This is a genomic window from Methanobrevibacter sp. AbM4, assembly GCF_000404165.1.
Lineage (GTDB): Archaea > Methanobacteriota > Methanobacteria > Methanobacteriales > Methanobacteriaceae > Methanarmilla > Methanarmilla boviskoreani.
Genome location: NC_021355.1, coordinates 1 through 461,373 on the forward strand (window position 1 = coordinate 1; position 461,373 = coordinate 461,373).

General features: G+C 29.8%; 367 protein-coding genes, 12 tRNA genes, 3 pseudogenes, 1 CRISPR repeat array and 1 riboswitch (1 of these 384 only partly in view). Of the genes and pseudogenes, 233 read left to right on the top strand and 149 right to left on the bottom strand.

The features are described 5' to 3' along the window. Complete coding sequence (locus tag ABM4_RS00005) at positions 1 to 1,158, top strand: Cdc6/Cdc18 family protein (RefSeq protein WP_016357628.1); 1,158 nt, start codon at positions 1 to 3, stop codon at positions 1,156 to 1,158. 410 nt (positions 1,159 to 1,568) lie between these two features. Here the strand turns inward: ABM4_RS00005 and pyrB are convergent, their stop codons facing one another. The 5 genes from pyrB to hmdC all read right to left on the bottom strand — a co-directional run bounded on the left by pyrB (position 1,569) and on the right by hmdC (position 7,057). Further along, complete coding sequence (gene pyrB / locus ABM4_RS00010) at positions 1,569 to 2,510, bottom strand: aspartate carbamoyltransferase (RefSeq protein WP_016357629.1); 942 nt, start codon at positions 2,508 to 2,510, stop codon at positions 1,569 to 1,571. Positions 2,511 to 2,820: 310 nt separating this feature from the next. After that, positions 2,821 to 3,306, bottom strand: coding sequence for a flavodoxin domain-containing protein (locus ABM4_RS00015; RefSeq protein WP_016357630.1), 486 nt, complete (start codon positions 3,304 to 3,306; stop codon positions 2,821 to 2,823). Between the two features lie 272 nt (positions 3,307 to 3,578). Next, positions 3,579 to 4,361 carry a fumarylacetoacetate hydrolase family protein gene (locus tag ABM4_RS00020; protein ID WP_016357631.1) on the bottom strand — a complete coding sequence of 261 codons (783 nt, stop codon included), beginning with the start codon at positions 4,359 to 4,361 and terminating at the stop codon, positions 3,579 to 3,581. Positions 4,362 to 4,383: 22 nt separating this feature from the next. Continuing rightward, positions 4,384 to 5,250, bottom strand: coding sequence for an ATP phosphoribosyltransferase (gene hisG, locus ABM4_RS00025; protein WP_016357632.1), 867 nt, complete (start codon positions 5,248 to 5,250; stop codon positions 4,384 to 4,386). A gap of 304 nt (positions 5,251 to 5,554) precedes the next feature. Beyond that, positions 5,555 to 7,057 (bottom strand): 5,10-methenyltetrahydromethanopterin hydrogenase cofactor biosynthesis protein HmdC, encoded by a 1,503-nt coding sequence (hmdC, locus tag ABM4_RS00030; protein ID WP_016357633.1) that lies wholly within the window; start codon positions 7,055 to 7,057, stop codon positions 5,555 to 5,557. 356 nt (positions 7,058 to 7,413) lie between these two features. On the opposite strand from hmdC, the gene hmd reads away from it, so the two are divergent. The 8 genes from hmd (at position 7,414) to ABM4_RS00070 (ending at position 14,996) form a co-directional block, all read left to right on the top strand. Beyond that, on the top strand, positions 7,414 to 8,433 hold the full coding sequence (gene hmd / locus ABM4_RS00035; protein WP_016357634.1) for a 5,10-methenyltetrahydromethanopterin hydrogenase: 1,020 nt from the start codon (positions 7,414 to 7,416) through the stop codon (positions 8,431 to 8,433). A gap of 138 nt (positions 8,434 to 8,571) precedes the next feature. Continuing rightward, positions 8,572 to 9,573: a 5,10-methenyltetrahydromethanopterin hydrogenase cofactor biosynthesis protein HmdB gene (gene hmdB, locus ABM4_RS00040; protein ID WP_016357635.1), complete on the top strand. Its 1,002-nt coding sequence runs from the start codon at positions 8,572 to 8,574 to the stop codon at positions 9,571 to 9,573. A 75-nt stretch (positions 9,574 to 9,648) separates the two neighbouring features. Further along, positions 9,649 to 10,125, top strand: coding sequence for a DUF3236 domain-containing protein (locus ABM4_RS00045; RefSeq protein ID WP_016357636.1), 477 nt, complete (start codon positions 9,649 to 9,651; stop codon positions 10,123 to 10,125). Positions 10,126 to 10,205: 80 nt separating this feature from the next. Then, the gene (locus ABM4_RS00050) at positions 10,206 to 10,997 is read left to right on the top strand and encodes a DUF1188 domain-containing protein (protein WP_016357637.1); all 792 of its coding nucleotides are present in this window, start codon (positions 10,206 to 10,208) and stop codon (positions 10,995 to 10,997) included. Between the two features lie 15 nt (positions 10,998 to 11,012). Then, positions 11,013 to 11,717 (top strand): Nif3-like dinuclear metal center hexameric protein, encoded by a 705-nt coding sequence (locus ABM4_RS00055; protein WP_016357638.1) that lies wholly within the window; start codon positions 11,013 to 11,015, stop codon positions 11,715 to 11,717. 272 nt (positions 11,718 to 11,989) lie between these two features. Further along, positions 11,990 to 12,628, top strand: a complete 639-nt coding sequence (locus ABM4_RS00060) for a ThiF family protein HcgE (RefSeq protein ID WP_016357639.1) — start codon at positions 11,990 to 11,992, stop codon at positions 12,626 to 12,628. Then, positions 12,621 to 13,181 (top strand): UPF0254 family protein, encoded by a 561-nt coding sequence (locus ABM4_RS00065; protein ID WP_016357640.1) that lies wholly within the window; start codon positions 12,621 to 12,623, stop codon positions 13,179 to 13,181. Before ABM4_RS00060 ends, ABM4_RS00065 begins: the two co-directional genes overlap by 8 nt. Positions 13,182 to 13,667: 486 nt before the next feature. Beyond that, positions 13,668 to 14,996 (top strand): amidohydrolase, encoded by a 1,329-nt coding sequence (locus ABM4_RS00070; protein ID WP_016357641.1) that lies wholly within the window; start codon positions 13,668 to 13,670, stop codon positions 14,994 to 14,996. Between the two features lie 506 nt (positions 14,997 to 15,502). On the opposite strand, the gene tfrA is transcribed toward ABM4_RS00070, so the two are convergent. Next, a complete protein-coding gene (tfrA, locus tag ABM4_RS00075) occupies positions 15,503 to 17,179 on the bottom strand; it encodes a fumarate reductase (CoM/CoB) subunit TfrA (protein ID WP_016357642.1) in 1,677 nt (558 codons plus the stop codon). A 108-nt stretch (positions 17,180 to 17,287) separates the two neighbouring features. Next, positions 17,288 to 17,926 (bottom strand): 3,4-dihydroxy-2-butanone-4-phosphate synthase, encoded by a 639-nt coding sequence (gene ribB / locus ABM4_RS00080; RefSeq protein ID WP_016357643.1) that lies wholly within the window; start codon positions 17,924 to 17,926, stop codon positions 17,288 to 17,290. Positions 17,927 to 18,044: 118 nt separating this feature from the next. Continuing rightward, positions 18,045 to 18,180, bottom strand: a riboswitch (FMN riboswitch). Between the two features lie 266 nt (positions 18,181 to 18,446). Here ribB and ABM4_RS00085 point away from each other — a divergent pair. Then, positions 18,447 to 18,827 (top strand): DUF120 domain-containing protein, encoded by a 381-nt coding sequence (locus ABM4_RS00085; RefSeq protein ID WP_016357644.1) that lies wholly within the window; start codon positions 18,447 to 18,449, stop codon positions 18,825 to 18,827. 371 nt (positions 18,828 to 19,198) lie between these two features. Here the strand turns inward: ABM4_RS00085 and ABM4_RS00090 are convergent, their stop codons facing one another. The 4 genes from ABM4_RS00090 to ABM4_RS00105 all read right to left on the bottom strand — a co-directional run bounded on the left by ABM4_RS00090 (position 19,199) and on the right by ABM4_RS00105 (position 24,548). Next, entirely contained in the window at positions 19,199 to 20,722 is a 1,524-nt protein-coding gene (locus ABM4_RS00090; protein ID WP_016357645.1) for an AAA family ATPase, read from the bottom strand. A gap of 376 nt (positions 20,723 to 21,098) precedes the next feature. Beyond that, positions 21,099 to 22,112 carry a glycosyltransferase family 2 protein gene (locus ABM4_RS00095; RefSeq protein ID WP_016357646.1) on the bottom strand — a complete coding sequence of 338 codons (1,014 nt, stop codon included), beginning with the start codon at positions 22,110 to 22,112 and terminating at the stop codon, positions 21,099 to 21,101. Positions 22,113 to 22,325: 213 nt separating this feature from the next. Beyond that, a complete protein-coding gene (gatA, locus tag ABM4_RS00100) occupies positions 22,326 to 23,705 on the bottom strand; it encodes an Asp-tRNA(Asn)/Glu-tRNA(Gln) amidotransferase subunit GatA (RefSeq protein ID WP_016357647.1) in 1,380 nt (459 codons plus the stop codon). A gap of 336 nt (positions 23,706 to 24,041) precedes the next feature. After that, positions 24,042 to 24,548 (bottom strand): thermonuclease family protein, encoded by a 507-nt coding sequence (locus tag ABM4_RS00105; protein ID WP_016357648.1) that lies wholly within the window; start codon positions 24,546 to 24,548, stop codon positions 24,042 to 24,044. Positions 24,549 to 24,809: 261 nt separating this feature from the next. Between ABM4_RS00105 and ABM4_RS00110 the strand changes: the two genes are divergently transcribed. Next, positions 24,810 to 25,604, top strand: a complete 795-nt coding sequence (locus ABM4_RS00110) for an HAD family hydrolase (RefSeq protein WP_016357649.1) — start codon at positions 24,810 to 24,812, stop codon at positions 25,602 to 25,604. A gap of 185 nt (positions 25,605 to 25,789) precedes the next feature. Here ABM4_RS00110 and ABM4_RS00115 read toward each other — a convergent pair whose 3' ends face one another. Both ABM4_RS00115 and nudC read right to left on the bottom strand, forming a co-directional pair. Next, the gene (locus ABM4_RS00115) at positions 25,790 to 26,542 is read right to left on the bottom strand and encodes a sugar phosphate isomerase/epimerase (RefSeq protein WP_016357650.1); all 753 of its coding nucleotides are present in this window, start codon (positions 26,540 to 26,542) and stop codon (positions 25,790 to 25,792) included. Between the two features lie 62 nt (positions 26,543 to 26,604). Beyond that, on the bottom strand, positions 26,605 to 27,408 hold the full coding sequence (gene nudC, locus ABM4_RS00120; RefSeq protein ID WP_016357651.1) for an NAD(+) diphosphatase: 804 nt from the start codon (positions 27,406 to 27,408) through the stop codon (positions 26,605 to 26,607). 132 nt (positions 27,409 to 27,540) lie between these two features. Here nudC and ABM4_RS00125 point away from each other — a divergent pair, with 132 nt between their 5' ends. Genes ABM4_RS00125 through ABM4_RS00140 form a run of 4 tightly spaced genes read left to right on the top strand, consistent with a single transcriptional unit; the run spans position 27,541 to position 31,534 of the window. Continuing rightward, a complete protein-coding gene (locus tag ABM4_RS00125; protein WP_016357652.1) occupies positions 27,541 to 27,975 on the top strand; it encodes a PadR family transcriptional regulator in 435 nt (144 codons plus the stop codon). A gap of 10 nt (positions 27,976 to 27,985) precedes the next feature. Beyond that, positions 27,986 to 29,083, top strand: a complete 1,098-nt coding sequence (locus ABM4_RS00130) for an ATP-binding cassette domain-containing protein (RefSeq protein ID WP_016357653.1) — start codon at positions 27,986 to 27,988, stop codon at positions 29,081 to 29,083. Between the two features lie 4 nt (positions 29,084 to 29,087). Then, positions 29,088 to 30,251, top strand: a complete 1,164-nt coding sequence (locus tag ABM4_RS00135; RefSeq protein ID WP_016357654.1) for an ABC transporter permease — start codon at positions 29,088 to 29,090, stop codon at positions 30,249 to 30,251. 11 nt (positions 30,252 to 30,262) lie between these two features. Further along, complete coding sequence (locus ABM4_RS00140; RefSeq protein ID WP_016357655.1) at positions 30,263 to 31,534, top strand: PQQ-binding-like beta-propeller repeat protein; 1,272 nt, start codon at positions 30,263 to 30,265, stop codon at positions 31,532 to 31,534. A 433-nt stretch (positions 31,535 to 31,967) separates the two neighbouring features. On the opposite strand, the gene albA is transcribed toward ABM4_RS00140, so the two are convergent. The 4 genes from albA to ABM4_RS00160 all read right to left on the bottom strand — a co-directional run bounded on the left by albA (position 31,968) and on the right by ABM4_RS00160 (position 36,187). Next, positions 31,968 to 32,246, bottom strand: coding sequence for a DNA-binding protein Alba (albA, locus tag ABM4_RS00145; protein WP_016357656.1), 279 nt, complete (start codon positions 32,244 to 32,246; stop codon positions 31,968 to 31,970). Positions 32,247 to 32,285: 39 nt separating this feature from the next. Next, entirely contained in the window at positions 32,286 to 33,830 is a 1,545-nt protein-coding gene (locus ABM4_RS00150) for a 2-isopropylmalate synthase (protein ID WP_016357657.1), read from the bottom strand. 593 nt (positions 33,831 to 34,423) lie between these two features. Further along, the gene (locus tag ABM4_RS00155) at positions 34,424 to 35,083 is read right to left on the bottom strand and encodes a PHP domain-containing protein (protein WP_016357658.1); all 660 of its coding nucleotides are present in this window, start codon (positions 35,081 to 35,083) and stop codon (positions 34,424 to 34,426) included. A gap of 45 nt (positions 35,084 to 35,128) precedes the next feature. Continuing rightward, the gene (locus ABM4_RS00160; RefSeq protein ID WP_016357659.1) at positions 35,129 to 36,187 is read right to left on the bottom strand and encodes a DUF1786 domain-containing protein; all 1,059 of its coding nucleotides are present in this window, start codon (positions 36,185 to 36,187) and stop codon (positions 35,129 to 35,131) included. Between the two features lie 308 nt (positions 36,188 to 36,495). Here ABM4_RS00160 and ABM4_RS00165 point away from each other — a divergent pair, with 308 nt between their 5' ends. Together ABM4_RS00165 and ABM4_RS08840 are read left to right on the top strand one after the other, a co-directional pair. Further along, positions 36,496 to 37,272, top strand: a complete 777-nt coding sequence (locus ABM4_RS00165) for a ParA family protein (protein WP_016357660.1) — start codon at positions 36,496 to 36,498, stop codon at positions 37,270 to 37,272. 11 nt (positions 37,273 to 37,283) lie between these two features. Beyond that, positions 37,284 to 37,781 (top strand): hypothetical protein, encoded by a 498-nt coding sequence (locus ABM4_RS08840; RefSeq protein ID WP_016357661.1) that lies wholly within the window; start codon positions 37,284 to 37,286, stop codon positions 37,779 to 37,781. 1,086 nt (positions 37,782 to 38,867) lie between these two features. On the opposite strand, the gene ABM4_RS00175 is transcribed toward ABM4_RS08840, so the two are convergent. Next, complete coding sequence (locus ABM4_RS00175; protein ID WP_016357662.1) at positions 38,868 to 39,983, bottom strand: radical SAM protein; 1,116 nt, start codon at positions 39,981 to 39,983, stop codon at positions 38,868 to 38,870. A 196-nt stretch (positions 39,984 to 40,179) separates the two neighbouring features. Between ABM4_RS00175 and cfbB the strand changes: the two genes are divergently transcribed. From cfbB to ABM4_RS00195, 4 genes are all read left to right on the top strand, one after another. After that, the gene (cfbB, locus tag ABM4_RS00180; protein ID WP_016357663.1) at positions 40,180 to 41,586 is read left to right on the top strand and encodes a Ni-sirohydrochlorin a,c-diamide synthase; all 1,407 of its coding nucleotides are present in this window, start codon (positions 40,180 to 40,182) and stop codon (positions 41,584 to 41,586) included. 76 nt (positions 41,587 to 41,662) lie between these two features. Continuing rightward, entirely contained in the window at positions 41,663 to 42,847 is a 1,185-nt protein-coding gene (locus tag ABM4_RS00185; RefSeq protein WP_016357664.1) for an oligosaccharide repeat unit polymerase family protein, read from the top strand. 163 nt (positions 42,848 to 43,010) lie between these two features. Then, a complete protein-coding gene (locus tag ABM4_RS00190) occupies positions 43,011 to 44,588 on the top strand; it encodes a hypothetical protein (protein ID WP_016357665.1) in 1,578 nt (525 codons plus the stop codon). A 380-nt stretch (positions 44,589 to 44,968) separates the two neighbouring features. Continuing rightward, a complete protein-coding gene (locus tag ABM4_RS00195; protein ID WP_016357666.1) occupies positions 44,969 to 45,799 on the top strand; it encodes a F420-dependent methylenetetrahydromethanopterin dehydrogenase in 831 nt (276 codons plus the stop codon). A 475-nt stretch (positions 45,800 to 46,274) separates the two neighbouring features. On the opposite strand, the gene hisB is transcribed toward ABM4_RS00195, so the two are convergent. The 5 genes from hisB to ABM4_RS00215 form a co-directional block, all read right to left on the bottom strand. Continuing rightward, positions 46,275 to 46,853, bottom strand: coding sequence for an imidazoleglycerol-phosphate dehydratase HisB (gene hisB, locus ABM4_RS00200; protein WP_040682211.1), 579 nt, complete (start codon positions 46,851 to 46,853; stop codon positions 46,275 to 46,277). A 45-nt stretch (positions 46,854 to 46,898) separates the two neighbouring features. After that, positions 46,899 to 47,108, bottom strand: coding sequence for a ferredoxin family protein (locus tag ABM4_RS08845; RefSeq protein WP_232216518.1), 210 nt, complete (start codon positions 47,106 to 47,108; stop codon positions 46,899 to 46,901). Between the two features lie 10 nt (positions 47,109 to 47,118). Next, complete coding sequence (locus ABM4_RS00205) at positions 47,119 to 47,811, bottom strand: winged helix-turn-helix domain-containing protein (protein WP_016357668.1); 693 nt, start codon at positions 47,809 to 47,811, stop codon at positions 47,119 to 47,121. A 505-nt stretch (positions 47,812 to 48,316) separates the two neighbouring features. Further along, complete coding sequence (locus ABM4_RS00210; RefSeq protein WP_016357669.1) at positions 48,317 to 49,885, bottom strand: flippase; 1,569 nt, start codon at positions 49,883 to 49,885, stop codon at positions 48,317 to 48,319. Between the two features lie 176 nt (positions 49,886 to 50,061). Then, on the bottom strand, positions 50,062 to 50,664 hold the full coding sequence (locus ABM4_RS00215; protein ID WP_016357670.1) for a flavodoxin family protein: 603 nt from the start codon (positions 50,662 to 50,664) through the stop codon (positions 50,062 to 50,064). A gap of 366 nt (positions 50,665 to 51,030) precedes the next feature. Here ABM4_RS00215 and ABM4_RS00220 point away from each other — a divergent pair, with 366 nt between their 5' ends. Continuing rightward, positions 51,031 to 51,789 (top strand): hypothetical protein, encoded by a 759-nt coding sequence (locus ABM4_RS00220; RefSeq protein WP_016357671.1) that lies wholly within the window; start codon positions 51,031 to 51,033, stop codon positions 51,787 to 51,789. A gap of 253 nt (positions 51,790 to 52,042) precedes the next feature. On the opposite strand, the gene ABM4_RS00225 is transcribed toward ABM4_RS00220, so the two are convergent. From ABM4_RS00225 to ABM4_RS00245, 5 genes are all read right to left on the bottom strand, one after another. After that, the gene (locus ABM4_RS00225) at positions 52,043 to 52,393 is read right to left on the bottom strand and encodes a zinc ribbon domain-containing protein (protein ID WP_016357672.1); all 351 of its coding nucleotides are present in this window, start codon (positions 52,391 to 52,393) and stop codon (positions 52,043 to 52,045) included. A 136-nt stretch (positions 52,394 to 52,529) separates the two neighbouring features. Further along, the gene (locus ABM4_RS00230) at positions 52,530 to 53,753 is read right to left on the bottom strand and encodes a bifunctional 5,6,7,8-tetrahydromethanopterin hydro-lyase/3-hexulose-6-phosphate synthase (protein WP_016357673.1); all 1,224 of its coding nucleotides are present in this window, start codon (positions 53,751 to 53,753) and stop codon (positions 52,530 to 52,532) included. A gap of 343 nt (positions 53,754 to 54,096) precedes the next feature. Beyond that, on the bottom strand, positions 54,097 to 55,932 hold the full coding sequence (locus ABM4_RS00235; RefSeq protein WP_016357674.1) for a threonine--tRNA ligase: 1,836 nt from the start codon (positions 55,930 to 55,932) through the stop codon (positions 54,097 to 54,099). Between the two features lie 465 nt (positions 55,933 to 56,397). Then, on the bottom strand, positions 56,398 to 56,640 hold the full coding sequence (locus ABM4_RS00240) for a barstar family protein (protein ID WP_016357675.1): 243 nt from the start codon (positions 56,638 to 56,640) through the stop codon (positions 56,398 to 56,400). Between the two features lie 139 nt (positions 56,641 to 56,779). Then, complete coding sequence (locus ABM4_RS00245; protein WP_016357676.1) at positions 56,780 to 57,238, bottom strand: ribonuclease domain-containing protein; 459 nt, start codon at positions 57,236 to 57,238, stop codon at positions 56,780 to 56,782. Between the two features lie 163 nt (positions 57,239 to 57,401). On the opposite strand from ABM4_RS00245, the gene ilvD reads away from it, so the two are divergent. From ilvD to argS, 3 genes are all read left to right on the top strand, one after another. Beyond that, positions 57,402 to 59,057: a dihydroxy-acid dehydratase gene (gene ilvD, locus ABM4_RS00250; RefSeq protein ID WP_016357677.1), complete on the top strand. Its 1,656-nt coding sequence runs from the start codon at positions 57,402 to 57,404 to the stop codon at positions 59,055 to 59,057. A gap of 190 nt (positions 59,058 to 59,247) precedes the next feature. Further along, positions 59,248 to 59,670, top strand: a complete 423-nt coding sequence (locus tag ABM4_RS00255; RefSeq protein ID WP_016357678.1) for a signal peptidase I — start codon at positions 59,248 to 59,250, stop codon at positions 59,668 to 59,670. Between the two features lie 104 nt (positions 59,671 to 59,774). Next, the gene (argS, locus tag ABM4_RS00260; RefSeq protein WP_016357679.1) at positions 59,775 to 61,499 is read left to right on the top strand and encodes an arginine--tRNA ligase; all 1,725 of its coding nucleotides are present in this window, start codon (positions 59,775 to 59,777) and stop codon (positions 61,497 to 61,499) included. A 447-nt stretch (positions 61,500 to 61,946) separates the two neighbouring features. Here the strand turns inward: argS and ABM4_RS00265 are convergent, their stop codons facing one another. The 4 genes from ABM4_RS00265 to argF form a co-directional block, all read right to left on the bottom strand. Continuing rightward, complete coding sequence (locus tag ABM4_RS00265) at positions 61,947 to 62,420, bottom strand: MarR family winged helix-turn-helix transcriptional regulator (protein ID WP_016357680.1); 474 nt, start codon at positions 62,418 to 62,420, stop codon at positions 61,947 to 61,949. A 51-nt stretch (positions 62,421 to 62,471) separates the two neighbouring features. Further along, on the bottom strand, positions 62,472 to 63,869 hold the full coding sequence (locus ABM4_RS00270; RefSeq protein WP_016357681.1) for an MATE family efflux transporter: 1,398 nt from the start codon (positions 63,867 to 63,869) through the stop codon (positions 62,472 to 62,474). Positions 63,870 to 64,299: 430 nt separating this feature from the next. Then, complete coding sequence (locus tag ABM4_RS00275; protein WP_016357682.1) at positions 64,300 to 64,695, bottom strand: hypothetical protein; 396 nt, start codon at positions 64,693 to 64,695, stop codon at positions 64,300 to 64,302. 377 nt (positions 64,696 to 65,072) lie between these two features. Next, complete coding sequence (gene argF, locus ABM4_RS00280; protein ID WP_016357683.1) at positions 65,073 to 65,981, bottom strand: ornithine carbamoyltransferase; 909 nt, start codon at positions 65,979 to 65,981, stop codon at positions 65,073 to 65,075. A 333-nt stretch (positions 65,982 to 66,314) separates the two neighbouring features. On the opposite strand from argF, the gene ABM4_RS00285 reads away from it, so the two are divergent. Beyond that, positions 66,315 to 66,881: a hypothetical protein gene (locus ABM4_RS00285; protein ID WP_016357684.1), complete on the top strand. Its 567-nt coding sequence runs from the start codon at positions 66,315 to 66,317 to the stop codon at positions 66,879 to 66,881. 142 nt (positions 66,882 to 67,023) lie between these two features. Here ABM4_RS00285 and purD read toward each other — a convergent pair whose 3' ends face one another. Next, a complete protein-coding gene (gene purD / locus ABM4_RS00290; RefSeq protein WP_016357685.1) occupies positions 67,024 to 68,337 on the bottom strand; it encodes a phosphoribosylamine--glycine ligase in 1,314 nt (437 codons plus the stop codon). Between the two features lie 290 nt (positions 68,338 to 68,627). Here purD and ABM4_RS00295 point away from each other — a divergent pair, with 290 nt between their 5' ends. Both ABM4_RS00295 and ilvN read left to right on the top strand, forming a co-directional pair. After that, complete coding sequence (locus tag ABM4_RS00295; protein WP_016357686.1) at positions 68,628 to 70,328, top strand: acetolactate synthase large subunit; 1,701 nt, start codon at positions 68,628 to 68,630, stop codon at positions 70,326 to 70,328. A gap of 15 nt (positions 70,329 to 70,343) precedes the next feature. Beyond that, positions 70,344 to 70,829 (top strand): acetolactate synthase small subunit, encoded by a 486-nt coding sequence (gene ilvN, locus ABM4_RS00300; RefSeq protein ID WP_016357687.1) that lies wholly within the window; start codon positions 70,344 to 70,346, stop codon positions 70,827 to 70,829. Between the two features lie 807 nt (positions 70,830 to 71,636). Here ilvN and ABM4_RS00305 read toward each other — a convergent pair. Then, positions 71,637 to 73,034, bottom strand: a complete 1,398-nt coding sequence (locus ABM4_RS00305; protein ID WP_016357688.1) for an MATE family efflux transporter — start codon at positions 73,032 to 73,034, stop codon at positions 71,637 to 71,639. A 573-nt stretch (positions 73,035 to 73,607) separates the two neighbouring features. Between ABM4_RS00305 and ilvC the strand changes: the two genes are divergently transcribed. Continuing rightward, complete coding sequence (gene ilvC / locus ABM4_RS00310) at positions 73,608 to 74,603, top strand: ketol-acid reductoisomerase (protein ID WP_016357689.1); 996 nt, start codon at positions 73,608 to 73,610, stop codon at positions 74,601 to 74,603. A 527-nt stretch (positions 74,604 to 75,130) separates the two neighbouring features. On the opposite strand, the gene ABM4_RS00315 is transcribed toward ilvC, so the two are convergent. Then, a complete protein-coding gene (locus ABM4_RS00315) occupies positions 75,131 to 75,514 on the bottom strand; it encodes a hypothetical protein (protein ID WP_016357690.1) in 384 nt (127 codons plus the stop codon). A gap of 216 nt (positions 75,515 to 75,730) precedes the next feature. On the opposite strand from ABM4_RS00315, the gene ABM4_RS00320 reads away from it, so the two are divergent. After that, entirely contained in the window at positions 75,731 to 76,735 is a 1,005-nt protein-coding gene (locus tag ABM4_RS00320) for a methanogenesis marker 12 protein (RefSeq protein WP_016357691.1), read from the top strand. A gap of 381 nt (positions 76,736 to 77,116) precedes the next feature. On the opposite strand, the gene ABM4_RS00325 is transcribed toward ABM4_RS00320, so the two are convergent. After that, entirely contained in the window at positions 77,117 to 77,320 is a 204-nt protein-coding gene (locus ABM4_RS00325; protein ID WP_016357692.1) for an LSM domain-containing protein, read from the bottom strand. Positions 77,321 to 77,572: 252 nt separating this feature from the next. Here ABM4_RS00325 and ABM4_RS09030 point away from each other — a divergent pair, with 252 nt between their 5' ends. Further along, positions 77,573 to 77,719 carry a hypothetical protein gene (locus tag ABM4_RS09030; protein ID WP_016357693.1) on the top strand — a complete coding sequence of 49 codons (147 nt, stop codon included), beginning with the start codon at positions 77,573 to 77,575 and terminating at the stop codon, positions 77,717 to 77,719. A 391-nt stretch (positions 77,720 to 78,110) separates the two neighbouring features. Here the strand turns inward: ABM4_RS09030 and surE are convergent, their stop codons facing one another. Continuing rightward, positions 78,111 to 78,905, bottom strand: a complete 795-nt coding sequence (gene surE / locus ABM4_RS00330; protein WP_016357694.1) for a 5'/3'-nucleotidase SurE — start codon at positions 78,903 to 78,905, stop codon at positions 78,111 to 78,113. A 326-nt stretch (positions 78,906 to 79,231) separates the two neighbouring features. Between surE and ABM4_RS00335 the strand changes: the two genes are divergently transcribed. Beyond that, the gene (locus tag ABM4_RS00335) at positions 79,232 to 80,296 is read left to right on the top strand and encodes a restriction endonuclease (protein ID WP_048200947.1); all 1,065 of its coding nucleotides are present in this window, start codon (positions 79,232 to 79,234) and stop codon (positions 80,294 to 80,296) included. A 356-nt stretch (positions 80,297 to 80,652) separates the two neighbouring features. On the opposite strand, the gene ABM4_RS00340 is transcribed toward ABM4_RS00335, so the two are convergent. Beyond that, positions 80,653 to 80,724: transfer RNA gene (locus ABM4_RS00340), tRNA-Val, on the bottom strand. A gap of 306 nt (positions 80,725 to 81,030) precedes the next feature. On the opposite strand from ABM4_RS00340, the gene ABM4_RS00345 reads away from it, so the two are divergent. The 8 genes from ABM4_RS00345 to ABM4_RS00380 all read left to right on the top strand — a co-directional run bounded on the left by ABM4_RS00345 (position 81,031) and on the right by ABM4_RS00380 (position 91,787). Continuing rightward, a complete protein-coding gene (locus ABM4_RS00345; RefSeq protein WP_016357696.1) occupies positions 81,031 to 81,954 on the top strand; it encodes a branched-chain amino acid transaminase in 924 nt (307 codons plus the stop codon). A 158-nt stretch (positions 81,955 to 82,112) separates the two neighbouring features. After that, the gene (locus ABM4_RS00350) at positions 82,113 to 82,943 is read left to right on the top strand and encodes an undecaprenyl-diphosphate phosphatase (RefSeq protein ID WP_016357697.1); all 831 of its coding nucleotides are present in this window, start codon (positions 82,113 to 82,115) and stop codon (positions 82,941 to 82,943) included. Between the two features lie 41 nt (positions 82,944 to 82,984). Further along, positions 82,985 to 83,182, top strand: coding sequence for a helix-turn-helix transcriptional regulator (locus ABM4_RS00355; protein ID WP_016357698.1), 198 nt, complete (start codon positions 82,985 to 82,987; stop codon positions 83,180 to 83,182). A 26-nt stretch (positions 83,183 to 83,208) separates the two neighbouring features. After that, positions 83,209 to 83,931 (top strand): DUF4013 domain-containing protein, encoded by a 723-nt coding sequence (locus tag ABM4_RS00360; protein ID WP_016357699.1) that lies wholly within the window; start codon positions 83,209 to 83,211, stop codon positions 83,929 to 83,931. Positions 83,932 to 84,671: 740 nt separating this feature from the next. Further along, positions 84,672 to 85,010, top strand: a complete 339-nt coding sequence (locus tag ABM4_RS00365) for a YnfA family protein (RefSeq protein ID WP_016357700.1) — start codon at positions 84,672 to 84,674, stop codon at positions 85,008 to 85,010. 623 nt (positions 85,011 to 85,633) lie between these two features. Then, a complete protein-coding gene (locus ABM4_RS00370; protein ID WP_016357701.1) occupies positions 85,634 to 87,643 on the top strand; it encodes a class I SAM-dependent DNA methyltransferase in 2,010 nt (669 codons plus the stop codon). A gap of 12 nt (positions 87,644 to 87,655) precedes the next feature. Beyond that, on the top strand, positions 87,656 to 88,891 hold the full coding sequence (locus ABM4_RS00375) for a restriction endonuclease subunit S (protein ID WP_016357702.1): 1,236 nt from the start codon (positions 87,656 to 87,658) through the stop codon (positions 88,889 to 88,891). A gap of 13 nt (positions 88,892 to 88,904) precedes the next feature. Continuing rightward, positions 88,905 to 91,787: a type I restriction endonuclease subunit R gene (locus ABM4_RS00380; protein ID WP_016357703.1), complete on the top strand. Its 2,883-nt coding sequence runs from the start codon at positions 88,905 to 88,907 to the stop codon at positions 91,785 to 91,787. A 3-nt stretch (positions 91,788 to 91,790) separates the two neighbouring features. On the opposite strand, the gene ABM4_RS00385 is transcribed toward ABM4_RS00380, so the two are convergent. Further along, entirely contained in the window at positions 91,791 to 92,171 is a 381-nt protein-coding gene (locus ABM4_RS00385) for a hypothetical protein (RefSeq protein ID WP_016357704.1), read from the bottom strand. A 76-nt stretch (positions 92,172 to 92,247) separates the two neighbouring features. Continuing rightward, positions 92,248 to 93,309, bottom strand: coding sequence for a nicotinate mononucleotide-dependent phosphoribosyltransferase CobT (cobT, locus tag ABM4_RS00390; protein ID WP_016357705.1), 1,062 nt, complete (start codon positions 93,307 to 93,309; stop codon positions 92,248 to 92,250). A 371-nt stretch (positions 93,310 to 93,680) separates the two neighbouring features. Between cobT and ABM4_RS00395 the strand changes: the two genes are divergently transcribed. From ABM4_RS00395 to ABM4_RS00410, 4 genes are all read left to right on the top strand, one after another. Continuing rightward, positions 93,681 to 95,330, top strand: coding sequence for a bifunctional N(6)-L-threonylcarbamoyladenine synthase/serine/threonine protein kinase (locus ABM4_RS00395; protein WP_016357706.1), 1,650 nt, complete (start codon positions 93,681 to 93,683; stop codon positions 95,328 to 95,330). A gap of 133 nt (positions 95,331 to 95,463) precedes the next feature. Beyond that, on the top strand, positions 95,464 to 96,021 hold the full coding sequence (locus tag ABM4_RS00400) for an XTP/dITP diphosphatase (protein WP_016357707.1): 558 nt from the start codon (positions 95,464 to 95,466) through the stop codon (positions 96,019 to 96,021). A 337-nt stretch (positions 96,022 to 96,358) separates the two neighbouring features. After that, on the top strand, positions 96,359 to 96,757 hold the full coding sequence (locus ABM4_RS00405; RefSeq protein WP_016357708.1) for a 30S ribosomal protein S15: 399 nt from the start codon (positions 96,359 to 96,361) through the stop codon (positions 96,755 to 96,757). Continuing rightward, on the top strand, positions 96,747 to 98,084 hold the full coding sequence (locus ABM4_RS00410) for a DHH family phosphoesterase (RefSeq protein ID WP_083925396.1): 1,338 nt from the start codon (positions 96,747 to 96,749) through the stop codon (positions 98,082 to 98,084). The genes ABM4_RS00405 and ABM4_RS00410 overlap by 11 nt, the downstream gene beginning before the upstream one ends. A 59-nt stretch (positions 98,085 to 98,143) precedes the next feature. On the opposite strand, the pseudogene ABM4_RS00415 reads toward ABM4_RS00410, so the two are convergent. Continuing rightward, positions 98,144 to 100,855, bottom strand: a pseudogene (locus ABM4_RS00415) (DEAD/DEAH box helicase); the annotation flags it as partial. A 171-nt stretch (positions 100,856 to 101,026) separates the two neighbouring features. Beyond that, on the bottom strand, positions 101,027 to 101,860 hold the full coding sequence (locus ABM4_RS08850; protein ID WP_016357711.1) for a DNA methyltransferase: 834 nt from the start codon (positions 101,858 to 101,860) through the stop codon (positions 101,027 to 101,029). Positions 101,861 to 102,269: 409 nt separating this feature from the next. On the opposite strand from ABM4_RS08850, the gene ABM4_RS00425 reads away from it, so the two are divergent. After that, positions 102,270 to 103,460 carry an aconitase X catalytic domain-containing protein gene (locus ABM4_RS00425; protein ID WP_016357712.1) on the top strand — a complete coding sequence of 397 codons (1,191 nt, stop codon included), beginning with the start codon at positions 102,270 to 102,272 and terminating at the stop codon, positions 103,458 to 103,460. Between the two features lie 114 nt (positions 103,461 to 103,574). Next, on the top strand, positions 103,575 to 105,035 hold the full coding sequence (locus tag ABM4_RS00430; RefSeq protein ID WP_016357713.1) for a Mur ligase family protein: 1,461 nt from the start codon (positions 103,575 to 103,577) through the stop codon (positions 105,033 to 105,035). 397 nt (positions 105,036 to 105,432) lie between these two features. Here ABM4_RS00430 and ABM4_RS00435 read toward each other — a convergent pair whose 3' ends face one another. Then, positions 105,433 to 105,918, bottom strand: coding sequence for a flavin reductase family protein (locus ABM4_RS00435; RefSeq protein WP_016357714.1), 486 nt, complete (start codon positions 105,916 to 105,918; stop codon positions 105,433 to 105,435). A 606-nt stretch (positions 105,919 to 106,524) separates the two neighbouring features. On the opposite strand from ABM4_RS00435, the gene ABM4_RS08660 reads away from it, so the two are divergent. Beyond that, positions 106,525 to 107,031: a hypothetical protein gene (locus ABM4_RS08660; RefSeq protein ID WP_016357715.1), complete on the top strand. Its 507-nt coding sequence runs from the start codon at positions 106,525 to 106,527 to the stop codon at positions 107,029 to 107,031. 523 nt (positions 107,032 to 107,554) lie between these two features. On the opposite strand, the gene ABM4_RS00445 is transcribed toward ABM4_RS08660, so the two are convergent. From ABM4_RS00445 to ABM4_RS00455, 3 genes are all read right to left on the bottom strand, one after another. After that, the gene (locus ABM4_RS00445) at positions 107,555 to 107,917 is read right to left on the bottom strand and encodes a hypothetical protein (RefSeq protein WP_016357716.1); all 363 of its coding nucleotides are present in this window, start codon (positions 107,915 to 107,917) and stop codon (positions 107,555 to 107,557) included. Between the two features lie 26 nt (positions 107,918 to 107,943). Beyond that, complete coding sequence (locus tag ABM4_RS08665; protein WP_016357717.1) at positions 107,944 to 109,113, bottom strand: SPFH domain-containing protein; 1,170 nt, start codon at positions 109,111 to 109,113, stop codon at positions 107,944 to 107,946. 115 nt (positions 109,114 to 109,228) lie between these two features. Next, a complete protein-coding gene (locus tag ABM4_RS00455) occupies positions 109,229 to 109,552 on the bottom strand; it encodes a hypothetical protein (protein ID WP_016357718.1) in 324 nt (107 codons plus the stop codon). 273 nt (positions 109,553 to 109,825) lie between these two features. Here ABM4_RS00455 and ABM4_RS00460 point away from each other — a divergent pair, with 273 nt between their 5' ends. From ABM4_RS00460 to ABM4_RS00470, 3 genes are all read left to right on the top strand, one after another. Beyond that, entirely contained in the window at positions 109,826 to 110,290 is a 465-nt protein-coding gene (locus ABM4_RS00460) for a zinc ribbon domain-containing protein (RefSeq protein ID WP_016357719.1), read from the top strand. A gap of 74 nt (positions 110,291 to 110,364) precedes the next feature. Continuing rightward, entirely contained in the window at positions 110,365 to 110,841 is a 477-nt protein-coding gene (locus tag ABM4_RS00465; protein ID WP_016357720.1) for a zinc ribbon domain-containing protein, read from the top strand. 237 nt (positions 110,842 to 111,078) lie between these two features. Further along, positions 111,079 to 112,677: a transglutaminase domain-containing protein gene (locus ABM4_RS00470; protein WP_156815311.1), complete on the top strand. Its 1,599-nt coding sequence runs from the start codon at positions 111,079 to 111,081 to the stop codon at positions 112,675 to 112,677. 39 nt (positions 112,678 to 112,716) lie between these two features. On the opposite strand, the gene ABM4_RS00475 is transcribed toward ABM4_RS00470, so the two are convergent. The 3 genes from ABM4_RS00475 to ABM4_RS00485 all read right to left on the bottom strand — a co-directional run bounded on the left by ABM4_RS00475 (position 112,717) and on the right by ABM4_RS00485 (position 117,364). Next, positions 112,717 to 113,844: a site-specific DNA-methyltransferase gene (locus tag ABM4_RS00475; protein ID WP_016357722.1), complete on the bottom strand. Its 1,128-nt coding sequence runs from the start codon at positions 113,842 to 113,844 to the stop codon at positions 112,717 to 112,719. Between the two features lie 12 nt (positions 113,845 to 113,856). Beyond that, on the bottom strand, positions 113,857 to 114,651 hold the full coding sequence (locus tag ABM4_RS00480; protein WP_048200733.1) for a restriction endonuclease: 795 nt from the start codon (positions 114,649 to 114,651) through the stop codon (positions 113,857 to 113,859). Positions 114,652 to 114,997: 346 nt separating this feature from the next. Next, positions 114,998 to 117,364, bottom strand: coding sequence for a DEAD/DEAH box helicase (locus ABM4_RS00485; RefSeq protein WP_016357724.1), 2,367 nt, complete (start codon positions 117,362 to 117,364; stop codon positions 114,998 to 115,000). Positions 117,365 to 117,994: 630 nt separating this feature from the next. Here ABM4_RS00485 and ABM4_RS00490 point away from each other — a divergent pair. From ABM4_RS00490 to ABM4_RS00505, 4 genes are all read left to right on the top strand, one after another. Beyond that, entirely contained in the window at positions 117,995 to 118,726 is a 732-nt protein-coding gene (locus ABM4_RS00490; RefSeq protein WP_016357725.1) for a tRNA (adenine-N1)-methyltransferase, read from the top strand. Positions 118,727 to 119,180: 454 nt separating this feature from the next. Next, positions 119,181 to 119,900, top strand: a complete 720-nt coding sequence (locus ABM4_RS00495; protein ID WP_016357726.1) for an ABC transporter ATP-binding protein — start codon at positions 119,181 to 119,183, stop codon at positions 119,898 to 119,900. A 25-nt stretch (positions 119,901 to 119,925) separates the two neighbouring features. Next, positions 119,926 to 122,196 carry an ABC transporter permease gene (locus ABM4_RS00500; protein WP_016357727.1) on the top strand — a complete coding sequence of 757 codons (2,271 nt, stop codon included), beginning with the start codon at positions 119,926 to 119,928 and terminating at the stop codon, positions 122,194 to 122,196. A 335-nt stretch (positions 122,197 to 122,531) separates the two neighbouring features. Further along, positions 122,532 to 123,191, top strand: coding sequence for a hypothetical protein (locus tag ABM4_RS00505; RefSeq protein WP_016357728.1), 660 nt, complete (start codon positions 122,532 to 122,534; stop codon positions 123,189 to 123,191). 190 nt (positions 123,192 to 123,381) lie between these two features. On the opposite strand, the pseudogene ABM4_RS09095 reads toward ABM4_RS00505, so the two are convergent. The 13 genes and pseudogenes from ABM4_RS09095 to ABM4_RS00565 all read right to left on the bottom strand — a co-directional run bounded on the left by ABM4_RS09095 (position 123,382) and on the right by ABM4_RS00565 (position 155,550). Then, positions 123,382 to 123,744 (bottom strand): annotated as a pseudogene (locus ABM4_RS09095) (restriction endonuclease). 144 nt (positions 123,745 to 123,888) lie between these two features. Beyond that, entirely contained in the window at positions 123,889 to 124,146 is a 258-nt protein-coding gene (locus ABM4_RS08675; RefSeq protein WP_052312806.1) for a winged helix-turn-helix domain-containing protein, read from the bottom strand. Positions 124,147 to 124,490: 344 nt separating this feature from the next. Next, positions 124,491 to 124,754 carry a CRISPR-associated endonuclease Cas2 gene (gene cas2, locus ABM4_RS00515; RefSeq protein WP_016357729.1) on the bottom strand — a complete coding sequence of 88 codons (264 nt, stop codon included), beginning with the start codon at positions 124,752 to 124,754 and terminating at the stop codon, positions 124,491 to 124,493. A 90-nt stretch (positions 124,755 to 124,844) separates the two neighbouring features. Beyond that, a complete protein-coding gene (gene cas1b, locus ABM4_RS00520) occupies positions 124,845 to 125,813 on the bottom strand; it encodes a type I-B CRISPR-associated endonuclease Cas1b (protein ID WP_016357730.1) in 969 nt (322 codons plus the stop codon). Positions 125,814 to 125,825: 12 nt separating this feature from the next. Then, positions 125,826 to 126,320 carry a CRISPR-associated protein Cas4 gene (gene cas4 / locus ABM4_RS00525; protein ID WP_016357731.1) on the bottom strand — a complete coding sequence of 165 codons (495 nt, stop codon included), beginning with the start codon at positions 126,318 to 126,320 and terminating at the stop codon, positions 125,826 to 125,828. Positions 126,321 to 126,329: 9 nt separating this feature from the next. Continuing rightward, entirely contained in the window at positions 126,330 to 129,176 is a 2,847-nt protein-coding gene (locus tag ABM4_RS00530) for a CRISPR-associated helicase/endonuclease Cas3 (RefSeq protein ID WP_016357732.1), read from the bottom strand. Beyond that, positions 129,158 to 129,982: a CRISPR-associated protein Cas5 gene (gene cas5, locus ABM4_RS00535; protein WP_016357733.1), complete on the bottom strand. Its 825-nt coding sequence runs from the start codon at positions 129,980 to 129,982 to the stop codon at positions 129,158 to 129,160. Before cas5 ends, ABM4_RS00530 begins: the two co-directional genes overlap by 19 nt. Positions 129,983 to 129,997: 15 nt before the next feature. Next, entirely contained in the window at positions 129,998 to 130,969 is a 972-nt protein-coding gene (locus ABM4_RS00540) for a type I CRISPR-associated protein Cas7 (protein ID WP_016357734.1), read from the bottom strand. An 80-nt stretch (positions 130,970 to 131,049) separates the two neighbouring features. Then, complete coding sequence (locus ABM4_RS00545) at positions 131,050 to 133,095, bottom strand: hypothetical protein (RefSeq protein ID WP_016357735.1); 2,046 nt, start codon at positions 133,093 to 133,095, stop codon at positions 131,050 to 131,052. 15 nt (positions 133,096 to 133,110) lie between these two features. Then, complete coding sequence (gene cas6 / locus ABM4_RS00550) at positions 133,111 to 133,839, bottom strand: CRISPR-associated endoribonuclease Cas6 (RefSeq protein ID WP_016357736.1); 729 nt, start codon at positions 133,837 to 133,839, stop codon at positions 133,111 to 133,113. 265 nt (positions 133,840 to 134,104) lie between these two features. Next, a CRISPR array of direct repeats spans positions 134,105 to 150,352; the repeat unit is 30 nt; unit sequence ATTTCAATCCCATAATGGTCTTATTTTAAT. Positions 150,353 to 150,884: 532 nt separating this feature from the next. Then, positions 150,885 to 153,752, bottom strand: coding sequence for a leucine--tRNA ligase (gene leuS, locus ABM4_RS00555; protein ID WP_016357737.1), 2,868 nt, complete (start codon positions 153,750 to 153,752; stop codon positions 150,885 to 150,887). A 185-nt stretch (positions 153,753 to 153,937) separates the two neighbouring features. After that, complete coding sequence (locus tag ABM4_RS00560) at positions 153,938 to 154,750, bottom strand: NAD+ synthase (protein ID WP_016357738.1); 813 nt, start codon at positions 154,748 to 154,750, stop codon at positions 153,938 to 153,940. A gap of 353 nt (positions 154,751 to 155,103) precedes the next feature. Then, entirely contained in the window at positions 155,104 to 155,550 is a 447-nt protein-coding gene (locus tag ABM4_RS00565) for a DUF2115 family protein (protein WP_048200738.1), read from the bottom strand. A gap of 466 nt (positions 155,551 to 156,016) precedes the next feature. On the opposite strand from ABM4_RS00565, the gene ABM4_RS00570 reads away from it, so the two are divergent. Next, positions 156,017 to 157,027 carry a TRC40/GET3/ArsA family transport-energizing ATPase gene (locus ABM4_RS00570; protein WP_016357740.1) on the top strand — a complete coding sequence of 337 codons (1,011 nt, stop codon included), beginning with the start codon at positions 156,017 to 156,019 and terminating at the stop codon, positions 157,025 to 157,027. Between the two features lie 1,100 nt (positions 157,028 to 158,127). Here ABM4_RS00570 and ABM4_RS00575 read toward each other — a convergent pair. The 3 genes from ABM4_RS00575 to ABM4_RS00585 form a co-directional block, all read right to left on the bottom strand. After that, complete coding sequence (locus ABM4_RS00575) at positions 158,128 to 158,769, bottom strand: cobalt-precorrin-7 (C(5))-methyltransferase (RefSeq protein ID WP_016357741.1); 642 nt, start codon at positions 158,767 to 158,769, stop codon at positions 158,128 to 158,130. A 104-nt stretch (positions 158,770 to 158,873) separates the two neighbouring features. After that, positions 158,874 to 160,898: a phage holin family protein gene (locus tag ABM4_RS00580; RefSeq protein WP_048200955.1), complete on the bottom strand. Its 2,025-nt coding sequence runs from the start codon at positions 160,896 to 160,898 to the stop codon at positions 158,874 to 158,876. 514 nt (positions 160,899 to 161,412) lie between these two features. Continuing rightward, complete coding sequence (locus ABM4_RS00585; protein ID WP_016357743.1) at positions 161,413 to 162,483, bottom strand: metallophosphoesterase; 1,071 nt, start codon at positions 162,481 to 162,483, stop codon at positions 161,413 to 161,415. Between the two features lie 602 nt (positions 162,484 to 163,085). Between ABM4_RS00585 and ABM4_RS00590 the strand changes: the two genes are divergently transcribed. The 15 genes from ABM4_RS00590 to ABM4_RS00660 all read left to right on the top strand — a co-directional run bounded on the left by ABM4_RS00590 (position 163,086) and on the right by ABM4_RS00660 (position 181,539). Beyond that, positions 163,086 to 164,273: a redox-regulated ATPase YchF gene (locus ABM4_RS00590; protein WP_016357744.1), complete on the top strand. Its 1,188-nt coding sequence runs from the start codon at positions 163,086 to 163,088 to the stop codon at positions 164,271 to 164,273. A 359-nt stretch (positions 164,274 to 164,632) separates the two neighbouring features. Beyond that, on the top strand, positions 164,633 to 165,721 hold the full coding sequence (gene cfbD / locus ABM4_RS00595) for a Ni-sirohydrochlorin a,c-diamide reductive cyclase catalytic subunit (RefSeq protein ID WP_016357745.1): 1,089 nt from the start codon (positions 164,633 to 164,635) through the stop codon (positions 165,719 to 165,721). 425 nt (positions 165,722 to 166,146) lie between these two features. Next, positions 166,147 to 166,743 (top strand): imidazole glycerol phosphate synthase subunit HisH, encoded by a 597-nt coding sequence (gene hisH / locus ABM4_RS00600; RefSeq protein ID WP_016357746.1) that lies wholly within the window; start codon positions 166,147 to 166,149, stop codon positions 166,741 to 166,743. A gap of 713 nt (positions 166,744 to 167,456) precedes the next feature. Further along, positions 167,457 to 168,830, top strand: coding sequence for an AIR synthase-related protein (locus ABM4_RS00605; RefSeq protein ID WP_016357747.1), 1,374 nt, complete (start codon positions 167,457 to 167,459; stop codon positions 168,828 to 168,830). Between the two features lie 121 nt (positions 168,831 to 168,951). Continuing rightward, on the top strand, positions 168,952 to 169,437 hold the full coding sequence (locus ABM4_RS00610) for a hypothetical protein (protein ID WP_016357748.1): 486 nt from the start codon (positions 168,952 to 168,954) through the stop codon (positions 169,435 to 169,437). Between the two features lie 162 nt (positions 169,438 to 169,599). Continuing rightward, positions 169,600 to 169,673, top strand: a tRNA-Arg gene (locus tag ABM4_RS00615). Between the two features lie 53 nt (positions 169,674 to 169,726). Then, positions 169,727 to 171,010, top strand: a complete 1,284-nt coding sequence (gene truD / locus ABM4_RS00620) for a tRNA pseudouridine(13) synthase TruD (protein ID WP_016357749.1) — start codon at positions 169,727 to 169,729, stop codon at positions 171,008 to 171,010. A 113-nt stretch (positions 171,011 to 171,123) separates the two neighbouring features. Continuing rightward, on the top strand, positions 171,124 to 171,513 hold the full coding sequence (locus ABM4_RS00625; protein ID WP_016357750.1) for a DUF126 domain-containing protein: 390 nt from the start codon (positions 171,124 to 171,126) through the stop codon (positions 171,511 to 171,513). 368 nt (positions 171,514 to 171,881) lie between these two features. Further along, complete coding sequence (locus tag ABM4_RS00630; protein ID WP_016357751.1) at positions 171,882 to 172,094, top strand: heavy-metal-associated domain-containing protein; 213 nt, start codon at positions 171,882 to 171,884, stop codon at positions 172,092 to 172,094. 236 nt (positions 172,095 to 172,330) lie between these two features. Further along, entirely contained in the window at positions 172,331 to 174,787 is a 2,457-nt protein-coding gene (locus ABM4_RS00635; protein ID WP_016357752.1) for a heavy metal translocating P-type ATPase, read from the top strand. An 878-nt stretch (positions 174,788 to 175,665) separates the two neighbouring features. Beyond that, the gene (locus ABM4_RS00640; protein ID WP_016357753.1) at positions 175,666 to 176,490 is read left to right on the top strand and encodes a formate/nitrite transporter family protein; all 825 of its coding nucleotides are present in this window, start codon (positions 175,666 to 175,668) and stop codon (positions 176,488 to 176,490) included. Between the two features lie 127 nt (positions 176,491 to 176,617). Further along, positions 176,618 to 178,684: a formate dehydrogenase subunit alpha gene (fdhF, locus tag ABM4_RS00645; protein ID WP_016357754.1), complete on the top strand. Its 2,067-nt coding sequence runs from the start codon at positions 176,618 to 176,620 to the stop codon at positions 178,682 to 178,684. Between the two features lie 6 nt (positions 178,685 to 178,690). Beyond that, a complete protein-coding gene (locus ABM4_RS00650) occupies positions 178,691 to 179,926 on the top strand; it encodes a Coenzyme F420 hydrogenase/dehydrogenase, beta subunit C-terminal domain (RefSeq protein ID WP_016357755.1) in 1,236 nt (411 codons plus the stop codon). Between the two features lie 251 nt (positions 179,927 to 180,177). Continuing rightward, entirely contained in the window at positions 180,178 to 180,789 is a 612-nt protein-coding gene (locus tag ABM4_RS00655; RefSeq protein ID WP_016357756.1) for a class I SAM-dependent methyltransferase, read from the top strand. Positions 180,790 to 181,053: 264 nt separating this feature from the next. Then, positions 181,054 to 181,539, top strand: a complete 486-nt coding sequence (locus ABM4_RS00660) for a hypothetical protein (RefSeq protein WP_016357757.1) — start codon at positions 181,054 to 181,056, stop codon at positions 181,537 to 181,539. A 249-nt stretch (positions 181,540 to 181,788) separates the two neighbouring features. Here the strand turns inward: ABM4_RS00660 and moaA are convergent, their stop codons facing one another. Together moaA and mobB are read right to left on the bottom strand one after the other, a co-directional pair. Beyond that, positions 181,789 to 182,721, bottom strand: a complete 933-nt coding sequence (gene moaA, locus ABM4_RS08940; protein WP_016357758.1) for a GTP 3',8-cyclase MoaA — start codon at positions 182,719 to 182,721, stop codon at positions 181,789 to 181,791. Positions 182,722 to 182,730: 9 nt separating this feature from the next. After that, complete coding sequence (gene mobB, locus ABM4_RS08945; RefSeq protein ID WP_016357759.1) at positions 182,731 to 183,435, bottom strand: molybdopterin-guanine dinucleotide biosynthesis protein B; 705 nt, start codon at positions 183,433 to 183,435, stop codon at positions 182,731 to 182,733. A 757-nt stretch (positions 183,436 to 184,192) separates the two neighbouring features. Between mobB and ABM4_RS00675 the strand changes: the two genes are divergently transcribed. From ABM4_RS00675 to ABM4_RS00710, 8 genes are all read left to right on the top strand, one after another. Continuing rightward, complete coding sequence (locus ABM4_RS00675; protein ID WP_016357760.1) at positions 184,193 to 184,660, top strand: DUF362 domain-containing protein; 468 nt, start codon at positions 184,193 to 184,195, stop codon at positions 184,658 to 184,660. Continuing rightward, positions 184,657 to 185,760 carry a tungsten-dependent formylmethanofuran dehydrogenase subunit FwdF gene (gene fwdF / locus ABM4_RS00680; protein WP_016357761.1) on the top strand — a complete coding sequence of 368 codons (1,104 nt, stop codon included), beginning with the start codon at positions 184,657 to 184,659 and terminating at the stop codon, positions 185,758 to 185,760. Before ABM4_RS00675 ends, fwdF begins: the two co-directional genes overlap by 4 nt. Before the next feature lie 9 nt (positions 185,761 to 185,769). Next, positions 185,770 to 186,000: a 4Fe-4S binding protein gene (locus ABM4_RS00685; RefSeq protein ID WP_016357762.1), complete on the top strand. Its 231-nt coding sequence runs from the start codon at positions 185,770 to 185,772 to the stop codon at positions 185,998 to 186,000. Between the two features lie 10 nt (positions 186,001 to 186,010). After that, entirely contained in the window at positions 186,011 to 186,577 is a 567-nt protein-coding gene (locus ABM4_RS00690) for a molybdopterin dinucleotide binding domain-containing protein (RefSeq protein WP_016357763.1), read from the top strand. Next, positions 186,567 to 187,943, top strand: coding sequence for a formylmethanofuran dehydrogenase subunit B (locus ABM4_RS00695; protein WP_016357764.1), 1,377 nt, complete (start codon positions 186,567 to 186,569; stop codon positions 187,941 to 187,943). The genes ABM4_RS00690 and ABM4_RS00695 overlap by 11 nt, the downstream gene beginning before the upstream one ends. Before the next feature lie 16 nt (positions 187,944 to 187,959). Continuing rightward, positions 187,960 to 189,684: a formylmethanofuran dehydrogenase subunit A gene (locus tag ABM4_RS00700; RefSeq protein WP_016357765.1), complete on the top strand. Its 1,725-nt coding sequence runs from the start codon at positions 187,960 to 187,962 to the stop codon at positions 189,682 to 189,684. A gap of 9 nt (positions 189,685 to 189,693) precedes the next feature. Next, positions 189,694 to 190,560 (top strand): formylmethanofuran dehydrogenase subunit C, encoded by an 867-nt coding sequence (locus ABM4_RS00705; RefSeq protein WP_016357766.1) that lies wholly within the window; start codon positions 189,694 to 189,696, stop codon positions 190,558 to 190,560. Positions 190,561 to 191,066: 506 nt separating this feature from the next. Further along, positions 191,067 to 191,366 (top strand): DUF2097 domain-containing protein, encoded by a 300-nt coding sequence (locus ABM4_RS00710; protein ID WP_016357767.1) that lies wholly within the window; start codon positions 191,067 to 191,069, stop codon positions 191,364 to 191,366. A gap of 444 nt (positions 191,367 to 191,810) precedes the next feature. Here the strand turns inward: ABM4_RS00710 and ABM4_RS00715 are convergent, their stop codons facing one another. The 6 genes from ABM4_RS00715 to hxlB form a co-directional block, all read right to left on the bottom strand. Beyond that, positions 191,811 to 192,383, bottom strand: coding sequence for an FmdE family protein (locus ABM4_RS00715; RefSeq protein ID WP_016357768.1), 573 nt, complete (start codon positions 192,381 to 192,383; stop codon positions 191,811 to 191,813). 131 nt (positions 192,384 to 192,514) lie between these two features. Then, positions 192,515 to 193,297: an ABC transporter ATP-binding protein gene (locus ABM4_RS00720; RefSeq protein WP_016357769.1), complete on the bottom strand. Its 783-nt coding sequence runs from the start codon at positions 193,295 to 193,297 to the stop codon at positions 192,515 to 192,517. Between the two features lie 83 nt (positions 193,298 to 193,380). Next, on the bottom strand, positions 193,381 to 194,334 hold the full coding sequence (locus ABM4_RS00725; RefSeq protein ID WP_016357770.1) for an iron ABC transporter permease: 954 nt from the start codon (positions 194,332 to 194,334) through the stop codon (positions 193,381 to 193,383). 127 nt (positions 194,335 to 194,461) lie between these two features. Further along, the gene (locus ABM4_RS08950; RefSeq protein WP_156815312.1) at positions 194,462 to 194,635 is read right to left on the bottom strand and encodes a hypothetical protein; all 174 of its coding nucleotides are present in this window, start codon (positions 194,633 to 194,635) and stop codon (positions 194,462 to 194,464) included. Between the two features lie 8 nt (positions 194,636 to 194,643). Further along, entirely contained in the window at positions 194,644 to 195,435 is a 792-nt protein-coding gene (locus ABM4_RS00730; protein ID WP_052312807.1) for an ABC transporter substrate-binding protein, read from the bottom strand. A gap of 387 nt (positions 195,436 to 195,822) precedes the next feature. Then, on the bottom strand, positions 195,823 to 196,413 hold the full coding sequence (gene hxlB, locus ABM4_RS00735) for a 6-phospho-3-hexuloisomerase (RefSeq protein WP_016357771.1): 591 nt from the start codon (positions 196,411 to 196,413) through the stop codon (positions 195,823 to 195,825). A 121-nt stretch (positions 196,414 to 196,534) separates the two neighbouring features. Here hxlB and ABM4_RS00740 point away from each other — a divergent pair, with 121 nt between their 5' ends. Next, complete coding sequence (locus ABM4_RS00740) at positions 196,535 to 197,410, top strand: LysR family transcriptional regulator (protein ID WP_016357772.1); 876 nt, start codon at positions 196,535 to 196,537, stop codon at positions 197,408 to 197,410. Positions 197,411 to 197,442: 32 nt separating this feature from the next. On the opposite strand, the gene ABM4_RS00745 is transcribed toward ABM4_RS00740, so the two are convergent. Then, complete coding sequence (locus tag ABM4_RS00745; RefSeq protein WP_016357773.1) at positions 197,443 to 198,984, bottom strand: DUF2142 domain-containing protein; 1,542 nt, start codon at positions 198,982 to 198,984, stop codon at positions 197,443 to 197,445. A 468-nt stretch (positions 198,985 to 199,452) separates the two neighbouring features. On the opposite strand from ABM4_RS00745, the gene ABM4_RS00750 reads away from it, so the two are divergent. From ABM4_RS00750 to ABM4_RS00785, 8 genes are all read left to right on the top strand, one after another. Then, positions 199,453 to 200,373: a carbohydrate kinase family protein gene (locus ABM4_RS00750; RefSeq protein ID WP_016357774.1), complete on the top strand. Its 921-nt coding sequence runs from the start codon at positions 199,453 to 199,455 to the stop codon at positions 200,371 to 200,373. 531 nt (positions 200,374 to 200,904) lie between these two features. Next, positions 200,905 to 202,209 carry a phosphomethylpyrimidine synthase gene (gene thiC, locus ABM4_RS00755; RefSeq protein ID WP_016357775.1) on the top strand — a complete coding sequence of 435 codons (1,305 nt, stop codon included), beginning with the start codon at positions 200,905 to 200,907 and terminating at the stop codon, positions 202,207 to 202,209. A 360-nt stretch (positions 202,210 to 202,569) separates the two neighbouring features. Further along, entirely contained in the window at positions 202,570 to 205,935 is a 3,366-nt protein-coding gene (gene polC / locus ABM4_RS00760; RefSeq protein ID WP_016357776.1) for a DNA polymerase II large subunit, read from the top strand. A gap of 400 nt (positions 205,936 to 206,335) precedes the next feature. Further along, positions 206,336 to 208,654, top strand: a complete 2,319-nt coding sequence (gene nrdD / locus ABM4_RS00765; RefSeq protein WP_016357777.1) for an anaerobic ribonucleoside-triphosphate reductase — start codon at positions 206,336 to 206,338, stop codon at positions 208,652 to 208,654. Positions 208,655 to 209,004: 350 nt separating this feature from the next. Beyond that, positions 209,005 to 209,733, top strand: coding sequence for a hypothetical protein (locus ABM4_RS00770; RefSeq protein WP_016357778.1), 729 nt, complete (start codon positions 209,005 to 209,007; stop codon positions 209,731 to 209,733). 22 nt (positions 209,734 to 209,755) lie between these two features. Continuing rightward, complete coding sequence (locus ABM4_RS00775) at positions 209,756 to 210,229, top strand: nucleoside deaminase (protein WP_016357779.1); 474 nt, start codon at positions 209,756 to 209,758, stop codon at positions 210,227 to 210,229. A gap of 545 nt (positions 210,230 to 210,774) precedes the next feature. Then, positions 210,775 to 212,934 carry a glycosyltransferase family 2 protein gene (locus ABM4_RS08680; protein WP_016357780.1) on the top strand — a complete coding sequence of 720 codons (2,160 nt, stop codon included), beginning with the start codon at positions 210,775 to 210,777 and terminating at the stop codon, positions 212,932 to 212,934. Between the two features lie 23 nt (positions 212,935 to 212,957). Then, a complete protein-coding gene (locus tag ABM4_RS00785; RefSeq protein ID WP_016357781.1) occupies positions 212,958 to 213,233 on the top strand; it encodes a hypothetical protein in 276 nt (91 codons plus the stop codon). 677 nt (positions 213,234 to 213,910) lie between these two features. Here the strand turns inward: ABM4_RS00785 and lysS are convergent. After that, positions 213,911 to 215,497 carry a lysine--tRNA ligase gene (lysS, locus tag ABM4_RS00790; RefSeq protein WP_016357782.1) on the bottom strand — a complete coding sequence of 529 codons (1,587 nt, stop codon included), beginning with the start codon at positions 215,495 to 215,497 and terminating at the stop codon, positions 213,911 to 213,913. 373 nt (positions 215,498 to 215,870) lie between these two features. Between lysS and ABM4_RS00795 the strand changes: the two genes are divergently transcribed. Together ABM4_RS00795 and ABM4_RS00800 are read left to right on the top strand one after the other, a co-directional pair. After that, entirely contained in the window at positions 215,871 to 216,032 is a 162-nt protein-coding gene (locus ABM4_RS00795) for a preprotein translocase subunit Sec61beta (RefSeq protein ID WP_016357783.1), read from the top strand. A gap of 160 nt (positions 216,033 to 216,192) precedes the next feature. After that, positions 216,193 to 216,267, top strand: a tRNA-Glu gene (locus ABM4_RS00800). 373 nt (positions 216,268 to 216,640) lie between these two features. Here the strand turns inward: ABM4_RS00800 and ABM4_RS00805 are convergent. After that, complete coding sequence (locus tag ABM4_RS00805; RefSeq protein ID WP_016357784.1) at positions 216,641 to 217,300, bottom strand: class II glutamine amidotransferase; 660 nt, start codon at positions 217,298 to 217,300, stop codon at positions 216,641 to 216,643. A gap of 338 nt (positions 217,301 to 217,638) precedes the next feature. Here ABM4_RS00805 and purB point away from each other — a divergent pair, with 338 nt between their 5' ends. Together purB and ABM4_RS00815 are read left to right on the top strand one after the other, a co-directional pair. After that, on the top strand, positions 217,639 to 218,988 hold the full coding sequence (gene purB / locus ABM4_RS00810) for an adenylosuccinate lyase (protein ID WP_016357785.1): 1,350 nt from the start codon (positions 217,639 to 217,641) through the stop codon (positions 218,986 to 218,988). A 278-nt stretch (positions 218,989 to 219,266) separates the two neighbouring features. Beyond that, on the top strand, positions 219,267 to 220,115 hold the full coding sequence (locus ABM4_RS00815) for a hypothetical protein (RefSeq protein ID WP_016357786.1): 849 nt from the start codon (positions 219,267 to 219,269) through the stop codon (positions 220,113 to 220,115). A gap of 467 nt (positions 220,116 to 220,582) precedes the next feature. On the opposite strand, the gene ABM4_RS00820 is transcribed toward ABM4_RS00815, so the two are convergent. From ABM4_RS00820 to ABM4_RS00840, 5 genes are all read right to left on the bottom strand, one after another. Beyond that, positions 220,583 to 222,277 carry a DUF128 domain-containing protein gene (locus ABM4_RS00820; protein ID WP_016357787.1) on the bottom strand — a complete coding sequence of 565 codons (1,695 nt, stop codon included), beginning with the start codon at positions 222,275 to 222,277 and terminating at the stop codon, positions 220,583 to 220,585. A gap of 148 nt (positions 222,278 to 222,425) precedes the next feature. After that, complete coding sequence (gene glnA / locus ABM4_RS00825; protein ID WP_016357788.1) at positions 222,426 to 223,766, bottom strand: type I glutamate--ammonia ligase; 1,341 nt, start codon at positions 223,764 to 223,766, stop codon at positions 222,426 to 222,428. A 539-nt stretch (positions 223,767 to 224,305) separates the two neighbouring features. Then, a complete protein-coding gene (locus tag ABM4_RS00830) occupies positions 224,306 to 225,061 on the bottom strand; it encodes a HesA/MoeB/ThiF family protein (protein ID WP_016357789.1) in 756 nt (251 codons plus the stop codon). A 180-nt stretch (positions 225,062 to 225,241) separates the two neighbouring features. Next, positions 225,242 to 226,417 (bottom strand): aldo/keto reductase, encoded by a 1,176-nt coding sequence (locus ABM4_RS00835; RefSeq protein ID WP_016357790.1) that lies wholly within the window; start codon positions 226,415 to 226,417, stop codon positions 225,242 to 225,244. A 202-nt stretch (positions 226,418 to 226,619) separates the two neighbouring features. Then, positions 226,620 to 226,730 (bottom strand) — tRNA-Met (locus ABM4_RS00840). A 449-nt stretch (positions 226,731 to 227,179) separates the two neighbouring features. Between ABM4_RS00840 and ahcY the strand changes: the two genes are divergently transcribed. From ahcY to ABM4_RS08685, 6 genes are all read left to right on the top strand, one after another. Continuing rightward, positions 227,180 to 228,436, top strand: coding sequence for an adenosylhomocysteinase (gene ahcY, locus ABM4_RS00845; protein ID WP_016357791.1), 1,257 nt, complete (start codon positions 227,180 to 227,182; stop codon positions 228,434 to 228,436). 160 nt (positions 228,437 to 228,596) lie between these two features. Further along, a complete protein-coding gene (locus tag ABM4_RS00850) occupies positions 228,597 to 229,253 on the top strand; it encodes a DUF2119 domain-containing protein (RefSeq protein WP_016357792.1) in 657 nt (218 codons plus the stop codon). Positions 229,254 to 229,590: 337 nt separating this feature from the next. Further along, positions 229,591 to 229,908 carry a P-II family nitrogen regulator gene (locus tag ABM4_RS00855; RefSeq protein ID WP_016357793.1) on the top strand — a complete coding sequence of 106 codons (318 nt, stop codon included), beginning with the start codon at positions 229,591 to 229,593 and terminating at the stop codon, positions 229,906 to 229,908. 14 nt (positions 229,909 to 229,922) lie between these two features. Further along, the gene (locus ABM4_RS00860; protein ID WP_016357794.1) at positions 229,923 to 230,252 is read left to right on the top strand and encodes a P-II family nitrogen regulator; all 330 of its coding nucleotides are present in this window, start codon (positions 229,923 to 229,925) and stop codon (positions 230,250 to 230,252) included. 42 nt (positions 230,253 to 230,294) lie between these two features. Then, positions 230,295 to 230,804: a helix-turn-helix domain-containing protein gene (locus ABM4_RS00865; RefSeq protein WP_016357795.1), complete on the top strand. Its 510-nt coding sequence runs from the start codon at positions 230,295 to 230,297 to the stop codon at positions 230,802 to 230,804. Positions 230,805 to 230,980: 176 nt separating this feature from the next. Beyond that, positions 230,981 to 231,631: a transposase gene (locus ABM4_RS08685; protein WP_016357796.1), complete on the top strand. Its 651-nt coding sequence runs from the start codon at positions 230,981 to 230,983 to the stop codon at positions 231,629 to 231,631. 143 nt (positions 231,632 to 231,774) lie between these two features. Here ABM4_RS08685 and fen read toward each other — a convergent pair whose 3' ends face one another. The 5 genes from fen to cyaB form a co-directional block, all read right to left on the bottom strand. Beyond that, the gene (fen, locus tag ABM4_RS00875; protein ID WP_016357797.1) at positions 231,775 to 232,758 is read right to left on the bottom strand and encodes a flap endonuclease-1; all 984 of its coding nucleotides are present in this window, start codon (positions 232,756 to 232,758) and stop codon (positions 231,775 to 231,777) included. Between the two features lie 260 nt (positions 232,759 to 233,018). Then, positions 233,019 to 233,588: a chorismate lyase gene (locus tag ABM4_RS00880; RefSeq protein WP_016357798.1), complete on the bottom strand. Its 570-nt coding sequence runs from the start codon at positions 233,586 to 233,588 to the stop codon at positions 233,019 to 233,021. A gap of 55 nt (positions 233,589 to 233,643) precedes the next feature. Continuing rightward, positions 233,644 to 234,891 carry a homoaconitase large subunit gene (gene hacA, locus ABM4_RS00885; RefSeq protein WP_016357799.1) on the bottom strand — a complete coding sequence of 416 codons (1,248 nt, stop codon included), beginning with the start codon at positions 234,889 to 234,891 and terminating at the stop codon, positions 233,644 to 233,646. A gap of 429 nt (positions 234,892 to 235,320) precedes the next feature. Further along, complete coding sequence (locus tag ABM4_RS00890) at positions 235,321 to 236,493, bottom strand: homocitrate synthase family protein (protein WP_016357800.1); 1,173 nt, start codon at positions 236,491 to 236,493, stop codon at positions 235,321 to 235,323. 545 nt (positions 236,494 to 237,038) lie between these two features. Continuing rightward, the gene (cyaB, locus tag ABM4_RS00895) at positions 237,039 to 237,587 is read right to left on the bottom strand and encodes a class IV adenylate cyclase (RefSeq protein ID WP_016357801.1); all 549 of its coding nucleotides are present in this window, start codon (positions 237,585 to 237,587) and stop codon (positions 237,039 to 237,041) included. Positions 237,588 to 237,825: 238 nt separating this feature from the next. Here cyaB and ABM4_RS00900 point away from each other — a divergent pair, with 238 nt between their 5' ends. From ABM4_RS00900 to ftsY, 22 genes are all read left to right on the top strand, one after another. Then, positions 237,826 to 238,371, top strand: a complete 546-nt coding sequence (locus ABM4_RS00900) for a TATA-box-binding protein (protein ID WP_016357802.1) — start codon at positions 237,826 to 237,828, stop codon at positions 238,369 to 238,371. 13 nt (positions 238,372 to 238,384) lie between these two features. Beyond that, positions 238,385 to 239,872 carry a phosphoserine phosphatase SerB gene (serB, locus tag ABM4_RS00905; RefSeq protein ID WP_048200752.1) on the top strand — a complete coding sequence of 496 codons (1,488 nt, stop codon included), beginning with the start codon at positions 238,385 to 238,387 and terminating at the stop codon, positions 239,870 to 239,872. Positions 239,873 to 240,488: 616 nt separating this feature from the next. After that, complete coding sequence (gene topA / locus ABM4_RS00910; protein WP_016357804.1) at positions 240,489 to 242,699, top strand: DNA topoisomerase I; 2,211 nt, start codon at positions 240,489 to 240,491, stop codon at positions 242,697 to 242,699. 490 nt (positions 242,700 to 243,189) lie between these two features. After that, positions 243,190 to 245,910, top strand: a complete 2,721-nt coding sequence (locus ABM4_RS00915; protein WP_016357805.1) for an STT3 domain-containing protein — start codon at positions 243,190 to 243,192, stop codon at positions 245,908 to 245,910. 509 nt (positions 245,911 to 246,419) lie between these two features. Next, complete coding sequence (locus ABM4_RS00920) at positions 246,420 to 248,036, top strand: ABC transporter substrate-binding protein (RefSeq protein WP_016357806.1); 1,617 nt, start codon at positions 246,420 to 246,422, stop codon at positions 248,034 to 248,036. Between the two features lie 245 nt (positions 248,037 to 248,281). Beyond that, positions 248,282 to 249,274: an ABC transporter permease gene (locus tag ABM4_RS00925; RefSeq protein WP_016357807.1), complete on the top strand. Its 993-nt coding sequence runs from the start codon at positions 248,282 to 248,284 to the stop codon at positions 249,272 to 249,274. Further along, positions 249,264 to 250,130 (top strand): ABC transporter permease, encoded by an 867-nt coding sequence (locus tag ABM4_RS00930; RefSeq protein ID WP_016357808.1) that lies wholly within the window; start codon positions 249,264 to 249,266, stop codon positions 250,128 to 250,130. The genes ABM4_RS00925 and ABM4_RS00930 overlap by 11 nt, the downstream gene beginning before the upstream one ends. A gap of 17 nt (positions 250,131 to 250,147) precedes the next feature. Beyond that, positions 250,148 to 251,116: an ABC transporter ATP-binding protein gene (locus tag ABM4_RS00935; RefSeq protein WP_016357809.1), complete on the top strand. Its 969-nt coding sequence runs from the start codon at positions 250,148 to 250,150 to the stop codon at positions 251,114 to 251,116. A gap of 31 nt (positions 251,117 to 251,147) precedes the next feature. Continuing rightward, complete coding sequence (locus ABM4_RS00940) at positions 251,148 to 251,762, top strand: ABC transporter ATP-binding protein (protein WP_016357810.1); 615 nt, start codon at positions 251,148 to 251,150, stop codon at positions 251,760 to 251,762. A gap of 526 nt (positions 251,763 to 252,288) precedes the next feature. After that, positions 252,289 to 253,398 (top strand): GTP-binding protein, encoded by a 1,110-nt coding sequence (locus ABM4_RS00945; RefSeq protein WP_016357811.1) that lies wholly within the window; start codon positions 252,289 to 252,291, stop codon positions 253,396 to 253,398. Positions 253,399 to 253,447: 49 nt separating this feature from the next. Next, on the top strand, positions 253,448 to 254,044 hold the full coding sequence (locus ABM4_RS00950) for an adenylate kinase family protein (RefSeq protein ID WP_016357812.1): 597 nt from the start codon (positions 253,448 to 253,450) through the stop codon (positions 254,042 to 254,044). Between the two features lie 329 nt (positions 254,045 to 254,373). Further along, entirely contained in the window at positions 254,374 to 254,745 is a 372-nt protein-coding gene (locus tag ABM4_RS00955) for a ribonuclease P protein component 4 (RefSeq protein WP_016357813.1), read from the top strand. After that, positions 254,738 to 254,971: a YhbY family RNA-binding protein gene (locus tag ABM4_RS00960; RefSeq protein WP_040682412.1), complete on the top strand. Its 234-nt coding sequence runs from the start codon at positions 254,738 to 254,740 to the stop codon at positions 254,969 to 254,971. Before ABM4_RS00955 ends, ABM4_RS00960 begins: the two co-directional genes overlap by 8 nt. A 137-nt stretch (positions 254,972 to 255,108) precedes the next feature. Beyond that, positions 255,109 to 255,549, top strand: coding sequence for a 30S ribosomal protein S19e (locus ABM4_RS00965; protein WP_016357815.1), 441 nt, complete (start codon positions 255,109 to 255,111; stop codon positions 255,547 to 255,549). Between the two features lie 40 nt (positions 255,550 to 255,589). Further along, positions 255,590 to 255,952, top strand: coding sequence for a DNA-binding protein (locus ABM4_RS00970; protein ID WP_016357816.1), 363 nt, complete (start codon positions 255,590 to 255,592; stop codon positions 255,950 to 255,952). Between the two features lie 19 nt (positions 255,953 to 255,971). Next, positions 255,972 to 256,556, top strand: coding sequence for a tRNA methyltransferase subunit (locus ABM4_RS00975; RefSeq protein WP_016357817.1), 585 nt, complete (start codon positions 255,972 to 255,974; stop codon positions 256,554 to 256,556). Positions 256,557 to 256,614: 58 nt separating this feature from the next. Continuing rightward, entirely contained in the window at positions 256,615 to 256,770 is a 156-nt protein-coding gene (locus ABM4_RS00980; RefSeq protein WP_016357818.1) for a 50S ribosomal protein L39e, read from the top strand. Positions 256,771 to 256,781: 11 nt separating this feature from the next. Beyond that, positions 256,782 to 257,048: a 50S ribosomal protein L31e gene (locus ABM4_RS00985; RefSeq protein ID WP_016357819.1), complete on the top strand. Its 267-nt coding sequence runs from the start codon at positions 256,782 to 256,784 to the stop codon at positions 257,046 to 257,048. A gap of 60 nt (positions 257,049 to 257,108) precedes the next feature. Further along, a complete protein-coding gene (locus tag ABM4_RS00990; protein ID WP_016357820.1) occupies positions 257,109 to 257,783 on the top strand; it encodes a translation initiation factor IF-6 in 675 nt (224 codons plus the stop codon). Between the two features lie 26 nt (positions 257,784 to 257,809). Continuing rightward, the gene (gene rpl18a, locus ABM4_RS00995) at positions 257,810 to 258,034 is read left to right on the top strand and encodes a 50S ribosomal protein L18Ae (protein WP_016357821.1); all 225 of its coding nucleotides are present in this window, start codon (positions 257,810 to 257,812) and stop codon (positions 258,032 to 258,034) included. Between the two features lie 14 nt (positions 258,035 to 258,048). Continuing rightward, the gene (gene pfdA / locus ABM4_RS01000; protein WP_016357822.1) at positions 258,049 to 258,486 is read left to right on the top strand and encodes a prefoldin subunit alpha; all 438 of its coding nucleotides are present in this window, start codon (positions 258,049 to 258,051) and stop codon (positions 258,484 to 258,486) included. Between the two features lie 670 nt (positions 258,487 to 259,156). Continuing rightward, positions 259,157 to 260,677: a signal recognition particle-docking protein FtsY gene (ftsY, locus tag ABM4_RS01005; protein WP_016357823.1), complete on the top strand. Its 1,521-nt coding sequence runs from the start codon at positions 259,157 to 259,159 to the stop codon at positions 260,675 to 260,677. A gap of 306 nt (positions 260,678 to 260,983) precedes the next feature. Here the strand turns inward: ftsY and dmpI are convergent, their stop codons facing one another. Then, entirely contained in the window at positions 260,984 to 261,175 is a 192-nt protein-coding gene (gene dmpI, locus ABM4_RS01010; RefSeq protein WP_016357824.1) for a 4-oxalocrotonate tautomerase DmpI, read from the bottom strand. A 219-nt stretch (positions 261,176 to 261,394) separates the two neighbouring features. On the opposite strand from dmpI, the gene ABM4_RS01015 reads away from it, so the two are divergent. After that, on the top strand, positions 261,395 to 261,853 hold the full coding sequence (locus ABM4_RS01015; RefSeq protein ID WP_016357825.1) for a dUTP diphosphatase Dut: 459 nt from the start codon (positions 261,395 to 261,397) through the stop codon (positions 261,851 to 261,853). A 262-nt stretch (positions 261,854 to 262,115) separates the two neighbouring features. Next, entirely contained in the window at positions 262,116 to 263,732 is a 1,617-nt protein-coding gene (locus tag ABM4_RS01020; protein ID WP_016357826.1) for a thiamine pyrophosphate-binding protein, read from the top strand. Between the two features lie 217 nt (positions 263,733 to 263,949). Here the strand turns inward: ABM4_RS01020 and ABM4_RS01025 are convergent, their stop codons facing one another. The 4 genes from ABM4_RS01025 to ABM4_RS01040 form a co-directional block, all read right to left on the bottom strand. After that, positions 263,950 to 264,249, bottom strand: coding sequence for a hypothetical protein (locus ABM4_RS01025; RefSeq protein WP_016357827.1), 300 nt, complete (start codon positions 264,247 to 264,249; stop codon positions 263,950 to 263,952). Then, positions 264,239 to 264,838 carry a DUF2953 domain-containing protein gene (locus tag ABM4_RS01030; RefSeq protein ID WP_016357828.1) on the bottom strand — a complete coding sequence of 200 codons (600 nt, stop codon included), beginning with the start codon at positions 264,836 to 264,838 and terminating at the stop codon, positions 264,239 to 264,241. Before ABM4_RS01030 ends, ABM4_RS01025 begins: the two co-directional genes overlap by 11 nt. 42 nt (positions 264,839 to 264,880) lie before the next feature. Further along, positions 264,881 to 265,309 carry a GerW family sporulation protein gene (locus ABM4_RS01035; protein WP_016357829.1) on the bottom strand — a complete coding sequence of 143 codons (429 nt, stop codon included), beginning with the start codon at positions 265,307 to 265,309 and terminating at the stop codon, positions 264,881 to 264,883. 206 nt (positions 265,310 to 265,515) lie between these two features. Beyond that, positions 265,516 to 266,661, bottom strand: coding sequence for an alanine--glyoxylate aminotransferase family protein (locus ABM4_RS01040; RefSeq protein WP_016357830.1), 1,146 nt, complete (start codon positions 266,659 to 266,661; stop codon positions 265,516 to 265,518). 298 nt (positions 266,662 to 266,959) lie between these two features. Here ABM4_RS01040 and ABM4_RS01045 point away from each other — a divergent pair, with 298 nt between their 5' ends. The 10 genes from ABM4_RS01045 (at position 266,960) to ABM4_RS01090 (ending at position 276,177) form a co-directional block, all read left to right on the top strand. Beyond that, entirely contained in the window at positions 266,960 to 267,688 is a 729-nt protein-coding gene (locus tag ABM4_RS01045; RefSeq protein WP_016357831.1) for a 6-hydroxymethylpterin diphosphokinase MptE-like protein, read from the top strand. Positions 267,689 to 268,016: 328 nt separating this feature from the next. Then, positions 268,017 to 269,135 (top strand): ORC1-type DNA replication protein, encoded by a 1,119-nt coding sequence (locus tag ABM4_RS01050; protein ID WP_016357832.1) that lies wholly within the window; start codon positions 268,017 to 268,019, stop codon positions 269,133 to 269,135. A 709-nt stretch (positions 269,136 to 269,844) separates the two neighbouring features. After that, the gene (locus tag ABM4_RS01055; RefSeq protein ID WP_016357834.1) at positions 269,845 to 270,309 is read left to right on the top strand and encodes an archease; all 465 of its coding nucleotides are present in this window, start codon (positions 269,845 to 269,847) and stop codon (positions 270,307 to 270,309) included. A gap of 181 nt (positions 270,310 to 270,490) precedes the next feature. Continuing rightward, positions 270,491 to 271,939, top strand: coding sequence for an RtcB family protein (locus tag ABM4_RS01060; protein WP_016357835.1), 1,449 nt, complete (start codon positions 270,491 to 270,493; stop codon positions 271,937 to 271,939). Positions 271,940 to 271,977: 38 nt separating this feature from the next. Then, the gene (locus tag ABM4_RS01065; RefSeq protein WP_016357836.1) at positions 271,978 to 272,733 is read left to right on the top strand and encodes an S-methyl-5'-thioinosine phosphorylase; all 756 of its coding nucleotides are present in this window, start codon (positions 271,978 to 271,980) and stop codon (positions 272,731 to 272,733) included. 176 nt (positions 272,734 to 272,909) lie between these two features. Next, positions 272,910 to 273,104 carry an ATP-binding protein gene (locus tag ABM4_RS01070; protein ID WP_016357837.1) on the top strand — a complete coding sequence of 65 codons (195 nt, stop codon included), beginning with the start codon at positions 272,910 to 272,912 and terminating at the stop codon, positions 273,102 to 273,104. Positions 273,105 to 273,115: 11 nt separating this feature from the next. Continuing rightward, positions 273,116 to 273,685: a flavodoxin family protein gene (locus ABM4_RS01075; RefSeq protein WP_040682355.1), complete on the top strand. Its 570-nt coding sequence runs from the start codon at positions 273,116 to 273,118 to the stop codon at positions 273,683 to 273,685. A gap of 40 nt (positions 273,686 to 273,725) precedes the next feature. After that, the gene (locus ABM4_RS01080) at positions 273,726 to 274,067 is read left to right on the top strand and encodes a NifB/NifX family molybdenum-iron cluster-binding protein (protein WP_016357839.1); all 342 of its coding nucleotides are present in this window, start codon (positions 273,726 to 273,728) and stop codon (positions 274,065 to 274,067) included. A 682-nt stretch (positions 274,068 to 274,749) separates the two neighbouring features. Continuing rightward, positions 274,750 to 275,331, top strand: a complete 582-nt coding sequence (locus ABM4_RS01085; protein WP_198008278.1) for a 30S ribosomal protein S3ae — start codon at positions 274,750 to 274,752, stop codon at positions 275,329 to 275,331. Positions 275,332 to 275,478: 147 nt separating this feature from the next. Beyond that, complete coding sequence (locus tag ABM4_RS01090) at positions 275,479 to 276,177, top strand: TIGR00297 family protein (protein ID WP_016357841.1); 699 nt, start codon at positions 275,479 to 275,481, stop codon at positions 276,175 to 276,177. Positions 276,178 to 276,750: 573 nt separating this feature from the next. Here ABM4_RS01090 and ABM4_RS01095 read toward each other — a convergent pair. After that, positions 276,751 to 276,918 (bottom strand): rubredoxin, encoded by a 168-nt coding sequence (locus tag ABM4_RS01095; RefSeq protein ID WP_040682357.1) that lies wholly within the window; start codon positions 276,916 to 276,918, stop codon positions 276,751 to 276,753. Positions 276,919 to 277,198: 280 nt separating this feature from the next. On the opposite strand from ABM4_RS01095, the gene ABM4_RS01100 reads away from it, so the two are divergent. The 7 genes from ABM4_RS01100 to ABM4_RS01130 all read left to right on the top strand — a co-directional run bounded on the left by ABM4_RS01100 (position 277,199) and on the right by ABM4_RS01130 (position 285,877). After that, the gene (locus ABM4_RS01100) at positions 277,199 to 278,437 is read left to right on the top strand and encodes a 2,3-bisphosphoglycerate-independent phosphoglycerate mutase (protein ID WP_016357843.1); all 1,239 of its coding nucleotides are present in this window, start codon (positions 277,199 to 277,201) and stop codon (positions 278,435 to 278,437) included. Between the two features lie 14 nt (positions 278,438 to 278,451). Further along, positions 278,452 to 279,804 (top strand): phosphoglucosamine mutase, encoded by a 1,353-nt coding sequence (glmM, locus tag ABM4_RS01105; protein ID WP_016357844.1) that lies wholly within the window; start codon positions 278,452 to 278,454, stop codon positions 279,802 to 279,804. A 228-nt stretch (positions 279,805 to 280,032) separates the two neighbouring features. Then, a complete protein-coding gene (glmU, locus tag ABM4_RS01110) occupies positions 280,033 to 281,313 on the top strand; it encodes a bifunctional sugar-1-phosphate nucleotidylyltransferase/acetyltransferase (RefSeq protein WP_016357845.1) in 1,281 nt (426 codons plus the stop codon). A 311-nt stretch (positions 281,314 to 281,624) separates the two neighbouring features. After that, positions 281,625 to 282,110, top strand: a complete 486-nt coding sequence (locus tag ABM4_RS01115) for a gamma carbonic anhydrase family protein (protein ID WP_016357846.1) — start codon at positions 281,625 to 281,627, stop codon at positions 282,108 to 282,110. 61 nt (positions 282,111 to 282,171) lie between these two features. Beyond that, positions 282,172 to 283,269: a histidinol-phosphate transaminase gene (hisC, locus tag ABM4_RS01120; protein ID WP_016357847.1), complete on the top strand. Its 1,098-nt coding sequence runs from the start codon at positions 282,172 to 282,174 to the stop codon at positions 283,267 to 283,269. Between the two features lie 423 nt (positions 283,270 to 283,692). After that, positions 283,693 to 284,403 carry an anaerobic ribonucleoside-triphosphate reductase activating protein gene (locus ABM4_RS01125; RefSeq protein ID WP_016357848.1) on the top strand — a complete coding sequence of 237 codons (711 nt, stop codon included), beginning with the start codon at positions 283,693 to 283,695 and terminating at the stop codon, positions 284,401 to 284,403. A gap of 337 nt (positions 284,404 to 284,740) precedes the next feature. Further along, positions 284,741 to 285,877 carry a tetratricopeptide repeat protein gene (locus ABM4_RS01130; RefSeq protein WP_016357849.1) on the top strand — a complete coding sequence of 379 codons (1,137 nt, stop codon included), beginning with the start codon at positions 284,741 to 284,743 and terminating at the stop codon, positions 285,875 to 285,877. A 509-nt stretch (positions 285,878 to 286,386) separates the two neighbouring features. Here the strand turns inward: ABM4_RS01130 and ABM4_RS01135 are convergent. The 7 genes from ABM4_RS01135 to ABM4_RS01165 all read right to left on the bottom strand — a co-directional run bounded on the left by ABM4_RS01135 (position 286,387) and on the right by ABM4_RS01165 (position 297,375). Beyond that, positions 286,387 to 286,986: a zinc ribbon domain-containing protein gene (locus tag ABM4_RS01135; protein WP_040682361.1), complete on the bottom strand. Its 600-nt coding sequence runs from the start codon at positions 286,984 to 286,986 to the stop codon at positions 286,387 to 286,389. 91 nt (positions 286,987 to 287,077) lie between these two features. Further along, the gene (gene glmM, locus ABM4_RS01140; protein ID WP_016357851.1) at positions 287,078 to 288,442 is read right to left on the bottom strand and encodes a phosphoglucosamine mutase; all 1,365 of its coding nucleotides are present in this window, start codon (positions 288,440 to 288,442) and stop codon (positions 287,078 to 287,080) included. A gap of 288 nt (positions 288,443 to 288,730) precedes the next feature. Continuing rightward, positions 288,731 to 289,126, bottom strand: a complete 396-nt coding sequence (locus tag ABM4_RS01145) for an exodeoxyribonuclease VII large subunit (RefSeq protein WP_016357852.1) — start codon at positions 289,124 to 289,126, stop codon at positions 288,731 to 288,733. A 428-nt stretch (positions 289,127 to 289,554) separates the two neighbouring features. Next, complete coding sequence (locus ABM4_RS01150; RefSeq protein WP_016357853.1) at positions 289,555 to 291,207, bottom strand: ATP-dependent DNA ligase; 1,653 nt, start codon at positions 291,205 to 291,207, stop codon at positions 289,555 to 289,557. A gap of 11 nt (positions 291,208 to 291,218) precedes the next feature. Next, entirely contained in the window at positions 291,219 to 292,493 is a 1,275-nt protein-coding gene (gene thiC, locus ABM4_RS01155; protein WP_016357854.1) for a phosphomethylpyrimidine synthase, read from the bottom strand. Between the two features lie 660 nt (positions 292,494 to 293,153). Continuing rightward, positions 293,154 to 295,370: a CDC48 family AAA ATPase gene (locus ABM4_RS01160; RefSeq protein ID WP_016357855.1), complete on the bottom strand. Its 2,217-nt coding sequence runs from the start codon at positions 295,368 to 295,370 to the stop codon at positions 293,154 to 293,156. A gap of 697 nt (positions 295,371 to 296,067) precedes the next feature. Beyond that, a complete protein-coding gene (locus tag ABM4_RS01165) occupies positions 296,068 to 297,375 on the bottom strand; it encodes a prephenate dehydrogenase (RefSeq protein WP_016357856.1) in 1,308 nt (435 codons plus the stop codon). Positions 297,376 to 297,587: 212 nt separating this feature from the next. On the opposite strand from ABM4_RS01165, the gene ABM4_RS01170 reads away from it, so the two are divergent. From ABM4_RS01170 to ABM4_RS01185, 4 genes are all read left to right on the top strand, one after another. Next, positions 297,588 to 298,649 (top strand): mRNA surveillance protein pelota, encoded by a 1,062-nt coding sequence (locus tag ABM4_RS01170; RefSeq protein WP_016357857.1) that lies wholly within the window; start codon positions 297,588 to 297,590, stop codon positions 298,647 to 298,649. 247 nt (positions 298,650 to 298,896) lie between these two features. After that, complete coding sequence (locus tag ABM4_RS01175) at positions 298,897 to 299,835, top strand: hypothetical protein (protein WP_016357858.1); 939 nt, start codon at positions 298,897 to 298,899, stop codon at positions 299,833 to 299,835. A gap of 360 nt (positions 299,836 to 300,195) precedes the next feature. Further along, positions 300,196 to 301,281 carry a cell wall biosynthesis protein UDP-glycosyltransferase family gene (locus ABM4_RS01180; protein ID WP_016357859.1) on the top strand — a complete coding sequence of 362 codons (1,086 nt, stop codon included), beginning with the start codon at positions 300,196 to 300,198 and terminating at the stop codon, positions 301,279 to 301,281. 33 nt (positions 301,282 to 301,314) lie between these two features. After that, entirely contained in the window at positions 301,315 to 301,761 is a 447-nt protein-coding gene (locus tag ABM4_RS01185; RefSeq protein WP_016357860.1) for a hypothetical protein, read from the top strand. Between the two features lie 117 nt (positions 301,762 to 301,878). Here ABM4_RS01185 and ABM4_RS01190 read toward each other — a convergent pair whose 3' ends face one another. Further along, positions 301,879 to 302,901: an SWIM zinc finger domain-containing protein gene (locus ABM4_RS01190; RefSeq protein WP_016357861.1), complete on the bottom strand. Its 1,023-nt coding sequence runs from the start codon at positions 302,899 to 302,901 to the stop codon at positions 301,879 to 301,881. 251 nt (positions 302,902 to 303,152) lie between these two features. Continuing rightward, entirely contained in the window at positions 303,153 to 304,436 is a 1,284-nt protein-coding gene (locus ABM4_RS01195; protein WP_016357862.1) for an NAD(P)/FAD-dependent oxidoreductase, read from the bottom strand. Positions 304,437 to 304,697: 261 nt separating this feature from the next. On the opposite strand from ABM4_RS01195, the gene ABM4_RS01200 reads away from it, so the two are divergent. Then, positions 304,698 to 304,967, top strand: coding sequence for a HypC/HybG/HupF family hydrogenase formation chaperone (locus ABM4_RS01200; protein WP_016357863.1), 270 nt, complete (start codon positions 304,698 to 304,700; stop codon positions 304,965 to 304,967). Between the two features lie 439 nt (positions 304,968 to 305,406). On the opposite strand, the gene ABM4_RS01205 is transcribed toward ABM4_RS01200, so the two are convergent. From ABM4_RS01205 to ABM4_RS01240, 8 genes are all read right to left on the bottom strand, one after another. Beyond that, positions 305,407 to 305,910, bottom strand: coding sequence for a tryptophan-binding regulator TrpY (locus tag ABM4_RS01205; protein WP_016357864.1), 504 nt, complete (start codon positions 305,908 to 305,910; stop codon positions 305,407 to 305,409). A gap of 224 nt (positions 305,911 to 306,134) precedes the next feature. Beyond that, positions 306,135 to 306,209, bottom strand: a tRNA-Ile gene (locus tag ABM4_RS01210). A 34-nt stretch (positions 306,210 to 306,243) separates the two neighbouring features. Beyond that, positions 306,244 to 306,318: transfer RNA gene (locus ABM4_RS01215), tRNA-Ile, on the bottom strand. A 131-nt stretch (positions 306,319 to 306,449) separates the two neighbouring features. Beyond that, a complete protein-coding gene (locus ABM4_RS01220) occupies positions 306,450 to 306,737 on the bottom strand; it encodes an iron-sulfur cluster assembly protein (RefSeq protein ID WP_016357865.1) in 288 nt (95 codons plus the stop codon). 226 nt (positions 306,738 to 306,963) lie between these two features. Then, positions 306,964 to 307,878 carry a DUF5591 domain-containing protein gene (locus tag ABM4_RS01225; protein WP_016357866.1) on the bottom strand — a complete coding sequence of 305 codons (915 nt, stop codon included), beginning with the start codon at positions 307,876 to 307,878 and terminating at the stop codon, positions 306,964 to 306,966. A 155-nt stretch (positions 307,879 to 308,033) separates the two neighbouring features. Further along, a complete protein-coding gene (locus tag ABM4_RS01230) occupies positions 308,034 to 308,528 on the bottom strand; it encodes a TIGR00295 family protein (RefSeq protein ID WP_016357867.1) in 495 nt (164 codons plus the stop codon). Positions 308,529 to 308,982: 454 nt separating this feature from the next. Beyond that, the gene (gene tfe, locus ABM4_RS01235) at positions 308,983 to 309,438 is read right to left on the bottom strand and encodes a transcription factor E (RefSeq protein ID WP_016357868.1); all 456 of its coding nucleotides are present in this window, start codon (positions 309,436 to 309,438) and stop codon (positions 308,983 to 308,985) included. Positions 309,439 to 309,852: 414 nt separating this feature from the next. Further along, a complete protein-coding gene (locus ABM4_RS01240; protein ID WP_016357869.1) occupies positions 309,853 to 310,770 on the bottom strand; it encodes a coenzyme F420-0:L-glutamate ligase in 918 nt (305 codons plus the stop codon). Between the two features lie 693 nt (positions 310,771 to 311,463). On the opposite strand from ABM4_RS01240, the gene ftsZ reads away from it, so the two are divergent. From ftsZ to alaS, 8 genes are all read left to right on the top strand, one after another. Beyond that, positions 311,464 to 312,606 carry a cell division protein FtsZ gene (ftsZ, locus tag ABM4_RS01245; protein ID WP_052312808.1) on the top strand — a complete coding sequence of 381 codons (1,143 nt, stop codon included), beginning with the start codon at positions 311,464 to 311,466 and terminating at the stop codon, positions 312,604 to 312,606. Positions 312,607 to 312,815: 209 nt separating this feature from the next. Then, on the top strand, positions 312,816 to 312,995 hold the full coding sequence (locus ABM4_RS01250; protein WP_016357871.1) for a protein translocase SEC61 complex subunit gamma: 180 nt from the start codon (positions 312,816 to 312,818) through the stop codon (positions 312,993 to 312,995). Between the two features lie 278 nt (positions 312,996 to 313,273). Next, complete coding sequence (locus ABM4_RS01255; protein WP_016357872.1) at positions 313,274 to 313,756, top strand: transcription elongation factor Spt5; 483 nt, start codon at positions 313,274 to 313,276, stop codon at positions 313,754 to 313,756. After that, positions 313,756 to 314,241: a 50S ribosomal protein L11 gene (locus ABM4_RS01260; protein ID WP_016357873.1), complete on the top strand. Its 486-nt coding sequence runs from the start codon at positions 313,756 to 313,758 to the stop codon at positions 314,239 to 314,241. Before ABM4_RS01255 ends, ABM4_RS01260 begins: the two co-directional genes overlap by 1 nt. A 345-nt stretch (positions 314,242 to 314,586) precedes the next feature. Then, entirely contained in the window at positions 314,587 to 315,225 is a 639-nt protein-coding gene (locus ABM4_RS01265; protein ID WP_016357874.1) for a 50S ribosomal protein L1, read from the top strand. Then, entirely contained in the window at positions 315,225 to 316,235 is a 1,011-nt protein-coding gene (locus tag ABM4_RS01270; RefSeq protein WP_016357875.1) for a 50S ribosomal protein L10, read from the top strand. Before ABM4_RS01265 ends, ABM4_RS01270 begins: the two co-directional genes overlap by 1 nt. Before the next feature lie 76 nt (positions 316,236 to 316,311). Continuing rightward, positions 316,312 to 316,614 carry a 50S ribosomal protein P1 gene (gene rpl12p / locus ABM4_RS01275; RefSeq protein WP_016357876.1) on the top strand — a complete coding sequence of 101 codons (303 nt, stop codon included), beginning with the start codon at positions 316,312 to 316,314 and terminating at the stop codon, positions 316,612 to 316,614. Positions 316,615 to 316,966: 352 nt separating this feature from the next. Then, on the top strand, positions 316,967 to 319,687 hold the full coding sequence (alaS, locus tag ABM4_RS01280; RefSeq protein WP_016357877.1) for an alanine--tRNA ligase: 2,721 nt from the start codon (positions 316,967 to 316,969) through the stop codon (positions 319,685 to 319,687). Positions 319,688 to 319,889: 202 nt separating this feature from the next. On the opposite strand, the gene ABM4_RS01285 is transcribed toward alaS, so the two are convergent. Beyond that, on the bottom strand, positions 319,890 to 320,903 hold the full coding sequence (locus ABM4_RS01285) for a TMEM175 family protein (RefSeq protein WP_016357878.1): 1,014 nt from the start codon (positions 320,901 to 320,903) through the stop codon (positions 319,890 to 319,892). A gap of 300 nt (positions 320,904 to 321,203) precedes the next feature. Here ABM4_RS01285 and thiI point away from each other — a divergent pair, with 300 nt between their 5' ends. The 7 genes from thiI (at position 321,204) to ABM4_RS01320 (ending at position 331,602) form a co-directional block, all read left to right on the top strand. Then, on the top strand, positions 321,204 to 322,352 hold the full coding sequence (thiI, locus tag ABM4_RS01290; RefSeq protein ID WP_016357879.1) for a tRNA uracil 4-sulfurtransferase ThiI: 1,149 nt from the start codon (positions 321,204 to 321,206) through the stop codon (positions 322,350 to 322,352). A gap of 552 nt (positions 322,353 to 322,904) precedes the next feature. Further along, positions 322,905 to 324,449 (top strand): ABC transporter permease/substrate-binding protein, encoded by a 1,545-nt coding sequence (locus ABM4_RS01295; RefSeq protein ID WP_081585250.1) that lies wholly within the window; start codon positions 322,905 to 322,907, stop codon positions 324,447 to 324,449. Between the two features lie 12 nt (positions 324,450 to 324,461). Next, entirely contained in the window at positions 324,462 to 325,319 is an 858-nt protein-coding gene (locus ABM4_RS01300; protein ID WP_016357881.1) for an ABC transporter ATP-binding protein, read from the top strand. A 1,099-nt stretch (positions 325,320 to 326,418) separates the two neighbouring features. Further along, entirely contained in the window at positions 326,419 to 327,963 is a 1,545-nt protein-coding gene (locus tag ABM4_RS01305; protein ID WP_016357882.1) for an ABC transporter permease/substrate-binding protein, read from the top strand. An 8-nt stretch (positions 327,964 to 327,971) separates the two neighbouring features. Beyond that, entirely contained in the window at positions 327,972 to 328,811 is an 840-nt protein-coding gene (locus ABM4_RS01310; RefSeq protein ID WP_016357883.1) for an ABC transporter ATP-binding protein, read from the top strand. A gap of 647 nt (positions 328,812 to 329,458) precedes the next feature. Beyond that, entirely contained in the window at positions 329,459 to 330,556 is a 1,098-nt protein-coding gene (gene fbp / locus ABM4_RS01315; RefSeq protein WP_016357884.1) for a fructose-1,6-bisphosphate aldolase/phosphatase, read from the top strand. Between the two features lie 293 nt (positions 330,557 to 330,849). Next, a complete protein-coding gene (locus ABM4_RS01320; protein WP_016357885.1) occupies positions 330,850 to 331,602 on the top strand; it encodes a flavodoxin family protein in 753 nt (250 codons plus the stop codon). A gap of 145 nt (positions 331,603 to 331,747) precedes the next feature. On the opposite strand, the gene ABM4_RS01325 is transcribed toward ABM4_RS01320, so the two are convergent. Continuing rightward, entirely contained in the window at positions 331,748 to 332,338 is a 591-nt protein-coding gene (locus ABM4_RS01325) for an L-threonylcarbamoyladenylate synthase (protein WP_016357886.1), read from the bottom strand. 65 nt (positions 332,339 to 332,403) lie between these two features. Between ABM4_RS01325 and pgsA the strand changes: the two are divergent. The 8 genes and pseudogenes from pgsA to ABM4_RS08690 form a co-directional block, all read left to right on the top strand. After that, positions 332,404 to 332,958, top strand: a pseudogene (gene pgsA / locus ABM4_RS09170) (archaetidylinositol phosphate synthase); the annotation flags it as partial. Between the two features lie 548 nt (positions 332,959 to 333,506). Then, positions 333,507 to 333,749 carry a DUF357 domain-containing protein gene (locus ABM4_RS01335; RefSeq protein WP_016357888.1) on the top strand — a complete coding sequence of 81 codons (243 nt, stop codon included), beginning with the start codon at positions 333,507 to 333,509 and terminating at the stop codon, positions 333,747 to 333,749. A 1,038-nt stretch (positions 333,750 to 334,787) separates the two neighbouring features. After that, positions 334,788 to 336,218 carry a CpaF family protein gene (locus tag ABM4_RS01340; RefSeq protein ID WP_369751282.1) on the top strand — a complete coding sequence of 477 codons (1,431 nt, stop codon included), beginning with the start codon at positions 334,788 to 334,790 and terminating at the stop codon, positions 336,216 to 336,218. 33 nt (positions 336,219 to 336,251) lie between these two features. Then, on the top strand, positions 336,252 to 337,268 hold the full coding sequence (locus ABM4_RS01345) for a type II secretion system F family protein (protein ID WP_016357890.1): 1,017 nt from the start codon (positions 336,252 to 336,254) through the stop codon (positions 337,266 to 337,268). 390 nt (positions 337,269 to 337,658) lie between these two features. Beyond that, a complete protein-coding gene (locus ABM4_RS01350; RefSeq protein ID WP_048200767.1) occupies positions 337,659 to 338,366 on the top strand; it encodes a DUF2162 domain-containing protein in 708 nt (235 codons plus the stop codon). A 50-nt stretch (positions 338,367 to 338,416) separates the two neighbouring features. Beyond that, entirely contained in the window at positions 338,417 to 339,067 is a 651-nt protein-coding gene (locus ABM4_RS01355) for a MotA/TolQ/ExbB proton channel family protein (RefSeq protein ID WP_016357892.1), read from the top strand. Between the two features lie 11 nt (positions 339,068 to 339,078). Further along, positions 339,079 to 339,423, top strand: a complete 345-nt coding sequence (locus ABM4_RS01360) for a DUF2149 domain-containing protein (RefSeq protein WP_016357893.1) — start codon at positions 339,079 to 339,081, stop codon at positions 339,421 to 339,423. A 727-nt stretch (positions 339,424 to 340,150) separates the two neighbouring features. Further along, the gene (locus tag ABM4_RS08690; RefSeq protein ID WP_016357894.1) at positions 340,151 to 340,864 is read left to right on the top strand and encodes an HNH endonuclease; all 714 of its coding nucleotides are present in this window, start codon (positions 340,151 to 340,153) and stop codon (positions 340,862 to 340,864) included. Positions 340,865 to 341,218: 354 nt separating this feature from the next. On the opposite strand, the gene radB is transcribed toward ABM4_RS08690, so the two are convergent. Continuing rightward, the gene (radB, locus tag ABM4_RS01370) at positions 341,219 to 341,929 is read right to left on the bottom strand and encodes a DNA repair and recombination protein RadB (RefSeq protein ID WP_048200972.1); all 711 of its coding nucleotides are present in this window, start codon (positions 341,927 to 341,929) and stop codon (positions 341,219 to 341,221) included. Between the two features lie 282 nt (positions 341,930 to 342,211). Here radB and ABM4_RS01375 point away from each other — a divergent pair, with 282 nt between their 5' ends. The 4 genes from ABM4_RS01375 (at position 342,212) to cbiQ (ending at position 345,138) form a co-directional block, all read left to right on the top strand. After that, positions 342,212 to 342,724, top strand: a complete 513-nt coding sequence (locus ABM4_RS01375; RefSeq protein ID WP_016357896.1) for a tetratricopeptide repeat protein — start codon at positions 342,212 to 342,214, stop codon at positions 342,722 to 342,724. Between the two features lie 542 nt (positions 342,725 to 343,266). Next, positions 343,267 to 343,911, top strand: a complete 645-nt coding sequence (gene cbiM, locus ABM4_RS01380) for a cobalt transporter CbiM (RefSeq protein ID WP_016357897.1) — start codon at positions 343,267 to 343,269, stop codon at positions 343,909 to 343,911. Positions 343,912 to 343,915: 4 nt separating this feature from the next. Beyond that, entirely contained in the window at positions 343,916 to 344,197 is a 282-nt protein-coding gene (locus ABM4_RS01385) for a PDGLE domain-containing protein (RefSeq protein WP_016357898.1), read from the top strand. A gap of 104 nt (positions 344,198 to 344,301) precedes the next feature. After that, positions 344,302 to 345,138: a cobalt ECF transporter T component CbiQ gene (cbiQ, locus tag ABM4_RS01390; protein WP_048200772.1), complete on the top strand. Its 837-nt coding sequence runs from the start codon at positions 344,302 to 344,304 to the stop codon at positions 345,136 to 345,138. 331 nt (positions 345,139 to 345,469) lie between these two features. Here the strand turns inward: cbiQ and ABM4_RS01395 are convergent, their stop codons facing one another. After that, positions 345,470 to 346,717 carry a tripartite tricarboxylate transporter permease gene (locus ABM4_RS01395; protein ID WP_016357900.1) on the bottom strand — a complete coding sequence of 416 codons (1,248 nt, stop codon included), beginning with the start codon at positions 346,715 to 346,717 and terminating at the stop codon, positions 345,470 to 345,472. A gap of 245 nt (positions 346,718 to 346,962) precedes the next feature. Here ABM4_RS01395 and ABM4_RS01400 point away from each other — a divergent pair, with 245 nt between their 5' ends. After that, positions 346,963 to 347,211, top strand: coding sequence for a hypothetical protein (locus ABM4_RS01400; RefSeq protein ID WP_016357901.1), 249 nt, complete (start codon positions 346,963 to 346,965; stop codon positions 347,209 to 347,211). 202 nt (positions 347,212 to 347,413) lie between these two features. On the opposite strand, the gene ABM4_RS01405 is transcribed toward ABM4_RS01400, so the two are convergent. From ABM4_RS01405 to hypD, 3 genes are all read right to left on the bottom strand, one after another. Then, positions 347,414 to 348,721, bottom strand: a complete 1,308-nt coding sequence (locus ABM4_RS01405) for a TldD/PmbA family protein (RefSeq protein ID WP_016357902.1) — start codon at positions 348,719 to 348,721, stop codon at positions 347,414 to 347,416. A gap of 62 nt (positions 348,722 to 348,783) precedes the next feature. Beyond that, entirely contained in the window at positions 348,784 to 349,479 is a 696-nt protein-coding gene (locus ABM4_RS01410) for a phosphoglycolate phosphatase (RefSeq protein WP_016357903.1), read from the bottom strand. 18 nt (positions 349,480 to 349,497) lie between these two features. Beyond that, positions 349,498 to 350,544 carry a hydrogenase formation protein HypD gene (gene hypD / locus ABM4_RS01415; protein ID WP_016357904.1) on the bottom strand — a complete coding sequence of 349 codons (1,047 nt, stop codon included), beginning with the start codon at positions 350,542 to 350,544 and terminating at the stop codon, positions 349,498 to 349,500. 337 nt (positions 350,545 to 350,881) lie between these two features. Here hypD and ABM4_RS01420 point away from each other — a divergent pair, with 337 nt between their 5' ends. The 13 genes from ABM4_RS01420 to ABM4_RS01475 all read left to right on the top strand — a co-directional run bounded on the left by ABM4_RS01420 (position 350,882) and on the right by ABM4_RS01475 (position 366,985). Next, the gene (locus ABM4_RS01420; RefSeq protein ID WP_016357905.1) at positions 350,882 to 352,582 is read left to right on the top strand and encodes a cytidylyltransferase domain-containing protein; all 1,701 of its coding nucleotides are present in this window, start codon (positions 350,882 to 350,884) and stop codon (positions 352,580 to 352,582) included. An 82-nt stretch (positions 352,583 to 352,664) separates the two neighbouring features. Continuing rightward, positions 352,665 to 353,720, top strand: a complete 1,056-nt coding sequence (locus tag ABM4_RS01425; RefSeq protein ID WP_016357906.1) for an N-acetylneuraminate synthase family protein — start codon at positions 352,665 to 352,667, stop codon at positions 353,718 to 353,720. Positions 353,721 to 353,856: 136 nt separating this feature from the next. Further along, the gene (locus tag ABM4_RS01430; RefSeq protein ID WP_016357907.1) at positions 353,857 to 354,213 is read left to right on the top strand and encodes a hypothetical protein; all 357 of its coding nucleotides are present in this window, start codon (positions 353,857 to 353,859) and stop codon (positions 354,211 to 354,213) included. A gap of 92 nt (positions 354,214 to 354,305) precedes the next feature. Then, the gene (locus ABM4_RS01435; RefSeq protein ID WP_016357908.1) at positions 354,306 to 355,754 is read left to right on the top strand and encodes a hypothetical protein; all 1,449 of its coding nucleotides are present in this window, start codon (positions 354,306 to 354,308) and stop codon (positions 355,752 to 355,754) included. A gap of 628 nt (positions 355,755 to 356,382) precedes the next feature. Next, positions 356,383 to 357,195, top strand: coding sequence for a molybdate ABC transporter substrate-binding protein (modA, locus tag ABM4_RS01440; protein WP_016357909.1), 813 nt, complete (start codon positions 356,383 to 356,385; stop codon positions 357,193 to 357,195). 57 nt (positions 357,196 to 357,252) lie between these two features. Continuing rightward, the gene (gene modB, locus ABM4_RS01445) at positions 357,253 to 357,927 is read left to right on the top strand and encodes a molybdate ABC transporter permease subunit (protein ID WP_016357910.1); all 675 of its coding nucleotides are present in this window, start codon (positions 357,253 to 357,255) and stop codon (positions 357,925 to 357,927) included. Between the two features lie 42 nt (positions 357,928 to 357,969). Beyond that, entirely contained in the window at positions 357,970 to 359,010 is a 1,041-nt protein-coding gene (locus tag ABM4_RS01450; protein WP_016357911.1) for a sulfate/molybdate ABC transporter ATP-binding protein, read from the top strand. Positions 359,011 to 359,474: 464 nt separating this feature from the next. Further along, positions 359,475 to 360,914, top strand: coding sequence for a polysaccharide biosynthesis C-terminal domain-containing protein (locus ABM4_RS01455; RefSeq protein ID WP_016357912.1), 1,440 nt, complete (start codon positions 359,475 to 359,477; stop codon positions 360,912 to 360,914). 522 nt (positions 360,915 to 361,436) lie between these two features. After that, positions 361,437 to 363,338, top strand: a complete 1,902-nt coding sequence (locus ABM4_RS01460; RefSeq protein ID WP_156815314.1) for a hypothetical protein — start codon at positions 361,437 to 361,439, stop codon at positions 363,336 to 363,338. 260 nt (positions 363,339 to 363,598) lie between these two features. Further along, positions 363,599 to 365,875: a hypothetical protein gene (locus tag ABM4_RS01465; protein WP_016357914.1), complete on the top strand. Its 2,277-nt coding sequence runs from the start codon at positions 363,599 to 363,601 to the stop codon at positions 365,873 to 365,875. 51 nt (positions 365,876 to 365,926) lie between these two features. Then, positions 365,927 to 366,067 carry a hypothetical protein gene (locus tag ABM4_RS08955; protein ID WP_156815315.1) on the top strand — a complete coding sequence of 47 codons (141 nt, stop codon included), beginning with the start codon at positions 365,927 to 365,929 and terminating at the stop codon, positions 366,065 to 366,067. A 344-nt stretch (positions 366,068 to 366,411) separates the two neighbouring features. Then, entirely contained in the window at positions 366,412 to 366,804 is a 393-nt protein-coding gene (locus tag ABM4_RS01470; RefSeq protein WP_048200776.1) for a hypothetical protein, read from the top strand. Between the two features lie 34 nt (positions 366,805 to 366,838). Beyond that, positions 366,839 to 366,985, top strand: coding sequence for a hypothetical protein (locus ABM4_RS01475; RefSeq protein ID WP_156815316.1), 147 nt, complete (start codon positions 366,839 to 366,841; stop codon positions 366,983 to 366,985). A gap of 256 nt (positions 366,986 to 367,241) precedes the next feature. On the opposite strand, the gene udp is transcribed toward ABM4_RS01475, so the two are convergent. From udp to ABM4_RS01510, 7 genes are all read right to left on the bottom strand, one after another. Then, on the bottom strand, positions 367,242 to 368,015 hold the full coding sequence (gene udp, locus ABM4_RS01480; protein WP_016357916.1) for a uridine phosphorylase: 774 nt from the start codon (positions 368,013 to 368,015) through the stop codon (positions 367,242 to 367,244). A 112-nt stretch (positions 368,016 to 368,127) separates the two neighbouring features. Beyond that, a complete protein-coding gene (locus ABM4_RS01485; RefSeq protein WP_016357917.1) occupies positions 368,128 to 368,628 on the bottom strand; it encodes an acyltransferase in 501 nt (166 codons plus the stop codon). 346 nt (positions 368,629 to 368,974) lie between these two features. Next, positions 368,975 to 369,631, bottom strand: a complete 657-nt coding sequence (locus ABM4_RS01490; protein ID WP_016357918.1) for a hypothetical protein — start codon at positions 369,629 to 369,631, stop codon at positions 368,975 to 368,977. Positions 369,632 to 369,734: 103 nt separating this feature from the next. Further along, positions 369,735 to 371,711: a hypothetical protein gene (locus tag ABM4_RS01495; RefSeq protein ID WP_016357919.1), complete on the bottom strand. Its 1,977-nt coding sequence runs from the start codon at positions 371,709 to 371,711 to the stop codon at positions 369,735 to 369,737. A gap of 399 nt (positions 371,712 to 372,110) precedes the next feature. Next, positions 372,111 to 373,301: a glycosyltransferase gene (locus tag ABM4_RS01500; RefSeq protein ID WP_016357920.1), complete on the bottom strand. Its 1,191-nt coding sequence runs from the start codon at positions 373,299 to 373,301 to the stop codon at positions 372,111 to 372,113. A gap of 9 nt (positions 373,302 to 373,310) precedes the next feature. Beyond that, complete coding sequence (locus ABM4_RS01505; RefSeq protein ID WP_016357921.1) at positions 373,311 to 375,068, bottom strand: glycosyltransferase family 39 protein; 1,758 nt, start codon at positions 375,066 to 375,068, stop codon at positions 373,311 to 373,313. Positions 375,069 to 375,250: 182 nt separating this feature from the next. Further along, complete coding sequence (locus ABM4_RS01510; protein WP_016357922.1) at positions 375,251 to 376,105, bottom strand: UbiA family prenyltransferase; 855 nt, start codon at positions 376,103 to 376,105, stop codon at positions 375,251 to 375,253. A gap of 321 nt (positions 376,106 to 376,426) precedes the next feature. On the opposite strand from ABM4_RS01510, the gene ABM4_RS01515 reads away from it, so the two are divergent. Beyond that, complete coding sequence (locus tag ABM4_RS01515; protein WP_016357923.1) at positions 376,427 to 378,175, top strand: glycosyltransferase family 39 protein; 1,749 nt, start codon at positions 376,427 to 376,429, stop codon at positions 378,173 to 378,175. Between the two features lie 360 nt (positions 378,176 to 378,535). Here the strand turns inward: ABM4_RS01515 and ABM4_RS01520 are convergent, their stop codons facing one another. Together ABM4_RS01520 and ABM4_RS01525 are read right to left on the bottom strand one after the other, a co-directional pair. Then, a complete protein-coding gene (locus ABM4_RS01520) occupies positions 378,536 to 379,060 on the bottom strand; it encodes a hypothetical protein (protein ID WP_016357924.1) in 525 nt (174 codons plus the stop codon). Between the two features lie 76 nt (positions 379,061 to 379,136). Further along, entirely contained in the window at positions 379,137 to 380,438 is a 1,302-nt protein-coding gene (locus tag ABM4_RS01525) for a glycosyltransferase (protein ID WP_016357925.1), read from the bottom strand. 168 nt (positions 380,439 to 380,606) lie between these two features. Here ABM4_RS01525 and ABM4_RS01530 point away from each other — a divergent pair, with 168 nt between their 5' ends. The 6 genes from ABM4_RS01530 to ABM4_RS01555 all read left to right on the top strand — a co-directional run bounded on the left by ABM4_RS01530 (position 380,607) and on the right by ABM4_RS01555 (position 386,592). After that, positions 380,607 to 381,713 carry an inositol-3-phosphate synthase gene (locus ABM4_RS01530; protein ID WP_016357926.1) on the top strand — a complete coding sequence of 369 codons (1,107 nt, stop codon included), beginning with the start codon at positions 380,607 to 380,609 and terminating at the stop codon, positions 381,711 to 381,713. 642 nt (positions 381,714 to 382,355) lie between these two features. Next, positions 382,356 to 384,065, top strand: coding sequence for a sodium-extruding oxaloacetate decarboxylase subunit alpha (oadA, locus tag ABM4_RS01535; protein ID WP_016357927.1), 1,710 nt, complete (start codon positions 382,356 to 382,358; stop codon positions 384,063 to 384,065). Between the two features lie 79 nt (positions 384,066 to 384,144). Then, on the top strand, positions 384,145 to 384,777 hold the full coding sequence (locus ABM4_RS09165; RefSeq protein ID WP_016357928.1) for a sugar O-acetyltransferase: 633 nt from the start codon (positions 384,145 to 384,147) through the stop codon (positions 384,775 to 384,777). Positions 384,778 to 385,060: 283 nt separating this feature from the next. Continuing rightward, positions 385,061 to 385,294 carry an AbrB/MazE/SpoVT family DNA-binding domain-containing protein gene (locus ABM4_RS01545; protein ID WP_016357929.1) on the top strand — a complete coding sequence of 78 codons (234 nt, stop codon included), beginning with the start codon at positions 385,061 to 385,063 and terminating at the stop codon, positions 385,292 to 385,294. 1 nt (position 385,295) lies between these two features. Next, complete coding sequence (locus ABM4_RS01550) at positions 385,296 to 385,688, top strand: type II toxin-antitoxin system VapC family toxin (RefSeq protein ID WP_016357930.1); 393 nt, start codon at positions 385,296 to 385,298, stop codon at positions 385,686 to 385,688. A gap of 109 nt (positions 385,689 to 385,797) precedes the next feature. Then, positions 385,798 to 386,592, top strand: coding sequence for a nitroreductase family protein (locus tag ABM4_RS01555; RefSeq protein WP_016357931.1), 795 nt, complete (start codon positions 385,798 to 385,800; stop codon positions 386,590 to 386,592). Between the two features lie 253 nt (positions 386,593 to 386,845). On the opposite strand, the gene ABM4_RS01560 is transcribed toward ABM4_RS01555, so the two are convergent. From ABM4_RS01560 to larC, 4 genes are all read right to left on the bottom strand, one after another. Then, positions 386,846 to 387,316 carry a hypothetical protein gene (locus ABM4_RS01560; protein WP_016357932.1) on the bottom strand — a complete coding sequence of 157 codons (471 nt, stop codon included), beginning with the start codon at positions 387,314 to 387,316 and terminating at the stop codon, positions 386,846 to 386,848. A gap of 249 nt (positions 387,317 to 387,565) precedes the next feature. After that, the gene (locus ABM4_RS01565) at positions 387,566 to 388,012 is read right to left on the bottom strand and encodes a hypothetical protein (protein WP_016357933.1); all 447 of its coding nucleotides are present in this window, start codon (positions 388,010 to 388,012) and stop codon (positions 387,566 to 387,568) included. Between the two features lie 13 nt (positions 388,013 to 388,025). After that, the gene (gene queC / locus ABM4_RS01570) at positions 388,026 to 388,706 is read right to left on the bottom strand and encodes a 7-cyano-7-deazaguanine synthase QueC (protein WP_016357934.1); all 681 of its coding nucleotides are present in this window, start codon (positions 388,704 to 388,706) and stop codon (positions 388,026 to 388,028) included. 9 nt (positions 388,707 to 388,715) lie between these two features. After that, on the bottom strand, positions 388,716 to 389,936 hold the full coding sequence (gene larC / locus ABM4_RS01575) for a nickel pincer cofactor biosynthesis protein LarC (RefSeq protein ID WP_016357935.1): 1,221 nt from the start codon (positions 389,934 to 389,936) through the stop codon (positions 388,716 to 388,718). Positions 389,937 to 390,149: 213 nt separating this feature from the next. Between larC and ABM4_RS01580 the strand changes: the two genes are divergently transcribed. Together ABM4_RS01580 and cobS are read left to right on the top strand one after the other, a co-directional pair. Then, complete coding sequence (locus tag ABM4_RS01580) at positions 390,150 to 391,304, top strand: phosphatidylglycerophosphatase A (RefSeq protein ID WP_016357936.1); 1,155 nt, start codon at positions 390,150 to 390,152, stop codon at positions 391,302 to 391,304. A 1,138-nt stretch (positions 391,305 to 392,442) separates the two neighbouring features. Beyond that, positions 392,443 to 393,309, top strand: coding sequence for an adenosylcobinamide-GDP ribazoletransferase (gene cobS / locus ABM4_RS01585; protein WP_016357937.1), 867 nt, complete (start codon positions 392,443 to 392,445; stop codon positions 393,307 to 393,309). A 198-nt stretch (positions 393,310 to 393,507) separates the two neighbouring features. On the opposite strand, the gene ABM4_RS01590 is transcribed toward cobS, so the two are convergent. Continuing rightward, positions 393,508 to 394,131, bottom strand: a complete 624-nt coding sequence (locus ABM4_RS01590; protein WP_016357938.1) for a DUF2112 family protein — start codon at positions 394,129 to 394,131, stop codon at positions 393,508 to 393,510. A 220-nt stretch (positions 394,132 to 394,351) separates the two neighbouring features. Here ABM4_RS01590 and ABM4_RS01595 point away from each other — a divergent pair, with 220 nt between their 5' ends. Then, entirely contained in the window at positions 394,352 to 394,897 is a 546-nt protein-coding gene (locus tag ABM4_RS01595; protein WP_016357939.1) for a hypothetical protein, read from the top strand. A 338-nt stretch (positions 394,898 to 395,235) separates the two neighbouring features. Here ABM4_RS01595 and ABM4_RS01600 read toward each other — a convergent pair whose 3' ends face one another. After that, a complete protein-coding gene (locus tag ABM4_RS01600; RefSeq protein ID WP_016357940.1) occupies positions 395,236 to 396,384 on the bottom strand; it encodes a DUF763 domain-containing protein in 1,149 nt (382 codons plus the stop codon). Between the two features lie 214 nt (positions 396,385 to 396,598). Here ABM4_RS01600 and ABM4_RS01605 point away from each other — a divergent pair, with 214 nt between their 5' ends. After that, on the top strand, positions 396,599 to 397,111 hold the full coding sequence (locus tag ABM4_RS01605) for a hypothetical protein (RefSeq protein WP_016357941.1): 513 nt from the start codon (positions 396,599 to 396,601) through the stop codon (positions 397,109 to 397,111). Between the two features lie 43 nt (positions 397,112 to 397,154). Here the strand turns inward: ABM4_RS01605 and ABM4_RS01610 are convergent, their stop codons facing one another. Next, on the bottom strand, positions 397,155 to 397,682 hold the full coding sequence (locus ABM4_RS01610; RefSeq protein WP_255349074.1) for a fumarate hydratase C-terminal domain-containing protein: 528 nt from the start codon (positions 397,680 to 397,682) through the stop codon (positions 397,155 to 397,157). A gap of 235 nt (positions 397,683 to 397,917) precedes the next feature. Between ABM4_RS01610 and ABM4_RS01615 the strand changes: the two genes are divergently transcribed. The 6 genes from ABM4_RS01615 to ABM4_RS01640 all read left to right on the top strand — a co-directional run bounded on the left by ABM4_RS01615 (position 397,918) and on the right by ABM4_RS01640 (position 402,843). After that, positions 397,918 to 398,184 carry a ferredoxin family protein gene (locus ABM4_RS01615; RefSeq protein WP_016357943.1) on the top strand — a complete coding sequence of 89 codons (267 nt, stop codon included), beginning with the start codon at positions 397,918 to 397,920 and terminating at the stop codon, positions 398,182 to 398,184. A gap of 85 nt (positions 398,185 to 398,269) precedes the next feature. Next, positions 398,270 to 399,403, top strand: a complete 1,134-nt coding sequence (locus ABM4_RS01620; RefSeq protein ID WP_016357944.1) for a 2-oxoacid:acceptor oxidoreductase subunit alpha — start codon at positions 398,270 to 398,272, stop codon at positions 399,401 to 399,403. A 1-nt stretch (position 399,404) separates the two neighbouring features. Beyond that, positions 399,405 to 400,337 (top strand): 2-oxoacid:ferredoxin oxidoreductase subunit beta, encoded by a 933-nt coding sequence (locus ABM4_RS01625; protein ID WP_016357945.1) that lies wholly within the window; start codon positions 399,405 to 399,407, stop codon positions 400,335 to 400,337. Between the two features lie 25 nt (positions 400,338 to 400,362). Further along, a complete protein-coding gene (locus ABM4_RS01630; protein WP_016357946.1) occupies positions 400,363 to 400,914 on the top strand; it encodes a 2-oxoacid:ferredoxin oxidoreductase subunit gamma in 552 nt (183 codons plus the stop codon). Positions 400,915 to 400,927: 13 nt separating this feature from the next. Next, complete coding sequence (sucC, locus tag ABM4_RS01635; RefSeq protein WP_016357947.1) at positions 400,928 to 402,037, top strand: ADP-forming succinate--CoA ligase subunit beta; 1,110 nt, start codon at positions 400,928 to 400,930, stop codon at positions 402,035 to 402,037. A 107-nt stretch (positions 402,038 to 402,144) separates the two neighbouring features. Further along, positions 402,145 to 402,843: a flavodoxin family protein gene (locus ABM4_RS01640; RefSeq protein ID WP_016357948.1), complete on the top strand. Its 699-nt coding sequence runs from the start codon at positions 402,145 to 402,147 to the stop codon at positions 402,841 to 402,843. A gap of 47 nt (positions 402,844 to 402,890) precedes the next feature. Here ABM4_RS01640 and twy1 read toward each other — a convergent pair whose 3' ends face one another. Continuing rightward, positions 402,891 to 403,811 (bottom strand): 4-demethylwyosine synthase TYW1, encoded by a 921-nt coding sequence (gene twy1, locus ABM4_RS01645; RefSeq protein ID WP_016357949.1) that lies wholly within the window; start codon positions 403,809 to 403,811, stop codon positions 402,891 to 402,893. A gap of 220 nt (positions 403,812 to 404,031) precedes the next feature. Between twy1 and tpiA the strand changes: the two genes are divergently transcribed. The 6 genes from tpiA to thiE all read left to right on the top strand — a co-directional run bounded on the left by tpiA (position 404,032) and on the right by thiE (position 410,173). Then, on the top strand, positions 404,032 to 404,700 hold the full coding sequence (gene tpiA, locus ABM4_RS01650) for a triose-phosphate isomerase (RefSeq protein WP_040682456.1): 669 nt from the start codon (positions 404,032 to 404,034) through the stop codon (positions 404,698 to 404,700). 235 nt (positions 404,701 to 404,935) lie between these two features. Beyond that, the gene (locus ABM4_RS01655; RefSeq protein WP_016357951.1) at positions 404,936 to 405,544 is read left to right on the top strand and encodes an N-acetyltransferase; all 609 of its coding nucleotides are present in this window, start codon (positions 404,936 to 404,938) and stop codon (positions 405,542 to 405,544) included. Between the two features lie 117 nt (positions 405,545 to 405,661). After that, on the top strand, positions 405,662 to 406,297 hold the full coding sequence (locus ABM4_RS01660) for an MBL fold metallo-hydrolase (RefSeq protein WP_016357952.1): 636 nt from the start codon (positions 405,662 to 405,664) through the stop codon (positions 406,295 to 406,297). Positions 406,298 to 406,468: 171 nt separating this feature from the next. Next, positions 406,469 to 407,701, top strand: coding sequence for a phosphoglycerate kinase (locus ABM4_RS01665; RefSeq protein ID WP_016357953.1), 1,233 nt, complete (start codon positions 406,469 to 406,471; stop codon positions 407,699 to 407,701). 204 nt (positions 407,702 to 407,905) lie between these two features. Then, complete coding sequence (locus ABM4_RS01670) at positions 407,906 to 409,225, top strand: Ig-like domain-containing protein (protein WP_016357954.1); 1,320 nt, start codon at positions 407,906 to 407,908, stop codon at positions 409,223 to 409,225. Between the two features lie 321 nt (positions 409,226 to 409,546). Continuing rightward, complete coding sequence (thiE, locus tag ABM4_RS01675) at positions 409,547 to 410,173, top strand: thiamine phosphate synthase (RefSeq protein WP_016357955.1); 627 nt, start codon at positions 409,547 to 409,549, stop codon at positions 410,171 to 410,173. Between the two features lie 433 nt (positions 410,174 to 410,606). On the opposite strand, the gene thiM is transcribed toward thiE, so the two are convergent. Then, positions 410,607 to 411,482, bottom strand: a complete 876-nt coding sequence (thiM, locus tag ABM4_RS01680; protein WP_016357956.1) for a hydroxyethylthiazole kinase — start codon at positions 411,480 to 411,482, stop codon at positions 410,607 to 410,609. Positions 411,483 to 412,018: 536 nt separating this feature from the next. Between thiM and ABM4_RS01685 the strand changes: the two genes are divergently transcribed. From ABM4_RS01685 to ABM4_RS01745, 13 genes are all read left to right on the top strand, one after another. Further along, a tRNA-Thr gene (locus tag ABM4_RS01685) sits at positions 412,019 to 412,091 on the top strand. 265 nt (positions 412,092 to 412,356) lie between these two features. Beyond that, a tRNA-Pro gene (locus ABM4_RS01690) sits at positions 412,357 to 412,431 on the top strand. A gap of 4 nt (positions 412,432 to 412,435) precedes the next feature. Beyond that, a tRNA-Tyr gene (locus ABM4_RS01695) sits at positions 412,436 to 412,509 on the top strand. Between the two features lie 126 nt (positions 412,510 to 412,635). Beyond that, positions 412,636 to 412,707 (top strand) — tRNA-Asp (locus ABM4_RS01700). A gap of 92 nt (positions 412,708 to 412,799) precedes the next feature. Beyond that, positions 412,800 to 412,873, top strand: a tRNA-Lys gene (locus ABM4_RS01705). A gap of 80 nt (positions 412,874 to 412,953) precedes the next feature. Next, complete coding sequence (locus ABM4_RS01710) at positions 412,954 to 413,199, top strand: DNA-directed RNA polymerase subunit H (protein WP_016357957.1); 246 nt, start codon at positions 412,954 to 412,956, stop codon at positions 413,197 to 413,199. 589 nt (positions 413,200 to 413,788) lie between these two features. Beyond that, positions 413,789 to 417,142: a DNA-directed RNA polymerase subunit B gene (locus ABM4_RS01715; protein ID WP_016357958.1), complete on the top strand. Its 3,354-nt coding sequence runs from the start codon at positions 413,789 to 413,791 to the stop codon at positions 417,140 to 417,142. 94 nt (positions 417,143 to 417,236) lie between these two features. Further along, positions 417,237 to 419,795 carry a DNA-directed RNA polymerase subunit A' gene (locus tag ABM4_RS01720; protein WP_048200980.1) on the top strand — a complete coding sequence of 853 codons (2,559 nt, stop codon included), beginning with the start codon at positions 417,237 to 417,239 and terminating at the stop codon, positions 419,793 to 419,795. An 11-nt stretch (positions 419,796 to 419,806) separates the two neighbouring features. Beyond that, positions 419,807 to 421,078, top strand: coding sequence for a DNA-directed RNA polymerase subunit A'' (gene rpoA2 / locus ABM4_RS01725; protein ID WP_016357960.1), 1,272 nt, complete (start codon positions 419,807 to 419,809; stop codon positions 421,076 to 421,078). A 420-nt stretch (positions 421,079 to 421,498) separates the two neighbouring features. Then, entirely contained in the window at positions 421,499 to 421,798 is a 300-nt protein-coding gene (locus ABM4_RS01730) for a 50S ribosomal protein L30e (RefSeq protein ID WP_016357961.1), read from the top strand. Between the two features lie 6 nt (positions 421,799 to 421,804). Continuing rightward, entirely contained in the window at positions 421,805 to 422,236 is a 432-nt protein-coding gene (locus ABM4_RS01735; RefSeq protein ID WP_016357962.1) for a NusA-like transcription termination signal-binding factor, read from the top strand. 712 nt (positions 422,237 to 422,948) lie between these two features. Beyond that, positions 422,949 to 423,659, top strand: coding sequence for a hypothetical protein (locus ABM4_RS01740; protein ID WP_016357963.1), 711 nt, complete (start codon positions 422,949 to 422,951; stop codon positions 423,657 to 423,659). A gap of 61 nt (positions 423,660 to 423,720) precedes the next feature. After that, entirely contained in the window at positions 423,721 to 424,410 is a 690-nt protein-coding gene (locus ABM4_RS01745) for a metal-dependent hydrolase (RefSeq protein WP_016357964.1), read from the top strand. Positions 424,411 to 424,497: 87 nt separating this feature from the next. Here ABM4_RS01745 and ABM4_RS01750 read toward each other — a convergent pair whose 3' ends face one another. Continuing rightward, positions 424,498 to 426,264 (bottom strand): Ig-like domain repeat protein, encoded by a 1,767-nt coding sequence (locus ABM4_RS01750; protein ID WP_048200780.1) that lies wholly within the window; start codon positions 426,262 to 426,264, stop codon positions 424,498 to 424,500. Positions 426,265 to 427,335: 1,071 nt separating this feature from the next. Between ABM4_RS01750 and ABM4_RS01755 the strand changes: the two genes are divergently transcribed. The 7 genes from ABM4_RS01755 (at position 427,336) to ABM4_RS01785 (ending at position 433,741) form a co-directional block, all read left to right on the top strand. Continuing rightward, entirely contained in the window at positions 427,336 to 427,761 is a 426-nt protein-coding gene (locus ABM4_RS01755; RefSeq protein WP_016357966.1) for a 30S ribosomal protein S12, read from the top strand. 5 nt (positions 427,762 to 427,766) lie between these two features. Beyond that, entirely contained in the window at positions 427,767 to 428,330 is a 564-nt protein-coding gene (locus tag ABM4_RS01760) for a 30S ribosomal protein S7 (RefSeq protein WP_016357967.1), read from the top strand. Between the two features lie 43 nt (positions 428,331 to 428,373). Continuing rightward, positions 428,374 to 430,566, top strand: coding sequence for an elongation factor EF-2 (locus tag ABM4_RS01765; protein WP_016357968.1), 2,193 nt, complete (start codon positions 428,374 to 428,376; stop codon positions 430,564 to 430,566). A 293-nt stretch (positions 430,567 to 430,859) separates the two neighbouring features. Beyond that, positions 430,860 to 432,101: a translation elongation factor EF-1 subunit alpha gene (tuf, locus tag ABM4_RS01770; RefSeq protein ID WP_016357969.1), complete on the top strand. Its 1,242-nt coding sequence runs from the start codon at positions 430,860 to 430,862 to the stop codon at positions 432,099 to 432,101. 212 nt (positions 432,102 to 432,313) lie between these two features. Continuing rightward, the gene (rpsJ, locus tag ABM4_RS01775; protein WP_016357970.1) at positions 432,314 to 432,622 is read left to right on the top strand and encodes a 30S ribosomal protein S10; all 309 of its coding nucleotides are present in this window, start codon (positions 432,314 to 432,316) and stop codon (positions 432,620 to 432,622) included. 199 nt (positions 432,623 to 432,821) lie between these two features. Then, positions 432,822 to 432,905 (top strand) — tRNA-Ser (locus tag ABM4_RS01780). 509 nt (positions 432,906 to 433,414) lie between these two features. After that, positions 433,415 to 433,741, top strand: a complete 327-nt coding sequence (locus ABM4_RS01785) for a hypothetical protein (protein WP_016357971.1) — start codon at positions 433,415 to 433,417, stop codon at positions 433,739 to 433,741. Positions 433,742 to 434,197: 456 nt separating this feature from the next. On the opposite strand, the gene cobK is transcribed toward ABM4_RS01785, so the two are convergent. The 3 genes from cobK to ABM4_RS01800 all read right to left on the bottom strand — a co-directional run bounded on the left by cobK (position 434,198) and on the right by ABM4_RS01800 (position 438,212). After that, entirely contained in the window at positions 434,198 to 435,019 is an 822-nt protein-coding gene (gene cobK / locus ABM4_RS01790) for a precorrin-6A reductase (protein WP_016357972.1), read from the bottom strand. Positions 435,020 to 435,054: 35 nt separating this feature from the next. Beyond that, on the bottom strand, positions 435,055 to 437,703 hold the full coding sequence (locus tag ABM4_RS01795; protein WP_016357973.1) for a cation-translocating P-type ATPase: 2,649 nt from the start codon (positions 437,701 to 437,703) through the stop codon (positions 435,055 to 435,057). A gap of 104 nt (positions 437,704 to 437,807) precedes the next feature. Then, positions 437,808 to 438,212 carry a UPF0146 family protein gene (locus ABM4_RS01800; RefSeq protein ID WP_016357974.1) on the bottom strand — a complete coding sequence of 135 codons (405 nt, stop codon included), beginning with the start codon at positions 438,210 to 438,212 and terminating at the stop codon, positions 437,808 to 437,810. A gap of 168 nt (positions 438,213 to 438,380) precedes the next feature. Between ABM4_RS01800 and rimI the strand changes: the two genes are divergently transcribed. Beyond that, entirely contained in the window at positions 438,381 to 438,830 is a 450-nt protein-coding gene (rimI, locus tag ABM4_RS01805) for a ribosomal protein S18-alanine N-acetyltransferase (RefSeq protein WP_016357975.1), read from the top strand. A gap of 293 nt (positions 438,831 to 439,123) precedes the next feature. On the opposite strand, the gene ABM4_RS01810 is transcribed toward rimI, so the two are convergent. The 8 genes from ABM4_RS01810 to ABM4_RS01845 form a co-directional block, all read right to left on the bottom strand. Continuing rightward, the gene (locus tag ABM4_RS01810; RefSeq protein ID WP_048200786.1) at positions 439,124 to 439,624 is read right to left on the bottom strand and encodes a zinc ribbon domain-containing protein; all 501 of its coding nucleotides are present in this window, start codon (positions 439,622 to 439,624) and stop codon (positions 439,124 to 439,126) included. Positions 439,625 to 439,786: 162 nt separating this feature from the next. Then, entirely contained in the window at positions 439,787 to 440,485 is a 699-nt protein-coding gene (locus tag ABM4_RS01815; protein ID WP_016357977.1) for an aspartate/glutamate racemase family protein, read from the bottom strand. Positions 440,486 to 440,505: 20 nt separating this feature from the next. After that, complete coding sequence (locus tag ABM4_RS01820) at positions 440,506 to 441,645, bottom strand: hypothetical protein (protein ID WP_016357978.1); 1,140 nt, start codon at positions 441,643 to 441,645, stop codon at positions 440,506 to 440,508. 129 nt (positions 441,646 to 441,774) lie between these two features. Continuing rightward, a complete protein-coding gene (locus tag ABM4_RS01825; RefSeq protein WP_016357979.1) occupies positions 441,775 to 442,593 on the bottom strand; it encodes a zinc ribbon domain-containing protein in 819 nt (272 codons plus the stop codon). A gap of 182 nt (positions 442,594 to 442,775) precedes the next feature. Beyond that, positions 442,776 to 444,098, bottom strand: coding sequence for a hypothetical protein (locus ABM4_RS01830; protein ID WP_016357980.1), 1,323 nt, complete (start codon positions 444,096 to 444,098; stop codon positions 442,776 to 442,778). A gap of 299 nt (positions 444,099 to 444,397) precedes the next feature. Next, positions 444,398 to 444,724 carry a hypothetical protein gene (locus tag ABM4_RS01835; RefSeq protein WP_016357981.1) on the bottom strand — a complete coding sequence of 109 codons (327 nt, stop codon included), beginning with the start codon at positions 444,722 to 444,724 and terminating at the stop codon, positions 444,398 to 444,400. Between the two features lie 11 nt (positions 444,725 to 444,735). Next, the gene (locus tag ABM4_RS01840; RefSeq protein ID WP_016357982.1) at positions 444,736 to 445,680 is read right to left on the bottom strand and encodes an ADP-ribosylglycohydrolase family protein; all 945 of its coding nucleotides are present in this window, start codon (positions 445,678 to 445,680) and stop codon (positions 444,736 to 444,738) included. A 71-nt stretch (positions 445,681 to 445,751) separates the two neighbouring features. Then, positions 445,752 to 446,228: a hypothetical protein gene (locus ABM4_RS01845; RefSeq protein WP_016357983.1), complete on the bottom strand. Its 477-nt coding sequence runs from the start codon at positions 446,226 to 446,228 to the stop codon at positions 445,752 to 445,754. 300 nt (positions 446,229 to 446,528) lie between these two features. Between ABM4_RS01845 and ABM4_RS01850 the strand changes: the two genes are divergently transcribed. Then, entirely contained in the window at positions 446,529 to 447,806 is a 1,278-nt protein-coding gene (locus ABM4_RS01850) for a hypothetical protein (protein ID WP_016357984.1), read from the top strand. A gap of 361 nt (positions 447,807 to 448,167) precedes the next feature. Here the strand turns inward: ABM4_RS01850 and ABM4_RS01855 are convergent, their stop codons facing one another. Then, entirely contained in the window at positions 448,168 to 448,671 is a 504-nt protein-coding gene (locus ABM4_RS01855; protein ID WP_016357985.1) for a hypothetical protein, read from the bottom strand. Between the two features lie 362 nt (positions 448,672 to 449,033). Between ABM4_RS01855 and ABM4_RS01860 the strand changes: the two genes are divergently transcribed. After that, positions 449,034 to 451,106 (top strand): Coenzyme F420 hydrogenase/dehydrogenase, beta subunit C-terminal domain, encoded by a 2,073-nt coding sequence (locus ABM4_RS01860; RefSeq protein WP_016357986.1) that lies wholly within the window; start codon positions 449,034 to 449,036, stop codon positions 451,104 to 451,106. 269 nt (positions 451,107 to 451,375) lie between these two features. Here the strand turns inward: ABM4_RS01860 and ABM4_RS01865 are convergent, their stop codons facing one another. Together ABM4_RS01865 and ABM4_RS01870 are read right to left on the bottom strand one after the other, a co-directional pair. Next, positions 451,376 to 452,203, bottom strand: coding sequence for an AAA family ATPase (locus ABM4_RS01865; RefSeq protein ID WP_016357987.1), 828 nt, complete (start codon positions 452,201 to 452,203; stop codon positions 451,376 to 451,378). 368 nt (positions 452,204 to 452,571) lie between these two features. Beyond that, positions 452,572 to 454,713, bottom strand: coding sequence for a hypothetical protein (locus tag ABM4_RS01870; RefSeq protein WP_016357988.1), 2,142 nt, complete (start codon positions 454,711 to 454,713; stop codon positions 452,572 to 452,574). A 960-nt stretch (positions 454,714 to 455,673) separates the two neighbouring features. Here ABM4_RS01870 and ABM4_RS01875 point away from each other — a divergent pair. From ABM4_RS01875 to carB, 3 genes are all read left to right on the top strand, one after another. Further along, entirely contained in the window at positions 455,674 to 458,718 is a 3,045-nt protein-coding gene (locus ABM4_RS01875) for an Ig-like domain-containing protein (RefSeq protein WP_016357989.1), read from the top strand. A 417-nt stretch (positions 458,719 to 459,135) separates the two neighbouring features. After that, on the top strand, positions 459,136 to 460,218 hold the full coding sequence (gene carA, locus ABM4_RS01880; protein WP_040682474.1) for a glutamine-hydrolyzing carbamoyl-phosphate synthase small subunit: 1,083 nt from the start codon (positions 459,136 to 459,138) through the stop codon (positions 460,216 to 460,218). A 108-nt stretch (positions 460,219 to 460,326) separates the two neighbouring features. Then, positions 460,327 to 461,373, top strand: the 5' end (the start) of a protein-coding gene (gene carB, locus ABM4_RS01885; RefSeq protein ID WP_016357991.1) for a carbamoyl-phosphate synthase large subunit. It continues 2,151 nt past the right edge of the window; 1,047 of the gene's 3,198 nt are visible here — the first part of the coding sequence; the start codon lies at positions 460,327 to 460,329; the stop codon falls past the right edge of the window.

The following is a 461,373-nucleotide window of genomic DNA, read 5'->3' on the forward strand; positions in this document are numbered from 1 at the left end:
ATGACAGATAATATTTTTGCAAATTTAAAAGACCGAAGCAATTCAGTTTTTAAAAATAAAAAACCTTTAGATCATAGGTTTTTACCTGAAAACTTACCTCATAGGAATGAACAAATCACGTTAATAGCTAAATATTGGGTTGAAGCATTAGACAATGTGACTCCATCTGATTTAACTATATATGGTAAGACAGGTACCGGGAAAACTGCAGCAGCTAAATTTGCACAACAACAACTTTTAGAAGCTGCTAAAGAAAAAAAGCAATACATTAGAGTTGAATATATTAAATGTACTGATTACACTACTGAATATCAGGTTTTAGCTCAACTATGTCAAAGATTAGGTAGAGATGTTCCATACAGAGGATGGACTAAAGGGGAAATTATCAATACATTTAGGGATATTTTCAAACAGGAATTTAATGGTAATGAATTGATCCTTATAGTAATCTTGGATGAAATTGACATATTACTTGAGAAGGACGGTGACGGATTATTATATACCCTAACCAGAACAGACAATGTTTCTATCTTATCCATCAGTAACTTTTTAGACTTTAAAAAATTTATTAAGCCAAGGGTAATGAGTAGTTTAAGGGATAAGGAAATTGTTTTTCCACCATATAGAGCAGATCAATTAGCTGATATTTTAAAGGAACGTTCTAGAATGTCATTTAAAGAGGGTGTTCTTGATGAGGATGTTATTCCATTATGTTCTGCAATGGCTGCTAAAGAGGAGGGTGATGCAAGATATGCCCTTGATTTACTCAGAACTGCCGGTGAGTTAGCTGACAATGATAAATCAGATAAAGTAATTGGAGACTATGTTATTGCTGCTAAAAATGAAATTGAACATAATAAAGTTACAGATATTATCTTAACCTTACCAACTCAGCAACAAAGGGTTCTTGAAGCTATTTTAATATTAACCAAGAAAAAAGAGGAAATTACTTCAGGTAAACTATATGAAACATATAAGGAAGTTTCAAAGGGTGATTCCGTAACTTATAGAAGGATCTTTGATTTCATTAATGAATTGGAAATGTTAGGTATAATTTCAACAAACACCAAATCATTTGGTAGAGGTAAAGGTAGAACCAACATTATTAAATTACAATGTGATGAGAAATTGGTTGAAAATACTTTATACTCCATGTAATCTTTTTATTTTTTTTAATAATCAGTATCTTTTTTTATTGAAACCAATTTATTAATTAATTTTTAATTATTATACTTTTTTAGCTAATTAAATAATTAAAATTGTTTTTTTTTAATTTTAATAATATTACTTCTTTTAAATTTTCAAAATTAGTTTTATCATTAATATTTTTATTAGTGTTATTTATTATTATTATTATTATTATTTTAAATGGAATTTATGTTTTTAATTAAACAATATCTAAAATTAGCTTTTTTTTAATTTATATGATTAATTACATTATTAAAATTAGTTTTGAAAAATATTAACTCTTTAATTAAAAATTAGAAATAGTATTTTAAGATTAATTAAAAATAAATAAATAATTTAATAATTATTTATTATATTAATTCTCTTTTAGATTGAATTTTTTAATCTTCAAATTTTTTATTGTTTAATATCAGATTTTTAAGAATCGCCATTCTTACAGGAACAGCGTTGAATGCTTGTTTAAAGTATCTATTATGTTTGGTATCATCAACATCATAGTCTATCTCATTGATTCTTGGAAGCGGATGCATGACTATTAGATCCTTTCCCTCTAACATTTTTTTATTAATCAAATAGGCGTCCTTTATTTTCAAATATTCCTCGACATCTGGGAATCTTTCTTTCTGGATTCTTGTATCATATAACACATCAATATCATCAATGACATCATTAAGGTCAGTGTTTTCCCTATATTTAATATTATTTTTTTCAAGATCACGTAAGATTTCTTTAGGCATCCTAAGTTCATTTGGTGATACAAATGTCATATTCACATTATATAATCCTAAAGCATATGCCAATGAATGTACGGTACGACCATATTTTAAATCTCCAACAAGTGCAACATTCAGATTTTCAATATGACCGAATTCCTCTCTCATGGTATATAAATCAAGTAATGTCTGAGTTGGATGTTGGCCTGCTCCGTCACCAGCATTGATTACTGGAATATTCACAATTTCTGATATGAATTGGGATACCCCCTCAAGCTCATGTCTTATGACGAGTCCGTCACAGTATGACTCCAACATCTTAGCAGTATCTGCAATACTTTCACCTTTCTCCATTGATGATGATGAGACACTGTCAAATCCTACACAAGCTCCACCTAATCTTTTCATTGCAGTTTCAAATGATAGCTTGGTTCTGGTTGATGGCTCAAAAAACATCATACCAAGAATTTTTCCATTTAAATCATTGGAAATAGCCTGTGATTTAGCAACCTTCTCAAGTTTCTTAGCTTCATCTAAGATGTAATTAATATCTTCCTTTGAAAAATCTTTAATAGATATAACATTTTTAAGATTAAAAATTTCAATCACCTTAAATTATTATTATGATTTTTTTAAGATATATTTATTTATATTTAAAATTAGTATTGTAAAAATTAGAATTCTTCATGGAATCTTAATTCTGTTTTAGCTCTTTAAAGTTAGATCTTATTTTTATGTGTCAACAATTTAAAAATCAAATAGGGTTAACTATTTTAGAAACTGGTTTTGTTTTTTATTAATTGATAATAATTTAAAAAGAGTATTGTTTTTGAATTGAATTGTTAGAATATAGTTTAAAAATGAGTAAATTAAATTAATTTAAGTGATGTTATCACTTAATTAATTGAATATTTTATTATTATTTCTTACGACGAGCACTAAGCTCGTTGACTTTGTCAATAAATGATTTTATACGGCTTTTATTTAGTTCGTTTATTTTACCTTTATTAGGTGTTTTTGTTCTAGGTCTTGAAAAGAAACCTGTGTTGATATTCTCATCATAGAAGAATTCTGTTAGATATGCGGAACTTACTAACTCTTTTGAGTAAAGTTTGTATAGATATTTGGATTCCTTTTCCTTTTCATAGGTTGTAATAAATATTCCAATGTTTTTACCTTTTAATGTTCTCATGTTTCTTTGAACATACTGTTTAAGTTCCCTTGGAATACTTCTTTTACTGACAGATCCACCTAATATTATAAAATCATATTTTAGTAAACATGCATCATGAGCTTTATTTACAGGAAATGCTCTTTTAAATTCTGAATCTACATTTTCAAGGATTTCATTTGCAATTTCTGCAGCTTTACTGTTTACATTATCGTAAAGGATTAAAATTCTCATTACACTCACACCTTATTCATTAATTAAAAATTTAATTTAAATAGCCTTCCCATAATAAAAATAATTTGTACATCATTATAAAATATGTTTTATAAATTATATAAACTTGAAGCTTTTTTAAAAAAATTGTTGCTTTCTAAAGTAAAATATTATTGACATTTGATAATAATTTCATTTATAAAAGAAGCTAATTTCCGGGATATTTGGATGATTTAATGATTTTCTTTAATTAATTTAAGCTTAATTCATTTTTTATTAAAAAAATATAGATATTAATTTTTGATTAATGTGTTTTTCAATGTTCCAATGTTTTCAATTGTAATTTCAACGGTATCATTTGGTTTGATTTCACCTACACCTTTTGGTGTACCTGTTGATATCACATCTCCTGAGTTTAATGTCATGATATTGGATATAAAACTTAATAATTGGTAGACATTGAAAATCATGTTTTTAGTATTGGAATCTTGCTTAATCCTGCCATTGACTTTAGTCTCTATCTTTTGGTTAAGGGGATTTAAGTCGGTTTCGATACATGGTCCTATAGGGGCAAATGTATCAAAACTTTTGGCCCTTGTCCATTGTCCGTCCTTTGCTTGAAGATCCCGTGCTGTAACATCGTTGACTATGGTGTATCCAAATATGTAATTTTTTACCTCTTCAATGTCAACATCCTTACATTCTCTACCTATTACAACAGCCAACTCCCCTTCATAATCAACCTGGTTTGACATTGATGGGTATATGATCGGATCTTCATGGGCTATTACGGATGTTTCTGGTTTTAGGAAGATTTTAGGTTCCTCTGGTAATTCCATCTCTAATTCTTCACCGTGTTCTTTATAGTTAAGCCCAATACATACCAGTTTAGATGGTTTTGTAGGTTCTATTATTTTAATTTCATTGAAACTATAAGATTTATCATTAATAATGTCCCGATTAAAATCGATATCTAGTAATTCCTTATTATCATCATAGTCTATTTCATAAATCTGACTGTTTTTGATTATCCCTGATTTGACATCATCATTGTATATAAATCTTATAAATTTCATCAAATTACCTTCACTTTAATAATCAGTTAATAACCCTTTCAATCGGAACAACAAGAATGTCTCTTGCCCCTACTTTTTTAAGTTCATTAACCAATTTAAATACTTTGTCCTCATCCACTACAGCTTGAACCGCAAACATATCCTTTTTAGATAGAATCTCGGATATTGTTGGTCCACTCATACCTGGAAGAACATCCTTTACCTGGTTTAAGTTTTCTTTATGAACATTCATTAGTATCAACTTTTTGTTTGATGCATTTATTACACCTTGGATACTGGTTGTAACAGCCTCAACAAGTTCATATTTTTCAGATAAACTGTCTTTATTTGCAATCAATTTAATGGTACTTTCTAAAATGGTGTCAATAATTTTAAGATGGTTTGTTTTTAATGTTGTTCCTGTACTGGTCAAATCGGTAATTCCATCTGCGATTCCTATAAGTGGAGCTATTTCGGTAGAGCCTGCAAGTTCCACAATTTCAACACCTTCAACACCATTTTCTTTAAGGTATTTTCTGGTTAAGTTTGGAAACTCTGTTGCGATTCTCATGTTTTCATTAAAATCTTTTATGCTTTTAATGTTGGAGCTTTCAGGAACTGCAAGTACTAACTTTGTTTGACCAAAATCAAGATCCAATATTTCCTCAACATCCGCGTCTTTTTCATGGATTAAGTCAACGCCGGTAATTCCCATATCAACGATTCCCTCTTCGATAAATGTTGGAATATCACTGGCACGTGTAAACATAACATCTATATTAGGATTATGTGTATTTGCCATTAGTTTTCTGTTGGTGGTGTCTTTTAATTTTAAACCAGCTTGCTCTAAAATTTCAATTGAAGGGTCACTTATCCTTCCTTTTGAAGGTATAGCTATTTGTAATTTCATATTTATTTCCTTTCATTATTTGTTTTTAAGAATTGGTCATGTAAATATAATTAAAATATTTTTAAATAATTTCTATGATTTTTTCTTTAATACATTCCTCTATTAATTATAAATATATTTTATTAATATTTAATTTTATAGATATTCGATTTTAAAAAATAGTCTTACTATAATAATATTCTGGGATATTGATTATAGTTTTTACACTTGAAATGGTTCTTAGATTTAAGATAACAGTTTCATTTTATAGATATCTATCTTAAACTTTAATGATTAAAAAAAGTATTAGTATAGTTTATAAAAACTATACTAAATTGATTGCATCTGGAACTTTATTTAGGATTTTATTTGAGATGTTTGGTATTGTTGATGTAATGATTGTATCATCTGACTTTTCAGAACTGTTCACGTCTCCGTCTCCCTTGATGATAGTTGCATCTAGTTCCTCTTGAAGGTTGTCTACGGTAACATTCTGAATCCAAGGGTCGACATCAGATATAATAATCTCATCCACTTGTTTATCAAGCTCTTTTGCAATTACCCAGGATATGAATCTTCCACCAAGCAATGCAACACTGCTACCATTTACTGATTCCACAATACTATTTAGATCATGTTTTAGATTGATGTTGTCATATATTCTGGAACTTGTCAATGTAGCCCAGTGTGCATCTCCAACGGTGTATGATCCGATCTTTTTAGGGTATATGTTCTCGGGCCCAGCTATCTTAACGGAGGTTGCAAGGGCTATTAACTCTTCCCTTTGAATTGGTACCCTTGTATACTTGTTGTTAACCTCTTCATTCATTATTTCAATTACTCTAGGAAGACCGAAATTACCCCTTTTAGCAGTTCCCGGTTCATATCCACACATATATCCATGATGGTTCTTTGGAAAACCTGTTATAATCATGTTTAGTCCGGATCTTAATCCTGCACGGCATTCATGTTCATATGCTCCATTGGTTGCAACAACCTTTCCAGGACATAATATTCTTGATGCAGCTATTGCTTTGGCATATGCTTCCGTGGTATTTTCCGCACGGTTATAAGGTCCACCTTCTATTACAAACACGTCTGCTCCAATATCTATAGCCTTTTCAAAACCTGTAATAAGCTCATCATATCCATCACCAACAAACATGATGGCTTCAAGTCCCTTATTATATTTTTTAGCTAGATTCGCAACGTCCACTGCCTCGGCATATGGAGCTGCATGTCCCTCACCACTTTGCACTGAACTTAAGTTAATGGCAACGGAAGATGATAGTTTCACCCATTCCTCCTTATCGGATTTTTCTTTTAACTCTTTATCTATTAATCTTTCATGGATTCTTCCTCTTGGGCATTCAGTAAATGCAGGACCTTTGTAATAACATTCTCCACCACATCCAACAATATTCTTAGGAAGTCTCATAGGTCCATTTTCACCAAAATGATCAAGGTCTAGTGGAACATCAACGGTATCATGGACTTTTTTCATAACGTCTATTCCACGCATATCATTATTTTCAGCTATGTCTGCAAATGCATATGCACATATATGAATGGGAGATCCAATCATATTGGCTAGCCTGCAGTTTCCAAGTAAATCCTTTAATTCCAAATCTGATGCACAGGTTCCAACGATTATCTCATTCAAATCACATCCGATTGGGAACTTTTTAAATCTGGTACCAAGTTTCATGGTTTCTTCTAAGGATAACTCAGATATTGCATCTACAACTTCTGTCACATCTTTATCCATTTTTGATAATTCAATAGCAGCCTCATCACTATTGACAGCTTTTTTAATTAATTCATACATTTACCTAAAAGCCTCCAGTTGAATATTTATTATACTTTGTTATTTATCATATTTAATTAATCTCATTTGTTATTAAGTAATAATTATTTAGTTGATTAATAGAATAAATTAATAATTATGTATGCAGTTTCATAATTAAATATAAAAATTTATATATTCTTATTTTTATAATTCTATATATTACTACCATCTGTTCTAAGATAAAATTATTTGAAAAATATAGGGTTTAAAAAATTTTTATCTACTCTTAAAATAATTAATAGATTTTATATATTAAGGCACATTTTCAATAATTTTTTGTAGTAATAGTTTTAAATACGAAATTTAAAATTTAAATATTTTTTAGGAGACAAAAAATGAAAGTAGCTATTTTAGGTGCAGGATGTTACAGAACACATTCTGCAAGTGGTATTACAAACTTTACAAGAGCTTGTGAAGTTGCAGAACAAACTGGTAAAAAAGAAATCGCATTAACTCATTCAACTATTGAAATGGGTGCTGAATTATTACACCTTGCTGGTGTAGATGAAGTAGTAGTAGCTGATCCTGTATTTAAAGAAGGTTTAACTATTGTAGACGATTTTGATTATGATGAAGTTATCGCAGCTCACAAAGCAGGTAAACCTGAAGATGTAATGCCAGCAATAAGAGAAAAAGTAAACTCATTAGCTGAAACAGTCGCTAAACCACCTAAAGGTGCTATTCACTTTGTAGACCCTGAAGATTTAGGAATGAAAACTACTGCAGATGATTCTGAAGCTGTAGCAGATGCTGACTGGGTAATGACCTGGTTACCAGAAGGTGGAATGCAACCTGATATAATCAAAAACTTTGCTGGAGATATTAAAGAAGGTGCTATTGTAACCCACGCTTGTACTATCCCTACCACTCAATTCAAAAAAATCTTTGATGATTTAGGTGCTAAAGTAAATGTAGCTTCCTACCACCCAGGTGCTGTACCTGAAATGAAAGGTCAAGCATACATTGCTAAAGGATATGCTAGTGATGAAGCAATTAACACTTTATTAGAATTAGGTACTAAAGCAAGAGGTGAAGCATTTACCTTACCTGCAAACTTATTAGGACCTGTATGTGATATGTGTTCAGCTGTAACCGCTATTACCTACGCAGGTATCTTAGCATACAGAGACACTGTTACTCAAATCTTAGGTGCTCCTGCTGGATTTGCACAAAACATGGCAGATCAAGCTTTAACCCAAGTTACTGCACTTATGAATGACGAAGGTATTGATAAAATGGATGAAGCTTTAGACCCTGCTGCATTACTCGGTACTGCAGATTCAATGAATTTCGGTGCTTTAGCTGAAATCGTTCCTACTGTATTAGATTACTTAGGAAAAGATAAAAAAGAATAGTTATATTCTATAAATAAGTTGAGTTGATTTTTAAAATCAACATATTTAACTTATTTTTTAATCATTAAGTTAATTAGTTATTAAAAAATAAGTTTTTACTATTTTTTATTTAGATTTATTTATTTTTCAGGTGTAAAATTGATTGATGAAGTTTTAAAAAAAGCAGAAAATAATAAAAAACTAAGTGATGAGGAATATATTCAATTATTAAAAATTGACAATAGAGAAGACTTAGATAAGTTATGTGATATTGCAGTTAAAATTCGAGATAAGAATATTGACCAAATTAAATTAACTTCAACAATCCATATTACTAATAAATGCCAGATATATCCAAGATGTAAATACTGTGGATTTGCAACAGAAACATCTACTGACGGATATTACGACTCTTTTTTCAAGAACAAATATGAGATACTGGAGGCTGCAAAATCTATTGAGGAGGCAGGAATCCCTAGGGTTAGCTGTTCTGGTGGTCATGGTTACAATGGAAAACAGGCTATTAAAGCAACTGAAATTGTTAAAAACAACACCTCCCTTGAAGTTCTTGTAAATGTAGGTGCAGATTTAAACGAGGAGGCTATTAATAGACTTAAAGAATTAAATACCGATACAATTTGTTGTAATTTAGAAACAACCAATGAAGATTTATTTAATTTTGTAAAACCTGGTGAAAAGCTGGAGGATAGGGTAAATGTATGTAGGATGATAGATGATGCAGGTGTTTCACTATCCTCAGGTATATTAATCGGCCTTGGTGAAAGTTTGGAAGATAGGATAGCACATTTACATTTTCTAAACACTTTTAAGAATCTTGAGGAAATTCCTCTTATGGGCTTTAATCCATATAAAGGCACTCCAATGGAAAACCATCCGGCATCTCCATTAGAGGAACAATTGAAGATGATTGCAGTTACCCGTATAATGTATCCAAGTATTAGAATCACCGTACCAACTCCAACCATTGGACCTGAAAATGTTGTATACTCTTTAAATGCTGGAGCAAGTAATTTAGCAACAGTCATTGCCGATAACTATCCATTGGATGTTAAGGGTGTAGGTTCACCTATATGTGGAAACTTTAAAGATGTAATGTCTGTTATAAATAACTTGGATTTAAAGGCTCAGACCCTTTGTTAAATCATTTTACTTAAAGCTTTTAAACTTTTAAAACATAATGTTATTTGATTTTAAAACTGATTAATAGTGTTTATTATGTCTTTTGAAAAGATGATTAAAAATGCATTTGAGGAATCTGAAAATAACTGCCGCTTTGGGGATAAGATCGAAGAGGTTCATGAGATTCAAACTTATATAAAGAATGCTAAAAAAATCTATGTTCCTAATAAGAATGGAATTAAGGTTAAAGTTTTAAATAAGGTATTAAAAGAGTATGGTCTTAACGAAGCTCATATTTTAAAGATAAATACTAATTTTGCAGATACAAGTAGAATACCTGCTCTTTCAAAGGCATATATTGCCCTTGATCAATGTGACTGTGACTTGATTATAAGTCGCGGTAGACTTGGAGTACCTGGTTCAGGTTCACTTCTAGTTTTCATTGACAATAAGGGAAGGATTCTAACAGCAGGATCATCACCGTCACATGCTGTCACATCTAAACCCTTGGAGGAGGCAGTTTATATGGAGGCTGTAGAGGCTTTAGAGAAGGTCGGATTTAAAAAGATCTAGATTCTCATTAAGGTAAACTGTTGAATTTTTTTCATGCTTTAGGAAATCTTTACTTAGTATTTGTTAAAGAAGGTTAAATAATGGATATTGATACTGGAATTACCACGGAAGTATATACAATAAAATCAAAAACAAGATTAATAGATATATTTGATGAGATAATCAGTAAGAAATCTTCAGTAACACTTGATTATGTCAATTCCCTTGATCTCGATAGGGATTCTAATATTATTGTAGTTGGAACATATTTTACAGGACTTGGAATCGTAAAAAAACTCTCTAGGTATTATAACAACATTACATTGATTGATATCTATCCACATCTTGAGGAGCTATTGCATGCTGATATTGGTGGTGAACTTTACTGTGATGTTGAATTCTCATCCAATCTGGATTTAATCTATGCTGCTGATGTTTTAATAGATACAACAGGTTTTGGAGGTTTAACAGTCAAGCAATCATCAAAACTTAATCTTAAAGGATTTATTATTGAGGACCCTGTAGCTGAGGATAACGATGAGCTGTTAAAGGATAAAAACAATATCCATAAAAGGTTGGAGGTTGTAAACTCTCCAAACAAGGCTATTATAAAAACAAAGGGAATCAATACAAAGACGTCCGGTACCATGACTTTGACTATCGGCGTCTTGACAGATGTATTAAACAAGGCTCAAAACATGGATGGTGTCCTATACAGTGCCTGTGAGATGACCTTTTATGAGGAGATTATCTTCAAAGAGAGGAACATTGAAAAATTTATGAATCTTGCATTAAGGCAGGCTCTGAAGATATCTACAATAAATCCATTTGACTGTGACAAGCTTTTAAAAGATGAACTAGATAAGATACATTCAGAAATCATTATTAATTAATTTTAGGTTAGATGCATGATACTCAAAGATATTATAGTATATATTGATAATAGAATTCCTAAGGATTTTGGCTTAGAAGATGACAGTATAGGTTTTCAGGGAGAGTATGATTTAAATCAGGAAATAGGCTCAATTTATATATTGATGGATTTATACAGGGAGGATGATTTGAGATTTTCAGAGGAAAATATTCTGATAGTTACACATCACCCTCCATTGTTTACACCTAAAACCCCTACATATACTATCCATTCAAACTGGGATATTATAGATGGGGGTGCAAATGAATCACTTGCAAATATATTGGGTTTGGATGTTGTTGATGTATTTGATAAAAAGACAGGTATTGGAAGGGTTTGTAGGTTTGATGGTGATTTTGAATCATTCAAATCCACAGTCTCATCTATTTTTTCCAATGTCCGAATCGTAAACCAGGTTGAGGATAAGAAGCAAGTAAATAATATTGGGGTGATCTCTGGTTTCGGACTTAAAAATCCTGAATACATAAAACTAGCATCTGATTTAGACTTGGATATTCTGATATCAGGTGATTTGACTCAGGAAACGGCAGTCTTAGCCTCATATTTGGATATTACTTTAATCGACTTAGGCCATCATGATAGTGAGGTTCCAGGATTATATGATTTAAAGAATATTCTATCTAAGTTAAATATTCCAATAGTTGTCTTAAATAAAAAGCCGTGGGTGGATTTACCATAACGTCTTAAGAGGTTATATTATTGAATAATGATTTTTTTATAAGTTGATTTGCTTTTGTTCGTTTGCAAGTTGAGTAATGGTTTATTTGATTATTTTAGCTATTAAGCTTGAATAGATTAGATGTTTTATTAACTGTTTTAGTTATTTTTACAGGTTAGATAAACTTTTTTGTATATATCTATTTCAGTTTATCTTAAAAGGGCATGATATAATAAAGCATGGATAGATTTATTTAACCATTTTATTTATTTATTTTTTATAAGAGGTATAGAATGATAGAAGATATTGAAAATCAGAGAGTTCCTAAAGGTAGAATAGACCTTGTAGGATTTGGAAGATTAGGTTTAAGAACTGGTATTAATTTAATTCAGGTACATCGTGGTGGACCAAAGGAGATTGTGGCTTTTGATGGTCAAAAGATTGCAGGCTCAGATGTCATTTTCACGTTACTTGGAGGGGAGATAGGTGAATATAAAACAGATTTCCTAAAAAGAATATGCACCCATGATGAGGATTATAGAAATGTTGTAAGTATTCCTGAATATATCAATGAGGATAATATTGATTTAATTAAGGGAGATGTTGTGGTAATTGAGATAGCTGGAGGAAATACAATACCTATGGCGGCTAAAATCATAAAACATGCTAAATCAATAGGTGCCAAAACTATTAGTACCGGTGGAATCTTTGGCTATGGTGATGAGGAGATTACCGTTAAGGACATATCAGAATATAAGGACAATCCTGCAGTAGACGAACTTAAAAAGGAAGGTATATTAAAAGATCATTTAATTGTTTCAACTAATAAGTTATTAAGGGACCACGAACCTATTACTCCATACACCTTAGATGAGGTATCCAAGGCTATTACTAAAACAGCTTTAAGATTATTGGATGATAAAGATGATTAGAATTGCCACGGCAGAATGTTTCACCCATGGTAAGATTGGACGTGAGATCCACGCACTGGCCCAATCCTATGAAGGTAATTTCGGAAGGGACTATATTAAAAATCCAAAGGAATTCGGGGATTTTGACTATAATGATATTGGTCTTGTTTGTGGTTTATTCATTCCAACAATAGACGCAGTTAAGACGGTTTTACAGGTTGAAAATCCTCCGGAACCTAAAACCTTAATTAAGGGTATAAAGGTCTATGATGAAGAGGGGGATAAAAAGGTAAGTAAGATAATGGCCGAGGCTGTTAAAAATATAACCGATTCCGACATAGCCATCGGTACTACAGCCGGTATTGGAAGAGGCGGAATATGTATTCTAACAGATGATTATTCCATCGTCACCACTACCGATGTTTTCTCAGATTTAAGGGAGAATAACAGTGAGGAGCTATATAACAGACAGGAAGATGGAATCAGAAAAGCTTTAAGGATTCTATTATATCTTTTAAATAACGACTTTAAATCCATTGAGGATATGGACAATGTTTCAATTGAAAAAATCTGATTTTTTTAATTAAATGCTGTTAAATTTATCTGAGTGTTCCTCTTCTAATTATAGTATTATTTCATTTAAAAATCTTATTTTTTAATCTAATCATGTTAAGTTTATCAAATAAGCTATTTCATCTTTTAATTTTAGTGTTATTCTATTTTTAAAATCTTATTTTTTAATTTAGGCTATTTCATTATAAGGTTTCTAAATTTAATATTAATTCTTTTTTATATAGTGTATTATAACTTTAAAAGTTTAATTTTCTTTATCTTCTTTTATTAAATTTTTTTTAAAATGAGTATTTATTTTAATTAAAAAATATAAAGTTCTATTATCTAAAATTTTATAATTGAATTCTTTTAAGTCATTAGGTATTAAAGTTAGATTTTTATCGTGTTTATTATTCTAATTTTTATCTTGACTTAAAATTTAATTTATTATGTATCTTAATTATTTAATTGTTAATTGTAGAAACAATTTTTATTTTATGGTGATTTGATGGAGACAAATAATATCTTAATTAAAAATGGAACTATTTTAAATCCTAAATCCAATGGTGAAGTCGAATATGGTAAATCTTCCATTTTAATTGAAAACGATAGAATCAATCTTATTGAAGACGATATAGAAGACGGTAATGCAGAAAAGGTCATTGATGCAGACGGTAAAATTGTAATGCCTGGATTAATCAATACTCATTGTCATATACCTATGACTTTATTTAGAAGTTTGGCAGATGATTTGGAGTTGGATTCCTGGTTAAATGATCATATCTGGCCTATGGAGGCTAATCTTAACAGTGAATATACCTATAACGGTGCTCTTTTAGGTGCTCTTGAGATGATAAAGTCAGGAACAACCACCTTCTCAGACATGTATTTCTATATGGGTGATGTTGCAAGGGCTATTGATAAGGCCGGTATAAGGGCAGTACTATCCTATGGTATGATTGATTTTGGAGATGGGGAAAAACGTGAAAACGAGTTTAGGGAAAACATAGATCTAATTAAAAACTATAACAATACCTCCGACGGTAGAATAACCACTATGTTTGGACCACATTCAATCTATACCACCTCTCCAGAATTAATAAAGAGGGTAAGGGCTGAGGCTAATAAGTATAATGTTGGAATTCATATACATATGAATGAAACCCAGAAAGAGATTAATGATTCCATTGAATTAAATGGCATGAGACCTTTCGAATACTTGGATGATTTAGGATTCTTATCCTCAGATGTTGTTGCGGCACACTGTGTATGGTTATCAGATAACGAAATCAGTTTAATTAAGGAGAACGATGTCAAGGTATCCCATAATCCATGTAGTAATGCGAAACTTGCATCAGGTATTGCACCTGTATCAAAACTTTTGGAAAACGGTATCTGTGTATCCATCGGTACCGACGGTGCTTCAAGTAATAATAATCTAGACATGTTTGAGGAGATGAAATTCGCTGCCCTTCTACAGAAGGTATCAACACTTGATCCCGAGGTTTTATCTGCAGAGCAAACAGTTGCGGCAGCTACTATAAATGGTGCAAGGGCTTTAGGTTTGGATAAGGATATCGGATCCATTGAGGAAGGCAAGAAAGCAGACATCATACTGGTTGATACAAATAGACCTAACTTCACCCCTCTTGGAAACTCATTATGTGCAAACATCGTATACTCTGCAAACGGGGATAATGTTGATACAACCATTTGTAATGGTCAAATATTGATGGAAAATAGAAAACTAAACACCCTTGACGAGCTTTCCATATTAGAAAATGCAAAACAATCTATTAATGAGATGATTGAGCTTAAAGAAAATAGTGAAGAATAAGATTCAATTGTTATTTTATTTAATCTATTATTAGAATAGTTTTTTTCTAATATTTTTAATGGATGGGATAAATAATATTTTTATTCCATTTAAATAAAATAGTTATAAATTTAATTAATATTAATTTATTTAATAGCTATTTTATTATATCTGTTTTTGTTTATTTTATATTTATTGGACTAATGTTTTTATTTATTATTTTTCTATCTATATGTCTATATATTATTTTTATATTTTTTAATCATTTGATTATAATTTTGATAATTAGTTTTTTTTATTTTAAGTTATTTATATTGAGATTTTTTAAAATTGTTTTAACTATTTATCTTTTATTTTAAGTACAATTTCAAGTGTAAAATTATTTTATGAAAATTCCATATGATTAAATTAGTATTTGAAAATTAGTTTATTTTTTTAATTATTGTTAAAATTAAGTTATAAGGATTGATTATTTTTTTTAAATATATTAATGGGATAGAAAAATTAGTTATAAAGATAAAATGGATTTACTCATCAAGAGTAAATTTTCCATCTCTTTTTAGGAACTTAACCTTGGATTTTCCCATAAGAATACTTTTATCCCAGCCATCATAGGTTTCTGGGAAATCTTCCCTATAATGTGCTCCTCGGCTTTCACGTCTTATAGTTGCAAACTTGACTATTAGAATAGCAACTTCACACATATTGATAACCTCAAGTCCCTCTTGCAAGTCTTTATTATAGGTCTTATCAGAGGATATTCTCATGTTGTTAAGCTTATTGTTTTTGATGTCAAGCAACTTTTTAAGTGCAAGACGTAGGTGTGTTTCGTTTCTTATGATGGATACATTTTCCCACATTATGGTCTGTATTTCCTTTTTAATTTCACTAGGTTTGTATTCTCCGTCTTTTATAAGATTTTTAATACGCTGTTCCTCTTCTTCGACGGATTTATCGTTTCTTTCGAATTCCTCTATCTCTGATGCAATACTTGCAGCCTTACCTGCACGTTTTCCAAAGACCTGTGTCTCAGCAAGGGCATTTCCACCTAAACGGTTTGCTCCATGAACTCCACCGGAAACCTCTCCACATGCATATAGACCTTCAATTGTGGATTTACCATTGACATCAATAAATAATCCGCCCATGCAATGGTGTGCGGTTGGTGCAACCTCCATAGGCTCATTCTTAATGTCCACACCTACATCGGCAAATTGCTCCACCATTGTCTCGAGCTTTTCATCGATTACATCATCATCAAGATGACTTATATCAAGGTAAACTCCACCGTCCTCTGTTCCTCTACCTTCCCTGATTTCATTATAGATAGACCTTGCAACAACATCACGGGTTGCAAGTTCACCTCTGTCATCATAGTTGAACATAAATCTCTCATGGTTCTTGTTGAACAACTTTCCACCTTCACCTCTTACGGCTTCGGTTACAAGTACACCTGCCCTTGATTTAGGTTTTATCATACCTGTTGGGTGGAATTGTATTTGTTCCATATCAACTAGATCTGCACCGGCATCCCATGCAAGCGCATATCCGTCTCCATTCTTCTGGAAGGTATTGGAGGTTATAGGATATAGTTGTCCTGATCCTCCTGTTGCAAGAATAACCTCTTTTGCCTGGAAGAAGATGGTACTTGAATCTTTAAGATTGAATCCTACAGCACCTATTACCTTTGGGAAATCATCATTGTTTAAGATTAATTTTGTAATCATTACCTCATCAATGGTTTCAATGTCCCTCTTAATAACCTCTTCCTTAAGTGCTGTAATGATTTCATGTCCCGTTCTGTCTCCTGCAAAACATGTTCTTCTGTATGTCTGTCCACCAAACGGTCTCTGATTTAGTTTTCCATTTTCCTGTCTATCAAATAGTGCACCATAGTTTTCTAGATCCACTAGTCTGTCAGGTGCCTCGTCCACTAATACATTCACTAATCTACTATCATTTAGATAGCTTCCACCTTTTAATGTATCTTTAAAATGTGCTTTTTTACTATCATCGGAGTCTACAAATCCAAATGCAGCATTATATCCTCCTTCAGCCATTCCAGTACATCCGGATCTAAATGAAAGACCTTTGGAGACAATGATTGGTTTTTTACCTGCCTTTGATACTTCAATAGCAGCCCTTGCACCTGCTCCCCCAGATCCTACAATCAATACATCAGATTGGATTATTTCACTTTCCATATTAGTTTCCTCTATTTGATTTTATAAATTAAATCTATCATTGATTTTAAAACAGTCAAATTGTTTTTTATTTGACTTAATAAGTTGAACTTTAAAGTAATAGTTTAATTAACTATCTTTGGTTAGGTATTCTTTAATATCCTCGATGGTTAAAATTGGCATATCCCTTTCTTTAGAGAATTTGATTATATCTGGCATTCTTGCCATTGTACCATCTTCTTTGGTGATTTCACATAGGACACCATATGGTTTAAGACCAGCTAATTTCATTATTTCAACATTAGCCTCTGTATGTCCGTCACGTTCTAATACTCCACCGTTTTTAGCTCTAAGTGGGAATACATGTCCTGGATGATGTAAATCACTTGGTTTTGCACCGTCTTTGGTTGCAGCTTTAACTGTTGTTACCCTATCTGCTGCTGAAACTCCGGTTGTTACACCTTCTGCCGCTTCAATGGATATTGTAAAACCTGTACCATATGTACTTGTATTGTTTTCCACCATTAAAGGTAAATCCAATTCATCGGCTTTACTTTCTGGTAGGCATAGACATACTATTCCACTACCTTCCCTGATGAGCAATGCCATTTGTTCATTTGTTAGATTTTCAGCTGAAAAGAACATGTCCCCCTCATTTTCACGGTCTTCATCATCGGTAACTATAATTCCTTTTCCAGCTTTTAGATATTCTATTGCTTTATTAATACGATCTATGTATGTTCCTTCTAACATTTCTTCATGATTCATAGTAATTAACTCCTGATATTTTATAAAGTTTCTAGATTAATACTAGAATCAGGGCAAAAAAAGATTAATAAATGCCAATATATAAAAAAATAATTCTATAGATTTATATATTTACTTTCTAAATTCTCTTTCATCCGGACTTTAACCGTTGGTTTTGGACTTTCACCAAATCAACACTTCATGGTGCTCGTGGACTTTTTAACCTATTTTAAATTACCACCAGTGGAGAATTTCACTCCGCCCTGAGAATAGCAAGATTCTTTATTCCTTTAAATATTTATTTTTATTAGTTATAAAATGTTATGATTCTATCCTAGATTTATTTGAAAATTAATTTTTTTAAAATATTTTATAATATGGATTTAGTACTTCCATTAATTCTATTTCTTAATTGTGTTTTTTCAATGTCTTTTTTATAATAATAGTTATATTTAAATATAATTCACTTAAAATTATTATTGTTAATTACTATTTATTTTTATATAAAAAGATTTTTTTTAATTGTTTTATGAGGTTTATTATGATATTAGAAGGTACTGTTACTACTGGTTTAGGTAAGGCTGCCTATTTTTTAGGACAAGATTTCTATAAAAATCAATTTGAGGAAAAATGTGGTTTTGTTCCATTTCCAGGTACATTGAATATTATCGTTCCCGAGAAAGATCTAGATAATATTGCTGTTATGAAGAATAATTGTCCTAATGTTATTGTATCTGATCAAGGTTTTGGTGGTGTTAAATATATTAAAGCTATTTTGGAAGATACCATAACCGGGGCCATTGTTTTTCCAGATAAAACCACTCATGAAGAGAATTACCTTGAGTTTATTGCTCGTGATAAATTAAGGGATAAGTTAAATCTTAATGATGGAGATAAAGTTACACTTGAAATTGATATCTAATTTAACTTTACCTTTTATAATTGTTTTTCTATTTTTAAAGTCAGGTTTTAAATCTGTATATTAGATTTTCTTTTAGTATGCTTTTTTTTTAAAATGTTTCTATTATTTTAGTCTATAAGTTTTTTTAAGTCTATAGAATGAGATTTTCATTTAGAATTAATTTTTATATTCCCTATTTTTTTAATTTTTTTTATTTTATTTTTTTTAGTTTATAGTTTCAAGTGTAAAAATTATATTTAGTTTTTAGATTGGTTTGTTTTAAAATTAAATTAATTTCCAATCTATAATCGAATCTTAACCAAACATTAATTCTATTTTTACACTTGAAATACACCACTTGAATGACATTTTTTTAGAATTCTTAATATTCCCTATTTGTTATAGATGTCTAGAATCTCATCATAATCCAGGTATCTGTCAAATGAAGGTTTTTCCTCAATATATCTGATTAGATTTATATCAAAGTTTTCATTCATGGTTTCATATGCCTTGATTGCGAAATCCTCAAATTTGATTTCAACCTCAGGTGTTGCGCCTCTTTCCTCTAGTTTTACCTTTGGTATTGCTATCACGTCTTCTATTCCTGTCTCGGATTGTATGTATCCTTTTACGCTTTCGAATATGTCCATGTCATATACCTTGTTTAATACAATTCCTTTGATGTTTATACCAAAGTCCTTTAGTTTTTTAGCATGTGCGGTTATATCGATTGCTGCAGACTCAATTCCACCTTTGTTTACACCGGTTGTAAGTATCATAGGAATATTTCCGGCTCTAGCTATCTCAGCACCGGAGTAAGGTATTTTTCTATTTAACATCCCTGTAAATACACTCATCACACCTTCAATCAATACCACGTCATAGTTGGAATTTTTAAGGGATTCCAATACGTCTGGAAGTTGACACCAGCCGAGATTTGATATTTTTATTGAGCCATAGTCCTCCATATATCCATTGGTAAGGTATAGACCTGGTACTATGTCTCTTATATCCGGACCAATCTTTATAAGTCCAACGTTAAGGCCTTTTTCTCTTAGTATTCCTGCAAGACCTGTGGTCATAAATGTTTTACCACTGTCGGAACCTGTACTTCCAATTATAAGGCAGGTAGGCAATTTGCCTTCCTGTTTTTTGAGATCTTTTGTAAGGCAGTTTTTACCAGGTATTCTGATTTCCACATTGGTGTCGATACCAATCTCTCTATTGATATTCCTCACACATTCCCTATTTCTTTCAAGTATTGATGTTCTATCATCCTCATCTGCATCTATAAATTGAAGGAAATTCTCCACAACCTGGGGATTGTTATCAAAGATTCTATGTATTACGGTTCCAACTATATTTCCATTGTCACTTACTACACCTGACAGGTGTTTTTCCCTCTTGTTTCCATAATTGATTTTTTTTAACTCTGAATAGATTAGGGGTTTAGCCTCACCTTTAATGTCCCCATATGTGTGGCAGTGAAAACCTGTCACTGGTCCCTCTATATTTCTAGTTAGGAATGAGTCTCCTACAATCTCACCTTCAACCTGGTCTGTAGATATTAATGGTGAAAAGTCAACATCTAACAGTCCCAGTCCCTCTTTAATTATTGGTATCGGTGATTTTCTGCCTACATCTGTCTGATTCGCTAATAGTTGAAAACCAGAACATATTCCCACTATAGGTTTTCCTTCCTTGTTCATAGAATATATCTCTTTAGCTAAATCACTATCTCTTTTGATGGACTCAGACTCTACTATGGTTCCTCCTGGAATAATTAATGCGTCTAATTCTTCATGTGCTTTGTTTCCATTAACCAATCCATTTGATTTAACTAAGTCTGTTGGAAGATGCCCGAAATTTTCATATCCTGGAACAGCTCCCTTAACATATGTAAGGCCTATTTTCATTCTATCACTTACTATTTTTTTCCTTGATAAATTAGTTTACATTTATTTAATCTATAAAATCTATCATATAATCTTTGATTTTACTAAAAAATAATTAAATATTTCATATAAAATTAGCTGTTTAGTTAATTAATTTTTAACTATTCAATGAATTTATAAATAATATTAAAAATAGTTCAAACTTAAAAATAATGGTTATGGATTTATCTAATAAAAAAACAAGCAATTGGCAATTTTTTCAATTTATATGTATTCTAAACTTTATTTAAAGGTTTTAATTTAATTTATTTGTCTTGGAATAAAACCCTTATTACTTTAATATAAGAGTTAGAAATTATCTAAAATATAAACTAGATTATTATATTCTTTGTGATATCTACTCTTTTTTTAGTTTACTAGGTGGCCATATCTCATTAAATGCTTGAAAGTTTTCTGTATTAAGTATATCTGTGAAGATGGTCTTGTTCTTACTACTCATATATTCTAGAAAATCATCTTTGTATTGGCTCTTTGAAATCTTATTGAATTCTTTTTTTGATAGGGTGTAAAAATCTTCTTTTAAGTCACAACTCAAACATTTCATTGTTAATCTAAATGCGTCTATTCTATAGTCTATCAGGTCCTTTTTATAGGCCTCATAGTAACCGTTTTTAACAAACATGTCAAATAAAATCACACCACTAGGTATGATGTCAAAGAATTTCCTATCACAGTTACCTGTAATGGAATCAGAGTGAACCCTTCTTACATATAGGTGTTTTTTGATTAGTGAAATCCTTTCAGCTTTAAGCCACACATAATAGAAGAATGGATTGTCCTCAAAATATATCCTATCTGGAAACTTAGCATTAATGTTCTCTAGAAATTTCCTTCTATAGATCTTCTGACATGCGCTGACAGGTAGCTTAAATAGGAAATCCCTAGTATGGCTGCTATCAAAAACGCAATTGTAAAAACTGTCATCTAGCTGATTTAGATTGGACCAATCATTCTCATGATATTCTCGAGTATCATTATTGTAGTTGGTCATCTGAAACATTGTAATATCGGTGTTGTTTTCTTTTGCCTCGGTATATGCCTCTTTAATACAATCTTCTACAATCCAATCATCGCTGTCAACAAAGGTGATATATTCTCCTTTAGCTATTTTCAATGCTTTGTTTCTACTTGAGCCAAGTCCAATATTCTCTTCGTTATTTATAATTGTGATTCTGTTGTCTTTCTTTTCATATTCCTTTAGAATGTCCAGACTGGAGTCTGTAGATCCGTCGTCTACAAGAATTATCTCGATTTCTTTAAAGCTCTGATTTAAGATACTTTCAATGGCCTCTTTTAGATATTTCTCTCCATTATAAACAGACAATATTACACTAACTTTTATATCAGACATAGTTAAACCCTTTATTTTTTTTAAAATTAGTAATATAGAATTAAAATTTATTAAATATAAATCCTTAGTAATATTTAAATATTTTTAAAAAATAGGGTTGGTACAGGTTCCATTATAGATTCAAATAAAATCTGCTTGATTGTTTCTTTGTCTTTAAAGCAAAAATAGTAATAAAAAAAGTAGTTTTAGAAATAAAAAAAATAAATAGAATATTTATAATTCAAAAGCGGAGATTGCTTGAATTATTTTTTCATCATCTTCTGGTTTAGCCTGTAATTGTAGACCTACAGGAATGCCCTCAACCTCTCCAGCTTTAATACTTGCTGCTGGAATACCTGCAAGATTAGCTATTACAGTTAAAACATCGTATGCATACATTTCCATTGGTTCTAACTTGGTACCAATTTTATGTGGAAGCTTTGGAACAGTAGGACCGACTATTAAATCAACATCTTCCAACATTTCGTTGATTTGGTTTCTAATAAGTGACCTTGCTTGTAAAGCCTTCTTATAGAATTTACCACTATATTCTTGTTGTGAGATATATGATCCGATTTCAATTCTTCTAAGTACCTCTTCACCACAGGTTTCTTCAATTCTTGAAGCATATTCCCTTCCATCATATTTTCTTGTAGCTGAGAAGAATTCAACATAGTTGATTAAGTAATAGGTTGGAAGACAGATGTCAATATAGTCAAAGTTTAATTCTACAAGCTCTGCACCTAGAGATACAAGTTTGTCAATAGCCTTATCCACTACCTCATTGATTTTATCATCGGTAACCTCTGTAAATTCCTTAACCTTAGCTATTTTCATACCTTTAAGTGGAAGTTCCATATCTTTGGTGTTTACAGCTATTTCAGTGAAGTTTGGTAATTCATTGTTTAGGGTTGTACATTCCTCCGGATCATATCCTGCAATTGTGTCAAGTGCAAGGGTGAGTCCTGTAACATCACTTGAAATAGGTCCTATCTGGTCAAGACTCATTGATAAGTCAAGTAGACCCTGTCTAGATACAAGACCATAGGTAGGTTTAAATCCTTCAACACCACAGTGTGAAGATGGGTTTCTGATAGATCCTCCGGTATCTGAACCAAGTGCAATATCACACATGCCTGCTGCAATTGAAGCTGCACCTCCACCAGATGAACCACCGGTGATTCTTCCAGGTGCTGCCGGATTGTTACATACTCCATAGTATGATGTTTCTGTAGAACTTCCTGCTGCAAACTCATCCATATTGTTTATTCCAATAATAATTCCGTCTTCAGCTTTAATCCTTTTAATAACAGTCGCATCATAACTTCCTATATAATCCTCTAATGTTTTACTTGCAGCTGAGATTGTGTAATCCTCTACATTTATGTTTGCCTTTATACCAAAAACAATACCTGCTAATTGTCCTACTTCTTCACCATTAGATATTTTTTCATCAATTTCTTTAGCTTTGTTTATAGCATTCTCTTTATTGATTTCTATAAAAGCATTAATTGATGGATTTTTCTCATCGATTACTTTAATATAATTATTAACATTTTCTAATGCTGTTAATTCTCCGTTTTTTATAGCATTAGCTTTTTCTAATACATTCATTAAAACACCTAATATAATTAAGTTAAAAATTAATTTTTAATAAGGATAATTATAAAAAATAATTATTTCAATAATAATATTGTTTTTATTTATTTAGATTTAAATATTTTATTAATTATTCACATTTTCACAATTACAATTTTAAAAAATATTTAATAATTCTCTTGTTTTTATATTGAAAAATGTGGACCTTGATTTTAAGGGATTATTTATCCTTTCCGATTATCATTTTTCATAAATAATAATATTTATATTAAAAAATAGTTGTCTTGTCTTTGTTTATTTATAAAAAAATAATAAAGTTTAAAAAATAGTGTGATTGGAAATTAATTTTAATTATAACCAATCGTATGCATTGAATTCACTTGGGAACTGATCTACTTCAACAAGTCCCTCTTTAAGCATCATTTCATTAAGGTTTTTATTATCAACGATTACAACTGCAACTGTTCTTCCATATTTGTCATGTGGCTGTTCATCATCAATATCCAGTGAGACTTCCTTATCAAGGCATAATTTTTTTACAAAATTTTTGGAGGCATTATAACCTTTGACTCCTCTTTCAGGGGCGTTTACATCGGCAAATCTTATTTTTTCCCCATTGTCTAAATAAATCGTATCACCATCGACCACTTTTGTACATACTGCCGTTTCTTCCACATGGCAGGTGGTGTCGTTATACTTGTTTAATATTTCACTAGCAGTCATTCCATCGTATTTGTCATCTGGAATATCATGGCTAAATCCTGTTCCAACATATTTAGCAGATACTGTTGTCAATAGTCCAACACATACCACTAATATTGCAGTTATCATTAATATTTTATAGGTTCTAGACTTCATACATATTACCTATTAAATTATTGTACTCTATTTATTAAAAAATTTTCTATATTAAAATATTTTCAGTAATTAAATTCTTTTCTAATCTTTTATCAGACAAGGATATTTTAGTTTTAATTATAAGTTAAAAATTATTAGTTATATTTTATAACTTATAACTTAAAAGTTAAAACCTATTGATTTAGTGTGCCGTTTCAAATCTTAATTTTTTTATAGAATTAAAATATATTATATAATAATTATTTTTTTTAAATGATTTTTATGAGGAGCAAAGCAATTGTCTTTGATAATTCAGGTACTTTAATTGAAAGATATAGGATTATCAAAGATTTGAATACAGGAGAATTTATTACAGACATTAATTCATTGAGTTTGATTGATAATTTGGATTATGGAGCCTTAGCTATTCTACAGTTTAATACTGGATGTTTATCTAAGCTAGATTCCGATACCCTAATATCAGATTTAATTAATGATTATCATATCCAATTTACTGTAAGCTATTCCACTAGACGACTTTCACATGACGAGATATTGTCCATAATTAATAATGACGATGCAGTTATATCTGATATAACTGAGGGTTTTTCTATTCTAAAAAAACAAGTTCCAAATATGGAGATATGTAACGGCACTGCATTAATACTAGATTGTAAAAATAGGAATATAGCTTACACTATTACAACAGCAGGTAGATTCTTTAACAATGCAATCTTTACAGTTAATCAATTGAAAAATAGGGGTTATGACATTTTCATTGCATCTGGAGATAGAAGTGATGCAATCCAAACCTTAACCGAGTTTTTAGACATTGACCCTTCTCATGGCTTTCCAACTGCCACACCTCTTGGAAAAAGGGATATTGTAAAGTCCTTAAGAAAGGATTATGATAAGGTTGTAATGGTTGGTGACGGACAAAATGATTATTATGCATTTCAGGAATCAGATTTGGCTATTTTAACTATTGCACAATCCCTAATAGAATCAGATCAATTAATCTCATCCTCGGATTATATTGTTGATGATTTAATCGAATTGTTGAATATATTACATTAGATTGAATTTACCTTTAAAATTAGTAATTTGTAGATTTCGTAAGTATATTATTTTAAATTCTACTCTTTTTTTAAAATTTTGAATCTATAATATGTAAATTGCTCTTTTTCAATTTTTAAATATTATTCAATATACTATCATTTTGCTTATGATATGCTATAAAGCACTTTCATATATTGTATACTTTAATATCCTAGACTCTTAATTAATTCCTGTGTTTTTAAAACCTTCTCATAGGTATTTAATTCTATAATTCCCTTATCAATATATTTTAACAGGTTCAAATCTAATGTGCCTTCACCTAGTATTAGATGCTGGTCTTTTATTTTATTGTTATCGTTTATATGGAAATATTCAATGTTTTTTAGTTTAAAAAACTCCTGGCAGTCCTTACATGTATTGGCATGTCCTGTATCTATTGTTATTTTTGAGTCTGTGTTTTCTTGAATGTATTCGATTTCCTCAACTTTATTTCCAAGAAAGCTGTATCTTTCAGGTAGATTTTCTACAGAGATTTTTATATTGCCATGTTCCTTTCCATAGTCAACACATTGGCCAATGGATTCCACTGCAAGATCCAGTGCATACTTTCTAAGTTTATCGTCCTTTCTTCCTATCTTTCCAGGATGAACTGTTATGGCATTCGCACCAATCTTATTTGCCATATCGATTGTTTCTATTGTTTGTTTTACTGATTCCCTTCTTATGCCCTCATTGATACTTGCAAGATTTAAATCCACTGTTGGTCCATGAATGTTTATTTCAATATTACCTTTATCGCTGATTTTGATGATTTCATCATTTTTTTCTATATTGTATGCCGCATATGGACCTTCGGATAATATCTCAATTACCTCGAATCCGTCTCTTTTAGCTGTGTCTAGTATTTCATCCAATGGTTTTAAAAAGAGTGACAATGTGGAAAAACCTAATTTCATGTTTATTACCTTTTTTCTAATTTTATAATATCATTTTGTTCTATTAAATAATAGATTAATTGCTAACTATCTAAAAAGTCATCTATTAGCCATGAGGATATGCTTATATTTGATCTTCTTTCAATCTCATCTTTACTAAACCATCTTGCCTTTAAAATCTCAAAATTATCTACTTTTATCTCCCCGCTATCATATTCAGCTGTAAAACCTACCATTAGGGAATTTGGAAATGGCCATGATTGGCTTGCAAAGTATTTGACATTCTTGATATTGATGCCTACCTCCTCTTTAACTTCCCTGTGTACTGCTTCCTCAAGTGTTTCTCCAGCCTCTACAAAACCTGCAAGTATTGTATATTGTTTTATTTTGTAGTAGCTATGATATGCCATCAGGAGTTTATCGTCTTTTCTAATGGCTACAATTATTGCAGGTGCTATTCTTGTAAAGTTTATATGGCCACATTCTGGACATTTGAGCATCATTAGATCATCATCCATAACATTATGTGTTCCGCATACTCCACAATATTGGTGATTCTTATACCAATCCAAGATTTGTACTGCCCTTCCACCTATTAAAAAAAGTTCATCGTCTATTGGAAATACGTCTGTTAAGTTGTAAAATTTCTCGCTACTTTCTACAATATCTACAACAAATGCTGGCTTATTCTTAAAAGTTCCAATATATAATGAGAAATTCACGTTAAATTTCTTATTTAGTTCCTCTTCGTTGATTAAAGGAAGTTCATTCTTTTCATTTAAGTATAATTCCCTATTATAAAAGATAAAATAGTATGAATCCTCTTCTGTTTTGTAGTTTTCCTTGAAATCTATACTATAGTTATCATATAAACTTTTTTTTATCATATATAATAGTATTATTTTATATAATTAAAATCTTTCATTTTTAAGATAGGTTTATATACTATTATAACATATCAATTTTTAATATATGTCAAAAAAATACATATATTGTTTTTATATATAGGAGGTATTTCTTTGTCTGATGAGATTGATAATGATTTTTCAGATACTGAGTATGTTAATCATATAATGAATAAGGAAAACAAGACAATTGTCAATGGTTTTACCCATTTATTGATTTTATGGTTTTTATCTAAGGAAGATCTCCATGGTTATGCTTTAATGAAAAGATTAAATGAATTTTTCTCTCCTCAAATAGAATGTGGTTTTGTAAAGAAAGTCAGTTCTAGTAAGATCTATCCCATCTTGTCTGATATGGAAGAATATAAGATAATTGAAGGGGAATGGAAAGTCCAATCTTCTAAGAATATTAAAGTTTATCATTTAACTAATAGAGGTGAATTGATTTTAGAAGATATCTCAAAGAAAATTCAATATGTATACTCTATAAAGAATCCTTTATGGCAAGAATTTTTCCAAGATATATTCAAAGGTTCAAATGGAAAATAAAGGTGTTTAAATGAAAAATATTATTGAAACTTATGATTTAACTAAGAGATATAAGGATTTCACTGCTGTTAATTCATTAAATCTTCATATACCTAATAAAACTATCTTTGGTATGTTAGGTCCTAATGGTGCAGGTAAAACCACTACCATTAAAATGCTTACCTGTCTTACTATACCTACCTCTGGAACTGCGAAGGTAGGGGGATATGATATATTAGAAAACCCGAATGAGGTTCGGGAATTATTAGGAATGGTCCCTCAACAAGTAAGTCTCTATAAAGACTTAACAGTTTGGGAAAATGCAGAATTATGTGCGGATTACTATGGGGTTCCAGTAGATGAAAAAGAAGATCGTATTAACGAATTAATGGAACTTGTTGATATTTCTTATGCTAAGGATAAATTGATAGGTAAAATGTCAGGTGGTCAAAAACAAAAAGCATCATTAGTTGCTAGTTTAGTTCATAGACCAGAAATATTGTTTTTAGATGAACCAACCATTGGTTTAGATCCCACTACCAAACGTATATTATGGAATCTTATTGAGGAATTAAATGACGATGGTCATACAATTATCCTATGTTCCCATGATATGCATGAGGTGGATATGTTATGTGATAATGTTGGAATTATAAGTACTGGAAATCTAGTGGCTTATGATTCACCTACAGGATTAAAAGATACTCTTATTCGTCGTCAAAGAGAGGAATATGAATCTTTAAAAGATACATTGGCACTTATTCAAGATGAAAATAATACAGATGACAAATCTAGTAAATCTGATAGGGAAATAGAAAATAGTGAAGCTTTAAAGATTCAACAAGATTCATTATTTAAGTATAGGGAAATGTCGTTTTTAGTGGACGATTTAAATCAGGATCTATTAAAAACTTTAAGAGCAAATAAATATGTTCATAGTGTTGAGGTAAATGATTCAGGTAGAATAATCCTTGAAATAGATAAATTTGAGGATAAGGCTGTTCGATCTGTTCTTAAAACTTTGGTTAAAAACAAGGCTAAAGTCAGTTCAATTTCTACAGAGGAACCTTCACTTGAGGATGTATTTATGAAAACTACTTCCGAAGTTGAATTGGGACCAAGGGCTTGATACTATGGATTTAGAATATAGAAAATTATATTGGATGATTAAAAAAGAGTGGTTAAGTCTTAAAAGACATCCCTCCAGATTAGTGGCTATTATCATATTTCCAATAATCATGATTCTATTATTTGGATATGGTATGGGTGGAGACTTGACAAACTTACCTGTTGTAGTTGTTTCTCAATCTGACGGTCATCTAACTGACCAGACTTTAACAGATATAAAAGCCAATGATGCCTTTTCTGTTGTTGATATTATAGACAATGTAGATGATGGAAAGGCAATGGTGGATAGTGGTAAGGTTAAAGCGGCTATTATACTGCCTTCAAATTATGATGATAATGACACGACTCAGAAGACGGCCACATTGTATTTGGATTCCTCAGATCAAATGGCATCACAGGTTTTAATTCCAAGTTCACAGCAAATATTTAACCAGATATCTATTAATGAACTTCAATCCTCTAACTCAAACTTAGAGGTACAGAATTCAACAAATACTAATCCGGTATCCTCACAGATAAACAGTGCTAAATCCTCAATTAGTATTCAAATTAATAAGATATATGGTGATATTAAATATATTGACTTTTTAGTTCCTGCAGTTCTAGCTATGACTGTCATGATGAGTTGTATGATGGGTATGGGTGCAGCCATTGCTGGAGAACGTGAAACCGGAGAATTGGCTAGATTATTCATGACTCCTACATCTGTTGCTACAGTTATAGGTGGTAAGATTTTAGCCAAGTTATCAGTGGAAATGATGAGGGCAATTGTTTTATTGGTTGCGGCTATTATTCTCTTTAGTATTACTATTAAAGGAGGTATATTACAAACATTGTTATTACTCTTCATAGGAGCGTTATGTTTTGTTGGTTTTGGAGTGGCTTTATCTGCAAGGGCACAGACCCAGGAAGATTATTCCCAAATGGTAATGCCGTTTTCAATGCCGATGATGTTTGTGTCAGGAGTATTCTATCCTATAGAAACTATGCCTTGGATATTCCAGAAAATTGCATATATATTTCCGCTAACTTATTTAAATGATGCTATGAGGGCTGTTATGATTCAAGGACGTCCTTTATCTTCAGTATGGTTGGATATTTTAATATTATTAGGATTCACTTTATTGTTCTTCCTTATTGGAGTTAAAAGATTTAATAGAGATGTATAATTGGTGATATTATGTTTAAATCTAAGAAATTATTTTATGTATTATTGATATTTTTATCATTATCATTGGTTTTAAGTCCTATAAGTAGTGCAGATTGGCCTATGTTTCAAAAATCCCCAGATCATGTTGGTTATGTAGATGAGCCTAGCGATTTTGTAAATAATCTATGGACTATCAATCTCGGCTCTAACACTAACTCAACACCAATTGTCAAAGATGATACTTTATATGCAATATCAAATGACGGAGTTTTACATTCTATTGATTTAAAAAATGGTACTGTTAATTGGACCTATAAATTCTCAAATTCCATTTCAACAAGTCCTGTAATCAAAGGGGATATTCTATATGTTGGAGATTTAAATGGTAATTTCTATGCTTTTAATACCTCTTCAAAAACATTGAAATGGACATTCTCTAATCCGAAACCTATAGAATCATCAGCTGTTGTTGATAAAAACAATGTTTATGTAACTGAAGATAATGGTCATGTATACTCTCTTGATATTAAAGACGGAGATAAGAAATGGGATAAGGAAATAGGTGGTAAATTAAAATCTTCACCTGTCGTTTCTAGTGGTACCATTTATTTCGGTTCTACAAATGGTGGAGTTTATGCATTAAAAACTAGTGACGGATCTTCAAAATGGAATTTCACTACTGGTGATGCAGTACTTGCTTCCCCAGCTGTTAAAGGTGATAGATTAGCTATTGGTTCTGTAGATAATACATTTTATGTAATCAATACAAGTAATGGAAATCTGATATGGAAGGAAGAGATGGCCAATAAGGTTGTATCCTCAGCATCTATTGACGAATATAACAATAATATTTATGTTGGAGATGATTCTGGAAACATGACCTGTTTTGATTTAAGGGATGGAAAAACCAAATGGTCATATCAAACAGGTGGCTCAGTACAGTCTACACCTGCATTTTATAATGACACTATAGCATTTACATCTAATGACGGATCTTTATATATATTAAATAAATTTTCAGGTAAGGAGAATATGACCTATGGTCCAGGATACTATCTCTTTAATTCAAAGATTACAAGCTCTCCTGTTATTATAGGAAATACTCTAATCTTAACAGCTAATGATGGAAATGTATATTCACTTAATCTTTTAAAACAGAGTACTCCAATATCCGTATATGTATGGTATGATATTATAATTATAATCGTTTTAATTATAATTATTGGCGTTTTAATTTCCTTAAATAAAAAGAGAAAAGCTAAAAAACCTATAAAAAAGAAACAATATAAGAAATTTCAATAGATAATAATTTTATATTATTATCTTTATTTTTTTAAGGCACTTTATTATAAGTTATAAGTTATAACTCTTCTTTTAATTTTATTGCTATTATTAAGATTCTAAAAAATACTATTTTTTCATAAGCCTTCTATTATAAGTTATTAGTTATAACTTATTTTTTTTATTTTGCTAGTTTTTCTTATTAGATTTTAGAAAACTAAATTTTATTTTTCTAATTAAGTTAATATAAGTTATAAGTTATAAGCAATTTTTCTAATTTTATTTATTTCTTATTAAATTTTAAAAAAAGTAATTTTAATATTTTATTATAAGTTATAAGTTATAAGATATCTTTTTGATCTTATTAGCTATTTTATTTGATTTTGAAAATTAGTATTTTTTAATTTGAGAATTATTTATTTTAAAAAAAGGAAAAAGATTGAATAAAATAAATTTATTCATTTTTTATAAGAGGTATAGTTATACTAGATACATTGGAGACTCTTCCATCTGCATTTTCAATTTCCTCTGTTGCAGTTTTAATTTCTCCAATACTTGCATTTGGTACAAATCTATTTGTAGCTATTTCTGCTACATCTACAGCTCTATTTATAGCTCTTCCTCTAGCTTTTAATATTACTTCGTTTTTACCATTATTTACTTGTGTTACTACTGCTAATACATAGTTCATTACTGGTTTGTTACCGATATAAATTATATTTTCTTCGCTCATTTTTTCACCAATAGTTTGTAATTAGTTAATTAATAAAGATTATTCATTTAATTCTTTTTTGATTATTAATAGTTTATTTACAGCATTTATTACTGCTTGTACACTTGCTTTGATAATATCTTCATTAGCAGATCTACCTGTTGCTATGTTGCCTTTCTTATCATTGACTCTTACAAACACTTCTCCTAAAGCATCTGTACCACCATTAATTGCTTCAATATGGTATTGTTCTAATTCAAATGATGTTGTGTCTTGAATTAATGATTCAATAGCATTTAATGCTGCGTCAACAGGACCAACTCCAGTTTCTGCTTTTTCTTTAACTTTGTCATTAATTGTTAATCTGACTGTTGCTGTAGGTGAAACATTGTCCCCACTTGTTACAGATAAACCTGATAGTTCAACTATTTTCTCTTTTGAGGTATTCATCTCAGATAATGCAATTGCTTTTAAATCGTCATCAGTAATTGATTTTCCTTTATCACCTAATGCTTTTACACGTTCTAATACATCATCTAATTGCTTATCTGATAGTTTTATATTAAATTCCTCTAGTTTACCTTTAATAGCATGTCCACCACTTTGTTTTCCTAAAACAATTCTTCTGGTTTGACCTACCATTTCAGGACTAATTGCTTCATAAGTACCTGCATTTTCCATAATTCCATGTACGTGAATACCGGATTCATGTGCAAATGCATTCTTACCTACTATAGCTTTGTTTGGAGGTAAGTTCATACCTGTTACTCTTGATACAAAGTCAGATATATCATAAATTTTAGTAGTATCTACATCCATAGGATGGTGATATTCTAAGATTAAGCTCATTACAGTTTCTTCAAGTGATGCATTTCCAGCTCTTTCACCAATACCATTTATTGTTGCATGGAATTGATCTGCACCTGCTTCTAATCCCATTAGAGTATTAGCCACAGCAAGGCCAAAGTCATTGTGGAAATGGGTACTAATTGGAATGTTGATCTCTTGTTTTAAATCATAGATTAAAGTTTTAGCATCCATTGGAGTAAGAACTCCTACAGTATCTGGAACATTTATTACATTTGCTCCAGCTTCTTCAGCTGCTTTATAAACTTCTACAAGATAATCCCACTCAGTTCTTGTTGCATCCTCTGCTGAAAATTCAACTGTAAGTCCATGATCTTTACAATACTCGATTGTGTCTATAGTTTTTTCTTTAACTTTTTCTTTAGACATTTTGAGTTTATAATCCCTATGAAGTGGACTTGTTCCAATAAATGTGTGAACATAATCTAAATCACAATCTAATACTGCATCAACATCTGCTTTAACTGCACGTGCTAATCCACAAATTGTACTATTCAATCCTAAAGCTTTAACTTTTTTAGCAGTTTCTTTTTCTCCTTCTGATGCTCTTGGAAATCCTATTTCCATCTTATCTACACCGAGAATATCTAATTTTTCAGCTATTTCAATTTTCTCATCTACTGTTAAAGCTACTCCCGGAGATTGTTCTCCGTCACGTAAAGTAGTATCGAAGATTGTTATTTTCTCTGGCATATTCTCATATAAATCGTCCATTTTATACACTGGTTTTCTATTCATTTTAATCCTCCGATATACATTTTTTTTAGTACAATTTGTATTTTGTAGTTATATTTTTATTTATATATATAATTATATTTTATTATTTTTTCTTTATTTTATTATAAATCTTTAAGTTTTTTTTAATTTTTTTCATTTTCCAATTGTCTTATCTTATATTTTTTGGAATTTTTTACTTTTTTAACTTATAACTTATAACTGATATTCTTTTGGTAATTCTCCTTTTTTTTAGTTTATTTCTTAATTTAATTTCTCTTATAACTTATAACTTTTATAATCTTTATTTTCTTATAAGTTTTAACTTATAACTTATTTTTCAATAGTTTTTTCTTTTTATAAGTATAACTTATAATTTAATTAATTTTAGATTTAATTCAAGCTTTTTTGCATGTTTTAAAATATATTTTTTAACTATTATAACTTATAACTTATAATTTTTGATTATTTTAGTTTTTTTATCTTTTAGTCTTTTATTCAAATATTTTTTTAATTATTATAACTTATAACTTATAACTTAATTTTATTAGAAAACCTCAGTTTATTAAAATTGAATTTAAAAAATAAAAAAAGTAGTTTTTTGTATATTGGATAATTTACTGGTACAATTTTCTTATATTTTTATCGAATAAGTATTTGCTTAATCTTATATTTGAGGTTCCCTTTCCACATGATTTAGTTTTTCTATGTTTAATTGCTTTTAAAACACTATCGATATCTTTTTCACAATCTATCTCTGTGTAGCAATCCATTATAAAACCTTTAAAATGGGCGTCACTAGATCCTATTTCTGCTATATTCTTTTTTGATGCAAGTTGTTTTCCCTTATAATTGGAATATCCAAATATAAATCTAGCATTTTTAGATTCCACTCCATCTATGTTTAAGTCTGTATTTTTATATTTACAGAATAATCCATGTCTATAATAACAATATGGATGGGGTACTATTGCAAGTCCACCTAAATCATGGATTTGGTCCACAGTTTCCTCAGGTGATAATCCTTTCTCTATTTTCTCTTCCACACCAAATCCTAATATATGTCCATATTCACTGCTGATTTCTATTGACGGAATTACAAATAACTCATCATTTTTTGTAAGTTCTCTTGCAACTTTTGAACCTTCCACTGTATTATGATCACTTAAAGCTATCATATCTAAACCTAATTCTTTGGATCTTTCAATAATCTCTTTAGGTGTACTAACTGCATCACTAGAGTATGTACTATGTATATGTGGATCAAGTTTTAACATATTTATCATATCCATAATTGTCAAATATACTTCTTTGTTTTATTTTTAGTTTATATAATGTTTTAATGATTTGATTAATCCTATGGTTCCCGTCATCATCACATCACCACCAGGACATGCATGATGATAATCCAAACTTGTTTTTTCAATTAAACTCCTTTTAGGACCTGATACAATTACTTTTTCAATATTTGATATTGGGTTTATTACATGTGCTCCATGACCATGGTCATTGTATATTTCTTCATTTGTAAGTGTACCATTCGCTAATTTTTTTACATATCTTTCTAGTGATTCTCCTGTAAGGCTACTTGTATGATGTTCAAATACTCCCTGTATTTTTCTATTTTCAATTGATGCTACTGTGGTATGTCCATTTCCTATATCCATAACAATATAACTGTTTAATTTCAATGCTTCCTCGTCATAGCACATTCCACATATTGATGCGAATTTTGTATCCATTATTAAGGGGGTATTCCTTATTTGCCAGTTTGTTTCATTTTTTAACTTATTTTCTACAGATTTCATTCTACTGTAATATTCTGGTATATTTCCATACCACCCGAACTCCTCAGGTTTTAGGGGATTTTCTAATTTCTCTCTAATCTTTTCAAATCTGAAATCCCTATCTCCCATGTTTTCATTATATCCATGATCTTGTACAGCTACCGCAATATAGTCAAAGTCAAAATCTAAGTCATACTCTTTTAAAAATCCAGCTAATTTATCTATATCTATATCATTAAGTGATATTCTTGTGTAATCTTTATATTTTTCGTTATTTTTATCCTTATCATATACTACTTCTATACCATATGATTCTACCTGTTTTAAATCGTCCCTTATGGTTTTTGCACAATATGATTCCATTGCTACATTATATCCTTTGTCCATATGTTCCAATATGGCATTTTTAAGTTTTCCACCTCCCATAATATTTCCTTCAAAGTAGATATCATTATTGATATTTTTGATTTTTTGAGCTATCAATATATGTGGTGAAGGTAAAACTACTTTTATAGAGTTTTCCACTTCCTTTTCCGTGTTATAATATATTATATCTTGTGTTCCTGTTCCTACATCAATTGCCAATATTTTCATACGAAATCCTCTGATTTTTATTAATATTACTATTTTGTTTTAATAATTTTTATAATTATCACTATAATTTACTTATAACTTATAACTTAAAAGTTATTTCTTAAAAATTCTAACATATTATTTATAAGATATAAATTACAATATATAAGATATAAGTTAAAAGGTAACATTTTTCACTTATAATTTAAACTTAATAAGTTCTAATTTTTAACTTAAAATTTATAAGATTTCACTAAAATTGCTATTACTTAGAATTTATAAGTTTTAATAGTCATTTAAACTTGTTAATAATCATATGGAGTTTATATATGGGAGAAATAATTGCTATAATGAATCAAAAAGGCGGTTGTGGTAAAACTACTACTGTTGTAAATCTTGCAACTTCTTTAGCAGTTATGGGAAGAGCTGTTCTCATTGTAGATATGGATCCTCAAGCAAATGCAACTACTAGTTTTGGAATTGATAAAACAAAACTTGATTACACTATATATTCTGCAATTAGTGGAGAGGTTTCAATTAAAAAGGCAACCTTTCCAACTTTTATTCAAAACCTATTCATTGTACCAAGTAATATCTCTTTAAGTGGTGTAGGGGTAGAATTAAGTAAATTAGATAACTATCATATCATTTTGAAAAATATTCTAGATGAGATAAAAGATTTATTTGATTATATCTTAATAGACCTACCTCCATCTTTAGGTGTTATTACAATTAATGGATTAGTTGCATCTGATAGTGTAATTATTCCTATTCAAGCAGAATATTATGCTTTAGAAGGAGTAGCAGATTTAATTAATACAATTAATCTAGTTGAAACTAGATTAAGAAGTCCAACCCCTATAAAAGGAATTTTATTAACTTTATATGATACTAGGACTAGACTTAGTAGGGATGTCTTCAGAGAATTAAAGAAATATTTTGATGGAAAGGAACATTTGTTTAAAACTGTTATTCCTAGAAATATTAAATTAGCTGAAGCCCCTAGTCATGGTAAACCTTGTATAATTTATGATCAAGAAAGTAATGGAACTACCGCTTATTTAAAATTAGCTCAAGAAATTTTAGATATGGAAGAAGATGATTAAGGAGGAAAAATATGTCTAATAATAAAAACTCAGGTTTAGGTAGAGGTTTAGATTCTTTAATTCCATCAGATTATTATGATGAAAATTTTGATGCTAATTCCACTAAATCTTTAGAAGATATGTTGAATGAGAGAGAAGATCTCAAACATAAAGAAGAGGCTCCTAAAGAGGAAAAACAAGAAGAAAGTAATACTCAGCAGGAACAAGTTTCTGAGGATAAATCTTCAAATGAAAATTCCGATTCAGAAGAGAAATCTCTGGAATTCTCTAAAGATGAGTCTGTTAAAATTGAGGATGATCCTTTAGTAAAGCAACATGTGGAAGAGGTTATGGAGATTGTTCATAAGAATCCTAGAATAACCCTATGGTCTGTTAAATCTTCTGCTGTTTTTAGATACTTAAGAAAGACTCAACCTGAATTTAGTATTAGTAAAGAGGCTTCTAAATTAATTGATGAGGCTGTTTCTCAAAAGTACCCAGATATATGGAAATTATTCGAAGACGAGTAGTTTATTTCCTTAACATATCTTTTTTTACCTTTTAATTCTATTACTTTTTTTTATAAGTCCTTTTTTAATTTTTTTATATTTTAAATTCCTTTTTAACTTTTTTTTCATAATTCCTTAATTCCACCTGTTCAGATTTCTTGTTTTCTTGCTTTTTTATTATTATAACTTATAAGTTATAATAATTTTTAATATCAACTTCTTGTTTGCTATTGTAAATTATAAGCTATAACCATTATTTTTAAATCCTGTTTTCCATTTTTTTTCTTATAATTTATAAGTTATAACTAACTATATTCTCATAGCTGATTGTCAATGTTTATTAAAACTTATAATTTATAACCATCGTTTTTTGAATTTCTTCCAAACAGCTTTCTATTTTATTGGTATAACTTATAACTTATAATCATTTTTTAAAACTAGCTTCTTTATTATAACTTATAATTTATAATTATTTTAAGTAATTTAGTTTCTTTATTTTTGTTATAACTTATAACTTAAACTTTATCTTTATAATCTCATTTCATATTTTCTTAGAACTTATAAGTTATAATACTTTTTTCATGATTCAACTTTTTTCTTATTTTATTATAAGTTAAAACTTATAACTTTTTTTAAGAAAACTAACTTTCCACGTTCCTCTTAAAACTTATAAGTTATAATTCTTCTTTAAAATTAGCTTTCATTATAACTTATAACTTATAATTATATTGATTTAGATTAGTTTCCTTATTTCATTATAACTTATAACTTATAATTTTTATCCAAACTGTGTTTTGTTTTGTTAAAATGTTCTTAGAACTTATAACTTATAATTTTTTATTAAAATTATATTTCCTAACTCATAAAGCTCTTAGAACCTATAAGTTATAACTTTAATTTAAATAATCTAATCTTAAATCAGCTTTTATTTTTGATTATAACTTATAACTTATAACTAAATTTTAATATTAGAATCTTTAATTTAGGATTCAATTCTTTAAAAAAAAGTAGAAACTAAATAAATTCATTTAATTTTCAAATATTATGATTGGATTTAAAAAATAACTTATTTTAATAATTCATAATTTGAAAAAACTATTGATTTATTTAATATCTATCTAAAGCACTTTGATAGTTGCCTTTTAATTTAATATAAGGCTCTGCTCTTGAGGTAACAACACCTAATTTCTTTAAATCCTCTATTTCTTCAAAAGGTTTATTTTTACGTATATCAACAATTTTTCTTGCAGACTTAATCCCTATTCCCGGAACCCTAATTAAATCGTGGTAGTTTGCATTGTTTACCTCTAATGGGAATATGTTCATATTCTTTGCAGCTAAGATTTTAGGATCCTCATTTAAGGATAAATTTCCATTACCATCAAATATTAATTCTTTTGTTTTAAAATGATAATCGTTTAGTAATGAATCGGCATGGTATAATTGTCCTGTTCTTTTAAGATCACATTCTGTTTTATTTTCAAATTCAGTTCCTTCTAATGGTTGAAATCCTGAGAAATAACTTCTTTTCAGATTTGTTTTTTTATAGATCTTCTCCATTCTTTTTAGGATTTCACTGTCTGTCTCATCATTAGCACCTACAATCATCTGGGTTGTAGGTCCTGAAGGACATAATCTCCTGTCTCTTTTTCGAATTGAATCAATCCAGCTTAACCTTTTTAATATGTCCTTATTATAATCCTTTGTAGATGACATCTGGGATAGACCGTCTGCAGATGCGGCTTCAATATTAATGCTTACCCTATCTGCAAGCTTCATGGATCTTTTAATATCATCTTTTGAGGCACCTGGAATGATTTTTAGGTGAATGTAATCCTGGTATCCATATCTCTTTCTTAATATGGAACAGGTTTCTATAAGTCTGTCCATTGTATTGTCAATGGTGTCACTAACTCCACTACTTAGAAACAGACCGTTTACATAACCTTCCGTATAATATTTTAGGAATACCTTCGCTATTTCATCAGGACTAAGTTCTATTCTTGTAAAGTCTCTTTGGCATTGATTTATGCAATACTTACAATCATTTTTACACTTGTTAGTCATTAATGTTTTAAAAAGTGGAATAGTACATCCATTTGACCCTGTTGCAGGATATATGCCTGGAAGGTTATGTTGTGAGCTTTTTTGATGGTTTACATAATCACATAAATCAAACTGTGCACTATCACTTAGAACCTGTGTTTTTTTAAGACTATCCATAATAAATCAGCTAAAGTTTTTTTTAATAAACTATTTAATTTATTATTTTTAATATTTTTTCCCTATATAAATTTATTATTTTAATGCAATTGATTTTTAAAATTCCTTTAAACCATTACCTATTCTATTGATTTTCAGTGTTTTCTATTAAAAAATTTAAAAAACTTTTAATATTATTATAAATACTATTAAATATATGAATATAGTATTATCTGGAACCGGTAGTGCAGTTGGAAAAACAACCATTGCAACAGGGATTATGGGTGCTTTATCAAAGGAACATAAGATTCAGCCTTTTAAGGTAGGTCCTGATTTTATAGACCCCTCATATCATACACTTGCAACTGGAAACTATTCAAGAAATCTTGACTCTTTCTTTATGAATGATTATCAGATTAATCATTGTTATAAAAGGGCATTGGATATTTCCAATTCTAAAATTGGTATTATTGAGGGAGTAAGAGGTTTATATGAAGGTATAGGTCCTATAGGCGATGTGGGAAATACTGCATCTATTGCTAAATCTTTAAATGCGCCTATCGTTTTGATTATAGATTCTAGAAGTTTGGTTAAAAGTGCCTCTGCTCTAGTTTTAGGTTTTAAACAACTGGATCCTGAACTTAATATTCAAGGGGTAATATTGAACAAGGTTAAGGGTAAAAAACACTACCTTAAAACTAAGGAAGGTATTGAGACATTAACTGACACTAAGGTTATTGGCGGTATCCCTAGAAATGAGGATATTGAGGTAATGCAACGCCATTTAGGTCTGGTTCCAGCTTTGGAAAAGGATAACATTAAGAACAATATTAATAAATGGGTGGAAACCGTAGAGGAATATATTGATTTAGACGCTTTGTTGGAAATCATGAAGGACTATTCCTCTGATTCCAATAAATCTATTAAACAACGGTCAAAGCCTTCAATACCTTATGGGGAACCTTTTAGAAAGGAAGATTCCAATGAACTTTGGAAAGTTGGGAATAAACAACCTATAAAAATTGCAGTTGCCCGTGATGAAGTATTTTCTTTCTATTATCAAGAGAATTTGGAGGCTTTAGAAGATAATGGAGCTAAAATTATAGAGTTCAGTCCTTTTAAGGATGAGGAATTGCCTGATGCCGACGGTTTATATGTAGGTGGAGGATATCCTGAATTATTTATTAAGGAACTTGAGGAAAACTCATCCATGAGACAATCCATATATAACTTCTACAATGACGGCGGTAAAATCTATGGGGAATGTGGAGGCTTAATCTATCTGTCAAAATCAATAGATGGCAAGAAAATGTGTAACATTCTACCATATACCTCACAGATGAATAAAAGAGTCCAGGGATTGTCCTATACCATAGCAGAATCCAAGGAAGATAATGTCATTGCTAAAAAGGGAGAGCTTATTAGAGGTCATGAATTCCATTATACCTCAATAAATACTGACGACAATACCAGATTCGGATTAGACGTTAAAAGGGGTCGTGGAATTACAGGCTCTGAAGATGGAATCCTACAGGATAATATCTTAGCAAGCTACATTCATGTCCATGCCTGCTCCCATCCGAATTTCGCATATAACTTTACCCAGTATATTAATGAACACTAAGGGATAGTTTTACTTTAATTCTTTATTTAAATTAAATAGATTATTTTATGAATTATAAATTAGACTAAGGGATATTATGAGATATAGAGAAATAGATTGGTTCAATCCTTACATTTTAATACTGTTATTAATATTGTTTGTTTTAATATCCTTACCAATCCATTTTAAATCAAGGCCTCTTCTTCCATTTCCCTCAGGTCAATTATTTTTATATATTCTAATAGGCATGATTTTTCTATCATTAGGTATAGAATCCTCAATTTATATTCTTAAAAAATCAAAAACATTAAAAAACATTAAAAAACGATCAAGTGATGTATATTCTAAGGATGACAATACCAAAAATTTAACTGATTATAGAATATCTTTAAAAGAGCTTCCATTATTTGGAAATTATTCAAGAATTGAATCAGTTCTTATTGTACTAATTCTTTTTAGCCTGGTCTTACAGTTGATCAATTTTTATAATTTAGGAGGTATACCATTATTCAGCGGATACCTTAAAAGTAAAGCTGCAACCAGGATTTGGTTCTTATCTTTTATGTTATTTCTACCTTCCATTAACATTTTACTTTCAAAATACAATAGGAAAACTCATTATGTCCTATTGTTCTTGGGACTTCTATGTTTTGCCCTAACAGGTTATAGGACAACTCCTATTGCAATATTACTCTCAAGCTTCATAACAATATTCTATACCCGCAATATTTCAAGAAAAACCAAGATATTATTTGTTGCATTGATAATTGTTTTACTTTTGGCCATCGGTTTTATTGCCGTTAGATCAATAGAATGGCAGCATTGGACATTAAATCCCCTGGAGTTAATATCTTATAGGGCGGCTTTTACCCTAAATGTTCTAGATAGGATTACATATCACCAGGCCATTACCGGTGGAAATCTATTATACTCCACTTTAACAGGTTATTTCACCTCAACTGATCCACGTGTATTGGTAGGTGAGGCTGTTCTTTTAAAACATCATTCCATTACCTCCACCATATTTGGTCCCGTGCTATTGGATTTCGGTACTGTTGGGATGATTATTCAAATGTTTCTAATGGGTTTTGTCCTTGAAACACTACACATATTACAGAAATACAATCATGGGGTATGCACAGCTTTCTATTCAATCATATTGGCCCAAAGCATCATATGGTTGGAGACAGGTCCAACTGATTTAATAGTCTTCATATTCTATATAATCAGTATTTTATTGATTGTATATAACCTAAATATTATTCATAAACAAAACAATTAACTTTTCATTTTTTTTAATATTTTATTTAATATTTCCCTTTCAATGATTAAAGATTTATAAAATGTACTTTTTGATAAATGGCTTTAATTTAAATATTTAGTCATATAAACTATTCTATGTTAAATATTATATCAATTAAAAAATTCAAGATTGGCGGTTTTTAATGGTAGATTCCAAGAATTCAAAAGATATATCTAAAAAATACAATAAAAATAATTCAGTTGAATCATTATTATCTGAGATAGGAATGGATGCTGATGAGTTTAAAAAAGAATTTGGAGTATCTGTTGATGAATTTGATGATGATATAGGCGAGTCAGTATATCAATTATTGGATGAGCTGGATCTTTTAGATGAGGAGTATAAGGACAATCAAGTGGAACGTGCTAATACATCTGGTTTCAGTTTAAACTCAAATAAAGTGGAAGACTTTAATCTTGAGGATGCCGATGAGGATTCAGATGATGAGTATCACTCACAGATTAGGAAAATCGAAAAACAAATTCAGGATAACCTAAATGATGAGGAATCTATCTCAGGCGGAATCAAAACAGTCCGCGACTTTTTTGAAGAGAATAAATATGTAAGTCAAAATGATCATGATATTGATGAGGTAAGAACCATTGCATTCGCATGTGAGATAGCACCTGCAAAAACCATTATTCCCGTAATTAAACTCTTAAAAAAATTGGAAAGTGAAGGTAAGTTACATTGGAAAACCACAAGAATTATAGGACTTGCTCATGGTAAGGGTGTTGATGAGTTACTTAATCAATACTGTGATGTAGTATATTATATAGGTCAAGGTAGAAGTGCCAACCAATCAGATTCTGGAAGATTCCAATTAGCTAGTTTGATTTTAAGGGACATCTATAAAGCAACCAGGGCCATGATTGGTGAGCAAATTGATTTACTTGTAACCTGTGGAAATGCAGGTGATGTCAGAAAATCAATTTCTGCTGCAAAATTACTTAGAACACCTGTCCTACATATTGAGCAGGATATCTACAATCCAATTGAAATCATATCCCAGGCTAATTTGATCACTGTTCCATCAAAGGATTATGAATACTATCTTAAAATACAGTATGGTCTTAGGAATGTAGTTAACATTGGCGGATATCCAATGGCTGCATATGTTGATAACGAGATTAAAAAAAATAAACTAGTTTCTAAAGAGGAAATTACAGAGAAATATGGATTCGAACATTACATTTTAGTTTTATTAGGTGGGGACCTTAAAAAAGAAGATTTAACTGATTTGATTCCACTTATTGATGGCTTTGACTATCCGACATTAATCGCCCCTTATAGATTTGATAAGGGATATGTTGAAGATTTATCAAAGTCTAGTAAGGTTAAGATTCTGGATAATTATGTGGATATTCTAAGTTTAACAAATTCCGCAGATGCTTTAATCTATGGTGCAGGTATGGGAATGACAATAGAGGCTGGTGTATTGAAGGTACCTTCCGTAAAGATCTATGGTTATCATGTATTCCATAGTAGTATAAATCTGGCTAAGGAATTGAATATTCCAATCGTTCAGATATGGGACATTCCAAGGGCTTTAAGAAAACTCTACCCTCCAACAGGAGACATTGTTAAGGACGGGCAGGAAGCTATCTATAACATTGTAAGATTGATTAATAATTTTGATTACTCCCTTAAGAAAGGTAATATTAGAAGTACATTCAAGATATGGAGAGCAAGATCTAAATTTAGAAAAAGCCATAAATAATTTAAATTTATTTTTAATTTTGATAGGCCCTGTCAATTTTTTTATATTAATTTTAGACTAATTTTTTAATAAAGTATTACTTCCTTATCTTGTTTAATAAAAGTATTTTACTGTAATTTTTTTTATTATTTTAATATCATTCTAATCAAAGCGAACTTTTTTTATTCATCTTATAAAATATTATTTGATTCCTATTCTATTAAAAAACAATTTTAAACAATTTTCACATCTTTAATATATTTAATGCCAGCTATTTTTTTAAATCAATCCTCTAATATCCTTTTTTATTTTGATTTTTAATTATACTATATAAATTTTTCGTTTTTAATAGTATCAAAAGTTCTTTATAAGTAATACTATAAATTATTACTTGTGATATTATGGTTGTAAAAATTGGAATTGTAAAAAGTGGAAATATTGGTGCTTCACCAGTATTAGAATTATTATTAGATGAAAGAGCAGACAGACCTAACATTGATGTTAGAGTATTTACTTCTGGTGCTAAAATGAACCCAGAACAAGTAGAAGATGTAGTACCAAAAGTCAAAGATTTCAATCCTGACTTTGTAATGTTCTCAAGTCCTAACCCAACCGCACCAGGTCCTGCAAAAGCAAGAGAACTCTTATCCGAAATGGATGTTCCTGCATTTATCATTGGTGATGCTCCAGGAAAACGTGCTAAAGACGAAATGGATGAACAAGGTATTGGTTACATCATTGTTGAAGCTGATTCAATGATTGGTGCAAGAAGAGAATGGTTAGACCCTACTGAAATGTCCGTATTCAACTCAGATCTTATTAAAGTATTAGCATGTACTGGTGCTTACAGATTAATCCAAAACACTATCGACGGAGTAATCGCACAAGCTGATGCTGGAGAAGAAATTGAATTACCAAAACTTGTTATTAATGCTCAAAAAGCTGTAGATGCAGCTGGATTTACCAGTCCATATGCAAAAGCAAAAGCATATGCTGCATATGAAATGTGTGCTAAAGTAGCAGACCTTGATATGAAAGGTTGTTTCATGATGAAAAACTATGAAGAATTCTTACCTGTAGTAGCTGCTGCACACGAAATGGCTTCTGCTGCTGCTCAATTAGCTACTGAAGCAAGAGAAATTGAAAAAGCAAATGATACTGTATTAAGAACCCCACACATGAGTGACGGTTCCACAGGTAAAAAAGTTAACTTAATTTCAAAACCAGAATAAATCTAATAGATAAATAAGTAGTATTTCACTACTTATTATCATCTTTCTATTAGATTCCACTTTTTTAAAATCATTTAATTTATTTACTTAGTCTATACTTTTCTAGTTTTACTTATTTTATTCGTTTTTAGTTGTTATTCTGTTTTATTAGCTATTTCTATTGGTTTTATTAATTGTTTATTGAAATTAGATTTTTTTATTTAGTTTTTTATTTATTTTATTAGTTTTCACTGTTTCTTCCATATGATATTGGCTTTTTAAGTTTTTTAGTTGTTATTCTGTTTTATTAGCTATTTCTATTGGTTTTATTAATTGTTTATTGAAATTAGATTTCTAGATTTACTTATCCTTACAGTATTTTATTGGATATCTAGTTAAATCAAATAAGAAGATTCCATTAAAAAACGGTTTATAAAAAAGTCAAAATTAAAATAATATATAAGGGTATAAAAAAGAGTAAAAAAAGAAAAAGGGATTATAAAACTCCTTTTGTACTTGGAATCTTATCGTGTTCTATTTTTGATGCTTCTTTAAGAGTTTTTGCAAATGCTTTAAAGAGGGCTTCAGCTTTATGATGATCATTTGAACCTTTGGCCTTTCCATAGAAGTTTAATTTCGCTGAATTTGCAAATGATTCAAAGAAATGTATGATATTGTCGCTTGTGATATCTCCTATTTTATCATTTTTGAATTGAACATCTAAGTTACAATAACTACGTCCACTAATGTCTATTGCAACTAGAGCTATTGAATCATCCATAGGTACTATTCCGTCAGACATTCTTTTAATACCTTTTTTATCACCTATGGCCTCTAGAAAAGCTTCACCTAATACAATTCCAACATCTTCTACAGTGTGATGATCATCTACTTCAATATCCCCTTTAGCTTTAATATTCAAATCAATAAAACTATGACGTGAAAATGATTCTAACATGTGATTTAAGAAGTGGATTCCCGTATCAATATTATAGTTACCTTCTCCATCAATATTTATTTCAAGTGTAATATCTGTCTCAGATGTTTTTCTTGAAATTTTAGCTTTTCTCTCCATTAACATCACTTTAACTTTTATTAAAATAAAATAATCCTTGATAATCTATTCATTTAACCAGGATCTATGAACTCTAATAGCATCTCTGCGGCATTTCATTTCACATAACATACAAACATGACAATATTGTAAGTTTGATGCATGCGCAATCTTATCTATTTTCCAAATTTTCCTACCTTTTGGACAAACTTCTTGGCAGTTTCCACATCCGTTGCATCTATTTTCATCTACTGTTATATGTATAATATGGAACACCCCATCTTTGTTATAATTTTAAAGTTGCAATAGAAACAGCTTTAAATCCAATATATACTTCTTTTCCAATGGTTAATTTTAAATCGTTAGATGCGGAAACTGTAATATCTGCACAGATTTCAATTCCATCTACATCTACTTTAAGTCTAATCATCTCATTTTCCAATTTCATTTCAATGATTTTACCTTTTAAAACATTACGAATACTAGATTCTTGAGGTTCTAACATAATAAAAATATTGTCATAACTGATTAAAGCAAGAATTTTATCTCCTACTTTATATTCCTCATGTAAAGGAATGGTTAACTCAGTATTTTTCATTTGTATTTTCATTACACCTTTAGGTTCATCTATTTCAAGAACAGTAGCCTCGATTTCATTTACATCACGATGAAGTTCCATAATGGCATTGATTTTTTTACATTCTTTTAGAATCATTTTACCTTCATCGGTTAAGGTGGTACTACCTCCACCACCTTTTCCACCTTTATTAGTGCTTACAATTGCTATGTCTAAACCTTTTTCAATCTTATCAATATAATTTAATGCGGTTCTGTAAGATACATCTGTAAGCTTTGCAGCTTTTGTGATGGAATTAGTGGTATTAATATTTTTTAAAAGATTAAATTTCTTTTCATCTAGTAAAAATGTTTTACCGTCTAAGTTTATCTTATATTCTACTCCGGCTGTTACTTCTGTCATAAAAATTACCTACCCTAAAAAATATTATATCTATTTATATTTTTTCTAATTAAAATATTTTTATTTTATAATCCTGGGATAGGATTTTATTTTAATATTATCTTAATATGATATTTTTAATAGGAATTTATTTTTAATTTATAATGGTTTTATTTATTTTTAAGCAATTTTGAAATCTTAAAATAATATGCTGAGTTTTAACTTTAAGAGTATTTTTTTATTGAAATTAGTTATAGTTTGAATAATTTTTAAAAAAGCTTTACTTAAAGTCAGTTAAGATATTAGGTTTTTACAAAAATAGTTTTATATTGGCTTTTAATCAGTCATTTTTAACTTAAAAAATAGTTTTATATTGATCTTAATCATACTTCATTTAAAAGGTTATTTTACTGGTATACAATTATTATTTTCACCTTTTTTAATCTAATTTTTAATTAAAAATAGTTCTGATTATTTAAAGATTTAAAAAAAGTTTTAGTAAAGATTAAAATCTCTACTTTAAAAATTAGTTCTTGTTTATTCCATTCTCTTCAATAAATCTAACGATTTTTAGATAAACTCCTTTAAGGGGACCTAATTTATTTTGCAGATTTTTCATTTGTTCAATATCCTCTGTTTCAAATATTTTAAGAATTACTAAAGCCAGTATATAGACTATAGGACTTACAACTATTCCAAGTACTAAACCATATGGATTATTCGGAATAAATAGAATTGCTAATCCCATGATTAAAGACGCAAAAATTACCTTCATTATTTTTCCATGTTGAATTTTGGCTTTTGTGACTCTAAATGTTATATAAACTGTCGGAATCATTAATATAAATGTTGCAAGAGTTGTAGCTAATGCCCCTCCAGCTATACCATATTCTTGTATTAAAAACCAATTTAATATTGCATTTAATCCAGATCCACATAATAGAATATACATTGAGATTCTAGGATATCCTATTCCCTGAATTATACTGTTTGAAACTGCATATATGGAATAAAAGGTCATACCAAGTACAAGTATGGATAAAGCCAGTGCCCCGGAGGTGTATGCTGGATTTGTAAAGTATACAATTCTCATAATGGACTTTGAAAATATTGCTGTAAATATACACAGTGGAGCTGTTAGAAGCAAGGAGTATTCATATGATTTGAATACATAATTATCTAACTGTTTCTTGTTTTTGGTACTATATGCTGCAGATGCTGCAGGTAGTATTGTAGTTGCAATTGAGGTGGATACGATTAAAGGCAATCTTGCAATCGGATCTGCTGCAGTATAATAACCGATTAATGAGTCAGATAAGAAAACACCCATAATCAATGTGGATATACTGAATATAACCATTTCAGCTATTGCGGTAATGGTTACAGGAATTGAAAATAGAACCAACTGTTTTGCAAGTTTAAGCTCATCTTTTTTAGTAAATACCCAGTTCGGATCCTCTGTTTTCTGTATATATTCTCCCATATATTTTTTATAGATATATACTCCGGATATTGAACTTGCAAAGAATCCTACTACTGAACCTAAAACCGCACCAAATGCTTGAAGTCCAATAAGTACAAAAGCTGTTGCACATAAAATCATGAATATTTGTTCCACAGCCCTTGTTGCAACGATGTATTCCATTTTATAAACTGCCTGGAATGCGCCTCTAAACGCTCCAACAATTACACTAAAAGGAGTGATTAAACCAACAGCCTCTAAAGGTAATAATGCATTGGGGTTATGGAAAATATCGTTTGCAAGCCATGGTGCTATTAGGAATATCATCAGAAATCCCATAACCAGTCCTAAAATAATCATTATCTTTAGGGATGTTAGAATGGTCTGTCTTGCAAGATTCTTTTGGTCTGTGGCATTATACTCTGCAACATATTTGGCAATTGCAGGTGGAAGACCTCCTGCAGCAAGTATCTGGAATATTCCTTGAAATGGAAGTGTTAAACCTAGAATACCATACATTGCAGGTCCTAATAATGTAGCCATTAAAAAACGATAGAGGTATCCTCCTATACGAAATATTACATTACCGATTAATATAAAGAAACTACCTCTAGCTAACTTAGAATCCGCCATAATTTTACACCATAACTATCTATAAATATCTATACATATTTAAATATTTTCATAAATTTTACAATTTTTATTGATTTTGTACTTTTTTTATTTAAATTTTAGATTTTGATTAAATGAAATACAATTTTTTAATAAAAAAATGAACCTTTATAAATAGTGGATTGTTATTTTTTTAATTATTGTATATACTTATCTACAAATTTTATAAATTGATTTAAAGTTCTATCTAATGCCTCAAATCCGTATCTGTCCTTTTTGACCTCTTCAAGACTATCTTTTGACCAGAAACATGGACCTAAATTGGAGCCAAATGGACCGCCACTTACTGGAATGATTCCATGCAATATATAGTAGGTATTTATTTCCTGAATTGCAAGTTCCTGACCACCAACACGGTCACCACCTACGGTTATGCTCATACCAATTTTGCCTCTTAGGATATCATAATCTATTGCCTCTAAGGCTCTGGTTCTATCCATGATACATTTGGTCTGAGCACTGATTCCTCCATTATGCATAGGAGATCCAATGATAATTCCGTCGGCCTCTTTAAGAAGCTCATATACAGGATACATATCATCCTCATTAATACATTTCTTGTGTTCAATACAATAATCGCAGTGGTAGCATGGAGCTATTCTCTTACCACTTACACTTGTAAAAGCAGTTCTAAAACCCTCATCCTCTAAGGCTTTTAGTGCATATTTTACTAGGTAATCTGTAGATTCCTCCCTTGGACTTCCACAGATACCTAGTATTAATTTCTCCTTTCTTGACATAATAATATTATATCTTTATATAAATTTATTCTTTATTATTGGAATATTGAATTCTATATTTAACGAAACAATATTAAATATTGGATTTTATCTAAACCCTTTTTTAAACCTTTTAAAATTTAATTTAATCTTATATTTCTTTATCGATTCGGTTTTAAGTAAAAATTATCCCTTTAATTAAAATATTTTTTAACAATATTTTTCTGTTTTTAATCTATTAGTTGAATCCACTAACAATGATTTTTTAATAAATTTGTTATACTTTTTAACATATTTTTATAAATATGTATAAATAAAAGAAATTAGATAACTATAATAATAGAATTTAATATAATTAATATCTGTTTTTTTAAGTATGGTGTAATCATGAAACAATCTAAAGGTGTTGTTAAGAAGTATTCAAGAGAATATACTAGAACCTTAAAAAGTGGTAAAAAGAAAAAGTACAAAACAGAGCAGGTTCAAATTACAATACCAAAACAGGATAATGTTTTTGAAAATAATGAGGATGTTCTAATTCTTCCTTATTCTGAAAATCCATTTGAGGAATATGAAAAAACTTTATCAGATTTAAAGACTAAATATGAGACTTTAATGGATGAAAACAATCAATTAAAGGAGAAAGTTGCATCATATGAAACTAGATCATCCCTTGATAATTTGGAATCTAATGGTTCTATATCAAATTTAGAATCCAATAGTCAATCTGAGGCGGAATCTAGATTATCTTCTATGAATCTGGAAGAATCTAATTTAAACCCATTATCTGATGATAGTATATCTAATAATTCTCAAATAGATACAGATAAAAAAGACCTAAACAATCCTGAAAAGTCTATTGGGGATAAAGCTGATAAAAGTTTAGACAATCTTAAATCTATAGGGGATAGTGTTAACAAAGATTCAGATGATCTTGAAAAGCCAGTAGAAAATAAGCTAATAAGTGAAGAAAGTTTTAGAAATGACTATAAGGACGATATCATTTATAATCTTCAAGAGGAGTATATTGATTTAACTAAAAGATATGAAGAGCTTCAAAAAGAGCTATCTTTACTTAAAAATGATCAACTATCCAATGAATATTTAATCAGAAGACTTAAAAAATTCATATTAAATCTTGAATAGTCTTTAATTTTCTATTGATTTTAGCTGTTTTTTATTTTTAAAAAGAGTTGTTTTATTTTATTTTTAATTTAAACTTATTTTATTATCTTTTTTTATAAAAAAATGATATTTTATTATTTATTTTAATTTAAAACTATTTTTTTTTAATTGAAGAATCATTTATAAACATCTTATTGAAAAAAGCTGTCAGGACATTTATAATTTATAATGGTTTTTATTATTGGTAAAAAAAGTATAAAGATTAGAATATGATTTAAATTTCCTCATCATCATCAAGGTTAGGATTGTATCCTCCCCTATAACCTTGTGGTCTTCTTTGGAAATGGTTTGAGGTTTCCTGTTCATAGTTAGGATTCCATCTTTTAAGGTTAGGTAGGAAGGTAATTAATACACCAGTCGCATCTGATTCCCTTAAATCAGGATTTTTATCCATCATCTCTTGTGCTTTTTTAACAATCATGTCCTCTACTGTTAAATCCGGTTCTGTAAATTCTCCATTTTGATAACAGTCTGCACAGTAATATTCATTTTTACTTCCATCTTTGTTTGTCCCTAATTCGTCTCCTCTACTCATAGGTTTACCACAAGAATTACAAAAACCCATAAAAATCACCTTAAGAAAATTATTATTATTATTATTATTCATTTATTCTAAAATGAATTATAAAAAGTTTTTTATTAAAAAAAGAGTTGGTCTATAAAATTAAAAAAAAGAGTAAAAATAGTTTTTATAAAACTATTTAGATGGTTTCATCTTCATCGAGAGCAAGTCTCATATTGTCTGGATCTACTGGGAAGTGTGCTAAGAAATCATCAGCAGCTCTTCTTGGATCTTTTGAACCAATAATGTATCTTCCAGCAATAATAATGTCTGCTCCTTTAGATGTAGCCTCTTCGACTTTTTCAGGAGTGATTCCGCCTGCTACAGCAACTAAACCTCCATCCATAATTTCTTTGATAGCTTTAATATTACCCCATTCGGTCATATTACTGGTATCTTCACCTTTTTCAGCTTTGGTAGTTTCTAGATCTACATTTCTGTGGAGTAAAACTATGTTAGGTTTGAGTTCAGGTTTAAGTTGTTTGAGTTTACCTTCAAAGTCATCTACATTCATCATATCTAATATGGAGTAGATTCCTTGTTTTTGAGCCTCATGGATTGCTTTTTCAATAGATTCAACAGTTCCAAGACCTGAGATTGCAACAGCATCTGCAGTCTCATCTGCAGCCATTTTAACTTCTACTCTTCCAACATCTAAGGTTTTTAAATCAGCAATAATAAATGCGTCAGGACGTAATTCTCTGATTTTACCTACAACACCAACACCAAATTTCTTAACGAGTGGTGTACCTGCTTCAATAAGGATTCTTTCTCTTTGAGGTAATGCATTCATTATGTTTTTAACAGCATCAAGATTATCTAAATCAAGTGCTACTTGTAAGTATGGAGGGTTCCATAATCTTTGTACTTTGAATCCCATTATTGGGTGAGTTCCACGATCTTTTTCTGCTAATACTTTATTGATATCAGGATATCCTTTCATTGCTCTTCTAATTGCTAATTTGGTTGCACCATAGTTGTATTGGTAAATTTTTCTGTAGTTTTCTGCTTCTGGATGTACATAAACAGATACAACTAAAACAATGTCATCAATTTTATCTTTAGGAAGAATTCCTTCCTCTACAGCATCTGCTACTGCTCTACCTACTGCAGTCTGTGCAGGTCCAAATACTTTACTTGCATCTTCTAAATTTCCAACTGTTACTTTAGGTACAATTGCAGTTGCAGGTTTGGTCATTAAGTTAGGTCTAATGACAGTAAGAAGAGGTGTGTGACCTACAGAAAGATTTGCTAAAGCATTTGCAAAAGCATTTCCAACAGGACCTTCTTTATCTCCAATCATTAAATCAACATGAGCTAATTCGTTTCCGTCTCCAATAAGAGCTTCTCCTATATTATACATTTCATATCCTCCAATTATAATAAATCAATTACTGATTTTTAGAGTAATTCTAGATTTATAACCATGATATATTATGTTTTTAAATACATAAATATTTTAATTTTTTTTTAATGTTATTGATTGTAAAATTCTTTTAAATTTTAGATTAACATACATTCAAACTTTAAAGAATTTACATACTAAATTTAGATTTTGGTTTTTTTATCAATTTTAATTTTATATTGTTCTTTTTTCATTCTTTTGTAATTAGTTTCATCAGCATTGCAAATGATTTTAGTTTTGTATTGCTCCTCTGAAAAAAGATAGTTTAATATCTTAAAAATTAAGATATTAATTTTAACACCTAGAAGTGTATTCTTTGAGCGGTGTTTCTTGGAATTGGTAATCTTCTATAAGGCATTCCTTTGTTTTTATTAGATACTTCCTGGATTAATTCATCAATAGTCATATCTACTTTCTCGCCGGTTTCCCTTACAGTTACCTGTACAGTATCTGATTCAAGTTCCTTATCACCAACAACAAATATGTATGGAATCCACTCTTTGGATGCGTTTCTTATTTTCTTACCTACCCTATCTTCACTGTTATCAACATCTACACGGATATTGTTAGCTTGGATTTTATCAGCTAATTGGTTTGCATAGTCAATATGTTTATCGGCAATTGGTAAGATCCTAACTTGTATTGGACTTAACCAAGTTGGAAGCATAGGAGCCCTTTCGTCCTTTTCAATTGCGGTCTTTTCAAGTAAACTACAGATAACCCTTTCGATACTTCCTGTAGGTGAACAATGTAGGATTGTTGGATGATGTTCCTTCTCATCTTCCCCGATATAGTTAATATCGAAACGTTTTCCACTTTCAACATCGATTTGTACAGTTGGGTTTTCAATTGGTCTACCTAAGTAATCGATTGCTGCAAAGTCTATTTTACAACTCCAGTAGTGTTTCCTTTCAGGTAAGATTTCTAAAAGCATTGGTTTTCCAATTCTTCTTGCTGTGTTATACATCCATTCCTTATGTTCGTCATAGAAGTCCTGGGTAGCCCTGAAGATAATCTCATAATTAACATCAAGATCTACACCGGTCTGTACACACATGTCCACCTGTTTATCAAATTCAACTAATGTTGAATCCATATCCTTACAGAAACTGTGGAAATCAGGCATTGTAAATGCTCTTAATCTTTTAAGGCCTACTACTTCACCTTTTTGCTCATATCTGAAACTGTAGGTTGAAAGCTCATAGACCTTAGCAGGTAGGTTTTTCCATGTTAGGAAGGTATCTCCCATTACTCTGAATGCACCGAAACAACATGCAAACCTAAGCATTAAAGGATTTTTAGTTGCGGTCCTGTATTGTCTTTCACCGAATTTAGCTGCATGTTCCCTAATGGCATCATTCTCTAGGTTATAGAAGATCGGTGTTTCAATAGGCATTGCACCCTGATCTACAACTAAGTTGTAAACATAATCGGATAATAAGTCACGTACTAAACGACCTTTAGGATACCATTTAAGGTTTCCAACATCGGAAGCACTTTCATAATCACATAATTCTTTTTCTCTCATTAATTTAACATGAGGAGGTTCAACTTCCTCGGATTCACCATGACCTAATTCATTTTTAACCAATTTCTCTAATTGTCCCTTGTTGGTGTAATCGTATTTATCACAATCTGAAAGCTGACCGTCTTCTAGAATAAACCATTTGGAACCTGGTCCCTTATCTTTCTTCTCTTCATCATCATCTTCCATATCAGCAGTGATGGTTCTTGAAAGTTCACTTAATGGGTGTCCTTTACAGGATAATTGGAATCCTTTATACCAACCAAATGGTACCCTAAACACATCATAGTTATCTTCTTTTAAAAGTTCCTCAGCTTCTTTCAATATTTCAATAGCAAATTTAGGAGAACCTAATGAGGAAGATAAATGTGCATATGGATATAATACTATATTTTCTGCTTTAACTTCGTCATAAACTTTTTTAACTTCTTTAACTAAATTCTTTGCAATTGCATCAGGGTTTTTTTCATCCTCTTTTTCAACAGATGTAAAAACAACTAATGACTCATCAAAAGCTCCATTTTTTTTAGCTTCATCAATTTCTTCAGCTACAGGAGTTTTATTTTTTGTCTCGTATTTAATATAATCTGAGTGAATGAGTAATACTCGCATTTAATCACCTTTTTGATAAAATAATAAAATTTAAATAAATCAATTATATAAAAATTAGAAAATTTCTTAGATTTAATTTTAATATAATAATTAAATTTATGTTATAATAATATTTATATTATATTTTTTTTAGTGATTTTCATCTGGTCATTTCGGTTTTTTCATAATTTTAAAAAAATTGAACCATTAACTAATCCTTGATTTTTTTATTATAACTTATAAGTTAAACTTAATATGATTGTTTTAATTCTTTTCTTATTTTTTATTTGAATTATAGAAACTCATTTAATTAATCTTTAGATTCTTAATATTGCCTTATTTATTAATACTGGTCCCTTAATCCTTTTTTAGATTTTTTATTAATAAATAATTAAATTATAAGTTATAACTTATAAGCATTTTTTTTAAATTAAAGCAGTTATAACTTATAAATTATATTTAAAAAGTATTAAAAAAATAGGGCTGTTATTCCAGTTTAAGATTAACATGTGGATTTTCGTCTGATGCATCCCTAAAAGTATCTATAAGTTTTTCATCTAAGTTAGACGAATCATTGATTGTAATTAATGTTTCAATTCCTATTTCTGTTAAACAATCATATAACGCATCTAGATTCTCTCCATAATAGTCTGGAAAATCAAACTTCTCTTTAAGATATTTATGATAATCTGATTTTAGTCTTTTTCCATCTAAATATATGTTTTTCATTTAAATCAACCGATTCTCCTTTAATATACTTAATTTACTATATTTTTCAGTATTATGATTGTAATCCACTTCTTTAATTTAGTCTATTTTTAGTATTGAAGATTATAATTAACTATCTTAATTTAACTGTTAATCTAAACTAATTTAGTTTTGTAAATGTTTTGTAGTGATTAGATGTGTAATAGATATCATAATCTGTGGTGGAATATACTATACGTTTGGAGCCTCTTGAATCTGTTCCATTTGTATCAATGTCACACTCAATATAGTTTTCCCCACTTGGTAGAACCTCCTGACGGTTGGTAAACCTGTCTCCACCTATACTTTTTCCAGGTGCATATTCCTCAACAGATCCGCCCTTCCATCCTAGTTTTCTTGCATCGCTTTTTGTAATGTAATTTGACGGCAGCTTATGGAATTTCTCAATATATAAAGCAACATCATCCCTACTATTATATTGGCCATTTTCTGATATTGTGGAATTATCACTTATCTGATTTTGATTGAAGGTGTTGTTTGCCTGGAAATAACCGTATAGTCCAAGGGCCATTAAAACAATGATTATAAAGATAAACAAAACCTTGATTTTCCTATCCATTCCAATCTCCTTTTTTAAATATTATTTAATATTATATAATATTTTTTTAATAAAACTATTTTTAAACTTATTAGTTGAACCTTATTTAATCAATTTTTTATAAAATGAATTATAGATATAAAATCACTATTTATTTTAATTATATTATTATTTAAGTGATCATATGAAAAGTGATAATATTAAGAAAGGTCCACAAAGAGCACCACACAGGTCTCTTTTAAGAGCTTGTGGACTTAAAGATGAAGATTTTAATAAACCATTTATTGGTATTGCAAACAGTTATGTAGAAATTGTTCCGGGTCATATACACCTTAGGGAATTAGTCGAATATGTGAAAAAAGGTATCCGTGACGCTGGAGGAATTCCTTTTGAATTTAACACAATGGCAATCTGTGATGGTATTGCAATGAACCATGAAGGTATGAAATATTCCCTTCCTTCAAGGGAAATAGTTGTAAGTACCGTAGAGAGTATGGCAAAGGGTCATAGTTTAGACGGTCTTGTATTAATGCCATCATGTGATAAGGTTGTTCCAGGTATGTTAATGGCTGCCGGTAGGGTGGATGTTCCTTCCATTGTTGTAACTGGAGGACCAATGGAACCAGGTCATTTTAAAGGTAAAAACGCAGATTTAATCACTGTTTATGAGGCATGTGGTGAATTATCTGCAGGAAAAATCACAGAAAAGGATTTAGATGAACTTGAACACTGTGCTTGTCCAGGGGCAGGTAGTTGTTCCGGTTTATTTACAGCAAACACAATGGCTTGTATTACAGAAACATTAGGTATGTCCCTTCCACACTGCGCTACCGCACTTGCATTATCCGAGGATAAGAAAAAAATAGCATATGAATCAGGTAAACGTATTGTGGAAATGATCAAAGAGGATTTAAAACCTTCTGACATCATGACACAGGACGCATTTGAAAATGCGATTGCAATGGATATGGCACTTGGTGGATCAAGTAACACCGCACTTCACATTCCAGCTATTGCTGCAGAACTTGAGGATAAAGGTGTGTCTGTAAACATCGATTTATTTGATGAAATCAGTAATGAAATTCCTCATATCACGTTATTATCCCCTGCAGGTCAAAGTACTATGAAGGATTTACATGAGGCTGGGGGTATACCTGCAGTGTTAAAATCACTTCAATCTAAATTAAATACCGATTGTTTAACCTGTAGCGGTAAGACCATTGCTGAGATAATTGACGAGGCAGAAATTAAGGATTCAGATTTAATCCGTCCATTAGATAATCCTATTCACAAGGAAGGTGGACTTGCAATATTGAAAGGTAATCTTGCACCAAACGGTTCAATCGTTAAAAGGGGTGCAGTACCTGATGATCTATTACATCTTAAAGGACCTGCAAAAATCTATGAATCAGAAGAGGATGCTGTTGAAGCTATCTTTGGTCATGAAATCAAAGAGGGGGATATCCTTGTTATCCGCTGTGAAGGACCAAAAGGTGGACCAGGTATGAGAGAGATGTTAAACCCAACATCTGCTATTATGGGTATGGGTATTAAGAATGTAGGTCTCATCACCGATGGAAGATTCTCAGGTGGTACCAGAGGTCCATGTATAGGACATGTCTCTCCTGAGGCTATGAGCGGAGGTCCAATAGGACTTATTAAAGATGGGGATATCATCGAAATCGATATTCTAAACAAAAAACTTAATGTGGAATTAAGTGATGAGGAATTAGAGGAAAGGAGAAAAACTGTAAAACTTCCTGAAAAACCAGTATCTGGTTGGTTGGATATTTACAGAAGATCTGTCTCATCTGCAGATGAAGGAGCTATTTTAAGATAGCCTCCTTAATCTATCTTTTAATCTTTAACTATTCTTTTTTAAGAATTTATCAAAATCTATTTTTTTAATCAAAATAACATTTTTATATAATAGAATTTATAAACTTAAATTATAATATAAATAATTGTAATTTTTATAATTTATATAAAATTATTTTAAATTTTTTTTATTAAATTCATAAGGTGTTTCTTTGACTAACTATAAAGAAATAATTCTATACATCGTAATTATTGTTGTTGTCTTAATTGCAGGACAGCATTTAAATGTTGTAGTCTCTGGAAGTATGGAACCTGTGTTCTATAGGGGAGATATTGTAGTTGTTGAGAAGGCAGACATGTTCGGTATAAGCGAATTCAATCCAAACGATGTTAAAGTAGGAGATATTGTTGTTTATGATGCAACCTGGTATAACAGTCCAGTTGTACATAGAATAATCAATATAACTAATATTAATGGAACCACCTATTATGAGATTAAAGGTGATCATAACACTGCTCCAGATCCTTATCTGGCTACAGCTGATCAAATTAAAGAGAGGGTTGTTACAGTTAATGGTCAACCATTAATTATTCCTAAATTAGGATATGTTACTATAGCTTTAAAAGGATATTAATCCTTTTATAACTCTTACTTATTTTTATATGAATTTTATTATGACAAGCCTTGAATTATAAATCTTTAATTTTTATAAGGCTAGAATTATTTTTAGGTGAACCAATGTACGATGAATTAGAACAACTTGCTATTAATGCGTTATATGATGCTACCTGCAAATTGGATGCGGAAGTATCAAAAGATAAAATCATGTTAGAATTTCCACCAAATCATGAAATGGGGGATATTGCTTCTACAGTTACATTTCAATTAGCTCCAATTTTAAAGAAATCACCTGCTATGATTGCAGAGGATATTGTTGGTGTAATTGAAAAACCTGAATTATTCACTAAGATAGAAGCTAAAGGACCATATGTAAACTTCTTTATTGATTACGATAAGTATTCTAAAGGATTACTTGACTCAATAGATGAGAACTATGGCCAACTTCCTAAAATAGATCAAAAGATTGTATTGGAACATACATCAGCTAATCCAAATGGACCTTTACATATTGGACACATCAGAAATTCTATTATAGGGGATTCTTTAACAAGATTACTTAGAACCTCTGGAAGGGAAGTCGAGACCCAATACTATGTAAATGATATGGGAAGACAGCTTGCCATGGTTGTATATGGTATTAGGGAACTAGGTTTAAAAATAGAAGATCAAGGTGAGGACAAGATAGACCACAATATTGGTCTTGTATACCTTAAAGTAAATCAGGCATTTAAAGAGGATCCATCACTTGAAGATGGTGTAACCAATTTGATTAAAGAATATGAGAAAGGAGACAATGAGGAGTTAAACAAACTCTTTGAGGATACAATCAATAAATGTCTTGACGGTGTTAAAGAAACCTTGAAACGTATGCATGTAAAACATGATAAGTTTGTATGGGAAGGTACCTTTGTACGTAATGGTGATGTGGACCGCTATGTTGACGAGATGGTGGAAATCGGATATGCACGTATGGAAGATGTTTTAAGGTTGAAACTCGCTGATTTTGGTATTAAGAATAATCTTGTATTAAGAAGGGCAGACGGTACTTCCTTATATTCCACAAGGGATATTGCATATCACATGTATAAATGTGACCAGGGAGATATTGTTTTAGATATCTTAGGAGCAGATCATAAATTGGCATTCCGTCAGGTTAAGGCTGCACTTGAGATATTGGAAAAGATTGAACCTAACAGTGATAAGGTGGAAGTATTATTCTATGAATTCATTACATTGCCGGAAGGTTCAATGTCCTCACGTACAGGTAACTTCATATCTGTAGATGAACTTATAGATGAGGCAGTATCAAGGGCTAAGGACGAGATCATCTCAAGACGTCATGACTTATCTGAAGAGGAAATAGACGAGATTGCAGAAGAGATTGGTATCGGTGCAATCAGATTCTATATCGCAAGATTATCCCCTGAAAAACACATCAAATTCAAATGGGATGAGGCTTTAAACTTTGAGAGAGGTTGTGCATCTATACAATATGCTCACGCACGTGCTTCCAAATTACTTGAGAAGGCTAAAAATCAGGGCATTGATTTAGATAGTATTGAGTGTGAAGATAACTGGTCTCCAAATGAATTTGAATCCAATCTTATCAGAACATTATCCAAATATCCTAAACTCATTGGAGAATCTGCAGAGCTTAGAAGAATTCATCCGATTGCAAATTACTGTCAAGAATTAGCTAGTGACTTTAACAGATTCTACAAAGAAAATCAAGTAATCGGTTCTGACTTTGAAGGTGCTAGATTAGTTTTAGTTGAAAAGGCTAAAATCACCTTAAAGAATGCATTGGATATTCTTGGAGTAACTGCACCTAATAGGATGTAGTCTTATCTTCTTTTTTATTTTTATTTTTTATTTGGCTATTTTTCTTTATTTTAGTAATTCTATTCTGTTTTAGCTATTTTTGTTGGTTCTAGTAGGTTGATTTTTTTTATTTTGTAGCTATTTTCAGATTATAACTTATAAGTTATAACTTTATTTAATATAATAATTATCATTAATCTAGATTAAAATCCTGTTTTTAATAAAAAAAGCTTTTATATGCTGTAAATATTAATTATCTAGATAAATATTAGTTGTTTAATTAGTCTAAGCTATCATATTAAAATACTATTTTTTATTTAAGTTATAACTTATAACTTACAACTTATATTTTTAATTAAATTTCAATAACTGTCAAATAAAAAAATGATTCTGATAGTTTTAGTTTATTAATTAAATTAATGTTATAAAAATTGAAATTGCTGTATAAAATAGTTGAAAGATGAATATTTACTCAAATCTTTTAAGAATCTCTGTGGAATTTTCTTCAACTTTAAGTAATTCTTTTTTAAATATGAGTCTTTCATCTTCACTTAAGTGATTTAATATCTCATCTTCCCATCTATTGTCTACATCAAATACTTTACTTGCAAAATCCCTTCCCTCATCCGTGATGGTGATGATTTTTTCTCGTCTATTTTTGGGATTCTCCTTTCTTTCTATAAGATCTTTATCCTCAAGTTTTTTCACGGCCCTTGCAACAGTACCTTCACTTACACTAAATTCATCTGCTAGGTCTTTCTGTGTTACGTGATCTCTTCGATATAAATTAATTAAAAATGGAAATTCCCCGGAATTAATCTCGGTTTCCTTTAAGAGATTGGAAAGATACATGTTATGGGAACGAAATATTATAGATAAGATTTTAGGAAGGGGATATTCCATTATATCCCTATCACTAAACTCTTTTTTGACGGTTTTCATGTTTCACCTTAATTGATAGATTTTTTATTCTAACTGTTTATCCTGTTTATTCTATTTGGAATCATTTGGTTTCTGTTTGAATATTCCAAGTTTGTATAGTCTTTTAATATAATATCTACAGTAGATATATGCAAATATTGAACCTAGAATATCTCCTATAACAATACCCCAGTATACACCAGTAGCTCCTGCATAAAGCATGAATGCTGCTATTGCAGCAAATATCACATCTAATATTAATGATCTGTTGGCTGTTAGTATGAGGGATTGGGTTCCCTTTCCAAGTGCCTGTAACACTGAACTTGCTGATATACCAAAACATACAGGCAGGATGTATAGACACATAATCTTTAAGAATTGTGATATGAGTGGTGATAGTTCTGCACTTGATGAGGAATATGAAAACATATATGCTAATTGATCTGAGAATATAAAGAATATTACCGCAACAATTAAAGCGGTTATAAATCCGATTTTCACACTGTAATTAAGTGTTGTTTTTAATTTGTTGTAATCCCTTTCACCATATGCAACTCCTGCTACTGTAATTGCAGAGGTTCCAATACCTATTGCAGGCATTATTCCAATTTGTACAAGCCTCCAGCCTGCAGTATATACAGCTACTGATACGGTTCCTCCAACCATCGCAAGGATTGCATTTAGGATGATTGCGGTAATTGACATGATTAGCTGTTCAATACTAGCCGGTATACCTACAAGAAGAATGTCCTTATACATACTTGTATCTTGTCTGAAATATTTTCTCTCAATTGATATGTAGGTATCCTTCTTAATCATCACCCAATAGACAAGTATAATTAAACCTACAAGTCCACTTAAAACAGTCGCTATAGCTGCTCCAGCTACACCAAGTCCAAGCACATAGATGAATATCGGATCTAGAATCATGTTTAATATTGCTGTAACCGCAAGTGGTATGGTTGCCCTTTTCACATCTCCCTCGGATCTTAATATGCTTCCGAACAATGCCGGTAAGGTTAATGTAAATGTACCGATTATTATGATAGTTCCATAACTCATACCATAACTTAATACATCCTTTCCACCCATTGCAATTAAGATAGGCTTTAAGAATACAAGTAACACGACTGTAAGGAGTATTGTGGTTATAAATCCAATTATTAATGAGTGACATCCTGCATTATTTGCTTCATAATGTTGTTTCTCTCCTATTTTCCTTGATATTAGGGAGTTTGCCCCTGCACCTATTCCGTTTCCTATACCTACTAATATTAAGAAAAGAGGTGTTACAAATCCCAGTGCTGCAAGGGGATCTGATCCAAGACCTGCTACCCACACACTATCAATAATGTTGTTAGCACTCATAAGTAGCATACTAATAATCATAGGCCATGATAACTTTAGCAATGCCTTTTTTGGATCTCCCCGAATCATTCTAACTGTTTCAGTATCCATATCTTCTGCCATTTTATCTTCCTTTATAATAATTAAATAGTGATTATAAAAATTAATTCTTTTATTGTCAATAGTTTAATATTCAACACTTGCATATGCAAGTATTATTTATATACTTTTTTCTAGTATATAAAGCTTGGCTATTTTCAAAAATTTTCTAAAGTTTGAAATTAATCTTTAAATAATTGATTTAAATTCAGACATATTTTAATCTTTTAATTCTTTAAAAGAAGGTTTATATTTCATTTAATAATATAATTAGATTTTAATATAAATAAATTTAAGTTCTCTTAGAGATTTATATCTGATTTAATTAGATTTTAGTATAAATAGGCTTAATTTATCTTAAATAGATTTATTTTAGATTTAATTAGATTTCGATATAAAAGAGATTATATTAATTTAAAAATAAAAAAATAAGATTAAGATTAGGTTGCAGTCTTTAAGCGAAACCATAAGACACTACATTACCATCGGAGTCTGCAGTTCTATAATATCCGTCATCATAATGGACTTTATGATACCCATTACCTATGTCTTCACTATATGTTTCATGTTCTTTAGGATTCCAACCGTCCCTTCCAGTATCATTCTCCTTAAGTCTGTGTGAACCGCTATCACTAACTGATGAATCTGAACTTGATTGGCTGTTGCTGCTTTCATCATCATCTGTTAGATTTGTAGTGTTATCGGTACTGTTATTTGTAAGATTGACTGTGTTATTTACTATATCCTGGTTATTGTCATTACTAGATAAAACAAAATAAGCTGCAAGGGAAAGGATGGCAATACAAACAATCACAATCACTGCAATTAATATTATATCTTTATTCTCCATATTTCGCCCCCATAAGTTTTTTAAGATACATTATTGTCTATATCTATTAAGTTATTAAGCATTTTCTAAATTTATAACATACAAATTAAGAAAAGTTTTTTGATATATGTCTGTAATAGATTATAACTTATAACATATAACTTATAATTTATAACTTATAATAGTAGTTTATAAGTAAATAATAAATTTCTGATTATAACTTATAACTTATAAGCTATTTTTTATAAAAAATCAATATTATCCTGAATTATATCTAATAGTTTAGGATTAAAATTAATCAGAATTATTAGATTTCTAAAATAAAGCATAAAAATTAAATATAGAAAAAATAAGCTAGGAATATAAAAAATAGTAATAATTAACTCATATGAGTTAATTTAATCCTTTAAATAATGATACATTATAGCTTTCTGAGCATGTAATCTGTTTTCAGCCTGATCATATATAACAGATTGAGGACCATCAATAACTTCACTTGTTACCTCTTTACCTCTTATTGCAGGTAAACAATGCATAAATATGGCATCGTCTTTTGCTAATTTCATGGTTTCCTCATTTACCTGATATTTTGCAAAGTCATTATTTCTTTTTTCTGCCTCTTCCTCTTCACCCATACTTACCCAGACATCAGTGTATACAGCATCAGCATCTTTTAAGGCAAGTTCTAAATCAGGTGTAATGGTTATTGTAGAACCAGTTTTTTTAGCTATTTCTAAACCTTTTTCTGTAATCTTCTTATCTGGTTCATATCCTTTAGGGCAAGCTATTGCAAAGTCCATTCCTAAATAAGCACAAATTAGTAAAAGTGAGTTTGATACATTATTTCCATCACCGACAAAGGTCAATTTTCTATTTAAATCTCCCTTGTGTTCTTTAATGGTTAATATATCTGCAAATGCTTGGCATGGATGTTCAACATCAGTCAATCCATTGATGACAGGAATGTCTGCTTCCTCTGCCAATTCAACAACATCTGCATGATTAGTAGCCCTTATCATTATTCCATCAACATATCTACTTAAAACCTTGGCGGTATCTTTAATAGGTTCTCCTCTACCAAGTTGAATATCATTTGTGGATAAAAATAGTGCAGTTCCACCTAATTCATACATTCCCACTTCAAAGGATACTCTTGTACGTGTTGATGATTTCTGAAAGATCATAGCTAATTTTTTGTCTTTTAATGGCTCTTCATCATCAAATTTACCATCTTTAAAATAACTAGCTAAATTAATGATATTTTCTATATTATCTTCCAAATCAGTAATTGATAAAAGACTATTCATTTAATTTCTCCAATAAATTAATAAAATTAAAATTATATATTTGTTTTTTCTATTTATAAATACTTTCTAAAATATTGAAAATTTAATGTATTTACATATATCTAGATATGATATTATAATATATTCTAAATTGTTATTAATTAGTATTTTCAATTTATCTAAAAGATTTTCAATTTTTTTTACAGTAATACTTATTTAATAGAATTGTTATTTGATTTAATAGGTTTTAGTATTATTTTCAAATTTGTATGGAAATTATTAGATTATTGGATATGATTTTTAGATTAATTTTCAAATATCATGAAAACAAATAGAATAATAGGTTGAATTTATATGGAAACTAGTGCAGATGAAATGAAGGAAAATATTAAGAAGATTTATAAACGTTTGGATCAGGTATCCCCTGTTGATTTTGACTGTGGAAAATTATGTGGGGAGGTATGTTGCGTTTATGATGCAGAGGATTATCACAATGAGGATTTGGCATTATATCTATTGCCTGGTGAGGAATTGATGTATGAGGATAGTGATAGTTTCGAGTTGTATTACGTTGATTCATCTGAGATTAGATATCCCCACTCATGGAAGGGTCGAATATATCTTGTAAGATGCACCAATCCGCCAAAATGCGATCGTAGCATTAGACCGATTCAATGTAGGACATTTCCATTAATACCTCATTTAAACAAGAAAGGTGAACTCCATCTAATCTTTGATGAAAGTGAATTTCCCTATAAATGTCCAATCATACATGACCATATAAAGCTGAATGATGACTTTATAAAGGTGACCTATGAGACATGGTCTGTTCTAATAAAAAATCCGCTGGTTTTTGATTTGGTGGACATGGATTCTAGAATAAGGGATAATAGAAAAGTGGACTATGAAATTGTAATATGATTAATCTTAAAAATATTAAAGATTAAAAATAGAAAAAAAGTACTTTATTTATTATTTAATTGACTAATCTGTATTGGACCAATTTTTAGGATTAAAAGAATAAGATTTTAGATTAATTAATCTTAATCTTATTAATCTTATCTTATAAACCTTTAATTTCATTCATGTGGTTTACACGTTTCTGTACAAGTTCCTCTGTTCCAACATCACTTCTATGATAGACAGGACCCTTTACAAATTCACATGCTTTTTCTGCAATCTTTTCAGCTTCGCTAATGGATTCACCTTGAGCCACAATACCGAGAGCCCTTGAACCTGTAAGTTTTACTCCATCGTCATCTTCACTTACTGATGCATAGAAGACTTTTGCACCTAAATCCTCAATTTCCTTCTCGTCAACCTCTATCTTTTCGCCGGCATACTCTGTATCTGGATATCCCTCAGGTACAATATATTTACAGACACTTGCAAGATTATTGAACTCGACTTTATCCAGGTTTCCATCTGCAATTGCCTTACATACATCAACCATTTTGGTTTTCATGAGAGGAAGTACATTCATTGCTTCAGGATCCCCGAACCTTGCATTAAACTCAATCAAGCGTGGTCCGTCTGAGGATAACATGAACTGACCATACAATATTCCCTTGTAAGGTTTAGCCTCCTTGGCTATTGCATCAACAACCTCCTGCATGATTTTTACAGAAGCGTCATAATCTTCCTGTGATAAAAATGGTAGTAATCCTCCCTTATCGGAATATGAACCCATACCTCCTGTAATCGCACCTTGGTCTCCCTCAAATGCATGTGGATGGTCCTGTGCTGCTGGCATTGGAGCTAGGTGTTGTCCGTCACAGAAAGCCTGAATTGTATATTCCTCTCCAATCACTCTTTCTTCAATAATTACCTGTGCAAATCCGCCCATTACATTATCGATAACTTCTGACGCATATTCCTTAGCTTCATTGTTGTCCTTTAGGTGGTCACCTACAATTTTAACTCCTTTACCACCTGTTAGTCCTACAGGTTTTACAACAACTTCCTTGTCATATGAGTCTAGAAATTCATTTAAATCCTTGGTGTTGTCAAATACCTTGTAGGTTAATGATCCTGGAATATCGTATTTCTCAAAAAGATTTCTCATAAATGATTTATCAGTTTCAATTCTTGCTGCACTTTTACAAGGTCCTACACATTTAACTCCAACCTCTTCAAGTTTGTCGACAATACCTTCTCCAAGAGGTGATTCCGGTCCGATTACTGCAAGTTCAATATTGTTCTCTTTAGCATATTCCGCTACCTTATCAACCTCTCCCTCATCACCAATGGTGTATGTGGACATTCTTGAGATTCCAGGGTTTTTCTTACTAATATAGGTATATAATTCTACATCATCCTTTAAAGCATCACAAATGGCATGTTCTCTTGCACCTGCACCAACAACTAAAACTTTCATATTATTTTCTCCTTTTTTTAAGATTATTCCTTAATCAGTCTAACTTTAAAATATTGTTTTCTAATCTAAACTAAAAATATTTTATATATATTAAAGTTTATATTAATCATTAAATATATTATTATTATATTTTAAATTTTATATAATAATATTGAAAAAATATTCTTTTTCAATCATTGATATTTACATTTATAATTTAAAGTTAAGTCTACCATTATGTATGGGATTTTTTAAAGACTTTAATTTAACAGTTGGTAGATATTCATTTTATACAATTAAAAGGTGATTTAATGAATGGTGGAGAGGCTATTTTAAAAGCCCTTAAGGAACAGGGAGTAGACACTATATTCGGATATCCGGGAGGAACAGTTATTCCTCTTTATGACTCAATTTATGATGATGACATTAGACACATATTAGTTCGTCATGAACAATGTGCGGCTCATGCAGCTGAAGGTTATGCAAGGGCTTCTGGTAAGGTTGGTGTATGTTTAGCAACTTCCGGTCCAGGTGCAACTAACCTTATTACAGGAATTGCTGATGCTTACATGGATTCAACTCCAATCGTTGCCATTACAGGCCAGGTAAATCTAAGTGCAATAGGTAATGACGCTTTCCAGGAAGCTGATATTATGGGAATTTCAATGCCTATTACAAAACATAACTATCAGATTCATGACCCTGATACAATTCCATCTATTGTAAAATCTAGTTTTGACATTGCAAGTACAGGTCGTCAGGGTCCTGTTTTAATTGATTTTCCAAAGGAAATGCAGGTTAGGGAATTAAACAAATATGAAACAACTTTAATTGAGACCCCAGGATATAATCCTACACTTAAAGGTAATATAAAACAGGTTAAAAAGGCTTGTAAAATGATTAAAAACAGTCAAAAACCTATGATTTTAGCTGGTGGAGGAGTTATTGCAGCTGGAGCAAATAAGGAATTAGAGAAATTTGCAAAAATCATCGATGCTCCTGTTGTCACTACCCTAATGGGTAAAGGTGCAGTTCCAGAGGATGAGGATTATGCCCTTGGAATGCTTGGAATGCATGGTAGATTAGTTGCAAATAAAAACATTAACAAATCAGATTTATTAATCGCAATCGGTTGCAGATTCTCTGATAGAACCACAGGTAAGATTGATGAATTCATTCCAAATGCAAAGGTTATACACATAGATGTAGATCCTGCAGAGATAGGTAAGAACATCGATGTAGATATCCCTATTGTAGGTGATGCTAAGAATGTTTTAGAGATGTTCAATAAGGAATTAAATTCCTATAAACCGAATGTTGATGCTGTTAGCTGGCTTACAGAACTAGAATCCAAAAAGGAATTACTAAAACCTAGGGATAATTATGATGATGTTCCTTTAATGCCACAGAGAGTTATAAGGGAAATATCTGAAGCATTAACTGAAGATTCCATTGTTACAACTGATGTAGGTCTTCATCAAATGTTTGCAGCTCATTACTTTAATGTAAAAAAACCTCGTAAATTCATATCATCTGGTGGTTTAGGAACTATGGGATATGGTTTCCCTGCAGCTATTGGTGCAAAGGTTGCCTGTGAGGATGATCCTGTTCTTGCAGTTGTTGGAGACGGAGGATTCATGATGGTTTCACAGGAACTTGCTACTGTACATGATTATGACCTTCCTGTAATCATTGCATTACTTGATAACCGTAAATTAGGTATGGTATATCAATGGCAAAGCTTATTATATGATGGTCGTTTATCTGAAACAGATTTAGGTACTATTCCTGACTTTGTTAAATTAGCTGAAAGTTATGGAATTAACGGTGAAAATATCACCAAACCTGGTGAAACTAAAAAAGCTGTATCAAAAGCTATTAAGGATAATGAGGCAATTCTATTAAATATTGATATCAAACCTAATGAGTTCTTGCCTATGGTTCCACCTGGTTCTGCTGTTGAGGATATTCTTGGTGAGTATGAACTTGCAAAAGATTTTGAGGATAACTAGTTGAGAGGTTTTATTATGAGTCATACAATTAGTATTTTGGTTGAACATAAACCTGGTGTTTTACAGAAAGTAACTAGCCTTTTTACAAGAAGGGGATTTAATATTGAAAGTATTACTGTAGGTTCCTCTGAGGTTGAGAATTTGGCTAGAATGGTTATTGTTGTAAACGCTGATGAGAAAGGTTTAGAACAGGTTAAAAAACAATTGAATAAATTAATAGATGTTATTAAAGTTAAGGAATTAGCACCTCAATCTTCTGTAAAAAGAGAACTTTGTTTAATCAAGGTTAAAACTAAGGATGCAAAGGCTAGAACAGAGGTTATGCAATATACCGATATTTTCAGAGGAAACATAATCGATGTTTCAGATCATAATGTTACTATTGAGGTAACTGGTCATCCAAACAAGATTGAAGCTTTAATAAAATTACTTAAAAACTATGGAATTAGAAAGATAGCTCGTACAGGTCCTACAGCATTATCCAGAGGATCTCAGACTTAATTTCAATTCTTTCTTTTTTATTTTATTATAAAATCTATTTTTTTATTTTAAGATCTATTTTTTTATTTAGTATAGTAATTGATTATTTTTAGTTATTTCTTTATTTAAAATCAGTTTTATTTCATTTATTATTGTAATTGGTTATTTTTAGCTATTCTTTTATTTAAAGTCAATTTTTAACTTATTTATTTATCTATTTCCTCTAATATCCAGTTACTTTAACAATTTTTTATTATAAGTTATAAGTTATAATCTGTTTTTTTATAAAATTTTTTTTATATTTTTGATTAAAGTCTCTGTTTTTATATAAATGGCTTTTATTAATTATGAATCTTGGTTATTTCATTGATCTTTTAGTATTTATTGATTTAAGGTAATTTTATTAAAGACAGTTTTTAATTTTTTTAATCCTTTTATTATAAGTTATAAGTTATAAATTAAATGTTATAAGTTATAATCTGTTTTTTTATAAATTTTTTCATTTTTCTTGGTTAAAATCATTGTTTTTATATAGCTGGCATTTATCAATATGAAATCTTGGTTATTTTGTTGATTTTTTCTTTTTTTATTGATTTAGGATGGTTTTATCAAGAATGGTTTTATTTTTTAGTTTTTCTATTATAAGTTATAAGTTATAACTTATAAACTATAATAATTTATATTATTTAAGTTGTTTTTAGTTAATTAAATTTAATTAGTAAGAATTAGTTTAATTTATTTTATAAACCGAGAATCTATAATTGATTTTAAGAGTAAAATAAGCTGTTAAATATCATAATTAATAAATGGATAAAAGAAAATTATCCTTTATCCTTTTACATATAGATCTGTTGAACTTCTTTTTAAACGTCTAATGAATAATTTAGCCCAGGTAAATGCAACAAATCCTCCAATGGTTGCACCTATTACAAGACCATAATAGATTCCATTGGCACCTAAACCTAGGATAAAACCACCAACATATGAGAATACCAACTCGAACAGTAGAGCCCTAAATAAGGTTAATATTAATGAGGTTATTCCTTTTCCAACACCTTGGAAAGTCATGGATGCTGCAATACCAAATGGCATACCGATTAAAAAGAAACATGTAATCTTAATTAAATCTGTAATCATTGGAGCAAGTCCCACACTTGTCTCTGTATAGGTGAATACAAATGCAATGTTTCCAGCAAAGATGTATAAAACTATACATAGTATTACACTAAACAGAAAACCTAGTTTTACGGAATAGTTAAATGCAACATCTAGTTTTTTATAGTCCCTTCCACCATATGCTGCACCAACAACAGTTAGAACCGCTGTACCAATACCTATTAAAGGTATCATTGCCATCTGTATGATTCTCATTGCGGCGGTATATCCAGCCACCGCATTACTTGTTGCAACTATTACAAGCATTCCGTTGATTGCCATAACAAGTAAGGATACAATTAATTGTTCGGCACTTGCAGGAACTGCAACAATAAGAATCTCCTTTAATATATGCCTGCTGGCTTTAAACTCGCTTTTTCCAACATTTAGATATGTGTCCTTCTTAACCCAAATCCAGTAGGCCATAATCACACATGAAATACCTGCTGATATTACACTGGCCCATGCCGCACTGGCAATACCCATGCCCATGGGGTAGATGAATATCGGATCAAGTACTATGTTCAATGCAGTAGTTGCAGCTGTCACATACATTGCCCTGTTGACGTCTCCCTCGGATCTAAGTATTGCTGTTCCAACACCTGAGAATACAAAGAAAAACATTAATCCGAATACGATATAACCGTATTGAAGTCCTAGATTAGTTGTACTTCCTGCACCCATTAAGAGTAGTACCTCTCTTAGGAATGGTAAAAGGATTACCGGAACAAGTATGGAAAGAATCACTGTCAATATAACAGTGTGTACGGCAGCATTGTCTGCCAATTTCTTATCCTTTCCACCTATTGCCCTTGCAATTAATGAGTTTGCACCTGAACCTATCCCATTTCCAACTCCAACAAGTATCATAAATAGTGGTGTAATGAATCCTATTGCAGCAAGTGCATCGGATCCAAGACCTGCCACCCATATACTGTCTGCAAGGTTATATGCCATAATAAGAAGCATGGAAACCATCATCGGCACTGCTAATTTGTTTATTGCTTTTTTGGGATCTCCTGTTATAATATCAATATTGCTGTTTTTACCCTTTTCAGTTTGATTAGCCATTTTCTCCTCCTAATTGTTTTATATAAAAATTTAGACTTAAGATGATCGATTAAAATCATATTGTTAAGATAAGTATATTAGAAATAAAAAACATTACCTGAATGCCTTTCTATAAAACTTGATTGACTTAAAAATTCATATCCTCAGGATAGAAATTTTAAAAAAAAGTTAGATTAAATTCAATATTTTAAAAATCATTTCTGAAAAAAATATTCAATTTATAGTATTAGTATTGATTAGATATTATATATAATTTGTTTAACCGGTGGAAATGATTTTACCTTAATATTTAAAGTTTTTTATTTACATTAGTTTAATTAATATTAATTTTTATAAAATAACATTCATTTTAATAATGTTTATTTGAATAAACTTCCTGTTTTTATAGTTTTTTTTAAATATTTTAAAAATAGTTCATTTCATGAAATTTAAATAACTTTATAAGTAATGAAATAATATATTTAAATGTTAATATTATGTAACAAAAAGTTAGTTTATTTATTACTTAATATTATTAGATAAAAATTTTTTTTCTAGAAATTCTTTTTTAAAAAAATTAAAGGAGTTTTTAATATGCAAATGTATTATGATGATGACGTAGATACTAGCGTTATTGCAGATAAAACTATTGCTGTAATTGGTTACGGAAGCCAAGGTCATGCTCAATCTAGAAACATGGCAGACAGTGGATTAAATGTAATTGTAGGACTTAGAAAAGATGGTAAATCTTGGCAAAAAGCTAAAGATGACGGTATGAATGTAATGACCATTGAAGATGCTGCTAAAGAAGCAGATATTATCCACATCTTACTTCCTGATGAAATCCAAGCTACAGTTTACGAAAATCAAATTAAACCTTATGTAGAAAGTGGAAACACTATTTCATTCTCTCACGGATTCAATATTCATTTTGACTTAATTCAACCACCTGAAGATGTAAACATCGTCATGTTTGCACCTAAAGGACCTGGTTCCATGGTAAGACAAACTTACTTAGAAGGTTTCGGAATTCCTGGACTTGTTGCTGTTGAACAAGATCCTAGTGGAGACGCTTTACAATTAGCTTTAGGTATGGCAAAAGCTGCTGGATTCACTAAAGCTGGTGTAATTGAAACTACCTTCAAAGAAGAAACCGAAACTGATTTATTCGGTGAACAAGCTGTTTTATGTGGTGGACTTACTGAACTCATTAAAAACGGTTTCGATACCTTAGTAGAAGCTGGATACCAACCTGAAATTGCATACTTTGAAACTTGCCACGAAGTAAAACTTATTGTAGATATCATCTACAAGAAAGGTTTCGAAGGTATGTGGAAAGATGTAAGTAACACTGCTGAATATGGTGGATTAACCAGAAGAACTTCTGTTATTGGTGAAGACTCCAAGAAAGCTATGAAAGAAGTTTTAACTCAAATCCAAGATGGTACTTTCAAAAACGAATTTGCTGAAGAATATGCAAGCGGATTCTCTAACTTAAAAGAAATGAGAGAAGCTGAAAACAACGAACAAATCGAAGTTGTTGGTACCAGACTCAGAAAAGCTTGTGGATTACAAAAAGATGATGAATAGATTTTATTCATCATTTTAATCATTTTTTTATCTTATTTGATAATACTTTTTATCTATTTTTTATTAATTTATTATTGTTATTATTATTCTAATCCTTGATAAGATTCCAAGACTTCCAATATCTGTTTTTATTAAAGCAAGTCTATAATCGAATTATCTAACTTTTTTTCATCATAAAACAGTATTTAACTCGTTTTTCATAGTAAATTAATAGATTTTAAAATATTGAAATTTAATCTTAAAAGTTATAAAAACAGTGTTTTAGATTAGAATTTATAAAAGTGAGTAATATTTTAAATTAAACGTTATAAGAGTAGTAATTTAAAATTAAAGTTTATAAAATAGTATATTTTAAATTAAAAGCTATAATGGCAGTATTTAAATTTGAATGTTATAAAAATAGTATTCTAAATTTAGTTTAGTAGTATTTAAAGTTAAAAATTATAGATTAAAATCTAAAATCAAAGGTTGTAAAAATAGTATTAAAAATTTAGTTTAAAAATGATAAAAAAAGTTTTATTTAAGAATTAATTTTCTAACTCTTCCATTTCTCCTTTAACCCTGTATCCAGAGTATAGGTAGAACATACCAATAACTATTGCAACTGGTCCAAAGCTTATAATCGCTAATATACCTGCCATAATATATAAGCCCATTCTCTGTTTACTGACCGGTAACTGTGAACCTGTTAGTGCAACAATTAAAGATAAAACCATAGCAAGTATTCTCATAATATTCTGAACACCTATTGGCCCATTGGTTGCATATGTAGCAACAACCTCAGTTGCAATTACAATTATCATAATAATTGATGCATTTTTTACAATAGTCTTAGAGTCCATTGACTTCAGATTCTCTCTAAGACCTTTCTTCTCTTCATTATTTTTAATATTCGCACTTTTTTTTACCATTTTAAATCCCTTTAAAATTAACTAATTTAAGTTAACACATATTCTTTATCTTTAAATATTATTAAACTTTTAGTAATTTTCATTCAATACTTATATTTATTATAAAATTATATTTAATTATAATAGAATTTTTAAGTTTTTTTAAATATTTTTAAAAGGATTTATTTTTTATACAGCTTACTAAAATAAGTTTTATTATTTTTTTAGGATGAGATTATGGTATTTATAGGAATGGATCATGGAACAACAGGTATAACATTTGCCCTTCTAGACGATGATGGTAATGTTTTAGATGTCTTTGAATTGTCACGTGAGGATACTAAGGCAGGAAGGGTTAGTGCTATAGAGGAGATTTCAAAACGTTGTAGTTTGGACGATATTAAATTAATGATTGTCACATATTCAATGGGTGATGGAATAAATAAGATAACCCCTATGGACAAGGTTAAAAATAGGGGAATATTGTCTATGGAAGGTGCAGGTAAGGTTACAGGTGGAGGCACATCTGTATATTCCGAGATTGAAAAGTCAAATATTCCTGCATTACTTATTCCAGGTCTACACAAAAATTCCCCGTCCCTTGATAAACTGTTTAACGCGGCTTATTCCCACCAGGCAAGTCCTGAAAAGGTTTCAATCGTATACAATGCAGTTAAGGAAACAGGCTGGAAGAACATGATTGTCTGTGATTTAAGCTCTAACAGTGTCGATATCCTTGTGGAAGACGGTAAGATAAGGGGAGCTATTGACGCATGCTTAGGTGCCATGGGATTTGTTCACGGACCAATAGATCTTGAGATGATAAGGGATATCGATGAGGGAAAGAGAACTGCCAACGAATGCTTCTCACATGCAGGTGCGGTAAAGATTGCAGGAATCGATGACAAGGTCGCATATATGAAGAGAGATCTCTTGGAGCAATATGAGGAAGGTGAGGAGAAGGCAGTACTTGCAGTTGACTCAATGGTCATGACGATTGCAATGGAAATATTTGGTTTAATCGGTATTTCTAATAATGACATAGACGGAATTGTTCTAACAGGTTCCCTAGGTTCTATGAAGGAGCCTTTTGATTTTGAGGAGAAATTGAATAAATATCTAAAGAACAGGTATGATATTAAAATAATCTCCGTTGATTCCGGAGCCATTGGAGCAGCTCAGATAGCACGTGATATCTATAATGGTAAGAAAAACATCTTAGGTATTGATGTTGATTATTAAAATTATAAATCCTTTATGTTTTATTTTTAGATTAGATAGATAAATTCAATAAGCTAATGATTTATCTGTTTAAAAACTTTTAGAATTATTATTTTAATATTTTAGATTAAATTTTATCTTTTATAGATTCAATTAGTTTTAATCTTTAAAAATTAGTATTTTATTATTTAACTTATTTTAATTACTGATATAGTTTTTAGAAATAGTATCTTAATGTTTTGGATAATTTAAATCTTATAAAATCTTTAAAAAGTAGTATAATCAGTATTTTAAATCAGATTTTATTTCATTGAATTAATGTTGATTTTAAAAATAGTATTTGGTTAAGATTATAATAATTAACTAATTTTTTTATAAAATTAGTATATTATTATTGTAAATTTATTCTTTTATTGAGATGAAAACTATCTTTTCACCTTTAATAACTTTTAGGTTTCCATCTTCTAATTTTAAGACGGTATTTAAGAAGTTATCGATGGTTACTACATTACCTTCATATTCTTCATTGTTTTTAAGTTCTACAAGCACGTCTTTACCTTTAAATTGTAGAAATTCTTTGTTTACTTGAAATTCCTTATTGTTCATATATTATTCCTCTTGATTGAGTATTAATATATTTTTTGTTATTACTGTTATTTATAGATTTTTTTAAATTTTTATTAAAAAATCTTTTTAATAATTAATCTATATCAACTTTAAAATAGATTCTAAATTGATTATGGTATTATAAATAAGATTTAAATAGATTGATTATTAAACCTATTATTGTATTTTAGTAAAATTCTAGAATCTATCTATGTTTATTTATAATTTTAATAAAATGAGTGAGGGTTTAATATGGCTGTTAATTTAGCAGAAAGTAATTTACAAGCTATTTCAAATACAATAGCAATATTAGAAAAAGAAGAAAATCCTGATGAGAAAAAATTGAAAGAATTGAGAAAAGAAAGAGATATTATTTTAAGAGATCTTAATTTAAAATAAACCTATTTTATTTTTTAATTCTTTATTTGTGTATTTGGCTATCTTGTTTTATTAGTTATAGGCGGTATTTTTCTATTTTTTATTTGTGTATTTGGCTATCTTGTTTTATTAGTTATAGGCGGTATTTTTCTATTTTTTATTTGTGTATTTGGCTATCTTGTTTTATTGGCTATTTAGATGGTATTTTCCTATTTTTTGTTTTACTTGAATCAATTTTATTAAATTATTTTACCACTAGTTTATTTTCATGTCAAATTGTTATATTATCTACTTATTTTTGATTGTTTATTTAATATCGGATTCTTATGTTTTTTTATACTAAGTATCAAATAGGTATTAACCTTAACTACCATAACTAATTTAAAAATATTACTATGAGTCACAGTTTAAGTTAATCTTTGTTTATCTTATCTGCCCATTTTTTGGTTTCACTAACATCTGATGTTAAATCAAGGCTTAAAGGTGTAAGTGAAACCTTATGTTCTTTTTTAATGCAGTATCCATCGCTACCCTCTTTATCATTATCGGTTATTGTACTGTCAATCCAATAATAGGGCTTTCCACGTGGATCATATCTTGTCTCCACCTCAGGTATGAACATCCTATTGGTTAGCCTTGTAATATTGATTTCATCTGATACGGGATTTGTTGGTATGTTGAGGTTTAGAAGGTCAATGCCATCAGGCATACCATTTTCCATAACATATCCTGCAACTTTATTAAGTGTTTTAACTGCAAAATCAAAGTCAATGTTTATTCTTCCGTTTTCAAATTTTGCAGACTGGTCGTCCACTGTCTGGGATACGGCAATGGTTGGTATTCCATATGATGCCACTTCCATAGCGGCGCCCAGTGTTCCGGAGGTTGTAAGCTCTGACTTTCCCAGATTATATCCAATATTGATTCCGGAAATACATAGGTCCGGTTTCTCATCGCATAACTGAAATACACCCATAATTGCGGCATCTGTAGGTGTTCCTGATACTGCATATCCTATTTTTCCATTTCTAAGTGGCAGTTTTTTAATTCTAAGTGGTTCAAAAAGGGTTATTGCATGACCGATGCCGCTTTGCTGTGTTGAAGGCCCTACAATTATTGTTTCACCTAAGCTAGATACAGCCTTGTCTGCTGCTAATATTCCACTTGAACTTACTCCATCATCATTGCATAGTAATATTTTCTTCATATACTTAGATTGATAGAATCTTATAAAAATATTTTTTTATATTTGGCTAAATTTTATCTTTAAATTGGGATATCCACTTCAAATCTGAAACGGGGCTTATTTGCAATATCTTTTATATTTTCATTAAAATCTCACTTGGCTATTTGTTTTTTTTTACATATCCCATAAAAAAATTGTTTTATATATAGTGAATTTTTTTAAAATCAAAAGATATATAAAAAGATATAAACATATTTTTATTAGGATTTAGTTTTTTAATAATTACCATAAAGGGTTTAGAAACTATGGTAGTTTAAGCTTTATTTAAAATGGTATTAGGTGAAATTGTGGAAAAGCCTCAATTAGTCAATTTTGTTGCTAAAGTCATGGAAGAATCAGGTTTTAAAGTTTATAAGAATTTTAAAACTTCTCAAAAGGTAGTGGATATATATGCTGTTCTTCCAACCCAGATGGGTGATTTTGGAGTAGTTGTTGCTTGTAAAAATTATGACAAAGAATGGGAAGTAGGAATTGACATTCTTAAAGAAATGGAAATGGTAGGTAGAAGTCTTAAAGCTTCCAAGGTAGCTGTTGTTACAAGTTCTACTTTTTCTCCCCAGGCTAGAAATTATGCCTCACGTAAAAACATTAAGCTTGTTGATAGGGATAATCTAATTAGTCTTGCTAAGAAATATTCCAAGAAGAATAAAGAGCCTGATACTACTGATGATGGAACCCAGGTTGTTGATGACACCTCTGACCAATATTATGAGGATCAATACTACAATGGATATGTGGATGATTATGATGCAAATCCAAGCATCGCCTATTCCGACTATAATGGTGGTGATGTCTATGATGATGCATATTATGAGGAGGTTGCCTTAGCCAACTATCAACCGGATATGTATTCAAGTTCTTATGCAAATTCCACCAAGGGAAATCTACATAAAACAGAGGAAAAAAAGAGAAATGAACCTAAAAAATCCAGATTATCATTTTTAAAACGTTCCCCTAGAAATAACAATAACAATGCAAGATCTTCCAGGGCTCCTAGTACAAGACCAAACAGGAATGTTGAAAGAAGGCAATCAAGGTCTCTTAACTTGTCATCTAAACTTAATCAGGTTGAAAGCAAGAAGGAAAGTACAGATTTGGCACCTATTTTAGGTAATCCAATTGTCTTAATTCTATTGGTTGTAATTGTATCATATCTCTTAACCTATATTCTAGCTATTCTAGGCGGAATGAGTAGTGGTATTATCGGTCTAATCGAGATGGCCGCTTCTTTAATCTTATCCTATGGATTGGTGTTCTTGGTTGATAGGGATGGGGCATCTGTTCTAATAAAGGGAAGTATTGTCTTCTTCGTCTCATTGATAATACTGATTATATTGATTATATTCATTTAGATTTCATAATCTAATCATTTTTATTAAAAAACATTTCAATGTTTTTTTATTTGGCTATTTTTAATCATTTTACTATTTTTAGACTATTTATTTATTTTCACTATTTTTAATTTATTTCAAGATTTAAATTTATTTTTTCACTATTTTAATCTAATTTAGCATTTTCACTATTTTTAACTTATTTAATCATTTTATTAATTTATTTATAATATTAAAAAGTAGCTCAAATGGAATAACTCTAAAAGTAGACAATAACCCTTAAAAAAAGCTTATAATCAATTAAAATTTAAAAAACAGACCTAAAATCAGTATGTAAAATATAGAAATCATAAAAAAAAATTTAAAATAAAAAGTAGTGGTTCCGACGAGATTCGAACTCGTGATCCTCTCGTTGTAAGCGAGATATCATACCTCTAGACCACGGAACCATAAAAGTATAATACAACATACAATAGTTTGCACTTACTAGTATATAAATGTTTCGTTTTCATTATATATTCTAATTATAATATTATAAATATAATGATTATTAAATTATATAAATGTAATAATATACCAATTTAAATTATTCAATTTATAAGAAAATCCTTATATTTTAATAATTTTCAGAATATCTTCTGGCTTAAAAATGTGTTTTACATAAATGTATTTTTATTAATAATTTTAAGACTTAGAGTTAGATCTGGAAGATATCTAAGTATTTATCAATTTTTAAGAAAACAAGGAAGGATAAAATGGCATTTGATGAATCTGGAAAAATTTGGATGGATGGAGAATTAGTTGACTGGAAAGATGCTAAAATCCATGTATTATCTCATGTTGTAAATTATGGAACAGATGTATTTGAAGGAATAAGGGCATATGAAATTGACGGTAAAGCTCAAATCTTTAGATTGGAGGATCACGTAAAAAGATTGTTTGATTCTGCAAAAATCTATAAGATGGATATTCCATTTACCCAAGAGGAAATCTGTGAGGCTATTAAGGAAACAATTAAAGCCAATAATTTAACTGCATGTTATATTCGTCCTATCGTATATAGGGGATATAAAGAGTTAGGTGTCTCACCAGTAAATTGTCCTGTAAATGTAGCTATTGCAGTATGGGAATGGGGAGCATATTTAGGTGAAGAAGGTATGGCTAATGGTGTAAACATTGGTGTCTCTTCCTGGAGAAAACCTGCTGTAAGTACTTTCCCAAATATTGCTAAAGCTGGAGCTAACTATATGTTATCCCAACTTGCAAACATGGAAGCTAAAGATAACGGATTCGATGAAGGATTACTTTTAGACGTAAATGGTAACATTGCTGAAGGTCCTGGTGAAAATGTATTCTTAGTTTTAGACGGTAAGATTTACACCCCAACATTATCAAGCTCATTACTTAAAGGTATTACAAGGGACTCTGTAATTAAACTTGCAGGAGATTTAGGTTATGAGGTAAATGTCCTACCTTTACCAAGGGATTTATTATATATTGCAGATGAAATGTTCTTTGCAGGAACTGCTGCAGAGGTTACTCCAATCCGTTCAATGGATCATCGTATTGTAGGTGAGGGTAAACGTGGACCTGTCACTGAAAAGATTCAAAGGGAATTCTTTAAAATAGTAAATGGTGAAGTTGAAGATAGATATGGATGGTTTTCACCTGTAGATTAAATTTATCAATAATTTAATCCAATCTTTTTCTTTTTTTTATTTAAATTCTAATATTCAAAAAGTATAAATAGTATAAATATATACTATAGAATGTAAAATATTTTTTACATTTTTAATTTTATTTTATTTATCGAAATTTCTAGGAGGATTTTTAATCTATGGATATTATAGTTGCAATTATTATTGGAATCGTTCAGGGATTAACAGAGTTTTTACCGGTCAGTAGTTCTGCACACCTTGTATTTGCACAGACATTCTTTGGTTTAAATTCCAATAATATATCTTTTGATGTTCTTTTACATTTAGGAACATTGGTCGCTGTTGTCGGATTCTTTTTACCTGATATAATCAACATGATTATTGCATTCTTTAAAAGTATTGCTGATTTATTTAGGGGTCAATTCAGAGAGGGTATTCAGGAAGACCCATATAAAAAATTAGCATGGTATACAATTGCAGCAAGTGTTCCTGTCGGTATTGTAGGAATATTATTTAACGATTTAGTAAGTTCATTATTCAGTGGTGTAACATTTCCAGCATTCTTCTTATTAATCACTGGTTGCCTATTATACTACTCAGAAAGACATACTAACGGTGATGTAAATCTTAAAAACTTAAGTTTGAAAGATTCCGTATTTATGGGAATAGGTCAGGCATGTGCTATCCTACCAGGTCTTTCAAGATCAGGTACAACAATTGCATTCGGTTATCTTGCAGGATTAAACAAAGAATTTGCAGCTAAATTCAGTTTTATTTTATCAATTCCAGCAATCTTAGGAGCAGCACTTGTTGAAATGAACGGTATTAGTGCAGGATTTGCAGCTAATGCAATACCTTATACATTAGGATTTTTAGCAGCTGTTATCTCAGGTTTATTTGCTATAAAAGTATTACTTAAGTTGATACAAGAGAAGAGCTTAGACATATTCGCATACTACTGTTGGATTGTAGGTGCAATAATTTTAGTTGGAAGTTTATTCTTCTTCTAAATTTTTAATTTTAAAAAACTAGATTTTTGTTGGTTTTTATCATGAAGACAGAAATTAAGGTTTTAAGAAAGGAATTAAATTTAAGTCAACAGGATTTAGCGGATCAGGTTGGTGTTTCACGTCAGACAATTAATGCGTTAGAAAACAATAGGTATAACCCCTCTCTTCTAGTTGCTTATAAGATTTCTAAGGTATTGGGATGTGAACATATTGAGGATGTTTTTAAGATAGACGAATAGTTTTTTCCATTTTTAAGGGGATAAAAATGATTTTAGATATTTATAAGGATTCTTTGGAATATGCCTCTAAGGATTTTGATTCCATATTGAAGTTAGGAATATTTACCCTATTCAGTTTTATATTTATTCCGATCTTCTTTATAGAGGGATATTCCTATAGGGTTATCAAGGTTGCTACCAATGGTATGATTAATGGTGATGAGCCTTTACCTAAGTTTGGTAACTGGAAGGATATGTTTATAGATGGGTTAAAGGTTATTGTCGTTAAGTTAATCTACCTTGTTGTTCCTGTTGTCATATTCTATCTGGCTTCAGAATTTACCAACAATATAGGTGTGAAGATTCTTGCCGTCATTATCTCAGTCATATTGTTTATTGTGTTGGACATGTTTTCAATGGTGGCAATTCCTAATATGGCACAGAATGATTCTTTTAAATCTGCATTTGATTTTGAGGGTATCTTTAATACCTTGTCTTCAATAGGCTGGTTAAGATACTTCGGATTCTATATAGGTTTAAGAATCATTGAGGGAGTAATAGAGCTTATTGTATTTGCGGTGCTCTTATTGATCTTTCTAATATTTTTAGGAGTAGGTTCAATATCAGGAATATTTGCAAGTATTGATACTGTATCAGTTATTGGTTTGGTTATTATAGCTCTATTTGTTTTATTCAATAGTTTAGTTGTACAGCCTTTCTTAACCATATTTGATAGCAGGTCAATTGGTTTAGTATATAACATTAGATAGTTTTGTCTAATGTAACCATAATATAGGGTTTAACTCTATATTAACTATTTTTTAATTTTTAATCCTATTTCATGCTTTAGGACTTTTTTTTATTATAAAAGCTATTTTTAGTGTTTTAATCGATTAATATAGTATTTTTTAGGATAATTGGTTTATTTTTGATGTTTTTTGATATTTCATAGTAATTATTATTCTAAATTTTAAGAAATCTGGTTATCTTATTTTCATATGATCTATTTTTAGATAGAATTCTCATAATTATGTATCTACATATACAATTGTTAATTCAAAACACTATTATTTATAAATCAATATCATTACTTTAAAACTAGCTATTTCTAAAATTAGTCTAATATAAAATACATTAAAATATTTGATTGTAGTTTTGATCTAATGGATTTTTTTATAGTATATGTTTCTTATAATTCTATTTTTTAGGTATTCTTACTAAATCCTATTTTATGGATTTTTTATCAATTCCATTATCTGGATATCTAAATGCTTTATTCTACTTATCGATTTGATTATTATGTGTGAAAAATTATTGTCATGTAAACTTTTTTACTATCCTATTATTTTTAGGTAAAACAAAATTATATATTGTCATGTTATAGATAAATTATAGTATTCATTTAAAATCTAGGTATATCCTTGGATTGTTAAAGTATATCTGATTTGGTTAAATGATCTGGTTTATTTAAATGGAATTTAATGGATTAAAAAAATAAGTTTGGTGAAACATGTTAATAGATACTGTAAAATCATTGATTTTTTTCATTGTAGCAGGATTGTTCGAGATTGGAGGAGGATATCTTATATGGTCCTGGCTTAGGGAAGGCAGACCATTTACCTTTGCGGTTTTAGGTGCTATCCTGCTTGTGTTATATGGAATTGTTCCGACATTTCAACCTGCAAACTTTGGAAGGGTTTATGCGGCATATGGTGGAATATTCATTGCACTTTCAGTACTTTGGGGCTGGAAGATAGACCATGTAAAACCTGATGAGTTCGATATAATCGGTATGTGTATTGCACTTGTCGGTGTATTTGTTATTATGTACTGGCCAAGGGCAGCATAAAATTTAGTTTATTAAGAATATAACAAAATATTAATTTAAGTAAATAATTTTATATGGTCAAATTTTGATAAATATTTAATATATGAACAACAATAAAATATTATTAATAACTTAAGGAATAACCAACAAGAAAGTTGATTTTTTGAATAGATATGTTGACTATACATTCATAATTTTTATTATTATTCAATAAATGTTTATTTTATTAAAATATTTTTTTTTAAACTAAAAAATTAACAAATTACAATGGAAATTTTTCTAATGCATCTCTATATAATATGTAATTGCATAAAAGATTTTTTTTATTTTTTGGAAAATATTTTGATATATATTTATGTTATTGAAAGTTTCATCAAACATGTTAATTCATTAAATTTTTTAATTTTCACAACTAACTTTCATATATCTTTTTTGTGGGTCGACATGTGTTTATAAATCAATGTTAAATTATTTATTTCTACATAAAATAATGCTGTAATTTTTATAAAATATAATAAATTAAATTTAAATTTTAAAGGAAATTTTTTTCTGAAGATTATTTAGAAATTAAAATTTATTTTAAATCATTATTTAAATCCATATGTAGAAGTTTGATTAATTTATTGAAGAAATTTGGTGTGTTTATGAGTACTTTTCAAGAAAAATCCAGTTTTATTTGGAATTTAGCTGATTTATTAAGGGGGTCTTATAAAAGAAATGAGTATCAAAGAGTAATTTTACCTTTCACTGTGTTAAAACGTTTTGATTCTGTATTAGAATATTCAAAAAAAGATGTTGTTGATATGTATGAAAAATATAAAAATATAACATCTAATATTGATCCAATTCTTAAAAATGTAGCTGTTGATGAAGAAGACAATAAATTAGGTTTTTATAATTTTTCTATTTATAATTTTGATTCTTTACTAAAAGATCCAGATAACATAGAAGATAACATTATTTTTTATTTGGATTGTTTTAGTGATAATGTTAAGGATATCTTCGAAAATTTTGATATTAAAACAGAAATTAATAACTTATCTAAAGCTAATTTATTGTATTTGATTGTTAAAAAATTTAGCGAAACAAACATTGATTTAAGTCCAAAAACAGTATCAAATCATGAAATGGGTACTATTTTTGAAGAATTAATTAGAAAATTTTCAGAACAATCTAACGAAGAAGCAGGTGAGCATTTTACTCCGAGAGATGTGGTTAAATTAATGACAGAATTAATGTTTATTGAAGATGATATTAATGAAAAAGAATCAATTAAATTAATTTATGACCCTGCATGCGGTACTGGTGGGATGCTTACTAGCTGTAAAGAATTTATTAATAATTTAAATGAAGATGTTGATGTAGTACTTTACGGACAAGAGATTAATCCCGAAATATATGCTATTTGTAAAGCGGATATGCTTATGAAAGGTGAAAATGCTAACAACATAAAAGGTCCATCAAGTACACTTTCAGATGATCAGTTATCTTCAATGAAATTTGATTATATGATATCTAATCCACCTTATGGTAGAAATTGGGAATTAGATGAAGATGTTGTTAAAAAAGAATCAAAATGTGGTTTTGAAGGAAGATTTGGTGCAGGAATCCCTCGTAAAAGTGATGGACAATTACTTTTTATTGAACACATGATTTCAAAGATGAAAGATAATGAAAAATCAAGAATTGCCGTGATTACAAATAGTTCACCATTATTCATTGGAGATGCGGGTTCTGGAGAAAGTGAAATAAGGAAATGGATAATAGAAAATGATTATTTAGAAGCAATCATAGGATTACCTAATCAATTGTTCTTTAATACTGGAATTAAAACATATATTTGGATATTAACCAACCAAAAGGAAAGTAAAAGAAAAAGAAAAATACAATTAATTGATGCAACAGAAGAATATGAACCAATGAAAAAGAATTTAGGTAATAAAAGACACCAAATATCTGAAAATAACATACATAATATACTTAAATATTATAAATTATATGAAGAAGGAGATAAAGTTAAAATATTGGATAATAATGATTTTGGGTACACAAAAGTAACAATAGAAAGGCCAAAACAACTTAATTATTGTGTAAACAAGAGAAGAATAAATAATCTTTATTCATATTCTCAATTTAAAAAATTATCTGAAAGTAATTCAAAAGATATTAAAATTAAACAAAAGGAAGAACAAAAAGGTAAAGAAAAACAAGAAAAAGTAAAACAAGCATTATTTAAAATTCCAAGTAAACTATATAAAAATTGGGATGAATTTGAAATAGAAGTTAAAAAAGTACTTGAGCCATTTAATTTTAAGCCCTCTTTTATAAAAAATGTGATTGAAAAATTATCAGAACATGATGATACTGCAGATTATGTAATAGATAAAAAAGGCAATAAAAAAGCTGATTCAAATTTAAGGGATTATGAAAAAATACCTTTAAAAGAGGATGTTGATGAATATCTTAAAGAAGAGGTTTTTAATTATTATCCGGATGCTTGGATTGATAATAAAAAAAATAAAATAGGTTATGAAATTAATTTTACAAAATATTTCTATGTTTATGAAAAACCTAGATCTCTTGATGAAATAAATAAGGATATAAAAGATGTAACTAGTGAAATTAGTAGGTTATTGGATTTAAACCATTTATAAGCTGTTGATATTATGGGTAAAAATAAAATTAAAGAATATGTTTATTTTGTCAAATCAGGTGTCAATGAATTTGAAGGCCTTAAAAAATACATTGCAACAGGTTCTTTAGAAACTCAGGAGATTATAAATTTTGAAATGGTTGATTATTATTCTCGCCCAAAAAGAGCTAATATGGAATTCAAAGAAAATGATTTGATATTTGCAAAAATGAAAAATACTGAAAAAATTTTTTTAATTGACGAAGAATCCTCTAAAAATATTTATTCAACAGGATTTTTAGGATTAAGAATAATAGATATTAATAGAGTTATTCCAAAATTTCTTTTTTACTGGTTGAAAAGCCCTCAATTTCAAAATGAAAAGAATAAATATTGTAAAGGGACTACTCAAGAAGCTATAAATGTTGATGATGTAAAAAATTTTAAATTTTTACCTCCATCTATTGATGAACAAAAAGAGATAATAACATATTTAGATAATAAAATTTCAAAGATAAATGAAATTATTAAAAAAAATAAAGAACTTATTGATTTGATTGAAGAAAAAAAGAAATCATTAATTAATTATGTAATTACTAATGGATTAAACTACGATGTAGAAATGAAATGTAATGATTTTCCATGGTTAAAGAAAACTCCTGAACATTGGAATATAAATAAAATAAAACATACTTCTTATGTTAAAGGCAGAATAGGTTGGCAGGGGTTAACTTCTGATGAATATTCTAATAAGGGAGCATATTTAATTACTGGTACTGATTTTTACAATGGTAAAATATTATGGGACTCTTGTTACCATGTTGATTATGAGAGATATGAACAAGATCCTAATATTAAAATAAAAAAAGATGATTTATTAATTACTAAAGATGGTACTATTGGTAAAGTAGCATATATTGACAATATTCCTGATAAATCAACTTTAAACAGCGGTATATTCCTAATAAGACCAATAACAGGTGAGTATTTAAATAAATTCTTATATTGGGTTTTAATATCTGACGTTTTTAAATCTTTCTTTGATTATATGAAAACAGGTTCAACTATTGCACATTTATATCAAGAAACTTTTGAAAACTTTTATTTTCCTATACCTCCATTAAAAGAGCAAGAAGAAATTGTTATATATTTAAATAAACACATATCTAATTTAAATGATATAATAAAAAGTATTAATAAAGAAATAAAATTGTTAGAGGAATATACGGAATCTTTGATTTATAATAGGGTTACCGGAAAATTGATGTAAATGGTGAAAATTCATGAATGCTGATATAAGTGAAAAATCATTCCAAAAGGATATAATTAACTATTTAACAAGTACAGGTTATATTAAAAGAGTTACTAAAGATTATCATACTTATACTTGCTTGGATATTGAATTAGTTCTTAATTTTATAAAAACTACACAAAAAAAAGCGTGGGATAAATTTTATAGAATTCATAAAGATAAATCTGATTTAAAATTTATTGAGTCATTAGTTAATTATATTCAAAAAAAAGGAACTATTCATGTTCTTAGAAATGGTTTTAAAGACATTTCACAATTCAAATTATTTTATCCTATGCCAAATAGCAATTTAAACCCTGAACTAGAAGAAAATTACAAAAAAAATATATTTTCTATTATAGATGAGCTGCAATATGAAGATAGAAACAACGGAAATCGTCTTGATTTAGTGATTTTTATTAATGGAATTCCTGTGAGTACCATAGAATTAAAAAATACTTTTTCACAGGGTGTTGAAAATGCTATAAAACAATATAAAGAAGATAGAGATCCAAATGAATCTATCTTTAAGAGATGTCTTGTTCATTTTGCAATGAGTGATGAGAAGATATATATGACCACGAAATTACAAGGTGCAAAAACAAAATTTTTGCCTTTTAATAAAGGAATCAATAATCCTGATGTTGAAGGTAATTATAAAACTTCTTATTTATATACTGAAATACTTCAACCTAACCAACTTTCTAGATTAATTAATAATTTTATATTTAATGAGGATGGAAATATTATTTTTCCTAGATTTCATCAGTTAGATTGTGTAAATCTTTTATTAAAAAAACCAGAGCCCGGTTACAATTATCTTATTCAACACAGTGCTGGTAGTGGAAAAACTAAAACTATTGCATGGTTGGCTCATGGTCTTTTAAATAAATTTGACTTTAATAATAACCGTGTTTATGATATGGTTATTGTTGTTTCAGATAGAAAAGTAATAGATGGTCAATTACAAAAACAAATAAAATCTATTGAAAAAAAGCGTGGAATAGTTGATAAAATTGATAAAAACTCAAAACAATTAGCCGAAGCTATTAAATCAGGATCTAATATTGTGGTTACTACTCTTCATAAATTTTCATATATTTTAGATGAAATTAAAGATGTTGAAAATAGAAAATATGCAGTAATTATAGACGAGGCTCATTCTTCCCAGACAGGTTCATATGCAAGAAATTTAAGAAAGGGCTTATCCAATAAGGAAGTTGATGAATTCGCCCTTGATGAAGCTGAAGATGATATAGATGAGATGATTATAACGGAACTTGAAAGAGCTAGAGATACTAGTAATATTTCTTTCTTTGCTTTTACTGCTACCCCTAAAAGTAAGACCCTTGAAATGTTTGGTTATAAAAATGAGTTAGGTGAATATAGGCCACATCATTTATACACCATGAAACAAGCTATTGAAGAGGGATTCATTCTTGATGTTTTAAAAAATTATTTAACTTACAATACTTATTTTAAATTAGTTAAAACTGTTGAGGATGACCCTGACTTTAATGAAGAAAAGACTAAAAAAGTTTTACGTAAATTTGTTGAAGAGCATCCACATACTATTAAAACTAAATCTGAAATAATTTTAGATCATTTCATGAATTCAACTTATTATAAAATTAAAGGTCAAGCTAGGGCGATGATAGTCACTAGTTCTAGAAAAGAAGCTGTTTTATACAAATTAGAAATAGATAGGCAAATTAAAAATAGAAAATTACCTATTAAAACTTTAGCTGCTTTTACAGGTAGTATTGAACATGACACTGTTGAGTATACTGAAAATAATATTAATGATATTGGTAATACCTCTATTGAAAAAGCATTTAAAAAAGATCCTTATAGGATTTTAATTGTAGCTAATAAATTTCAAACCGGATTTGATGAACCATTATTGCACACTATGTATGTAGATAAAATGCTAAACGGTGTTGCTGCAGTACAAACATTAAGTAGGGTTAATAGGATTTACCCAAATAAAACAGATACTCTAATATTAGATTTTGTCAATGACACAGACACCATTAAAAAAGCATTTGAACCATATTATGGTGAAACTTATTTAAAAGAAGCTACAAACTATCATAAATTATATGAATTAATGGATAATATTTACGAATTTGATTTATTTTATGAAGAGGACGTAAACACATTTGTAAAAAAATATAAATCTAATACTAATCAACAAGTATTACATGTTTTAATTAATAAAACAGTTGATAACTTTAAAAAATTAAATGAAGAAGAAAAAGTAAATTTTAAAAAGACTGTTAAAAGATATCAAAGTATTTATTCATTTTTATCTCAGTTATTACCATTTAGTGATTTGGAAATGGAAAAACTTTATATTTATAATAAATTTTTAACTAAAAAACTTCCTACTGTTAATAAACCTCTTCCTTATATCGTTTTAGAAGATGTTGATATGGATTCTTATAAAATTGATACAGATAGTGAAATTAAATCTATTAGTTTAGGCGATAGTGAGAGTGGTTTATCCTCAATTTCACCTAATGGTAGTAAATATAGGCCTGAAGAATTTAATAAATTATCTCAGATTATTGAAACTCTTAATGAAACTTTTAAAACAGATTTCACTGAAAACGATAAAGTATTTCTCAACACAGTAAAAGAGAATATGTTGCAAAATGAGGATCTAACTAACAAGGTTTTACATAACTCTAAAGAAAATGTTGAAGCTGTATTTGATAATTATTTTGATGATGAAATCAACTCTTTAATTAACAGTAACTTAGATTTATTTAACAAAATAAATGGAAATGAAAGAATTAGAAATGAACTTAAATCAATTTTATTAGATGAGGTTTATAAACAGAATAGAATATCAAATAATATTATCAACTAATTATTATTTATTATTCTCAAAATTAAATATTAAATTTATTGGAGATTTAAAATACTTATAATCGGAATCGTTAAATTCAAATTTAAACGTAAAATTTTCGTTCCATTTAATTTTGTTTAAATAATCTTTGTAATTATAATTATTATAAAAGTTTATAATAATTTTATTAACTTCTTTAATTTCTTTGTTGTAATTTTCATTATTTGTAATAAAATCTTCTTTATTATTTATAATTAAGTTAAATGTTTCATTAAATAGTTCCGGTATATTTAAATCATATTTTTTATTTTTAATTATATCAAAATCAATTTCTTCTTTTTTAAAATTTAATAATAAATGACTTATATTTTTATTATTTAAATTAAAATGATATCCTTTAAACATTGCCAAAAACTCCTATTAAGTTAATGTTTTAAAAAATTATATATATTATTTTTTGTATAAAATTTAAAATAATAATTTATTTGCTGCAGGTTTTAACAATACTGTCAAGTACCTCATCAATTGTTTTACCTTCCATAAGGGCCATAAACATTGCTCCACCTGCACCTGCACCTTCCTTTACAAATCCCTCAAGGTAATTATTCAAACCACCATGATTTGCAGTTTCGAATTTAGGGTCTACTGCATTTATAGTAATGTCCTCACTAATCTGTTTTGTGATGTCAAAGATATCTGCTGTCTCGTCCCTTGCAACAAATTTGGTTGTTGCAATACAGACATTTGTAAAGTCAAAATCAGGTTTGATGGCTTTTATAACGGCACAGACTCCGGACATCTGGGTACCACTTGCAAGTACAACAGGTTTGCTGCTTCCAATTGTCATACCTGCAACTGCAGGCATCATAGGATCTCCTACTGCAGCTATTGCATCAAACACATCTACATCACCAGGTCTGATTCCTGCCTTTTCAAGACCCTCATTTACGGTTTTAAGTTTTAGCTCATGTGGATTGTAAGGCATACTTCCACTTACCTTATATTCTGCATCATAGCCTAATGCTTTTAGGATTCCGAGGGCTGTAGTTGTTCCTGCCGCAATACTTTCACCAATTACAAGATAATCGTATCTTTCACTTAGTTTTTTACCAATCTCTAAGGCTTTTTCATATATTTCCTTAGGATTCTCAACAGCCTTTCCAGTACTTATGTCCCCTCCATGGGAATTGCTTAAGGTATAACAATCTAGGTCTGGTCTTATTTCACAGCCTGCATCCACTACCTCAAGGTCACATCCGGTTAAATCAAGACATGCCTTTGTAAGCATTGATGGTGTAGGTGCTGCCTCTCCCTCAGACACTGTTTCCGGAATCTCTTCCATACAGTGAGGTGCCCCATATTTCATTATCTCAACATCTGCTGCAGGAGTATACATGTTAAGTTCCTCACTAGCTCCAGCACCACTGATTCCATGTATCTTTGATGTGTCGGTTGTAGCTATTGTGCATATAAAAACGGGTGTTTTTCCTTCAAATTTCTTGTTTATTTCTTCATTTCCATAGGTTTTAAGACCATCTACCATTATATCACTTATCTATATCTTTTTTTTAAAAATTTCTTATACTATGAAAATTATATATAAGTATAATAATCAATATTATAAAGCAAATAATACTTTTATAGATTAATATTTCAAAAGTAATTTGACTTTTAGCTGGTTAAACAATACTTTTATAAATTAGTATTCTAAATCTAATTAAATTTTCATTGTTTAGATAACAATTTTATAAATTAGTATTCTAAAAGTAATTTGAATTTTATTTGGTTAGATAATACTTTTATAAATTAACCTTTAATTAAGTTTTTATTAAGTTTATTTGATTTAATTTAAGTATTTTTTAATTTACAGTCATTTTTATTTTATAATCATTATCTTTATAAGGAGACTCTTAGTTGATATCTTTAGGAATTGAAGGAACCGCAGAGAAAACAGGTGTAGGAATAGTCAACAGTGATGGGGAAATATTGGCTATTTGTGGCAATCAGTTATATCCAGAGGAAGGAGGAATCCATCCACGTGAGGCAGCAGATCATCATGCATACTGGATTCCAAAATTGATTCCCCAGGCTTTAGATGAGGCAGGTTTGGGCTTTGATGATATAGATCTTGTGTCATTTTCCAGAGGTCCTGGTCTTGGACCTGCACTTAGGATAGTTGCAACCTCTGCAAGAACATTGGCACTGTCAATCAACAAACCGATCATTGGAGTTAACCATTGTATAGGACATATTGAAATTGGAAAACTTACAACGGATGCGACAAACCCTGTAACCTTGTATGTCAGTGGTGGTAACAGCCAGGTGATTGCATATGAGTCAGGACGATACAGGATATTTGGAGAGACATTGGATATTGCAGTCGGGAATTGTCTCGATCATTTCGGACGTGAGACGGGATTGGGACATCCTGGGGGACCTGTAATTGAGAAACTTGCAAAGAAAGGCTCATATATTCCACTTCCATATACGGTTAAAGGAATGGACTTCTCATTTTCAGGTCTTTTAAGCGCATCACTTCGGGCATATAAAAACGGTGCAGCCATTGAGGATGTATGTTACTCCCTGCAGGAGACTGCCTTTTCAATGCTTGTTGAGGTTACAGAACGGGCACTATCACATACAGAAAGGGACGAGGTGTTGTTGTGTGGAGGTGTGGCTGCAAATTCACACTTACGCGAGATGTTGGATACAATGGCAAAACAGCACTATGCACAGTTCTATATGCCTGACATGAAATACTGTGGTGATAATGGTGCGATGATTGCATGGCTCGGACTTCTGACAAGCAAATACTATGGAACCATGAGAATGGAGGATACCAATGTCATCCAAAGGTACAGGACCGATGAAGTGGATGTTCCATGGGTAAAGGACATTAACAATAGAATCAGCTTACCTGATAACTTACTTGCAAAGGGTGCAGAGTCTGACATTGTAAAGTCACAGTGGTTCGACGGTTTTGAGGGATTTGATCCTATAGATGTGGTGGTTAAGAAAAGACTTCCGAAAGCATATAGGATTCCCGAGATTGACAATAAAATCAGAAAACTCAGAACAAAGTCAGAGGCAAAGATATTGTCACATGCGAAAGCCTCAGGTATTATAACCCCTGTTCTATATGACATAGACCTTGAGGACAAATCCATTACAATGTCAAAGGTTGAAGGCAGGATTGTTAAGGACATAATCGATGATGTTACAGATGGGAAAAGGAAGGAACTGTCATATAAGATAGGTGAATATATTGCAGATATCCATGAGTTTGATATTATCCATGGGGATTTAACAACCTCTAACATGTTGATTGACAATAACAATCAATTGGTTTTCATTGACTTCGGATTGTCATACTATTCAAACCTTATAGAGGATAAAGCCGATGATTTACTTGTACTTAAAAAGTCAATAAAAAGTGTTGACTATGATGTGGCGCTTGAAACCTTTAACTGGATTCTAGAGTCATACCTTGAATACTCAGATAACTCAGACGATATTAGGGACAAAATCGAGGAAATCGAACATAGAGGTCGTTATACACATTAACATTTTATCTAGGTATTGATTTCTTTAATTTTTTAAATCAATGTCCAACTATTAAGTTTTAGCTATTATTATTTAAAAATTCAATTTTTTATTTTTTTCAATTTCAGAATTTATATGAAAACGAAGTGGTTTTATGATAACATTTATTACTGGGAATAAACATAAAGTTATAGAAGCAGAGAATATATTTAAAAATTATAATATCGAACTTGAGCATATTGATTTAGGGTACATGGAACCTCAGGGAACACTTGAGGAAGTGGCTCTTTTCGGTGCAAAATATGCCAGTCGAGAATTAGGTAAATCTGTGATTGTTGAAGATGCTGGTCTTTTCATTAATGGACTTAACGGATTTCCGGGAACATATTCACATTATGTTCAGGACACATTAAGAAATAAGGGAATCCTAAAATTAATGGAGGACGTCGACGATAGAACTGCCGAATTCAGGTCAGTTATTGGGTTTTGTACCCCCAATTCTGAGCCCAAGATCTTTTTAGGCAAAGTCGATGGTTTAATCTCAACAGAAGAAAGAGGAAACTTAGGTTTTGCCTTTGATCCAATTTTTTATGTGGAATCCGAAGGCAAGACATTCGGTGAACTTACAACCGAGGAGAAGAACAAGTTTTCTCATAGAAGAAATTCTTTAACTAAATTTATTCAATGGTATTCCAGTGAATTTGATGGATAGGTACTTGTTGAGTATGATATTCCAGCAAATTTATGAGTAAATTCTGTTATGAATTAATATTTTAAAACTTATTGGTGAATACTAGGTCTACTATTATCTTAGTAGACACTTTTAGTTAGTTCAATATTTTTTTAACCAGTAAAATACTATTTGAATATTTAGCTATTTCAGAATGTATATCATTTTACATGTCTATTTGCTATTGTAGTTATGAATTAATCTATTTATTAGATTTTTAATCGTTGGGCAAATTATTGAAAGATTAATGTCTAATTATTTCTTAATTTTATTTATATTAAAAAAATTACAATTTAAAAAAATTATATGAGGTATTATTATGGCAAGACCTGAATGGGTAATGTATTCTGATGAAGAAATCGAAGATTTAATCGTAAAATTACACAAGGAAGGTAACTCTTCCAGTGAAATAGGTATTATCTTAAGGGACCAATATGGAGTTCCTAGTGTTAAGGAAGTCACTGGATTTAAAATCACCCAAATCTTAAAAAGAAACAATGAATTTGGTGACTATCCAGAAGACTTAATGAACTTAATCAGAAGAGCAGTTAACATTAGAGATCACATGGCAGAAAACCCTAAGGATTTACACAGTAAAAGAGGATTAATCATTGTTGAATCAAGAATCAGAAGATTAGGTAAATATTACGTAAGAGATGGTCAATTACCTGAAGGCTGGAGATATGACCCAACACAAGCAGCACTCCTTGTTAAATAGATCTGCTGAAGCTTGCAATATGCTTAAGAAGCATATTGATGAAGGCCATGTTATAAGGGTTATTTCACATAATGATGCTGACGGTTTATCTGCTGCTGGTGTAATAACTAATGCCATCAAGGAAGAGGGTGGTCAGTTTCATGTCACCATAGTTTCCAGACTTCAAATGGATGTTATCAATGACTTGAAAAAGGAAAACTATGAGCTTTTCGTATTCTGTGATATGGGAAGCGCATGTCTAAAACCACTAAACTCTTTTAAGGCAGACATTATTATTGCAGACCATCATCAACCTGCAGATGTTGAGACTGGAGACAATATTGTTCATGTGAATCCCCATCTATTCGGTGTGGACGGAAGCAGGGAGCTAAGTGGGGCAGGTTCCACCTATCTCTGCATACGTGATTTGGATAAGAAGCATCTTGCATACCTTGCACTTGTAGGTGCATTCGGTGACATGCAAGGTGAAGACGGATTTATGGGTATGAACAAATTGATTCTACAGGATGCCATCGAATCCGGTACTGTGGAGATACATGAGGGACTTAAGATTGCATCAAAATCAACAGAGGCAGTTTATAAATCATTGGCATACACTTTTAAACCTGCACTTCCAGGTTTAACAGGGGATCTTGAAGGTTCTCAACAGTTCCTAGAACAGTTAGGATTGTCCTATGGAATCAAATTCACTGATTTAGGTGGTGAGGAACAGGACCTCTTGAAGGATGCCTTAATCCAGATCAATCCTAAAATCCTATCTGGGGTATACACAGCTCCTAAGGAGATATCCTACCTACAGGATTTAGAGGACTTCTCGGATATTCTTGATGCATGTGGAAAAAACAAAAAATATGGCTTAGGTTTAAGTTTAGCCTTAGGTGAACGTGGAGAGGCACTTGACACTGCTTTAAAACTTAGAAACAATTACAGGTCTCAACTTATTAAGGGTATGGAATGGGTTAAAAAAGAGGGAGCTGTACAGCTTAACACCATTCAATATCTCTATAGTGAAGACCAAATCATTAAGAAAGTCATGGGAACCATTGCAAGTGTAGGTTTAACCGTAGGACTTCTTGATGAAAACAAGCCTGTATTGGGTTTATCTAGACTACATAATGATATTAAGGTCTCAGGTAGAACCCTAAGACCAATGATTGAACGTGGTGTCAATCTTGGTAAGGCGCTTAACGAATGTTCCTCCAACTTTGGTGGTCAGGGTGGAGGCCATGATATAGCGGCCGGTGCCATGATTCCATATGGGGCTAAAGACGAATTCTTACATCTGGTTGATCAGGCCATAGCTTATCAACTTGAAAATAATAGTTAAATAGTTTGATTCTATTTAACTACTCTACTTTTTTTTATTTTTGAATATTATTTCAATGTCTAATTCTGATTTATTAAATAATCATCTAATGTTCCTTTAGCTTTTGCTTCTGTAATTATGGAATAATCTAATATTTCTTTAATAGAAAAACCTTTATTATATAATGATTTAAATGTTGTTTCTCCTAAAAGAACATAATTCCATTTTGAATCCATTCTTTCTGTGCCTTTAAGTTGATTGATTTTGTTTATTTCATCAATTGTTGCGATTCGTTTTGATTGAACATTATAAGAACTAATATCTTTGTCTGCTTTAGTTTCTACTATGTAAACATCGTTACTAATTTTAACAATAAAATCAGGATAATATCTTGCAAGTAATCCATCTTCTCTAATATAAGTAATTGTAGCAAAAGTATGGTAAAATTCATTAATTTTAATAAAAGAATCAACTTCACTATCTGTGTCAACTGCTTCTATAAATGTCTTTTCAAAGCCTCCTTTATTTGATGGGAAAGGAAGTTTCTTATAAATAGATTTGGAAACATTAATGGAATAATTTTCTCTCATTATTAGTGAATTAATATTTGAAAAATAATATTTTCTAACAATTGCATCATTTACATCAACATTGTTTTGCATTTGATAGAGAACTTTACTTATTTCCTTAATTATGTGACCAATTACACTCTCCTGTGACATCAATAAAATTTTCCAATTATCTTCTTTAAATGGATCAAATTCGCAGTTAAATAATTTGGTTTTAATATATCTGTCAATTAAATCCATAATTTCTGCATTGTTTATTTGCATCATTGGGAATTCTTTATAACTTCCACTTACTGTTTGTAATGGTGAGGTAACTTTGTTAACTATTTTGACTAAAAGATCATTATAACTTTGAGCATTAAAAATCTCCTCAGATATTTTGTATCGACCAAATCTTGTTTTAACGGTTAATTCTTGTGATTCAAAAAATTGACCAGATTCTCCTTTAATTTTATTTAATTCTTCTAATGGGATATTAAATGGTTTTAATGAATCAATTGAAATATCGTCTTTTTTAAGTGTTTCTTCTCTATCTTGAATAATTTTAGGCCAATATAAATCGTAATTTTCATAATCCTCTTTTAATCCTACTGTTATCATATCACCTAAAACTTTTCTTGATGTGGTTTCATCATTTACTTCTGCAATTGTACCGTCTTCAATAAATTGATTATAAAACTCAGAAAATCTAGGATGCTCTATAATACTTAGTAAGTCTAGATAATTAGAAGGTTCCTGTTTTTTATTAAGAACTTTTTTTCTAGACTCTGCTTTAATATCTTCAAACTCTGGTTCTCTCCACATTAATCTAAGTCCAGGGCCTATGGTTTGTTCAAGCAAAATTTGAGAATCACTTGATCTTAAAGGCACTATAACACATATATTGTTTACATCAAATCCTTCTCTAAGCATTAAAACGGAGATAATCACTTTTGGATCTTTATATTTGTCAATATTGAATAATCTTTGTTTTATAGCATTCCAATCTTTTTCTTTAATTTCTCCTTTTCTGTTGGAATCTATTGTCATTATTTCTTCATTGCTTAATCCCATATCTTTAACAAGGAAATCATTTACTAATGGTGAAACACTTGTATCCTCACACATAACAAGCATTTTTGGATGCTTATTTTCATCTAATTTACTAAATTCCTCATCTAGAATACTTAATTTAGATAAACCTGCTTTTAACATGATTTTCTGGTCTTCAAATAATGCTATTGCTTTTTTACCTTCTCTTTCTGCTTTATAATTTAAATCTGAATTTGATATTCCAACTCTTTTGTCAATAGCAACCATTTTTACTAAACCCTTTTTTATTGCTGTTTTCAATTCAAAATTTACAATGATATGGGGAAAATAGTGCCTTACTTTCTTTTTACCGCTTGTGGAATTGTAAGGGGTTGCAGAGAAATCAATTTGAATAAAATTAGATTTTTTATTTTTTGATATTCTGTTTAGGCTTTTTTGCCATTCAACCTCAAAAATTTCACCTCCTTTTTTAATTTCATGTATATGGTGAGCTTCATCATTGAAAACTACTAAATCATCTAATTCACTTAAAAAAGTTACTGCATTTCCTTTTAAAAAATTATTATCTAAAGCTTCTAAGTCATTTCCTTTACTTTTTCCAGGAGATATTGGTAAAATATTTTTTAAAACTTTTTCTGGTTCGTCTAATGGGGAAATTACATTATTATCTTCTTCATCAACTTTTAATAAATGATAATTTGTGATTGCAATTAGGCCGTCACCTGTAACTTTAGTGGAAATTTCTTCTTTCTTAGTAACTGATGTTTGTATGAAACCTAGAATTTTATCTTTATATGCTTCGGGTATGAATAATTCTTTTGCAGTAATAAAATCTGATTTACTAAAATCTCTAGTCCCATCTTCTTTTTCTTTACCTAAAAATGCATCTAATAATCTATCATAGACGATTAATCCCGGTGCGACTATTAAAAAGTTTTTGGAAAAACCTTCATAGCCTTCACTAGCGTTTAAGTATTGCCAAATAAGTAATGCATTTAAAACCCATGTTTTACCAGTACCTGTAGCCATTTTAACACAATACATAGGATGTTGATATTTATCTTTATTCAAATCTTCAATATCCATATCTTGAAGTATTTCTGGATTAGTGCTTAAATATAAATCCTTTACATTTTTAACTTTCAAAATTTCGTGTAAATAAATTATATTTAAAATTGCCTGTTTTTGGCCTTCATGAAAATTTAACTTTCTTGTATGGCAAAATGACTCTGAGAACCAGAATCTTAATAAATCTTGTGTTACAGGTGTTACCCTATCATAAAAACTACCATTATCCCATGCTTTATTAACTTCTTCAGTTAAAAATTTTGTTACCTAAATCTGACATAATCCATCTGCGACCTAATTTTTCAGCAACTGCACCTGTAGTACCTGAACACAGAAAAAATCAGCAACAATTGAATTTTCATTGGTAGAGGAACTAATCACTCTTTCTAATAATAACTCAGGTTTTTGAGTAGCATAACCAACTTTTTGTTTTTTATCCTTTGGATCAACGGCTTTAATATCCCAGACTGAATCAATGGTATTTCCTTCAATTTTTAAAATAACATCTCCTTTACCTGGACGACGATGATTTTCTTTTACAAATCTTTTATAATAGCCCTTAAAACGACTATCACTTTCAGGATAATAATCTCCCATTATTTCATTATTTTCATTCAAATATTTATTCCATCTAGTAAAATCGATTGTTTGTTCTACATTTTTATCTTTTAATAAATGAAATGTGGAATTTGGATTTTTTGAATAAAAATATATCGTGTCATGTTTTCTTGGAAAATAGTTTTTAACTTGTCCTTGATAAGTTTGATAATGCCATATTATTTCATTTTTAAAATTATTTTTTCCAAAAATTTCATCTAAAATAAGCTTAACATAGCTATTTACATGATAATCTAAATGAACGAAGATTGATCCATTTTCTGATAGTAATTCTTTCATTAATATTATACGTGGAACTATCATTTCAAGATAGCTTGCGGTCCCATTTTTCCATGTATCTTTGTATGCAAATTGTTCAATTACTGTTGGATTTTGTTTTATATTTGATTTTGGAAGAGAAATTTTAGTATTATAATCTGCTTTTGAATCAAAAGGAGAATCAATGTATATTAGATCAATTTTACCTCTCATAGAGGGTGTGTTTTCATATCCTGCTAAAAGTGCTTGCATTACATATAAATTATCTCCATAAATTAATCTATTGTGCCATGATTTATCAATATCTTTATTCTTAATATTATTTTTAAAATATCCTTTTCATCTTTTGAAGGCAAAACTAATTTATTTGTTTGTAAAGTTAAACGATTTTCGTTTGATAAATTTTCTAATATTCGATTTGCTTCTTTTTTTCCTCTTTTAACAATCTTTGGTAGTTCTTCAATTAGTGAATTGTCAAATAAATCCCCCTATATGTGATATTCATATTTTTTGGAATTTATTTTAATATATTTTGTGATTTAATTTATTGTAATTATTTTTATAAAAAATTTTTATTCTCGCATTGTTAAAATAAAAAATATAAAAATCATAATTTACATATTTAAAACTAACTTAGATAATTAATATTTTCAGTGATAATATGTATTTAACTCCAGAAGAAGAGAAGATGTCTAATGGGGAATATGGTGAAACCATTAGAAAAAGTATGGATATTTTAATAGCGTTAGGAGATATTTATGAGGCAGAGAGATTTGTGGACATCAGTTCTGCACAGGTTTCAGGAGTATCCTATAAAACCATAGGCCAGGCAGGTTTAGAGTACCTTGAGGATTTGGCAACTGACAAGTCAGCAAAGGCAAGTATTCCGGCAACATTGAATCCTGCAGGTGTTGATCTGGATCATTGGAAGGAGCTAGGTTTTTCAGAATTCTTTGCAGGAAAACAGAACGATATTGTAGATGCATATGGGAAACTTGGAATCACAACATTATGTACATGCACACCCTATCTCATTGGTAATGTTCCAAGGTTTGCCGAACATGTATCCTGGAGTGAGTCATCTGCTGTTGCATATGTAAACTCTGTTATAGGTGCCCGCACTAACCGTGAAGGTGGTCCAGGTGCTCTTGCAGCAGCCATTGTCGGAAAGACTCCCTTATATGGTTTCCACTTAGATGAAAACAGGAAGGCAAATCTTGTAGTGAATGTGGAATCCGAGCTTAGTGGTGTTGACTTCGGTGCACTTGGTTATGCAGTGGGCCAGGTTGTAGGTGATGGGGTACCATACTTTAAGTTGCAAGATCAGAAGGTTAAGAATGAAAACCTCAAGGCATTAGGTGCAGCACTTGCATCATCAGGTGCGGTTGCGCTATACCAAGTAGAAAACATCACACCTGAATATAAAAATATGGATATTGGAAATGCGGAAGAGACCATAACCATTACAAAAGAGGATATTGGGGATACAAAGGCAAAGCTTTCAACATCAAATGAGGTACCTGACCTTGTATGTTTAGGCTGTCCACACGCATCACTTGAGGAGATTAAGGATCTTGCAGCAATTGTGGAAGGTAAGAAAATCAAGAACGAATTATGGATTTGCACATCTGTAAACATTAAAGCTGCAGCAGAAAGAATGGGATACCTACAAGCCATTGAGGAAGCTGGTGGACATATTGTATGTGATACATGTATGGTTGTAGCACCAATTGAGGATTTAGGATATAAGGTCATCGGTGTAAACTCAGCTAAAGCAGCAAACTATGTTCCGAATATGAGTGGAATCGATGTTGTATATGATGAGGCTAAAAACCTAATTCAGTTTGAATAATTTATATTTAAAGTTATAATTAATTCATTAAACACTTGAGTAGATACACTCAAATTAGCTATTAAAGATATAAACATTGAAGATATTAATATTAAATAAAACTAGGGGATTATCATGAATTATAAGATTATAGGTGGAGGAAATGCAGGAAGACCTGTTGCAAGATTATTGAACTACTTAGGTCACCATGTGGAGGTAACAGATCCAAAGAAACTTGAGGACTTCCATCCGGATTTCAAGGCAAGACTGTTGCAGATGGAGAAGGAAGGTGTAATACTTGATTTGGGAAATCCCGAACCGGATTTTACAGATATCGATTATGTATATATGGCACCTACACTTCCAAAAACATCATATGCATATAAAAAGGTAGAGGAATTGAACCTTAAGGTTATAACCAATGAAATGGTATCAGACATTTTAAACGATGCCATTACACTTGATATTATAGGTATTACAGGTACAATGGGTAAAACCACCACTACCTATATTACAACAAGTATATTTGAGGCTGCAGGATACAAGGTATGGTCATGTTCATCCCTAAACCAAAACCTTGTAAGTGAGGTTATTGTGGACGGAATCGTAAATGGCAAGAATGAGGAATGTGATATCTGTGTATTTGAACTTCCACATGGAACTGCAGGCCTATTTCCAAAAATCAATGTAAAGGTTGGACTGTTCCTAAACATCCACGAAGATCATCTATCGGAATTTGGAGGTTCTATGGAAAGATACATCCAAAGGAAGATGTTTATTGTAAGAAACTCCGAAACCTTAATCGCAAGTAACCACCTAAAGGATTTAATAGAGGAGAGATCCGATAGGGCCGACACATTATATTATGGATGGGAGAATCCTGAATGGGATACCTCTTTCTGTAACTTTGTTGGAATTGGAACCAAGGGTAATATTGAAATCAAGTACGATGCGGATGATTTAAAAACAGGTGTTGGAAGTATCCATGGGGACTTTAAAGGACCGTTTCAAATGAAAAGCTATTTCTATGAAAATGCAACAGGGGCAGCCGCCGCAGCACTTACATATGGGGTAGATGAGGAACCTATTATTGACGCCTTATCTAAGTTTAAAGGTCTTGAAGTCCATATGGAAAATATTGGAAAGTATAATGGACGTGAGGTCATACTTGATTCAGCGTTTCTAACTGAGGGTATGAGACTTACTATGGAATACTTTAAGGACGATGAGGTAACCCTTCTTCTTGATAACTTTGATACAACAACTGAAAGGGATAAGAAAGAAGTAGGTGAGCTCTGTGGTGACTTTGTAAATGTTATAGTTGCAACAGGTTTCAATGAGGTCAGACAAAGAATCGAGATGGATGCAGCACAGGAAATACTTGACGGTGCAGAAGGTAAAAAGGCGAAAGGCGTTCTTGCAGGTACAATGGAAGAGGGCGCTAAGCTTTGTATTAAATATTCAAAGCCTGGTGATATAATTCTACATATCGGCCCTGTAATAATGCATGATAGGCCCCGTATCGTATCCAGTATTAAGAAAGGCCTTAAAGAAGGCTGCCTTGAATATGAGGGTAAATTTGAATATGAGGACTAATCTTAAATTTTTTTTATTTTCATTTTTGTAAACTATTTTGAATTTCAAGTTAATCCTATTTTTCTATTTTTATAATCTACTTTTTGAACTTGGGGTTGTGATTTTATTTTTTCTATCTTTATAGGTTAAGTATTGAATCTGATGTTTAATTTTGTTTTTCTACTTTTATAATCTAAATCTTGATTTGAATCGTGATTTTATATCTTTATTTTCATTTTGTAAAAAATAGTTGGAATTGAAAATTAAATGGTATAATTAAGTTTAAAATAAGCATACACTTTCAAATCAAATAAAATTAGATAAAAAAATTAAGTTATTTAAATAAAAAGAGATTTAAGATTTTAATATCTGATAAAAATTAAAATAAATCTATGACTCTTAAAATCTCTTTAAAAAATTATAGCAAATCTATTCTATCCCATTGAATTATGCCATCTTCAAGGTATTCCTCATCACAGTGTACCTTCTCTACTTTGGCAATGAATAATTCATGAGTACCATCTTCTGGCTTTACAGAGGTAACAACGGTGCATTCGAAGTTAACAGGACAATCTGTTAAGATAGGCGCATCTACAATGTCACCATCGACAGTATTAATATCTGCTAGTTTGTCCTCATCTCTACCAGATACGGTACCTAGGTAATTAAACTCATCAGCAAAGTCCTTTCCAGGTATGTTGACTACAAATTTGCCTGTATCCTTTATCATATCATAGGAATATCTGGTAGGTACAATACCGACCATAACCATTGATGGTTCTAAACTTGCATTGGATGCGAATCCTACTACCAGTGCATTATCCTTTCCATCCTTACGGCAGGATACAATTGTGTTAGGCTTTGGTTCAATTCTTGATTTATCAATTATAGCGTCTTTTTTCATATGAACTTCCTCCATTATTTGAATATTTCATTTTATTTATAATAAGTTTATTTTTTTGGTATGCCTTTTAAGTCATTAAAGTATAATCCATTATAATGTCCTTCTTAATTTCTTTCATGAAAATTATAGGTTGTATAAGTATTTACCTTATAAAAACTATTTATTGTTGTTAACGATACTTTAATGGTGTTGTATACATTATATAAACAAATATTGCATTTTTTATTCTGTTTAATACTTTAAAATTGTTTTATACATTGTGAACAATCATTGGTTCTGGAGTTTATCTCTATTTAGACAAGACTTTAATTAAATACTAAGTTCCATATTCCTCACTTTCTAAACTATGAACATGCTTTTATTAATCGATATTTTTTTAGCTATTTTTATAATTTAACGGTTTAATTTCTAATTTTGTATAATTCCCTCTATTGCATTTTATATGTAAAATCAAGTAAAATCCTTTGAAAATTAAATAAACAATTTTATATTTAAGTTTCTATAAAGTTAAGATTAATTATAAAACTAGTTTAAATAAATATTGTTAATTTGAATAATACGATTTAACAATTAAATTCTTTAATCTATTAAGGGAAGTAGATAAAGATGCGAAGATGTCCGAATTGTGGAAGTGATGTAAAGCAAGGTAATTTCTGTACTGTCTGTGGTTCAGAATTGCCTCCTGAAGAGGAAACAAACAATATAGCCCATACTCAAAGCATGGATTCAGGTAAGGGCTATCAATCCAATCAGAATATAAATACGGAATTTAACAACCAATCAGCAAATCAGAACACCCGGACCCCAATCAGGAATTATGGCAATGGTTATAATCAGGTAACTAAACATAAAAATGTAGCGATTGCCGTTATATTATCATTATTTATTGTTGGTTTAGGTCATGTATACTTAGGCTTAGGTAAGAAAGGACTTAAGATCTTTGTTATCCAAATAATATTCGGAATTTTAACCCTTATTTTCATTGGATATATACTTGCATTTATATGGGCAATCTATGCTATTGTTGATGCATATGAATGTACTAAGGCTATTAACGAGGGAACTTATGTTGAAGAGTCCCTTGACTTTAGAAACTTAATTTGGTGGAACTAATTTCCATTGAATTATATTTTTTAATAGTTTTTTCATTTGATTATTTTTAGCTATTTTTTTTATTTAGTTGTTTTAGCTCTTATTTTACTTTTTAATTATTTTTAGCTATTATCTATTGTTTTTGTTTTTGCTATTTTTATATTCCTTTTTTAATTATGATTTTTAACTTTTGGATGTGTTTTTCTAAATATTTTCATAATATAAAGAATCTAATTTTTATAAAATCATTGTTTTTATCTTGGTTTATCTACATTTACTATTGTATATAGGAATGAAAAATTAGTACATCTATTAAAATGATATATTATCTCTTTTTAAATTGAATAAACAATTTTATATTATAAATAATCAGTCTTGGTTTTAATTATACTGTAGGATTAGGTGCTTCTATAATTTAATCATCAATATTTAAAACAACTTTATAATCAGTAAATGCTTTAAGAATCGTCTTTATAAAAATAGTTAAAATAAGTTGTTTTAGGTTTGAAGTTGAAAAGGAAATGGAAATGTATCCAAGATACATTCACTGTTTATTCTTCTCTTCCTTTTCAATATACTGTTTTCCCTGATATAGTGTCATGATTATTATACCGAAGACTACAAGTATAATCATCTGAGCTATTATGGAATTATTTAATGAGTTGGTATATGCAGTAAGGATCAGACTTACAATAATCTGAATGGCAAAGTATAATGCTAGAAATACTTGAAGCGGTGCACTGTTGAAGTCTAGTCCAATATATTCGTTTACAACTAAGACGATTACAGTTGATATTGCCGTAAAGACCAGTGCAACTATAAACATGTTACCTGGTCCAAAGCTTAAATATCCACATACGGCATATAGAGCAAATATGATCAAATATATTAAATCTTCCATATTCATAATAAAATCCCCCTATTTTTTTAAATCTATTCTACTTTAGTACCACATCTTGAACAGAATTTGTCCCCTTCATCAAGGACATTACCACATTTCCTACATTTCAACTCTTTTTCTACCTTGGCTCCACAGTTGGAACAGAATAATGCTCCCTCTTTTAAAGGTTTTCCACATTCCTTACAGAAACCATATTCTCCTTCTTTCATTGCAGTAGTAGCTTCTCCAGATCCACCATTGTTGTTCTGGTTAGAGTTAGTTCCATTATTGTTGTCATTTGTATTATTGCCGTTGTTGTTCTGATTGGAGTTAAAGTTTTGAGATTTACCACTAAAGGTTGAATTGATGTTTTCCCCAACATTGTCCTTCAGCATCTCACCGAATGCAAGTGCAAGTGGAATACCTGTAATCATACCATTCATGTTGGAGGCCATTCCCTCATTGGAAGCGTACCTTTTTGAGATATCAGCTAGTTGTTCATCAGCCCAATTGAATCCAAGTGTACCATATTCCATTTTCTTGTTAAGCACATTTTCAAGTTTCTCAGTATCCTCTTTTGGAATAATCAAATTGGTAATATAGAAGTTGATTAAATCGATACCATATTGTTCAAAGTCTCCAGTTAGACGATCCTGAATCGCTTTTGAAATCTCGTCTAGGTGTGCGGTTACATTGAAATAGCTTACCTCCTCCATAAGCTTTGCAAGATAGGTCTTAATTCTTGTAACCATCTTGTTTCTAAAGTATACCTTCAGTTTATCAACATCAACATCGTCCTGGGTTCCAACTACCTCGACCAAAAATTTCATGTCATCCTTGACCTTGATTTCCATTGAACCTGATGCACCAACACTGATTGGTATGTTGAACTGGGCATCCAATATCGGAAAACGACTACTGGTTCCCCACTCAACATTCAATGCAGTTGCCTTATTTATGAAGTATAATTCGCAGTGAAATGGACTTACTCCGCCTGTTGGAATATTAATAAAATTGTTCAATATTGGAAGGTTTTCAGATGTAAGTTCATATTTACCTGGTCCAAAGATATCGGCTATTTTACCATCTTTAAAGAATGCGGCTGTTTGTGATTGATGTACAATTAGCTGGCTTTTGGTGTTAAAGTCTTCGTATGGATATTTCCACACTAAATGTTTATCATCACCCTCATATTTCGCTACCTTAAATAAATCTATTGCCATTTTATCACCTAATAAATCTTAAAAAATTTAGTTTCATGGTTTTTACAGTGAAAACCAGATTCAATTTATTATCAGTATTCATCTATTACTCCTTAATAATTAATGAACATTAAATCTAAAGGGCACTAATAATTGCTGCTATTACACAGAATACAATGATTCCTATACAACATGCTGCTAAAAGTCCACCATCTGTATCGGTGTTAGCAGTACTTTGTTGCTTTTGTTGCTGTGGTATGGTCTTTGGAGCTTGCTGTGGTTGTGGATTTGTATTAATATTTTGAACTGGTTCTTGTTTTCGAACTATTCTATAACTTGTTCCACAGGATTGGCAGACATATTCATCTCCTTCAACTTTAAAACTTTGACTTCCACAGTTTTCACAGGTAAAACCAGGTCCAACTTCATCTTCTACAATCTTATAAGAGCCATCGCTCATTTACCTACACCTTTATCATTTGATATAGGGGATTCTATTTAAAAAATAGCCAATTAATTATTGTCTTTTTAATTGTCTTTTGGAAATTGATTATATGCTTAAAAATAGTTCCCCCTTTAATTATTGAATATATTTATAATATTTTGATTATAAATTTTTTGATTTAATAATTTATCTGGAAATTTTTTGAAAAATGTTAGTTATAAATTCTAGTTTTAATATAAACACATATAATTCATTTTTAGAATTACTGTTTTGTAGGGGGTTATGTAAATGGTTCAATGTCCTAACTGTGGATGGGAAAATCGTGATGGTGAGAGATACTGTCGTGCATGTGGCTCACCTCTTCCAAAGGAAGATAAAAATATTGTACCGGACAATTTTGATGACGAGAAGGTAAGTGTAAAACCGTCTAGAAAACCTAAAAAACAGTATAGTGAGGTAAAGCCAGTTTTGCTTTCGTTTTTCATCTTGGGTTTAGTTCAGGTCTATCTCGGTTTTCCGAAGAAAGGTTATGCCCAGATTAAAATCTATGTGGCAGTACTAATTTTGATTCTAGTTTTATATTTCACGGTACCATTAATGATCTTTGCAATTTTTGTATTGGTTTTTCTATGGTGGCTTCAGGTATTAATGGATGCATATGCCACTGCAAGGGCTTTAAATGAAGGTATAGAAGTTGAAGATAAACTTGATTTTCATAATTTGGATTGGTGGGAGGAATATTTCACCTTTTAAAAAATTTAAATCATACTTCTAATAAATTAGTATATAGGTAACTTTTAAAAATGTTTTAGGTAGGTGTTATGTAAATGGTTAAATGTCCAAACTGTGGATATGAAAATCCGGATGGTAATTATTGCCGTGCATGCGGTACAAAATTGGCTCCAGATAGAATAATTGTTTTTAACAATCAGAACAATAAGGATATGATAGATAAATTCAACAATCAGAATAATAAAGATAAAATAGATAAAATTCCTAGAAAATATCATAAAAGGGGTTTAGCTGCTTTTCTCTCAGTGATATTGTCCGGTTTAGGCCAGATATATTTAGGCCTTGGAAAGAAAGGATTTTTCATGTTGATTATTCAGGTGATATTGCTTTTTATATTCAATAATCTTATTTCTTCAGAAGATATCACACTATCACGTATTTGTATGTTGGTATGCTTTATCTGGTGGATCTATTGTATTGCCGATGTGGTTAAATCTACAGACATGTTAAATAACGGTGAGAAAGTAGAGGATAAACTCGATTTTCGTAATCTGTTCTGGTGGACTGATTAATTTAAAACCTTGTTTTCATTTTTGAGAATTAGTTCAAATACGAAAATTTAATAGGCGAATATTTGCTGTAAAATTAAGTGTTTAAACAGTGTTTCAATTAAAAATCGGATTTTTATTAAATCCTTTTTTTTAATTTTAGCTATTTATATATGAAAAATATTAATTTTATATAATCATATTTTCGAGGGGATAGTTATTTTTAATCATGGAAAAATTGTAGTTTTGTTATTGGTTTTCTTGATTTTTATTAGTTTAAATGTGACTTCTGCAACGGATATAGATGACAATTCTACTGGTATTGAAGATACTAATTCAACTGTAGAATGTGTAAACTCTAATTATCTTCAAGACATATCATCTAATTTAAGTCAAGCTACTGATGGCAGTGCAGATGAGGAATTCAATGTAATCTTACCTGATGATTTCAATTTTTCTAAAGATTATGATTTCACAGTTCATGATGGATATAATTCATATAATCTAAAGTATCATGCAGACATGCCGGTTATAGTGGATTCAACAGGTAAGGAAATTACCTCTAATAATTATCAGCCAATATCATCTTCAGGTAAGAACTTGAACATCTATAAATTAGATTATTATTTGACTTATAACAATTTAACAGGATATGTTCCAATCTCAGATGGTTCTGATTGCATTATAGATAGTGATTCTGTAGAAAACAATAACCTAAACGATTCAGGAACTCCAATATATCTAACATTAAATGATATTAATCAGAGTATAAACAATTCAAGTAAAACTGATGTAAAAATAAGTTCAGGTAACATTATAGGATATAATAATGAAGATGAGATTTTTAATGTAAAATTAATTGATGTTAACGGCAAAGTTCTTTCAAATCAGTTGTTGATCTTTACAATTTTAAACAAAAATTATCCTGTATTTACGGATTCAGACGGGATGGCTGGTATCAAAATCAAATTAGGTCCTGGGGTCTATGAGATTAGAAGCACATTTCTTGGAAATGATATGTATAATTTTAAATCTAATTTAAACATGATTTCTGAGAAGAATATTACAAGAGAAAAGACTCAGATATCTGGAAACAATATATACATGGTTTATAAGGAGCCAAGAACTTATCAATTAAAGCTTACAGATTCAGAGGGAAGTCCCATTGCAAACCAAAGGGTAAACATATTAATTGATAAATATACTTGGGTTTATCTTGTTAAAGAGCAGGATTGGAGATATAAATATCTTGGTAAATTCAACTATACCCGTACAACTGATGAGGAGGGATTTGCATATCTAAACATTAATCTATCTCCTAACTTCTATAATATTACAGTAAGTTTCAGTGGAAATGATAAATACTTGCCTGCAACCTCTTATAATAACATTAGTGTCATATCCTATAATGTTGGAAATATTAATTATAAAGGAGAATCAACAGGTCAGTATTTAATTTCAACAAAAACTGCCCAGAAGAATAATAAAAAAATAGTGGACCTTGCTAAGAGGTTAACCAAAGATAAATCAACAATAACAGAGAAAGCAAATGCGATATATGACTATGTCAGATACCAGATTAAATATGAGCTCTATTCCAATACCCGTTATGGAGCTTTAAAATGTCTGGAACTTAAAAAAGGTAATTGTGTGGATCAGTCACATCTGGTTGTTGCATTATGTAGGGCTGTAGGAATTCCTGCAAGATACTGCCATGGACCAAACCATGTATGGACACAAGTGTTAATTAAAAGTCAAAAGATTTGGTTAATAGCAGATCCTACAACACAACGTGCATGGGGTTTTGGTGTTTGGAATATCTATCCAGAATATAGTACCTATGCAAATATAGGATACTAAACATTTTCTTTATTTTTTATCTTTATTACTATTAATTTTTTATTCAATTTTAATATATTCATATTTTCCAGAAGAGTATAAATTTTCTTGAACTTTTTTTAATCTTTTTTGAGATACTTCAATAGCTTTTGGAGATTTATCCATACCAATCCATTTTCTACCTAATTCTTGAGCAGCTATAATGGTTGTTCCTGAACCCATAAAACAATCTAGAATTAAGTCCCCTTCATTAGAAGAGGTTTTAATAATTTTTTTAAGCATATCTTTATTTTTTTCTGTAGGATATTCTGGCTTTGTAGGATCTTTAAAATCTTCCCAAATATCTTGCATAGGTTTTCCTTTATGTTTCATTTCAAAGGCATAATTTTTTTTACGAGGGTTTCCATTTTTGGACCATTCTATTAAACCATTGGCATCTAATTCATCCAGTTTTTCAAGACTACATCTCCAATGTCTACCTTTTGGAGGAAACATTCCTCTCCATTTTTTTCCAGTATCTCCATTATTTGTTTCGCCTGGAGCATGAATTGGGACAGTTGTATATCTTCTACCTTTTTCATCAACTTTTTTATATAACTTTTCAATATCTTTTTCTGTAAATGGCACAGTAGGATAATTCCATGTGTATTTATTACTTTTTGAATAAAATAAAATCATATCTTTGATGTTTCCATATCCCTTTCGTCTAAAATTCTTAGGGTTACATTTAATTCTTGAAATATCTCCTCTAAAATTTTCAATACCAAATATTTCATCCATTAAAATTTTAATATAATGTCCTATTTTATAATCTATATGAAAATATATGCTACCTTCTTTTGATAGTAATTCATATAATAATATTAATCTTTCACGAATGAATTCTAAATAATCTTCATCTTTTAAAGTATCTTCATATGCTATTTCATCATCATTACTAGAGCTAATTGCATTCTTTCGAGAACCTATTTTAAAAATGTTATTTGTTGAAAATGGTGGATCTATATATATTAAATCAATTTTACCTTTTAAGTTGTATTTATGAAGTAAAATATTTAATCCATCAAAATTATCTCCATAAAACAATTTATTTTTTTCATTTTCTCCTTTAATGATTTTGAAATTACCATTGTATTTTTTGTTTAAAATTTCGTTCATGCTTTTTTTATTTGGATAATCCAAAAACATGATGTTTGTCTCCTAAATTGAATATAAAAATTCGTTCAGTATTAATGCACTCATGATATTGTCATTTTTTTGAACTGTTGTACGATACATTTTTGTTCTTTCATTTTTAATGTATAATACTCCATCTAATATAGCAATTTTAGTTACTTTTTCACTAACATTTGAATCTAGTACATTTAATGCATCATTAAATTGTGCATTTTGATGTCCTCCAATGTCTGTTAAAAATTTTGCTTCACCTATAACATATTTTTTGTTAAACCTCGCGATAAAATCTAAACCTTTTTTAGTGTTGCCTGCATATTCATAATCACAGTAATCTTCAGCAAATTCTTCCATTTCTTGATCGCTACCAGATAAAATTGCATTATTTTCTGTATTGATAAATTCGTCAATTTCAATAGGTTTTTTTCCTAATACTCCTTTATTAACCCATTCTTTAAACATTGGACCGATTTGTCTATTAGTTTCTTTTGGTTTAGTGCATTGTTTATATACTTCATCAATACCCATATCATAAATTCTTCCAGCTAATCTGTCAATAGTTTCAGGATTTCTATCAATTGCGGTTTTATCTTTTCTTAGATATGCAATATAAGAATCTTTTATAGGAAATAAATCTAATTTTAATAGGTTTTCTATTAATTTTTTATTATTTTGGTTATTAAAAGATGTTTTAATATTTTCCCATATTTTATTATCTATATCTCTAATTCCATTTGGTATAGTAGGGTATACTTTGAATAAATCATCTAAATATGATTTTTGATTTGCATATTCTATACTTAATTTAGTCCAATAATTCATTTTATCAACTTTCATAATATATAATTTTATTAAATATTGTTAAATAACTTTTTTATTTTTAATTAATTTAGAAATTTTACTATAATATTAACATTAAAAAATTGTGAAAATATTGAAAAATATTTTTTTCTTGTTTTTTATAATTCGAATTTTATTTTTGGATAATTAGTTATTTTTTCTTTTTTGGTTTAAATTTTTTATAAAATTTTATTTTATTTAATTATTATAAATTAAATTAAATTTAATTATAAAAATAATTATATTGTGTAAGTGAAATATATTTTGAATTAATAGAGTAATATTTAAAATTAGGATTTATTAGGTCATTTTAAATTAAATAAAGTTTTCACATCAACTTCTTATTTTTACTATCTGACTTTTCAAAATACAGGTACTTGGATGCTAAGACCTTATGGATGTTTTCTGCTGTTCTTTTTCCAATTCCCTCAATTTCCTGTAGGTCATCCTCAGATGCGTTTACAACAGCCTTAACAGATCCGAAGTGTTTAAGGAGGTTCTTGGCCGTTACAGGTCCGACATTAGGTAGGGATTCAACAATGAACTGTTGTTGCTCCCATAGATTGTCGGGTTTTCTCTCGGTTCTAATTTGGATTGGTTGAGATTTGCCTTTCTGTTCTTTAATTGCAATCCTTTTTATCATTGCGGCGGTATCGTCAGGTCCCCTTGTAGGTATGATGCTGATTCCAAAATCAATTGCAATGGAGGCCATTGCACCACGTATTGCATTGGGATTAATGAATCCTGTATAGAAGTCATTACCTTCAAGAATCATTAATGGTTTTTTAAACTCCTCCCTCATTAATGTTGCCTGTTTAAACAGACGTTTGTCCACAATTGAATCTGTAAAATCCTTTGCCGTTTTTCTCTCGATTATAATATCGTCACTGATTTGATAGTCACCAACGGTCATGGTCTTAATCTCGACATCCACTCCTATGGTGTCAAGATTTCTTATGACCCTTGAGTTTCCCTCACGTGAGTCTGCATAGACCACTACCTTTTTTCTTTTATTATTATTGTCTAGCTTGTCCTCTTCCTTGTTGACCTCATTTAGATTGTCCACAGACTTTATGTTTCTAACACTTTCAATTCTCTCGACTGCATTGAGATTTAGATTGCTGAACAGTTCATTGTCAATGAGCTGATGCTTCATGTTCTTTTCTTTACGTTTTGCACTCCAGAAATATGCCTCATCCAAGGTTCCCTTTGTAACAAGGACCTTCATTTTACCCTGATGTTTTCTTCCAGTTCTACCACGTCTTTGAATCATTCTTATCTCAGATGGTACCGGCTCATACAGTACTACAAGATCAATTGCAGGTATGTCAATACCCTCCTCTGCAACGCTTGTGGACAGGAGCACATCATAGGTTCCCACCTTAAATGATTTTATGATTTCATGCTGTTGTTTCTGTGTTAGGCCCTTCTCACCATTACGTGTACCTTGGCCATAGAACTTTACGGCTTTGATTCCCTCGTCCTCACATTTTTGGCGGATCATTTCAAGTGTATCCCTGAACTGTGTAAAGACAAGTATTTTTGGGGACTGTCTGGATTTTTTGGAATCCTCAACAGATCTTAGGGACTTAAGGGTTGTTTGACCATCATCATAGCCTAATTCCTTCTTAAGTATATCGGTCAGTTTTTTAAGTTTGGGATGTTCATGGCCGTGTTCCTCAGCTATTCTGCTTAGACGTACTGCACGTTGGAAATTATGGTCTATAAAAAGATTTTTGGATGCCTTTGTTTTCTTTTTCTCAAGCCTATTTACATAATCGTTAAACGGTACAACACCCTGGGTTTCTATAAGCTCAATTCCATGTTGGAGGTTGATTACGGCAGTAAGAATTGATATTGCCTGGAAACACTCCTTAGGTGGATTGGTTGTAGTGGCTATTTTATTTTGAACCTTTCCACGCGCCTTTAAAATATCCCTTTTATTTACGGTAATGGAATTGATCACCTTCATGTTCTTCAAGGCCTTAAGGCGTGTTTTAAGTGATTTCTTTAAAGCTTCCTGAATCTTTGTAAGTTCATTTCCAAGTTCAATAGGCACCCAATCTATTTTAATCGGATTAAAGTATGGCCTTACATCCGGATCCTCCTCTGTTTTAACCACAACATCCTGGATAAACAGATTGTCACATACCTCCTTGATCTTTGATTTGTCATGGCCAGGTGATGCTGTAAGGGCGAGTATCAGGTGGTTTTCTCTCTCCTGGATATATCTGTTTGCAAGATATACATAGGAATATGATCCGACTCCATGGTGGCACTCATCAAAGACGATGAGTGACACGTCCTCAAAATTATATCTTCCTTTAAGCAGATCTGACTCAACGGTCTGTGGTGTGGCACATATCACACTGGATTCATTCCATCTTTTCTCACGTTCCTCAGGTTTGATTGAACCTGTAATGGAACATACCGGTACATTGAGAAATTCCCTAAATGAATCCTCATGTTGGATAGTGAGCGGTTTACTTGGAGCCAGGACAAGTACCTTTGAACCTTTCAGATTATTCAATCTATCGGCAGCTACAAGTACTGCAACTATGGTTTTACCTAATGCAGTAGGTGCAACTATCATGGTGTTTCCCTTCTTAAGTGCATTAGCTGCTAGAACCTTCTGATAAATCCTTGATTCAACCTTGTCTTTTCTAAGTAAGGGATGATTTATAAAATTTGCCATAGTTTTATTTTTAATATTATTGTTTATAAATCTTTTAGGGTTTATTGGGATTATTAATTTAAATTCATCTGATTTTTACTTATAATCTAAATTATATTATTATATCTTTAATGGGGGTTTGATTTTCTAAAGTTTATGATGGAGGAATATAATTCTATATTTTATAACTTAATTTTATAGTATAAGATAAGCTAATTTATTTTTTATATTAAGATTATTTGGAAAATAAAGTATGGGTTAGAGAAGAATATAATTTTGTATTCTATAACTTGATTTTATAATATATGATAGGTTAACCTATTTCTATTTTAAAAGGATTGAAAAATATAATATAGTTTAGATTTAAATATTTTGTTTTTAAAAAATTAATATAATTAATTATTAATTAATATTCTATTGATTTTCAAGACATGTTTTAATTAGATTATATTGGATGAATGATTGTTTATTTTATATGATAAGGTAATCTATTTCATATAATGAATCATTGTTCGATTTATTTAAATAGTATTTATCAATAGTATATAAATTCGTTGTGGAATCTACATCACATAACATTAAAATTAGATTCTTATTTAAAAATAGAATTAATGTTTTATTATAATAAGGTATTGTTTTTCAGGTGCTATTATGAAACTTATAATGGATGAGAGAGGTAAGAAATACTTAATTCCTCAAGATCAAGAATTTCAAAGTGATTTAGGAATCATTAAAAAGGAACAGATGGAAAGGGCAACAATCGGGGATACTTTAATCACCCATCTTGGAAAGGAGTTCCAGGTCATCAAACCAAATATACGGGACTTCATTGATTTGATGGATAGAAGATGCTCCATATTATATCAAAAGGATATCGGTGCCGTAACATCACATACAGGACTTGGCTCAGGAGACCGTGTGGTGGATGCAGGAACAGGTGCAGCTGCAAGTGCACTTAACTTTGGAAACATTGTAGGCGAGAGGGGTCATGTATACTCCTATGAGATTCGTGAGGACTTTGCAGAGGTTGCAGAAAAGAACATCAATAACTTTGGTCTTAAGAACATTGAGATTAAGAATCAGGATATAAAAGAGGGTATCGATGAGGAAGAGATCGACCTTGTATTTTTGGATTTACCAGAGCCTCATGAGGTATTTGAAGAGGTTTACAAATCCTTAAAGTTAGGCGGATGGCTTGCTGTCTATGCACCATATATCCAACAGGCTGAGAAGGCATATCACACCGCAGAAAAGTTAGGCTTTTCAGATATTGAAATACTAGAACAATTGGAACGTGGCATTGAGGTTAGAAAACAGGGTGTCCGTGCTAAAACCCGTATGAATGGTCATACTGGATATATCCTGTTTGCACGTAAGTTATAATTATTGAGCTTGTATCTTTGTAATTTATGGGATATATTTTATTTGTATGTAGTTTATAATCTCTAAATTTCAGTATTTTTACTTAAATTTATAAAAATCAGTTTTAAAATTTTTATCTAGAATTACTTTAGAAAAATAGGTGTTTTAAAAAGTATTAAAGGACATTTATTATATAATGTCCCTTGAATACGGACTGTTATTTATGAATATATTCTTTTATAATATAAATCTTTTTAATTTTTAGCTATTTTTGACTTAATCTATTTTTCAATTATTGGTGTTGTACATACTATCTTTATGTAGAGATTAAATTTTTAGGTATACCTAAATTTTATATATTAGTAACAATAATATAATTTTGATTAGCCTAAATTCAATTTTTATAGAATTAAATTGAATTTGTATCTCTTCTTATTTTTTTTATTTTTTATTTTTTAAATAGGAGGCATTAAAGATGTCTGGATTTATAGAGTTTCAAAATGTTACAAAAGAATATATAAACGGTGACGAGGTTCTAAAAGCTGTAAATAACCTGAACTTCACAATAGATAAAGGCGAGTTTGTTGTGATACTTGGACCATCAGGTTCCGGTAAATCAACACTATTAAACCTTCTTGGAGGACTGGATCATGTAAGCTCCGGTAATATTATGGTAAACAATCATAATATTACAGACTATTCTGATAATGACCTAACAGAATACAGGGCACATGAGGTCGGTTTTATCTTCCAGTTCTATAATCTGATTCCAAACTTGACAGCCCTTGAAAATTTAGAACTAATCAGTGATGTGATTGGTCGAAAGATTGACGGAAAATCCATGCTTGATAGGTTGAATCTTACAGAACATTATCATAATTTCCCCTCCGAGTTGTCTGGAGGTGAGCAGCAAAGGGTGTCAATTGCCCGTGCACTTGTTAAAAATCCGAACATGTTGTTATGTGATGAGCCAACAGGAGCACTCGATTCCAATACTGGTGATATGGTTATAGAATTGCTTTATGATATCTGTAAGAATAACAAAACCACTGTAATTATCGTAACACATAATGAGGATATCGCATCCCTTGCAGACAAGGTAATACATCTAAAGAACGGTATTATTGAAAGTATCGATACTAAATTAGATGATATGAACGCCGATTCTATTGATGCTGAAGAGGTCTTAACTTAAAAACCTGGTTTATGGGTTGATAGACATGTTATATAAAAAGTTAATAAGGGATTTATCTAGTCATAAACTGCAGTTTATAGCTATTTTCCTCATGGTGTTTCTTGCAGTATTTATATATGTTGGAATAGGCTCAGAGGCATTCGGATTTGACCAGGAGGTAAAATCCTACTATAATGAAACAAACATGGCTAATGTATGGTTATATGGCGATAGCTTTAACAGTGTCTCGGTAGACAAGATTAACAATATGTCCTCGGTTGAGGGTGTGGAACGTCAGCTGTCTCTAACTGCAAAGGGGAATATGAGCTATGATCCCGATGTTGACTTGCGGTTTGTGGAAAACAATAGTGTGGCAAAATATTATCCGATTACAGGTTCCAAGTTGAACCTAAGTGATGAAGATGGTATCTGGTTAGATGATAAGTTTGCAAAGGCACATAACTTGAAGGTAGGAGACAATATAACCCTTAAGTTCAATGGAACCGAGATTACAAAGACAATTAGGGGAACAGGATATTCTCCGGAATATGTGTTTGAGGTACCTACAAAGTCAATAGTTCCTGACTACAGAACCCAGGGCTTCGGATATCTTTCACATGAGGCATTTCCATATGACATACAGTATAATACAATACTTATCAAAACAGATGAGAATACATCAAAGTTCCATAATGACCTGGATGATGTCATGGATGACTACAATACCTTCCTATCCATTGAGAATCATGGAAGCCATAAAACAATCATCTCAGAAATAGACCAACACATGATGATGGCCGACATGTTTCCTATAATATTTGTTGTTGTGGCATTGTTAATACTTCTTACCACAATGGCACGTATAATAACAAATCAAAGAACAATAATAGGTACATTGAAGTCATTGGGATTTTCAAATAGGAAGTTAATATTCCATTATTTATCCTATCCGCTGGTACTGACTATAATTGGAAGTGTACTTGGATATATCTTAGGCCCATTGTTACTTCCACTGCTGTTCTATCCGTCTATGTCCGAATTCTATTCCCTGCCTTATTGGGGACCAGGCTTTGACATAAGCTTTATAGAGGTACCTATTGCAATCATAGTATTGTCAGTTCTGTTTGCGCTGATGGCAATCTATAGCATTACCCGTGAATCACCTGCAGATGCGCTGGAGCCGAAAGCCCCTAAAATATCAAAACTAAGGTTTATCAATAAAACAAATCTGTGGCAGAAACTGAGCTTTAATCTTAAATGGAATATTAGGGATATTAACAGAAGTAAGGTAAGGTCATTTGTAACAGTTGTAGGTATTCTTGGATGTACGGTTCTGCTTATATGCGGATTTGGTATGAATGACGGAATGTATGAACTGGAGCACTGGCAGTTTACAGGTATCAACCATTACAATTCTCAGATCGTCCTGGAGGACAATGCAAGCTCATCACAGATAGACTCAATTGCAGAAAAATATAATGGAACAAAGGTGATGACCTCAAATATCGAGATTAAACATAATGGCATCGAGAAGACCACGACACTGCAGTCTTATAACGCCACAGGTATCATAACCCCTAACAACCAGTATGAAAATCAAATCCCCTATGACAATAATAGTGTGCTTTTGTCAATTAAATCAGCAGAGCTTTTAGATGTAGGTGTCGGTGACAAGATACAATGGCATATCTATGGCCAGGACAAATGGGTTAATTCTACCGTTACCGGAATATCAGCAGATTCCTCAACACAGGGATTGGTCATGACACCACATAAACTTGATGAGCTGGGCATTAACTTTACACCTTCAACAGTAGTTAGCTATGACAGGAACATTGATGAAAACCTGACCGGTATAAGTACAGTCAATCATGTTGATAATCTGGAGAGAAGTTGGAATGAGCTGACTGGAGTATTCTATCTTATTGTTGGGGTATTGTTGGTGTTTTCAATAGTTTTGGCCATTATCATCCTATACAGTTTAGGCATGTTGTCCTTCATTGAATCTGAAAGAAGTTTTGCAACACTAAAGGTTATTGGTTTTAAATCAAAGGCTATCCAGAAGATCTTCTTAACCAAGAACCTGTTCCTATCCATTATAGGATTTATCATAGGTGTTCCTTTAGGTCTGTATGTCTTAAGACTGATGCTTGATACTGCCGGTGAGAACTATTACTATCCAAACACATATTCACCACTTTCTATCGTGTATTCATTTGTAATAGTGATTTTTGTTTCACTTGCAGTAAACCTATTGTTGTCTAGACGAATCAAGAGGATCGATATGGTTCAGTCACTAAAAAAGGGTAGGGAGTAGATAAAAAAAGTTTTTATTCATATTGGTTTGTAATAATTAAATCTTTATATATTTTTCATTTTGGGATAAAATGGCTCTTTATATTTGATTTATATTATTATAAACTCAAATTAATTAATTTCATTATTTTTTATATATAGATATTTAAATAATTTTATAAGCTTTGTGGAAAAATATATTTAGAAAAATTTTTTAATATAAATTTAATATATTAATTAAGATAATATAGGAATAAAAAAATAATAATGCCTGTTTTTTTATTCTATTAAGTATTTATATTAAATTTTTCAAATATTGTTATAATTTTATAATTTTAAATTATCTGGGGGATAAATATGGAAAATGATGAACTTATAATTGGTAAAGAAGCAACATTTGATTTGATGGAAGATGTTAAATTTGCAAATATTGATGTTAGAAAAACAATTGAAAGAGTTTTAAATTCTACAACTGCTTTAGATATGATGGTTGATGTATCTTGTGTTACATTTTTAGATGATGATAATTGCGATATAGGTTCTTTAATTCATGAATCAAGAGAAATTGATGATGACTATTTTAGTAAAATAAATGAATACATAAATAAATTTGGTGTATTTATTACTTTGGCTTTCTCAGATTATGAAGATTTTTCAAAAGAAGGTGCTATAATTTGTGTAGAAGAAAATAGGGATATTGAAAAGGAAATTCAAGATTGTATTGATAGAAATGAAGATCCGGATTACTTAGAGGAGGATTATAATTTAACATCTTATTCTACAGATATTTGTATTAGAGATTTTGAAAATCAAGTTCCAAGTTTCGGGGTTGTTATGGGAATTAAAATTGAAAAAATTGGAGATAGATATGTAAATGAATTTGGAGCATATTATGAGGGAGGACACTTCGGACCCGGTGGATTTGTACCTTATGATATGTTTGAAGATATTAACTCTACTCCACTTCAAATTGCAATTAAATTAATGTATGACACATTAGTCTTTAAAGATAATTAAAATATTTAAAAATTTTTTTATAATTTTTTCACAGATGTCGATTAACTTTTTTTTATCTTAAAATTTATATATTAAAATAAGGAATCTGACTGTTTTATCTCATATTTCTGTATTGTATTAACTCCTAAATCATATTTAATCATAAGTTTTGTTAGTAATTCTCCATCAATAAGTACTATTTGCATGTTATTTAAACTATCTGCATATTCTTGTGCTTGTTGGTAAAAGCGGATGTAGTTATAAATACGCCCTTATTTGCACCATTTCCATTTAATACTCCAACAAAACTTTGAATTTCTGGTCTACCTATTAAATTGTCTTATTTATATCTTTTAGCTTGTAGGTAAATGTTTTCTAAGCCTAGTTTATCTTCCTTGATTATTCCATCTATTCCATTGTCATTAGTGTAGGGGGTTACTTTTCCAGCATCATCAAAACCACCGTAACCCATTTTTAGAAGTAAATCCACTACAAGTTTTTCAAAAAATGATGGCTTATTATTCATAATTGATTCAAGTAATTCAGATGCACGAATATTATTTATTAATTTCATCTTATCTTCAGGAGTTAAATCTTCTATTTCTATCTTAGGGTTATTTTCCTCTTTTTTATTAGGATGTTGGAATTCATAAAAAGAGGGGGTAATGTTCCTCAAAATATTTGTTGTTTAAATTTTCTGGACAATTATTTAATATTTTCAATCCTTCTTCAGTAATTGAAACATATCCTCTTCTTTTGCCTTCAATAAGGGTAGCTTTTTTAAGATGTGTGCAAGTCCACCTATACGGTTATGATATCTAAGTCCTCCTCCATCTAATCTATCATTTCGATCTTTTTCTGAAAAATTACGTTGGTCTGCAATCATATCTGCAATTTTTGTACGTTTATATTCCTTTTTATCACTTAGTATATTTAACACATCGAGATACATATCATTTACTTTTGGTAAAGCCATAAAATTCCCCTAAAATTAATTTATCATTTAAAAATGTTTTAAGGTTTGAAATTATTGATTTTTAAATCCTTTTTCATATGCCTTTAAATTATGGAAATTCTTATTTATTATTTCTAATCGTCTAAAAGGTGTAGTATTTATAATATAGAATTTATCCAGTTTCTATTAAAAGAATTTCTATTTGAATATTTTTCGTGGAGTTCTATTTAAAATTAGAATAAAGTCAGTTAGTATGTATTTTTTAAAACGTTTTATGTTTTTTTTATATGTTAATAGTAACTTTTTAGTTTTTTTAATAGTTTAATTAATAAAATTGATTGTATATAAAAGCTAAATATGCTTTTTTATAAAATCTCATCAATTGGAGATTTTTCTATTCCTAAAACATCTCTCTCAAGAGATTCCTCCATCATTAATTTATAAATAATGATGGAATCAGTATTCTCATCAATAATATTTTTTAAACCATCTACAACTATTTTAAATTCACTTTTAGTTAGTTCCCCCTCAAAAACAGAGTTCTGAATCCAAAATAGGTATTGTCTTAAGAAACTCTTAACTTTATTTACTCTATCGACATTAACATCATATACAATTATTACATACATAATAATCACATTACTAAACTTTAATTAAATAGATCTAGAAACTTATTAGGAAATAATGATTAACAATGGAATTCAGGACTCATTAAATATTTACCACCATATTACAAACGGTTCATATGTCTCCATTCCTAAAAAATGTTTTTTAAGTTTATATGCTTCTAATCTAATTAATCTTTGATAAGATACTTTCCTTCCTAAATCTTTATGTTTTATTGTTTTTTCTAAACGTTTATTATACTCTTTAACAAAGGTTTTTCTTCCTTTATCATTTAGTAAGCAACAATTAAGATCCTGATTGAAGTCATCTTTTCTTATCATTTTCTTATTAACTAGATAGAATATTACTCTATCAACTAGTATTGGTTTAAATATTTCACTTAAATCTAGGGATAAGGAAAATCTTCTCTCGGAAGGTTCATGAAGATAGGATATAGTTGGATTTAGCTGGGTATTATAAATCTCAGATAATACTGTAGAATACATTAATGAATTTCCAAAACTAATTAGAGAATTTACCATATTTTTAGGTGGTTGTCTAGATCTTCCCTCCATTCTAAATTCATCCGGTAATATATCATCAAAATAATCATAATATTCTGAGCGTATTCTACCTTCAACATTCATAACTTCTGTTATTTTCTTCGCATTTTTTAATTCCTTTAATGTTTCCTTAATATTGTTATCAATTTTGTAGTATGATAAGACTTTTAGTATGTTTTTTGCAGAACCCTCAACAAAAAGTTTAGCTAACCTTATTCTTTTTTTAAAATCAAGATAATGTTCTGCTTGTTTAATCAATAAATCCCCTGAAAGTAATGATTCCCTTGGATAATAACTTCCATTATAATATCCATAATAATTAAAAAAGTGTATCGGAATGCCTTCCTTTGCAAAAAGGTTAATTACCTGTGAAGAGATTGTAATTTGACCATATGCATAAACACTATAAATCTTATTGATGGGCAATGGCTTTTTACCCTTTTTATTTACAAAATAGATTGTGTTTTCCTTTCTTTTTAATATTCCTTCAGATAATAAATAATAATTTTTCTTAGGCATAAAATTCCTCATTTAAGCAAAACAGAATTCAAAATAGGCACATTTTCTACATATTCTTGATTTTTTAGGTTTTGGAATAGTTGACTCAATAATCTTATTGATGTCATTTAATATATCTTTTAATTCTTTCTCTTTATCTTCAGTTAGTTCAATTTTAATGGTTTTTCTATTTGCCGGATAATTTAAATAACCTACTATATTTTCTAATCCTTTTTCTTTTTTTAGATAATAAATATAATATAATAATTGAAATTCATGAGACTTTTTCATCGATTGTGTTTTCTTAACCTCGTGAATTTCGATTGGATTTTTATTCTTGATGAAATCTACATTTATTAAATTATCAATTAAAACCTCATTTTCCTTTTTATAAGAATTTTCATGTAAGGTTTTACCTAATTTAACATTGTCTGATTCCTGTTCCATTTGTATATTATGAGAAAAAAGCCATAATTTAGTTTTACAAATAAAGTAATAATTTATCTGTGTACCATTAATTGAATTCATAATAGGTCACTAGTAAATTTCAGTAATCACAGGTTTAAAATTAAATCCTTTCTCTAAGGAATAAAAGGATTCTTCTTCATTTCCTATATCTTTTTTATCTAAAATATAAAAGAATTTAAATTTCTCCCACTCATTTATCTTATCATATAATTGATCATATTTGTTAATGGTAATATTAATTATGAATTTATATAATATGGATGAAAACTCCTTTTTAATAAGTTTATAATAATCATAGTTTTTGTTCTTATTTTTAAAAAGCGATTTATAATAGTCTAACAGGTTTTTACCAATTATCTTATTTTCATGATACAATTTTTTATTAGTTTTAGCTGATATGTTTTTAATATATTTTAACTCATTAATCGAGAAGATAAAATCACTTTTATTTTCTTTGTAAAATTCGATAAAATTATTGTCATCTAATTTTTCCCAAACATTGAAATTTTTGTTAATTTTTAATGATTCTGTGAATATATTTAAATCTGTGCATATAAAAATAGAAAATTGTTCTTGGTTATTATCAATTAAATGTATTCCTGTTTCTTTATCTTTTAATTTTGAATATTCTATATTATTTAAAAATTTAATATTGTCTCTATCAATAAAATTGAATTTTGATTCCTTTTCATTATTATGTAAATTAATTAAATCTGAAACATTATCATAATATTTTGAAATATCCTCAAAGGTATAGTTTGGAGATTCTTCAATTAAATTTTCAGTTGATTTAATTCGAGTTTCTTGTTCCTCATTATTATAAATATATTCATAATAATTTTTTTTAGAATCATTTAATTTAATTAGATATACATTACCTTTTTTAGAAGGATTATTATAACGAATTGCTAGTTCCCCATTCCTATTACAACGTCCTTTAACTTGTTCAACAGAGTCTAAAATAGCATAATCTCTAATAACAAAATCAAAACTTACATCAACACCTGCCTCTATACTTTGGGTACTTATTAAAATGTATTTTTTATTTTGGTTTTCATTCATATGATTAATTTTTGAAATAATTGCTTTTTTACTAGATGGTATTAAGCTTGAATTCAACAAATCTATTTCAAAGTTGTATTCCTCGCAGTATTCACTTAAATAGTCATATATTAGTCTGGAAGATTTAATTGTGTTAAAAACCATCAATCCCTTGTTATAACCTTGTTCAAAATTCTCCTCAACAATATCCAATAAATAATCAATAATTTCAGCATGATTTTCAGATGTTAATTCGAATGATTTAATTTCATTTTTAGTTTCTGTTCTTTTAAATAATGAATGGTTGAAATATTTAGAGGGGTTTTCTATTAATGAAATATTAGGATATCTTAGATTTGATTTTGAATCTAATATTAATCTATTAAAATTAGGTAATGTGGCACTCATTATAATAAAATAAATATTATATTTATCTGCTAACTCATTAATAATGTAATACAAACTATTCCAGTTTTTTAAAGGTAATGATTGAATTTCATCCAGAATAATTACAGAATTTGTCAATGCAGATAATTTATATTTGGATTTTTTGTCATTTCTAATTATACTATTAAATAAACTGACAAATGTAGTACATATTACGGGGTAGTTAAAAAAATCATCATTCAACAATATGTCGTATTTAAATTCATCACTTGCATCTGAAAATAGGGTTTCAGATCCTGAATAAATTTTTCTAATTTCTCCATTATCCTCACTTAATCCATAAGAATCACATATCACATCAAAATTCTGTTCAATAATATTAATAAATGGCATAGCATAAATAATTCTATCAATTTCTGTATTATTTATTATGTCTAATGCTAATTTCATAGAAGTGTTTGTTTTTCCAGCACCTGTAGGCATATTCAGAAAGAAAACATTATTCTTATCAATGTTTTTAATTAAATTCAAAGAGGATTCTAATAACATATTTTTTCTTAAAACATTAATATTATCAATATTATCTAAAGAATCAATTATTAAATTATATGATAAATTTTTATTGTATGTTTTATTGTAAAATGATGAGAACATTATATTTTTTAAATTGGATGTTATTCTATTATTAAAATTTAATTTTTTAACTTCCTCAACTGAAATGTTGTATTTGTTACTAGCGAAAACATCAGATACTATTAATAATGAATAAATATACATATAAAAAAGAGATAATGTGCTATTATAATCTTCAATTTCGCTTTTTAGATAGTTTGAGGCATTGTCTTGTATTTGATTAAAATAATATGTTGAAAATTTTTCATTTTCAATATCTTCTTTGTTAGCCAAATCTAAATATAATAATATAATACAAAATGTGTTCCATTCCTTATCGTTTAAGTTGTATGAAAAATTTTTATTACTTAAAATATCTTTAATTGAGGTATGGTGTCCGTAGATTGTATAAGCTAATAGTAATAAAATTAAGGTATTTTCATCAATATTTGCCTTGAATTTAGATAAAAAAATCAATGATCCAACAATTGAATGGGTTTTACATAATAAAGGTATATAATCCTCAAAATAATGTTTCTTTAAAAAGGTTGATTGTTCATTGAAAATTTTCTTGTTATTTGTATTTAAGCGATTCAACTGAAAATTGAATGAAATTTTTCCAATATCATGTAAGTAAACAGTATATTTAATAATTTTATTAAAATCATCAAAAGAAAAATTTATTAAATGGTCTTGTTTAAATATTTCATAAAAATTCTCAATAATTTTTTTATTTAATAAATTGTCAAAAATGTGAGATGTTTTTTGAATATGATCATTAAGATATTCATTATTGTGGGCATAGAAATAAAAGAAATCATCATTTAATTTGATAAATGATGAATCAAAATCATATTTCAAATCAAAGAAATCCATTTTTTATCTCCAATATTACATAATTCTAAAAAACAATTATCTTTTAATTCAATATCTGAGAAATAGCATTTCTCATCTTTATTTATAGAATAAAATGAAATTGGTGAAAATTCAAATTCTACAAAATTTTCTCTTTTTATAGGATAATCATGTATAAAATATTCATAAAAACTTTCTAACTTTTTGGAGTTTCCTCCTGAAAATAATACTTTTTTAGTGTTAATTTTATCAGATTTCAATGTTGCGTCTTTTATATCTTTTCTGTTAAGTGAACCATAAATTACATTTCTTGAGGAAAAAAAATCATTTTTATTAGAATTATCTAATTTAAATGTTTTATATTTATAAACATTAATAAGCTTGTAGTTTAACATAAATTCATTTTTTCCCATGTATAAATTAAAGACAGATTTTTGAGATTTAATTCTTTCTAAAAATATATTTTTTTCAGATTCTAAGGAATTTGGAAAAACAATAAATAGTTTATAGTAAGGATTGATTAAAACATCTTGTCTAATATTACTTATACCCTTATTAGAAACTTGATTAAATGTCACTCTTTTTGTTTTTAGAGGAAATAATGGTTGAATTGAAACTTTAATATCATTAAGTTTTTCAATACAATATGTATTAGTACCTTCATCATTAGTTACATAATCATCAAATTTATAACCTAAAATTGCACCAATCATACCTATTATAGAAGTTTTTGGCGGAATAAAGTAGGTTAACATTCCACCACTATTTGAAAAGGGTTTAGTAAAACAACCAAATTTACTCCAAACATCTAATTCTATAATTTCCATATAAATTACCTTAATTTAATTTTCAATTAAATCAATCGGATCTTTAAATGAAAATTTATCACTTAATTTACATTGGGTTTTTTCATTTAAAGTTTCGCCCTCATATTCTAAAATTAATTCATCAGAATCATAATATAAATCAATACTTTCAATAAAATCACAATATTTATCTAATTTTTTAAATAATTTATCACAATTTAACTTAAGAGTTTCATGATTAACCTTATGTTGTTTTTTATTGGAAACTTCAATTAATTCTTTTAATTCACCAATATTCAAAATAGTATTGTCTTCGTTAATAAATTTAATTAAAATTAGCAATTTTGAATCAGTTTTTTTACTTGTTGACTTCCTTAAATTAGTTCCAAACCATAAAGATTTTTTAAATAACTCTAAATCAGACTTTAACAATAAATTTTTATAAACATTAGGATTAATAGTTATATCATATGAAATTATTGCATCATCCACAATTGCTTCTGAACCATTAGTTTTTTGCTGTCCATTTTCTGTTGCAAATGGAGCACCAATTTGAATACGTTTAATTTGTGCATTGTTTATATCAGCACCATAAGTTAGTTGAATTGGCCCATATATTTGTTTTGAGTCCTCATTCTTAAAACTAAATGTTCCTCCAAACATTCTAACATCCGGTGAGCATTTTATTAAAGATTCAAAAGGATTTTCCTCATTTTTAAAAAATTCAAATACATCGTCACGGGTTTTAAATTTATTTTCTTCTTTTTTTGCACCTTGAACTAATCTTGGGAAGAAAAATACAATATTCTCTTTATTTTCTAAATCCTCAACAGATTCATGAATATATTTTCTAACATTATATTTAATACATTTATCAGTTGTAAATATTTCTCCATCAAAGTTTCTTGGAGAATTATCTACAAAATCTCCATTAGGATTTCCTAAAATGGTTTCAGTTAAATATATCCCTTGATAATAATTTTTAACATATTCTTTATCGGTTTCCATAATATCACTTTTATTTTTATAATTTTTTTAATTTTAATTTGTATAGTACTTTGTCAAATATTATTTTGATTAATTTAAGATTATTTAGAGCCATAACTTGAGGATAATATATTCTCTGTATAATATCCTGTAAAAATTAATAATAAATAATCCTCAAAATAAAATTTATCTTCATTGAATAATGAGTTTAAATCCTTTTCTAATATTTTAAAAATAAACTTACCTTTTTTATTCATTTTTTCAATATAATAATTGTTTTTTTGTAGAACCTCTGTTGCAAATAATTTTAAAATATTATATTTATTACAATTTATAATAAAATTGGAGAAGACTTCTCCATTTTTGTTGTTAATTCTTTTAGAATTATCAATTAAAGATATAAACTGTCCTAATAAATAATATTTTAATGAATAATCCTCTTCAATTAAGTTAAAGATCTTTTCTTCATCTTCAGTTGAAATCTTGTTATTATTGTTAGTATTATATTTTGAAAAAATATTTTTTAATTCTTTTATATGGTTTTCACTTAACATTTTATCCTCCAAAAATTCTTTATTCAACATATAATAATAATTTAAACTTTGAATAATAGAATTCTTATATGATTTTTCATTATTTGTGTTCTTTTGATATTTGAGTAATAAATTTAAAACTATTTCATTTAACATTTTTCTGTTTAAGGAATCAGTATTTAATTCATAAATATAACTAAAAATACTGTTCATATATTTAACAAATATTGTCACTGTTTTAGAATCAAAACCGCTAAAAATACCAGTCTCTCCAGTAATATCTTTTAAGTAAATATCATAGAAATTAAATAATTTTGGATATTGAATGCCTTCTTTGGTAATATTAATAAAAAATGATTTAAAAATTGGTTCTAGGTCAAAAAGATTATTTATATAATTTTTTTCATTATTAATATCAAAATTTAAATGTTCATTTAATAAATAATTGCAACAATTATCCTCATCATATAATCTTATTTTTTTGTTAAATTCTACTAAAAATGCTTGATAATTTTCCACATATTTATTTATTACATAAGTATTACCTTTACCTTCATTATAAAAAATCAAATCATAATTAAAGTTATTTGAATTATCTTTTAAAAATTCATTAATTTTTGAAAATGATGATTTATCTGTATTTGATATTTTTGCAAAAGAGCCGTAATCATTATTTCCTTTGGATTTGGGAATAATCATTATAGGTGCTTTTAAATTTTTCTTGAGATTGTCCTCTGCAGTACGTAAATAAGAATTACATTCATTACATATTCTTAAATGTGCGTTATCTATTTTATTTGAAAAATTAAATGAATAAGATTTAGATAATGCATAACTTCCTAATGAAGAGTATGTTATTGTTTTTTTTCCACAAAATGAACAATATCCTTCTTCAAAATTTTTAACCTTTTCATCTCTTTTTTTAAAAATCTTAGAATAATAGATAAACATATCATTTATTAAATCTAATTCATCACTGAAACAACAAGCTAAATAAAAATTAGATTTGTCTTTTTTTACAAATTCATCTGATTCTTTTAAATTTATAATTTTTTTAGAAATGTCCTCAGATTTTTCTAAAATAAAACTATAATATTTAATTATTAATGAAGAAATCTTATCATAGGAATAATCTTTAAAAAATTTTAAAAAATATGATTTTTCAGAGTCATTTAAAGGATATGAATTTATAAAATAATTATAATCATTATAAATATCTTTTAATACAGCATTAAATTCTTTCTTATTTTTATTAGCTTTAATTGAACGTTTAATTTTATTTTGAAATTTATTAAATTTATTTTTATCAAATTCTTTTTTTGTTAAAAAATCATTATCTAACTTTATAAAAAATGGTGATAATCCTAATAAATTTGATTTAGAGGGAATCATAAATCTTTGATCTGTAGAGATAAAAAAATCTTTATGAAATATTGATTGATTAAAATATATATTAAAATCAAATGTTTCTTTTTTATAAAAATCAATTAACTCAAAATCTTTATTATTAAAATTAACCAATAATATATAATCTTTGTCTTTGGTATTTCTTCCAAAATCATCTAAATTATTTTTAGATAACCATTTACCATATTCAATTAAATCGTTAATCATAATTTAATTCACCTATTATATTAAATTAATCATTCCAAATCCTAAACCTGATTTTTCACCCAAACCAGTATCGTATGCAAATTTTAACAATTCTTCATCACCTTCTAATATTAAGTCCATCATATAAGCTCTATGATAAGTTTTTTTATCACCTTTTTCAATTGAAATTCTTTTACTTTTTACATTTCTCATTTCTGAGTAAATTTTAACCTTTTTATCAGTTTTTTCTAATTTATTAAATTTTAAATACTTATTAATTAAATTCTTTTCTAAGTTTTCAAAGAATTTATCTCCAGGTGCAAGATCCCAAATTTTTAGTTCACCATTAACTTCTTTTTTTGTTCTTACAATAATTGGAGATAATGTTCTAACAGTAATTTTATCTTTAAATTCTGGAATGGGAAGTAGTTCAACTTTTTGTACGAAAAGATCTTCTCCAATAAAATTAACTGTTAAATCATCAAGAAATCCTTCAACAAGGCTTTTAATTAAATAATCGTTAGGTGAGGAAATTAAAAAATCAATCATTCCATTCTGGGATAAAAAACCTTGTTTAGTGATTTTAAAATTATGTATGTGTATCTGAGAAAAAGTAAAATATTTATAAGAATTAGAAGAGTGTAATTTTTGAGAAAACTTTAAATCAGCAATCTTATTATAAATTATGGCTGATAAAATATGATTATAATTAAAAGGTATATTTAATTTATTCTTTTTAGATTTCAATAAGATTTTAAGTCTCATATCCACACCCTTTTATATACTAATCTATCTTTTTATAATTGCATATATAATTTTCTATATGGTTTTTTATAATTTTTAAAATAGTTAAAAATAGTATAGATAATATTTATATAATTATTTAAAATAAATATATTTTTTCACTAAATCTTAAATTTATTGTTTAGTTTTTCATTTTAATTTTATTTTTTAATCTAAGATATTTCTTCAATTTCAGAAGGTTCTAATTTAATTATGTGAGTATTTCATTAAAATATATAAAAATAGTATTTCAATCCCATAATGGTCTTATTTTAATAAGCAAGAAATGATTAATTACGACGTTATAGACGATTTCAATCCCATAATGGTCTTATTTTAATTTATAGAGAATGTTGAAGAGTATGTGCGAGAATTTTAATTTCAATCCCATAATGGTCTTATTTTAATAATTAAATCATATGCTTTTAGCCTCTTTAACTCTATATTTCAATCCCATAATGGTCTTATTTTAATAAGTAACTTATCATCTATATCTGCTTTATAATTAGAATTTCAATCCCATAATGGTCTTATTTTAATTAAACCGTACTGGTATCAACGGTAGGGTATTGACCAAATTTCAATCCCATAATGGTCTTATTTTAATATTGAAAGGAAAAAAATTATAATTCTCCTTTCTCATTATTTCAATCCCATAATGGTCTTATTTTAATATATACTCTACTATACAATATTAAATTGTAGTTTGATTTCAATCCCATAATGGTCTTATTTTAATTTATTCGAATGTTGATATTGAAAATCTTCGATTAGTATTTCAATCCCATAATGGTCTTATTTTAATTTTGATTCAGTTATATGTAGTTTTGGTGATTTAGGATTTCAATCCCATAATGGTCTTATTTTAATATGGAGTCCGAGGAATTCACACCACTTTTTGGTGAAATTTCAATCCCATAATGGTCTTATTTTAATAATATTAAGCATATTGATATTAAGAGACTATAACAAGATTTCAATCCCATAATGGTCTTATTTTAATCTTTAAACCGTTTTTTAAAATAAATAGGATGGAAAATTTCAATCCCATAATGGTCTTATTTTAATCAGGAACTCATCAACACTATTCAGATTATGATAATATTTCAATCCCATAATGGTCTTATTTTAATATTATATAATACTTTTAATTTAGCATTTGTCCCTGTTAATTTCAATCCCATAATGGTCTTATTTTAATTAAATCTATTTCTAATAGGGATACTGAAATATCAATATTTCAATCCCATAATGGTCTTATTTTAATGATATTAACCTTAAATATAATGATGAGAATAACAAAATTTCAATCCCATAATGGTCTTATTTTAATATAAATATCTAAGCTCCTAAATCGAAAGGTATAGCAAATTTCAATCCCATAATGGTCTTATTTTAATGATATTGGATTGTTGAAAATCCAAACCTTTATATACTAATTTCAATCCCATAATGGTCTTATTTTAATACTATAATGGTTCAAATATGGTTAATCCTTTAAGTAATTTCAATCCCATAATGGTCTTATTTTAATTCACTATATCATTTTCACGGTTTAGGGGTATGTTTGAATTTCAATCCCATAATGGTCTTATTTTAATTCAATTAACGGCAACAACTATATTACAGTTGATGGTATTTCAATCCCATAATGGTCTTATTTTAATTCAATTAACGGCAACAACTATATTACAGTTGATGGTATTTCAATCCCATAATGGTCTTATTTTAATGATATGATCCACCTTGAAATTGTTTGTATTAATTGATTTCAATCCCATAATAGTCTTATTTTAATTGTTCGTTGTCTTCTTCATGTTTTCAGATTTCACAAATTTCAATCCCATAATGGTCTTATTTTAATGAGAGGAAATCAACACTCCAATCATTATGCTTGATAATATTTCAATCCCATAATGGTCTTATTTTAATTTAAAAGGGTTGCAAGGATACTTCGTAACACTGCATATTTCAATCCCATAATGGTCTTATTTTAATTTAATATAAGTATTGATGAGGTTCTTGATAGTGAATATTTCAATCCCATAATGGTCTTATTTTAATAAAAATGATAAAGTGGAAATGAATTTTGAAATTAAAGATTTCAATCCCATAATGGTCTTATTTTAATTTTATCTTTTTTTGTTCATCTTACCAAATTCGCGGTTATTTCAATCCCATAATGGTCTTATTTTAATCCATCATTCTCGGGGTATCCTTTACGAAGATAATACTATTTCAATCCCATAATGGTCTTATTTTAATTTCTTTTTCAAGCTCTTTAATTTTCTTTTCCATTTCTATTTCAATCCCATAATGGTCTTATTTTAATTAATATAGGCGGCGACCTTATAGACTGTATTATTTAATTTCAATCCCATAATGGTCTTATTTTAATCTTTATATACTATGCATTACAATGTATTATTGTAGTATTTCAATCCCATAATGGTCTTATTTTAATTCGGTTGTGCCTCTCGGTCGGTGGGTTGTGTCGCTATTTCAATCCCATAATGGTCTTATTTTAATTAAATCATTATTATAGTAGTGTTCATATGGTATATAAATTTCAATCCCATAATGGTCTTATTTTAATCAGAAAGTGGAAAATGGAACTTGAATTATAATATGATTTCAATCCCATAATGGTCTTATTTTAATATGTTTGATGGTATATCTTTAAGGTTACATTTAAGCAATTTCAATCCCATAATGGTCTTATTTTAATTATTAAAGTTATATATTCCAGTTTCTATTGTAATACATTTCAATCCCATAATGGTCTTATTTTAATTTTATGATTTTATTATCTTTAATTTCATCGTATTGTTATTTCAATCCCATAATGGTCTTATTTTAATGGCATTGAAAGATAAGGGGCATAGTGTTAAGAGTGTATTTCAATCCCATAATGGTCTTATTTTAATATTCTTTAACTTTAACTCTTCTGAAAGGTTTAAAAATTTCAATCCCATAATGGTCTTATTTTAATCAGAGGCTACTGTGAATATCCTGTTTGAGAATTTTAATTTCAATCCCATAATGGTCTTATTTTAATAAAGAGATCAATAGAATTTTTAATAAATATATAATAATTTCAATCCCATAATGGTCTTATTTTAATAGTTACTTAGATTATGTAAGGATAAAGGTTTTAAAGATTTCAATCCCATAATGGTCTTATTTTAATTAAAAAAATTGAAACAGCTGGAACAAACCAAATTAATTTCAATCCCATAATGGTCTTATTTTAATGAACCAAACACTAATTACAGTAAAAAATTTTTGTATATTTCAATCCCATAATGGTCTTATTTTAATTACTATTTATAAAAAAAGTATTACTCGAAGATCTTGATTTCAATCCCATAATGGTCTTATTTTAATCTTATAATATATTTCGTGAAATGAAATTTTTATAAATTTCAATCCCATAATGGTCTTATTTTAATAGGTTTTACCATTACGCATAGTCCACAATGTATGGTAATTTCAATCCCATAATGGTCTTATTTTAATGTATTGCTCCACAGTGTTCGCATACTTGTTCTGCGATTTCAATCCCATAATGGTCTTATTTTAATATGGTGATAAAATGAAAACACAATACAGAATGGAAAATTTCAATCCCATAATGGTCTTATTTTAATGGATTAAACAGTAATTCCAAAAAAGCAAAATACAGTATTTCAATCCTATAATGGTCTTATTTTAATTTATACACCACCACAAATAGATAATGATATATTAGATTTCAATCCCATAATGGTCTTATTTTAATTCATAAAGGTATATCCTACATCTATGGTTAAACGGTATTTCAATCCCATAATGGTCTTATTTTAATTCTTTCCCAAGCGGCAGGACCTGCATTCGAAAGGTTATTTCAATCCCATAATGGTCTTATTTTAATCATTCTATTTAATTCCTCTTCACTTGGAATATAATTATTTTAATCCCATAATGGTCTTATTTTAATTAAAAAAGGATTATTAACAACTATAAAGCTGTATTACATTTCAATTCCATAATGGTCTTATTTTAATGATGAGGATTATAATACCATTATTGAACCGTTACTTAATTTCAATCCCATAATGGTCTTATTTTAATCTTTTTATTTCATCCACTTTTAAACATACTCCTGCATTTCAATCCCATAATGGTCTTATTTTAATTTTGTTTAATTATTTAATACTTATTTTATAGGTTGTATTTCAATCCCATAATGGTCTTATTTTAATTCCAGACTTCATTTTTGCATAGGGCAACTCTTTAATCATTTCAATCCCATAATGGTCTTATTTTAATTAGTTTTTACCATCTCTTGGTTCAAATACACTAATCTCATTTCAATCCCATAATGGTCTTATTTTAATATACACAGGGTAAAAGCAGTGAACAGGAATTGGTCATTTCAATCCCATAATGGTCTTATTTTAATACACCACAGTACTAATAGAGACAGGGGTAGCAGCTGCATTTCAATCCCATAATGGTCTTATTTTAATTAGTGAGGGTAAATTGGATATTAAATGTAAGGACCTATTTCAATCCCATAATGGTCTTATTTTAATTCTTTGATAATCTTATCGCATTATATGTTTCCTGATATTTCAATCCCATAATGGTCTTATTTTAATTATCATTATTGCTTTCGGAGTGCAACCTTCAAAGGTATTTCAATCCCATAATGGTCTTATTTTAATGGAAGAAAACCGAAAGAAAAAATAGATGTTAAAATAGATTTCAATCCCATAATGGTCTTATTTTAATGTGAAGTTGCCTGGGACAAGTTTTGGCAGGCAATTAAATTTCAATCCCATAATGGTCTTATTTTAATAAGAGAAATTCCTTAAACACATCATGGATGAAATCGTATTTCAATCCCATAATGGTCTTATTTTAATAATCGATGAGTTAGTGCAAAATGATGAGTTTTCAAATTTCAATCCCATAATGGTCTTATTTTAATAAGCTTGAAGATTTTTCCCTAATGTGTGATAATTGTAGATTTCAATCCCATAATGGTCTTATTTTAATATTTCCTCAGCAGAATAATCCTTGAATATATTTTCAATTTCAATCCCATAATGGTCTTATTTTAATCGGCGGCCGCTACCTTAGGATATGATGCTAGTCTTATTTCAATCCCATAATGGTCTTATTTTAATCTCCTATTATTTTTTTGAATTCGGATTCTGTTATTGTATTTCAATCCCATAATGGTCTTATTTTAATAAATGTAAAAAGAAGATACTTCAACAGAAACCTCATATTTCAATCCCATAATGGTCTTATTTTAATTGAATGAAAATAAGTAATATGAAAGAATTGAATGATATTTCAATCCCATAATGGTCTTATTTTAATGTGGATATGGAGCAATTATCATATGATGTTGAATGATTTCAATCCCATAATGGTCTTATTTTAATCAGGTAGAAGCACAACCAATAATACTAATTATCATACATTTCAATCCCATAATGGTCTTATTTTAATTGTAAACTCCATTAACTCAGGTGCTTTTTTACCCCAATTTCAATCCCATAATGGTCTTATTTTAATACTACAATACACCTGTCTGTTATGTGTCTTGTTAAAATTTCAATCCCATAATGGTCTTATTTTAATTCCTTTTTCAATGTATAGTATCCATCATCGTCAGGTATTTCAATCCCATAATGGTCTTATTTTAATTTAAAGACCTCTTTATTATCGAGGCGAGGCTTGTATATTTCAATCCCATAATGGTCTTATTTTAATTATTATATGGAAAGAATATTGTTGAGGATATGAAAGAATTTCAATCCCATAATGGTCTTATTTTAATAGCAATACAATCTATTGCTTTTTGGAGAAGTTCCTTATTTCAATCCCATAATGGTCTTATTTTAATACGTTGGGAATTTCCAGCCGGTTTTGATTGAGTACATTTCAATCCCATAATGGTCTTATTTTAATTTACAGATAATTTAAAACCTCTAAGACTTAATTCTTATTTCAATCCCATAATGGTCTTATTTTAATAAAAAATAAGAAATGAATATTTAATTGATTTTCAATATTTCAATCCCATAATGGTCTTATTTTAATAGGGGGTATTGAATACCTTAAACAACAAATATTAAAATTTCAATCCCATAATGGTCTTATTTTAATCTCAAAGAATTATATTATAATGATAAGGATATGGTATTTCAATCCCATAATGGTCTTATTTTAATCTCAAAGAATTATATTATAATGATAAGGATATGGTATTTCAATCCCATAATGGTCTTATTTTAATTCTATTTCTTTTATGATACTTGTTAAAGCTTCATCATTTCAATCCCATAATGGTCTTATTTTAATACTGCAATATGGAGTTTTATGGGATTATTAGAAGAATTTCAATCCCATAATGGTCTTATTTTAATTTGATATTTTCAGAACTTGAAAAACTATTAATCATATTTCAATCCCATAATGGTCTTATTTTAATAAAAAAGGATTCTTAACAATTATAAAATTGTATTACATTTCAATCCCATAATGGTCTTATTTTAATTTTTCAATAACAATAATTCCAATACTGAAATATATAATTTCAATCCCATAATGGTCTTATTTTAATTTCTATTATGTGTTTGAAGTTCCATATGTTATAATATTTCAATCCCATAATGGTCTTATTTTAATCGGTTAAATTTTCCTTAGGTAATGCTTCACATTCTAAATTTCAATCCCATAATGGTCTTATTTTAATTAGTGCCGTTAATCTAATTCCAAGAGCCAAATATATTAAATTTCAATCCCATAATGGTCTTATTTTAATCAACAAAATAAACAAAGTTTTAGGAGCATTATTTGAATTTCAATCCCATAATGGTCTTATTTTAATGAGTTCCAAAAAACCATTGAAGAAATTTTCCAAAATAATTTCAATCCCATAATGGTCTTATTTTAATTCTGACCAACTGCAGGAATTCCATCTGACCAACTGCATTTCAATCCCATAATGGTCTTATTTTAATAAAATGGTCCTGCTGCTTAAGGTCTAATATATCCATTTCAATCCCATAATGGTCTTATTTTAATTTTCTGCATAGTCTGTTAAATCATCTAATATTATAAATTTCAATCCCATAATGGTCTTATTTTAATATTTATATGAACATAATTCTTATCCAAACCCATTGGATTTCAATCCCATAATGGTCTTATTTTAATAGCTCTGACCACTACCACTTACAAAAAAGATTGCATATTTCAATCCCATAATGGTCTTATTTTAATATGTTGATGAGATTGCTAAAAAAGCATTTGATTCAATTTCAATCCCATAATGGTCTTATTTTAATAAGGAAACAGAATAAAAGAATGGAGGTATTAAAGTAATTTCAATCCCATAATGGTCTTATTTTAATATAGACACAGGTGTTTATACTTCTGGTACTGTTATATTTCAATCCCATAATGGTCTTATTTTAATATTTTATAAATTTTTTCTTGTATTCGCTGCAGTATTATTTCAATCCCATAATGGTCTTATTTTAATAATAGCATATAACATACTATTATATAGCAACCTGCAAGCACATTTCAATCCCATAATGGTATTATTTTAATCAGCAAATAGAAAAATCATATATTTTTCTTGTTGTATTTCAATCCCATAATGGTCTTATTTTAATCTGAATTCGAGGATATGGTCATACAATGTATTGTAATTTCAATCCCATAATGGTCTTATTTTAATTTATCCCCTGCAGATTACCAGTTCCAGATTGGTAACATTTCAATCCCATAATGGTCTTATTTTAATTTTCACGTAACATTAATAATATCATATCTGAACATTCATTTCAATCCCATAATGGTCTTATTTTAATCAAATCCATTGATGAGCAATACAATTGAAGTATCTTAATTTCAATCCCATAATGGTCTTATTTTAATTGGTATGATTCAGAGTCTGCAACATCTGTGGATCAGTATTTCAATCCCATAATGGTCTTATTTTAATATTTGAATCCGTACTTGTCTGCTTCTCAATAATCATATTTCAATCCCATAATGGTCTTATTTTAATATAGAAAGTGAAAAATAGGAAACTCATATAATATAAATTTCAATCCCATAATGGTCTTATTTTAATTCCTATCAGAGTAACGACCCGTTTATCATAATCAAATTTCAATCCCATAATGGTCTTATTTTAATAGTTATAATTCTGCTACCTGTTATTTTCAAATATATTATTTCAATCCCATAATGGTCTTATTTTAATTACTTATGAGAGATACTATATTGTAGTTTGTGAGGATTTCAATCCCATAATGGTCTTATTTTAATATTTCCATTGAGATTTCTGAGATTTTGCTTTGGGATATTTCAATCCCATAATGGTCTTATTTTAATCTTTGGGATTGGAGAGATGATGGATACGATGATGAGATTTCAATCCCATAATGGTCTTATTTTAATTTCTCCATTACTCAAATCCAATTGCACAACACCATATTTCAATCCCATAATGGTCTTATTTTAATCTTGAAGATTTCAGTTTGATGTGTGATAATTGTAGATTTCAATCCCATAATGGTCTTATTTTAATTTTATGGTATAATGATAAGTCCGACCGTAATTATCTGTATTTCAATCCCATAATGGTCTTATTTTAATAACGGGATGGATCTTGGCTTTATCCCTCTAGTACTTAATTTCAATCCCATAATGGTCTTATTTTAATAGATGACATTTTATTCATTAAAACAAGTAAATTTAAATTTCAATCCCATAATGGTCTTATTTTAATTAAACTAAAAATTATTTTTTTTTGGAGGCATATAGTTAATTTCAATCCCATAATGGTCTTATTTTAATCAAATAAAAGACGAGCAAGTCGACGACTTCGAGGAGTATTTCAATCCCATAATGGTCTTATTTTAATATCCTTTTTCAATGTGTAGTATCCGTCATCGTCAGGTATTTCAATCCCATAATGGTCTTATTTTAATATATGATTTTTAAACCATGTTATAACAGGTTAGCTAATTTCAATCCCATAATGGTCTTATTTTAATGCTCTACAGCAGGTGGGTCAACAAGCATTAAGTTTATTTCAATCCCATAATGGTCTTATTTTAATCTGACCCTATATTCGATTTCTTTGATTATACTGGAAAATTTCAATCCCATAATGGTCTTATTTTAATGAGGTTTCCGTGCAAACGGCGAATACTATCCAGGTCTATTTCAATCCCATAATGGTCTTATTTTAATCCATTGCTCAAAGCAATACTTATACCATTATCCTATTTCAATCCCATAATGGTCTTATTTTAATAAACAACCAGTTACAAGTTGTATCGTAGGGGTAACAATTTCAATCCCATAATGGTCTTATTTTAATACGTAGAATTTCAATAGCTGTACTGAATGAAATCTGATTTCAATCCCATAATGGTCTTATTTTAATGAAAAAGGAGAGCATAATCTTATTTCATCAGAGATTTATTTCAATCCCATAATGGTCTTATTTTAATCTACATAATCACCATCACAGGAAACATTGAAGAAGAATTTCAATCCCATAATGGTCTTATTTTAATATCATCTGTCTTACTCCAATGTTCACACCAATTAAAATTTCAATCCCATAATGGTCTTATTTTAATAAGACAAAGTTACTTGCAGATATTCAAAAGAAATAATTTCAATCCCATAATGGTCTTATTTTAATATGATAGACGCTATTAAAGCGGGTATTACTAGGCTTATTTCAATCCCATAATGGTCTTATTTTAATTTTATAACGGTGGAGTGTGCGAAAAACGATATTTTAAATTTCAATCCCATAATGGTCTTATTTTAATATAACTGGAAATGATTAATTATGTATCTTAATCAGGAATTTCAATCCCATAATGGTCTTATTTTAATAAGCATCCAATTTATCTTCCTCATACTTCTTAATAAAATTTCAATCCCATAATGGTCTTATTTTAATACGACAAATAAGTCATCATCAACAAAATCTACCTTATTTCAATCCCATAATGGTCTTATTTTAATATGGGGACGTCGTGTTAGAAACCTTCTAAAAGCAATATTTCAATCCCATAATGGTCTTATTTTAATAATGCAGACGGTACAAAACAAGTCCGTACCGATGGCATTTCAATCCCATAATGGTCTTATTTTAATAACTGGTTCTTGCAGTATTGTTGATGTTACTGCATTAATTTCAATCCCATAATGGTCTTATTTTAATGAGGAGGCTATCAGTATATATACTGAGGCTTTAGCTAATTTCAATCCCATAATGGTCTTATTTTAATCCTGCAAAACAGATACAAGCTTGGCTTAAAAAGCAATTTCAATCCCATAATGGTCTTATTTTAATCTTTTGTTTATAATTATGTTTTTTGCTCCTAACTTGATTTCAATCCCATAATGGTCTTATTTTAATTGGGAATTGGTGTCCTTTTATAAAGAAACTTCTTTCATTTCAATCCCATAATGGTCTTATTTTAATCTTTTTAGTGAAACCATTACGTAAAGTACTGAAAGCATTTCAATCCCATAATGGTCTTATTTTAATAAGGTCTTCAATAAGTTCTATCTCGTCATTTGTGTAATTTCAATCCCATAATGGTCTTATTTTAATAAAAAGCAAAAAAAGAGAATTAAAGATTTTTTAAATCATTTCAATCCCATAATGGTCTTATTTTAATACTCAACTTGGAGATTCTACTCAAACAGGTTTCAGATTTCAATCCCATAATGGTCTTATTTTAATCATTAATTCAAACTTAGCATCGGAAAGAATAGTCTGATTTCAATCCCATAATGGTCTTATTTTAATTGGAGACGGATCTATTATTTATCCAAGCGTTACCTAATTTCAATCCCATAATGGTCTTATTTTAATGATAATAAAAGTCTTCTTATTCATGATCTTGTGTAATTTCAATCCCATAATGGTCTTATTTTAATAAAAACAAAAGGATTTTTAACATTAAGTTTTAATCCATTTCAATCCCATAATGGTCTTATTTTAATCAAATAGATAAGAAACATATGAAATTTAATTACTCAGATTTCAATCCCATAATGGTCTTATTTTAATTAAATTTATCCTGTTGTTTTATGTCTGTTATATCGATTTCAATCCCATAATGGTCTTATTTTAATACGCCGCCTCCTGCCTTGCTATACTTTTTAATATGTATTTCAATCCCATAATGGTCTTATTTTAATTGGTAGCGGTGACCATTTTGCTAAAACTGTACATCATCCATTTCAATCCCATAATGGTCTTATTTTAATTTTATTTATCACAAAAGTTGACCATACTTTTGAAGGATTTCAATCCCATAATGGTCTTATTTTAATAAAAATTACTGATAAAACTAAAGCGACCCGTAAATAATTTCAATCCCATAATGGTCTTATTTTAATTACCTACAGTGTTCGTTCGGTTTAGTGCCATATGTTAATTTCAATCCCATAATGGTCTTATTTTAATTTTTTCAAACTCTTTTATGGCCTCCTCTTTACTCCTATTTCAATCCCATAATGGTCTTATTTTAATGCGCTAAGTGTAAATTTTTTTTGTGTTGTTGTATTGTATTTCAATCCCATAATGGTCTTATTTTAATAAGTGCCAGTCTTAATGCTGAGCCAGTTACAAAAACATTTCAATCCCATAATGGTCTTATTTTAATTAGTGAATGAGTTAGTTGAATTTACTGGTGAGGAAGGATTTCAATCCCATAATGGTCTTATTTTAATGAAGAAAAAGAACTCATCACAGAAGAAGAACTTTTAAATTTCAATCCCATAATGGTCTTATTTTAATTCATAAAAACAGTAATCCAAAATTACAGTAGAAATGATTTCAATCCCATAATGGTCTTATTTTAATCTTTGATGGGGATTTTTTCCCGCCATAAAGGTTCACCATTTCAATCCCATAATGGTCTTATTTTAATTTTCACCCCCATAACATTAGTTTAGAAAAGTATTTATTTCAATCCCATAATGGTCTTATTTTAATATACTCAGGTAAAACGAATAGTAATGGTACAGTTACATTATTTCAATCCCATAATGGTCTTATTTTAATCTGTATCTGTAAAGGACGATTTAAATCCTGTGATAATATTTCAATCCCATAATGGTCTTATTTTAATTTAACCCTTCTTTACTACATTCCTCAATTATTACATTTCAATCCCATAATGGTCTTATTTTAATAGTACTCAAACCCTCCAAATTTGTTTTTACCAGATTTATTTCAATCCCATAATGGTCTTATTTTAATAAGACTGCACAATAAAAGTATCCCACCTAAAAAAATTTCAATCCCATAATGGTCTTATTTTAATGGATATTACCCTGTAAAATGTAGCTATGACGGTAACAAATTTCAATCCCATAATGGTCTTATTTTAATTATGATTTCAATGAGGATTATGAAAAAAATATAGAAATTTCAATCCCATAATGGTCTTATTTTAATCTAGAGACTGGTGTAAATCTAGGATTATCCATATTTCAATCCCATAATGGTCTTATTTTAATTGTTGAAACCCAGTCTGGAGGAAAACATATTTACCTTATTTCAATCCCATAATGGTCTTATTTTAATGGTATCTTAAATGAGATTATTAAAGAGTATCAATCTAATTTCAATCCCATAATGGTCTTATTTTAATTGCGAACTTCTTAAAAGAGAAGGGCAAGATATAATGATTTCAATCCCATAATGGTCTTATTTTAATGAGCAAAATTGATAATCTTCTACACGACCTATTACAAATTTCAATCCCATAATGGTCTTATTTTAATTCAGTACTGTCAGGTAATCTTAGTTGATATGCAAGTATTTCAATCCCATAATGGTCTTATTTTAATGAGCAGACCGTCATAGTCCTGGTGCAATTGCAAGAATGATTTCAATCCCATAATGGTCTTATTTTAATTGACACTACTAATTTCTTTAAAGTAGAAAATATCCGGATTTCAATCCCATAATGGTCTTATTTTAATCAGCTTAACTGCGATGCCTGCTAATTATGATACTTTATTTCAATCCCATAATGGTCTTATTTTAATGAAGACTAGGTGTACATATACAGGCACATAATAACCATTTCAATCCCATAATGGTCTTATTTTAATAACTCATCAATCTGCTCCTCTAACTCTTTTCTTTTCTATTTCAATCCCATAATGGTCTTATTTTAATTGGAATTTAATCTGTGACGGTGGACTATAAAAATGTATTTCAATCCCATAATGGTCTTATTTTAATTTGCAGCATAATCATAACCAATTCCATGTTAAGAACATTTCAATCCCATAATGGTCTTATTTTAATAGGAGGTACCATTTTTTTGAGTTGTTTTCAAGGTCATTTCAATCCCATAATGGTCTTATTTTAATTGATAATAAAAGTCTTCTTATTCATGATCTTGTGTAATTTCAATCCCATAATGGTCTTATTTTAATTCGCATATTTCCTCTTCTTTATCAAACTCTTTCATGATTTCAATCCCATAATGGTCTTATTTTAATTGGATCATTAACAATCAATGAGGTAAGGTCAGGTTAATTTCAATCCCATAATGGTCTTATTTTAATAGTAATCCACTCCATATGGAGGGTCTGTTAGTAATATTTCAATCCCATAATGGTCTTATTTTAATATGATACAGTAAACAATATCTTATATATACACACCCAATTTCAATCCCATAATGGTCTTATTTTAATTGTAAGTATACATCAACAGCGACTATGCCAATTCTTATTTCAATCCCATAATGGTCTTATTTTAATTTTTCACCAACTTGTAATAGCAATTCTCCAGGATTATTTCAATCCCATAATGGTCTTATTTTAATCTTTTCCTTTCCTTGATTAACTTTTTACTCTTTTTAATTTCAATCCCATAATGGTCTTATTTTAATTTACATACCGTAAACAGTCCGTTGAAAATAATGCTCATTTCAATCCCATAATGGTCTTATTTTAATTCGAACTCCTGAAGATTTTTTTCTTCTTCACTATAATGTTATTTCAATCCCATAATGGTCTTATTTTAATCAAGTGATACGTTGTAATTTATTACCCATATTTGTATTTCAATCCCATAATGGTCTTATTTTAATCGTTAGTATCAGTTACTTTGAACTGAATGGTGTAGGATTTCAATCCCATAATGGTCTTATTTTAATTACACCAACACTCCGTCTATTTGACTCAATAAATGAATTTCAATCCCATAATGGTCTTATTTTAATACTTCTTGGTGTTGAAAGGTATAAACACATTGAAGTATTTCAATCCCATAATGGTCTTATTTTAATACCTGCATATCCACTATTGGCGGTTAAATTAACACCATTTCAATCCCATAATGGTCTTATTTTAATGGTATAAAAGCATAATGCCCAATAACCTTACATTCAAATTTCAATCCCATAATGGTCTTATTTTAATATTTTAGGCATTTCTAAGCACCTCCTTTAATTGATTATTTCAATCCCATAATGGTCTTATTTTAATAATTTTGAGTGCAATATCACAGGAACATACAATACATATTTCAATCCCATAATGGTCTTATTTTAATTCCTTTAATGTTTTTTTTATTTAATTGTATGTTTATATTTCAATCCCATAATGGTCTTATTTTAATGATGAACAACATGACGAAATACTATGTCTAGACTGATTTCAATCCCATAATGGTCTTATTTTAATAATACCCTGTTCTCAGTATAAACCATCTCATAATCGAATTTCAATCCCATAATGGTCTTATTTTAATATTATCACCTGCAGATTACCAGTTCCAAATTGGTAACATTTCAATCCCATAATGGTCTTATTTTAATAAAACTTTTCGATATAAACCCTGGAGATCATATAGAAATTTCAATCCCATAATGGTCTTATTTTAATAAGTTAATGGATAAGAATAAAGGTTAATCCCATTTCATTTCAATCCCATAATGGTCTTATTTTAATATACAGTACTGATGATCTTGAAGCAAGAAAAAATTTCATTTCAATCCCATAATGGTCTTATTTTAATCTTCAGTTAATGTTCCTTCAACTAAACCAAAACTTTATTTCAATCCCATAATGGTCTTATTTTAATCGGATAATGTTGCAGAATTGTTAACAATCAATATATGCATTTCAATCCCATAATGGTCTTATTTTAATGGGTTCTAACTGACCAAGATGTTTTATCTAATCAAGATTTCAATCCCATAATGGTCTTATTTTAATTTCTACAGAACATGAGAATAATATATAATCAGAAGAATTTCAATCCCATAATGGTCTTATTTTAATTACTTGATCCCTTTTTAATTCTTGATACTCTTCAATATTTCAATCCCATAATGGTCTTATTTTAATTTGCTTTCTTGAAAAACTAAAAAGGTGATTACGAAATTTCAATCCCATAATGGTCTTATTTTAATGAAGGATATGAAAAAAATTGAAGAATTTGTTACAAATTTCAATCCCATAATGGTCTTATTTTAATTTATAGGGCAGGTTTGTACGACATTATCAATTACATATTTCAATCCCATAATGGTCTTATTTTAATGTTTTTTTTGTTGTAATAATGAAAGTTTGAAAATTTGATTTCAATCCCATAATGGTCTTATTTTAATTGATTAAAGATTTTTTGGAAAACGGCAGGATAGTTGAATTTCAATCCCATAATGGTCTTATTTTAATTACTGCATACATTAACCCAACTGCTACAGGTAAAGAATTTCAATCCCATAATGGTCTTATTTTAATTGCCTCTTGAGATAACACCTACAATGTTCGTTCGGTATTTCAATCCCATAATGGTCTTATTTTAATAACATATTTCAAATATGAGGGAACAACATACAAAAATTTCAATCCCATAATGGTCTTATTTTAATTTCTAGATCATAGATGGCATATGCACACCACCTATTTTCAAATTTCAATCCCATAATGGTCTTATTTTAATACAGCAGGAACAAAAACTAACACACATGAATTTTAATTTCAATCCCATAATGGTCTTATTTTAATTAGGAGGTACCATTTTTTTGAGTTGTTTTCAAGGTCATTTCAATCCCATAATGGTCTTATTTTAATTGTATCCATCAGTTAAAAACCCCTTTTTCTTTTCTAATTTCAATCCCATAATGGTCTTATTTTAATCTTTCTATCCGTTCTGCTTCGGCGGTTCTTTGCCTAATTTCAATCCCATAATGGTCTTATTTTAATATTATAATGTCCAATTACAACAACATGATTACTAGAAATTTCAATCCCATAATGGTCTTATTTTAATAGGATATCCGCCGCCTCATCAAGTGTGAATGATTCGTATTTCAATCCCATAATGGTCTTATTTTAATAACAACACCGTCGACACAGTGACCATCTCAAGTTACACATTTCAATCCCATAATGGTCTTATTTTAATAGGGCGGAAATTTTCTTAAATTTTATTATTTCCAATTAATTATTGTTCTTTTAATAACTTAAAATTTTTGAATACTAAAATAGAATTTATTTTATATAAATGAAAATATTTGATATTGGTTTTTAATTTTTGTTTAATAATCTTAAAATTAATTATTTAATTTTTTATCCATAATTTATAGGGTATTTAATTATAAAAGTTTAAACATTCTTTTTTATAAATTTTACACCTTTTTTTTAATTTTATCTTTTTTTTATCTTATATTATTATATATAGATTAACAGTTTTTTATTAAGATTTTAGTATAGAAAGATTATTTAAAAATTAGGGAAATATTTAAAAATGATTTATTATTAAATTTTTTAATTATAATTTTTTAATTAAAATTAGAAATGTATAATAGAAACTATTGGATTAAGATATCTTTATAATATAAATATTATTTAAGTGAGAAAATTGAATTTTGGAGAATTCAAATATTAAAAAAAGAAAAAGAATTAATTAATTTAATTCTAAATTAATTATTAATTGTTTATTCAATAAATATAGCTGGCTTATATGGCATTGCATTACGTGCCTTGTTCTGTGGATCATATGAGTCATCGGTATGGATGGCTATCTCACTGCCACATTCCTCCTCCATATATGCTTTACCATCCTCAAAGATTGACTCCTCATCAATCTTTCCAACATATGGGGTTTTGGTTATCTCACGGCTGATTTTTTTAGCATTCTGGGCTATTGCCTTTTTATCGGAGTGGATATTTGCTTTGATGGCCCTTCCCATAATCTGACCAATGTCAGGTTTTCCAACCTCTGAGGCTATCTTATATAGATCCCATTTCCAGTCCGGTGCAAGATATAGGTGGATTTTACTTACATCTGTATCGACCATCTTTTCAATCTCTGTAATATCATGTACGGCATTTTGGATAAGTGCCTCTGATGTGCTGATTTCATCACTGATTAGGGATTCGTCATATTTCGGCCAGGATGCCTCTGATACAAAGCCTTCACCACCATAGACGGACCATAGTTCCTCACAGGTATGTGGTGTAAATGGGGCAAGTAACCTGATCCAATTGTCCAGAAGTGTGGACAATACATAGATGACACCCTCATCACCATTGTCAATAATGTGTTTTACCCTGTATAGATAGTGATCCACATCCTTTTTAAGTAAGAATAAAGCTTCCTGTGATGCCTTTCTTGTTTGGAAAACATCTAATGCCTCAGTCGCATTCTTGATATGTTGGTTTAATTGACCTATCATCCATTTGTCAATATTCCTTGTAAGCTCCACATCTTTGATGTTTGATAAATCAAGGTTTCCACCTGCAACTTCATTTACCTTGGATGCAAATTCCCTAAACCATTGGAGTCTTCTTTGAGTACCTTTTACTTCCTTTTCTCTCCAATCGAAATCCTGCCATGGTTCTGCTGAACTCATGAGGAATAATCTTACAACATCTGCAGAGTATTGGTCTATTGCATCGTTAAGTAAAATAACATTTCCTTTGGAGGAGGACATCTTGTTTCCCTCAAGAAGGCCCATACCAAATACAACGGTACCCTTAGGCCACTTGTCCTTAGGGAATATTGCGGAGTGTGCAAACATTAAGAAACTTAAATGGTTTCCGACAAGGTCCTTTGCAGATAATCTCCAGTCAAGAGGATACCAGTAGTTGAACTCATTCTGGATTTTACTTATGGTTTCACTGTCAACCTTAATGTCATCGGAGTCAATATCCAGGAACACCTTGTTAAAGAATGCCTCATTTAGAAGTTCCGGGTCCATATCCTTTAGGTATTTAGCTATTGTATAGTAGGACATATACATTGTTGAATCTGTAAGCGGTTCAAATAGCCATTTTTTATCCCATGGTACACGGGTTCCAAGACCTACCCTTCTGGAACATGCCCAGTCATCTAGCCAGTCAATATAATAGTTGAAGTTTGACTTGACCTCAGATGGAATAATGGTTTCCCCGTCAAGAACCTCATGAGCCTTTCCTTTCCACTCATTATCGGAGTATTTCATAAACCATTGGTCATCCAATATCTTTACAACACAGCGGTGACCGCAACGGCAGATAACAGGTCTTTCTGCAAAGTCATAGATAATGTCCGCATATCCTTCTTCTATTAAATCATCTCTAACCTCATTCCTTACATATGCAACTCTCTTACCGCCATACTTAGGTATGTGGTCACTTACATAACCTTTACTGTGTTCTGTCTTATATAATTCCTCGGTTGCATCATGTAACTTGGGATCGTCCTGGTTTTCAATGCCTAGTTTTTCAATGGTTTCCTTTGCAGGGATTGGGCCATAACCTTTAACGGTTACGACATTTCTAGGTTCAGCCTTTAGGACAGCTTCCTCTAGCCCATATTCCTTGATTAATTCCGCGTTGTTCTTTAAATCACGAAGTGCAATGTAATCTGCAGGTGCATCAGCAGGTTCTGAGAATACCACTCCGCTTCCATATTCTGCATCTACAAAGCTTGCAGGGAATACTGGAATCTCTTCACCTGTTACGGGGTTTTTGGAAATTTTACCAATGATTTCTTTAGGGTCGATATCTCCTAGGATCTTTAAATCCTTCTGGTTTGAGATGTTGTAGTATGCATCATCGGACATTACCCATTTTTCACCTTCTGATCTGCCTTTCTCAACTTCAACTAGAATATAGTGGACCTCGGGATTTAACCAGATATTGGTTGCACCGAAGATGGTCTCAGGTCTTAGGGTACCGGTTACAAGGAATTTGTCCTCAAGTGGGAATTTTAAAAGTGTAAGCTCATTAACACCAATACCTTCCCCTTCAAGAAGGTCATGGTCTCCAACGGGGTTCTCGTCATGTGGACAGTATTTTACAGGGTGCTCTCCCTGTATGATTAAGCCTTTGCTTTTAAGTGTTTTCATCTGCCATGTGACGAATTTCTGGAAGGTAGGGTCGATGGTTCTGAATTCCCTTCTCCAGTCAATGGTGTAACCCATCTTGCTCATGACATCATGATATTCGCTTGAGAAGTATTTTACAATATTGATAGGATCCGCCAATTTCGGAAGTGTTTCCTTAGGTACCTTATGCACATTTTCATATAAGTCTAAGGTCCATTGATCCTTGTTTTTAATCCTATCTGCAATTCCAATAACGGGAGCTCCAGTTACATGCCAACCCATTGGGAATAGAACATTATAACCCTCCATTCTTTTAAATCTCGCATAGACATCTGGAACGGTATATGTTCTTCCATGTCCCACATGCATTGCACCACTTGGATATGGGAAAGCTACTGTAATATACATCTTTTCCTTATCATTTGGATTTGATTCAAATAGCTTTGCATCTTCCCATTTCTTCTGCCATTTTTTCTCAATATTCTCTGACACTAAATCACCATTATTCTATCTTTTTAAAGTTAAGTACGTAATATTAAAAATCGACCTATAAAATAAGCTAATTTTATTTAAATAAATATAAACACAGTTTTTAGCTAGAAATCTAATACGTAAAGTATATTATCTCTTTAGCTAATCTTTTAAAAAATCTTTTTTTATAAAAAAATAATAAAGGTTTAAATCTTAAAATCGGATACCTTAGGGGATTCCGGAACCTCTATCTTATGACGGCTATTTATTACCTTATTTCTAATTAGATTGATTGTATCGTCACTAATGTTAAGACTGTCTCTTATTGTCTTGTTGTCTAGATTCTTATCAATAGCCATATATAAGAGCTTATCTAAAAGTTCATAACTTAAACCTATCTCGTCCTCATCAGTCTGGCCAGGCCATAATCCTGCCCTTGGAGGCTTTACAATGATCTCCTCAGGAATCTTCCATGCTCTTGCAAGTGATCTTAACTGTGTTTTATATATGTCTCCAATAGGCTCCATATCACAGCCGCCATCACCATACTTTGTGAAGTATCCAATGTAAAGCTCGCTTTTATTTCCAGTACCTAAAACTAATGAATTGGTTAAGTTAGCATAATAGTATAATAAACACATTCTGATTCTTGCCTTGAGATTTCCGTCTGCAAGCTGTACAGCATCATCACTGTATTTACCGTCTCTATGTGCCATCTTTATGAATTCATCTGAAACACTGTCAATATTGACCTCTTTATACTTTATGTCCAGGAGTCTTGCCATTAATCTTGCATGATCCGTATCCTCTTTTGGTGTTGTTGATGAATACATGTGTATTCCAAAAACGTTTTCACATCCAATAGCCTCAACAGATAAGTATGCTGAAACAGTGGAGTCTATACCTCCACTTAAACCTATAACTATACCATCACAATTTGCCTTTGATACCTTGTCTTGTATAAACAAGCAAATTTCCTCATTTACTTTCTCTTCATCTAGCTTAGGTAATGTATACATGAAAATCACATATTCAGTATTTTTTTTATAAAAATATATTAATGTATTATATATTGTTTTTAATTTATTTAAAATTATTTTATAATAATGATTTTTTATATGTGATAGTCTGATAATCTAGAATGATTTTTTAAAAATTAATCAGGGATTCTTAAAAATAGTATTTATAAAGGATTTAAATTTAATAGTGAAAAATAGTTAAAATTTAATTTCCTTTAATTACTGTTTAGATAAACCATCAAATAGTTAATAAAAATGATTTTTTACATTTTTTAAGTTTTTTTAAACATTCAAATTCCATTTATCTGTATTATTTTTATTCTGTTTTTTAATGATTTATTATATGGATATCATTAATTGCTCTTTGACCTACTAACACAGTACTTACATAGGGAATTCCTATCCTTAATAAACCTCTTCTTTCCAGTACAGTAAAATTTATTGTTATCTTTTGTAACAGTCATGTCCTTGGATTTTATACCAACTGGATGTAGGGACTTCCTAACAATAAAAGTCAGATATAGCGAGATATATTTTATAAAATCCCTATACTCATAATCACCTGGTGAGTTCTCTTCAAAATAATAGTCAACTCTATCTTTAAAATCATTAACTTTATTGTCATCTACTTCTACTTTTAAACTTCCAGAATGTTTTCTATTGATGATCTCTTTATAGGTATAATAATTATATCTTGTAAGTAGGCTTATTGCATCTGTAGAATATCCATGTGGCACTCTTGCATGGTCATAATTAATCATGTATTCATAGATTTCATCAAACAGCTCTTTAGTATTCATGGTATTCATCTATATTATTTTTTTAAACTATATTTCTTAGTTTAAGTTTATTTCTAGACTATTTTTTAATTTAAATTTATTTCTAAATTATTTTAAAAAAAATTATCTAAGTATTTTAAAATTCAATTTTGTATTTTAAATTAACTTACTATAATAATATATATTATATATAATAGTCAATTTTAAAAAAGATTATATATTAGAAAATATAATTTTTATAATAATTACTTTTAGTTACTAAAAGTTTCTAAAATTTTTTTATAAATTTAACTTAGCATTAAACAACTTAGTTTATTTATAATTTCTAAATTAGAATTATGAGTTTACTGGATATCTAATTAGTTTAGGTTTGAATCTATAATTTTTAAGTTTAAATTATAAATTTAATTAATCCATAGTTTAAATTTATAAAAATAAAGAATCAATACTTAATTACTTAATAGCTAAAACTTATAGAGGAATCGTTATGGCATTTAAAGACTTATTCAATTTTAAGAAAGATGAAACCACCTTTGTATTTGTAGGTGGAAAAGGTGGAGTAGGTAAGACCTCAGTATCTGCATCAACTGCGTTATGGTTAGCACGTAATGGTAAGAAAACATTACTTGTATCAACAGATCCTGCACACTCCCTATCAGATTCACTTGAGATGTACATTGGACCATATCCAAAATTCATTACAGAAAACCTCTGGGGTATGGAAATAGATCCGGATGTTGCAATGGAAGAAAAACAAAGGGAAATAGATGCACGTAAAACATTGACCGATAAAAATACTGCAATGGGATTGGATTTATTGTCTGATCAGATGGACCTTGCATCATCTGCTCCAGGTGCTGATGAGACTGCGGCATTTGAATTGTTCATGCGTATCATTAATAATGATAGTGATGACTATGACATGGTGGTATTCGATACCGCTCCTACAGGACATACCTTAAGATTACTTTCATTTCCGGATTTAATGGAATCATGGGTTGGAAGAATGATGAAAGCCAAGGCAAAACTTGGGGAGGCTGCAAACAAAATCAAAAGCATTATTCCATTTATGGATGTGGATGAACAACAAACAGCTGCAGAATTGGAGCAGACCAAAAAAGATGTTGAGAAGGCTAAGAAAATCTTATCAGATCCTGAGAGGACAACATTTAAGATGGTTGTAATTCCTGAGGAGATGTCAATCTATGAATCTGAAAGGGCTATCGAATCATTGAATAAATTTGACATGACAACCGACGGTATCATTGTAAATCAGGTAATGCCTGATATTGATGATTGTGATTTCTGCCATTCAAGATATAAACTACAGCAGAAACGTCTTGCATTAATCAATCAAAAATTCTCTGATAAGGAGATTACCCAGGTTCCCTTATTTAAGGATGAGGTTAAGGGCATTGATAAATTAACCAAATTTGGTGACATTCTCTATGAAGGTAGGGAAAATGATGAGATTCACCATGAGGCTATCCAATTATAGTGTCTTTACTTTTAATTCTTTTTTTTAATTTTTAAGATATAGAAACAGTTCATTATAATTTTTTTAGCACTATAAAAATAGCTCATTATAAGTTTTTAACAATAAAAAAAATCTGATATAAAAAGAGTTAAACTCCTTTGAATCAAAAGTCAGTTTCTAATTTTTTTTAAGAGTGTGATTTAAGGCTATATATTTTTTGACTTTTGATCCAGGTGTTTATCTAAGAAATTTAAAGCATAATAATATTTTCCTTGGCAGATAATATTTTTGTGTGTAATGAAAACGAAACCTTTTTTTAAATTTTTGAGAGAGAAAATTTTAAAGGTAATGTGATTTTTAGGTATGCCTAAATTTCTTGTATTATAGTTAGAACAAACTAGTATATAAATATTTAGGTATCCCTAAATTTTTTTCTAAAATTTTTTAAAAAATCCATACCTGTAAACAAGATATTATAAAAAGTTTGTGTTGTACAAAACTATTTTTTGTGCTGAAATTATTGATATGTGATTTTTCATGTTTATTAAGTGAAAGTTTTTTCTTAAAACATTCCGAATAATGCATTAATATTTTTTTAAAATATTTTGGCTTGGTACATTTTTTTATAAGGTGTCTCTCAGCTGAGATTTTATTCTTTAAAGTTCTCATTCTTAATTAAAGAACTTTTAATAGCCACCTGATTTTTTTTTTGAAAAATAAGATTTGATAAAAAGTTTTTTTTAAATCTTCATGTTTGACTATATCAATAGGCTTTTTTTTATTTATTAATCATTGATACATAGCTTTTTATCTTATCTCGTTATATATTAAAATATGGAAAGGGAGAAATGGATTAGATATGGGCTTGCAATCTTCTTTATTCTAATACTGCTTTTTGGTTCGGTTGCAATTGTTTTCCTATATACTTCACTGGATTTTGGTCAACTATTTATTTAATATTTCCATAACGTGGATTCTAACCTCCATGTTTTTATGGATTTTCAATATACTTTCAATTTAATGATACCTTGTTTTCATATTTCTGATTTAATATGGGATATAAATTTCCAATTCGATTTTCGATTATACACCTCTTATTTTTTTTATTTAAAAATCAAATATTATTCCTTTAATATTACCATAACACACATATATGTAAACTCAGAGTGGCTTACCTCTTCTAGACTGCCTCTAAATATCCTCTCATCAGGATAGCTTAATCTTTCACAGACTATGACCTGTCTTTCGGAATCTACTCCATTGTCAATTAGAAATTGGGCCATGTCTTTAACCTTTCTTGATGGAAGCGCAATGGTTTCCAATCCATTGTCTATTATTGGAAGTATGTCCTCGATGTTTTCCCTTCCATGAAACGTCATGATATTCGCACTGTCCCATGGGATTTTGCATCTGCTTGATGCAAGCTGAAGTGAGCTTATGCCTGGTATGACCTCGATGTTTTCCCTTGGAAAGCCCTTTTCCTCTGATATTTCAAGAATCGGTTTTAGAAGTCCTGAAAAACCGGGATCTCCTGTTGAAAGTAGTGCAACATCCTTGCCTTCCTTTGCAATGTCCACACTTTCCTCAAGGTTTCCATGTAGGTTCTTGACATTGAATATGATTTTCTCATTCACCTCATCAAATAGATCAATGGCCCTCTTACTTCCTATTACAATATCAGCATTCTTTACAGTTTCCACTGCCTTGTAGGTTAGATATTCGAAATCTCCAGGTCCAATCCCAACAATGTATAATTTTGACATCTTCTTAATTCCTCATGTTTTTAGGTTTATATAAATTAGTATAAACTTTATTGTTTATTTTATATTAAGGTAATAATCTATTTTTTAGAATAGCAATCTGCTTCTTATTCTCTTAACTTTAGATTATTGATTTCTCTTTTCAATATTTTATAAATGGATTCTGCACCAACAATCTCACCATCTAGATTCCAGTATGAGGGATACATTATAAAGGGCCTTGTCTGACTTCCTCCAAGACCTCCATGGCTTCCAACCAGTTCCTCAAATGCGCATACCTCATCGGTTTCAGGGTCATAGAAACTGTTTACAAGTATGTCCGGTGTATGCTTAAATGAGTTTGTTCTCTTTAAATGATAGCTGGCATTTTTACCGAAGTTTTTAAGTGGGTCCTCGCCCTGTACAACACCCTTTTCAATATAGTTGATTCCGTCCTCGCCAATGACCATGGCACCGTTGTTCTTTGAGTTTACAAGTATGAATCCGATGTATTTGTTCTTAACAAGTCCTGGTATGAGGTTCGGGAAATAGCTTATGATCTCCTCATAGCTTAGTCTATGTGACCATTGTGTCAGATATATCAATGCAAGATTTCCTGAACCTAGAACGATTACCTCTGAGTTCTCGGGCTTCTGGATCTTGTATTGCCTTGGACTGTATTTCTCAATATACTCTAGACTGTTTGAGTACAGGTTCCTCATATAGGTAATCTGTCTGTTCAATGGTATGAAAACATCCCTAAGTTCGTCATCAGAATTGATTAGACTGTAGAAACTCATGTCCTCTGGAAGCAGGCTTCTCACATACTTGTCAAAGCTTATTCCATATCTTTGTTTGAAGGTTGCACCATTACTCTGTCCATGGTCTGACTGGATTACAAATTCATAGTCCCTTCTTGAATACTTGCTTGCCTCCTTAATACGCTTGAACTGCTTGTCCAATGTTTTAAGACATCTGAATGAATCCTCGTCCCGTATGCCAGAATGGTGTGCAATCTCGTCATATCCAAGATAGGTTGCATAGATTGTATCTAGCTTACCATTCATCATGTCCCATATGATGGTGTGGGTGTTGACCTCCCTTAAAAATACGTTGGTTCCTGCACGTGTTAGGTTATATATGAATCCCCTTCTGATACGTGGCCTTATGTTTTTTATGGTATGTTTAATCTGGGAGTATGCCTCCAGGATTATCTCATATAAGAATAGTACACATATACGTGCAAAACTGTTAGGGTTTTCAAACACTGAAAACCATGCACTGTTGAACATCTTCTGTATGTTCAATGCCTTGGATAGTGTGAATATCACATTGTCGGTGTCACCTGAGAAGAGGTTGCAGCGGCTTCCCCCATCATCTGTAAGAAGTCCATTACCATTTGAAATCCTCTCCTCCATTATGCTTGTGTTGTTGAAGCTTCCACAACTCATGATCCTGTTGTCATTGTCCTTTTCAACCCAGCGGTATGCAACAATGTCCCTATTGTTTCCATGTAGTATTCCTGCCTGGCTTGCACCGGTTTGGCTTGACAAATCTGTCTCCCATCTTTTGACCTTATGGCTTCCCTTATCCAACCATCCTTTAAGTGTGGGCATATAGTCCTTGTCAATGGCCTCCATTAATATGTCATATGCAAGTCCATCGATTTCGAGAATGATGAGTCCACTGTATTGTTTCAATGATTCCTTTCTTCTGCTGTTCAATGCATCCCTTGTAATGCCTCTGTAATATGAACTGTTGTCGTCAATGGTAACGATACCTGCTAGAACTGTGTTTATGGCTGCCATGAGAAACGGTACCAGAAACAATGCAGGTCCATTTATCTCGAAACCCTTTATGAAGAAGGCTAGAATATAGAAGAACAGTGCATTAAAGATAAGTGATGCGGCTCCAAAGGTATATACAAAAAACGGCATAAACACCCGTGTTAGAATAGGCCAGAGCAATGCGTTTACAATACCTACCAGGGTTACAACGATTATCGCCATTTCAATGCTGTTTACATACAGTCCCAGATTGAAAGGGGCAACGATTAGAAAACCAATTATATTACCTATCCATATTACAATTGTCCTTATTGCAAAGTCTTTATATGAGAACTTCTCAATATTTGGTTCATAATCCTCGGGCATTCTGGCAAGTGTTCTTCTAATGGTTTCAGGATCATACTTATCTTTCTTGCTCATGTTCTCACCAAATATTGTTATGTTCTTTTATATCTCTATTGAAAATTTAGATAATATCTTTATATTTAGATGTTTGCAATTCAATTTTTTTATATTAATAAAATATTTATAATCTGAATTGAATTATTTCCGTAAGGTTATTTAACTCAATTTTTTTTATATTTATGACTTATTTAGAACTCTAATTGAATTATCTTTTTAAGATTTTTTTGATTAAATCTTTATATTGTAAAATATTTATAATACGAATTTATATTATAATTCTTTTTTATGAACATTTTTATAATTTTGGATATTATTTTAGTCTATTCTAAATCTGGAAAATTATAATAGTTGTTCTATTGGACATTATTTTAATCCGTTCTAAAACTGGAAAATCATAATATTTATTTTCCAAGACAATTTAGTCTGTTTTAAACTGAAAATTATAATATTCATTCTCTCAATTTAATCATTGGTTCTATTTATCTTTTCTTTCATCCTTTGACTTGTCATTGTCCTCAAAGGGATTTAGATTATTGGCTATCTGTGAGATTTTGCCCTCAATAAAATCTGCAATGTCATCTGGATTCAGGAATCTGTCAACATCCTCCCTTGTTGGGAAAATCTTCTTCTGATTGCTGTGTCTTATATAGATTGGCTTTTTATGATTTTTATTTTCCTTATCCTCAACCTCGGGACTTTTTAATTTGAATATGGTGATTTCCGGAGCACAGTTTATTCTAAGCCAGAAAACGTTGGTGCCCAATCCCTTGCTTGTATACTGTATCATGTCCCCAACTTTATATTCCCCGACAGGATATTTCTGGGAACCCTCTCCCCTAAGTATTGTGGTATTGAGACCAGGTATGATGAATTGTCCACCATGGGAGTGTCCTGATATCTGAAGTGCAAATCTGCCTGTAAGTGATGTAATGTCTGCAAAGTCTGGTTCATGAGCCAACATAATGGCAGGACCCTCCTCAGGCAGTTCTTCCATAACCTTATCCAAATCCTCTTTGTTGAGCATTGTGCTGTCCACACCGGCAACATTAAGTTTTGCAGTTCTGTTATTCCTTTTTCTTTCGATTGTATAGACATCGTTGCTTATATCAATGATGCCTGCATTCTTCAATATTTCCCTGATTCTATCGGGGTCCGTCCAGTGGTCATGGTTTCCAAGTACTGCAAGTGACACGTCCTTTGCCTTAAGCATTGAAAGGCATCTTTCCAAGTCATCTGCAACATCATCTAGGATATAGGATACGTAATCTCCTGTAAGTGCTATCATATCTGCATTCTGTTTGTTCACTATCTCGATTACACCCTCAAGATATTCTGCTGTTAACCATTGGCCAAGATGTAGGTCAGACAAGTTTACAATCTTATAGTTATGAAACATTGGATCCAGGTCTTTGATTTCAACATTAACCTCAACAATATCATATACACTCTCATCAAATTCCATCGGCACAATCTTTTCACGTGTTACCGTCATTGCTTTTTGAATCATTTGTCTTGCAGCTAGTGCAGTTGGTTTATCTTCTGACATTTAATTAACCTTTTTTATGTTTAAAATTAGCTAAAAAGTTATTTTGGCTTTAAAGTTTATAATTAAATTATTAAAACCTGTCTTCAATCTTTCAAATTTTAATAATTTAATTAATTAAGTATTGTCTTTTAATTTATTTAAGAATTTTTTTAGGATTTAAAATTCATTTTTCTGATGGCTTTTTAAAAAAGTTTAAAACTGTGGTAATTAACCATATGGATATACATGATAACATTAAGATTTCATATATTTGAATTATTAATTGTTTTTGATTAGATTATCCTCAATAATCTTAAAAACATTTTAGAAATGCCTTTAATTATTGTTTGAAATTATCTAAATCCGGGGTTTGTTCTGGTTTTAAAAAATGGATATACTTCCTTCTAATATTAATTCATTTTGAAAATTGATTCTATGATTTGTCAAAAATTTCCTCAATATATTATATAATAATATTTATAAATCTGGAAAAATAAATATAGAAAAATAGATTTAATTTTAGATTAAACATTATTTTTTAAAAAAACTATTTATTGTTATTTTGGCTTAAAAACTATCTTTTTGTTTTAGGCAGATTATTTATTTATTGTTTTAGTGATATTATGTTACAAATTGCGGTAACAGGAAAACCAAATGTAGGAAAATCATCATTCTTTAATTCAGCTACAGCCTCAAAGGTTGAAATGGCAAACTATCCATTTACAACCATTGATGCAAACATAGCTATCGGACATGTAATCTCTAAATGTCCTTGTAAGGAACTTGGTGTAACATGTAACCCTAGAAATTCAGATTGTAAAGACGGTAAAAGAATCATACCAGTTGAACTCATCGATGTTGCAGGTCTAGTACCTGGAGCACATGAAGGTAAGGGATTGGGAAATAAATTCCTGGATGACCTAATGCAGGCAAAGGTCCTAATCCATGTGATTGACGCTTCAGGTTCAACCGATGCAGAGGGAAATCCGGTCGAGGCTGGTTCACATGACCCGTTAGATGACTTGGACTTTATGGAAACCGAGATTGTCATGTGGTTATATGGAATTCTAAGTAGAAACTGGGTAAGGCTTACACGTAAAATCGGTGCAGAACATTTGGATGTTGCTAAGGTAATCTATGAACAATTATCTGGTACAGGAATTACTGTCGAGGATGTAATCGAGGCAAAAAGAAAGGTTGAACCAGATTACACTAAATGGGAAAAGGAGGATTTAATAGAGCTTACAAGAAATATCTTACATCTTTCAAAACCTATGATTATCGTTGCAAACAAGGCGGATTTACCTACTGCATCCGAGAACATTAAGAGACTTCAGGAAAAATATCCATATGTGATTCCATGTTCTGCTGAATCAGAGCTTGCACTTGTAAGGGCTGCAGAATCAGGACTTATCAGTTACACTTCTGGTGATTCCTCATTTGAAATCTTACAAGAAGATAAGTTAAATAAAAATCAAAAATTAGCTCTTGACTATATCCAAACCAATATATTGGATGTATATGGCAGTACAGGTATTCAAAAGGCACTTAATACAGCAATATTTGACCTATTGGATATGATTGCTGTCTATCCGGTACAGGATGAACACAAATACTCAGATCAGAAAGGTAATGTATTGCCTGATGCCATATTGATCAAAAAGGGTTCTACCCCACATCAGCTTGCATATGTTATCCACACAGATATTGGTGATAAGTTCCTATATGCAATCGACGCACGTAAGAATATGAGAATCTCAAGTGACTATGAACTTGAGGATGGGGATATTATCAGTATTGTGACTACCTAGTTTCAATACTTTTAAATCCAATATTTTTTCTATTCAAACTATTATTGAATTGGTTTTAAATATTCTATTTAATCAATCAACTATTTTTTATATCAACTATTTTTGGATAGTTTTTATGTTGTTTTAACATTTATAAACCATTTAATTTCAGCGAATTTTACACTTGAAACGTACCTCTAGAAAGCCTTTCATGTGAGGTTCAATTCTTAAAACTTTTAAATAAAATTAATATTAAATATATCCTTAATTAAAAGTCTTTAATATGGAATCTCTTTTTAAACCAGATTATTTAAAAAACTGAAGATTCAACATATTGAAATTATTACTATATTTAAAAAAATTATTGAAAAGGTGAAAGAATGCATCCACGTCCAAGTCCTATAGCTGCGGCATTATACACATTAAGAGATATGAATGTCGATGTAATTGTAATGCATGGTCCGAAAGGTTGTTGTTTTAGAACAAGCAGACTTCTTGAAAGTGATGGAGTAAGGGTCTTAACGACCGGTATGAGTGAAAACGATTTTATATTAGGTGCAGGTGAGAAACTAGAAGACACCCTAAACAAGGCATATGAGATGTTCCATCCGAAACTCATGGGGATTGTCGGAACATGTGCAAGTATGATTATTGGTGAGGACCTGGAAGGTGCAGCGGAAAATGCAGATCTGGACTGTACCATCATACCTGTCGAGGTACATGCAGGTTTGGGAGAAGGAGACAATACAGAGGGAGCTATTCTGGTTCTAAAACGTGCTGCAGAATATGGTGTCATACCGGAGGAGGAGGCCGCAAGACAGATTGAAATGTTAAGGCAGGCAACTGAGGTAGAGAAAACAAGGGGAATGGCCCAGGGCAAATATATAAAACCTAACTTTGGGGACAACAAGGAAAAGATTGGAAATATCATTGTTGACTCCATAAGGGATGGTAGAAAGGTGGCATTTGTCTTAAATGTTAAGAAAGAAACATCATATCTGTTTGCTGACATTCTAAACTTTGATTATAGAAAGATCAATCCCGATAATAAGCCACTGTTTATTGGAAACCTCGATGAGAACATTGGCCTTCCCAGAATCAGGTCCCATGCCGTAAATGTTAAGGCTAACCTTAAGGAAGAATCCAATGTGGAGTTTGATTATATAACAGGTGGTCTTGATGAATATCCCATAACCGCCAACAAGGCAGAGGAGATTTTAAAGGAATATGATCCGGACTTAACCGTTGTTGTAGGTGTTCCACATGCACTTAAGATAGAGAATGTTCCAGGTGAATCCATTGCAGTTACAGATGGTCCAAGACTTGTGGAGGCCTTAAGGGAGGATGGCTATGACCATGTTGTAGCGGAACTCGATGCTCATTCAAAAACACTTGGTGTGGATTCGATTGTTGATTCCGACTTTGGAATGATGATAAGATCTATTATAGATTGGCAGAATGAGGATTAAAGCTTTTTATATAGATTCATCTATGGATTATTTTTTAGCTGTTTTCCCTATTTGTTCCCTATAAAAATTTACCTGATTTTTTTCCATTTACTAATTTTTTTAACAAATACTAATTTTACTCGTACAAATAAGGTAGCATTTTAAATGATAATCTGTCTGTCATTAAATTGAATGTTTTTTTAGTAAGTTTTTTAATCTATTTTAAATAAAATATTATTAAGGTTTAAAATTTAGGGATAATTATTGGTCTATATCTTTCGGGATATTTTGTTGATTAATACAATTAAGGATTAGGTAATTGCACTTTGAATGATCCATTTTTAAATATGGCTGTGCTTTAAAGGATTCATTTTTAAAAACTATTGTGTTAATGGACTGTTTGTGGTTGAGAATAGTTATTCTGTATTATTATGGCTGTGGAGAAAATGATTACAATTATTGATTATAAAAGTGGAAATCTTAGAAGTATATCAAATGGTTTTAAAAAGATCGGGGTAGATGTAGAGATTACAGATGATCCTGAGAAAATAGCCGATGCCGAATATTTGGTGCTTCCAGGTGTAGGCTCCTTTGGTTCAGCGATGGGAAACATTGAACCTTTCAGGGATGTAATTCACGAACATATTAATGATGGAAAACCATTTTTAGGTATCTGTCTAGGTCTTCAGGTACTTCTTTCAACCAGTGATGAGACACCTGATGTTAAGGGTTTAGGTGTGTTTCCAGGTCATGTGAAGATATTGCCTCCAGGTCGTAAGATACCGCATATGGGATGGAACAAATTGAATCTTGTTAAACCATGTCCAATACTTGAGGGCATGGATGGTAAATATTTCTACTTTGTACACTCCTATTATGTTGAACCTGATGATAGGGATGTGATTGTTGGAACCTGTGACTATGGTTTTGATTTAACTGCAGCATTATGGCGTGATAATGTATATGCAACACAGTTCCATCCAGAAAAAAGTGGGGTACATGGTCTTAAAATACTTAAAAACTTTGTAAACCTTAAGGATTAGGTTTACCTTCCATTTTTATAGAAGCTGTTTTCAATTATTCTAATTGAAAATTCTATTTTATTTTTGCCTATTTTAGAATTATTCTAAATTGATTCATTGATATTTTTATGGATTTTTATAATTTTAGGAATAATTTTCATGTTTTTTGATTCAATTAATATTTCCTTATAGATTTTTATAATTTTAAAAACAATCTTTATGATTTATATTTTATATTGTTTTAAAAAAATCATAAAAGGTCATCAATAACTATTTCTTTTGAATTCAGATTATTTTCTAAATCATGAATTTTTTTTATAATTATATGATATTTCTAAAAACTCTATTTCTAAAATTTATTAAATTTTTAAATCAGGAATCCTTTTTATAAATTTATGATATTTTTAAAAATTCTATTTCTAAAATTTATTAAATTTTTAAATCAGGAATCTTTTTTATAAATTTAAGATATTTTTAAAAACTCTAATCATAAAATTTATTAAATCTAAAATTAAACTTAAAATTATTTGATAAACTATTAAATTGTATTTTTATTTAGGAATTTTTCTAAATATGGCAGTAAATAATTCAATTATTTTCTAATTTAGAGTTAAATCGGTTTATTTGGTATAAATAAATTAAAAATACTTAAAAAACTCAATAAATACAATTTAATAATTCATTATTTTTATTTTTTCAATCGATTAAAAAGCTTATTCAAGCTTGGTGTGAATATGGATATTGAAGGATTTGTAAGAGCGAGAATAGATAATACTAATGAAGAAACATTAAAGAATGTCTTAGCAGAAAGGATAAGAGAATATAAGGATATTGATGAGGAACGTTCTCTTTTAATGGCTCAGAGTGTTATTGATGAAGTTAAAACAACACTTAAAGTTAATGAAAGTGATGACGAATTTTTAAAGGACATTATGGCTCCCCCAAAGGCAGATGTGACCATGGGTAAAATGGGGGTAGGTTCCCGTGGAGCAGGTGATTTCTTTGTACACAGAAGAATAGCCCAAATCGTATCTAGTACAAATACTGCCTCCGAGGTAAATCCGTCAGCCCAAGATGATGGTGGAGTGGTGAAGGTACCTGCAAAAGGTGATGATGTATATGTTACAACTGCGGTGGATGGGGTACATTCAAGACTTAGTGACTATCCGTTTCTAGGAGGTTTCCATGTAACACGTGCAACCTTAAGGGATGTATGTGTAATGGGGGCTAATCCGGTATCCATATTAAGCGATCTCCACCTTGCAGATGACGGTGATGTAGGTAAACTGTTTGATTTTACAGCAGGTGTATGTGCAGTATCAGAGCTTTTGGATGTTCCACTTGTTGCAGGTAGTACACTACGTGTAGGTGGAGACATGGTTATTGGAGACAGACTTGTAAGTGCCGTTGGAAGTGTGGGTGTGTCACCTTATCCACCAACTGCAAGGAAAGGCGCAACCGATGGTGATATCATTCTCATGACAGAGGGAGCAGGTGGAGGAACCATTACAACTACTGCATTGTATAATGGTTTCTTTGATGTCGTATGGGATACCTTAAACGTGTCCTTTGTAAAGGCTTCAAATGCAATATTTAACAATGATCTTGTAAAGGATATCCATGCAATGACAGATGTAACCAATGGGGGATTACGTGGAGATGCACATGAAATCTCATCAACCACAGGTGTAGGTTTAAAGTTTGACCATGAGAAGATCAAATCATTGGTGGCTCCTAATGTTCTAAACATGTTGGATACATTAAACATAGATCCGCTAGGTGTTTCCACCGATTCATTGATGTTGATTGTACCTCCCGAAATATCCGATGATGTTGTAAAGGCCGTATCAGATGTTGGTGTAAGGATAGATCAAATAGGTATAGTCGATAGTGAAGGCAGTCCAAGACTTGTTGAGGAGGACGGTTCCGAGACAACCCTAACACCGTTATTCAGGGAAGCCGCTTATACAAAGATTAAAAAACTGGTGGGGGATACAACTCCTGAGGACTTTGAGAAGATGAAGGATAAGGTTCAAAAAGCGGCTGATGAATCAATACGTAAAAAGGAAAGGGTAATAGATTATATCAGAAATAATGCAAGGTCCTAATCAGGTAAAGCAATTATTGATGATTGTTAATTCTAATTAGATTGCTTTTAAAAATTATGAAAATTGATGGATTTAAGGATGATAAATTCCTAAGCTCCAATATTTTTTTCAAATCATTCTCATGAATCATAAATATGGAAATGTAAGATTTAACTTTGATAGGAAATTTAAAGACTTTAAGGAAGATAACAGGGGATTTTATTCAATTGTTGATGGCATATTGGCTATCTGTTTAATAATCATTCTCTTCATGTCCTTTTCATCTTTAACTAATCTGGACACTCTGGATAACTATGATGATGCCATATCCGATTATTATGATGCAGAGGGTATCCTGGAGTTAATGTCCACATCTGACGGTGTGGATGATTCCATACTAAATCAGATTTATCTAAATCTTAAGGAATCTAACAACTCTAGAGAATCGTTTCAAGCATCACAGTCCATTGCCGATAATTTCTTCAACCAGATTGGAATGGATAAAAACTATAGGTTTATGGTCAATAACAGGATATTGTCCTCAAAAGGTGAGATAAATCAGGACAACTATAATTCCGCCAGTCGTTTTGTTGGAGACTACAGATTTGGTCTAATTGTAAGTGATTAGTTACACTTGAAATATTCCTCTTCAATACTGTTTCCATGTTTATGGTATGAAAAAACAATGATTCCATAATATGCTTTTAAATATTATAATTTACAAATAGTTTTATGTTGAAATTTTATTTTTATTAAGAGAATTATTCTACTAATTTTATTTATGTTATATGCCCTGGTGGTGTAGTTTGGATAACACGTAGGATTGCGGATCCTATTCCCCGGGTTCAAATCCCGGCCAGGGCATAACTATTTTTTAGTTTTTTAGAGATTATTAGTTAATCTAAGGTTTAGATATCATGCTTAATGCAAATACATATGTTACAGATGATCCAGGTATTGGCGGAACTATTAGAAATTCCTATGAGGACTTCTATGTTGAGGAGATACCTGAGATAGAGCCTACTGGTGAGGGACCCAATATTTGGATATGGATTGAGAAGGTCGGAAGAACAACATTGGATGTTTTGTTGGATATTGCAAGAGATTTACATATAAGCCGTAAACGTATGGGTTTTGCAGGAATGAAGGATAAAAAGGCTTTAACCCGTCAGTGGATATGTATATCCAATATGGAATCCGATGAGAAACTCAATGAGGTCTTGGCTTTAAGGGATACCATCCATAACACCAAATTTTTAAAGGTTGTAAGGGGACGTAAAAAGCTTAGAATGGGACAGTTGAAGGGCAATAAGTTCAGAATCAAGATCAAGGATATTCCATTCAATGATGACATCACATCTTTCGAGGATGCCTCAAACAGGGCCAAGGAAATTTTAGGTCAATTGGAGATCACAGGAGTTCCAAACTATTTCGGATGGCAGAGGTTCGGAAAACCTAGAACATCAACACATCTTGTAGGTGAGGCACTTATCCAGAATGATCTTAAAAAGGCTGTGGATCTATATATAGGCCATCCATGTATGGAGGAATCACCGGACAGCATTAAGGCAAGACAGGCATACGACGATGGCAATATGGAGGAATCACTGGAATTGATGCATGGTGGAATGCGCTATGAGAAGATGATGCTAAGGCAGCTTATCCATGACTATAATAAGTTCGCCCACCTTGATGATAAATCATATAAAAGCGCATTGCTTGCCCTTCCAAAGCCTCTTCAGAGAATGTTTGTACATGCATACCAATCATATCTCTTTAATGATGTCGTATCCAGAAGGGTTGAGATGGGTATTAATTCATATGTTGAAGGGGACATCATAATAGATGATGATGAGGCCATCATAAGGGATAAAAGTCCTGAGGAATATGATAGGTTAATTAAGGAGTTCAAGGCAAATCCGACCTGTCCACTATATGGTACCAAGGTTCCCTTTGCAGGTGCTAAGGTAGGTGAAATGGAAAGGGAAGTTTTAGATAAATATGGCCTTAAAAAGGAAGACTTCGAATGTCCGAAGATGCCTAAATTGGGAAGTCATGGTTTGAGACGTTCCATGAGGTTTAGGGTATGGGACACTCATGCGGAAGCCTGTGATGATGGAATTATTGTGGAGTTTTCAATTAATAAAGGCTCATATGCAACTGCAGTTTTACGTGAGATTATGAAGGTTGACGTTGTCTAGATTGTTGGGTATTTTATGGAATCCCATACTTTAAGAAAAAATTATATGATTTAAATTAGATAATTTATTATAGTTATATTCAGATTCAATATTTTTTTGTACTTAGGGATATTATGATACATTGTAGAAAGATAGCAAAAGGTAAAGCGGAAGGAGAATTGCTTGTAAGTAGTGAGCCTATCAGTTTTTTAGGTGGGGTAGATCCTGAAACCGGTAAAGTTATAGATATCAAACATGAATTGAAAGGCCAATCCATTAAAGATAAGATATTGTTTATTCCAGGTGGTAAGGGTTCCACAGTAGGCTCTTATGTGATTTTTCAGATGATGAAAAACAACACCGCACCAAAGGCTATTATATGTCTTAAAGCAGAACCAATTATTGCCACAGGAGCTATTATGTCAGATATTCCAATGGTGGATTCACCGGATAACACTGACCAGTTAGTTAATGGTAGAAGAGTGGAAGTAAACAGTGATGAGGAAACCATTACATTATTATGATTGATTGTCCTTTAATCAACAACCATATTTTTACTATTTTTTAGATATTTTTAATAATCAAACATTTTATAAATGTTTTAGCTATTTTTAAGCTTTTTTTTAGATCTTCTAGTTTTAATTGAGGATATAATTAAATGATTGTTTTCAAACCTTAATGTTATAAATACCAAAAAGTTTTTTAGGTATGACTAAAAAAATAGGTTTATATAATAAAATAAACAATTCTTATTTGAATTGGTATTCATATGATATATCTAAATCTATGAATGTATACTATATATTTATGGTGTATGAAAATTATACTATATTTGGAAGTATTATTTGTTATTAATTTTTAATTAATAATTAATATTATTGGAGGCAAAATTATGGCAAAAGAAACTAAAGAAGTAAGTGTTGTAGGAATGCATTGTCCTAACTGTGTAAAAGCTGTTGAATTATCTTTAACCGATTTAGACGGTGTAGATAATGCTAAAGCAAGTTTAGAAGATAACAATGTTATCATTGACTATGATACTGATAAAGTAACTGATGCTGATATTGAAGAAGCTGTAGAGGATGCAGGATTTAAAGTAGATTAAATCCCTTTTTTTATTTTTTAATTATTTCAATTAAAATTTAAAAATCCAGATTTTTCAATATAACAATTATTATATTATTGGTATTGTGAGGTAAGTGTGAATATATAATATGGATTTTTATATAATCAGAGGGAACTAAAGTACTTCCATTACTTATAATTAATTATTATCTATAAATTTTAATAATCAAATATGGTTAATGGATTTATCTGATTATATAAAAATAGGAGGAGGAAATGGCTAAGACAAAAACAATGGATCTTCCAATTGAGGGAATGCATTGCGCATCATGTGCTGTTTCAATTGAAAAATCACTTAATAATGTGGAAGGTATTAATGAGGCTAGTGTCGATTTAAACTCTGAGAAGGCACATGTTGTAATGGATTCTAAGAAAGTGTCCATTGATGATATTGATAAAACTGTAAGTGGTCTTGGTTATAAGGTTAGGACCGATGAAGTTAAACTTAGAACTCATGGTATGCATTGTGCGTCATGTGTGCTAACTATTGAAAAGGGTTTAATGAGAAAGGATGGTGTATTCAAGGTTCATGCCGATTTGACTACTGGTATTGTGACTGTTGAATATGACCATAATCAAATCTCTGTAGATGAGATGGGAAAGGCCATAGAGGATTTCGGTTTCGAATATCTTGGACTTGAGGGAGACCTTAACGAGCATGATGAAGAGGAAATCTATGAGAAGGACCTTAAAGAAAAAAGAAATAGGATCGTTGTAGGTTTGGTCTTTTCAGGACTCTTGATGTACATCATGTATGCACATGTGATGGTTCCATACCTAACTATGGGTGAACTGTCATTGATCATATCAATTATTCCATTTATCTATGTGGCATATCCAATTGTTAAAGCAGGTCTTACCGGTGTATTCCATAAAAGCCTTAACATGGATGTGATGTATACCATGGGTATACTGGTGGCATACGGATCCAGTGTTCTTGGAACATTTGGAATCGTACTGGATTCAAGTTTCATGTTATATGATACTGCTTTAATGCTTCCTGCATTTTTAATGATTGGTAGGTATTTAGAGGCTAAAGCTAAAAGAAGAACCTCATCATCAATCAAATCATTAATAGGTCTTCAGCCTAAAACAGCTATTAAGGTTACAATTGATGAGAGGGGAAACACATTAAGTGAAGAGGAAATACCTATTGAGGATATTCAAATAGATGACATTCTACTTGTCAAACCTGGTGAAAAAGTTCCGGCAGATAGTGAAGTAGTGGTAGGTAAATCCTATGTAGATGAATCAATGATCAATGGTGAACCTGTACCAAAACTTAAGGAAAAGGGTGAGGATGTATTTGCAGGTACTATAAATCAGGACGGTATCATAAAGATACAGGCTAAGAAGATAGGTAAGGACACTCTCCTATCACAAATCATTGAACTTGTAGAAAGAGCACAATCCTCAAAACCACCTGTTCAAGGATTTGCAGATAGGGTAGTTAGTGTATTTATACCTGTAATCATTACAATCGCACTTGTGGTATTTGCTTTATGGTACTTTGTATTAGGCTCAACCTTATTGTTTGCACTTACTACAATGATTTCAATATTGGTTGTAGCATGTCCATGTGCGTTAGGACTTGCAACTCCTACTGCTGTGACTGTAGGTGTTGGAAGGGCAGCAGAATACGGAATCCTCATTAAAAATGGTGAAACCTTAGAAACATCCGAAAAGGTAAACGTTGCAGTATTTGATAAAACCGGAACCATCACCCAGGGAAAACCTGAGGTTGTTGATGTGGTAACATTAAATGACTCAGATGTTGATGTCTTATCCTATGTTACAAGTATTGAGAAAAACTCCAACCACCCAATTGCAAATGCAATTGTAGACTATGGTACTGAAAAAAATACCAATGTATTGGATGTTGAGGACTTTGAGAATGTAACAGGTAAGGGACTTAAAGGATTCATTAATAACGAAGAGGTTTTAGTTGGAAACAAGGCTTTACTTGAAGCAAATGGTGTGGAAATATCATCTGACAATCTTGAAGAATTTGATAAGTTTGTATCTGAAGCAAAAACAGCTGTTTTCCTAGCTGTTAATAAGAAGGTTTCCGGAATCTTAACCTTAATGGATAAGATTAAAGATAACTCTGCAAATGCAATTAGCCAACTTCATGATATGGATATCGACACCTATATGGTAACAGGTGACAATGGTAAAACCGCACATGTTGTGGCAGATAAGGTTGGAATAGATCATGTTGTAAGTGACGTTCTTCCTAATGAAAAACTGGACAAGGTTGAAGAGCTTCAAAAGGACAATGAGAAAGGTAAGGTCCTGTTTGTTGGTGATGGAATAAATGACGCACCGGCTATTACAGGTGCGGACATTGGTATTGCATTAGGTGAAGGTACCGATGTTGCTATGGAAAGTGGTGATATAGTACTTATGGAAGGTGATCTTGAAAATGTTGTTGCTTCTGTCCAAATATCTAAGAAGGTAATGACTAGGATCAAGGAAAACATTTTCTGGGCATTTGCATATAACGCAATCTTAATCCCACTTGCGGCTGGAGTATTATATCCTGCTTATGGTATACTTTTCAGACCAGAGTTTTCCGCATTAGCAATGGCATTAAGTTCTGTTACAGTAATTAGTTTATCATTACTACTTAAATCATATGTTCCACCTGTTAAAAAAGCAAGTCAAAATTAAATTATCAAGTTAATTGTAGCTATTTTTAATCTTAATGCTACAATTTTATTTTCTATTTTTCAATCTTTTATCTAAAAATCATTTTTCTTATTTTCTAGCTATCTTATATGGAATCTTTTTAACATTTTCTATTTTTTATAAATTTTAATTTAATTAAGTTTAATTTATGAATATTGATATAATTTATAAGATTTATTATTGATTTAAATAGTATATTAGATGAAATTAAAAATTTTTATATAAAAATAACTTGATAATGCTCTTTTTTTATCAAATAAATACATTAAATTAAATAAATTTTCCCTTGAAATCTTAAGAAAGTCCATGATTTATAATGATTTATCATGATAATATTAATGTGTAAATGATTTTTTGAACTTCCTAAACTATCGATATAAAAATAGTTTCATAACGATTAATTTATTGAAAAACCTTCATTAACAAGTTTTTTTTAAAATTCCTAAAAAATATATTTTCAAAAAATCTATCATGGTTTATCACGATTTACGGAAATTATTAAAATAATATTAAAAATTAAATAAAATTGATTTATATTGAAAAAAAGAAGTTAAATTCAATGTAAAATATTAGTTTAAAGAGTTTTTAACCTTTATAATTGAAAAATAAAATCAGTTTATAAGTTATTTTGAAAATATTATTTGAAAAAAATAGAAATTATAATGATTTTTAATTATAATAATTAATATTATCAATTCACCATATATAAAATTTTTTATTTGAATCAAATAAAAAAGTCTTTATTAATACATGTTGAAAGATAGTAGTATAATACTTGTAACTGTTTCATATTTTGTGGGAGAAATATGATACCCCTGTATTATGAAAAGAAATATAAGATAAAAAAAGAGGTTGAGAGAATGAGTTCATTAAAATCTCCTAAAGAAGTAGCTGTAGCAGTAGCAAATACTGGTGGAGCAAAAGCTAATACTTCTGTAGGTGACGCAATATTATTAAGTTTTCTTGCAGGTGCATACATTGCATTCGGTGGATTATTAGCTGAGATTGCAAATGCAGGAATGACAGCTGCAGGATATCCAATTGGTTTAAGCAAATTTGTATTCGGGGCAGTGTTCCCTGTAGGTTTAATAATGGTTATTATTTGTGGATCTGACTTATTCACTGGAAACTGTCTATACATGACCATGGGTGCATTAAGTGGTAAAAACTCATGGGGAGGATTAGGTAAAAACTGGGTTATTAGTTGGATTTTCAACTTAGTTGGTGGATTATTTGTAGCATATGTATTAGCATATTGTACTGGAATTATGTCTGCTGACCCATTTAAAGCTGGAGCAGTAACTGTAGCTACTACTAAAGCATTAGGTGGTGCAAAATTCATGGCTGCTGGAAAAGCAACTGCATCACTCACATGGACACAAGCTTTCCTTAGAGGAATCGGTTGTAACTGGCTTGTATGTCTAGCTTGTTGGTTAGCTGTTGCATCTGATGATGTAATAGGTAAAATCTTCGGTATCTGGTTCCCAATTATGGCTTTCGTTACTATCGGATTTGAGCACAGTGTAGCAAATATGTTCTTCATTCCTTTAGGTATTTTCTGTGGTGCTAAAATTACCTGGGCTGATATGTTTGTAAACAACTTAATTCCTGTAACTATTGGTAACATAGTTGGAGGGGCACTATTTGTAGCTTGTATATACTACCTTGTTTATATTAGAGAATAACTGAAAACAATAAAAAAGCTGTATTTAACTAAACACTAAAATGTTATAGAGTGCTAACATTTTTTTCTACAGCTTTTATTTTTAAATTATTTGGATTACAATTATAATTTAATATGGAGATTATAAAATGGTTGAGATTAAATATGTTCCAACCGTATGTCCATTTTGTGGAACTGGTTGCGGACTAAACCTCGTCGTTAAGGACGGTAAAGTCTGTGGTGTTGAACCATGGAAAAGAAACCCTGTTAACTCAGGAAAATTATGTCCAAAAGGAAACTTTTCATATCAATTTATTAATAGAGAAGATAGATTAACTACTCCTTTAATTAGGGAAAATGGAGAATTAAGAGAAGCTACTTGGGATGAAGCTTTAACTAAAGTTGCAAATAAATTAAACGAAGTAAAAGCTGAAGATCCTAATAAAATTGGTTTCTATGCATGTGCACGTTCACCTAACGAAAACATCTATGTAACACAGAAATTTGCAAGAGTAGCAGTTGGTACTCATAATGTAGATCACTGTGCACGTATTTGTCACGGTCCTACTGTAGCAGGACTTGCTAACACCTTTGGTTCAGGTGCTATGACTAATGGATTTGATTCCATCGAACAATCAGATTACATTATTGTTATTGGTGCAAACAGTATGGAAGCTCACCCATTGTTTGGACGTAAATTAATTAGGGCAAAAGAAAATAACGGTGCAAAAATTGTAGTAATCGATCCTCGTTATACTCCTACTGCAAGAATTGCTGATGTATACCTTGAATTTAAAACAGGTACTGATGTAGCTTTATTAAATGGTATGATGAAAATCATCATTGATGAAGGTCTTGAAGATAAAGAATTCATCAAGAACAGAACCAAAAACTATGAGGCATTTAAGGAAGTTGTTGAAAAATACGACTTAGACACTGTTGCTGAAATCACTGAAGCTGATAAAGACTTAATCAAACAAATTGCAATTGACTATGCTAAAGCTGATAAAGCAGCTATCGTATACTCATTAGGTATTACCGAACACTCACACGGTGTAGATAACGTAATGTCCACTGCTAACATGGCAATGTTAACCGGTAACCTTGGTAGAGAAGGTACTGGTGTAAACCCATTAAGAGGACAAAACAACGTACAAGGTGCTTGTGATATGGGTGCATTACCTACTGATTATGCAGGTTACCGTAAAGTAAAAGATCCTGAAACTACTGCTTGGATGAATGATTACTGGGGAGTAAATATGAGTACAACTCCAGGATTAACTTTAGTTGAAATGATGAATGCTGCATACGACGGTGATTTAAAAGTCTTATACATACCTGGTGAAGACCCTATGTTATCTGATGCTGATATTAACCATACTAGAAAGGCATTAGCTAACTTGGACATGTTGATTGTACAAGATTTATTCTTAACTGATACTGCACAAGTAGCAGATGTTGTATTCCCTGCAGCAGGATGGGGTGAACAAGACGGTACTTTCACTAATGGTGAAAGACGTGTTCAAAGAGTCCGTAAAGCTCAAGACCCACCTGGTGAAGCTATGTTAGATTGGAAGATTATGGAAGCTTTAGCTCAAAAAATGGGACCAGATGCACATCCTGAACAATTCCATTATGAAACTGCTCAAGATATTTGGGAAGAAATCAGAGAAGTTGCACCAGTTATGCATGGTATTACCTCTGATAGATTAGATACTCCTGAATCATGTCACTGGCCTTGTTTAAGCGAAGATGATCCATGTGGTCCATTGATGTATGAAGAAAAATTCTCACATCCTGACGGATTAGCTATATTCCAACCTTTAGAACACTTAGGACCTGTTGAAAAAACTGATGAAGAATATCCTTTACTCTTAACTACCACACGTCTTTTATTCCATTACCATGCAGCAATGACTAGAAGATGTGAAACTTTAGATAATGAGGTAAAAACAGGATATATTGAAATAAGTACTGAAGATGCTAATAAATTAGGTATTCTTGATAAAGAAATAGTAAGAGCAAGTTCAAGAAGAGGAACTATTGATATCCCTGCTAGAGTTACTGATGATATTAAACCTGGTATTGTTAATATCCCAATGCACTTTTCAGAATGTGCTGCAAATATGTTAACTAACTCTGATTCATTTGATCCTAAATCTAAAATGGTAGAACTTAAAGCTTGTGCTATTAAAGTTGAAAAAATCGAGGAGTAGATTTAGATGACATTCAAAGTAAATGATATGGCATATGCATACTCTGCTAATGATGCAATTAAAGAAAAAGGAGAATATGGTGGAGCAGTTACAACAATCATGAAATACTTACTTGAAGAGGGTATCGTTGATGCTGTTGTTGCTGTAGAAGAAGGATGGGATTTATACGATGCACAACCAATTCTTATTACCGACCCTGAAGATGTAATCAAATCTGCAGGTTCCCTTCACTGCGGTACATTAAACTTAGCTAAATTCTTAAGTAAATACTTAGATGGTGCAAGAGACATGAAAGTAGCAATCACCTGTAAACCATGTGATGCTATGACCATCAGGGAATTAATGAGAAAAGGTAAGATCATAGAAGATAATGTAATCATGATTGGTGTAAACTGTGGAGGAACTATGCCTCCTGTAGATACCATTAAAATGATTAAAGAAGTCTATGAAATGGATCCTACCAAGATTGTAAAAGAGGAAATTGAAAAAGGTAAACTTGTAATGGGTTATGCCGACGGAACTGAAAAGGCATTTAAAATAGATGACCTTGAAAAAGAAGGTAAAGGTAGACGTGAAAACTGTCAAAGATGTACCATGAACATTCCAACCAATGCAGATTTAGCATTAGGTAACTGGGGAGTTATTGGAGAATTATCTGGTAAAGCTACCTTTGTAGAAGTCTGTTCTGAAAAAGGTGCAGATATTTTAAATAAAGTAACCGATGCAGGACTTATTGAAGTTGCTGAACCTATTCCAAAAGGTGTTGAAATCCGTGAAAAAATCGATAATGTAATGGTTAAAAACGCTTCAAAACAAAGAGAAAAAGACTTCGCTGGTACCACTGGTGATATTCTTGATGTTTTAAAGATGTATAAAGGCCAATTATCCAAATGTATGAAATGTTACGGATGTCGTGAAGCATGTCCACTTTGTTTCTGTGAAGACTGCTGTCTTGAAGCAGACGGTCCTGAATGGGTACCTGGTGGATACACCCCTGCAGCACCATTCTTCCATTTAACTCGTATGGTACATATGGCAGATGCTTGTACTAACTGTGGCCAATGTAGTGAAGTATGTCCATGTGAAATTCCAGTATCAAAAATCTGGGCTACTGTTAATCAAAAAATCAGAGATGAATTTGATTACTACAGTGGTATTGATAACACCGATACACCATTACCATTCACCGAGTTCGAAGATACCGGTACTAGGGATTACTTAAAAAGAGGATTAAAATACTAATTTTTCCTCTATTTACTTTTTTCACTCAATTTTTAAAAACGATTCTTACTCTTAAAAAATATTTACTCTTTTTTAAACACTTTTTTTATAAACTTTATTATTTCTGAATTTAATTAAAATACAGTTATGGATTTAATATTATTTTTTTACATCTATATTTCCATTGCCGATATGTAAATAGTTATATAATGTATTAAACAGACTATTATTAGATAAAAATTTACAATTATTAAAAATATTATGGTGAGATTATGGCAGGAAAAGCTAACATGACCCCAGCAAATGGACATAGGGTTCAAGGTTTTTCAAGTGAATCATTTTTAGATGCAAATGAGATTATCAATAGTTTAAATCTTAAAGGTGATGAGAATTTTATGGATGCAGGTTGTGGAGACGGACATGCATCAATCGAGGCTTTAAAAATATTGAATGATAATGGGACAGTATATGGGGTAGATATATATGAGCCATCTATAGAGGATTTAAATAAATATAAAGAGGAGCATGATATTACGAATCTAATTCCACTTGTTGGAGATTTAACAGATCATGTGGATGTTGATGATGACTCAATGGATGTTATTTTAATGATCAATGTGTTCCATGGTTTTAAAGCAGTTAGAAAATTAGATGAAACTGTTGAGGAACTAAAGAGAATTATAAAACCTGGTGGAAAAATAGCAATTATGGACTATAAAAAACAAGAAACAAGACATGGTCCTCCATATCCAGTTAGAAGTAGTCCTGAGGAATTGGAAGAATTATTCAACAAACATGGACTTAAATTAGTATCATTAAATGATGATACAGGTGAGGATATCGAACAAGGTAAATCCCACTATTTAATTGTCTTTACAAAGTAGGATTATTTGGATAGTTTTATACTTTCTATTTTTTTTAAAATTCTAATTGGATTTCATCTTCTAATTTTTTAAAATATGCTTTTTTTTATCTGGTTTGGTTAAAATCTATTTTCACATGTTTTTCTATTTGTTTTTAATTTAATTAGTTAAATTTCATTTTAAGTAAATCAATAATGATAAAGTAAAATTAGTAGAAAAAACATATAATTTATATAATTTAAAAGATATTATTAATATGGTTAAAAATAAAAGCATGTGATAGATATGAAGGCATTAGGAAAAATAGTGGTTTTAATAATTGCTATATTACTTATATTTCTATTAAGTTCTAATGTATTATTTTTAGCAGAGGATACTAGTGAAAGTGTACAGGAGCCAGGTGTGGATATGGCCGCATTATGGTCTTTATCAACTGGATTTACCTGGATATATCCTGGTAGTTCAACTAATGCTGAAGGTAGTACTTTACATAATATATTCTTATTTAGTAATGGAAAACCATATGAAGATGCAAAGGAGATTATGCAATATTCATATAATGTTACTCCAAATATATGTGTTACAGTTAACAATAATGCATCAAATAGAATATTTGGAAATGACATGATTGATGATATTCGTCAAAAGAATTGGGGAGAAGGTAATGACAGGGGAGACGCAGTTGACGCTTCATTAGCTGAGCATCCTCCTAACATTCTTGGTGTTATTGAAAGTTTAATCACTGGTGATATACGAATATTCCCTATTTAACTATTAATCTAAACAATAATCCTTTTTATTGTTTTTATTAATATTTTCAAATTAAATTAAAATTTTTAATTTTAAAAAACTAGTTTTTTTATATACTTCATCTATATATCGATGATATTTTTTAGGGTACTTATGACAATTTTTAATCTTAAGATTTTTTAGTTTTTAGAAATAGTAATTTTTATATAATTTATTTAAATACATTTTATTTTTTAAAAAAAGTAATTTAAGGTATTATTAAAGATCTTATTATCTATTATCATTGTAATAAGGTTCTCTTTTATTAATACCAGTTAGAAATATCTCCCTTAACTCATCATCAGATGCACCATTTCTTAAAGGTCCAATTATATCAGTTAGGTTATCGTTTCTAAGTAAACATGGTTTAATTTTGCCAGATGGTGTAAGTCTAAGTCTTGAACAGTTCTTACAGAATCTTGTATTGTCCATTGGTTTTACAATCTCAATCTCGCCATTGCCGATATAATATTTACGGCGATCCTGCATAAATTCACGGACTTTAACACCATCTGCAATCTTAGCAAGCTTTTCCTCAATTGGGTTTATATTATAATGGTATTTCTTGCTGAAAACATTGTTGTCCTCACAGCTTTCACTTTCCATAAGTTCTATAATCTGTAGAATAAGTCCGTGCTCACGGCAGAAATCAAACATTTCCCATACCTCATCCTGGTTAATATCCTTCATTAGGACCATATTGATCTTAACAGGGTAAAGACCTACATCAACAGCTTTAAGGATACCGTCTTTTACACTTTGAAGATAGTCCTTGTGGGTTATGAACTTATAGGTGTCTCTGTTTAAGGTATCAAGACTAACGTTCACACGGTTTAATCCTGCATCTTTTAAATCTTCAGCATATTTGGCAAGATAAGTACCGTTTGTCGTGATTGAGATATCTTTAAATCCAATCTTATTGATTTTATCAATAATTTCAACAATGTCTTTTCTAATTAATGGCTCTCCACCTGAGATCCTTATTTTCTTAACTCCTAATGTCTTTGCAACCTCGGATATTTTGGCAATCTCATCTGGTGTCATCTCTTCACTTGATGGAAGCATACCATCATGGTGACAATATAGGCAGTTAACATTGCATCTGTTTGTAATAGACATTCTAAAAGAGATTATAGGTCTATCATAATTATCTTTAACAGTCATGATAAACACCTATTTCTTGTTTTTAATGTTAATCTGAATGTCTTTAATATCCTTAACGCCATATTCCTCAATCTTTAAGGATTTTAACATTCCTAGAATTGTATCTTTTAAAAAATCATTTACAAATTCATTTAATCCGATTACAGTTCCGTCTATAGATAAACTGACATCTGCCTGTTTATCATATTCATAGTCCAAATCTCCATTAATGATTGCTTTGCCGATGGATTCTCCATCATGGTATCCGCAGTCCTTGGTAAATAAGGTCGGTACAATGTCATATCCAATAACCTCAGCCCTATCAACCAATTCCTTTACCTTCAAGTCACTAATGTTTTTAGCGTCTACAAGTGCCATTGTATATTCATCTTTAAGTTCTGGTGATGTTGAGATTTTTGGATAATTATAGTTCTTAAATCCTTCAATTACTACAAAATCAGGTTCTTCTATCATTTTTATTAAAAACAATAGCCTTTCCAATGAAAATACCTCGTCAATATTAAAGTATGTTCTAGCACCAACACCTACTGTAAACTGGGATCCTGCTTCTGTGTGCTTATATGTATCGGTTCCTTCATGATCCATTTCCATTTGATGATGGGAATGTTTAATGCTAGCAACTTTATATCCTCTGTCTGTTAACTCCTTAATGATACGGACAGTTAATGAGGTTTTTCCTGTATCTTTTTTACCTACCACTGATATTATTCTCATTATTATCCCTCTAAATAATAGGATAAATTAAATTTTCCTTAAAAAAAATAATATTCCTTTCTAAAAAATATTACTTAATTAAATTATTCCTTTAATAATATTATTATTAATATATTTACTTTTATAAATATAATATTTTTCAATTGATTTTCCTATGGAAAAACTATTCCGTATTTAGCTGATTTTTTTGACAGATATTATAGAATTTCTTTGTAATCATTCATGTCATTAACTTATTTTTAATCAAAACTGGGATTTTATGAATTCTTTAAATATTAATTTCATAATGGGTTCTAGTAATATTTCGGGTGTACTTTTTTTTTAATGTTAATTTGTTAAAATTTTTTAGTAGGATTTCAAGTGTAATATCTTAGTTAATACTAATCTATTAATAAGTATTAAAAAAAGTGTAGTATTAACACATCTATAAAAGTTATTATAAATTTTAACTAAAAATTCATGGAAAAATCATCATTTTTCACCTTTTTTTAGGAAATTTTTTCTTACCTCTTAAAATTAAAATTTTCTTTGAATTATAATTTATGAATGAATGATTCTTTTTTTAATTAATAAATAATTTTAAGCATTTTATATATTAAAATATTCTTTAATACTTCTTTTTTTATAAAATAAACTTTCTATATTTAAAAAATAAAAATAAAAATGTGTATTTAGTACACACTTACTTATAAAATTTTTGGCTTGTATCTTGGGACAATGTTTATATATGCATAAAACATATGTGTAATTAATACACATGGTAGATAATATGCCGAAACATATAGCATCTGGTCTTAAATACAAGGCTGCAGTTGAGTTAAAAAGTAGGGGTTTTACTCATAAAGAGATTGCTGAAAAGCTAGATATTGATCGTTCTACTGTTTCACATTATCTTAATGGTAGTAACTTATCTTGGGGCTCTATTGAGGTTGCAGATACGATTATAAATATGTGTCCTAAAGATTTTTTATCAATGGTGCAAGTCTTGTTTAAGGATTTGGATAATATTCGTACTATGGTTTCTATTCTTAAAGACAAGGAATATAAAACCATTATTACGAATTCATGTATTGGCTGCGGATTATGTGTAGATTTATGTGTAATGAAGGCTATTAAACTAGATTCATTAAAAGCCAAAATAGAATCTGATTTATGCTGTGGATGTCTTACTTGTGAAGAAGAATGTCCTACACATTCAATCAGAATTTTGGAGGTTAATAAATGATCAAAAACGAGAAAGAAATTAATGGTAATGACTTTAAAATTATAAGATCAGCAGAAGAATTACGTACTCTTTCTTTCAACGATCATGTTTGTATTGGTTGTGGAATTTGTGAATCCACATGTCCTGTTGAAGCTATAACTTTAGAGAACATAGCAAGTATTCAACGTAATTATACTGGAACTTATTTCAGTGGACATGAAAAAATCGCTCAAAATAATGTTTTAGAAACTAATAAAGCAGGAAACCTTACCAAACTTAGTATCGATGAAGAAAAATGTGTTCTTTGTGGAATGTGTAGTGGATTATGCCCTGCAGATGCATTAAATTTAACAATTGATGATGAACCAATTGAAAACATCGAAGGATACCCATCATATATTTCTAGTGCAGAAATTGATGATGAAGAATGTATTTATTGTGGTAATTGTGAAATTGCATGTCCTAGAGATGCAATTACTGTACAAAGAAAATTACCTGACAGATCTAAATTGGTCACTGGTGAAATTGAAGTAATTGAGGAAGAATGTATTCACTGTGGAATCTGTGAGGAAATGTGTCCTGCAGATGCAATTGATGTAACTAAAACAATTGGTAAAGAATCAATTGAAATTGATACTGATAAATGTGTATACTGTTTAGTATGTAAAAGATCCTGTCCTGTAGACGCTATTAAAGCTTTATGTAGATTATGTTCCTATGGAGAATATGATTTAGATGAAAACGATGCAAAAGTAACTGGTTCTACTATTATTGATCAATCTATTTGTATTAAATGTGGATGGTGTGCTGGTGTATGTCCTACTGATGCTGCAAAAGTTGAAAAAGCATTTGTTGGTAAATTAGTAACTTACCCAGATAAATGTGGTACTTGTGGAGCATGTATAGATGTATGTCCATGTAATGCATTATCCTTCCCTAAAGTAGATGCACCAGGTGTAAGATCTATTCAAATCGTTTCAAATGATGATTATTGTATTAAATGTGGAGCATGTGCAAGAATCTGTCCTAATGACGCAATAGAAGTAACTAGAACTAGTATCAAATACACTCCTACCAGTTCTGAATCTTGGACAGATGCTTTAGAAGCTTTAAAAGATTAGGTGATATAGATGGAACTTAAAGTAAATCAAGATAATTGTTTAGGATGTGGAGTCTGTGTTGTAGCATGTCCTATTAACGCTTCCATTAGTCCAGAAGTAGCTGGTGGACACGGTTCAAAAACAGAGGAAACCATAATGATGGTAGAAAATGGTTTCATTAAATTATTTTCACCTGAAAAATGTGATGAATGTGGAACATGTCAAATGTTCTGTCCTGTAGACGCAATTTGGTTAGAATAAGGTGATATTTATGCATTATGCAAATACTTATTTAAGTAAACCTGTAGTCGGTGATTTAGAACAACCATCCGGTGAAGGTTCAGAAAAAATATTACATTGTATGTTAAATACCGGATCCGATATTTACCAAGGTGCTTGTAAGAAAAGAGGTTCTACTTTAAAAGAAGAATATAAAAATGCATCAGGAACCTGTTATATGGATCCTAGAGACATGGCAAAATTAGGTGTTAACAACTGGGATACTGTACTTGTTAAAACTGATTATGGTGAAGTTGTTGTAAACGCTGCTAAATCTAGGGATGCACCTCATGAAGGAACAGTATTTATTTGTAAAGGACCATGGGCAAATACTGTAGTAAGTCATGAAACTTACTGTTGTTCAGATCCTACATACAAAGGGGTTAAATGTACTGTTGAAAAAACAGATAGAAAAGTTTTATTAATGGCTGATCTCATGAGATTAGTTTATAAAAAATATGTTAATGAAACTGATGATGAAGTAATTGAAAATATGCCATCATTAGGTGAAAGACCTGTTTATAGAGGACGTAAATGGGAGGAATTCGATGACTTATGAACCACCAGTAACTGATTATGATGAAATTGTAGAAAACTGTACATGTGCATTCTGTGGATGTAACTGTGATGATTTAGACTACTTAATTAAAGACGGTCATGTAGTTGCTGTAAGACATGCATGCAGATTAGGTGCAAGTAAAATTATGGAAGATATGGATCAAAGATTGATTGTACCTATGGTTAGAGGAGAAGACGGAGAACTTGAAGAAACTGATTGGGATACAGCACTTGATACTGCTGCAAAATACATTGCAGAATCTGTTAGACCTGTATTCTATGGTTGGTCTGAAACCTCTATCGAATGTATGAAAGAAGGACTTGAATTAGGTCAATATATTGGTGCTGTTTTAGATAACCAAGCTACCATTTGTCACGGACCTAGTTTACAAGCTGTTCAAAATGCAGGATACCCTATTCAAACCTTAGGTGAAGTTAAAAACAGGGCAGATATGATTGTTTACTCTGGTAGTAACGCTATGAACTCTCACCCAAGACACATGGCTAGATACTCCGTATTCCCTCGTGGATACTTCAGACAAAGAGGAAGATTTGATAGAACTGTTGTAACTATGGATCCAAAATTCTCAGATACTGCAAAAATGTCTGATAAATGGATTGGATTTGAACAAAACGGTGATTACGGTTTCTACAATGCTATTAGAGCTGTAATTAAAGGTAAAAAACTTACTCAGAATGTTGTTTCTGGAATTCCTAAAGAAGATATCTATGAATTAGTAGATGAAATGAAACATGCAGAATTCGGTGTTCTCTTCTTCGGTTTAGGTTTAACCCATACTTTATCAAAACAAAGAAACATTGATATTGCAATTAAAATGGTTATGGACTTAAACAAAGAAAGTAAATGGGGACTTACTCCTATGAGAGGTCACTTTAACGTAAACGGTTTCAACATCTTTATGGCTTATGAAACTGGATTTGCATTCGGTGTTGACTTCTGTAGAGGATATGCAAGATATATGTTAGGTGAAACTAACACTATAGATTTACTTGTAAGAAAAGAACCAGATGTATTTATGGTAATTGCAGCTGATCCTGGTGCTCACTTCCCTAATGGAGCAAACCAACACTTAGCTCATATCCCAGTTATTCAAATTGATATTCACTGGGGACCATCTACTGAACTTGCAGATGTTGTATTACCTGGTTCATTTATTGGTGTAGAATGTGCTGGTACCAGTTATCGTATGGATGGTGTACCTATCTACATGAAAAAAGCAATTGATAAACCAGAAACCTGTCGTGATGATGAATGGATTGTACGTGAACTTAAAGAAAGAGTTATGAAACTTAGAGAAGAACCTAACGTAGCTCCTAAATACGTACCTAACCCGGCAGCAGAATAAAAATATAGGTGATTTTATGGAATATATACTTAAAAATGGTATTGTTTACGATCCTGCTAATGAAATAAATGCTGAGAAAAAAGATGTATACTTCAAAGACGGAAAAATCGTTGAAGACGTTTCTTCTGCTGCAAAAGTTATTGATGTAACTGATAAAATCGTTATGCCAGCAGGTGTAGATACACACGCTCACGTTGCAGGACCAAAATTAGTTTTAGGAAGATTATACAGACCTGAAGATTCAAGAAGAGGAGTAACTCAAAAAACTAAAGTAGAAAAAGGAGAATCAGGATTTTCCATTCCTAGTTGTCCTACTACTGGTTACAGATATTCAAGAATGGGTTATGGTACTGTTTGTGAAGCAGCTATGCCTCCTTTAGAAGCAAAACACACTCACGAAGAAATTGGTATCATTCCAAACCTCGATATTAACCCATTAACCTTATTCGGTAACAACTGGTTTGTATTAGAACTTGCTAGAGAAAACAAAATTGATGAACTTGCAGCATTTATCTCTGCATGGTTAAAAATTACAAAAGGATATGGTGTAAAGATTGTAAACCCTTGTGGTAGTGAAGCATGGGGTTGGGGTATGAATGTACACGGATATGATGATAAACCACCATATTTCGATGTAACCTCAAGACAAGTTGTAAGATCACTTGCAAAAGCAAATGAAAAATTAGGACTTCCTCACTCCATTCATATACACCCTAATGATTTAGGACACCCAGGTAACACCGGTACTACTATTGAAACTCTTGACTCACTTAAAGATATCGTCAAAAGTACTAAAAAAGCAGCATCAGTAAGGGATCAAATTGTACACTGTACCCACATGCAATTCCACTCATACTCTGGAACCAACTGGAAGAACGCTGGATCAGGAGCTCAAGATCTTGCTAAATTCATGAACCATTGTAATTATGCTACTGGAGATATTGGTCAAGTAACCTTAGATGAAACTACTACCATGACTGCAGATGCACCAATGGAATATGATTTATACCAATTATCCGGATTAAAATGGGTTAACGCAGATATTGAATGTGAAACTGCTGCAGGTATTATACCATGTATTTACTCACCTAAGACCCCTGTTAGTACTTTACAATGGGCTATTGGTCTTGAATTATTCTTACTCATTAAAGACCCATGGCAAATTAACTTAACCACAGACCATCCTAATGCAGGACCATTCACCAGATACCCAAGAATTATCTCTTGGTTAATGAGTGCTCCAAAAAGGATGTCTATGATTGAAAACGGTGAAGTACACAAATGGTCTTACAAGAGAACTTCCCTTGCTACCCTTGACAGAGAATATGATTTCTACGACATAGCTACTATTACAAGAGCAGCTAACGCAAAAATCCATGGTTTCACTGACAGAGGTAACTTATCCGTTGGATCTAATGCAGATATTGCTGTATACGATATTAACCCTAATGACTTTGACCCATCTAAAAACCCAGATGCTGTTGAAAAAGCATTTAGCCGTGCTAAATACACTATTAAAGACGGTCAAATTGTTGTTAAAGATGGAGAAATTGTTAGTACAAAACCTTCCCACGTAATCTGGACCAATGTTAAAGGTATGGAAGAACAAGAAAAAGAAATTCTTGATAAAGTCATGCCATTCTTTACTCAATACTACTCAGTTAAATGGGAAAACTACAAAGTACACGACCACTTCTTATCCAACCCAATTAGAGTTGACGTAGAAGCTGAAGGTAAATAGGGTGATAAAATGAAAACTATTACTTTTGATGTAAAAAAACGAAATCAAATTGCATTAGAAATGGATGAAATTATTCCAGATACAATTTACACTTGGGAAGAAGCTGATTTCGATAAATATGCTGTTCCTGTAGGAAACTCCAGATTCCCATTAACCGATTTCTTTGATATTACAGTAGAAGGAACTGCTGACTCTCCTGCTGAAGTAAAAATGATCTTTAATGGGGACTGTGGAAGAGTTAAATATATTGGTACTAAAATGAGTGCTGGAGAGATTATAGTAAATGGTGATGTAGATTTACACGTAGGAGCGGAAATGTCCGGAGGATCCATTACTGTAAAAGGTAATACCGAAGCTCATGCTGGACGTGAAATGTCTGGAGGAAAACTCGAAATTTACGGAAACACCAAAGAATTCACTGGTGCTTCTTACATTGGTGAATGGAGAGGTATGTCCGGAGGACAAATCATAGTTCATGGAAATGCAGGAAAACAATGTGGTGAATGTCTTGTAGGGGGACATATCCACGTATTAGGTGACTGTGATATTCTTGCAGGTATCCACATGAGAAAAGGTCTTATTGAAATTGACGGTAATGTAAACCGTTGGCCTGGTGGTCAAATGAAAAACGGTAACATTGTTATTCACGGAAAACTCGGTAGATTACTTGAAGGTTTCGTAGAAGAAGAAATTGTTACCGATCCTGATGTAAAAGGTGTACAATTCAAAGGAACTTACATCAAATATAGAGGGGATATTGCTTTAAACGGTAAAGGACATTTATATCTTGATGCTGAGAAAAACAGAGACAAATTATCTGCATGGAAAGATGAAGATGATGAATATATCAGTCTCGGAGATAACAGATTAAGATAGAAAAGGGATTTAAAACCTTACAAACACAATTGGGTAGGGAATTTATTCCCTTTACTCAATACTTTCAAATGAACTTATTTTAAAAACGATTTTTACAAACAATTAAATACTTCTTTTATAAATTGATTATTTGATTAGTATTTACTCTAATTTTGATTTTAAACTGATTTTCTTATTTTAAATTACTTAATATTGTGTAATTAATTTGATTTTGATTTTAAGTTGCTTTTCTTATTTTAAATTATAGTTATTTATTTTAAATTTGATTGTGAATTGATTTTCTTTACTATTTTTATCTTCGATTAATCATTTTCACTTAAAATTCGATTTACATAAATTTTAAAATTAGATTTTTAATAGGGGTATTGCTTTATATTGGATGAAATTTTATTTAATCATTTAAAAATATTGTAGAAATCTAAATAAATAATATCAAAAGTTTTTAATAAATTGAAAAATAATACTTAATATAATAGATTATTTTAAAAATTCTAAGAGATGATATTATGGTACAAGATGGAGAAGAAATCCAAATGACTCCTGAAGAGGCAATTGATTATATCTTTAACAAGGTAAATGTTGGAGACACTTTAGAGTTATCTTATAATCGTATATATGCTCCTGGCGAAGTCATTAGTATTGTTGAACCAGATGAAGAAACCGGTGAAGGTGTAAGGGTCAACTTAGAGCTTAATGGTAAAATGTTAAATGACTGTGTTGAAGTTGATTTAAATAATATTAAAGATGAGTTAATTGAGGTTCATCATATACATGATGGAGAGGAAATAGTAATAGAAATATTATAGACATGACTTTATTGACAATTCTTAATTAGAATCTTTATATTTTTTATAAATTTTTAAGATATTTCACTTTATTTTTAACCAAAGACCTTAGAAACTTTATTAATTTTTTCATCTTTTTTTATTATTTTATTAAGATTTATTTTTAAATATTTAAGTGAGTCTTGATGTTTTATTTATTAAAAGATAATTTTTTTTAATAAGTTAATGTAGGACTGTAATCTGTTTTGATGGGGATTATAAAAATAGGGGGTTATCGATTTTAATTAAGAAATAGTTTTTTTTAATAATTTAATGTAAATATGTTTTTTTAATTGTTTTTTTTTTTTGATAGGGAGCTACAGAAATAGAATTTTATTATTTAAACTAAGAAATAGTTTTATTTATTAGATTGGATATTTTTTAATATAAAAAAATATTTAAAAAATTAAAAATAATAGAGGTAATCTATTCATCAATTACTTCATAGTAGGAACCAATTGCACATGCCTTACAAACCGGTTTTCCACCACGGTAAACTTGTTGATCATCAGCTATTTTCTCACCACATACTGAACAGAATGTTGAGGTGTGAAGTGCTCCTGGTTTTTGAGCTTCTTTAAGTCCTACAATTCTTACCTTTTCAACATTGAATAACTCTTCCGGTGGGGTCTCCCTAAATCTTTTGACCATTTCTTCTTTAGTTTCACATTGATCTCCAGGTTTGTTTGCATCTGCATCAGATACTCTGATTGCCTCCTCGGTGTCCATGTTATAGAATGTGACTGCAAATCTACCATAGTACATTTGTTTCAATGCTCTTTTTCCCATGTTACAATGGGTTACAACTAAGATAGCATCAGACATACATCTATCGTTTTCAACAAATACCATTAAATTTTTATGTCTTTTGTTAAGTTCCATTCCCATTAATTCCATTCCATACATAGCAAGTTTGGTTCCAATAGCTATTCCTCCACAGACTTCACCATGGAATTCTTTAACTTTTGCAAGTTGTTCATCATATTCTTTTAAGTCCATTTTTTCACCTTTATTAATTTTATTTATTTATTTATTTATTTATTTGATTTGATTATATAATCAACATAAGTATTTATAAACAATATTTGGCTTTAATCTTCCAGTATAAGCCATAACTTTTCATTATCTAATTATTCATAAGGAACACACAGTTTCCGATTGTCCTCAAGCTCAATCAATCTTACATTATTAACGTCATATGCTTTTTTAATATTCTCTTCCGTTACAACCTCGTTGGGATTTCCAAAAGCTATAAAATGTTTGTCCTTCATAACTGCTACCTTGTTGCTTGCAATGAATGCATGATCTGGGTTGTGGATACTCATTATAACTGACAATCCGCTGGCAGCTAACTCTTTTATGATATTCAATAGTCTGAATTGATTTCCAAAGTCAAGGTGTGAGGTAGGTTCATCTAAAATAAGTATATCCGGTTCCTGAGCCAGAACCCTTGCAAGAAATACTAATTGCCTTTCCCCTCCACTGATGTTTGTGTAGTTTTTATCTTTGAGATATTCTATGTTTAATGTTTTAAGTGCATTGTCCGCTATTTCTATATCCTCTTTTTTTGGGGATTCCGTTAGATTAACGTAAGGTGCCCTTCCCATTATCACAACTTCCTCAACTGTAAATGGAAATGTTGGAATATGTCCCTGTGGAATATATCCGATATTTCTGGATATTTCCTTAAAGTCCATACTTTGGATGTTTTTACCTTTAATCAATATTTTCCCTTTCTCTGGTTTGTTGATGCCATTCAAACATTTAAGAAGTGTGGTTTTACCGGTTCCATTTGGACCTAAAATAGATAGGACATCTCCCCTGTCTATATTAAAGGTTATGTCCTCAAATATAAATGGGGATTCATCATCATATCTAAATGAGATATCTTCAACATCTAATAACTTTTCCATATTTACACTTCTTTTATAAGATATTTTATTTTTAATATTAAATTCTATAGAACACTTTGGTAAAAATTACATTTTAATTAAAACTATGACCATTCTGAGTAACCTTTTCTAAGTAAGTATAAGAATATTGGCACACCAATCACAGCAGTTAAAATACCTATCGGGATTTCAATACTTATTATGCTTCTAGATATATCTTCAATCAAAAGTAGGAAGCTTGCACCAATACTTAATGATGCAGGTATTAATATCCTGTGGTCTGGACCTACAATCATACGGGTAAGGTGTGGTACAAGAAGTCCCACCCATCCTATGATTCCACTTATGGACACTGACGCCGAGGTGATAAGTGTTGCAGCTGTGATGATAATCAATCTTAACTTTTCCGGGTTTTCACCTAAGGCCTGAGCCTCCTCGTCACCCATTGCAAGTAAATTTATTCTCCATCTTAGAGCCATTAGGATTACCAGGCCTATGACTATGGGAATTAATGCTATTAATAATTTGTTTGAGGTAATACTTGAAAGGCTACCCATTAGCCAGTAAACGATTTGAGGCAATTTGTTATATGGGTCTGCAATAAATTTGGCAGCGGAAATTAATGCATTGAAAAACGCAGAGATTCCAACTCCTGCAAGAACCAACACAAGTATTCCTCCACTTTTATATGATTTGGATATTATATATGTAATGGAAACTGATATGATTCCGAATATAAACCCAAACATTTGTATAAACACATTCCCCATTGATAGGAGAATGGCGATACTTGCCACGAATCCTGCACCGTTTGCAACACCTAAAAGGTCAGGTGATACAAGGGGGTTTTTAAAAATACCCTGAAATGCAGCACCTGCAATTGACAGTGACGCACCTACTAACATCGCGGCTATGATTCTTGGAAGTCTTATCTGAAATACTATGGTTGAAACTGATGGAGAAACAGTAAGTGAAGGTATTATAGGACTTAATATTGTTTTAATAACATCAATAGGAGCTATTGGATACCTTCCAATTGCAAATGATAAAAAGAACATTATTATTGGAAGTAGTATTAATAATGTCCATTCCAATATCTTGTTATCTTCTATTTTTCCACCATTTTCTAATTGCTATCATTAAATTCTTTATTCTCTCTATTAAAGTTCCCTTATGCTTGTAATATTACATATTTGTCTCGTTTAATTCAGAATTTTTAAGTAATTCTGTAATCTGATCATCACTTAGGTCAATATGATAAAACTCATTATAAAATTCATGGGTTTCATCCTTTAAGTTAATGTCCTTAAATTTCTCTGGATAAATTACTTTGGCAGTCCAAGGGACCCCCATTATCATATTAGCACCTACAGGTCGGTCAAACCATTTGTATGGTGAGGAAGGGGTAAATAAACTTGATGGTTCTTAACTGCTTTTATATTGGACCACTTTGAGTTATTATATACGCCGTTATAGAATTCAGAGTCTGTAGTTATGATTATATCAGGGTTCCATTTTATTACCTGTTCAATTGAAACTTGCACACTACTTGAGGAATTGGAATTTCCAATGTCTGCAACATTCTTTCCTCCACATAAGTCAATTAATTGGCCATGTACAGAATCTGAAGGATCAGTTGATAGACCATCGCTACTTTCGGCATAGTATACCTTTTTCCTTTCATTATCCGGAATGTTTTTAGCTACACTTTCAACTTTATTGATGTTCTTTTCATTAAATTCGTTAAGTTCTTTAGCTTTTGACTCTTCACCAACTACCTTTCCAACAAATTCAATAGAGGAATTCATTGTAGTAATATTTGTATCATCGTAAACTGCAACATCAGGTATTGAACCAAATTTTTTCTGTCTATCTTCCACATCGGATACTTCACCACTTTCATCTACAGAGTCAAATATAATCTCTGGTTCTGTAGCTAAAAATTGTTCATAGTTTCCTGTCTGTGTTCCATACCAACCGCCTATATTCGGATAATTCTGATATTGGCTAGGCACATACTTTAATTCGTCACTTGTCCATTGGAAGTTCATTCCTCCTAATTTATCCGGAGCATTCATGTAAAGTATTGTGGTAATTGGAGGGCTAGTGGAAACAACTTTACTAACACTTTCAGGTACAGTTAAACTTCTATTTGCCATGTCTGTTATGGTATGATTTTCATTAGATTTAACTGAGGAAGGTGTTAAAAAAACGTTTACAGCAATTAAAGATGGGTGTATTTTTGTATTTGGAATTTTTTAATCGATTCTATTAGAAAAATTATATCTAATAATGTTTTAATCCCTTAATTGAAAATGTCTGTTATTTCTTTAAATTGTTAAAAATGGTGTTTAAATTTATTGAATAGTTTTTATTTCTTAAAATTATTCCAATTAAGATTAAAAATAGTATTTATTTGATTTAAAGTGTATTTGGTTAAATTAAAAATAGCATATTATAATCTGTTTTATGGGATTTATATAAATCCATAAAAGATTTCATAATTGTAGATAAAATATTAAAAATGGGAGAAATTTGTAGTTTATTTATTCGAGTACTGCATGTCTTTTTTTCAAGTCATTTTCGGTTTTACCTAGCCTGTTCATTAGTTCACATATGAGTCCGTCTAGAAATATAAGTGAGGTCAATTCAAAAGCAGTACCTAATGGAGTAAGTGATGTGTAATTACCATCGATTTGACGTTTAAGATAATTTTTATCATCTGCTTCAGCTTTAGTTCTTCCTCTAACATATATGGAAACATCGGATATTTTTCCTAGGGATGATTCCGGATATGAAGTTAGGGACAATATTCTTGCTCCTCTTTTTTTGGATGTTTTTGCAGCAGAGACAATTGTGTTAGTTTCCCCTGAACCTGAAATTGCCAAAATACAGTCCTCATCATTTATTGCAGGGGATATGGTCTCTCCAACAACATATGCACTTATTCCTAAATGCATTAATCTCATTGCAAAAGCTTTTGCAACAAGTCCTGATCTGCCTGCGCCTATTACAAAAACGTTCTCGGCATCGGTAATCTCATTCATAAAATTATTAATTTCATCATTGTCAAGATAGGTTTCAGCTTCCTTTACATTCTCTATAATCGCTTCAATAGATGATTTCATTAACTCCATATTAATCTTCCTATATATTATCTAAACATTATTTTTATAATAATAACTATAATATACTATATATTAATTTTGATTTAGATTAAAAAATTAGCAATTATTAATTATATTAAAAGGCATGATCATGACTGATGAGGTAAAACCGGTGATTGGTATTGAAATAAATGATAAGATTTATAATTATAAGTTATTTCAATCTTTAGACCTATTATCTAAAACATTTTCTCAAAGGAAAGCAGCTAAAAAGTTAGGCATTTCCCATTCTGTTTTTAACAGAAGAATCATTAATGCAGAAAAGTCTTTGGGATATAAGCTTGTAGATAAGGTAGGCTCTGGAAGTGAACTTACAGATAAGGGTTTTGAACTTTTGGATATTTATCATACCTATAACAATCGTCTTAAAAAATCAGATAATATTCGTATTGCTGGGGGACATATTATTACAGGTTTAATTGAATCATTAGATTTGCCTTTCAATATTCAGGTTCTAAGTACAGATAATGATAATGCATATGACCTTGCAAAGGATGATTTGATTGATATTCTTGCTTTGGACGATCCTCTTTTGGCATTTAAGGAGGATTTAAATTTCACTCCTATAGCATTTGATTCATTGGTTCTTGTTTCAAACGATGAAAACAATCAGAAGATAAATGCTATAGATGATTTATCCAATTTGGATTTTGTATCTGTTAAGGGTACAGCTCAGAGATTGGTATGGGATACATTAAATTTTAATGATATTGAGTATAATATAGTAAAAGAAGTTAAATCTCAGTTTGATGCGTTTAAACTTGTTAAGAACTCTGATAATCTCTACACTTTCCTAAATGCCAGCTATTTTAAAGGTAATTCTGTTTTAAAAAATCAGACAAGACATTCGTTAGGTTTGGTATATAATCCTGGATATGACGGTAAGGTTGATGATTTTGTTGAGTATATATTAAATAAATGTTCTGATGTCATTCGATTAGAGGGTTTTACTCCAATAGGATATTAAAAATAAAAGAATATTCTTTAATATTAATAATCCTATATTAATATTAGATATTGTAGGATTGTTCCAAATCTAAGTGTTGTACAAAAGAAAATCACAAAGGTATATAGTAATAATCTAGTTTTAAATGTAGGTTTATATGTATCATTAATATTTAATATCATTGGAGCAAATACAAGTAGAGGTAATAGATATCTGCCTTGAACACCTAATATTAAATCGAAACGTTTTGTATAAGATAAGTATAATGTGGTAATTGTTCCAAATAGGATTATCAGTCCTATGAAGAATATTCCTACCCTTCCACTTCTTTTAATTTTCTTATTCTGCGGATAAATTATACAGAATATTAAAAAGGATATTAAAGCTACTCCCATGGTGGCATCATTAATAAGTCCGTTATTACCAAAATGAAACATATTTTTCAGTAAAAATGAATGTAACTGTGGATGTAACATGCTTTGTATATAGGAGATTGGATGATGTAATATGTATGCTTTATGACTTGCCTCATTTCTAAGGTAGTACATCCTGTTTCCGCAGTTTGCAATTACTTTGTTTGCATATAGCTTTAACCATAATTCTGTAAGTAAACTAATAGCTAAAAATCCGACTACTTTCAATATGTTTGTTTTATTATTTTTGAATTTGGATTTAGGTATTAGAAATATTAACAATCCTAATGCTATGAATGTTATTTTCGTTAATGCACATAATAATGTTAAAGTGGAAAAGATTGCTATATGTTTCCAAGTTAGGGTATGATCCTCTAATTCATACATGTATAGGAAATATCCAATTACAAGTAACATCAATGAATTTATGGTCGCATCTATGCTTATTATTGAGGCTTGGGCAATGGATAATGGGAAACAGGCACATACAAATAATGCTTCTTTATATATTGGAGCTTTTTTAATTGCATATGATGCTATTCCTGCATATAATATTAAATTAAACAATCTTCCAAGCCATAATAACCATATATTATTTAAATCTAATATCTTTGCTATACACATTCCAATTGCAGGTGCAATATATCCATAAAAAGGATTTTGGGCAAATGCACAATAAACAAATGTCGGTGTGTAATCTATCTTTTGAGTATCCCACGGGGTTTGAAATATTGTCTTTTGAAACAAGGCTCCATGGTATTCATTTTTCTGATTGATTAAATAGATTGACCTTATGCTTATATAATCTTTATGAGTTAGATTATTGCTTGGATTATCAATATACTGAGGGATTAATTCTCCTCTGGAGGTTAATTCTGCCCTTACAATATGTTCAAATTCATCAGGTCCCCCATATATTGGAGTTAAAAAGACTAAACATAAACCAAAGACAATGATAATTAAGAAAGCTACTTTGTGTATGGGCAATTCTTTTTTGTTTATGATTAATAATAAAATACAGCTTAATGTGGTGAATACTGTAAATCCTGCTAGAGCAGTTTTTGGTCCGAATTTACTTGTATAAATAAATAATATTGAAAATAAGAGGTATATAACCAAATACCATTTTATGCTTAAAACTTCTTCTTTTAAACCTTTTAAATATGTATTAATCGAGGACATATCTATTCACCCTTTATCAATAATATTTTATTTTATTATTATTATTATTATTATTATTATTATTATTATTATTATTATTATTATTATTATTCTTATTATTTAATGTTTTGTAAAATTAGGAGTATTGTCTTTTTTATTTTGTATTGTCTTTTAAATTAGTATTTGGCTATTTATGTCTGTTTTTTGAAAAATTAATCTGTTTTTATGATTATCTGTGTATATGATATTCAATACATTGGATTGTATTTTATATCAATACTTTTCACATACTATGAAAATTTATTATTATAATATAGAATCTAAATATTATCACAAGATTTTTATAGTAATTTTTTCTTAAAATTATAATATCTTACTTATATTTTTTCTTTAATCATTAAGGGGTATTCCTTTTATTATTGGGCTATAACTTAAATTTTTGAAGAATTCATTGTTTTTTTATTTATTTTTATTTAATAAGGTGATTTTATGGATGAAAACCCTAAATTATTGGTTATTGGACACACAGCCTCAGATGTTATTATTCAGGTTAATGATTTTCCAAAAATAAATACATCTACCCATATGGAGTCTATGAAAAAATTATATGGGGGTGCTGGTGCCAATGTAGCTATGGTTGCAGCTATTTGTGGATTAGATACTACTTTAGTCTCTGCTGTAGGTGAGAACTTTAAACAATCTGATTATTATAACTCTTTTGAGGATAACAATATTAATACAGATTATTTAATCTATGTGGAAGGGGAACCTAACGCCACAGCTATCATGGTAAACAATGATAATAGTGATCAGGTAACTTATTTCTATGAAGGTGCAGGAGGTAAATTCTCCAATTATGATGTGCCTGTAGAGGCTATTGATAAAGTTGATTTTGTACATCTTGCAACAGGCGATCCAGACTATAATTGGAAGGCATCTTGCGAGGCTAAAAGGCAAGGTAAGGGCGTGTCATTTGATCCAGGTCAGGACTTAACCATATATCCTGCAGAAAGACTTAAACAGGTCATTGAAAATTCCACCATATTATTCGGTAATAATTATGAGATTGATAGAATCATAAATATCTTAGGTATGGATATCGATGGTTTACTTGGTTTAGGTCCCGAAATAATTATTAAAACATGTAGGGAGAATGGTAGTATATTGTATACCAAAGAGGGTAAAATTACTGTAGATGCCATTTCAAGACCTGCCGTAGATCCAACAGGCGCGGGAGATTCATATAAAGCTGCATTTTTATATTATTACCTTAATGACAAATCTTTAGAAGAGGCTATTAAATTCGCATCTTCTGTTTCCTCATTTATTGTTGAAAAACAGGGATGTCAAACCAATATCCCTTCACTTCAACAAGCTTTAGAAAGGATGAACTCATTTTATGATGATTAATTCTTTTTTAGCTATTTTTTCTATTTTTTAATAATTTTTATTGTCTTAATGGATTTTAATTAATTTTTAACTTTTTTTTAATCATGGAACTTTGTTTGCCTGATTTCTTGACTTGACTTTGTTTTGGTTTTTTTTATCATTTATTTTTATTGGATTTGTTGACTTGACTTTGTTTTAGTTTTTTTATCATTGGGGTGGTTGTTTTAAATGAATTATTGGTTTTTAAATCAATTTTGGTTTTTTTAATCCTTATTTCATTTCAAATGGATTAATTTTTTATTATATTTTTTTTGTTAATCGGTTTTTAATTGCTTTTTAATCTTTTAATAAAGTCTTCTTTATTCTTATCAAATAAAACTTAATTTAATTAAAGATTAATAGATAATTTTAAATAAGATTAATATAAATCATTAAATATCAATTTAAATTGAGGTTTTACTTAATTCAACTTGATTTATTTAAAAATAACTTGATATTTTAATCATGTGGATTTTATAAATTTCAATTCTATTAATCGATTATGGTGTGATTATGACTCAATTAGAAGAAGCTAGATCAGGAAATATTACAGAAGAGATGAAAACCGTTGCACACAGGGAAGGGGTTTCCGAGGAATTTATATTAAACTCTGTTGCAAATGGTACAATTGTTATTCCAAAGAATATAAATCATGATATTAAGGCAACCGGTATAGGTGCAGGTCTTAAAACAAAGGTTAACGCAACTGTAGGTACCTCTACAGATATTGTTAACTTTGATGAAGAGGTATATAAGGCTCAGGTTGCAATCGATGCAGGTGCAGATTGTTTAATGGAGTTAAGTATTGGTGGGGATTTGGACGATATAAGAAAGAGAGTATTGGATATGTCTCCACTTCCGGTAGGTAGTGTTCCTGTTTATCAGGCAGCTATTGAATCTATTAGAGAAAATGGTTCTGTAATATACATGGAAGAAGATGACATGTTTAAAACCATTGAAAAACAGGCTAAAATGGGTATAGACTTTATGGCTATTCATTGTAGTGTAAATGTTGAAACATTAAAGAGACTTAAAAAACAAGGCCGTAAATGTGGTTTGGTATCCCGTGGGGGATCCTTTATCTCCTCATGGATGGTTGAAAACAAGAAAGAAAACCCTTTATATAAAAACTTTGATTATGTACTGGACATTGCAAAAGAATATGATGTTGTATTGTCCCTTGCAAATGCGATGAGGGCAGGTTCAATTGCTGATTCAACTGATAGGGCTCAAGTACAAGAACTCATTGTTTTAGGTGAATTGGTAGACCGTGCAAGGGATGCTGGGGTTCAAACTATGATAGAAGGTCCAGGTCATATTCCAATTAATGAGATTCCTGCAAATGTTACTATTCAGAAGAAATTATGTAGTAATGCACCATTTTATATGTTAGGACCTTTAGTATGTGATATTGCTCCAGGTTATGATCATATCGTATCAGCTATTGGTGCTGCAGAATCTGCTAAAGCAGGTGCAGACTTTATTTGTTATGTTACCCCTGCAGAACATTTGGCTTTACCATCTCCTGAAGACGTAAAAACTGGTGTGATTTCAACAAGAATTGGAGCATATGCTGGAGATATGGCTAAAGGTATACACCATGGTGAAAAGGACTTGGTAATGGCTGAGGCTCGTAAGTCTTTAGACTGGGAAGCTCAGTATAATGCTGCTATTTCACCTGAAGATGCACGTGCAAAAAGAGCAAACAGGCCTCCTTCAGATAGTGACGCATGTACCATGTGTGGAGATTACTGTGCTATTAAGATAGTTAATGGGTGGTTGGATAAAGCAGATGAGGATGTTTTTGACGGTATTTAAAACTATTGAAAATTCTCTTTTATCATTTTTATCCTTAAATTTTTAATATTTTCATTATTGTTGATTTATTTTTTCTTATTTTTCATTGGTTTTTACAGATATTCTTTATATTGATTTTTTATAATTGGATTTATTAAGATTAATATTTTAAATGGTTTTATAATGATATTTTTAGTTTATAAGACTTTTAATATATTTAAAATCCTGATTTTTTCAAATAGTTTTCACGTCCTCGATATTATTAAATACTAATTTTTATAAAAATTACTAGTAGAAAATTAATAATTTTATTTTTTTACATATTTCTTTAAATTAAATTTTAAGAATTATAATCTTTTTTATATATAAATAAGGGATATTATGGATTACTTTGATAGATTAGAAAAAGAAACACTTGAACTCTATGATATTGCTAATGAAGCTCGTTCTAAAGGTTTGGATATGACTACAGAATGTGAAATTCCTAGGGCAAAGGATTTAGCAGAAAGAGTAGAAGGGCTTGTTGGTCCTGAAGGTGTTGCTAAAAGAATCAAAGAACTAGAAGCAGAATTAAATGACCGTGAAAAGGTGGCTTTTGAGATTGCTGCAGAGATTGCCTCTCAGGATATTGAAGAGGAAGGCAAGGCTGCCGAGGAAAAACGTCAACAACTTGCAGATCAGGGTTTAAGAACTGCTTTAGCTATTCTTACTGAGGGAGTAGTAGCGGCTCCTTTGGAAGGTATTTCTCAGGTTTTAATTAAGGAGAATCCTGACGGTGGGAAATATATTGCAGTATATTTTGCAGGGCCTATTAGGAGTGCAGGAGGTACTGCTGCAGCATTATCAGTACTTCTTGGTGATAAAATTAGGGTGGCTACAGGTTTGGATATTTATAAACCTTCAGATGATGAGATTGAAAGATATGTTGAGGAGGTGGAACTTTATGAATCTGAGGTTACCAATCTACAATATTCTCCAACCCCTGAGGAGGTAAGACTTGCTGCTCGCAGTATACCTGTAGAGGTTAGTGGAGAACCTACCGATCAGATTGAAGTTTCTCACAGGGATCTTCCAAGGGTTGAAACAAACAACATCCGTGGTGGAGCTCTTCTTGCTATGGTTGAAGGTGTTATTCAAAAATCCAAAAAGATCCATAAAATTGCAAATAAACTAGGCTTGGATAAATGGGAGTTTTTATTAGAATATGCAAAGCCTAAAACTGATGATTCAGATGATGATGAATCTAAAGGTGACGGAGAAGAGGTAAGTTCAATTCCAGGGGAAGTTGATCAGAAACCAATATTTGCTAAATATATTCAGGATATTATTGGTGGAAGACCTGTTTTAAGTTATCCTTCAGAGAAAGGTGGATTCAGATTAAGATATGGTCGTTCACGTAATACAGGTCTTGCAACTATGGGTGTTCATCCTGCAGTTATGGAAATAATTGAATTTATCGCTGTTGGAACCCAGATGAAAATTGAAAGACCTGGTAAGGGTAACTGTGTGGTTCCTGTAGATTCTATTGAGGGACCAATTGTAAAACTTAAAAATGGAAATGTTCTTCAAATCGACTCAATTAAAGAGGCTCGTAAGGTTAAAAAGGATATTGCTGAAATTCTTTTCCTGGGAGATATGTTGATTGCTTTTGGTGAGTTTTTAAGAAATAATCAACCAATGTTACAAGCGGGCTGGTGTCAGGAATGGTGGATAGAACATATTAGAAATTCATCAAAGTATCAATCTGAGGGAGATAATCATGAGTTGGATTTAAAAACTTTAGAATTTGAGAAGATATCTGCTCCTGAGGCATTCAGAATATCTAAGGAATATAAAATACCTTTACATCCAGATTATACTTATTGCTATCATGATATAAGTAAAGAGGAACTTAATGATTTAATCAATTGGATTTTACCACAAATCAAGGATTATAAGGATGGCGATGAGATTGTACTTGATAAATCCTATCAAAAACGTATTCTTGAGGTTATAGGAGTTCTTCATACTGTTGATGATGGTAAGATTATTCTGGATTCTGATACGTCTTATGCAATTGTCCATACATTAAGAAGACCTTTCAATGATGAGGAATTATCCAATCATGATTTGAAGGTGATGGATGTATTAAACGATATATCAGAGGTTCCTATAGAATATAAAGCACCGGTTTATATTGGAACCCGTGTAGGTAGACCTGAAAAATCTAAAGAAAGATTAATGAGACCAGCGCCACATGTTTTATTCCCTGTCGGTACCTATGGAGGTAGTAGAAGGTTGGTTGCTGAGGCTGCTAAAAAAGGTAATATTAGGATAGATATTGCAAGGAGGCAATGTACTAATCCTGCCTGTGGATTGAGTTCAAATCAGGCTCTATGTCCTTACTGTGGATCTCCTACCGAATTTGGTAAAACCGGGGTAAAAAATATTAATCTTGGTAGAATGCTTAAAAAGGCATCAGATAATGTAGGTGTAAGAAAGGTTGATGAGATTAAAGGTGTTGTAGGTATGATATCAGAGAATAAAATACCTGAACCTCTAGAAAAGGGAATTTTAAGAGCAAAAAATGAGGTTTTCACCTTTAAAGATGCAACCATTCGTCATGATTCCACTGATTTACCTTTAACCCATTTTATTCCGAGGGAAGTCGGAGTAAGTGTGGATAAACTTCTTGAAATGGGTTATACAGAGGATTGCTATGGTCAGCCTATTGAAAATGAGGAACAAATCATTGAACTAAAGGTTCAGGATGTTGTAATATCTGAGAAATGTGCAGATTATCTTGTAAATGTTTCTCATTATGTTGATGATGAGCTTACCAAATTCTATCACATGGATGCGTTTTACAATGTAAAAAAACGTGAGGATTTGATTGGCCATTTAATTGCAGGTCTTGCACCTCATACATCTGCTGGTGTTTTAGGTCGTATTGTAGGATTTACGAAGGCTTTAGGATGTTATGCTCATCCTTATTTCCATTCTTCTAAAAGAAGAAACTGTGATAGTGATGAGGATTCCGTCATGTTGTTACTTGATCCTTTAATCAATTTCTCAAAATCTTATCTTCCAAGTACTCGTGGGGGAAGTATGGATGCACCTTTAGTTTTATCTACAAGAATAGATCCTGAGGAAATCGATGATGAATCTCACAACCTGGATATCTTTGAAAGATTCCCTCTGGAATTCTTTGAAAGAACTAAGGAACCTTTAAAACCTGCGGAATTCCTGGACTTAATTGACAATGTAAGTATGCACTTAGGAACTCCTGAACAATATAGTGGTTTAATGTTTTCACATCATACCTCAAGTATTCATGCAGGTCCGACCTTGTGTATGTATAAACAATTGCCTTCTATGAAGGAGAAAGTTGAAGGACAAATTGGTCTTGCAGAAATTATACGTGCTGTAGATCAAAGAGGTGTTGTAGAGGGAGTTTTATCAAGTCATTTCTTACCTGATATTATGGGAAATGTCCGTGCATTTTCTAAACAGAAGGTAAGATGTACTAAATGTAATTCCAAATATAGGCGTATGCCTTTAACTGGTAAATGTAAATGTGGTGGTAATCTAATTCTAAGTGTATCTAAGGGTTCTGTTACCAAATATCTGGATATTTCACAGCAACTTGTTAACAGGTATCCTGTATCACACTATCTTGAACAGAGATTGGAGATTCAGGAGTTCGGTATTCATTCATTATTTGAAAGTGATAAATCCAAACAAAGCTCTTTGGATATTTTCTTATAATTTAAGAAATTGGTTTATATTGTCATATTGTAAATTCTTAGAATTTTCATTGTTTAGATGATTCTAATTTAATTTACATTTCATTTCATGTTTATATTCTTGTAAGGCTTTTAAATTAATTTATAATCGTATAGGTTATTTTAATTTAGTTTTTACAGATTATACTACATAATACATTATTTGAAAATATAAATTTGTTTGTATTAATACGAACATTTTTATACTACTTTGACTAATGTATTAATGCTAAAGTATTATGAAAATTTTATAATACTTGAAAATTTTTATTAAATATTATAGGTTCAATACGGGATTAAATTTAATAAATCTGTTTTATATTAAGTTATAGGGTTTTTAGGACTTAATAATATTTTATTTTTATTTAAGTGGAGATATTAAAATGGAAACTAGATCAAATATTGCAGAAAACTTAAAAGATGATGTAAAGGTTTCTGTTAAAAAAAATAATGGAGTAATGGAAAGATTCAGTTATGAAAAACTATTAAAATCTTTAGTAATGGTAGAAGCTCCATTCTTTGAATCAGATAAGATTATTGCAAATGTTGTCTCATCATTATATGATGGAATAACTACAAAAGAAATTAAGAAAATTGTTTATGAATCATTATCTGAAATTGATGAGGAATCAGCAAACAAATACTTGGCTAACACTACCCTAAAAGTAAGAACTACAAGGGATAAAATCGAATCATTTGATTTATCTAAGATTGCCAATACCCTAGTTGAGGAAACCGGTGCTTCACAGGAAACTGCATTTGAAATTGCTTCTGATGTATGGAAGGAACTTAAAAAATTAAATGTGGAATACTTAACCGCACCTATGATTAGGGAAATTGTTAACACTAAACTTGTGGAATATGGTCTTGAAGACTTAAGGAAAAATTATACTCGTTTAGGAATCCCTGTATATAATATTACCTCATTAATTGAAAACGGAAACAAAAGTAATGCAAACATGATGCACAACCCTGAAACCATTCATAAGTTTGTTGCAGATGAGGCATTAAAACAATATGCATTATTACATATGTTACCATCACATCTAGCTGATGCTCATATGTCTGGGGACATCCATATACATGATTTAGAATACTTTGCAGCAAGACCATTAAACTGTCTACAACATGATATTAGACAATTTATCAGATATGGTCTTAAAGTAGATGGAACCGGGGATCACACTTCTGTTGCAGGTGCTCCTGCTCATATGGAAACCTTAATGAATCATACAGGAGAAATCATGTTAGCAGCTCAACAGAACATGTCTGGAGGACAAGCTATGTCTTTCTGGAATGTATTCGTTGCTCCATTTGCAAGAGGCAGATCTTACGATGACATTAAACAATGTGTACAAATGTTAATCTACAACTTAAACATGGCTTATGCTGCTAGAGGTTCACAGGTACCATTTACAAGTATGCAATTAGAATTTGGAGTTCCTAAATTCTTAGAAGATGTAACTGCATATGGTCCTAGAGGTGAGGTTGTAGGAACCTATGGTGACTTTGAAGAGGAAACTAGATTAATCCAAAGGGCTTTCACAGAAACTTTATATGGTGGAGACAAAGACGGAAAACCACATCTTTTCCCAAATACAATCTACACATTACGTAAAGAAACATTAAAAGGAGATTATGACGAGGATTTATACAATGTTCATAAACTCTCAGCTAAATACGGTTCCCCTTACTTTGTGAATATGTTACCTAAATACAGAGGAAACATGGCAAATTATATGGGATGTAGAACCTGTCTTCAGGATACTTGGACTGGTGATTGGGATAAGGATTGTTTAAGAACCGGTAACCTTGCATATGTTACAATGAACCTACCAAGAATCGGATATCAATCTAAAGATGAATCACAAGTATTCGAATACTTAGATAATTATATGGATCTTGCAGTTGAAACCTTACTTATCAGAAGGGAACAAGGTCTTCACTGTTTAAATGATTATGATATTCTCCCATTCTTAACTCAGAAATTTGCAAAAGAAAACTATTACAGAGTTGAAAACTCAACATTGTCCTTTGGTTTCGTAGGATTAAATGAAATGTTAATGGCTCTATTTGGTGAAGGAATTGATAATCCTGATGCAAATAAATTCGGTGTAAAATGTATTAAATACATTTATGATAGAGCTCATGAATTACAAAAAGAAACAGGATTAAGATGGTCTGTAATTCAAACCCCTGCAGAGACTACTGCTTACAGATTTGCAACTCTTGATAAAGAACAATTTGGAGATAAAGCAATATTACAAGGGGATAATGGAGCTAACTATTACACTAACTCCTCACATGTACCTGTAAATTCCAATATCTCTCTCATTGATAAGATAAAAATCGAGGAACAATACCATCCACTTACTCCTGGTGGACATATCTTCCATGCATTTATGGGTGAATCTTACTCAGATCCTGAATCATTAATGAGTTTAACCAATAAGATTGCAAGAAAATCAGATATTGGTTTCTGGGCTTACAGTTCTGCTTTAAGTTTCTGTTTAAAATGTAAAACTTTAATGAAAGGATTAAGCAATAAATGTCCTACCTGTGGTGAAACTGAAGAGGTTGAATGGTATGATAGGATTACCGGATATGTTCAACAAGTAGGTCATGCAAAATCTGCTAATGGTGGATGGAATGCAGGTAAACGTCAAGAACTTATTGACAGACGTAGATTCCAAAAAAACTAAATCTTTAATCTCCACTTTTTATCCTTTTTAATAGATTTTGTTTTTTATCCATTTTTTACTTTTTTTTTATTTGGATTACACTTTTTCTATATTTCTTAAATTAAATTGGAATATTCATGTTTAATTCCTTTAAATATGGTAATTATTTTTATTTTATGATTTTTTTATTTTGTTTAATATTTTTTTAAAAAAAATTCTATTTTATGAATTTTTATTCTATTTTTCTAATCTTTTTATATTATTTAAAATATATTTCTATATAAATAAGTTTAAATATAGCTAAACTATAAATTATTTTAATTATCATTCAATTTTCATAAATTTTATTACAATTTTTACAATGTGATGTTATGGTTGACGAGGAAAAATATAATCAAGAAGTAAATAAAGTCAAGAATCAAGCTAATGAATTAAATCATTTAACTAATGAAGTTATTCCAGTTCTTAAAAAGGAAAACAAAGAGTTAAAAAAACTTAAAAATGAGTTAACTGAGGCATTGGATAATAGTACTAAGAAATATTATGATCAATTAGATATTAATGCAGAGTTAAGTGAAACATTTACTAAAAACGGTGCCGAATTGGCTTTAATTAAGGTTAAATATCAGAATCTTGAAAAGGAAAATAAAAAATTAAATGATAAATTAGCTGATTATCTTAAAAAGGAATCTGAAGAAGAAAAAGAGGATAAAGCTAAAGTTGATCTTGAAAGATTAAAAGAGGAAAACAAGAAAATATCCAAAGAATTAAAATCAGCTGAAAATAAATTAAATGAGCTTTCTGAAAAGGAATTGCCTTCCCTTAAAGATGAAAATCAGTCTCTTAAAAATAAGCTATCAGAAATTGAAACATATAAAGAGGATTTAAGAAAAGAATACTCTGAGAAAATTGTAAGACTTCAGGTTAAGGTGGACGATTTAACTGAGAAGATGGATAAGAAACAAAGGGAAAATGATAAACTTCATACCGAGTTAAACAATAAGGATAAAGATATTAAAAACCTTAAGAAACTTAATAAAGATTTATCTGAAAGTTTACAAGATGAAAGGGATAAGGGATTTTTCTCAAGACTTATTTAATTATTTGTTAGTTGTGAATTTTATGGATAAGGATTCTCGTTTCATGTTTGAAGCTATTAAGGAGGCTGAAAAATCCCTTGATGAAGGTGGAATACCTATCGGTGCAGTCTTGGTTTCAAATGATAAGATTATATCTAAAGGCCATAATCGTATGGTTCAGGAAGATTCACCAATATTACATGCTGAAATGGATGCAATTAATAATGCTGGTAGATTAAGCTCTAAAGAATATGAATCATTAACATTGTATACTACCCTTTCTCCATGTCCTATGTGTTCTGGTGCAGTAGTTTTATATAATATTCCTCGTGTTGTTATAGGTGATAATATTACTTTAATGGGTGCTGAATCTTTTTTATTAGATAATAATGTTGATGTTAAGGTATTAAATTTAAAAGAAGCTTCAGATGTATTTAACAAACTGTTGGATAAAGATCCGAATCTTTGGAAGAGGGAGCTTGACAGGGTTGAAAACTCAACTGATGTAAAAAGATAATTAAATTGTTTTTATTGTGAGTGTATCAATGTTTTCAACATTATTTTTTTTTAAATGATATATGTAATTATTATATATTGTTTTAGAATAAATGTTTAATATTATATTTTTTATAACTTTAATAAATTATGTTATCAATAAATGATTATTGGGGTTATTAATTTTGCAATGATTTTAAAAGGTTATTTCTCTTATTTTATTAAAAGTATCATGAATTTTATAATTGTGGTGAAATTCATAGAGATTTAATGAAAAGGGGGATCTGTATTTCCAAAATTAAGCTTGAGACAAAATATTAAATGGGTATATAACTAATGAAATTGATGACGGAAGATAAAATTATGAATTGGAAATTTATTATCAAAATCACAAATAATAAAGAAAATTTCCAAAATCTGTAATAAGTTATATGAAAAACTATTTACTGAAAGTGATTCATTTTCTATTAAATTTTCTTTATATAATTCTTTTATTAATATAAATATAATATTGTATAAATATAATATTGTATAAAATATTGATATGTATTGTGGGGGTAAAACTTAATGGTTAAACTTTCAATTATAATTCCTGTTTTTAATACTGGGAATTTCTTAAATAATTGTTTAAATTCTATATTAAAACAATCATTTGAAGATTTTGAAGTTATTTGTGTAGATGATGGGTCAACAGACAATTCATTAAATATTCTAAAATCTTATGAAAATAAAGATTATAGAATAAAAATTTTTACTCAAAATAATAAAGGGGCAGGTGCTGCTCGTAATTTAGGCTTAAAACATGTTAATGGGGAATATATTTTATTTGCTGACTCTGATGATTGGTTTGAAGATAATGCTTTTCAATTACTTTATAATCAGGCGAAAAATCTTGACACAGATTTAATCTTATTTGATTCATTAGAACATAAGACTGATAATATATCACGAGAAAGGGCTTATTTTAATTCAAATGATTTTGATTTTACAAATTATATATTTGATTATCATTTTAGGAACAATATATTAGTAATGAATAGTTTTTTTGTTCCATGGTCTAAATTATATAAGGCGAAATTTTTATTAGATAATAATATTAGGTTTTCGGAAATACCAATTTTTAATGATATGTATTTTAATGTAGTTACTACTGTTTTAGCTTCAAAAATTGCATATTATCCTAAAATTTTGTATCATTATAATAAATTAAATTCCTCCTCAATTCAATCAAAGATTAAATTTGATAAAAAACCTTTCGTTATCTTGTATGTTTATGAAACTATTGAAAATTTTTTAAAGAATCATAATCTTTATGAAGAATTGGAAGCTAATTTTTTAAAATCTAAGTTTAAACAGTACAATAATGTTTTAAATCGAGTAAATGATGATTATAAGGAAGAATTATTTATTAAGTTTAGAGATGATTTTAAAAATTTAGAATTAGTGGATAGTAATATATTATATAATCTTTCTTTAAAAGAATATAGTTTTTATATACATGTATTAAATTCTAATTCTTTTAGGGAGTTTAATGAATTTAATTCTATTTTTAATGAATCAACACTTTCAAATAATTTAATTTTAAGTTTTGATAAAGTTGATGAAAATTATATTGATTTTTTTAATACAAGTTTAAATAGAATTAAAGAACTTAATCTATTTGATGAAAACTATTATATTAAAAATTATAATTTCACTGGTAGCATAAATCCATTAATTGATTATTTATGTAATGGTGCTTTTAAGAATTATAATCCTTCTGAAAGATTTGATACTGAGTATTATTCTGATTTCTATCATTTAAAAGATAATAATTCATTAATCTATTTTGTAAATAAAGGATATTTTGAAGGTAAAAATAAGATTAGTTCATCAACTCCTAATTTTAATTCTATTAATAAAATAAAAATAGATAATGAGATTTTAAATTTTAATGAGATGGGGATTTCGGATGAAAACTATGGTGAAGAAATAATTATTTCATTAACTTCTATTCCAGATAGGATGGAAGATCTTCATTATTGTTTATATTCATTATTTAATCAATCTTTTAAACCTAATAAGATTATTTTATGGTTATCTGAAGAAGAGTTTCCTAATAAAGAAGAAGATATTCCGGAGGCGGTTTTAAATTTTAAAAATAATGGTTTAACTATTAAATGGTGTAAAAATTATTATTCTTATAAAAAATTAATTCCTACTTTAAAAAAGTATCCTAATGCATGTATTGTTACTGTAGATGATGATTTATATTATGATAAAGATTGTTTAAAAAATTTATATGAAGATCATATTAAATATCCTGATTATATTATTGCTTCCAGATGTAGAATTATGGAGTTTAATGAGGATAATAAATTAAAGAGATATGTTGATTGGAAACTTGCTAATAAAGGTGAGGACATTTCATTTTTAAATTTTCCAACAAATGGTGCTGGAACTTTATTCCCACCAGATTCATTAAATGAGAAAGTAATTGATGTAAATTTATTTAGAAAATTATGTCCTCATACTGATGATATATGGTTTTGGTCTATGGCTGTCTTAAATAAAACAAAGATAAAGAGATGTAAAAAATTAGTTCAAGAGCTTTTTTATATTAATTCATATAAACAAATATTTTCTGAAAACAAATTATGGGCTAAAAATAGTAAAGGACGTAATGATTTAGAATTAAATAATGTTTTAAATGAATTTCCAGAGATTTTAAAAATTATTAAGGATTAAAATATGCATAGTGGGGAATTATAATGTTAAATTCTGAGGGTCAAGAAAAATCAGATAATAAGGATATATTAAAGGAGAATAAAAAATACATTTTAGCTTTAGAGGCAACATTATACAAAAAATCTCAAGAATATGATAACTTAAACACTAATTATAATAATTTAAAGAAGGATTATAATAATTTAAAAAATGATTATAACGATTTACTTAATAAGTTTAACTCAATTTTAAATTCTACAAGTTGGAGAATTACTAAACCTTTTAGATGTATAATGAATTTTGTTAGAAAAGGTTTATAAGAAATGATTTTTATGGTAAATGCCTATGTCTTAATGAAAATTTTTTATAATTGTTTTTAATTATTTAAATGACCGGAATCATAATTTTATGGATATGTCATATATAACGATAGAATTTTCACTAAAACTGAATTTACTAATGATGTTAATTTAAATGGTGGTAGAGTATATTTGTATGTATATAAAATTAAAATATTATAATTTCATAGGTTTTTTGGTTCTTAAGTCTATATTATATGTAATTTATTTAAAATAACAATTGTATTAAATAGGATTAAGTGGGTTTTTAATTACAAGATTAATACTGGTTTTATTAACAATTTAAATCAAATTGACTTTTTTCTATAAATATTATTTACATATCCATATTAAAGATTTTGAGATTGCATTTTTTATTTTTAATGTTTAAAAACAATTTTCAAAACTTATTTTTTCACTGTATTGTATTGGAATATTGTAAGACATGCTTCTATAACAAATTTTTATCCGTTATCAATCAATTTAAATAATGAATTAAAAAATTTAAAAGAAAATCAAAAGGATTGATATTTGAGAATAGTTCACTTAAGGATAATTTAATTGATTTAACGAAAAAAATTTAATTCTTAAAACAATGTCTACTAATTTTAAAAATTTATTTAAGTTTTAATTTTAAAAAAAGAAAATTAAGATTAAGATTATGCTTCTTTTCTTAATCTCTTAACAACAAAGTCCTTATCTAAGGATAGTAAAAATGAAGCTGCTCTAGGACCTTGTTTTTTACCAAGTATCATTTTATAAATTGCTTGGAATGCTTTTTGTGGTTTAAGACCATGTGCCTCTAGTATTTTATACATCTCGTCATGTAAATCCTCTGATTTTGTAAAGTCATTAGCCTCCATTAAATTAGCAAGATCTCTTAGGAATGCATCTTGTTCTTCCTGAAGTGGTAGATTTGGTATTGATTTGTATTGCACATTAAATTTAACAAATCCCGGTGCATAATTGTCTAACCAATATTTTACATTGTTTACCCTTTCCTCATATTGTGCAAGTTCCCTTTCAGTTAAATCCTCAAATTCTTTATCTTCAAAACTTTTTGTAAGCTGTGAATTTCTTTTAAGGATTCCGAAGATTTTCTCTAAATCACATCCACCTGCAATTTGGATTGCATTTACAAGGAATCTGTAAGGTGGTCTAAATGGTAATGGACTTCCCTCATGAATTTGAGCAACCCTATAGATCTCTTTAAATTTATGTTCCTCTTTCTTGGATGGTGCCTCTTCCTCATCGTAGAACACCTTTTCAACGGTATCGAATTGGTCCATCAAATCTAAAAATTTCATTTTTGGTGAGAAATCTTTAGGTTTCATTGGTTTGCTTCTAAATAGATAATAGTTTAAACTTTCAGCAGGTCCAATCTTTAACCATTCGTCTGGTGCAAAGAATACTCCATGGGATTTACTCATAGCCTCACCATCAAGGGTAATCCATTCATATGGAATTGGATAAGGTGCATCATAACCGAAGATTTCTTTTGAGATAACCTTACTTACATCATAGGATCCACCACTTGCTGCATGATCCTTTCCAAATGGTTCACAGGTGGTATTGAAGATTTTCCATCTTGCAGCCCATTCAACTCTCCATGTAAGTTTTCCGTCACCTTTGGTAATATCACTTACACCCTCGTGACCACATTCACATCTATAATATACTTTATCTCCGTCATATCCATATGCGGTTGTAGTATTTACCCTGCCACATTCCTCACAGATAGGATTATATGGTAACCAGTCTTCAGCTAAAGGTACCCTTCTATATTGGTCGAAGATTTCCCTAATTTCATTGTGTTTCTCAAGGGCTTTCCTTATATAGTCATTGTAGACCCCTGATTTATACATCTCATATCCTGATTTTATTGTAACATCTATTCCATAATCATCTAAGACATTGAATAATGGTTTTTCGAAATGCTCTACAAAGTTTTTACAACATCCATCAGGACATGGGATAGTTGAGTAAGGCATACCTAGGTATTTACTATAGGACTCTGGAAGTGGATATGGTACTTTTCTAAGTGGGTCATGATCATCTGCAATCCATATTACCTCCACATCCTGGTCCAATTTTCTTAATGCTTTACCTACGGCATTTGCAATAAATATATCACATGAATTTCCAATATGTATGGTACCAGATATAGATGTACCACTTGCAATAGTGTGTTTTTCTACATCCATTTTACTTAAATCATCAGCTATTCTTTCTATCCAATGTTCCATTTCATCACCATTGTAATTATAATTCGTATCTTTCATTAAATAAATTCTTGACTTTATTGTAAAATTTATATATGATTTTTAAAAAAAAATTATCAAAACATTTTATATAATTTTAATTAAGCTATAGATAATTAATATAGAAGTTTTAAAAATAATTCTTAATTAAAAACGGATAAATAAAATTTTTTTTATAAAAAAAGTTTTATAATAATATTATTATTTAAATTATTATATATATTATTTTTGAAAAATAGGAAATTAAAATAATCTTTTTCATCTACATTTAAATAATATGAAAACAATATATTATAATGATTGATTAGTATTATTTGATAATTCAATTTATTTTAATTTTATAAGTTATGGTGATAAAATGCCTAAAAAGGAAAAAAAATACGACATGCCACAGACTGGTGCAGGATTAGTTAGATATTTCGATGAGGAAAGTGTTGGACCTAAACTTTCTCCTGAACAAGTTGTTATAATGACTATTATCTTAGCAATATTCTGTTTTGTTTTAAGATTCTCTGCTTAGATTCTAGATTATTCTTAAGTAAGAATTTTTATAGTTTTTTTTAAATCCATTAATTAGGGTTTAATTTTTAAAACCATGGTTATTATTCTTAAATCATGTTTAAAATTGTCATGATATTGGGAACAATAATTTAAAACTTATTTATTTAATTATATCTTATGCTCCGTTAGTGTAGTCCGGCCAATCATTGCGGTCTCTCGAACCGCGGACTCGGGTTCGAATCCCGAACGGAGCACTATTAAAATTCTATTTCTGATTTTATTTAATCCGATTTCTATTTTTGAGTCTTATTTTATCTGTTTAATATTTAAAACTGTTTATTTAAGAAAAATGAATGCTTATTTTTGGTTCAATGTTTTAAAAATAGTTAAAAATTTATTTAATAAAATAAAACATTATTTTCTTAATGTTTTCAATAATTGAATTCTAAATAAAATATTTATTTTATTTTAATATCTTAAAAGTAGTTTAATATTTATTTAATAAGACGGAATCTTATTTTTTTCTAATGTTTTTAAAAAATAGTGGTTAATATTAATTATATAAAGTAACTGTTTATATATTGATTGTTAAAAAAAGGTATTTTAGAAGATTAATATTAAATCCTCTTATTCTATTTTATCTTTTAGTTTTGTAAATCCGTTAATAATTCCATCAATAGATCTTAAAACTATTTTCCATTTTATAAATGATAACACTTTTCTTGGTTTTGACTTTTCAAATAAGAACCTTGTAAACTTAAGGTTACTTACTTTTAACCCATTCCAATCATAGTATTCCCCTACGGTTTGAATACCTTCGGTTGTATGTATCGCCATTTTGTTTATTCCATCATCAAACCATTTCACGATTTCCTTTGTTAGCGGAATGTCTATGTGGTTTATGACATCCTTCCAGAATATATATGCGTCACTATATGGTGAATTGTTTTCGGGTTCAAATGATTTTAACTCGCCATTATGGTAGAATAGCTGTTTGGATTCTCCACTTAATCTGTTTTCCTCACCAATAGGGAATGGATGGCACATTTCAGCATTATTTGGTCCAGAAGTTCCATATCTAAAGTGAATGATAGCCTCAATTGGGTATAGTTCTTTAATGATTTCTTCAATTTCATCCCAGTCAGTTAAACCTTTTCTCCAAACAAGCATATCTTCCTTTGGATCATAGTAACTAATGCCTACTCCATGAGGATTCTGTTTATACATTGCCTCAATATCCTCTCTAGAAACGCCAGTATTTGGTGGTTTGATAACAATTACACACATTTTATAAAACTTCCTTAAATTACTTAGAATATACTTTTATAGTTTATAGTTAATTACTTTATCTTAATATATTAATATTTTTTAAATTACTGGTTCTTTGTATGAACCTTTAAAATAGCTAATTATATTTATTTTAAAAAATAGACATATAGTTATATATTATTTTGTAAATCTTTTTTTACAAAAATATGTGTTTAAAAGCTTAAAATTAGATTTGATTTTTTAATTTAATAAGATATCTAATTTTTTTAAGTATTTTTTAAATTTAATTGTTTAATGCATTTTAAATTTTAAATATTTAAAATTATTTTAATTAATTTATTGAGTGAAGTGTTATAATGGCTATACATCCAATTGAATTTAGATATGGAACTCCTGAAATGAAAAGAATTTGGGATTATGAGAATAAATTACAAAGAATGTTAGATGTAGAATCTGCATTGGCTCAAGCTGAGGCTAGTATTGGAATTATTTCTAAGGAAACTGCAGATGAAATCTCATCTAAAGCTAGTACTAAATATGTTAAACTTGAAAGGGTAAATGAAATTGAAGCTGCCAAGAAACATGATATTGCATCTATGGTTCAAGGACTTGCAGAACAATGTGAGGGAGATGCAGGAGAATATGTACATTTCGGAGCAACCTCAAATGATATTGTAGATACCTCAAACTCTTTAATGATTAGGGATTCAATTGATGTCCTTGAAGATAAAATAATTAAGTTAACTAATATCTTACTTGACTTGGCAAAGGAAAACAGGAATAAGGTTTGTATTGGACGTACTCATGGTCAACATGCAATTCCAACTACATATGGTATGAAATTTGCTAATTGGGCTGCAGAACTTAAAAGACAATATGATAGATTAGAACATGCAAGGGGTAATGTATGTGTAAGTATGTTGGATGGTGCAGTTGGAACCACTGCAGCATTAGGTCCTCAAGGTTGGGAAATCCATAAGAAAGTTGCTGAAGAATTGAATTTACCTCCTGCTACAATTACAAATCAGGTTGTACAAAGGGATAATCATGCTGAATTTATTATGGCAATTGCTAATTTGGCATCTACCTTAACAAAGATTGCACTTGAAATTAGAAACCTTCAAAGAACTGAAATCATGGAGGTTGGAGAATATTTCGATCCTAAAAAACAGGTAGGTAGTAGTACAATGCCTCATAAAATGAACCCTATTACCGCTGAAAGAATCTGCGGAATCTCAAGAATTGTAAAATCCTATGTTGCACCTGCTTTGGAAAACAATCCATTATGGCATGAAAGGGATTTAACCAATTCCTCATGTGAAAGAATCATGTTTCCTGAAGCATGTATCCTAAGTGACTATACTTTGGAACTTACAATTAAACTTATGAGTAACCTTGTCTTCTATGACGATAATATTGAGAAAAACCTCAATTTAACTCATGGTCTAGTCATGGCTGAAAGATTAATGGCTGAACTTACAAGGGCAGGAATGGGTAAACAAACTGCATATGCACTTGTGAGGGAGAATGCTATTAAGGCTAATCAAGAACATCTTTTACTTGGGGATTTAATCTTAGAAGACGAAGAGGCAAGTAAATATTTATCTAAGGAGGAAGTTCAAAAGATTATGGATCCTCATACCTATACAGGTTCTGCAGGAATCATTGTGGATGAGATCTTAGAGTCCTCTAAAGACTGGTTCTAAATCCCCTTATCTTGCAGTGAATTCGGATTTCAAAATATTTTATAATGTTGCTCTTATTTTTATAAAATTCAAGAAAACGAGTAATATCTTTAAAATGTTTTAAATCTTTTTAGATTATTTATCAAAAGATTAATATGTATGAAAAATATTAATTATAATATTTATTTAAATATCCTTATTTTAATGAAATCTTTAATTTATTAAATGGATTCATCTAAGATTTTCAGCATATTTAAATAAATTCAATAAAATTTTCTTTATAATTAAAAGGTGAAAAAATGGTAAACACAAAAGAACTTAGTTCTATTGAATTGTCTTCCTTAACAACTATTGGGATGGGAATTTATGTTTTAATCAGTGTTATCCTTGCAATCATTGCTTTTATAGCTCTTATGGTTATAGGTGGCTCATCAGCTATTACTACTGGTTTAATGCTTATTCCAATGATTATCTTTGGGGCAATTTTATATAGTATTATTCACTTCTTCGGAAGAGGTTATCTTTATAATGTTCTTGTAACTAGGTTAAATGCTATTGATTTTGATATTGAGGAAGGTGAGATAACTAGGATAAACCCTATATCTACCTCACTTGTTATTGGGGTTATTAGTTTAATCTGTTTCATTATCGTTTATACATTGGCATACTTAGTTGTACCTGGATTTGCAAGTTCTGTTCTACAAACATTGATGGCATCTGGACAGATGAATTTAGCATTAATCGTATATAACTTTTTAGTGTTAATGTTAAGTCCACAATTCTTTATTGCTTGTATACTATTATCCTTTGTCTTAACTTTCATATTCGTATGTTTACAAATCTATGTTTATAATTATATTTCTCCAAAAGTTGGTGGAATTATAGTGGATTTTAAAGATGAGGGTAAGTATACATCACTTAAATATGTTGATCCTAAAAGTGCTGCAATTATAGTTTCAATCTGTTCTTTAGTTGTAGAGGTAATTGTCTCTATTGCGATGTTAGCAATAAATCATACTGCAGTATTATATGCATTATATAATATTATTTCCGGATTTGTTATAACATTTGTATTGGTTTTCCTAATAGCTTATTTCTACAATTACTTAGCTCCAAAAATGGGTCAACTTAAACTTGAATTAGAATAAATATAACTTTATTCTATTTTTTTATTTTTTTTATATCTGTTTCTTAGCTATTTTTAAATCATATATTCTATTTTTATAAAATTTTAATAGTATTCTATTTTAAGTTTTGTTTATCTATACATACATCTTATAGTCAATCTCTTATTAAATTTTAACCTGTATTGATTAGATTGAAATTAGCTATTTTTTATTTAATAAAGTTTGAAAGATAGTATTTTTTATAGATTGTGCTTTTGTTATAGTCAATTGAAATCTTCTAGCTATTTTTAAAATTTTTAAGATAATCTTTCGAATTGATAATTAAAATATTGTTAAACTATTGTATTATTAAACTATTAGATAACTGGTTAATAATTAAAATATAAGTTAAAAATTAGATAATTGGAAGTTTATAATAAAAATAAGTTATTAATAATTTAATTTAAATTAAATTGATTGGCAAAATAAGTTATAATGGATTAAATAGTTTAAAATCTATCCATTTCATTAAGGGGCATTGATGTTTCCATCGCTTTTATATCGATATCTATGCCTTTTTCTCTAATGGCCGCTATGGTATTTAATCCACTACCTGCAACAACACCAAATTTGTAGTTGTTTACCTGTGCATTATAGACCATTTCTCTAGGTTTACCTATTTTTAAAACTGATAAGTCTTTTTTAGATAGTTCCTTTAATATCTCATTACTTTGGTATTGTGCAATGTTCGGAATTTCTTTAATTGATGCAAGAAGTCTTCTAGCACCTGTCTCATCTTTATTGATAGCAGTTAAATCTTTAAGTATGAATATCTTATGGGGATCTATTGAAGAACCATTATATGATATTAGTTCAATAAATGATGATTTATCGTTAACCTCCAGTAATCCACCATATTTAGGCTTACACATAATGCCGTTTTTAATTAATATTCCATCGATAGATAAACTGCATACAGTTGCAATTCCTACTCTATCATGGTTTTTGTTATCTTCAACAATTTTATAATATGGTGTAATATATTCCGGACAATCTTTGTAAGTATTTTTAATGACCTTTAGGGAATCATCTAGATCTTCTTTATTTACATAGGATATGTCTGCAATAATATTTCCCTCGCCGGTTTCCATATCATAATCCACTTCCTCAATAAGATTCCATGATTTTGATAGGAAGAACGGTATTTTGTTATATTGTTTATGGGGGTTTACACTTCTTAATATTGAATTGGCTTTTTTATTAACAGGTTTTAAATTAGCATAATCCTCTAATTCCTCACCTAACTTGATGTTTACATCGTAATCCAATTCCTTCGCAACACAGAATGGCGTTATTCCTCCTGCTATGGCTATTCCTATAAAGTCTTCAGGAACTGGTACACCAAGAATATTTTCTCCTTTCTTACCTATTGCAATAATTCCATTAATATTTGCCTGATTAAGTTTTTCAATAAGTTTTTTTGCTCTATTTCCTACTTTACCTGGAATTATTCTAAAGTTTGCAGGTATTGTTCCATTACCATTATCGATAACATTTAATACAGATGTCATGTTCTTTGCTATAAAGGCATCAAGGGGGGTAATGGATGTTTTTTTATAGGAAATTAATTCCTTAAATCTTCGAGGTTCGTAATTTTTAACCTCAATGATTCCACCATATTGTGGCTGTGTAGCTATTCCGTTTTTAAGAAATACTCCATCTATTGTTGTTCCACAAATACTCTCAACGGTATATCCTTCCACACCGCCGATCTTTTCTTTGTTAATCTGGATTCTAGGACTGACTGCAATTCCAGTTTCAAATGCTTTTTTAATAATATCAAGTGCTTCCTTATCTAGAACATTTGATTTATTAACAATAACATTTCCAGTTTTTGTATATGGATTAAAAGTAGTTTGATAAATATAATTCTCGAATTTTGAATAGGTAAAATCTATTTCATCATAGACGAGTCCTTTTTCAATACGTGACCTGCCTAGGTCTGTAATTTCTCTACCAGAATAACCAATTTTCTTCGTATAACCCTTTTCATCAAGAATTTTCATGTGGTAACGTACGGCACGTTCACCTAAATTAAATCCTCTGTTATTCAATTCATTAGCGATGACTTTTGAACCTGTTGGTTTTTCTTGTTGGTCTAGGATTCTTAGGATTTCTATCATCCTATTTTCTGATTCAGACATATGACTCCCTTATCTAAAATGTTATTTTATATTCTCATCAAGTTTACTTCCTTATAATTAGAAATTAGATTAAAAAAAGCCCAAAAATAAAATAAAAAAATTATAGGTACTGGTTTAAAAAAATTAAAAAATATGAATTTTAAGAAACTTATACGTCTAAGTATCTGTTATGTTCATATCCAAAGACTTGTACTCTGTAATCATCCCATTCAGAGTATTTGCTTTCAAGGAATTTTTGGGATATGTGATCACCTAAGGAATTCATAATAATAGGGTCTTCTTCAAGTGAATGGTAAGCTTCCCATAAACTTGCAGGTAATACTTTAATACCACTTTCTTCACGTTCCTCTGGAGTTAGTTTGTAGATATTAACTTCAGTAGGGTCACCTGGGTCAATCTTATTGTTAATACCGTCCATACCTGCTGCTAACATTGCAGAGAATGCTAAGTATGGGTTACATGCTGGATCAGGTGCTCTGTATTCAATACGTGTAGCTTTTCCACGTGCTGCAGGAACTCTAACAAGTGCGGACCTGTTTTTAAGACCATATGCTCTGTATACAGGTGCTTCATAACCTGGTACTAAACGTTTGTAAGAGTTTACAATTGGGTTGGTTACAGCGGTAAGTGCTGGTGCGTGTTCTAATAAACCACCAATGAAGTAAAGTGCTTCTTGTGATAAACCTGTTTCAGTGTTATCATCGGAGAATAAGTTTTCGCCGTCTTTGAATAAACTTTGGTGACAGTGCATTCCACTACCGTTTTCACCGAAGAATGGTTTAGGCATAAATGTTACTCTGTAATCCATTTCATCAAATGCTGCCATATTAGCGACAATAGCTTTAATTGCGGTTTTGAAAGTGACTACTGCATCTGCAGTTTTAAGTGCATCATCAAATTTAAATGCAATTTCGTTTTGACCTGGACCTACTTCGTGGTGACTTGCTTCTACTTCAAATCCTAATTTTTGTAAGTTAAAGGTAATTTCTCTTCTGAAATCAGGACCTTTGTCTGTAGGTTCCATATCGAAGTAAGTTGCATTATCATAAGGTAATGGATTACCGTTTTCGTCCATATTAACAATAAAGAATTCTGGTTCTGGTCCAATATTATATTTTAATCCTTTTTTACCAATTTCTCCTAATTGTTTTTTAAGTTGGCTTCTTGGATCTCCAGCAAATGGTTTTCCATCGGTGTTGTAAATATCACAAATAAATCTGCATACTGCTGAATCATCTGGTCTCCATGGTAATCTGGAATAGGTACTTATATCTGGTTTTAAGATAAGATCACTTTCATTGATTTCAACGAATCCGTCAATAGATGATCCATCAAATAATGTACCGTTTGTAAATAAGTCTTCCATATCTGTATTTGGAGGTAATGAAACGTTTTGTGGTTTACCATTGATATCTACAAATTGTAATCTAACGAAAACAATTTCATCTTTCTCCATTTGTTCCATTATTGTGTCTACTTCTTTTGTCATTTTTATTCATCCTTTTAATGATAAAATAATAAAAATAAACTGTATTCATTAAAAATTTTAAAATAAATCATACTCAATTTATATGAAATATTGGTGGTTTATTTTTAAAATTTTATAAACATTTTTTGATTATTATTATTCGCCGGAAAGTAACTTCCTACTTAGATAAGTTTAAATTTTTTAATATATAAACTTTCTTATTTTTCCAAAAATGAGTATGTTTATTTTTTTTAAAATATTTTCGGTGTTTGTCTTATTTTTTAAATATTATTTTAAATATTTTTACTTTATTTTTGATTTTTACTTATTTTTTGAATTTTTTTTATTTTTCTATAAATTTTCCGGAACATCCTTTTCCATAATAGGCAGGTTATTTTGGAAATGATTTATGGATTGTTGACTGGTATAATAATTTAATTGAATTTAAAAAAATGAGTCATTGTCGTAAAAAAAATAAATTTTAAAAAAAATAGGGATTAAATAATTTGATTTAATGTTAATGTTGATTTTATGTGTTTAATCTATTGATTTGTGATTATCTAAAGCTCTATTAATTCAAAAGAGCTTAAATCTAATAGATCAAAGGTTAATATTTCCGGAGCATATGTCACCTTTCCAATGCCTGCAATTATTTTAAATGCCTCAAATGCTTCTAAACTTCCTACTATATTTGGTGTAGGTCCAATTACTGGTGGAACGCCATGTGTCAGTTTATCCAATTCTTTAAGTACATCATCATCCAATTCTTTTCCTTCGGAAGGTAAGTTAAATAGCTCCTCATATGTCTTTGGACTATCTGGTTTAAATACACTTACCTGACCTAATGTTCCATGGATTGCACCATGTATAAATGTCTTACCACTTTTTTTAGCATATCTGCTAATGATTATCCGTGTTTTAAGATTGTCCAGTGCATCTATGATAATGTCAGCATCTTCCAATATGCCTTCCACGTTGTCTTCATTAATCTCACAAACAACTGGCTCTACCTCAATATATGGGTTGATCAACCTTATCTTTTCTTCTGCAACCTTTGCCTTATCCTGTCTTAAAACATCAAGGCTACTTAATAATTGTCTGTTTAAATTGGACATGTCAAAATAATCCTTATCTATAGCAATGATTTTTCCAACACCCATTCTAGCAAGCATTTGGATAACAGATCCTCCAATTCCACCACATCCAATTACTCCTATTGTTGCTTCTTTAAATCTTGTTTGTTGACTTCTTGATACAATGCTCATCTGTCTTGTAACAATGTCCCAGTATCCCATTCCTTTGTATCTTGTTGGCATCTTCTATCACATTTTCCATTATCTTTTATTGCTTTATAAATTTTATAATATTACAATTGTTATATTCTATCTATATTTATTTATATATTTAATATTTATATAATTTTACAAATCCTTTTTTAATCTTAAAAATATTCTAAGATATCTTTTATTTTATTTGGAGCTTTCATGAAATATTATCTAGAAGTGATGGAATGAATCTCCAAAGAATCTTTCAACCTTCTTCATTTCCTTTGCAATATTTATTCCCTGGGGACATAGGGTATTGCAATCTCCACAATGGGTACAGTTATGTGCAAGAGCGCTGTCCTCAAAATATGTAAAATACTGCATGGCAGATGCTTTAGGATTGTTTAGGATTTTTCCGATATTGTATTCCCTAAAACAATGGGGGATATTCACACCATTTGGACAAGGTAGGCAGTATCCACAGGAATTACAGTCATTACCTTTCTGGGTTTTATATAGGCTTGCAACATCCCTAATTAATTTCTTATCATTTTCAGAAATCATGTTGGGCTTAGAACGTGATGCAATTTCAATATTTGTTTTAAGATGTTCCAATGAGTTCATACCACTCAATACACAGTCAACATTCTCCATGTCCCAAAGATATTGGAATGCCCATTCAACAGGTGTTCTCTTCTCCTCGGCACTGTCCCATAATTTCATGATGTTTTCAGGAATGTTTTCAACTAGACGTCCTCCACGTAATGGTTCCATGATTTCGGTTCCAATATCCATCATTGATAAAAAGTCGAGTCCTTCAATACCTGTTTGATATGTCTCATCGAGATAATTCATTTGAGTTAAACCAATCTCCCACTTATCATAGTCGGTAGTTAAAATAAGTAGTGTTTCAAAGGTTCCATGTGTTGAAAAACCAACATGCTTCACTCTTCCGTCATTTAATGCATCATCTAAAAACTCGGTGACATTCGCATTCTTGTAGTTTTCCCAGTTTTCGTTATTTACAGAATGTAATAGGTAATTGTCAATATGATCCGTTTTCAATCTCTTAAGTTGTTCATCTAAAATATTGTCCAAGTCCTCTCTAGAATGGATAAGCCATGAAGGACATTTGGTTTGAAGATAAACCTTATCTCTGTAACCGTTTTCAAGGAATTCTCCAACAAATGGTTCACTTGTACCTGGACCACCATGAACCTCTTTTGAGTGAAAAGAGTATCCGGTATCAATAAGGTTTATTCCATTATCTATACCATAACTTAAAAGTTCACTTGCCTTTTCCTTGTCTATCTTACTATTAGAGTTATCTAAGGTTGGAAGTCTCATAGTTCCTAACCCTAGAATTGATACTTTTTCATTAGTTTTTCCCAATTTCCTATATTCCATTAAAGCACCTGAAATTTAAAAAATTCTTTTAAAAATAATATATATTAATTATTATTGCTTTTCTTTAAAAAAATCTTTCTAAATTATTATTAGTCTAATGAAATTTTTAAATTAAAATAGATATCTAAGTAAAATAGGTAATTTATAAAATCAATAAAAATCTGTAAAAATAGTTTAATGGTTTTTCCTGGGATAATTTATATGCCGGGGGCGGGATTCGAACCCGCGGCCTCACGGTATCCCAGGAATTCAGTCAGAGCATAGCTAAAAAACCCTATGAGCCGTGCGCTCTAACCAGCTGAGCCACCCCGGCATTATACTATGTATAATACTATTAAATTTAAGTTTTTAATAATATATATACTTTGTGGTATATGGTATATTTTTTTATAAAATTTTTCAATTTACTATTTTTTAAATTCATTTAATCAGGTAATTCTAATATGTTTCTATTTGGACAAATCTTTTTTAAAACACTTTGTTTTTTATCTAAAATTATTTAAATCTAAAATTTTTGGTTTTAATTGGAGTTTAACCGTTGTTTAGGGTTTATATGATAATCATTTCTTATTTGATTAATATGATTCTTACCATTATATTGTTTCTATACAATAATATTTAATATTATTAAAAGTTAAAAATAATATTGTATAGATTTTCATTTGAAAATTATTTTTTTATTAGTTATATTGAAATGGGATACTTTAATATAATCTGATCTTTAAATGATTTCTTTTTTAAAAACGATTATTTGTGATATATATGAGTAATGTAAAGGATATGTCTCTTGCAGATGATGGAATAATGAAAATTGAATGGGTTCAAAAACATATGCCTGTTCTTGAACATATTAAAAAGGTATTTGAAGAAGAAAAACCTTTTGAAGGAATTACTATCGGTTCATGTTTACATTTGGAACCTAAAACAGTTAATTTAGGTTTAACATTACAAGCAGGTGGAGCTGAAGTGGCTATGACTGGTTGTAATCCTCTATCTACTCATGATGATGCTGCAGCTGGTGCGGCGGCATTAGGTCTAAACATCTATGGTTGGAGAGGTCAAAGCGACGAGGAATATTATGAGGCTATTAATAATGTTCTAGATCATAAACCTGATATTATAATCGATGATGGTGCGGATATGATTATGTACCTACATAGTAATAGACAGGAACTTTTATCCCATATTAAAGGTGCTTGTGAAGAAACCACTACTGGTGTACATAGATTAAAAGCAATGGCTGATGATAATGCATTAAAATTCCCTGTTGTAGCGGTGAATGATGCTTATACCAAATATTTATTTGATAATAGATATGGTACAGGACAATCCTCATTAGATGCGATTATGGGTACAACTAACATGTTAATTGCAGGTAAGAATTTCACCGTCTGCGGATATGGATGGTGTGGCCGTGGTGTTGCAAGTAGAGCAAGAGGTCTAGGTGCAAATGTTATTGTAACTGAAGTAGATCCAATCAGAGCTTTAGAAGCTAGGATGGATGGTTACAGAGTAATGCCTATTAGGGAAGCTGTTAAGATCTCCGATATTATTATCACTGTCACCGGTAATATTAACATCATATCCGGTGATGACTTTAAATATATGAAGGACGGATGTATGCTTTGTAATTCCGGTCACTTTAATGTTGAAATTAATAGGGATGATCTAGAGGCTCAAGCAGAATCTGTAAAGACTGTAAGGGAAAGTATTGAAATGTTTACGATGAAGGATGGAAGAAAAATCTATCTTTTAGCTGATGGAAGACTTGTAAATCTTGCAGCTGCAAGAGGCCAAGGACACCCTGCAGAGATTATGGATATGAGCTTTGCAGTTCAGGCTTTATCTGCCAAATATATTTTAGATCATGACGGTAAGATGGATATTGGTGTTATGAAAGCACCGGATTCAATTGACGAGACTGTCGCAAGATTAAAACTAAAAGCTATGGGAATTGAAATAGATTCATTCACAGACCGTCAAATCGAATATTTATCTGACTGGCATGAAGGAACATAATCCTGTTTTTTAATCTTTTTATTATTTTTTTTTATTTTTCTTTATTCTATTGAATTTAATCTCTTAGAATTAGTATCTTAATTTGGAAAAGGTATTAAAGTTAGAGTGATATTCTAGAAAGTTCTGCTATTTTATTTTAACAATTATTTCTTTGATTATTATGGGATATTTTAAACATATTGATAATGGTGATGGACCTACTAAGCTATTTCTTGGGGGAGTTCATGGTAATGAAGGTAAAACTGCTATTAAGATGATTAATCGTCTTAAACGTGAAGATTTTGCCGATGGTCAGATTTATATTTATAACTTCGATTCCTCACCCTATATTTCAACGGTGGATAAAAGATATTATGAATCTGAAATGGGTCAAAAGGTTATAAGCTTGATTAACCAGTATAAACCAGATTTTTATACGGAGCTTCACTGTTATAATATAGGGCATTTTAAAAATCTTACAAGTATGTCCAGATTTGAATCCCAGGGTGTTCCTCCTTTAATTGATTGTGGAGAATATGTTTTGATTAGTTCTGTTTCCCCGTTAATCAGAATTAAGTATTTCACTAAGGAAACTATATGTAAAACATTGGAGATTCCTTGCCTACATGATGAGAAGAAATTGGACAATGCGATTGAAAATTATGGGTTCAATCCAGATAAATCCATTGACAGATATATGGATCTATTGTATCTTATTACACGGTCTGTATCACGTAAGGATTTTACGGAAAGAATATCAAAATATTATCCTACTCAAGTTGATCTTGCAAGGGAATATGTTAAAAAGATTTTTGGAGAATTCTTCCCTCCATTTTAGATATTCAATAAACTTTTTTTTATTTTATAATTGCTTAAAATTTTTAAAAATTTCTAAAAAAAGATATCTATTCCTAATTTTATATTTCAAGTATTTTTAATTCTGAAAACTCATTTTTGATTAAACATCAATCATTTTAAGGGATTTTTTAAAGGTTTCCTGTATTTAATTCTTTTACAGATTTAAAAGTTTATCATGTTGAAATCAATACTATTTTAATAAACTGTAATCTATATATATTATAAATACAAAAATTATACCGGAAGTTATATTCCGACTATTCATTAAAATAGAAATTATATTTATTAGTTATTAAAAAGCAGATTAAGTGATGTAAATGCAGATGATAAGAGCAATTATTAGACCTGAAAAGGTTGATGATGTAATTATTGCATTGGATGATGAACAATTCCATTCAGTTACAGTAATGGATGCAGAAGGTCGTGGAATTCAGAAAGGATTAAACAAAGGTGATGAACACTTTGATCAGTTACCTAAAAAACTTTTAATATTGGTAGTTGAAGATGAGGATGTGGATTTTGTAGTTGATTTAATCTCTGAGGAAGCTTTTACCGGTAATCCTGGTGATGGTAAAATATTTGTTAGTCCTGTTTTAGAGGCTTATACAATTAGAACAAGAAGTCAAGGATTATAAAAGAGGTTTTTATAATGAAAGAAATCATGGCTTTTATTAGAGATAAAAAATATGAAAGAACTAAGGAAGTCTTAACTCTTTTAGGTTTTCCAGGAATGACTGTCGTTCCGGTTTTAGGAAGGGGTAGAAAAATTCAAAACAATAAATTAAAAACCGATGATTTTGCGGTTATTCCTAAAAAATTGATTTCAATTGTGGTTCCTGATGAGGATGTAAATCTAATAGTTGAAGTAATTATGAAAATCAATTCCACCGGACGTTATGGTGATGGTAAAATATTTATATGTCCTATAACCCAATCCATCAGATTAAGAACAGATGAAACAGGGGATGCTGTTTTATAATCTTTTTTTTATTTATAGTTCTTTACCAAAAGTTTATACCTAATGAATTATAAAGATATGTTCATGGAAAAATTTAATAATAAAATTGAAAAACATTTGGAACTTTCAGAAATTGCAGATATGCTGAAAGAGTACAAGGAATATTACAATGTTTACAGACGTCTTTTGTTAATTCACATGGTTGCAAACGGTGAAAGTATTGCTAAAGCCTCAAAAAACATTAATATTTCAAGAAAAACAGGCGAACGTTGGGTCAAACAATATAATGAAAAAGGTGTTGACGGTTTATTTTCAAATTATTCTAACTGTGGAAGGAAATCTTACTTAAATAATCAACAACTAAAAGAATTAAAAGAAATAATAACTGGAAATGAAGAAAAATATAATTTAAAAGATGTACAAAACTTAATTAAAGAAAAATACGGTATAACATATAGTGAAAAGCAAGTATGGGTCATTACAAGACAAAAACTAAATTTAAACTATGGAAAACCATTCATTAAATACAACACCCGTCCTGAGAATCCGGAAGAGGATCTTAAAAAAAACTAAAAACAACAGACATAAAAACAGAATACTTTGCTTTTTTAGACGAAACGTCTTGCCAAAATGTTCCAAATGTTAGAAAAATATTATATACTCCTGGAGAAAAAAATATACAAGTAAAATATCCAGTAAAATTTGGAATAAATGTAACAGGATTTCAAGGAATCAATTGCAACTCCTACATGGAAGCAAATACAAAAAACAATGCATTTCAATTTGTAATTACATTATGTCATTACCGTATTGAAAACATGACCAATAAATTAGGTAAACAATTAATCGAGGAAGCAATAAACAATGAAAACTTATCTGATGAAAAAATAAAAAAATATTTATCCCCCAAATCATTGAACGAAATGGATCTGATAAATAAAATCAATAATGAACTATATAATGACAAATCCAAACAGAAGTCAATAGAAAAAATTCAAAAGATTTGCAGAAAAGAAGACAACAACAATTCAAGAAAAATCTGGTATGAAAAAAGATTAAGATTAATAAATAACCTATTAAATCCAAAAATAACCGAAATAAACTCAAAAGAAAAAAGAATAAACATTATTTTAGATAACGCAAGAATACATCATGCCAAAATTGTTGAAAAAGCCTGTGAAATATTGAACATAAACTTAATTTTTCTAAAACCATATTGCCCGGATTTAAACCCAATCGAAGATGTATGGCGTAAAATTAAATCCAAAGTGTATAAATCAATCTATAAAAATTTAAACGAATTAATTAAAATATTTGAAGATGAATTCTATAAAATAGTTGATTTAACCTCATTCTACACAAATTGGGTCAACGAATATTTAGGTATAAACATTTGGTAAAATACTATATTTTTAAATAGATGGAATTAATTTTAAATTTATATAAGAGCTATTTTTTTGTTAGAAAAAGAAAATTAATTTGATCGTTTATAATTTATAAAAAAGTTGGTTTTTTAAGTTTTATAAGAAAAATAATTTTAAATTTAGAAAAAATCTTCTAAACTTTTCTGTGAACTGTTAAGGTTCTTGATTTTACCTGCACTGTTTAAAACTCTGTCCTTTGAAAAACCATGCTCTTCACATAGGAACTCTACAATACCCTCACGGTCCGGTTCTTTAAACTTAATGGTATAATCCTCATTTACTCTAGGGTTTAGGAAGATATTTCTTAAAATATCTATGTCTATCTTAGGCTCTGTATCTAAGTCTTCTAGAACATTTTCCAGATTATTATCATTTAATAGTTTCATACCTCTTTTAACACCGATACCATGAACTCCATCATTAAAATCGGTACCTACAAGAAGTGCAAGATCGATTAGTTGTTCCCTTGTAAAATCAAGATTTGATAGAACCTTGTTTAATTCCATATATTCAAGATTTGAAAGTCCCCCACTTAAGGTAAGATTTCTTATAATTCTTGGAGAACCAAATAATAAACAGTCATAGTCCTGTGATGCAACGGCCCATGCATCTTTTTTCTGAACCATATAGGATGCCTGTGCTTCACCTTCACCAAGTGCCTGAACATAAGGTATTCCCATTAAATCAAGTAAATATTTGGAACTTTCAACTACATATGGTGTAATGTGTGTTGTACGCATTGCATATTTACGTGCTAACTCCTCATTACCTTCTTTAATAGCTTTCTCCCATTCTTCTTTTGATTTTATTTTAGCTTCTTTACGTTTAGCTATTGTATCAGATTTATATTCTGAAGGTTTTCCATCAAAAACATAAATAGGTTTTATTCCACGTTCAACAATAGATGATGTTCTATATAAAAGACCACTTAAATGGGAAGTTACATTACCATTAGCATCTTTAAGAGGCGTTCCATCCCTTTGACGAATTCCTGATAAAAATTGATAAATTGTATTAAAAGCATCGATAGCTATTGTTCTTCCTTCTAAATCTTTTAAATTAATTTTTTCTGGAGAAGCAATATCTTTAAACTTCACTCCCATTATCTCACCTTCATTCTTTTTTTTATAAATTAACAGGTTTTGTTTTTTATTAATCTGTTTTTTATTAATTTGGACTCTTTAAATTAATTAGATTTATGATGTTCCAGTTAATCTAAATTAAGCTTTGTTAATTTGATTTTAATTTTATCTTTCTTCTTTAAATCAACTGTTTTAAGATTTATCTCTTTAATCTGAATTAATTGATTTTTTTTATATTATCTTATTTTTTTTCTAAAATCTATCTTATGTATTGTTTTTGTTTAATCTAGATATTCTCTAAAATAGCCTATTGGAAACATTTCCTGAATCCACATGATTTTCTCATTATTGTGTATAATATCATAGTTTCTTGATAGGAAATCCTCATCTGTCTTATATATTTCTTCAAGTTCTGGCTCTGATTTTATTACTTCAATGTCCCCGATTTCTCTTCTTGTTTCAAGTTTATAATTCTTTAGGATTCTTCCGATTGGAATGTCTTCTGTCATTAATGAGTCTTTAATTTCTTTGTTTATTCTAGATAATGGAATATAACTTTTTGCAAATATTAGTGGTTTATCGTCCTTATGCATTATTATTGTTCTGTTATTTACCTCTTCACTTTCATCAATATTGAAGTGATTTGAAACCTCCCTATTTGCCTTTTCAACATGCTGGTTAATGGTTTTTAAGGTAATCTTATTATATAATACATCTAAAATTGCAGTAATTGATCCGTCAGTTGTAAGAAGTATCTTCTGTGTGTTGGATAACTCTATGTTATTCTTGTTTTCCAGGTAGTTTATTCTATCAATTAAACATTTGTTGATATTGTTCTCTTCTTTAATCATAATGTCCCTTTAAAAATAGTTCTCTTTAAAAAATATAAAAAATAAGTAAAAAAAGTTAATTTTCTGGTTTTGCAATAAATCCTTTTATTGCGGAAGCTGCAACCACTTTTGAATTTGCAAGATAAACTGATGATTTAGGATCTCCCATTCTACCTTTGAAGTTTCTGTTTGTAGTTGATATGGCTGTTTCACCTTCAGATAAAACACCCATATGTGCTCCTAGACATGGTCCGCATCCCGGATTACATACTATTGCACCGGATTCCATGAAGGTTTTTATATATCCCTTATCTAGGGCTTGAAGATATATTTCACGTGATGCCGGAAGAACTATTAATCTAACATCCTCATGGATCTTTTTCCCATCAAGAACTTCTGCGGCATTTTTTAAATCAATTAGTCTTCCATTGGTACAAGAACCAATTACTCCCTGGTCGATGGAGGTTCCCTCAACCTTGCTAATTGGTTTTACATTGTCCACATCATTTGGACATGCGATTTGTTCTTCCATATTGTTTATATCGAAATGGTATTCCTTACTATAAACTGAGTCCTTATCGGATTTTTTGATGTTTAACTGATTTCTACTTTTTCCGGTTCTTTTACATACATAATCTATGGTAGCATCATTAGGTTCCATTATACCATTTTTGGCACCCATTTCAATGGCCATGTTTGTCATGGTCATTCTGCTTGCCACATCAAGGTTATCAATGGTCTTACCACAGAACTCCGCACTTTGATAGGTGGCTCCTGCAATTCCAATCTTTCCAATTATATTTAGAATAATATCCTTGGAGGTTAAATTACCTAACTTACCTTCGACTTGGATTTTTATAGCTTCCGGAACCTTGAACCATGTTTTACCAGTTGCATAAACCATAGCAATATCCGTTGCACCCATTCCTGTGGAAAATGCTCCAAATGCACCATAAGTGCATGTGTGTGAATCCGCACCAACTATAACTTTTCCAGGTTCCACTAAACCCTTTTCCGGAAGTACTTGGTGGCAGATACCTTCACCATTAATGTAATGGTGGGTGATGCCTTGTTTCTTAATAAAGTTTCTTGCAACTTTCTGGAATTCTGCAGATCCAATTGTATTTGCCGGTATGTTATGATCAAACACTATCGCTATCTTCTCAGGATCCCATACATTATCTGCTATTTTTTCAAATGTTTTAATGGCAGGTGGTGATGTACCGTCATGTGACATTACAAGGTCGACATTTGCCTCGATAATTTCACCAGGATTAACTTCATAACCTACTTTTTCTGATAAAATCTTTTCTGTAATATTCATTTTTACACTTTAAAATTGTATTTTAATTTACTATATAATATCTTTATAAAATATTAAAATAGTTTTTATTTTAATTGTATCCTTATTAGAAAATTTTTTCAAGATAAAATTCCCTTTAATTTAAAAACTCTTCTAATATTTAATTTAAATTTAAAATAAGATTTTTTCCAGGTGTACTGTAAAATAGGATTGATTGTTTTAGATATTAAAGATAATACTGTTTTATTTTCTTCTTTTAAACTTATAATCTCTAGATCTATTATAAAAAAAGGTTAAATCATTTTAGATATTGAATTAACGATCAAATAGTCTGATTCTATCAGAGTTGAATTTAATTCTATAAGAAGGATTCCATTTAGACATTAAAAACTATATAAAAATTAGCTATTTGTTAAATGATTAAAAATAATAAAAAAATTAAGAGTGGATTTATAAATCAGCAAGGTTTACATTTTTGACGATTTCCTTAAAGACATCATCATTGATGTAGGTACCTTTCTCTCTTGTTTGTTTAACTTGTTTTACAATTTCACAAAGTTGGTCATTGGTTACTTTATAACCACATGCGTCAAGTTTTGCTTTAACTGCTCTACAACCTGAATGTTTACCTAAAACTAATTGTCTTTTTTGACCTACAAGTTCCGGTACATATGGTTCGTAGGTTAATGGCTCCTCAATAACCGCATCTACATGAATACCTGATTCATGTCTAAATATGTTTTTACCTACTATTGGCTTGTTATAAGGAACTGGTAAGCCTGTAGCTTTGGATACAAGTTCTGAGATTTCTTTAATCTTTTTGGTTTTAAATCCTAAATCCTTTCCATATAATAATTTAAGGGCCATTACTAATTCTTCAAGTGAGGCATTTCCTGCTCTTTCACCAATACCATTGATGGTTACTGAAACCGCACTGGCACCTGCTTGAAGTCCTGCAATTGAATTTGCAACAGCAAGTCCAAAATCATTATGGCAATGCATAGCAATATCTGTGTTAATCTCTTTTTTAAGTTCTGATACAAGGTAAGTAATTCCTTGAGGATTTGCAGCACCAACGGTATCTGCTACATGTACTCTGTCAACACCATATCCCTCAGCTTTTTTATACATTCTTTTTAGGAAATCTAAATCTGCCCTTGTTGCATCTTCTGCAGAGAAAGCAACGAATAATCCATGGTCTTTAGCATATTCAATAGATTTCATACAGATATTTAATGCCTGTTCCCTTGTAAAGTGTAATTTATGTTCGAGGTGTAAATCGGAAGCTCCCATAAAAGTAATTACTCCGTCAACATCGGCATCTAATGCCGCATCGATATCTTCTAATTTTGTTCTAGCTAAACAGATGACCTGTGCATCTAATCCTTCATTAGCTATTGTTTTAACAGTGTCCTGCTCTGTTGAAGATACCCTTGGGAATCCTGCTTCTATCTGTGGTACTTTAAGTTCATCTAATTTTTTAGCAATTTCTATCTTTTCATCTTTGGAGAAAGCTACACCTGGAGTTTGTTCTCCGTCTCTTAAAGTAGTGTCGTATACAGTTATATCTTTAGGAAATGTGTATTTGACCTCTTTATTGTAAGGACTAACATAGTATTGCAAAAATATCACTCCTATTATATTATGATTGTTATTAATTAAATTTGATATGTATTTTTTTATTAAATCAATAATTATTTTATTATTTTGTAAAATTAGTAATAATTACAAATTTAAATTAAAAATTTATGTTATTTAATTTGTAAGTCTGTATATTTAAATATTAATCAATTTAAATTTTTAAATATATTTTTTTTAAAAAAGAGCTTGAAGGTTCTAAAACAATTATGGCGAAACGTAAACTTTTCTTTTCAATAAAAAAAGATGTTAATTGTTTTTATCTTTTATCATTTTTTCCATATGATTTTTAATTTCTGATATTAATAGGGGTATTTAATATTTAATATAATATTTAATATTTTATAATATATTTTTTGAATCATCTTTTTTTTAAAAATTTTAATATCATAAAAAATTAAAAAAAATAATTTTTTAGTTTCCATTAGTATTTTCTTATAAAATAAGATGAGATTTTGTAGAAGTTTAAATGGAAATTTTCTAGTGTTTCATCTATACTTCTATGGAGGATGATTAAAGTAAAAAATCTATTAATTTTCATCAATATTTTCTAATAGGCCAAGATATGAGGTCCTTTCAAAGCCATCGGTAATACCCAATTTTTCAAATACTTTAAACAAACCTTCCTGTGCCTCACTATAATCGGTACCATCTTCAACAAGTGCCTCAATTTCCATATAGGGATCTAGACCTTTTACATCATCAAGGCTTATCTCATAATTTTTATATCTGTAAATTTCCCTATCTTTTATAACCTCACGAACAGCAGTAAAACCTAAATGTTCAAATATTTTTCTACATTTATTTTCATCCTCAATACCTATTTCAATTTCTTCTCTAGTTTTACTTTTTTTATCTATTTTAGGTCCTTTATAGGTTATAAATAAATTACTTTCTTTATCGGTTTTAGTTTTTCTTATTCTTAATGCTTCATCAGTTTTAGCAAAATCACAGATAGGACTATTAAAATATATATCCTCTTGATGTTCAGTTTTTATCTTTTCTGCTTTTAATTCGAGTATTTTTGTTCGAATTTCATTAAAACTATTGATTTTAGCTTTTGCTTCAACTTCTATCATTTATAACAACTATCCTTTATTTTATTATTTTTTATAAAATTTTTAATCATTCTTTATTATTTTCTATTTTGTCTATTTTTACATAAAAAATTTATTTTTAAATAAGGTTTATATACTATTTAAATATAAATTTATATACAGTAAAAATTTTAGTTTAAATATTTGATGTGCTTATTTTTCAAATTATATATAAAATGTTTACTTACTTTTTTTCAAAAATATGATTTGGAGGTATATAATGACCGATGTTGATATAAAAATAGAAAACATTGTGTCTTCTGCTAGTATTGGTAAAGATATAGTACTTACTGATGTTGCTAAAAATTTACCTGGTGTCGACTTTAACCGTGAGCAATTCCCTGGTCTTGTTTTTAAATTAAAAGATCCAAAAACTGCTGCTTTGATTTTTAGCTCAGGTAAATTAGTATGTACTGGTGCTAAATCTATAGATGACTCAAAGTTAGCTATTAGAAAAACCGTGGATCTTATGAGAGAAATCGATACTGAAATCCCTCATGAATTCGAAATTAAAATTCAAAATATTGTAGCTTCTGCTAATTTAGAACTTCCGTTAAATTTAGAAGCTGTTGCTTTAGAATTAGAAAATACCGAATATGAACCGGAACAATTCCCTGGTTTAGTATATCGTCTAACTGATCCTAAAGTAGTTTTATTATTATTTGGTTCTGGTAAGGTTGTTTGTACTGGAGCAAAAACTCGTAGTGATGCTAAGCTTGGTGTAGAAAGAGCTTACGACAGACTAAAAGAGTTAGACTTAATATAATTTGGTGATATGTTTGATTAAACTTATAGTATTTGACTTAGATAATGTTATAATGAATGGAGAGGCAATAGACGAGATAGGAAAAATTGCAAATGTTAAAGATGAAATTGCTGAAATTACAGATAAAGCAATGAAAGGCGAACTCGACTTTGAAACCTCTATTAAAGAAAGAGCTAAACTTCTTGAAGGAGTTTCAGTCGATGATATTGTTGAATTAAGAAATAATATTCCTCTTACCGACGGTGCTGAAGAGACTGTTAAAACTTTAAAAGATGCTGGCTATGATGTAATTGTTATTAGTGGTAGTTTTGATATTATTGCAGACCCATTAAAAGACAAATTAGGTATTGATGAAATTTTTGTTAATTCATTAACTGAAGAAGATGGAAAATTAACTGGTGAGGTAACTGGAGACTTAGTTTCCGGTACTAAACTTCAAGTATTAAATAAATATATTGAAGATAAAGATATCGAATTAGCTGACTGTGTAGCTATTGGTGACGGAGCTAATGATATCTCAATTATTGAATCCGCTGGTTTAGGTATTGCATTTAATGGTAAACCTGCTGTTAAAGAAATCGCTGATGTTATTGTTGATGATGATAATTTAACCGCTGTCTTAGATCCAATTAAAAAAGCTGCTGATGCTGATAAAAAAGAAGAATTTGTTCTTGCAGACACTCTTGAAGGAGTCAAACAGCAAAAAATTGAAAAAGAAGAAGAAATTTCCAAAATTGCTGATGAAAGAGAACATTACAACAGAGTTGCTAAAGAACAACGTAAAATCCGTGATGAATTAAATGCTTCTTTAAAAGAAAACTTAAACAAAGCTATCGAATATAGGGACGAACGTAATAAAATCAACAAAGAAGTTGAGGCAGAGAAAAAATTACGTAACGCTGCTAATAAAGAGCTTAGAAACTTAGAGTGGTCTTCAGGTAAAAAAGACAAAGTTAAAATCGAAAATGAAATCAAGAAAATTGATAGTATCATTGAAACTAGGGTTTTAGATATTAAAAAAGAAAATCAACTTGTTAAAAATGCTAATGATCTCCGTAAACAATTAATGGATATTCATGAAGATGATAAGGTAAAAGCACAAGCTGAGGAACTTAAAAAACAATCTGAAGAACATCATGCTAATGTTGTTGAACTTTCCGAGAAAGCTCAAGAAGCACATGAACAAATGTTAAACTATTTCAGAAAAACTGATGAAATTAGAGCTGCTGCTGATGAGGCACATAAAAACTTCATTGAAGCAAGAAAATCTGCTTCTGCAAAACATGAAGAATTCAAATCAGTTTTAAGCGAAATCCACGTCATTAATAAAAGATTAGGTACATCTAGACCTAAAAGACGAAAATCAAACAAAAATCAACCTGCTCCTAAGAGAAACTTAGAAGAGAAAGAGAAAGCTGAAAATATTTTTGATAAATTTAAACATGGTAAAAAGTTATCTACCGAAGAACTTTTACTTTTACAAAAATATGATATAAACTAAATTTAGTTTATTTCTTTCTTTTTTCGTTGATTTTTCATTGATTTATTTTTTATATCTTTTTATTATCTATTTTTATTTAATTTATGAATCTAAGGATTATTCATCTATTTTTCTTATTTAAAGTTTCAGTAATCTTTTAATCTTATTATGATAATCTTTTTCTTTTTATTTTATTTTCAGATTTAAGGTTTATTTCATCTATTTTTATTTTATTTTCAGATTTAAGGTTTATCTCATCTATTTTTATTGTTTAAAGTTTCATTGTCTTTTAATTTTATCATAATAATTTTTTATTTTTAATCATTTAAAACAAATATTTTTCAGCTGATTTTCAGCTGTCCTAAAAGTTTAACAAAATCCTTTATAATTTAAAAAATTAGTAAATATAATATATTATAATATATAGAAGATTATTTTTCTAAAACTGATTTTTTTTTTAAAATGAAAAAAATTTATATAATGTAATTGAATTTACTATGAATAATAATATTTTAAAATTTCAATTTTTTTATTTAATTTAGAAACTGAAAAATTTCAGTAACTAGTATTATCGGATATTATTTTTAATTTTTATTTATATCTATTGAGGGAGAAAATTTTTAGATAATGTGATAAAATGAATGAATTAATTATTTGTGAGAAGCCAAAAGCTGCGGAAAAAGTAGCTCAGGCTTTATCTTCCAAGGCAAAGAAACATAAATATAATAAAAAGGTTAGTTATTGGGAAATGGATAGGGAAGATAAACATATTGTTATAGTGTCTGCTGTAGGTCATTTGTACTCATTGACTCCTAAAAACAATCGAAACAAGTATTATTTTGACTTAGATTGGGCTCCTGCATATGAAGTTAATAAATCTAGTAGATTTACAAGGGATTATGTCAATGCCATTAAGAAATTTGCAAAAGATGCGGATAGCTTTATCCATGCATGTGATTATGATATTGAGGGTACCTTAATCGGATATAATGCATTAAAATATGCATGTGGCGTTAATGATTTGGCTAAAGTTTCCCGTATGAAATTCTCAACCTTAACTAAAAAGGATGTTGTTGAAGCATATGAAAATAGGATAGAACTGGATATGCCTCAGGTAGAAAGTGGTATAGCAAGGCATGTTTTGGATTATTATTTTGGTGTTAATATCTCTAAGGCATTGATGACTTCTGTTAGAAAATCTAAATATAAATATTTAAAACTTTCAGCAGGTCGTGTTCAAACTCCAACACTTTCAATTCTTGTCAAAAGGGAAAAGGAAATTCAGAAATTTGTTCCTAAACCTTATTGGTTAATCAAGGCAGTTCTTGAAAATGATATTGTTGCAGATCATGTGGAAGGTAAAATCTTTGATCAAAAGAGAGCCGAGAATATCTATAAAAATTGTAAAGGTTCCGATGCCGATGTTTCAAAGGTAAAGATTAACAAAAAAATTAGAAAACCACCTGTTCCATTTAATTTAGGTGATTTACAATCAGAGTCCTATGCAGCATTTGGTTTTTCTCCTAAGAAAACTCAGGTCATTGCTCAGAATTTATATACTGGGGGATATACTTCTTATCCACGTACCTCATCTCAGAAATTACCTGAATCATTAAATTATAAGAACATTCTAATCCAATTATCACAGAACTCCGAATATAAAAAACATATTATAGATCTTCCTAAGAATCTAAAACCTCATGAAGGTAAAAAAACAGATGCAGCTCACCCTGCGATCCACCCGACGGGTGTTTTACCTGAAAAATTGGATAAGGATGAACAAAAAGTTTATAATTTAATTGTCTATAGATTTATCAGTGTATTTTCAACAGATTCTGAGTTGGAAACAATGAAAGTTAATCTTAATGTGGGAAAAGAGGAATTTTCATTTAAAAGAAAACGGGTCTCAGTTCTCGGATGGTTGGCCCATTATCCATTTAAAAAAATTGAGGACGATACATTTCCAGATCTTAAAAAGGGAGATAAGATTAAGGTTAAAGATATTAAATCAGAGGAGAAAAAAACTAAACCTCCTGCAAGATACAACGAATCCTCCCTTATTAAGGAACTTGAGAAAAGAGAGCTTGGTACTAAGGCTACAAGAGCAGATATTATTGCTAAACTTTATGATAGAAAGTATATATCCGGTAAAAAAATTGAGGTTAATCAATTAGGTGAGAATATAATAGATACTTTGGAGGAGTACTGTAAAGACATCACCTCCGAGGAGTTAACCCGTAATTTTGAAAGGGATTTAGATAAAATTAGAGATAATAAATTATCTAAAGATGCCCTTATAAAGGATGCCCAGGAAGAGGTCTTAACTATTCTCTCAGACATTGAGAAAAATGAGAAGGATATTGGAAATAAACTTTACAACGCATATATGAAGAGTCAGATTGTAGGTAAATGTGCATGTGGTGGGGATTTAATTAAAAGATATTCTCCTAAAACCAAAGCTAGTTTTGTGGGATGTTCCAACTATCCTGATTGTAGAACTATTTACTCCCTTCCAAAAGGAGCCAATATTCTTAAAAGTAAATGCCCTAAATGCGGATTACCTATGATTTCCTTTGGTAAACCTCGTCAACACGCATGTCTTGATCCTAACTGTGGTAAGGAAAATGTTAAAAAACCTAAAACTCTTGAGATTGTTGGTACCTGCCCAGAATGTGGAAATAATTTAGTTAAGAGAAATGGTAGATATGGGGAATTTGTAGGTTGTAGAGGATTTCCAAAATGTAGATTCACATGTTCTGTAGATGAACTGGACTCCATATTGGAAAAAGCGAACTCCTCAAGCAGTAGTTCTAAAAAAGACCAGAAAATAGAATCTGATGCAAAATAGATTTCTAATTTTAACCCTTTCTCTTCTTAATTTTATTTTTCGAATCCTTCATTAATCTCTTGTTTTCTATTTTAATTGGATATTATCCTATTTTATATGTTTTATTCATTTCAAATTAAACTTTATTAAGTTAAATTTTATCATTGTGTTTATTATTTTATATCGTGTTTTTTTATCATTTTTTATTGTTTAATCTAAGATAATATTTTATTTTTTTATTTTTTCCATTATCCTTTTTTTAATCCTATTTCTACTTTAAAATAAATAAATTTAAAAATATTAAAATAAATATTATGAATGTATAATATTTTAAAATATTATAATTAGGATTATTAAATTTGTTTAATTCTTTTTCTTTAAGTGGATTTAATATCCTTTATTTAAATGGTGATTTAATTTTTCGTTGAATCTCTATTTAAATTAATTAATGTATACATAATTAAAAATTTAAAGAGATTTTTTACAATTTAAAAATTTGACAGAGGATTTTATGAATAATAAGACAAAGACTATACTTAAGTCTGTAGTAATCATTCTTATACTCCTGGCTATAGTATTTGCTATTAGGGTTCCTGCTGGTGATATTAACGGGGTTCCTTCAGATGTTAAAGCCGAGTATGTTGATTCTTCCGGTCTTCCTTATTTCAGTGAAATGGATTCATATTATAACCTAAGGATGACTCAGGATTTAATAGATCATGGTTACTATGGAGATACTATGGTGAATAACACTCAGGTAGATAATCATAGGTATTCTCCAAATGGTATGAATACTACGTATACTCCAGGAATTGGAGTTGTTACATCATTTATGTATAACCTGGCCAATATATTTGGACATTTTGATGTTAAAACAGTTGCTTTCTGGACTGGTGCTATTATCTCTTGTTTGGCTATTATTCCTTCTTATATTATTGTAAGGAGGGTTACAAATGATTATGGTGCTATCGCGGCATCTTTAATTATAACATTGTCTCCAAACTACTTTGCACACACATTCCCTGGGTTCTTTGATACGGATATGTTTGTATTTGTATTTCCATTGTTTATTGTTCTGTTCTTTATTGAATGTATTCGGTCCAATAACAGGATTCATAAGTTGATCTATGCAATTCTTGCAGTGCTATCAATTATGGCCTTTGCTAAATGTTGGGATGGTTATGTATTTTACTTAGGTATGTTGGCAATATTTGTTGTGATTTACCTAATTGCTAATTTATACTTTAGCCTAACGGATCCTGAAAATAGGGCATCAACTGGTACTAGGATAAAAGATTTCTTCCATCAGAAAGAAGTCTTATCTGTAATTGGTCTTGTAGTATTACTTGTCATTGGTTTATTGATAGTTGATGGTGCAGGTGTTCTTGGAATTGTTAATAATGTACTTAGTGGATTTGCATTACAAGCTTCCTCTACCAGTACAGGATTCCCTAACGTAATGGTATCTGTTGCAGAGCTTCAAGTTCCTGCTTTATCTACAGGTGGAGTACTTGGTTTATTCTTAGCAAGTACCGGTTCCGTTGTAAATGGTGTTGGTGGAATTATCTGTTTCATTGCAGCTTTAGTTGTATTATACACTTATATTACTAGATTTGCAAAACTTAGAAGAACTTCTAATAAAACAACCGCTACTGGTAAACTACCTAAAAACTTAAGACAATCCGCATCTGTAAGATCTGAGAAAAGAAGATTTGAATTCTCTCTTAAAGAAATTGGAGAGTTCGGTTCCCGTGATGAACTTATTCAATCAAGAAAGGAAACATTGCTATATTTAACTTTATTCCTTGTTTGGGCCATTTCTGCATGTGCTGCTGTAACTCAAGGTTCAAGGTTTATTACCTTATTAATTTTACCATTTGGTTTACTTACCGGTATCTTTGTAGGTTATGCTGCTGACTATATCAAGTCCAAAAGGATTGATGACAAAAAACTTGCAGCAACAATTGTAATTGCAATTTTACTTGCTAGTTATCCGGTTATTGCTCAAGTTGATAGGACATTTGGTATTGCTCTATTAATTATACTTTTAATATTGACTGTAATCTTATTCGATGTTAAAAAACCATTGGTTTATAAGGATATACCTTACAAGAAATATTTAGCAATTTTCTGTATATTCCTAGCTATTGTTGCTCCAACTGTAACCTGTGCTTATGCAACATCTAACAGTGTTGTACCAGGTACAAATGATGAAATGTGGGATTCAATGAATTGGATTCAACAAAATGAACCTAATAACACTGTAATTGCATCTTGGTGGGATTTCGGTTATTTATTTGAAATTGCTGCCAACAGACAAACCATGTTTGATGGAGGTATGCAGGGTACAGACGGTAGGGCATACTGGATGGGTGAAGCTATGACTACGGATAATCTAGAACTATCTGCAGGTATTTTCAGAATGCTTGGTACATCTGGTTATGAGCCGGTATACAATGTATTGGAAAAGTATACCCATTCAGATAATGGAACTACAGTAGAGATTGTAAATAAGATCTTGCCACAGAAAAAATCTGATGCTAAGAATACCTTAACAAATCAATATCATGTATCTAGTAGTGATGCAGATAAGGTATTAAGTTATACTCACCCAGATAATCCTAGACCAGTAATATTTGTTGCAAGTTCAGATATGCTTCAAAAAGCAGGCTGGTGGACCTATTTCGGTAGTTGGAAATTCGAAGGTAGTGAAACAGAACAATATCAATATTATCCCGCTAAGAATCAGACTACTATCCTACCTGGTCACTCCGGTAAGATTGATATGCTTGATGAAAATGGAATTAATGTAAGTGTAGTTGTAAACAGAGGTAATCAAAATAATACTACCACTGCTCATGTGGAAACTAGATTTGCAAACAATAATTCTGTTGCTGAGATAAATGGTACAGATTACAATCCGTTAAAAGCAAGTAATATTTTAGTTGTTGAAGATAATTATCTTGTTAAAAACCAGACTATTGGTAATGCAAGTGATGGTAATTACACATTATACTTACTTGGATCTAATAATACCTATATGGCCGTATTGATGAGTAATGAGCTGGTAAATTCAATGTTTACTAGACTCTATCTCTTAGGTGGTAATGGACAGGATATCTTTACACAGGTACATATGGCAAATGGTGTGTCCTTGTGGAGAGTTAACTTTAATAACACTGTTGCAGGTGGAGGTTCAGGTTCCTCATCCGGTAACAACACAACAGGCTAAAATTTAAACTTGTTTAAATTAGTTAAGATTCAATCTTAACTTTTTCTTTTTTTATTTTTAAAATTAGATTTTTTTATGATACCTTATCAAATTTTAAAATTCTGTTTTTTATTTAATTAAGGGGAATTTGTCTAAATTTCATTTTCATTTGAATTTAAAATTTAATATTTGATATTTTTTTCTGTAAATTTTTATAATTTTGTAGAATTAATCAATTGTTTTCTATTTCTTTTTGTATAATTTTAGTGTAATAATATTAATCGTTTTTTAATTTTTTTCTTTTATTTATTACTTTAAATCATATTTTTTCTTTTTAGTATTACTTTTTATAGTTAAGTATTTATATCGGTAAGTATTAATTATTTACTATAAATTATTATATTAATACATTTTTAATATTTAGTAATACTTTTGAAAATATTTTTTTTTAAGAAATATTTTATTATTACGGTGTATTTTGTGTGATTTATATTTATCATTTTTTTATAGAGAGATAGAGGTATTTAACAATGGAAAGAAAGTATGTTATTGCGATAATACTTGTTATTGTTGTTATTGTAGTTGCAGGTGTTGTTATTTTTGGTAACACTTCTCATCAAAGAGGTGATGGGGAATTAGTTGTTGCAGCTTATAGTCATGGGGGAGAACCAGAAACGGGTTTTGATCCTATTTTGGGATGGAATTACTATGCTGAACCTTTAATTCAAAGTACTTTATTAAAGATGACACCGAATATGACTTATAAAAATGATTTGGCTACTAATTATACAATTAGTGATGATTATAAAGAATATGTTGTACAAATTAGACCAAATGTAAAATTTACTGATGGTTCTGATTTAACTGCTGAAGATGTTGCTTTTACATATAATGAGGCAAAAAAATCTGGTCAAAGCTTAGATTTATCTAGTATGTTAAATGCTACTGCTGTTAATGATACAACAGTTAAATTTACATTAAACAAATCAGATTCTACATTCTTAGATAAAATGGCATATATTGGTATTGTTCCTTCAGATTCTTATAATAATGAATCTTATGGTTCTAATCCAATAGGTTCTGGACCATATAAATTTGTCGAATGGGATAAAGGTCAACAAGTAATTTTAGAGGCTAACCCTGATTATTATGGTAAAAAACCAGAGGTTAAGAAGTTAACTATTTTATTTGCTAAAAATGATGCAGCATTCAATGCTGCTAAAAATAATGAAGCAGATGTTGTAGCTGTTCCTCTTACCTATGCTAAAGAAAATGTATCTGGATATACTATGTACTTACAAGATTCTATTGATGTACGTGGTGTTTCATTACCTAATGTAAATAACACTGGCTTAAAATCTGAGGAAGATAACTATACTATAGGTAATAATGTAACTGCAGATATTGCTGTTAGAAAAGCATTAAACTATGGTATTAATAGGACCGCAATGTGCCAAGGTGGATTAAATGGTTTAGGTGTACCTAGTTATGATGGTATTGCTCATCAATTACCATGGTCTAATAATGAATCTGCAATTCAAGATGGAAACATTACTTATGCAAATCAAACATTAGAAAGTGCAGGTTGGAAAGACACTGATGGTGATGGAATCCGTGAGAAAAACGGAACTAAAGCTGCATTCAGTGTTTATTATTCATCTGATGCACCTGAAAGACAAGCATTAGCTGTTTCACTCTCTGAACAAGCTAAGCAAATGGGTATTAACATAACTCCTGTTGGAACTAACTGGGATGAAATCTATCCAAATGAATACTCTCAAGCAGTTGTATGGGGTTATGGTAGTACAGATCCTTCAGATATATACTCTGAATACTCTCCAAATTCTAGTTCAAATGCTGCTATGGTAAATATCAGTGCTGTAAATAGTCACATGGATAAAGCTATGTCTGAATCTCGTGAAGATTCTTATAAAGATTGGTCTGCAGTTTCATGGGATGGTAGTACCGGTATTTCACCTAAAGGTGAAGCAAGTTGGTTATGGCTTGGTGAAATGAAATATGGTTACTTTGTTAATGATAGAGTAGATATTTCAAATGACACTGCTTTATTACAACCTCATGGTGGAGATATTTTCGGAAACATTTATGATTGGAAAATGAAGAATAGTACAAATTCTTCAGCATAAAAATTTTATTAGATTAAATTAATTTTTAATTTAATCTATTTTTTGTTATATTTTTTTTATTTGGAAAATATTTTATATGATTTTTTTTTAATTAATTGAAATATTTATTAAATTTTGAAACTTTTTAATTTTATTAAAAATTAGTTTAGTAAAATTAATTTTTTTTATGATTATGTTTTTATATTCAAATTTTAAATTTAAATTAGATTTATATATTATTTTTAGACTTTAGGAGGTTTTTTCTATTGACAAATAAGAATAAATTATTAAAGTTCTTAGGTTATAAAATTGTAAGATTTATAATCTTATTGTTTTTTGTAATCATGTTAAGCTTTTTATTAATTGATTTATCTCCTATTAATCCTGTTAAAACATATATTGCAAATATTCATGTTAGTCCTGAACAAGTTGCTGCCTTAGAGTCATATTGGGGTGTAAATCAACCTATAACAACAAAGATGGCTAATTGGTTTGCTAATGTTGTTCAAGGTGATTTAGGTAATTCCTTAATATTTAGGGTACCTGTTTTACAAGTTATTGCAGAAAGATTCACGGCATCTCTTCTGTTGATGTTTGTTTCATGGCTGATTTCAGGTATTTTAGGTTTTATTTTAGGTGTTATTGCAGGATATAAAAAAGATACTTGGGTAGATAAAGTAATTAAAACTTATTGTTATTTATTACAATCCGCGCCAACATTTTGGATTGCATTAATTATTTTAATGATATTTAGTATTTATCTAGGATGGTTCCCTACAGGTGGAGGTATTCCAATTGGTAGTGAAAGTAGTTCCGTAAATATTTTGCAATGGTTAAATTGTTTAATTTTACCTGCATTTACCTTAAGTATTTTGGGTGTAGCTCAAATTGCTCTTTATACTAGAGATAGGCTTATTGAAGAAATGTCTAGCGATTACTTTTTATTTGCTAAAGCTAGAGGAGAATCTGGCTGGTCTCTTATTGAAAGACATGGTATAAGAAATGTTTTACTCCCTGCTATTACCTTACAATTTATAGGTTTCAGTGAATTATTTGGGGGAGCTATTCTTGTAGAGCAAGTATTTACTTATCCGGGAATAGGTCAAGCTGCAGTTTCTGCTGGTTTAAACAGTGATGTTCCATTATTGCTTGGAATTGTGATATTTAGTGCTATATTTGTTTATATTGGTAATTTAATTGCAGATATATTATATAACTTTGTAGATCCTAGAATTAGGGAAGGTGAAAATGATGAATAGTTCATCTAATGAAAAGAATAATGTTAATAATGTTTTAGGTCGTATAAACTTAAGAACAAAAACATTACTTGCTATTGGTATTTCAGTGGGAATTTTAGTTTTAGTTATTATAAATAGTTTATTTATAGATTCTACAAACATTGCTACCAATTGGAGCATAATTAACCAACCACCTTCATTTGAACATTTATTTGGTACTGATTGGATGGGTAGAGACATGCTTACTCGTACTCTTAAGGGTTTAGGTTTAAGTGTTCAAATTGGTTTAGGTGCTTCTATTTTAAGTAGTATTATTGCTATTGCTTTAGCAATGTTATCTAGTTTAAATAAATATTTAGATAGTTTTGTATCTTGGTTAATAGATTTATTCTTATCTATTCCTCATATTCTATTGATAATATTAATATCTATCTCATTAGGTGGAGGAGCATTTGGTGTTATTATTGGTGTAGCTTTTACCCATTGGACTTCTTTAGCTAGGGTTCTTAGAGCAGAAATTAAGGAGATACAAACTTCAGAATTTGTTAAATTATCTAGAAACCTAGGCAAATCTAGATTATGGATTGCAAGAAAGCATATACTTCCTTTATTATATACTCAAATTATTGTAGGAACATTATTGATCTTCCCTCATGCAATCATGCATGAAGCAGGTGTAACCTTCTTAGGATTCGGTTTATCACCTCACGAACCTGCAATTGGTATTATTTTATCTGAGTCTATGAGATATCTTGCTACTGGTACTTGGTGGTTAGCATTATTCCCAGGTTTAGCTTTATTAATACTTGTATTATTATTTGATATAGCTGGAGAAAATGTTAAAAAATTATTAAACCCTGCAAGTGCACAGGAATAAGTTTTAGGAGCTAAACTATGAGTGAAAACGCAGAAAATTTATTAAGTGTATATAATATTTCTATTTCATTTATACAATACTCTAAAGGATTGGAACAAATTCATATGAAGGTTATATCCGATTTATCTTTAGATATATCCTCTGGGGAAATTGTTGCAGTTTTAGGTTCCAGTGGGTCTGGTAAAAGTTTACTTGCCCATAGTATTTTAGGAATCTTACCTTCTAATGCAGAGGTTACAGGTACTATGAAGTATTGTGGTGAAGAATTAACTGATGATTTAAAGGAGAAATTGAGAGGAAAAGAGATAGCTTTAATTCCTCAATCAGTTAATTTCTTAGATCCTTTAATGAAAGTTTCAGATCAAGTTATCGGGGATTGTAAAACACCAGAAGAGGAGAAGGAAAAACGTAAAAAACAAAGAGAAATCTTTGAGAAGTATAATCTTTCTGAAGATGTTGACAATATGTATCCTTTCCAATTATCTGGTGGTATGGCAAGAAGGGTTTTAGTTTCAACTGCTTTACTCACTAATCCTAAATTAGTTATTGCAGATGAGCCTACTCCTGGTTTAGATGAAAAATCTGTTAAAGAAACATTAAACTATCTAAAACAAATGGCTGACGATGGTGTTGGAGTTTTACTTATTACTCACGACATCAATGCTGCATTAAAAGTTGCAGATAAGATCGCTATATTCTATGCAGGTTTTGTAATTGAAGTTGCAAATATTGAGGATTTCTCAGGGGATGGTGAAAATCTTTTACATCCATATACTAGAGCTTTATATAAAGCATTACCTCAAAATGGTTTTAAATTAACTGAAGGTCATCAACCATTACATGGTGAGGTAATTAATGGTTGTCCTTATTATAGGTACTGTGAAAATAAGATTGATATTTGTGAAAATCTTAAACCAGAATTAATAGATGTTGAAAATGGTAAAAAAATTAGATGTCATTTATTTGATAGTAAAAAGGATATTTAATTTTTAATTATTTATTTGAAGAGATGATTATATGGAATTGACAGCAAGTAATATTTCATTTAAATATAGTTCTCAATCTGATTATATCCTTAAAGACCTTAATTTAACCATTGATAATAATAAAGTCTTAGGTTTAGTAGGAGATAGTGGTAGTGGTAAATCAAGTTTATGTAAGATTTTATCTTCTTTTATTCTTAATTATGAAGGCGAAGTTAGACTTGATGGAAAACCACTTCCTAAAAAAGGTTATAATCCTGTTCAACTTATATTTCAACATCCTGAAAAGGTGATTAATCCAAAATGGAAAATGAGAGAAGTCTTAAATGAATCTTGGCAAGTTCCTCAGGAATTGTTTGATGAATTTGGTATTCAGGAATCTTGGTTAAATAGATGGCCAAATGAATTATCTGGTGGGGAACTTCAGAGATTTTCAGTTTTGAGATCTTTAAATCCTAAAACAAAGTTTTTAATTGCTGATGAAATGACAACTATGTTAGATGCAGTTACTCAAGTTCAAATATTTGATGCTGTTATTAAAGTAGTTAAGGATAGAAATATGGGATTTTTAGTTGTAAGTCATGATAAAGACTTATTGAGTGTTATATGTGATGATATTGTCCATTTAAATGATTTAAATAATTTTTAATTATTTAATCATTTTTTTATTTTATTTCAAGAATTTAACAACTTATTTTTTTATTTTATTAGGGCTTTAACAAAACTTTGAATTTTTTATTAAAAATAATCTAGTTTTAGTTTTGTTGATAATTCCTTAGAAATTTGAAATTAAATTTTCCTTAAGGCCTCTTATATTTTTTAATTTTATTCTGTTTAATGCTTCTTTAATATATAAAATTAAGTTAAATTAATTGTTAATAATCCTTTTTATGGAAATACTCTTTTTTAAGTTATTGCTAAAAATTATCTATTTATTGAATATTTTTTCAAGTTCTTATTTTCAATATTAAATTTTATATATTGATAAATAGAATATAATATTATTATATATTATTATAAAGATATTTTAGATTAAATCATAATTTTATGAAATATCTTTTTCATTGTTAATCCGCTTTTTATCATGTAAAGTAGAAATTCATGATAAAAAAATGGTTTAATATTTTGATTTTTTTATTATTATTAATTATTAAATATTCAATTCTGGTGAATTTATGAGTGATGATATAGAGCAGAAAATTAAGGATATTGAGGATGAAATCCATAAAACTCAGTATAATAAAGCTACTTCTCACCATATCGGTAAATTAAAAGCTAAGATAGCAAGGCTCAAAGAAGAACAAGAAAAAAGGAGTAGTTCCGGAAACAAAGGTCAAGGGTTTTATGTTAAAAAATCTGGGGATGCTACTGCTGTGCTTGTAGGTTTTCCTTCTGTAGGTAAATCAACATTACTTAATGAATTAACTAATGCTGAAAGTAAGGTTGGAGCTTATCAATTTACAACATTGGATATTATTCCTGGAATCATGGAATATAACAATGCGCAAATCCAAATTTTTGACGTTCCAGGAATTATTACCGGTGCATCTGGTGGAAAAGGTAGAGGTAAAGAAATTTTAGCTGTGGCTAGAGATGCAGATTTAATCATTGTTGTATTGGATGTTTTGAATCCTCAACACTATAATGTGATTTTAAAGGAACTTCATGATATTGGTGTAAGGCCTAATCAGACAAAACCTGATGTAAGGGTTAAGAAGACTGGAAGAGGTGGAGTTAAAGTATCTTCAACCATTCCATTATCAAAATTGGATGAGGTTACCATCAGATCCGTATTAAATGAATATGGTATCCATAATGCCAGCGTTTTATTTAGGGAAGATATTGATGTGGATCAGTTTATTGATGTTTTGGATGCTAATAAATCCTATGTTCCTATGATTGTTTTAATGAATAAAACAGATTTAGTAGATGAGAACTACTTGAATCAACTAAGGGCAGATCCGAACATGCCTGATGATTTTATTCCTATTTCCGCAGATAAGAAACAGAACATGGATTATCTTAGAGAAACAATCTTCAATCAATTAGGCCTTATAAGAGTTTATCTTAAACCTCAAGGAAGACATGCAGACATGAATGATCCTTTGATTATTAAAAAAGGCACTACTGTTATTGAGGCTTGCCGTAAGTTACACAGGGAATTTGTACGTAATTTCAGACATGCTAAGGTTTGGGGAACTTCTGTAAAATTCCCAGGTCAGAAGGTAGGTCCTGATCATGTTCTTGAGGATGAGGATGTTTTAAGGGTTATTCTTAAAAAATAGATTTATTTAAAACTTTTCATTGATTTATTTTTTTATAAATAGTGATTATATGGTTAATACAATTTTTATAAGTGGAACTCCTTGTACAGGTAAAACTACAGTTTCAGAAGCTTTGTTTAATAGGCTAAATAATGAGGATCATTATGATGTAAAACTTGTTAAAGCTAATGATTTGGCATTTGATAATGATTTGATTTTAGGTGATGATCCTGATAAGGCATATAAAGTGGTGGATTTGAAAGGATTAGACTCTAAATTTGGTGAGGTTCAAAGGGAATTTCTATCTTCTGAAGGTGAAAAGCCTAAGTTGTTAATATTTGAAGGTCATCTAACACACTTTTGCTCTAATCCTGATAAGGTAATTATCTTAAGAGTTCATCCCGATAAACTAAAAGAGAGATTGGCGGAAAGGAATTATTCCCCATCTAAAATTCATGAGAATTTAGGTGCAGAATGTTTAGGTGTCTGTTCTGTTGAGTCTTATGAAAGACATGGAAGTAAAGCCCATGAAATTGATGTTACTGATATGTCAGTTGACGAGATTTTAGATATTGTTGTAAGGATTATTAATGGGGAACGTATTTATCCTGTAGGTGTCGTTGATTATTTAGGCTGGTTTGTAAAGGATGAGGAAGGTTCTGATTAATTCACTTTTTAATTGATTTCTCATTTACTTAAATCTATAAATTTAAGCTATTTTTTTTATAACTTTTTTATGAATATTCTACTTTTAAAGAAAACCTTTTTATTATATAATAACATAAATAATATTGGAACTTTTTATGATATTTTAGTTTTATAGTAAAACTTTTTATATAGTAAAAACATAATGTTTCTTAATATACTTCTTGTATATTATGGTAGTTAATATCTATTAGAATTATGTTTTATTTTTTTTAAAATCTTTTATTTGTTCTTAGAACTTCTATAATTCTATTTATTAGAGTTTATATGCCAATTATGAGAGGGGTATATTTGACTAGAGGAAAAAAACCAAAATGGATATTGAATATTGCTAATGAAAGAATTGATATTCTTTTTAAACAGGCGGAAGAGGAATTTCATGTTCATCCTGAAAGATCCCATCGTTATGTTGAATTGGCTTTAAAGATTTCCACTAAATATAATGTTAAAATTCCTCAGAAATGGAACAGAAGATATTGTAAAAACTGTCATAAGTTCCTTTATCCTGGTTGCAACTGTACAGTCCGGCTAGTTAACAGTGAAGTTAACATTAAATGTACTGAATGCGGTCATATTACTAATATTCCTTACAAAAAGGAGATAAAATCAAAAAGGAGAGCTAAAATTGACTCATACATTAACAAAAAAAGAAATAATGAATGAAGCTCTTTCTGCTATAACAATCAATATTGGCAAATCTGGTGTTAATGATAATGTAATCAATGAAGTCAGACGCCAATTGAAATCTAATGAGGTTGTTAAACTAAAATTTGCTAGGTCAATAGCAAAAGATAAAGATGATTATATAAGCAACATTGTCAAAGAGACTAAGGCAGAATTAATCGATGTAAGAGGTCATGTTGCTGTTATTTATAAGAAGAAATCTTAATACTCATTTTGAGTTACAAACTTATTTTACTTTAGCTTAATGCTAAGATTAAGTTTAATTTGAGGATCATATTAAGAATTTACATCTATTAAATTATTGAATACATCTATTTGAAAATTAATATATGGAGAATTAATATGAGTACTGTATATGATGTACCTGCAGATGTTTTAATCAATCATCTTGCAGATGAATTTAAAAACAATAATGATAAAATACAATCACCTGAATGGTCTCATCTTGTAAAAACTGGTGTTCATAAAGAAAGAAAACCTGTGGATGTAGATTGGTGGTATGTAAGATGTGCTGCTATCTTAAGAAAAGTTTACATTAGTGGTCCTATAGGTGTTAGAACTTTAAGAATTAAATACGGTGGTAAAAAAGACCGTGGTGTAAACCCTGAATCTTTCAGAATGGGAAGTGGTTCTATTGTTAGAGGAGCTTTAAACCAATTAGAAGATGCAGGTCTTGTTGAAAAAGTTGATGGTGGAAGAGTAGTAACTCCACAAGGTCAATCATATTTAGATAAAGTTTCAACAGAATTAATCAAAGATATTCCAGAACTTGAAAAATATTAAATTTATTTTTTAATTGAAAAAAAGATATGGGGATTTGTATATGAGTGAATTAGATGATATTCGTCGTAAAAAATTAGAGCAATTACAAAGACAACAGGCTATGGCTGCTAATCAGCAACAAATGCAACAACAAGCACAGCAGCAAGCTCAACAACAAGCTCAACAACAACAGTTAGAACAACAAATCAATCAAGCTGTAAGACAAATCATGACTCCTGAAGCTCGAAGCAGATTAGCCAATCTTAAGTTGACTAAACCTGAATTAGTCCAACAAATTGAAATTCAATTAATTCAATCTGCTCAAGCAGGAAGTTTAAGAGGAAAAGTTACTGATGAGCAATTAAAAGTCTTACTAAGACAACTTGCCAGTCAGAAAAGAGAAATTCATATAACTAGGAAATAGATTCCTGAAAATTATTACTATGAAAGCTTGTGTATTATATAGTGGTGGTAAAGACAGTTCTCTCATGGCTATAACCTTAAAGAGGTTAGGTTTTGATGTAGAGGTATGTACTGCTAACTTTGGTGTATATGACTCATTTGTTCCTGCTAGCATGTCAGCTAAAGCTTTAGGAATACCACATCGGGTTCTTCATTTAGATAAGAAAATCTTGGAAGACGGTGTTAAAAGAATTATGGATGACGGTTTTCCAAATGAGGGGATTAAGTATATTCATAATCAGGTTATTGAAGCTGTAGCAGAAGAGTATCCAGTTGTTGCTGATGGTACAAGAAGAGATGATAAAACTCCTAAACTTAATAGGGATCAAATTCAAAGTTTAGAAGATAGGAAGGATGTCCAATATATTAACCTGGATAGTTTTGGTTATAAAACTGTTAATACCTTAGTTTCATCACTGTTTAAAGTAACAAATAAGAAAAGTAATAGGGATAATAGTTCTGATTATGAGGTTGAGATTAGAATTCTAATAGATCAACTTGGAGGGGATTCAAGTAGTATCTTCCCAGAACATTATCAAACTAATGTTGTTGGATTTAAGGATTGAATTATGGAAATAGATTGTCCATATCGTTTAAAAATTTAATAATTATTAAGGTGAAAAAATGAGTAGAAACAAACCTGCTGCTAAAAAATTAAGAATGGCAAAAGCAAACAAACAAAATAGAAGAATTCCTATTTGGGCTTATGCTAAAACTAATCGTAAATTACAATACAGACCTAAGCCTAGACATTGGAGAAGAAATAATCTTAAAATTTAGAGGTGTTAAATATGGCGGAAGATTTAGAAAGAGTATACACAATACCTCTTCGTAATGTAAAAAATGTCAAAAGGACTATTAGAGCTCCTAGGGCTATTAGAGAAGTAAAAAACTTTTTAATGAAACATATGAAAGTTGAAGATGTTGTCATTGATTCTTCAATAAATGAAAAGATTTGGGAAAGAGGAATTCAAAAGATTCCATCTAAAATCAAAGTAAAAGCAACTCTTGTTGAAGAAGATGATGAAAGATATGTTAAAGCAGAACTTGCTGAATAGATATCTGAATCTTTATTTTTTAATATTTTCATTATTAATTTAATTAATAAGGTAAAATAAATGTTAAAAAGAATTAATCTTACAGGAAATCCTAATTTAGGTGTTTATATAGCTGTTAATGAGGATGTAGCTATCGTTCCTAATAATATCTTAGAATCTAAAGAGGAAATCCTTAGAGAGGCTTTAGATGTTGATGTTGTTAAATGTTCTATCGCTGGATCTAACTTAGCTGGTGCTTTATTAGTTGGAAATTCTAATGGTTTCATTGTTTCTCCTTTCATTTATGATAGAGAGCTAGCTACTTTAAAAGAAGCAGGTATTGAAAACATTGTTCCATTACCTGATAAATATACTGCTGTAGGTAATATTCTTGTAGCAAATGATAATGGAGCTATTATTAGTCCTAAAGTTTCAGAAACTGCAGTTGATGTTATTGAGGAAACATTGGATGTCGATGTTACCCAGGCAGAAATCGCAGGTTATGATATTATAGGTTCTTTAGTTTCTGTTACTAATAAAGGATTTCTTACCCATAAAGATTCATCTCCTGAAGACCTTAAATTACTTGAGGACACACTTGGTGTGGAAGGTAATGTTGGTACTGTAAATAGGGGTATTCCTCTTGTAGGTGCTTGTTCAGTATCTAATTCTAAAGGAGTAATTGTAGGTGAAGACACTACTGGTCCTGAAATGGCTAGGATAGAAGAATCTTTAGGATTTTTAGATTCATTTTAAATTATTTATCAAAATGAGGGATTATAATGCAAACTAAAATTTACAGAGTTACAGGTAAATTTGTAAATGGTGATCGTGTCCAAAAATTTACTAAAGAACTTAAATCATTTAATGAAGAAAATATCTATGAAAAAATCTATTCTGACTTTGGTAGTAAACACAGAATAAACAGAAATCAAATAGATATTGAAGAAATAAAAGAAATCACCCCTGAAGAAGTAATTGATCCTATTGTTAAAGGTATATTATAGGTAAGGTGTTTTTTATGGATGATCAGCAAAAGTTACAACAGATGATAAATGAACTTAATGTTTATAAAAGTCAAGCTGATTTGTTACAACAACAAATAGATGCTCTTAATGCTTCTATGGCTGAACTTGAAGTTTTAAAATCTACAATCAATGAGATGAAAGATAAAGATTCAGCCGAATCTTTAATTCCTGTTGGTGGCGGAGCTTTCATGGAAGGTGAAATCAAAAACACTTCAAATGTTGTAATGAGTATTGGTGCTGGTGTTGCTGTAAAACAAACTACTGAAGAAGCTATTGAAACTATCAATTCTCAGGAAGAGGAATTAAAAGATAATTTAGATAAGGCTTTAAAATCTTTACAAAAAGTCTCAGATTATATTGGTCAATTATCCCCTGCTGCTGAAAACTTAGCAAGGGCTCTTCAAGCAGAAGGTAAATTACCTCAACAATAGTTTCCAGTACTTTTCTTTTATTTTATTTTTTCTATTTTTATACTATTTTTCTATAATTGTCTATTTTTGTCTGTTTTTTCATTGATTTTTCTGTATTTTGAATATATCTATAAAATAATTGTTTTTATATTATAAGAGGGTATACTTCTTAATTTATTCAATAGGTTATTTTTTTTATAATGTTTCTTTCTAAAAATTGTTATATGCCCCTGATTTATTTTTTTTATATTTGGGTTCTATATTTTAAAAATAGTTTCTATATCAATAATTTTTATTATTTTTCTCAAATATTTTAAACATGGGATATTCTTGGTATGTCTTCTATTTTTTACTTTAAGTTAAAATTTTTTAAATCATTATATTGATTCAAGATTAGATATTCTTAAATATCTTATAATTGTATTAATTTTATTTCATTAAACTTTTATTCTGATAATATTTTTAGAAAACTAACATGATTCTATTATCTTTTAGTAATATCTAACCGTTTTTTTATTGGATTTTTTCTTTATTCCTATTTCTGATACTTAAAATTTTATATACTTTAAGATAAAATAAATATACAGATATTCAATTTTATTATAGTTGAGTTCTTAGAGATTAATTACATATTATAAATTAATATATTATTATTCATTGATTTTAAACATTATTTAAGGAAGGTAATAACTTGTTTGAATCTTTAAAAAAGAGGTTTTCTCGAACTAGTGATCAATTAACTGATAAACTTAATGAGGAAGCTAAAGAAGAAAATAATATTAAGGTTATTGAAAGTGCTGAACCATCTGAGGATTTAGATGATTTTGAAGATTTATCAGAAGAAAAAACTATTGAAGATAAGGATGCTGAATGGGAAGCTATTTTTGATGAGGAAGATGAGGAAATAGATGAAGATGAGGATAATGAGGAAAATTCAGGATTTTTATCAAGATTTTCAAGACATAATGATGATAGTGATAAGAAGGAAAAGAAAAATGAACCTAAAAGGGATAGGTTTGCAGAGGCTTTAGCTGAACAGGAGGCTAAAAAAGAAGCAGAACTTAGAGGGGAAGAATACAAATCTAATAAAAAACATTGGTATAGTAGAGGCTCCTCTGAGGAGGAAGAGCCTGCTCGAAAACCTGAAGTCACTGGTCCTAGTACTGAATATAAATTTTTAGATGATGATGAAGAGATAAAGGAAGAGAAGAAACATTGGTATAGTAGAAATAAAGAACCTGAAGTTTCAGTAAATGATAAATATAGGGAAGAGGTTTCTGCAAAAGAAATCTATAAAGAAATAGAGGATGAAAAAACTCATTCCAATGATGAAGAGCATGGTGTTTTCTCTTTTATTAAAGAAAAAACAATTGATGAAGAGGACATTGAAGATGTTCTCTGGGAATTGGAATTAGGTTTACTTGAAGGTGATGTAGCAATAGATGTAGCATCAGAAGTTGTGGAGTCTGTTAGAAGGGATCTTGTAGGTAAAAAAATCAGAAGAAGCAGTGATATAGAAGAATATACCTACAAAGCACTTAAGAAAGCTATTGCTAAAATCATTAATGTTGACGGAAAATCAATGACTGAAATGTTAAATGATAAGAAAAAGGAAGGAAAACCATTAATTGTCATGTTGGTTGGTATTAATGGTACAGGTAAAACTACTACCATTGGTAAACTAGCTAATTATTATCTTAAAAGAGGTTACACTCCAGTTATTGCCGCTTCAGATACATTTAGGGCAGGGGCTATTGAACAAGTCACCCAACATGCAAATAATGTTGGAGTTAAAATTATAAAACACCAAAAGGGATCAGACCCTGCTGCTGTAGCATATGATGCTGTTGAACATGCAACAGCACAGCATAAGGATTTAGTCTTAATTGATACTGCTGGTAGAATGCAGACAAATACAAATTTAATGGATGAGATGAAAAAGATTAAAAGGGTTGCAAAACCTGATTTGGTTGTTTTTGTTGGTGATGCATTAACTGGTAATGATGCAGTAGAACAGGCTAAAAAATTTAATGAAGCTATTGATATTGATGGGGTTATATTAACTAAGGCAGATGCTGATGCTAAAGGTGGCGCTTCATTATCTATTGGTTATGTCATTAAAAAACCTATTTATTTCTTAGGTATGGGTCAAGGTTATGATGATATTAAGGAATATAATGCAGAATGGATGTTAGATCAACTGTTCTCATAAATTCTTTCATATCTCTATTTTTAATTTTTAGTTATTTTTTTTTTTTTTAAAACATTCCTGTTTTAATTTAATTTTAAAAAGAGCAGGGAAAATATAATGATTTTATTGATTAATCCTTTAATTTAATTTTTAAAAATAGTAGAGAAAAAATATAGTAATTCTATTAATTAATCTAAGACTTATTTTTTAATAAATTATATTAGGAATTATATTTTTTTAATCATAATCCCTTATATATTTCTTTAATTTCATTAAACATCTTATTTTAATCTTTAAGGTCTTTAAATCTTTTTTCTATTTGTTTATTTATTTATTTTTTTTACTTAGCATTACTCCTCCAGCTCCAATATCCTCTGGATTATATGATTGTATAAGTATGGTTACAGTTTCTATAGGTAAATCATATGCTTCTGCAACAGAATTACTTACTTCCTTTATTAATTTTTCCTTTTTCTCTTTACTTATTCCCGGATTTCCTGCAATAGTTACAACTGGCATTTTTTCACCTTTTTTTATTTTTTAATTTAAAAATCCTATACTATTATAAACAATTCTAAATATAATAATTATAATTATTAAAATTTTTTAAATATAAAAATACTATTATAAGTTATAACTTATAATTAAAAATTAATATTGATTTTAGTATAACTTATAACTTATAAGTATATGGTATTCTTAAAATACATGCATAATTAATATAATAACAGTGATTTTATGTTAGGTGAAGAAGAACTTAAGAAACTATTTCCTGATTTTATAGATACAATTCAACCTTCAGGAATTGATTTTGCTTTAGATGAAATTTTAGTACAGAGGGGTCCAGGCTCATTAATTGATAATGAAAAAAATTTACCCGAGGTTGAAGCTTTAGAAGGACCAATATATACATTAGAACCTCATACTGCATATCTTGCAACTATTGATAAGAAAATTAAAATTCCTAAAGGTTATACAATGTTATATACTCCAAGATCCACATTACTCAGATCATTTATCTCCGTTCAAACTGCTGTAGGTGATCCCGGTTTCTTTGGAACATTAACATTTTTAATTATAAATCATGGGGAGTATCCATATAAAATAAAAAAAGGGGATAGGATTGCTCAGGGAGTAGTCTTTGATGTTAAAGGTTCTGGGGAGTATAATGGTTCATATCAGGAGGAGGAAAATTAATTCTATAGATTAATGGAAAGTATTAATACTTTCTAGACTTAATATTATCTTAAAATAAAATAATTCTATACATTAAATTAAAAGGTAAATTTTAAGGTATATGCAAATTTATTTAATAAGATAGCTAACTATTATAAGGTTAGATTAAATTAATAAAAAAAATGGTTTTAAATAAAATAAATTAGATCAAGATTATCAAAAATTGTTTAGAATAAAATAAATTTAGAAACAAATTAATCAAATATTTTAATTATGGGATATTATGAATACTGCTGAAGCTTTAGTTAAATTATTGGAAAATGCCGGTGTAAAACATATATTTGGTCATCCAGGTGAACAGATTCTTCCAGTTTATAGGGCACTACAAGACTCATCAATTGAACATATTCTTGTAAGACATGAACAGGCAGGTGCACATGCTGCAAGTATGTATGCTTGTTCTACTGGTAAATTTTCTGTATGTATTTCAACTGCATCTCCTGGTGCATTAAATTTTGTAATGGCCGCTGCAACATCCTATAAGGATCATGTTCCTATTCTTATTCTTACAGGGGACAATCCATACTCTGAAAGATTAGAGGACAGATTCCAAACATTTGACTTGCCAAGTGTCTTTGAAAATGTTACTGTTAAAAATTACGCTCCAACAAATGCTAAGGAAGCTATCCATGCATTAAAAGAGGCTATTGAAATATTTAATAAGGAACCAACCGGACCTATTCATATTAATCTTCCAAAGGATGTTTTAAATGAAGAGGCTCCTTCAAATTATTTGGATTATCCTGTTGAATATGATCCAAATTATAATTATAATCAATTAAATCTTTTAAAGACAATCATCTCATCATCTAAGAAACCATTTATTATTGCAGGTGCAGGGGTAGTTTGGTCTGGAGCTTGTCTAAAATTAAAGGAATTTGCAGAGAAAAACAATATTCCTATTGCCACCACATATACTGCCCGTGGTGTTATTGATGAGAATAATCCTATTAATTTGGGGATGGTCGGTCTGAGAGGAACTGCAATGAGCAACTATGCGTATTTGAATTCCGATTTGATTTTAGTGTTAGGTTCAAGATTGTCTGAGAGAACCACTGCACTTACTAAGGATCTTAATGATTTTCAGCAGAAAATTGTTCATGTTAATATTGACGAGCATGTTCTAAAGGGCAGACTTAAGATTCATGGTGATGTGTCCCATGTTTTAGATGAACTAAATAAAATTGAAATTGATTCCTATAATAATAAACAATGGTTGAAAGAAATAAAACTCCATGATGAGAAACTTCTAGTTGAAGGTGAAGACGATACCCGTTCTATGCCACTTAGACCTCAGGTAGCCATTAAAACAGTAATTGGTAAGATGGATGATGCTTATATTATGAGTGATGCAGGTTCTCATGCTACCTGGACAATGCTCTATGCCCGTCCTAACAAGTTCGGTAAATTTTTATATTCCGGTGCTTTATGTCCAATGGGTATGGGACTTCCAGGTTCAATTGGAATTTCCTTAGCACATCCTGATGATAGGGTTCTTGTAATTACAGGTGACGGAAGTTTCCAGATGTGTATTCAAGAGTTAGCAACTATTGCAGAATATAATCTTCCTATAGTCATATGTGTAATTAATAATAATCAGTTGGCTATTATTCGTCAATGGGAAGAGATGATAAGTCCTGATTTCCGTTACCAGGTTGATTTAAAAAATCCAGATTTCTTGGCTATTGTGAAAGGTTATGGCATTGACGGTGAAAGAGTAGCCAATATTGAACAATTAGAAAAGGCACTTTTAAAGGCTAAAGATTCTAATGGTCCTTACTTTATTGAGGTATTGACTCGTCAGGAGAATATTCCATTGTCCGAGGTTAAACCTCAATAATTTTTTATTTTTTTAATTGGTAAAAAAAAGTTATTAAATTTGTATTAACTTGTTATTTGCTTATTTCATCTATTCTTATTATATCAATTTTAATCAGCTTATTCATCTCTATTTTTCTATTAAATTTATATAATCTCAGTATGCTAATTTTTAATTACTTATTTGCTTTGTTAAATTTGTTTTTTATATTCTAAAATTAAAGAATGCTGATTGGAGTTTAAAAGCTAATGTTTTCTTTAAATTCATCATAATATGCCTTGCTTATCTCCCCTTTATATTCCATATATGTCTTATCTATAAATTGAATATAATACTCGTATTTTTTCTGATTTTTCTCTTTAAAGAATAGACCTATGGGATTTATTGATGCCTCCGGCACTATGTTTTTAAAGGAGCGGATTTTTATTTCATATATTGGGTAGATGTCCTTATTTTCAACTACTATCCGGGATCCAAAGACTATCTCTTTATGGGTTTTAAAATCTGTATACTTGTTGATTTTTTCTTTAAGACTCATCTTTTTCATCTCTGAATCCTTTAACAATTTCTTTTACTATTGATTTAGTAGGCTCTTTTCTTATGATTTTTAGAACTTTGTATGAGGGTTTAAGAAGGGAAATATTTAGTGCTGAATCATATTCAATATTAAATATCTCCTCGTTAAACACTGGATTTATTCGAATATGGTATTTGGGATTTGCTGATAGTATGCTTCCGACGGCCCATAGGAAACCACTAAACTTTGCAGTTGTGCTTGGACTGTTAAAACCAAATTTGATATGGAAATTGGTATGCTCCAATTTTGTACTTCTTTTTATAATCTTAAACATATTGATGAAGGACTCTCTATCATCCATTATCTTTTTTATTAATTCTTTACTAGGAAGCTTATTATTTTTGGAATCTTCCTTATTGTTTCTATCCTTACCTGTTTCAAAATCTTTACTTAAGACTTTTATTTTATTTAAGATAAATAGGTCTAGCTCCCCTTTAATTTCACTGGAATATTTTACAGATATCTCTATTTTTATACCTATTTTTAAAACTATTATAATCAAAAGAATTATTATAATAATTAAAATGATGATACCTAATAGAATATCCAAGTCAATCCCTACTTTTTTATAATTATTTTATTAACTGTTTTTTTATTCTACGTCATTTATACCTGCAGAGTTATTTTCTGGCTTTACGTCATCTTCTTGCTTGTATTCCCAATTAGCTTCATATGCTCCTTGTTTTTCTGCAGCATAACTTTTGATTATTCCGGTTACTATACTTGCTAAATCATTTATTGCTTTGTTGGTTTCACTTCTTGCTGTAATATCAATTACCCTTATATTTTCAGAACCTGATTCTCCTTTTGGAATTATAACCATACTTACAGGATCAATTCCTGCACCGGCTCCACCAAAACCTACATCATTAATACCTCCACTACCGAAACCAAATCCCATTTTTACAATTGGAATTAATTCGGCATTTTCGGTTTCAATTGTTTCTCCAACAATACTATTGGTTTTTAAAAGTTTTTTTAACTCCTCTAAGGTGACTTTTATAGTTTCTTCATTTGACATTATTTTTACCTCTAGTTTTAATATGGAATTCATTATTAATATTATTTTTAGTTGTTCCTAAATTTTTTTAAAAATTGTTTTATTGTTGAATTTATTAATAATTTAAGTTTAAAAAAATAGTATCTTTATAATTGTTCAATTAATCTGTCTGATTTATCTAGTTAAAAATAGTTGTTTTAAAATAGAAAAAGAAATAAGGGGTGTGTTTAGTTTATGTATGTGTCAGCTAATGCAGCTACACCTGCACCAGCGTCAACATCTACTCCTTTTTCTTTTAATGTCATACCTAAAGCGGTAAAGGTTATAGCTAATTCTTTATAATTAGTTACTCCCATATGTCCTATTCTGAAGACATTACCTTTAAGGTGGTCTTGTCCACCAGCTAATTGTACACCATATTTGTTTAACATAGTTCCTCTGATATCATCATCAGTTAATCCTTCAGGTATTTTAAGTGCAGTAACAGTACAAGATGCATGTTCCTCTTCAGCAAAGAGTTCAAATCCTAATGCTTTAGATGCATTCCTTGATGCCTCTGCATTTAAGTGGTGACGTGCAACCCTATTATCTAATCCTTCTTTTTCAATATCATTAAGTGCCTCTTGTAATCCGTAGATTAATGATACAGATGGGGTGTATGGAGTTTGAGCAGGGTTTTTATTTCCACTATCTCTGTACTTTTTCATGTTAAAGTAATATGTCTGTGGATTTACACCTTCGACAGCTTTCCATGCATCGTCACTTAATGTAATCATTGAAAGACCTGGTGGTGCTGCTAAACATTTCTGTGATCCAGTAACACAGACATCAATTCCAAATTTATCAACATCTACTTCGTCTCCTCCAAGGGAAGATACGGTATCTACAACAAATAATGCGTCGTAGTTTTTCATAACTTTACCAATTTCTTTAATTGGTGCAGCTACACCAGTAGAAGTTTCATTGTGAATTAAACTTACTGCTTTAATGTTTTCATCAGCTTCAAGTGCTGCTTCAATAGCCTCAGGAGTTACTGCAGTTCCCCATTCCACAGCTAATTCTTCAACATCGATTCCGTGAACTCTTGCAATATCTGCGAAACGTTCTCCGAATTTACCTCCTACAACACTTAATATTTTTTCTTTTGGATTAGCTATATTTGCAATAGCTGCTTCCATACCACCAGTACCAGATGATGTGAATATATAAGATTGATTATCGGTTTTGAAAACTCTTGACATTGCATCACAAGTTTCATTATATATTTTCCCGAATTCAGCTCCTCTGTGGTTTACAATACCTTTAGACATTGCAGCAAGTACATTTGGAGCTACATTTACAGGTCCTGGAAGCATTAATAATGTATCATTCATGTACAATTTCCTCCATTAATATAAAAAGCTTGTTTATTTTTTTTAATTATTATCATATTTCAAGCTTAATTAAATTTTTAATTTATATTATATTAAAGTTTTTTGTTTATTCAGGTTTTATTAAAAATATTTGATATTTTTTATTTTAATCTGAAAATTTTCTTATTTTATTCTTTTAATAATTTATTTTGTAAATTTTATAATTTTTAGTGGATTTTATTAGAATATAGGGTAATCTTTTCTGATTTTTGTAGTATTTATAATAAAATTTATTTATATAAAAAATAAATTATTATCTATGAAATTCAGTGATTGGGAAACATGGTATGAAAAGATTTTAGATGATTTTGGATTTATAAGAGAGGATGATGAGGATTCAGCTAAACTTCTAGATAAGGTGTTAGATGAGGAAGGTTATATTACACTTGAGGAGTTAAAAGAAAACTGTGTTGATTTCAAGAATACCGATAAGTTTATAGTATTCGGTGCTGGACCTTCTATTAAAAAACATATTCATGATATTAGGGAAAATTACAATCTTGATGATTATGTTTTAGTTTCTGCTGATGGTGCTACTACTGCACTTTTAGAAGACCATATCGTTCCGGATATTGTGGCTACTGATTTGGACGGAAATATGGATGATCTTTTGGCAGCTAATTATAGACATGCATATCCTGTTATTCATGCTCATGGTAATAATAAGGAATTAATAGAGAAATATGTTCCATTTTTCGATAATGTTTTAGGAACAACTCAATCAAAGCCAGAAGGACATCTTTATAACTTCGGTGGTTTTACAGATGGTGATAGGGCAATGTTTTTATCACTTGCTTTAGGTGCTAAAACATTAATACTTGCAGGTATGGACTTCGGTACAATTGTAACCCAATATTCTAGACCTAAAAATCCAGGTAGATTAATGCCTGCAGATGAGATTAAAACTAAAAAATTAGAATATGCCGAGAATTTAACTAATTGGATTAAGGAAAATACCGATGTTGAGTTAATTAATCTCTGTGATTAATTTAGTATGCTTTTTTAATTTTTTATTTAGAATTATTTTATAATATTTTAAAAATTTTTTATATTTTAATCTTTTTTTAATTTAGGGGATTATTTTCCAATTCTTTTAATAAATTATTTAAGATTAAACAATTATAATCTATTATGATTAATATTTATTAATAGATTTTCAGATTTCTAATATTTCTAAAAATAATTCATAAGACTGTATGTGATTATTTATTAAAGATTTAATCATATTTTTTAAATTATTTATTTTATCATGTCTAATTATGGATTAAATACCTTTTTAGAAATATGTTTTTTAAATAAATTTACTGGTATAGATTATGGGAATTAAAGATATTTTAATGTTTGATGAAACAATTTTTAGGAATGAAAATGTTTTTAATCCAGACTACACTCCTCAGAATTATGATTTTAGGGACAGTCAAATGGAGGCAATGGCAACATGTATTAGACCTGCTTTAAGAGGAGGTCGTCCAATTAATTCTGTAATTTTAGGTCCATGTGCTACTGGAAAGACAACAGCAGTTAAAAAAGTATTTGAACTTGTTGAGGACACTACCAATAAGGTTGTCTGTTGCTTTATAAATTGTCAGCTTCACACCACTCCCTTCAGTGTCATGTCTGAAATATTTAAGAAAATTTTCAACCATTATCCTCCTGAAACAGGGGTTCCTTATGCTAAGGTATATAAACAGATAATGGATTATTTACTGGATAACGATAAAAGTTTAATTGTGGCATTTGATGATGTTAATTATCTTTTCCAGACTAAAAATGCTAATAAATTATTTTATGATATTTTAAGGGCTTATGAGGAATTTCCTGGAGTCAGAACTGGTTTATTTGTAATATTGTCAGATATCGCTTTTAAATATTCCCTGGATAAAAATGTTAATACTGTGTTTATTCCCCAGGACATTGTTTTCCAGCCATATACACGTTCCGAGGTTTTAGACATTCTTAAAAAAAGAGCTCACTATGGTTTTTATGATGGTGTAATCTCCGATGATATAATTGAGGAAATTACTGATTATACCGTTGATAGTGGAGATTTAAGAGTAGGTATTGATTTGCTCAAAGTCTGTGGTAACATTGCAGAATCCGAGGCTAATCCTAAGATTACAGAGGATCATTTGGAAAAAGCAAAATCACAGCAAATCTCAGTAAATCTTGTAGAAACATATAAATCTTTAAGTGATGTTGAAAGACAATTGTTAAAAATAGTGGCAAGTAGCGATGAGATTCTAACTGCAGGTGAACTATCAAAATTATTCAAAGAAAAAACAGGATTAAGTTATGCGACTTTTAATAGGACCTTGGATAAATTAGAATTTTTAAGATTAATAGACACAAAACTTACAGGAAAAGGTGTAAGAGGTAATTCACGACAGATTATTATAAGATTTAATCCAGAGGATATTAAATCTTTAGATATATAATCAATCCTTTGTCTTTTAAAATATGATTTGGGAAAATTGTGGTTTTTGAATTTTAAAGATCAAACAATCTGTCCCTGTGACTATTAATCTATAATTTATTTGGAATTTAAATAAATTATCATAAGTTCATAAATTTAATATTGGCAGATTCTAATATTAAATTCATGTTTAAGACTATCTATCTATTACTCTAATTTCTAGGGATTTATAAAATATAATTATCGTATTTTTTTGTAGGTTGCAATTCATTATTAATAATCTGATTTTAAAGTATACTTAAATGAATTAATTTAAGTTAAATTATAAATTATAAATTTGCATGGAATACTAATAATTTAGTATTATTAGAGTAATAGGGTTTGGTATTATCTAATCTAAGACGAAAACATAAATAATTAATATGTAGGATTATACTCCAATAATAGATAGTACTGAATAAAGCAATACTAAAAATGCCATTAGTATTACCATGCAAGATTGAATACTTATATGATTTTCGATTATTATGTCATTGATTGAGGTTTTTTTTCTTAAATCTGCATTTAAATTTGTATCTTTATATTTGAACATACTAATCACTCTCAAACTAAAATGTGTTTTGAAATATATTTAAAGAAAATCCGAGAGTCCATTTGAAAACTAATATTTTATTTAAATATTAAATTTTTTTTCTGATTAAAATGATTAATATCAAATAAGTAGTGTTATTATGTTATCCAATAATAAAAAACCAGATAAACCTTATGAATTTTTTGATGTCACTGCAGATATTGGGTTTTTATCCTATGGAAATACCTTAAAAGAGGCTTTTGAAAACGCGGGACTTGCAATGTTTAACATCATCTCCAATACAGATAATGTTGATCCTGTTGAGGATATGGATATTGAAGTGGAATCAGAGGATTTAGTGTCCCTTCTTTATGACTATTTAGAGGAGTTATTGTTTTTACATGAGGTTAATTTTATCCTATTTTCAAAATTCAATGTTGATATTGAAAAGATAGATGGAGATAATGGAAACCAATATAGATTAAAGGCCAATATTAAGGGAGAATCTATAAATTGGGATGTAAAACATGAAAGAGGTTCCGAGGTTAAGGCCATAACCTTTCATATGATGGAAGTTAAAAAGATTGATGATTATTATAGGCTAAGGGTAATTCTTGATTTATAAGTTTTTTATAAAACTTTTTATTATATAATAAACATTAAGTATTTACAGATAAAATATTATATTATAATAGATTAATATTTTAATTTAAAATTCCTAATAATATTATTATCTATGGGATTTTATTGATTATATTTACTAAACTTTCAATTTATTTAATTGTTATTTATTGTTAAGTGATTTTATGAGTATTAAAGAAGAGATTACAAAAGTTCGGGATAATGTATGGGAAATTCCTAGTAGTTATAAAAGGGAAATGAGAGTTCCTGGTAGAATATACATTGATGATGAAGGTTTTGAAAACCTTGAAGATGAGGCTCTTGAACAAGTTGCAAATGTTGCTTGTCTTCCAGGTATTCAACAATATTCCATAGGACTTCCTGATATCCATTTTGGATATGGATTTAGTATTGGTGGTGTAGGTGCCGTCAGTACTAAGAATGGGGTAATAAGTCCCGGTGGTGTAGGCTTTGATATTAACTGTGGAGTAAGAATGATAAGAACCAATCTTACAGCAGAGGATATTGAACCTAAAATTAAAGAGTTAACCGATACTTTATTTAAAAATATTCCTTCCGGTGTAGGAAGTAAAGGACGATTCCATCTTAAGGAAAACCAGGTGGATGATGTTTTAAAATACGGTGCAGAATGGGCTGTGGACCATGAATTTGGTTGGAATGATGATTTAAAATATCTTGAAGAGAATGGTAGGTTATTGGATGCAGATCCTAGTTTAGTATCCGATAAAGCTAAAAGAAGAGGTATTCCTCAATTAGGCTCTCTCGGTTCTGGAAACCATTTCCTGGAAATTCAGAAAGTGGATGAGATATACAATGAAGAGGCTGCAAAAGCTTTTGGCATTGTTCCAGGCACTATAACTATTATGATTCATAGCGGATCCCGTGGATGCGGTCATCAGGTATGTTCTGATTATTTGAGATTAATGGATAAGGCATATAAAAAATATGAGGTTACTCTTCCTGATAGACAATTGGCTTGTGCGCCAATAGATTCCCACGAGGCTCAGGATTATTTAAAAGCAATGTATGCTGCTGCAAATTATGCATGGGCAAACAGACAAATGATGACTCACTGGGTAAGGGAATCATTTGAAGATGTTCTAGGTCAGTCTGCAGAGGATATGGGCATGACAACTATTTATGATGTGGCACATAATATAGCTAAGAAAGAGGTTCATAAGGTTAGAAAATCTAAACAAGAACTTATTGTTCATAGAAAAGGAGCAACTAGAGCATTTGGTCCCGGTAGAATTGAAATTCCTAAAGAATATCGTAGTATTGGTCAACCAGTTTTAATTCCAGGAACAATGGGTACATCTTCATATATACTTCATGGAACCGATGTTGCAATGGAAGAGACATTTGGTTCTACTGCTCATGGTGCAGGAAGGGTCTTATCAAGGTCTAAAGCTAAAAAAGAATTTACTCCTGAATCAATTGAACAAACACTTCAAAGTAAAGGTATTCATATTAAAGCAAATACCCGACCAATTATTGCTGAAGAGGCACCTGGAGCATATAAGAATGTGGACAATGTTGTTAAAACATCTGATACGACAGGTATTGCAAAACTTGTTGCAAAGGTTAGCCCTCTTGCAGTTACAAAAGGATAATCCAATATCCTTTTTTTCATTATGATTAGGTGATTATTTTGTTAGGAATTATAGGCGGTAGTGGAGTTTATGAAATAACAGAGCTTGCTGATTCAAAAGAGGATATAACTGTAGATACTGAATACGGTTCTGTTGTTGTTACAATGTTAAATATCGAATCTAAAAAAGTGGCTTTTATTTCTCGTCATCATAAAGGACATAAAACCCCTCCTCACATGATCAATTATAAGGCCAATATACAGGCTTTAGCAAACTGTGGTGTGGACCAGATTATTTCCACTAATGCGGTAGGTTCCATTAACATGGAAATGCCTCCTGGATCAATAGTGCTTCCTGACGACTTTTTGGACTTTACAGTCTTAAGGGATAGAACATTTTATGATAACGAGGTACATCATATTGATATGTCCGAGCCTTATTGTCCAAGACTTAGGGAAGCTATTTTAGAAAACGGTGAGGATGAGAAAATTATTCCTCATGGTACATATGTATGTACCGAAGGTCCTAGATTTGAAACTCCTGCAGAGATTAAAATGTTTAAGATTATTGGTGGAGATTTAGTAGGTATGACAGGACTTCCGGAGGCAGTTCTTGCAAGGGAAAAGGGAATTTGCTATGAAACAATATGTGTTGTAAGCAATTTTGGAACCTCCATATCTCCGGATAAACTAAGCTTTGAAGAAGTTGCAGAGATTATGGAAGAGAAAAAACATGCACTTTTAGGCTTAATACATAGGACAATATTATCTTTAGATGATGACTATGACTGTGATTGCCATCATGCTTTAGAATAGCTTGTTTCTATCTATTTTTTCTTTTTTTAATTTTTAAAATTATGTAAATTTTATAATTTTTATTCTATATTATGCTAATAATTTATAAACTATAAATTATAATAGTAAATATCAGTTTTATAAAAACTATAATTAATTAAAAATATATTGATATTTTTTTAATGGATGTGATTTTTATGGTAACAATAATAATTGACCACGATAAATGTGATGGCGAAGATGAATGTGGAGACTGCGTAGATTTATGTACTATGGAAGTTCTTCAATGGGTAGATGGTAAGGTAACTCCTGTAGATATAGATGAATGTAGTTTATGTGAAACCTGTGTAGATTTATGTCCTAACGAATGTATTACATTAAAGGATGATTAGGGGGTAATACTATCTCAAAGGTTATTCTTTTATGTGCTAGCCCACGTCCAAATGGAAATACTATGGGCATTTTAAATATCTGTGCTGATGCTATTGAGGCTAATGGTGTGGACGCAGAAATTATTAACATTGGAAATAATAATATACACTCATGTATAGGATGCGGAAAATGTGGCGAAACTGGAAAATGTGTCTTTGATGACGGAATTAATGAGATTGTAGATAAACTTAGAGATGCTGATGGTTTCATACCTGCAGCTCCCGTATACTTTGGAACTGCACGTGGTGATATGATGGCTGCCCTTCAAAGAATTGGTAAACTTTCCCGTGGTAATGATAAATTCTTATCATGGATGGTTGGTGGACCAATTACTGTTGCAAGACGTGGTGGTCAAACATTAACTTTACAAGAAATGTCTATGTTCTTCATAATTAATGAAATGATTATTCCAGGTAGTAGCTATTGGAATATGGTTTTTGCAGGTCCTGAAGGATCTTATAAGGAAGATGTTGAAGGAATTGCAACCGTTAAATTATTTGCAACTAATGTTGCTAAGTTAATTAACAAAATTAAAGATTAATTCTTTAATTTTTTATAACTATTTTTAAGGGGTCTTTTTTGTGAAATTTGCTTTTGCTTCTACTGACGGTAGGAATGTAAATTTACATTTTGGTAAAGCCTCATCAATATATGTTTATAACTATGATGAGGATAACCTGGAATTTCAGAATAAAATTACTGTGGAAATAGAAGAGGATAAACCTCATCAGGGAGTAAAAATAGTTAAAGCTCTTAAGGAACATGATGTTGGTACTATTTTTGTAGGGCAGATAGGTTTTAAATCAAAAGTCCGTGTTGATGATGCAGGAATTAAAGTCATTGTTGATGAGGGACCTATTGAAGAGGTTTTGGAAAGATACATTAAACATTTGGAATTTATGGATAAACCTCTTAATATATAATGGTTTTTATCTATGGATTAGCTATTAAATTGATCTTAATAAAAATCTTTTAAATATCTATTAAAATATTATTTCTCTAGATTATTGCTTATTAATGGGTTGGGATATTGTCTTCTTGATTATCAATTATTAGTATGAAAATAAATTGATAGACATTTAAAATTAACCTTTAATATTCTATCTCTACTTAGATATTTTGAAATTTAAGATTCGATTTCAACTATAAACTTTTTAAAACCGATAACCTTTTTGTTTAAAAATCGTGACTTATGATGTAATAACTTTTCATAAAAGTTTATTATTTTTGAATTTTCTCTTTTTCTAATTGAAATTATAGTTTAAAACAAACTTTTATATATTATAAATTTTAAAAATTAAAGTAACCTTTAAGGGCGGGTTTTAAATTTATTTAAAACTTTATTGAAAATACTTTTAAATACGAATATATTTTAATCAGCTATTGGATTATAACTTTAATCTTATTTTACAGAGATAATCTGTTTTATTTAAAATTTATCAAATTTTTAGTTATAATAATACAAATTCATATAGTATATGCTGATTTATCAAATTTATCATATTAGATAGCCGTATCTAATTTTTACTTATTAAAAAAAAGAATATTTCTTAATATTATTATTACTTAATTAAGGGATTTTACAAAAAAACATTTAAAGAGGAGATATTTATGGCAAAAGCTAGACGTCGAGTACGTGATACTTGGAGAGAAAAAGCATGGTACACTATTAAAACACCTGTTGAATTCGGTGAAAAAGAAATTGGTTCAACTCCTGCAAGAGACCCTGAATTCTTAAATGGAAGAACTGTAGAAGTAACTATGAGGGAATTAACCGGAGATTTCTCAAAACAATACATTAAATTACAATTTGAAATCGATAATGTTGCAGGTAAAGTTGCAAATACTAAATTTACAGGACATAAAATCACCACTGATCGTATTAGAAGTATGATTAGAAGAGGTACCAGTAGGATAGATGCTCCTGTTATTGTTACCACTAAAGATGACCGTGAAATTAAGGTTCATGTTTTAGCTGTAACTAGTAGAAGAGCTAAATCTTCCCAACAAAAATTCATGAGAGAAACCATTGAAAATTTAGTTGCTGAATCAGCAAGTGAAAAATCTTTCAAAGAATTTAGTGAAATCTTAACTAATGGTAGATTAGCTTCTGAAATTTACCATAACGCTAAAAAAATATACCCACTTAACAGGGTAGAAATTATTAAAAGTAAAGTTTTAAACTAGTTTTAAAACTTTTTCTTAAACTTTTTTTTAAATTAAATATTTTTATTGTTTATTCTTATTCTCTTTCATTTATTTTAGAAAATTATATTATTTATGAATTAAATAGATTAATACAATATTTTTTTTACAAAATTGTGATGATTTTTTATGGAAATGCATATATTGATAAATGCAGTTAGTGTAGTGCTTCTATTTATTATGGGCTCTTTTATTTATCAGAGAAAGGCTTTGGATTTTTTAGGCTCATTAGTAATGATAATAATGGGTATTGTAATATTGCTATCTGCAGGTCTCAGATGGCTTTTAATTATTGTAATATTTTTCTTGATGAGTATAGCAGCTACTTATTATTCTAAAGATTACAAAAAGAGATTAGGGGAATTTGAGGGTAGACGTACTGCCAAAAACGTTATTTCCAATGGAGTCGTTGCATTTGTGATGGCTGCTTTTGGAGGTTATTATCTTCCTTTTGTTGGTGGTTTTATAGGTGCAATTGCTACAGCAACATCTGATACATTAGGAAGTGAAATTGGTATTCTATCAGAGCCTCGTTTAATAACCACATTTAAGAAAGTTCCTGCAGGTACTGATGGTGCTGTCTCTGTTAGAGGTACAGTTGCAGGTATTATTGGTGCTGCAATTATCGGTATTTCCGCATTTTTACTTGGTGTTTTACCGGATATTTGGATTGCACTTAAGATATCAATTATTTCAGGTACCGTTGGTTGTTTTATGGACAGTTTACTTGGTGCAGTATTTGAAAGACGTAGATATTTAAACAATGAGCATGTAAATTTACTTGCTACAATTACAGGATGTATTGTAGGTATTCTATGTGCCCTTTAAATTTTTTAATTATTTTTTATTTATAACTATTTTTTATTGAATCTTTCTATCTTTCTATTTTTATATTATTTTTAGCTATTTTTCTAGCTTTTTTTTATGATTTTATTTTTATGGGATTTTTTTATTTTTATATTATTTTTCTAGTTTTTTTTATTTTTAACTTATTTATGTGGGATCTTTCTATTTTTATATTGTTTTAGCCATTTAACTAATTGTAAATGTCTTTTTTTATTTTCGAATAATGGAATTATTGTTTAAATCAATAAAAAATCACATCTTGATCTATGTATCATCTATTATTATTTTTTAAAGTCTTAAATTAAAAATAGGGAAATAGTTTATTGTGATTTAAATCTGTTAAAATTAGTAGATTAATAAATGGTAATTTATTGTTTTTAAGTTTAGATGTGTTTAAATTAGTTTAATATTAATATAAAATAACTTGCCAATTATTTTTAAGTTAAATCTCTTAAAATTAGTAGTAATAAATTATAAAATAATCTGTTGATTGTTTAAGTTTAAAAAATAAATAAAAAAAGTAAAATAAATTAAAAAAATTTAAAGAATATAAATTTAGTTGTCTTCTTCAAGTACGAATGCATCCTTTCCTTGGTGACATTCAGGACAATGCCAATCATCAGGCATATCTGCTAATTTAGTACCTGGAGCAATGTTATATTCAGGGTCACCTTTTTCTTCATCGAATACATATCCGCAATACATACAAACATATCTAGCCATAATATCACTTTTCCATTTCATTGTATTAATAAAAACTTATTGCATTTAAGTTTATATAAACTATTATATAGTATTTTTTATTTTATTAATTTTTTATTAAACAAATTTTATAAGGTTTTAAAATTATATCTATATATAATATTTAAATTTTACAAAATCAATTTAAAAATTTTTTTAATTTAATATAGAAATCAGAGAAATTTAAATTTAAGATTTAATTTATCTGAATTTGTTATCTTAACTAAGATTAAAATCATTTTTTTAGATTTCAGGTGATATAATGAAAGGAATGATATTGGTAATGGATGGTATGGGTGACCGTCCAATAAAAGAACTTAACAATCAGACACCGCTTCAAGCTGCAAATACTCCTAATATGGATCAAATGGCTAAAGAGGGAATAACAGGAATTATGGATTCTATTGCTCCGGGAATTAGACCTGGAAGTGATACCGCACATTTATCTATTTTAGGATATAATCCATATGAGGTATATACTGGGAGGGGTCCTTTTGAAGCTTCTGGTGTGGCTTTGGATGTTATTCCAGGAGATATTGCTTTTAGATGTAATTTTTCAACTATGGATGAAAACGGAATAGTTACTGATAGACGTGCTGGAAGAATTAGGGAAGGTACTAAAGATCTTGTGGAGAAATTGAATACTATGGTTCTTGATGATTATAAGGATATTAAAATAATATTTAAAGAATCTACTGGTCACCGTGCCGTACTTGTACTTAGAGGTGAAGGTTTATCTGATAAAGTATCTGATGCTGATCCTAAGGTTGAAGGAAAGGCTCCTGCCGAGGTAGTAGCTTTAGACGGTTCTGCTGAAGCTGAAAAAACTGCAGATATTTTAAATAAGGTTGTTGCAAAAACTTATGAAATGTTAAAAGATCATCCAGTAAATCTTGAAAGGATTAAAAATGATTTGCCTCCTGCAAATGTTGTAATCCCTCGTGGTGCAGGTGCAGTTCCTGAGGTGGAACCTATTAATGATAAGTATGAGATTAACTCAGCATGTATTGCAGAAACCGGTTTAATTATGGGTATTGCTCGTTTTGCTGGTATGGATGTTATCGAGATGGAGGATGTAACCGGTGGGGTTGACACTAATCTTGATAATATAAGGAATACTATTATTGACCAGGTTAAAAATTCCGACCATGATTTCTTCTTAATTAATATTGATGGAGCAGATGAGGCAGGTCATGATGGTAATGTAAAACAAAAAGTAGAATTCATTGAGAAAGTGGATAAAGTTGTTATGAGCGAACTTTTAAAACTTGAGGACGTTTATATATTTTTAACTGCAGATCACTCAACTCCAATTTCCGTTAAAAATCACACTGGTGATCCTGTACCTATATTGATTAGAGGTCCTGAAGTTAGAACTGATGATGTAGAGGAATATAACGAATTCGCTACTTATAAGGGTGGTCTTTGCAGAATCAGAGGTTCTGATGTAATGAATATTATGATGGATTATATGAATTATTCCCATAAATTTGGAGCTTAAACTGGGGTTATAATATGGCAAGTGTTGGTAAGAAATTATTTGGAACCTCTGGAATTAGAGGGGAGATAGGTTCAGAGGTTACTGGAGAACTTGCTTTAAATGTAGGTAAATCTCTTTCTTATTATCTTGGTAATGAAGGTACAGTTGTATTAGGTTATGATACAAGAACCACAAGTAAAATGTTGAATCAGGCTATTACTGCTGGTCTTGTTGAAAGTGGTGTAAATGTTATAAAGGTTGGAATGGTTCCAACTCCTCTTGTAGGTTATGCAACCGACAGATTAGGTGCCGATGCAGGTATAATGATTACCGCCTCACATAACCCTTCAAAATACAATGGTATTAAAATATGGGATAAGAATGGTATGGCTTATACACCGGAACAGGAAAGTGAGATTGAGGACATCTACTTAAATAAAAAATATGTCAATGTTGGTTGGGATAAGATAGGTTCAATAACTGAAAACAATGAGATTAAAAAGGTCTATATGGATGATTTGTTGAGTATGGTTAATATTGAACCTGGATTTAAGGTTGTAATTGATTGTGCATCTGGTGCAGGTAGTGAAATATCTCCTATTGTCTTTAGACGTGCGGGATGTGAAGTAATCACCTTAAATTCACAGGTGGACGGATTTTTCCCAGGACGTAATCCTGAACCTAATGACGCAAATTTAGGCTCTCTTAAAAAGGTCGTTAAAGCTACCGGTGCAGATTTAGGTATTGCCCATGACGGTGATGCAGATCGTATGATGGCTGTAGATGAAACTGGAAAGGTTGTGAATTTTGATAAATTACTTGCACTTGTTGCCTCTGAATTTGGTGGAACCGTTGTGACTACTGTTGATGCAGGTTTCATAATGGATGAGGAACTTGAAAAGGTTGGTGGAAATGTTTTAAGAACACCTGTTGGAGATGTTGCAGTAGCAGATGGAATTTTAAAGAACAATGCTAGTTTTGGTGGAGAGCCATCTGGAACATGGTTACATCCTGATTTCTGTATGTGTCCTGACGGATTGTTGTCAGGTTTAAGGCTTGCAGATATAGTGTCTCATAAAGGTCCTCTTTCTAAATTATTGGATCAAATGCCTGACTATCCAAATATCCGTGAGAAAGTAACTTGCAGTAAAGAGGATAAAGTTAAAATCATGGAGAACATGGACGAAGAACTTGAAAATGCTTTTGATGATATTAAGGAAATTAATACTATTGACGGTGTTCGTATAAGTTTAAATGATGGTAGCTGGGTTTTAGTAAGACCGTCAGGTACTGAAAACTACATTAGAATTACTTTAGAAGCTAAAACTGAAGAAAAAGCAAATGAAATTAAGAATATCTGTTTAGATATAATTAATTCTCATTTATAATTACTTTTTTTTTTAAACCTAATTAGGGAATTAAAATACATGATTGCTTTTTTAAGTGATTCTATTCCTTTTTTAAATTTGTTGATTTTTTCTATTTTTCACTGTTCTGATTTGAAAATAGAATAAATTTAATATTATATAAAATTAAATATTTTATTAAGTTCAAGATTTTTAGAATAAAAATTTTTCATTGAAAGATATAAAACGATTTTCATTGGAGGGATTTGATTGAAAGCTGTAATATTAAGCGCAGGTGAAGGTACAAGAATGAGACCATTAACCATTACCAAGCCTAAAACTATGTTGCCTGTTGCAGGAAAACCTATTATTCAATATACCATTGAAGCATTACGTGAATGCGGAATTAAAGATATTTTGTTAATTGTAGGATATAAGGAAGAAATGGTAAAAAACTATTTTAAGGATGGAAAGGAATTTGGAGTTAATATTTCTTATGAAACACAATCCAACCTAGAAGGAACTGCAAATGCAATAGGTTATGCTTCTGATTTTATTGATGATAGTATTATAGCTCTTAATGGAGATATTATTTTAGACGTTTCAATATTGTCTGAGATTATTGAGGATTATGAGGAAAACAAACCGGATACATTAATGGTACTTAAAGAGGTTGAGGATCCAACTGGTTTTGGTGTTGTTGAAATTGAAGACCATAATGTTGTAAATATTGTTGAAAAACCTAAGAAAGAAGAGGCACCAAGTAATTTAGCTAATACTGGAATATATATCTTTAATAAGGATATTTTTGAAAAGATTGAAAAAACTCCAGAGTCACCTCGTGGAGAATATGAAATCACCGATTCCTTGTCATTACAAATTGAGGATGGTAAAACAATACGTGGTCATAAAACAGATAAGGATTGGTTAGATATTGGTAAACCATGGGAGCTTATTGAGATAAATGAAAGATTACTCAATAATGTAAAAATGGATATTAAAGGTAGAATTGAGGATGGAGTAACAATTCACGGTAATGTCTTCCTAGACGAGGGAAGTATTATCAAAGCAGGGGTATATATTGAAGGACCGGTATATATCGGTAAAAACTGTGATATTGGACCTAATTCCTATATCCGTGGTAATTCTTACTTTGGTGATAATGTACATGTAGGAAATGCAGTTGAGATTAAAAACTCAATTATTATGGAGAATACTAATGTAAGCCACTTAAGTTATGTAGGTGATTCTATTTTAGGTTCCAACTGTAATATTGCTGCAGGAACTAACATTGCGAACTTACGTTTTGATAATAAAAATGTAAAAACTGTTATTAAGGATAAAAGAATAGACAGTGGCAGACGAAAACTCGGAGCTATTGTTGGGGATTATACTAAAACTGGAATTAACTCAAGTTTAAGTCCCGGTGTAAAGGTAGGATCTAATTCATCTATTGGTTCTGGTGTTCTTTTAATGAGGGATGTAGGTTCTAATGAAAGGGTTTTATTAAAACAAGAACATATTATTCAGCATAAAGGTAATGATGAATAATTTTATTTTATTTTTTTTAGAATCCGAATCTATATAAGAATCTAAACTTGTGCAATGGTTTAAATTTTATTTTTTTTATAAAAGTCTAAATTTACATAAAAGCTTAAGCTTATACAACGGTTTGATTTTTATTTTTTTATAAAAGTCTAAATTTACATAAAAGCTTAAACTTATGCAATGGTTTAAATTTTATTTTTTTATTGTCTAAAATTATATGATATTTAATTTTTTTAGTAATAATTAAATTTATATAATAGTTTAATTTAATTAGATTATATTATTAATTCATTTAATAAATATGAGGTAAAATTATGGAAATTAAAGATAGTGTTAAAATATTTCCCGGTGCTCATGTATTATGTGATGTTGAATTAGATGAAAATGTATCTATTTGGTATGGTGCTGTTGTCCGTGGGGATGTAGCTCCAATTAAAATAGGTAAGAATTCAAATGTACAGGATAATTGTGTATTACATACAACTAAAAATATACCATTAACCATTGGTGATAATGTAACTATAGGTCATGGTGCAGTTGTTCATGGATGTACTATTGAAGATAATGTGCTTATTGGTATGAATGCAACAGTACTTAACAATGCCCATATTGGTAAAAATTCAATTGTAGGTGCTGGAGCAGTTATAAGTGAAGGAAAAGAATATCCTGAAGGTAGTTTGATCTTAGGAGTTCCTGGAAGACGTATTAAAGATGTATCTCCAGAACAAATCAAAGGAATTCAGGAAAATGCAGATCATTATGTAAGACTTTCAAAAGCATATGATTTAGATGAGGAATAATTAGATTCTTCACTTTACTTTTTTTTAAATAAGATATAATTTTTTTTATAGTGGTTGTAAAATGGAAGCGAGAAAGGTTATAAAAGAATTAGATCCTTATGTTCCTGGTAGGTCTGAGGATGAGATTGCAAACGAATTTAATGTTAAAAAAGAGGATATTGTTAAATTGGGCTCTAATGAGAATCCATGGGGTCCTTCTAAAAAAGCCGTTGAAGCTATTAAAAAGGAAGCAGATGGTGTAAATAGGTATCCTGAAACAGATTTACATTTACTTGTTGACGAACTTGCATCATATGCCGGTGTTAAATCTGAGAATGTAATAGTAACTGGTGATGGTGCTGATGAGTTAATCGATGTACTTGCAAAAACTTTTATTGAACCAGGTGACGAATTTATAACTCCCCTTCCAACTTATACCTATTATGAATTTTTATTTAAACCATATGGTGCAGTACCTGTCTATGCCAAATGGGACTTGGAGAATAATGCCCTTGATGTTCAGTCAGTTCTTGATGCAATATCAGATAAAACTAAATTTATTTTCCTATGTTCTCCGAATAATCCAACAGGAACATTAGTTTCTGAGGATGATTTAAGAACTATTATTGAGGCAACCGATGCCCTTGTTATAATTGATGAGGCATACTTTGAATTTTCAGAACAGACCCAGGTAAATCTTATTAATGAATATGATAATGTGTTTATTATAAGGACTATGTCAAAGGTTATGGGTCTTGCAGGTTTAAGGATTGGTTACGGATTGTCTAATCCTGATGTAATCCAATATATGTATAGGATAAAACCGGTATTTTCACTTACAAGATTGTCATATGTTGCAAGTCTTGCAACCTTGAGGGATAAGGAGTATATTAAAGAGTCAACTGCTAAAAGTATAGAGTCAAGAGATTATTTATATCAGGAAGTTTCCAAATTTAAGAATCTTCATGTACTTGAATCAAAGTCAAACTTTATGTTAATTGATTTACATGACTCAGGTTATACCGCATCAGAACTTACAAATAGATTAATGTCTAAGGGTATGATTGTAAGGGATTGCACATCTTTTAAAGGTATTGATGAATATTATATTAGGATTAGTGTTGCGAGTTTAGATGATGATAAAAGGTTTATAGAAGCTTTACATACTCTTGTAGATTGATTAAAATAATTTTTTATTTTTTAATTTATTTCACCGATTTTTACTTCTTTTAAAACATTAATTTGATCTTTTTTAAATTATTATTGTCCATTTTTTTAGTTCTATCTATTTTTTGGATAATGCTTTTTAAACTTTTTTCTTAAATTTTGGCTATTTTTTTAGATAATTTTTTTTAGAATTTTTTAGTTTTAGCTATTTTTAGAAAATATTTTCCTATTATTTTATTTAAATATAGGTTTCATCTTTTAATATTTGGCGTATATCTTTTATTTTTTCAATAATTTTTAATTTTTATTAGAATAACTTAAATAATACTTATTATATAATTTTAATTAATTATTACTTATTTGATTAATTTATAAATAAAAAATAGGAATTAAAATAAAAAAAGATTTGATTTATAATTGAAAATAAGGTGGTAGAATGTATTTTGGAGGATCTGTAATATCTAGTGTTGACTTTCATGGTAGAATATCTTTAGCTATTTTTCTATCCCAATGTCCTCTTAGATGTCCATATTGTCAAAATGCAGAATTATTGGATGATAAAACTACAAAATCATTAGAAGAGGTTAAGGAATTAATAAATCATTCTGCTGATTTTTTAGATGCTGTTGTAATATCCGGTGGGGAACCTCTTGTTCAATCAGATGATGTTTTGGAGTTATTTAAATATACCAAGGATATTGGTTTAGAAACTAAATTGGATACTAGTGGTGTATATCCTCAAAAACTGGAACCGTTACTTGGTTATCTGGATTATCTGGCATTGGATGTAAAGGCACCTTTTGATAAATATAAAGAGGTAATTGGATCCGATATTGGCAGTGATGTTAAAAAATCAATGGATCTTGCATATAATAAGGAAGGTTTAACATTAGAATGTAGAACAACCTATGTTCCTAAATTACTTAGTTTGGCGGATATTGAAACTATCGCCAAATCTGTTACCTGTGATATTTATACGTTACAACAATATAGAAATAGGAATGTTCTGGATCCTTGTTTATATGAGATTGATAGTCCTAATCCTAATGACATGAGAGAATTTGCCCATTATCTTAAGAAATATCATTTAAGGGATATTGAACTTCAATTAAAAACAGCAGAGTATGGTGATGAAGTAATAGATTAATTTTTAATACTATTTTTATTTTTTAACTATTTTTAAAGATTTTAATTTATCTTATAAATATTATTAATTCTTAAATACATTTTCAGACAGTTATCTTGTTGTTTTTTCGCTTTTGACAGTTCATCATTTCCCAGATATTGCCCATTCAATAAACTTTATTTAAAAAACTTTATTATTATACAAAAATTAATATAATAATATTATTTAATAAGATGTAAGTTCATATGGGTTTTTATTTTTTATCTAAATTCTTCTTATGAACTTAATGGGTTATTTTAATCTTTAAAGATTTATTTCTTAAATTTAAATTATAAATTAAAAATTAGAAGGGTTTATAATGCCAATTTTATCATTTGGAAGCCAAAACATTAACATTATCATTGGTAAAAAGAATATGACCATTCGAAAGATTTGGAAACACCCTTTAAAAGTTGGAGACCGTCTTTACTGTTACTGGAATTTGGTATCAAAAGAAAAGAAGAAGATATTCGAGGCTAAAGTTACGGATATTCAGTTAATAAAATACGGCCAATTAAAAAACAATGATGAACTGGCCCGTGCAGAGGGATATAAAGATGCTAAAGAGATGGTACATGATTTTAAAAAGATGTATGTCCAAAAACTAAAGGATGATGATATTTTCCAGATTATCTACTTTGAGAAATTAGATGTTGATGATTGGAAGGGGGAAAAAATTGATGAGAAAGCAATGATTACTCAAAGGGCAGACATTCTATTTGATAGTGGTAAATATGATAAATCTGTAAAATGTTATAATGCAGCTTTAAGATTTGATTCAGATGATGTTTATCTATTGAATAAGAAAGGAGATAACCTTTCAAGGTTAGGCAGATTTAAGGAGGCTATTAACTGTTATGATAAAGCTTTAAAGGTTGAATCTGATAATGAATTTATTTGGAATAATGAAGCTATCGCATATTTAAATTCAGGTAATCCTGAGGAAGCTCTTAAAGCTAATGACCATGCAATTAAGATTAATCCAAGAAATACTGTTGTTTTATATTGGAGAGGGTTTATTCTTGAAGTTTTAAACAGGCTTGAAGAGGCTCTTCAAGTGTATAATATTCTTTTAAATATTGATGATAGTAATCCTGAGGTATGGAATGCAATTGGTGATATATTAACAGATATTGAAAAACCTGAGGAGGCTTTAAAAGCATATGATAAAGGTTTGGAATTATGTTTAGAGGATTCTCCTATGAATGCATCAGCATTAAACCGAAGAGGCAATGCTTTAGTAGAACTTGGTCGTTTTTCTGAAGCATTGGACTGTTTTGATAAGGCAATTAATATTGATAAGGATAATACTAATTTCTTATTAAATAAGGGAGTTGTTTTAATGGAAATGGGTGAATTTGCAAAGGCTGAAAATATTTTCACTACAATTTTAGCAATTGATCCTAACAATGAGGACGCACAGTTTCTTAAAACAGAGTGTCTTGAATACTTCTAAATTTATTTTTTTAAAAACCCTGCTCTCTTATATGTTTTTTTTTTAAAATCTATTTTGAAAACATTTTCCTTTTTTTAAAAAAAACTTTATTTTTTAATATGTTCATGTATATTCGTCAGCACATATCATCTTTATTTTTTAATCCTTATCTTTAAATTTAAAATATAACTAATTATGTTAGGTCTTTATTGATACATTTTATTTTATTTTAATTTATATCTATTTATTTAATGGTCTTTTCTTTTCATGTTTTTAAATATTTTTCATATAATATTTTTATAAACATGGTTGAACTCAATTTTTAACTTTAAACAATATTTAAAATAGGAATTGCTTAAGATTCAATTCTTGTATTAATGCCTGAAATATGAAACCAACTATCATAATATCTTTTTTTATAAAAGGCTTTTACAGTCTTGTTGATTTTAAAAATTAGATGTTCATTGTTTTTTTTTTAATCTTTTCAGGCTTTTTTGTAATGGGCTATATTTGATTTTTTTTGTAATGGTCTATCTTTGGATTAATCTTACTAGAATTGTTCCAAGATAGGTTCCTATAAAGATTACAACAAGACCTATTAGGAGAAATACAATAAGTTCTATCGAATCTATCGTGTTATTTGCAGTTGAATTGGAGGATAGTGTGGTAGTGTTTATTACAGAACCTACTGAATCGGATATTATATTTGATGGAAGACTGTTGGAAGCATATGAAAGGGCTAAAGATCCTAAAACTATAAGATAGCTGATAACTAAGAAAGATAAACCATTGGTGTTTGCATCCTTAAGATTGTTACAACTAATAGTTCCTGTAATAAGACTTCCGGTAAATAGTGAAGTAAGTATTATAATACCTAAATAAATGGTATATGAAATCCTTCCGTTTATTAAATAAGGATTATATAAAAATGAGCTTAAAAATAATGATATTCCAAATATAATAAATCCAATCATAACTCCTATAAAACTTGTATTGGAGTCAATACTGGATATTAATTTATTGTCATTTCCTCTAGCATTGTATTCTTTAATGATATCTAAGTTGTATCCACATTTTCTACATTTCGCTTCATTGTTATTATTGTCTGTACCACAGTTTGGACACTTCATCATATCACTTAGAACTTAAAAATAGTAAAAAATTTTTTATGATATATTGTTTTAAAAATTTATAAAAAGGAAAAATGAATAAAATGTTTGTTTATTCATTTAAGTATTTCTTAACTAGTGAAATTCCCCATTCGGTCATTTCCTGAGATTTATCAATGTTGTCTGTTTCGGCGAAACATCTGAATATAGGTTCTGTTCCACTAGGTCTAATGATTACCCAGCCGTCATCCCTTAGGATTTTAACTCCATCAGTTCTATCAAGTTCATAGTCGGTAGTATCGGAAATCTCTTTAGCTATCTTGGACATAACCTCTTCTTTCTTATCATCAGGACATCCTGTTTTCATTTTAACTGTATAGTATTCAGGAAGTTCACTTACAAGTTCTGATAATGGTTTTTTCTCTTTGGCAATGATTTCTAAAATTTTGGATACAGTCATTGCAGCATCCCTTCCATAAACGAAATCAGGGAATATTAATCCTCCGTTCTCTTCTCCACCAAATAATCCGTCAGTCTCTTGAAGTTTTCTTGCAACAAGTAAATCTCCTACAGCAGTTGCAATAACCCCCCCACCATATTCTTCTGCAATATCATAGATTGCTGTTGAGGTTGCAACTGTAGTTACAATGGTTCCACCATTGTTTTCTTTAAGCATTGCTTTTTCAACAAGTGAGAATGTCTTATCTCCAAGAACAAAATTACCTTTCTCGTCAATGCATATGGTTCTGTCTGCATCACCGTCATGTGCAAGACCAATATCCGCACCTAATTCTTTCACGGTAGCTATTAAATCTCCAAGATTTTCCTCGATAGGTTCAGGATTACGTCCTGGGAAGTGACCGTCAGCTTGACAATTCAATGTTGTAACATCACATCCAAGTTTTCTAAGTAAATATGGAGCTGTATAAGAACCTGCACCTGATCCACAGTCTACAACTACCTTGAGATGTGCATTTTTAATTGCCTCTGAATCTACCCTTTTGATTGCCTCATCAATGTATTCGTCAATTATGTTGTTATTTGTATAAACCTTTCCTATTTCGTCCCATTTTGCCCTTTTAGGCTCACTATCAAAGAACATCTCTTCAACTTTAAGTTCCATGTCATCTGGTGTACCTATTCCATACTCATCTACAAATTTAAGACCATTATATTTTGGAGGGTTGTGGGATGCAGTTACTATAATTCCACCATCATAATAATTTCTAACTGCATACTGGATTGCAGGAGTTGGAAGTATTCCTAAATCTACCACATCACATCCTGAGGATAATAATCCTGCAGTAATCGCATGTTTTAACATGGGAGTAGATGTTCTTGTATCTCCTCCAATAGCAACAGTTCCTTGTATAAGAGTACCATAACTTGCTGCAAGTCTTGCTGCAAATTCCGGTGTCATTTCTTCATTTGCTACTCTACGTACACCAAAAGTTCCAAATAATCGTTTTTTAGACATTTTTATACCTTATATTCTTGAATTAATAAAACAATTTAAAGAAAAATCTATGATTTCAAATCGAATCATGTAATCAGATTTTTTATAATTAGTAAAATTTAATATTAAAATATTTCTATCTTAAAAATATTAATATTTTCTATTTTTTTAATTATTCTTTTGTATCTTATTAGTTTTAATTTTTTTTAGGTATATAAAAATAATATTTCTTTCATTGTCTTTTTTAGGTGTGGTTGATTTTTTAATATTGCTAAACTTCCAGTAAACAATTTATAATTGGAATCAATATTATTCAAATTTTATAGAGTTTGAATCTTCTAAACTTAATTCTAGTTCATTTTTATACTGAGTAACAGTTCCTGTAACCTTAACATTTCTATTGTTAAATTGATTTATGTTAATGTTATGGTTATTAAAATCATCAAGGCCAGATTCAAATAGTATTAAATTTATTCTTCCGGTTTTATCATTTAAACTTATAAAACAGGTTTTACTATTCTTCGAATATTTGATACTGGAAATAGTCCCATGGATTACTATTTTCTCATTTATATTATTACTTGTAATCTGATTAACACTTAGTTCCTTAGGCTCTATAAAACCTGAGGTGAGAATTAATCCAACTATTCCAATAATAGTGGTGATTAAAGCGATCTTATAAATGTCCTTATCTGTAATAATCATATAACCTGGCCTTTTAATTTACTTAAGTTTATAGAATGCTTCTATAAACTATATTTTTTGATTTATTAAAGGAATTTATAAGGTTTATTTATTTTTAGTTAAATTATTTTAAAGATTTTAAATATCTGAAAGTCTTGATATCTTCTCGTTTTTTGTAATAATTTTAGGATTTAAATTTTTAAATGGTTTATAATTTAATCCTTTATTTAATAGCAGTATTGTCAGAAAATTAGTATATGATTAAATTATTTTAAAAATTAGGCATTTAATTTTTAATTTTAATTTTTAACTTAAAGTATAAAAATAGTTGATTAATATTATTTGTTTTTAATTAGTTTTTAAAGCTTAAAATGCTTAATGCGATTATTTTTTTTGGTTAACTGATTTTGAAGCTTTAAAAATAAATAAATTAAATGGAAAAAGGGGATTTATTCCTTATACATGGATTTAAGTCTTTCAACAGTATCGATGTCTTTAAGGCCTTTATCTTCCCTTATTCTTTTAACTACTGGAAATCTTAATGAATATCCTGCCTCATATTCTGGACTTTTTACAATCTCACTATATGCAACTTCAAATATTATTCTAGGTTCTACTGTAATCTTTGTACCTTTCTGTGAGATTTTATATTCTTCCATCTTTTTAGTAAGCTCCTCTAATTGTTCATCAGTGAGGCCTGTACCAACCTGAGCAACAGTTTTAAGATTCTCATCCTCATCCTGAAGTGCTATAAGATAAGATCCTATGAACTCCCCTCTTTTACCAATACCTTTGGTTCCACCAACAACAACGGCATCAAGGTTTTCAGGTTCTGCTTTATATTTGAGCATTTTCTTACCACGTACTCCTGGAATATATGGTTCAAATGCGTTTTTAATCATAATACCCTCATGACCTCCAGCAATGGATCTCTTAAATAAATCCTGAGCATCCTTGACATTATCGGGAGTACATATTACGAGTTCGCTTAGATTAATCATATCCGTTGAGGTGTCGGTAATTGATTCGAGAATTTCACGTCTTTTCTCCATTGCCTCGTCAATAAGCGGTTTTTTATAATATAATAAATCATATAAATAAAGTTCTACAGGGATATTCTCCATTGCCTCTTCAATATTGTATTTACGTCTTACACGATGTAGGATATTCTGGAAGGATAAGGGTTTTCCATCACGCATTGCAATAATTTCACCTTCTGCAACAAAGTCCTCATCTGGTAAACCTTTATTTACAGCATCCACAATTTCCGGAATTGCTTTTGTAATATTTTCAAGTCTTCTTGTAAATAGGGTTACCTCACCATTGTGTTTATGTATTTGGCATCTGATTCCATCATATTTTGTTTCACATAATGCCTTCTTCATCTCATTAATGCTTATATCGATACCTTCAGACAACTGTGCAAGCATTAGCTTTACAGGTTTTCCCGGTGTTAGATTTAACTTTTCAAGTCCTTCTGCACCTTCGGTTTCTCCGACTTTTGCAACAAGTCCCAAATCATTTGTTAGCATGGTGGCCCTATCAACAATTTTTTTATCAATTCCAAATGCATCGGAAAGGCTATCCCTTATAATACCCTCACCAACACCAATACGTAATTGTTCCACAATTGTTCTACATATGTATTTGGATTCTGTAGCACTTGCAGAGGAGAGTAATTCAAGAATAATTGATATTTTTCTGGAGGTTGATTTTTCGCCTGAGATTTTAGCGAGTTTCCTGAGATTGTTAAAGACGAATTCAATTGTAAGTGCCTGTGAGAAAAATGTCATCTGTTTTTTATTTTCTACAAGAACCTCACTTGCAGCTCCAATATCTCCCTGGTTGTTTACCTCATTTTCAACATCAAGTACACTTACGCCTGCTACATCAGCAACGGCTTTCATTACAAGTTTATCTCCAATTCCCTGTTCCTCTTCACTCCAGGAGGGAAAAACTTTACCTAGACATAATAATGTGACTTTATCAATAAGCTCGCTGTCAACGGTTTTGAAGAAATTTGAAAGTATTTCAGTTTTATCTAATCTTTTTGTGGTGGCAGCTAGTGCTTCATAAACATCAACCAATTCTTGATATTTCATGGTATTCCCCTTCAGAAATCGTTTTTAGCTATTTTTACAGCACAGAACTCTCCACACATAGCACACATTTCTTTGTCTTCTATCTCACATTTGTCCTTATATACCCTTGGTTTTGATTTGTCAAATGCAAGTTCAAATTGTTTATCCCAATCGAATTTACGTCTTGCATCAGCCATTTCTTCCTCTCTTTTTAAAGCTTTTTCATTTCCAAGTGCAACGTCTGCAGCTTCTGCAGCTATTTTTGCAGCTATTACTCCCTCTTTAACATCTTCAAGTGATGGTAATGATAGGTGTTCCGCAGGGGTTACATAACATAGGAAATCGGCTCCATTTGATGCAGCTATTGCTCCTCCAATTGCTGAGGTGATATGATCATAACCTGGTGCTAAATCGGTTGTAATCGGTCCAAGTACATAGAATGGTGCTCCATGACATAATGTTTTCTCAAGTTCCATGTTGGATTTGATCTGGTTTAAAGGTACATGTCCAGGTCCTTCAACCATTGTTTGTACACCTACTTTTTGGGCTCTTTTAACAAGGCCTCCAAGATTTACTAATTCCTGTATTTGAGGTATATCACTTGCATCAGATAGACATCCTGGACGTAGTCCATCACCTAAACTTAAAGTGATGTCATATTCAAGTGCAAGTTCCAATAGATAATCATAGTTTTCATATAATGGGTTTTCCATATCATTGTGTAATATCCAGGATGCAAGGAAGGTTCCACCACGGGATACTATACCCATTTTTCTTTTTTGGGATTGAATCTTAGGAACTAGTTCCTTGGTAATTCCACAGTGTAATGTCATGAAGTCAACCCCTTCCTTTGCCTGACTTTCAATGACTTTAAAGATTAAATCAGGATCCATATCAATAATTTCTTTATTGGCATTTAATGTATGGGCGCCTGCTTCATATATTGGTACTGTTCCTATTGGAATATCTACAGCATCTAATATGGCCTTTCTAAACTCATTTAATTTTGGACCTGTACTTAAATCCATAACTGCATCTGCACCATATTCTACTGCAAGTTTAGCTTTATTTACTTCCAAATCAAGATCCTCAATTTTGGTTGAAGAACCTATGTTTGCATTGACTTTTGTTGTAAGTCCTGTTCCAATTCCCCTTACATCTGTATCACGGTTAACATTCTTTGGTATTACAATAGTACCATTAGCTACTCCTCTTAAAATCTTATTTACATCAATTTCTTCAAATTTTGCTACTGTTTCCATTTCCGGAGTAATGTTACCTTTTAAAGCTTCTGTCATTTGGGTCATTTCATCACTTCATATAATTATAATAAAATAAATTCTATTTTAATAAAGATTATTATCCTAATTCTTCTTTAATAATAAAATCTATAAAAATTTATCTTATTTTTATAATAGTCTAAATCAATTATACTTATCTGTTTATTGGTTTATATTTTTTAATAAAAAGAAGTCTATTTTTATTTATTAAATTGATTATTATTTTTTTTAAAAAAAGTATTACAATGGTTTTATAAAAAAATGAGAACCAGATTACAGAAATCCGATTCTCACTTTCTATTTTATAGGGAGATTTTATGGACTTTAATATTATAATTTATATTAGAGGTTGAAATATATAATATTAATTTTTATTTAAATTTCGTGTTTTGCTTGTACATTTAAGCTTATGGTAGTTAAGCTTTTTATGTGATTTAATTTATGTGTTTTATATTATAGACTTTATAAATTGAGAGATTTTTTATTTATTTCTTGATAATAATATAAATTTTAGAAATTAAGTTTATTAGAGGTTTTTTCAGGACTTAATTTCTAATTATTTTTTAGAGGTTATTTTTTTAACTATTCTAAGAAGCCAATGCTTCTAAATCATCTAGTTTTACTGAGTATATTTTATTAGAAGTCCCTGTCGGGACTTCTATTCTATTTATTTAGGACTTTTTTTATCTAGAGGTATTGTACCATTTCCTCTCCAGGATCATTTTTATTAGGTTTGACTTTCTCCATAGCTTCGTTGAATGCTTTCATATTTACTTCATCAGCATCGATATTGTTTCTTAAAGTTAACATTGCAGCTTCACGGCATACTGCTTCAATATCAGCTCCAACATATCCTTCTGAATGTTTTGCTAGTTTTTCAAGATTTACATCACTGGCAAGAGGCATATCCTTTGTGTGGACTTTGAAGATTTTAAGTCTGCTATCCTCATCAGGAGTGTCTACCTTAATATGTCTGTCAAATCTTCCAGGTCTCATTAGACCAGGATCAATAATATCTGGTCTGTTAGTTGCAGCAATGATTGCTACATCATGTAAATCTTCCATACCATCAATTTCGGTAAGTAATTGATTTACTACCCTTTGAGTTACACCTGAACTTCCAGCATCTGTTCCACGGGTATTTGCAATGGAATCAATTTCATCAAAGAAGATAACTGTTGGTGCAGTTTGCCTTGCTTTTCTGAATACTTCCCTTACACCTTTTTCTGATTCTCCTACCCATTTGGATAAGAGTTCTGGACCTTTAATTGCAATGAAGTTTGCTTCACTTTCGCTTGCAACTGCTTTTGCAAGTAAGGTTTTACCTGTACCTGGTGGTCCATATAATAATACTCCTTTAGGGGGATCAACATGGAATTTTTTAAATTTGTCCGGATATTTAAGTGGCCATTCTACAGCTTCTTTTAACTCTTGTTTTGCATCTTCAAGTCCACCAATATCATCCCATTTAACATCTGGGATTTGGACAAGAACTTCTCTTAAAGCAGAAGGTTGAATTTCTTTTAATGCTTCTTTAAAGTCATCATTAGTTACAATGATTTTCTTAAGAGTTTCCTCCGGAATCTCCTCGTCACTTTGATTAATCTCAGGTATTAATCTTCTTACAACTCTCATTGCAGCTTCTTTACATAATGATTCTAAATCTGCACCTACAAATCCATGAGTGCTATCAGCTATTTTATCAAGATCCACATCATCACTTAAAGGCATATTCCTTGTATGGATTTCAAGTACTTCTTTCCTTTCATCTCTGTCAGGAACACCGATTTCAATTTCCCTATCAAATCTTCCAGGTCTTCTAAGTGCAGGATCTAATGAATCTGGTCTGTTAGTAGCACCAATAACAACTACTTGTCCTCTGCTGTTAAGACCATCCATTAAGGTTAGAAGTTGTGCAACTGTCCTTCTTTCTACTTCCCCTTGGGTTTCTTCTCTTTTAGGTGCAATTGCATCTAATTCATCAATAAATATGATGGAAGGAGCATTTGCTTCAGCCTCTTCAAAGAATTCCCTTAAGTTCTCTTCAGATCCACCTACATATTTACTCATAATCTCAGGTCCGTTAATTGAGATAAAATGAGCATCACTTTCGCTTGCAACTGCTTTTGCAAGTAAGGTTTTACCTGTACCTGGTGGTCCATGCATTAAGACTCCTTTAGGTGGTGCAATTCCTAATCTTTCAAAGAGTTCCGGCCTTTTAAGAGGAATTTCAATCATTTCCCTTACTTTCCTTACCTCTTCTTTAAGACCACCAATATCCTCGTAACTTACATTTACAAGATTGGTTACACCTTCAAGTTTAGATATGTCTACCGGATGATCTTGTAGGTCTACTTGTGTATTTGGACCAATTTTTACAACACCTGTAGGGTGAGTTTGAACTACGGCGAATTTTAATTCACCCATAGGGGAGATATCCATGAAGCTATTAAACATATCATCGATTGGATTTCCAGTTTGATTATGCATCATTGGAGGTTTAATTCCTGAACCAATAATGTCTCCTTTGGTCATAACTTTATTTAAGAATAATCCTCTAATGTCACCTTGGATTTTAACATTGTTTTCAGTTGGTGCAAGAACTACTTTTTTAGCTATTTTTGCAGTAGTCTTTTTAACTTCAATTTCCTCACCAATTGAAGCCCCTGAATTCTTACGGATAGTTCCATCCATCCTAATAATTCCAAGACCAATATCAGATTGTGAAGATACAACGGTTGCAGCTGTGGTTTTTGATCCTTTAATTTCAACTAAATCTCCTTCCTGAAGACCTAGTTCACTCATTGCATTAGGATCTATCCTAACGATACCCTGACCAATATCTCTTTGAGATAATGCCTCTGCAACTTTTAAGGTTGGAGTTTTATCATTTGTGTCAGCCATAATAACCATCTCCTTAATTGTTCAAGCCTATAAAATATTAATAATATAAAATTGAAATCATATTTTAAGTTTATTAACCTTTGGTACTTAAAATATTATTTAAGTTTATTTTTAATTTTTTACATGCTTTTATGATTTAAAATAATAATTATGAATTCTAAATGATAAAATTCAAAAATAAATATTAATTTAACTTTAATTTTAGTATTTTATTTTGAATTTTTTTTAGTTACTTGTAGTAACTATAATATAGATTGTATGTACTTATATATAAAGGTTTCGGTTTTTGTAATAATTTTTATTATATTAAGTATTACTTTTTCTTATTTTCCCTATACTTTCTTATTAAATATTCTAAAAGTTTTATAAAAAATTGATTTTATATTCTGGTGTTATGTGAGTAGGAATCAGATTTCAATAAATTTTTAGAATCTTAAATTTTGATTATATCAAATTTTATATTAAGATAAACTGATTATTAACATATGTAAATTAAATAATCTTTTTTTTTAAAATAGTTGATGGAAATGAAATAATTATTTAATTTTAAAAAGGTAATGTGTAATTTTTAAAAAAAGTAGTTTATAGTTGGTTATATTATTTATATTAGTTATTGATTTTATTTAATTGAATAATAGATTATATATTCTATTAGTTATCAAACTAAAAATTTAAAAAAAGTAAATAAGAAATTGGATTATCTTATTTTACCGCCAAAACCTTCGATTAGTTTGTAGACATTGTTAAAACCCTCACTACTTAAACTTTTAACTTCATAGGTATAACTAATCTTATCTTCATCTATTTGTGGGCCATTATAGATTTCAGTTAATTTGACTGAGGTAATATCCGGTAATTTTGATATTGTTTCTTTGATAATTTCTGCATCGGAGTCTTTTAAAAAAAGACAGCTTACTGAGATGGTATGTATTTTCCAATGGGTTTTTTTCCATTTGAATAACTCCTCATCAGATAATATTTTGATGTTGGCTATTTTAAGTTTATTTTCCTTTCTTGTATTATCGTCCAGTACTACAAAACCGTCTTTAATTTCTTTAACAATTCCCACATGAACCTTTCCAGAGTAAATATGTTTTAGACCAATCTCGAATCCAATTGATTTATATAGTTTGTTCTCTTCCTCACTTAAAGATTCAATAATCTTATCACTTCTTCCAAGGGCAGCCTTGACATCCCCCATATTTTTTGTTGCCCTTATTGCAATATTTCTAAATTCCTCATCATCCTCTCTTGTAAGTACCTCTTTAAGTTCAAGTACTGCATCTGCAAATGCCTGTCTAATTTTCTCACCATTTCTATTTTCGGATTGAATGGAATAGGTTAAATACGGATTCTGTGCAGTAATACGGGCAATCGTATCAATCATAATATTGTATATTGGACTTTCGTAAGGTTCCGTATCCTTGATGTTGATATGTAATTTCTCAATGGCGGATGCAATTGAGATATATGAGAAATGAGTTAAAACCTGAACTATTCCCATCATATCGTCATGATGTTGGCAATTGGTTTCAATAATTCTCATATTCTTACCTTTGAGGTAATTGTAAACTTTGGGATACCATTTACCTTTTTCAAGTGGTGTTAAAACTATGACCTGCCCTTCAAAACCAGGTGTACGAGGTCCGAAGACAGGATGTGTTGGTATTGATTCAACATCATCAGGTAGATATTTCCTCATGGTATATGTTGGTCCTGTTTTAACTGAGGTAACATCCATCATTAAAGATCCGCCTTTCATATGTGGACCTAACTCTTTTATTATGCTCTCAGTGGTGGATATTGGAACTGAAATAATTAGAATATCAGAATTCTCCGCAACTTTTATATTGTCATCAGTATACTTAACACCTAATTTATTACTTACATCAGAACCCCTTTTCTGGTTTCTACCTGTAACTGTTACATTAAAGTTGTCACGTTTTAAATAGCAAGCTAAACTTTTTCCAAGTCCATTAGTTCCACCTATTATTCCAATTTCCATATTACCAACACTACTTATTATTAAAATAAAATAATACCAATATCAATTTAAATTAGTATAATTAATATAATCTAAATTAAATAAATTATATTATTAAAACTGTTAATATAATTATATATAATATATATTATTAATTTAATTTTTTTAAAACATTATTTCTTTTATTGGTGAAATATTAATTCTTATTTTAGAAATTTTGGGTAGGTGTAATGATGAAGATAGGTTATCAAAATCAGAAGGAGGGAATAATAGAGGTTATTCCAGAAACATTAGATGATCTTTGGCATTTATCTCACATTGTTGAGGAAGGTGATTATGTTACATCTAAAACTACAAGGCGTATTCAGGATACTACTGGCGATAAACTTAGAAGTGATAGGGGGGTTAAAAAAACTTTTACACTTGAAGTTAACGTGGAATCCATAAGTTTTCACATGTTTACAGGAAAATTACGTCTTACAGGTTCTATTACAAAAGGCCCTGAAGATCTTATACCACTTGGATCTCATCATACTATCGAGGTTAAATTAAACACTCCATTAAAAATCAGAAAAGAGAAATGGTCCAAGTGGACGATGGATAGATTGAATAAGGCAATTAAAGCCTCTAAAAAATTATCAGCTATTATAATTTTAATTGAGGATGATACTGCCACATTTGGTTTGATCCGCCAATATGGCCTGGAATATTATGGTCCGATAATTGGTAATATTTCAGGAAAACAGGTTTTGGACAAGAATAGAAGTAAAAATCTGGTTAAATTTTATCAGAGTATTGTAAAGTCTTTATTTAAATTTAATGATATTCAAAACATCGTTATTGCAGGACCTGGATTTTGGAAAAATGATTTCTTCAAATTCCTTCAAGATAACTATCCTGAGATTGCAGATAAATCCATATTGGAATCTACAGGCTCTGGTGGAAGGGTAGGTATCCAGGAGGTATTAAGGAAAGGTACCGTTGAAAAGTTATCTGCTGAAAATAGGATTGCATTTGAGATGAAGGATGTCAATAATCTTCTAACCTTATTATCCACTAATCATGAACTTGTTGTGTATGGTAAGAGTCAGGTAGAAAATGCAGTAAACATGGGTGCAGTAAAAAAACTGTTAGTACGTGATTTAAATATCAGATCGGATAATCTGGAGAAGATCATGGATTTGACTGAGAATATGGGTGGGGAGGTTACTATTATTAGTAGTGAACATGAAGGAGGAGAACAACTTCAGGCTTTAGGCGGAGTCGCTGCCGTGTTAAGGTATCCCATATCATAGCCTTATGTTTCCCATTTTTATATGTTGAATTGACTTTAATTTATTGTTTTAATTTTTTTTAATTTTTATATGTTTTTTTTAATTATTTTAATTAAAAATTTATTTTTTTTAAATAAGTATTTAAAAAGAATTATATAATATTAAATTTATAAATTATATGTGCTATGATTTATTAATTTATTCGTTAACTTATTTTAGTTTGTTTTTTAATAAATTATTATTTTAAAAATTTATTATAGGTTATTTTATGTATACGGGAATTTATTATGCATTAATTCAGGTTTTTTTAATAACATTTATTGTAACTGGATTATTGGATATTGTTATGAGGCGTTTAGGTGAAAAAGGTCTAATTCATAATCTTTATCCTAATGTTCGAGGAGGTACGCCTCGTGGTGTTGGTATAATATTGTTTATAGTTTTAAGTTTTTACATTCCAGGAAAATTTAATAACCTTGTTTTAATAATGGGTCTTTTTGCATTGGTGGATGATTTACTTGGTAGACGTAAAATAGGACATTCTAATATGGAATGGGGACAGTTATCCCGTGGAATTGGTATGGTTCTGGTAATGGTTGCTGGTTTCTATTTAGGTCTTGGTGTTTCATCAATATTAATTGCATTGCTAATACAACCGGTCAATATTTCTGATATGCAGCCAGGTTCTTGTTGTATGGTAACAATGATAATGAGTTTGGTTGTTTTAGTATTGATGTTAATATTAAATACAGGTCCAATTTCCGAGATACCTGCATTTTATACTCCACTTCTAATAATTGTTGCAACATTCGCATACTGCCCTCTTGATTTTACAGGCAAAATCATGTTAGGTGAAGTGGGAAACCATACTCTTGCAATAGCATTAGGTATTTCATTCTATATGCTTGGAGGTCTTCCTGCAACAATTATATTATTTGTAGTCACAACACTATTGATTGCATTTGTAAGAAGAAGTACCTTAAAAGTATTCTTTGCTCAGAAAATGGGATTAACAAATCCTGTTTTTGGTGATTATGTGATGGATGTCTTAACCGGTGGAGGACTTGGGGATTATATTAGAAAGTTAATATGGAAAAATAGACAGCCTGAAGTTAAAAGTAATTGGGCTATAACTCTTGGAGGAAGAAGATTAGTCTATAATCCTGCAGCCCACACATCTGATTATCTTCATTATGATGATGAATAATCACTTGTTTTCTCTTTTTTTTAGTTTAATTTAAAGTCTAATCTTTTTTAAATTCATTAATTTTTTTGTAGTTTTTTTTTACTTTTTATCTGATTATTTTTTAAAACTTTTTTATATGGTTTAAAGTCTAATCTTTTTTAAATTCATTAATTTTTTTGTAGTTTTTTTTTACTTTTTATCTGATTATTTTTTAAAATTTTTTATAGAATGATTTAATTTATTTTTTAGAAAATACATAACTATTAAAAGTAAATTTTGTAAAAGTATATTTTTTAATAAATCATATCTAATTATTAAAGTGTATTTTAGGAATCTTTTAAAATTAGGATTATACCTTATTAATATTTTTGGTTGATATAAATGAAAGCATTAGTTTTTGTTACTGGTAGAGGTTTAGGTGGAGATGCTGTTATTGGTTTAAATATTATAAAAGCATTGGAATCAAAGGGATGTGATTGTGAGCTTGTACTTGATTCAAATGCTCCAGGAATATTATTTGAAAAGAATGGCTATTCCTGGCATAAAATATCAATTCCACAGGCTGGAGGTCATGCTGCAAACAAACTTACAACATTAAAAGCAGGATTTAAGACTGTTAAAGCCGCATTTCAAAGTAGAAATTTAATTAAAAAAACTAAAGCAGATGTTGTTGTTGGAATTATTGGTGGAGGTGCAGTGGTCGGTTGTTTGGGCGCTAAAATTACTCATACTCCTGCTGTAGGAATATTAAGCACTCCATTAGATACTAAAGTATGTACTAAACTTAATACCTGTATTGTATTTCCAGAGGCACATATGTTTAGACAAAGTCAAATACCTGAGAATGTTTACAGATCCTATTTTCCAGTAGCACCTACTATTCAAAAAGGAGATAAAAATCAGGCTATTTTAAAAATTAAGGAGCATTGTAAGGATGTAAAATCTAAAAATCCAAATGCCGTTGAATTTGATGAAAACAAAAAAACGATTTTATTCTCCTCAGGTTCAACAATCTTTGAGAAAATGGCCCGTGGTGTTTCAGATTATTCTAAATTAACTGACAAATATAATATTGTTTTGGTAGGCCTTCCACTTGAAGATGAATATTATGATTGGTTTGATGAGGAACATATGATTTATTTAGGTTATATTAATTGGATAAATGATTTATATGAATTAATAGATCTTGCAGTTTTAACTGATGATGGTATGATGCTTTCAGAGGCTATGACTTGTCATCTTCCAACTATCGCACTTCTAAGAGTTAAATATGGTCGTTATCATAATATGGCTCAGGTCTTTAGGGGAGCTGTTTTTGAGGCGGATAACGATAATCTGGCCAGTGCTATTGAGGATGTGATGGATAATCTTGAAGATGTAAAGTCAAAAACTTATGAATATGGCTCTAAAATTGCCGGTTCTAGAGATAGAATAAGTGATATTATTATAAAAGAAGCTCGAAAATAGTTTTTTCTCTATATATTTATTTGGGTGTGGAATATGGATAAAAGGATTAAAGTTGGAATTGGAATACTCATTGTAATAATATTATTGGTTTTTGCTAGTGAGGTATTATCTTCATATCAGAGTTTTAACTATGTAAATCATAACTTTGAGGATAATTTTACAATGGATGTTCCAGAGTCTTTTCATTTTTCAAGAATAGTGAATGACAGTAATCTGGTAAGTTATGAGTCTAATAAGGTTATTGTATCTTATTATGATTTAACTAATAAAACAGAAAGGGTATACTGTGATAGTAATATTAAATCATTGGTTAATAACTCTAAAATTAAGAGAGGTAACCTTACAATATATAAAGACGGGGGAATTATAAGCTATTACAATTGTTTTGTGTATTCTGATGATAACAATTCCTGTGTAAGGGTTCAATATGTTAATGAGGATGCCTGTTATAGAATGGCTAATTCGGTTAAATTTATTTAAATAATTAGCTATTTTATTCTTTATTCACTAATTATTTTCATTTAACCTTTTTTTTACTTGCACTTAATTTTCTTTATTGGTTTAAGCTTTTCAAACTGTCTTCTAATTTTTTAATGGTTAATTTATTTTATAGTTATATTTAGATAGGAATCTATTGATTTTTTTCTTACCTGCTCCCTCTGATTTTAGAATTTTATATTTAAACTTAATAATGTTCTTAAAATCATCACTATCCCTATTGTCTTTGTATTCCTCAATCTTTCTATCTGCAAAATCGTTTTTCTCTAGAATATAAAAAGGATTATCGAATTTATATATTATAATGGATTCTAAATATTTGTTTAATGGACTGGAAATATTATAATCTAATTTTTTTAAACTCCAGTTAAATATATTGTCCTTTAATTTCTCGTCAATACTGGAATTTACTAATTTATTAAGTATTTTAAATGAGTGACGTCCTATTTCCTTAAAATAAACTTCTGTATTTTCATTGTTGTAATTTTCGACTAAGAAATAAAGTTGCCTATAGATGTTCTTAAATAGTTCGAAAATAAAAGGGTATTTTTCATGTTTTAACAGTTCTTCAATATCCTCCTCTATAAATTCCAGTAGATTAATTTCTAAATTATCTAAAATTTCAATATAGTCTGTTTCAAGAAATTCTCCATTAAAATTAAACATTAAATTGATCTTGTTTTTATAGAAATCCTGATCTTCTTTAGAAAGTTCTCCTTTAAATCTAAATTTGAATTCCCTTCTAAGACTCATGTCATTTTCTAAAATCTCATCTAAAAACTCTTTTAGCTTATCCTCATCAGCGGAATCGATTAATGATTTTATGGTCTCATTTTCACTATTGTCATCTGCAAGAATCAGATTACTGTTTTCTATGGAATATAGGACCGCAGCCATATGTTTACAATATCTGTGATTTGCAGCATAAGGACAATCACAGCTCATACCTTTTATGAAATTCTCAGTAAGTTCTATTGTAACATTATAATAGTCTGTTCCATATACCTCAGCTGTAAGATATGTGTTTTCATAGGAAAGTAATTCCACACGTCCTTCTATATAATATAATCTTCCCCTCTCCAAGACTTTATTTGTAAATAAACCTTCCCATGCCTCTTCCATATCTACACCTCATTTATATTGATCTTCTAAGTAGGTAAATCTTTGATTTTAATATTTATAATTTTTAATAAAATCTAGCTAATTATATTATAAAAATAGTGGTTAAAGTCAGTTTCAATATCTTTAATTAGCTATTAAATAAATCTCTTAATTATCTAAAGAATTTCATTTCTTCTAAAATATATGGAAAATGAATATAATTTAATAGAACATTAAATCATATTCTTTAATTGCCCATAAATTTTAAATGATTAATACATGTATTTCATTATTTTGGAAACTGCATCTGTGGATGGATGAATCTCTAAGAATTCATCAAAGTCTTCCATATCCATACCAAGGGTCATGAGCATAGTCATATATGCAACATCATCTACTGATGATGGGGAAATTGAGAAAACATTTTCAACATTTCTATTTTCTTTGTTAATGTCTATTTTTGTATATCCCGTATCTCCATTTAATATATTCCAGAATGAGTCAGGTCCTGCCAATCCTGGTATTTCAATACTTTCTGTTTCAACCTTATCATTGCTTTTTACAAAACTTACAGGCATATCAAGAGTTATTGATTCGGGGATATATTTGTAATCAACTATTTGTGAGTATCCTGCCATATTTCTTGCAGCTGTTACTCCCTCCATTCTTGCAACTGGTGTAAACTTATATCCTCCAGTAACATCTCCTGCAGCATAAACATGTTCTTTACTTGTTTCCATCATATTGTTGACTTTAATTGAATTATCCGGATTCAATTCAAGAAAGTCTTTAGCTATTTCTGAGTTTGGAACTCTTCCTGTACATATAAAGGTAATTCCCTCAAATTCTCCTTTTGATGTAATTAAGGAATCCTTTTTAATCTCTTCAGCATCTGTATTTTCATAAACATTGATGTTGTTTAATAGATTTTTCATTATATAATCTTTGGCGGATGCATCAACTTCTTTTAGAAATTGGCTTCTTGCAAATACATTGACATTGGATTTGAAACCGGAGAATATATTGGCTATTTCTGTAGCTATTGTTCCTCCTCCAATAATATTTACATTCTCAGGTATCTCTTTTAAATCAAGGAGATTACTGCTTATATATCCATTTTCACTACCTTTAATATCGGGTATGAATGGTCTTCCTCCTGTTGAGATTAAAAGATTTTTATATTGGAAGCTTTCACCATTAACATTAACAGTGTCCCCGTCGATTTTTGCCTCTCCAAAAATGACTTTATTTCCTACCTCTTCGCACTCTTTTTGTTCGATATATCTAAGTTTTCTCTGTGTTTCCCTGATTTTTTCACATAACGCTTCATAATCAACTTCAATATTTCCCTTTAAGAATCCGTGATTAGCATATTTTCTATTATTGTTTAAATGATGAACAACATTGTTTAAAGCACAAATAACCATACATCCCTCATTTAAACAAGTCCCTGCAATATGTTTCTTCTCGATAAGTATGGTATCTTCACCTAACTTACCAAGTTCTATTGATCCTACCCTTCCGGCAGGACCTGCACCAATAACAATATTTTCCATGATAATACCTCATATCTCTATTTTAGAAATTCTTTATCATTTCTTATTTTCGTTTATGTTTTAAAAAACCTTTTTATTTTTTTTGATTTTTATTTAAGGTTTTAATATTGGACTTTTTTATTAATAAAAATTATTAAAGTAATACTTTTTTTGATTTGATTAAATATTTTTATATACTTGTAACTATTAAGTTAATAATGATTGATATATAGGTTTTTTAATTTTTAATAATTTTAAAAATAATTTATAGGAGTGTGTACTATGTGTATTGCAGCACCTGCTAAGGTTGTTGAATTAGATAAAGAGAATAATTTACTTGCAGCTGATTTCGGTGGAGTAAGGCAAACCGCTAGAACAAATCTTCTTCCTGATGTGGAAGTTGGAGATTATGTTTTGATTCATGCAGGTTATGCTATTGAAAAATTAACTGAACAAGCAGCTAAAGAATCTTTGGAAGCATGGAATGAGCTTTTAGATGTTCTTGATGAAGAGGATAAAGAATGGGAAGCAGCTCATTCTCAAGAGGCTTAAATTTAATTTTATCTAATTTAATTTTTCTCTTTTATTGATTTTGTCTTATTTTTTTCTATTTACATTGTATTGATTTTTATATTGGTTTTTTCTAGTTTTTTGATTTCTAAATTCTAATAAACTATTTACTGTTAATGGATTAATGTTTAACTTTAAAATTGGCTTTAAAATATTTATATTTAAATATTAGATTTAAAGTTAAGTAATTTAAGTAAAAATAGTTCATTTGCTCTTTTGGGATTATCTATTTAAACAAACGCATTATAAATTAATGAACATGGATTTAATAATTAATAGTTTATGGATCTTTATTTAATGGTGATTCCGTCTAGAATAAAAGTAGTTATAATTAAATTAAAAATTAGATTTAACATCTCATTTGAGTAGAATTAGTTGATTGTTTTTTTATCGGAATAAAAAAATAATGAAAAGGGTTTATTTAATAAATTGAAACCCTTTTAACATTATCTAGCTTTAAGAATTCATTTATTATGTCTCCAGGTACTGGCTCATCTGTAATGATTGTAAGTACAGGATCCTCTTCAAGATATGTGTCCTCAGCATAAGCTTGTCTTATATTGATATTTTTAGATGCGATTAATGCACTGGTTGATGCAAGGATACCATTACTTTTTTCTCCGGATTCTATTTCAATTACACCAAGGCCTAAACTTTTTGCAATGTTTTTAAGTAATGTACCTGCAGGAACAATATTCTTGAATATGGTACTTAATTCCTTATCATCTAAAATTAAATCAATGGTTGATTTTATTGCCCTTCTGTCTACATTGGATACTTTTGCAAGGGCTGCTTCGTTAATCTTTAAGTCACCACAGTAAATCTTTCCATCATCACTGATTCTTATACCTAGTTCTAACATTTTTTGTACTACTCTGATTCTTGCAGGATACTTTCGAAATTTTTCATTTATTTTTCCCCACATTTTAACTCCACTCCCATTTTTTGTACATTGAAGTATTTGTTTTTTAAGTATATATACTTTTATAATATATAGAATCTCTATTAATTCCAATAAAATCAATGAAAATATTTAAAAAAATATAGTTATTTGTCTATTTTAATTATTGTTTTTTAAAAAATTTTTAAAGTATATATAAAATAGAATTCTTTTAAAAAAAGTAACAACTAATAAAAAAAGTTTTTTAGTAGGCTAGATGGGATTCGGACCCATGACCTCACGGTTATCAGCCGTGCGCGCTAACCAAGCTGTGCCACTAGCCTATATGAAATTAAATATCTATAAAAAGTTTTTTAGTAGGCTAGATGGGATTCGGACCCATGACCTCACGGTTATCAGCCGTGCGCGCTAACCAAGCTGTGCCACTAGCCTATATAAAAAAATATTTTTTAATAATAACACTTCTATTTTCAAGAAATACAAGTTAATATAATTTTTATTTTTATATTATTTAAATGTTATGCTTTACAATAAGAAAAATTTAAAAATTTAAAAATTTAAATTTAATCTCTATTAATCATTTCATTAAGAGTATCTGCCATTGCATGTTCAATGATTTTTACATGAACTTTATCTACGCCCTCTACTCTTCCTGCTAATTCTTTAACTTGTACAGCTACACGGGTAATACTCATACATGCAGGATTAGTTGGTTTAATAACAATGTCTGCTACTCCGTCATTAACGTCAATAGATTGTACAATTCCCATGTCGATTACACTTATTCCCATATGTGGATCTAATACTGGGTAAATTGCATTTCTTATATCACTTACAATATCTTCGGACATATTTATCACCTGTTTTTCTTTTTTCTTAAAATTTTTTAATACTAATTGTTTATTGTCAAATCGTCATATTTAAAATATACTATTTCCAGGTACTAATTTTATATGATTTTTGACTTTTCATATTTTTATAAAACAATTGTTATTATTATTAAAATTTACTATTTAAATACTTTTTCAATTTTTGGAAAAATGGATAATTGATTTTTCTAATTGAAAAGTTTTAAATTTATTTCTTTCTATGCTTTATGTCTACTGCAACACCATAATTAGATTTTTCCATCTCTTCTCCACTAACTATGGCCTTTCCGGTTCCTAATACTTCATCATTCCTCATGACTACCACCTCATCCCGAGGTATGATGGAATGATCTGCACTTTCAACACCTACTGAGAAAACGGTGTTTGTTTTTAAATCGAAATCAATATTCACAGTTTTAAGATTCAATTCTCCAAGTATTTCCCCACCAGCTAAACTCAAGGTGTATAAACCAACATCCTTATTTAAAAATGCAATCTGTCTGTTGTTATAATAAAGTTTATGATGATATCTTCCCTTAATAATCACATCATCCGGTATAAGGTTTTCTCCACCTTCACCAAATTGATATTTGGCAATAGATCTTAACTCGTGTAATGTTCTCTCACGACGTGGCATCTTTTCATATTTTTTTAATTCCATTCTCATATTATAAATGGAATCGGGATTGGTTGGACGATTATCTACACAGGTATATGTTATATCGAGATCATCCAAATATTCCCTACATGTTTCCTCATAACCACCTGAAACATTTGCAACTGCAGGAGTATCTCCAATATACTCTCTTAAAAGTTTTCCAGCTTCCCTCTTTTCATCTTCACTCCAGGAACCAGTTACACTCACATCATAAGATTGTATTGGAAAGGTATTTTCTAATTCTCTTGGGCATATTCCAAAAGGGGAAGTAACAATTACTTCCTGATAACCTTTAGTTGCTCTTTTAAATTTTTGATGGGATTTTGAATTGGAATATGGTTTTTTCATAGAACAAGGAAGAATTGCAACTACATTACCATATGGTTTCATTAATCTCATCCTTTCTCTCCATCTTACTGCCTCAGGTCTGTATAATGATTCCTCACTTGAACATATAACTTTCATATATTACACAATCCTTATTTCTTTAATTATAATATTGGTTAAACAAGCGCTATTAATTTAATCTCATAGTTTATTTTAATAAGCTATTAAAAAAATCTTGTCTGATTTTAATAGATTCCTTATTAAAAAGATAATAATTGATTCTGATTAAAGTTTCATTGATTAAATTGACCAATAAGCTCATAATCTAATTTTAACAGTCTTTCAATAGAATCATTCGGACTGTCCATTCTCTTTTTCCATTTCTTAATGACATATTCCGTATCTGCTCTTTCAGTTCCATGTAATAGATTATCTGCATGAGCCACTATCTTTTCCTCAATAGTCTCTGGAACATAGGATTTTATTGGAAGATTCAATTTTTCTGCCTCTTCTTTAGTAATGCCTACACCAATATGTCTTTCAATAATGTTTACAACTTCATCAGAATAACCATGTTGACGTGCAAGTTCTGCACCAACTACTGCATGTTTAATGCCATGTGTTCTGGATCTTCCAATGTCATGTAATAATGCTCCTGTTTTAATAAGCTCCTTATCTGCATTGGGAAAATTCATAGCTATTTCCTGTGCCCTTTTACAGACAGCAATACAATGGGCAATTACATTTTCTGGACAACCCTCTTCTCTTAAAAGTTCTATCTCTTCCATATTAATCATTAGATATATTTTATATTTTCTAATTTGGGAAAATTAGATTTCAAATTATTTCTAAAATATAAATCTATTTTTAGCTTAGATTTTATTTTAATTTAATAATTAATTATTCTAATTTAAGAAAATTAGATTTCAAATTATTTCTAAAATATAAATCTATTTTTAGCTTAGATTTTATTTTAATTTAATAATTAATTATTTTTTTAAGTTTTATCTTATTTATAATTTTTAAGAATAAAAATAAAATCTTGAATTATTGATTTTATGATTTAAATTATATTATTATTCTTTAAAAAAAGATAATATTGATTGTTAAATAATTTATATAATTAAGTAAATCATTGAAAAAATAGTATTAAAACGTAAATATCTGTTTAAAACTTAAAAAAAAGTAGTTTGAATATAATATTATTTGTAAAAATAATATTTAAGAAAATTTAAAAAAATATTATTCACTGACTTCTATTGAATCATAGATTTTTTGATATTTTTTAATATCCTTTTCTAGTTCTTTAATGATGTCAGCATTATCTTCAAATACGACTTCTTCACCACATTCTGGACAAGTAAAACCTACATTACTTGCGTCTTCAAAATCAAATCTGGTGTGTCCTTCAGGGCATGAGAAAAACATATTGTCTTTTTCATTGTCTAAAATGTTTTTAAGGAATTCAATCTCGTCATTGATTTGTTTTTTAATGGTTTTATTAACCTCTTCAGGTTCAAATTTCCAATCGTAGCTATACCATTGTGTTTCAGGATCTTTATGTCTTTTATAGCTTGCAAGTCCAGCATCATAAAGTCTGTAGAGTATTTTTCTAACAATATTTAATCTGATTCCAGTTTTTTCTGCAATCTCTTCGTCAGTTTTTACTCCCTTATTAAGGCATTGAACAATAAGCATGTTGTCTAAATCTTTATCGTCATTTTTTTTACTTTTTTACTTTTAGACTTTTTAGCTTCCTGATGATCTTCAGGGTCGTCAATTATCTTTCTTAATAAGTCTTGTACTAATGGGTCATCTAACATTTGATTTCTCCCTATCTTTATTTAATTCTTTTTTAAATCAGTATTTATTGTTGAAATTGGCTATTTTTTATGAAATAATTTGGATTTATTAAATAAAAAAAGAAAAATATAAACAAAAAACACTAATTTTTTTAGAAGATTGGATTATATTATTATAACATATCTATATTGTTTTAATTATTAATATATTTTTTGTTTTTTATAAGTATTTTTAGTATAATCATGTTTTTTAAAAGTTTTTAAATTTTTATTTTGATCTTTTTTATTATTGGTCTGTCTATGTGTAATATTATTCTAATCTTTTTCTTATTATTACTGCAGGTGTATGTGTGATTTTATTCAATGTTTCAACACTTATGCTATCTTCGGCACTATCTGTATTCAGAACTTTTTTCGCACTGTGAATTGTTTCCATACATGTTGAAAGTGATTTTTGATAATCCTCTGCAATATTTGCAATTTTAAGGGCATATTCTACAGATAATTTCTTACTTGATCCGAGTGGTGTTGATCCCATATTCTGAGATAATTGTCCTTTTGTATATCCCCATGCACCTTTATCGGATTCAATTCCATCAATTGCCGTTGGAAGTCCTGTGAAGTATTTGCCATTTTTCATATAGGTTGCATCGGTGTCTATTATCATCACATTTACGTTTTTTCCAGTTTTATCCAGAACCATTTTAGATAGATCTTCTGCAACTTTTTGAGGGTTTTTTGGAAGTAGTGACACATAAGTTCCCGGTGAATTACTTAAATCAACACCTGCTTCTGAAGCTGGTTTTAGGGCATGTTTCCATCCATATAAATCAAGAATAACCTGTTTATGTCTAGCTGTTTCTGGAGGAAGTCTTCTAAGGTTGTGGATTGTTCTCTGTTTAATATTAAGAAGAGGCCCTAAAATATAACCCCATAGATATTTGCTCCAGAAACCAGCAAGAAACTTGGCACCTAAACCTGGGGTATATTCTGCCTCATCAATTAATCTTCCCTGTGAGACAGAAATTGGTGTTTCTGCAATTACCAAATAATCATCATTTTCAAACAATGGGTAGGCTTTATTAAAGAGTTTGTCAAGGCTTTCGTTAGGTTTTATATAATTTGTCTCGATTGGAATTACATTGTATTCCCCATTTTCAACATATTTATATGGAATGCCTTCTTTTGTTTTAGATTTTTTGTAATCTGGTTGTTTTTCTTCTGTCATTTAAAGGACCTTTGTTTTTTAATAGAATATCTAAAAATAGTAAAATCAACTTATAAATTAATTAATATATTAATTTTATTTGTAAAATATAATATAATTATAATATTATTAAATATATATTTATATTAGATTTGGATTTTAGATTATTTGATGAATATTTGTAAAATTTTCTTATCTAATTAATGTTTTTTTATTAAAATTGTTTATTTATTTTAGATAGATTTATTCATTATGGTATTTTATTTGTATAATCTCTATTTTGGGAATAAAATATTTGAAGCTTTAAGCTATATTACTTTAAATTCAGATATACTATCTATTCTCTTTTATTTTATAATATTTCTTAAATTCATTTGTTTTGAATTTTTTTTACTCTATCTAATCAACATTATTTCTTTTTATTATTTTTTTAGAAATTTTTATTTGTTTTTCGAATTTCGTTTTTTATTAATATACCAAAATATTTATACATATAAAAGATAAAAAAAATAATTATTTAATATATGATATTAAAATTATTATTTAAGATTAATATTTTGTAATAGTAAAAAGTGGTTTTTTCTATTATGGTGTTTTTTAAAATGATAGAAAGTTAATTTTATTTATTAACAGTTTTAAAGATTGATAATTTTACTATTTCATTTTTTGATTATAATATAAAACTATATTAATTATTTAATGTGGGGTTTATACGTGAAATTTATAGATGACGCAATTAAAGAATCCGAACAAAGGACGGAAAATAAATCTTCTAATAATCATGTTAATTCAGATTTAGATGAGGAATTAATCGATATAATTAACAACAGTAAGGCTAATATCTTTGTGGTTGGTGCTGGTGGTGCTGGAAACAATACCATTTCTAGATTAGAGGAAGTAGGTATTGAAGGTGCAGAAACAATTACAGTAAATACTGATGCACAAGATTTATTCTATAGTCAAGCTGATAGTAAAATCCTTTTAGGTAGAAAAACCTGTGGAGGATTAGGTGCAGGTGGAATGCCTGAAGTTGGAGAAGAATGTGCTGAAGAAAGTGAAGATGAAATTAGGGAAAGACTTAATGGTGCAGATATGGTATTTGTAACCTGTGGTCTTGGTGGAGGAACCGGTACTGGTTCAGCTCCTATTATTGCAAAAATTGCTAAAAAATTAGGTGCTTTAACTGTTTCAGTTGTCACATTACCGTTTTCAGCTGAAGGTGTTCAAAGAAGAGAAAATGCTGAAAAAGGACTAGAAAAACTTCAAGCAGCATCTGATACTGTTATTGTCATTCCTAATGATAAGCTCTTAGAAGTTGCTCCAAACCTTCCTTTAAACAAAGCTTTCATGGTATCTGATGAAATTTTAGGAAGAGCTGTAAAGGGTATTACAGAACTTATTACTAAACAAGGTTTAGTAAGTCTTGACTTTGCAGATATTAGAAGTATTATGAAAGGCTCCGGAATGGCTATGATTGGTATGGGAGAATCCGATTCTGGAGATAGAGCTTTAGAGTCAGTACATGAAGCTTTAAGCAGTCCATTATTAGATATTGATATCTCTGATGCTAAAGGTGCTTTAATTAACATTTCTGGTAGTGCTGATTTAACATTACAAGAAGCAGAAAAAATTGTACAAATTGTTGCAGATAAGTTAGCTCCAGAAGCAAATATTATTTGGGGTACTCAAATCGATGAAAGCCTACAGAATATGGTAAGAACCACTATTATTGTTTCAGGAATTAAACCTTATGAATTTGGTTCTAAAGAAGATGAAACAATAACTCCAGAACATTCTGATGATTCCGAAGAAGAAGATGATGATCCATTAAGTAGCTACATTGATGAGATATTCTAATCATCATTTTTAATTCTTTTTTTTAAAATATTAATTCAACTTTTAATATTTTCTAAAATAAATAAATTTTAATTAGGTTCATTTTTTTTTATTTTGATTTTAAATTTTTTAAAAAAAACCAAATATTTATATGTTAATATTTACAAAATTTTTAATACTGATTATTGATTAATTATTTTTCAATGTTTTAATATTCTGTAGGGATATTTATGACAGTTCAAGATTCATTACAAAATTTTAATAAAGAAGCTAAAAGAGTTCTTAGAGTAGCTAGAAAACCGGATGGTGAAGAATATATTAATTTCGCCAAAGTAACTGGTATTGGTATTATTTTAATCGGTTTAATCGGTTTTATTATTGTTTTAATAGGACAACTTATTGGTATTTAAATACCTAAATTTTATTTTTCAATAAAAAACTTTATCTTAACTCTTTTTTATAAAAACTTTTTCAGATTTCAATCCTTATTTATATAGTGTTTGAAACATTTAAATACTACTTAGTAAATATATAATATTATTATATTAATCTACTTTTATAATGATTTTTAATTTTTTTTGATAGTATTCTTATTTACTATGTCTATGAATTATACAAGTTAGATTTTTTATAATAACCTTAATTAATCTATAATTATATAATAAATTTAATTATATAGGTGGATTACATGGAAGATAATGAAAATTCCATTTATGCTCTTAAAACATCAGCAGGTCAAGAAAGAAATGTGGCAAGAATTTTAGCTACTAGATCTCGAGATACTCGAGGTACAGAAACCTTTATCGGTATAGAAACTATTATTGTCCCAGAGTCTTTAAAAGGTTATATTTTAGTTGAGGCTTCAACTAAGATTGATATGAGGAATCCTGCAATGAAAATACCTCATTTAAGAGGTATTGTAGAAGGTAGTTCACAGATTACTTTTGAAGAGGTAAAAAGATTCCTTAAACCAGAACCAATCATTTCCTCTATTAAAGAAGGAAGTGTTGTTGAGCTTATTTCTGGTCCATTTAAAGGTGAAAGGGCTAAGGTAGTACGTATTGATAAATCTCGCGAGGAAGTAGTTTTAGAATTAGTCGAAGCTGCAGTTCCAATTCCTGTTACTGTTGAAGCAGATCAAATTAGAATTATTCAAAAGGAGGTTGACTGATGCCAACAGACACAGTAGAGGTCCTTGTTGAAGGTGGAAGTGCTACCCCAGGACCACCTTTAGGTCCAGCAATTGGTCCTTTAGGTATTAATATGATGCAAGTTGTTGAAGAAATCAATAATAAAACTGCAGATTTCAAAGGTATGAAAGTTCCTGTTAAAGTAATTGTTGACAGCGATACTAAAGAATTTGAAATTGAGATTGGTACTCCTCCAACAACAGCACTTATTATGGATGAACTCAATATTGAGAAAGGATCTCATGAACCTGGTACTGAAGTTGCTGCAGATTTATCTGTCGAACAAGCTTTTAAAATTGCTAGGATGAAATATGATTCATTACTTGCTAACGATTATAAAGCTGCAACTAAAGAGGTTATGGGAACTGCTGTAAGTATGGGAATTACCGTTGATGGTAAAGATCCTAGAGATGCTCAAAAAGCACTTGATGCTGGAGAGTATGATAGTGTCTTTGACGGATACTAGATTTTAGTTTACTTATAATCTTTATTGAGAAAAAATTTATCAGTGTATATGATATTATAATGAGCATTTATGGAATGTAAGTTATGGTGGATATACTGTTATTTTGAAATGTTTAAAAACATTTTATGTAGCTTTATTCATTGAATAAAGATACATTATTTGAGTACTTAATTGTACTAGTATAATTAATTTTATACGAAATATGCGACTAGTATTACTTAGAATTTAAGTTAATACAGTTAGATGTAGTCGGTATTATTAATATTATTATTTATTATGATTATTTTTATTATCGATTGCTCGTAACCAAAAAAAGCTCATGAACAATGTTCATGGAGGATTTATATGACACAAGAAATGATTGATGCGGTGAAGAAGGCTAAAGAACAATCCAAGCCGAGGAACTTCACTGAGTCTATTGATATGATTATTAATATCAAAGACTTAGATGTCAAAAAGCCAGAAAATAGGTTTGAAGAAGAACTTATTCTCCCTAATGGTCGTGGAAAAGACATTAATATCGGTGTTATTGCTGATGGAGATTTAATTGTTCAAGCTAAAGATGCTGGTGTAGATCTTGTTATCGATAAACCTAGATTAGAAGAACTTGGAAAAGACAGGAAAGAAGCTAAAAAGTTAGCAGACAATGTTGACTTTTTCATAGCTCAAGCTGATATGATGCCACTTGTTGGTAGATTTTTAGGTCCAGTTCTTGGTCCTCGTAAAAAAATGCCAAAACCTGTCCCAGCAAATGCTAAGTTAGCTCCACTTTTAGAAAGATTACAAAATACTATTAAAGTGGGAGTTAAACAACATCCTTCTATTCAAATTATAATCGGTACACAAGACATGGCTGACGAGCAAATAGCTGAAAATATGGAAGCTGTTCTTGCAATCTTAGACCGCCACTTAGAGAAAGGAAGAAAACAAATTAAATCCATGTTTATTAAAACAACAATGGGTTCAGTAGTGAGGGTGATCTAATGGCTCACGTTGCTGAATGGAAGAAAGATGAAGTTAAAGAAATTAAAGATTTAATTGATTCTTATGATGTTATTGGAGTAGTAGATTTATTAAACATTCCTGCTAAACAACTTCAAGAAATGAGAAAAAGTTTATCAAATCATGCTCTCATTAGATTATCTAAGAAAAATCTTATTAATTTAGCTTTAGAAGATTGCAATAAAAATAAGGAAAATATTGTAGGTCTTTCTGAACATATGACCGGACAACCTGCATTAATTTTTACCGATATGAACCCTTTTAGATTATACAAAATCTTAGAGGATAATAAAACAGATGCTCCTGCTAAACCTGGTAGTACAGCTGCTAAAGATATTGTTGTACCTAAAGGAGATACTGGTTTTGAACCTGGTCCATTTTTAGGGGAATTACAACAAATTGGAGCAAATGCTAGAATTGATAAAGGTAAAATTGTAGTTGACAAAGATGCGGTTGTTGTTGAAGAAGGAGATACTGTTTCACCTCAAGTTGCTAGTGTTTTAACCAGATTAGGTATTAAACCTATGGAAGTTGGTATTGATTTACACGCAGTTTATGAGGAAGGATCTGTATATCCTGCAGATGTACTTGCAATTGACGAAGAGGAAACCATTGCTAAGGTACAAGATGCATATATGAAAGCATTCAATTTATCTGTCTTCGCTGGTATACCTACTAAAGAAACTATTGCAACTATGATTCAATCTGCTCACAGCAAATCCATTAACCTTGCTGTTGAAGCAGGAATTCTTAACTCCGAAACTTCTGATATAATTATAGGATTAGCAAATGGTAAAATGTTAGCTTTAGCTGGTAAATTATCTGATGATGCATTAGATGATGAATTAGCTGAAAAGTTAGCTAATGCTGCAAGTGCTGCTCCTGTAGCTGCAGCTCCTGCTGAAGAGGCTGAAGAAGAAGAGGAAGAGGAAGAAACTGAGGAAGAAGCTGAAGAAGAAGCAGCAGCAGGTTTAGGTGCTCTCTTCGGATAATATTATTATTTAAATTTTTTATTGTTTTAAAATAAACCTAAAAAAAGATTATTTAAGAAAGAATAATGGTGATAACATGGAATATATATATGCGGCAATGATTTTGCATACTACTGATAAAGAAATTAATGAAGAAAACGTAACTAAAATACTCGAAGCAGCTGGCGTAGATGTCGATGAAGCTAGAGTAAAAGCTTTAATCGCAGCATTAGAAGATGTTGATATCGATGAAGCTATCGAAACTTCCGCTATTGCAGCAGCTCCTGTAGCTGCAGCTCCTGCAGCAGCTCCTGCTGAAGAAGAGGAAGAAGAGGAAGAAGAAAGTGAAGAAGAAGCTGAAGAAGAAGCAGCTGCTGGTTTAGGTGCTTTATTCGGTTAAGTAAGTTATCTTACTTTACTTTTATTTTTTCAAAAAGGGAAATTAGTTTATTTTAACTAATTTCTTATCTTTTTATTGTAATGCTATTTTTTCATTGTTTATTTGTTAATTTCTGATTTTTAAGCTTATTTGTTCATTTTAGACTGATTTTTTTTAGAATTTATCAATTATACTGTTTTTTCCCTGTAATATTTTAAATATTTCTTATTCTATTGATTTGAAAATTAATTGTTAAAAATCAAACATTAAATATTAAAAAAGAGAAATATACACATATTATAAAACTTTACTTTTTATAATTATTAATTTATAAAAGATTTTTTTTAATAATAGATTTTTTTCAGTTGATATAATGGAAATATTTGACAAATTAGGTTATAAAAAATATACATGTAAAAAATGTGGTCATGATTTCTATTCTAAAGTTGAAAGGGATACATGTGGAGATGCTCCATGTGATGAATATGATTTTATTGGAAACCCTGCAACTGATAAACCATATGATTTATATGAAATCCAAAAAACTTTTAAAGAATTTTTAGAAAAGGAAGGTCATACACCTATACCTCGTTATCCAATTTTAGCTAAAAGATGGAGAGATGATGTATTTTTAGTTGGAGCTTCTATTTTCTGCTTCCAACCATGGATTACCTCAGGTATTGTAGAACCTCCTGCTAATCCTTTAGAAATAGCTCAACCTTCTATTAGATTAAATGATGTAGATAATGTTGGAAGAACCGGTAGACATATGACCTGTTTTACAATGGGTTCACATACTGTAATTAATAAACCAGATCATTTCATATATTGGGAAGATAGATGTATTGAGTTATGTCACAACTTCTTTGCAAGTATTGGAATTAATACAGATGAACTTACTTTCATTCCATCCTGGTGGGAAGGTGGAGGTAATGAAGGACCTTGTTATGAAGTCATGTGCAGAGGTGTAGAACTTGCTACACTTGTTTTCATGCAATATAAAACCTTAGCTAATGGTGAAAGAGAAGAGATTCCTATCAAGGTAGTGGATACCGGTTATGGTCTTGAACGTATTGCCTGGATTTCACAAGGAACTCCAACTGCATATGATGCATGTTTCGGACCTGTCATTGAAAAACTTAAAGAGATCACTGGTGTTGAACTTAATGAAGAAATATTAGGTGAAAGTGCTAGAATAGCAGGTTTAATGGATATTGAAGACTATGCTGATTTAAGAATGCTTAGACAGAAAGTTGCAGATAAATTAGGAATTAGTATAGAGGAACTTCTCAAATCATCAGAGCCTATGGAGGCAATTTATATTATTGCAGACCATACACGTTGTTTGGCATTTATGCTTGCTGACGGTATCATTCCTTCAAATGTTAAGGAAGGTTATCTTGCAAGACTTATCTTAAGAAGAACAATCAGATATATGAATCAATTGGGCATGAGGGAATCTTTATCCGATGTGATGAAAATACAACTTGACTTCCTAAAAGATTTCTATCCTGAAATCAGTAAATCCCAGGAACATATTATGAATATTATAGATCTTGAGGAAGAAAGATATGGTGTAACCATTGAAAAAGGTAAAAAAACAGTTAAAAGAACTATTAAAAACCTTAAAAAACAGGGAAAAACTGAAATGCCTTTGGAAACCTTGATCGGTCTTTATGATGCTCAGGGTATGCCTCCTGAGACTGTTAAAGAACTTGCAGGAGACAATTTTAAAGTGGAAATTCCGGATAATTTCTTTACTATTGTAGCAGATAGACATGAAAAGGAAGAAGTAAAAGTTAAAGATGATTATGAATTTAATTATCATGAAACCGACCTATTGTTCTATAAGGAATTTACTCAAAGGGAGTTTGAAGCTGAGGTTTTAGGCGTTGAGGAAATTAAGGATAAACTTAATGTGGTTTTAAATCAAACTGTCTTCTATCCAGAAGGTGGAGGTCAACCAGCTGATGTTGGTATTTTAACCTGTGACGGTAAGGATTATGAAGTGGATTATGTCCAGAAAATCAATAATGTTGTTTTCCATCAGATTAAAACTACTGGGGATGATGATTTAGACTCACTTAAAAGCGAACTTAAGTCTTTAGTTGGTAAATCCGTTAAAGGCGAAATTGACTGGAATAGAAGAATTTCCCTTGCAAGACATCATACAGCAACCCACCTTGTTGTGGCTGCAGCAAGGAAAGTTTTAGGCGATCATATTTGGCAGGCAGGTGCACAAAAAGGTGTTAAAAGATCCCGTATAGATTTATCACATTATAAACGTATATCTCAGGAAGAACTTGATGAGATTGAGAAACTTGCAAATTCCTATGTTATGGATAATATACTCCTTGAGATTAAATGGCTTACAAGGGATGAGGCTGATAAGAAATATGGCCTTAAATTATATCAGGGTGGTGTAGTACCAGGTAACAATATTCGTGTTGTGAAAGTTCCTGGTGTGGATGTACAAGCTTGTGCAGGTACTCATGTACCTAAAACAGGTGATGTTGGTATGATTAAAATCCATAAAACTGAAAGGGTTCAGGATGGAGTCGAAAGGTTAGAATACTCCGCAGGTCTTGCAGCCGTTGATTCTATTCAGGAAGAAAACGAGATTGTAAGGGAAAGCTCAAACACATTTAAAGTAACTCCAGAACAACTTCCAAAAACCTGTGAAAGATTCTTTACAGAGTGGAAACAGTATAAAAATGAAATCTCAAGACTTAAAGCAGAAATTGCTTCTTTAAAAATTAGTACTTTAGTAAATAATGTTGAGGAAGTAAATGGTCTTAAGGTTCTAAAAGAAATTGTTGATGGGGATATTAAAGATCTTCAAAACATTGCAACAGATTTCACAGACAATGATAAGGCAGATGTTGTAATAATTGGAAACAATGACGGAAAAATAGTCGGTGCTGCATCTGGTAAGGCTATTGATGATGGTGTTAAAATCAATGCCATTATTAAGGAAGCTGCAAGTTTACTTGGTGGTGGAGGTGGAGGTCGTCCAACTCTAGCACAAGGTGCAGGTCCAAATGCAGATAAAATGGAGGATGCTTTAGATAAGGCATATTCATTAATCCAATAGGTTTTAACCTGTTTTTTCTTTTTTTATTTTTTTAAGTAAGTTTACTTGCCTATTTCTCTTTTTCTATTTTATAATTCCTTAGAAATGTTGATAGGGTTATAAATAGGTAAATTCAGGATTACTTAAATTTCTTTTTTTTATTTTATGATCCTTTAAAAATATTAAAATAAGTTTATAAAAAAGTTAATTTGAGATTAAATGATTATTTGTCTCTTAATTTTGAAATATCTATGTCTAATGATTTGTAAAAGTCAACCAAAGATTTAAATTTAACACAATACTCTATGGTATCATCACTATCAAAGTCGGGATTCTCTTTTTTAATATTTTCAAATTCCTCAATTCTTCCTTTAAGACTTGGATGTAATTCCATTAGAATATCAATGACTCTATGTCTGTCTTCAATTTCGAGACTATCAAAACTATTTAAGTTATTGCCTAATTCCGTTAAATATTTTCTCTCATCTTCAGGTAATTCTTCGAATTTACTTGAAATCTTGTTAATGTAGGGACTCTCATTAACTATTTTTCTTAGTTTTCTATAGTAATATTTCTCATTGATTTTATTTAGCACAGGTTTAAATATAATTAAAATATATAAATACCGGCTTGGTTGAGGATACCAAAAGGATACAACAAGTGAAATTACAATAATGATTGGGTAATAAAATGTTTCAAATCCACTGGTTCTAATGCTAATATCATTATTAAATAGTTTTTTGGCATTTTTTATATAACTTGAATCTAAGCTTATTTTAAGATGTAATCTTTTGGAAACGATGTAAAGCCATTGAAGTACAAGTATTAAACCCATATATAAATTGGTTAAATGATAGTATTGTACAAATATTGGAAACTCCTCACCAAAATTAGTAACTAATGTGATAATTATCGGATATAAACTTACACCCAGTAATAATGCTAATGTAATTATCATTAGTGTTTTATCGGTTTTTTCGATTAAAGATAAAATCTCCCTTTGTGTAATCCAGTTGTTTCCAAGTACGATAAAACATACAATAAATAAGAATATCTGTGATTTTAATTGTTCAAGATATATTGGAAGTCCTGCAGCAGTTAATTGTCCCATATCCGGTACAACAATAGAAAATGTTAGAATAGTCATTGCTACAGCAAATATTCCATCTACAATTGATTCTAATGTATCACTGGAAATATATTCCATATCTTCATCTTGTAAATTCTTATCGCTCATAGATTTACTTATTTTTTTAATATTATTTAAATTTTGATTAATTAAGCATATTCTTATTAATTAAGAGAACTAATAAATAATATTGATATATAACAATAGTTTATTTTTTATATATTAAATATATTATATCTAAAAATAATATTATAATTATTATAAAGATAAAATAATGATTGTTTTAAAAAAGAGAGTGATAGTCGTTTTTGGATTTATCTTTTAATTTAAAGATTAATATTTATTTTATTATTATAAGAAGTATTATTCAATTAAAATTGTTATAGTTAATTTATTGGGAGAGAAAAGATGGATTATGATTTAATACTCATAAGATATGGGGAATTAGCTCTTAAAAGTACTAAAATCAGATTAAGATTTGAGAGAAAATTAGTTAAAAATATATCAGCATCAATAGATGGAAATATCAAAAGGGATCAGGGAAGGATATTTCTAGAACCTGAGAACTTTGAAGATGCACTGGAAAAATTAGATAAGATATTTGGTATCGTGTCTTATTCTCCGGTAGTAAGAACTAAAACCACTAAGGAGGATGTAACTAAAACATTAAAGGAATATACCAAGCACTTGATTAGTGAGGGATTATTGAAGGAGGGTATGACCTTTGCAATAAGATGTAGGCGTGTTGGAAATCATGATTTCACATCTCAGGAAGCCGGGGCATTCTGTGGATCCGTTGTAATTGATACCATACCTCTTAAGGTAAACCTATCTGACCCTGACTTTGAAATCTTCGTTGAAATTAGGGATAATGATACCTATATCTATCATGAAAAGATTGACGGACCTGGAGGTCTTCCGCTCGGAACTCAGGGAAAGGTTGTAGTTTTAATGTCCAGTGGTATCGATTCTCCCGTTGCTGCTTATTTGATGATGAAGAGAGGTTGTGCTGTAACAGCTCTCAATTTTGATAATAGTCCATACACAACATCCGATGCAAGAAATAATTTTAATGATTTGGTGGATCAATTGCAAACATATGCCTCTGGTGTTCCAATTCAAAAAAGAGTAGCACCATATGGGGAATATCTTAAGACATGTAAAAATAAAGGTCCTGAGAAGATGACCTGTGTTTTATGTAAATCTGGTATGTATAAAACAGCTGAAAAACTTGCAAAAGAAATCGGTGCTTTGGCTATTGTTGACGGAAGTAGTGTTGGTCAGGTAGCTTCCCAAACACTTCAAAATATTTTATCCTCCCGTTATGGTGTAGACATGCCTATTCTTAGTCCATTGATTGGTATGGATAAATTAGAAACAACACGTATTGCTGATAAGATAGGTACTTTTGAAATATCCAAAAGAGATGACGGCGGTTGTAAAGCTGTACCTAAATATCCTGAAACACAAGCTGATTTAAATAGGGTAATTAAGGCTCAAGAGGATATCTCTCAGGAAGAGGAACTGGAGAAAGTTTTTAAAAACATTGAAAAATAGGATTAAATAATCCTTTTTTCATTTTTTTGATTAACTTATTTATTTTCTTACTTTTTTTTAAAATTCTATTTATTTTCTTACTTTTTTTTTAAAATTCTATTTATTTTCTTATTTTTGTTCAGGTGGTTTATTTTCTTATTTTATTTAGGAATTATTTCTATTTTCTTATTTTTATTCAAATGGTTTATTTTATCATATCATTTAAAAATCCAATCTATTTTGTAATTTTGAAATATTTTCAGATTTATTTACTTTTTTAGATGTCTGGTTTAATTTTTCTTATTTTTATTATTTATTATGCTCTTTTTCTACAATTAATCTATACTTGTGTTTTTAATTGTATAAACATAATATTTATAATACTTAAACAACTATATATTATATGTTTATATTGGGGCAATAAAACCTTTTTAATTTAATAATTTTTTAAAATGATTAAATTACTGTTTTTTATACTTTTTCAATTGAACTTTTTTATATATTGCCTATTTATTGCAATCTTATTCATTGATTTTACTTTATTGCTCTAATTGTTAAAATGGCGGTGGTATGGTGATTGGTGAATTAATTTCATTATTTACAAGTCAAAGTGATTTGTTCATAAATCTTACTATTGAACATTTGGAGATATCTTTAATTGCTATTATTCTATCAATTATTATTGGACTTGGGCTTGGAATTACTGTAAGTGAATATCCTAGAAACAAATGGATTTTAACACTTGTAAATATTATTTATACCATTCCTTCTATTGCGCTCTTCGGTTTTCTTATACCTGTTGTAGGTGTGGGGGATACGAATGCTATTATTGCGCTAACAGTTTATGGTTTGCTTCCTATGGTAAGAAACACCTACACTGGAATTAAGACGATTGATCCAGGTATCATTGAAGCTGCAGAGGGAATGGGTAGTACAGATAGGCAGATCTTATTTAAGATTAAGCTACCTTTGGCTTTACCTCATATTATGTCAGCAATTAGAAATATGTCTGTTATGACTATTGCTCTTGCAGGTATTGCATCTTTTATTGGAGCTGGAGGTCTTGGAGTAGCTATCTATCGTGGAATCACAACTAATAACATTGATCTTGTACTTGCTGGAAGTATATTGATTACTATAGTGGCTTTGGCATTTGATTATATACTTTTACTTGTTGAAAAAATTACAAAGGTAGGTCAATCAAGGAAGAAATTCTTTAGTTTCCTTAAAAACAAGAAATTCATTGCTGTGGTTATTATCGCTATAGTTGCATTAGGCGCATATGAGGTTTATGATAATTATGGTCATGAAACCATTCATGTTGCATCAAAATCATATACGGAACAATACATTTTAGGATATATGTTAGAAGAGTTAATTGAACATGATACCGACTATAAGGTTCAGTTGACTAACGGTATTTCCGGAGGTACTTCCACGATTCAGGGAGGTATGGAGAAGGGTGAATTCGACATTTATCCCGAGTATACTGGTGTAGGCTGGATGTCCGTTTTGCATGAAAATAATATATATTCTGAATCAATGTTTCCTACTCTTAAAAAGGAATTTAAGGAAAAGTATAATGAACGATGGTTGGATACTTATGGATTCCAGAATACTTATGCAATTGCTGTTCCAAATTCAATAGCAAAGAAATATAATCTAAAAACCATCTCTGATCTGTCTGCAGTATCTAATCAATTAACATTTGGTGCGGAATCAGATTATTTCTCAAGAGCTGATGGTTATGATAATCTAACTAAAACATATGGTCTTAACTTTAAGAATACCATGGATTTGGATGTAAGCCTTAAATATGATGCTGTTTCACAAGGAAAAATTGATGTGGTAGAGGTTTACACAACTGATGGAAGATTGTATGATTCTAATTTAACGATCCTTCAGGATGATAAACACTTTTTCCCGTCTTACTATTGTTGCTCTCTTGTAAGTGAGGAGACTATTGAAAAACATCCGGATTTACTTCCTGTATTAAATAAATTAAATGGTAAAATCTCTACGGAGGAAATGAGACAAATGAATTATGAGGTTGATGTTGAGAAAAAAGATCCTAAAGATGTTGCTCATGATTTCTTAGTTAAAAAAGGATTAATTTAATAAGGTGATAGGATGGATGAAAACACATCTAATAATTTCATTGAATTTAGGAATATAAAGAAATCCTATGGGGATAATCTGATTATTCCTAATCTTAATTTAAGTATTGAAAAAGGTGACTTTCTAACTGTTATTGGAAGTTCTGGTTGTGGTAAAACAACTATGTTAAAGATGATTAATCGTTTAATTACTCCTGATAGTGGCGATATATTTATTGATGGTAAAAATATTGCTGATTTTGATGTTGTAAACTTAAGGAGAAAAATCGGATATTCTATTCAGGGAACAATGCTTTTTCCACATTTAACTGTTAAAGAGAATATTTCCTATGTCCCTGATTTAATTGCAGAAGATGAAAAAAAGGAAATCAAAAGAAGATATAGGGAAAATAGCTCTAGAAAAATTAAGATTAGAAAGAACCAAGAACAGAGGGATGAGGAAAGGGCAACATCTGACAATAAAGATTCAAAGATTAATAAATGGTTGGATATTGTTGGTTTGGATTCTGATTTATTGGAACGTTTTCCAAATGAGTTGTCCGGTGGTCAAAAACAGAGGGTAGGTATTGTAAGGGCACTTGCCGCATCACCAAGAATTCTTTTAATGGACGAGCCTTTTGGTGCTGTAGATGAGATTACCAGAGCTCAACTTCAAAAGGAAATTAAAATAATTCATGAAAAAACAGGTATTACAATTATTTTTGTAACTCATGATATTGGTGAGGCTTTATATCTTGGTGACCATGTTCTTGTAATGGATGGAGGGGAGATTATTCAGTATGATAAACCGTCTGAGATATTTTATCATCCTGCTACCCCATTTGTTGAAAGGCTCTGTGAAAGAACAAGAAAGATTATCTCTAAAGAATAGAGTATTCCTCAATTTTTCATTTTTTCATAAAAAGAGATTTTTAAAATTCTATTTTTTCTATTTTAAATATAAAACTAGCTATTTGTTGTCTGTTTTGAAAGATTTTAATCCTTATTGGCTTTCAAAAACCATGTTTAATATCTTGATAATGTCTTTATTGTTAAAAAACTATTTTTAGCTTTTTATGATATCTATAATCACTAATTCTTATTAAAAAACCTAAACATTTTAGCAGGATTTTTCTTATTAAAAGAACTATCTTTAATTTCTCCTAATCTGTTTATATTCACTGATTCCTATTAAAAAGATCATGTTTAATATTTTAATAGAATTCTTTGTATGCTTTTAATATTTTGTACAAACTTTTTTCATTTTTTAGAAATAAATAGTATATTTAATTAAAAAAATAAACAAACTATCAAAATTCTTATTATCTTTTCTTTATTTTTGGATTATCTTAGTATATGACTTGTTTTTTTAATTAAACATTTAAAAATCTTGTTTTATTTATTTATACTTTAAAATATCTAATTTAACTTATAAAAAACATAGATTATCTTTTGTTTTTTATTTCTACCTAGTAAATTCTTTTATTTTTTTAATATTTTTTAATAGATTTGATATCAGATAAATCTGTTAACTATCATTTTTTTAATAATTTTTTTAAGCGGATATCTATTTTTTATTTCAATTTAGCTTTATTTAAGGGGTTTTTCTAAATAGAAAGGTTTATTATAAGTTAATCCTAATAAAATATTATAAATTTATACTATAAGTTAAATAAAGTTCAAATTGAAAGTTTTTTCGTTTGTGTTTAAACATAAAAAGGTTATTGTGTACATTAACTTAATTTTCATTGTCAGATTTTGTTTAAACATAATTTTGTCTTTGTACACATAGGTTTTTTTTAATCATATTGATTTTGATTTTCTTTATTTTTTTAATTATAGAAATCTAAAGTATATTTTAAGAAAGTTAATTCTAGATCTATTTAACTTTATTGTCATTATTGATATGATTTGCCTTAATAATCTTTTGATTAAATTTTAAAAGAGAATTATGTCTTTAAGAATTTGTCAAAGAAATTAGAGGGGTAAAAATGATAAGTGAATTAATAAATATTTTCATATCTCAGTCTGATTTATTTCTAAGCTTAACTATTGAACATCTTGAGATTTCAATTATTGCAGTTGTTTTAGCAATTATTATTGGACTTGGGCTTGGAATTACCGTAAGTGAATATCCTAGAAACAAGTGGATATTAACACTAGTAAATATTATTTATACCATTCCTTCTATTGCGCTCTTCGGTTTTCTTATACCTGTTGTAGGTGTAGGTGATACAAATGCTATTATTGCACTTACTATCTATGGTCTGCTTCCTATGGTAAGAAACACCTATACAGGAATTAAGACGATTGATCCAGGTATCATTGAGGCTGCAGAGGGAATGGGTAGTACAGATAGGCAGATCTTATTTAAGATTAAACTACCTTTAGCTTTACCTCATATCATGTCAGCGATTCGTAATATGACAGTTATGACTATTGCCCTTGCAGGTATTGCATCATTTGTTGGAGCTGGTGGTCTTGGAGTAGCTATCTATCGTGGAATCACAACTAACAACATTAATCTTGTACTTGCAGGAAGTATATTGATTACCATAGTTGCTTTAGCTATTGACGGTATTCTTGCAGGTGTTGAAAGACTTACAGCTGTAGGTCCATCAAGAAAGAAAGTTACCAGATTCTTTAAGAATAAAAAAGTTATAGCTGCAATTTTAATTATTATCATTGCAATTGCAGGATATTATGTATATGATGAGACTACCCATGCAACTATTAATGTTTCTACAAAAGCATTCACTGAACAATATATTATGGGATATATGTTAGAGGAGTTGATTGAACACGATACTAATTATAAAGTACATCTAACAAACGGTATCTCTGGAGGAGCTCCGATGATACAGGACGGTATGAATAAGGGAGACTTTGATTTACATCCGGAATATGACGGTGTAGGATGGATGGAAGTATTGAATCTGCCAGGTAAGTACCGTGAGGAGAATAAATCCCAATTAGTGGATGCTTATGAGAAAAATTATAATGATCGATGGTTGGAAACCTATGGATTTGAGAATACCTATAGATTGGCGGTGCCTAAATCTATTGCGGAACAATATAACCTTAAAACAACCTCAGATTTAGCAAGAGTATCAAACCAATTAACTTTTGGTGCGGAATCCGATTTCTTTAGTAGGGCAGACGGTTATGATAATTTAACCAAAGCTTATGGTCTTAATTTTAAAGATACTATGGATCTGGATGTAAGCCTTAAATATGATGCAGTTAAACAGGGAAAGGTAGATTGTATTGATGTGTATACTACCGATGGTAGGATATATGATTCAAATCTTACGATACTTGAGGATGATAAAGGATTCTTCCCATCATACTATTGTTGTTCAGTTGTAAGGGAAGAAACCCTAAGGGAGCATCCAGATTTACTTCCTGTATTAAATAAGCTTCAGGGTAAAATCTCCACAAAAGAAATGATGGAGATGAACTATGAGGTTGATGTTGAGAAGAAAGATCCTAAAGAAGTTGCTCATAACTTCTTAGTTAAAAAAGGATTAATATAGGTGATAATATGAGTGAAGATAATATTATTGAATTTCATCATATTAAAAAATCATATGTGGATAATGTAATCATTCCTGACTTAAATCTTAATGTTGAAAGGGGAGATTTTCTAACTGTTATTGGAAGTTCCGGCTGTGGTAAAACAACTATGTTAAAGATGATTAATCGTCTTATAACTCCAGATAGTGGTGAAATATTAATCGATTCTAAAAATATTGAGGATATGGATTTAATTAAATTGAGATGTAGTATCGGATATTCTATTCAAGGAACTATGTTGTTTCCCCATTTAACCGTTGGTGAAAATATTTCTTATGTCCCAGATTTAATTGAAGAGGATAAAAAAAGGGACCGTAAATATAGGAAAGGTAAGAAAGTGGAGTTTAAACGTTCTAAAGATGAGAAGGCCGAAGATGAAGCCAATGAAATTGAAAAAAATAAGAGGATTTCACAGTGGTTGAAAATTGTAGGTCTTGACGAATCAATTCTTAACCGTTTTCCTCACGAGTTATCTGGTGGTCAGAAACAGAGGGTGGGAATTGCAAGAGCCCTTGCAGCCTCTCCTAAAATTCTTCTTATGGATGAGCCTTTCGGTGCCGTTGATGAGATTACAAGAAGACAACTGCAAGAGGAAATTAAAAGAATCCATAGGGAAACAGGTATTACAATTATTTTTGTAACTCATGATATTGGTGAGGCTTTATATCTTGGTGACCATGTTATTGTAATGGATGAAGGTAGAATCAATCAATATGGAAAACCTGAGGATATTCTGAATAATCCTGCTACACCTTTCGTTGAAAAACTCTGTGAAAGAACGAAGCTTGTTGTAAATAATAAAGATTAATTCAATAACATATTTTATTTGTTAATAAAATTTAATCTTTAAAGGTTTAAGAATTAAGATTTCTGTTAATTTATATCTTAAAGTTTAAGGATGTTAAAACTTTTATTTTTTAATAAGTTTAATTTTTAAAAGTTTAAGAAATGGAATTTTCATTATCTAGTTTAATCATCTTTAAAAAGATGTTTTAAGACGGATTAAACTTTTAATCTTTAGTTTAATATCTTTAAAAAAGCTTTAGTAAAGAGGGTAAGGTTTTATTGGCTGTAAAATAAGCATTTATATAAAAAATTCAATTTTAGACATTGAGATTCTTTTCTACTTAATCTCTATTTTTAATTTTTTTATAGTTTTTTTGAAATTCATTTATGTTTATTTTGAAAATTAATTGATTTACTTAATTTTGGCAATTGTTTTTATTATATCTTATATTTAATGTTCATTTTTTATTTTTTCTTTAATTTCGACCTAATTTTTTTAAAAAAACATAATAAATATATAAGATATTATTTAAAAATAATAGTGTTTAATAAAAACATAATTAAGGAATATCTTAATTATACTATTGACTTTTTTATTGACTTGGAGACAATTATTCTTATTAATTTTATATCTAAGTTAATATTATTATTAATGAGGTGCTTTAAAAAATGAAAACTACTATAAGTGTTATTAAAGCTGATATTGGTAGTGTCTCAGGACATTGTGTCTCTCATCCTGCTTTAATGGAAAAATGTGATGAAGTATTAAATAATGCTTTAGAAGAATCTATTTTAGATGATTATTATATCTCCCGTTGTGGAGACGATATTGATCTTATAATGAGTCATAGAAATGGTGAACTTAATGAGGAAGTCCACAGAGTTGCATACAATGCATTTATGGAAGCAACTAAAATTGCACGTGAGAATAAATTATATGGTGCAGGTCAAGACTTATTAAGTGATACCTTCTCAGGTAATATTAAAGGTATGGGTCCAGGTATTGCTGAAATGGAATTCAAAGAAAGACCAAGTGATCCTGTAATAATTTACTGCTGTGATAAAACTGAACCTGGTGCATTTAACTTACCTCTTTATAAAATGTTTGCAGATCCATTTAACACAGCTGGACTTGTTATTGATCCTAAATTACATGACGGATTTAAATTTGAAGTTTATGATGTAATGGATAACAAAAAGGTTATTTTAAACTGTCCAGAAGAATTATATGATTTACTTGCATTAATTGGTTCTACTGGAAGATATGTAATTAAAAGGGTATGGAAGAAAAACGGAGAAATTGCAGCATCTGTAAGTACTGAAAGATTAAATTTAATGGCTGGAGAATATGTTGGTAAAGATGATCCTGCAGCTATTGTACGTGCTCAATCCGGATTCCCAGCAGCAGGTGAATGTAACGAAGCATTTGCATTCCCACACATGGTAAGTGGATGGATGAGAGGTTCCCACAATGGTCCTTTAATGCCTGTTTCTGAAGAATATGCAAATCCTGTAAGATTTGATGGACCACCTAGAGTAATCGGTTTAGGTTTCCAAGTTGCTGATGCAAAATTAATTGGACCTGTTGATATCTTTGATGACCCTGCATATGATGAAACTAGACAATTAGCTTCCAGAGCTGCAAGTTACATCAGAAGACACGGTCCTTTCGAACCACACAGATTACCATCTGAAGATATGGAATATACTTCACTTCCTGGTGTAATGGAAAAATTAGAACCTAGATTTGAAGATATGGATGATTAAATCCTTTATTCCTTTTATTTTTTAATTTTTTATATCTTAAACCAACTATTTTTTTCAAGTTATTTTCTGACTTTTAAGTTATTTTTTAACTTTCTAATTTGTTTATTCAATTAATTTTCATTGTTTTTTTATTAATCAATGTATCTTCTTAAAAAAGAACTTGATTATATTTTTTAAATTATGATCCATTGGATAGTCGCTTAATTAGCTGTTTTCTATTTTTATCTAATATTTATACTATAAAATTAATATTTAAATACAGGTTCTTAAAAATAGTTTTAATTGTGATTTTTATGAAATGTCTTGTAATAAATGGTAGTCCCAGGCAGAAGAATACATGGTCAATGGTTAAGCAGGTTGAGTCTCAAATGTCATCATTAGGTCATGTTGACTTTGATGAAATCCACCTTAAAAGATTAGATATTCCCTTTTGTAACGGATGTACTAATTGCATTTTAAATGGTGAGGATAAGTGTCCCCATTACGATGTTATTTGTGGGATTGCAGAAAAGATGGAAGATGCAGATTGTATTATTCTATCCTCTCCAGTATATGTAAATGGACCTACAGGACTTGTTAAAAATTTTCTAGATCATTTCGCATACTATTATCATAGACCAAGACTATTTGATAAGAAAGCATTGGTATTAGTTTCAACTCAAGGTTCTGGAAGTAAGGATGTCGCCAATTTCTTGGAAATGGAATTAGACAATTTTGGCGTAAATAAGGTTTTTAAGGTTTCACTTATATTTCACGGTAAAAAAGAGTTAGATGATAAGATGGTTGAAACCCTTAATAAAACAGCTATTGATTTTTATAATGATGTATCCTCTGGTAAAATCCATAATCCTAAAAGAAGTCAAGTTCTACAATATACATTGTGGAGAGCAATGGCAAATAAGGGATCTATAGAAACCGACCATAACTTTTGGATTGAACATGATTATTTAAACCATGATTATCATCCTAGTGTTAAACTAAATATATTGAATATAATTATTGCAAAAGTAGTGTATTTATTTTTTAACAAGTTTATATTTAGCTAGCTTCTATTTTAATTAACATCATGAAAAAATCGGATTATATATGTTATGAGATATATATGTACTTAACATATTCTCACCTTTTTTTTATATATTATATTTGTCCAGTTTTAATTATTGAAAAATCTTATGAATATTTTTTTTTATCCTATTTGGTTTTTCCCTTCCTTACAAGTTTAGGTTTATCCTTAGTTAAATCGATAATTGTTGAAGGATTGCTACATTTTAAATCTCCAACATCAATAATTAAATCAACTTCCTTTTTTAATTGTTTCATAATATCATCTGGATTAGATTGAACTTCCATATCGGATATGTTGGCACTTGTTGTGGTAATCGGAAAATCTAAACTAAGTAACCTTGCAATCTTATTATTGGGAATACGGACTCCAACCTTGCTGGTATATGAGGTTACAACTGGAGGTATTATGTCCCTTTTATATAATATGAATGTATAAGGGCCAGGTAAATATTTTCTTAATATTTTCTCCTTATTGGAGACATCTGCAATTAAAGGTATTGCCTCAAAATCGTGAACTAAAACTGATAAAGGCTTTTCATGTGGTCTTTCTTTAATATCATATATCCTTCTAACTGCCTCATCTGAGAATATATTTGCACCTAATCCGTAAATGGTGTCTGTTGGATATAAAACAACTCCATCATCCTTAAGGATATCTATGGCTTTATATATTAAATTCATATCTGGATTTTGAGGGTTTAATTTAAACTTTTTCATTATATTACCTGTGACCTTTATATTAGAACTAAACTTTATATTTATAAAAATATATAATTAAATCTATGCTTGGTAGTTTAAGGCCTTTTTTAACAAAGATATTAAATCCTATAGCGAAACATCTAGATGTTAATCCAAATATTCTAACAGCTATTTCTCCATTATTCGCTATAGCAGCAGCAATACTTTTCTATAAACATTATCCATTATGGGCAGCTGTTGTTATATTATGTAGTGGTTTTTTCGATGTTCTTGATGGGGCTGTTGCAAGATACCATAATAGAACTACAGATTTTGGTGCGTTTCTAGATTCAACTATGGATAGATTTTCAGATGGAATTATAGTCATAGGTATTGTTGCAGGACAATACTGTGGCTGGTTGGTTGGTATTTTATTAGTTCATTCAGCTATTACGGTAAGTTATGTTAAGGCAAGAGCTGAGTCAAAAGGAATCCAATGTGATGTTGGAATTGCAGAACGTGCAGTAAGACTTATTATAATAATGGTTGGCGGAATTGTTGCTTATTATTATAATGGTTTATATTTCTTCTATATATTGGTTGCACTTGTGGTTTTATCCTATATTACAGTTGGACAAAGGGTATATCATGTTTGGAAAGTTACTGAGGAAGAGAAACATAGATTTAGTAAACGTCCCGTAACCTTATCAAAAGGTGATAAAAAATCCTCTAAGAATTCCTCAGATATTGATTTAGAAAAACTTGATAAAATGGATAAGATGGCTAAAGAAAAAGAGTCTAAATCAAATGACGGTTCAAACAAGGGTATAAAATCACTGTTTAAAAGGGAAAAATCAAAATCAGATGATGTTCAAAGTGACCTAAAGGAAAGTGATGATGAACCTCTTGAAAGGGATATTAAATCTAATGTTAATTACGAACCCTTATATAGTGAGGATGGAATTAAATCTAAAAATAGGGAGAGTTTGAATCTAGACTATGAAGGTGTGGATGATGATCCTGTAATCATTAATGATGGGGAACTTTCTGATGAATCATTTGATCTTGATGATATTGCCGAGGAATTTAATAAGGAGGACTATTCTTCCTCTAAGAATAGTGAAAAAAGAAAGATTATTAGAAGAAAGAAGAAACATAATTGAATGTTAAAGGGCATTAGACAATATTTTTATAGTTGGTTATACTTATGAATGATTTAGAAACTAAAGAAAAGATTGAAACTGATATCTGTAAACTTGAAAGGAATCTAAAACAGGTTGAAGGTATTGAGTTAAGTGATTTAGAAAAAGAGGTTTACAATAGGGCGGTAGACTATAAGAATGATTCAAAATATTATTTAAAAAAGGAAGATTTTAGAACTGCATTTGGATGTATTGAATATTCTCATGGTTTGCTCGATGCTATAAGAATGGTTTATGAAATAATATAAACTTTTCTTAATTTTATATTTCCTTAAGGTATTATTTCATTGTCTTTTAAGTTATTAAATACTATTTTTTTATTCTTAGATTACTTTTTTATACTTTTTATGTGCTATTTTTATCGTTTTTTGATTTTTTAGCTATTTTTTAATTATTGCTGTTAAATTATCATTCGGCTTATATTTTATACTTTTTATGTGCTATTTTTATCGTTTTTTTGATTTTTTAGCTATTTTTTTAATTATTGCTGTTAAATTATCATTCGGCTTATATTTTATACTTTTTATGTGCTATTTTTATCGTTTTTTTGATTTTTTAGCTATTTTTTTTATATTATTGGTTAAATAATCATATTTGATTAAAATATTATTTTATAATAAATCTTTAAATGACCCTTTGCAATCATTATTGGATATAAAGATATTCTAAAAAGTTTTAAAACTATTAAATTATTCAAGAGGAATCCATATTTTAATTGTGAAAAACATCAATCAGATTAAAAGTTAAATTAATCTCTACTATTTTTTTAATGGTTTTAAATTTTATTATTCATTGTTTTGGTTTTAATTTCTTGAATAATTTAAATATTATCTCTTTTTTTATAATTAAATAATTAAGACTTATATTTATTTTCATTAAATCTTTTATTTATGAGTGAGGATAATAATTCCAATTTCTCTTGGAGAATTTTCTATAAAAACTTTAATCATCTGAAAGATGGCTCATCCAATGATTTTAATAAAAAATCATATGATGATTTAGATAAACCTCAGGATTTTAATCATAAACCTTTTAAAGGGTCTAAGGATAAAGAATCAGATTTATATCTTGCAGACGATGATTTTTCTTTAGAAGATAATGGAGGTTCTTTTGAAAGCCGTTTTCATGATGATTCTTGGGATAGTTTTTTGGATGATGATTCCTTTGAAAGTAGTTTTGATAATTCTTTTAATGGTAATTTTTCTAAGGATACTTCTTTTGAAAGTAGTTTTGGTGATAGTTCTTTAGAAGACGATTCCGTTAAAACTACTTTTCCAGATGGGGATATTATAAAAGATAGTTTACCAGGGGATAATCATTTGGATGGAAAATTTTCATCAATTTATTCAGTAAAAAATCAGGGATTTACCTTAAAAGAGAAAACACTTCTTAATAATATTCGAAATCAATTAGTTGATTTGGCCATTAATAATAAAGAAACTAAGGAAATTGCAAGGTTCGATGATATAAAAGACATCTTAGAATTAAGTTTAGATGAATCTACCTCGCAAGAATATATCAATGATTTGTCTAGAAGATTCTATGAATATATTAATGGTTATGGTATCATTAATCCTTTAGTCAATAATGATGACCTTGAGGAGATAATGGTTATAGGATCTAATAAGCCGGTATATGTGTATCATAGAAATTATGGCATGGTAAAGACAGATATTTCTTTCAATGATGATGAGGAGATTATACGTTTAATTGATTCTATTGCAAGAGCTAATCATCGCCGATTTGACAGTGAATCTCCTATTTTTGATGGTAAACTTAAGGACGGTTCAAGAGTTAACGGTACATTGCCTCCAATATCTGCTGACGGTCCAACTTTAACCATCCGTAAATTTCGAAAGGATCCATTTACTATTATAGATTTAATTAAAAATAACACATTGAATTCAGAAATCGCTGCTTTTTTATGGTTATGTATTGACGGTTTAGGTGTAAGGCCGTCGAATATAATAATCTCTGGAGGTACAAGTTCTGGAAAAACCACATTATTAAATGCCCTTGCAGCTTTAATAAATCCCAAAGAAAGAATTGTCACTATTGAGGATACTTTGGAACTTCAAATTCCACATGATCATATTGTTAGAATGGAGACAAGATTAGCAAATATTGAAGGTAAGGGGGAAATCAATATGGATAGTCTTGTTAAAAATGCTTTAAGACAGAGACCAGATAGAATCATTGTGGGGGAGGTTAGAGGTTCCGAGGCAATTACTCTTTTTACAGCTTTAAACACTGGTCATTCAGGTTTTGGAACTTTACATGCAAATAGTGGAAGGGAAACCATTACGAGGCTTATAAATCCTCCAATGAATGTTCCGAAAATCATGATTTCGGCTATCGATTTTATTTTAATTGAAAAAAGAATCTATTTGCCTGACGGCGTTAATTATAGGAGATTAACGGAGTTAAATGAGGTTGTAGGAATGGAGGAAGGTACCATTCAACTGAATAAACTGTTTATCTGGAATCCCCTTAATGATTCCTTTAAAAACATATCTTTGTCCTCAAAAACACTTGAAAAATTAGAGGATTTCTCAGGTCTTAATTATAAAAATCTTGAAGGAGAGATAAAAAGAAGAAAATTGTTTTTTGATTTAATGGCTAAAAAGAATTTGAGATCTAATAAAATCTTGACTAAAATGGTTAGGATGTATTATATTAATTCTGATAGGGTTTTAAGGGATTTGTCCTCTATTTGAGGGTTTTATTTTTAATTTAAATTAAGTGGTTTTATGTTAGACGATTTCTGGATTTTAATTGCCGATTTATTTCTAATAATTATCGAATCATTGTATGGATTTATTTTAAGGTTTAAATCAGTAGTTACAGGTATTAGATTTAAAGATATGGATAAAGATGGTGTTAAGGAGGAAAACAATGGTGTTGAAAAAAGACATGGGGAGACTATATTTAAAAATCTTAGGGATTATTTAAATTTAAGCTTTAAAAACAGATATTCCTATGATGAGTTAGATGGGGATGAGATTAGAGATGATCTTCTTTTTAATACTTTAACCAATAGAATATCTGTTAAAAAAATAAGATTAGATAGTTCTTTTGTTAAACCATTATTGTTTTTATCTATACTATTGTTTTTAATTATAAGCTACTTCTTTTCATTTGAAACGGGACTTGTAAGTATTCTTATTGTTTATACCGTTATTTATTTTATCAACCATTTTGAGGACATTCAAAAGAAAAATAAGTATTTACAAATCTCAAAGGAACTTCCATTTGTCCTAAGACATATGGCCACAGAATTGAGATCTGGTAAAGGTTTAAATGACACTTTAATAAGCATTGTCAATTCGGATTATACTATTTTATCTGGAGAATTTAATCGTTTAATACAGGAGGTTAAATATGGTAAATCTTTTGATAATGCTTTAATTGATATGGGTGATAGAATAAATTCCAAAGGATTTAGAAGGGTGGTTTTTCAAATAATCTCTGCAAATAAGGTTGGCGCTAACTTATCAAATTCCTTATCCATAATTGCTGAGGATATCTCATTTGATATGAGAATTAAGTTTAAAGATTATGCACAAAAACTAAATGGTTTTATTATGATTTATTCTTTCTTATTGATTTTGGCTCCAGTCGTTTTATTGATAATGTTAATAGGGGCATCTACGGTTTTAGGTGATGTTTTTCCATCAAATGTTTTATATCTAATCTATTGTCTGCTTTTCCCTATGGTTATATTGTTTATGGCATTTTTAGTTAAAAAATTAGAACCAAAAATCTGATTTTAAAGTTTTTTATAAATCATACTTTACTTTTTATAAATTTTTCTTAATATATTATTTTGGATAAAATTCACTATTTTAGTCATATGTTTTAATACAATGTTTGTTTTTTTAAAATCAATATTATATGTTTTTTATAAACTATATTGGTTCTGTTTTTTCCTTATTTTTTTATTTAAATAAAATTTAACCCTTCATTATATTTTATTTATATCGAAAGATTTTTAAATTATAAGTAAAAAATATTAGTTATGTAAATATAATTTATTTTTCTAAAAATGACTTTGTTTTATGTCTTTTTTTATAATGTTCTGTTTTATTTTTGTTTCTAACAGGATTTCTTTATTAATAAATTATTTTTATTTTTTAAAAATTTAAAAATGTGATAAAATGGATGGAATGGCAATATTGTTGCAATTTGGTATTTTAGCTGCTGTTCTAGTTTTTGGAGTTAAAGTAGGTCTAGCTTCTGGTTTAGCTCATATGCCTAAAAAATGGTTAGCTTTAATTGATATTTTATACTTTGCAGGGATTATGGTAATAAGCTATATAAGTCAGCCATTTTCAGAACAAATCACTTCATGGATTTATGGTTTCAATACATGGTTCTATTTAATCATGGCTTGTATTATGATTGGTGCGGGTGTTCTTACTATAAGGGAATATAAAACCCAGGGTAAGGATACATCAAGACCTGCTGCCATTGCGATTATAGCTCCATGTCCATGTTGTTTTGGTGCAATTATTGCAAGTATACTTATAGTTACCCCGATGGTGGGAATGAGTATGATGAATCTAAGTTGGATGGTTGCTCTTGCTCTTGTAATAGTTATTACTCTAACTTATTTTGTTGCAGATGTCATTATTAAAGTATCAAAAACTCCATATCCAATTATTCTAGGAAATTTCATGTTTTTCATTGGTTTATATTTCTTATTGTCACCACTTGTAATTCCAAATGTTATGGCAGTAATGACTAAATCAATGGCTGGAGTCCAAATATCTTCTGTTAATGCATTAATAGAGGTACTTGTTGGAGTTGTAGTATTATTGGTTTTAGGAGTTTATTTAACTCGTAGAAGTAATGATGATATTTAATTATTAAAATTATATTTAATTTAAAAAATGATTAAAAGGAGAAAAATTAGATGGCAGTAAGTATTCCTGGAGGTAGTTTTTTAACTTCCCTTTTGAATGTTATATCTCAAAGTCTTTTAATTCCGGTTTTAGTTATTTTATTAATATGTGCATTTTATGTTATTATTGCATTAGGTTCTTTAATTGCAGAATATACTTCAAGAAAAATTGTTTCAGTTGAAGAAATTGATAATCTAATTGAAAATATTGATAAAAGTACTACTGTAAGTGAGGCTAAAGGATATATACTTAAAGCAGATATTAATAAATCTCAAAAGAAGATTTTAAATGAAATTCTTGATAAAGAAGAATTATCCCCTGATTCAAGAGAGGTTATTGCTACAAGGTTAGTTGAACAACGTGAAGAGATAGTTAATAAAAGACTTAGAAGAACAGATATTATTGTTCGTGTAGGTCCTACCTTAGGATTAATGGGTACTTTAATTCCTTTAGGTAGTGGTTTAGCTGCTCTCAAAACTGGAGATATTAATACTTTAGCTGATTCTCTTATTGTAGCTTTTGATACTACTGTTGTAGGGGTAGGTGCAGGTGCACTTGCTTATTTCATATCAAAAATACGTGGAGATTGGTATGAGGAATATCTCAATAATTTAGATACATTAACTGATTCTGTACTTAGTTTTATGAAAAACAAATTATAGGGGAATTTTTTATGGTTAGGTATGGAAGAGGTAGAAGACGATCAAAAAGGCAAGATGAAGATCCAATGGCTGGAACTTCAAACCTTGTTGATTGTATGTTAGTTCTTGCTTTAGGATTTATGATTATGTTGGTTATGAGCTGGAATATGCAGGATGTGGTTTTTAATCAGGACATGTCTCAGCAACAAAAACAAACTACTATGCAAGCGATGCAACAGGTAGCTCAGGTAACCCAGGGTCAGGAACTTAACAGCACACCTGAAACTTCTCAAAAATCTGGTCAGGGATATGTTGAGCAGGGTAAGGTATATAAGGATCCTAAAACAGGTAAACTGATTATGGTTCAAGGAGGTTAAACTCCTTGATTAATTTTTTTTATTTCATGTGAATTTTTTTCATGGTTTTAAAAGTATTATTTTCTTAAATACGATGTTAATTTTCATTATTTTCTAATTTAAGTTGTTTTAAGTTTAATTCTATTTTTGGCTTTTTTATGATTTTTTAAAGAACTTACTAATTTATATTTTTTTATTTATAAAGTTTCCTTTTTTAATTGGAAAATATGTTTATTTCTTGCTGGTTTTTAATATTTTATCATATTTTCATAGTTTTGATTTATTTTTAGCTATTTTAATTAAAAACCAGTTAATTTTTATTAAATAAGTATGTGATAGTTAAATTATCCATTATTTTTAAAATAATCTCATGTTTTTAATTAAATTTTAATATCTCTGATTATTTGCTAAAACTATATTAATTTAATATACATTTTTTATTTAATATTGATTTAAACAGATAATATCTATTATTATGCTATCTAAAACCTTTTTCAGATTTTTTATTTCAAAGATTAAATGAAAAGCTTTTTAAAAGCATATGAGATAGATTAACATGTAAGAATGTTAATTAAATTGTTAAAATTAGAATTGAAAAAATTAGTATAAATGAATTATTGTTTTTAAGAAGGATTTGTCATCATGTTCTTAAATTCTGTCTGCAGATATATAAAAATGGATTATATGGATTTTACACGGCTTTCATTTTTAAAGGATATTTTTTTAAAGTAATATAGGTCGTGTAAATATGGACTTAATTAACTGGAATGACATTATGTGTTCTTCATATATTAACATATATGAATTACATGATGGTCAATATATGATACGGCTAAATAGAACGGATCTTACAATAGATGATATCTATTTCCTATTTGAAAGATTATCAAAATCCTTGTTTAAATTTGGTAATTTTTTAGTTAAGAATTTAAATCTGGTATTCATATTCTCAAATGAGCCGTTATATAAAAAAATAACGAAAAAAGATTTTAGACGATTTTCAAAATCAGAATCTTTAGTTAAATTCTATAAATTCTTATATAATTTGAAATTGGAATTTGAATCATTCAAAAAAGATTATAATGATAATTCTGGTCATTGTTTAAAAATGGATATTATCTTAAGAAGAATCAGGGGTAACCCCCTTGAATCTGATAAAAGAAGATCTGGAAATTATCATAATTGGAGAGAGACTATATTAAAAAGAGATAATTATTCATGTCAATGTTGTGGTAGGTCTAAATCATTGGAGGTTCACCATTTACATCCCTACTCTGAACATCCCGATTTAAGGTTGGATGTTAATAATGGAGTTATACTGTGTAAGGAATGTCATAAAAGATACCATTATTTATATGATATAGATCAGGTAAATCCCATGACCTTTAGTAAGTTTTTAAGAAGGTATTCACATAAACATGTAAATTATAAATATCTGGAAAAGGCAAACAACCTATCTTAACTTATTAAATTTTTTATTAATATTTTTTTTTAATTATTTAAAGTCAGCTAATCTTATAAAAATAGATTTAATCATTATGATTTGGATTATTATGGGAAATATTCTTTTACAGATAAAAATAGAATTTAGATGAGTTTTAATATAATTCTAAATTATATAGGTTTACAAGTAAAGGTGGAATTCAGATAAATCTTCTATATTCTAAATTGTATATGTTTACAGGTAAGGATGGAATTTAGATCGGTCTTGATATATTTTAATTATAAATAAAATAAAAAAAGTAATTTAAGGAAATTAGATTATATGTTACTAAAACTTGTTTTATTTAACAAAGTACTGTTTTTTACAATTAATTCATCTAATACCGTCTTGTGTTATTAAAAAATTAATAATCTTACCTTCCGCAAGGGAATTATGTCTTTTAACAGTTGCAATTCTCTGGCCAATCATGCCCGTTTTTTCAAGTTGGATTATAACTTTACTCCAATATTGTAAGGTTGTTCCACCAACTGCTTTTATAGAAGGTTCTGTATTGTCGTCACCAAATGATGAATAAATTTGATTTGTAACGAGTACTGCAAGATTATATTTACGGGCTATTGCAGATAATTGTTTCATTTGCATTCCTAAGTTTTTATTTAGTATTGACGATTTTCTATCATCAGATCTATATAATGCAACAGCGGAATCCAGTATAACAAGGTCAACTTTTTCTTCCTTGTTGTTTTTAAGCCAGGTCTCAACTATTATAAGATCATCATACTGTTCATCAAAATCTGTAGGCTCTAAAATAATAATATTGTTTGCAATTTCATCAAATCTATCTTTGGCTATTTGTTGAATTCTATCAACAGATATTCCACCTTCAGTGTCGATGTAAATTACTTTTCTACCAGTTTTTGCAACTTCCACAGATAGTTGTAATGCAATGTTGGTTTTTCCAGAGCCTGGAGGACCAAATATTTGGGTAATAATTCCCTTTTCAATTCCGCCATTTAGAATTTCATCAATAGATGAGTTTGTTGGAATTTTTTTGGAGTTGCCTATTTTATTAAGTGTTTTCATGGTTTTTCCCTTAATTTTTTTAATGTGATATATTTTGTTATTTTTTATATTTATTAGTTTTATTTTTATTTTTATTTTTATTTTTATTTTAATCATGGGGTATTTCTTTCTATTGGAATCTAGTTTCAAAATTTATTATTTTTTTATTAAATTTGAATTTTAACATTTAAGATTATTACTTTTTATTTATCTGTTTAATAAATAGGTAATACTTAAATTATATTTAAATAATATGCTTTTATAATAATAAATTTGATATTAGTTAATTTCAGAGGTAATTAAATGGATAGATATCAAGGATGGAAATGGTATGATACTGGATTGATTATTCTTTTGTTAATTGCTGCATTATATTGTATTATTATTATGTCTGATTATTTTATGGGTATTGCTTGTTTAGCTGTTATATTAATGGTTATAGGTAGTTTTACACAAGAGATATATGTCTTTATTGCAAGTGTTTATAAAAAAAGGGGCAATTATAATAAAGCCTTGGAATTATGTGATAAAGTTTTAGATAAGGATTCTAAATATGTTTATGCAGTTATAGAAAAGGGATCTATTTATGAGGAAATGGACCAAACAGACAAGGCACTTAAAACTTATGATTATGCATCATCAATGGATAAGGAATTGTATATTCCTCTAAGAAAGAAAGGTGATTTATATACAAAATTGAATAGAAGTGACGAGGCTCAAAAGGCATATGAAAAAGCAAATATCTTAAAGTTAAAAAAAGATGAGGAAAGATGGACCTTTAGATTACTTGAAAAAATAAGTTTTGGTAAGAAATAATCCCTAGTTTTTTAATTTTAATTATTTTTTTAATAGATTTCCTATGGGGATATTTTTTATAATTTAATTAAATCTCCATATTGGCTTTTTAGATTTATATTTAAACTTTTTTGTTTTATTTTCTTTAGAGGATCTGATGTTTTTCTTAGATTTGTTTATTATAAATTTTTTATTAAAGATTTTTTCCATGGATTTTTTTAATTATTGGTATTACTCTTATTGCTATTTTTTATTTAAAATTATTACTTTCTAAATATTTATATAGTATATTTTATAGAAATTGTTATGTAGAATTAATTTTATTAAAATTTATACAAATATCTTTGTATTTTTTTCAAATAAAGGATTTTAAGGCAATAAAAAGTATTAATTTTTATACTAAAAATGTATAAAAAGTATTACTATTACCTTATTTTTAAAATGATTTGTATTTGTACATTAAAATTTTAATATAATATGAGTAATAATTATTTATTATTTTTTATTATCTACACAAATTTAATATTTATTTTTTATTCAAAAACAAAAATGTGGTGTGATTTATGCATATACCTGATGGTTTTATCCCATTATGGCAATGTGCAATATATTATGTAATATTAATAATTGCATTATACTTTGCAACAAAATGGGCTAAAAATAATTTAGATGAAAAACGTATTCCTTTGATGGCTGTATTGGCTGCAGGTATCTTTGCTATTATGTCAATGAATATGCCAATTCCATTTGGTACTAGTGGACATATGGTTGGAGGTACTTTAATTGCTGTTGTATTCATGGCTCCTGAAGCTGCTATATTAGTGTTCTTTGTTGTACTTCTTATTCAAGCATTACTCTTTGGAGATGGAGGTATTTCAACATTAGGTGCTAATGTATTGAACATGGCTATTGTTGGAGGATGTGTTGGTTTATACACATTCAAAGGATTAAAGAAATTTGTTGGTAAATATGTAGCTGTTGGAATCGGTGCATGGTTAGCTACTTTCATTGCAGCAGAATGCTGTGCTGTAGAAATGGCTATTGCTGGTACTTTCCCACTTAACTTAGGACTTGCTTCCATGGGATTATATCATGCATTTATTGGATTTATTGAAGCAATTTTAACTGTAATTGTTCTTTATGTACTTGAAAGATACAGACCAGATTTACTATCCTGGGATGACGAAAGTGAAACAAGTGAGGCTTGATTAGATGGATAAGAAAACTCAATATCTCTTAATTGTCGGTATAGTTGTTTGTTTGGTAATTGCTGTATTATCTCCATTCATAGCATCCGGAGACCCTGATGGTCTTGAAAAATCTGCAGAAGATGCTAGTGTTCCTGATAGTGTAGAAACTGCTTTAGTTAATGCTCCTATGCCAGATTATACAATAGGCGATAGTTCTATTGGTGAAATTGCAGCATTAGTTATTGGTATTTTCATAACCCTTATTTTAGGTTGGGCCGTAGCTTATGTTGTAAGGAAAAACTAAATGTTGAACTTTGATCTTAGAGTTTTTAACACTCTAAGGTTTCTCTTTTTTATTTTAAAAACAAATTTTATATATTAAATTTAATAATTATATAATGTGGTATAATAATGAATATAATGGAAGCTGTTGATTTAGATGTAATTTCAGGACAAGATTCTCCTATACATAATTTGGAAGGGAGAACTAAACTTATTTTTGCATTGGTTATTATATTTTATTGTGTTTATTGCACTCAGCTTCTTGGTCCGGTTATTCTAGAAATATTTCTGCTTATAATGATTTATTTAGCAAATTTATCCTATAAAACATGTTTTAAAAGAATTTTGCTTTTACTACCTTTTGCAGGTTTTATTATTGTATTTCAACCTTTTGTTCATGGTGGAAATATTATCTGGCAAGGTCCTTGGTCATGGCTTCATATAACTGATTTTGGTCTAAATTGGGCTATTATTTTATCTGTAAGATTGATTGTCTGTTTAACTGCAATTGTTCTTTTATCTTCCACAAGTCCAATGCAAGAGATTGTTCAATCTCTTAGAAAACTTGGAATGCCAAGGGATATTGCAATGATTTTATCAATTATGGTAAGATTTCTATTTATATTTATTGATGAGTTGGAATCCATTAGAATAAGCCAAAAATCTAGAAACTTTAATATTCATAGTAAGGTTACTCCATACAAGTGGAGAGTAAAACAGGTAGGTTATACAATAGGTATGATGTTTATTAAAGCATATGAAAAGGGAGAAACTGCCTACTTTAGTATGATGGCACGTTGCTATTCTGATGAATCTGAATTGTATAAAACAAATGATACTCCTGGAAAAAGGGAATATGGTTTAATTGCAAGTTTAATCATTGTCATTGCTGTAATACAATTAGCTTTAATCTTTATTCCAAATGCTTTCGGATTTTTAAGTGTGGTATTATATACTGGTTAATTAATAATTTTAATTTTTAACTTTTAACTTATTTTAGTTTTCTAATTTTTAATCAGTTTTTATGCTTCTTTTTATTTTAGTTTATCTGATTTTAATTTCTTTTTTATCTTATTTTTCATTAATTTTTAATCTATTTCTAAGCATTTTCTAGTTTTAACTTTATATTTAAAAATTCAAATTTTATTATTTTATTATAGCTGAATATATATTTTCTAATTTAATTAATATAATCTAATTAAATCTATTGTTTATTTCTAAAGTTTAATCTTTTATATTAAGATTTTTTTATAATATTTGTTATAATGTATTTATACTTTTAACTAAATGGTTTTTAATGAAACATCTGATAGTATATAACTATTGCAGGTATAATCAACACGCCCATTAGGTGGGATTTACTTAATCCCTGAAAGTGGGGTAAAAGTCCAAGGGCAGTTGAAGTAATTAATATTAAACTTATATATAATACAGGACCATGATATACGAAAGTAAAGATATAGACAATGGATATCATTAATCCGATAGAAATATAGGAAATCTTACCATAATTAATGCCTTCAATAAATTTCGAAAACCTATCTCCGATTATAAGTGCCAGGGATAATCCGATTGAAACGGCAATTAGTGATGTAAAAATAAACAGTAATAGGTGGAATATTGTAAAATCATTAATAATATATGATATAAAAACAGCTATTCCGCTTCGAGGATTTCCAATTAAATAAATGGATATTAAGGAAAATAAACAATCAGAGGTATTGATTCCGCTAATTATCATTAGAAAACTAGTGGTGTTGTCCTTATCAGAACTGTTTGTTAGATCCTGGGCTATGATTCCTCCTTGAGCAGGTCCAAAGCCCGGCAGGAACCCTAAGATTCCTCCTGTAGTGCCACCTAATATGATGTTTTTTAAGCTATTTCTATCTAATTCGATCTCAACAAATGGGTTTTGGTGAGGGATATGTGAATCGTCATTAATACTAAAAATAATGGTACTAATACCAAATAATCCTGTAAAGGTAGCCATTAAACTTAAACTTGAGGGGATTGGTGTTTCAAATATGGCCCATCCAATAATTCCACTAAAAATAAACAATATAAATGACCAAATCATTTCTTTTAGATTATGGGATAGTCTATAAATAAGTATGATTGAAACGACTAAAAGAAAAATCCAAAGATATGGTTTTGAAACTTCATGGATACCTGGTAGGATTATTGCAAATAAAGGTAGGGTAAGTATTGTTACAATTATTGCTCCAAAGCCACCAATTGCAACTATTCTTATTGCTTCTTTTGATCTTCCTTCAAGAACCATTCTATGACCTGGAAGTATGGATAAAGCAGTTCCTTCATCAGGCACTCCAAGTAAAGTAGAAGGTATAAATTCAAGAATTGCATGGGATATTGCAAGCGATGCAAGAAATACACAGATTACTTCAGAACTTGTAAATTGAAGTAGGTATGGTGATAGGGTAAAAACTATTGCGCCTGATGTATTTACATGGATTCCAGGAAAAATCCCTGTAATGGATCCGATTAATATTCCAAGAAAACAAGCAATTAATAGGTCAATCATGAATTTAACTGGTTTAAATTATTAATTAAACTTTGTTTAAATTGTTTTTAAAAGATTAATGAGAGTTAATTCATTTTATTATTTTAAATCAATTCTTTTCTTTAAATCTTCAGTATTCTTTAATTTTATCATTATGTTTCTATTGTAAATCAAAATAAATCAATTTAATATAAACCAATTTTTAAGAAATTTTATATTGTATTAAAGAAAGAATTATTTTATAAACAGTTTTATTAGGTGAAATAATGTCAGATTTAACTCCTGAAGAATTTGATAAGAAAGCTGATGATATTTATAAAAGAATTTCTAATAAGCGTATGGCTGATATTAAAAGAATTGAAATGAAATATGATAAAGAATTTAAAAAATTCGATAAATATTTTGATAATTATTTAGAAAATGAGTTTAATCAAATGGAAAAAAGAATTAAAAGTCAATATGAACTTAATAGAATTATGGAAGATAATAAACTAAGAAAAAATTTTAAATTTTAATTAATTTTGATATTTTCTTGTTTTATATTAATTTAAATTTTTATTAATAAAATAATAATTTGATATTAATAATATTTGGTTGTATTGTTACTTAATTTAATTATTTAATTATTAAATAGTTTAGTTTTTATTAAAATTAGTAATTTAATTTCATGTTTTAAAATAAGTTTTAACTTTAAAAAAGTAAAAATTAAAGTTATAATTATTGTCCAATAACTCTTAAAGAGGACATTAATATTTGTGGAATTATAAAGCTTCCAAATTGTTTGATTTCTGATTTTACTCCATCACAATCACTTAAAGCTTGGTAAATGTTTCCACTTAACATTGCTTTTTTAACAGGAGTGGTAATCTCTCCATTTTCAACAAGAAATGCATTACTTGCCTCTACAGAGAAATCTCCAGATATTGGATTTGCAGTATGTGCACCAAGTACATCGTTTACAATAATGGCATTATCTATCTCGGACATGTCAATTAGATCATTGAAGTCAAATATAAGGTTTGATGAGGAAACGCCAGGAATTCCTGCATATGATCCACTAAATCCATTGGAAGTACTTTCTGTATTGCCTTTATTTCCATTATATATATCAAATATAAAGTTTTTAAGAACTCCATTATCTGCAATAACCGTTTTTTGTGAAGGTGTACCTTCCCCATCGGCCTTGCCTGAAGCCATTCCTCCCTCATAGGTGTTATCATCATATATTGAAAGATTATCACTAAAGATATTCTCACCTATCTTATCTTTTAGAATGGATCTTCCACGGAGTACATTATCTCCACTAATTCCATTTATGAAATTGTTAAGTAATCCTGCACCTGCATGGTAATTTAAAATAACCGGCATGTCTTTTGTTTCGATAGGTTTTCCTCCAAGTGAATCCTTTGCAATTCTACATGCATCCTCTGCGATTTTTCCACCATTTAATTTATACATACAGGATGATTCTCCTTCATATGCATTGGAGAGTTCACCGTCTTGAACTACATTAACAGACACATATCCTCCAAATCCTGTAGATTTCTCATATACGTCAAGACCATTGGAGTTTACAATTAATTCTTCACTTTTAACTGCTGAGAATTCTCCAGAACTTACATTACATTTTTCATCTTCCACAACATTAAAGATACCATTCATATATTCTGTTGCATCATCAAGACTCAAATCATCTATCTTTTTATCATAGGTACCTTTAACCTCTTTATATTTTCCAGGCTCGGTAAATTGAAAGTTCTCATCTTCCTCATTTATCTTTGAGTTAAGATATGCTTGTTTTGCAGTTTGAGCTATTTCGTCAATATTGCTTGTATAAGCATGTCCTAATTTTTTATCGTTAATAACACTTATTCCAAGACCTAAATTAATCTCCTCTTTTGCAAAATTTAATTCTGTTTTTTCTGCACTTAATTCAATGCCTTTAGATTGTGAAATAAATATTTGATAGGTATCACAGTATTTTGATACTTCTTTTATAGCTTTTTCAGATAATTCATATAACATATACTTAAACTCCTAGCTATTTTATCTAATAATCTGATTATTATTATATTAGGTTTTATTTCTTAATCATTTAAAACAAATTTATGGATAGCTTCACTTACTCCATCACCATATTTTTTACTACAATTATAGTCTGCAATATTTTTAAGTCTCAAGTCACTATTTGCTACAGCCACCTTAAAACCGGAATGTTTTAAAAATTCAATATCGTTTTCACTATCTCCGATAGCCATAACATTGTCTATTGGGATATTGGACCATTCTAATAGTTTTTCAAGTGAAGTACCTTTATTGACATTTGGATCTGTTATATGTAGGGCAAATCCGCTATCATATACTTTTACGTTATAGTCCTCTACAGCTTTAGCCACCTCATCCCTTTTGACATTGTCTTTATAGTAACATTTTTCAGAAACTCTAAATTGGTTATCACTAGATACCATAATGTGAGGTATTTCTTCTAAAAGATGATTATGGGCTTTATCAACTTCGGTTTTATCTCCAAGAACAAGAATTTCATTATTGTTTTCTCCTTCCTTAAAGATTCCACCTCCATTTTCAAAAACTATTCCTGCGCTTGAACCTATAAAAACTTCGGCAGCATATGCAAAGTTTGCAACATTTCCAGTAACTATTGCAGTAGGTATGCCACAATTCTCAGCTTCCCTTATTGCTTTCATGGCAGAAATACAAAGTCTTCTATGGCCATCTGTGATTGTCCCGTCGATATCCACTGCAATTGCTTCAATATTAACCATCTTTATCAACTTTTCAATCTAGTCAGTACTATAACGGTATGCAATGTTACAGGTTCCCTCTTTAGAAACCATACATGCGCCAATTGGGTGAAGTGGATTACATTCATTTCTAAATAATTTACAGTCGGTAGGTTTTCTAATACCTCTTAGAATTGGTCCACAGATACAGCCTTTAGGTGCTTCATTTACATCTTTAACTTCAATATCATATTTTTCACGTGCATTATACTGTGAAAATTCATCCTTGATTTCAAGAACTGAGTTAGGTATCTTTGGAAAACCTCTCCATTCCCTACTTTCTACTTTGTATACCTCTTTCATAGCTTGTTGAGCAACGGTATTTCCTTCATAACGTACAGCACGTTTATACTCGTTTTCTATTTTAGGTTCTCCCCTATCGACTTGACGTAAAATCATGTATACTGCCATAAGTATGTCCAATGGGTTAAAGCCTGCTGTTGCCTGTGGTATGCCATAGTCTGTTGAGAAGTGTTCGAAAGGTTTGTTTCCAATAATGGTACAAACATGTCCCGGTTCAATAAGGGCATCAAGATTTGTCTGTCCGGAATTAATTAACCAATCAATTGCAGGTGGTATCATTCTATTGCAGGACAATACTGAGAAGTTTTCAGGTGGTTCATTCAATATCTCTGATGCTGTTGTAGGTGCTGTTGTTTCAAATCCTGCAGCAATAAATACAACATCATTATCGGTTTTTTCAGCTATTTCAATTGCACGGTTAATTCCATACACTACACGTACATCCCCGCCTTCAGCTTTTTTCTCTGCAAGGGAACTTTCGGAACCTGGAACTCTTAACATATCTCCAAAGGTTGTAACGGTAACTCCTTTATCTACAAGTTGAATACTTTCATCAATTTCTCTTGATGGTACAACACATACTGGACAGCCTGGTCCTGCAATGATCTCCACCTCTGGAGGAAGTAAACTTCTAATTCCGTTTTCCATAATTGTATGTTCATGTGAACCACAAACATGCATAATTTTTATAGGAACTGCTAAATCATTGATACGTCTTATAAGTTCCTTTGATAAACTTTTCATGTCTGTCATATTTTAACACCTAAAAAATAATAAAATAATGAATCTGGATTTAAAATAATTTTTAAACCCTTATTTAAAATCCTAAAATTTTATATAAAAATAATATATCTATTTAATTAATTTATATTATTTAATATTTGATTTTTATATATTATATATTTAATAATTTGAATATGTTGATGGGATTTTGAAATCTTTTAATGATGATTATATTGAGGGTATTGTAAAGTTTTTATAAAATCTTAGACATTAATACTTTAGATTAAATTAGTAAGATTTAATATTATATATAGATATAAAATATACTATTATTATTTATTATTTTAAGGTTATTTCTATGATTGAAAATAAACAGGTATTAGTAGTTATTCCGGCAAGAGGCGGATCTAAAAGTATTCCTGGTAAAAACATTAGGTTTTTAGCAGATAAGCCTTTAGTTGCTCACGTAATAAGTACTGTTAAACAATCTAAATATGTCGATAAAGTTGTGGTATCAACAGACGACACTAAAATACAATTTATTGCAAGTAAATATGGTGCTTCCACATTATTTCGAAGCTCAGAACTAGCACGTGATGATGTTCCACTTGATCCTGTAATCTATGATGCGGTGGTTCGTGAGGAGAAAATGTTAATGGATACATTTGATTTGGTTTTTACTATTCAGCCAACCTCCCCTCTTCTTAAACTATCCACTTTGAATCATGCTATAGAACAATTGGCAACAAATGACTTTGATACAATTATCAGTGTTGTGGATGATAGGGCATTGACTTGGGGATATGATGAGTCTAAAGACTCATTCTATCCATTGTATAATGAAAGATTGAATAGGCAATATTTGCCTAAGACATATAAGGAAACAGGAGCTATTTTAGGTACTAAACGAAATTATGTAACTGAAAACTCCCGTATTGGTGAAAACATTGGTCTGATTGAGGTATCCAAAGATGAAAGTGTGGATATAGATAATTATGAAGATTGGTGGGTTGCAGAAAAGATTCTAAATAGGAAACGTATTATCCTAAAAACAGATGCAACCAACATTATTGGAACAGGTCATGTCTATAGATGTTTGTCTTTGGCATCCAAACTTACAAATCATGAGGTCATGTTCTTGTTAGATGAGAATAAACCCCTTGGAATTGAGATTGTAAGTGCCCATAATTATAAATATATTACTCACAATGGTAATGATGATTTAATTGAAAAGATCATTAGTTATAATCCGGATATTGTAATTAACGATATTCTTGATACTGACGAGAATTATATGTTACAACTTAAGGATTTGGATTATTTCCTAATCAATTTTGAAGACTTAGGTCCCGGAACAAAATATGCAGATGTCGTATTTGATGCATTGTATGAACATAATGATAATATTCCAAACCTCTATGCAGGTCCTGACTATTATATGCTAAGGGGGGAGTTTTACTATCAATCATTCAAATTTATTCAGGAAGAGGTTGGTGAGGTCCTTTTAACATTTGGTGGTACTGATCCTAATAATCTTACAGAAAAAACCTTAAAAGCTATTTTAGACTCCGGATATAATAAGAGCATTACGGTCATTTTAGGTTTAGGCTATTCTGATAAGGAGGGAATTAAAAGTAAATATGATGGAAATATTAATGTCAGAATCCTTGAGAATGTTAAAAATATGAGTGAGTATATGGCTAAGGCAGATATTATATTCACCTCTGCAGGAAGGACAATGTATGAGGTCGCATCACTTGCTGTACCTTGTATATGTTTATGTCAAAATGAAAGGGAATTAACCCATAAATTTGGCTCAAGGGAAAATGGTTTCATAAACCTTGGTTTAGGTAGTAATGTTAGTGAAGATGAGATTATTGATACATTTCTAGAACTTCTAAATAACTTCGAGCTAAGGGAGGAACTAGCGGAATCTATGAGGGAGATTGATTTAAAACATGGTTATGAGAATATCATGAATATTCTAAGAATCAAGTATAGACAGAACATGAGGAAGAAGGAATTAAAAACAGGTCAACTAGACTTTAGTGAATTGTGATTTTAAAACTAAAATCATTGTTTTTAATTTATTGTTTGTCTATTCTATTTTCAATAATTAAATATGTATATTGGTGAATTAAATGAGTATTTTTAAGAATAAACCATTTTTAATAGCAGAAATTGGTGTAAACTATTATGATATTGCAAAAAAGGAAAATATCTCTAACATGGAAGCTGCAAAATTAATGGTTAAAGAGGCAAAAGAATCTGGTTGTGACGGGGTAAAGTTTCAAACATATAAGGCAGAAACAATTGCCAGTAAGAATTCACCGGCATATTGGGATTTAAACGAAGAACCTACAACTAGCCAATTTGAGCTATTTAAGAAATTTGACTCCTTTGGAAAAGACCAATATAGGGAACTTGCAGACTACTGTAATGAGATTGGAATAATGTTTTTATCCACACCATTTGATTTTGAATCTGTTGACTATCTTGATGAGTTTATGGATGTTTATAAAATATCCTCCTCTGATTTAAACAATATTCCTTTTATCAAGAAGATTGCACTTAAGGGAAAACCTGTAATATTATCAACCGGTGCATCTACAATGGAGGAGGTAAAGAATTCTATAAAGGTTATTGGGGATACGAATCCAGATATTGAAATTGGAATATTGCACTGTGTTCTATCTTATCCAACCGATTTTAAGGATGCGAATCTTTTAATGATTAAAAATCTTAAAGATACTTTTCCAGATTATGATATCGGTTATTCAGATCATACCAAACCTGATGATAAGATGCTAACTTTAACAACTGCCTATCTTTATGGTGCAGACATCATTGAGAAACATTTCACATTGGATAAAACTTTAAAAGGTAATGATCATTATCATGCAATGAATCCCGATGATGTACGGGTATTTAAGGACAATATTAAATTTATAAATACCATTAATGGTCAATATGAAAAGGTTCCACTTCCATGTGAAAGTGAATCCCGTCTTCAGGCAAGACGTTCAATTGTCGCTGCATCGGATATTCAAAAAGGTCAAACAATTACAGAGGAGATGTTAACGTTTAAACGTCCAGGTTCAGGTATCTCTCCAGATAAAATTGATAGTGTCATTGGAAAGACAGCAAAATGTAACATAAACTCGGATGATATTTTAAATTATGACATGTTTGAATAATTTTTAAGATTTAATATGGGGGGTGTATTTAAGTAATTTATTTTAATAGGTTTTTTGGGAATAATTCCTTTCCAAGAATATTATTAATATGGCTTATTTTAAAATTTAAGATTAGATGATGTATTGTAGGTGTAGAATGTCTAGTTATAAGGTAATCGATGATTATTTAAATCTTCTTAAAAGCAAACGGGATTTATCTAGCAGTAAATCTGAAAATCAATTAGAATTAAATCAGTTGAATGAGAGTATTTTAAAATCCCAGTCTGATTTGATTTTAACTATCGAATCAGTTCTTACAGATATGGGTCTATCTAAAAGAAGATTTCTATCTGACTTTAAAGTCTATATGATTAGCGATGCAGGTTTGATGGTGGAGTTTAGAACCGTGCCCTCAATAGAGCTTATCAGTGAATTTGAAAAAAGAATTGGGAATATAGTATCTGCTAATTATTGTGGAGACCCTAAAAAATCATTTTTTATGTTGAAATATTAATTTTTTTCTAAATTCTTTAAAGAAAAACTATTTATTTAACAAAGTTATACTATCTTTATAATATAATAATTTTTTAATTAAGGTTATCTGAAATGTGGTCGGTTAAAAAAATTGCAAATGCTTTTTTTGATATTGAAAGTAAATTTAATTTAAATCATGAGAAGATTCATGGTGTCTATTTTTGGCAATTAGTTAGGATGTATTTGTATTATGATGTTGCAAGAAAGTTAAACACTTTTGGTTCTGCTCAACAACAATCATTAACTGTAATTGATAAAATCAACTCTTTTTTACCATTCATTAAAAATAGTATAAAGTCCAATCCTTTCAGTGGAAAGGATAAAGTCGATGTACTAATATTTGATCATCCCCGTAAGGTAATGTATCAGGACCAGTATAGGGATATTTACACCTGTTTTTTAACAAGATATTTAGAGGAGTATAGTAAATCTTATGAGATTATCGAATCTCCTTACCTTAATAAGCATTATACTAATAAATCTAAAAATATCCGATATAATGATAGAATACTTTTAGGTTCATATATTCATAAGAAAACAAACAGTATTCATTTTAACGATGAGGAGAAGGAATTGATTCAGGACATCTACAACGAATTCTTAATCCAATTCAATATCCATATGGATAATCTGGAAGATATAATTGAGGATCATATTCTTAACTTTGAGTACGAATATGAGAAATATAAAAAATTGATTCTTAAAAAATCCCCTAAACAGGTTTATGTGGTGGTTGCTTATGAAAACAAAGCTTTAGTTGCTGCATGTCAAGATTTGGGTGTTGAGGTTTTGGAACTTCAACATGGTACAATAAGTAATTATCATCTGGGATATAGTTATCCGAATGAGCATATTGTTAATGTAAATAAAAACAATACATTAAGTACTATCGAGTATTTTCCAGATAAACTGTTGAGTTTCGGAGATTACTGGGCTGATGCATGTACTTATCCAATTAAAAAAACTAATATTATACCTCTAGGCTATCCCTATTTTGAGGAATGTTCCAAGGATTTTGTAAATATTAAAAAGAATAAAAATCAAATACTATTTATTTCACAGGGAGTAATTGGTAAATATTTATCTAAATTTGCTTATGAGCTTTTAGTTAAACTAAACAATAGAAATGTAAAGTTTAAAATAGTCTATAAATTACATCCTGGAGAATATGAAAATTGGAAAGTAAACTATCCAGAGCTTTTAGAGGCATCCGAATTTAGTAATTTTGAGGTTATTGATAATAGTAAAATTCCATTATATAAACTATTTGCAGAAAGCCAGTATCAGGTAGGAGCATTCTCTACAGCTATCTATGAAGGTCTTCAGTTTGATTGTAAAACATTCATCGTAAATCTTCCAGGTGTTGAATATGTTGAGAATTTAATTGAGGAGAATATAGTTAGATTGGTCTCCTCTGTAAATGACCTAATAAATAACCTGGACTTTACTCCTAAAACATATGATAAAGATTATATTTTCAAATCTTTTGATGAGGATTTATTTAGAAAGATAATTTATTAGGATTTATTAATTAAACTGTGATATGTAAATAAATTCATTTTCTTATCGGTTTTTCTATTTATAATTTTTAATTGTTTTTTTAATCTTCTAATTTAATCTTAAAAATTCTATTTGCCGATTTTTAAACTGTTTATTTTTTTTTAAATTTATCATGTTTTTATAAATGAATTTCATAGTAAATCGAATATTTGTTCGTTGTTATATCTTTTTTTACTTTAAATTTTATAATTATTAGAATATTCGTTTTTTATTCCTTTTTACTTTAATCTTTTATATGAAAATTGATTATTGATTTAAAAAATGATAGATACTTTATTTCGATATGAAAAATTTTATATATCATTATTATTAAATAAAGATACAACCAACATATTCAACTTTTAATTTAGAAAGATATTAAATATAAAAAACGTTGAAAATTGAACAAAATAATATGTTGTATGGTTAATTTTATTTATATATGGTTCATTTAGAATATTTTTTGACAATAAATTAAAATATGTAGTCCTTTTTGTATCAATAAATTGTAAGTATATAAGATTTGTTCAGATTACTTATTTGGTGATTGTGGATTATTTTGTATATGATGTTGGTAATTTTTTGTATAATATAATTTTAGGTGTATATTATGGAAAGAAATATGAAAATATTAATAGTTGCTATAATTGTAATAATAGCTGCTGTTGTAGTAGGTTTATATGCTACTGGTTCTTTTAATACTTCTTCCTCAGATAATAGTTTACAAGGACAAGAAGTTCATGTAGCTGCTGCAGCTAGTTTGAAAAATGTCTATGATCAGAAATTAATTCCAATGTTTGAGGAAAAGTATCCTGGTGTAAAAGTTACTCCTACTTATGCTTCTAGTGGGGATTTACAAAAACAAATTGAAAATGGTTTAGATGCAGATGTATTCATGTCTGCAGGTAATAAACAAATGAATGCTTTAGTTGATGAGGGTTTAGTTGATAACAGTACTAATGTTCAATCTTTAGAAAATAAACTTGTTCTAATTGTACCTGCTGACTCAAAGACTAATGTATCTTCATTTAAAGATTTAAAAGATGTAAATGGTACTATTGCTATTGGTGATCCTAAATCTGTACCTGCTGGACAATATGCTAATGAATCATTACATAATCTCGGTATATGGGATGACGTTGAGCCTAAATTATCCTTGGCTTCAGATGTAACTGCTGTATTAAATCAAGTAGCTCAAGGTTCCGCTGATTATGGTATTGTATATGCTACTGATGCTAAATCAAACGATGATGTTAAAGTAGTATGTGAAGCTCCTAAGGATTCTTTAAAAACTATCATTTACCCTGTAGCTCCTCTCAAATCTTCTGAAAATGATACTGCTACAGAAAAATTCATGGAATTCTTACAATCTCCAGAAGCTCAACAAGTATTTGAAGATTATGGATTTACTATTCATAATTAAATTTATTTAATATTTTTTTTTTATAATTAGTAAATAGTTAATAATATTGGGATATATATGATGGATTGGACACCTATTGGAATTTCAATGAAAACAGCAAGTTTATCAATCTTGATAACCTTTTTTCTAGGTTTGATTGTTGCTTGGATCATTGTTAAAATTAAAAACGACACAATAAAAATAGTTCTTGATGGTATTTTCACATTACCTATCGTATTACCTCCTACTGTTGTAGGATTCTTTTTATTGTATATTTTTGGGGTTAGAGGACCTATCGGTCGTTTTTTAATTGAATATTTCTCTGTGAAAATTGCTTTTTCATGGTCTGCAACTGTTATTGCAGCAGTAGTCATGTCCTTTCCATTAATGTATCGTTCTGCTAGAGGTGCATATGAACAAGTGGATTCCAACTTAATAGATGCCGGTCGTACATTAGGTATGTCCGAGTGGAAAATTTTCTGGAAAATCTTATTTGCAAATGCATTACCTGGAATTATTAGTGGGGGAATTCTTGCCTATGCCCGTGGTTTAGGCGAGTTCGGTGCAACTGCTATGCTTGCAGGTAATATTGCAGGAGAAACCAGGACTCTCCCAATGGCTGTTTATTCTGAGGTAGCAGCAGGAAATATGATGGACGCTTCTAATTATGTAATATTCATTGTTATAATTGCATTTATAGCTATTTTCATTATGGATTATGTTACTATTCGTAAAGAAAAACAATGGAAATAAACTATTTTTATTTTTTTATTTTTTATTTGTGGTGTGTAGATTATGGGTAATAAATTGTTAAAAGTAGATATTCAAAAGAAACTTAAAGAATTTGACTTAAAAATTGATTTTGAATTAAAAAAGGGTTGTTTAGGTATTCTTGGACCTTCTGGTTGTGGTAAAAGTATGACACTAAAATCCATTGCAGGAATTGTGGATCCTGATTGTGGTGTTGTAAGTTTAACTACTGATAAAGAAACAATTTATTATGACTCAAATAAAAAAATTAATCTAAAACCTCAGGATAGAAAGGTAGGTTACCTATTTCAGAACTATGCATTATTTCCGAACATGACTGTTGAGGAAAATGTTGCATGCGGTTTATCTAAGGATGATGATAAAAGCATCGTATCTGACATGATTAAGCGTTTTCATTTAGAGGGATTAGAAAAAAGATATCCTAGACAATTGTCAGGTGGTCAACAACAAAGGGTAGCTTTAGCTCGTATTATAGCTTATGGTCCTGATGTTATATTATTGGATGAACCGTTCAGTGCAATGGATACAGTTTTAAGGGAAAAATTACGTATTGAATTAATTAATTTACTGGATGATTTTGACGGTTTGTCAATCTTAGTTACTCATGACCGTGATGAGGCATTTCAATTCTGTGATGAGCTTTTAGTATTGGACAAAGGTGAAATTATTGCAAAGGGAACTACCCATGAAATCTTTGAAAATCCTAGAAAGGTTCAGGTTGCTAAACTCACTGGACTTAAAAATATCTCTAAAATCGAGAGGATTGATGATTATCATCTTAAGGCCTTGGATTGGAATGTTGAATTTGAGGTAGCTAAGGAGATTTCACCTAACATTACACATATTGGGATAAGGGCCCATGATTTCCATCCTTCAAAAAAAGACGATATAAATGTGGTTGAAACCTTAAATGCAAGTAAATTAGAAAGACCTTTTGAATGGGAAATAACACTTCCAAATGGTATATGGTGGAAAGTCGATAAGCAGATTTATGAACATGACTTTGACATTCCCCAGTATTTAAAAGTAGATCCTAAAAACATAGTTCTATTGGAAGAAAATTAATATTCTTCTCTAATTCTTAAACTTTTCTTAATTAAAGTATCCTTAAGGTATAATCTCTATTAAACTATTTTTAAAGTATAATCCCTTAATTTTAAATATTGTATCTTGTTTAAATAAAATTCAAGTGATTATTAGCTATTTTTAATTAATGTTATTTAGTTTTAAAATCCTTTCTTATTTTTAAAACCTATTTTTACTTTTAATATTCTAGAATCTTTGAAATTGTTTAAATTTTCATCTATTTTTTAGCAGTGTTTGATAAGGTTCTGCTTTTATTGTAATCTTTTAAAGACTAAATTTTATATATTAAGATTAAAATATTATCAATAGGTAACTTTTTTCAGTTTATTTAATTTTTTAAATATTAAAATTGAAGAATATAAAATTTGTTTAATATTTTTTATGTTTTGTATAATTCAGTTATGAATTTAGATATAATTTAAACTTGTTTTATTGGTGATAATTTGAATCCATATAAATTGTTTGTAGAAAGAGTAGGGCTTGTAGGTATTACAAATATCTTAATATCTTTAAGTAGCCTTATTTTCATTCCAATTATTACTAAATCCTTTTCAACTGCAGAATATGGTATATGGGCTCAAGTTTTAACGACTATAGCACTTCTTCCAAATATTGCAAATCTGGGACTTCCATATACTATGGTAAGATTTTTATCTGCAGAGCATGATAAGGTTAAGTTTAAAGAGTCATTTTATCCGATGATTACTGTCACGACTATCTTTACCTTAATCATATGTGGTTTATGTATATTATTTGCAAAGCCTATTGCAGCTTCATTGTTTAATGGTAATCTGAAAATATTGTATATTACAGTATTCATCTCATTCTTTGCTTGTGTTAATCTCATGTTGATTACATTTTATAGGACAGTACAAAGAATGAAAAGATATTCCATATACTTAATACTTCAAAGCTATATTGGGGTATTTGTGTGTATCTATCTTACAATGAATCATTATCCATTAGATATTGTGGTTTGGGGATTATTTACAGGTTATTTTGCTGTATTTCTAATGATGTCTATTAATATTATAAGGGATCTTGGTTTTGGATTTAAATTTAATACTTTAAAGGAAGAGATTAAGTTTGCACTTCCAACAGTTCCATCAAACGTATCTAGTTGGGTTGTTGATTCCTCAGATAAATATGTGTTGGGTATTATTTTAGGTTCGGCTGCTGTTGGTTGGTATTCTCCAGGATATTCAATTGGTAGCATTCTTTTAATGTTTTTATCTCCATTTGCAGTTTTACTTCCGGCCGTTCTTCCGGAATACTATGAAAATGGTGGAATGAAGGAGGTTAACAATTTCCTAAGATATTCAATGAAATATTATTTATTATTGACTGTTCCTGCAGCTGTTGGTTTGAGCATTCTTTCAAAGTCTTTACTCTTAAGTATTACAACCTTTGATATTGCAAACCATGGATTTATCATTACTCCATTTGTGGCCCTTGGTGCTGTATTTATGGGGCTTTATGGTATTACAAATAATATTTTAATATTGGAAAAGAATACCAAGGTCCTAGGTAAACTTTGGATTTTTGTTGCAATCTTGAATGTTGTTTTAAACATTATATTCATACCATATATGGGTATTTTAGGTGCAGCAATTGCAACTTTAATCTCATATGCATTTGCATTTATTGTCACTGCACTTGTATCCAGACGTTATATGAGCCTACCATTTGAGGTTAACTCATCAATCAAGATTGTTGTTGCATCAGCTATTATGGGTGGTGTTGTTTATCTAATTAATCCAATCGGTATTATTAATATTATATGGGTATCTATTTTAGGTGCTGCTATTTACTTTGTACTGATATTTGCATTTAGAACAATCAGCAAAAAGGAGCTTGATTTAATTAAGTCATTTGTAAAATAGATTAATAATATTTTATTTTTATTATTAACTTATGATTATTAATATCCTTTTAAATTAATTATAATGGTTATTCTATTTGTTTAATTTATGGTTTCTCTTTTATTTTTATTCTCTTAACTTATTTTTCCATTTTATCAATGGATTCTTTTATTCTTATTAATTTTAATAATTGTAAAACTCTTGTTGGTATTTTTTAAAGTTTGATTGGCTATTATTTTTAGCTAAACTTTTTAATTATTAAAATAACGTTGATTTTATTTATTTTAAAAAATTTTAAATACTAATTAAACATAGCTTTAAATATAAAAAACACTAGTTAAAAAAATTATATTTATATAAACTTAAAAAATTATTAAAATTTATTCAAATCAAAAAAATAAAAGTGAATAGTTTTTATATTTTGTTTATTAAAATACCGTATTTTATATACAAATACCATATTTTATATAAATATTTTTTTTAACGGGAGTAAATTGAGTTATGAAAAGATATTATATTATATATTTTCTTCTGATTATACTTGTGATTGTAGTTTTAAGCATATCCTCAATTTCAGCCACAAACAATACAAATACCACTGTAAACAACCCTGAGGATATACTTCAAAACAATACAAACAATTCAAATCAAAGCATAATCATAGAAAACAATACAAACAATAATAATGATGATAATAATATTGAAGATTATAATTATGAGGATATTGATAAAATAAATACTGAAGGCTCTGAAAATAATCTAGATTCAGATAATTCTAAGACAGAGGAATCATTAAATGAAGAAAATAATAATAAAATTCCAGTTAATTTAGTTGCTAATGATTTAGTTAAATATTTCCTAAACGACACTGCTTTAGACGTTTATTTATATGATAATAATCATAATCCCTTAGTAAACCATAAAATAAGCATTACCATTTGCGGAAAAACGTATAATAAAACTATTAATTCCGATGGAATGGCTCGTTTAAATATTAATCTTTGGCCAAGAACATATAATGCAACCATCAAATATGATGGAACATCAACATATGCATCAGCATCCAAAAAAGTCACCGTAACAGTATTAAAAAGAATACCCTTCTTCATAGATGTATCAGATAACATAACACCCTATGAACCCTTTAATTTTAAATTAATGGACAATCAAGGATACCCATTAATAAATAAAACAGTAACCTTATACTGTGAAGGTGAAAAAATAAACTTAACATCAGATAGCAGTGGACTATGCACCTATTTCTTAAAATTAAGCCCAGGTTATCATAATATCTATCTAAATTACAATAGTAATAATCCAGAAAACTCCTCAGCATTTTCATATGGATCAATTTATATAAACAACTTCACAAAATCCTTTAAAATACAAGACATCATTAATAAGGCAATTACGCTTAAAAATACTATTTTTGAAAACCACACACTACCAGGAAATACTACAATCTCCGATACAAATTTAAGCATATTTGAATTCTCATACCTTATGGCAAAAACCATAAGCCAAATAGATGATGAAAACACAAATGAAACAATAAGCTTACCATACATTTACAAAGCTGCAAACTATGAAAATATTATATTCAACAATGAAACATTAAGTTACTATACATATATTCGCCTAGTAAATGCTTTAGTAGATTTTGTGGAAGATAATAATTATCTTCCAAGTTACATAAGCAATTATACATCTACAGATATAGATTTTAAAACATACACCTTCTGTTTTTCAAAAATATTGTCATTTTATAATTTAAGTTCATTTTTACCATCCAAAATTTATATAGAAAGTAATAGTGTTAATACCACAGATGAAACCATCAATTATGAATTTAATGACAATTATAATTTTGATTCTAGATTTACAAATATCACAAATATAACTAATTCATATATTGGTTATACTGATGATTTAACAAATACCAGCATAATTTCTGAAGATTATACGTTTAATTATGGTTCAGTTTATGGTAAAATAAGAATCACTGATACAGAAGGCAGAGGATTACAAAATAAAATATTATGTCTAAATGTAGGAAATAAAAGCTTTAACTATACAACTGATTTTTGGGGAAATATATATTACAATCTAAATTTATATCCTGGATTATATAATTTGACGGCCATATTTGGTGGAGATAAACTGTTTAAAACAACTACAGTTAAATATTCAATAAGAATCATTAAATCAAACATAACATTATTAATAAAAAGCGATACACTGTCCTCGGATAATTATCTGATTTTTTATATGGTAAATGATGAGGGATTTCCAGTAGTAAACCACACAGTAACATTAAATACAGATAACGGAAGCTATATTTTAAAATCCGATGATTTAGGATATGTGAAATTCAATAAAACTTTACCAATTGGACAAAATATTATTAATTTTGCATTTGAGGGGGATGAGCATATAATCCATTAAACTATAATTTTACTTTAAATGTCAAGGATAAAACATTCATAGAAGGTAAAGATTTAATTGTTAAAAATGGAAACCGAGATCTAAACATCAAACTATCTTCTTATAATGTTAATTTAGTTAATGAAACTGTTATCTACAAAATAATTGATCAAGATTTAAATCTAATTAGAAACTTAACAGCAAGGACCAATGAAGAGGGAATAGTTCAAATTCCTACATTAAATATTAACCCGGGGAATTATTATATATTAATTTTTTATATGGGCAATAAAAATTATTTAAGTTCATCTAAAACATTTAATCTAAAAATTGTTACAAATGAAACAAGCATTCCTACTTATGTACATAGCAAAAATTTAATTATACATAGTAAAGGTGAATATTTTGTTGGAATATTAACTGATCAATTTAGAAATCCTATAACAGACGTGCCTTTAAGTATATTATTTGTTAATAAAAATGTAACAAAAAATTATCCAAGAATTACAAATGAAAATGGAACATTTAGGCTACAAATAAACATGAACAACCCGAATACATACAAAGTAATATGTAAATTTGAAGGTAATGAAATATATGCTCCAGTAACTACAGAGTTTAATATTGATGCATATTATAAACCAAACTTACTTTACACAATAAACATAACATCTAAAAACAAAATAACATTTCATGAACTTGTTACAGGAAAAGATGTAGTTAAGAATTTAACTGTGCCTTATGGTCGTTTATTAGGATTTTATAAAAACAACAAATTATATAAATACACTTATGATTACACTGAATCTGGAGCAACTAGTTTAAAAAATAATAAGTATTATTTCTTCTCGTTAAATGATACAAAAAATATTACTGAGGTAAAAAAGAATTTAACTATTACAAGTGTCGGATTTTTATTATACTCCGATGGATTAAATATATTTATAAGATATCTTGGATATAATAAAGATAAACTTTATAGTTTAAATGTTATTTATAATGGTGGAAAATATTCGGAGAAGAATATTTGTAATGTTAAATTTTACTATGGTAAAAATATTGTTGCTTCAATGTTTTTTAGTTCAGAAATTTACACTAGCACTACTCAAAATTATTTAATTAATAATTTAAAAATAAATGTTAATTCAAGTAACTGGGGTGTTGATTATCAACCTGTCGTTACTTCAATATCTTTAAATAATCATGGAAAATATAATAGTTTCGATTTCATTCATGAAAATATTAATTATATTATCTTATCATATGGTGGAGTAGCTAATCAATATCTATTTAATGAAACTAATTGGACAAGTAAATTAGGATATGAAGCAATAGAAAGCATACTTATCAATACTGGGGTCATCATTAATGATGATTTAATGAAAAATTCAACAAATAACATAATAAATTATACCGGAGCAGATAAAATTGCATATGAATTATATCTAAATAACCTTGCTTACAACTGGTTAATGATTAAATCATTCAATGAAGTCTCAGAGGAATTCAACATAAACTGGGACATTGATAATTATTATTATCTAATTGAATCATATCTTACGGTAAATGGGAGATGTATTAGTGTATGGAATTGGACATCTGCATTTTATAGTCAAGATTACTATAATTTTAAGCAATCATTAAACAGAATCAGTTACATAACCAGTATATTAGAAGAATATGTGATGGGCTTAAACGGGGATAATTCTACTTGTGCTGTAAGTGAAATTATATTAGGCCTACTTAATGGAGAAGATTTTTACCTAAATAATAAAAATAATACGTATTTTGGTTTATCTGACAACACTTCATATCTTGCTTATACAGAATATGGGGGATTTGGTTCATATATACTTTTTAATTATTTAAATAGGAAATACAAATTTAATGGTGGAATGATCTTAGGGTCATACAATTTTTTAAGACCTTCAAAAATAATAAATAACTTAAAAAACATATTAAAATCAGAGATACATAATATATATTCAACAATATACAATCAGGTGTATTCAAGAATAAAAAATAAAGATGTGAGGAATCTTGTAAATTACATATATGAAGATGTTTCTAATCCTAGAATGCTTTCAGGTATTGCTGGTGGTTTTATGGTTAATGCAGGATTGATAATGACATTATCTGGTGCTGGTGCTATTGTAGGTGTGCCATTGTTGGTTGCAGGTACAATCTGTACTGCCTACAGTTCTGGTCTTATAAATGTTGACAAGAAGACCAAGAAGATCAGCATGAATTTTACACAGCGAAATGAATTGGAATTTGGAATATCCATGGGATTGGATGCATGTGATTTAGGTTCAGAATATAATGTTGTCAGTAAATCAGTTAAAACAAAAAGTGTAGTTAAAGCTATTAAAACTGTTCGTCCCGAAATAAAAAAAGGCATACAAGAAAATGTTTGGAAAATAGGCTTAACTAAAGGCTACTACAAATATACAAAAAACAAAGTAATTGGTGAAAACAAGAAAGAAAATATGGAAAATATTATTAAAAATAATATTAAAGGGATAATAGTAAGTTATTTTACTAATAACTATGTTTAAATAAATAATTTGGTGTAATATATGTATTTTAGATTTATTATGGTGCTATTCTTGTTATCAATAACATTCATAGTGTATATTAGTAGTAAACAATCCCAGGATAACCGTGTAAAAGATTTAGATAAGATTAACACTTATGCAATTATTAATTTATTGTTAGTTTTATTTGTTGGAATAATTTACTTATCTTAATTGGATTTCATAGAATATAAGAGGATACTTTTTGAGGAAAAATTTGATGGTGATTTGAATTATTGATTGGTTTTTGAATATATTAACAGTATATTCTATTGCATTTTTGATTATTTTTCCAATTTATATTAATATAAATGATAATCTTTTAAAATTAAAACATTACAAATACATTACTGTTATTTTAATTATATTATTGATTATTGGAATACTCTTTAAAAAACAAATAGATATGTTACCCTAAAAACCTTAACACATTGTAGTCTATATGCATTGATGATTATTTTATTGTTAATATTTAACCAATAATGCTTTAATTCTGTGCCATTGTAGGTGTGCCATTGTTGGCTGCAGGTACTATCTGTACTGCCTACAGTTCTGGCCTTATAAATGTTGATAGAAAGACCAAGAAGATTACTCTGAATTTTACGCAGCGGAATGAATTGGAATTTGGAATATCCATGGGATTGGATGCATGTGATTTAGGTTCAGAATATAATGTTGTCAGTAAATCAGTTAAAACAAAAAGTGTAGTTAAAGCTATTAAAACTGTTCGTCCCGAAATAAAAAAAGGCATACAAGAAAATGTTTGGAAAATAGGCTTAACTAAAGGCTACTACAAATATACAAAAAACAAAGTAATTGGTGAAAACAAGAAAGAAATAACTAAAGAGATTATAAGAAGTTATATTTTAAATAAATGTGGAACTTTTGTGGTAGATCATGTTTCAGTATAGGTGGAATATGAAGATATTTAAATTTATATTAGCGTTGTTTTTTCTGACAATTATACTTACTACTAGAGTTACTAGTGATTATTCTTTTACTAATGATGAAAAAGATTCTGGAAGAATCAAGGATTATACGGCTATTATTTGTCTATTGGAAGCGTTAATTCTTTATATTCTTGATCATTAATAATTCTCTTTAAGCGGGGGATATTTGTGCATTGGTATGTAATAGTTTTTGTAATTGTTTATTCAATTGGCTTTAGAGTATTTTATTCACGTAGCCATATAAGATTGCGGAAAAAACATTATGAATATTATATTGTTTTTCTAGTTATCCTCTTAATCATTTCAATACTCTTTAAAAAAGAAATTAATATGTTGCCATAATACTTTTAAATTTATATGAATTTAAACTGTTATAATAAATAATTAATACAATAAAACTATTTATTGTCCTCTTTAATTAAGATCTTTAAAGCTTCAATAGCTGTTTCAATAGATCTTTCAGTATCCAGAAATACATCATCATCTCCATATTCAGTATTTCTCTCCTGGTTAAGTATTGCAAGTAACACTCCACCTGCACGTACATGTAGGTGTGATGCTACTGTAAATAATGTGGCACATTCCATCTCTGATGCTAAAACTCCTAGCTTCTTCCATGCTTCCCATTTTTCTTTAAGTATATAGGACACTGCCATTGAGTCAGGGTCATGTTGTCCATAGAAAGAATCCTTGCTTTGAACAACTCCAACATGATAAGTATAATCAAAATCTTTGCTTGCTTTTATTAATGAATTAATTATTTCAATATCTGCAATTGCAGGGTATTCGATTGGTGCATATTCTTTACTTGTACCATCCATTCTTATTGCACCTTGTACAACGATTATATCTCCACTTTTTATATCTTTTCGGATTCCGCCACATGTTCCGACTCTAAGTAATGTTTTAGCTCCACATTTAACTAATTCCTCAGCAGCAATTGCAGTTGATGGTCCTCCAATACCTGTTGAACATACACTTACTTTTACTCCATTTAAATATCCTGTGTAAGTTATGTACTCTCTATTGTCTGCTATAAGTTTTGGTCTATCAAAGTATTTTGCAATCTTCTTGCATCTTTTAGGGTCTCCTGGAAGTAGAACATATTCTCCAATTTCTCCTGGTTTTACTTTGATGTGATACATTCTTCCCTCTTCATCTCTTAAATCCATAATATCACTTTTTATTAAAGTTCACTTGTAATTTCATTGTAAAATTTTGAGTTTTGGGAATCTATATTATCTATTTTCCATATATTCCATAAGATTTAAAAATCTAAATAATTTAGTGGAATTTACCTTCAGACTTTAATCTCTCATAATGGTCAATATCCCTATATTTAAAAATTTTTGCAGGATGTCCCCCTGCTATTGCATATTTTTCAATGTCACTTACAACCACGCTTCCGGCTTGAATAATGGCACCTTCACCAATATGAACTCCCCCAAGTATAATCACGCGATTTCCAATCCAAACATTATCATCAATTATGATTTCTTTTGATATTACTGTTGAATCATAAGGTATCGCATCACCCTCATAATTATGAAAATCTGTAATCATCATACAGTCAATACCTGAATGGAAATTTGATCCAATTGTTACATGTCCTTTTCCTTGAATTGTCATGCCATTAAAATTAACATTATCTTTAAGAGTTGTATTTGAATTAACAACACTTTTACCATTTACCTTAAGGTCCTTACCACATGATAAACAAGAGGCTTTAACATTATTAGTATATCTTTTTCTTTTAATTTCTACAATTTTATCAGTTAGTCCCATAGATATTCCTCAAAATTTTATTAATCATGTTTACTTTCTTTTTATAATTTAATTAATATTTTCATAAAAACTTTAAAAATTTGATTGATGTTTTTAGATTTTGTTTTATCTAATGGTGAAACATTTTATTTTGGGGTTTAAAATTAAAAGGAAGTATTAAATTAGGTGTTTTATTTTAATGTTTCATGTATTTAAAAGAAGTATTAAATTAAATATTTTTAAAAAATAAAAATATTTGCACTTTTAAAAGATTATAATAATTTTCTAAAGATTAGTTAAAATGTAAAGGTTTACAGGTTTTAAAAATAGTATAAAAAATTGGAGTTATTAAGTTTATAGATTAAACCTAATATAATTGGTCTCCAGTGTAAAGATTCTCCTCAGTATATACTCTAATAAGGGTATCTACAATATCCTCATACATTAATCTATATCCAATAGCTCCTTTGCCATCCTTCATATAAACATTGTTTAATGATGGGTCGCTTCCTTCAAAACTGTTGTTTTTGATATACCACATTCCATGGGGTGTGTAGATAAACAAACTTCCTCTGCCTTCTTCCCTTCCATTTTTAAAGCTGTCTTCTGGATCATAGATTTTAGATGAATGTATTGCAAGTCTGCTTAGGTCTTGTTTTGGCTGGGTTCCTCCCCTTATAAATAATGTGTTCAACCAGTCTAGGCATTGGTCTTTAAGCATCTGTTTCTTTTCAGGATCCTTAAATGCATCATCCACCTTCTTCCAACGTTTCTCAAGAGTGTCTGTTATTCCAAGAATTTCTTCAACTTTTGGAACATCCTTCTCAAGACATCTCCATCCGTCTGGACGACCTGTAATTTTAGTTGTTCCTGAGACAAAATCCTTTCTTCTAAATTCTCTAAAATAGGGTTTGACCTTTTCAAATTCTTCATCAGGAATCCTTTGATTTAATCCATATAGGTATCCATAGGCAATAGAATCGTATAGTTTTGTTTCCATCTTTAAAGGTTTTTCTTCAGACATGATTTTTCCCCTCAATAAACTCATATTTAATAAATTAATATATTCACATATATAAATATTTACTCGTTCTTGTTTTCTATAATTTAAAAGTTTAACTTTGTATCTAATTGGAACATTTAGTTGAGTATTGGGTTAGGAGTATGGCACATTTATGCACTGTATTTAAATTTATTTTAACTGGTGAACTGACGATTTTATTTAATAATTCATCAATAAAATAATCTTCATCATTTAGTGGACTATTTAATACAGCCACATCCTGATTTACAAATCCAACATAGGGTTCTATTGGACATTCTAAATTATTTTCCTTTAAGAAGTCTTCTAATTCATAGGACAATCTTAAAACCTTTTGTTTAATCCTATTGTTGTGTTCAAATCTGACTTTCTGGTTGGGATTAATGAATTTGGAGGTTATCGGATTTTCATCGGGAATCAATCTTTTATCGCTGTCCTTACCGAGAAGTGATATTAGTTCTTTAGTTTCATTTTCCTGTTTTATCCTATCTTTGTCTTCCTTTGCATCATACTTTTGTGATACAATGGTATAGATTCCGGTTGGTCCAACCACAACATGGTTTATTCCGTCATTGGATTCTGGAACCTTGACATAATATAGGACATAGAAGTTTTCAGGAAGTGTTAACAGTTTGGAACGGATGATTCTTCCCCTTTTTTCCTTTTCATCAAATGCCCTATTTTTCAGAAGTCCTACTGCAAATATTCCCATTCCTATAAATACAAAGATTAAACTGTAGGTCCTATTGGAACGTATTGTATCAAAAAAACCGAGAACCATTACTAAGGTACCGATTCCGATATAGATGTATGAGTAAGGTTCATTTGTCTCGTTAGGATCAGGTACGAGGTTCTGTTTTTTAATATTTTCCAAACTTTCAAGTGTCCTATCAGGGTTTAGAACATCACTTGAATAAAAAAAAGAATCATCAGATTGTCTATAATCTGGATTATTTATAAAAGAATGGTGTTGGTCAATCTGGGGTTTAAAATTATTGTCTTCGTTATTATGGCTCCTATCCCTAATATCCTTAAATTTGGAATTTCCCCAGTCTAGAAAACCTAATCTCTTTTTAGACTTTTCTTCTTTAGGTAATTTTAAATCATCGCCTACAATTTTGGATACATTATAAGATCCGTCAAAAATGTTATTTTTATTTTCAGAATTGTTTAATCTCCTAGACTTAATATCAGAGTTTCTATCTTTATAGGCAGTATTTCTGGAATTATTCACACTTGTGTTTATGTTATTGTAGTAGTTATTTTCGGTAGTGTTTAAGTTATTATTGAAGTTATATGTGTCCTTTCTATCCTTCATCAGATTATATAATTTGTATCTTTTATCCATGTTTTCCTTGAATGAACCTATTAAATATCCTCTAAGTTCATCATAGTCAAGGGAATCAGGAACCTCTAGTTTCTCAGCCTCAAAACTTTCCTCTTGTCTGGGATAAAGGGAAGGGTGTTTGCTATGTTCAACATTGTCCTCGTAACTTGTATAATTGTTAAGGTTCAAGTTATCGTTGTTTTCTTCATAGTCTGTATAAATCGCATCATCTGAAGGATTGCTGTTAATTTGATCTTTATCCTCTGTATAATATGTATCCTCAACAAAACCGTTATAGAATGCGTCATCTTCATTTTGATAAACTTCATCATTGCTGTGGTCTACATAGATATAATCGTCATCATAGTCTTCAGGCTCTTCCATAATCTCGTTTTCTAATTGGTTACTGAAGGTTTCTTCTTTGAAGTTACGTGGTTCCATATTTTTGTCAATATATTGGAGTCTGCCTCCGCAGCTGGTACACATGTAATCGTTGATGTTATCTGTCTTATCCAAACGATATTTGAGACCACAATCCTCACATTGGACCATGTTGTAGGTTTTTTCAAGAAAATCAGTATTGAATCGTTGGGTTCTACTATTTGATGGGATATTCTCATAATCGTCATCATACATTAAATCTCCAGCACAAATAGAACACTCATAGGTGTTAATGTCCTCATTGTCATCTATTTGGAAATTAGCACCACAATTTTTACAAACCACTACCTTCATTTTAATCCACGTATTCAACTTTTCAATTAAATTAGAAAATATTAGAAAATTACTAAATATTTTAAAATTTCTTATAAAATTAATAGAATTATATTACTTATATATTTTTATTATTATATATTTTTTATTCTATCTAACATTTGCTAAATTATAGTTTAAATCAGATTTATTCTATTCTATTTACTGAGGGTAATCTATAGCTTACATTAACTAATTTTTATTAAAAAATAATTTACTTGGTTTAAGTCATGCTATTTAAAAGATTAATCCTTAGTTTCCCTTAATCCTTTATGTCTATTTTGGATGCTTAATCTTAACTTTTTAATACGGGTTTAAAGTCTAGTTTTTCAAGGACTTTAAAAGATTGTTTTTAAGGTCATTTCTTAAATAATTCATGGATTATTTATTGTTCTCTGATATGACTTTAGAATAGATTTTAATTATCTTATCTAGAATCTTGTCCCAGTTATATTCTTCCTCTGTTAGTCTTCTACCTTCCATACCATATTTTTTCATAAGTTCCTCATCGGAAATTAATGTGTTGATGGCTTTAGATAGTGATCGTATATTATAGTCACAGCTTATTCCACAGTTTTCGTCAACCCATTCTGCGATATGGTTACATTTGGTTAATATTAAGGGTTTACATGAGGCCATGGCCTCGAGTCCACTTGTTGTAAACGATTCGTATTGTGATGGCATAATGAAGATATCGGAGTCTACAAGGGCTTTAAGCTTATCTTCCCTATAAAGGGGGCCTGTAAGAATTACCTTGTCATTGATATTGAACTTATCTATAAGCTTTTCAATCTCCTCTTCAAAACCGTTATCTGGACCTATAATGGCTAACTTAACATTGTCATCATTATAATTTTTAAGATAATCATTAAAGCCTTTTACAAGTAAATCCAAACCTTTTATTCGGTTCAATCTACCGATGAATATAAGCAGTTTCTCATCCTCAGATATCTTGTATTTATTTCTGAATTCCCCTTTTTTCGGAAGATTGTTATATTCCTCAAGATCTATTCCAAGGGGCACAATCTCAATATTTCTATCCTCCACATCCATTTTAAGGTATTGCTCCTTTTCGGTTTCTGTAAGTGCAAATACCCTTTTTGCATCATGAAGTATGTTAAATCCCCAAACTTTGTCAAATATGTTTTTAAGACCCTCCTTTTGAAAGAAAGGTAGAACGGATCCATGGGCTTGTAGGATATAGGGGATGTTATTTTCCACGGCATACTTATGGGCCAATATGGCAAGCGTATGTCTATGTTCATGTATATGGATGATATCAAAGTTCTTAATCTGCTTTTTAAGCTGACCCTTAAGTCCCCTAGGTGTGTCAATTGTAAATCTGTTTTTAAAGGAGTTTGAAATGTTTTTAAAGTAGTATACATGTATTCCGTCTACATCCACATCATAGTTATTCTCAAATACGAGTCTGTTGATACAGGTATCGGTTGTAAAGACATATACCTCATGACCTAATTCGACCTGTTTTTTAGCTATTTGATAGGACGCATTCACAACTCCTCCTGCAGCAAGGCATGGAACAAATGATGGTACAACATGTAAAATTCTCATAATTACTCCTCAGATTCTTTTATAAAGTACAATATTTCCTTCTTCTTTAATGATTTTATAGTGTTCTGAACTTATATTTTCGTTTTTACCTTCGGCTATATAGTAGTCTACATTGTTTTTTAGTAAAACCGTAGTGAAGTTTGATTGGTTTTTATAACTTGCGGTGTTATTTACATCCATTCTAAGATTAAATGCTATTCCACTCCAATCGTCTGCCCAGATTTCTTTATTCTTATAATCCTTGTCATAGTTTATTAACCAGTCGGTAACTGCTCTTTGATTGTCTGATGCCTCCATGATATCCTGTGGCATTCGATTATCAAATGTATGTGGGCTGTTTTCCCCAATGCAATATCCTGTGTATCCAAGTGATCCTATTATGAGTAACATGGGAATTAGAACTTTGATTGTATTCAGTGTTTTTTCTGAAATCTCAAGGTCTTTAAGTTTCATGTAAATCAAATACAATCCGAGAACAATCATATATGCAAGTACAGGTGTGAATGTAATTGCGTATCTGTCTGTTTTAATAATATGGTATGAATAGAATGTGATATTCACTAGTCCCCAGTATATAAACATGAAGTCTATTGCCATATACTTTAAATCGGCTTTTCTAATGAGTCTAAACAATGCAAGGACTGATACTGTAATTAATAATATGGAGGTATATAATGAGACCTTTGTAAAGCTTATGAAATAGAATATCAAAGGAATGATAAACAATATCACTTTTGCATAGAAATATTTGTCCCTCTTTTTTAAGATTTTTCCTCTATTGTACCTATTAAGTAATTGGTAAAGATATAAAATGATTCCAATTAAGATTATTGCCATGAATATATATGACAATATTGACGGATTGTTTCCAATCCATACTAGTTTATTAAACAGATATTTTCCAGGTTTAAATGAGTATGGAATCCATTTTCTGGTTCCAAGATACAATGGAATATTGTCCAGATAGTATAATACATTGTTTACGGTTGCTGCAGCTGTACTTGTTGATACGGCCTGGGATGCTGTAGGATTACTTGTTGCAGATATTGAGGATGACTGGCTAATGAAGAAAAATGGAATATTATATATTCTATATAATCCGAGAACAATGGCTAAACTAATAATCCCTGATAATATTCCCTTAAGTAATTTTCCTAAATGGTTATAGATATAATCTAATGGGTTTCCAGTAAAGAATATTAACATAATCATTGCAGGTAAGGTTAATATCACAGTATACCTTGTAAAGAATCCGAGTATTAAAACAGGAAAGGCAAGATAATAGTATTTCGGATTCTTGTATAATCCAAGTGCCATTAAATATATTGCCCAGATGGACATTGCAAGACCTGGAATATCAAGCATTCCCTTAGATACCCATGCAATGTTTATTGGAAATGTTAAAAGAACTATGGATCCTGTAAAACTTAGAAGTTCATTAAACCTTATACGTAAAAGACCATACATTCCAAGTGCTGTAAATATATAAAAAACACCTGATACAATAAGTATGGTTTTATCGGATACAAAGCCTAATCTAAAAAACAGTGAGGTTAAAAATGGAATAAGGGGGGACAATCCATGGTTTTTACTACTTCCACCAAGACCTGCAAATGCAAGGGCATTATTCAAGTAACTATAAACATCATGAATATAGTATACTCCCATCTTCATATCAATGTTTAAAAGGGTATAAAGAATTGTAGCGCTTATTGTAAGCAGAAGTATAATGCTGATTATATCCTTTTTATATTCTGTAAATTCCATTATTTACACCAATTTTAATAAATTAATTTTTTTAAGATTTAATAGGTAAATAGCTATTTTAACTATCCCATTAAATTCGATTTTTCATCATAATACATAAAATCTAGAGAAATCTTATAATTTTTTTAATAAAAACTCTTATAATTGTCAACTATGTCCTTTTTTCAATGGCTTTTTAGAAATTAGAATGATCCTAATGCGAATGCTATAAATGCAATGAACATTCCTATCTTGAGATTTCTTGAAACTTCACTACATGTTTCGCTGTTTTGGTCTTTTAAAATCTTATAGGAACTGTAGAAGAACAGTATCATCGCAAAGAATACAATTACAATATAGTAGATATTGAAGATGTGATATACATGAAGAAGAGGACATAATATTGTATCTATTATGGCTAGTCCTGCTGATAGATAAGCTGCAGATTTTTTACCATATGCTATGGGGAATGTTTTAGCTCCCTCCTCCTTATCTCCTTCAATATCCTCCATGTCCTTGACGATTTCCCTTGAAGTGGTCATAAGAAGTGCGAAGAATGCGAGAATTCCTGATATTATAACAATTAATGTGGTATGTGTTTCTGCACCAATTATGTCTCCTCCAAACAGGAAACATAATCCGGTCAAAAATCCAACGGAAAGATTTCCAACTAGCACTGTTGATTTAAGATTACGTGCATAGAAATATTCGAGTATACATGCACCGATTACAATTAGAACAGGACCAATATTCTGTGTCATATAACTTATAATTGCACCGATGATTATTGCAGATAAAAACAGTCCATATGAATAATATTTTGCAGTGTTTAATCCTATTCTTCCAGATGGAATAGGTCTTTCAGGTTTATTGATGCTGTCTATCTTTATATCGAAAACATCATTGATTGCATTTCCACCACCGAGTGCTAGGAAAGTTGCAGCCATACCTAAAATTAAAGGGAGACTATAGTTATGTCCTATAACACCCATAAGAATTACGGCAATAATTGCCATAATCGCGTTTCCAGGTCTTATAATTTCTAAATATGCATTCATCTAATCACATTTCTAAAGTTTTATAATTTAATGTTAATCTAATTTTTAAATATTATAGTCTATTAATTTTTTTATACTCTATTTTTCAATTATGATTAAATACTTAATTAGATATATTTAATTATGCTTTTTAGTAAAAATTTTTTAAGTAAACATTTTAGGATAAATCTTTTATTTAATTGTTTTTTGATTAATAAGAGAGTCTTTTTCTAGTTTATTATTTAAATTTTTATAAATATTCAATTTAAGTATTTAAATGGATATTTTTTAGGATCTTTGTATTTAGATTTATTGATTTATTTAAATTCATGTGAGGAAAATATGAAATCTAATTTAATGAAGAGTTTGAGAAGAAATCAGGATAAAATCTCCTTATCTTTTGTTATCGTATTTTTTGCAATAGTTACATTTCTTCTTGTATACATTAACTCCAACACAAATTTTTTAGGTAGATCTTATCGTGATGTGTATTTATATCTATCATTGGCTTTAAGATTTTCAGGTGTTCAATTTGCAGGATATGCTTATATAAACAATTTACCTCCCCTTGTGCCTTTCTTAACTTCACTTCTCTTTAGATTAGGTTTCGTGGATGTTTCAAGTATCTTTATAGTTTGCGGAATCTTCTACTTTATTGGAAATGTGTTTTTCTATAAACTTCTAAGAATTAGATTTAGAAATCCCTATGCCCTTGTTGGTGCGATTATCTATGGATGTTTAAGTATTAATTTACTTTGGGCTGCAAATGGTACTATCGACATTCCTTCAATTTCCTTATCTATTATTGCTTTATATGCTTTAATCATGGCTGTGGACAATAATCAAAAATACTTTTATCTGGCTTTCCCAGCATTGGTACTTGCATTTCTGGCTAAGTATACGGCATTGTTAATGGTTCCAGTAATGTTTCTGTATTATATCTTAAGGGTATTCTCCTGGAGGAAATTGAAGAATTATTGGAGGAATACTCTCGGGGGCATTGCATTTGGAATCATCACATCTTTACCCTATGTTGGATATGTCCTAGTTAATCATTATGCCTTCGGATTTTTAAGTCAATCCGGTGAGGTTGCAGGTGAGGTTGCAAAACAATCACAGCTTTCCCATCCCGTTGTTAATGATCTGGGATTCTATCTAACTCATGCTGTAAACTGTATAAGTAACTTAAGCATATTGTCATATATTGTCATATCTGTATTTCTTTTAGGATTGTTTTTAATCCTTTATAGGACTAGGAACATTCTAAAAGTTACCTATAATCAACAGTACATTCGTTTATTTAGACGTGATGTTCCATTGTCAATTATCTATAAACTGATAATTATTTGTATAGTTGCTTTGATTGCTGTATTTTTAACTGCAGGTAGATTCACAGTAGTTTTAAGTGAACTATTGTTATTTGGAATTGTTTATTTCATGGGAGTACTTTCCAATAAGGTTATAGGTAAATATAACCATATTCCACGTAAAAGAAAATATAAATATTTCAATTTTGATATTCTGATGTTTACATGGTTCTTTGCATATTTGGTATTCTTCACTTCACATGTTACTAAGGCGGATAGGTATTTTACAACTATTGCTCCTGGATTTACAGCTTTGGTAATCTTGGCGTTGTATGTTATGGTGAATACAAATAGAATTAGAAACATTTCCTTTGACCTTAAAGAAAACCATAGGAAGGATTATAATATAAGGTTATCCACTATAATCCTTTTGATATTTGGTTTGGTATTTGTTATATCTGCGGCATATTCTCTAAATGTGGATAAATATGATCCACTTGTAGATGATGAGCAAAACATGGCTAATTATTTAAGCAGTAATTATCCCGATTATGTAAATACGGTAATTGGTGCTAATAGGGCTCCAATATATGTATGGTATTTACATAAGGAAATAAAACCTATAACTATATCAAATAACTCTACTATATTGGATTATAATCTTAAAAAATATAATACGACCTATTATATTGGAAATGACTCTAGTTTGGATGTTAATAATTATAACAAGATTATAAACTATGGTAATGTAACATTATATAAAAAATCAGAGGATCTAAATTAATTTAACCTTTTATTCTATTTTTTCCTTTTTTTAATATTTTTTAAAAAAATAGCTATTTTTTTTATTGTTTGCATTGAATCTTCTTATTGTTGTTGAATTTTTAAAAATAGTTTTTTTTAGATAGTGTTTTTAAGAACAATTTAATTTCCAGTATTTATTTTATATTTTATTAAAAAGAGATTGTTTTAAGTATTCGTCAGAACAGCTTATTATAATTTATTTTAAATAGATAATTTCAAGCACTCATTAAAAAAACAGTTTATTTTGGTATCTATTTAAAAAATAGTTCATAATATTGATTTTAAAAACAGCTATATTTTAAGTTTCATTAAAAAAAGTTAAAGATAGTCTTAAGTTAAATTATCTGTCATTCTTCTTAAGACTTTTTATAATATCCTCAACATAATACTCACTACTTGTAGAGGATATTACATACTTAATTCCGTTTTTACTAAATTGATAATCGGTTTCACCCTGTTCATTGTAATTTTCATTTGTTGTTTCAATAACTAAAACAGGAATTCCGCTCATGGTTATGTTATACTCGTCCTCAATAATATAATCCTGAAAATCGCTTTCAGTTAAGGTGGTATTTTCCATAATTGTAATTGATCCATCACCGTCATAGGTCTTTAAGGTTACAATATTGTTATTTTTATTGTTAGAATCATCAACTGTAGTACCTTCAGGTAATTGGAAGTTACTGTTTTCTAATGTTACAGTATTGCTTGTTTGAACCTGGAGTGCATGAAGACCTACAATAAACCCTGAGATAACCAGTATTAAACATAAGATAAAAAGCATATTCTTTATCTTTCTAGATTTGGGATCTTGAGGTTTCTTTTTAATCTCCTCATCATTAATATATAAGTCTTCCTTAGTCATTTTACACACGGTTTTTTAAATTATATATAAACTATTTTTTATATATTTCAATTAATATTATTTATAATTTCTTTAATTAATTACTAATCCTGTTCAGTATTTTAGCAAATTTCCTTGTCATGTTTTCCGTTGTATATTCCTTAATCTTCTCGTTTCCAGGATATTCTATTTTTCCATTTTTTATAAATTCATTATAATATTTAAGAAAGGCTTCCTTACATTCTTTGACATTGTCTGTATGGTATCCCATATTTGTCTGGTTAATAATATGTTTTAAACAGCCTTCTTTATATCCTATGGATATTACAGGTTTTTGAAGCCCCATATATTCAAAAACTTTTCCCGGAATGAATATTGCCTCTTTAGGATTATTCCATGAAATTAAAAGAAGTATGTCACTTTCCTTTTCCTTTTCAAGTACCTTGTCATGGTCTATAAATCCGTGGATATTGATTATGTCCTCAAGGTTGTATGATTTTGCAATATCCAGTATATTTCCACTATCTCCATAGAAATTAATTGCAATCCTGTTTTTGTCTATTTTGCCCTCATTGTCCAATTCTTCTATTGATTTAAAAAGAATTTGGGGATCCCTTTTACCTTCATATAATTTACCTGCATAGGTGATATTTAATCTGTCTCCTTTTGGTTTAATGTTTTCAAGACCCTTAAATTCTTCCATGTCATACCCGTTTTCTATTGAATAAATTTCCTTTTCCGGATGTAATGACTGCAATATGTTTTTGGATAATGGGCTTGTTACGGTTAATATGTCCGTGTCCTGAAACATTTCCCTCTCTAATTTCATTTCAAAGTGTCTTCTTATAAAATTATGATTTACATATGGGTTTTCATTCCATAAGTCCCTTAAATCAGCAATCCATGGAATGTTATATTGTTGATGTAGGTCTTTAGCTATTTGATGACAGGTTACAGGCCATGATGAGGATATTATCCCGTCAATTTCATTTTCACTAATGACCTTTTTTGATGCCTCCATTGCCGGTTTATACCAATATTTCATTCCATCAGGATATGCAAATATTTCCCCTGCAATGTGTATCATCTTTTGTGTAAGCTTATTTGTATGAGTATTTACAGTCAAATTATTGTTGTCATTTGTAGAGCTGTTTGTTTTTTTGTTTGACTTTAAAAAACCTGTATATTTATCTAACATGTCAACATAATCTGTTTCAATGATTTCTATATCTGGAAGTTCAGTTTTATTTATACCTGCATCTAATCCATTAATCTTTGGTGTAATTATGATGGGCATCCATCCATATTTGGGCAGATATCTTCCAAGATTTCTTAATCTTTTAGATGCTATCTCATTTTTCTGATTAAAATAGAATGTAATAAATAAAACTTTCTTCATTTTTTTAACCTTTTGATTTTTTTAATCTTATTAACAAAGTTTAAAAACAACTTAATATAAACCTATATGTAATATATTTATCAATAGTTATTTATTTGTTGATATATTATATTTAATAAATCAAACTAAACTTTATCATTTTATTTACTATTAACATAGGGTGTTATTTTGACAGAAAAGATAAAAATTGCTATAGTTGGAATTGGTAACTGTGCTAGCTCACTTATCCAAGGAATCCATTATTATGCAGATAAAAATGAAGAAGATTCAATAGGTTTAATGCATTGGGAAATTGATGGTTATAAACCATCTGATATCGAAGTAGTCGCTGCTTTTGATGTTGATAAAAGAAAAGTTGGCCAAACAGTAGATAAAGCTATTTTTGCAAAACCTAATTGTACAACAGTCTTCCAGAAGGATATTCCTGAAACTGATGTTAAAGTTTCAATGGGTAAAGTATTGGATGGTGTTGCTCCTCACATGGCTAATTTTGAGGAGGATTTAACTTTCGTTGTATCTGATGAAAAGGAACCGGAACTTGAAGATGTTGTTAAGATCTTAAAAGATAGTGGGGCGGAAATGCTTTTAAATTACCTTCCAGTAGGATCTCAGAAGGCTACTGAATTCTATGCTCAGGCTTGTTTAGATGCAGGAATCGCATTCATCAATTGTATGCCTGTATTTATTGTAAGTAATCCTGAATGGGAAGCAAAATTCAGAGAAAAAGGTATTCCTGCAATTGGTGATGATATTAAAGCACAACTTGGAGCTACTATTACTCACAGGACCTTAACTAACTTATTTAAAAATCGTGGTGTTAAATTAGATAGAACATATCAATTAAACACTGGTGGAAACACTGACTTTATGAATATGTTAAACAGAGACAGACTTGCTTCTAAAAGGGAATCTAAAACCGAGGCTGTTCAATCTGTTGCTGGAGAAAGACTTGACCCTCATGATATTCACATAGGTCCAAGTGATTATGTTGCATGGCAGAAAGATAATAAACTTTGTTTCTTAAGAATGGAAGGTAGGGAATTTGGTGATGTTCCAATGAATATCGAACTTAGATTAAGTGTTGAGGATTCTCCAAATTCTGCAGGATGTGTAATTGACGCTGTCCGTGTTTGTAAATTAGCTTTAAAACGTGGTATTGGAGGTCAATTAACTTCAATTTCATCTTATCTTATGAAACATCCTCCTGTTCAATATACAGATGATGAGGCATTTGAAAAATCAAATCTCTTCATCGAGGGAAAAATAGATAGGTAACTTGTTTTATCTATCTTTTTATTTTTTTAAAACGGTTTTTACTTGTTTTTGATTGAACTTTGTCTGATATTTTCTGGTTTGTTTTAATTTAGAAATAGCTTTTTATTTATTTTAAATTGAACTTTATATGATACTTTTTACTTTGTTTTAATTTAGAAATAGCTTTTTTTTAGTTTATTTGTTTAGAACTAAAAATCAATGAATATTCTCATTTCGTCTATTTTCTCAGTTGGTGTCCTTTTAACCTTAAAATTCTTTTAGTTTTTAGTTATGCCTAATTTTCATCTGTTTTTTAAAGTTCTATTTAACTATTCTTAAAACTTTTATAAATATTCTAAAATAATCATATTATTTGTATATTTCGTTCATTTGTACAATTTTATGTTTTTTCTGGATTATCCTTACAAATTTAATATGGGATTAAAATAGTTAAGTTTTATTAATATAAAAAACAATATATAATTATTTAGTGAAAAATTTATATTTAAATTAAAGATTATGAATATATTAAATAGATTTATTTGATTAGATATTTTTCTTTAATTTGGATTAACTTTATTATTGTATAATTTTAGTTTAATGTTGATATTAAATCCTTATTTTAACAATAAGGTAATATTATTACGGGAATGGTGTATTTTTATGAAAACTACAAAAATTACTGAGACCGCTTTAAGGGATGCTCACCAATCACTATTAGCAACTCGTATGAGAACACGAGATATGATTCCTATTGTAGAAGAGTTAGATCAAATAGGTTATTTTTCTTTAGAAGCTTGGGGAGGAGCTACATTTGATACATGTATCCGTTACTTAAATGAGGATCCGTGGGGAAGATTGAGACAAATCAAAGAAAAAGCTACTAAAACTCCTATCCAAATGCTTTTAAGAGGTCAAAATCTTTTAGGTTATAAAAACTATCCTGATGATGTTGTAACCGCATTTGTTGAAAAATCCTATGAAAATGGTGTTGATATATTTAGGATTTTTGATGCTTTAAATGATGTACGTAATATGGAACAATCTATTAAAGTCGCTAAAGCTCAAGGGGCTCACGTTCAAGGAACTATTAGTTATACTATTAGTCCTGTTCATACAATCGACTCCTATGTGGATTTCGCTAAAAAACTTGAGGAACTTGATTGTGATTCCATTTGTATTAAAGATATGGCTGGATTAATCACTCCACAATCTGCATATGAGCTTGTTTCAAAACTTAAAGAAGAAACCGATTTGCTTGTAGATTTACATTGTCATTGTACCAGTGGAATGGCACCGGTTACATATTATGCTGCATGTGAGGCAGGTGTCGATATTTTAGATACTGCAATATCACCATTAGCATGGGGAACTTCCCAACCACCTACAGAAAGTATTGTAGCAGCACTTGCAGGAACTCCATTTGATACAAAATTAGATCTTAAATTACTCAATACTATTAAAGAGTATTTCAATGACATGAGGGAGAAATACGGATCTATCCTTGATCCTATTGCTGAACAAATCGATACTGATGTTTTATTATATCAAATCCCTGGTGGAATGTTATCTAACCTTGTATCTCAATTAAAAGAACAAAATGCACTTGACAGATATCAAGATGTATTAGAGGAAATGCCTAGAACAAGGAAGGATATGGGTTACCCACCTCTTGTAACACCTACCAGTCAGATTGTAGGTATTCAATCTGTAATGAATGTTCTTGGTGGTAAAAGATATAAAATGGTATCAAACGAAATTAAAGATTATATGAGGGGAATGTATGGACGTCCTCCTGCTAAAGTTAATGATAAAATCTACAGGAAAATATTAGGTGATGAGAAACCTATCGATTGCAGACCTGCAGATTTACTTGAACCTGAACTTGAAAAGTATAAAAAATTAGGTGAAGAGGAAGGTATCGTTAAAAAACCTGAGGATGTTCTAACCTTAGCATTATATCCTGAGGTAGGTGCTAAATTCCTAAGGGGAGATGCTGAAGAGGAAGAGCTTAAACCTAAAGCACAACTTTCCGATAACACTACAGCTATCCCAACAGAATATAGTGTTGAGGTAGATGGGGACATGTTTGATGTCAAGATTTTACCTACTGGATACTTCCAAATTGAGGATTCAGACAAACGTCCTTTTTCACCAGTTGAAGGGGCAATTACCTCACCTATGCAGGGTATGGTTTTAAATATCAAAGTCCAGGTTGGAGATAAAGTCACTAAAGGTTCAACAGTCGCTGTTTTAGAGGCTATGAAAATGGAAAATGATATTCAGGCCGATAAAGATGGTGTTGTAAAAGAGATATATGTTGAAAAAGGTGATGCAGTCTCTGCTGGAGATGCTATAATGGTCATCGAATAGATGGCTTATCTTTTTTTTCTTTTTCTACTATTTTTTTTATAATCTTGGATTTTTTATAATTATTTTCTGAGGGAGTATAATGGATGATGAGAAATGGGCCGTTAAAGGACCTCTTGAATTACATGAGGCAGAATGGGCTGATAAATTTGCCCGTGCATCTGGTATAATCTATGAATTAAACAATCTTCACCCTTCTGAAGTTGATAAGAAACACCGATTGTTAAATGACTTATTTGGACATATCGGTGAGAAAACAGAAGTTCTATTACCATTTAGTTGTAATGTGGGATCAAACATTAAAATAGGAAAGGGATCCTTTATCAATGCAGGATGCACATTTTTGGATACAGATTCAATTGAAATTGGAGACTATACTCTGTTAGCTACAAATGTTACGGTTATCTGTGCTGACCATCCAGTATCTACCCGTGAGCGTATATTGCCTGTTGATGATGATTTGGAAGATGAAGATTATTCATATATTGATGATAAAGGTAACTTTGATGATTCAATAGAATATACTTTCCTCAATACTAAAAAACCAGTGAAGATAGGTAATAGGTCCTGGATTGGTGCCAATACAATTATATTGCCTGGTGTTACTATTGGTGATAATACTGTAATTGGTGCAGGTAGTATTGTAACTAAAGATATTCCATCTAATGTTATTGCAGTAGGTTCTCCTGCTCGTGTAATAAGAAAAAATAAATAATTTTTTTTAATTTTTAATTAACTATTCTATTTTTGAATTTAATAATTCAAAAAAGAATAAACCTAAGAATATTATTGATTAAAACCTTTTTTAAAATTAGAGTTAAGAGTATTAATTAAATATCTTAATTTATATTCCTATTGTTTATTCTTTTGTTATATGCTAATTTTTATAAATTTTTTACTTAGTAAAATCTATATTTCTAAGTAATATTCTAATTTCTTAGTTAGTTTTAAATACTTTTTAAATTTAAATAATATTGTTAATTGATGAGGTTTTAGATATGCCAATTATTACAACAATTTCAAGTAAAAATCAGACATCTGTTCCCTCAGCCATTAGGAAGAAATTCGATTTAAAACCGGCTGACAAGTTAGAATGGATTGTTAAAGATGATGAGATTATAATCAAGAAGATTACTCCCTTAAGTTTTGAGGACATGAAAGGAAGATATGCAACTGAGGAATCTTCTTTTAACTGGATTGAACTTAAGAAAAAGATTGAAAGAGGAGAATAAAATGATTTTTCTAGATAGCTCTTTCTTAATTGCTTTCTTCTTAAGAACCAATTCAAACTATGAAAGGGCAAGTGAGATATTTGAATCTACTATTAAGGATGAAACATTTCTAATAAGCCACCATGTTTTATCTGAAATAATTACAATGGTTGGTCGTAAAATAGATTCAAAAGCATCATTTGAGGTATACAACTTTTTAATCTATTCCTGTAAGGTTCATACAGAAAGCTCTAAAGATTACAATAAGGCTATAAATCTATTCGTCCAATATGATGGTGATCTGTCATTTGTGGACTGTTTAAATCTAGCTATCATGGAGTCTAGAAACATTTCTAAAATAGCATCGTTTGATGATAACTTTGATATGGTTAAGGATATTGAAAGGATCCATTAATTGCAATGGATTTAAATTGAATCAATTTCCAGATTTTTTAATAATCAACTAAAGCTATTAGATATTTATAATTTTTTTTAAAATAATCAGTAAGTCATTTGTGGTGAATATGCATCTATTATTAAATTCTATAAAATGCTCTGCATGTGGAAAATGTGCAAGTGTATGTATTCGAGATAACTTAAAACTAGTGGGAGATCACATTGAGGAGACAGGTGGAAACTGTTTTGATTGTGGTCAATGTATGGCGGTATGTAAGGAAGATGCTATAAGGTTGAAAGTATATGAAAACCAGGAAGATAGGATTGAGGATTATAATCCTAAAGAGATTCCATTTTCCTATGATGAGTATATTCAGTTTTTAAAACAGAGAAGGTCATGCAGATGGTTTACAAGAAAGGAAGTTTCAAAAGAGGAATATAAAAAGCTTTTTGAGGCAGCTTATTATTCCCCCTCAGCTCAGAATATGCAGGATGTGGAATTTCTAGTGGTTAAGGACAATCTTCAAGAATTTCTGGAACATGTTTACAGTATTATTAAGGTGGAAGAAGATGAATTTCCAAGAATTGCCCAATTTGGTGATTATCTAAAACATCCCGACAATTATAAAAATAATCCTTTTTTATGGGAAGGTAAGGAGTTAATTTTAACCTTCTCTAATAATATTATGGACGGTATAATTGCAAGTACAAGGGTTGAACTTGCTGCATATACCTTGGGTCTAGGGGGATTCTATTCCTTGTTCCTTTCAAAAGCAGATTCAATTGACCATGATAAGCTTATGGAATTCTTCCCACAGATTGATTCAGGTAAACATATGTCTTCCGTTTTTGTAATTGGTCATCCAAGAACAAGGTTTTTAAGAACGATACCTCATAAAAAGATTAGATTTGATTATTATTAATTAATCTATATACCTTTGATTTAACTAACAGATTAAGTTTTAGATTGAAAATCATGGCATCATAAAATACATATCTTTATTCTAATTTATTTTTTTATTATAATCTAAATCTGAATAGACCGGAATTTAATTATTTTATTTTTTTTATTATAATCTAAATCTGGATGGGTTTGGAATTTAATTATTTTTTTCTTATTCGTGATCTAAGTTTGGATAAGTTCAGGATTTAATTATTTTATTTTTTATCTAAGATTTAAATCTGAATAAGTTCAGAATTTAAGATTCCCTTATTGCAATTGGGACAGAATTTTAATTGGCTTAATTCTAATGTTTTGTTATTACATCTTGGACATTGGTTGTTGGTAGAATCAATCTTATCAAATAAAATCTCCCTTTTTTCATTTAATGCAAATATTACCTTATTTAGTTTATTTGTAGATAGTTCGTTAATCAAACTTCTGGTTTCTTTTAAATCGAGTCCACTTTTATTCTTATTAATTATATAAAATTTTACTAGTTTATTGCAATGTTTACAATATCTGCTAATTAGCCTTCCAGTAATTGGAGATTTTTTAACAGCTATCTTGTTTTCCTCATGTAAAATACCACTTGCAATACATTCGTCAATATAATCTAATTTATCATCAATGTAGAAGATTATATCGTCAAGGTCCCAATAATCCCAATTACAGCTATTGCAGCTATATCTTATACCAGTTCCCATATTACCACTAAATCTATATAAAATTCTTTAAAAAATTATTATCATTTATATGATATTTCTAATCTTTTATATATAGATTTAAGAAAATTTGAAAAAATGGTTCAATAATATTAAGTTTAATATTGGATTTGATTTTAAAATATGGATTTAAAAATATTATGGAGATTTAAAATTTATCTCTAAATGGTTTAAAATAAAATGTTTAAAAAAAAGTAGTTGGTATTGAATAATAGAATTATTACAATTAGATTAATCTTTTACTACAATTTCATCTAATTTCAATTCATTGCCGCATTTAGGACATAGACTATCATCGGATATCCAAGTTAGGACTTTACCGCATTTTGGACAGATGTCCTCATTATTGTCTCTTGAACGATCATCTTGCCAGAAGTAAATCCTGTATAATTCGTCTTCAGATGCAGCATCTATCTTTTCTCTGATTTTATCATTTGTTAGGCTGGTGTAGTTATCCCTATCTGTTATGATGTATACCCTGACAGTATCATCACATTCCCTACAATATGCCTCATCTATCCTTCCGGATAGTGAGGATTTTCCTGCCTTTTCAAGTGATGACTTTGTCACTTGTTCGATAGTAATCTTTTCTAAGTCATCATCGAAGTAAAAGATTAGATCCTTGTATTCGAATTCAAATGAACAATTTTTACAGGTATATTTATCAATTAGTGCCATGTTATCATCCCTTTTAATTTTCGTATTCTGTTAAGTCTTCAATTCCACTTTGTTTAAATCCTCTTTTACGTCTCATACATGATTCACAGACTCCGCAATGTTTATCATGTCCTGTATAACAAGAGTAACTTAATTCCATTGGACAGTTATTTTTATTACCTAATTTCACAATTTCATCTTTATTTAAATCTATTGCAGGTGCCACAACCTCTAAATCTTCCGGTGAACCAATATTCAACAGATTATTAAAAGCATCTAAGAATTCCTTTGAGTTATCTGGAAAGGTATTTGCCTCTTCCAAGTCCCAGCCTACAATAATTTTACTGGCACCAACACTTTCAGCAAATGATGTTGCAATTGCCGTAAAAACAATGTTCCTTCCTGGAACCCAAACAGCATTGGCCGTTTTTTGTGCCTCGTCCAGATTGTCTAAATCCTCATCAGAGGGATTTGGAATATCATTGTCACTGTTAAGTGCGGAATCACTAATGTCTCCAAGCCATTTAAGGTCAATAACTGTATGGGGTATGTTATAATGGTTACAAATATTTTTTGCAGCTTTGATTTCTTGTTTAATTGCTTTTTGGCCATAATCAAAGGTTACAGCTTCTATGTCATAATCATTAACATAACAACTCATTGCCACTGTGGAATCAAGTCCTCCAGATAAAACTGCTATTGCTTTTTCTCTCATATTATCACTTTAATTGTTGTTTTTTAAATATTCTCTAACTTTTATATTGGCTATTTCACGTACTTCTGTTAAACTTAAACCAGTTTCTTTGGCTATTTTTTTAGTGTCTTCAAATTCTGCTCTTTTTGAAATTATTCTGCCATTATGGTATCCGATTTTAAAGTTAATCTTATATTCCTTATTATTGATTTCAACAGGTATCTTTATGAATTTTCTTGAGGCTGTGCCTCTATGTGTTTTAGGGGATATTCTTATTCCTAAAGTTCCAGTCTCTTCAAATAATACATTAAGTAGGTTTTCTATTTGTTCGTCCTTGCATATTACCTGGATAAGTTGGCCTGGTCTGTTTTTCTTCATGAATATTGGAATCATTATGACGTCTCTTGCACCTGCATCTAATAATCTGTCATATAGATATCCAAGTTCCTCGCCACTTAAATGATCCACATTCGTCTCAAGTACATTTATTTCTGATTTTTTCTTGGTATCCTCGGTTTTTATGATTCTTAAGACATTAGGATGTTTGAAGTCTTTAGAACCTGCCCCATATCCTATGGATTCGGCTTTTATATTTGGAATAAAATCAAGATATTCGTCACATAAGACCCTGTAAAGAGCGCATCCTGTTGGTGTTGCAAGTTCAGAGTCAACAGGTCCCCCCATAAATTTAATGCCCTTTAAGATCTCACAGGTTGCAGGTGCGGGAATACTTACAATTCCATGTGCAGTATTTGCCCTTCCACCACCTACGGATATTGGAAGACCTATGATCTTCTCTTTATTTAATCCTAACAGGTAAAAGCCATAAACGGTTCCAATAACATCACACACAGCATCTGCGGCACCCACTTCATGAAAATGAATCTCATCAAGTGATTTTCCATGAACCTTACTTTCTGCCAAAGCAATTACTTTAAAAACTTCTTTTGATTTGGTTATTACCTCATCAGGTAAAACATCATTTAATTTATCAATCTTTTCAATCAATCCTTTATAATGGGTTCCATGGTTATGGGGGTGTTTTGAATCTAAGGTTTTTACACTGCAGAATGTAGAATCAATTCCTGATTTGTTAATTTTGGAGATAGTGGTTTCCACTCCTCCAAAATCCTTAGATGCCATTTCAGTTATTTCCTTAATTTTGTTCTTGTCTGCTCCTAAATCTACTAATGCACCAATAAGCATGTTTCCAGAAATACCTGAACCTTGCGGGTCTATTATAATCGTCATATTATCCCTTTTTTATTAATTAATAATCCTATTAAATTGGTTTTATTAATTGTCCTTTTTGAAATTACAAATATATTTATATGGTTATATATAATAAATTCTTACTAATTTTTTAATAAATCTCAATGATTGATATTTAAATATAATAAATATTTAAATAAACTATATTATAATAATTTAATTAATTAGTTATTTTTATAATTGGTGTGGATTATGAAATTAGATAAGAAAAACAAAATTCAAGATAATATTCAATTGTATCATGACAAAAACGGATTAAACATTTATAATCCCGATTTTTTCTTAACTTTCAGTGATTTTAATATAAGTGATGGGATAGATATAATTGAAAATATTCTCATTCTTAAAAATGATGTAATAAGTCTTAAAAATACTGATAAAGTTTTTGAAAGTATTGAGAAATTCATGGCTTCAAACAATATAGAAGGTAGTTATATCTTCCATAATTTTGACAATATTGAATATTTTGTAAATACCTATGGTGATATCTCAGTTGTTACAGTGGTTAATAATGACGTTGAGATTGAGGATTTTTACGGTAACCTTAAGGTGGCAAATTCTAAAAAGGGTTTTATGGATGCTAAAATAGATTTTGGTCAAATTGTAATTATAAATAAAGCATTATCTCCAAAACTTCTAATTAAATTACATACTGTGGCTGTAAAGGAAAGAGTCAGGTTTTTTGATTCTCTAAATCTTCCATTGCATATTGACAATATTGTCGGAACTGACGACTTTCTTGTACTTGCATCAAATATGCCGAAAAACGATTTAGATGATGATGAAAAACAATTTGGTGTGGATATCACTCAGATGACCTATGATGACTCTGAGATAGATTTGGACGAACTTCTTGAAAGGGTTCAGGATGCTGTTTCTATTGCACTTGAGGATGCATTTAAAAAGGTAGGTCTAAGTTTCGGTATTTTGGATTATTTTGTTGCTGAAGGTATTCAAATATCCGATTTAACTGATGCTGCAATGGAATTAGTCGAAGGTGTTGATATAACTGATGAGCTTAGGGAAAAATTCGAGATACAACTATATAAATCCCTTGAAGATATTAATGTAATTGCACTTTTAATGGCGGCTATTAGGACCGAGTATGATTTCGAAAATAATCTTGTAAGGGAAGTGGATATATCAGATGATCCTGCATATCTTTATACCGATGAGGTTTTAGGTCTTTCTATTGCTAATCATATAGCAGGCACTAAAGCAAGATTTAATTTTGTACGTTACGATCAAGCAAAACCTGGTATACTGTATGGTTTAGGTCCAATGTTAGATGACATTATTGGAGGACTAATAGCTGGTGTGATGAGTAAGATTTTTGAGGAATCTTAATCTATACTTTTCATTTTTAAAATCCAATAGATTTTAGTATTATTTTTAAAATTGGGATATAATTAAATATTTTTAATCTTAAACTTTATTATAAATTATTTTTATAATAATTAGATACGCTTTTATTAATTATTGGTATTTGGACTATTTTGTGGTATTTATAGTTTATTTTAAAGCACAATTTCAACTGTAAACATCGATTTTTTATTTAAAAATATACTTGTGGTTTTATTCTAATTTAAACCCCTTTTTCAAGTGTAAAATTTATTTTCAGAGGGTTTAACTGTTTATTTTCAATTTTTCCATTATTTTTTAATCGATTTTTTCATATTTTCAAACTATATTTTTGTCTATTGTTTTTAGATTTTTTTTATAAATATTTGTATTTTTAATTGAATTTTTATCTGTTTTGTATAGTTTCACTGATTATGTGATTTTACTTATAAATTTCTTGATTATCTAATTTTTATAATGAATATTTGTTTTTTAAAAAATTCTTATTCTGTTCAATACTTACTTAAATATTTGTTTTAAAAATCACATGTTTTTTAATTAAACTTATAAAAATGTTTACACTTGAAACTTATCTTTCAATATTGTTAATTAAATAGATTCAACTTTGAAATTTTCTATTTTTAATTTGGTGGTTTCATTTAGTTTTTAACTGGGAGTTTCTATTTTTAATTTGGTGGTTTCATTTAGTTTTTAACTGGGAGTTTCTATTTTTAATTTGGTGGTTTCATTTAGTTTTTAACTGGGAGTTTCTGTTTTTAGTTTGGTGGTTTCATTTAGTTTTTAACTGGGAGTTTCTGTTTTTAGTTTGGTGGTTTCATTTAGTTTTTAACTGGGAGTTTCTGTTTTTAGTTTGGTGGTTTTCATTTAGTTTTTAACTGGGAGTTTCTGTTTTTAGTTTGGTGGTTTTCATTTAGTTTTTAACTGGGAGTTTCTGTTTTTAGTTTGGTGGTTTTCATTTAGTTTTTAACTGGGAGTTTCTATTTTTTAATTTAATATTCCAATTAATTTTAGTTTTAAAATTTTTTAAATTATCTAAATTTCATATTATTAAAATGTATTTTACATATTTATATTAATAATAAATTATTAAAATGAAATTGAATAAAAAATTAATTTTATCAAATTGGATTTTATTAAGAAAAAGTATTTGTGTGGTGTTATAATACCAGTTGAGGATAAACCTAATAATGAGGATTTAAGTAAAAACAAGGATGAATATTTTGACGATGAAAGGGAAAACAGTTCTTTTTTCCGTTCTTTGGCAGGTCTTGTAACATTTTCAACCATTATACCTTTGGGTGTATATACCTCAATAGAATCAGTTGTAAGTTTAACCTGGCTATGGCCATTACTTAATGCTTTTATAGGTCTTTTAGGTGTAATGATTGCATATTTCCTATTGTATTACATACATTTTTCAAGCCCTCTTATAGCCATTATTGTGTATGCATTCTTTTTAATTATCATGGGATATAATCATCTTGATGGTCTTTTGGATTTTGCAGATGGTGTAATGGTACATGGTGGTTATGATAAGAAGATTAGTGTGATGAGAGATCCGATTGTTGGTACTGGAGGTATTGCTACATTTGCTATAGTTTCTCTAATGACTGTTGCAGCGTTAATTAGTATCATTAATTATCGGGCTTTATGGGCAATACTTATTGGGGAGATGTCTGCTAAGATTGCTTTATGTACTGTTTGTGTAAGTTCTAAACCGTCAAACTCAGGTATCGGTAAATATTTTGTTGAGAATATGCCTATTCCAAATTATGTTGCATCCTTATTAATAGGATTTATTATAGGATACTATTTACTTGGATATATTGGTGTTTTCGGTGTAATCGGTGGAATGTTTGGTGGTGGAATAGTCTCCCTAATTGCAAAACGTAATTTTGGTGTTGCAACTGGTGATGTGTTAGGGGCATCTAATGAGATTGGAAGACTTTTCTCATTATTGTTCCTGGTAATTGGGTTAAGTTTATTTTAATCAATTTCCAGTTTTATTTTTAATTTCTTTTTTTAGCTCTTTTTATTTTATCAAGTATCTTTTCTTATTCAAATTCTTTTTAACTTGATTTTGTTTGGTATTTTTTATTATCTAAATTGTTTTTTTAGTTTTTTGGTTTATTAGCTGTTGTTTTTCTATTCAAACTCTTTTTTTTAAGTTAATTTTATCAGATATTGCTTATTTATCGGAATTTTTTAGAATATTATTAAACTCCTCTAGATTGAATGAATTTCCTTTATTTTTAGATGGAATATACTTTTTAATATATGGTTTGTTGGTTTTGGATGTTTCTAAATCAGTTAGATAATCTAGAAAATTGTTGATTTCATAGATAATATTGATTATTTCCTCTCTGGAATTGGGATATTCAAGTTTTAGAAAAGGGATATTCTCTTTTCTAATCAGATGTTCCATTAAACGTCTTGTATTTACACATCCATTTCCACCAAATAGGATTAATTCATTTAATGTATTATACATATGATTGTTGCTATTTCCGCTTAACATTATAACTGCATCGGCCTCCTCAATGATAGGGCCATGTACAGACATTCTTCCAAGAACACCTGAGGGCAATTCTATTCCACTATATTTTATGCCTCTGGTAGGTTTTAAATCAGGCATATAATCTATGGATTTTTCAGAGCTTTTATTAAGGTCTCCTTTTTTAATTTCCTTGTTCTGTTTTTGAAAATCCTTCTCTTTTTGTATATCATTATAATGTGATAATAATTGGTGGTTAGATTTGTTTACCTGGTTTATTAATATCATTGCACTATCTGGTATAACTGCTACTTTCACATTATCACAATCATTAACATTTTAATCTATTTTTTAAAGTTTAATTAAAAAACTTTAAACATTTGAAATAATATATATATTTAATTGTATATTAAATTAATAAACTGAAAATTTATAAGATTTTTATTAATTTTGCTTTAATTTAAATTAGGTTCTATTTTTAATAACGATAAATAAAATTTAGGATTTATTTAATTAACTTTATTCGAGATGTTTATTTATGAAAGTTCATGTTTTAAGATTAGATCATAGGATAGGTAGAGATACACGTATAACTACTCATGTTTGTTTAACGGCCCGTGCTTTCGGTGCTGATAAGGTTTGGTTAAGTGGTGAGGAAGACACTCACCTAATGGATACTGTCATGGATATTGTGGATCGCTGGGGTGGAAACTTCCATGTGGAATATGTTAAAAACTATTTAAGCCTTATTAAACATTGGCAGAGTGTAGGCGGAAGAATAGTTCACCTTACAATGTATGGGGAACAGGCAAATGAAATTATAGATGAAGTTAAAGAATGTGGCAGGGATATCCTAATTATTGTCGGGGGGAGTAAAGTACCTTCTAAAGTATATAAAAATGCTACATGGAATGTTTCTGTAACGAATCAGCCACATTCCGAAGTTGCTGCACTTGCAGTATTCCAACATCTTTTAATGGATGGAAAGGAATTCAATTTGGATTTTGAAGATCCTGTCTTTGAAATCGTTCCAACATTGCATGGTAAGAATGTTAATATTCATGATGAGAATAAACACTATTAATATTCTCACTTATCTATTTTTTTAATTACTTTAAGTTTTATTTGGTATTCTAGTTTTTTTGCTTATTTTAAAAGTTATAAGCTATTTTTTTTTAATTATTATATCCTGTTTTTATTTTTTTCGCTTGTTTTTAAAATCTAGATTGTTTTTATGGGTGTTCTGATTTTTTTCATGTTTTTTTATCTATGTGGAAGTTTTAAACTAGCTTTTTTTAATTATTATATTAGTATTATCTTTTTCTTGTTTGTTTAAGATTTTTAAAATGGTTTTTAACCAGTATAATTATATCTAAAAACTAATTATTTTTAAAACTATTTAGTAAAGTCACAGTTATAAAATCAAGCCATATATTTATTTAATCGTTTGATTGCACCTAATTTCTCATTATCATCTAGTTTTGACTGGTAAAGTGCATCCTTCATTGTTTCAATGGAATGATCATAAGTTTCCCTATCAACAGGATATGGGAAACCGTCTTTACCTCCATGTGCAAAACTGTATTTTACAGGATCCCTCCAGCTCGCCTTTTCACCATAAATGATATCGCTGATTAATGCCAATGCCCTTATTTTCTTAGGGCCTATTCCATTAAGCATAATTAGCTCCTCATATTTTTCAGGCTGAATTTCATATGCCTTTTTAAGAACCTCGAATTCTTTATCTGACAAATCCATCTCAAGAACCGGGTGATGTTGGGGCATTGTAAATTCTTCCTGATTATTGAAGTTACTGAAATCTGCAGGACTGTTGTCAAAGAAATCCATTAAAGATGTTTGTTCCGGGTCTTTAGGTCTAAAGTATTTACGAAGGTGATCGGGATTATCATTAATTAAATCAACACTAATCTTCTGTACTTCCTTACTTTCCTTAGATGCCATATTCAAGGTACTTTTTCTTTTTTTATCACAGCTTATTCCCGTGTGGGGGTCTTCTAGGAAACTGTCAAACTCGTCACTCATCCAATGATAGCGGCGGGCATATTTTTTATCAAGGTTCATTCCTTGTTGAACAACAGCCCAATCTCCTTTTTCTGTTATGAAGAAGTTATGTTGGTATAATGTGTAGCTGTCCTGGATACATGCATTGTCGATTTTAGCAGATAACCTTGAGCTTTTTACAAGATTGTCTATATTTTTGTCTGAAAGATTGAAGTATTCTCCCTTGCTTTCTAATTGCCTTGGAGTTTTTCTGGAATTTTTTCCTTTACCACCTAATACAGCTATTCCGTGGTCTTCAGGTGTAAGTGCGGCTCTAAGTGCACCGCATGTTGTGGTGGTTGTACCTGAGGAATGCCAATCAAATCCTATAACACATGAGAAACTTTGAAACCAATATGGATCCGAGATTCTTTCTAAAAGCTCTTTCTGTCCATACTCTTCGAGTATGACTTCACTTATGGCCTTTGATAACTTTACCATCCTTGTCCATAACCATCTAGGTGCATGTCCTGTATGCATCGGTAAATTTGCTATTCCCTTTCTTTGCATATTAATGCCTTGACTTTATAATAATATAAATATTAAGAGTCCGTCTGAAAACTATTAATATTTTTTTCTATCTTTAATTCATCTGGTCTTTTTTTCTAGTAAACAATTTCCATCTGAAAACTATTTAATTTTTTAGATAGATATAAATAAAATTTTCTATAAAAAATTAACTAACTAATTTTATGTTTAGTGGTTTTTATAAGGAGGTGAATCGATGGAAAGAAATCAGCTGATTGTTATCTGTGTTTGTATTATTGTTTGTGTTACAGTAATCTGCGGATCTATTGTGGTAGTAAACAACAATAATTCTAACAATGATGATTCCCAGGCAAATGTGGTTCAAAATAGTACTAATGGTTCTAATGTTGGAAATAACGGCAGCACCTCCACTTCATATGCTGGCAGTGGTCTTGAACTTAATTCAGCGTCATTCTATTCAGATGGTAATCCTGATACAGGTGAAAGTGTCACACTAAACTTTGCAAATGGTAACTATCTTGATGACGTATATGTGACAGTTTGGTATTATAGGGATGGTGCGGCTTTAAACAGTCCAAGTGAACAATCCTATAAATTATCTAATGATCTAGCTTTTGAGGCTGTAGATAATACTCCAATGCCAGAATATCCAGATAGTGCCCGTATTAAGGTAAGATATAATGGTGTTGTAAATTACTATGACTTCTCTTTAGAAACTAGAACAGGTACTCAAACCTTAAGTCCATAATTTTAATTATTTTTTTATTTTTTATATAAAATTCTATTTTTACCTAAAATATACTTTCACCATTGGCTATTGCAACGATTGCAGGTAAATCTTTAACTTCTAATTTAAAACAGCCCTCGATTCCCTCCTCTTTAAACATGACACATTCCTTTGATATTACGGAATCTGTTAGAAGAGCTGCAACAGGAGGGGATACCACATATATGGAATTGTATTTTAAAAGGGCATCTTTTGTTTTATCATTTAATGCGCCTTTTCCAATATGGATTTTAACACCTGCCTTTGAAAGTATGGGGATGTTTGATTCTATGTCCTTTTTATTGGATGTTGTGGTGGCTATACCTGCATCACTTACTGCGGTATGCATAATAGCACTTCCTTTTATATCTATTGGAATGTCCTCATTGTTTCTAATCATTTTCGCTAATTTGGGAAGTACAGCATCCCTTCCAGTGTATATGGTTCCATTAATTAGAATCTTATCATTTATTTTTAACTGATTAAGTTCCTTATCTGATATGGGTATGTTTATATCAATCATTTTATCATTTCTAAAACGGTTTTTTTTAATCCTTTTAATTATTTCTTAATTTTTTTTCAATATAATATTCTTATTGTTTCTATAGTTATATTTTCCATTTAATTATTTTTAACTAATATTGGTTCATGGTATGATTATTCGATTTTATTCCGTTTTTTTATAAATACTACTAAATATTAAAAAATTATTTAAATGTATATAATAATAAATATAATTAATATGAATTTATATTGATTTTTCATTATGGAAAACTAAGGAGATTTTTATGATATATATTGATCCTGATTTATGTAAAGGATGTTTATTATGTGTAAACACATGTCATAAACATGTTTATACTGTTTCCAAAAAAGCAAATAAGAAAGGAGTATTTTTACCTATTCCTACTAATGAAAAAGAATGTTCTAATTGTAAAGAATGTGAGTTGTTATGTCCTGACCAAGCAATATTAGTAAACGTTCCAGAACATTGGTGGATGAATAAGAATAATACTTATGCATTTAATCCAAATTTTGCAAAGAGGAAAATATAACGATTTAACTTTTAATAGATGATTTCATAGTTTATTTAGATTAATTTTAAGATTTTTAGGAAAATTCTACAGAGAGGTTTATAAAATGGTAGAAAACTTATTTATTCAAGGTAATGAAGCTTGTGCACTTGGTGCAATTAAAGGGGGCTGCAGATTCTTTGCAGGTTATCCTATTACTCCTTCTACTGAAGTAGCTGAGAATTTGGCTAGATTACTTCCAAAATATGGAGGTTCTTTTGTTCAGATGGAAGATGAAATATCATCAATGGGTGCGGTTATTGGTGCTAGTTGGGGCGGTACCAAATCCATGACTGCAACTAGTGGTCCTGGTATTTCACTTATGCAGGAAAATTTAGGTTATGCATTCATGACAGAGACACCACTTGTAATTGTTGATGTACAAAGAGGTTCTCCTTCTACAGGTCAACCTACTATGGCAAGTCAAAGCGATATGATGCAGGCACGTTGGGGTTCCCATGGTGATTATGAGCCTATTGCATTATCTCCTTCCTCAGTACAGGAATATTTTGATTTTACAATCAAAGCATTTAACTTAGCTGAAAGATATAGGGTCCCAGTATTTTTATTAACTGAGGAATCCATTGGTCATATGAGGGAGAAAATTACAATCCCTGAGGAGGTTAAAATTACAGCAAGAAAAGAACCTACAATGGATACCGATACTTTCCTACCATTTAAGAATAGGAAAAATGCAACAAATCCTATGCCTGCATTTGGTGATGGATATAAGGTTCATGTATCCGGTTTAACTCATGATGAAAGAGGTTATCCTGATACTAATAATCCTAAAACTCATGCAAGACTTGTAAAAAGATTATGTAACAAGGTTTTAAAAAATAGGGATAAAATCACACATGTTAAAGGCGAATACTTAGATGATGCAGATATAGTAATTGTAGCCTATGGGGCTCCTGTAAGATCAACTATTACCGCTGTTAAAGAGGCAAGGGAAGAAGGTATTAAAGCAGGATATTTAAAAATTGATACTCCATGGCCATTCCCAGATGAGAAAGTCAAGGCCGTTTGCGAATCTGCAAAACATGTGATTGTACCTGAGATGAACTTAGGCCAAATGGTTCATGAAGTTGAAAGGGTATCCCAGGGTGATGCAGAGGTACATCTTTTAAGCAAGATTGGTGGAGAGCTTCATAAACCTGGGGAGATATTATCTGTAATTAAGTCTGTTGGAGGTAATTAAGATGGCTGAAGAGATTGATGAATATACTATTAATGATGATTTTGAAAAACCAAAAAGAGCTGAGGCTCGTTACATTCAATATTTAAGGGAAGATAGATTACCTCACATATTCTGCCCAGGATGTGGAAACGGTACTATTATCAATACATTCTTTAAGGGTATGGAAGAGGCAAACCTGGATATTGATAATGTGGCTATGGTATCCGGTATTGGTTGTTCCTCTAGAATTCCAGGTTATGTAAAATGTGATTCACTTCACACAACCCATGGAAGGGCATTAAGTTTTGCAACAGGTTTAAAGGTTTCAAATCCTGACTTAGATGTTGTCGTCTTTACCGGTGACGGTGACTGTGCATCTATTGGTGGAAACCATTTGATTCATGCTGCAAGAAGAAACATTGATCTTACCGTTATATGCATTAACAACAATATTTATGGAATGACAGGTGGTCAAATCAGCCCAACTTCTCCAAAGGGCAGTTTTGGCTCTACCGCACCTTATGGAAATAGGGATAAACCATTCCACTTAGCTGAACTTGTAGCTGCAGCTGGTGCAACCTATGTTGCAAGATGGACCACTGCTCAAGTTGAAAGTGCAGCAAAATCTATTGAAAGAGGATTAAAAAATAAGGGATTCTCATTCATCGAGATCGTATCCCAATGTCCTACTTACTTTGGAAGGAAAAATAAGATGAAAACCCCTGTAAGTATGGTTAACTTCCTTAAAGAATCTTCAATATATATTAACAATACTAAACTTATGAGTGAGCATGAACTTGAAGGAAAAATCGTTATTGGAGAATTTGTAAATAAATCAAGTTTCGAATTTACTGATAATATTCAGGAATTGTCTAAAGAAAACTATGGTAAAGAAACCCTTAGACGTTCAGCTTTTTTAAAATCTTTTGATGATGAAGAGGAATCCGAGGAATAAATAGAATTAATAGGAGATATTTTTTATGAGAAAAGAAATTAGAATAGCAGGTTTTGGAGGTCAAGGTGTTATATTGGCAGGTATTATTATCGGTAAAGCTGCTTCTTTATTTGATAACATTAACGCTGTTCAAACTCAGTCTTATGGTCCTGAGGCTCGTGGAGGAGCTTCAAGATGTGAAGTCGTTATAAGTGATGAGGATATTGATTATCCGAAGGTTGAAAATCCGGATATATTGGTTGCAATGTCTCATGAAGCTTTGCTTAAATATATGGTAGATTTAAAACAAGGTGCAACCTTAATTATAGATCCTGACATGGTTGAAGAAGAGGATATTAAGGATTTTATTGAAAAACGTGAACTTAAAGTTTATCGTGCAAGGGCAACTGATACTGCAGTCAATGAAGTCGGTCTTAAGATTGTAGCTAATATTGTTATGGTTGGTGCTATTACCAAAGCTACTGGAATTGTTTCTGAAGAAGCTGCTCGCCAATCTGTTCTTGACAGTGTTCCTAAAGGAACTGAAAAGAAAAATATACAAGCTTTTGAAGCAGGAATGAGGATAGTGGAAGATTAATGGGGATGTTTACATGAAATTTTTTGAATATATATCAAAGAAGTTATTTAGAGATAATGGAATTAAAACCTTAAAGGGTCATGTCGCATATTCTCCAGAGGAAGCTGTTGATATTGCAACAGATATGGGCTGTGCTGTAGCTATTAAATCCCAGGTTTTAGTTGGTGGAAGAGGTAAAGCTGGCGGAATTAAATTTGCAGATCACCCTGGAGATGTTTATGACATTGCAGATAACCTTCTAAGTAGTAAAATCAAGGGGGAACCTGTTAAAAGTTTATTAATTGAAGAAAAGGCAGACATTCAACAAGAATTCTACCTAAGTGTTTCCACAGATAGATCCACTAAGAAACCTATTATCATGGCAAGTGCTGAAGGTGGAGTGGAGATTGAAAATCTTGCTGTAACAGACCCTGATAAAATTATAAAATATCATGTAAATCCTCTAGAAGAATTCTTACCATATGAGGCACGTGATATAGCTTGTCAAATGGGTGTTGAATCTAAATATGTATCTGAAATCGGTGGAGTCATCTATAAACTCTTCAATATCTATGAAAAATATGATGCCGAGATTGCCGAAATCAATCCTTTAGTACTTACACCTGACGGAATATATGCTGCAGATGCAAAACTCACCGTTGAAAATGATGCTGTATTTAGACATCAGGATCTAATTGGTATTGGTGGAACTAAACCTAAAGAATTCGGATTTGTAAAACTTGATGGTGATATTGCAGTTCTTGGAAATGGTGCTGGTCTTACATTAACTGGTATGGACATGATTAATCTTTATGGCGGTAAACCTGCAACTTTCTTAGATATTGGTGGAGGTTCATCAGAGGAAACTATTAAAAAGGCTTTGAATTTAGTTTTAAATTACCCTCCTGTTAAAGTGGTATTCTTAAATGTATTGGGTGGTATTACCCGTGCAGATGATGTTGCAAAAGGAGTGGTAAATGCAATTAATAATACTAAAAGGAATGTTCCAATAGTTATCAGACTTACTGGTACCAATGAAGAGGAAGGTCAAAGAATATTGGAGAAAGCAGGAATTCCATTTGAAGTTTCCATGGAAAAGGCTGCAGAAAAAGCAGTTGAAATATGTAACTCTATAAAAGATTAAATTCTTCTTTTTTTATATAACCTTTTTCTTTTTTTAAGTTTTTTTTTATTAAGTTATTATGAAATTTTATGTGGTTTTTAAGTTTTTTATATATTAGGGGTATTTTTATGAAATTTTATGTGGTAAATGGAAGTCCTAGAAAGAATAGAAATACTGCCCAACTTCTTACAAAGTCTTTAGAAGGTATTAACGATACAATTAAAGTGGAATTGCCAGATGAAAAGATTAAAGTGAAATTTTTCAATCTTTATAAACTAAAATATACTGGTTGTAGAAGTTGTTTTGCTTGTAAAAGAATTAATGGTAAACACTATGGTCATTGTAATATTAAAGATGATTTAAAACCTATCTTAAAAGGTTTAGAATCTGCCGATGGTGTAGTTCTTGGAAGTCCAATATATCTATCAGATGTAACAGGTCAGATGAGATCCTTTTATGAGAGATTTATCTTTCCATATCTTGTATATGATAGGGAGGCATCATCATTGGCATCTAATATGTTACCTGTAGGATGCATATATACAATGAATCTAACTAAACAACAGTATGATGAATCCGAAGTTCCTATGGTTTTGGATTTATTTGAAAATGGTATTGAAAGGATATATGGAAAACCTTATTCTTTAAAGGTATTTGATACCTATCAATTCAAGGACTATTCCAAATATAAAAACGAGATTTTCAATCCGGAACATAAAATTAAAAGAAGAGAGGAACATTTTCCTATTGATCTACAGAATGCCTATGATCTAGGAAGGTCCCTTGCTTTAGATGCAATGGAAAGAAAATTAAATTGCAATATTTAAAAATTAAACAATACTTATTTTTTTTCTGATTTTTCTATTGTTCTTGCTTATTCCTTTGTAAGTAGTACAACACGACTTATCTCTGAGCCGTCAGTAACCTTACGTCCACAATAGGAACCTATTTTTGATGCAAAATCTTTAACCTCATTATATGTTGGCATATTATCTAGGGTTAGTCTTTCACGGGAAGAGCCTACACACATATATGCTTTAACTTCAACATAGGTCGGATCTGCAATTTCTATAAGTTTAGCATAATCCTCAGGTGAAGTCATATTTCTACCTTTAACCATGGTAATTCGTATGGCTGTATTGTTTGAAAAGCCATTAAGAATATTGAGAGATTTATTTAAATTGTCCCAACCATCATTTATTTGGGGATTGCATAAACTTCTATAGATTTTACTGTTAGGTGCGTCAAGGGAAAGATAGGTTTGAGTAGGTTCGTTTCTAAGGTTTTCCAATTTTTTATAATATTGGCCATTAGATACTAGAAATGTTGAAAAACCTCTATGATTAAACTCACCAATAAGCTCGTCTATTTCAGGATATAGTGTTGGCTCCCCTGCAAGGGATATTGCCGCATTGGTAGGCTGTTTTAATTCCTCAAGTTTCTTTTTATCTGCTTTATCATTACCATAATAACCGCATAATAAAAGATTATGGGCTTTAATCGCCTCATCTATTATGGTTTCAGGGTCATCCCAACTACCGCTCCATTCTGTTTCTGTAAGACTTAGGTCTCTCCAACAAAATGAACATTTCTGTTGACAAAATGGAACTGCAGGTGACATCTGTAGGCATCTGTGGGATTCTATTCCATAGAATTTCTGTTTGTAACAGACACCTCTATTAACGATGCTTTCCCTTGTCCAGTGACATATTTTACATGCAGCATGACCATGTTGACCAACAAAACGGTAACCGCTATGCTCTAATATTTTCTGCTCTTCTTTACTAAGTGACATAATAATCATTAAAAATTTTTAAATATTGAAATTTTTCTATAAATGCAATTATAATATTTTAATTTTTATTAAAACTAATATAATTATATTTATTTTTTAATATAATTAATTTTAATTTGATATTTATTAATCTTTAAAAATATTTATATTTAATTGGATATATTATTATTTGAAAATTAAAAAAATTGAACTTTAATTAACGAGGTATTTCATGGCAAGTATAAAAACTCCTGTAGTTATTTTAAACTTTAAGACATATTTGGAAGCAAGTGGGGAAAAAGCTTTAGATTTAGCTAAATCTTTAGAGAGTGCAGCTGATGAAACTGGTATTACAATGGTTGCTGCTCCTCAAGCATGTGATATTTATAGGATTAAAGAAGAGACAAGTATTCCAGTTTTATCCCAACATATTGATGCTATTGCACCTGGAAGTCATACCGGTTCTACTTTATTTGAAGCTTTAGTGGATAATGGTATTGACGGTTCATTAATTAATCACTCCGAGAAAAGATTGACTTTGGCAGATATTCAATCTGTCAATCAGAAATTACATGATGAGGAATTAATATCATGTATCTGTACAAACAATGTTGAAACCAGTGTGGCTGCTGCTTGTTTTAATCCTGATATTGTAGCTATTGAACCACCACAACTTATAGGTACCGGTGTTTCTGTATCCCAGGCAGAACCTGAAGTTGTTGAAGGTACTGTAACTAAGGTAAAAGAGATCAATCCGGATGTAAAAGTTTTATGTGGTGCAGGCATATCTACTGGTGAGGATATGCGTGCTGCAATAGACTTAGGTGCTGAAGGTGTGCTTCTTGCATCAGGCATTGTAAAAGCTGAAAATCCTAAAAAAGCTTTAGTTGATCTTGTAAGTAAATTATAATCATTAACTATTTTTTATTTTACTTCTTTAACTTCTTTTAAATATTTTCATAATTAAATCCATTGAATGTATTGGTAATTTTTTATGGTTTTTAACTTATTTTTTTAATGTATTCTAATAATTAATTTTAATGATTTTGTGGTATTTTACTTATTTTTTAAGTTTATTCTATTTTAAAAATATTTAAATAGTTTTAAAAATAATATAACTTATAAAAACAATTTTTAAGGATATTATGATTAAATTTAGACAATTAAAAGACTCCGATAATATTTACCAGATTGCTGATTTTATTTATCAAACAGATAGAACATTTGATAAGCTTTTTAATAACCGTAAAAACTCTATAAAAGCAATCGGTATAATGATTAAATCAGATATTGTTAATCCTTATCATAGAAAATTCTTAACAGTTGCATATGATGACGATCATGATGAGGATATTCTGGGTATTGTCTTAGCTTATAGGGGGGAAGATTTTACCTATTCTGATGTTAAATCAGCATTGTTCGAGACAGGATGTTCTAACTTCATTAAGATAAATCTGTTTCCATTATATGATTATCTTTTTGCCTCACATGTAGGTGATAACGATTACTATATTGGAAATCTATTTGTAAATCCTAACTTTAGACATAATAGGCTAGGTTCAAAATTAGTAAACTTTTGTATTGATAAGGCAAAAGACCTAAACTGTGATAGTGTCATGCTTGATGTGGAATATTTCAAGAAGGAACTTCCTAACTTCTATATGAAATTGGGTTTTAAATATGACAGTAAACATTGGATTGATTTTCTAGGATATTCCAATGGCTGTTATGGAATGAAATTAAGTTTGAAATAATTATAGGATGTATCTTTAGATTGTATATTGTAGATTGTGAAAGTTGATCAATCACTTAAAAGATTATTTAAGATTAAATCTAATAATATAAAATAATTACTATTTTCAGGTGTTATGATGGAAAGAGTTGATAATGTTATAGCTATTATTGGAATGGATTTGGATTCTAATACATATGTATTTGATGATGTCATTGTAGATCCAGGTACTGGCCGCAATATAAATTATTTGGCTGATAGTTTAAAAGAAGCAGGTAAATCCTTTGATGATTTTAATAGAATTGTAAATACCCATTGCCACTTTGACCATGTTGGGGGAGACGAATATCTGCAAAAGGAATATGGTCTTGAAGTTTATATGCATGAGGAGGATGCTAAATTTATAGAAAATGAGGATGGTGACACTACTGTATCTACAAGTTTCGGTTCTAGGGTTCCTGATATTAATATAAATAAACTTAAAGAGGGAGACATGATTAATGATTTTAAGGTGTTAAATACTCCTGGACATACTATTGGAGGTATTTGTTTATATGACGGTAAGTCTTTAATTGCAGGGGATACTGTATTTTCCAATGGTAGTTTTGGAAGAAGCGATTATCCAACAGGAAATACTGATGAAATGAAAAAATCATTAGCACGTCTTGCCCAACTGGATGTTAAAAATTTGTTTACAGGTCATGGTCCTTATATTGTTGGTGAAGGAAACAGACATGTAAAATTATCAAGTGACAATGCCAATAAATGGTATTGAATCTATTTTAAATATTCATCTGGAAGATATTTTTTTTTAAAAACATACCTTTAATTAAAAACTTAAAATATTGCTTCCTGATTTTTTTATAATTTTTATTCTGATTTTTACTAAATTTTATTAAACATAAATTACAAAGTATTTCATAATATATTTTAATAGAGTGAGACAATGGCTGGTAAGTTTTATACTATTGATGATTTTGATGTTGAAGGAAAAACAGTGCTTTTAAGAATTGATATTAATTCTCCGGTTGATCCGAATACTGGAGTAATATTGGATGATACAAGGATGAAATTACATGTTAAAACTATCACTGAATTAGCACGTAAAGGTGCTAGGGTGATTCTTTTAGCCCATCAATCACGTCCCGGTAAAAAGGATTTTACAACTTTAAGGCAACATTCAAAAGTATTGACCCGTCTTTTAAATCGTAAAGTTCATTATGTTGATTCTATTTTCTCAACTCCTGCTAAAATTGCAATTAATAATCTTCGTCCAGGTGAAGTTCTACTCCTTGAGAACGTCAGATTTTTTGCAGAAGAATCATTAAAACGTCCAGTTGAACAGCAAGCTCAATCTATTATAGTTAGGGAACTTTCTCCATTAATCGATTTCTTTGTTAATGATGCATTTGCAGCAGCTCATAGAGGTCAGGTCTCTCTTGTAGGATTTACATTAAATACACCTTCTGCAGCAGGCCGTGTAATGGAACATGAATTAAATGTAATTATGAATACTCTGGATAATGTTGAATCCCCATGTGTATTTGCTTTAGGTGGTATGAAAGCTGACGATTCAATTATGGTTGCAGAAAATGTCTGTAAGAATGGCACTGCTGATTATGTTTTAACTAGTGGTTTGGTTGCAAACATCTTTCTTGCAGCGGCAGGATATGATATTGGTCAGGTTAATATGGACTTCATTAAATCCCAGGGATATATTGATCAAATAGATGTATGTAAAAGGTTACTTGAAGAATATCCCGACAATATTATCTATCCTGAGGATGTAGCTATTGAGAAGGATGAGGAAAGGGTAGATGTTCCAGTAGACAATATTCCAAATTATTCCATATTCGATATTGGCAAAAAAACAAGTGCCAGATATTCAAAGATTATCTTAAATGCTAAGACCATATTTGCCAATGGTCCTGCAGGCGTATTCGAGGATCCAAGATTTTCAATAGGTACCGAGGATATTATTAATTCCATCGCCTCATCAAAAGGATACTCTATCATTGGGGGAGGTCATATTGGTGCAGCTACTGTAAGTATGGGTTATGAAAATAAGGTTGACCATGTAAGTAGTGGTGGTGGAGCTTGTATAAATCTTCTTGCAGGCAAGAAATTAGATGCTGTAGAGGCATTAATTGACAATAAGTCTAGACATGTTTATCATTAATTCTTTCAATCCTTCTAGTTAATTATTATATTGATGATTCTGCATCTTTTACTTTTTTTTATTTGTTCTTATTCTGCTCCTGCTTCTTTCTTTTTTGCCTAAAATATAACCAATTAATAAATCCTATTTTTCATTTTAAATAAAAAAATTTAATAATTCTTATTTTTAAATATACTATTAAAATTAAATAGGGGGTGTAATGGAATGAAATTATATAGGAAATCTTTATTAATTTTAATGGTTCTATTAGTGCTATTTTTATGTTTAGGTTCAATTTCTGCTGCTGATTTAAATAATGGTTCAAACTTGAATCATAATTTGAGTACTACAAACAATAATTTAGAAAATCCTCAGATTGTAGGTAATTCTGAAGATGATCAGCCTGTTTACTATATCGAATCAGATGATTCAGACATGGATTATGGTGACGGTACCTATTACAGTGTTGCTGTTAAATGTAATGGTGATCCAGTTTCCTATGAACCAGTTGATTTTTATGTGGATGATAAGTTTTATGGTTCAGATTATACCGATGACGATGGCAATGCAGGGGTATATTTATCTGACTTGGATTTGGGATATCATACAATAAACACTGTTCTTAACAATACTCCGGATACTTATTCTATTAATTCTATTACTGTTTATGATGATTCTAGTTTTAAACTTGTAGGATATAATTTAAAGAAGTATTATGGTGCTCCTAATCGTTTTACTGTTAAATTAACTGCAGACGGAAATCCTGTATCTGGAAGACTTGTGGATGTAACAGTTTCCAAACATACCTATACTATTGAAACTAATGAAAATGGTATCGCTTCTTTAGCTATTAATCTAGGGCCAGGTAAGTATATTGTCACTTCTAAATCTCATGGTAAAACTGTTAGAAACACTATTAATGTATTAAAGATGCCTTCTAAATTTAAAATACTCAGTGGTTATAAGATTAAAAAAGGATCTTACTTTTCAGTTAAATTATTAGATAAAAATAATAGGATTATTAAAGGCAAAAAAGTAGTTTTACGTATTAATGGTAAAAACAATGTTGTAAAAACAGGTTCTAATGGTATTGCAAAATTTAAGATTGATGTTTATCCTAAAACTTATAAGATATCCATTAGTATGGGTCAAAAGGAGTATTCTGCTAAGACGGTAAGTAAATATGTCCGCATACTTCCACCAGACGTATTTGTTACAGGCCGTCCTAAAGATAAAACAACACGGTGTAAAGGTATGGTTGTTTATCATACAGTTAAAGCTCACTACACCTATGTGGGACCATGCTATTATGTTGGCAAGGTAAAAAAATATGGTACTGTTTATAGGAAATATGAAAGTGCATATATATACTGGTTTAAATGTAATAAACCCGATTATCATAATGAATATTTTAGAGAGGATATGTTAGAAGACGGTGGTCTTAACTATATATCTTTTACATATCCAGGTTATACATATGTAAAGGTAGGAGCTAAGGTACCTTCCTGTAATTTTGAAAAGGTAGAACGTAAAATTTTCGGATAATTAAATATTTATTTTTTAAAAGGGAGTATTTAAGATTCAATTCCCTACTTTAATAGTAACTAGAATGGTGTTTGGTTTTTAAATCCCCTTTTATAATATATTTTTTTTAAAATCAGAATTTCTTAAACAATTCTCTTTTTTTTTATTCTTAAATGAAGTTAACTTATTTTGTCAATTATTTCTAGTTAAAGCTACTTTATTGGTTGATGCCCTTATTTATTTGCTAGTCCATCTAATTTCAAATTTTATATATGTAAAGATTCATATAATATAAAGTATATTATTAATGATTATTTATTTATAAAATTAGGGAGGATTAATATGGAAGATATAGACTATTCATTATACTTAGTTACTAATAGTACAGATAAAAGAAATCAAGAATTCCTCAATATTGTTGAAGATAGTTTAAAAGGAGGAGTAAGTGTAGTACAAGTACGTGAAAAGGAACTTGATCTTATACCTTTCTATGAAAAAGCAAAAGCAGTTAAGGAAATAACTGACAAATTTGATGTACCTCTTATAATTAATGATAGATTAAGTATTGCAATTGCTTTAGGTGCAGACGGAGCACATGTAGGGCAAGATGATATTGATGGTGCAGTTGCAAGGGATATACTTGGTCCAGATAGAATTTTAGGTATTTCAGCATCTACTGTTGAGGAAGCCGTAAAGGCAGAGGAAGATGGTGCAGACTATATTGGATGTGGTGCGGTATTTCCAACTTCAACAAAAGACGATGCGGACTCTGTGGATATTGAAGAATTTAAAAAAATTAAAAAAGCTGTAAGTATTCCCGTTGTAGCTATTGGTGGAATCAAGGAAAATAATGTCAAGGAACTTAAAGGTTCTAATGCTGATGGTATTGCTGTGGTATCTGCAATTATGGACTCAGATAATCCTGAGAAAACTAGTGAAAACTTGCTTAATGAATTTAAAAATCTTTAATCTTTCTATTTTTTTCATTAGGTCTTATTCTAGATAGATTGTATTAAAAGACATACCTTATTTTTTATAAGTTATTTTAATCCATTTTTAATAGAATCTCTACAATTTTTTTTATAAGTTATCTTAATTTTTTTTAATGAAACATTTTTTCAACGGCGCTTTATTCTATTGTTTTAGGTAAACTCGATTTTTTCATAATTGTCCTATTAAATAAATTAGGTATTTTATAATAATTTTCAATTAAACTAACTATCTTATAATATTAATTAATTAAGTAAATCTTGACTGTTTTAAGTTAAGTATATAAAAAAGTTAAAAAAATTAAATATTTAAAACGTGTTTTTTAAAAAAAGAGACTTAAATGTGTTTAAAACCGGTTTTTTTTTAAAAGAAAGTTAAATATAGACTTAATCTATATTTAAAAATAAGTATATTATAATTCGAGTTTTTCTAGTTCTGCTCTTTTTAGGATAGTGTCCTTATTGATTTTATATAATTCATCAATGAGTATATTTCTAAAGCTTCCAGATCCAAGATTATTTTCCCTTGAATATTCTGCAGCTATCTCTCCAGATATTCCCATCGCTAATCCTGCAGCTATTGTTGCTATTAATGGATTGTCATTGGAACCTACAAATCCTCCAACAATGGATGATAACATACAGCCGGAACCTGTAATACGTGGCATGAGACTGTCACCATTTTTAATGGTATATGTTTCCCTACCATTGGAGATTATGTCTATTGGACCACTAGCCATTACAGTTGTATTTAATCCTTTTGCTAATTCTTTAACAATTCTAGCATTATTCTCTAGATTGTCCTCGGAAATAATATCACTGTCTGCTACGTCCACACCTTTAGCTTTTGTTAAATCAAGATTGTCTAAAAAACCAAAGTAACTGCACATGGCTTTAATCTCAGACATATTTCCACGTACAACAGTTATTTTATTATCTTTCGCTATTTTGCTTACAATGGTATTTCTATAATTACTTACTCCAAATCCAACCGGATCTAAAACAATGGGAGTATCTGTTTTATTTGCCTCATCTGCTGCAATAAACATTGATCCAGCTTGACTTTGAGTAATGGTTCCAATATTTAATACAAGAGCCTGTTCAATACTAACTATTTCCCTCTGTTCTAATACCTCATCACTCATTAGTGGTGATGCGCCTATTGCAAGCAATGCATTCGCACAGTCATTAACAGTTACCTTATTTGTAATACATTGAGTTAGGGGAACCCTTTCTCTAAGATTATTTAATGCTTTAATTGTTTCATTTAACATTTCTTCACATTTCATATGATTTACCTTTATAATGTTTGTAGATTGAAATACTTATTAAATTGATTTTTAGATTAAAATAATATTTGTTAAGATTAATTTATGGTTTAAATTTCTATCTGAATCAAGTCTTAAATTATAAACATTTATTAAATTGGTTTATAGCCTAAGTTAAAATGTCTTCTAATTATATGGGAATTCAATATACTTTAAATTCAATTAAGATTAATCTAAAATATTATTATCTGTTTTTTTATTATCAATCTTTAAAAATATAATTTTTCAATTGTTATATTTGTTTTTATTACATAAATATTTAAAATCTTTATGGTGATTTATAGGTTTAATTAAAATGATTGAATCAATATTGTTATTTGATTTAATTAAATTAATTATTTTTTAATAAATTAGGCTATTTATAAAATTTTTTTATTGTCTTATTAATTTTATGTGTTTTTCAATTTTCCATTATATTTTCCATTTAAAAACTAAAATTATCGTAACATTTATATGTAAGATTTAACAAAAACCTTTATGTTGATATATTTGATAATGCCTCAGTGGCTCAGTCGGTAGAGCGCCAGACTTGTAATCTGGTGGTCGGGGGTTCAATTCCCCCCTGGGGCTTTAAATATTACTTATCTATAAAACAATTTCTATTTTATTTATTTTGATTAAAAATATGGAATTTTTTTAGTTTTTATTAAACTTTGGTAATTTTTATTTCATGAGTTTTTTAAGATTTTGTTATCTTAAACTTTCATGTTTAAAATTTGAAATTTTTGAAATTTTCACTAAAATTTACTGTAAAAAACGAAAGCTTTATATATTAAGTTAATCTTATATAAGAAAGTAGAAATGTTGCTATATGTAATATTTCAAAGTTTTGTATGGGACCGTAGGGTAGCTTGGTCGATCCTTTGGGCTTTGGGAGCCTGAGACTCCGGTTCAAATCCGGGCGGTCCCACTGTCCCGCCTTAGCTCAATTTGGCAGAGCGTTGGACTGTAGATCCAAATGTTGCTGGTTCAAGTCCGGCAGGCGGGATTTAATACTTTTGACATGTTTTTCATAAAATTTTTATGATTAATAGAAACCTTTATATATTATAAAGACAAAAGTATTTAATGTTGCATATTATAAAATCTTAATATGTTGATTTGTTAGTGATGTGCCTTGGTGGTGTAGGGGCTATCATGTGGGCCTGTCGAGCCCGCGACTCGGGTTCAAATCCCGGCCAAGGCGCTTTCTAAAAAGTCAAGTCTTCTTATAAAAAGATTTAAATAGTATGTAATAGAAAATTAATATTGGAAAATTCCAAAATTTAAGTATCTTAAGGGCTCGTAGCTCAGTCTGGCAGAGCGCTTGGCTTTTAACCAAGCGGCCGCGGGTTCAATTCCCGTCGGGCCCGTTTTCTTGTTTTTATATTAAATTTTATCTTTTTTTCAATAGTGTTTTTTATCAATTTTTTTCAAGCTGGAGGAAATTAATTTGAAATTGGATATCCAAAAACATAATTTAGTTCCGAAACATGAAATTTTGAACAATGAAGAAAAAGCTGAATTTTTAGATAATTTAGAATATGATGAAGAAAATCTTCCTAAAATTCTTCTAAAAGACCCTGTTTGTAAAGATATTGGTGCAGAAGAAGGAGATATTCTTAGAATTACTCGTGATAGTCCTACTGCTGGAGTTTTTGTAACCTACAGATTAGTTGTAGATAGGAATATTGAGTAAATTCTTATATTGATAAAAACTGGTAGTATATTTAGTATTAGATTAAAAGATAAAACTTATTTATAATATTTTTTTACTTTTTTAATTTTATTAAATTATAAGTAAGTTATTTTTACTTAAATTATAATTGATATTGATTATTAACTGACAATATTAGATGTTTTATAAAGTTAAATTCCTGATTTTATAAAATATCTAATATTTTATCATTTAATCCTTAGATTCTTTATAATTAAGTCTAATGCTTTTGATTATATATTAGATCAATATAAATCTTTATTGTTCATATTATGTTTCAGTAAAGGTAAATTAGAATTGTTAGTGTTTACGTGGTGTATGTTACTTCTTTTTATAGTAATACTAGGAATCTAGAACACTATTTTTATTATAAATTATAATCTATACTAAATAAATGATTAATAAAATTTAATCAGGTTACTATTTTTTTATCTAAAACTTCTTAGAGTAGTTGTTTAATTTGGAATTAAATTTGTAAATTAAAAAATTAATTAAAATTTTAAAAAATCATAGGATTTTATTATTAAAATTGTTTGTTCCATTGGAATTTAAAAAATATTGGAGGAAGTCCATGACAAAAGAGACATGGGAATTAGTTGATGCATTTTTTGATGAATATAATCTTGTAGATCATCATATTAAATCATACAATGATTTTGTAAATAATCGTATTCAAAAAATCATAGATATTACTGATCCTATTAGTTTAGAAAACGGTAAATATACTGTACGTACAGGTAAATTGCATATTGAACCACCATTTACTAAAGAGGCAGACGGTTCTAAAAGTTCAATCTATCCAACAGAAGCTAGACTTAGGAATTTAAACTATTCTGCACATATGTATTTAGAAATGGCTTTGGATATTGAAGGTGAACCTGAGGCTGATTTTGAAGATGTATATATTGGTGAATTGCCAGTTATGCTTAAATCAAATATCTGCCACTTACATGGTTTAACTGATGAGGAATTAATCGAAAAAGGTGAAGATCCTCAAGACCCAGGCGGTTACTTCATTGTAAACGGTTCTGAAAGAGCTGTTGTTACAATGGAAGAAATCGCTCCAAACAAAATTATCTTAGAACGTATTGGGGAAGTTGAAGATAGACGTGCTAAAGCTATTGTAACTTCTATTAAAAGTGGTTTCAGAGCAAGAATCTCTTTAGAATATAAGAAACCTCGTAAAAGTGGTGTTTTCTTAAGAATATCCTTCCCATATGTTCCTGGTGAAATTCCACTTGTAATTCTTTTACGTGCTTTAGGTCTTTCTACAGATCAAGAAATTATTACTGCAATATCCGATGATTTCAACTTCCAAATGATGATTGCAGATGATATTCAAGTATCTGAAGATTCATTAAAATTAGATCCTAAAGAAATGGAAAATATGTCCAAAGAGGAAAGAGATGAATACTTACGTTTATCTGCAGTTAAATATATCGGTAACCGTGTTGCTAAAGGTATGACTGAAGAATACCGTGTTAAACGTGCAGAAGATGTAATCGATAGGTATTTATTACCTCATATGGGTATTGAACCTGAGAAACGTCATAATAAAGCAATCTATTTAGCTGAAATGACTGAAATGTTACTCCAGGTTATAGATCAACAACGTGAACCTCACGATAAGGATCATTATACCAATAAAAGACTTAGGGTATCTGGAGATTTAATGGAAGATTTATTCAGGGTAGCATATACTTCCCTTACAAGAGATATGAGTTATCAATTGGAAAGAAGTATCTCTCGTGGTAAAGATTTATCTATTAAACAAGCAGTAAGATCCGATGTTTTAACTGAAAACATTAAACATGCTATTGCAACAGGTAACTGGGTTGGAGGTAGAGCTGGTGTAAGCCAACTTTTAGATAGGACTAGTTATATGGGTACACTCTCTCACTTAAGACGTGTTGTATCTCCTTTAACAAGAAGTCAACCTCACTTTGAAGCAAGAGATTTACACCCAACTCAATTTGGTAAAATCTGTCCTAACGAAACTCCTGAGGGACCTAACTGTGGATTAGTAAAGAACTTAGCACTATTATGTAAGATTTCCGAAGGTTCAGATACACAGGACATTATTGATGTTATTAAAAGTATGGGTGTTCTTGATGGAAACAACGCTAAAATTTACATCAATGGTGAACTTTTAGGTAACTGTGATGAGCCGGTAGCATTTACAGAGGAAATGAGGGAAAAGAGAAGAGCTGGAGAAATATCATCAGAAATGAATATTACCTATTATGATGATACTAATGAAATCTATATCTTCAATGATCCAGGTAGAGCAAGAAGACCATTAATCATTGTCAAGGATGGTGTTCCATTACTTACTAAAGAACATCTTGATCAAGTTGCTTCTAAGGAACTTAAATGGAATGACTTAATTGATATGGGTCTTATTGAATATTTAGATGCTGAAGAGGAAGAAAACGCATACATTGCAATGTCAGTTAAAGATTTAAATCCAGATCATACTCATCTAGAAATCGACCCTGCTACCATGCTTGGTATTTGTGCAGGTATTATTCCATTTTCAGACCATAACTCCTCTCCAAGGAACACTATGGAATCCGGTATGACAAAGCAAGCATTAGGTTTATATGTATCTAACTATGCATTACGTACAGATACTAGGGCACACTTATTACATCACCCTCAAAAACCTATTGTAAAAACACGTATCATTGATTCAACTGAATATGATAAGAGACCATCTGGTCAAAACTTTGTTGTAGCATTAATGAGTTACGAAGGATATAATATGGAAGATGCTATGATTTTAAATAAATCTTCTATTGAAAGAGGTTTAGGTAGAAGTTCTTTCTTCAGATCATATGATACCTCTGAAAAACGTTATCCTGGTGGACAAGAGGATAAATTTGAGATTCCTGATAAATCCGTTAAAGGATACAGATCAGATGCTGCATACAGACACCTAGATGAAGACGGTGTTGTAAATCCTGAAAGTTATGTAGAATCTGGAGATGTTCTTATTGGAAAAACATCACCTCCTAGATTCCTTGAAGAAATCGATGAATTTGGTACTGTTTCCGAGAAACGTAGAGAAACTTCTGTAACTGTACGTCATGGTGAGAAGGGTATTGTTGATGCAGTTCTCTTAACTGAAACTGTTGAAGGTAGTCGTCTTGCAAAAATACGTGTTAGAGATACTAGACAACCTGAATTTGGTGATAAATTCGCATCAAGACACGGTCAAAAAGGTGTAGTAGGTCTTATATTATCTCAAGAAGATGTGCCATTTACCGAAGACGGAATTGTACCGGATGTTATTGTAAATCCTCACGCTATCCCTTCAAGGATGTCTGTAGGACAAGTACTTGAAATGGTAGCTGGTAAAGCTGGTTGTCTTGAAGGTAAAAGGATAGATGGAACTCCATTTAATCCTGAAATAGAAAAACACATCAAACAAACCTTGATTGATTATGGTTTTGAATCTGCAGGATGTGAATCTTTATACAGTGGAGTAACTGGTGAAAGAATAGAGGCTGAAATCTTCGTTGGAGTAGCATTCTATCAGAAATTGCACCACATGACTTCTGATAAAGTTTATGCTCGTTCTAGAGGTCCTGTACAAGTACTTACACGTCAACCTACTGAAGGTAGAGCACGTGAAGGTGGATTAAGGTTTGGAGAAATGGAAAGAGATTGTCTTATTGCTCATGGTGCAGCTCTTGCACTTAAAGAAAGATTACTTGATGAATCAGATAAATACGAAGCTATTGTCTGTGGAGAATGTGGTATGCTTGCAGTATATGATAAAAGTAGAAATAAAACCTATTGTCCTATCTGTGGTGAATCAGAATCATACTCAATTGAAATCTCTTATGCATTTAAATTATTACTTGACGAACTTAAGAGTTTATGTATCTTCCCTAAATTAGTCCTAGGAGACAAAGTTTAGAGAGTTGGACTGTTGAATTAAATATTATTAAGGAGCCAATAATTTGAGAGATAAAGGAATTATTAAAAAGATTCAAGAAATTAACTTCGGACTCATGTCTCCAGATCAAATCAGGAAAATGTCTGTAGTTAAGATTGAAACTCCAGATACCTATGATGAGGATGGTTATCCTATTGAAAATGGTTTAATGGATCCTCATTTAGGTGTTATAGATCCAAGTTTAAAATGCCGTACTTGTGGATTTAGAGGTGGAGAATGTCAAGGTCACTTTGGAAGTATCGATTTAGCTAGACCTGTAATTCATGTTGGTTTTGGTGATGTTATTCACAAAATCTTACGTTCAACTTGTAATGAATGTGGCCGTATCCTTTTAGATGAAGTTGAAATAGAAGAATTCAGACAAAAAATAGATTTCTGTAAGGAACATGAAGAAAACTTAAATGACATCATTAAAGAAGTTTATAAAGCTGCTAAAAAAGATACATGTCCTCACTGTGGTGCTGAACAAGAAGATATTAAAATCGATAAACCTACCACCATTACCCAGGGAGATTATAAATTAACAGCAAGTGAAGTTAGGGAAAGACTTGAAAAAATCACCGATGATGATGCATATGTCTTAGGTGTAAATCCTGAAGTTGCACGTCCTGAATGGATGGTACTTACAGTTCTTCCTGTTCCTCCAGTAACAGTAAGACCATCAATTACCTTAGATACCGGTGAAAGATCAGAGGATGATTTAACTCACAAACTTGTTGATATTTTAAGAATCAATCAAAGATTAATTGAAAACATGGAAGCAGGAGCTCCTCAACTTATTGTTGAAGATTTATGGGAGCTTTTACAATACCATGTAACAACTTACTTCGATAATGAAGCAAGTGGTGTACCACCTGCAAGACACAGATCTGGAAGACCTTTAAAAACATTAGCTCAAAGGTTAAAAGGTAAGGAAGGAAGGTTCAGAAGTAACCTATCTGGTAAAAGGGTTAACTTCTCAGCACGTACTGTAATTTCTCCAGATCCAAACATCTCTATTAACGAAGTCGGTGTACCTGAAATGATTGCAAAAGAGGTAACCGTACCAACTTATGTTAATGAGTGGAATATTGATGAAATGAGGGAATATATTAAAAATGGTCCTAATGTTCATCCTGGTGCAAATTATGTTGTAAGATTAGATGGTAGAAAAATCAGGATCTATGATGAAACTAAAGATAAAATCTTAGAACAATTAGAACCTGGTTTCATTGTAGAAAGACATCTTCATGATGGAGATATGGTTTTATTTAACCGTCAGCCTTCACTTCACAGAATGTCTATGATGGCACATGAAGTTAAGGTTCTACCTTATAAAACATTCAGGTTAAACTTATGTGTATGTCCTCCATATAACGCAGATTTCGATGGAGACGAAATGAACATGCACATCTTCCAAACTGATGAAGCAAGAGCTGAAGCTAAATCCCTTATGAGGGTACAGGAACATATCCTATCACCTAGGTTTGGTGGACCTATTATTGGTGCTATTCACGATCACATTTCCGGAGGATATCTACTTACTAGAACTGGTTCTGAATTTACTGAGGAACAGGCTTTCCAAGTTATTAGAAAATCACATCTTAAAATGCCAAAACGTAAACATGAAAATTGGACTGGTAAAGAGTTATTCAGTTTACTTTTACCTGATGATTTAAACATGACTTATAAGGCTGAGATTTGTCAAAAATGTGATGTATGTCTTAAAGAAAAATGTGAAAACGACGCATATGTTGTAATTAAAAATGGTCAACTACTTTATGGTGCTATTGATGAGAAAGCATATGGTTCAGCATCTGGTCAAATTTTAGATACTATTACTAAAGAATATGGTCCTGCAGCTGCTAAGGAATTCCTTGACCGTTCTACTGATATGGCTATCTGTGGAATTATGAAAACTGGTATTACTACAAGTACTAATGATGAAGAAATTCCAGAGGAAGCTCAGGAACGTATTAAAGAACACTTACAAAAAGCAGAAGAAAAGGTAGATTTATTAGTTAAAACATATGAAAATGATGAACTTGAAGCATTACCAGGTAGAAGCCTTGAAGAAACTTTAGAGATGAGAATCATGCAAGTTTTAGGTGAAGCAAGGGATAAATCTGGAGAAATTGCTGAAAGTTACTTTGATATGTCAAACCATTCTGTAGTTATGGCAAGAACTGGTGCAAGGGCATCTATGTTAAACTTAACTCAGATTACCGCTTGTGTAGGACAGCAATCCGTTCGTGGTGGACGTATTCACAGAGGTTACTCTGAAAGAACATTACCTCACTTCAGGAAAAACGAATTAGGTGCTAAGGCAAAAGGATTTGTACATTCATCATATAAAGATGGACTTGATCCTATTGAATTCTATTTCCACGCTATGGGTGGAAGAGAAGGTTTAGTAGATACTGCTATTCGTACTGCTCAATCTGGTTATATGCAAAGAAGACTTGTAAACGCTCTTGAAGATTTAAAAGCTAGTTCCAATGGTCGTGTAACCGATAACAGAGGTATGGTTGTTCAAACACTATTTGGTGAAGATGGTGTAGATCCTGCTAAAAGTGATCATGGTCATGTAGCAAACCTTGATAAACTTATTGATGAAATGAGGGTTAAGAAATAGAGGGGATTATAATGGCTAGTGAATTAACTAAAGATGAAGTTTTAGAAAAGGTAAATGAAGTAGTTGATAGTAAAAATTATAATTTCCCACCTAAATATAGGGAAGATATAACTGATGCATACATTAGAAGGGATCTTACCGATAAGGAGTTAGATACTTTAGTTGATAAAGTAGAAGAGGCTTATGAAAGATCCTTTATTCAGGCAGGTGAGGCTGTAGGTACTGTAGCTGCTCAATCTGTAGGTGAACCGGGTACTCAGATGACTATGCGTACTTTCCACTATGCGGGGGTAGCAGAATTAAACGTAACCTTAGGTTTACCTAGGCTTATTGAAATTGTAGATGCTCGTAAAAAGATTTCAACACCTACAATGGATATTTATTTGTCCTCTGAAGAAAATCCTGAAAATGGTTTAGCACTTAATCAAGATGAGGAATTTGTACGTAAACTTGCAAACTACATTGGTAAAAGTACCATAAATGATGTACTTGAGGATTTCAATGTAAACTATGCTGAAATGAAAGTGGATGCTATTTTAAACAAGGACAAAATTGCAGATAAAAGACTTGATTATGATGATGTAATTTCAACCATTGAAAAATCATTTAAAAAGGTTAAAGTTGATGATAATAAATTTACTTTTGAACCATCTAAGACTTCCATTAGGGAATTACGTCTTTTAGCAGATAAGGTTAGAGATACTCAAATCAGTGGTTTAAAAGGTATTGGAAAAGTTATTATCAGAAAAGAAGATGAATGGATTATACATACTGAAGGTTCAAATCTTAAAGATATTCTTAAAATCGATGGAATTGACAATGTTAGAACAACTACAAACGATATCCATGAGATTTATGTTGTTTTAGGTATTGAAGCTGCACGTAATGCTATTATTCATGAAGCTTATAGAACCTTATCTGAACAAGGTCTTTCTGTTGATATTAGACATATTATGCTTGTAGCTGATATGATGACCTCTGAAGGTGTTGTAAAATCTATTGGTCGTCATGGTATTGGTGGAGAAAAATCTTCTGTCCTTGCTCGTGCGGCATTTGAGGAAACTGGTAAACACTTACTTAGGGCAAGTATTCATGGGGAAACCGATAAACTTACTGGTGTTATTGAAAACATTATTGTCGGTCAACCTATACCATTAGGTACCGGATCTGTAGATGTCATAATGGATAAGGATCAAACAGAAGAAACTACTAAATCCAATAGGGCTAAAGCTAAAAAAACCCTTAAGGCTATCAAAAAAGAAAGAGCTAAAAGTATGTATTAATTGAAGAGTGTATTTTATATTCTTTAATTATTATTTTTTTATTTTAAGAAAATTTTATTAATGAGATATTTTAAAAATAGTATCATTATTTTTTATTTGTTTCAGATGTAAAACTCATTATTTGTTTAATGGTTTTGCTTAAACTTTTTAGTTTAATTTGTAATTATATTTGTAATATAAAATTTATACTTGAGTTAAAATCTTAATTGGTTTTAAGGTAATCCAGTTTAAAAATTCAAACTATTCAAAATAGTATGGAATTGGGTATTACATATGTATTATTTTGGAACTTTTGTTCCATTTTTCAGTGTTTAGTTAAACTTTATATATAAAGACTCTAAAACTAGACTCTGTTACATAGCAGAATATGTATTTTGAAATTCTGTTTAATTATGTTATAAAAATTTTTAAAGGAGGCAGATGATGGACGTAGATAGAGCAATCAGAGTAGCAGTAGATACAGGTGATGTAATCTTAGGCTCTGAAAAATCAATTCAATCTTTAAAATTAGGAAAAGGTCAACTTGTTATTGTTGCAGAAAACAGTCCTAAAGAAATTCTTGAAGATGTAGAATATTATTCTAACCTTTCTAATGTTCCTTACTATGTTTATGAAGGTACCAGTGTAACTCTTGGTTCAGTATGTGGTAAACCTTTCACAGTAGCTACATTAGTTATTAACGATCCAGGAGATTCTACTATACTAGAAGTAATGGGGTAGATTTTAGTGTCTATTAAATTTAATTCTAATGAAATTAGATATATTGCATTATTTGAAAGTATGACTGGTGCTATGGTTAAAGATTGTCTTGTAGATGAAGACCATAGTAAAGTTACTTATGTTGTTAAAAACGGAGATATGGGTTTAGCAATTGGTAAAGGTGGAAGCACAGTTAATAAGGTAAAAAGAGCTGTTGATAAAGGTGTTGAAATTGTCGAACACTCAGATGATCCTACAGTTTTCATTAAAAATCTTTTAGCTCCTGCTCAACTTAAATCAATTAAAGTTCTTAAAAAAGAATCTGGAGAAACTATTGCTACAGTTACCGCAGATAATACCAACAAACGTATTGCTATCGGTAAAGATGGAGTCAATATTGAAAGAGCTAAACTTTTAGCAAATAGACAACATAATATTAGTAATATTATCTTAAAATAATTAGTTAGTTTATCATATTAATTATTTTTTACATTTAATATTATTTTTTATTAATATTCTAATCTTTAATTTTTAAAAAAAGAGAGGATTCTCTTTTTTTCATTTTTTTCTATAAACATGTTAGTTATTTTTTTTGCTTATCTGTTTTTATTATTATGAACTGTTTTATTGGTTTTTAATTGTTTATTGTTATTTTTTTGATTATTCTTTATCTTGATTAAAGAATTTAGACTTTATTTTTCATTTATTAACACTTTTAAATTGAATTTTTTAATTTATATTCAGATTACTCCATCTATTTTTCAAATTGTTTATCAAAAAAATTAGTGTATTTCTTGATAATTAGTATATAATTATGATTTGTTTTGTATTTTTTACTTAGTAAACATTTTTATAATTGGTAATGATTTGTTTTCTTTAATTAATTTCTTTATATTTTAAATAGGTTTTATTTGTATTTTTTAGAATAAATTATCCTTAAATTTATGAATAATTTATAATTTTTTTATAAGATTCCTAGAAAGTTTTATTTATATTTATTATTTATTATAATTTTGCAGATTTTTTTATTTTCTTTTAAAACTTTTTTATATTTTTTAATATTAATTTTCATATCTTTTTCCGGATTTTTTCAAGATTTTATCCCTTTTTATATATCTCTAATTTTAAAATCTAATATAATAATTAATTTCCTTATTGGTTTGGTGGTTTTATGGAATTTGAATATGAGGATATTCCGAATATCCTATATCAACATAAATATCTGTTATTGTATGAATGTGATTTTAATGAATTATATGATATATTGTCAGAATGTGGTACGGTTATAAAGATTACTTATCCGAGCTCTTCAAAACATATAATGAAGATAATTCTCCATAGATTTGGTCTTGATAAAAAATATAAGGATATCACAACAAAAAGTTTGGATTTTCTAGTTGATTTGTTAAAGGAGTTTTTCAGTATCTATTATAATGATTCATCCTATGGTCAAAAATTGAGTTATCATGAAAACAATATTTCCTTGGATAATGTTTCCTCCTATCCATATGCGGTTTTTAATCAGGATACTGTTATTTTGTTATTTGATAACTTTAGCCGTATTAAGGAAAATACTTTTATCCTTTTCGATACTTTTTTTGATTTCAGTAATATTTACATTGTTGCAAACACATATGATGATGAATTTTCAATTAAAGCTAAACGAAGTATACTTTATAATTTTCTTCAGGTTAATGAAGAGGAAAATAAGATGATTATCGTTAAACAACCTTATTTGGTTTTCATTGCTATTCTTTTTGGCATATTGTATCTGGCGATTGCATTTGTCATTGAATTTAAATATGCTTTTATTATTCTTGGATCTATATGGATTACTACATCATGGTATAAATTTGAAAACTTTTTATTAAATAAGATGTGAGTCTTTCATTAGTCTTTTCAAGAAATCTAATTTTGTTTTTTCCATTAGTTTGGTGAATGGTATGGAGAAGTTTACTCATATTATAACTGGTCTATTGTTTGGGTTTTTAATTCTATTTGTTTTTAAAGCTGTTCATTTTAATTTAATCTATAATTTCTATGAATTGTTACTGTATCTTATTTTCATATCCTTGTCATCGATTGTTCTGGATTATATTGAGTTGGGATTTCTTTCAAGTCATAGACGTCAGTTACATACTTTGTCTATCCTTATCATTCCATTGATTATCATGGTTTTTTATCCAATCATAGGCATGGCAATGTTTATAGGATTTCTAAGTCATATTTTACTTGATCTTTTAACCCCTACGGGCTGTCCATTATTTTTGCCATTTAACTCTTTATATTATAAGGTCTTTAGAAAGGAGGATAATGCAGTTAGAACAGGTTCTGCAAGCGAAAAGGCTTTAACCATTATCCTTTTCATGATACTTGTTATTGTAATCTTTTCCTGTTTTTTGGCTATTTCCGAACTTTCATATGGTTTTTATGATATCCATCATCTTATATCATCAAGTGATAACGACAGTATTAATGAAACTCATTTAAATGATACAAAAGTTAGTTTTAATGACAAGAAGGTATATGTTAATGTTAACTTGGACATTAAAGGTGATGAAGAGAAAAATCTAAGTTTTACAGATTCTGATAATCGTACAAGCACTTTGATTGTTTCCAATTATGATGGTTAATGTGTTTTTATCTTTACTTTTAACTAGATACTCTATATTTAAAAAAAGAAATAAACTCACTAGTAAAACTAGTGAGTATTTAAAGAACTATTTTACAATATCAATGGTTTCATATAAAGTATTTGACCTATAGTTTTTACTTGCTGTAACTATTATGTCATATAAGTTATTGCTTAAATTAAGTGTAATGGAAGCAATTCCATTATTATCGGTACTTCTGTAATAGGTTCTATTGTTGATCTTAAAGGTTAAAGGACATTTTTTAATCTTTCTACCATTATAATCAGAAACCTCAACTTTATAAGTTCCATTTCTTTTAATTGTAGCCCCTAATGACACGATCATTATATCTTTAGGTTTTATTCTTATTACTAATGTTCCATTTGATGAGGATACTCCAGTACTTCCACTAAAGGTTATTATGGCATCATAGTTTCCTACATATAGTGAGTTTAAACTGATGTTTATATCTCCTGTGGAATTTGTATTGCGCCAATAGGTTCTATTGTTAATTAATACTTTAACATATCCATTAACAATGGCCTCACCATTCTGGTTTTCAATATGTGCTGTAAGTATGGCATCGTCACCATATTCTCCACTAATATTATAACTGGTAATTCTACTGGTAATGTTCAATACTTTAATGGAAACTGTAATATTTGACGGAAGATAACCCCTTGAACCATTAAATAATATGGTGGCTTTATAGTCTCCGGCTTTAAGGTTTACACTTAGATTTACCTTACCTTCATCATTAGTTTTACGATAATAAGTACGATCACCTATAAGAATACGTATATATGAATCTTTAATGCCTATACCATCTGTATCTGTAAGTCTTCCAATCAATTGTGTGCCATTTGCATAGTACATTGTAATATTGGAACTTTCCATTTTGGTAGTATAGGAATAGATTGTCAGATTATTTCTGGTGCTAGAGCCTGTATGGTTATAATCTCCATTATATGTTCCTTCAATTATGTAGTTTCCAGGTGCATAATTTATTATAAGTGTGGCGATTCCTGATGTGTCTGTTCTTTTGTAATAAGTACGGTCATTGATTTTTATATGGGTTGTTTTGTTTGATAATGCCTGACCATTCTCGTCTTTAAGCTCTATGAAATAGGAACTGCCGTCCTGATAATACATTGTAATGTTGTTTCCCTTAAGTGATGTTTTAAGCTTATTGTCATTTACCTGAATTCTAGCACTACATCTGGATGGTGTATATCCTGTATAATTAAAGGAACATTCTGCGGTATAGTTTCCAATTCCAAAGTAAATAGTCATGTTTGCCTGATAATTGTTGTTAATAGGTCTCCAGTATGTTTTATTATTGATTGTAATTTTAATGTATTTTCCAATCACCTTTTCATTGGAACATTTAACCCTTACAATGAATAATGATCCGTCATATCTTTTCATTGTCAAATCCTCGGCACTAATGGATATGTCAGTTAGGTTATCTTCCTTTAAAATATCAGTTTTGGAATTTGTTCCTGTTATTGTATTGTCTGGTTTGTTGTTTTTTGTTTCTGGATTTTTTGGTACTGGGTTGCTTTTTGATGCTGTTTTTAGGTTTTTGTCCTTAACATTTGCTGTGTCTTTGCTGTTTTTATGACTGTCTTCAACGGTATCCAATTTTTTATTGTTAGAAACCGTTGTGTTTTCATATAAAACCATGTTTTCATTTAAATCTCCGTTATCTTGTATCTCTACACTTTCTTTTTGGGAGTCTCCACTTATGTCTGTTGAAGATATTCCTCCTAAACTTAAAAAGAGTATTAGTAATACAACTAAGCAGATTGAAAATTTTATATGTTTGATATTTTCACCCTTTCTAGTTTTCAAGAAACACATTAAAAATAAATGCATTTCTAGTTTTGATTTTTTTAGATTCTATTTAAATAGTTTAATTTTTCATTAGATTTCACGTAAAAATTTCCATTTATAAAAATGCCTAAATATTCCTTTATTTAGCTTAAAAAGAGTTCATTTGTCAATATATAAACATTTTTTACAGTTTTCTTCAATAAAAAAAGTATTGTCTGCTTTATTAAATAATAAAATATCTGGTTGGAATACTTTATTTTTTTAATTAAGAATGTTTAAATGGTATTTTTTCTATGCTAGCTATTTAAAACCATTGTTTTAAGATGATTTATCATACAAATTAAATTTTTTTTATCTTTTTTATAAAATTTTTAATATTGTATTATTTTTCTATTGTAATTTTTAATAGTTCTTTATCTACATCGTTTATATTAAGTTTAACACTTAAACTTGATGAATTGATGGTATATTTAATTATCTGTTAATCATTTTCCAGTTTTAATAAAAACAACTTAATAACTATTGTTTGTTTCTTATTTAACTAATTCTATTATTTTTATAAGATTTTTTTTATAAAACCTTTTAGGATACATTTAAAAATAGGAAACATTATATTAATAATATATAATATTATATGGTAATTTTATTATTTTCCTGACTTTTTTATTGGTTCTAAAAATTTTTAAATCATAAAATTTTTTTCTATTTCTTAATGATAAACATTACATTTATATGTATTGAAGTTTATAGATTATACTAATAGATATTGCTAAATATATCTCTATGTTGTTTTTTTCTTAAAACTATTTTTTTCATGTTTTTAAGGATTATTGTATTTATTTAGAACATAGACCTATAGCTATGTGTGCTTTTTGCTATAGAATATTATTTTTTATCTTAATTGGCTTTATCTATCAGATAAATATCAAAAATAATTGATTTATTTGTCTTATGATGATTCTATTTAATTTAAAAATTTAGATTGCATTATAAATCATCAGTATAATGTAAATCGCAGCGGTGGATTTTTAATTAATTAGTTTATTCTATTATTATAAAATTACTAAAAAATTTAAAGAGGGAAATATAATGCCAGGACTTTTTGCAGCAGGTAAGCTTAAAAAGAATAGACAAAATTTTAAGTGGAAAGATGTAGACTATAAAAGAAAAGCATTACGTTTAGATGTTAAAGCTGATCCTCTTGAAGGAGCTCCTCAAGCTAGAGGAATTGTTATTGAAAAAGTAGGTATCGAAGCAAAACAGCCTAACTCTGCTATTCGTAAATGTGTACGTGTTCAATTAATTAAAAACGGTAAACAATTAACTGCTTTTGCACCAGGAGATGGAGCAATTGGATTTATCGATGAACACGATGAAGTAATGATTGAAGGTATTGGAGGACCATCAGGAAGATCCATGGGTGATATTCCTGGAGTTCGTTGGAAAGTATCTAAAGTAAACAATGTTGCATTATCTGAAATGGTATCAGGTAAAATTGAAAAACCAGTAAGGTGAATACTATGGCTAATTTATTATTTGATAAATGGGATTTATCTGAAGTGGAAGTCAGTGATTTAGGTTTAGTAAATTACATCTGTTTAGAAGAAAATGATGTACCTCATACTTCAGGTAGACATGTAAAAAGACAATTCGCAAAATCCAAAGTTTCTATTGTTGAAAGATTAATGAATAAAATCATGAAATCACATGTTAACTCTGGTAAAAAGAATAAAGCTTATAATATTGTCAAAGAAGCTTTAGATATCATTAATGAGAAAACTAAAAAGAATCCAGTACAAATTTTAGTTACTGCAGTAGAAAACACTGCACCTCGTGAAGAGACTACTCGTATTAAATATGGTGGTATTGGTTACCAAGTAGCTGTAGATATTTCACCACAAAGGAGAGTAGATTTATCATTAGGTTTCATCACTAATGGTACCTACAGATCTGCATTTAAAAATAGAAAATCTGCAGGTGAATGTTTAGCAAATGAATTACTCCTTGCTTCTAACGAAGATTCAAGAAGTTTTGCTATCCAGAAAAAAGAAGAAAAAGAAAGAGTAGCTAAAGCAGCTCACTAAGCTTAAAGCTAATATTATGTTTTATATCATATAGGTGATTATTTTGAGTAGACGTTCAAAAATGATTGAAAAAATTAAGGATTTGATGTATAAACCTGACCAAATTAGGAATATTGGTATTGTTGCACACATTGATCACGGTAAAACTACCTTATCTGATAACCTTTTAGCAGGTGCAGGTATGATTTCTGAAGATCTTGCAGGAGATCAAAGATTTTTAGATTTCGATGAACAAGAACAAGCTCGTGGTATTACTATTGATGCAGCAAACGTATCTATGGTTCATGAATTCAAAGGTCAAGAATACTTAATCAACTTAATTGATACACCTGGACACGTTGATTTCGGTGGAGACGTAACTCGTGCTATGAGAGCAGTAGACGGTTCTGTTGTAGTTGTTTGTGCTGTTGAAGGTGTAATGCCTCAAACTGAAACTGTACTTAGACAATCTTTAAAAGAACATGTTAAACCTGTTTTATTCATTAACAAAGTTGACAGATTAATCAACGAATTAAAATTAACTCCTGAAGAATTACAAAACAGATTTGTAAAAATCATTGCAGAAGTAAATAAGTTAATCAAGAACATGGCTCCTGAAGATAAAGTTGATGAATGGAAAGCAGATGTTGCAAATGGAAGTGTAGCATTTGGTTCAGCTTATCACAACTGGGCTATTAATGTTCCTATGATGCAAAAAACAGGAATTACCTTTAAAGATATCATTGATTACTGTAATGAAGATAAACAAAAAGAATTAGCTAAAAAAGTACCTATATCTGAAGTATTATTAAGTATGGTAGTAGAACACTTACCATCTCCAAAAGAATCCCAGGAATACAGGGTACCTCATATCTGGGATGGAGATCTTGAAAGTCCTGAAGGTAAAGGTATGATTTCATGTGATCCAAACGGACCACTTGCAGTAATGGTTACTAATGTATCTGTTGATAAACATGCAGGGGAAATTGCAACCGGAAGAGTATATGGTGGTACCATTTCAAAAGGTACTGAAGTATATTTAGTTGGTTCTCACAGTAAAAGTAGAGTTCAACAAGTAGGTGTTTACTTCGGACCAGAAAGAGTTAACACTGATGACGTTCCTGTAGGTAACATTGTATACATTGCTGGAGCTCGTGGAGCTATTGCAGGGGAAACTATTTGTTCACCTGATACTCATATTGTAGAATTTGAAGGATTAGATCATATTTCAGAACCAGTAGTTACTGTTGCAGTTGAAGCTAAAAATACTAAAGATTTACCAAAATTAATTGAGGTTTTAAGACAAGTAGCTAAAGAAGATCCTACTATTAAAGTTGAAATTAATGAAGAAACCGGTGAACACTTAGTATCTGGTATGGGAGAACTTCACTTAGAAGTTATTTCTTACAGAATCAATGAAAAAGGTGTAGAAATCACAACTTCCGAACCTATTGTTGTATACAGAGAAACCGTTGCAGGTAAAGCAGGACCTGTTGAAGGAAAATCTCCTAACAAACATAATAGATTCTATCTTGAAGTTGAACCTATGGAACCTGAATTATTTGCAGCTTACCAAGCTGGTGACCTTAAAGAAGGAAGAGTTAAAGGTAAAGAAGCAGCAAATGAATTTATGGAATATGGAATGGAAAAAGAAGAAGCTAGAAGAGTATGGGATGTATATAGTAAAAGTATGTTCATTAACATGACTCGTGGTATTCAATACTTAGATGAAGTTAAAGAATTATTACTTGAAGGTTTCGAATCAGCTATGGACAAAGGTCCTATTGCAGATGAAATCTGTATGGGATTAAAATTCAAATTAGTCGATGCAAAACTTCACGAAGATGCTGTTCACAGAGGACCAGCACAAGTATTACCAGCTATCAGAAAAGCTATCTATGGTTCTATGATGTTAGCTAAACCTACCTTACTTGAACCTATGCAAAAAGTATTCATTAATGTTCCACAAGACTACATGGGATCTTGTACTAGGGAAGTTCAAAACAGAAGAGGTACTATTGTAGATATGCAACAACATAACGATATGGTTACTATTGAATCTAAAGTACCTGTTGCTGAAATGTTTGGATTCGCTGGTGATATTCGTTCAGCTGCAGAAGGTAGATGTTTATGGTCTACTGAAAACTCTGGATTCGAAAGATTACCTAATGAATTACAAAGAAATATTATTAAAGAAATCAGACAAAGAAAAGGATTATCTGAAGAACCTTATGGTCCAGATCATTACTTAGAATAGATCTGATTTTAAATAAATAAAATAATCTAATTTAATTTATTTTATTTTATTTTTAAATTTTCGAATTAAATTTATATGTTAATTGATTCAAAACTTAAATTTTAAATTTGATTTTATAAAATATTATCAGGTTTATTAATTTTTGAAAACTTAATTCTTTCAAACTTAATGAAAGATATGAAAAAATTTTGCAAAAAATCATTATCTTTTTATATTTGAAAGTACAATTTTATATTATGCTATATTGATAAGCTAAAACTAATGATTATAATATATATTGGAGGTCAATTATAATGGCAAAACAAAAAGAACATTTAAACTTAGCATTTATTGGACACGTTGATCATGGTAAATCCACTTTAGTTGGACATTTATTATTAAAAGCTGGAGCAATCGCTGAACAACAATTAGATGATGGAGAAAACAAATTTAGATTTGTTATGGATAAATTAGGTGAAGAAAGAGAAAGAGGAGTAACTATCGATTTAGCTCACCAAAAATTCTCCACCGATAAATATGATTATACTGTTGTAGACTGCCCAGGACACAGAGATTTCGTTAAAAACATGATCACTGGTGCTTCCCAAGCAGATGCAGCTGTACTTGTAGTAGCTGCTGATGATGGTGTAATGCCTCAAACCAAAGAACACATTTTCTTATCAAAAACTTTAGGTATTAACCAACTCATTATTGCTATTAACAAAATGGATGTTGTAGATTACTCAGAAGATAAATATAATGAAGTTAAAGATGCTGTTTCAGCTTTAATTAAATCTATCGGTTACAAACCTAGTGAAACTCCTTTCATCCCTATCTCTGCATTTGAAGGAGACAACATTAAAGAAAACAGTAGTAACACTCCATGGTACAAAGGAGACGCTTTAATCCCTGCATTAGACAAACTTGTTGTACCACCTAAACCAATTGACAAACCATTAAGAATTCCTGTTCAAGATGTATACTCAATTACTGGTGTAGGTACTGTACCTGTAGGTAGAGTAGAAACCGGTATTATGAAACAAGGTGAAAACGTTATCTTCGAACCTTCCGGAGCAAGCGGAGAAGTTAAATCTATCGAAGAACACCACGAAAACATGCCTTCAGCTGAACCTGGAGACAACATCGGTTTCAATGTAAGAGGTGTAGGTAAAAACGATATCAGAAGAGGAGACGTAGCTGGACATGTTGATTCTGCTCCTACCGTAGCAAAAACCTTTGATGCACAAATTGTTGTTTTACAACACCCTGGTGTAATCACCGTAGGATACACTCCTGTTTTCCACTGTCACACTGCACAAATTGCATGTACTTTCATGGAATTATCTAAAAAATTAAACCCTGCTACTGGTCAAGTTGATGAAGAAAACCCTGACTTCTTAAAAACCGGTAACGCAGCTATTGTAAAAGTTAGACCAACCAAACCTATGGTAATTGAAAACGCTAGAGAAATCCCTCAAATGGGTAGATTCGCTATTCGTGATATGGGTCAAACTGTTGCTGCAGGTTTATGTATTGGTATTGAACCAGCTAAATAGATTTAATAATCTAGAACTTTTAAGTATTTAAAAAATCATTTTAAGTTTTTAAAACTTAATTTGATTATTTATTTTTTATAAATTTTTCATAAATATTATTGAATTGTTGTTTTTAATTTGATTTTTTCTTTTTTATGGAGAATTTCGGATTTTTTTCTTAGAAGTTTCCTTATTAACTATTATTTTTTCGTTTATTTTTTGGAGGAAAATTAATGAGTCAAGCTAGAATTAAACTTACTGGTACAGATCCAGAAAAACTTGCTTATGTTTGTGATCAAATTAAAAAAATCGCTGAAAGAACTGGTGTAGACCTTTCTGGTCCTATCCCACTTCCAACTAAAAAATTAGTAGTTCCTACTAGGAAATCTCCAGATGGTGAAGGAAAAGCATCTTGGGAAAGATGGGAACTCCGTATCCACAAACGTTTAGTCAGTATTGATGCTGACGAAAGGGCTATGAGACAAGTTATGAAGGTCAACGTACCTGATAATGTAAGTATTGAAATTGAGCTTAAAAGCTAAATAATTAATTTTTTTTAATTTTTTAGCTTATATTTAAGCTATTTTTAGTAAATTTGTTAATATTATTCATTTATAAAATTAGTGTATACTGTATTTGTTTTAAAGAAAAATAGTTATATTTTTATATATTAAAATACAAATTTATGTATACTTTTATATTTAACTTGTAATAGTTTTTTAATATATTTTTTATTTGTGTGCCGAGATAGTCTAGTCTGGTAAGGCGCAGGACTTGAAATCCTGTGGAGCTTTCTCCGCCTGGGTTCAAATCCCAGTCTCGGCGTTATTCTTTTTCATGATTTTTTTATAATATTTTAATTAGGTTTTTACCTTTTTTTAGATAATCTATTTTTTCTTGTTTAATGTACTCATACATTTTATGGGATTTTCTATTGTTTTATTCAGATCATTCCATTTCCAATTTGTTCAATGATTTTTAAAAAACGGTGTTTTTCCATATATTTGCTATCTAAATATACATCTTCATACTTCTATAAACAGAGTTTCTTTTTTTATATAACTATTTTTAAAACTCCTGTAATGATTCATTTTAAAATCTATCGGATATTGTTTTATTCTCATTTACTTTTAATTTAATTCAATGAATTTCATTTATGAAAATATGCTTTTACCCGATACTTGATTCATTTTCCAAATATTTGGAAGTTTGTTAAACTGTATATATTTTTTATATTTTTTATGAATATTTAAATATAATATTTTAATTTTGATATTTAACTAATCAGTAAAATCATAACATTTATATATAAAGTTCACCATAAAATTAATTGTATGTTTGAAACTATTGAAAATAATATGAATTTTAGTAAATCTTCATTTGCAGCATCCTCATTGGGGTTCCTGTTTTTAATGATTTTAATATCCTCAGTAAATGCTGTAGATGTACATGATAAACATTTGGTAATGGACTCACCAGGTAGCGATATTTCTTATTCTACTTTTTTAAATAATCCTGGTTCTATCTCAGATGTTAGTATTGAGAAAAATGATCATTTGTCTCATGGTGAGTTAAGTGAAGAACTACATAATCGTCAAAGATTAAGAAGAGTTGAAGATGAAAGCTTAAACTTTAATATTAATTACATATCCAAGATATGAAACCTTCCTTTTTTAATTTTTTTTTATCTTCAAAAACTATTTATATAAAACAAGATTTCTTAAGCATTTTCTAATTCTATTCTTGAATCTATCTAATAATTATTGGGATGGTTTATTTTACTATTTTTATTCTTTATTTTATTAAATAGTGATGGATCTCTTTCTTTTATCATTATTTTAAAAATTAGTGGAAAATAATTTATTATTTCAATTAATTGTTTAAATTAAATTTATATAATATCAAAATATTGATTTTTATTTATTTTATTAATTTTTTTTAAAAATAAGTTTTTTATTAATAGGTTTATTAATTAAATTTATGGATTATTAGTTTTATTAAATATTCTAAAATAGGTGTTTTATTAAAATTATTAGAATTAAAAATTTAATTTTATTTTATTATTCCATTTTATTAAGTCTTTTAAAAAATAGATTATTTTTTATTAAAAATATTGATTAGAGATTTAATAATCTATTTAATTCTCTATCAAAATCCTCAAGGTTGCTTACCTGTATTTTATCATCTAAACCTTTTATATGGGGTCTATCTATAATAATCATTTTAATTCCTAATCGGTCAGCTGCAATGATTTTCTCCTTAAATCCACCGGTGTCTCCACTTTCCTTTGTAAGAATTATCTTTGCATCTACTTTTTTAAATAATTCTAAGTTTTCATTTATGTGGATTTTCTTATCTTTATTTTTACTTGCAGTCATTGGAAAAATGTGATCCTCTATAATTCCAAGTTCCTTGCATTTGTCCATTGAAGATTTTACCTTAAGGACCCTTATGTAGAATCTATCTTTTGAAACATATTTTAGAACATCACTTGCAGTGTTGATTCCTCCAAGGTGGAGTATATTTCCTTCTGTAAAATTATTTTTAATTAATAATCCTCCGTCTTCAAATGAATCTACATGATAGACATTACTAAGATTTATGTTTTCCATATCCTCAATATACATCGGTTCCCTTTCAAACCTAATAAATGGTATTTTCATCTCATCAACAATGGAACATAGTGTGTTTGTAATATGTTCTGCAAATGGATGGCTTGCATCAACTAATAGGTCAATCTTTTCCCCATTTATAACTTGTATTAGGTCTTCTTTCGGAAGGGGTCTTGTAATAACCTTATCGCTTCCAGCATTTTTAGCGATATTTCCACCATACTCTGTAGTGGTACTTGTAACAATTGAAATCTCAGGATATCTTTCCTTCAAAAATTCAATTATATCTATGGATTCTTTTGTTCCGCCAACTATGAAAATTTTCATATAAATCATCTAAAAAAAGTTTTAGAGTATTTTTATTAAATACTCTTTTTAAGTAATGTTTTTCTCATTATAAATTCCGCTACAAATATGGTAGCCGCTACAGCAAATATTAAAATCCAATCCATTATTCCAATAGATGCTGTTTTGAATATTTTTTGAAGGGGTCCAATATATATTACACATATCTGGAGTATGAGGGAAAGCAGCATTGCAAAGGCAAAATATCTGTTTTTCTCTTCAGAGTCGGACCTATTGCAGTATGCACTAAATAATTGGTATACAACAAACAGTGTAAATGCAACGGTCATGGATTTTTCAAGACATGATTTGGTTCCAAGGTGGGTATTTGTATTTAATTCATAAATAAATACTCCCAAGGTACCTATGGCCATTACAATACCTGAGATTAATATTCTTATATAGTCTTTTCTCTCTAGAATATCACCATTTTCAGGTTTTCTTTCCATAATGTTTTTCTCTGCCCCTTCCATTCCAAGTGACTGTGCAGGCGGTCCGTCCATTATAATGTTGATCCAAAGGATCTGTATGGCATTAAATGGTAATGGTATGTCTATTATTGTTGCTCCAACAATGGTGAGTATTGCACCTACATTGGTGGATACCTGGAATTTCACAAACCTTTTGATATTGTCAAATATTTTACGTCCCTCTTCTATTGCCTTTACAATGGTTGCAAAATTATTGTCTTGTAAAATCATATCAGAGGATTCTTTTGCAACGTCGGTTCCATTACCCATTGCCACTCCAATGGATGCTTTTTTAAGTGCTGGCGCATCATTTACACCATCACCAGTCATTGAAACCACATTGCCTTTTGATTTTAAACTCTCAACAATTCTTAGTTTTTGTTCCGGATAAACCCTTGCATAAACTTGAATGTCATCTGCAATAGCCAGGTATTCCTCATTGCTTAATCTATTTAACTCATCACCCGTTAATATTTTGCCGTCGGTTAATATTTCAAGTTCGGAAGCTATGGCTGCAGCGGTATCTTTATGGTCTCCTGTAATCATTATTACCTTGATTCCAGCAGTCTTACATTTTTTAATAGCCTCTTTCGCCTCTTTTTTAGGTGGATCCATTATTCCAATAAGTCCGCTAAAGATGAATTTCTTTTCAACATTGTCCTCTGTTAGATTATTCTTATCCTCGGTAAGTTCTTTATCATCTATAATCCTATATCCAATGGCTAAGACTCTTAATGCTGACTGGGTCATGTATTTAGTTGATTTATTAATCCTACTTCGTGTTTCTTTGGTAATCTTTTCAATTTTACCATTGTTGTCTATGTATTTACAGGTTGCAAGTATGATTTCAGGTGCACCTTTTGTAAATGCTATTAATTTTTTATCACTTAAGTCAAACTCTTTACCTTCAATGGTTTTTATTTGCTTTAGGATATCGTTTGTCTCAGTATCATCATTAATACTGTGAATTGTGGTCATTCTTTTTCTATCACTTGTAAGTGGGATTTCCTTAATACGAGGATATCTTTCTTTTAGGTTTTCTGTTTTATAATCAGATTCCTCTGCAAACTGTAAAGCTGCGCCATCAGTAGAATCTCCAATTAATTTACCTTCTTTGATTACAGCATTATTACAAAGATATGCTCCTTCATATGTTTTGTTTGAATAGATTTCACTTTCCCTTACAGTCATTTGATTAAGGGTAAGTGTTCCTGTTTTATCTGTACATATGATATTACAACTTCCAAGAGTTTCAACGGCAAGTAATCTTCTAATGATTCCATTGGATTTTGCCATCTCTTCCATTCCAAGGGCAAGGGTTAAAGTCAATACTGCAGGTAATCCCTCTGGAACTGCAGCTACTGCAAGTGCAACAGCAGTCATAAAGTTTTCTACAAGACCCATTCCTTCAAAGAATTCAAGTATGAACACAAATACACAGGTAATTATGGCAATCAAACCAAGGATTTTTCCAAGTTTATCCACCTTTTCTTGAAGTGGTGTTTCTGGTGATTCCTCTTGTATGACTGATGCTATCTTACCAATAGAGGTGTCCATTCCAATGGCATATACAAGTCCCACACCTCTTCCTGAAACTACATTTGAATCCATATAAACTAGATTGTCTCTAATATTTTCATTAATATTATTTTCAACATCCAAATCAACATTATCCTTATATTCAGCTGTTTTATTTACTGGTTCTGATTCTCCTGTTAATGATGACTCGTCTATTTTAAGCTCTGTAGTTTCTAATAAAAGTAGATCTGCAGGTATCTTGTCTCCCTCTTCAACAAGTACTATGTCTCCAATTGTAAGATCTCTTGCATTAATTTTGGATATTTGTCCTTTTCTTCTAACAACTGCCTTTTTATTTACGAGATTTTTCAATTCATTCATTGCTTTTTCAGCTTTATACTCTTGTCTATAACCTACAACTGCATTTAATACAACAACAAAGAGGATAACTAATGAATCTATTATATCTCCAATAAAATATGATGCAATAGCCGCTAGAATAAGAAGTATTATAAGTATGTCTGCAAATTGCATTAGGAAGATTTGGATCTTACTCTTTTTTTTCTTTTCTTTAAGTTCATTTGGACCAAATTTAGCTTGTCTTTCATTGGCCTGGTTTAAAGATAGACCTTCTAAATTTGTGTCATATTTTGATAAGATTGCATCTTGTATTTTCATAATGTCCCATTTTACAGATTTTATAAAAATAGATTAACTAAATAAATTTCTATATATTCTTTAATTATCTTATTATTTAATATTATTTTAATTACTGGTATTTTTTATTCATTGTCTTTAAAATCATAAACATAGAAACTAGCTTTTTTATAGTTTTTCATTTTCATAATGTCTATTTTCGGGTTTAAATTTTCGCCGGTTAATGGTTTGATTATTAAATAGCTTTTAATGTTTCTTGCCAAATTAAGTATATATGGCTGTAATTCATGTGGAGGTCTTATTGAGTATATCAAATCCCGGTTTCTATACAAATCATAATCAGGATTTGTCAAGTCGTCTTTTATTATGTCCTCCCTTGAAGGTTCAATATCTGTCTTGATTATATTCACATTATCTTTTTTATTGAGATAATCGCTTACAAAATAGAAGTGACCAATGGCTACCTCTCCAACATTAAACTTTCTATCAGGTATGAAAGTTGCAATATATTCTCCAAAATCCTTCCACATTATTGTATCTCCAAAAAAATTATTCTTTAATACTTTTTTATTTATATTTAAAATGTTTAAATCTTTGTTTATTTATTGGTATGTTTTTTAGAAAAGTTTTTTAAACATTAATATATAATTAATTATTGAGATTTTTTTATTAGATTAGGTTTTATAGGGGTATTTTTCATGATAATTCGTCAATTTACAGAAAGGGATTTTAAAAGGATTTATGAAATAGAAGCCATGTCCTTTGAAAATACTTATGGGAATGATATAATTTTGAAACTCTATAAAATCGGTTCTGGTTTTTTGGTTGCAGAGATTAATGATTATGTTGTAGGTTATATTATCTTTTGGATTAAGCAGGAAGGTGAAGGTCATATCATTTCCCTTGCAGTTGATAAAAACTATAGAGGTATTGGTATTGGTTGGGGACTTTTAGCTAAGGCCGTTAAGGTTCTTAAGGAATGTGATCTTGATTATGTCTCACTTGAGGTGGATTCTGAAAATGAAGGTGCTGTAAGGTTTTATAAAAAATTTGGCTTTAAGGTTGATAGGAAGGTACCTAATTATTATGAGAATGGTAATCCTGCATTAATCATGTTCTACAGATTTAAGGATAAAACTAACAATTAATTTTAATTTTAAAATAGTATTATGTAGAATGTTTTTTATTTTATGATGGAAAGTATTTTTTTATAGAAAAAGTTGGTTTTTATTTAAAACTTGTTTTTAATTTTATAATAGTGTGTAGAATCTTCTTTATCTATAATGAAAATAGTTTTTTTTATAAAGAAGGTTTGGTTTCTATTTAAAAATAGTATGTGTGTAGAATCTTCTTTATTTTATAATGGAAAGTAGTTTTTTAAAAAATAGATCTTAATACAATAAATAAAAAATAGAAATAGTTTAGACTAATTATTTAGTCTTTATTTCATCATCTGAGTTAAGTTATTCATTTCCATTTGGCCCACTTGTTCGACTGTGTTCATATCAATTGTACCACTTGCAAACATAGCTATTATAAGTGCTATATAGAATGTTATTATTGCAAGTTGTATTACTCCATGTCTTTTTATTTCCGGGTCTTTACGGGTTAATAAATAAATTGCGACTATGATACTAAGAACATTACCTAATATTGCAAGTATATATCCAATTATTATGAGAAGATTCATTTTTCCAGAACGGGTACTTTGCTCTTGTATATATGGTCCGGAATTATTTCTATCATTGCTATAATTTTGATTTGTATTGTGAGAATCGTTAGGATTATTATTTAAATTATCTTCAACGTATTTGGAAAATTTATCGTCAATTTTAATAGTTTCTGCTGGATTTTCCTCTGTAAATTCTGTTCCACAGTATACACAAAATCCATATCCTGCAGTATCCACCTTTCCACATTTTGGACATCTTTTCATTTCCATTTCAATACATCTCTGTTTTTTTATAATTGTCCTATAATTCATTAAGCTTTATATTAAATTAATAGTCTATTTAAATTAACATTTATATCTTTCTATTGTTTTTTATCTAAAATTTAATTTATTGGATAGTTTCTATTTTTAAGTAATGGGCTTTTAGGTATTCTATTTTTTTAATATCTCATTTACAATTTTATTTATATGGACATTAGCACTATCTATTACTGGAATTGGTATTTCCTCCTCATCAATGATTAAGCTAAGTTCCGTTGATGTTATTATTAAGCAGTCAATGTCCCTTTCCTCTTTTATTGTTTTTTTGATAATTTTTAGGATCTTCTCTTTTTTGTCCGGTAATACTATTCCGTTTTCCAGATTCGGATATATGATCTCCTGTATTTCCTGAATGTCCATGGAATCTGGTATTATTGACTTAATTTTATATCGTCCTAATCTTTCCTGATATATGTTATGTGTCAATGTAAATGAGTTTCCAATAAGTAGAACCTTTCTATAGTTATTCCTTACCACCTTGTCGTATACACAGTCAAGAATGTTTATTATGGGAAGTGGTGATTTCTTAATTAAATCATCTATTACTATATGGCATGTACTTGATGCTATTACTATTATCTCTGCACCTGCAGATTCCAGATTTCTTATTGATTTAAGAAGTATCTTTTCTACCTGTGTGAAATTCTCATAGTCTATCTGCTCTATCACTTCCTCCATATTTAAACTTTCAATAAGGATATGGGGATAATATTCGTCAAATCGGGAATTTTTAAATTCTTCAATTATCTGTTTATAGTATTTTATTGTGGATATGGGACCTATTCCTCCAATAATGCCTAATGTTTTCATATTATCCTCCCTATTTTATCTTATCTTCTTCTGTGTCTTAATCCTATAAATAATAATATTAATCCAATAGCTACCAGTATAGGAATTCCATAGAATAATAAATCCATATTGTTAAATGATTTGAATTCACTAGTTGCAGGTAAATTCATAGTGCTTGAATCTTTGTCGTCTGATGTAATTGTTGCAAAGTTATATAATAAATCTGCATATCCTATTTTAGCCCCATTATACTCAATATAGTCCGGCGCTTGATTATGTTCATCCATATAATTTACAACCTCCTCTGCCATAGCCTCATAATCATAAATACTATAGGAGGAGTTTGTACCTGTTGAGTAATTCTGAGGATTGTCTGGAGCTTTATACTCTTTAGGGCTTTCTAAGCTACTGCCTGCCAGATATGATGACAGTAGGTATAATGCTTGAGGTGTTGTATATGAACTATAGCTATCTTTTAGTTGTCCGGTTTGCTGTGCAAAAAGGATATCCTGTGATATGTCACCTATTGTACTTACATTAAGTTGTCCCCTTACGACATAATCATTGTTGAGAGTTTTGCTTGATGAGTCATAGCTATTTACATCCTCTATTATCTGATCTGCAATATATTTATTCACCTGGCTGTCACTATAGTATATGTCTCCTGATGAATCTGTTTTATCCGGATATGCCTGTGCAGGTTGTATTGTGGATATCCCTGCTTCGGATAGGAACTGTCCCGGATTTTTGATAGATAGGAAACTCTCACTAGACCAGTTATCATCCCATGCTCTACGTAGGTTACTTAGATTGTTCAAATCAAGTGATCCTACATTAACAACTATGACCTGTTTAGAAACCTGTGAAGAATATCTGGCTAGCTCGTAGTAATTTGCCGCATCTGCAAATGCGATGTTTACACTGACATCGGTATCTGATTCCATTGCACGTGTTCCCTCACCAGGTGCAGGTGACTGGGAATCAACAATCACGGTTATATCACCATTACTATCTGATTCGATATAATTCTTAATTTCATTCATCATCTTAACTTCTTCACCCTGTTGTCCAAAGATTGAATCCGAAGTTAAAAATACTGTTGTTGCACTAACGGCACTTATGCTTGGTGCAAGAATCAGTATTGTTAAAATTAAAAATACACTTAGTTTTTTAAACCTCATAACATTCCTCTATTAAAATCAAATTTATTATCTATTTGATTCTTATGATATTTAATAATATTTTAAAAAAAGATGTAAAAAATTTAATAAAAAATAATAAAAAAAGTAATAGATTTAATTTATCTAAATCTATTGTTTAATTTGAACTGTTGGTATAACCTTAGCCTCGGCAGCATTCAATACGCTTGTATCACTTGTATTTGTTGTAAATATGATATCATACTCTGTATCATTTACTATAAATCCGATATCTCTTGTAATATTGTCATATTCGCTATAGGTTATGTTATACCCTGTAGTGCCACTTATATTAATATAGTCTGAATATATAAGACTTCCCTCTTGGTTTGCCTCAACATTTGCTGTTATCGTTGAAATCATACCGCTGATGGAATGTTCCTCTCCAGGAACTAGACTGTTGTTATATAACTTTACACTTACATTATCTCCATTAAAAACAGCCATATATCTGTCACTGTCTGCATGGGTATATTCCTGAGGTATAGTTAAGCTATATGCTGTGAAGTTATATGTGTTATTAGTTTCGTTTGTATTTGTAGCATTTTCATTTGAAAGTACATATGCATAGTTTACAACTAAAATAAGAAGGATAATTCCAGCAATTATGATTACATGTTTTTTATTAATGTTTAATTCTGGTTTTGACTCCATTAAGTTCGGTTTCTTTCTAGGTTTATCCTTTTTATTATTAGCATTATTATTTTCAGGATTACTTATTTTAGATCTTTCATAGGTAAATATATTTCCAAGACTTGCATCTTTCTTCTTTTTATCTGTATCTGATTCAGTATCATCGTTTTTACTGAATATATTTACTGCCTTGTCTTGAAGTTCTATTTTCTCATCGGGTAATTTAGTATGACAATCTAAACAGTATTCCTCATTGTTAATATGTTCTTTACCACATTTTGGACAATACTTCGCCATTTTATCCCTTTTTTAATAATTTTTAACAAATTAGTATTTTATTGAATTATTCTTAAATTATTTATAATTTTATAATAAATATTATTTAATTATTATTGGTTTTATTTAAAAGTTTAAGTATTTTTACAAAACATCTAAAAAAGAAAAATAATTATTGTTGATTTTATTTGATGTTTGATATTTTAAAAAGGAAAAGGATTTTTGTCTATATATTTAATACTTTTCTCAATATTTTCAATTTCATCATTATATGAATCTATATCATCAGATACAAACAGGAATCCATATTCTTTTTTATCCTTTATAAATCCAAATGTACGATACTCGTAATTCTTTGTACCATTTTTACTTATGACATCATACATCTGTATGCCATTGACTTCTTTTATGGTACTATTTTCTATTAAAGCTCCATTTCTTAAATCTAAATTTTCCGTGGAACTTTTAATCTGATTTAGGTTTCTATTGGAATCTTTTGACTGATATACACTCAGTACTATATTATGTCCATTGTCTCTTCCTGCATAACTTCCAATAACATTAGTTTCTGACTCGTTAAATTCCTCCCATGTGGTTGGTAGCTTAAATGTTATTATCTTATTGGAGTATTCTCCAGGCTCATTTGTCGGATTAATGTAGTTTAGGGAATTTTCATTAATGTAATTAAATGTGAATGTCGCTCCAATAGCTATTATTATAAGTATGACTAATATTAATGTTCCATGTTTATGTAGGACTTTAAAGTGTTTTTTATTTAATCGTCTATTCTCTCTTTCCTTTAAATCCTTCTCTTCAATAAACTCTTCAACACTTTCCATGTCACTTTTGGTATATTCTGAGTATGGATTTTCTTCAATGGTGTGTATTGGATATATTGTATTGGACTCTTCCATCTCCATTGTTTCGATTATTTCCTCTACTTCTTGCTCCTGGTTTCTATTTATTTCGGGATATTCTTCCCTTGAGGGTTGGTATGTGTTTGTTGTCTGATATTCCCCTTCCTGGTTTGGATAATATTCCTCACTAGGTATATAGTCAGTGTCCTCTTTGATTGTATAGTCTTCATTTGCTCTGTAATCTGTATTTTCAATTGAATAATCTTTGTTATAGTTTGTATCTTCTTTGATTGTATAGTCTGTATTGTCTAATCCGTAATCTCTATCATTTTCAATTGGACTATCCTCATGATTATAACCGGTATCTTCCTTGATTATATAATCATCATTATCTTCTTTAACATAAGTATCATCTAAATTGTATTCCTCAATTGGTCTAGGACTATTCTCTCTTATTATTTGAGAAATAGGCATATGATACTCATCAGGATTGTCTTCATCATTATTTGTTTTGGAATTAGAGGTGTTTCTTCTTTTTTCTGTAAGTTCCTTATAGTTTAAGGAATTTTTATAGTATGAATCTTTATCTACTAGTCTTTCACCACATTCCTTACAGAACTTTTCAGGACCTTCTGTTTCTGTTTTACAAATAGGACAAATTTTTGTCAAGAAATAGCACCAACCATATCTAATTAGAATTATTTATGTTTAGATAGTATTTATATTATACAGTTAATTTAGATTAAAAAGAGTATTCTTATGTTTTTATAAAATATGTAAGTAAAGTGTTTTTTTCACTCTACCTACTGTGTGTTAAAAAATGAGATAAAAAACAAAAAAAGATTATTTCAAATAATCTTTATTTTTCTCTTTATCCAACTAATTATATTTGTTTTTTTAGTATTTATAATTTTGTATTTGAGATATCAGAAAATTTTATATTGGGATTAAAACAAATGATATGGTCTTTATTGGTCTTCTAAAATCCATTTAATGGTGTTTATTTTTATATTATTTGTCCATACCTTTGCCTGGCTTTTATGTTTGCTTTTGCTGTCATTTTGTTTTTCCAAAGAGCTATTTAAAACTCTTGATTTGGCCTCAAGTTCTATAAGCAACTCCTTTAGCTCCCCTTCTTCCTTTCCAATAAGTGTCTTTAAGAAGGTTTCCTCGACTTGGCTCTCAACACTTACTATCTGTTTTTCTTTATTGAGTCTTTCGTTTGAATTTAGAATATTTCTTGTACTTTCATTAAGGTAATTGATTCTTTCCTGAATTTCATCTGTTGTTTTCATTATCTCACTTTTTACTCCTTGTTTATGATTTTATCAAAATTGTCTAAAAGATTTAAGATATCCTCTTTACGTGCTAGGGTATTTAACCATTCCTCAGGTATTGAATCATAGCCATAATAGATACCTGCAAGTCCTCCACATATTGCTCCTACGGTGTCGGTGTCAGATCCTAAATTTACACTTTTAAGCAATGTCTCCCTATATGAGTTTGTATTTACTAATGTCCATAGCACCGCCTCAAGGGTATCTATCACATAGCCTGAACTTTTGATGTCATTTATATCCAAATTGAATATTTCCCTTGAGAAGATCCTTTCAAATCTTCCCCTTTCCATATCGAACTCCTTGTCATCTTTATAATATTTTAATATGTCATCAATGGATTGGTTAATTGAATCCCTAAGACTTATGTCATTGTTTAATAACTTAACAGCTATTTGACAATAAAGGTGACATGCAATCTTTGATCTTTTATGGTTATGTGTAAGTCCAGATACATTGTATATTAATTCCACATCCTCGCTGCTCATCCTTTCATTAATCAGATAGGCTACTGGTAATATTCTCATGAGGGATCCGTTACCGTTATCATGTTCATAGCCTCCTCCACATTTTAGAGGATTTACTCCATCATCATATCTTGATATGGCTAGAACGGTAGTATGGCCTACATCAAAGGTTTCACCGTCAGATGTATAGTCTCCATTATGGTACCAGTTGGAGAATTTCGTCATCATGTCCTCATAATCGATTTCCGGATGTTTTATTATGCTGTCTATAGTTGCAAGGGTTAAGGAACTGTCGTCTGAAAAGGTTCCCGGAGCTTTATTATATGTTCCATAACCTATCATTTTTTCTATCGGATTCTTCTCAAGTTCCTTCCTTGACTTGAATTCAACAGGCACTCCAAGTGCATCCCCTATAATTAATCCTATAATTCCATCTTTACTGTTCATAATATCATTCCTGTATCATATAAAAAAATAGTTAATTGGATTTGAAGTGGCCATCTTATAAAAAAAATAGTTTAAAATGGAGACCAGAAACTCATAGGTTCATAGAATCCATAATAATTTAATAAATAATGGTTCAACGGGTTTTTATTTGCATAATAATTTATTTCCGCTGTAAAATTATCACGGTCTATTAATCCATTTTTATATTTGTATCTGACCCATTCAATGTGTTTACTGTCCTTGTTTAATTTTTTATAATATTTTGTTATGTTCTCAGGTATGCTGCCTTCATTGGCATAATAGATGTTACTTATTGCCTCAAAGTTTCTATCGTCTTTATAACTGATACTTGGTCCGTTTGATTTGTTTTCCTCAACCTTCTCGATTAACTTTGCATCGGCAATACTGCTTATGTTGTATTTCTCCTCAAGCTTAAGGTTTTCCATAGCTTCCTGTTTATCTTTATCTACATCATGAAAATAAGCTAAAATATAAATCGCTGCAATTAATACTATAACAATTACTATAACCGTAGCTTTTTTCTTCATTTTAATCCCTAATCTTTTTTTATATTTTATAAATGTCGAATTTCAATTCTCAACTTAGCAATGTATAATGCATGGACCTTTACAATGTTGAATCCCGATTCTTCAAAATATGATGCCTAAAATATGGATTTACATCTTAAAATCATTTACATGAAAATCATCATGATTCCAGTAAATTATTCCAACTTAATATTGTCTTAAAATTTAAAAAATTTTTTTAATATTATTACTATTTATTTATTATTTTATTTAATAAATTTTATTTAATAGTTAATATAATATTATAAAATAGTGAGTGAAATGACTGAACAGGTTAGTAAAACAATACATTCTGTAACTGATGATATTCCTCTTGAAGGTGATATTAAAAAATACAATCTTGCTCTATTCAGTCCAGATGATGGTTTTAAAAAGGGAGATAAGGTAGTTGTTTTCAGTAATTCTGAATATGAGGAGATTCAAGATAAAATCAAGGAATATGAATTACAGATTGAAAAAATAGATGAATTGGGAAATAACAGTGAAGATTTGAAAGTGAAGGATATTGAAATTGATAGTCTGAAAAATTCATTGTCTGATTTGGAAGATAAAAGCATTAAGGAAATTTCAATTAAAAATAATGAGATTGAATCTTTAAAGAAGAATGTTATCGATCTTCAACTTGAAAATGAAAATCTTAAGGATAAAAGTTCTAATGTTGATGCTATAGAACAAGAAAAAGATAAGGAAATCGGTGCCAAAGATGAACAGATCGGTATTTTAAAATCCAACATCTCTGAACTTGAATCTAAACTTGGGGATATGGATGCTAAAGATAAGGAAATCAGTAAACTAAAAGCTTTATTGTCTGTTTCCGAATCTAAAGATAATGAGATTGAAGATTTAAAATCAAAAATATCTGAACTTGAGGCAAAGGATGAAGAACTTGAAGATTTAAAATCCGAGATTAAATCAAAGGATGATGAGATTTCTGATTTAGAAAATCAAGTCATTACATTAAGTGAACGTTTAGAGGCTGAATCAAATAAGGTAAGTACCGAATTCCTACCACAGACAAAAGCTCAAAATGAGGAATTATATAAGCTTCAGAATAAGGTTAACGAGAGAAATGAGATGTTATTTGAAGTTACAGATAATATTAACCAAACAATGGAAGAGGCTATTATTGATGCAGTAAAGGAAACTAACGATATTGTAAATGCTAGCAATAAAACCACACGTGCAAAGATCAATAATGCCGTAAGCCAAAGTGAAAAGGAAGTCACTGAAAGAAACAGGGCTATTGCAAGTAATATCAATAGTATGGTTGATAGTATTAATGATGAGCTTCAAAACGTTTCCATCTGGAAACTATTATTGAATAGAAAGAACATTAACATTAAAATCCCAACAAGTGACTTAAATAAACAGGTCAAGATCAATATACCTAAGGATGTTGTTGAGGATAAAGAGGTTAATGTTGACGTTTTAAAGATTAAGAAGAATCACAAAATTGATAATCTTAAAAAACTTTGGATTGATACTGAAGAGGATAAGAACTCAAAAGAGCCAATTGACGTTGGCAATGTTAAAAAATAGATTTTGTTTTGTTTAGTCATTTACTATTCATCTTCTTTTTATTTTTATAATTTTTTATTAATTTTTTTCATGTGTTATTTTTATTATTTTTATTATTTCTGGCTATTTTTTTTAGTTTTTTTATAATATTTCTTAGTAAAATGGACCTTTGGCTATTTATTCTTAATTATTAAATTTTTTATAGTATCTCTTATTTTTTAGTTATTGGTATTATTTATTTTGACTGTCTATTTTCATTTATTTATTAAAAAAATAGTTTAATTTAAAATAATTTAAGATCAATTGTATTAATAAAAATAGTTTAATCTAAAAAAGTAAGGTTCAAATAAAATAAGCAATTAAATTAAAAAAGATTAGAAATTTAAGATTTCCTCTTAATATTTCCAATGGTTTCAAATATCTTATCTTCATTAAATCCTGTATCGGATTTAATTAGATATCTATTGTCGTTTTTAGTAAATGAGTAATAAGTATAATTATGACTTAAATATTTATCATTATCATTTGTTTTAATAATGGTTACATTAACTCCATTTATATTTCTGCTTGTATTTGATAATATTTTCTGTCCGTCTATTTCCTTGTTGATGGATTGGCTATTTACATTTTCAGTTATTGAAAGTGTATAATTATTATCTTTTAAGTAAGCAGTATGTGATACCTCTGTATTGTCTGGAAGTGAAAGGCTACTTGGTACATCGAATTCACTGTTTATCATTGTACATTCTGGTCCTAGTTCTCCAATTATCCAATTAATTCCTACAATAGCAATAATTATTATTATAAGACCAATACAGCAATCCCTAACAAACTTATTACCACTTTCCTCAGGATCTTTATCTTTAAGAAATTCTTCTTCCTTCATAATCAAACCTAACTTCCATTTATAAAAATAAATATTACTTCTATTTTATTATATTTTTTTAAATATTTAAATAAATACTTTTGATTTAAAAATAGCAATCAATTGTCTTTTTATCTTTTTATTAAATAGTCATTATTCGGGTCCAAAATTATTGATTTTTGTTTTAAGCTATCTGGTTTATATTTGGATACTTTGACTTTATATGTGTAGATTTAATAATCTTATATTATTAAATGAGTCAGATAACCGTTTTATTAATTATTGTTGATATTTTTATTAATATGGGGATTTAATGGGTAATTATTTTGTATTAAAACTTATATATCTGAAATTTTATATGGTATTACATAAGAGGTATTAAAATGATATCTAAGATTTTGAATAAGTTAACTGAGGATATTCCAGAAGAAGATAAACAATATGTTAAAGATAAAATCAAAGAGTATATTGATGAGGAATCTTATCAAATTGCTAAACAAAGACATGTCGAGGTTACCGAAGACATTATAGGTGAAGTCATTAATGGGATGGGTTCCATTCAAGACTTTATTGATAAGAATTTAAAGGAGCCTAAAGAATATAAATGGGCATTGAATAAAATTGTTGAAACTGACATGTGTGCTAAATGTGGTTCTTGTACCGTTGTATGTCCTAATGATATTTTAGAGTTTACAGACAGGCCACAGCTTACCTCAGAATGTAGACGTGACGGTCAGGGTATGTGTATGGAGGTTTGTCCTAGAATGTATTCTGCTAAACATATGATTGAGGTTAGGGAAAACTTTAAAGAAGAATATTATTATGGTAAAGGTACAATAGAAGGACAGGACGGTGGGGTTGTATCCTCATTTTTAAAATACTTAATTGAATCTGAGAAGATTGATGGTGCAATTGTTGTAGGTGACGAGAAATGGAAACCTGTGTCCATGATTGTCAAGTCTCCTGATGAACTTTCAAAAACCGTAAAATCCAAATATACAATATCAACATTAGAGGCATTGTCCGAAGCTTATAATCAGGGTCTTAGAAAAGTTGCTGTAGTAGGTCTTCCTTGTCAAATTCAAGGTTTAAGAAAGATACAATATCATCCATACCACGCAAAACATTCAGCTGAAAGAGGATGGGATGGTAAGGCTAAAAAATTACCTAAGATAGAATATTTCATCGGGTTATTCTGTACCGAGAAATTCGATAAGGAAACCATTGATGAAATTTTAGCTGAACATAATATTGATATCAATGACGTTAAGAAGTTCAATGTCATTAATGGTAAATTCACCATTGAAACTAATGATGATGTTTTACACCTTCCAGTTAAGGATATCAAAGTAGCTCCAGGTTGTAAAATGTGCAGGGACTTTGATTCAGAACTTGCAGATGTATCCATTGGATCTGTTGGAAGTGAAGAGGGATATTCCACTATTATTATAAGAACTGAAAAAGGTGAAGATATTAAAAACATTATTCCTGTAAAAGAGGGAGTGGATGTAAGTAAAGTTCAGTTCCTAAGAGACTTTAAAGGGAAAAAATTCCAGAAAGCACTTAAACAACGTAAAGATAATGATGAATTCATATCCTATTATTGGATTGATGATTATGGTGGAGCAGGTTTAAGAACTGATGGGAAATATTTCATTAGATTAAGATCCAAACCATCCGGATTCTATACTCATGAAGAAGTTCAGGCTGTAATGGATATTACTAAAAAATATGGTGCCAGAATAAAGGTTACAAATAGGGAAGAATTTGAATTACATGATTTTGAACCTATTGATGTTGAAAATGCGATTCTGGAGTTAAGGGAAGCTGGATTTATTAATGGTGGAGAGGGACCTCTTGTAAGGTCACCACTTGCATGTCCAGGTAATCAGAACTGTATGTTAGGTTTGATTGATACTACTAGAATTGCAAAGGAATGTGAGGAAAGGTTTAAAGAATTACCAGCACCTTATAAATTTAAGATAGCTATTAGTGGTTGTCCTAATAAATGTATAAGACCACAAATTTCCGATTTCGGTATTAATGGTTATAAGGTTCCATATACCGTTGAAGAGAAATGTAATGGTTGTGGAAGATGTGCCGATGTATGTAAGGTAGACGCACTTGAAATTACAGGGGATATTGCATACACCGACTATGATGTATGTATTGGCTGTGGAAAATGTGTTAATGCATGTCCTCATAAAGCTAAAGAACTCAAATATGACGGATTTAATTTATACATTGGTGGAATGAGCGGTCGTGAGGTTGTTGAAGGTTTAACACTTAACGTTGAAGATGAGGAAATGATATATAAATTAATTGAGGCAACCCTTAAAGTATATAATAGATTAGGTGAAAAACCTCAAAAAGAAAGAGTAGCTAGCACAATGAAACGTGTTGGTGAATTGAGATTCATGAATGAGGTTAAAAAAGAATTAGAATCCATGGATTAATTTAGTTAAAAAAAGGTATAAGTTCTAAACTTATATTTTTATTTTTTTTAATTTTGATATTTTCTTAAAATTCGGTCTTTACACTTAAGACCTTTAAAACAATAAATCAGTTATTGTTATTATCTTGTCTTTAAAGATTTTATAGTTTCTATTTTATTATTGGCTGTTTTTTTTCTAAGTCTTATGTTTTCAAACTATTTTTTTTTGTAGAATTAGTTCATGTTTTTATAAAAAAATTACCAAACCCTATTTATGTAAATTATGATTATTTACATTAAATCTGCTTTTTCTATTTTATAGTGCCCTTTGTATTCTGCCCTATCTCCGGCATGTTCCAGTTTTTTAATACCAATACGCAGGTTACCTAATCTATAAGCCCTTTCACTTATATATGCAATTAGATCTTCACTAATAACACCAGGATAAAAACCTAAGTCCACCCTCTGTTTAAGTATGCTATAAACTTCTTGTTGGGTGTAGAATGGAAATCCTATCTCTATTGGAAGATGTATGGTTGAAACATTTAAATCTGTTGCAGTGATATTCTTTGATGAGCTTACAGTAATTACAGATATTTGCACATCAGGATATTCCTCATGAGCCCTTAAAAAATCATACAATGTTCTATTGAGTTCTATGGAATTTTTAATGTTGTCAAACTCATCAAGGCCAAGAATCAATATTATCTTATTCTCAGTTAAATAATCCATTATTCTGTTATAGAAATTGTATGTATTTAATGTTGCAATATCTTCATGGAACAGTGTTTTATATACTTCAGAAAATATTTGGTATTCTGTTCTATGGATCTTGCAGTTAATATATACTGTAAACACATTAGAGTATGCCTCCTTAATAAGTTGAAAATATTTCTTTAAGGTTGTGGTTTTTCCTGTAGCATTGGTGCCTTTAAGTAACATGTTATAAGGTGCATATCCAGATTTTACTTTTCTTGAATGAAATGCCATAGAATCTAGTTGGTGATCTCTATATTGATATATCTCAGGTATGTATTCTGTTGTAAAGACAGATTTGTCCTTGAAGATTGTTCCTTCCTCTTCAATTACATCAAATATAGTTTTTTGTCTAATTCTCACTCCTCCTTATTATTTTTAACGTTTTTTATCTATTTGATTTGTTTAATATAAAAAAAGTCCGAGAGCATTTGGAAACTATTTATTTTAAAACCATTTTCTTATAAAATGGGATTGGTTAAAATCCAGTTTTCATGTGGAATAATACATAAAACGAATATTAAGGATAAAACAGTTTTTTATAAATCTATAATTGAAAATACTTTAAAAATAGAATCAAGTTTTAAATGTACCTAAAAACTTTATAATTTCAGATTGAATTATGAGGATATTGATTTAGTTAGATAAATCATTTCTAAAAATAGTAAATGGATAATATGGATATTAGTTTCTAAACATAATATCCGATTATCCTTATTAAACCTTAAATTTTATTCTTCTTTATCTTTTTTATATACATATCCTGCAATAATTAATATAATTATGATTATAGCAATTATTCCAAATGGTAGTTTGTAGTTAGAGTCTTTAAGATTATTGGTGTTTTTATAAATTGCATATGCTTTGGATGCAGATTGACTGCTATCTCCAGCAGATGAACTTGATCCACTTGCTAAATCTTCACTTGACATGCCTGTATTTGCATTTGTTGAATTACTTACTGTTCTAACTGATCCGTTATGGCTTTGTATTGAATTACCATTGCTGTTAAACATGGTCATTCCATTGATTATGCCGTTTCCATTATGGATTTTACCATTCTGTGATGAGTTTCCATTGAGTCCATTGTGGTTTCCACTACCATTGATGTTAAATGGGTTTGTACTGTTTCCAGTTCCATTTCCATTAAATGGATTGGTTCCATTTCCATTAATGTTGGTATTAAAGAAATTTCTAGTATTTGGAGTATATGGATTGTTCATTGCATTTATAACATCATTAGGAACTAGGTCCGCAGGCATATCCTGTTTTTCATCAGGGTTTCCAGTATTGTTGAAAACTTGGTTATTATATCTTTTGGTATTGCCCTTGATTTCAACAGCATCGTCGCCTTGTGAGTGGTCTGTTATCAATACATTGTTTCCAATTTCACTGTTTGTAACTCCATAACGTGCATCTAACATTACTGCATTATACCCATTAGTTATAACTTTATTGTATTGTATGTTGTATTGGTGGTTTCCAGAGGTAGACTGTGAATAGCTGATACCATAGATATTATTATTTCTAATATCGCTATTGTTATTTACATTCTGGGCATAGATTGTGTTATTTAATATTACATCGTCACTGTCTTGTACTTCAATACCTGCAACTAATGCCCAATTGTTTCTACCTGCATAACCTGTAACATTTATAAAATTACTGAGGATATAGAGTTTCACTGCTCCATAGTAATTATTTGAATATATGCCAAGATTAGGACCATTGTTTATAGTTGTTAAATTGTTATATGCAATTTTTATATCTGATGAAGGTCCATTGACTTGAATTGAATATGCAGCACCATTTGAGTCTTGTCCTCCATAGGTTTTCATATGGATTTCATTGTTTGCAATGGTTACATTGTTCATCATGTAAATATCTAGACCATATAGGTAGTTGTTAGTTCCTTTTTTAGTTAATAGATCCTCTTCATAGATTTTATTTCCTTTAATAACTGCTTTGTCACATTTATAAAACATGCAAGCATCTAATGTAGGAAATGATTGACCTAATGCGGTTGCAGATACATTTACATAGTTATTTACAAAGTTAATGTATTTTGAATCCTCGGCACCAAATCCCAGTACATAATCCATACTCACTCCACCAAAGATTCCACCAGCCCAATTAACGGCCATTAATGGTAGTCTACAATTAATTTTATTTCCATAGATTAACCCAAGTGTTGTATCTCTTACAAGAACTCCATATTTGTAGAATCCATCTGGATTTGTACTTGTAAGATTTATTGTACTGTAATATAGGTTAAATTTAAAGATGTTCTTATAACCAGTATCTCCCACATATATTCCAATACCGTTATTTCCTTCTGGAACGGTATAATCCATTGTAATGTTATCAATGGTTACATTATCTGATCCGACATAAATACATGAATCTTTATTATCACTAAAACTTTTATTTAATTGGAAGTTTAAGTTTTTAAGATAAATATTTTCACCATATAATCCGAATGCAGTATTCTTTAATAAGGAATTATTACCAATTATAACGGTATTGTCCTGGTAAATTACAAGGGTATCCAAATCATTGAACTCTCCTTCAAATACCATGACTTTACCACCATAATCTGGTTTTAGGTTATTATTCTCATCGAAGTAATCATGAAAATTACTTGAATTTACAGTATAATGGTCGGGATTTTCACTTTGATTTAAAGATAAAGAAAGATTTTGATTATTCTCCTGTTTTACAGTATTATTAATGGTGTTGTTACTGGTGGATGTTAGAATATTGTCATGGTTATCTGTTAAAGTGTTGTTATTTGTATCACTAGCACTAATAACACTTATACAACAAGATAGAATAATCAGACTTAATGTAAAAACTATTATTGATTTTTTCATTAAGATACCTTCTTATTTCTTAATCTTGATAATCTAATTTCTAAGGAATTCATTATCTAATAATTATTCTATAGATAATTTTTATCTTTTTAAAAGATGTTTTCCTGCTCTATTAAATTATTCTTAAATTTCACATTCAATATCTTAAAAGAATATTTTAATTTTTATAAAAACATTTACTCTAAACCAGTTTTTTTTAACCTTTTGAGTATTTATCAAAAATTCTTGTTATTTTTTAAAGAACAATTGATTGTATTTTTAAAAAAAATAGAAAATAATAGGTTATCGGAAAGTATTAATTTTAATACTCTCCTGATGAAAAAGTATTATTATTTTCTAATTAAAATATATTTTATTTTTTTTAAGATATATTTTAATATATGATATGTTTATTATTTAAAATTTTATATTGTATATTTTAGTTGGTTTTTTTTATCTTAAAATCCTTTAAAACAAGGTTTATCTTTTCTATGTAGGATTGATGGTTATTATTTTTTATAAATATGACCTTTAATTTAAATTTATTTTAATTACTAAAATAATATGGGGTTTAATTTTAAAATATATTAATGTTAAATTTTTATTTTATTTTAACTTTACGTATTGATTCCTATTTCCTTGTTAGGGGTTATTTAGTCAAAAATATGCTTATTGGATATTGTGAATTTAAACATGAGATTAATTTTATTGATTTTTTTTTTGATTGATTATTGTTATTTTTTGTATTTTTTTAATGATGAATTTTAAATCATATTTTAATTTTTTTAAAATCAATTGGAAAATTTTATTAGTAATGTTATAGTAACAATAATTCAAGTGTACTTTAATTGTTATAAAATATATTTTAATTTATTATACTTTTTTATTTTTTTCTTTTTTTAGGTATTCTTTTATGATATGTTTTATTTTAAGGTAGACTTGTTTTTAATTTTTAAATAATTTTAGGGAGTAAAAATTAATATGAAAATAAAAAAGAGTAAATTGTTTGTTTTTATTCTTTGTTTAGTAGCTATTTGTTGTTTACTTGGTACTGTTAGTGCTGCTGATGTAGACAATAATGTTAATGATAGTGTTGTCACTGAAACTAATGTAAATGACACTACAATAAATGAGAACGTTGGTGAAAGAGCTCTTGACTCACAATCTCAAAACAATACGGTTACTAAAATTAATGATAAAAATAACTTAAAATTAGATACTGAAAATAAACAAGAAGCAAGTAACTGGAGTGAATTATATAATAAATGTAGTTCTGAAGATGATGCAACTATTATATTAACTGGAAACGAATATATACCAACTAGTGGTATTAAATTTATTAGTAATGTTAATATAATTGGTACTGGTGGTAGTTATTTTACAGGAACTTATAATGGTACACCATTTAGTTCAGATGACTCTAGTTTAACTATTAATTTTATTAATGTTACATTTGTTAATATGAATGTTGAAAACCTTTTAAGATTATCTGGTGCTAATACAATAGAAAATTGTAATTTTATTAATATTACAACTGGCACTGGTCGAAATTCAGTAATCTATAATTTCCAGGGAAATATGAGCATTATTAATTCTAATTTTATAAACTGTTCTACAGGATATGGTGCTATAACAAATTATGGAACAAATGTTGTAATGGGTATTGATAATTCAAAATTTATTAATAATTCTGCGGCTGTTGAACCTGGTGCTATTAATAATTGTGGAATTTTAAGTGTTAATAATTCTGAATTTAGAAATAATGTTGCTACATGGTGGGCCGGTGCAATACACACACATTATAACTCACAGACACTTATAAATAATTCTAACTTTACTAACAATAATGCTGGATGGAATGGTGGAGCTTTATACACTTATAGTAAATTAAATGTATACAATTCTATTTTTGACAGTAATACATGTAACACTAGCACTGGTGGTGGAGCTATTGGTGCATCTAGATGGTTTATGGGTAATTATAATATTACTATAGAAAATTGTACCTTTAAAGAAAATGCTAATCTTTGTAATAATGGATCTGGAGGAGCTATCACTGCAATGAATAGTGGTGCATTAAATGTCCATAATTCAACATTTATAGCTAATAGTGCAGATAATGGACAAGCAATAGCAGCATACAGTCAATCATTTGAAAATATTTCCGCAGGAATACCAAATCTCAAAGTTTATGACAATACTTTTATTAATCATACATCAACTTTAACAGATACAGTAAGTATAAATGGAAATTATACATTTGAAAATAACACATTTAATAATTGTTATCAAACAAACATTGGAACAAATAATATCTTCAATAATCCAATATCCGCAAATACTCTTGTAACTTCAAAAAACAATAATGAAATTAATGTGTCTGATAACAACATACTTAAAGACAACAATGAAGATACAGTATATGTTAATGTTTCATCAAGTAACACAAATGGTGATGGTAAAAGTTGGGCAACTGCATATGGTGGCAGTAGTGTATATGTGGCAATGAATCATAAGGGAGTGGTTTATCTTGCAGATGGAAATTATTCTAGAAAGAAACGAGGTTTGGATACTCAATTCAACACTACTCTCATTGGACAAGGACCAAATACTATATGGGTTAATTTCCCTATGGCACTTTATTACACTGAACCAACCAATTTACACACTTTTATAAATATGACTTTTTTAAAAGGTTCTTTTAGTATAAATTCACGTTTTATTAATTGTACATTTAGAGACGGTACTTTTGGTTTCGCTTTAAATGTTAAAGATGATACTTCTCCTGAAGAGTATGGTATAAAATGTACACGTAATTTTACCTTTGAAAATTGTATATTTGAAAATGTAAACAGTACTCTATTCATGGACAGTTGGTCTTACAGTTGTATTAATTTTACTAATTGTACTTTTAAAAACATTACAGCAGACTCAATTGTAAATAAATCTAGTCCATTTGTTCTTGATGATGGTATTTATTTTGAAGACTGTGACTTCTCAGATCTTAATGTAAAAGGAATTGTCGGTATTCCAACAGACAGTCTTGATTACATTGGTATTAAAAACTGTCATTATGATTTTACTGCTACTACTGATATAATTAGTGAAGAAGATAAAAATATAAGCTATGTTAATGCAACTAGCCTTCCTAAATCAGATTCTAAATTTTCTTTTAATTCAGATAAAAATGGAAATATCATTATAACTTTAACTGGTATTAATGGTACTACAATTAATAATGCAACTATTGACTATTTAATTAATGGTGATATGGTTAGTACTGTTTTAGTAACTGATGAAAACGGTAATGCTCAAATCAATAATTTAACAGGAAGTAATAATATTACTGTAATATATAAAGGTAATGACGATTATTTAGGAACTAACTCTTCAATATATGTGGTAGTAGCTCCTAAACCAGAAAGAATTGCTACTCAAATCGTCTCATCTGATTTTAATCAGACTGCTGTTGATTATTATAAAGGTGAACGTGGTGGATACTTTGTTGTTGCACTTAAGGATTCTGAGGGTAATGCTTTAGCTGGTAAACACATCAGTATTGGTTTTAATGGTAAGGTTTACAATCGTACAACTGATGAAAACGGTAGCGCTCGTCTTCAAATCAACCTTGCAAATGCAGGTGTCTATACTTTTGCTACTGCATTTTTAGGGGATGATGAGTGTAACGGTAGTTTTGTTGTAAATAAGATTACAGTTACTAAAAAATCCTCCACTATCACTGTTAGTGGTACTAATCCTGTTAAAGTTAGATCTTACAGGACCCTAACCTTCAATTTAAAAGGTGTCAAGGCAACTGATAAATCATCTTATGTTAATGCTGCGGGTAGAACATTAAAGGTTAGTGTCAATGGTAAGACATATACCTTAAAGACTGATAAAAATGGTAAAGCTACCTTAAAAGTTAGATTTACCAAGGCAGGTACCTATACCATTAAGACTGCATTTGCAGGTGACGGTACCTTTAATGCTAAGACAATGAACAGTAAGATAACTGTAAGAAAATAAAATCGGATTTTTTTTAAGATAGTCAATCTTTTGACTATTCCTCTATTTTTTTTTAAACTTATCATAATTCAGATTATAATTTCTAAGTCTGTTTTTAAAATTTAAGCTGAAATCTAGTTAATGTTCATTTTTTTTAAGATAAGATAAAATTAGGTATTGTAAATTCTTTTTTTATAAAAATTTTAATAACTTTTATCTGTTTTTAAAATATTTGGTTTTATGGGAATTTTTTTTAAGGGGAATCTTAAAATTAAAATTTACTATTTTTCATTAAAAACCTATTTTTCTTAAATTAAATCAACTAATTATAGTTAACTTAAAATAATAATTTTTACAAATATTAAAATAATATGATGTTCATCAAAAATTTTTAGATTTAATAATTAGCAGATGAATTATTTTACTTATGGTGATTTAATGAAAAATGGGGCCAAATTAGCTTTAGAAGATGGTACTATTGTAAAAGGTGAATCCTTTGGTTATGAAACAACTAAAGTAGGTGAAGTAGTATTTACCACAGGTATGGTTGGTTATACTGAATCCTTAACCGATCCATCATTTAATGGTCAAATATTGATGTCTACTTATCCTTTAGAAGGTAACTATGGAGTGTCAGAGGAACATTATCAATCTGATAAGATTCAGGCTGAAGGATATGTTGTAAGGGAGGTTTGTAAGAAACCTTCAAGATATACTGCCCAGAAAACCTTAAATGATTTCTTGGAGGAATTCGAGATTCCAGGTATTAGTGGTGTAGATACAAGGGATTTAACCTTAAAAATAAGAAATCATGGTTCTATGAAAGGTGCAATTAGTACTGAGGATATTGAAGATGAAGAACTACTAGAACTTGCTCGAAACCAGAAAAGCATTACTGACTTGGATCTTGTACCTGAGGTTTCTACAAAAGAAACCCAAATATATGGACAATACAATAAAACTAATGTAGCGATTATTGATTGTGGTGTTAAAAACAGTATTATTAACAATTTCCTTGATTTGGGAGTTGGTGTAGTACGTGTACCTTATGATATGGATTATAAGGATATTTTAGATTATGATGTGAATGGTTTGATGGTTTCATGTGGACCGGGAAATCCTGAGAGAATGGGCACTACTGTTGAAAATATTAAAAAACTATCTAATAGACTTCCTGTTTTCGGAATTTGTATGGGTCAACAGTTAATTGCAAAATCCTTTGGTGCAAAGACTTTTAAAATGAAATTTGGACATAGGGGGGCTAACCAACCTGTAAAAGACCTTAAAACAGGTAAAGTATTTGTTACTAGTCAAAATCATGGATTTTCTGTAGATGCAGAATCTTTAAAAGATAGTGATTTGGAACTTACTCAGATTAATCTAAATGACGGTACTCCTGAGGGATTTGCCCATAAAGAGTTGCCACTTAAATGTATTCAATATCACCCAGAAGCTTCACCTGGCCCAAATGATACTAGATCATTATTTGAAGAATTTAAGGAAACTATTGAGAAATATTAGTTTGAATCATTTATCAAGAAGAGATTATTAATTAAAATTATTAGTTTTTTAAATATAGAACTTTTAAAATTATAGATATCATTTTTTTTTAAAAAGAGAGAGGATAAAATGCCTATAAGGAAGGATATTAAAAAAGTACTTATTATTGGTTCAGGTCCTATTCAAATTGGTCAAGCTGCAGAATTTGATTACTCCGGTTCTCAAGCATGTAAATCATTAAGAGAAGAGGGTATTGAAACTGTTTTGGTTAACAGTAATCCTGCAACTATTCAAACCGATATGGATATGGCTGATGTAGTATATACAGAGCCTTTAACTCCAGAAATTGTAGCGAAAATTATTAAAAAAGAGAATGTTGATGGAATACTTCCTACCATGGGAGGTCAAACTGGTCTTAATATTGCAACAGGCCTTGGGGAACTTGGATATTTAGATGATATTGAAGTTCTTGGATCTGATTTAGAAACCATTAAGAATGTGGAAGATAGGGATTTATTTGCATTGTTTATGGAAAAACTTAATGAGCCTATTCCAAAATGTCATGCTGTAAATTCAATTGAAGATGCTTTGAAGGCTATTGAGGATATCGGTTATCCTGCTATTGTAAGACCTGCATTCACTCTTGGAGGTACAGGTGGTGGAGTAGCTCATAATGAAGAAGAACTTATTAAAATCACCAGACATGGTTTGGATATGAGTTTTATTAATCAGGTTCTTATAGACGAGTCTGTTATTGGATGGAAAGAATTCGAGTATGAGGTTATGCGTGATGCCAATGATACCTGTATTATTGTATGTAATATGGAAAACATAGATCCGATGGGTATACATACTGGTGAAAGTGTGGTAGTGGCTCCTGCACAGAATCTTGAAGATAAATATGCTCAGAATCTAAGGGATGCATCTATTAAAATCATAAGGGCTCTAGGTATTGAAGGTGGATGTAATATTCAATTTGCAGTAAAACCTGAAACCGGTGAATATAAGGTTATTGAAGTAAATCCAAGGGTAAGTAGAAGTAGTGCTCTTGCATCTAAGGCTACAGGATATCCTATTGCAAAAATATCCTCTAAAATAGCATTAGGATTAACTTTAGATGAGATAAAAAATGATATTACAAAGGAAACACCTGCATCATTTGAACCAACTTTGGAT

Bases quoted from the DNA above. Each gene is read 5' to 3' on its own strand.
- ABM4_RS00005 (WP_016357628.1), top strand. From the start codon at position 1: ATGACAGATAATATTTTTGCAAATTTAAAAGACCGAAGCAATTCAGTT.
- ABM4_RS00015 (WP_016357630.1), bottom strand. From the start codon at position 3,306: ATGAGAATTTTAATCCTTTACGATAATGTAAACAGTAAAGCTGCAGAA.
- ABM4_RS00020 (WP_016357631.1), bottom strand. From the start codon at position 4,361: ATGAAATTTATAAGATTTATATACAATGATGATGTCAAATCAGGGATA.
- hisG (WP_016357632.1), bottom strand. From the start codon at position 5,250: ATGAAATTACAAATAGCTATACCTTCAAAAGGAAGGATAAGTGACCCT.
- hmdC (WP_016357633.1), bottom strand. From the start codon at position 7,057: ATGTATGAATTAATTAAAAAAGCTGTCAATAGTGATGAGGCTGCTATT.
- hmd (WP_016357634.1), top strand. From the start codon at position 7,414: ATGAAAGTAGCTATTTTAGGTGCAGGATGTTACAGAACACATTCTGCA.
- ABM4_RS00045 (WP_016357636.1), top strand. From the start codon at position 9,649: ATGTCTTTTGAAAAGATGATTAAAAATGCATTTGAGGAATCTGAAAAT.
- ABM4_RS00050 (WP_016357637.1), top strand. From the start codon at position 10,206: ATGGATATTGATACTGGAATTACCACGGAAGTATATACAATAAAATCA.
- ABM4_RS00055 (WP_016357638.1), top strand. From the start codon at position 11,013: ATGATACTCAAAGATATTATAGTATATATTGATAATAGAATTCCTAAG.
- ABM4_RS00060 (WP_016357639.1), top strand. From the start codon at position 11,990: ATGATAGAAGATATTGAAAATCAGAGAGTTCCTAAAGGTAGAATAGAC.
- ABM4_RS00065 (WP_016357640.1), top strand. From the start codon at position 12,621: ATGATTAGAATTGCCACGGCAGAATGTTTCACCCATGGTAAGATTGGA.
- ABM4_RS00070 (WP_016357641.1), top strand. From the start codon at position 13,668: ATGGAGACAAATAATATCTTAATTAAAAATGGAACTATTTTAAATCCT.
- tfrA (WP_016357642.1), bottom strand. From the start codon at position 17,179: ATGGAAAGTGAAATAATCCAATCTGATGTATTGATTGTAGGATCTGGG.
- ribB (WP_016357643.1), bottom strand. From the start codon at position 17,926: ATGAATCATGAAGAAATGTTAGAAGGAACATACATAGATCGTATTAAT.
- ABM4_RS00085 (WP_016357644.1), top strand. From the start codon at position 18,447: ATGATATTAGAAGGTACTGTTACTACTGGTTTAGGTAAGGCTGCCTAT.
- ABM4_RS00090 (WP_016357645.1), bottom strand. From the start codon at position 20,722: ATGAAAATAGGCCTTACATATGTTAAGGGAGCTGTTCCAGGATATGAA.
- ABM4_RS00095 (WP_016357646.1), bottom strand. From the start codon at position 22,112: ATGTCTGATATAAAAGTTAGTGTAATATTGTCTGTTTATAATGGAGAG.
- gatA (WP_016357647.1), bottom strand. From the start codon at position 23,705: ATGAATGTATTAGAAAAAGCTAATGCTATAAAAAACGGAGAATTAACA.
- ABM4_RS00105 (WP_016357648.1), bottom strand. From the start codon at position 24,548: ATGAAGTCTAGAACCTATAAAATATTAATGATAACTGCAATATTAGTG.
- ABM4_RS00110 (WP_016357649.1), top strand. From the start codon at position 24,810: ATGAGGAGCAAAGCAATTGTCTTTGATAATTCAGGTACTTTAATTGAA.
- ABM4_RS00115 (WP_016357650.1), bottom strand. From the start codon at position 26,542: ATGAAATTAGGTTTTTCCACATTGTCACTCTTTTTAAAACCATTGGAT.
- nudC (WP_016357651.1), bottom strand. From the start codon at position 27,408: ATGATAAAAAAAAGTTTATATGATAACTATAGTATAGATTTCAAGGAA.
- ABM4_RS00130 (WP_016357653.1), top strand. From the start codon at position 27,986: ATGAAAAATATTATTGAAACTTATGATTTAACTAAGAGATATAAGGAT.
- ABM4_RS00135 (WP_016357654.1), top strand. From the start codon at position 29,088: ATGGATTTAGAATATAGAAAATTATATTGGATGATTAAAAAAGAGTGG.
- ABM4_RS00140 (WP_016357655.1), top strand. From the start codon at position 30,263: ATGTTTAAATCTAAGAAATTATTTTATGTATTATTGATATTTTTATCA.
- albA (WP_016357656.1), bottom strand. From the start codon at position 32,246: ATGAGCGAAGAAAATATAATTTATATCGGTAACAAACCAGTAATGAAC.
- ABM4_RS00150 (WP_016357657.1), bottom strand. From the start codon at position 33,830: ATGAATAGAAAACCAGTGTATAAAATGGACGATTTATATGAGAATATG.
- ABM4_RS00155 (WP_016357658.1), bottom strand. From the start codon at position 35,083: ATGTTAAAACTTGATCCACATATACATAGTACATACTCTAGTGATGCA.
- ABM4_RS00160 (WP_016357659.1), bottom strand. From the start codon at position 36,187: ATGAAAATATTGGCAATTGATGTAGGAACAGGAACACAAGATATAATA.
- ABM4_RS00165 (WP_016357660.1), top strand. From the start codon at position 36,496: ATGGGAGAAATAATTGCTATAATGAATCAAAAAGGCGGTTGTGGTAAA.
- ABM4_RS08840 (WP_016357661.1), top strand. From the start codon at position 37,284: ATGTCTAATAATAAAAACTCAGGTTTAGGTAGAGGTTTAGATTCTTTA.
- ABM4_RS00175 (WP_016357662.1), bottom strand. From the start codon at position 39,983: ATGGATAGTCTTAAAAAAACACAGGTTCTAAGTGATAGTGCACAGTTT.
- cfbB (WP_016357663.1), top strand. From the start codon at position 40,180: ATGAATATAGTATTATCTGGAACCGGTAGTGCAGTTGGAAAAACAACC.
- ABM4_RS00185 (WP_016357664.1), top strand. From the start codon at position 41,663: ATGAGATATAGAGAAATAGATTGGTTCAATCCTTACATTTTAATACTG.
- ABM4_RS00190 (WP_016357665.1), top strand. From the start codon at position 43,011: ATGGTAGATTCCAAGAATTCAAAAGATATATCTAAAAAATACAATAAA.
- ABM4_RS00195 (WP_016357666.1), top strand. From the start codon at position 44,969: ATGGTTGTAAAAATTGGAATTGTAAAAAGTGGAAATATTGGTGCTTCA.
- hisB (WP_040682211.1), bottom strand. From the start codon at position 46,853: ATGGAGAGAAAAGCTAAAATTTCAAGAAAAACATCTGAGACAGATATT.
- ABM4_RS00205 (WP_016357668.1), bottom strand. From the start codon at position 47,811: ATGACAGAAGTAACAGCCGGAGTAGAATATAAGATAAACTTAGACGGT.
- ABM4_RS00210 (WP_016357669.1), bottom strand. From the start codon at position 49,885: ATGGCGGATTCTAAGTTAGCTAGAGGTAGTTTCTTTATATTAATCGGT.
- ABM4_RS00215 (WP_016357670.1), bottom strand. From the start codon at position 50,664: ATGTCAAGAAAGGAGAAATTAATACTAGGTATCTGTGGAAGTCCAAGG.
- ABM4_RS00220 (WP_016357671.1), top strand. From the start codon at position 51,031: ATGAAACAATCTAAAGGTGTTGTTAAGAAGTATTCAAGAGAATATACT.
- ABM4_RS00225 (WP_016357672.1), bottom strand. From the start codon at position 52,393: ATGGGTTTTTGTAATTCTTGTGGTAAACCTATGAGTAGAGGAGACGAA.
- ABM4_RS00230 (WP_016357673.1), bottom strand. From the start codon at position 53,753: ATGTATAATATAGGAGAAGCTCTTATTGGAGACGGAAACGAATTAGCT.
- ABM4_RS00235 (WP_016357674.1), bottom strand. From the start codon at position 55,932: ATGCGAGTATTACTCATTCACTCAGATTATATTAAATACGAGACAAAA.
- ABM4_RS00240 (WP_016357675.1), bottom strand. From the start codon at position 56,640: ATGAAAAACATATATTTAGATGGAAAAAGACTAAAATCAGATTATCAT.
- ABM4_RS00245 (WP_016357676.1), bottom strand. From the start codon at position 57,238: ATGGATAGGAAAATCAAGGTTTTGTTTATCTTTATAATCATTGTTTTA.
- ilvD (WP_016357677.1), top strand. From the start codon at position 57,402: ATGAAAAGTGATAATATTAAGAAAGGTCCACAAAGAGCACCACACAGG.
- argS (WP_016357679.1), top strand. From the start codon at position 59,775: ATGTACGATGAATTAGAACAACTTGCTATTAATGCGTTATATGATGCT.
- ABM4_RS00265 (WP_016357680.1), bottom strand. From the start codon at position 62,420: ATGAAAACCGTCAAAAAAGAGTTTAGTGATAGGGATATAATGGAATAT.
- ABM4_RS00270 (WP_016357681.1), bottom strand. From the start codon at position 63,869: ATGGCAGAAGATATGGATACTGAAACAGTTAGAATGATTCGGGGAGAT.
- ABM4_RS00275 (WP_016357682.1), bottom strand. From the start codon at position 64,695: ATGGAGAATAAAGATATAATATTAATTGCAGTGATTGTGATTGTTTGT.
- argF (WP_016357683.1), bottom strand. From the start codon at position 65,981: ATGAATAGTCTTTTATCAATTACTGATTTGGAAGATAATATAGAAAAT.
- ABM4_RS00285 (WP_016357684.1), top strand. From the start codon at position 66,315: ATGGAAACTAGTGCAGATGAAATGAAGGAAAATATTAAGAAGATTTAT.
- purD (WP_016357685.1), bottom strand. From the start codon at position 68,337: ATGAAAGTTTTAGTTGTTGGTGCAGGTGCAAGAGAACATGCCATTTGT.
- ABM4_RS00295 (WP_016357686.1), top strand. From the start codon at position 68,628: ATGAATGGTGGAGAGGCTATTTTAAAAGCCCTTAAGGAACAGGGAGTA.
- ilvN (WP_016357687.1), top strand. From the start codon at position 70,344: ATGAGTCATACAATTAGTATTTTGGTTGAACATAAACCTGGTGTTTTA.
- ABM4_RS00305 (WP_016357688.1), bottom strand. From the start codon at position 73,034: ATGGCTAATCAAACTGAAAAGGGTAAAAACAGCAATATTGATATTATA.
- ilvC (WP_016357689.1), top strand. From the start codon at position 73,608: ATGCAAATGTATTATGATGATGACGTAGATACTAGCGTTATTGCAGAT.
- ABM4_RS00315 (WP_016357690.1), bottom strand. From the start codon at position 75,514: ATGGTAAAAAAAAGTGCGAATATTAAAAATAATGAAGAGAAGAAAGGT.
- ABM4_RS00320 (WP_016357691.1), top strand. From the start codon at position 75,731: ATGGTATTTATAGGAATGGATCATGGAACAACAGGTATAACATTTGCC.
- ABM4_RS00325 (WP_016357692.1), bottom strand. From the start codon at position 77,320: ATGAACAATAAGGAATTTCAAGTAAACAAAGAATTTCTACAATTTAAA.
- ABM4_RS09030 (WP_016357693.1), top strand. From the start codon at position 77,573: ATGGCTGTTAATTTAGCAGAAAGTAATTTACAAGCTATTTCAAATACA.
- surE (WP_016357694.1), bottom strand. From the start codon at position 78,905: ATGAAGAAAATATTACTATGCAATGATGATGGAGTAAGTTCAAGTGGA.
- ABM4_RS00345 (WP_016357696.1), top strand. From the start codon at position 81,031: ATGGCATTTGATGAATCTGGAAAAATTTGGATGGATGGAGAATTAGTT.
- ABM4_RS00350 (WP_016357697.1), top strand. From the start codon at position 82,113: ATGGATATTATAGTTGCAATTATTATTGGAATCGTTCAGGGATTAACA.
- ABM4_RS00355 (WP_016357698.1), top strand. From the start codon at position 82,985: ATGAAGACAGAAATTAAGGTTTTAAGAAAGGAATTAAATTTAAGTCAA.
- ABM4_RS00360 (WP_016357699.1), top strand. From the start codon at position 83,209: ATGATTTTAGATATTTATAAGGATTCTTTGGAATATGCCTCTAAGGAT.
- ABM4_RS00365 (WP_016357700.1), top strand. From the start codon at position 84,672: ATGTTAATAGATACTGTAAAATCATTGATTTTTTTCATTGTAGCAGGA.
- ABM4_RS00370 (WP_016357701.1), top strand. From the start codon at position 85,634: ATGAGTACTTTTCAAGAAAAATCCAGTTTTATTTGGAATTTAGCTGAT.
- ABM4_RS00375 (WP_016357702.1), top strand. From the start codon at position 87,656: ATGGGTAAAAATAAAATTAAAGAATATGTTTATTTTGTCAAATCAGGT.
- ABM4_RS00380 (WP_016357703.1), top strand. From the start codon at position 88,905: ATGAATGCTGATATAAGTGAAAAATCATTCCAAAAGGATATAATTAAC.
- ABM4_RS00385 (WP_016357704.1), bottom strand. From the start codon at position 92,171: ATGTTTAAAGGATATCATTTTAATTTAAATAATAAAAATATAAGTCAT.
- cobT (WP_016357705.1), bottom strand. From the start codon at position 93,309: ATGGTAGATGGTCTTAAAACCTATGGAAATGAAGAAATAAACAAGAAA.
- ABM4_RS00400 (WP_016357707.1), top strand. From the start codon at position 95,464: ATGATAACATTTATTACTGGGAATAAACATAAAGTTATAGAAGCAGAG.
- ABM4_RS00405 (WP_016357708.1), top strand. From the start codon at position 96,359: ATGGCAAGACCTGAATGGGTAATGTATTCTGATGAAGAAATCGAAGAT.
- ABM4_RS08850 (WP_016357711.1), bottom strand. From the start codon at position 101,860: ATGCAAGCACTTTTAGCAGGATATGAAAACACACCCTCTATGAGAGGT.
- ABM4_RS00425 (WP_016357712.1), top strand. From the start codon at position 102,270: ATGTATTTAACTCCAGAAGAAGAGAAGATGTCTAATGGGGAATATGGT.
- ABM4_RS00430 (WP_016357713.1), top strand. From the start codon at position 103,575: ATGAATTATAAGATTATAGGTGGAGGAAATGCAGGAAGACCTGTTGCA.
- ABM4_RS00435 (WP_016357714.1), bottom strand. From the start codon at position 105,918: ATGAAAAAAGACGCTATAATTGATAAATCAAGAATTGAACCAAAGCCT.
- ABM4_RS08660 (WP_016357715.1), top strand. From the start codon at position 106,525: ATGCGAAGATGTCCGAATTGTGGAAGTGATGTAAAGCAAGGTAATTTC.
- ABM4_RS00445 (WP_016357716.1), bottom strand. From the start codon at position 107,917: ATGAATATGGAAGATTTAATATATTTGATCATATTTGCTCTATATGCC.
- ABM4_RS08665 (WP_016357717.1), bottom strand. From the start codon at position 109,113: ATGGCAATAGATTTATTTAAGGTAGCGAAATATGAGGGTGATGATAAA.
- ABM4_RS00455 (WP_016357718.1), bottom strand. From the start codon at position 109,552: ATGAGCGATGGCTCTTATAAGATTGTAGAAGATGAAGTTGGACCTGGT.
- ABM4_RS00460 (WP_016357719.1), top strand. From the start codon at position 109,826: ATGGTTCAATGTCCTAACTGTGGATGGGAAAATCGTGATGGTGAGAGA.
- ABM4_RS00465 (WP_016357720.1), top strand. From the start codon at position 110,365: ATGGTTAAATGTCCAAACTGTGGATATGAAAATCCGGATGGTAATTAT.
- ABM4_RS00475 (WP_016357722.1), bottom strand. From the start codon at position 113,844: ATGTTTTTGGATTATCCAAATAAAAAAAGCATGAACGAAATTTTAAAC.
- ABM4_RS00480 (WP_048200733.1), bottom strand. From the start codon at position 114,651: ATGAATTATTGGACTAAATTAAGTATAGAATATGCAAATCAAAAATCA.
- ABM4_RS00485 (WP_016357724.1), bottom strand. From the start codon at position 117,364: ATGGCAAATTTTATAAATCATCCCTTACTTAGAAAAGACAAGGTTGAA.
- ABM4_RS00490 (WP_016357725.1), top strand. From the start codon at position 117,995: ATGAAACTTATAATGGATGAGAGAGGTAAGAAATACTTAATTCCTCAA.
- ABM4_RS00495 (WP_016357726.1), top strand. From the start codon at position 119,181: ATGTCTGGATTTATAGAGTTTCAAAATGTTACAAAAGAATATATAAAC.
- ABM4_RS00500 (WP_016357727.1), top strand. From the start codon at position 119,926: ATGTTATATAAAAAGTTAATAAGGGATTTATCTAGTCATAAACTGCAG.
- ABM4_RS00505 (WP_016357728.1), top strand. From the start codon at position 122,532: ATGGAAAATGATGAACTTATAATTGGTAAAGAAGCAACATTTGATTTG.
- ABM4_RS08675 (WP_052312806.1), bottom strand. From the start codon at position 124,146: ATGGCTTTACCAAAAGTAAATGATATGTATCTCGATGTGTTAAATATA.
- cas2 (WP_016357729.1), bottom strand. From the start codon at position 124,754: ATGTATGTAATAATTGTATATGATGTTAATGTCGATAGAGTAAATAAA.
- cas1b (WP_016357730.1), bottom strand. From the start codon at position 125,813: ATGCCTAAGAAAAATTATTATTTATTATCTGAAGGAATATTAAAAAGA.
- cas4 (WP_016357731.1), bottom strand. From the start codon at position 126,320: ATGAATTCAATTAATGGTACACAGATAAATTATTACTTTATTTGTAAA.
- ABM4_RS00530 (WP_016357732.1), bottom strand. From the start codon at position 129,176: ATGGATTTCTTTGATTTGAAATATGATTTTGATTCATCATTTATCAAA.
- cas5 (WP_016357733.1), bottom strand. From the start codon at position 129,982: ATGGAAATTATAGAATTAGATGTTTGGAGTAAATTTGGTTGTTTTACT.
- ABM4_RS00540 (WP_016357734.1), bottom strand. From the start codon at position 130,969: ATGGAAACCGATAAAGAATATGTTAAAAATTATTATCAAGGGATATAT.
- ABM4_RS00545 (WP_016357735.1), bottom strand. From the start codon at position 133,095: ATGATTAACGATTTAATTGAATATGGTAAATGGTTATCTAAAAATAAT.
- cas6 (WP_016357736.1), bottom strand. From the start codon at position 133,839: ATGAGACTTAAAATCTTATTGAAATCTAAAAAGAATAAATTAAATATA.
- ABM4_RS00560 (WP_016357738.1), bottom strand. From the start codon at position 154,750: ATGTATACATTACCTAAGCTAGATGAAGAGAAAGTAAATGAGGAAATT.
- ABM4_RS00565 (WP_048200738.1), bottom strand. From the start codon at position 155,550: ATGAATACTAAAGAGCTGTTTGATGAAATCTATGAATACATGATTAAT.
- ABM4_RS00570 (WP_016357740.1), top strand. From the start codon at position 156,017: ATGGCATTTAAAGACTTATTCAATTTTAAGAAAGATGAAACCACCTTT.
- ABM4_RS00575 (WP_016357741.1), bottom strand. From the start codon at position 158,769: ATGTCAAAATTATACATTGTTGGGATTGGACCTGGAGATTTCGAATAT.
- ABM4_RS00580 (WP_048200955.1), bottom strand. From the start codon at position 160,898: ATGCCCGAGGATTATGAACCAAATATTGAGAAGTTCTCATATAAAGAC.
- ABM4_RS00585 (WP_016357743.1), bottom strand. From the start codon at position 162,483: ATGTCAGAAGATAAACCAACTGCACTAGCTGCAAGACAAATGATTCAA.
- ABM4_RS00590 (WP_016357744.1), top strand. From the start codon at position 163,086: ATGTTACAAATTGCGGTAACAGGAAAACCAAATGTAGGAAAATCATCA.
- cfbD (WP_016357745.1), top strand. From the start codon at position 164,633: ATGCATCCACGTCCAAGTCCTATAGCTGCGGCATTATACACATTAAGA.
- hisH (WP_016357746.1), top strand. From the start codon at position 166,147: ATGATTACAATTATTGATTATAAAAGTGGAAATCTTAGAAGTATATCA.
- ABM4_RS00605 (WP_016357747.1), top strand. From the start codon at position 167,457: ATGGATATTGAAGGATTTGTAAGAGCGAGAATAGATAATACTAATGAA.
- ABM4_RS00610 (WP_016357748.1), top strand. From the start codon at position 168,952: ATGAATCATAAATATGGAAATGTAAGATTTAACTTTGATAGGAAATTT.
- truD (WP_016357749.1), top strand. From the start codon at position 169,727: ATGCTTAATGCAAATACATATGTTACAGATGATCCAGGTATTGGCGGA.
- ABM4_RS00625 (WP_016357750.1), top strand. From the start codon at position 171,124: ATGATACATTGTAGAAAGATAGCAAAAGGTAAAGCGGAAGGAGAATTG.
- ABM4_RS00630 (WP_016357751.1), top strand. From the start codon at position 171,882: ATGGCAAAAGAAACTAAAGAAGTAAGTGTTGTAGGAATGCATTGTCCT.
- ABM4_RS00635 (WP_016357752.1), top strand. From the start codon at position 172,331: ATGGCTAAGACAAAAACAATGGATCTTCCAATTGAGGGAATGCATTGC.
- ABM4_RS00640 (WP_016357753.1), top strand. From the start codon at position 175,666: ATGAGTTCATTAAAATCTCCTAAAGAAGTAGCTGTAGCAGTAGCAAAT.
- fdhF (WP_016357754.1), top strand. From the start codon at position 176,618: ATGGTTGAGATTAAATATGTTCCAACCGTATGTCCATTTTGTGGAACT.
- ABM4_RS00650 (WP_016357755.1), top strand. From the start codon at position 178,691: ATGACATTCAAAGTAAATGATATGGCATATGCATACTCTGCTAATGAT.
- ABM4_RS00655 (WP_016357756.1), top strand. From the start codon at position 180,178: ATGGCAGGAAAAGCTAACATGACCCCAGCAAATGGACATAGGGTTCAA.
- ABM4_RS00660 (WP_016357757.1), top strand. From the start codon at position 181,054: ATGAAGGCATTAGGAAAAATAGTGGTTTTAATAATTGCTATATTACTT.
- moaA (WP_016357758.1), bottom strand. From the start codon at position 182,721: ATGACTGTTAAAGATAATTATGATAGACCTATAATCTCTTTTAGAATG.
- mobB (WP_016357759.1), bottom strand. From the start codon at position 183,435: ATGAGAATAATATCAGTGGTAGGTAAAAAAGATACAGGAAAAACCTCA.
- ABM4_RS00675 (WP_016357760.1), top strand. From the start codon at position 184,193: ATGGTAGATAATATGCCGAAACATATAGCATCTGGTCTTAAATACAAG.
- fwdF (WP_016357761.1), top strand. From the start codon at position 184,657: ATGATCAAAAACGAGAAAGAAATTAATGGTAATGACTTTAAAATTATA.
- ABM4_RS00685 (WP_016357762.1), top strand. From the start codon at position 185,770: ATGGAACTTAAAGTAAATCAAGATAATTGTTTAGGATGTGGAGTCTGT.
- ABM4_RS00690 (WP_016357763.1), top strand. From the start codon at position 186,011: ATGCATTATGCAAATACTTATTTAAGTAAACCTGTAGTCGGTGATTTA.
- ABM4_RS00695 (WP_016357764.1), top strand. From the start codon at position 186,567: ATGACTTATGAACCACCAGTAACTGATTATGATGAAATTGTAGAAAAC.
- ABM4_RS00700 (WP_016357765.1), top strand. From the start codon at position 187,960: ATGGAATATATACTTAAAAATGGTATTGTTTACGATCCTGCTAATGAA.
- ABM4_RS00705 (WP_016357766.1), top strand. From the start codon at position 189,694: ATGAAAACTATTACTTTTGATGTAAAAAAACGAAATCAAATTGCATTA.
- ABM4_RS00710 (WP_016357767.1), top strand. From the start codon at position 191,067: ATGGTACAAGATGGAGAAGAAATCCAAATGACTCCTGAAGAGGCAATT.
- ABM4_RS00715 (WP_016357768.1), bottom strand. From the start codon at position 192,383: ATGGACTTAAAAGAATATGATGAACAACTTGCAAAAGTTAAAGAATTC.
- ABM4_RS00720 (WP_016357769.1), bottom strand. From the start codon at position 193,297: ATGGAAAAGTTATTAGATGTTGAAGATATCTCATTTAGATATGATGAT.
- ABM4_RS00725 (WP_016357770.1), bottom strand. From the start codon at position 194,334: ATGTTCTTTTTATCATTTGCAATTGGAAGGTATCCAATAGCTCCTATT.
- ABM4_RS08950 (WP_156815312.1), bottom strand. From the start codon at position 194,635: ATGATAATGGGGGTCCCTTGGACTGCCAAAGTAATTTATCCAGAGAAA.
- ABM4_RS00730 (WP_052312807.1), bottom strand. From the start codon at position 195,435: ATGGCAAATAGAAGTTTAACTGTACCTGAAAGTGTTAGTAAAGTTGTT.
- hxlB (WP_016357771.1), bottom strand. From the start codon at position 196,413: ATGGAGTTAATGAAATCATCTATTGAAGCGATTATAGAGAATGTAAAG.
- ABM4_RS00740 (WP_016357772.1), top strand. From the start codon at position 196,535: ATGACTGATGAGGTAAAACCGGTGATTGGTATTGAAATAAATGATAAG.
- ABM4_RS00745 (WP_016357773.1), bottom strand. From the start codon at position 198,984: ATGTCCTCGATTAATACATATTTAAAAGGTTTAAAAGAAGAAGTTTTA.
- ABM4_RS00750 (WP_016357774.1), top strand. From the start codon at position 199,453: ATGGATGAAAACCCTAAATTATTGGTTATTGGACACACAGCCTCAGAT.
- thiC (WP_016357775.1), top strand. From the start codon at position 200,905: ATGACTCAATTAGAAGAAGCTAGATCAGGAAATATTACAGAAGAGATG.
- polC (WP_016357776.1), top strand. From the start codon at position 202,570: ATGGATTACTTTGATAGATTAGAAAAAGAAACACTTGAACTCTATGAT.
- nrdD (WP_016357777.1), top strand. From the start codon at position 206,336: ATGGAAACTAGATCAAATATTGCAGAAAACTTAAAAGATGATGTAAAG.
- ABM4_RS00770 (WP_016357778.1), top strand. From the start codon at position 209,005: ATGGTTGACGAGGAAAAATATAATCAAGAAGTAAATAAAGTCAAGAAT.
- ABM4_RS00775 (WP_016357779.1), top strand. From the start codon at position 209,756: ATGGATAAGGATTCTCGTTTCATGTTTGAAGCTATTAAGGAGGCTGAA.
- ABM4_RS08680 (WP_016357780.1), top strand. From the start codon at position 210,775: ATGGTTAAACTTTCAATTATAATTCCTGTTTTTAATACTGGGAATTTC.
- ABM4_RS00785 (WP_016357781.1), top strand. From the start codon at position 212,958: ATGTTAAATTCTGAGGGTCAAGAAAAATCAGATAATAAGGATATATTA.
- lysS (WP_016357782.1), bottom strand. From the start codon at position 215,497: ATGGAACATTGGATAGAAAGAATAGCTGATGATTTAAGTAAAATGGAT.
- ABM4_RS00795 (WP_016357783.1), top strand. From the start codon at position 215,871: ATGCCTAAAAAGGAAAAAAAATACGACATGCCACAGACTGGTGCAGGA.
- ABM4_RS00805 (WP_016357784.1), bottom strand. From the start codon at position 217,300: ATGTGTGTAATTGTTATCAAACCACCAAATACTGGCGTTTCTAGAGAG.
- purB (WP_016357785.1), top strand. From the start codon at position 217,639: ATGGCTATACATCCAATTGAATTTAGATATGGAACTCCTGAAATGAAA.
- ABM4_RS00815 (WP_016357786.1), top strand. From the start codon at position 219,267: ATGGTAAACACAAAAGAACTTAGTTCTATTGAATTGTCTTCCTTAACA.
- ABM4_RS00820 (WP_016357787.1), bottom strand. From the start codon at position 222,277: ATGTCTGAATCAGAAAATAGGATGATAGAAATCCTAAGAATCCTAGAC.
- glnA (WP_016357788.1), bottom strand. From the start codon at position 223,766: ATGACAAAAGAAGTAGACACAATAATGGAACAAATGGAGAAAGATGAA.
- ABM4_RS00830 (WP_016357789.1), bottom strand. From the start codon at position 225,061: ATGCCAACAAGATACAAAGGAATGGGATACTGGGACATTGTTACAAGA.
- ABM4_RS00835 (WP_016357790.1), bottom strand. From the start codon at position 226,417: ATGGAATATAGGAAATTGGGAAAAACTAATGAAAAAGTATCAATTCTA.
- ahcY (WP_016357791.1), top strand. From the start codon at position 227,180: ATGAGTAATGTAAAGGATATGTCTCTTGCAGATGATGGAATAATGAAA.
- ABM4_RS00850 (WP_016357792.1), top strand. From the start codon at position 228,597: ATGGGATATTTTAAACATATTGATAATGGTGATGGACCTACTAAGCTA.
- ABM4_RS00855 (WP_016357793.1), top strand. From the start codon at position 229,591: ATGCAGATGATAAGAGCAATTATTAGACCTGAAAAGGTTGATGATGTA.
- ABM4_RS00860 (WP_016357794.1), top strand. From the start codon at position 229,923: ATGAAAGAAATCATGGCTTTTATTAGAGATAAAAAATATGAAAGAACT.
- ABM4_RS00865 (WP_016357795.1), top strand. From the start codon at position 230,295: ATGAATTATAAAGATATGTTCATGGAAAAATTTAATAATAAAATTGAA.
- ABM4_RS08685 (WP_016357796.1), top strand. From the start codon at position 230,981: ATGGAAGCAAATACAAAAAACAATGCATTTCAATTTGTAATTACATTA.
- fen (WP_016357797.1), bottom strand. From the start codon at position 232,758: ATGGGAGTGAAGTTTAAAGATATTGCTTCTCCAGAAAAAATTAATTTA.
- ABM4_RS00880 (WP_016357798.1), bottom strand. From the start codon at position 233,588: ATGATTAAAGAAGAGAACAATATCAACAAATGTTTAATTGATAGAATA.
- hacA (WP_016357799.1), bottom strand. From the start codon at position 234,891: ATGAATATTACAGAAAAGATTTTATCAGAAAAAGTAGGTTATGAAGTT.
- cyaB (WP_016357801.1), bottom strand. From the start codon at position 237,587: ATGATAGAAGTTGAAGCAAAAGCTAAAATCAATAGTTTTAATGAAATT.
- ABM4_RS00900 (WP_016357802.1), top strand. From the start codon at position 237,826: ATGACCGATGTTGATATAAAAATAGAAAACATTGTGTCTTCTGCTAGT.
- topA (WP_016357804.1), top strand. From the start codon at position 240,489: ATGAATGAATTAATTATTTGTGAGAAGCCAAAAGCTGCGGAAAAAGTA.
- ABM4_RS00915 (WP_016357805.1), top strand. From the start codon at position 243,190: ATGAATAATAAGACAAAGACTATACTTAAGTCTGTAGTAATCATTCTT.
- ABM4_RS00920 (WP_016357806.1), top strand. From the start codon at position 246,420: ATGGAAAGAAAGTATGTTATTGCGATAATACTTGTTATTGTTGTTATT.
- ABM4_RS00930 (WP_016357808.1), top strand. From the start codon at position 249,264: ATGATGAATAGTTCATCTAATGAAAAGAATAATGTTAATAATGTTTTA.
- ABM4_RS00935 (WP_016357809.1), top strand. From the start codon at position 250,148: ATGAGTGAAAACGCAGAAAATTTATTAAGTGTATATAATATTTCTATT.
- ABM4_RS00940 (WP_016357810.1), top strand. From the start codon at position 251,148: ATGGAATTGACAGCAAGTAATATTTCATTTAAATATAGTTCTCAATCT.
- ABM4_RS00945 (WP_016357811.1), top strand. From the start codon at position 252,289: ATGAGTGATGATATAGAGCAGAAAATTAAGGATATTGAGGATGAAATC.
- ABM4_RS00950 (WP_016357812.1), top strand. From the start codon at position 253,448: ATGGTTAATACAATTTTTATAAGTGGAACTCCTTGTACAGGTAAAACT.
- ABM4_RS00960 (WP_040682412.1), top strand. From the start codon at position 254,738: ATGAATGAAGCTCTTTCTGCTATAACAATCAATATTGGCAAATCTGGT.
- ABM4_RS00965 (WP_016357815.1), top strand. From the start codon at position 255,109: ATGAGTACTGTATATGATGTACCTGCAGATGTTTTAATCAATCATCTT.
- ABM4_RS00970 (WP_016357816.1), top strand. From the start codon at position 255,590: ATGAGTGAATTAGATGATATTCGTCGTAAAAAATTAGAGCAATTACAA.
- ABM4_RS00975 (WP_016357817.1), top strand. From the start codon at position 255,972: ATGAAAGCTTGTGTATTATATAGTGGTGGTAAAGACAGTTCTCTCATG.
- ABM4_RS00980 (WP_016357818.1), top strand. From the start codon at position 256,615: ATGAGTAGAAACAAACCTGCTGCTAAAAAATTAAGAATGGCAAAAGCA.
- ABM4_RS00985 (WP_016357819.1), top strand. From the start codon at position 256,782: ATGGCGGAAGATTTAGAAAGAGTATACACAATACCTCTTCGTAATGTA.
- ABM4_RS00990 (WP_016357820.1), top strand. From the start codon at position 257,109: ATGTTAAAAAGAATTAATCTTACAGGAAATCCTAATTTAGGTGTTTAT.
- rpl18a (WP_016357821.1), top strand. From the start codon at position 257,810: ATGCAAACTAAAATTTACAGAGTTACAGGTAAATTTGTAAATGGTGAT.
- pfdA (WP_016357822.1), top strand. From the start codon at position 258,049: ATGGATGATCAGCAAAAGTTACAACAGATGATAAATGAACTTAATGTT.
- dmpI (WP_016357824.1), bottom strand. From the start codon at position 261,175: ATGCCAGTTGTAACTATTGCAGGAAATCCGGGAATAAGTAAAGAGAAA.
- ABM4_RS01015 (WP_016357825.1), top strand. From the start codon at position 261,395: ATGTTAGGTGAAGAAGAACTTAAGAAACTATTTCCTGATTTTATAGAT.
- ABM4_RS01020 (WP_016357826.1), top strand. From the start codon at position 262,116: ATGAATACTGCTGAAGCTTTAGTTAAATTATTGGAAAATGCCGGTGTA.
- ABM4_RS01025 (WP_016357827.1), bottom strand. From the start codon at position 264,249: ATGAGTCTTAAAGAAAAAATCAACAAGTATACAGATTTTAAAACCCAT.
- ABM4_RS01035 (WP_016357829.1), bottom strand. From the start codon at position 265,309: ATGTCAAATGAAGAAACTATAAAAGTCACCTTAGAGGAGTTAAAAAAA.
- ABM4_RS01040 (WP_016357830.1), bottom strand. From the start codon at position 266,661: ATGAATGATACATTATTAATGCTTCCAGGACCTGTAAATGTAGCTCCA.
- ABM4_RS01045 (WP_016357831.1), top strand. From the start codon at position 266,960: ATGAAATTCAGTGATTGGGAAACATGGTATGAAAAGATTTTAGATGAT.
- ABM4_RS01050 (WP_016357832.1), top strand. From the start codon at position 268,017: ATGGGAATTAAAGATATTTTAATGTTTGATGAAACAATTTTTAGGAAT.
- ABM4_RS01055 (WP_016357834.1), top strand. From the start codon at position 269,845: ATGTTATCCAATAATAAAAAACCAGATAAACCTTATGAATTTTTTGAT.
- ABM4_RS01060 (WP_016357835.1), top strand. From the start codon at position 270,491: ATGAGTATTAAAGAAGAGATTACAAAAGTTCGGGATAATGTATGGGAA.
- ABM4_RS01070 (WP_016357837.1), top strand. From the start codon at position 272,910: ATGGTAACAATAATAATTGACCACGATAAATGTGATGGCGAAGATGAA.
- ABM4_RS01090 (WP_016357841.1), top strand. From the start codon at position 275,479: ATGGAAATGCATATATTGATAAATGCAGTTAGTGTAGTGCTTCTATTT.
- ABM4_RS01095 (WP_040682357.1), bottom strand. From the start codon at position 276,918: ATGGCTAGATATGTTTGTATGTATTGCGGATATGTATTCGATGAAGAA.
- ABM4_RS01100 (WP_016357843.1), top strand. From the start codon at position 277,199: ATGAAAGGAATGATATTGGTAATGGATGGTATGGGTGACCGTCCAATA.
- glmM (WP_016357844.1), top strand. From the start codon at position 278,452: ATGGCAAGTGTTGGTAAGAAATTATTTGGAACCTCTGGAATTAGAGGG.
- ABM4_RS01115 (WP_016357846.1), top strand. From the start codon at position 281,625: ATGGAAATTAAAGATAGTGTTAAAATATTTCCCGGTGCTCATGTATTA.
- hisC (WP_016357847.1), top strand. From the start codon at position 282,172: ATGGAAGCGAGAAAGGTTATAAAAGAATTAGATCCTTATGTTCCTGGT.
- ABM4_RS01125 (WP_016357848.1), top strand. From the start codon at position 283,693: ATGTATTTTGGAGGATCTGTAATATCTAGTGTTGACTTTCATGGTAGA.
- ABM4_RS01130 (WP_016357849.1), top strand. From the start codon at position 284,741: ATGCCAATTTTATCATTTGGAAGCCAAAACATTAACATTATCATTGGT.
- ABM4_RS01135 (WP_040682361.1), bottom strand. From the start codon at position 286,986: ATGAAGTGTCCAAACTGTGGTACAGACAATAATAACAATGAAGCGAAA.
- glmM (WP_016357851.1), bottom strand. From the start codon at position 288,442: ATGTCTAAAAAACGATTATTTGGAACTTTTGGTGTACGTAGAGTAGCA.
- ABM4_RS01145 (WP_016357852.1), bottom strand. From the start codon at position 289,126: ATGATTATTACAGATAAGGACATTTATAAGATCGCTTTAATCACCACT.
- ABM4_RS01150 (WP_016357853.1), bottom strand. From the start codon at position 291,207: ATGAAATATCAAGAATTGGTTGATGTTTATGAAGCACTAGCTGCCACC.
- thiC (WP_016357854.1), bottom strand. From the start codon at position 292,493: ATGACCCAAATGACAGAAGCTTTAAAAGGTAACATTACTCCGGAAATG.
- ABM4_RS01160 (WP_016357855.1), bottom strand. From the start codon at position 295,370: ATGGCTGACACAAATGATAAAACTCCAACCTTAAAAGTTGCAGAGGCA.
- ABM4_RS01165 (WP_016357856.1), bottom strand. From the start codon at position 297,375: ATGGAAATTGGAATAATAGGTGGAACTAATGGACTTGGAAAAAGTTTA.
- ABM4_RS01170 (WP_016357857.1), top strand. From the start codon at position 297,588: ATGAAGATAGGTTATCAAAATCAGAAGGAGGGAATAATAGAGGTTATT.
- ABM4_RS01175 (WP_016357858.1), top strand. From the start codon at position 298,897: ATGTATACGGGAATTTATTATGCATTAATTCAGGTTTTTTTAATAACA.
- ABM4_RS01180 (WP_016357859.1), top strand. From the start codon at position 300,196: ATGAAAGCATTAGTTTTTGTTACTGGTAGAGGTTTAGGTGGAGATGCT.
- ABM4_RS01185 (WP_016357860.1), top strand. From the start codon at position 301,315: ATGGATAAAAGGATTAAAGTTGGAATTGGAATACTCATTGTAATAATA.
- ABM4_RS01190 (WP_016357861.1), bottom strand. From the start codon at position 302,901: ATGGAAGAGGCATGGGAAGGTTTATTTACAAATAAAGTCTTGGAGAGG.
- ABM4_RS01195 (WP_016357862.1), bottom strand. From the start codon at position 304,436: ATGGAAAATATTGTTATTGGTGCAGGTCCTGCCGGAAGGGTAGGATCA.
- ABM4_RS01200 (WP_016357863.1), top strand. From the start codon at position 304,698: ATGTGTATTGCAGCACCTGCTAAGGTTGTTGAATTAGATAAAGAGAAT.
- ABM4_RS01205 (WP_016357864.1), bottom strand. From the start codon at position 305,910: ATGTGGGGAAAAATAAATGAAAAATTTCGAAAGTATCCTGCAAGAATC.
- ABM4_RS01220 (WP_016357865.1), bottom strand. From the start codon at position 306,737: ATGTCCGAAGATATTGTAAGTGATATAAGAAATGCAATTTACCCAGTA.
- ABM4_RS01225 (WP_016357866.1), bottom strand. From the start codon at position 307,878: ATGAAAGTTATATGTTCAAGTGAGGAATCATTATACAGACCTGAGGCA.
- ABM4_RS01230 (WP_016357867.1), bottom strand. From the start codon at position 308,528: ATGGAAGAGATAGAACTTTTAAGAGAAGAGGGTTGTCCAGAAAATGTA.
- tfe (WP_016357868.1), bottom strand. From the start codon at position 309,438: ATGCTTATTGTTCAATGCCTTAATAAGGGAGTAAAAACTGACGAAGAG.
- ABM4_RS01240 (WP_016357869.1), bottom strand. From the start codon at position 310,770: ATGACAGAAGAAAAACAACCAGATTACAAAAAATCTAAAACAAAAGAA.
- ABM4_RS01250 (WP_016357871.1), top strand. From the start codon at position 312,816: ATGACAGTTCAAGATTCATTACAAAATTTTAATAAAGAAGCTAAAAGA.
- ABM4_RS01255 (WP_016357872.1), top strand. From the start codon at position 313,274: ATGGAAGATAATGAAAATTCCATTTATGCTCTTAAAACATCAGCAGGT.
- ABM4_RS01260 (WP_016357873.1), top strand. From the start codon at position 313,756: ATGCCAACAGACACAGTAGAGGTCCTTGTTGAAGGTGGAAGTGCTACC.
- ABM4_RS01265 (WP_016357874.1), top strand. From the start codon at position 314,587: ATGACACAAGAAATGATTGATGCGGTGAAGAAGGCTAAAGAACAATCC.
- ABM4_RS01270 (WP_016357875.1), top strand. From the start codon at position 315,225: ATGGCTCACGTTGCTGAATGGAAGAAAGATGAAGTTAAAGAAATTAAA.
- rpl12p (WP_016357876.1), top strand. From the start codon at position 316,312: ATGGAATATATATATGCGGCAATGATTTTGCATACTACTGATAAAGAA.
- alaS (WP_016357877.1), top strand. From the start codon at position 316,967: ATGGAAATATTTGACAAATTAGGTTATAAAAAATATACATGTAAAAAA.
- ABM4_RS01285 (WP_016357878.1), bottom strand. From the start codon at position 320,903: ATGAGCGATAAGAATTTACAAGATGAAGATATGGAATATATTTCCAGT.
- thiI (WP_016357879.1), top strand. From the start codon at position 321,204: ATGGATTATGATTTAATACTCATAAGATATGGGGAATTAGCTCTTAAA.
- ABM4_RS01300 (WP_016357881.1), top strand. From the start codon at position 324,462: ATGGATGAAAACACATCTAATAATTTCATTGAATTTAGGAATATAAAG.
- ABM4_RS01305 (WP_016357882.1), top strand. From the start codon at position 326,419: ATGATAAGTGAATTAATAAATATTTTCATATCTCAGTCTGATTTATTT.
- ABM4_RS01310 (WP_016357883.1), top strand. From the start codon at position 327,972: ATGAGTGAAGATAATATTATTGAATTTCATCATATTAAAAAATCATAT.
- fbp (WP_016357884.1), top strand. From the start codon at position 329,459: ATGAAAACTACTATAAGTGTTATTAAAGCTGATATTGGTAGTGTCTCA.
- ABM4_RS01320 (WP_016357885.1), top strand. From the start codon at position 330,850: ATGAAATGTCTTGTAATAAATGGTAGTCCCAGGCAGAAGAATACATGG.
- ABM4_RS01325 (WP_016357886.1), bottom strand. From the start codon at position 332,338: ATGAAAAAGTTTAAATTAAACCCTCAAAATCCAGATATGAATTTAATA.
- ABM4_RS01335 (WP_016357888.1), top strand. From the start codon at position 333,507: ATGAATGATTTAGAAACTAAAGAAAAGATTGAAACTGATATCTGTAAA.
- ABM4_RS01345 (WP_016357890.1), top strand. From the start codon at position 336,252: ATGTTAGACGATTTCTGGATTTTAATTGCCGATTTATTTCTAATAATT.
- ABM4_RS01350 (WP_048200767.1), top strand. From the start codon at position 337,659: ATGGATGGAATGGCAATATTGTTGCAATTTGGTATTTTAGCTGCTGTT.
- ABM4_RS01355 (WP_016357892.1), top strand. From the start codon at position 338,417: ATGGCAGTAAGTATTCCTGGAGGTAGTTTTTTAACTTCCCTTTTGAAT.
- ABM4_RS01360 (WP_016357893.1), top strand. From the start codon at position 339,079: ATGGTTAGGTATGGAAGAGGTAGAAGACGATCAAAAAGGCAAGATGAA.
- ABM4_RS08690 (WP_016357894.1), top strand. From the start codon at position 340,151: ATGGACTTAATTAACTGGAATGACATTATGTGTTCTTCATATATTAAC.
- radB (WP_048200972.1), bottom strand. From the start codon at position 341,929: ATGAAAACACTTAATAAAATAGGCAACTCCAAAAAAATTCCAACAAAC.
- ABM4_RS01375 (WP_016357896.1), top strand. From the start codon at position 342,212: ATGGATAGATATCAAGGATGGAAATGGTATGATACTGGATTGATTATT.
- cbiM (WP_016357897.1), top strand. From the start codon at position 343,267: ATGCATATACCTGATGGTTTTATCCCATTATGGCAATGTGCAATATAT.
- ABM4_RS01385 (WP_016357898.1), top strand. From the start codon at position 343,916: ATGGATAAGAAAACTCAATATCTCTTAATTGTCGGTATAGTTGTTTGT.
- ABM4_RS01395 (WP_016357900.1), bottom strand. From the start codon at position 346,717: ATGATTGACCTATTAATTGCTTGTTTTCTTGGAATATTAATCGGATCC.
- ABM4_RS01400 (WP_016357901.1), top strand. From the start codon at position 346,963: ATGTCAGATTTAACTCCTGAAGAATTTGATAAGAAAGCTGATGATATT.
- ABM4_RS01405 (WP_016357902.1), bottom strand. From the start codon at position 348,721: ATGTTATATGAATTATCTGAAAAAGCTATAAAAGAAGTATCAAAATAC.
- ABM4_RS01410 (WP_016357903.1), bottom strand. From the start codon at position 349,479: ATGGTTAATATTGAAGCAATTGCAGTGGATATCGACGGGACAATCACA.
- hypD (WP_016357904.1), bottom strand. From the start codon at position 350,544: ATGAAAAGTTTATCAAAGGAACTTATAAGACGTATCAATGATTTAGCA.
- ABM4_RS01420 (WP_016357905.1), top strand. From the start codon at position 350,882: ATGATTGAAAATAAACAGGTATTAGTAGTTATTCCGGCAAGAGGCGGA.
- ABM4_RS01425 (WP_016357906.1), top strand. From the start codon at position 352,665: ATGAGTATTTTTAAGAATAAACCATTTTTAATAGCAGAAATTGGTGTA.
- ABM4_RS01430 (WP_016357907.1), top strand. From the start codon at position 353,857: ATGTCTAGTTATAAGGTAATCGATGATTATTTAAATCTTCTTAAAAGC.
- ABM4_RS01435 (WP_016357908.1), top strand. From the start codon at position 354,306: ATGTGGTCGGTTAAAAAAATTGCAAATGCTTTTTTTGATATTGAAAGT.
- modA (WP_016357909.1), top strand. From the start codon at position 356,383: ATGGAAAGAAATATGAAAATATTAATAGTTGCTATAATTGTAATAATA.
- modB (WP_016357910.1), top strand. From the start codon at position 357,253: ATGATGGATTGGACACCTATTGGAATTTCAATGAAAACAGCAAGTTTA.
- ABM4_RS01450 (WP_016357911.1), top strand. From the start codon at position 357,970: ATGGGTAATAAATTGTTAAAAGTAGATATTCAAAAGAAACTTAAAGAA.
- ABM4_RS01465 (WP_016357914.1), top strand. From the start codon at position 363,599: ATGGGCAATAAAAATTATTTAAGTTCATCTAAAACATTTAATCTAAAA.
- udp (WP_016357916.1), bottom strand. From the start codon at position 368,015: ATGGATTTAAGAGATGAAGAGGGAAGAATGTATCACATCAAAGTAAAA.
- ABM4_RS01485 (WP_016357917.1), bottom strand. From the start codon at position 368,628: ATGGGACTAACTGATAAAATTGTAGAAATTAAAAGAAAAAGATATACT.
- ABM4_RS01490 (WP_016357918.1), bottom strand. From the start codon at position 369,631: ATGTCTGAAGAAAAACCTTTAAAGATGGAAACAAAACTATACGATTCT.
- ABM4_RS01495 (WP_016357919.1), bottom strand. From the start codon at position 371,711: ATGAAGGTAGTGGTTTGTAAAAATTGTGGTGCTAATTTCCAAATAGAT.
- ABM4_RS01500 (WP_016357920.1), bottom strand. From the start codon at position 373,301: ATGAGAATTTTACATGTTGTACCATCATTTGTTCCATGCCTTGCTGCA.
- ABM4_RS01505 (WP_016357921.1), bottom strand. From the start codon at position 375,068: ATGGAATTTACAGAATATAAAAAGGATATAATCAGCATTATACTTCTG.
- ABM4_RS01510 (WP_016357922.1), bottom strand. From the start codon at position 376,105: ATGAATGCATATTTAGAAATTATAAGACCTGGAAACGCGATTATGGCA.
- ABM4_RS01515 (WP_016357923.1), top strand. From the start codon at position 376,427: ATGAAATCTAATTTAATGAAGAGTTTGAGAAGAAATCAGGATAAAATC.
- ABM4_RS01520 (WP_016357924.1), bottom strand. From the start codon at position 379,060: ATGACTAAGGAAGACTTATATATTAATGATGAGGAGATTAAAAAGAAA.
- ABM4_RS01525 (WP_016357925.1), bottom strand. From the start codon at position 380,438: ATGAAGAAAGTTTTATTTATTACATTCTATTTTAATCAGAAAAATGAG.
- oadA (WP_016357927.1), top strand. From the start codon at position 382,356: ATGAAAACTACAAAAATTACTGAGACCGCTTTAAGGGATGCTCACCAA.
- ABM4_RS09165 (WP_016357928.1), top strand. From the start codon at position 384,145: ATGGATGATGAGAAATGGGCCGTTAAAGGACCTCTTGAATTACATGAG.
- ABM4_RS01545 (WP_016357929.1), top strand. From the start codon at position 385,061: ATGCCAATTATTACAACAATTTCAAGTAAAAATCAGACATCTGTTCCC.
- ABM4_RS01550 (WP_016357930.1), top strand. From the start codon at position 385,296: ATGATTTTTCTAGATAGCTCTTTCTTAATTGCTTTCTTCTTAAGAACC.
- ABM4_RS01555 (WP_016357931.1), top strand. From the start codon at position 385,798: ATGCATCTATTATTAAATTCTATAAAATGCTCTGCATGTGGAAAATGT.
- ABM4_RS01560 (WP_016357932.1), bottom strand. From the start codon at position 387,316: ATGGGAACTGGTATAAGATATAGCTGCAATAGCTGTAATTGGGATTAT.
- ABM4_RS01565 (WP_016357933.1), bottom strand. From the start codon at position 388,012: ATGGCACTAATTGATAAATATACCTGTAAAAATTGTTCATTTGAATTC.
- queC (WP_016357934.1), bottom strand. From the start codon at position 388,706: ATGAGAGAAAAAGCAATAGCAGTTTTATCTGGAGGACTTGATTCCACA.
- larC (WP_016357935.1), bottom strand. From the start codon at position 389,936: ATGACGATTATAATAGACCCGCAAGGTTCAGGTATTTCTGGAAACATG.
- ABM4_RS01580 (WP_016357936.1), top strand. From the start codon at position 390,150: ATGAAATTAGATAAGAAAAACAAAATTCAAGATAATATTCAATTGTAT.
- ABM4_RS01595 (WP_016357939.1), top strand. From the start codon at position 394,352: ATGAAAGTTCATGTTTTAAGATTAGATCATAGGATAGGTAGAGATACA.
- ABM4_RS01600 (WP_016357940.1), bottom strand. From the start codon at position 396,384: ATGCAAAGAAAGGGAATAGCAAATTTACCGATGCATACAGGACATGCA.
- ABM4_RS01605 (WP_016357941.1), top strand. From the start codon at position 396,599: ATGGAAAGAAATCAGCTGATTGTTATCTGTGTTTGTATTATTGTTTGT.
- ABM4_RS01615 (WP_016357943.1), top strand. From the start codon at position 397,918: ATGATATATATTGATCCTGATTTATGTAAAGGATGTTTATTATGTGTA.
- ABM4_RS01620 (WP_016357944.1), top strand. From the start codon at position 398,270: ATGGTAGAAAACTTATTTATTCAAGGTAATGAAGCTTGTGCACTTGGT.
- ABM4_RS01625 (WP_016357945.1), top strand. From the start codon at position 399,405: ATGGCTGAAGAGATTGATGAATATACTATTAATGATGATTTTGAAAAA.
- ABM4_RS01630 (WP_016357946.1), top strand. From the start codon at position 400,363: ATGAGAAAAGAAATTAGAATAGCAGGTTTTGGAGGTCAAGGTGTTATA.
- sucC (WP_016357947.1), top strand. From the start codon at position 400,928: ATGAAATTTTTTGAATATATATCAAAGAAGTTATTTAGAGATAATGGA.
- ABM4_RS01640 (WP_016357948.1), top strand. From the start codon at position 402,145: ATGAAATTTTATGTGGTAAATGGAAGTCCTAGAAAGAATAGAAATACT.
- twy1 (WP_016357949.1), bottom strand. From the start codon at position 403,811: ATGTCACTTAGTAAAGAAGAGCAGAAAATATTAGAGCATAGCGGTTAC.
- ABM4_RS01655 (WP_016357951.1), top strand. From the start codon at position 404,936: ATGATTAAATTTAGACAATTAAAAGACTCCGATAATATTTACCAGATT.
- ABM4_RS01660 (WP_016357952.1), top strand. From the start codon at position 405,662: ATGGAAAGAGTTGATAATGTTATAGCTATTATTGGAATGGATTTGGAT.
- ABM4_RS01665 (WP_016357953.1), top strand. From the start codon at position 406,469: ATGGCTGGTAAGTTTTATACTATTGATGATTTTGATGTTGAAGGAAAA.
- ABM4_RS01670 (WP_016357954.1), top strand. From the start codon at position 407,906: ATGAAATTATATAGGAAATCTTTATTAATTTTAATGGTTCTATTAGTG.
- thiE (WP_016357955.1), top strand. From the start codon at position 409,547: ATGGAAGATATAGACTATTCATTATACTTAGTTACTAATAGTACAGAT.
- thiM (WP_016357956.1), bottom strand. From the start codon at position 411,482: ATGAAATGTGAAGAAATGTTAAATGAAACAATTAAAGCATTAAATAAT.
- ABM4_RS01715 (WP_016357958.1), top strand. From the start codon at position 413,789: ATGACAAAAGAGACATGGGAATTAGTTGATGCATTTTTTGATGAATAT.
- ABM4_RS01720 (WP_048200980.1), top strand. From the start codon at position 417,237: ATGTCTCCAGATCAAATCAGGAAAATGTCTGTAGTTAAGATTGAAACT.
- rpoA2 (WP_016357960.1), top strand. From the start codon at position 419,807: ATGGCTAGTGAATTAACTAAAGATGAAGTTTTAGAAAAGGTAAATGAA.
- ABM4_RS01730 (WP_016357961.1), top strand. From the start codon at position 421,499: ATGATGGACGTAGATAGAGCAATCAGAGTAGCAGTAGATACAGGTGAT.
- ABM4_RS01740 (WP_016357963.1), top strand. From the start codon at position 422,949: ATGGAATTTGAATATGAGGATATTCCGAATATCCTATATCAACATAAA.
- ABM4_RS01745 (WP_016357964.1), top strand. From the start codon at position 423,721: ATGGAGAAGTTTACTCATATTATAACTGGTCTATTGTTTGGGTTTTTA.
- ABM4_RS01755 (WP_016357966.1), top strand. From the start codon at position 427,336: ATGCCAGGACTTTTTGCAGCAGGTAAGCTTAAAAAGAATAGACAAAAT.
- ABM4_RS01760 (WP_016357967.1), top strand. From the start codon at position 427,767: ATGGCTAATTTATTATTTGATAAATGGGATTTATCTGAAGTGGAAGTC.
- tuf (WP_016357969.1), top strand. From the start codon at position 430,860: ATGGCAAAACAAAAAGAACATTTAAACTTAGCATTTATTGGACACGTT.
- rpsJ (WP_016357970.1), top strand. From the start codon at position 432,314: ATGAGTCAAGCTAGAATTAAACTTACTGGTACAGATCCAGAAAAACTT.
- ABM4_RS01785 (WP_016357971.1), top strand. From the start codon at position 433,415: ATGTTTGAAACTATTGAAAATAATATGAATTTTAGTAAATCTTCATTT.
- cobK (WP_016357972.1), bottom strand. From the start codon at position 435,019: ATGAAAATTTTCATAGTTGGCGGAACAAAAGAATCCATAGATATAATT.
- ABM4_RS01795 (WP_016357973.1), bottom strand. From the start codon at position 437,703: ATGAAAATACAAGATGCAATCTTATCAAAATATGACACAAATTTAGAA.
- ABM4_RS01800 (WP_016357974.1), bottom strand. From the start codon at position 438,212: ATGTGGAAGGATTTTGGAGAATATATTGCAACTTTCATACCTGATAGA.
- rimI (WP_016357975.1), top strand. From the start codon at position 438,381: ATGATAATTCGTCAATTTACAGAAAGGGATTTTAAAAGGATTTATGAA.
- ABM4_RS01810 (WP_048200786.1), bottom strand. From the start codon at position 439,624: ATGGAAATGAAAAGATGTCCAAAATGTGGAAAGGTGGATACTGCAGGA.
- ABM4_RS01815 (WP_016357977.1), bottom strand. From the start codon at position 440,485: ATGAAAACATTAGGCATTATTGGAGGAATAGGTCCCATATCCACAATA.
- ABM4_RS01820 (WP_016357978.1), bottom strand. From the start codon at position 441,645: ATGAGGTTTAAAAAACTAAGTGTATTTTTAATTTTAACAATACTGATT.
- ABM4_RS01825 (WP_016357979.1), bottom strand. From the start codon at position 442,593: ATGGCGAAGTATTGTCCAAAATGTGGTAAAGAACATATTAACAATGAG.
- ABM4_RS01835 (WP_016357981.1), bottom strand. From the start codon at position 444,724: ATGAAAACAACAGATGAAATTCAGGAAAGAATCAATTACCTTAATGAA.
- ABM4_RS01840 (WP_016357982.1), bottom strand. From the start codon at position 445,680: ATGAACAGTAAAGATGGAATTATAGGATTAATTATAGGGGATGCACTT.
- ABM4_RS01845 (WP_016357983.1), bottom strand. From the start codon at position 446,228: ATGAAGAAAAAAGCTACGGTTATAGTAATTGTTATAGTATTAATTGCA.
- ABM4_RS01850 (WP_016357984.1), top strand. From the start codon at position 446,529: ATGACTGAACAGGTTAGTAAAACAATACATTCTGTAACTGATGATATT.
- ABM4_RS01855 (WP_016357985.1), bottom strand. From the start codon at position 448,671: ATGAAGGAAGAAGAATTTCTTAAAGATAAAGATCCTGAGGAAAGTGGT.
- ABM4_RS01860 (WP_016357986.1), top strand. From the start codon at position 449,034: ATGATATCTAAGATTTTGAATAAGTTAACTGAGGATATTCCAGAAGAA.
- ABM4_RS01870 (WP_016357988.1), bottom strand. From the start codon at position 454,713: ATGAAAAAATCAATAATAGTTTTTACATTAAGTCTGATTATTCTATCT.
- ABM4_RS01875 (WP_016357989.1), top strand. From the start codon at position 455,674: ATGAAAATAAAAAAGAGTAAATTGTTTGTTTTTATTCTTTGTTTAGTA.
- carA (WP_040682474.1), top strand. From the start codon at position 459,136: ATGAAAAATGGGGCCAAATTAGCTTTAGAAGATGGTACTATTGTAAAA.